The organism is Streptomyces sp. NPDC048254, assembly GCF_043201895.1.
Lineage (GTDB): Bacteria > Actinomycetota > Actinomycetes > Streptomycetales > Streptomycetaceae > Streptomyces.
The window spans coordinates 737,763-1,143,076 of record NZ_JBICZJ010000001.1 but is presented as its reverse complement, the minus strand read 5'-3'; the positions used below and the strand labels follow the sequence as shown (position 1 = coordinate 1,143,076).

The following is a 405,314-nucleotide window of genomic DNA, read 5'->3' as shown; positions in this document are numbered from 1 at the left end:
CTCTATCCCGAACTCCACGAAAGCGCCCCCGCACTACCCAATAGTCCGAACACGCCCGCCAGTTGATCGCCTACACCACGAGAAGGGGCACCATCCCTCAGCGGGGGCAGGCCGCCGGAACTGGCGAGTCGGGCTACGTCACGGATTGCGTTCCACAGGAGCGTGACGGCTGCGTTGTTGTCGCCGGATTGCCGCTGGGCCTGGGCGGTACGTGCTGTCGTGATGAAACTGCCGGTTGTCTGGACCGGAGTGGCGGTGAAGCCGGGTACGTAGCAGGAAAGGGACTGTGGAAAGGCCTTGGCGCTTCCCCGGGTGAGGCGGGCGCCCAAGACGCGGGGCGGGTTGTCCAGCAGCAGTTGGCGGGGGACGGTGGCCGCTGCCATCCGTTCGAAGGCCGGTACGACCTCGGCGACGGTGTCGTCGTCGAAGAGCAGGAGGGCGACGGTCCCGTCGTGGCCGGCGCCGTCGATGTGTTGGCGGCGGTGGACCGTGAGGTCGCTGGCGAGTGCTGCGATCTTGCTGCCGAACCTGCGGCTGACGGGGAGTTGGGCGGCGTGCGGCAGGGGAAACGACGAGGGCTGTGCGGCATCCGGTGCGTCGGCGAAGATGCGCTGGTTGACGTCACCCACACGCTGGACGACCGTGCCCGGCGGGCCGAAGACCTTGTCGAGCAGGCGTTGCTGGAGATCGCTGGTGTCCTGCATTTCGTCCAGGAGGACGAAGGGAAAGCGGTGGGCGACAGCCGGCGCGAGCTGGGGGTGATGAAAGAGGTGGTGCTCGGCGAGGGCGAACATGTCGTGGTAGCGGAAGACGCCACGCTCGGTGAGCACCTGTTTGAGAGCGGCGAATTGTTGGCCACTGTCGCTGGATGCTTTGAAGGGCGGGGTGCCATCAGGTCCCACCGCGATCAGGTCTCCGGCGTCGCAGAGGTAGCGGGCCTCGGCGACGAGTGCGGGGCCGTTCGTGCGGTGCCCGAGTGCGGTGTTGAGTTTCCGGAACCGGGGGTGGCGTTCGAGCAGCCGGTGGGCTTCGTCCGCGTAGGCCTGGTCGTCTACGGTCTGGACTTCAATGCCCCGGGATCGTAGGGCCGGCAGGGCGAGGAAGGTGTTGGTGAAGGCCTGGATCGTGCCGATGAAGTGCGGGTACTGCAGCAGGCGGCGTCCCACCGATGTGGCGGGGAGGCGGTGGGTGATCTCGTCCTTGGCCGTGTTGGTGTGGGACAGGACGCAGATGCCTCGCGTGGGCGAGGTCCATCCCTGGCTCAGGAGGGCGAGCTTGAGCCCGATCAGGCTGGTCTTGCCCGAGCCGGGAGCTGCCTGGAGGTCCAGGGATTCCGCGCTCTGGATGAAGTCCCACTGCTCCTGGTGCGGCAGTTCGAGGCCGAGTTGCTGGGCGAGGGCTTCGACCTTGTCCTTGATGAAGACGTCGGGCGCGTAGAGGGGTGTCATTGCTCAGACCTCGCTGCACAGGTACGTGAAGGCGGCTACGAGGTAGGGCGGCAGATCGTCCTCGGTCACGGAGGTGGTCTGCAGGAGCCGGGCCGCGTGGTGGGCGGCGATCGGCTTACTTCCCCGGCCCATGCGCAGCGGCTCATAAATGTCCAAGGCCGCCTTTTCCAGGGGAACGTTGCTCTCTCGCCACTTCTTGACCTCCTCCTGCGCCAGTCGGTCCAGGTCGGCGAGTCTGTCCGCGGTGGGCCAGGTGGTCTTGGAGGCGACAGCGGCACGAACGGCCTGGTGCATCAGGGTCGCCATGGTCCAGGAGCCGGCGGCCAGGTCGTACTCCAACGTCCAGTGGTCTGAGACGAATGTGCGTACGTGGCCGCTGTCCTCCTCTTTCAACCCTGCGACGTGTTTGTCGATCTCTTGCTTGGTCATCTCCGCCGAGCACTTCAGCTTCTTGCGCATCTCCGCAGAGGTACCGGCTGGAACCAGGTCCCGGTCTCGGATGCAGGCCACGGCGACCGGGATCTGCTCGCCGTCGCGCTGGAAGATCCGGCTGTAGCGGAAGAGACCGACGCCGCCGACATTGACGACGCTGACGCCGCATTCGCTGAAGGATCGGCCGACCGCCTGTGCGAGGGCGGGCAAAACGATGGCTTCGGCGTCGCCTTCGACGATGGCGACGCTGCGGGCGAAGAACAGGTTGGCCTTGGTCACGTCGAGGAAGCGGGTGAGGAAGGCGTAGTCGCCCTCGTCGAGGCAGGTCAGTCCCGGTGCCAGACGGAAGGTGGATCCGCGGGCGACGAGGGTGAGGTGTTCGACCGGGATGGCCGAGGCCAGGTTGGGGCTGTGGGTGGTGAGGATGACCTGGACCGGCGGCGTCCCGGCCGTCTTGGCGGCCTCGGCACGATCCCGCAGGAGGTCCATGATGCGCGTCTGAAGTTGCGGGTGGAGGTGGGCTTCGGGTTCCTCGATCAGCAGCAGGGGTGCGAAGGCGCTGTTGCCGAGCAAGAGCAGTTCGGCTGCCATGAACAGGGCGTTGTTGTAGCCCAGTCCGTGTCTGGTCCACTCCCCCGTGCCCGCGAACAGGGTGAGTTCCAGCCGTTCCAGGGCGCGGGCGAGGGTGGCGTCGCCGGCGACGCCGATCTCGGCTCGCAGGACGTCGGAGCCGATGGAGAACTTCTGCAGGTAGCCGGTGTTGATGTCGTTGCGGGCCGCGGCCACCGCCGCGTTGTCACCGATGTGGCGTTCCGCGCGGCGCAGGATGCCGACCAGGGTGGTGGCGCTGTCGCTCTCCTCGTCGAAGTCGTCGTCGCCTTGTACGCGCATGGCCGGGTAGCCGGCGAGGATCTGCGAGAGACGCGATCCCCGGCCGGAGCGCAGTTCGGCCTCGGCATCCCGCAACGGGCGCAGGTAGGTGGCCTTCAGCAGTTCGCGTGCGGCACCGTCCAGAGCGGGTCCCTGCCCGTCGCGTCCGGTGCGCGTGGTGACCGAGACCCGGTGGGGAGGCAGCGGCTCCATCAGCTCCGCTTTGACGGTGACATAGAGGGCGACGTTGCCGTCGTCGTCGGTGGTGAGCAGTTCCAGGAAGACCCCTTGTTCTTCCGTCGTCAGGTCCTTGAAACCGCAGGTGATCTTGAAGGTCCCTGCTCGGCCGTCCTGTCCGACGTGGAAGTCGTCACGCGTGATCCGGTAGAAGTCAGCCGCCGTCGTCAGCAGGCACAGGCGGATCGCATCGATGATGGCCGTCTTGCCGCTGTCGTTCTCGCCGACGAGGACGTTCGTGGCGGGACCGAACTCCAGATTCAGACTGGCGTCCGGGTCGCCGTCCTTCTGCGGCAACGAACCGAAGATTCGGAAATTCTCCGCGTACAGACATGCCAAGTACAACGACGCCCCCGAGAGCCTGAGGCCTATGCCTTCGACGGCACAGGCGGCTGCAACCGCATCAAGTGCCCCACCCGCACGCGGCTCTGACGCATCATACGATTACTCCCGGCACTTGCACCTCAGGAACGAAATACCTCCCCACTGCTGGAAATGGGCACGCCAAATCGCCTCGGCAGCCTCCAGGGTCAGGGCACGTCAGTCAGGTCACCCTGCCGCGGCCGGAAGGGGAGCGCCCGCAGTCGGCACGACAACAGGCCGCCCACGCACGGCAGTACAGCAGCGCCTGGGCGCCTCGACGGGTTCCTGTACACCACACGCGCGAGCCTCCGGACGAACCGCGAGACAGCGAGGACAGGCTGCGACCCCAGCACCCCGCCTGACGAAATCACGATTCTCGGATTGTCACCTCGAACCGTCAGGGGCAGATTTGCCGGATTCCTCCTGGGCGATGTGATTGACGAGTTCCCCCGGTACCACATCGAGTCCTGCAGCGATGTCCAAGAGGGTAAGAACGCTGGGACTGCGCTGCCCGTGCTCGATATAAATGAGGCCGCGGAAGCTCAGCCCGCTGCGTTCTGCGAGTTCTTCCAGGCTGTATCCCCGCTCCTCTCTGAGGCGACGGATTTGCATACCCAGGGACAAGAGTCGCGGGTCCGGTGACGGTTCACGTGCTGGCACACCGTGACTCGACCGTCACACCTTTGCGTGCACCATGAACAGCTGTGCATAACTACTGGTTGTAGTGGACAGCATCGCTCCTGGCGGCCAGCAGCAAGGCCGCCGCACACGCCGCCAAGCCAGTGCGAAAGGGTCGGCGGCGGGTCCAGTATTCAGCTCAGTTTCGTGGGCAGGGCACATGAGCAAGCCGATCGAGCCGTTCGACCGCTGGCATAAGAGGTATCCGAAACCAGAACGCGGTGACACACCGTGCCAATGCGGCCGACCACTTGAGCCGCTGTATCCGTCTACGGACCACGGCCGCGGCCATCGCTGGCAGTCTCGGTACACCGACTGCTCAGGAAATGAGAAACGGCCGGCTTTTGCCACCTGGCAGGAAGCCCGCGAGCACCTCGACAAGGTGCTCATGGAATCTGAAAGACAGACGTCGCGAGACAACAGTCCAGGCAGCCTGCAGGTTGAATACTTCGCAGCCGAGATGATGAACAGGAGGCGCAAGCGGAAGAAGAACGCCAATACCTGCGACACCTACGAAAGTCATCTCCGTAGCCACATCCTGCCGTTCGCCGGCCACCGCACCGCAAGCAGCCTGCGCCGCCCTGATTCCATGGCCTTCGTCGACTACCTCCTCGACAAGCAAGGCCTCGACTCGGCCTGCACCGTCGTCCAGATCTTCAAGACCTGGCGCATCCTCATGCATTACATGCTGGACGAGGACGTTCCGCTCCCTCCCAACATCGTGGCGCGGATCGATCTCCCGGACGTGACGCCACGCGTCAAGGTCGCCCTGTCTCCTGGGCAGGTCGCGGCGGTCGCGGCGGCGATGCGAAGGGTGGCGCCTCGCTATGAGGTCCTGATCTGGCTCGGAGCCTGTGCCGGGCTGCGCCAGGGCGAGGCCTTCGGGCTGAAGCGAAGTCAGGTTGCCTGGAATCACGCCCTACTTCACATCGAAGAGCAACGGCAGCGCGGCAAGGCCGTGCGCCTCAAGACCAAGGCCAGCTACGCCACCTTGCCTGTGGATCACTTCCTGATCGAGCAGCTGACACAGCACGCGTCACGCTTCTCCGAGCCGGAGCCCGTCTCGCCAGCCGCCGAGCGCCGACGCCGGGCCCGCGGCTACGTCGAGCCGCCGGACGAGGGCCTGATCGTCACGAACCGTTTCGGCCAGCCTGTGCTGCCCACCGATTTCCATCAGAAGTGGCGAAGGGCAGTGAAGCAAGCCGGGCTTCCGGACAGGACCCGCTTCCACGACCTCAAGCACTTCTATACCAGCACGCTCGGCGGTTCCGGCAAGCACGACCCGAAGACTGTGCAGGCGCTCTCCCGGCACGCCAAGTTCTCCGAGACCTGGGACACCTACGCCCACCCTCCCCTCGCTGTGGAGGAGGTCACGGTCACCGTGTTCGGTACCGCGTTCTCACACATCGATGCTCCGACGACCTCGTTGCGGAACGGCTCTGCCTTCGGTACTTGCGCGTCGTCCGCGTCCTGAGGCGCCTGCCCCCTCCTGCCTTCAACTCGGCGTCCAGGAGCGGCTCAGACGCACCGGGCCTCGATGACCTTCTCGGCAGGTCGACCGACCCTCCCTGCCCTCACAGGGGTGCGTCCAGGAACTCCTTCCCAATCAGCTCGCCGACCGCATCGACATCCACACGCCCGGCGACGGTGCGCGCAACACCGCCGTGCTCTTCACAGCCCTGCCCGACACCGCCTACACGAAGAAGCTCCTGGACGACTTCACCTGGTGTGGAAGAGCCACAACCGCACCGAACAGGTCGGTCTGCAACACCCCGATCGCGAACCAGCTCGACATTCCGATCCTCAGCACGCCGGGAGTGCGCAGTGAGATCAATACGGGCGTGTCGGTGCAGACGGAGATCGGCTGGTAGCCGAGGGCTGGCTGGCGCTGTCGGCCGAGTGCGGCACATGGCACTCCGCTCAGACAGCCGTGGCAGCGAGACGGCAGAAGAGCTCCCGGGTCGCAGAGCCGGCCTCGGCGCAGTAGACGATGAGGCGTTGACCGGTCTCGGGGATGTGGAGTACCTGACATTCGTACTCCAGCGGCCCGAAGGTGGAGGAGTCGATCTTCTTGATGACCCGGCGTCGTACCTCGACGTCGTGGGTCGCCCACATCTCGGCGAATCGGGGTGAGGTGCCGAGGAGTTCGGTGACGAGCCCTTCGATCCCGCGGTCGCCGGGGTGGAGGGCATAGGCGGCGCGCAGGTCGGCCACGGTCGCGCGGGCGAAGGCGATCGCCGACTCGTCGTCCCAGCGGTGGTCGTCGAGGGCCTCGCGGAACATCCAGCGGACGAGGTTGCGGTCGTCCTCCGGTGCCCGCGCGATGCTGCTGATGAAGTGCGCCGCGAGCGTGTTCCAGGCCAGGAGGTCGTACTTCGCGTCGACGACGTAGGCCGGCACCTCCGGCATGCTGTCGAGGAGGCATCGCACCGCGGGGGTGAGTTCGCGGACCGGGCCGACGACCGGGGGCGGCCTTTCGTCGGCGACGCGGAAGAGGTAGTCCCGCTCGTCGCGGGTGAGCAGCAGTGCCCTGGCCAGTGCGGCGAGCACCTGCCGGGACGGGTTCGGGCCACGGCCCTGTTCGAGCCGGATGTAGTACTCGACGGACATTCCGGCGAGTTGGGCGACCTCCTGCCGGCGCAGACCGGGCGTGCGGCGGCGCAGACCGTCCGGCAGGCCGACGTCGCGAGGTTGGAGACGAGCCCGGCGAGCCCTCAGGAACGCCGCCAGCTCCTCGCGCAGGATCATCCCTCCATGTTGCCTCAGCCCCGACCGCCGTGAGCGCTACCTGGGTGGTATCGCCGATACCAGCTTCACCAGGCCTCTGGTGAGCCGGACACCGGCACCGCAGGGTCGGAGCATGACACTGATTGCGCTGATCACAGGCGCCAACAAGGGCATCGGCTACGAGACCGCCCGGCTGCTCGGCAAGCGCGGGATGACCGTCCTGGTCGGTGCGCGGAACGAGGAACTCGGGCAGAAGGCCGCGCTGGCCCTGCGTGAGGGCGGCGTCGACGCCCGGTTCCTCCACATCGACGTCACCGACGACGCGTCCGTCCAGCGAGCGGCCGACCGGGTGGACGCCGAGTACGGGCGGCTCGACGTCCTGGTCAACAACGCGGGCATCGTCGGTGATGTCGAAGGCGCCCGTGGCGGACCGAGTGCCGCCACCCGGGCCGCCCTCCGCCAGGTCTTCGAGGCGAACGTGTTCGGGGTGGTGGCGGTCACCAACGCGTTCCTGCCGCTGCTGCGGAACGCCGAGGCGGCTCGTATCGTCAACGTCTCCAGCGAAGTCGGGTCGCTGACCTTCATGAGCGATCCGGAGCATCCGCTCCATCAGTTGGCCACGATTCCCTACCCGGCGTCGAAGACCGCGCTGAACATGGTCACCGTGATGTACGCGAAGGAGCTGCGGGACACCCCGATCAAGGTCAACGCCGCCAATCCCAGCCACTGCGCGACCGACCTCACGCGTCACACCGGCTCCCGCACGCCGGAGCAGGGCGCCTTGGTGAGCGTCGCGCTGGCCACACTGCCGGCCGACGGCCCGAGCGGGCGGTTCTGGGGCGACGGCGCCCCGGCCGCGGACGCGGCACTGCCCTGGTGATCTCCGGAAGGCATCACCAGAACGATCCAGGACACGGGTGATGCCGAAACTCGGCCCCAGTTCCTGTTATGGCGCGCCGACGCACCACATCTCCTGTGTGCCGGACGGAATTCGGCACACAGGGAGAGAGGACTCGTGGTGAGTCAGCAGAACAAGCACCGCATCAGCCGCCGCGGCATGCTGGGGATTGCCGGAATAGCCGTTGCGGGTACGGCAGGTGTCGTCGGAGGGGCCACGTTCGCCGGCGGCAGCGCGAACGCGGCGCTGGCAGACTGCAGTCCGACACCGACACCGACGGCGACGCCGACCGGCGGTGCGGTCGGTACGGCGACCGCGCGGCCCACCTCGGGGTTCGCTCACCCGGGGCTGTTGCACACGGAGGCCGACTTCGCCCGCATGGCGGAGAAGGTGAAGGCAGGCGCCCAGCCTTGGAAGGCCGGCTATGACCGACTGGTGGCGAACCGGCATTCGCAGAGCACCTGGTCCCCGCGCGCGATGCCCACAGTGATCCGGGGTGGTGCCGGGCAGAACTATGTGACGCTCTACAACGACATTCACGCCGCCTACCAGAACGCGCTGCGCTGGAAGGTCACCGGCGAGAGAGCCCACGGCGACGCCGCCCGGAACATCCTCAACGCCTGGTCCGGCACCCTGGCCAACCTCAACGGCAACGCGGACCGCTTCCTGGCCGCGGGGATCTACGGCTACCAGTTCGCCAACGCCGCCGAGATCATGCGCGGCTACGACGGATTCGACGTGGCCCGCTTCCAGAAGATGCTGCTCACCATCTTCTACCCGATGAACGACCGCTTCCTGACCACGCACAACGACGCCTACATCACCAACTACTGGGCGAACTGGGACCTGTGCAACATGGCCTCGGTCCTGGCCATCGGCATCTTCTGCGACGACCGCGCCAAGGTCGAGCAGGCCGTCGACTACTTCAAGGAGGGCGCCGGCAACGGCTCCATCAAGCACGCCGTCCCCTTCGTCTATCCAGGCGGCCTCGGCCAGTGGCAGGAGTCGGGCCGCGACCAGGGCCATGCCACGCTCGGCATCGCGCTGATGGGAAGCTTCTGCGAGATGGCCTGGAACCAGGGTTACGACCTGTACGGCTACGACGACAATCGCTTCCTCAAGGGCGCCGAGTACGTCGCCAGGTACAACCTCGGCCAGGACGTCCCCTACACCGCCTACACCTGGGGCACCGGCCGGTCCGGCGCCCGCCAGACCCAGCCCGGTGTTTCCCCGGCGAGCCGGGGCGCCGAACGTCCGGAGTGGGAGCTGGTCTACAACCACTACGTCAAGCGCAGAGGCCTGTCCGCGCCCAACGTGGCGGCCTTCGCCCAGAAGACCCGTGCCGAGGGCGGCGGCGGGGACTACGGCCCCAACAGCGGCGGCTTCGACCAACTCGGCTTCGGGACCCTGACCTTCACCCGCTAGCCGGTCACCGTGGTGGTGCCCCGGCGCCGTTTCAGGGAAGCCTGGAGAGCTGGGGCACCGCGAGCGGGTCGGCCGGGGCGCTCCGAGTGAGGTACTGCGGCACCGGAGCGCCGTCGTCGCCGGTGTCCCTGACGATGCCGTACCGGACGTAGCCGAGGGCCGGATCGTCCGAAGGGGCCTGACTGATCTCGTCGTTGATGTGCTGCCGACTGCAGGAGGCGACGATCAGGGCGTACTTGAGGCCGTTCTGGTTGAGATTCAGCGTGACCGTGCCGTCGACGTAGTAGTACTCGTTCTGCCACATCTGCTGCGCGCCGGCCGGCAGCGTGGCGTAGCCCAGGGGACGGTTCCCGAGCCAGGTGTGTTCATCGGTGGTGCCCGGTTGCAGGTCGTCCATCCGGCGACCGCCGCCGGAGGCCACGTGGAACAGCTTGCCGGTCAGTCCGGTCCAGGTCGGCATCGCGATGGCGCCCGGGAAGACGGTCACCTGCCAGCGTACGAAGAAGTAGCCGCGCCCGCTGATCGTCAGGTTGTCACCGCGGTGGTTGAGGACGTACATCTCCCCGGTCGCGCCGGGATGCCGGTTGCCGTACGTGCCCGACATGGCGACGGGGGCGGGCTGGGGACGCACTGGAAGTTCTCCCGGTGGGGTGTCGGGGTTCGGGGCGCTCTCCGCGTGGTCGATGTTCTGGCCGTAGACGGGGCTGCTCGGGACTGTCGACATGTTCGGGATCGCCGTGGGCCCGGCGGTGTTCTGGCTCGTGCTTACCGGCGTCGGCGTGGTGGCGGCGGCGTGGTGCCGGGGCGGCGGTGAGTGCAGTACGGCGTACCCGGTGAGCGCTCCTCCGCTCACCACCACCGCGCCGGCCGTGAGTGCCACCGCGGGCTTCGCCATCAGGTAGTGGACGACGTCCGCGAGCCGGGTGCCGGCCAGGCCCACGGCGTGAGGTGCGGCAGCGCCCGTGGCTGCGGCGGTGTGAGCCGCGCCGAGCTGGTAGAGCAGCGCGGTCGTCCCAAGGCCTGCCGATACGGGTACCAGCGCGAGCCCCGCGAGCAGTCTTTCGGCGGGTACCAGATCCTGCCCGAGCGCGCCGCAAGTGGCGCAGGCGCGGATGTGCCGGGCGATTCGCTTACGCCACAGCCCGGCCGGTATGCCGTCCCAGCCCTCGGTGAGCTGGGCCAGGCCGGGGCAACGGGAGACGGCGTCGAGCGCGCGGACGACGATTCGGGCCGACTCAAGGCGTTCCCTGAGCCGCTGCACCCGCACCGCGGTGTGCTGCGGAGTCAGTTCGAGTGCGGCGGCGAGTTCGGCTCTGGTGAACTGGCCGGATGCCTCCAGCCACCACACCGAGAGCAGTTCACGTTCCGCGGGATCGAGCCAGCGGGTCGCCTCGGCGACCTCGCGGCGCTGGCCCGACAGGCCCAGCCGGAGGATCGTCACCTCGACGAAGTCGGCGCTCGGATCCTGCGCTTCGAGCACCTCGTCGAGGAACGAGAGAGCGGGACGGCTCTGCTGTCCGCGCCATCGTTCGCGGACCTTCTGCATCGCGATCGCGACCAGCCAGGAGCGGAAGAGTTCCGCCTCGCGCAGGCTGTCGAGGGCGGAGACCATGCTGATCATGGTGTCCTGGACCACGTCGTCCACATCGAGGTGTCCGCCCAGCGCCCGTCCGACGACGTTGTAGACGAACGGCAGGGAGCCCGCGACCAACTGGTCGAGCGCGTGCTGGTCTCCGTCCCGGGCGGCAGTGACGGTATCGGTGTCGGGCATGTCTACTGTGCGCATCGGCTCTCTCGCAGCATCACCGGAGGTACATCGTCATCTAGAAGAGGGGGCGAGCACGCACCGCATAACCGAAATCGGATGGGCGATCGCAGGACCGACGCGACCGCACCGCCGGGGCCGCGACGACCTGCCGATCGTGATGTGCCGGCAGGGCCTCCTGATAGATGCCTGGGGGGGTAACCCGAGCTCCCTGGAGGCCCTGCCTTCTTTGCTTTTGACCGGTGGAAATCCCCTTCTCAGAGGGTCAGTTGACCCGGACGATCTTCCAGAGCTGGTCGTTCACACTGACGTCGGTCCACTGGACGACGGCCCCGCCGTTCGCGGTGGAGGACCCGGCGACACCGGCCAGCAGGCCGCTGTTCGTGTTGGCGACCTTGTAGTAGCCGTCGCCCGCGTCGGTCAGGGTCCACTTCTGGGAGGCACCGCTGGTGGCGGCGTTCTGGACGATGGCCGCACCGACGGTGGTGGAGCCGTTGTTGATGTCGAGTTTCAGCCCGCTGTTGACGTTGGTGACCGACCACGCACCGCCGGTCTGGGACTGGAAGCTCCACAACTGGCATGCACAGGCGCTGTTCTGCCACTGCTGGGCCGCCGTGCCCGCGGTGGTGGAGGCGGCGGGTATGTCGAGGTACTTGCCGCTGTTCTTGTTGACCAGGACGTACTGGCCGGTGGCCAGGCTCGGCGGGGCGATCTGGGTGAGGTTCCACCGCTGGGTGGCGGAGGCTGTGTCGGTGCTCTGGTCCGCCGTGGTGCCGACGGTGGTGGAGCCGCCGGGGATTTCCAGGGCCTTGCCGTTGACGCGGTTGGTGATGGTGAAGCCGCCCGCCGGGTTGGGTGCCACGGCCCAGTCGTGGTCGGTGCTGCCGTTGTCACTCCACTGGAGGATCTTGGCGCCGTTGGCGGCGGACTGGTTCTCCACGCCCAGGACCTTGCCGCTGGCGACGTTGACGATCTTGAAGTAGCCGGATGCCTGCTGGTCGAAGCGCCACTGCTGGTCGGTGGCGTTGTCGGTGTTCTGCTGGGTGGCGTAGGTGCCGTTGGTGGTGGAGCCGCCGGCGATGGTGAGCTTCAGGTTGCTGTTGGCGTTGGAGACGGTGTAGGTGGCTCCGTCCGAGATGCCGCCGCCCAGGTCGATGGTGCTGTAAGTGACCGAGTTCACCCCGGTGCTCCTCAGCCGTCCTCCGCTGAAGACCTCCAGGCTGTGCCCGTCCGCGAGCGGGAGCATGCCCCGGCTGTAACCGGCGGCCACGTTGGAGGGGATGCGCGTCCAGGCGCCCGCGGCACCGTTCTGGGTGTTGAGGAACAGGTCGGACGTGCTGTTGGCGCTGACCACCAGGGTGCCGTTGGCGCCGCCGGTGGGGAGCCAGGTGATGAACGGGGAGCTGGTGGGCACGCCGCCGGAGTTCAGCGCCGTACCGGCGACGGAGCCAAAGCCCTCCGGGTCGGCGGAGATCTTGTAGTAGACGGCGAAGTTGCCCTCGGGGGCACCGCCGTACTCGTACGTCATGACGTAGTTGCCGTTGGGCAGCTTCGCGACGGTCGGCATGCCGGGGCGGCTGCTGTACGTGGGCACCGCCACGTCATCGACGACCGGGCCCCAGTTGACGCCGTCCGTGGTGACCTGGTGCACGATCTTCTGACCGTGGGCCGGGTCGCGCTGGTCGGAGTAGTAGGCGATGAGCTTGTTGCCGGAGACCATCAGGAACGGCTCCCACACCGGGGTGTGGCCGTTGTCGCTGATGGCCTCGCCGCCGGTGGCGATGTTGCTGACGAAGTTCCAGGTCAGCCCGTGGTCGGTGCTCGCGTACATGTCGATCTTGATCGCCGACCGGTCACTGGGCACCGAGGCGCCCGAGGCCAGGATGGTCCCGGCGGGGAAGTTCCCGATAGCGGTGGGCAGCTCGTACAGGTCCGGCTCCCAGCGCATGCCCCAGCCATTCTGGGTGTCGGTGACGCTGGAGATCTGGGTCCAGGTGTTGCCGTTATCGGTGCTGCGGTAGATCGGGAGGACCGGGGTCCCCGAGGTCCACTGCTCGTAGGTGGCGAGCATGGTGCCGTTGGACGCGCCGCTGTACTTCATTCGCATCGCCCGCGGGTAGAGCGTGCCCGGGGAGGGAGCGTTGGCCAGCGGGCCGGCCAGCGTCTGCGAGGCGCGGGAGACGGCGTGCGCCTTGCCCGCGGCGGGGACGAGGAGCGTGACGGCTGCTGCGATCAGCGAGAGCAGCATGAGGAGGACGGTGGCGGGGTGGGGACGCGGAACGGCGCGCTGTCTGGCGCCTTCCTGTGTGATGGACATGTGCGGCTCCCAACATGCGGTGCACGGGTGGGTGTTGGAGCCCGCCACTTCCGGAACGTCCCGGAACGGCAGCGGCGGGCGGCTCTTGGGTACGCAGCCGGAGGGGGCACGGATGACGTACGACGACATGCCGGTGGACGCAGGCATGCTCATGGGTGAGACGACCGTCGGCGACAGGTACAGGCGCGCGGGGTACGGGGACCGGTCCTGCGGCCTACCGGTCTTGGTCGGCCGTTGCCGGAGGTACGCCTCTTGGGCTTCTCCGGGGAGGATGTCGAAGTCGGAAGGTGCTCAGGTGATGTGGCGCGCCGTCGACTCCTGGCGAAGCGGCGCGGGCGCCGCCGTCGAGGAGCGGACGACGAGCTCGACCGGTGGCGTACTCGCCGGCGGAAGGTCTTCGTCGGGCTTCTCGATGGCATGCACGAGAAGCCTGAGTCCTTCCTTCGCCGCGGCGTCGAAGGGCTGGCGCACGGTGGTCAGCGGCGGAGACACGTAGGCGAAGACGGGGTTGTCGTCGAAGCCCACGACGCTGACGTCGTCCGGCACGCGTCGGCCGGCTCCCAGCAGCGCGTGGATCAGGCCGATGGCCATGTCGTCGCCCGCCGCGAACACCGCGGTCACGGTGGGGTCGGCAGCCAGTTCGCGGCCCGCCGCGTATCCGGAGGCGGCCGACCAGTCGCCCTCGATGACAGGGGGTGCGGTCCTGCCCCTTTCCTCCAGTGCCGCCCGCCATCCCGCGAGACGGTCCTTCGCGGCGTACCACTGCTGAGGACCGGCGAGGTGATGGACCGTCGTGTGTCCCAGATCCAGCAGATGCTCGGTCGCGGCCCGGGCCAGGAGATCGGAGCCGACCCCTGCGGTCACGGTCCTGGAGGCGGTGAAGACCGGGGGCGCACCGAGGAAGAGGACCGGCACGTCGGCGCGGAGGGCGACTTCTCCCTCGTCCACCGGCTCGGAGATGACAATGCCGTCCACGCCCTGTTCGAGCAGTGAGCCAACGGCGCCGGCGATGCCCCGTTCGTCGCCTTCCAGGGTGCTGACCACACGCAGGGCGTAGCCGGCGTCCCGAACGGCTCGCTCGATACCGACGAGCAGCGAGGCGACACCGTATCCGGCGGTCCCGAGCGTCACCACGCCGATGGAGCGGGTTCGACCAGAAGCCAACACCCGAGCCGCGTTGTTCAGCCGGTAACCGAGCCTTTCCGTAGCTTCGAGTACGCGTCGGCGCACGTCGGCGGAGACGTGCGGCTCACCGTTGAGGACCCTCGACACCGTCTTGCGTGAGACGCCGGCCACGCGAGCAACGTCCTCACTGCGCGGCAAACCAGGGCTTGCGCCCAGTCCCACCACTCGTGCCATGACGTCTCCCGATGACCGGATACTCTGAATACGGCTAGGTCAGCTGTATGACCGCGCGGTCAATGTCTACGGCTCGGGAGGTCGCGCGTCAAGAGTTCGGGCAACGCATCTTCGCTTCGCTCTTCCCGTGCGCATTGCCTGTATGACGCATCGAGCGGAGGGTCTTGACAGGAGGCCACTGGTTGGATTTATGGTCCTCGCGTTCCGATCGTCTTTGTTCGATCGTGTTTGACGATGGTTGTTTCGACGGCCCCGTCCCCGCCACCTCTCCGGCCTACAGGCCTGGTCAGGACCCGACATGAACCGCCCCCTGTTCGGCCGGTCCACCAACGACAGTTCGTCAGCGGCCTGCCCCTGGGCGCCAACAAGAGCTGACGCCCGGAGAAAGAAACCACCACCGTGCCCCCTCCCTTCACCCCTCTCACCTCCCTCCTCGTGGACCCCGCCGCCGCTCGGGTCCACGAGGAGGGCTGGCAGTCCTGGAGCCCCAGCGGCACCTACGCCCTCGCCGACACTCCGTACCGGCCGACGAACAACAACCGGGCGACCGTCTGCTACCGGCCCGGGCGCACCGTCCCGGCCGGGACCTTCCAAGGGGAGGGACTGCTGGCGCTGGACCCGGGTGACGGCTCACCGGTCCGGCTGTGGGCGGCGGCCGACCCGCTGCACGCCGTACCGTCCATCCGGCTCACCGTCCGCGAGGGCCGCGCCGAGGTGAGCGCCGACGGACCCGTCGCCGAGCACAGTCACCGCCCGGGCCCGGACGGCATCCAGGGTGCCCTCGCCGCCTGGGCGGACGGGCTCGGCCTGCCCGCACCCCGGCCCGCGCCGACCGTGTGGTGCTCCAGGTACGAGCACTTCAACGCGGTGACCGAGGACGACATACGCGAGAACCTCACCGCGATGGACGCCCTCGCCCTTCCCGTAGACGTCGTCCAGATCGACGACGGCCACCAGAGCGCGCTCGGCGACTGGCTCACCCTCTCCGATCGCTTCACCTCCCGAGCCCGACTCGCCGACACCATCCGCGCGGGGGGCCGCAGGGCGGGCATCTGGACGGCACCTTTCCTGGTCGACCCGAACAGCGAACTCGCCGCGGTCCACCCCGACTGGCTCGTCCGGACCTCGGACGGCAGCCCCCTCCGGGCGGGCCGCAACCGGGGCAACGACCTGTACGTCCTGGATGCCACGCACCTGGCCGCGGCGGCGTACCTGATCGAGGTGTTCGCGGTGCTGCGCATCGAGGGCTACGACTACTTCAAGGTCGGCTTCCTCTACGCCGGCGCGCTGGACGGCGTACGGCACTCGGGGGCCGACGCTCTCACGGCGTACCGCGAAGGCATCGCTCTGATCCGCGAGGCGATCGGTCCGGACGCGTACCTGGTGGGCTGCGGCGCGCCGATGCTCCCCTCCATCGGCCTCTTCGACGCCATGCGCGTCAGCCCCGGCACGGCCCCGCACCACTACCCCGAGGCCGAGGGCTTCGGCCAACCCGGCCTGGATAGCGCCGAGTTCACCGGAACGGGACGCCGATGGCAGCACGGCCGCCTCTGGGTCAACGACCCCGGCCGTCTGATAGCCGGTCACCCCGTGGAGAGCCGCGAGCGCTGGGCGGCGTACCTGGAGACGACCGGCGGGCTGATGGCCTCCAGCGACCGGCTCCTCTCCCTCGACGACTGGGGCCTCACCACCACCCGCCGCCTGCTCGGCGCCTCCTCCCTTTCCGCCACTTCCGCCACTTCCTCCATCGGAGCTGACCACCAATGACATCCGCACGTCCGCTGCGCGTTCCCGGCATCGCCTACGGCGGCGACTACAACCCCGAGCAGTGGCCCGAGGAGGTCTGGGCCGAGGACATGCGCCTGATGCGTGAGGCCGGGGTGACCATGGTCAACGTCGGCGTCTTCTCCTGGGCTCTGCTCGAACCCTCCGAGGGCGTCTACGACTTCGCCCGGATGGACCGCATTCTCGACCTGCTGCACGCCAACGGCATCGCCGCCGACCTGGCCACCCCCACCGCGGCCCCACCTGCCTGGTTCTTCCGCGCCCACCCGGACGCCCTGCCCGTCGACCGGGACGGCCGCAACCTGTCGTACGGCAGCCGCCAGACCTTCTGCCCCAGCAGTCCCGCCTACCGGACCGCCGCCCTGCGCATCGCGGGCGCCCTGGCCGAGCGGTACGCCGAGCACCCGGCCGTGGCCATGTGGCACGTGCACAACGAGTACGGCTGCCACAACGCCGCCTGCTACTGCGACACCAGCGCCGCGGCCTTCCGCACCTGGCTGCGCGCCCGCTACGCCGACGACCTGGACGCGCTCAACCACGCCTGGGGCACCACCTTCTGGAGCCAGTGGTACTACGACTGGGAGGAGATCCTGCCGCCCCGCGCCACCGGAGCCCCTCCCAACCCCACCCACCAACTGGACTGGCGCCGCTTCTGCTCCGACGAACTGCTCTCGCTGTGCACCGCCGAACGCGACATCCTGCGGCGGGCGGCACCCCACATCCCCGCCACCACCAACCTCATGGTGCTGCGCACCTTCGACGCCCTGGACTACTGGCGCTGGGCACCCGAGTTGGACATCGTCTCCAACGACCACTACCTGATGTCCGACGACCCGGAATCCGACATCGACATCGCGCTCAGCGCCGACCTGATGCGCTCCCTCGCCGGGGGCCCCTGGATGCTGATGGAGCACTCGACCGGAGCCGTCAACTGGCAGCCCGTCAACCGTGCCAAGCATCCGGGCGAGATGCGTCGCAACGCCCTTGCCAACGTGGCTCGTGGGGCCGACGGGATCTTCTTCTTCCAGTGGCGAGCCGCCAAGGCCGGTGCCGAGCAGTGGCACTCCGCGATGCTGCCGCACGCCGGAACCGAGAGTCGGATCTGGCAGGACGTCGTGCAGCTCGGCTCGGACCTCGACGCCCTCGCCGAGGTGCGCGGCAGCAGCGTCGACGCCCAGGTCGCGATCGTCTGGGACTGGGACTCTCGCTGGGCCCTGGAGCTCCCCTCCCAGCCCAGCGGCGCACTGCGCTTCCAGGACCTGGTCCGGGACTGGTACACCCCGCTGTGGCGGGCCGGGGTAGCAGTGGACTTCGTCCGGCCGGACGCCGACCTCGACCGCTACCGCCTGGTCCTGGCACCCAGCCTCTACCTGGTCGACGACGCGGGCGCGGCCAACCTGGCAGGCTTCGCCGAGCGCGGCGGCACCCTGGCCGTCGGCTTCCACAGTGGCGCGGTCGACGAGAACTGCCACGTCCGGCCGGGCAGCTACCCCGGTGCCTTCCGGGACCTCCTCGGCGTGCGCACCGACGAGCTCTTCCCGCTGCTGCCCGGCCAGACGCTCCAGCTCACCGGGCAGGCCCCTGCAGGCGCCACCGCCACCTTGTGGTCCGAGCGGATCCAGCTCGCGGGCGCTGACCTCGTCGCGTCCTTCGCCGACGGACCACTCGCCGGATCGCCGGCGGTCACCCGCCACACCTCCGAGAGCGGAACCGCCTGGTACCTGGCCACCCGCCCCGACCCCGCGACCCTCGCCGCCCTGATGGACCGCATCCGCGAGGACGCCGACGTTCAGCCGGTACTCACCGATGCGCCCGGCGGCCTTGAGGTCGTCCGGCGAAGCGGCACGGATGCCGACTACCTGTTCCTGATCGATCACGGCGGAGCGGGCGCCGAGGTCCCCGCGGACGGCGTGGAACTCCTCACCGGCAAGCCGGTCTGTGGGTCGGTCACCGTGCCTGCCGGAGGCGTCGCGGTGGTCCGCGAGCCACACTGAGAGGACAGGGGGCCGACCTCTGCACCGAGCGCAGCAACGCGATGCCTCGGTCGGCTCCATGCCCGGCACGCCGTGGGCGCGCTCACTACCACGGATTCCTGGCACATATGGGTGGTAAGCCCTCTATGCTCGAATTGAGTAGGTGAGGACATGAGCCCGGCCGCAGAGCACGCCATCACAGCAGGACCGGACGAAGACGAGCTGCTACGCCTCGGAATCGCTTCGGCCGTGGCGGTACTGCACGGGCTGGGCGGCATGATCCATCGGGACCCCATGGACAGCGGCCCCATGCTGCTGGCCGCGCACACCGGGCTTTCCGATTCCTTCGTCAGGGCGTGGGAGGACGTAGGGCGCGGCGAAGCGGTGGCACCCGCCCGCGCTGTCCTCACCCGCTCCTTCGCATGGATGCCGGCGCACGGCGACCGGGATCCCCGCGTCGGCTCGGACCGCCTGCCCGTCGGCACCGGACTGGCCTCCGTCCCGGTGCTGACCCGGGGCGGCCGGACGGGTGTGCTGTCCGTCCTCACCTCCGCGTCTCAGGAGCCGGACGCGGAGGAGCGGCGGGTGCTCCACGCCGTGGCCCGGTGCATCGGGGATCGGCTGTGCGCGGTCCGGACGGCCAAGAGTGCGGCGGAGTCCGGGAGGCGCCGCGACGGTGGATCCTCGCAGATCCGCCGGGGGCCCGAATTCGGCATCTGGGACTGGGACTTCACCAGCGACACGGTGACTCTGGACGCATCCGCAGTCAGGATCCTCGGATGCGACACGGACACCCTCGACGGGCGAACCGGCACATGGCAACGGCTGGTTCACCCCGAGGACCTGCAGCGGGTGCTGGCCTGGGCCGCCCAGGCGCGCGGCGGCCCGAGCGCGTACAGCGTCGAGTTCCGGATTCGCCGACACGACGGCGACTTCCGCTGGGTGACCTGGCGCAGCCGTGACCGGGGCGACAGGAACGGCGGAGGGGCCCGGCTGAGCGGCACGGTCAGGGACGCCACCGACAGCAGACTCACCCGGGACTTCATCGACCACGCTCTGCGGCAGGCCAGCGACGGAGTCCTGGCCCTCGACGGCTCCTGGCGCGTCGCTTCCAGCAGCGGCGGCGCCGAGCACCTCCTCGGCCTTCCCGAGCAGTTGCCCGGCCGCTGCCTGTGGGAGGCCGTCCCGGACCTCCGCACTCTCGGCGTGGAGGAGGCCGCCAGGCGGGCCGTCGCGGACGGCGAACCGCTCGGCCTGGACATACCGTGGTCCACCCACCAGCGGTGGCTGCGCATACGACTGGTTCCGGTGGCCGACGGCCTGACGGTCTACCTCAGCGACATCACCGGCATCCGGCGGCACGCGGCCGAGCAGGTTCCGGTGGACGCTGCCGTCGGCTGGGCAACCACCCCGATTGTGGCGCTGACACGTGCCCTCGCGGCGGCGGTGACCGGGCACGACGTGGTGAACACGGTGAACGAGTACATGCTGCCGCTGGTCGGCGCGACAGGAGTCGGCGTCTGGGTCCTTGAGGCGGGGCGCGTGTTCTTGGTCGCTGCCGTGGGCGTACGGCAGGAAGTCATAGAGCGGGTGGAGGCAGTCCCGGTCGAGAACCTCCCGGAGGTAGCCCAGGCTCTCCTCGACGGCGTACCCAACTTCATTTCCTCGCCGGAGGAGTTGATCCGCCGCTACCCCGGGATGACTGACATCGTGGCCCTGAGCGGCAAGCAGGCGTGGGCACACCTGCCGCTGATCGTCTCCGGGCGGAGGATCGGGGTCTGTGTCATCACCTACGATCGGCCGCAGGTCTTCCGTCGCGAGGAACAGACGCTGATCACGGCGCTGAGCGGCCTGGTCGCCCAGGCCATGGAGCGGGCCAGGTTGTACGACGCCGAACACACCCGAGCCCAGGAGCTGCAGCGCGGACTGCTCCCCCGCGTCCTGCCCTCGGTACCGGCCGTGACCGCGGCCGCCCGCTACCTGCCCGCCGGGACGGACATGGAAGTCGGCGGTGACTGGTACGACGTCATCCCGCTGTCCGCGGACCGGGTCGCCCTGGTCATCGGGGACGTCATGGGCCACGGTCTGTCCGAGGCCGCGACCATGGGGCGGCTGCGGACCGCCGTCCGTACGCTCGCGGACCTCGAAATGCCCCCGGACGAGCTCTTCTCCCACCTTGACGAGACGGTCGTCGGCTTGGGCGAGGACTTCTACGCCACGTGCCTCTATGCCGTGTACGACCCCGCCGACCGCCGCTGCTCGGTCATCACGGCCGGTCACCCACCGCCCGCGGTGGTCCCGCCCGACGGCGCCGCCTACTTCCTCGATCTCCCGTGCAATCCCCCGCTCGGCGTCGCGGCGCCGCCCTTGGACATGGCTGAGATGACGCTCCCCGAGGACAGCCTGCTCGTGCTCTACACCGACGGCCTGGTCGAATCGGCCGGCCGCGACATCGACGAGGGCATGGCCCGACTCCGTCGGCGGCTCGGAACCGGGTACGACGGCGCTCCCGGACTCGACGGCCTGTGCGACGACCTGATCGCCGAGATGCTGCCCGACCCGTACCGGATCAGCGACGACGCCGCTCTTCTGGTGGCGCGCACCCACGCTCTGGCCCCGCAGGACATCGCCTGCTGGCAACTGCCCGACGAGCCCATGGCCGCGGGCCAGGCTCGCCACAGCGTCCGGAAGCAACTCGCGGCATGGGCTCTGGATGAGCTGTCCATGACCACCGAACTACTCGTCAGCGAGCTGGTCGGCAACGTCGTACGGCACGCCAGCGGGCCGATAACCATACGTCTCCTGCGCAGCCGGACACTGATCTGCGAGGTCTCCGACGGCAGCCTCAGCATGCCGCGCATCCGGCGCGCGGCGGACACCGACGAGGGCGGCCGTGGACTGCAGCTGGTCGCGGCGATGGCCGACCGCTGGGGAGCCCGCTACACCCCTTCTGGCAAGTGCATCTGGACCGAGCAGGCACTGCCGACCGACCGATGAGCCCACCGCCACCACCCCGACCGGATTCGGTGGCAGCAGGCACAGTGGCGCGGCATGGTCACCCGGTATGCACCGCGCACGTGGCTTCAGTTCCTCGGCGCCGGCCCGGTGCTGCGGCGGATGATGAGTTCGACGGGGATGACCGTCTCGGTCTCGGGTACGGGCGCGCCGTCGATCCGGTCCAGGAGCAGGCGCAGTGCGCGGGTGCCGATCTCGGTGAAGTCGGTGCGAACCGTGGTCAGCGGGGGGAGCAGGTGGGCGGCCTCGGGGATGTCGTCGTAGCCGACGACGCTGACCTCGTCGGGCACGGGCCGTCCCGCCTCGTGGAAGGCGCGCAGGACGCCTAGCGCCATCTGGTCGTTGGAGGCGAACACGGCGGTGACGCCGGGGTGTTCGGCGAGGCGACGGCCGAGGTCGTACCCGGAGTCGGCGCTCCAGTCGCCGATGAGGGGGGCGGGGACCTCGGCTCCGGCCGCCTTCAGTGTGGCGCGCCAGCTGTCCGCTCGGCGGTCGGCGGAGGTCCAGCCGGTGGGGCCGGCGATGTGGTGGACGGTGGCGTGGCCGAGGCTCAGGAGGTGTTCGACGGCCTTGCGTGCTCCGGTGCGGGAGTCCGCGGTGACCAGGGGTGTGCCGTCTTCGAGGTCGTTCTCCAGGACCACCAGGGGGGTGTCGAGGCGGGCCTGTGCGAGGGCCTTGCCCATGTGCTTCTGGGCCGTGATGGCGATCACGCCGTCGGCGCCCTCGGCCGTCAGCCGGGCGGCTGCGTGGACCACGGTGTCGCGGTCGGCGGTGTCGACGGCGATGGAACTGACCAGGTAACCGGCCTCCTGCGCCGCGGCGTTGATGGCGGTGAGAGCCGAGGCGGGCCCGTAGCGGGCTGCGTCGAAGGAGATCACGCCGAGCAGGCGGGTCTTGCCGCTGGCCAGGGATCGGGCGCTGCGGCTGGGGAGGTAGCCGAGGCTGCGCATGGCGTTCTGGACTGCCTCGCGAGTCTCGGGGCGGACGGCCGGGTGGTCGTTGAGGACGCGGGAGACTGTCTGCTTGGAGACCCCGGCCAGCTGTGCCACGTCGTCCATCACGGGGCGGGTGCCCGCGAAGCTGCGGCGGCTGCGCCCTTTGGGGGCTGGGCCGTCGGCGGTGCTTCGGGGCATGGCGAGGGTTCCTTTGGTTCTGTCGCACGGCGGTCCTTGGCCCGCCCGGCCGGCAGCCAGGATAGGCCGGGCGGGTCAGGGGCTCTGCCGTGGGGCGGGGTTCAGTCCGGTCGGACCCTCCTGGTGCGCCCAGCCGTCGATTCGACGTGCCGGAGCGCGGCTTCCCGGCGCCGGAGACCGGGGATCAGGGGCGGCCACCGGGAGCGAAGGCGCGGGCGGTGGTTGGGCATCAGTGGGTCTTCACCGGTCCGAGGTCGGGGGTCTGGGTGAGGCGGGCATGGTTGCTGGTGGTGGCGTGCAGTTCCAGCAGGACGAGGTCGTTGCTGCCGGGGCGCAGGAGGGGGGCGGGGACGTACAGGGTGTGCTGCGGGCCGCGGTTCCAGTAGCGGCCGAGGTGGAAGCCGTTGACCCAGGCCTGGCCCTTGGTCCAGCCGGGCAGGGCCAGGAAGGTGTCGGCAGGGGTGCGTACGTCGAAGGTGCCGTGGTGGAAGGCGGGGCCGATGGCGTACTCGGGGGTGAAGGGCAGCCGGCTCAGGTCGTCCAGGGCCAGCGGGTGGCAGTCCCAGCCGTGCAGGGAGGCGGAGTTGAGGGTGACCGGGCCGAGCAGGCCCTTGGGAGAGCCGATGCGAGAGCCGTAGTTGACGCCGCCCATGTTCTCCACCAGCACGTCCAGCGTCGCGCCGGAGCGGGGGACGCGCACGGGCAGGGCCTCGTCGTGGCGTTCTCGCTCCAGTACGCCGGCCGGGGCGCCGTCGACGAAGACCTGGGCGCGGTCGCCGACGCCCCCCGCGAAGTGCAGCAGGCCGTCGCCCGCGGCGGGCAGGGTGGTGCGGTACAGCACGTACCCGGAACGCAGCCCCAGCTCCTCCATCGTCGGCGGGTTCTCGGCGTGCACGGGTTCAGCCAGCGTGCTGGCGTGCGGCAGCAGCGCAGCGTGCCGGTCCAACTCAATGGTGGCGGTGGGGAGTTTGCCGCTCGGCGAGGGGATGGGTTCGTCGGGCACGGATGCGTGGCGGGCGATGACCTCGCGGAAGGCGTGGTACTTCGGGCCGGGGTCGCCGCTCTCGGTGAGCGGGGCGTCGTAGTCGTAGGAGGTGATGGTCGGGGCGTAGGCGTGGTCGTGGTTGGCGCCGTTGGTGAAGCCGAAGTTGGTGCCGCCGTGGAACATGTAGATGTTCACCGAGGCGCCGGCGGTCAGCAGCCGGTCGAGGTCGGCCGCGGCGTCGGCGGCGTCGCGCACGTGGTGTGGCTCACCCCAGTGGTCGAACCAGCCGATCCAGAACTCCGAGCACATCAAGGGGCCTTCGGGCCGGTGGGCGCGCAGTTGGGCCAGTGCGTCGGTGACCTTACCGCCGAACGTGCCGGTGGCCAGCACGTCGGGCAGGCTGCCCGCGGCCAGGTGCTCGGGGTTGGCCTGGTCGCAGGTGAACAGCAGCTCCTCGACGCCGCGCGAGCGCAGGGCGTGCTCCAGGTGCCGCAAGTAGTCAGTGTCGTCGCCGAAGGCCCCGTACTCGTTCTCCACCTGTACGGCGATGACGGGACCGCCGGACGCGGCCATGTGCGGCAGCAGCGGGGGCAGCAGGAGGTCCAGGTAGCGGTCGACGGGGTCGGTGAACTTCGGGTCGCTGGTGCGCAGTTGGATGCCGGGATCGGCGGTGAGCCAGGACGGCAGGCCACCGCCGTCCCACTCGGCGCAGATGTAGGGGCCCGGCCGCAGGAGGACGTACAGGCCCTCGGCCTGCGCCAGGCGCAGATAGCGGGGCAGGTCGAGGATGCCGTCGAGAACGAAGCGGTCGGGGTCGGGCTGGTGGAGATCCCACGGCACGTACGTCTCGATGGTGTTGAGGCCCATCAGGCGGGCCTTGCGAAGGCGGTCGGCCCACTGGTCGGGGTGAATGCGGAAGTAGTGCATCGCGCCGGAGATGATCCGGAACGGTTCGCCGTGCAGCAGGAAGCCGTCGGACGTCGTCGTCAGAGTGGACATGCGAGGGTTGTTCCCTTTCGGTGGGAGGTTGTGGTCAGCGGGTGCGGGTGGTGCGGATCAGCCAGAGGGTGGCGGTCAGGCACAGCGCCGAGAGGCAGCACAGCAGGAGCGGAACGGCGCGGACCCCCGACCACTCGATGGCCTTGCCGAGCACGGGACCCGCGGCGACGCCGCCGACCATGGACGCGGCGATCACCACGGCGCCGGCCCTGCGAGCCTGGGGAGCCGCCTTGTTCAGCCAGGGCAGGCCGGTCGGAAAGATCGGCGCGATGAACAGGCCGACGCCCGCGTACGCGTACGGGGCCAGGCCCGGCACCGTGGCGAGGAGCAGGCACACCGTCATACCCGCACAGGAGACCGTGATGATGGCCTGGGCCGAGAACCGCAGCGCGATGGGCGCGACCAGGAACCGGCCGACGGTCATCATCAGCCAGTACACGGAGGTGGCGGTGGCGGCCACCCCCGCCGTGAAGCCGACGGTCTCCAAGTGCGTGGGCTCCCAGCCGCCGACGCCCGCCTCGATGCCGACGTGCAGCACGTAGAGCGTGACGAAGACCGCGAGCACCGAACCGAGGCTGCGGCCGAGGGCCCCGGACTCGCCGGCCGTCCGCGGCGCCGAGGTCGGCTGCGGGCCGCGGTCGCGTACGCCCCCCAGGCAGAGCAGCAGCGGCAGGTTGGCCAGCGCGAAGCACAGGAACACCGCGGGATAGTGCGAGGAACCCACTACGCCGATCAGTGCCGGGCCGAGGATGGCACCGACCCCGAAGTGCGCGTTGAGGATGTTCAGCATGGCGGTCGAGCGGTGTCCGAAGCCGACCGCGAACAGCTGGTTGAGGCCGTAGTCGATACCGCCGAAGCCCAGCCCGGCGAGGAGCGCCGCGACCAGCGCGAGAGGCCAGCTGGGAGCGAGGGCGACGCCCGCGGCGCCGAGCGCCATCAGGACGTACGAGGTGGCGAGGATCTGTCGGTTGCCCAGGCGGCCGAAGAGCCGGTCGAAGAGCAGCACTCCGGCGACGCCGCCGATGAAGTGCGCGCTCAGGCCGAGTCCCGCGCCTGATGGTGAGAGCCCGAACTCCTTGCGGAAGGCCGGGATCGCCGGGCCGTACAGGGCCTGGAGCGCGCCGATGAGGACGAAGCCCACGCAGGACGCGACCACGGCGGCGGTACTGAACAGCGGCGCGTCCGCCGTCTGTCGGGGTGCGTCGGCCCGGAGGCCGGTTGTCTGTTCGCTCACACGGACTCCAGATGGCGGCCCACGATCTCGTGGGCGAAGGACATGATCGTTCCTTGTGGGCTGATGCCGGGCGCGCCGGGCAGCACGCTGGCATCGCACACGTACAGGTTGTTGAAGCCGTGGGGTCGGCCGGACTCGTCGCACACTCCGCCGCGCTCGGGCAGCGCCATGGGGCAGCTGGCCATGCCGTGTACCGACACCAACTCCCAGTCGGACGGTTTCACTTGGGCGCAGTACGCGTCGACGTCGGCCTCGCTGCACAGCGGCCCGGCCGTCGACGTGGGCGGCAGCAGTTGCACCGCGCCGGCGGCGAAGAGCAGTTGCGCGGTTCTGCGGAACGCGAGGCACAGGGCGTGATGGTCGGCGCGGGTCATGCCGTGGCGCAGCAGCGGTGCGCCGCCCACCGTCCCCGCGATGCCCGCGGCGCCCTGCATGCGCACCTGGGTGGTGAACATGCCCAAGTAAGGCCGCGCGTCCAGCAGTTCAGAGACCTGCCGCGGATCACGCCCGGCGAGCGCGGCGCCGAGTCCGCCCGGGGTCAGATTGGACGGCATGACGAGCATGCCGAGCGCGGAGTGCTCCTGGACCTGGGCGGTGAACATGGTGCCCCGCACCGCGTCGACGACTCGGGGGAAGCGGGCGATCGTCCGGAGATTGAGGTGGAGGGCGAGGCGGCGACCGGCCGTGCGCCGGTGGATGGAGCTGCGGCGCAGCAGCACGGGCGTGCCGATGGGGCCCGCGGCGAGGAAGACGGTGCGGGGGCGGTAGCGGATCAACCGTCCGTCGGTGTCCGTCGCCTCCACGCCGTGGACCACGCCGCGCCGGTGGGCGATCCGCCGCACGCGTACACCGTCACGGACGTGCGCGCCGAGCGCTTCCGCCTGCGGCAGATAGCTGACGGCCATACTCTGCTTGGCGCCGCTGGGACAGCCGGTGGCGCACTGGTTGCGATGCTCGCAACCGCGCACCGCCCGCTGCGGATGCTGCCAGCGCCAGCCGAGTGACTCGGCGGCGCCCGCCAGCAGACGGGAGTCCTCATTGCCCTCACCGTGCTCCTGCACGATCATGCCCAGGCGCTGTTTGACGTCGGCGAACCGGGCGCCGACGGCGGGAGAGCGGTAGCTCCCGTAACCGGACCAGGCGGCCCAGCGGTCCAGGACCGACGACGACGGCTCCCACAGGAGCCCGCCGTTGACGACCGTGGTGCCGCCCACCGCGCGGGCCTCGCCATACGCGATGGTGGGCGTCCCGAAGACCGCGGTCGCTCCTCCATTGCGGTACAGGCGCCGCATCGACTCCGCCGGGCTGGCCGCCGCCAGTTCCTGCGTGGTGACTCGAGGGCCCTCCTCCAGGACGGTCACCGACCGCCCCGCGCGGGCGAGTTCGAGCGCGGCGACGCTGCCGCCCGCACCGGAGCCGATGACCAGGGCGTCGCAGTCGACGGCGTGTGAGGCGCGACTCATCGGACGGCCTCCCGCACCCGCGTGACCGTCCGGGGAGCGGTGCCGTCCAGGGCCCCGTACAGGGCCAACGCCGTGGTGGCCCGCAACAGTTCGCCGTAGCCGGGCCAGCTGCGCAGCCGCGCCAGGCCACGCCTCAACTGCTCGGGAGTGGCGGCATGGGGGCTCACCTGTGTCACCGCGCGAAACGCGGCCGGAAACAGCCGCAGGGCCGCAGCCGTGCCCCACCGATAGGCGGCGGGCATCCGGTCCAGGCTCGCGGCGGTGTGGTGCACCGCCCGGTCCAGGACCCGGGAGTCGCGCAGTGCCGCATAGGCGCCGGCCCAGCAGGTGGGCAGACCGCTGTCGTAGAGAGCCCGTTCGCCGGCTTTCACGCGTGCATCGGCATTCACGCGGTCACCTTCTCCCGCAGCAGACCGGCCAGGAGCCCCGCGGCTCCCTGCGCGAGCACCTCGTCAAGGGCCTTCAGGAACAGGTCCACCTCGTCGTCCCGCGCGACCAGCGGCGGCGAGACGATCAGGGCGATGAGGCGGTTGGAGCCGAAGAAGGTGAGAACGCCGTGGTCGCGGTAGAGGGCGGCGACCACCGCTCCGGTCAGCAGCTTGGAGACGGCCTGCGGATCCTTGGCCAGCGATGTGGGCAGCATCTCGCGCAGCGCGGCCGGGATGTCCGGGCCCGGGGTGAGGAACACACCGTGCAGCGCGCCGCGCCCCGCCACCCGCTTCACCAGACGAGGATGGCGGGCAGCCACCTCCGCGAGGCCCCTTTCGAGGCGTTCGCCCAGGGCACGGGCGCGGCCGGGGAAGTCCTCCTCGACGGCGACCGCCACGGCTTCCAGGGCGGTCGCCGTCTCCTCGCCGAACCCGTAGTACGTGGTGCTGTGCAGCGTGGCGTCGGACAGGTTGTCGTACGCGGCGCGGAAGATCGGCTCACGGGTGATGTAGCCGGAGATGGACGCCTTGCCGCCGCCGAACGACTTCGAGGTCGTCACGACGTCGGGCACGAGCCCGGGGTGGTGCATGAAGTGGAACAGCGCCCCGGTCTTTCCCCAGCCCGTGTACACCTCGTCGAAGATCAGCACGATGTCGCGCTCAGTGCAGATGCGGCGCACCTGGCGGAGGAACTCCGGCGAGCACTCGCGCAGGCTGGAAGCGCTGAACGGCTCGATGACGACGGCGTACACGTCACTCTCGCCCGCCGAGGTGGTGTGCCGCTCCAGAGCGAGGAGGAAGGAGGGCAGGTCGTCGTACGCGAACGTGTCCGTGCCCGGGATCTGCGGGTAGGGGAAGTGGATCTCGGGCGAGGCGGTGAGGCTGCCCGCGCCGAGGAGCTTGCCGTGGAAGGCGATGTCGGTGTGCAGGACGGTGCCGCGCCGGCCCCGGTGGTACTTGTAGGCGAGCTTGACCGCGCCTTCCACCGCCTCCGCACCGGAGTTGGGGAAGTAGCTGATGTTCAGATCGCCGGGCAGCAACTGGGCAAGATTGTGGCTGAGCGCGGCCACGTACGGCGAGAAGTAGTTCTTGTGCACTTCCATGCGGCGCGACTCCTGGAAGCGGCGTCGCGCTTCGAGGATGCGCGGGTGGTTGTGCCCGTGGCTCAGGACGCCGACGCCGCCGGTGAAGTCGAGGATCCGGCGCCCGTCGCGCAGATGGATCCACGCGCCCTGGGCGTGGTCGACCAGGTCGCGGCCGAAGCCGAACGAACCGATGAGGGAGACCTGGCTGCGACTCACGTAGCGCCGGTACAGATCGTGGACCTGCTCGGTGGTCATCGCCTCGGCCTGGTCCAGGGTGATCAGGTCAGACACGGGAACTCCTGGCGGAGGCAGCGGCGGACAGCCGGTCGGCGATGAGGCGTCCGGCCCTGCGGCCGTCGCGCACCGCGTAGTTGGTGCCCCGGTCTTCGGGGAACACCTGCGCCATGCCCGCCAGATACAGGCCCTGGACGCGGGACTCCACCTCGGGCATGGTGCGGGTGTAGTGCGGAGTGATGACGGGCTGGGCGTGCTCGGCGCGCCAGACGTGGTAGCGCTGCACCCAGCTGCGCTCGAAGCCGGGGAACATGCGCCGGATGTGCGGCAGGCTGTACTCGAAGACCTCCTCGTCGGACATCCGGTACAGCTCCGCGTCGGTCGGCAGATACTTCGAGAGATAGACGACGTGGTTGCCGTCGTAGCGCTCGGGCCGGTCGAGGTTGGTGTGCTCGATGACGCCGACGTAGGGGAAGCCGGGGTCGTTGACGTTGAGCCAGTACGTGTCGGAGAGCCGGCGGTTGTTCTCCAGGACCAGGCACACGTTGCCGAGATAGTCGACGGCCGACCAACGCCGCTGCAGCTCCGGTATGGCAGGGTGATCGGCGCCGTCGAGGAGCCCGGCGGCGAGCCGCGGCGCGGTGGTGATCAGCACCTGGGGGGCAGGATGGAAGACACCCGCGGCCGTCACTCCGCTCACTGAGGCGCCGTCGGTGTGCACCGCTTCGACCGGCATCCCGGTTCGGATGTCGACACCGAGGGACTCCAGGCGCTGCTGGAGTGCGCTCAGCAGCGCCTCGCTGCCGCCCTTGATGTAGTAGAGGGTCTCCTTGCCGGAGCGGGTGCGGCTGCCGCCGCGCAGGTGCAGCTTGGTCCACATCCAGGTGGCGCCGACCTGGTCGGCGTGCTTGCCGAACTTGCCTTCCAGGAGCGGCCGCCACACCACGTCGTACACCCGTCGGCCGCCCAGGGAGACCAGCCACTCCCGTGCGGTCAAGGACTCCAACTCCCTCCAGTGCTTGACCCGTTGGGCGCGCAGCGCGAGCAGTCCGAGGCGGATCCGGTCGCGTAGCGGCAGCGGTGCGAAGCGCAACACGTCCAGCGGGGCGGAGAGCCGGTAGACCGAGTTGGCGTAGTAGATGCCGGTGCGGGTCTCGTGTGCCTCCAGGAGGTGGGATATGCCGAGGCGCTCGCACAGCCGGATCATCTCCTCGTCGGAGGAGAACCAGTGGTGGTAGAAGCGCTCAAGGCGCTTGCCGTCCCCGATGTCGAAGCTCGCGGCGAGCCCGCCGGCCTTCTCCTCGCGTTCGATGACGCGCACGCTGCGACCCTGCAGGGCGAGTTCGAGCGCGGCGGACAGACCGGTGAATCCGGCGCCGACAATAACGGCGTCCACGGGCTCGGCGTCAGTGGCGGACTGGGCGGTGGTGTCCGTGCTGGTGTCCGTACTCACAGTGCGACAGGCTCCTTGACAGGCTTCTTGGAAGGGGGTGGAGAGGCGGCCCCGGGACGGTCCTCGCCACCGAGCCGGTCCTGGATCACGTAGTCGGGCCGGCCCTGCACCTGCCGGAACACCGCGTGCAGGTACTCGCCGACGACGCCGAGCGCGAGCGCGTGCGCACCGAAGGCTCCGGGCCTGGCGAGCAGCCGCACGTCACGTTGGACTGCGGCGGCGGCAACTCCCCCTGTCAGCACGGCTGTTCCCAGATACGCGGACAGACGCAACGGCGCCACCGAACCGGCCAGCAGGCCGCGCCGCGACAGCGCGAGCATCTTGCGCAGGGTGTACTTGGACTCGCCCGCCTGCCGTGGGTCGCGGTCGTACGTCACGCTGGTCTCGGGCAGCCCGAACCAGCTCACGGCGCCGCGCAGATACAGGTTCTTGTCCGGTACGCCGGTCAGCAGCGCCACCAACTCCCGGTCAAGGAGCCGGAAGTCACCGGTGTCGAGCGCGAGCGAGTGATCGGAGAGGGCGTTGAGCAGACGGTAGAAGGCGTAGGCGCTGGCCTTCTTGAACAGCGTCTCGCCGTCGCGACTGCGACGCCGCGCGGACACCACGGACCAGCCGTCCCGCCACAACGCGGCGAGCTCCGGGATCAGCTCCGGCGGATCCTGCAGGTCCGCGTCGATGACGACGACGGCGTCGCCCAGGGACTCGCGCAGTCCGGCCAGACAGGCGGCCTGATGCCCGAAGTTCCGACTGAGCCGGACGGCCCGGACCGAACCAGACGCCCCAGCAAAGGAGTTGATGACCTCCCAGGTGCCGTCGACGCTGCCGTCATCCACATAGATCTGCTCGCACTCGAATCCGGCGAGCCCTGCGAGAACCTGGGTGAGGCGGGCATGGGTGCGAGCCAGCACCTCCACCTCGTTGTAGCAGGGGACGACGACGCTGAGCACCGGTCGCCGGTCGTTGAAGACGCGTCTTTCCCGCGGCACAGCACACCTTTCGCGTATGGAACACGTAGGAGAAATGGACTGGTGGTACGCGGATCACGGGGCCGCCGAACCGGCACGAACAGTGACGGCCCGGGTACGTGCTGTGCCCCGACGAGGAGAAATGTTACCGGTAACATTTCTTACGTCAAGGTCTATCGGGCTCCAAGATCGACGAGGAGGGAAGTTCTCTCGACTACCCGCTGGTACGTGCTGGTTGGGGTTGGAGCAGGCGGATCGCCATGTCGGGGCGGTCTACGAAGCAGATCAGTGGTTGGGTGGCCAAACGGATGCAACTGCTCGGGCAGGCAAGTGAGCAGTTACGCAAAGGCGGTGTCAGTGACCGTGTCCCGCCAGATGAGGAGGACACTGTTCGCGTACGAGGAGAGGAGCGTTGGCTGTCTTGCGCTGGCCGACTTACATGTGCGATCGCGAAGCCGCTGATCCCGGAGCAAACGGGCACGGTCACGAGGTGGCGGAGCAGCACCGACGGCACGACTGGCGGCCGGTCCCCCGGGACTTCGGTCCCCATCATGGAGACCGCAGCCGGGCGCTGGCGTCCCGGTCTGCCTCGATGGGTTCAGGCCTCAGCACGCAGGGCCTTGCGGAGATGTTCGGTCTCGCCGGCTCCCAGAAGACCCAAGTGCTGCCCGTCCCGCTCCGGCAGGTTCTGGATGATGCGAGGATCGATCTGAGCGAGGAAGCCGCGGGGCCAGGTGCAGGGCGATGACCAGGTCGTCGTCGGTGTGGTCCCGCCCTGCACCCCTCGGCGGCCCACTGACCCGGCGAGGCGATCGACTCCCTGGCCTTCAGCGCCGACAGCCGCACGCTGTACGCGACCAGCGCGCATGTTCCTCTCCAGCGATACGTCGTCGACACGGCCCGGGCCGCCGACCGCGTGTGCGCGCGGGTCGGGGGCGGCACGCTCGCCTAGGGCCAGTGGAAGAGGTACGTCACGCACGCCCCGTACCGCCGTGTCTGCCCGTGAGCTACGTCTACCCAGCCAACGGCGTAACTGGGGTGGTGTGATTCAGCTCTTGCGGCCCTGGCCGGTGCGGGCGGCGGCCTCGTGACGCGCTTGACCCCCGCTACCTCTCCGAGGGCAGCATGACCGCCATCTACGCCGATGAACACGCCGACCACACCACCCGCGCTCTCTCCAACACCCCGAATGCTACGGACGATTGATCGCCTACACCATCACAAGGGACGTCATCTCTCCATGCCGTCCAGGGGCTGAGTTGCGAGGGAGCCCAGGCAGGAGTCGAAGTACAGGGCGACGTGGAAGAACGGGACGATGACGCCGAGTGTGGGTTGCAGGTTCAGATCCTTCGGCCTCCAGTGGCCAGGGCTACCGCCGGTTCGGGACGGTGGACGCCGCGGGGCCGGTAGCCGAGCAGGTCGGACAGGCCGATGAGGTCGGCGAGGGTCCACACGATGGCAAGCCACATCTCGGTGCCCTGCAGGCCCGGCTCGCGGCCGGGGCCGCCGCCGTCGGCCGGGGGCCCGAATCCGAAGCCCTGCCCCGGGTGCCAGCGGGGCAGGGCTTCGGCGAGTTGCCCGGCCGCCCAGAGCCGGAGCTCCGCGTTGCGGTGGCTGGTCTGGCGGGCGCAGAGCCACAGGGGGTGGGCGACGTCGAGGATGTTGCAGGCGTTCTCGCGTCCTGGAGTGAAATGGCGGGGGTCGCGGCTGTGGTTCAGGACGGTGTCGATGACCCGTTCTGGATGCGGGACGGGCAGGCCGAACTGGGCGAAGGTTCCGCGGGTGAGCCGGTAGTAGCCGTTCACCTGCTGGAGTCGCCCGGTGCTCGGTGAGTCGGCACCCCACAGGCCGGTGCAGGGGTCGACGCGGGTGAGCAGCCAGCCGAAGAGTGCCTCCCGTGCGCCGGAAGCGGGCGGTTCGTCGTCCCGGCGCAGGTTCCAGTGGGCGGCGGTGGCCCAGGAGTCGATCCAGCTGCCCGCGTGCCAGGCCCGGTCCTGCCAGGGCAGAGCGTCGAGGCGGTGGACGAGTCGGTCTGCCGTCATGGTGCGGGCCATGCCGATCGGATGAGTGAAGGAACTGCCGAGCAGGTCCAACGCGTAGCCGACGGACAGCACGTGGTACTGCGCCGCTCCGTGGTCGACGAACCCGTCCGCAGCCGGGGGCGGGAGCGGGCGCGGCAGTCCGGTCGCCGGGTCGGTCTCGGGCACCAGGCCGGTGAGCGGGTCCTGGGCTGCGCGCAACCGCTCGATATGGAAGGCGGCCGTGCCCTGCTCGGGGACGTCCCCGAGCAGCAGGTCCGCGATCTCCACCGCGTCGCAGTGAGCCCGCACGGTGGGTGCCGCTCCTGGGTGGTCGACGTACTGCCCGCCGCCCGGAGCGTCTGGGGCCCAGCAGCGGGCGATGAGGCCGGCCGCGTGGTCGGTGGCCGTACGACCGAACTCGGCGAGCTGCTCCGCGAGTTGCTCATGAGAGGTGCCGGCGGCGGCCGGGCGGGTGGTCGTCCAGCGGTCGCGGATCGGTCGCGCGGGATTACCGGCCGCTACCGTCCAGGCGGGGACGGACTTGGTGACCACCGCTCCGGCGCCGATGACGCAGTGGTCGCCGATGCTCACCCCGTCGAGGACGACGACATGAGAGCCGATCCACACGTCATCGCCGACGCTGATCCCGCGGCTGGTGACGGGCTGCTGGTGGACCGGGCGGTCGGGCTCGGCGGTGTGGTTGAAGCCCAGCAGGGAGGTGTGGGCGCCGATGCGGACGCCGTCGCCGAGTGTCACGGTGCCGCGGACGGTTGTGAAGGGGTTCAGCGAGCAGTCGGCGCCGACCGTGATGTCGCCGGTGACGTACGCGTGGGCGCCGATGTAGGAGTCGTCGCCCAGGTGCAGGCGGTCCGGGTACACGGCGGCCGACTTCGCGACGTAGCACCGCTCGCCGAAAGTCACGGTCCCGGTGGCGAGCAACTTCTGTTGCCACAGCCGCTGTTCGGCGCGCTGCGTGTCCGAGGCGCCTTCGCCGAAGAGCCAGGGGCAGTGCTCGAACAGCCCGTCGTCCTGAGTGGGCTCGTCGACCGGCTCATGGATGGTCGGCTCCGGGGCGGGCGCTGGACGGGTTCCGCCCTCTTGGCTCATCAGGTGCTCCTCCACGGGGTAGTTGAGCGCGATTATGGCCGTCCGCGCGCACCGCGTCAGTGGGTGCCTGTGGTCGCGAGGAGTCGGTCGATCTCGGTCAGCTCGTCGGCGTTCAGGGGTGCGGCGTCCAACGCTGCGAGGTTCTGGTCGAGTTGGGCGACGCTGCTGGCGCCGATGATGACCGAGACGACACGTGGGTCGCGCAGGATCCAGGCGAGGGCGAGCTGCGCGAGCGTCTGCCCGCGCTGTTCCGCCACCTTGGCGAGGGCGCGGATGAGGGCGAGCTTCTCCTCGGTGAGGGCGTCGCTCTTGAGGAAGTGCCCCACCGCCATCCGTGAGCCGGCCGGAATCCCCTTGAGGTAGCGGTTCGTCAGCAGGCCCTGGGCCAGCGGGGAGAACGCGATGAGGCTGCTTCCGGAGTCACCGACGGCGTCCAGTACGCCGGGCTCGACGGTGCGGTCGAGCATGGAGTACGCGGCCTGGTGCAGGAGCAGTGGGGTGCCGAGGCCGCCCAGGATCTCCACGGCGCGGCGGTGCTGTTCCGGTGAGTAGTTGGAGATGCCCGCGTACAGGGCCTTGCCCTGGCGGACGGCGGTGTCGAGGGCGCCCATGGTCTCTTCCAGGGGTGTGTCCGGGTCGAAGCGGTGCGAGTAGAACACGTCCACGTGGTCCAGGCCGGTACGGCGCAGCGACTGGTCCAGGCTGGACAGAAGGTACTTGCGCGAGCCGCCGTCGCCGTAGGGTCCGGGCCACATGTCGTAGCCGGCCTTGGTGGCGATGAACAGCTCGTCCCGGTACGGGCGGAAGTCCTGTGCGTAGAGCGTGCCGAAGTTCGCCTCGGCGGAGCCGTAGGGCGGGCCGTAGTTGTTGGCGAGGTCGATGTGGGTCACCCCGCGGTCGAAGGCCCGGCGCAGCACCGCCCGCTGGTTCTCCAGCGGGGCGCTGTCGCCGAAGTTGTGCCACAAGCCCAGCGAGACGGCGGGCAGGAGCACGCCGCTGTGTCCGGCGCGCCGGTAGGTCATCGAGGTGTAGCGGTCGTCGGCGGCCTGGTGGGCCATTGCGGGAGGTCCTTTCGGAGTGGTGGCAAAGGGAGTGGTGGCGAAGAACGTGACGGGAGCCGGGGGCCCCGCTACTCCTCGGTGGGTCCGAGGTCGGGGGTGTCGCGAAGGTCGACGGTGTGCGTGATGGTGGCGTGGAGTTCGAGGACGGTGATCTCGTTGCGGCCGGGGCGCAGCACGGGCCCGGGGACGTAAAGGGTGTGCTGCGGGCCGCGCGACCAGTACCGGCCGAGGGAGAAGCCGTTGATCCAGGCGTTGCCCTTGGTCCAGCCCGTCAGGGACAGGAAGGTGTCGGCGGGCTGCTCGATGTCGAAGTGGCCGAGGTGGAAGGCCGGGCCGAGGTGCGGTGTGCATGTCGGAGCGAAGGCCAGGCCGTCGAGGGTGTCGAGTCCCAGCGGAGTGCACTGCCAGCCGGTGAGTTCGACGCCGTTCAGAGCGACCGGGCCGAGCAGTCCCTTGCGGTCGTGGATGCCCTGGCCGTAGTTGACCCGGCCCTGGTTCTCGACCAGTACGGAGAGCACTGCCCCCGCTCGGGGTACGGCGAAGGCCAGGGCGTGCTCGTGGTTCTCGCGTTCCAGAACGCCGACAGGTTGCCCGTCCAGGAACACCTGGGCCCGGTCGCGGACGTCACCGACGGTCAGCAGCGCGGGGCCGGCGGAGGGCAGGCTGGTGCGGTAATGGACGAACCCGAAGTCCTGGCCCAACTGCTCCATGGCCAGCGGCTGCTCTGCGCTCACTGCCCGATCGCCGCCCAGGACCGGCAGGTTGTCGAACAAGGCGGCGCCGTGGGTGAGTTCGACCCCGAGGACGGCGAGCTTGGGCACCGGGTCGGGCACCTTCTCGTTGGGCACCGGGGCGTACTTGGCGATGACCTCCCGGAAGGCGGCGTACTTGGGACTGGGGTCGCCTGCCTCGTCGAGCGGGGCGTCGTAGTCGTAGGAGGTGACGGTGGGCCGGTAGTCGCCCTTGTCGTTGGCGCCGTTGGCGAAGCCGAAGTTGGTGCCGCCGTGGAACATGTAGAAGTTCACCGAGGCTCCGGCGGCCAGCATCTCGTCCATTGTCGCGGCGGCGTCCCCGGCGCTGCGCGCGGCGTGCACCCCGCCCCAGTGATCGAACCAGCCGTTCCAGAACTCGGTGCACATCAGTGGGCCGGTGTGCTGGTGGCGGCGCAGCTCGGCGAGGTTCGCCGTGGCCCGGCTGCCGAAGTTCGCCGTTCGCAGCACCCCGTCCAGCCCGCCGCGTGCCAGGTCGACGGGCTGGTCGGAGGTGAACAGCGGTACGTCGACGCCGTACTGGCGCAGCAGGTCGGCGAGGTGGCGCAGGTAGGCGACGTCGTCACCGTAGGCACCGTACTCGTTCTCGATCTGTACGGCGATCACCGGGCCGCCACGGGTGCCCAGGTAGGGCAGCAGGAGCGGGAGCAGTGCCGCGAAGTAGCGGTCCACCGCGGCGAGGTAGCGCTGGTCGGTGCTGCGCAGGACGATACCCGGCTCGGCCAGCAGCCAGGACGGCAGACCGCCGCCCTCCCACTCGGCGCAGATGTACGGGCCGGGACGCAGCACAACGTGCAGGCCCTCGACGGCGGCCAGCTCGATAAAACGTGGCAGGTCGAGGGCGCCGTCCATGCGGAACTCGCCCGGCCGGCGCTCGTGCAGGTTCCAGGGGACGTACGTCTCCACGGTGTTGAGGCCCATCAGTCGGGCCTTGTGCAGCCGGTCGGCCCACTGCTCGGGATGGACACGGAAGTAGTGCAGACCTCCGGAGATGATCTGGAACGGCTGCGCGTCGAGAAGGAACCCCTCGTCGACGATCTCAAGCACGGGCACGACTGGGCTGCTCCTTGTGACGCGGAGGATGGGGCGGGGCGACCACGGTGTGATGGCGCCCCGCCCCGGTGGAGGAGGTCCAGCGGTGGTCAGCCCCCGGAAACGGTGAAGCCCTGCTGGTTCCCGTAGTCGGTGATCCGCTTCTGCCAGGCCGTCAGACCGGCGGACAGGTCGGTTCTCCCGCTGATGGCCTGCCCGGTGGTGTCCTTGAACACCGAGTTGGCGTAGACCTGGAAGGGCAGGTACTGCCAGCCGGGGGTGACCTGGGCGGACGAGGCGGCGTAGACCTGATTGGCCTGCTGGTCACCGAGCACGGCGATCTTCTTGTCGAGGAAGGCGGGATCCTTGAGCAGCGCCGAGGTGGCCGGGAAGAGTCCGCCGTCGGCCAGCGCCTTGGTCGCGGTCGGGTCGGAGTTGAGCCAGGTGGCGAAGGCCACCGCTGCGGCCTTGTTCTTGCTGGTCACCGGTACGGCGTTGGAGGAGCCGCCGTTCTCGGAGGAGGCCTTGTCGCCGGCCGTCCACTGCGGGACCGGGGCGGCGGCCCACTTCCCGGAGGTCTGCGGGATGGTGGCGGCGATGCTGCCCGGTGCCCAGGCGCCGGCGATCCACGTGGCGTACTTGCCGCTGGCCATGCCCTGCCACCACTCGTTGGTCCAGATGGCGGTGGGGTCGGCGAGCTTCTTCGACAGCAGGGAGGTCCACAGGGTGCTGACCTTGGTCGCGCCGGCGTCCTTGAGGTTGACCGAGACCTTGGTGGATCCCGTGGTCTGGAAGGGCTTGCCGCCGGCCTGCCAGATGAGGCTGTCGACAACGCCGGCGTCGCTCGGGTCCACGGCGGTGATGTAGTGGGTGGGGTCCGCCGCGTGGATCTTGGCCGCGGCGGCGGCGAACTCCTTCCAGGTCTTGGGCGGCTGCAGGCCGAGCTTCTTGAAGACGTCGGTGCGGTAGAACATGGTCAGCGGGCCGGTGTCCTGGGGGACGCCGTAGACCCCGCCGTTGGTGGAGACCTGGGACCAGGCGGAGGCGGTGAACTTGTCCTTGAGCGACTGGATCTTGTAGTCGTTGAGGTTCACCAGGTCCTTGGACAGGGCCATTTCCGGCAGCGCGAAGTACTCGACCTGGGCGATGTCGGGGCCGCCGGTGCCGGCCTTGATGGCGGTCTGGAGCTTCGTGTACTCGGCGGGTCCCTGACCCGCGTTGACCACGTTGATCTTGATCTTGGGGTGGAGCGCCTCGAACTTGGCGACGATCGGCTTGAGGTTGGGCGTCCAGGTCCAGAAGGTCAGCGTGGTCGGCTTGTCGAGCGCGCCTGCGGTCGAGGCAGCGCTCGCGCCGTCCGAGTCCGCGGCCCCGGAGCAGGCGGTCAGTGTGAGAGCCAGCGCGGCGGCGGGTGCGGCAGCGAGGAGGAATCGTCTACGGGACGGGCGTGTAAGGGACATGGGGGTGGTGCTCCTCTACGTCATTGTGGGAGGTGGAACGGGCGTTGGGGTGGAGGGGGTTACTGCTTGACGCTTCCGCTGGCGAGGCCGGACTGCCAGAAGCGCTGCAGGAAGAGGAAGGCGATGATCAGGGGCACGATCGCCAGCAGACTCCCCGTGACGATCAGCGGGTAGAGCTGTGCGGTGCCGACCGTGCTTTGTCCGCTGGCCTGGGTGTTCCACTGGTTCAGGCCCACCGTCAGGGGGAACCAATCGGGATCGCTCAGCACGATCAGCGGCAGGAAGTAGTTGTTCCAGGTCGCGACGAGCGCGAACAGGAGCACCGTGACGAAGCCGGGAGCCAGCAGCCGCAGCGAGATGGTGAAGAAGGTCCGCAGCTCGCCCGAACCGTCGATGCGGGCGGCTTCGAGCATGGAGTCGGGCACCGCGTCCAGCGCGTAGACCCGCATCAGGTACAGACCGAATGGGCTGGCGAGCGCCGGGATCAGCACCGCCCAGGGAGTGTTGACGATGCCCACCTTGCTGAACAGCAGGTAGGTGGGGACGGCCAGCGCGGTGGTGGGGATGGTGACGGCACCCAGTACCAGGGCGAACAGCGCCTTCTTCCCACGGAACTCGTACTTCGCCAACGCGTAGCCGCCCGCTGTCGCGATGATCGCCGCTCCGCCCGCGCCCACCACGGAGTAGAGCAGGGTGTTGCCGAACCAGCGGAAGTAGATGCCGTCGTCGTAGGTCAGGACGTCGTGGATGTTCTGGAAGAAGTGGAAGCCGTCGCCGAACCACAGGCCGAAGCTGGAGAACAGCGACTTGCTGTTCTTGGTACTGCTCATCAGCAGCCAGAACAGGGGCAACAGGGTGTAGGCGAGCATCAGGAACATGGCCACCGTCAGCGAGGTGCTGCCGCGGCGCCGCGGGGCACGCTGGCCGGAGCCGGCGGGGCGGCCGCGGCGGGTCCGACGGCGGACGGGGGCAGTGGCGGTGGCGGTGGCGGTCACAGGACGCGCTCCTTCCGGGCGGTCCAGAGCTGGACCGCGTAGGCGACGGCGGCCGTGACCACGCCGAGCAGGACGGCGACGGCGGCGGAGTAGTTGAACTGCCGGCCGTTGAACGCCAGGTTGTAGGCGTACATGTTGGGCGTGTAGCTGGTGGTGATGACGTCGGGGGCCAGCGACTGCAGGATGTTGGGCTCGTTGAAGAGCTGGAAGCTGCCGATGATCGAGAAAATGACGGTCAGCAGCAGGGCCTGACGCAGCGCCGGGATCTTGATGCTCCATGCCTGGCGGATCGCTCCGGCGCCGTCCATCTCCGCGGCCTCGTACAGCTCCTCCGGTACCGCGCGCAGCGCCGCGTACAGGATGAGCATGTTGTAGCCGACGTACTCCCAGGTGTTGATGTTGCCGATGGCGGCCAGCATCCAGGACTTGGACAGCAGGTTCGGCATGGCGACGCCGAGCGCGTCGCCGACCTGGTGGACGAGGCCGAAGTTCGGGCCGTACAGATATCCCCACATGAGCGCCGCCACCACGGCGGGGACGGCGTAGGGGATGAAGATGCCGATGCGGAACAGGCCGGCCCAGCGCAGCCGGCCACTGTCGATGATCAGCGCGGCGAGCAGCGCGAGGCCGAGCATGATCGGCACCTGTACGGCGAGGAAGAGCGCCACCCGCGCCAGCCCCACGCGGAAGAGGGTGTCGCCGAAGGCCCGGGTGTAGTTCTCGAAGCCGACGAAGACGGTGCCGCCGACCAACCGCTCCTGGAAGAGGCTCAAGTAGACCGCGTACAGCAGCGGTGCGGCGATGGCGACCGCGAAAACCACCAGGAACGGCAAGAAGAAGACATAGCCGAAACGGCCGTGCGGAGAAGTCACCCCCCGGCGGGGCGGATGTGCGGACGATGACAGCTTGCTCAAGGCTCTGGTCCTGTTCACGCGATTCTGAGGGGTCGTGTTTGCGCAAACACGCTTAACTGGATGGGAGACTGCACGCGCCCGCTCTCATGTGTCAAGAGGGTGTTACCAAAAGGAATCCGACGGATGTCCCGTGCGGCGAAAGCTCCAGATAGGGTGCATGCCAGGCACTGCGGCGCTCTGACCTCCCCATCTGGAGGCCCTGGAGGTACCGTGTCCGCGTTCGAATTGACTCCACACCGGTGTTTGCGCCAACATCCGGGGGAGAGCAAGCAGCCTGGGAGAGCGGAGATCAAGGTATGGGCAGGGTGGGGAGCACCCCGGCCGGAGCCGCCGCTGAGGGCGTTCCCCCCGCGCGCACACGGCCGCCCTCGCAGGCCGACGTCGCCGCGCTGGCCGGTGTCTCCAGCCAGACCGTTTCCCGGGTCGCCAACGACAGGTCCAACGTCGACGAGGAGACCCGGCAGCGCGTCCTGACCGCCATGCGGATGCTGGGGTACCGGACCAACACCGCCGCCCGTGCGCTGGCGACCGGCCAGTTCCGGATGCTCGGTGTCATCAGCTTCGACCTGAGCGCCCATGGCAACGCCCGGACGCTGCAGTCCATCGCGGCAGTCGCCCAGGACGCCGGGTATTCGGTCAACGTCGCCGTGGTCAGGACCGCCACCGAAGGAGCCGTGCGACAGGCGTTCTCCCAGCTCACCAGCCAGGCCGTCGACGGCATCGTGCTGATCGAGGCTCAGATCCTGGACCGCCCCGAGCTACAGCTGCCTCCCGGAGTCCCGATCGTGATGGCCGACGGGGCCCCTGGCCAGCGCTTCCCCGCGGTCGACAACAACCAACTCGTAGGAGCCCGCGCCGCCACCGAGCACCTGCTCTCCTTGGGGCACACCACTGTCTGGCACCTCGCGGGCCCACAGGACTCCTACTCGGCCCGCCATCGGGTCACGGCCTGGCACACGGCGCTGAAGGAAGCCGGAGCCCCCGTCCCGCCCGTCAGCTACGGCGACTGGAGCGCCGAGTCCGGCTACGCCATCGGCCGTGAACTCGCCGCCCGAGACGACGTCACCGCGGTGTTCGCGGGCAATGACCACATGGCGATCGGCCTGATCCGGGCCTTGGCCGAAGCCGGCCGTACAGTGCCGGGCGACGTGAGCGTCGTCGGCTTCGATGACGTCGCCGAGGCCGCCTACCTCCAGCCGCCGCTCACCACCGTCCACCAGGACTTCGAGGAAATGGGCCGCGCCTGCGTCTCCGTACTGCTGCGGCAGATCGAGGGCGGCGAGTCGATCGGAGGACTGGTCGCCTCCGTCGAACCCCGACTCGTCGTACGCGCGAGCACCGCGCCGCCACCGAAGCGGCCGAGGACGAAGAAGCCGTAGGGGACCGACAGGGCGGCGCCCGGGGACGACGCTCGCCCAGGCGAAGGGCATGCCCGCCGGTCCGACGCTTGCCGTCATCGCCCGCGAGGCCGGCGTCTCCCTTTCCGCCGCCGCAAAGATGTTCTACGGCCGCGAGGCCGTCTCGCCCGGCACCGTCCGCCGGTTCAGAACGTGCTCGACCGGCGCGGCCACATCCGGAGACCCCGCTTCGACGCCGGCCATGGTGGATGTCGTCGTTTGGGCTTCGCCCCGCCATGTAGACGTCCGCGATCTCGGGTCTCCCCGGGAACGACCCGCTGACCCGCCGACGAGCGACGGGCCACCCCTTACCGGCCGGTCTCCACCGGCCGTTTCGGCGAAATTGTGGCCCGTTGCCCTGGGATGACGAATGTGTGAACAACCTCTTGACTACCTCGCCGGGGCGGCAGCAGACTCAACACGACCCAACATGTTTGCGCAACCATGAACATGATTGGTGACCCACCAGCCCCCACCCGATGAGGTTCGGCATGCCCGCACGGTTTTTGACCTCCGTACGGCGCCTGGGCTCCGCCCTCGGCGCACTCATCGCTCTGACCGCCGCGGCGCTTCTGTCGGCGCCCGCGGCCCACGCCGACACCAACGGCACCTTCACCCCTGGCGCTGCCTGGAACGACACCTCGGGCAACACCCTTCAGATGCATGGACTCGGCATCGTGAAGGTCGGCTCCGACTGGTACGGCTTCGGCGAGAACAAGTCGGGAGAGAGCTCCACCAACGCCCAGTTCCAGTCCATCAGCTGCTACAAGTCCAGCGACCTGTCCCACTGGGCCTACCAGGGCGCCGCCCTGAGCCAGCAGTCGAGCGGTGACCTGGGGCCGAACCGTGTCGTGGAACGTCCCAAGGTCATCTACAACGCGTCGACCGGCAAGTACGTGATGTACCTGCACATCGACAGCTCCAGCTACGCAGAGGCCAAGGTCGGCGTCGCGACCAGCAGCACGCCGTGCGGTGCCTACAGCTACCAGGGCAGCTTCCGGCCGCTCGGCTACCAGAGCCGGGACATCGGCCTCTTCCAGGACACCGACGGCACCGGCTACCTGCTGAGCGAGGACCGCGCCAACGGCCTGCGTATCGACAAACTCTCGGCCGACTACCTCAGCGTCACCAGCGCGGTCAAGGTCTTCGCCGACTACGAGTCGCCGGCAATGGTGAAGACCGGGGGCCGGTACTACCTGCTCGGGTCCCACCTGACCGGCTGGAACACCAACGACAACGTATACGCCACGACGACCTCACTCACCGGCACATGGTCCGCGTTCCGCAGCTTCGCGCCCGTGGGCACCAAGACCTACAACACCCAGACCGCCAACATCATCCCGGTCCAGGGCAGCTCCGGCACCACGTTCATCTACGCCGGCGACCGCTGGACGACCTCCAACCTGGGCGCCTCTCCCCTCGTGTGGCTGCCGATGACGATCAGCGGCACGACCGTGGCCGTCGGCTGGCAGAACTCCTGGACCCTCGACGTGACCACCGGCACCTGGTCGGGCACCTCCAACCCCGCCGCGGCCACGCACCGGCTCACCAGCTCCGGAAGCGGACTGGTGATGGACGTCAGCAACGGGTCGACGGCCAACGGCGCGGGCATCGACCAATGGGGCTCCAACGGGGCCTCCAACCAGCAGTGGACGCTCAAGCAGGTCAGCGGCAACGTCTACACCTTCACCGGCGTCGCCAGCGGCAAGTGCCTCGACGTGCCCAACCAGTCCACAACACAGGGCACCCAGTTGGACATCTGGACCTGCAACAACGGCGCCAACCAGCAATGGGCGCTGGAGGCAGCCGGCTCCTACACCTCCTCGTCCAACGCCTCCTACGTCCTCGTCAACCTCAACAGCGGCCTGATCGCGGACGTGACCGGAGCGTCGGCCACCGCCGGGGCGACCGTGGAGCAGTGGGCCGCCACTGGCGGCACCAATCAGACCTGGACCTTGAACTGACGGCGATGGATCCCACCGGCTAGGTCCGATCGGTAGGAACAGGGGTGGCCACGACCAACCGTGGCCACCCCGTTCAGGTGGGAAGGGGACCCGCGCGGCCGTTCACAGCCCACGGTCCTGCGGCCGTGGCTGGTGGCGGAAAGGGCGGCTTCACTGCGATGTTCAGCATGGAGGGTCTCCCCGGGCGGGCGTCTACGCCTTGGGCGGGCCGCCGCCGCGCCGCGGGGGAACGGACGCGACGGCGGCCCTGGTATCCGGCGGCGGGGGCGTGCAGAACCGCCGGACGGTCATGGGGAGAGCGCTTCGGGCGGCCGTCTCACCACCAAGCCGGCCACCCGGGGGCTCGTATCGGAGGCTCAGCTCAGAGCAACGCCTCAGCGGTGATGGGCAGTTCGCGGATCCGGCGCCCGGTGGCGTGGAAGACCGCGTTGGCGATGGCGGGTGCCACCCCCACATGGACGACCTCGCCGAGACCCTTGACGCCGATCGGGTCGGCCTCGCGGTCCTCCCCGTCGATGTAGATCGCCCGCAGGTCGGGCACGTCGGCGTTGACGGGGACGAGGTAGTTGGCGAGGTCGGCGTTGACGATTCGGCCGTCGCGGTGATCGGTGACCGTGTGCTCAAGCAGGGCCGTGCCGATGCCGCCCACCATGCCGCCGAGCGCCTGGCTGTCGGCGAGTTTGGGGCTGATGATGCGGCCCGCGTCGTACACGCCGAGCAGACGCCGGACCCGTACCAGCCCGAGGCGGGCGTCGACGGCGACCTCGGCGAAGGTCGCGTTGTAGGCGAACATGGAGAAGCGGGCCTCGGCGGGCGTGTACGACCCGAGCGTGTCCAGGTGGCTCCGGTTGTTGCGGGTCAGGAGCTGCCGGTACGTCTCTCCGCGTGCCGGGTCGTCCTTCACGTGCAGCCGGCCGCTTCGTACGACGACGGTGTCTGCGTCGGCCCCGTACAGCGGCGAGTCCTCGTCCTCGACAGCCAACTTGATGGCCTGCTCGCGCAGTTGGTCGCAGCCGATCTGGACAGCCGAGCCGACGCTGGCCATGGTCATGGAGCCGCCGTGCGGCGGGGTCGGCGGCATCAGGGAGTCGCCGAGCCGGAAGGTCACGGTGCGCATGGTCAGGCCGAGGGCGTCCGCGGCGACCTGGGTCTGGGAGGTGTACGTGCCCGGGCCCATGTCGCTGGACGCCGCCTCGACCACTGCCGTGCCGTCGGCGTCCAGCCTCACCCGGGCCTGGGCCGCGACCCGCACGGTGTCGTAGACCCCCGCCGCCATGCCCATGCCGATCAGCCAGTCCCCGTCGCGGGTGGAACGCGGCCTGGGATCGCGCCGGTCCCAGCCGAACTCCCGGGCCCCGGTGGTGTAGCACTCGCGCAACCTGCGGGTGGAGAACGGCAGCCCGCTGGACTGGTCGTCGTCGGGTTCGTTGCGTCGGCGCAGCTCGATCGGGTCCACGCCGAGTTCGTGGGCGAGTTCGTCCATCGCGGACTCGATGACGAAGGAGGCGGTGGCGTAGCCGGGGCCGCGCATGTAGAGCGGCGTGTGCACGTCCAACGGCACGGTGCTGTAGGCCTGTTGGACGTTGGGCATGCTGTAGAGCATCTGCCCCGGCACCAGCACGGCTTCCGTGAACGTCTCGTACGACGACGTCTCGGCCCGCACGTCGTGCGTCATCGCGGTCAGCCGGCCGCGCCGGTCGCTGCCGAGGCGCACCTTGTACTCGTACGCGGGCCGAAAGCCGGTCCCGAAGTACAACTGCCGTCGGGTGAGGACGAGTTTGACCGGCCGGCCCGTCTCGCGTGCGGCCAGGGCCGCGATCGTGGTGTGCGGCCAGGTGCGCAGAGCACTGCCGAAGCCGCCGCCGACGAACGGCGAGATGACGCGTACCGACTCCAGCGGGATGCCGAACACGGCCGCGAGTTCCGTCTGCGTGCCGCCGACGACCCACTGGGTCTTGTCCCACACCGTGAGCCGGTCGCCATCCCACCGGGCGATGGTGGCGTGCGGCTCCATCGGGTTGTGGTTGTTGCGGGCGGCCCGGTACGTCATCTCCAGCCGTACGGCGGCGGATTGGAGCGCCTTGTCAGCGTCACCGCGCGCGTACGTCGTCGGCTCGTCGGCCTTCGCGGCCGTCAGGTCGGTGGAGGGCTTCTCCGCGTCGTACGAGACCTTCACCAGGCTCGCGGCGTGCTGTGCGCCTTCCAGGGTGGTGGCCACGGCGACGGCCACCGGCTGGCCGTGGAAGAGGACCTGGTCGTCCTGGAAGACGCGAAGCCGTCTGCCCGGTGGGTTGTTGGAGCCGGCGTTGTCGCGGTACGCCAGCTCGGGCGTGTTGAGGTGGCTGATCACCTTCAGGACGCCGGGCTGGGCGAGTGCGGCGCGGGTGTCGATGCCGGTGATCCGTCCCAGGCCGACGCTGCTGTCGACGACGACCGCGTGGACCACTCCGTCGATGTCGTGCTCGGCGGCGAAGGTCGCCCTGCCCGTCACCTTCAGCCGCCCGTCCACCCGGGACAGCGGCGCGCCGACGGCTGCCTGCGGCTGCGGGCTCACTGGGTACCTCCTACGATGCGCAGCTGGCGTTCGACGGTGCGTTTCAGCAACTCGGCCTTGAAGCCGTTGTGTTCCAGCGGGCGGGCCCCGTCGGCGGCACGCTCGGCCGCCGCGGTCCACAGGGCCTCGGAGGGCCGCTCCCCGATGAGGTGGCGCTCGACGGCGGGCAGCTTCCACGGCACGGTGCCCACACCTCCGGCGGCGACCTTCGCCTCGCGGACTACGCCACCGCGTACGTGCAGGGCGACGGCGGCGGAGGTCAGCGCGAACTCGTACGACTGCCGGTCACGCACCTTCAGGTAACCCGACTTCAGCGGGCGCGGATGGGCCGGGATCTCCACACCGGTGATCAACTCGCCTCGCCGGAGGGCCTGTTCACGGCTGGGGGTGCTGCCCGGCCGCAACAGGAAGTCGGTGAAGGGGACGCTGCGCCCGCCGTCCTGACCGACCAGCTGCACACTCGCGTCCAGCGCGGCGAAGGCGACGGCCACGTCGGAGGGGTGCGTGGCAACGCAGGAGTCGGAGGTGCCGAGGATCGCGTGCGTGCGGTTGAAGCCGTCCCGTGCCGCGCAACCGGAGCCGGGCTCACGCTTGTTGCAGTTGGCGGTGACGTCACGGAAGTAGGTGCAGCGGGTGCGCTGCATGATGTTGCCGCCGATGGTGGCCATGTTGCGCAGCTGGGCCGACGCGCTCAGTTCCAGCGCCTGTGAGATCACCGGGTAGAGGGTGCGCACCTTCGGGTGTCCGGCGGCCTCGGCCATCCGCACCAGGGCGCCGATGCGCAGGCCGCCGCGTTCGGTGACGGTGACCTCGCGCAGCGGCAGGGCGCTGATGTCGACGAGGGATTCCGGCCGCTCGACGGTCTCCCGCATCAAGTCGACGAGCGTGGTGCCGCCGGCGATGTAACGGCCGCCGTGGCGACCGGCGTTGAGGGCCTCGCGGATGCCGGAAGGCTTCGTGTAGGAGAAGGGGTGCACAGCGCTCACTTCCCGTTCGCGGTCTGCTCGACCGCTTTGACGATCTTGATGTAGCAGCCGCAGCGGCAGATGTTGCCGCTCATCCACTCCCGGATCTCCTCCGCGGAGCCGGTGTGGCCCTCCTGGATGCAGCCGACGGCGGACATGATCTGGCCCGGCGTGCAGTAGCCGCACTGGAAGGCGTCCTGCTCGATGAACGCCTCCTGCAACGGGTGCAGTTGGTCGTCGTTCGGGGCGAGGCCCTCGATGGTGGTGACCTCGGCGCCCTCCAGCCGTACCGCCAGCGTCAGGCAGGAGTTGACCCGGCGGCCGTCGACCAGGACCGTGCACGCCCCGCAGGCCCCGGCGTTGCAGCCCTTCTTGCTGCCGGGCAGCCCGAGGTGTTCGCGGACCAGGTCGAGGAGCGAGGTGCGGTTGTCGATCGTGACGGTGTGCCGCTTGCCGTTGACGGTCAGGGAGACGCTGCCGCTGGGCGGCGGCTCCGCGGCGGCTGCTTCCTCCGCTCCGAACGGTCCCGCGGTCAGCCCGCCCGCGACGACCGCACCGCCGACCGCGGTGGTCGTCGCGATGAAGGTGCGCCGGGTCGGCGTCGGACGGGACTCGTCGGTTGGAGGTACGGCTGAGTCCGTGAGTTCAGTGGACATGCGTATGCCTTCGGTGGGCGGAAGGTGGGGGTTGCCCGCTCGCCTGTGTCCTGGGCGGCGTGGGCCCGCGTCGTCGTCAACCGGTGAACATCCTGGCCGGACGCGTCAGTCGGCGGGGTCGGACGCGGTCTGCTGGGGCTGGGGCGTGGAGGCCCAGGAGGAGAGGAAGCGCAGGCCGTCATAGGAGGAGGTGCCCGGCTCCGCGGTCCAGATGACCAGTTGCTGGTCGGGGTCGGTGCTGCAGGTGAGGGTGTCCCATTCGAGACGGAGTTCGCCCGCCACCGGGTGGCTGATCGTCTTCGTGCCCACGGTCAGTGCGGAGACGTGGTGCGCGCCCCACCACTGCCGGAAGTGATCGTTCTGCACCGACAGCTCGCCGACCAGAGCCGTCAGCTTCGGGTCGTCGGGGTACTTGGCGGCTTCATTGCGCAACTGAGCCACGCAGCCGCGGCCGACGTTCTCCCAGTCCGGGTACAGCGCCTTGACGGCAGGGTCGGTGAAGAGCAGCCGAATATAGTTGCGCTTCTTCTCCGGGACTTTTGCGAAATCCGTGACCAGTGCGGCGGCCGTGGGATTCCACGCCAGAATATCCATACGGCGACCCAGAACCATGGCGGGTGTCGCCGTGAGGTCATTCATCAGCCGTTGCAGCTGCGGCTGGACTTTCTGCACAGCACGTCGGCGCGGTCGGCCGATTCCTTTTCCTGCCAGCTCGAACATATAGTCCCGCTGGTCATTACCGAGGTGCAGGGCGCGGGCAATGGCAGCCAGCACGGGCGCGGACGCCTGGATCCGGCCCTGCTCCACGCGGGTGTAGTAGTCGGTGCTGATCGAGGCGAGCAGGGCCACCTCCTCCCGGCGGAGTCCGGCCACGCGCCGCGGCCCGCCAGCCTCAGGCAGGCCGACCGTGCGGGGGCTGAGCTCGGCACGCCGGGCCTTGAGGAATTCTCCCAGTTCATTGAGATGGGCGTCACTGGTCATGCCCCTCAGTGTTGCATCGTTCGCCGTCCCGTTGGGAGGGAGAGTTTTGTCCCAGGATAGTTTTGACCCAGGAGAAATCCCTCCCATTTTCACGCGTGTGAGCTGATGGCATTGTCGATGTGGTGGCCGTCGGCATCATCGACCGGTCGCACTTGTGGCGAATTGCCTCGTGATTTCAGCGTATGGCGTCAGGACCACCGTCGTGTGACATCACTCCGCGTACCGACAGCGTGGCCGGTACGCCGCTCCGGCCCTGTGGCCACATGGCCACCGATCGGCGCATTCCCGAGGGTCGGCGGTCCCCACACTCCGCGGCCCTCCGTAGTTCCACGTAGGAAAGAGACCTTCACACCATGTCATCCCCGACCAATGAAAGGTCCGGCAAGCTCCCCCTCGTCGTATGGGTGATGTCCGCCGGCACGTTCCTGATGGGCACCACCGAGTTCGTCATCGCGGGTCTGCTGCCCGAGATGGCCGGCGACCTCGGGGTCAGCGTCGCCCGGACCGGCCTGCTGATCACGGCGTTCGCGGTCGGCATGATCGTCGGCGCCCCGCTGATGGCCGTCGCGACGCTCCGCCTCCCCCAGCGGTCCACGCTGGTCATGGCCCTCGCGATCTTCTCCGTCGGCCATGTGATCGCCGCGCTCAGCTCCTCCTTCACGATCCTCCTCGCCGCCCGGGTGGTGACCGCCCTGGCCACCGGAGCCTTCTGGTCCGTCGGCGCGGTCGTGGCCACCACCGCTGCGGGCCCCGCCGCCAGCTCACGTGCCCTGGGCGTGATGAACGGCGGCATGACCATCGCCAACGTGATCGGCGTGCCGCTCGGCGCCTGGGCCGGACAGTTCATCGGCTGGCGCGGCCCCTTCTGGGTGCTGGCCGCCCTGTCGGCCGCCGCCGTACCGGCCATCCTCCGGCTCATGCCGGCCGTGGAACGGCATGAAGTGCCCTCGATCCGGGCCGAGTTCGCCGCGCTGCGCCAGGGCCGGATCTGGCTGGCGCTCAGTGCCGCCGCCCTGCTCATGGGCGGTCTGATGGCCACCTACAGCTACATCTCGCCGTTGCTGACCGAGCGTGCCGGTATCCCCTCGGGCGCCGTGGCGCTGGTCCTGGTCGGGTTCGGTGTGGGTGCTCTGCTGGGCACCACGGCCGGGGGCCGCTTCGGCGACCGCAGGCCCTCGGCCACCACCCTCACCGGTGCCGCCCTGACCGCGCTGGTCCTGCTCCTGCTGGTTCCGCTGTCCACCAGTGCCGTGGCGACCGTCATCCTGGTGGTTCTCATGGGCATGACCGGCTTCACCGTGGTCCCCGTGGTCACCGCTCTGGCCGTACGCTTTGGCGGTTCCGCTCCCACGCTCGCCGCCGCGCTGACCGTGTCGGCCTTCAACACCGGTACGGCCGTCGGTTCGTGGGCCGGGGGCATCTCGCTGGACTCGTCGCTCGGCCAGACCGGGCCGGCCCTGGTCGGCGCGGTGGTGGCGACCCTCACCCTGGTGCCGCTGACCGTCCTCGCCCTGCGGCGCACCCCGCGTACTCAGGAGTCCCGGCTCGTCCGCCAGGGAACCGACCAGGAGGAAGGGACCGCGGGCGACGCGGATACACGTCGCGCGACGGTGTGAGCCCGTCTCCGGCAGACGTCCCGAGGTGCCACGAATCGCCGCCTCGGCGAGCCGGGGCCAGGTCAGCCGACCGCGTCCGCCCCGGCCTGCCCGATGTGGGTAGCAGCCCAGGAGGCAAGGAAGCGCAGACCGTCGTAGGAGGGCGTGCCCGGCTCGGCGGTCCAGATGAGGAGTTCCTGTTCGGAGTCCGTGCTGCAGGTGAGAGTGGCCCAGTCGAGGACGAGTTCACCGACTACCGGGTGGTGGAACACCTTGGTTCCCAGGGAGCGGGAGGCCACATGGTGGCCTCCCCACCACTCCCGGAAGTTCGCGTCCTGCACCGACAACTCGCCGACGAGAGCGGCCAAGCGCGGGTCGTCGGGGTATTGGGCAGCCTGCATGCGCAGGTGAGAGACGCACATACGGGCGTTGGTCTCCCAGTCCGCATACAGTGCTCGCACCTCAGGATCGGTAAAGAGCACCCGGACGTAGTTTCGCTGTTTCTCCGGAATCTTCGAGAAATCGGTCATCAATGCGGCAGCCAATGGATTCCACGCCAGAACGTCCATTCGGCGGCCTGTGACCATACCGGGAGTAGCGGTGAGATCGTCGAGCAGCCGCTGCAACTGTGGCTGCACTTTCTGCACGGTGCGCCGCCTCGGCCCGCCGGCTTCCTTTCCCGCCAGCCCGAACAGATAGTCCCGCTGGTCGCCCTCCAGATGCAGCACACGGGCGAGAGCGGCCAGCACGGACGCGGACGGCTGAATACGCCCCTGCTCCAGGCGGGTGTAGTAGTCCGTACTGATAGCCGTGAGCAGGGCGACCTCCTCACGGCGAAGCCCGGCCACGCGCCGCCGCCCACCGGTTTCGGGCAGGCCGACCTCGCGGGGGCTGAGCTCGGAACGGCGGGCCTTGAGGAACTCACCCAGCTCATTGAGATGCGCGTCACTGGTCATGCCGACCAGTCTGGCACCCTCCGCAAGTCGGGTGGGGGGGAGAGTTTTCTCCCTGGATACTCCTCTCCCAGGATGGAATTCTCCCCTTTGCGGGCGCGCGTGAAGATGCAAAAGTCGAAGACATAGCCGGGAGAGGACAGCCAGGGAAATCGATCGCCTCGGCCCGGCAGACCCGATCGGTCTCACCTTCAGCCGCCGAAGCCCTGGCCTCCTCCGGCGACCACGTGTCATCGCCCCACACAACTGGGTGCCGATTACGGCACTCGGAAGGAAATCCCTCATGAGCAAGGTCATTTTCGTCACCGGTGCCGGACGCGGTCTGGGCGCGGACATCGCCCGTGAGGCTCTCGCCGCCGGTCACCAGGTCGTCGCTACCGGCCGCCGTCCCGAGGATGTGGAGGAGGCTCTGGGCGGACCGCAGGACAGGCTGCTGGTCACCGAGCTGGACATCACCGACGTGGAGGACGCGCAGGCAGCCGCGCAGGCGGCCGTCGAGCGCTTCGGCCGTATCGACGTCCTGGTCAACAACGCCGGGAGCTTCCTCGCCGGCTACTTCGAGGAGATCTCGCCCGCGCAGCTGCGCCGGCAGATCGAGACCAACCTCTTCGGCCCGATGAACGTCACGCGCGCCGTCCTGCCCCTCATGCGCGGGCAGCGAGCCGGTCACGTCATCACGATCTCCTCGTCAGCCGGCGTGGTCGGCGGAGAGTTCGGCGGCGCGTATGCCGCCTCCAAGTTCGCTGTGGAGGGCTGGATGGAGTCGCTGCGCCACGACGTGGCCCCCTACGACATCCGCACCACGATCGTGGAACCCGGCATGTTCCGCACGGAGTTGCTCGGGGACGCCTCCACCGCCTGGGCGGAGCTGTCCATCGACGACTACGCCCCGCGGACCACCCCCACGGTCGAAGCCTGGAAGAGCATGAACGGCCGACAGGCAGGCGACCCCGCCAAGCTCGCCCAGGTGCTGGTGGCCATCGCGGACCAGGGCGAGCCACCGCTGCGTCTCATCGCCGGCGCGGACGCCCTCGACGCTGTCGAGGCCAAGGCACACGAACTGCTGGCGCAGGCGAAGGCCTCCCGCGAGATCGGCGACCTGGCACACGCCGACACCGCCGCCTGAATCTCCCGTAGCAACCCCTACGGCGTTGCCGCGTGGGCACAAGGCCATCCGTGTAGGACCGCCCGCGTGTGCGCACCGGATCGCCCGCTGACCAGCCGATCATCACCATCACCACACCCCCGAGGCGGGCCCGCCCGCCCCACCACACAGCAAGGAACAGTCATGCGTGGAGCCGTCATTCATGCTCCCGGAGACGTGCGCTTCGAGGAGCTCGCCGACCCCGAGATCGTCAACCCGACCGACACGATCATCCGTACCGTCGCCACCTGCGTGTGCGGCTCGGACCTGTGGGACTACCGCGGCATCAACCCGGTCACCGAACCCCACCCCATGGGCCACGAGTACGTCGGCATCGTCGAGGAGGTCGGCGGAGACGTCACCTCCGTCAAGCCGGGGCAGTTCGTCATCGGGTCGTTCGCGACCTCGGACAACACCTGTCCCAACTGCCGTAACGGCTACCAGTCCTCCTGCCTGCACCGCGAGTTCATGAGCACCTGCCAGGCCGAGTACGTCCGCATCCCGAACGCCGAGGGCACCCTGGTCGCCACCGCCGGCCAGCCGGACGAGGCACTGATCCCCAGCCTGCTGGCGCTCTCCGACGTGATGGGCACCGGCTGGTACGCCGCCATCGCCGCCGAGGTCAAGCCCGGCTCCACCGCCGTCGTCGTCGGTGACGGCGCGGTCGGCCTGTCCGGCGTCATCGCCGCCAAGGAACTGGGCGCCGAGCGCGTCATCGCCATGAGCCGCCACGCGTCCCGCCAGAAGCTCGCGACGGAGTTCGGCGCGACCGACATCGTCACCGAGCGCGGCGACGAGGGCATCGCCCGCGTCAAGGAGCTGACCGGCGGCATCGGCGCCGACTCGGTTCTCGAATGCGTCGGCACCCAGGAGTCCATGCTCCAGGCCCTGCGCTCCACCCGCCCGGGCGGCAACGTCGGCTTCGTCGGCGTCCCGCACGACGTGGAGATCAGCGGCGAGGAACTGTTCTACTCCCACGTCGGCCTGCGCGGCGGCCCGGCCCCCGTACGCCGGTTCCTGCCCGACCTGATCGAGCGGGTCCTGGACGGCCGCATCAACCCGGGCAAGGTCTTCGACCTGGCCCTCCCCCTCGACCAGGTCGCCGAGGGCTACAAGGCCATGGACGAGCGCCGCGCCATCAAGGCACTGCTGCGCCCCTGAGACACGAGCCCTCGGGCTGGGGCCCGGCGGCCCGCCGGGCCCCAGCCCTCCCCAGTGCACCTCGGCCACCAACCGGCTGACCGCAGCGCCTTCCGCCGCGATGAGCCTTCAACGACGGGAACCACCCACACCATGAATCCGACCTACGACTTCACCAACCAGGTCGCGCTCGTCACCGGCGCGGCATCCGGCATGGGGCTCGTGACGGCCCACGCCTTCGCCAAGGCCGGCGCTGCGGTCGTCCTGGCGGACGTCGACAAGGACGCCGTAGAAGCGGCGGCCGAGGAACTGACCGCGGCCGGCCACCAGGCGATCGGCGTCGCCTGCGATGTCACGGACGAGAGCCAGGCGGCCGCGGTGGTCGAACGTGCGGTCACGACGTTCGGCCGCCTGGACATGGCGTTCAACAACGCCGGTATCCAGGTGCCGCCGAGTGACGCGGCCGACGAGACGGCCGAGAACTTCGACCGTGTCAACGCGGTCAACCTGCGCGGCGTCTGGGCCGCCCAGAAGCACGAGCTGCGCCAGATGCGGACGCAGGGCAGCGGTGCGATCGTCAACTGCTCCTCGCTGGGTGGCCTCGTGGGCCTGCCGGAACGCGCGGCCTACCACGCGTCCAAGCACGGCGTGATCGGCCTGACCAAGAGCGCCGCGGTCGAGTACGCCCCCAAGGGCATCCGCATCAACGCCATCTGCCCCGGAGTGATCAACACGCCCATGGTCGCGGACATGCTCGAAGGCCAGGCCGAAGCCATGGCCGAGATCATGAGGGACCAGCCGATCGGCAGGCTGGGACGCGCGGACGAGATCGCCGCGGCCGTTCTCTGGCTGTGCAGCCCCGGCGCCAGCTTCGTGGTCGGCGTCGCGCTGCCTGTCGATGGCGGCTTCACCACGCACTGACCGTCCACCGTTCCGGGTTCCGTGTCGGTCCGCCACGGCAACACTCCTTCTCTCTCCGCCTCTGCATTCCAGGAGCTCACCCACGATGTCCGCCCCGCGCGCCGCGTCCCGGCTCACGGCTGTTGAAGCCGACGAACCGCGCGGCTCCGCCTCCGCCGCGCTCGCGGCTGCCGTGCTCGGCTTCTTCGTCATCACGCTCGACGCACTGGTGGTGAACGTCGCGCTGCCCGACATCCGGGACGATCTCGGCGGAGGGATGACGGGCCTGCAGTGGGTGATCGACGGCTACACGCTCATGTTCGCCGCGCTGTTGCTGTCCGCCGGATCCCTCAGCGACCGCATAGGCGCCCGCTGCGCCTTCGGTACGGGACTGGCCGTTTTTGTCGCCGCCTCGGCCGCCTGCGGCCTGGCACCGAACCTGCCTGTGCTGGTCGCCGCCCGCCTGGTGCAGGGCGCGGGCGCCGCGATGATGATGCCGTCCTCGCTGACGCTGATCCGCGAGGCCTACCCCGACCCGGTCAAGCGCGGCCGGGCGATCGCCTGGTGGACCATCAGCGGCTCGGTGGCCGCCGCGGCCGGACCGGTCGCGGGCGGCGCCCTGAGCCTGGCCAGCTGGCGGATGATTTTCTTCATCAACCTGCCCGTCGGCGTGGTCGCGCTGTTCCTGCTGGCCCGCGCCGCTCGCTCGCCGCACCGCGAGGTGCCCTTGGACCGGACGGGGCAGATCGCTGCCGTACTCGCCATGGGCGGGCTCACGTTCGGGGTGATCGAAGCCGGCGCCGACGCGTTCGGCGCACCGAAGGTACTCATAGCCCTCGCGGTCGCGGTTCTGGCCCTGGTCGTCTTCGTCGCGGCCCAGGCGCGCGGCAAGCACCCGATGGTGCCGCCGGACCTGTTCCGCTCCCGCACCATGCTGATCGCCTCGGGCAGCGGCTTCGCGTTCATGGCCGGCCTGACCGGCACGGTCTTCGTCTACAGCCTCTACCTCCAGCAGGAGCGGGGCCTGTCCTCACTGGCCACCGGCCTGGTCTTCCTGCCGATGACCGCCCTGTCGGCCTTCCTGGGCGTGCCGACCGCCCGGCTCACCGAGAGGTTCGGCCCGCGGGTACCCATCGTCGGCGGGATGTTCCTGATGGGCGTGAGCCTGACGGTGCTCGCCACCCTCCCCGCCTCCGCCCCGGCCTGGCTGCTGGCGACCGTGATGATCCCGGTCGGAATCTGCGGCCCCCTGGCCATGCAGCCGACCACCGCGCTGCTCCTGGACAGCGTCCCCGCCCACCGTTCGGGCGTGGCCAGCGGCGTGTTCAACACCAGCCGCCAGATCGGCGGCGCCCTCGCCGTGGCCGTCTTCGGCACACTGCTCACCCACCACACGCAGCTCCTGCACGGCCTGCGCGAAAGCCTGACGATCGCCGCGGTGGTGGTCTTCTGCGCAACCGCCGCCAACCTCCTGCTCGAACCCCCTCCACAGCCGAAGTAACGAGACAACCCGCCCCGCACATCACTCCCGCCGTGAAGGAGACGAACAGATGACGAAGTGGACGACTGACGAACTCAGCAGGATCGAAGCCGCGGACGAGTTGGAAGTGGCACCCCTGCGCAACGACGGCACGCTGCACAGGCCGGTACCGATCTGGGTGGTCCGCGACGGCGACGACCTCTACGTCCGCTCCTACCGGGGCACCGAGGGTTCCTGGTACTGCACCGCCCGGACGAACGGCACGGGCCACATCCGCTCCGGTGGCGTCGACAAGGACATCACCTTCGTGGCGGAGACCGACTCCGGCGTCAACGACCGGGTCGACGCCGCGTACCGCACCAAGTACAGCCGCTATGGCGGAAGTTACGTGAAGACCATGATGGCCTCCGGCACCCGAGCCACGACCCTCAAACTCCTGCCGAGCTGACCACGCCCCTAACGCCGCCGGGCCGACCACAAGCCCAACCCCCACCCGCGAACCGGAAACAGGAGTCACTCATGACCACCATCGCCATCATCGGAGCCGGCCCCGGCCTCGGCGCCGCTGTCGCGCGGCAGTTCGGCCACGAGGGCTACGACGTCGCCCTCATCTCCCGCAGCCAGGACCACGCCGACACCCTCGCCGACACCCTCACGAGCGAGGACATCACTGCCCGCGGTTTCGCCGCCGACGTACGCGACCCGAAGGCCCTCACCACCGCCCTGGACGCGGCGACCGCGACCCTGGGCCCCATCGAGGTCCTGCAGTACAGCCCGGTCCCGCACCGGGACTTCATGCGCCCGGTGCTGGAGACCACGTCCGCCGACCTCACCGGCCCACTGGAGTTCTCGCTCCACGGACCCGTGACCGCCGTACGACACCTGCTGCCCGGCATGCGCGAACTCGGCCGCGGCACCCTCCTCTTCGTCAACGGCGGCACCGCCGTCGTCCCCCGCGCCGCCCTCGCCGGCACCTCGATCGCCTTCGCCGCCGAGAGCGCGTACGCCCGGCTGCTGCACGACGCCCTCGCCGAGGAGAACATCCACGCGGCGCAGCTCATCATCCCCGGCGCGATCACCCCCGGAGACCCGAAGAGCGACCCGGCCGTGCTCGCGCGAACCCTGTGGACGATGCACCAGGACCGCAAGGAATTCCGGCACTTCGCCGACTCGCTGGAAAGCTGATCGGTAGCCCTGTTATCGGCCCGGTCTTCGCGGGAGCGATAGTCCAGGTCGTTACTGTCGTGAGTCCGGTTTGATCACAGGGTTCGCGGTCGTTGCGCTGGCTGAAGACCAGCGTGGTGCTCAGGCCCAGTCCGCGGGTGCCCGCGGACTCCGAGACACTGGAGTCCGCGTCCGCATCGATCCGTGTCTCGACGTCGCCAGAGGAGCCGCTGCAGCGGACCACGCGGCAGGAATATCACATCGTGGAGGGCATCACCGGCCTGCCTCCCCAGAGCGACACCTGACGATGCCCCCGAGTAGGGCCCGACGGCCAGGTTCAAGACCTCACCGGACTGGCGGCAGACTGGCCGTCAGGAGCCAATGCCCAGGCCCGGTAGGGTCTGCGCGTGCCGGGGGTGCTCCTTGCTCTCGTCTCGGACGACGCTCTACATGGGCGGACGCGCTCGGCAGAACACCACCGCAGGCCACAGGGCGCATGCTGAAGCCGCTCTACGGACGCCGAACTGGGGCGCCGCCGTCCGGGCGCCTGTCCCAGCAGCTTGTGAACGAACTGACTTCCCTGCACGGCCAGCCAGAGGGCATCCCGACAGTCAGCACGGCCGGCCTACGGCTTGTTCCAGCCGGGTGAGCGAGTCCGCGTCGACACCATTCGTCCAGCGCTTCCCACTCACTGGCTGACCTCGCCGGGCATCCGCCGGTGATGACGACAGCCGCAGACGAACTGACATGTTTTGTCTGCACGTTGATGGTCCTCTCGTCCCTGCGACCGCTCAACCAGCCACTGCTGCAGACGGGAGTGGCCACTGGTCGCTCCCCTCTTCGTCAGACTTCCTCAAGTTCGGGCACGTGCGGGGAGCAGCCGCCGACGTGCGCCCGTGTGCCTGTACAGCCGCCACATTCGCCGCCAACGACACCGCGGTACCAGAAGAAAAGCCAGCCACACCACGGCCCGAGCCCGACGACCCGAGCCAGGGCTCAATCGGAACGTCGACCCTTTGGTCTATTTGCCCGATTGTGGAACGCCTCTGTCTCGTCGCTGCCACTTCGGCTCCCCCGTACGACCGCGGCCAACTGCCGCGATCGTCTCGCGCCGATGCGCAGTTCCTTTCGCAGCGTCTCGGCCGAGACGGGTCGTTGGTGCAGCTCCCGGTGCCGGGCATCGGCCATGCGAGCGCGCGGCAGCAACGGATCGCCGTCCTCCCGCAGCCGCTCGCTCTTCGCCTGCCCCCTTCGCCCTCCCCGCTCCCCCTGCATGTCATCCGGGCGATGCACCAGGAGTTCCACCGACAGCAGCAACGCGACGGGAGGCCATCCGGCGACAAGGACCGGCTTCCACTCCAGAGCCGGTGCCGCCGCGATATTCGCCGCCAGCGAGACCGCGATCCCCAACAAGAGAGCCGCCCACACCACGCCTTTCACCCGGCGCGTGTGGGGCGCCGTGGGCTTCAGCAGGCCGGCCGTGGCCAGGAGCAGGAGGCCGTCCACGGACAGCGGCCACAACGAAGCGCTGACCGTATCGGCCCCGCCCTGCAGCGCGAACTCCCGCTGATGAATGTACGAGGCGTAAGCCGCGACTCCGGCCACCACGAGAGCACACAGCGGCCGGATCCACACGTCAAGGTCGAAGCCCCGGCTCCCGGCACCCCTCTCCTGAGGCTCGACATCAGCACTCATCGAACCCACCATCCGACACCCCGCCCAGTGCACAACGCGTGCACACTTTCACGGGAACTCCCGGGAACTCCCAGATAGAACCGGGAAACCCCCAGGCACAGGAAAGGGCCCCGACCAGGCCATAAGGCCAGGTCAGAGCCCTGCCGACAGACGAGTCGGGCTGTACGCCGGATTTTGTCACCCGGTCGCCTCGCGGCGGCCGGGGAGACGGCCATCCATCTAGGGCCAACGTTGCCGCTGGCCTCGTGCGGTCTACCCGCGGACTCGGGCGGGCAGCCCTCGAACGTCCGCGCAGAGCACGTTTTACGGCGCTCCTTTTGACCTTGCTCCGGGTGGGGTTTACCTAGCTGCCCAGGTCACCCTGGGCACTGGTGGTCTCTTACACCACCGTTTCACCCTTACCGAGGATCGAGATCCCCGGCGGTCTGTTTTCTGTGGCACTGTCCCGCGGGTCACCCCGGGTGGCCGTTAGCCACCACCCTGCCCTGTGGAGTCCGGACGTTCCTCGGGAAGCCCCTGAGGGCTCCACGCGGCCGTCCGCCCGGCTCGTCTGCCGTGTCGACCATGGTAGCCGACCAGGCGCGGCGCCCGAGCTCCTCCGATCAGCGACCGACAGCCGGATTCGGCGTCTCCTTGATCGGTGTCCCAGCCGTGAGCTTCTCCGTGGAGTAGTCAAGCCACAGATCTCCAGTCACCCTGCCCCTCGCGCCCAGCCGTCGTCCTGCGCGTACCGCCCACTCGCGAACGCCTGCCTCGTCGAGCAGCCCATCCGGGCCGAGCAAGTCTTCGCGCCCGGCTTGGTCGAGCCGGTAGGAAGCCGTCACCCGGTCCGGGACCCGGCCGCTGCCACCGATGACTATCCCCCGTTGCTCAGCCCAGGCTCGGACAGCACGGGTCTCGGTCCCAGAGACAGCTGGTCGCCGACGCCGCCTGGCCTGCATGGCCAGACATCCGCAGCTACGGGTGTTTCCGTAAGTCACCTGGGACTGGACAGCGGTGAAGATCGCTGGATTTAGGCATGCGCACTGGTAGTCGCGGATGATCTCATCTGGGCTTTCCGGGTTCCGGTAGGGCTCGGAGACGGGTGACAGCAGGCTGTCCGCGTGCGGGGCCGTTGGTGAAAGGCGGCGCGGTGTCGGCGAGCCCGCCTTCTTTGGCTTTCGGCGCGGAGGACGCAGTTCGCCCCACACCGCGGTGATGTAGGCATCGGCAGCGGCCTGGTGCCGGGCCCTGCCGCCGTTGAGGTACGCCTCCAGGCTCGGCACAGCCTCGGGGAAGCGCGCCAAGAGGGCCGAGGCCACCGCACTGGTCTGCTCATAGGCAGTGGCCCGCTCAGGCACCGCCACGACCAGAGCGTGAGGGGCCACCATCTCCGGTAGATCACCGATCCTCACGTGCATGAGCAAGTCCAGGAGCCCTGCTTCAACCAGAACCCGGCTCTTGTCGTTCTCGTACTGGCGGCGGTCCCTCTGTCTGGCCGAGTGGTGGAATGCGCCGTCGTACTCAAGCCCTACGCGGACACCGTGAGGCAGATGGAAGACCGCGTCGACCTCGACGTCCTTGTAGCGCCAGTGGGCCGGCTTGTACTCGGGCCGAACGGTGAGCTGGTGCGAGGCGAAGTCGGGCACGCCGTCCGGCAACCGCGGATCCCGGCTCACTGGCGACACGAGGTCGATGAGTCCCGCGAGTTCAGCAACCAGCCGGACCTGCTCCTTCGATATCCCAGAGGTCGAGCACTTGCCGCAACCGGTGCCCTGAACACGGTTGAGGACGGTGGCCTCCCAGCCGTGGCCATGACGGCACCTCCAAGGCAGGGTCGCGTACATGCCCTTGCTGTTGGCTTCAGCGGCCTGCTTGCGAGGGATGTTGTGCTGGCTGGTAGGCAGCCCACGCGGGTCAAGGTCCGGAGCATCCAACTCGTCCGCGATTTCCAGAAACCAGGTGGACAACGAATTCGTATCGTCGGTCACGTACCCCGCACACACCAGACAGCCGTCTCCCTGAAGAGCCCGCTCTTTGACCACCGCTTCGAAACGGTGCTCAACCGGCTGCCATGCTCCGGTACTTGGGTCGACCGCCCATGTCCGGCAGGTCCACGGCACGCTCTCGTGCGCAGCGTGGGTGATGTCGCTCGCCGGTCTCTGTCCTCGGTATTGGGCGGCCAGGGTCGGAAGGTCCGTGAGCCGGATCAAACGGCGGCACGCGGGGCACCCCGCGCCTTTCTGGATACGGTCCTTGGGCCAGGCCGGCCACGGTTCGTGGCTGAGGCCAAGGGGGCATTGCCACAGGTGCGGGCTGACCTCACCGCGTCTTTGAGCTGTCGCCAAGACGTTCTCGGGTAGGGCGAGGTTGTCTGGGTGCCACTGCGCTGCGACCTCCGGGATGTCCGCGACGGTGGTTTCTCCCCGGCCACCGGTACGACTACCCCACCGGTCCTTGACCGTGACCTTGTGCCGATTCCAGTAAGCGGTGACTTCGGCCTGCCGGGCCTGGGCCGCTGCGAGTTCCTTCTTGATCAGCTCACGGCGGGCCCCGTTGAAGTCGTTCCAGACGGAACGCATCTGGCGAAGCATCCGTAACCGGTCCTCGCGTCCGCCGCTCCCGGTGTCGAGCGGCACTGGCTGAGGTGGCCAGGCGGCGAGCGCTGCCGCGTCACTCCGGGATGCGCCTGAGCCTTGAGATGGGATCACGGCGTGAGGATACGAGCGAGGTCTGACAGAGCGGGCCGTTGTCCCAATCATCCAGCTTTGACCGAGTGGGACTCTCCGGACAATATTTTTGTATCGTCCGAGGAGTCCTGCTGTCGGGCGCAACGTTGCTGGTCACAGCGTTTTCGGTGAATGGTGCTTCAGACGGCGTACGTCGCGCTGCACACACACGATGAAATTCGACCCGGATTCGACCCGGCCGCCGATTTTCTCCACACCGCAGCCCTCTGACCTGGGCAAATACCGGGCGGGAACGGTACTCGGATGTTACGCCGGGTTCTGTACCCCGGTCCCTCGCGGGAGCCGAGGCGACGGCCATCCATCTAGGGCCGGTGTTGCCACCGGCCTCGTGCGGTCTACCCGGGGGCTCGGGCGGGCAGCCCTCGAACGTCCCCGCAGGGCCGCCTGTTACAGCGGCCCCTCTTGACCTTGCTCCGGGTGGGGTTTACCTAGCTGCCCAGGTCGCCCTGGGCACTGGTGGTCTCTTACACCACCGTTTCACCCTTACCGAGGACCGAGGTCCCCGGCGGTTTGCTTTCTGTGGCACTGTCCCGCGAGTCGCCTCGGGTGGCCGTTAGCCACCACCCTGCCCTGTGGAGCCCGGACGTTCCTCGGGAAGCCCCCTGAGGGGACTCCACGCGGCCGTCCGCCCGGCTCGTCTGCCGTGTGGACCATGCTACCGGGCGCCGGCCTCGTCTCGTTCCGGCCGGGGGGCCGGGGCCGGTCCGCGGCGGAGCCACTGCCGGGCGGGGCGCACCGGCACCGGGTCCGGGTCCGCCGACCCCTTCGGTGCGGAGGCCATCGTCGCCAGTACCGACCCCGCCAGGATCAACGCGAAGGAGACCCCGATCGTCGCGGTGAAGCGCTCGTCCAGGAACAACGCGCCCGCCGCCACCGCCACCGCCGGGTTGACGTACGTGATCACCGTCGAGCGGGTCGGGCCTATCTCCTTGATGAGCTCCAGGAAGGCTACGAAGGCCACCGCGGTGCACAGGACGCCCAGGGCGAGGAGGGAGATGAGGGCGCCGGAAGAGGGCATCGACGCGGGCCAGGTGGCTGCGGCTGCGGGGGCGTAGACGATCGTTGCCAGGGTCAGGCACGGCGCTATGAGCTGCAGTGTCGGGACGTCCTTCAGGCGGCGGGCCGCTATCAGGGGTGCCGTCGCGTAGCCGATCACCGTCAGCAGGACCTCGCCCAGGGAGCGGGCGTCGCCGCCGGTGAGGTGGGGGACGGTCAGGACGCCCACGCCGGCCAGGCCGATCAGGAGGCCCGCGATCCGGCGTGCGCCCAGGTGCTCCCGTTCGCCGCCGAAGTAGCGTGCCGCCACCACGCCCACGATCGGTACGCCCGCTATCAGCAGGCCCGCCGTCGAGCTGGACAGGTGGCGTTCCGCGTCCGTGAGCGTGAACCAGGGGCCCATGATCTCTATGCACGCGAAGGCCAGCATCGGGCGCCAGTGGGTGCGGATGGTCAACCACAGGCCGCCTTGGCGGATCGCCAGTGGGAGGAGCAGGGCCGCGCCCACCGCGCAACGCGCGAACACCACCATCGACGGGGACACCTCGTCCACCGCCACCTTGATCATCAGATAGGGGATACCCCAGATCACTCCCATGAGGGAGAAGAGGAACCAGCCTCGTGCAGTCATGTACAGAGCATGAGTGTCAGGGCCGTCCCGCGTCTTGAACGCTGTTGCGGTACGCCGCCGGGGTCACGCCCAGCACCCGGCGGAACCAGCGGGTGAGGTGGGCCTGGTCGGCGAAGCCCACCAGGGCGGCGGCCTCGGCCGGGCGTACGCCCGCCTCCAGCAGACCGCGGGCCCGGGTCACCCGGTACTGGGCCAGCCAGGCGTACGGCGGGACGCCCATCGTCGTACGGAAGGCCCTGAGGAGCTGGTAGCGGGAGAGGCCCAGGTCGGCGGCCAGGTCGGAGAGGGAGGGTGGGGCGGTGAGTTCGTCGGCGAGCCGGTCTCGGACGACGAGGGATATCCCCTGTGCCCCGGGGACGTGGTCCGTCGCCCGGCGGGCCGTGGAGTGGCGGTGGGACAGGGCCGTCAGCAGCCACGGGAGGCGGGATTCCGCTTCCAGCGGGTCGGGGCAGCCGGCCAGGTCGGTGTGGGTCTGGCGGAAGGCCGCGGCCAGTTCCGGGTCGTCCAGCACCGGGTCGCGGAAGTGCGGTGTGCCGGTGCCCAGGGTGCCCTCCGCCAGCAGGGACGGGTCCGCGTACAGGGCGCGGTAGGCGTAGCCCTCGGTCGGGGTGGCCGGGCCGCCGGTGTGCATCTCGCCGGGGGCCAGTACGACGATCGCGCCGGGGCCGCTGCGGATGTGGCCGCCCCGGTAGTCGATGATCTCGGAGCCGCCCACGCACACCCCGATCGTGAACTCCGCGTGCGCGTGCGGGGCGTAGATGTGGCGTTCGAAATGCGCCGTCAGCAGGTCGAGCGGCGGCCCGCAGCGGCCCAGCCGAGCCCTCGTCCACCGTGCGTGTTCCGCCACCTTCGGTACCCCCCAGACCTCACATTTGCAACGCGCTCAGGTGCCGGTTTCATGCCCCGTCCGCTCCATCCGCTCCAGCGCGTCGAACGCCGCCCCCATCCGCGCCCGGTGGTCCTCCGCGATCTCCGGGAACGGCTCGCCCGCGAGCTGGCGCCGCACGGAGGCGACGCACACCGCGCGGTACGCGGCGACGGTCACGGCCGCCAGCAGCTCCGGGTCGGCCTGCCCGGCCTCGGCGAGCGCTCCGGCCAGCGCCCGCTCCACCTCCTCGGCCCCCTCGCGGGCACGCGCCAGCAGCGCCGGCGAGGCGGCCACGACCGGCCAGAAGCCCTCGAAGCCCTCCCCCAGCCCGCCCAGCGGGTGCCCCGCGTCGATGAACCGGAAGGCCAGCCGGCGCAGCGCCGTGAGCGGGGGCTCGCCGGGGGCGCGGTCCCGTACCGCCCCGGAGAAGGCCCGGACGGCCTCCGGGATGCGGTCGAGGAACAGGTCCTCCTTGCGCGGGAAGTAGTTGAAGACGGTCATCGCCGAGACGCCCGCCGCCCGCGCGACCTCGGCGACGGTCACCTGGTCGAAGCCGTGTTCCCGGAACATCACCGTCGCGACGTTCGAGATCCGCTGCCGCGTCTCCCGCTTCTTGCGCTCCCGCAGGGACTCCCCTGGCCTGTTCTCATCGATCACGAGAAAACTATAGCCGCTCGAAACTTTTAGTGACTACAGTGAAGTCATGACTACGACGACAACAGAGCGCAAGAACGTGGACATGTACGACGTGGTGGTGGCCGGCGGCGGCCCCGTCGGGCTCTTCCTCGCCGGGGAGCTGCGGCTCGGCGGGGCGAGTGTGCTGGTCGTGGAGCGGCTGGCCGAGGTGGACGTGACCATCAAGGCGGGCGGCATCAACACGGCCGGCGCGGTGGCCCTCTACCGGCGGGGCATGCTGCCCGAGCTCGCGGAGGCCTGGGAGCGGAACCGGTGGCGGTTGCAGGCCTTCCTCGGGGACCGGGACCGCGGTGCCGACGCGCCCGGGACTCCCCTGAAGGACGCGCCCCGCACTTCCCCGCAGGACGCGCCCGACACTCCCCCGAAGGACGCGCCCCGCACTCCCCCCAAGTTCGCCGGGCACTTCGCCGGGATCATGATGCGCGGTGACCTGTTCGACGACTCCGACCCGGCGTTCGCCGACATCGGCCCCGCCGACCGGGTCGGCCTCGGTGTCCCGCAGGCCGACCTGGAGCGGATCCTGGCCGCCCGCGCCGAGCGGCTCGGCGTCGAGGTCCGCCGGGGCGTGGAGCTGACCGGCTTCGACGCCGACGACGACGGCGTCACCGTACGGCTGGGCGCCTCCGAGACGGTCCGGGCCGGCTGGCTCGTCGGGTGCGACGGCGGGCGGAGTACCGTCCGCAAGCTCGCCGGGATCGACTTCCCAGGGACCGAACCGGAGATCACCGGCTACCAGGCGGTCGTCGAGATGACCGGGGGTGAGCGGCTGGGGAAGGGGTGGAACACCACCGACGTCGGGACGTACGTCAACGGGCCCTTCCCCGGCCGGATCCTCACCGTCGAGTTCGACGGGCCGCCCGCCGACCGCTCCGCGCCCATCACCGCCGAGGAGCTCCAGGCCGCCCTGCGCCGGGTGTCGGGGGTGCCCGACGTGACCATCCACGAGGTGCACTCGTCGACCCGGTTCACCGACAACGCCCGGCAGGCGAGCACCTACCGCAAGGGCCGGGTTCTGCTCGCCGGGGACGCGGCGCACGTGCACTCGCCGTTCGGCGGGCAGGGGCTCAACCTCGGGCTCGGCGACGCCATGAACCTCGGCTGGAAGCTGGCCGCCGTGGCGCGGGGGCGGGCCCCGGAGTCCCTGCTCGACAGCTACACCGGCGAACGGCACCCGATCGGTGCCTGGGTGCTGGACTGGACCCGCGCCCAGATCGCCGTGATGCGGCCCGACCGGCACGCCCGCGCCCTGCGCCGGGTGGTCACCGATCTCGCGCTGACGCGGGACGGGACGACGTACCTCGTCAAGCAGATCTCCGGTGTCTGGCAGCACTACGAGCTGCCCGGCGAGCACCCGCTGACCGGGCGGAGCGCCCCTGACCTGGAGTTCTCCGACGGCACCCGGCTGGGCGACCGGCTGCATGGCGGCCGGGCGGTTCTGTTCGACCTCGCGGACGACCCGAAGCTGCGCGCCCGGGCGGAGGGGTACGGCGACCGGGTGGACGTCGTCGGTGCGGCCTGCCCGGGGCGGCCGGAGCTGACCGGCCTCCTCGTCCGGCCCGACGGGTTCGTGGCCTGGGCCGCGGACGGGGACGACGACCGGGGCGACGACCTCGACGACGCTCTGATCCGCTGGTTCGTCACCGACTGAGCCCGCGGCTGCTCGGTTGACCTTGCCGCGACGTCAACGTCTGTACTGGTGTCATGCGGATCGGAGAACTCGCCGCCACCGTCGGCGTCACCACGCGCACGGTGCGGCACTACCACCACCTGGGCCTGCTGCCCGAGCCCGAGCGGCTCTCCAACGTCCCCCACTCTCGGCTTCGCTCGAGCGGGCGGTGCCCCCATCCGGGACTACACCCTCCGGCACGCCGTGGTCCTCGCCCGGATCCGGCGGCTGACCGGGCTGGGCCTCGGGCTCGCCGAAGTACGGGACGTACTCGCGGACGACGCCGGCAAGGACCTCGTCGAGGTGCTCACCGAACTCGACGAGGACCTCGCCCGGCAGGAGGCGGGGATCCGGGAGCGGCGGCAGCGGCTGCGGGCGCTGCTGGACGCGGGCGAACTGCCCGCCGAGGGGCCCGTCTCGCCGGAACTGGCCGCGCTGTTCGCCGAGACGGCGTCCGGCTCGATCTGCGCATCCCGCTGGACGCGATCAAGTCCGTACGGCACGAGACGCGTTACCAGCACGACCGGACGCCGAGGCCCGACTCGACGTGCCCATCGGCTCCCAGACCTCGGTGACCCTCGAACTGGCCGCGCCCCTGGCCCACTTCACCCTGCTGGGCCGCCGCCGCGAGGTGAGCGTCGTGCGGTTCCACGCCGACGACGCCACCGGTCTCGTACGACAGCTCACGCGGGCGCGAACCGCACCTTCGCCGTCCCCGGATCGGCCTGGGTCAGCCGCACCGGCAGCCGCTCGCCCAGCGGAAGGGGCGCGCCGGCCTCGATCCGGCCTATGACGGCGGGCTGCTGCAACAGCACCTTCCCCACGGTCGGCTGACGCGCCTCGACCTCCACCACGCACCCGTCGAAGACCTCCCCGACCCGGTCCCTGAGCAGGGCCGCCTCGACGATGTCGACGCACTCCCGCTCCACCGTGCCCGCGCGCCGCGCGCCCTCGGCCATCTCCTTGGGGAGCAGGTCCAGCGCCATCAGCACCCAGTCGGGCGGGGTCTCGCCGGCGGCCGCCGCCAGGCACAGCTCGGAGGCGTAGCGGTCGGCGAGGCGGCGCAGCGGCGCGGTGCAGTGCGCGTAGGGGGCGGCCACGGCCGCGTGGGTGGTGATCGCGGGCAGCACGCCGTCCCGGAAGACCGTGTAGCCGGCGCCGCGCAGCAGCGTGGTGCACTCCTGGAGGAAGGCCGCGTGGCGGGGGCGGCGGGGGTTCAGGGAGCGGATCAGCGCGGCGTACGAGACATGGTGCGGCCAGTCGATGTGCAGGGCGGTCGCGGTACGGCGCAGCCGCGCGACCGCGCCGTCGGGGGCGGTGGGCAGGGTGCGCAGGACGCCGGTGCCGTGGGCCAGCATCAGATCGGCCGCGGCCATGCCGGTGAGCAGGGAGATCTGGGCGTTCCAGGACTCGGCGGGGAGTGGGGCGCGGTAGCTGAGCCGGTAGGTGTGGTCGTACTCGACGATCTCCTGCTCGGGCACGTTGAGCGAGATGCCGCCGCGCTCCACCTCCAGGCGTTCGCGCGCCTCGCCGATCTCCTTGAGCAGGGCGAGGAGCTCCTCGGCGGTCCCCTCGTCGAGGTGCTGCTGCACGCCGGCGTAGTCCAGCTTGGCCCGGCTGCGGACGAGGGACCGGCGGACGTCGGCGGTCAGCGTGCGCCCCTCTTCGTCCAGGTCGATGGTCCACAGGACGGCCGGGCAGGTCTGGCCGGGGAGCAGGCTGGCCGCGCCCTCGCCGAGCACGGCGGGGTGCAGCGGGACCCGCTCGTCCGGGAAGTAGAGCGTGTTCACGCGGTGGTGTGCCTCGGAGTCCAGCGCGCCGCCGGGTACGACGAAGGCGGCGACGTCGGCGATGGCGTACCGGACGCGGTAGCCGCCGCGGCGCCGGGAGAGGTGCATCGCCTGGTCGAGGTCCTGGGCGGTGGGCGGGTCGATCGTGAGGAAGGGGAGGTCGGTCGCGTCGTGGGCGGGCACGGCCGGGTACCTGGCGGCGCTCTCGGCCTCCGCTTGCACCTCGGTCAGGAAGTTCTCCTGGATGCCGAGGTCGGCCCGGAGCGCGGCGAGCGCGGCCCGGAGGGGAGCCTCGGGGGCACCCTTGACGCGTATGTGGCGGCTGGGCATACGACGAGCGTAGTCACATCGTGCCGGTCCGGCGCTCTACGCTGGCGCGAAGCGTCGATGACGGACGTGATGTCGAACTTGATGTCGAGCTTGCTGGTGAGCTTGCTGGTGGGCTCGATGGTGATGAGGAGTACGTGTGCTGGTCCTGCTGCCGCCCTCGGAAGGCAAGGCGTCCTCGGGCCGTGGTGCCCCGCTGAAGCCTCTGTCGCTGTCCCTGCCGGGGCTCGCGGACGCCCGCGAGGCCGTGCTCGCCGAACTGGTCGACCTGTGCGCCGGTGACGAGGAGAAGGCGCGCGAGGTCCTCGGGCTGAGCGAGGGGCTGCGCGGCGAGGTCGCCAAGAACACGGAGCTGCGGACGGCGGGCGCGCGGCCGGCCGGGGAGATCTACACGGGGGTGCTGTACGACGCCCTCGGCCTGGCCTCCCTGGACACGGCGGCGAAGCGGCGGGCGGCGCGGTCGCTGCTGGTGTTCTCGGGGCTGTGGGGAGCGGTCCGGGTGACGGACCGGATCCCCTCGTACCGCTGCTCGATGGGCGTGAAACTGCCCGGGCTCGGCGCGCTGGGGACGCACTGGCGGAAGCCGATGGCCGAGGTGCTGCCGGAGGCGGCCGGGTCGGGGCTGGTGCTGGATCTGCGGTCGGCGGCGTACGCGGCGGCGTGGAAGCCGAAGGGGGAGGTGGCCTCGCGGACGGCGACCGTGCGGGTGCTGCACGCGCCGACGCGGAAGGTGGTGAGCCACTTCAACAAGGCGACCAAGGGGCGGATCGTACGGAGTCTGCTGACCGCCGGGATCGCGCCGAGCGGTCCGGGTGAGCTGGTGGAGGCGTTGCGGGACCTGGGGTACGAGGTGGAGGTCGCGGCGCCGGGGAAGGCGGGGCAGGCCTGGGCGCTGGATGTGCTGGTGGACGAAATCCACTAGGAGACGCCACCCATTGCAGTATGCGCAACAGGCTTTGCGCGGTGCGCATCGCCCCGGCAGGATGTCGGCCATGCCCACCTCCGTGCTGGACCTCGCCCCCGTCGTCCCCGTCGTCGTGATCGAGGACGCCGGCGATGCCGTACCGCTCGCGCGGGCGCTGGTCGCCGGGGGGCTGCCCGCGATCGAGGTGACCCTGCGAACCCCGGCGGCGCTGGACGCTATCCGGGCGATCGCCGGTGCGGTGCCGGACGCGGTGGTCGGGGCGGGGACCGTGCTGACGCCCGGACAGGTCACGGAGTGCGTGGCGGCCGGGGCCCGGTTTCTCGTGAGCCCGGGGTGGACGGACGGGCTCCTGGCGGCGATGGCAGCGTCCGGGGTGCCGTTCCTGCCGGGCGTGTCGACCGCCTCGGAGGTGGTGGCGCTGCTCGAACGCGGGGTGCGGGAGATGAAGTTCTTCCCGGCGCAGGCCGCCGGCGGCACGGCCTATCTGAAGTCCCTCGCGGGTCCCCTCCCGCAGGCCCGCTTCTGCCCGACCGGCGGGATCGGCGCGGAGAACGCCCCGGAGTACCTCGCCCTGCCCAACGTCGGCTGCGTGGGCGGCACTTGGATGCTCCCGGCGGACGCCGTGGCGGCCCGGGACTGGGCCCGCGTCGAGTCGCTGGCGCGGGCCGCGGCGGGCCTCAGGGGCGCAGGTGGGACGTGTCGTTGAAGAGCCGTACGCTCGCGTTGCCGTCCGCGTAGTACGCCACCGCGGACAGGGAGGCCGCCGACAGTTCCATGCGGAACAGGGACTCCGCCGGGGCGCCGAGGGCGAGCCGTACGAACGTCTTGATCGGCGTGACGTGGGTGACCAGCAGGACCGTGCGGCCCGCGTAGGCCGCGACCAGCTTGTCCCGGGTGGCCGCGATGCGGGTCGCCGTCTCGGCGAAGCTCTCGCCGCCGCCGGTGGGGTGGGCCTCCGGGTCGGCGAGCCAGGCGTTCAGGTCGTCCGGGTAGCGCTCGCGGACCTCGCCGAAGGTGAGGCCCTCCCAGGTGCCGAAGTCCGTCTCCTTGAGCCCCTCCTCGATCGTGACGTCGAGGCCGAGGCGCTCGGCGACGGCTGCGGCGGTCTGCCGGGTGCGGGTGAGGGGGGAGGCGAGGATCACCTCGATCGTGCCGCGCCGGGCGAGGGTCTCGGCGGCGCGCCGCGCCTGCTCCTGGCCGGCGTCGGAGAGGGCGGGGTCGGTGCCGCCGCTGCCGGAGAAGCGTTTCTGGGGGGTGAGGAGGGTTTCGCCGTGGCGGAGGAGGACGAAGGTGGCCGGGGCACCGAGGTCGGGAGCCGAGCTCCAGCCGGGGCTCGCCACGGAGCGGGCGGCACGGGTGTCGGCGGCGGGCTTCTCGGTAGTCGTCACAGTGCCGGCCGGTGGGGGCTGGTCGCGCCCACGCGGCGGAGCCGCAAATGTCTCAGCCCCGCGCCCCTGAAGGGGCGCTGCAGCCGCCGTCGATGACCACTGCTCGCCCCGCTTGCCCGCGTCCATCGCCTCGTTCGCCAGGCGGTCGGCGTGTTTGTTCTCGGCTCTCGGGATCCACTCGTAGGTCACCCGGTCCGCCGGGAACACCCGGGCCGCCTCTGCCGCCAGGGGCTTCATGTCGGGGTGTTTGATCTTCCAGCGGCCCGTCATCTGCTCGACGACCAGCTTGGAGTCCATGCGGACGTGGACGGTGGCGGCCGGATCGAGGTCGTGCGCCGCGCGCAGGCCCGCGAGGAGGCCGCGGTACTCGGCGACGTTGTTGGTGACGACGCCGAGGTACTCGGCCGCCTCCGCCAGCGTCTCGCCGGTCGCCGCGTCGATGACGACCGCGCCGTAGCCGGCCGGCCCCGGGTTGCCCCGGGAACCGCCGTCCGCCTCGACGATGAACTCCCTTGCCACGTACGCCCCTTAAGTGTTCCTACAGACCCGACTCGGACGTGCGCACCAGGATGCGGCGGCAGTTCTCGCAGCGCACCACCGTGTCGGGCGCGGCCGAGCGGATCTCGTTCAGCTCGGTGATGGCGAGCTCCTGACGGCAGCCCTGGCAGCTGCGCGCGTACAGCTTGGCCGCGCCGATGCCGCCCTGCTGCTCGCGCAGCTTGTCATAGAGCTTCAGCAGGTCCGCCGGGACCGTGCCCGCGATGACCTCGCGCTCCTTGGTGACCGTGGCCGCCTCGGCCTCGAGCTCTCCGGACGCGGCGTTGCGGCGGGCGGTGGCCTCGTCGATCCGGCCCTGGACGGCGCCGGTCCGCTCGGTCAGTTCGGCGACCCGCTCCTGGGCGGACTCGCGGCGCTCCATGACCTCCAGGACGACGTCCTCCAGGTCGCCCTGGCGCTTGGCGAGGGAGACGATCTCCTTCTGGAGGTTCTCCAGGTCCTTCGGGGAGGTGACCGCGCCGGAGTCCAGGCGCTGCTGGTCGCGGGCGGCGCGCTGGCGCACCTGGTCCACGTCCTGCTCGGCCTTGGTCTGCTCGCGGGCGGTGTCGCTCTCCTCGGTCTGCGCGGCCACGAGCAGGTCGCGCAGCTGGGTGAGGTCCTTCGTCAGCGAGTCGATCTCGGCGTGTTCGGGCAGCGACTTCCGCTTGTGCGCCAGCTGCTGGAGGCGGACGTCCAGGGCCTGGACGTCGAGGAGTCGGATCTGGTCGGCGGGCGCGGCGTTCAGTTGGGGGCTCCAAGGGAGGGGGAGTGGCTGGTCCAGGGGTCGGTGACCGTCTTGGAGACGTGCACGCGAAGGTCCCAGCCGTGGCGGTCGGAGATTTCGTCGAGCTGGGCTGCGGCCAGCTCGCACCAGGGCCATTCGGTGGCCCAGTGCGCCGCGTCGAGCAGCGCGAGGGGACTGTGGGCCAGGGCTTCGGAGGCCGGGTGGTGGCGCAGGTCCGCCGTGAGGAAGGCGTCCACCCCGGCGGCGCGTACGACGTCGAAGAGGCTGTCGCCGGAGCCGCCGCTGACGGCGATCGTACGGACGAGGGCCTCGGGGTCGCCGGCGACGCGGATGCCCTGCGCGGTGGCGGGGAGGCGCTCGGCCGCCCGACGCGCGAGTTCGCCGAGGCTGACCGGGTGGTCCAGTTCGCAGACCCGGCCCAGGCCACGGCGGCCCTCCGGGTCGGTGGGGTCCGGGACGAGGGGGCGTACCACCCGCAGGTCCAGGGCGCCCGCGAGCGCGTCGGAGACGCCCGGGTCGGCGGTGTCGGCGTTGGTGTGGGCGACGTGCAGCGCGATGTCGTTCTTGATGAGGGTGTGGACCACCCGGCCCTTGAAGTGGCTCGCCGCGACCGTCGTCGTACCGCGCAGGTAGAGGGGGTGGTGGGTGACCAGCAGGTCGGCGCCCAGCTTCACCGCCTCGTCGACGATGTCCCGCACCGGGTCGACGGCGAAGAGGACCCGGGTGACCTCCTGCTCGGGGTCGCCCACGACGGTGCCGACCGCGTCCCAGGACTCGGCCCGCGCGGCGGGCCACAGGTTCTCCAGCGCGGCGATGACTTCTGACAGACGGGGCACGGGGAAAGGCTACCTGCCTGTTCCCCGGGGCCGTACCTGCTCGCCCACGGGAGGCGACGCCCAGCACACCCGTCCCCGTTTCCTCAGGTGAATCGCCGCGTGTGCATCCATATGTGTGAAGTCGCCGACCGCCGGTCCCCCGCCTGTGCGTGCGAAAACTAGCTTCGTTGCCGGAGGTGACCGAGCGATGACGGCCTGTGCGATCGAACCCTCGGCTGCGGACGAGGACGACAGCGCGCCGAGAGCGGGCTGCACCATCACGGCGGACGGGGCGTACGCGGCCCGGCTGGCCCGGCAGGAAGGTTCCTGGTACCCGGAGCGGTGGACGCTGGACGGCCCCGAGCCGTATGCCGTGCCGCTGCCCGGCAACCAGCCCGAGGAGCCGGGCACGGAGGTGCAGCCGATGGGCGACGGGCGGGTGCTCATCCGCCGGCTGGTGGACGGGCGGCACCACTTCGCGCTGCTCTATCCGACCGGGCCCGGTACCGGTGAGCTGCCGCTGGGCGCGGTGGAGTGCCCGGACGCGGGAACCTCGCTGCGGCTGCTGCCGCCCGCGCCGGGCGGCGGTGACGCCTACGCGCTCGCCGTCGGGCCGCGCTCCTCGGTGGTGTGGCTGGTGGCGGGCGGGGCCTTCGGGCCGGAGCGGCTCGCGGTGGTTCCGGGACGCTGTTCGGGCGGGGTCTGGCTGGACCGGTGCGGGCGGATGCTGGCCCTGGACCGGGAGCTGGGCGGGCGGAACAAGGCGGTGGTGGTCGATCTGGCGCGGGGCGGCGAGGTGTCGCCGCTGCTGCAGATCGCGGCGGACAGCGACGACCGGCTGCTGGTCGCCGACCCGGACAGCGGGCTGATCCTGGTCGGGTCGGACGCGCCCAGCCCCGGGCAGGAACGGTTGGGCTGGGGTGTCCTCGGCAGCACGCTGCCGGTGCGCTTCCCGGAGAGCCTGCGGCTGGCGGAGTGCACGGTGACGCCGTTCGCGATCCAGCCGGGGCTGGTGCTGATGCCGGAGAGCTGCGGGGTGGCGCTGCGCATCGACGGGCCGCTCGGCAGCTGGCTCGGTGCCTGGCGGCCGAGGGCCCGCGGGGTGTGCCATCTCCCGGCGCCGCAGGGGTGGTTGGCCGGTGCCGGGCTGTGGACGCAGGACGGGGTGCTGCGGCTGCCGTACGCCACGGGGGAGGTCCCGTGCGGCGTGGCGGAGGTCGCGGTGCCCTGGGGGGAGACGGGGGAACACGGGGGGCCGGGGGACGCGGGCCCGGGAGATCCGGTTCGGGACGGCACGGCTGCCGGGGCGTCGGGTATGCCCGGGGAGCCGGCGGAACCGGATCCTCCGGAGCCTGTCGTGGCCCGGCCGGTGCCCTTGCAACAGGCCCCGCTGGGGCGGCTCGTAACGAAGTAGAGAAGGCTTGTAACGAAGTAGCACCGGTCGGCGTGCCTGCCTGGATTCGCCCTGTGGTGGGTTGGTTAAACTCGCCGCGCTGTAAGAAAGATCATGTTGACGGGGTGAATTCTTCCGATGAGCGACACCAGCACGTCTCAGCACCTGTCCGCCGACCTGCACGAGTCCGACAGCCACGGCAAGCACCGTGGTCCGGTCTCGGCCCAGGACGGCGAATCGGCCCCGAGCGGCCGGCACCGCAAGCCGGAGCCGGCCGAGACCGCGGCCTGACGGTACGTCGTACGACAGCGGCTCCGCCCGTGGGGGTGGGGCCGCTGTCGTCTGCGTCGCTACCGCCGCTTCAGCCCCAGCACCTCCGCCGCCGCGAAGGTCTCCCCCGGCGGCCGGTCGGCGTAGTGCGGGGTGAGCAGGGCGTCGAGTTCGCCGTAGTCGAAGGTGTTCTGCTTGCTGTCGAACCTGGCCTGGACCCGCGGCCGTTCGACGATCGCGACCATGCCGCCGTGCGCGACCAGCAGCTGGCCGTTGATCCGCTCGGCGGCCGGGGACGCCAGGTAGCCGACGAGCGGGGCGACGTGTTCGGGGGCGAGCGGGTCGAGGCCCTCGGCGGGCCGCTCGAACCCGGCGAAGACGTCCTCGGTCATCCGGGTGCGGGCCCGCGGGCAGATCACGTTGGCGGTCACGCCGTACTTGGCGAGGGCGAGGGCGGTGGAGGTGGTCAGGCCGACGATGCCGCCTTTCGCCGCCGCGTAGTTGGGCTGGCCCGCGGAACCGGCGAGGAAGGCCTCGGAGGAGGTGTTGACGATCCGGCCGTACACCTTGGCGCCGCCGGCCGCCTTGGACCGCTCCCGCCAGTGCGCGGCCGCGAAGCGGGTGGTGTTGAAGTGGCCCTTGAGGTGGACCCGGATCACCGAGTCCCACTCGTCCTCGGTCATGGAGAAGACCATGCGGTCGCGCAGGATGCCGGCGTTGTTGACGAGGATGTCCAGCTTTCCGTAATGGGTTGTCGCCAGGGTGAGAAGGTCTCGCGCCTGTGCGAAGTCGGCGATGTCTCCGGTGTGGGCGACGGCCCGGCCGCCCGCGGCGCGGATCTCCTCGGCGACCTGCTCGGCGGGGCCCGTGGAGGCCGTCCCCGAGCCGTCGCGGCCCGGCTGGCCGAAGTCGTTGACGACGACGGCCGCGCCCAGCCGGGCCAGTTCGAGCGCCTCGGCCCGGCCGAGCCCCCGGCCCGCGCCCGTGACGATCGCGCTGAGCCCTTCGAGTGGCCGTTCCGACAGTGTCCTTTCCGGCATACGGCGGCCCCTCAGATCTCTATGCAGGTGCGCAGCGCGGTGCCGGTGCGCATCTGGTCCAGGGCCTCGTTGATCTCCGCCAGCGGCACCCGGTGGGTGATCAGGCCCTCCAGGTCGACGCGGCCGGCCCGCCACAGGGCGATCGTGCGCTCGTAGGAGCCGACCACGTCCCCGCCGCCGTACATCGACGGCAGGATCCGCTTCTCGTCGAAGAACAGCTCGAACATGTTGAGCTGGAGGAAGTCGTCCATGGCGCCGGCGCCGACGACCACGAGGGTGCCGCCGCGCCGGGTGTTCTCGTACGCCGTGCGGGCGGTGGCGGACCTGCCGACGACCTCGAAGACGTAGTCGAAGCCCTCGCCGGCGGTCACCTCCTGCTTGGCGCCGGGCAGTTCGTCGGGCGAGACCGCCTTCGTCGCCCCGAACCTGAGCGCCGACTCGCGCCGCGACGCGACCGGGTCGACGGCGACGATCTCGGCCGCGCCCTTGAGCCGCGCTCCCTGGATCGCCGAGATCCCGACCCCTCCGCACCCGATCACTGCGACCGACGAACCGGCCTCCACATCGGCCGTGTTGAGGGCCGCGCCGAGCCCGGTGGTCACCCCGCAGCCGATCAGCGCGGCGATGTCGAAGGGCACGTCGTCCGGGATCGGCACCGCGCACCCGGCGTCGACCACGACCTCCTCGGCGAAGGTGCCGGTGCCCGCGAAGCCGAAGACGTCACCGCCGGGGCGCCTGAAGTTGGGGGTGCCGGCGTTCATGAACCCGGCCAGGCACAGTTCGGTCTGCCCGCGCTTGCAGGCCGGACACGCCCCGCACGCCGGCAGCCAGCAGACGACCACCCGGTCGCCCGGCTTCACCCGGGTGACGCCCTCCCCCACCTCCAGGACCTCGCCCGCGCCCTCGTGGCCCGGCACGAACGGGGCCGGCTGCGGCAGCACCCCGTTCATCGCCGACAGGTCCGAGTGGCACAGCCCGGTGGCGCGCACCCGTATCCGCACCCGGCCGGGGCCGAATCCGACCGCCTCGACGTCGTCGAGGACCTCAAGCTTCTCCTGGCCTGTCTCCTGCAGTACGGCTGCGCGCATGGTGCGGCTCTCCCCTCGACTGCGTTCTGGACCGAGCTGGTTCAAGCTGGATCAAGCTGGATCAAGCTGGATCAGGAGTGTTCGACGATCGTGTCGGCGAGGACGGGCGCGTCCTCCCGCTCGACGGCACTGACGGCGACGCGGACCTGCGCGTCGCCCTGCCACATGCGGATGCGCAGGGTCTCCCCCGGATAGACCACCCCGGCGAACCGCGTCGTGTACGACCGCACCCTGCTCACGTCCCCGCCGAGCAGGGTGTCCACGACCGCCTTGAGCGTCATGCCGTAGGTGCACAGCCCGTGCAGGATGGGCCGGTCGAAGCCGGCGAGCTTGGCGAACTCCGGGTCGGCGTGCAGCGGGTTGTAGTCGCCGGAGAGGCGGTAGAGCAGGGCCTGGTCCTCGCGGATCGGGCGCTCGACGGTCCGGTCGGGCTCGCCGGCGGGTGGGTCCAGGCGGGTGGCGGGGCCGCGGTCGCCGCCCCAGCCGCCCTCCCCCCGTACGAAGATCTGCGCGTCGTTGGTCCACAGCGGGCCGTCGGCGTCCGCGACCTCGGTGCGCATCACCAGGACGGCCGCCTTGCCCTTGTCGTACACGGCGGCGATCCGGCCGGTGGCGGTCGCCGTGCCCGCGACCGGGATGGGCCGGTGCAGGGTCAGGGACTGGCCGCCGTGCAGCACCTTGGCGAGGTCGACGTCGACGCCGGGCATGGACAGTCCGCTGATCACCCCGGGCGAGCCGGCGCCCGCGACGGTGGCGAAGCTGGGCAGCACGTGCAGCCGGGTCTCCAGGGTGTAGCGCAGTTCGTCGGGGTCGGTCGCCGGCCGGCCCGCGCCGATGCCGAGGTGGTAGAGCTGGACGTCCCGGCGCTCCCAGCCGATCTCCCCGGACCGGGGTTCGGCGGCGAGGGCCTTGGCTGCGTCGATGGGCATACGGCTCCTGAGGTGTCTCAAGACCTCGGCACGACCGTCCGCACCGTCGGCCGCGCCGAGGTCGTCCACGGAGCGGGTCCCGGGGGGCGTCCGGCGCATCAGGTCGGCGTCGGGCCCGGCACGCGCGTCCGGCCCGCTCGGCCCGGCCGAGAAGCGCTGTCGCCCGCAGCCGGCCTGATCCGCCGGACCCTCCCTAGAACGCGTTCCAGTCCAGCGCCCCTTGTATAGCGGAGCGCTCCACACTTGTGAAGGCTCCTGACGCAGTGTCAGATCCAGCTGGGCCGAAAGATACAGCGGGACCGGGCCAGGACATTTGTCCTGCCCGAGTCCGTACAAGCGCATCTGCCGTGCGGCGGCCCGGGTTTGTAGCCTCGTGGTCATGACTTGGACGGGTGGGACGGCAGGCCGGACAGAGCGGGCCGTGTCCTTCGCGGGGGCGGCCAAGACCGTGTCGGCGTACCGCCGGACCGGGCGGACCGTGTGACCGGGGGAGCAAGAGAGATGTCCTGGATGCGAGGGATCACCTGCCAGATACGCCGGTGGCAGGCGGCGCGGACTCAGTGGAAGGCCGACAGGGCGGAGTTCAGGGCCGCGCAGAAGGAGGCGCGCCGCAAGGGCGAGTGGCCCGAGAACCCGGGTCCGCCACCGAGCGGCTTCTCCCTGCTGCCGTGGCTGCTGCTGGGGCTGGGCTCCTTCTCCAACCTCCTCCAGGGCAAGACCCCCAACCCCTGGATCGGCGGCCTGGGCCTGTTCGCCTTCAACTCCCTCTACATCTACGTCGTGTTCCGCTCCTTCGTGAAGGAGAAGCGCGAGGCGGTCCCGACGCGGGCGGCGCTCGGCCTGATGGGCCTGCTCACCTGCGGCCTCGCCCTCGGCTACGGCGGCAGCTGGCTGTACTTCTTCCCGCTGCTCGGCCTCGCCACCGGGGCCTGCCTGCGCGGCCCGCGGCTGGGTCGGATCGGCCTGTCGCTGACCGCCCTCGCGGCGGCGGTCTCCGTGTTCCGGGCGGGCTGGGACGCGATCAACGTCGCCTACGGCACCTTCCTGTCCACCATGGTGACCGCCGCGATCCTCTCCCTGTCCGAGGCGGTACGGGAGCTGCGCGCGGCCCGCGGGGAGCTGGCCCGGCGCGCGGTGGAGAAGGAGCGGCTGCGCTTCTCCCGGGATCTGCACGACCTGCTCGGCCACACCCTCTCGGTGATCGTCGTCAAGTCGGAGGCCGCCCGCCGCCTCGCCCCCCGCGACATGGACGCGGCCCTCTCCCAGATCTCCGACATCGAGTCGGTCGGCAGGCAGGCGCTCACCGAGATCCGCGAGGCGGTCACCGGCTACCGCGAGGGCAGCCTGGCCACGGAACTCGACCGGGCCCGCTCGGCCCTCTCGGCGGCGAGCGTCGAGCCGGTCGTCAGGCAGACCGGGACGCCGCTCGCCCCGCAGACCGAGACACTGCTGGGCTGGGTGGTGCGCGAGGCGGTCACCAACGTGGTCCGGCACAGCGACGCCACCCGCTGCGAGATCACCGTCGACAGCGGCGCCGAGCAGGTCCGGTTGACGGTCACCGACGACGGCACCGGCGCGAACGCCGCCGAGCCCCGCCACGAGGGCGTCGGCGGCACCGGCCTGAAGGGGCTGACCGAGCGCCTCGCGGCGGCGGGCGGCTCTCTGAGAGCCGGCCCGTCGCCACGCGGCGGCTTCAAGGTCACCGCGGAACTCCCCACCGAGTCGCTGGAGTTGCTGACCGCTATGACGGTGACGACTACGGCGCCCAGGGCGAACTGACGACCCAGCTCACGTCGTCGGTCCACGAGGTCGCGCTGTCCCAGGCGTTGGAACCGCCGTCGCTCGCTATGTAGACGTTGTAGTTGTAGTGGCGCAGATAGCGCGTCGGGTAGTTGTACGAGGCGAACGAGGTGCCCGTGCCGCTCTTGCCGGTCTCCGGGCAGAACGTGGCGTCGGCTCTGAACGTGGCGGTGCCGTCCATGGGCTGCCGCAGGAGCTTGAAGTTGTAGTGCCGCAGGAAGTCGCCCGGGTAGTTGCGCGACTCGAAGGAGACGCAGGAGCTGCCGGCCAGTCCGCGGCGGACGATCCAGGTGGCGTCGCTCTTGTCCAGGGCGGAGCTGCTGGAAGTGACGGCGGAGAGGACGGCCGCGTTGGCCTGGTGGCGGACGTAGTCGGTGGTGCAGCAGGACGTCGTGGCCTTCAGGGAGATCTCCGAGCCGGGGCTGAGCGTGCCGGTGGAGCCGGTCGCGCCGCCGTAGCCGACGGAGACGATGTTGGACTGGACGGCGTTGTCGGCGGCGTCGGTCGGGATGCCGGAGGTCATCACACCCTCGAAGAACGAGCCGATGGAGCCGTTGCTGTTGTCCCCGCCGGTACCGAGGACGATCGCGCCCTCCTGGTGCATGGGCGAGTAGCCGCTGGTGGTGGGCTCACCGCCGGAATACGTGGTGGTGAGACCGCCGGATTGCGCGTTTCCCCATTTCAGTGCGAAATGGTCCTGGCCGTTGTTCTTCAGCAACGCGGTGACGAAAGGTGTCGCGCCCGTCCCCGTGTTGGAGGAGTTGGTGCTGTAGCCGAGGTTGGACTGGAACAGCCCGTTCTCCAGGTCCGCCTGCACCCAGGGGCCCGAGCCGTAGCAGGGCGCGAACCAGCACTCGGTGCCGAAGTTGATGGCGTCCATGTGGCCGTTGCCGGTGTCCTTGTTGTTGGTCTCGGCGTTGCCGTAGTCGAAGCAGCAGCTGCCGTTGACGTGGGTGCCGGAGGTGACCATGTACATCCCCTCGGCGGCGCCGTTGGTGGCGACACCGGAGGTGGAGTTGTCCCGGTAGCCCATGCCGGCCGAGATCTCCAGGCCGTAGACCTGGTGCCCGCCGACGGTCACCGGCAGCGCGTCCGCCGGGGCCCCGACATCGGCCGCGCCGGCCCCGCCCGCACCCTCGACGGTGAGGTCGTTGTGCTTGCTGGACTGGTCGTAGATCTTGGTGATGATGCAGGTCGTACCGGAGCAGAAGGAGTCCTGCGCGGGCGCGTTGGCGTATCCGCCGGCGGCCAGCAGACCGATGTCGGCCGTGGCGCCGTCCGAGGCGCGCTGCACCTGGTACAGGGATCCGCTGTACGACGAGTACAGCGCCCGGACCATGCTGTGCGCGGCCACGCACGGCGTGCCGGCGGTGGCGTAGACGTCACAGGGCAGCGAACTCGCGGCGGCGGCCTGCGGGGCGCCGGCCCCGACGACGAGCGCGGCGACGGTCGCGAAGGCCGCGAGCGCGGACAGCAGGGCTCTCCTGACGCGTGGCGGACAGGAGCGCAGGGCTCGTAGGGACACTGAGAACACGATGCACCTCTTCTTCGGTTCCTCGTAGGGCGGTGCGGGTTCCTGGTCGGTATACCGAACGTCGTTCGATCGAAATACCGAACCTATTCGGCGATCGAAATACCGACCATTGGCCGGGAATTCAGAGAATTGCAGAGGTGATTGTTTGAGCACGGTCAACCGCCGTCAAGCCCTGCGGCGCGGAACAAGGACCACTCTTTAATTGCCGGGCCCGAGGCTAGGCTTGGGCTGTGTACGAGCCTGCGAACGAGATGCCCCGGGACCACCGGCCCGCCAAGTCGATCAGGGTGCTGCTCGCCGAGGACCAGGGCATGATGCGCGGGGCCCTCGCCTTACTGCTCGGGATGGAGCCGGACATCGAGGTCGTCGCCCAGGTCGCGACGGGTGACGCGATCGTGGACGCCGCGCTCGTCCACCGGCCCGATGTGGCCCTCCTCGACATCGAACTGCCGGGGATCAGCGGCCTGGACGCCGCGGCGGAGCTGCGCGCGCAGGCGCCCGACTGCCGGGTGCTGATCCTGACCACCTTCGGCCGGCCCGGCTATCTGCGCCGGGCCATGGAGGCCGGGGCGGCCGGCTTCCTCGTCAAGGACGGTCCGGTCGAGGACCTGGCCCGGGCGATCCGGCAGGTGCTCACCGGGGAGAACGTGGTCGACCCCGCGCTCGCCGCGGCCGCGCTCAGCGCCGGGCCGAACCCGCTCACCGCCCGCGAGTGCGATGTGCTGAAGGCGTCGGTGGACGGCGCGACCGTCGCCGACGTCGCGGCGAAGCTGCACCTGTCGGAGTCGACGGTCCGCAACTACCTGTCCGCCGCGATCGGCAAGACCGGCACCCGCAACCGCACGGAGGCGGTACGGGAGGCCCGGCAGCAGGGGTGGCTGTGAGCTCCCTGTGCCCTGCGCATCAGCCGCGGCCGGCAGCCGACCTTGAAGCTCTGGAAATGAGCACCGCTGTGCGGGCACGTGTGCCCGTCTTACCGGCACTCCACATCAAACTGCCGCGGTATGCCCAACGTCGTGGAACAGCCCGGACCGTTGCCCGCCGCGCCGGAAATTCCGGCACTACGTCACGGCAGCCGTCCGCCGCGGCAGCCACAGCAGCATCAGCACCGCCCCGGCCAGCAGCACCCCCGTGCTGGTGCGGAAGGCGGCCGCGTACCCCTCCGTGAGGGCGGCCGCCCCGCCGTCCTCGCCCGTCCGGGCCGCCGCGACCGTCGACATCACCGCGAGGCCGAGCGAACCGCCCATCGTGCGCGAGGTGTTGACGAGCCCCGAGAGCAGCCCGGCCTCCCCCGGCGCCGCCCCGGAGGTGGCCAGCGCGGCCAGCGGGGTCGCGGCCAGGCCCGCGCCGAGCATCATCAGGATCCCGGGGAGCATGATCGCCGTCGTATAGGCGCCGTGCGGGCCCATGGTCGACTGCCAGCCGAACCCGGTCGCCGCGATCAGCGTGCCCGTCACCGCCACCGGCCGCGTGCCCGCCCGCCGCATCAGCCGGGGCGCCAGCTTGGAGCCGACGAGCACCGCGACCGAGCTGGGCACCAGGGCGAGGCCCGCCTCCAGCGGGGAGTAGCCGAGGACGTTCTGGGCGTACAGCGTCATGAAGTACCACATGCAGAACATCGCCGACCCGGACACCAGCATGGCCGCGTTGGCCGACGCCACCGTCCGCCGCCCGAGCAGGCCGAGCGGCATCAGCGGGGCCGCCGTACGCGCCTCGACGGCCAGGAACAGCCCGAGCAGGGCGATCCCGGCGGCCAGCGGGACCAGGGTGGCGGCGGCCGTCCACCCCTTGGCCTCGGTCTGCGAGACCCCGTACGCCAGGGTCGCGAGGCCCGCTGTCACCAGCAGCGCGCCGGGCAGGTCGAGCCGCCGTCCGTCCCCGGCCCGGCTCTCCGTCAGCCACAGCACGGACCCGGCGAGGACCAGCGCGCCCACCGGCACGTTGATCAGCAGCACCCAGCGCCAGGACAGCACGTCCACCAGCACCCCGCCGACCAGCCCGCCGGCCGCGCCGCCGCCGGCCCCGACCGCCGTCCAGGTGGCGATCGCCCGCGCCCGGGCCGGGCCCTCCGGCACGGCGGCCGTGAGCAGGGTCAGCGTCGAGGGCGCGAGGACCGCCGCACCCAGCCCCTGCACGGCCCGGGCGAGCAGCAGCTGCCAGCCGTCCTGGGCGAGGCCGCCGCCGAGCGAGGCCAGCGTGAACAGAGCGAGCCCGACCAGGAACATCCGCTTACGGCCGTACAGGTCACCGGCCCGCCCGCCGAGCAGCATGAAGCCGGCGAAGGCGATGGCGTACGCGTTCACCACCCACTGCAGGCCGGACGCGCTCAGCCCCAGGTCCGCGCGCATCGACGGCAGGGCCACGTTCACCACGGACACGTCGAGCACGACCAGGAACTGCCCGGCACACGCCAGCGCGACCACCAGCCAGGTGGGGGTCGCGGTACGGCGGGATATTCGTGAGGTGTCCGCGGCTTCGAGCATGACCGTCATGCTCTCAAGCCGGTTACGGTCCTTGCATCGGCTTTTCGGCCCACCTGGTCCTCGGTCGTACGGCCTACACCGTCTTCCGGAGCATGGTCACCACCGCCGCCCCGCCCAGCCCGATGTTGTGCGCGAGCCCCACCCGCGCGTCCGGCACCTGCCGCTCCCCCGCCGTGCCCCGCAGCTGCCACACCAGTTCGGCGGTCTGCGCGAGGCCGGTCGCGCCGAGCGGGTGCCCCTTGGAGATGAGCCCTCCGGAGGGGTTCACCACCCAGCGGCCGCCGTACGTCGTCGCCCCGGACTCGACGAGCTTGCCCGACTCGCCCACCGGGCACATGCCGAGCGCCTCGTACGTCAGCAGCTCGTTGACGGAGAAGCAGTCGTGCAGTTCCACGACGTCGACGTCCTCGATGCCGAGTCCCGAGCGGTCGTACACCCGGCGGGCCGCCGCCCGTGACATCGGCTGCCCGACGACGTCGATGCACGAGCCCGACGTGAAGGACTCCTCGGTGTCCGTCGTCATCGCCTGCGCGACGATCTCGACGAGGCCGGTGAGCCCGCGCCGCTCGGCGAACCGTTCCGAGACGACCACGGCCGCCGCCGCGCCGTCGGAGGTGGGCGAGCACTGGAGTTTGGTGAGCGGGCGGTGGACGGTGCGGGCGGCGAGGACGCCGGCGACGTCGTACACGTCCTGGAACTGGGCGTACGGGTTGTGCGCGGAGTGCCGGTGGTTCTTGACGGCCACGGCGGCGAGCTGTGCCTCGGTGGTGCCGTACCGCTCCATGTGCTCGCGGGCCGCGTCGCCGAAGATCTGCGCGGTGGGCGGGGTCATCTCGAAGCCGTGCCGGGCGGCCATGATCCCGTAGTGCCGGGCGACGGGTGACGTCGAGAAGTCGTCACTGTCCGCCCCGCCCCCCAGCGCTCCCCTCTTCATCTTCTCGAAGCCGAGGGCCAGGACGCAGTCGGCCGCCCCGCCCTCGACGAGCTGGCGGGCCAGCATCAGGGCGGTGGCGCCGGTGGCGCAGTTGTTGTTGACGTTGTAGACGGGGACGCCGGTGAGACCCAGTTCATAGGCGGCGCGCTGGCCCGCGGTGGAGGGCTGGAAGCAGTAGCCAACAGGAACCTGTTCCACATCACCGTAGGAGATGCCCGCGTCCGCGAGCGCGGACCCGCCCGCCTCCCGGACCATGTCCCAGTACTGCCAGTCGCGGGTCTCGGGCTTCTCGAACCGGGTCATTCCGACCCCGGCGACATACGCCCTCGTAGCACTCACGGCACTCATCGTGGCACTCATGGCGCGTGAGACTAGAACACGTTCCATAAATTGACCAGAGCCTGACGGCGGATCAGAAACCCATGGGACGGTCAAGAATTCGTTAGCAGCTCGAAGCAACGGAATAGTTGCCTGTGCATACGAGGTTTACCCACCACTTATCCGATGCCGGATCCGTCCCTTCGCGCACTTCCCGTCACTCTCTTGGCCCGGAGGCCTCACTCCATGACGCACACGACCGACCAGCCCGCCCGGGGCGCGAGCGGGGCCGTGGTCCCGGTACTCGCCTTCGCGGGCATCGTGGTCGCGGTGATGCAGACCCTGCTCGTTCCGGTGATCAAGGACCTGCCGCAACTGCTGGGCACCGAGCCCAGCAACGCCACCTGGGTCCTGACCTCGACGCTGCTGTCCGGCGCCGTGGCCACTCCGATCATGGGCCGCCTCGGCGACCTGTACGGCAAGCGGCGGATGCTGATATTCAGCCTCTCCGTGATGGTGGTGGGCGCGCTGGTCAGCGCACTCACCAGCGAACTGCTCACGATGATCGTCGGCCGCACCCTGCAGGGCTTCGCCATGGGCGCGATCCCGCTGGGCATCGGCCTGATGCGCGACATGCTGCCGCGCGAGAAGCTCGCCTCGGCGATGGCCCTGATGAGCTCCTCGATCGGCGTCGGCGGCGGCCTCGCGCTGCCCGCCGCGGCCCTGGTCGCGCAGCACGCCGACTGGCACGCCCTGTTCTACGGCGCCGCCGGCCTGGGCGTCATGGCCATCGCCCTCACCCTCCTCGCCGTACCGGAGTCCCCGGCGCGCGCCGAGGGCACGTTCGACGTCCTGGGCGCGATCGGTCTCTCCGTCGGCCTGGTCCTCTTCCTCCTCCCGATCACCAAGGGCAGTGACTGGGGCTGGACCTCCGGCACCACCCTCGGCCTCTTCGCCGCCTCCGCCGTCGTCCTCCTCCTGTGGGGCGTGATGGAGCTGCGGGTCAAGGCCCCACTGGTCGACCTGCGCACCACGGCCCGCCCGGCGGTGCTCTTCACCAACCTCGCCTCGATCATGGTCGGCGTCAGCTTCTACGTCGTCTCGCTGGTCCTGCCGCAGCTGCTCCAGCTCCCGAAGGCCACCGGCTACGGCCTCGGCCAGTCGATGGTCACCGCCGGTCTGCTGGTCGCCCCGCTGGGCCTGACGATGATGTTCACGGCCCCCGTCTACGCCCGGCTGTCCGCCAAGTACGGCCCCAAGACCACCCTGATCCTCGGCATGCTGATCATCGGCATCGGCTACGGCGCGGGCCTCGGCCTGATGAGCGCGGCCTGGCAGAGCCTGGTCATCGCGGTGGTGCTGGGCGCCGGCATCGGCCTCGCGTACTCGTCCCTCCCGGCCCTGATCGTCGGCGCGGTGCCGGCGTCGGAGACGGGCGCGGCGAACGGTCTCAACACCCTGATGCGGTCCATCGGTACGTCCGTGTCCAGCGCCGTCATCGGCATGGTGCTGGCCAACACGGCGAACAACGTGGGCGGCGTCAACATCCCGACCATGCACGGCTTCCGGGTCTCCTTCCTGATCGCGACGGGTGCGGTGACCGTGGGCCTGGTCCTCGCCCTGCTGCTGCCGAAGCGGAGCACGCCGGCGGCGGAGGTCGCCCAGCACACGCGGTTGCGGGCGAGCAGCGACGAGGACGCGGTGCTGGCCGACGCCGAGGAGGTGCTGCGGGGCTTCCGTGGGCGCGTGCTGGACGCCGCGGGCGTTCCGGTCGCCCGCGCCAAGGTCACGCTGATCGACCGGCGGGGGCGGCAGGCGGGCGCCACGCTGTCCGGTGACGACGGTACGTATGCGCTGACGGTGCCTACCGAGGGGGCGTACGTGCTGGCCGCGAAGGCGGCGGGGCATGGGCCGTTGGCTTCTTCGGCTTCGCATGCGGGGGATGAGCGGGCCGTTGACCTGGATCTCTCGTTGCCGGGAGAGACTGTTACGGCTTAACGGGCGCGTTGTCGGCTGCGGGCGTGTGGGGGCTGGTCGCGCCCACGCGGCGGAGCCGCACATTGATACGGCCCCGCGCCCCCAAGGGCGCGCCAACCCTGAGGACGTTGCATCCGCACCCCCTGCCGGAGTCCGGCAGGGGGTGCGGCAGCATGGGTGGCCGGAACGTCGTATCGACCGAAAGGACCCCCATGGCCTCGGCCGCCCCCAAGCCCGAGATCCTCGCCGCGTTCGAGAAGGCCAAGGGGTTCATGCCCCCGCACGAGGGGCTGGCGCTGTACGCGGCCGCTGTCGAAGCCGGGGAACTCGGCCTGCCCCTCCTGGAGGTGGGGACGTACTGCGGACGCTCCACGCTTCTCCTCGCCGACGCGGCGCGCGCCACCGGGGTCACCGCTGTCACCGTCGACCATCACCGGGGCAGCGAGGAGCAGCAGCCGGGCTGGGACTACCACGACCCGGAGACGGTCGACCCGGAGCTCGGGCTGATGGACACGCTGCCGACGTTCCGGCGCACCCTGCACCGGGCCGGGCTCGAAGACCATGTCGTCGCCGTCGTCGGCCGTTCCCCGCAGATCGCCGCGTTCTGGAACTCGCCCCTCGGGTTCGTCTTCATCGACGGCGGCCACACCGACGAGCACGCCACCGCCGACTACGAGGGCTGGGCCCCCCATGTGGCCCAAGGCGGCCTTCTGCTGATCCACGACGTCTTCCCGGACCCGAAGGATGAGTTCACCGGCCAGGCCCCTTACCGCGTCTACCTCCGCGCCCTGGACTCGGGCGCGTTCACGGAGGTCTCGGCGCACGACTCGCTGCGCGTCCTGCGGCGAACGGGGGCGGGGATCTGAGGGCGCGGTTAGAGTCGCGAATTCCTGGTGGACCAGCTGCGCAGGACGGTTCGCGTTCGGGGTTCGACCGAGGCGGCGCTGAAGCCGCCGCGTGGTCACTGAACGGCAGGAAGACGCCCCGGCAGGAGAGGTGTACCCGCCGGGGCCTTGAGCCCGTCCAGCCCGCGTTACGCCTGGGGTGCCGAACCGGACGGGCGATCAGGTGACGGCTGCGAACGCGGCCGAGGCCGGGATAACCGCTGGCCCGACTGGGCGGCTCAAGCCCGCGCCGAGACGATCAGCGTTCCCACCGTGCGCCGCCCGGGCGGCGCGGCCAGCACTTCGGCGCGCACATCGCCGAAGCCGTGCTCGGCGAGCAGCTGTTTCCACGCATCGCGTTCGTAGTCCCAGCGCTTCACGACGAGCGGGTCCTCGTCGCTGCCGCGGGGGATGTACGACGCCTGACAGCCGTAGCAGCCCTCGACCGGGGGCCGCTGCGAGAACACGAGCCGGCCGCCCGGCCGTAGCCGCGCGCGAATGGCGGGCAGCAGCCGGGCCGGGTCGGTGAACCACAGGGCGCCGAACACCGAGTAGACGGCGTCGAATTCTCGGGCCTGCTGAAGGAACTGGACGGCTTCCGCCTGGTGCAGCTCCAGGCCTGGCAGTTCGCTCCACCGCGCGCGCGCCGCGGTGAGCTGCTTGGGGGAGACGTCGACGCCAACGGCGTGCATGCCGAGGGCGGCGAGGTGGGCAGCGTTGCCGGCCTTGCCGCAGCCCAAATCCAGGACGCGGGCCCCGGGGGCGACGTCGAGGAGTTCGGCGTTCGGCCCGTGGTCTTCGTACTGGGTCCAGTTGAACCAGGTGGTTTCGCCGCGCGAGTTCACCGGCCGCCGTTCGGGGCGCTGCCGCGAGTAGGTGTCCCAGGCGATCGCCGTGTCAGTCACGTGGTGCTCCGCTCGGAGGGCCAGCCGCCCGACTGGAGATTCGGGCGGCTGGAGTCTTGCACAGGATGGGTCAGTGCTTGCCGCTGTTCGGGCTGTCGGTGCACCCCGCGTGGCATTGGGTGCAGTCGGCCGTGTCCGGCCAAAGCTCTTCGTCGATGGCGTACCCGGCGGCCGTGATGGCGGCGAGGGTGCGGTCTCGGGTGGCCTGCGGCCCGCCGGGGGCCTGCTCGTTCTCGGCGATCGGGACGTGGTGGACGAAGCGGCCGACGACGCGCTGGCAGAACTCGGCGTAGTCGGCGGTGTGCAGGATGAACGCGTGCCAGCCGTAGTCGACCAGCATGCTCGGGGCGAGGGACTGGCCCGGCTGCCGACCGGACGCGGCGATGAACGCGGCGGCCTGGCCGACGATGCGGCGCGCGGTGTCGGCGCTGACCTCCGGGTGGTCGGTGACGATCCGACGGGTGAGCAGGTCGCTCACCTCGGAGTCGACCAGGGTGAGCGGGTCGGTACCCACGGGACGCTCTAATGCGACGGTCACGTCTTCCTCCTGTTGTGGATGGGCGCCCTCGGTCGGGGCGCCGGGCCTCTCGCACCGTGGTGCGGGAGGCGGCTCAGAGCTGCCCCGGCTGCCCGACCTGTCCATGGGTGGGGAGCCGGGGCGGCGGCTTGAGGCGCCTACTGGGGACGGAGTGACCGGCTGGCCGCCAAGGTTTTCGTAGTGGTCGCACAGGGCCATCACGGACCGGGCGAGCTTCATTGCCACCGTCATCTGGCCGGGGCTGTTGTAGCCGGGGCGCAGGCCGAGCCGCATGCTGGCCTCCCTGGTGCAGGCGAGGGCGCATGCGCTCGGGATGTCGTCCGCCGGGAGCTGGCGGGTCATCGCCTCAATGGTGGGGATGAGTTCTTCGATCTGCCCGCGCAGCGCGGCCCGCAGCGTCGTCACCTCGTCGGTGGGGATGGGGCGGGCGTCCGGGGCGAGGAACCGTTGCGCGGTGCTGCGCATGGTCGCGATGTCCGGCGCAAGCTGCTGCTGTGCCTCGGTCATGGACACGCCTGCGGTCATTCCTGCACCCCCGTCCGGAAGCGGTAGCCGCCCGGGCCGAGCGCGGCCGCGAGGACGGCAGGGGCGGTGAGGACGCCCGTCCCGTCCGGGTGGTTCAGCCACAGGTGCCCGAACAGCATCCGGCCAGCGGGCGGACAGTCCAGGGTCCAGCCGGGCGGCTTCACGGACACTGAGCGGACGTCGGCGAGTTCCTCGGCGGCGTCGAGGGGCACGAGCCACCAGGCGCTGTCGCCCTGCGTGTCCGCGAGGACGGGGCCGCGCTGCCCTTCGGGGATGCGGGTGAGGGCCGGCATGGTGTGGACGAGCCGGGCGGCGGCGACGAGCCAGTGGGCGCCGGACGTTATGGGGGCCAGGGCGTCTTTCGACCAGGCTTCACGTACAAGGTGGGCGTGCGGGGCGCAGTTGGCGAGCCACGCATCACCGGCTTCGTACCGCAGGGCGGTGCTGGTGGGTTGGGCCATGCCCGGGACCGTAGGGGCTGTGATTGCCCGCCTGCAGGCCGATTGCGCCCGATTGCGCATGTAGACCGGGGGCTTGCGGCGGATTGCCTATGTGAGGTCCAGGGAGGCCCGCGCGCGGCCGATCAGACGGCGTGCCGCGGGTCCGTGCTCGGCGGACTCGGCGAGCCAATCCCAGGCCCGTTCGTACAGCTCAATGTCCTCGTCGCCATTGAGCCACAGTTCCTCACTGATGGTCTCAACGATGACCAGCCGCCGGTCATAGATCCAGAACGCGTGCGGGGCAGTGCGCCGCAACTGCGCCCCGAACGGCAGGATGCCGACCTCGATGCGCCGCTGCCCGACGAGGTTGTACAGCCGGTCGAGTTGCTCGGCCATCACGTCAGCAGGGCATGACCGGTGGTAGAGCGCGGCCTCGCACACCAGGAACCGGAACGTCTTCTCCGGGTCGTACAGCGCGTTCTGGCGGCGCATCCGGGCCTCGACCGCGGCCTCGGTCGTCGAAGGGATCCCGCGGAACGCGGCGTTCGTCTCGAACAGGACCCGCGCGTACTCCGGGGTCTGGAACAGGCCCGGCACGCGGACGACTTCTAGGCCGCGGATCATCGTGGTGTTGTCGGTCTGCCGGACGGCGATCTCTTGGCGCGCCCGGTGTCCGCCGGCCAGCTGCCGCCGCCAGGACCGGTGCTGCTGTTTCATGTCCAGGGCGGCGAGCAGCCCGTGCAGTTCGGCCTCGACGTCGGGTCGGCCGATGGCCTGGGTCCAGGCAGTGAGGTCGTCGCGGGTGGGGGTCTGCTTGCCGTTCTGCAGGCGGCTGACCTTCGAGGTCTGCCAGCCGAGTTCGGCGGCGACGGCCCTGCCTTCCAGTCCTGCCTCGACGCGCAGTTCGCGCAGGCGCGCGCCGAGGGCTTCGCGGGCGGTCTGGAAGTCGGTGCTCACACGGTGGAACGTACCCGTTCGGCGAACTCTCGCGTAGGCACAGCGCGATGCCATGCAGCGTCCCGGGCCTGGCAGGCGGCGAGGACTTCGGCGGGGTCCTCGGTGACGTACACGCCGAGGGTGGCGTTGTTCTCGTCGAACGCGAACCGGGCCACGATCCGGCTGTCGAAGACCCAGAAGTCGAAGTCGGGCAGCCGCAGCTGCTCGGCGTGGCTGCGGGTGAGGTTGCGGATGTCTTCGCCGGCGGCCACGGCTCCCTGGCCCGTCGCGAGCAGGAACCGCTGTCCCTCGGTCATCGGCTCGTCGACCAGCCGGACCCGCTCGAATCGCTTCCCTGCCTCGGTCTGGGCACGGACGTTGGCATGCCAGGCGCTGTCCGGGTTGAAGCCGAACGACTCGCCCGCCTGGAACTTCGGCCAGTTGGGGCTCTTCAGGTCGGAGGCGTAGCCGCGGCGGGTCTCCAGCCGCCAGGCCGTGTGCCGGAACTCGCGGAACAGGTGGGTGATGGAGGCGAATGGCTGGAGCTCGGGGGCAGCGGCCTGGGGCGCGTAGCGGGCCAGCAGGCTGCGCGGGACCCGTACAAAGCTCTCGGACGGCTTGACGTCCCGCAGCTGCGCGAGGTGCTCGGGGGTGGTCTCGCGGTCGCCCTGGACGAGGATCTCGTCGGTGCCCTCGATCTCGTAGAGGGTGGGGCAGTCGCCTTCCTCGCTGGTCGTGCCAAGGAGCCTGAGCGTCATGTCGCCTCCGTCGCCTGGTGGTCGGGTGTTCAGGATGCGCGGGATGGCCCGGGATCGCTTGAGGATTGCCGCAGATTGCCCGCTGACGGTCGGACGGCGCGGTTGCGCGCAATCCGGTGTCGGGCAACAGAAAGCCCCCAGGCGGTCCATTACGGCCTGCGCTGGGGGCTCTTCTCGCCTACGCCTTCGGGACCGTCCACTCCTTCGGGTCATCCAATCCCGACGGCGCGTAGAGCACAGACGCAGGCCTCTTGCCCCCGGGACCGGGAACACGAGCTTGCCTCGCGCGCACTTGCCTGCCGTAATCGTGACTTGGACAGGGAACTCGGGCTTCGGGAAGTCGCCGTACATACTGCTCGACGGGTCAATCCGGCTGCCGTCGTTGTAGTAGAGCGTCCAGCTCGAGGTGTCGTCCGTGTACGAGCCCTTCGTTGAGCACACCTTCAGGTCTGCGTATGCCCACACGTAGCCCGACTGGCCGGCCTCTTCGCTGGCGCTGCCTACGGAGCTGATGCCCTGTTTGTAACCGAGCACGGTGGCTGACCCTTCGAAGGGATCAGTGGTGTCGGAGCTCTCGAACTCCCACGGGTCGCCGAAGGTGTACGTCTTGGACGAGGACGTGTCGGCGGAAGCGCCTTCGTCTCCAGGCGTGGCCGTGACGGTCTGAGTGACGGTGACTCGGATCGCCTTGGGCTCGCTGCTGCTGCCGCAGGCAGTGGCGGTCGCGCCGAGCAGTAGAACGGCGGCTACGGTGGTGGTGCGGGCGCGCATGGTCCCCCCTGGACGTGCGTGTGGAGGTGGGCATCATGCCCCGCGCAGGGGCGGGAGTGTGGGCGGTGTGTCCGTGTTGTGACGCTGCACGAGTGAACCCCACACCGCATAAGGGATGCGGTTGGTTGGTCTTTGACCTGCTGGTTTTCTCGGCGATGGCACGTGCTTGGCACGGCTCTCGTGGCCCGGCTGGAGCGTCCCGGCAACAGCCGGCCACGGGTGAGGGCCTCGCTTCCCGATGCCCTCGTGTGTGATTCGAAGCCGTTGGCTGAGCGGATGGGCGCAGATGCGGGGCACCGGGGGACCACCGCTACCGTGCTCTCATGAACTGGGGGAGACGCGCCAAGCTGGGGCGCTCTGGCTGTGGCCATCATGGCGGCTGTTATAAGCGGCATTGCCCTGAAGCACAGCAAGGAATCTGCGGAGGCCGCCAAGCAATCTGCGGAGGCGGCAGCCCGCTCGGCGGCGGCGGATGAGGCTGTGCTCGCTGAGATGCAGCGCGAGGCGGTAGAGAGGCGGGATGCCGAAGCGGAAGCTGCGCGGCCGAAGCCGGACCTGAAGGTGGAGCCCGCAGTCGCGGGGCCGGAGATGGGAATACGAAGGCCCCCGGGCCGGTACATCCTGCGGAACGCTGGCACAGGGCCCGCAATAAATGTGACCACGGTTCAAGCCGGAGAACCGGGCCAGTGTCGAAACGCTCCTTACGGCGTCACTCTGGAACCTGGGGAGGGACACGAGTTCCACGTCATGAGGGCTATGGGGCTCCCTCCGTTGAACGCGATCCATGTGAAGTGGGACGGGCAAGACCAGCCCGTGGCGCTGCCCGTGCCGCAGTAAGCCGCCTGTGTGGCGAAACAGTTCGGCATCTCGACATGTAATGCCGGACTCAGCCGTGTTTGTCGGCATGCCACATGCGAAGTCTCACCGCATTCCGTCGCTGTGTGTGCTGCCACGCGTTGTGGGCGCGACGGGCATGAAGAGTCCCCTGCGCGGTCGGGAGAACCATGCAGAGGGTCACCGCTACTGGCGGTCAAGGTAGGCCTGGACGGGCGGGTACAGGCCGCGCGGCACGTACCAGGGGATCTCGTCGCGGGCCGCCCAAGCCATGGCGGAGACCTCCCGCGGCGATGCGGCGTGCGCAGCGCCATCAAGGATCGCGCAAGCCACGTAGGCGATGCGTCGGCCGGTGTCAGGGTGCACACGCCCGCCGAGCTCTTCAACGGCTTCCACGGTCAGCCCGGTCTCTTCGAGAGTTTCCCGCGCCGCCGCTTGCTCTGCGGTCTCGCCTGGTTCGACGACGCCGCCGGGGAGCGCCCACACGAGGCCTCCCTCGGCGACGCTGCGGCGGATCAGAAGAAGGCGGCCCTCTTCGACGATTACGGCCATAGCCTCGACTGGATCCTCGCCCATCACCCTGATCTACCCGGTCTCGACGCCAGGGTCACAGATGCCCTTCGGAAGTCGGGGAGGGAGGCAGGGCGGGGAGGCGCATAGGGAGAACTCCCTCAGGCGACTCGGCCGGAGGCTACGGGACCGTGGCGTCCGGGGCCGTCGTCCAGTGATCGAGGTAGCCGTGTTCCTGCCCGCAGAGATTCCACGGCGGTTGCAGAACCGTGCCGTCCTTGCAGACGGCGGTGGACCCCTGTTTCGACGCGGGATCGTCAGGGCCGACGGCGATCGTGTAGACGAAGCTGATGACCAGCACGACACCGAAGAGCGCGAGGCCCACAAACTTCAGCCCCACGATGACCTTGATGACGGTCTCCATGGCTCATTTTCCCGTTCAACGGGTGCCGGCGTCACGGGTTCGACGCCAGGCGTTGTGCATGCTTCGTCCGAGGCGCAGCCGGAGCCGTTTTCCGTGGCAGCGCGGGAATGTCCGCGGCTTCCCGAACCGTTTCATTGGGTGATCTGGGGGCCCGACGCCCTGGGACAGGACACGGCGATGGCTTCAGAAGGCGGCGAACCCTCCAGGCATCCTGCCGCCGGCACTTGAGTCAAGCTCACGAGCGGCCGACCGGGCGTCGTCCATCAGATGCCGTTCATTGGTGGCTCCGATCGGGTTGACTCCCGTGGCCTCCAAAGCGTCTGCGAGGTCTCGCAGCAGGCGCGCCAGACGCTTCGGGTCTTCGGCGTACGTCATTCCGGGCCCCTCCCTTGGGTGTGAGCATTCGGTCTATCACGCGCCGTCCACCGGTTCGTCAGGACCATCGATGCCCAGGGCTGGCCCCGGACGCACGAAAGCGGCCTCGCCCTCCCGAAGGAGAGCAGGGCCGCGGTCATCGCATGAGGAAGTGGGCGAGCACTCCGGCACCCGCGCCGAGGACGGCGGCGTTACCGGCCGCACGCCAGATGGTGTGCTCCAGCGTGCGGAGGCGGGACTCGTGGTCGGCGACGTCCTTGCCGGTGGTGCGGTGTGGTCAGACCTTGCAGAAGTTGAGGCCCTTGAGCGCCTCGTTGATCTGTTTGCCCTGCGCCTCGGTGGTCGTGACGTCCTTGTAGGTGAAGCGCTGGGAAGCGGCCCAGTCAGCCTTGTCGCTGTCGAGTGCGCTGCACTGGTTACGCGCGGCGTCGATGGCCTTGTCCTCGTACTTCACGATGCCCTGGTTAGCCGCGGCAAGGGCGCGTAGGAGTTCGACACGCATGACCGCAGTCGGCTCGGGCGGGATGCCGACGGCCTTCTCGGCGGCGCTGATGTCGGCGCTGGGCTTGCTGCGCGCGCTGGTCTTCGGCTCGGCAGCGTCGATCTTGCTGTCGCTGCTACAGCCGACGAGGGTGATGGCGAGCGCGGCCGTGATGGCAGCGATGGTGATGCGGGCTCTCATGGTTCCCCCCAGAGGTGTTCGGGTGCTGTGCGAACTCTAGGCGCCGTCGCGCGGGGTACAGGGAGGTACGTCGGTCGCATGAACGATGCAGAAAGCCCCCGTCCTCGACAGCCGAGGCGGGGGCCACTTGGTGCAGGAGGTTGCGGTCAGAACCCGCGTGGCACCTCACGGTTGAGGTGCGCGGCGATCGGCACGGGCTGCCGAGTCCTGAAAGGTACAGCGGCCGTCTCACACATCTCTCACAGTCCATGCGGACGGGGGCGGAAGAACCGCCCCTGAGCCGTCATCCCAACGGCCCTCACGGACCGTATGGACACCCCGGACGGCGGTTAGGGTGGCAGACGTGTCGTACACAGGCCCGGAATTCGGTTCCCAGCAGCAGCGGCGCTCCCGGCGGGCGCCCATGACCGTCGCTCTCGCCGCGCTCGTGCCCGGTGCGCTGCTCGGTTGGGTGGTGTTCGAGGGAGTGGGCAAGCCCGGCGGGAGTGGTGGCGGGGACGCGGACGCGGCGACGCCCAGGTCGGCGCCCGTGTCGCCCGGCGATGACGCCAAGGTGCCCAGCCCCAGTGCGGCTCCCCCGCTGAAGGGCAAGGTCGTCGTCATCGACCCGGGGCACAACCCGGGGAACTTCCAGCACACGTCCGAGATCAACCAGAAGGTGGATATCGGGACGAACTGGAAGGAGTGCGACACGACGGGAACCTCCACCAACGCCGGTTACTCGGAGGCGCGGTTCACGCTCGACGTCGCGCACCGGCTCCGGACGCTGCTGGAGGAGCAGGGCGCCACGGTGAAACTGACCCATGACGGGGACCGTCCCGTCTGGGGACCGTGCGTGGACCAGCGGGCGAAGATCGGGAACGACACGCACGCCGACGCGGCCATCTCCATCCACGCCGACGGGGCGCCCGAGGGCGACCGCGGCTTCCACGTCATCCTGCCCGCGTCCGTGCACTCCGGCAGCGCCGACACCCGCCCGATCGTCGGCCCCTCGCGCACCCTGGGCGAGCGCATCGAGAGCGACTTCGCGAAGGCGACCGGCAGTTCCCCGTCCAACTACGTCGGCGACGGCACCGGTCTCGACGTACGCAAGGATCTCGGCGGTCTCAATCTGTCGACGGTTCCCAAGGTGTTCATCGAGTGCGGCAACATGCGCGACAGCAAGGACGCGGCGCTGGTGACCAGCGGGGCCTGGCGGCAGAAGGCGGCGCAGGGCATCTCGGACGGCATCGCGGACTTCCTCCGTAAATAGGCGACCGCCGCGGGTAACGGAATCGTGAGTTTCCTGCGCGGAGTAGACATCGGCGGGCAGGACCGGGCGGACAGCCTGATCGACCGGACGATAGTGTCCTTCCTACCTACCGTGAGAGGCCACGTGCGACGCCTCCTCCGCCGACGAGACGACCTGCGAAGGACCCGAAGTGAATATCCGCTCCCTCACTAGAGGCGACGGCGTGCTGATCGGAGCAGCGGTGTTGCTCTTCATCGCGTCGTTCCTCAACACGTTCGACAAGTCCGGCCCGAACGCCTGGGACAACCTCGGCCTGGTGATGAGCATGTACGTCGGCGGGATCGCCGGCGCGGTCCTGATCGTCCTCGCCCGCGCGCTTCCGCAGCCGCTGAAGTTCGTCGGTCTCGACCTGGGCCAGATCGGCGTCGGGCTCACGGTGTTCGCCCTGTGGACCGCGCTCTGGTCGACCATCGACCCGCTGGGCGCGTTCGACGACCTCAACACCGTCGACATCGGCGCCGGTTCCGGTCTGATCCTCGGCCTGCTCGCGACGCTGGTCGCGGCCGCGGCCGCGATCGCCACCCCGCTGGTCCCGGCCCTCCAGGCGGCCCTGGTCCCGGCCCCCAAGCCGCCGGCCCCGCAGCCCTACGGCGCCCAGCCCCCCGGCGGCTACGGCTACCCCGGTGCCGCCCCGCAGCCCGGCCAGCCGTACGGCGCCCAGCCGCAGGCCGGTCAGCCGTTCGGCCAGCAGCAGCCCCCGGCCGCCGCGCACCAGCAGCCGGCCACCCCCGCACCCGACTTCTCGCCGTTCTGGTTCGCCGTCCCGGTGGCCCGGCCGCTGTTCGCGGAGGACGGCTCGACCGCGCCGATCGCCGAACTGGCTCCCGGCACCTGGTACTTGGCCGTCGAGCAGCGCGGCGGCGCCCTGGTGGCACAGACGCAGGACGGCCGCCGCGGCGTGCTGCAGGACACCTCCGGGATCCAGCGCGGCTGACCCCCCGAAGACCACCCACGGCCCCTCGCCCTTCCGGGCGGGGGGCCGTTGTCGTACAGTCGTCCCCCGATCGTCTGACGCATCGTCAGGAGGCTCGCATGCGGCTCGGGTTGGCGCTCGGATACTGGGGGCGGGGGCCCTCCCCGGAGCATGTGCCGCTGGCGCGGGAGGCGGAGCGGCTCGGGTACCACTCGGTGTGGACGGCGGAGTCCTGGGGCTCGGACGCCTTCACCCCGCTCACCTGGATCGCCGCGCAGACGACAACCATCAGGCTGGGTACGGCCGTTGCCCAGATGGCGGCCCGCTCGCCGACCACCACCGCGATGCACGCGCTGACCCTGGACCACCTGTCGGGGGGCCGGGTGATGCTGGGGCTCGGCCTGTCCGGGCCGCAGGTCGTGGAGGGCTGGTACGGCCGCCCGTTCCCGACGTCGCCGCTGACCGCGACCAGGGAGTACGTGGACGTCGTACGGCAGGTGCTGCGCCGGGAGGGTCCGGTCGAGTCGGCGGGGCGGTTCCACTCCCATCCGTACCGGGGTCCTGACGCCACCGGTCTCGGCAAGCCGCTGAAGCCGATCACCCACCCGCTCCGGGCCGACCTGCCGATCCTGCTGGGCGCCGAGGGGCCGAAGAACGTCGCCCAGACGGTCCGGATCGCCGACGGCTGGCTGCCGCTGTACTGGGCGCCGAGCCGGCCCGAGGTGTACGGGCCCGCACTGGCGGACCTGCCGGAGGGCTTCCTGGTCGCCCCCATGGCCCAGGTGAAGGTCTGCGACGACGTGGCCGCCGGGCTGCTGCCCGTGAAGGCCATGCTCGGCTTCTACATCGGCGGGATGGGCCACGCGGCCCGCAACTTCCACGCCGACCTCATGGCGCGCATGGGGTACGAGGAGGAGGCGCGGCGGATCCAGGAACTGTTCCTGTCCGGGCGGCGCGAGGAGGCCGTGCTGGCGGTGCCGGACGCGTTCGCCGACGAGATCTCGCTGGTCGGCCCGCGCGAACGCATCGCCGAGCGGCTGGAGTCGTGGCGCGAGGGCCCGGTGACCGACCTGCTGGCCCTGGCCCCCGACCCGCACACCCTGCGGGTGCTCGCGGAGCTCAACTCCTAGCCGGCCGACCAGGATTCAACGGCAGACGGCGAGCGGGTCCACGGTCAGCTCCCGGGCCCGGCGGTTCCGGCTGCGCACCTTGCCCGGGCAGCGGGCTTGGAACCCGACGCCGTCGGAGTACTCCTCGTCCTGGAACTCCTCGCGGACCTCGGAGACCGAGCAGGTCACCCTGACATGGGCGGGCTCGGTGGAAGGGCGAGCAGGACGCGGCGGGGGAAACGGCGCCGGGGTCTTCGGCCGAGGCCGAGCCGGGGCTCGTCGGCGGTGACGGGTCTGGAGTCGGACACCTGCGCTCCTGCCTCTCCGGGGCAGGATCATCGGGGACCGCCTCGAACGGTCTCCGCCGGAAGCGTCAACTCCGGCCGAACACCGGGCGAACGAGCCGAACACCGGGCGTACGGCACTCAGACGCTCCGGCGCCGTTCCCGAACCGCGTTTCTCAGTGGGTGAGTTGAGACGTCGAAGGCACCTGGTTGGTGACCGGGGCGCCGGCGCTCTTCCCCGCGTCCTTCACGTTGTTGATGACGTCGTTGAACGAACTGGCCGCGTTCCCGTCGCCCTTGCGAAGCTTGGACGGCAGGTCCTTCAGCGCGTCGATGCCGGACGAGAGCGGGGCGACGGCCTTGGACAGCAGCGGATCACCCTGGGCGTTCCGCTTGGCGGCCTGCAGCCGGTTGTAGGCGAAGGTGCCCGCGAGACCGGCCTTGATCAGGGCGAAGGTGCGGCCGTGGGCGCCTTTCTTGAACTTGCCGGCCTTCCAGGGTTTCACGATCCACTGGTAGGTCGCGCCGGCCGCGAGTGACGCGTTCGCGACGAACCGGGTCTTCGCGAACTTCTGTTTCTCGGCGGACGTACTCGGACTGGGCGTGTCGGCCACGGGTACCGCGGCCATGCCGGTGTCGGTGGACTTGCTCTGAGTGCTGCTGCATGCGGTCACGCCGGCGACGAGTGCGCAGCAGAGGGTCAGCGCGACGACCAGGCGCCGTATCGGTACGGGCACGGGGTCCTCCCGTGTGTCTCGATGTCCTCCCCGAGCGGTTGCTTCCTCCGGCAGCGTCACCCAGACGGCGGCACCTCGCCACTCGGGGGAACCCGGTTCGGGTTTCAAGGACCGATCGACGGCAACCCGAAGGGCATGTCCCCTCGATATCGTCACAATCAGGCAGGCACGGTCGTCGCGGTCATCGCCGACATCATGGCCCTCATACTGGGCCTCTGGATAATGATGTACCTGCTGGACGCGAACCGGGCGAACAGCCTGGTCCAGTTCGTCCACAACGCGGCCGCCTGGCTGGCCGGCTGGTCACGCGACCTGTTCACCTTCGACGAGGCATGGGCGAGGGTGGTGGCGGGATACGGCCTCGCCGCGGTCGTCTACCTGTTCATCGGCCACGCGATCGCCAACCGGATGCAGCGGCACTGAGAACGCCGGTCAGGGCGGCGCCCCCGCCCCCTCAGGCGCAGCAGTCCACCTCGAGCCCGGCAGGAAGCTGCGCGCCCCCGAACACCGCACACGTGGCGTCATGCCCCCCGAGCGCGGCCACGGCCAGCAACAGCGACCCCGCCGTCCACGTGGTCAGCTCCCGCGGCCAGATCGCGTCGTCCTCGAAGACGTATCCGGTCCAGTACAGCCCCGACTCCGCGTCCCGCAGGTGCTGGATGGACTGCAGGATCTCCAACGCCCGGTCGGACTCGCCCACCGCCCACAGCGCGAGGGCGAGTTCGGCCGACTCCCCGCCCGTCACCCACGGATTGGGTACGACACACCGCACCCCGAACCCGGGTACGACGAACCGCTCCCAGTCCTTCTCGATCCGCGCGCCCGCCTCCGCACCCGTCAACGCCCCGCCCAGCACCGGGTAGTACCAGTCCATCGAGTACCGGTCCTTGTCCAGGAACCGCTCCGGGTGGCGCCGTATCGCGTGCCGCAGCGCGCCCACCGCCAACTCCCAGTCCGGCTGCGGCTCTTCCCGCTGCTCGGCGATGGCGAGCGCGCAGCGCAGCGCGTGGTGGACCGACGAACTCCCGGTCAGCAGCGCGTCGTCGGCGGCCGTCCCGTCGTCCTCGCGGCGCCAGCCGATCTCGCCGCCGGGCTGCTGCAACCGCAGCACCCACTCGACGGCCGCGTAGACGGCGGGCCACATCCGGTCGAGGAAGGTGTCGTCGCCGGTGGAGAGGTAGTGGTGCCAGACGCCTACGGCGATGTAGGCGACGAAGTTGGACTCGCGGGCCCGGTCGGTGACGTCGTCGTAGGCGCCGTCGGCGTAGGCCGCGTACCAGGAGCCGTCCTCGTTCTGGTGCCGGGCCAGCCAGATGTAGGCCCGCTCGGCGGCCGCGTGCTCCCCGGCCGCGTCCAGCGCCATCGCGGCCTCGGTGTGGTCCCAGGGGTCGAGGTGGTGCCCCCGGAACCAGGGGATCGCACCGTCCTCCCGCTGTACGGCGAGGATGCCACGGACGGTCGCGGCAGCCTGCCCGGCGGTGAGGACCCCGGGCAGGACGAGGTGTTCTGTCCGGGGGGTGGTCACTTGGCGGCCACCTCGGTGTCCGCGGGGGCGTCGGTCCCGGCGCCGGTCCCGGCCTCGGTCCGGGGCAGGTGCGGCTTGGTGGCGTAGACGACGAAGCTCTTGCCCATGACCGGGTTCAGCGCCTGCTCGGCGACGCGCGTGGCCAGCGGCTTCTTCATGATGTCCCAGACGAGCAGCTTGTGGTACGCCCGTACCGGCAGCGCCTTGTCGTTGTCGACGCCGAACGCGCACTTCAGCCACCAGTACGGCGAGTGCAGCGCGTGCGCGTGGTGGCTGCCGTACGGCCGCAGACCGGCTTCCTTGATCTTCCCGACCAGCTCGTCGGCCTTGTAGATGCGGATGTGCCCGCCCTCGACCTCGTGATAGGCGTCGGAGAGGGTCCAGCAGACCTTCTCGGGGCCGTAGCGCGGCACGGTGACGGCTATCCGCCCGCCGGGCCTGAGCACGCGCACCATCTCGGCGAGCACGCCCTTGTCGTCGGGGATGTGCTCCATGACCTCGGAGATGATGACGACGTCGAAGGACTCGTCGGGGAAGGGGAGCGCCAGCGCGTCGCCCTCCATGGCGGTGGCGGTCGCGCCCGCCGGGGCCTCGCCGGCCTCCTCCATCGCCGCGAACCACTTGGCGACCTCGCGGATCTCCTCACCGTTCTGGTCGAGGGCCACGACCTGGGCGCCGCGCCGGTAGCACTCGAAGGCGTGGCGTCCGGCCCCGCAGCCGAGGTCCAGGACGCGGTCCCCCGGGGCGAGCGGGAACCGGGAGAAGTCGACGGTCAGCACGTAGCCCTGCCTTCGGAATTGACAACCTCTGAAGAGACAAAGTCCGGGGAGACGACCTCTGGGGCCTCCGGCACCACGGGGCGTTCGACGGCCGTGGTCACGGGGCGGGCGGCCGCCGGGGTGCCGGGGTCATCGGCCGCCGTGGCCGCGGGGCGGTCGGCAGCCGCGGTCCCAGGACGAACAACCGCCGTGGTCGCCGGGCGGCCGACAGCCATGGTCGCCGGGCGGGCAGCCGCAGCAGTCACCGGGCGCGGCCCGGTTCGGTTCGGTGCGGCGGCGATCGCCTCGCGGTAGCGGGCCACCGTGCCCTCCGCGGCGCGCGCCCAGGTGAAGTGCCGTAGCACCCGCTCACGGCCGGCCCGGCCCAGCCGTACCCGCAGCTCCGGGTCGCCGAGGAGGCGGCGCAGTCCGGCGGCCAGCGCGTCGGCGTCGCCCGGCGGCACGGCCAGGCAGGTCTCCCCGTCCCGTCCGGCGACCTCGGGAATCGCGCCGCCCGTCGTGGCGAGCAGCGGGGTGCCGGTCGCCATGGCCTCGGCGGCGGGCAGGGAGAAGCCCTCGTAGAGCGACGGCACGCACGCGACCTCGGCCGAACGGACCAGGTCGACGAGTTCGGCGTCGGAGATGCCCTTCACGAACTCGACGGCGCCGTCCAGGCCGTAACGTTCCACCGCCTGCGCGACGGGCCCCTCGGTGGGCCGCTTGCCGACGACGACGAGGTGGGCGGCGGGGTGTTCGGTCCGTACCTTGGCGAGGGCCTCGGCCAGGAAGACCAGCCCCTTCAGGGGTACGTCCGCGCTGGAGGTGGTGACGATCCGGCCGGGCACCTGCGGTACGGCGGGATTCGGCGCGAAGAGGTCGGTGTCGGCGCCGATGTGGACGACGTGCACGCGGTCCTCGCGGACGCCGAGATGGTCGACGATCTCCTGACGGGAGGTGCCGGAGACGGTGAGCACGGAGGGCAGCCGGCGGGCGACCCGCTTCTGCATCCGGGTGAAGGCGTACCAGCGGCGTACCGAGTACCGCCGCTTCCACCCCTCGGCCGCGTCCAGCTCCAACTGCCGGTCGACGGTGATGGGGTGGTGGATGGTGGTGACGAGGGGGGCGCCGACGTCCCCCAACAGGCCGTATCCCAGCGTCTGGTTGTCGTGGACGACGTCGAACTCCCCGGCACGGGCGCGCAGATGGCGGCGGGCGCGGAGCGAGAAGGTCAGCGGTTCGGGGAAGCCGCCGGTCCACATGGTGGCCACTTCGAGCGCGTCGACCCAGTCCCGGTACTCGTCCCGCCCGGGCGTCCGGAAGGGGTCCGGGGAGCGGTACAGATCGAGGCTGGGCAGCTCGGTGAGGCTGAGCGCGGGGTAGCCCTCGTCGAGGACGGGGTACGGCTGCGAGCCGATCACCTCGACACGGTGACCGAGGCGGGCCAGTTCGCGGGAGAGGTGCCGTACGTAGACGCCCTGGCCGCCGCAGAACGGGTTCCCTTTATAGGTGAGGAGCGCGATGTCGAGCGGTCGCTCTCCCCCACGCTCGGCTGCGCTCGCGCGGGAGGGGCCCCCACCGGCGGCGGGTTCCTGGTCGGCACCCGTCCGCCTGGCCTCAGCGGTCACTCTGGGCCCCCTTCTCCCTGCACTTTCCCGCGAGGTTACGCCGGGACGCTAATCTAGAACAAGTTTCAGACTTGATCGTTCAAGAGCCTCTGAATCTACCGGCAGGTAGGGGCGGAGTGAGCAGTGGATCAGGTGATTCGCGCCACGACGCGACCCCTGCCATGCTGTCTGATCACTCGCCCTGAGCACTGCCCTCACCGACTGTCACGGACGGGACCCATGCCTGCGGAAGCCAAGGTGGACATCGGCGCCAGATCGGCCACCCCGCCGCTCACCGAGCGGCAGGAGGCCCGGCGCCGCCGGATCCTGCACGCGAGCGCCCAGCTGGCCAGCCGGGGCGGTTTCGACGCGGTGCAGATGCGCGAGGTGGCCGAGTCCTCCCAGGTGGCGCTGGGCACGCTCTACCGGTACTTCCCGTCCAAGGTCCATCTGCTGGTCGCGACCATGCAGGACCAGCTGGAGCACATGCACGGCACGCTGCGCAAGAAGCCGCCGGCGGGCGAGACGGCGTCCGAGCGGGTCGCCGAGACCCTGATGCGGGCCTTCCGGGCACTGCAGCGCGAGCCACATCTGGCCGACGCGATGGTCCGGGCCCTGACCTTCGCCGACCGCAGCGTCTCGCCCGAGGTGGACCAGGTCTCCCGGCAGACGACGGCGATCATCCTGGACGCGATGGGCCTGACCGACCCGACCCCCGCCCAGCTCTCCGCCGTCCGCGTCATCGAGCACACCTGGCACTCGGCCCTGATCACCTGGCTCTCGGGCCGCGCCTCCATCGCCCAGGTGAAGATCGACATCGAGACGGTGTGCCGGCTGATCGACCTGACGGAGCCGGGCGGGAAGCCACAGGACAAGCCGTAGGGCATGCGAAGACCTACGAGACGGGTTCCCTTCGCCGGCATGGTCCGGATCAGGTGATGGGGGTCGCCGTCCGGCCCAACTGCTGCCTTTCGACCTCTCAGCCCGACCGTCGACGTCGGCACCGGCGGATGCGTATGCATCTGCGTCACGCCTGAGTCGGCTACTCCGCTCGGACTCCCTCACTCGCCTCGTAGGCTGATACCAGCATAGAACGCATGGAGGGGAATAGAACACCCCAATGGTGGATTTTTTCTACTTTTCCTGATACGGGCGCATGCGCGAGCGTCTCCGGGCCGCCGGCCCAGCCCTCCGGGTCGCTAGCCCACCGTCTCCAGCCCGCTCCAGCTCCGCCCGATCGCGGTTTCCCCCGCCCAGCGCTCCAGCAGCAGCCGGGCCTCTTCCTCCGGGGCCGCCAGGGACACCCGCTGGGCCCCCGCGTGGACCTTGCGCGACTGTTCGTGGGTGCCCTCGCTGCAACAGGCGCAGAGCACCTCCAGGCTGCTCGCGGGTTCCGCGCCGAACTCGTGCTCGACGAAGAGGGCGATCAGCGCGTCCAGGTCGGCGGCCTCGCCGGCGTTCACCGTCACCTCCAGGGTCGGCAGCCCGGACGCCCGGAGGAGGAGCAGCTCGTCGAAGACGGGGAACTCGCGGCCGTCGACCACCCGGCGCCCCGTGGGCTCGCCGTCGTGCACGACGACCTCCCCGAACCGCCGCCCCGCCGTCACCGGCACGTTCATCACCCGCCCCCGCGTGGGACACCACCGGTCGATCCACACGACCTCGCGCTCGCCGCCGGTGTCCAGCCGCACGCAGGCCGCCCCGAACCGCCCGTCGATCTCCCCCTCCCCCGCCGGGAGTTCGATGCCGAAGCCGGCCCAGGCGTCCCGGGCGGTGGCCCAGTCGCCCTGGATGGTGGCCGCGATGCCGAGGTTCCAGAACGCCGGGTCGCCCTCACCGCGCGGAGCGCGGGCGGCTGCCTCGCGGCCCAGCTCGCAGGCCTTGGCCCAGTTGCGCAGGAACTTGTGGGCGAGCGCCGCGTCGTACCACCACACCGCGCTCCGCTCCTCGTCCGGGAACCGCGCGAGAACCCGCTCGAAGAGCCCGGCGGCGGTCAGCCACTCCTCGGCCTCCCAGGCCTCGTAGGCCTCCTTGATCAGGCCCTCGGCCTCGGACTTGCGCACGTTCCCCACCCTGATCGGCCCACCGGACGGCAGGAGCGTATCCCAGGCCACCGACAGACCACGCCGGGCCGGGGGCGGGCCGTCGGCGGCCGGGGTCGAGCCGTCGGCGGGTCGGCGCCGAGCCGGCGGATCAGTCGCCGGGGTGAAAAGTCTCTGGCGGGACTCGGCGCCTGATCAGAGAATCTCCCCCATGGCACTCATCCACCACACCACCCTCAAGCCCACCAAGGTCGAGCTCCTGGCCGACTGGCTCCCCACCCGTCCCTGGTACCACGGACCCGCCGCACCGGAGTTGGTGAAGGCCGGCGGGTTCCGGCTCGACGACCCGGAGGGCGAGGTGGGGATCGAGTTCATGGTCGCCACCGAGGGCACGGACGCGTATCTCGTACCGCTCACCTATCGCGCCGCCCCGCTCGACGGCGCCGAGCACGCTCTCATCGGCACCATGGAGCACGGTGTGCTCGGTACGCGCTGGGCCTATGACGGCTGCCACGACCCCGTGCTGACGGCCGAGTTGGGCGCCCTGATCGAGGGGCGTGCCGCGGCGCAGGCACAGAGCATCACCGACACCCCGGACCGGGAGGTCGCCCGCGGATACACCGGCGCGGGCCCGCTCCCCGGCATCGGCGCCCCCGTCGACACCGACGAGAGCACCGAGTTCGCCGTTGCGGACGACGGCCTGGTCCTGCGGCTACGGCGGGTACTGACCCCCGGCTCGCTGCCGCCCGCCGACGCGGCCGGGCATGTCACCGGAGCCTGGCAGCAACCGGACGGCACGCGCGTCAGGGCACTGTTCGCCGCCCTTCAGCCCCGCTAGGCCCTGTCGTCAAATTCCCGTCGTCCGCCCGGAGGGCGGGCCCCGCGGCGTCAGGTGCGTGCTCTTGGCGTGCCGGGCCCTGAGCCTCGTACTGGACGTACTTGGGTCAGGGCCCGGTGCGGCGAGAGTGCATGCATGGCGTCGCGGGGCAGATGGGAATTTGACGACAGGGCCTAGCCTCGGGCGGAAGCTAGTCCTCGGGCGGGAAGACGGGTTCCCCGCTGCCCAGCAGAGTGATCGTGATCGCCTCCACCGGGCAGTTCTCGGCCGCGTCGAGGATCCTGCCGTTGGCGTCCGTCTCCGGGTCCACGGGGTGGGACTGCATGGCGGAGTCGAGGCGGAAGGCCCCGGTGGCGCGGTTGACGCACTGGGCCGAGCCGATGCAGATCGAACGGTCGACCTCGACGTGCCAGCGGTCCCCCATGGCCTCTCACGCCTCCCAGCCGGCCGGGAGGTGGATCATCTTGTGTTCGAGGAACTCGCTGTACCCCTCGGGCCCGAACTCCCGCCCCAGACCCGAGTTCTTGTAGCCGCCGAACGGCCCGAGCATGTCCAGGCTGAAGGTGTTGACGGAGTAGGTGCCGGTACGGACCTGACGCGCGACCTCGATGCCGTGCTCCACGTCCGCCGTCCACACGCTTCCGCTCAGCCCGTAGTCCGAGTCGTTCGCGATCTTCAGGGCCTCGGACTCGTCGCCGTAGGGGAGGAGGCAGATCACCGGACCGAAGATCTCCTCGCGGGCTATCCGCATGGAGTTGTCGACGTCGCCGAAGAGGGTGGGCTCGACGTACCAGCCCTTCTCCAGGCCCGCCGGACGGCCGCCGCCCGTGAGGATCTTCGCGCCTTCCTCCTGGCCGATGCGGATGTAGTCCAGGTTCCGCTGCTGCTGGCGGCGGGCGACGAGGGGGCCCACCTGGGTGGCCGGGTCCAGCGGGTCGCCGACCTTCAGGGCGCTCGCCGCGGCCGCGAGGGCGTCGGCGAACTCGTCGTAGCGGGAGCGCGGGACGAGGATGCGGGTCTGCGCGACGCACGCCTGGCCGTTGTTCATCCAGGCCGCGGGGACGATCCCGGCGACGGAGACCGCCACGTCGGCGTCCGGCAGCACGACCGCGGCCGACTTGCCGCCCAGCTCCAGGGTCACCCGGGTGAGGTTCTTCGCGGCCACCTCCATCACCCGCTTGCCGGCCGCGACCGAGCCGGTGAAGGAGACCTTGTCGACGCCCGGATGCGAGACGAGATACTCGCTCACCTCGCGGTCCGCCGGGAGGATGGACAGGACGCCGTCCGGCAGCCCGGCCTCCTTGGTGATCTCGCCGAGTATGTAGGCGTCCAGCGGCGACTCCGGGGACGGCTTGAGCACGACCGTGCAGCCGGTGAGCAGCGCGGGGGCGAGCTTGGCGGCGGCCACGAACTGCGGCACGTTCCAGGGCACGACGGCCGCCACGACCCCGACCGGCTCCCGCCGCACCAGGATCTTCCCCAGCACCCCGTCGCGCGTCTCCTCGTACGTGAAGTCGCGTGCCACCCTGATCGCCGAGTCCCACACCATCATCGCGCCGAGCGCCTGCGCGAGCACGCTCCACGAGTACGGCGAACCGTTCTCGGAGGAGATCACCCGCGCGATCTCCTCATGCCGTACGGCGATCGCGTCCTTGATCCGAGTGACGACCTCGACCCGCTCCGCAAGGCTCATCCGCGGCCAGGGCCCCTCGTCGAAGGCGCGCCGCGCGACCCCGACCGCCCGGTCCACGTCCTCCCGCGAGGCATGCGGCACCCGCCCGAACACCTCCTCGGTGTGCGGCGAGACCACCTCGATGACGTCCTTGCCCAGAGGATCGGTCAACTCCCCGCCGATGAACAGCTGTCCGTGTTCCAGGAACTCGGTCATGGCGCCCCGCCACCCTTCCTGACGATGTTTCAGAACTGATACCAGTTCTAGTTATAGTGAGCAATGGCCGTGCGGCGGTGCGGGGGCGGAGGGCGACGAATGGCGAGCAGTCAGGGCGAGCACGACGGGTCGGACGAGCCGGCGGGGCGGGCGGAGGTGGCCGTGCACGATCACGGTGGGGGTGTGCGGTCCGTCGAGGTTCCCATTCCGGACAATCCCCTTGGCCACACGCTGGTGTACGTCGTCGACACCGATCGTGGGCCGGTGCTGGTCGACACCGGGTGGGACGATCCCGGGTCCTGGGACGTTCTGGTGGCGGGGCTGGCGGCGTGCGGTACGGGTGTCGGTGAGGTGTACGGGGTCGTCATCACCCACCATCACCCCGATCATCACGGTCTGTCGGGGCGGGTACGGGAGGCCTCCGGGGCCTGGCTTGCCATGCACGCCGCCGACGCGGCCATCGTGCGACGGGCCCGGGAGACCCGGCCCGAGCGGTGGTTCACCTACATGGCGGCGAAGCTGACGGCCGCCGGTGCGCCCGAGGAGCATGTGGCGCCGCTGCGGGGCGGACCCCGTCGGCGCAACTCTCCGCCGGGCCTGTCCCCCGCTCTTCCCGATCGCGAGATCCTTCCCGGCGAGCTGCTCGACCTGCCCGGCCGGCGGCTGCGTGCCGTCTGGACTCCGGGGCACACGCCCGGGCATGTCTGCCTGCATCTGGAGGGGGAGTATCCGAGTCAACTGCCGGGGCGTGGGCGGCTGTTCTCCGGTGATCATCTGCTTCCCGAGATCACGCCGCACATCGGTCTCTACGAGGATCCCGACGACGCGACCGTCACCGACCCCCTCGGTGACTACCTCGACTCCCTGGAACGCATCGGCCGGCTCGCCCCCGCCCAGGTCCTCCCGGCCCACCAGTACACCTTCACCGACGCACCGGCACGGGTACGGGAGCTCCTGACCCACCACGAGGAACGTCTCACCGCGCTCCTCGCCCTGCTCCGACAGCCCCTCACCCTGTGGGAGTTGGCCGTGCGGATGGAGTGGAACCGGCCCTGGGAGCAGATCCCCTACGGATCGCGGAACATCGCCGTCTCGGAGGCGGAGGCGCACCTGCGGCGCCTGGTGAAACAGGGCCTCGTGGAACCGGTGGCGGGGAGCGAGCCGGTGACGTACGTGGCGGTGTAGCGGAGTCGTGAGGCGGCCGCCCGCTCCACGCCTAGTTGACGGCGTGGCCGACGGTGGCACTCTCGGACGTGATGAGCATCTCCGCCAGGTCGGCGAGGGTGGCGAGTTGGCGCGCGTTCATCTGCGGTGCACGGGCGGCCAGCCGGACCAGGCCGCTCTCGCGCAGCCGGGACAGCGGGTCGGCCTGCGCCTCCAGCCCCTGCAGTACCGGCTGGAGCGCCTCGTACAACGCCTCGGGCTCGTCGGCGGTGAAGAAACCGGGCGGCAGTCCGAAGAACCGCCTCAGCCGGTCGGTGTGTTCGAGGCCCGGCATGCCGCTCTTGCGCCATTCGCTCAGCCACTGCCTGCTGGTGCCGGCGATCGCCGCGAGCTCGCCCAGCGAGTACCGCTTGCCGTCGGGCCGGCGCCGGTTCTCGCGGATGAAGTCCAGCCGCTGCCGCACCCGTTCGGCGAGCCCCGCCTCGGGCGCGGTCCCGCCTGCGAGCAGTTCGGCGACGGTCCCGACGGGGACCCCGGTGCGGTACGACAGGTCGGCCACGTCCAGCACCTCGGACAGCCGTCCGGGCCGTCCGGTCAGTTCCCCGAGCCGTGCCAGTACGCCGGCCAGCGGGGCATGGGCGTCACTCACCAAGGTCCCCCTGGAAACACGTCGTTGACTGGGCGTCAGCCGAGCAGTCGGTCGGCCGAGCAGACGCGAGGTTATCCAATTCCTCGCCCCGCTCACCAGACATGACAAGGGTCACTGCGGAATGGGGCAGCAATCGTTGACATATGACGGTACGGCAGAAAGGATCGGGAACGATCACGTCACCAGGCCACGGTCGAACCGACCCGCTTCGGGTGCCGCCCATGGGGGAGCGGCATCCGGGGCGACCAGCCGCCCGCCTCCTCCCGGAAGGTGAGGCGCACCGATGTCGCAGCCCATCCTGCTCCTCGGCGCCGGCCGCCGGCGCGCGTACGACGAGTTCGTGCTGACGCGCCTCGCCGCGGCCCGCCCCGTGGTGCTGGTGGACGCCGCGCCGCCCGCCTGGGCCCACCCGTGCCTGGCCGGCCACCTCGCGGCGGACCCCGGCAAGGACGGGGCGACGGCGTCGGCGGTGGTGCGGTTCGCGGCCCGGCACCGGGTCCGCGGGGTGCTGGCCCACTCGGCCGAGTACGCGGTCGCCGCCGCCAGGATCGCCGGGCAGTTGGGGCTCCCCGGCCCCTCCCTCGCCGCGGCCGCCGCCTGCGCCGACCCGGCCGCGCTGCGGGCCTCGCTCGTCGCCGGCGCGGCCCCCGTCGACGACCCGGGCACGCCCAGGGTCAGCGCCGAGACCGTCGTCCTGGACGGCGAGATCCGCATCGTCGCCATCACCCGTACGACCCTGGGCCCGGCGCCTGCCCGGCAGCCGCTCCGGCACACCGTGCACGCCCACGACGGCCTGCTGCACAACCGTTTCCTGCGCCTGGCCGTCGACCGCACCGTGCACGCCCTCGGCCTCACCCGGGGTGTGCTGCACATCGGGTTGCGGCTCACCGACCGCGGCCCCCGGGTCACCGACGTCACCCCGTGCCTCCCGGGCGACCTGATCCCGCTCCTCGTCAGACGCGCCACCGGCGTCGACCTCGCGCAGGCCGCCGCCGCGCTGGCCACCGGCGAGGTGCCGGACACCACGCCCACCCTGCAGCGGGCGGCCGCGATCCGGTTCGCGTACCCGGCCGCCACCGGCCGCCTCGACCACCTGACCCTCTCCCCCGACGCGGCCCAGGAGCCCGGCGCCGAACGCATGATCCTCACCCAGGACGCCGGCCGCCAGGTCACCGCCGGGCCGCACGCGACCGTCGACGACCGGCTGGCGCTGTGGGTGGCCGTCGGCGAGGATCCCGCCGGCTGCGACGACGCCCTGCGCCGGATGGGCCGCCACCTGTCCGCGGGCATCGCCCCGATCGTGACAGCGGCCTGAACGCTTCGCCGCCCAGGCCGTGATGTACGGCCGCCGGTCGGCGGCGACACCGTCGTGGCCGGTCGGCGGCCGTCATTCGGCCCCGGCGCCATCGTGGCCGGTCGGCGGCCCTCGTTCGCCCCCGGCACCGCCGCTCGACACCCCTCGCTCAGCCACAGCACCATCGCCGCCGGCCGGCGACCGCCGTTCGGCCCCGGCACCGTCCTGACCAGTCGCGTCTCGCGGCGGAGCCGCACACCGATGCGGCCCCGCGCCCCACCGAGCCGCCACCGGATCGCAGCCGAGGTCAGCCCGCGGTCCGGTCACATCAGGGTCCGTATCAACCTCTCCGCCGCGCCAAGCAGTTCGACCTCCCGGCGGCTCATCGTCGGATTGGCCGCCCGTCGTCGCAGGGCCTCCGCCAACCCCTCCTCGGTCAGTTCGCCCGGATCGGCGAGCAGGGCCGCGAGCAGATCGCGGGCCACCGGCAGATCGCCCACCGCGACCTGGGCGAGGATCACCGCGGACATGGCCCAGTCGAGGCCGGGCGGCCCGTCCTCGGCGTTGGTCCAGTCGATGACCCGAGGCCCGTCGGGCGTCAGCATCACGTTGTCGGGATGCAGGTCGAGGTGGAGGACACGGGAGCCGGGCTCGGCCGGGTCCCGTCCGGGCACCGCGTGCAGCCGCCGCAGCAGCGAAGCGAGCAGCGCACCGCCCTCCGCCGCTCCCATCTCTCCCGCGAGCAGCGCCGCCAGCATGGTCGGCCCGGACAGCCGTTCCATCACCAGGTCGGTACGGGACCCGGAGGCCCGCACCCGGGGCACCGGGTACCCGTGCTCCCGCACGTACGTCATCACCGCGCCCTCGGCGGCCGCGTCCCCCCAGCCGTCCCGGTCCCGGCGCAGCACCCACGCCTCGTCGATCTCGTACACGTCGGCCGAACGCCCCGAACCGAGCAGTCTCCCCGTCATGGCATGACCATAACCAGCCACTACGACCCACAGCCGCCCCTCAGCTTCGATTCGGCGGCCGGTAAGGTAGCCGGGTCGTCATCACCCGTACGGGGGAAAGCCGGTGCAAACCCGGCGCCGCTCCTTCCTCGGTTCCCGGCTTCGCCCGAACCGGGGGACACCCCTGCCCGCGAACCGTCGCACCGACGGTGAGCCGGACCGCCCCGCGCGGGACGTTGATCGGCTCATGTGCGCCGGCACCCGTCGGCGCACGGCACCGTCGAGGTTCACGGAGCCGAGCCGCCGGGGTGTCCCGTGCCGCCCGGCTCCCCCGCAGGGAGAGGCACCCGCCGATCATGACCGTCCTCCGCCGCAGCGCCGCGGTGCTGGCCGCCACCGCCGTCATCGGCGCCGCCACGCCCGCCATGACCGCGACGGCCGCCGACGACCCGTCCCCGTCCGCTTCGACGGTGCTCCCGTCGGGGCTGTTCGGCAGCATGGATCCCAAGTACGACGGCGTCTGGCGTCAGTCGCTGGCCCTGCTCGCCCAGCACACGGTGGGCCTGACCCCGGCCGCGAAGGCGGTGGACTGGCTGGCCGGGCAGCAGTGCGCGAACGGCTCGTACGCGGCGTTCCGTGCCGAGCCGGCCGCGGCCTGCGGCGCCAAGGTGACGGTCGACACGAACAGCACGGCCGCCGCCGTACAGGCGCTGGCGGCGCTCGGCGGGCACGACGACGCCGTCGGCAAGGCGGTGACCTGGCTGAAGGCCCAGCGGAACAAGGACGGCGGCTGGGGTTACACCCCCGGCTCGCCCAGCGACACCAACTCCACCGGCGTGGTGATCGGCGCGCTCACCGCGGCCGGCGAGAGCCCGGACAAGGCGGCGGCCGACCTCATCGCCAAGTGGTCCATCCCCTGCGACGAGGACGGCGGCGGCGGCCTCGCCTACCAGCCGGACAAGAAGGGGAAGCTGGCCGCCAACGCGGACGCGACCGCCGCCGGGGTGCTCGGTCTGCTCGGCAAGGGGTTCGCGGCCACGGCCGGGAAGGCCCCGGCGGAGGGCTATGCCTGCGCCGACTCCGACAAGGCGCTGACCCCGGCGGACGTGGCCCGCAACGGCGCCGCGTATCTGGCGGACGCCACGGACGGCCAGGGACACCTGGTCTCCGCGCTCGCCGGCGCCAAGCCCCAGCCGGACTACGGCAACACCGCCGACGCGGTCGTGGCCATGGCCGCGCAGGGCTGGACCAAGCAGGCGCGGAAGCCGTACGCCTGGCTGGAGGCCCACGCCGTGCCGTGGGCGAAGCAGAGCGGGCCCGCGGCCTATGCCGAGCTGATCTTCGCGGCGCACGCGATGGGCACGGATCCGCGTGACTTCGGCGGTACGAACCTGGTGACGGCGCTCAACGCGACGGGCCCGGCCCCCGCGGCCGCGGCCGCGCACACCAAGGAGAAGAAGGACTCGTCGGGCACCAGCGTCTGGTGGATCGTCGGTACCGGGCTCGTCGCCGGCATCGGCATCGGCTTCCTGTTCAGCGGGCGCCGGAAGCAGCGGCAGCCGTGACCCGCGTCCGCCGTGCGGCGCTGCTGGTGATGGCCGCGCTGACCCTGCTGGCGACCGCGGCGCCGGCGGAGGCGGCCGGTTACCGCTACTGGTCCTTCTGGGAGCGGGACGGCTCGCGGTGGACGTACGCCACGCAGGGACCCGCCACGGCGCGGCCGGACGACGGCGCTGTCGAGGGGTTCCGGTTCGCGGTGAGCGAGGACTCGGGGGACGCGTCGCAGCCACGCGGGACGGCGGCCTTCGGGACGATCTGCGCCGACACGGCCGCCGTCCGGGGGAAGAAACGGGTGGGGCTGGTCATCGACTTCGGTACGACGGCGGACGCGCCGTCCGCGCAGCGGCCGCCGGTGCGGCGGACCGCGTGCGCGGTGGTGCCGGACGATGCGACGGCGGCGGAGGCGCTGGCCGCGGTGGCCAAGCCGTTGCGGTACGACGCGAACGCGTTGCTGTGCGCGATCGGGGGGTATCCCGAGAAGGGATGCGGGGAGAAGGTGGCGGCGGGCGGTACGTCGGCCGGTGGAACGTCGGGCGGCGGGCCGTCGGTGGGACTGCTGGCCGGTGCGGGGGTGGTCGTGGTGGTGGCCGCGGGTGCTTTCTGGCAGGCGCGGCGGCGAAGGAATGCGTGATCGTCACAGTGCGGGTGGGCGGGGGCTGGTCGCGCCCACGCGGCGGAGTCGCGGATCGATACGGCCCGCGCCCCTTCGCGGCGCACCCCATGAGCGCGGGCGGGTGACACCCCCCGTGCCCCGGTCCCGGCGTACCCGAGGCCTGCACCCCGGTGCCTGGTGGCTCTGGGCGCTCTCCCTCGGTGTCGCCGCCTCGCGGACCACCAACCCCCTCCTGCTCGCCCTTCTCGTCGCGGTCACCGGCTACGTCGTGGCCGCCTGCCGGAGCCGGACGCAGGGGTCCCGTTCCTACTCCGCCTTCGCCAGGCTCGCCCTCGCCGTCCTGCTCGTCCGCCTCGCCTTCACCGTCCTCCTCGGCTCCCCCATCCCCGGCTCGCACACCCTCGTCACCCTCCCCGAGGTCCCGCTCCCCCACTGGGCGCAGGGCATCCGGCTCGGTGGCCGGGTCACCGCCGAGGCGCTGGCCTTCGCCCTCTACGACGGCCTCAGGATCGCCACCCTGCTGATCTGCGTCGGCGCCGCCAACGCGCTCGCCGATCCGGCCCGTCTTCTGAAGTCGCTGCCCGGCGCCCTGTACGAGCTGGGCGTGGCCGTGGTCGTCGCCCTCACCTTCGCGCCGAACCTGATCGCCGACGTCCAGCGGCTGCGCGCCGCCCGCCGGCTGCGCGGCCGCCCCGACTCCGGCGTCCGGGGTCTGCTCCAGGTCGGACTGCCGGTCCTGGAGGGCGCGTTGGAGCGCTCGGTCGCCCTCGCCGCGGCGATGGACGCGCGCGGTTACGGCCGCAGCGCCGACGTACCGGACCGGGTCCGTCGTACGACGGCCGCGCTGACCCTCGGCGGGCTGCTCGGGGTGTGCGCGGGAACGTACGGGCTGCTCAGCGCCGAGGGCGGCGGTTACGGGCTGCCCCTGCTGCTGGCCGGGGTGGTCGCCGCGCTGGCGGGGCTGCGGCTCGGTGGCCGCCGTTCGCTGCGCACCCGCTACCGGCCGGACGCGTGGGACGCGCGGGCCTGGCTGGTGTCCGGGTCGGGCGCCGCCGTCGCCGGGCTGCTGGCGCTCGCCGCGGTACGGGATCCGGACGCCCTGCAGCCCGGGGTCGTACCGCTGGTCGCCCCCACGCTGCCGCTGTGGCCCGCGGCCGCCGTGCTGCTCGGGCTGCTGCCCGCCCTCGTCGTGCCGAAGGAGCCGTCGTGATCCGTTTCGAGGACGTCTCCGTGACGTACGAGGGCGCGGCCCGGCCAGCCGTCCGGGGTGTCGACTTCGAGGTGCCGGAAGGTGAACTCGTCCTCCTGGTGGGCCCGTCCGGTACCGGCAAGTCGACGATCCTGAACTCCGTCAGCGGGCTGGTGCCGCACTTCACCGGCGGCACGCTGCGCGGCCGGGTCACCGTCGCCGGGCGGGACACCCGCACGCACAAGCCGCGTGAACTCGCCGATGTCGTCGGCACGGTGGGGCAGGATCCGCTCGCCCACTTCGTGACCGGCACGGTGGAGGACGAACTCGCCTACGGGATGGAGTCGTTGGGTATCGCGCCGGCCGTGATGCGGCGCCGGGTCGAGGAGACCCTCGATCTGCTGGGGCTCGACGGGCTGCGGCACCGGGCGATCGGCACGCTCTCGGGCGGGCAGCGGCAGCGGGTCGCGATCGGGTCGGTGCTCACCCCGCACCCGGAGGTCCTGGTCCTCGACGAGCCGACCTCCGCGCTCGACCCGGCCGCCGCCGAGGAGGTGCTGGCCGTGCTCCAGCGGCTGGTGCACGACCTGGGGACCACGGTGTTCCTGGCCGAGCACCGGCTGGAGCGGGTGGTGCAGTACGCCGACCGGGTCGTGCTGCTTCCGGAGCCGGGGGCCGCGCCGGTGTGTGGCACTCCCGCCGAGGTGATGGCCGTGTCGCCGGTGTGCCCGCCGGTGGTGGAGCTGGGTCGGCTGGCCGGGTGGTCACCGCTGCCGATGACCGTACGGGACGCCCGGCGCCGGGCGTCCGGGCTGCGAGAGCGCCTCGCCGGTCGGACGGCCCCGGACCATGGGACCCCCGACACCTCGGCGACCCCGAACCATCGGACCCCCGGCGCCCCGGCGACCCCCGCCACCACTCCCGGCACCGGGTCGGCCGAAGCCCAGCGGCCCACCGCCACCCCCGCCACCACTCCCCCCACCGGGCGGGCACCACACCGCTGGTGGCCCGCCGCCCCCGGCGCTCCCCGCGCCGGGCGGCCCGGAATCCAGGGGTCCGCCGCCTCGGCGGGCCCCTCGGCTCCCGTCCCTCCCCTCGCCGAGGTCCGCTCCCTCGCCGTCCGCCGGGACCGGGTGGACGCGCTGTGTGGTGTCGATCTCGCCGTCGCGCCCGGCGAGACCGTCGCCCTCATGGGCCGTAACGGCGCCGGGAAGTCCACGCTGCTGGGCGCCCTGGTCGGGCTGGTGGAGCCGGGCTCCGGGACGGTCCGGGTCGGCGGGGCGGTGCCGCATCGCACCCGCCCGCGGGACCTCGTACGCCTGGTCGGTCTGGTCCCGCAGGAACCCCGTGACCTGCTGTACGCCGACACGGTCGGCGCCGAGTGCGCGGCCGCCGACCGGGATGCCGGAGCGGCGTCCGGGACCTGTCGTGAGCTGGTGTCCGGGCTGCTCCCCGGGGTCGCCGACGCCACCCATCCGCGCGATCTGTCCGAGGGACAGCGGCTGGCGCTGGCACTGGCCGTCGTACTGACGGCCCGGCCGCCGCTGCTCCTGCTGGACGAGCCGACCCGGGGCCTCGACTACGCGGCGAAGGCCCGGCTGGTCGGCGTGCTGCGCGGGCTCGCCGCCGACGGGCACGGGATCGTGCTGGCCACGCACGACGTGGAGCTGGCCGCGGAGATCGCGCACCGGGTCGTGCTGCTCGCGGAGGGCGAGGTGATCGCGGACGGGCCGACGGACGACATCGTCGTGTCCTCGCCGTCCTTCGCCCCGCAGGTGACGAAGGTCCTCGCGCCGCAGCGGTGGCTGACCGTGGCCCAGGTGCGGGAGGCACTGGCATGACCGGCCCGGTGCGGCTCGGCCCCCGTTCCCTGGCCGCCCTCGTCCTCGTCAGTGCCGTCGGCGTGGTCGCGGTCGGCTGGCCCTTCCTCGCCCCGCCGTCCTCCCGGCTCACCTCGCACGCCCAGGACGCGCCCTGGCTCTTCGCGGGCCTGCTGCTCCTGCTGGTCGCCGTGCTCGGGGCGACGATCTCCGAGTCGGGGCTCGGTCCGAAGGCCGTCGCCATGCTCGGCGTGCTGGCCGCGACCGGTGCGGCGCTGCGGCCGATCGGCGCGGGCACCGCCGGGATCGAGCCGATGTTCTTCCTGATGGTGCTGAGCGGGCGGGTGCTGGGGCCGGGCTTCGGGTTCACCCTCGGCTCGCTCACCATGTTCGCGTCGGCGCTGCTCACCGGCGGGGTGGGGCCGTGGCTGCCGTTCCAGATGCTGGCGATGGGCTGGTTCACGATGGGGGCCGGGCTGCTGCCGGGTGCCGGGCGGCTGCGCGGGCGCGGTGAGCTGGCGCTGCTGGCGGGCTACGGCTTCCTGGCCGCGTTCGGCTACGGCATGGTCGTGGACCTGGCCGGCTGGCCGCTGCTGGCCGGCACCGCCTCGAACATCGCCTTCGACCCGCACGCCGGGCCCGCCGCCAATCTGGCCCGGTTCCTCGCCTACAGCCTGGCCACCGCCATGGGCTGGAACCTGGGCCGTGCCCTGTGCACGGTCGTCCTCACCCTGGTCCTCGGGCCGGCCCTGCTGCGGACGCTGCGCCGGGCGACCAGAAGGGCCGCTTTCGAGACCGCCGTCACATTCGACGGCCCCGGGGCGTGAGGCGTCGTACGCACCCGGTGACGCGACCGGTGAAGCACCCCACATGACGCACGTCACCTACGATCCGGACTAGTAGACAGGCTTTTCCTAAATGTCCGATTCGCCAGGGGCCCTGACCTGCACATTGAGAGCCACGCCACACAACGGACCATCACCGCCAATGCGACCACAACTAGTAAAAGGGGTGATTGCGGACGGGTTTCCGGCCTGCTTCTCTGGACGACGTCGCCAGGCACCACCGGCTCCCAGCGGGCCACGGAGCCGACGCACACGGCCACCGCCTACGGGTGGTTCCGGAGCACGGCGACCCCCTGTCCCCGACGAACGAGGTTCTCCGTGTCCGTGTCCATCATCCGCCGCATCGCCTCCCCGAAGAAGGTCCTCACCGCTGCCGCCGTGGCCGCCGCCACCGCCGGTATGGCGCTGAGCGCGGCGCCCGCCCAGGCCGCCACCGGCTCGGCCTCCTCCGCTCAGACGATCGCGCACAAGATGATTCCGGACGCCGCGCAGTTCAACGCGTTCAGCAAGATCGTCTCGCATGAGAGCGGCTGGAACCCCAGCGCCACCAACAGCTCCTCCGGCGCCTACGGCCTGGTCCAGGCCCTGCCGGGCTCGAAGATGGCGTCCGCCGGCTCCGACTGGAAGACCAACCCGGCCACCCAGATCAAGTGGGGTCTGGACTACATGAACTCCCGCTACGGCAGCCCGACGGCCGCCTGGAGCTTCTGGCAGGCCAACGGTTGGTACTGAGCCGGCCGACCCGCTCCCCCGCACCTCGGCACCCTCGCCCCCTCCTCCCGGGCGAGGGTGCCGACGCATGTCCGGACGTGGTGGACTGATGTCCCAGAGCCGCCGGACCCCGGGGCCGGGCAAGCCCCCGGTCCGGCGCGTCCCCACCGGAGGAGCGATACCCACGGCGACACCGACCCCCGATCCCGAGACCCGCGGTGTGCGGCTGGTGTTCGTACTGCTGGCCCTGACCATGATGAGCGGCATGATCGACGCCGTCAGCTATCTCGGCCTCGGCCATGTCTTCACCGCGAACATGACCGGCAACGTGGTGGTCCTGGGCTTCGCGGCCGCCGGGGCGCCCGGCTTCTCCGTCCCCCACTCGGCGGCCTCGCTGGCCGCCTTTCTGCTGGGCGCGGCGGTGGGCGGCCGGGTCTCGGCCCGGTTCGGCGGCAGCTCCCGCCGGCGGTGGATGCGGGTGACCCTGGCCGCGGAGGCGGTCCTGTTGGCCGCGTCCGCCGTGGTGGCCTTCGCCCGGCACGGCGGGACGGCGACGACGTACACCCTGATCGCGCTGACCGCCTTCGCGATGGGTCTGCGCAACGCGAGCGTCCGCAAGCTGGGGATCCCCGACCTGACGGCGACCACGGTCCTGACGACGACCCTGACCGGCCTGGTCTCCGAGTCCCACCTCGGCGACGCCACCAGGCCGCACTCCCCGCGCCGCGTTGCCGCGGTCCTCGCGCTGGTCGCCGGCGCGGTCCTGGGCGCCTGGCTGGTCCTCCACGAGAACCTGGGGATCCCGCTGCTCGTCACGGCGGTGGTCGCCGGGGCGCTGGCGGTGGTGGCGTCCGGACAGGAGTGACGGGAGTGACGGGAGCGTGCGGCGCCGGCGTCTCGGGGGAGGCAGGAACGGGGCGTGGGGAGGGGGTGCTCCTGCCTCCCTCGGGGCGGGCCGGCGGCGCCGGGAGCCGTCGGCCCGGGTCGCGGGGTTACGACGTGGTGACCTGGAGGTGCTTCACCCCGTTGATCCACGCCGAGCGCAGCCGGTCCGGGTCGCCGACCAGGCGCAGGGTCGGCATCGCGTCGGCTATCGCGTTGAAGATCAGGTCGATTTCGAGGACCGCGAGGGACTTGCCCAGGCAGTAGTGCGGGCCGCCGCCGCCGAAGCCGAGGTGGGGGTTGGGGTCGCGGGTGATGTCGAAGGCGTCGGGGTCGGTGAAGACCTCGGGGTCGTGGTTGGCCGAGGCGTAGAAGACGCCGACCCGGTCGCCCTTGCGGATCAGCTTGCCGCCCAGCTCGGTGTCCTGGGTGGCGGTGCGCTGGAAGGAGTTGACCGGGGTGGCCCAGCGGACGATCTCCTCGGCGGCGGTCGACGGGCGCTCGCGCTTGTAGAGGTCCCAGGCCTCGGGGTGGGTGAGGAAGGCGTGCATGCCGTGGGTGATGGCGTTGCGGGTGGTCTCGTTGCCGGCCACCGCGAGCATCAGCACGAAGAAGCCGAACTCGTCGGAGTTCAGGTTGCCCTCGTCCTCGGCCGCCACCAGCGTGGAGACGATGTCCTTGGCCGGGCACTGCTTGCGGTCGGCGGCCATGTTCATCGCGTAGGCGATCAGCTCGGTGGCCGACTCGGCGCCCACCTCCTCGGTGATCGCGTACTCCGGGTCGTCGTACGAGATCATCTTGTTGGACCAGTCGAAGATCTTGGCCCGGTCGTCCTGCGGGATGCCGATCAGTTCGGCGATCGCCTGGAGGGGGAGCTCGCAGGCGACCTCGGTGACGAAGTCGAAGGGGCCGGAGTGGGCGCGGGCCGCGTCGGTGATCGCCAGCGCGCGGGTGCGCAGCCGCTCCTCCAGAGCACGGATCGACCGGGGCGTGAAACCGCGCTGGATGATCTGGCGGACCCGGGTGTGCTCGGGCGGGTCCATGTTCAGCAGGATCAGCCGCTGGGCGTCGATCGCGTCCCGCTGCATGTGCTCGCCGAAGCGGATGATCGCGGTGTTGAGCCAGGACGAGAAGATCTCGGGGTGCGTGGAGACGTACTTGACGTCCGCGTGCCGGGTGACGGCCCAGTAGCCGTCGTCCGCGAAGCCGGCTATGCCGTGCGGCTGTTCGATCCAGCGGACCGGTTCCGCCCGGCGCAGCTCGGCGAACTCCGGGAGCGGCACCCGGTGATGGAGCAGATCGGGGTCGGTGAGGTCGAACCCGTCGGGCAGTGCGGGACAGGGCATGGCGGCTCACTCCCACCGTGTACGAACCTGGATACGTATGCCTTACGACGACCATCTGATGGACCATCAGAAAGAGCCGGTTGCCGTGAAGGTAGTAACGGGTTCTACAAGTCGCAAGGGGCACGGTCACCCCAATTGCGTGCACCCCCCTTGCGATTGCGGACGGGCTGTCAGCAGACTGCACACAGAACTAGTACGCGTTCTAGTTCTGCGTGGCGGGCCGGGCCGGGACGCCCCTGCGCCGCGCGGGTGACCGAGGAGAGGACCGAGCCCCCATGGCCGCGGAACCCGTGATCGTCGAAGCCGTACGCACCCCCATCGGCAAGCGCGGCGGCGCGCTGGCCAATCTGCATCCCGCCTACCTCCTGGGCGAGACCTACCGAGAACTCCTCGGCCGCACCGGCATTCCCGCCGACGCGGTCGAGCAGATCGTCGGCGGCACGGTGACCCACGCCGGCGAGCAGTCCATGAACCCCGCGCGTACGGCCTGGCTGACCGTCGGGCTGCCGTACGAGACCGCGGCCACCACCGTCGACTGCCAGTGCGGCTCCTCGCAGCAGGCCTCGCACATGACCGCCAACATGATCGCCGCCGGGGTCATCGACGTCGGGATCAGCTGCGGGATCGAGGCGATGTCGCGGGTGCCGCTGGGCTCCGGCTCCAAGCACGGGCCGGGCAAGCCCTTCCCCGACGAGTGGAACGTCGACCTGCCGAACCAGTTCGAGGCCGCCGAGCGCATCGCCCGTCACCGGGGCCTGACCAGGGAGAACGTCGACTCGCTCGGGCTGCTCTCGCAGGAGCGGGCGGCGTACGCCTGGGCCGAGGAGCGCTTCAAGCGGGAGACCTTCGCCGTGCAGGTGCCGACGACGGAGGAGGAGCAGCACGCCGGGCAGGGCATGTGGCGCCTGGTCGACAGGGACGAGGGCCTGCGCGACACGTCCATGGAGGCGCTGTCCGGTCTGAAGCCGGTGATGCCGACGGCGGTCCACACCGCGGGCAACTCGTCGCAGATCTCGGACGGCGCGGCCGCCATCATGTGGGCGTCGAAGCGGATGGCCCGCGCCCTGAAGCTGCGCCCGCGGGCCCGGATCGTCGCCCAGGCCCTGGTCGGCGCCGACCCGCACTTCCACCTCGACGGCCCGATCGACGCGACCCGGGCCGTGCTCGGCAAGGCCGGCATGACCCTCAAGGACATCGACCTGGTCGAGATCAACGAGGCGTTCGCGTCGGTGGTGCTGAGCTGGGCCCAGGTCTTCGAGCAGAGCCTGGACAAGGTCAACGTCAACGGCGGCGCGATCGCCCTGGGCCATCCGGTGGGGGCCACGGGCGCCCGCCTGATCACCACGGCCCTGCACGAACTGGAGCGCGCGGACAAGGAGTTCGCCCTGGTGACCATGTGCGCGGGCGGCGGCCTGGCCACCGGGACGATCATCCAGCGCCTCTGAGAAGCGCCCCGAAGGGGCGCGGGGCTGTATTGAATGTGCGGCTGCCGCCGCGTGGGCGCGACCAGCCACGACGGCGCCGCGGACGAACGACAGCGCACCGCGGCGCTTCCAGCCGAGCGCGCAGCGCTGGCAGGCGTCAGCCGGGAGCCGGCACCGTCACCGGCTCCCGGTCCTCCTTGTCGGCCCCCGCCACCCGCAGGGCCCGAGCCCGCGGCCCCTGCAGCAGATACCCGACGCCGAACCCCGCGCCGACCACCGCCGCACCCCCCACCGCGTCCAGGACCCAGTGGTTGCCCGTGCCGATGATCGCCGAGACCGTGAACAGGGGGTGGATCAGGCCGAGGGCCTTCAGCCACCACGTCGGGGCGACGACGGCGATGACGATCCCGCACCACAGCGCCCAGCCGAAGTGCAGCGAGGGCATCGCCGCGTACTGGTTGGTCAGCTCGGTGAGGGTGCCGTAGTCCGGCTTGGCGAAGTCCTGCGGGCCGTGCACGGTGTCGATGATGCCGAGCCCCGGCATCAGACGCGGCGGGGCCAGCGGGTAGAGCCAGAAGCCGATCAGGGCGAACGCGGTGGCGAAGCCGAGGGCGGTACGGGCCCAGCGGTAGTCGACCGGGCGGCGGACGTAGAGGACCGCGAGGACGGTCAGCGGGACGACGAAGTGGAAGGACTCGTAGTAGAAGTCGAGGAAGCCGCGCAGCCGGCCGATGCCGTACACGGTGTGGTTGACCCAGTGCTCGATGTCGAGGTGCAGGAACCGCTCGATGTCGAGGATCTGGTGCCCGTGGTGCTCGGCCCGGACCCGCCCGGAGGTGCCGTCCCCGTCCCCGGCGGCGGCCAGCCGGATCTGCTGGTAGGCGAAGTAGACCAGCCGCATCGCGACCAGTTCGAGGAAGAGGTTCGGCCGGGTCAGGACCCGGCGCAGCCAGGGGGCCAGCGGCACCCGGCCGAAGCGGGCCGGCACCGGCTCCGCGTAGTCCGTCGGGACCGGGCGGGCGAACTCCGGGTCGGTGCGGGACAGGAACGGTACGACCGTGGCCGCGGCCAGGGCGGCCAGCAGGACGGCGTTGTCGCGCACCGGCACGAAGAGGGACTGGTTCGGCAGCAGCGCCTTGGCGGGCAGCGTCATCACCATGACCACCACGACCGGCCACACCGACCGGTCGGCGGCGCGCCGCCCGGTCCGGCCGACCACCGCGAGCAGCACCCACAGCAGCTGGTGCTGCCAGGCGGCCGGCGACACCGCCACCACCGCGCAGCCGGTGATCGCGACCGCCAGCAGCAGCTGCCCGTCCCGGGCGTAGCGCACCGCGCGGCGCAGCGCGAAAACGGCCACGGTCGCACCGAGCGCCAGGAACAGGACGATCTCCAGCGGGCCGCTCAGCCCGAACCGCAGCAGGGCGCCGTGCAGCGACTGGTTGCCGAGCTCGTCCGCCTGGCCGCCGAGGCCGACGCCGGCGATGTGGTGGACCCAGTACGTGCCCGAGTCGTGCGGCAGCGCCGCCCAGGCCAGCGCCGTGCACGCGGCGAAGGTGACGCCGGAGGCGAGGGCGGCCCGGCGGCGGCCGGTGAACCAGAGCAGCGGGGCGAACAGCAACAGGGCCGGCTGGAGCGCGGCGGCCAGGCCTACGCACAGGCCGCCGTCGCGCTGCCCGCGGGCGGCGAAGCAGCCGAGCAGGACGAGCAGGACCGGGATGATGCTGGTCTGGCCGAGCCAGAGGGTGTTGCGAACCGGCAGCGAGAGCATCAGCAGGCTGACGGCGACCGGCGCGGCCAGCAGCGCGGTACGGCGGCTCACCGGCTGCGGCAGCGCGCGGGCGGCGACCAGGCCGAGGGCGACCACCAGCAGCAGCGTGCCGAAGGTCCAGCCCCAGCCGAGGGCCTGCTCGGCGGCCTTGGTGAGCGGCTTGAGCACCAGCCCGCCGAACGGGGACCCGGTGAACTGGGTCGAGTCGTAGAGCGAGCCCTTGACGTGCAGCACGCCCTCCGGGCCGACCCAGGTCTCCAGATCCGTCAGCCGGTCCCCGCTCGGGGTGCCGAGGACCACGGCCATCTGCCGTACGGCGAGGATCGCGGCCACCGCCCACAGCCCGAGCCGGGCCATTCTGAACCGCGTCCCTGGTTCCGCTCCCCCGAACGCGTCTCCCGGTCTCCCACTGTGTTCCACGTTCGCCACGCCGCGCCGGCCTCCCGCCCCGCTCGTTCGCTCTGAGAACCCTGAGAACCCCCATGAGGCTCCCATTCCTTTCTGTGAGAGACGCGGGCAACCCCCTCTTCACCTGACGTCCGTCCGCGTTCTGTCCGGAAGGCGACAGGCCGGAAGGGGTGCGGCTGCCCGCGTGGAGCGCGACAAGGATCACAGCGCGTGGTCCGCATACGGCCACGGGAGGGGGCATACGTCCCTGCGTACACCGCATTTAGCTGCACAATGCACGGATGCGTGTACGCGACGTAACGGGCCCAAGTCCTCCTATCGTCGCTTTTCGACCCGTCCGGCGCCGTACGGGCCGCGCCCCCGTCCCCGTCGAAAGGTAGGCGAGCCCCGTTTTGGCGACCGCCACAGCCGTCACCCCGTCCGTCAACATCCCCGGCCCCCGTAGGGCCGCCCCAGCGCCGACCGTCACCGACCCCGCGCTGGTGAAGCGCGCCGTGAAGGCGGCCGCGCTCGGCAACGCCATGGAGTGGTTCGACTTCGGCGTCTACAGCTACATCGCGGTGACCCTGGGCAAGGTCTTCTTCCCGTCCGGCAACCCGACCGCCCAGCTGCTGTCCACGTTCGGCGCCTTCGCCGCGGCCTTCCTGGTCCGCCCGGTCGGCGGCATGGTCTTCGGCCCGCTCGGCGACCGCGTGGGCCGCCAGAAGGTCCTCGCCGTCACCATGATCATGATGGCGGCCGGCACCTTCGCGATCGGCCTGATCCCCTCGTACGCGACGATCGGCGTCGGCGCCCCGATCCTGCTCCTGGCCGCCCGCCTGGTGCAGGGCTTCTCGACCGGCGGCGAGTACGCGGGCGCGTCCACGTTCATCGCCGAGTACGCGCCGGACAAGAAGCGCGGCTTCTTCGGCAGCTGGCTGGAGTTCGGCACGCTCGCGGGCTACATCGGCGGCGCGGGCCTGGTCACCCTGATGACGGCCCTGCTCTCCGACGGCGACCTCACCTCCTGGGGCTGGCGCATCCCGTTCCTGATCGCGGGCCCGATGGGCATCATCGGCCTCTACCTGCGGATGCGCCTGGAGGAGACCCCCGCGTTCGCCGCCGAGGTCGAGAAGGCCGAGCAGGCCCGCCCGAAGGTCCCGCTGCGCGAGATGATCACCGGCCAGTGGAAGGCCCTGCTGCTGTGCATGGCCCTGGTCCTGGTCTTCAACGTCACGGACTACATGCTGCTGTCGTACATGCCGAGCTATCTGACGAGCGAGCTGAAGTACGACGAGACGCACGGCCTGCTGGTGGTCCTCGCCGTCATGACCCTGATGATGATCGTGCAGCCGTTCGCCGGCGCGCTCACCGACCGCGTCGGCCGCCGCCCGGTGATCGCCGCGGGCTGCGCGGGCTTCCTGCTCGTCTCCGTCCCGGCCCTGCTCCTGATCCGCCAGGGCAGCCTGCTGGCGGTCGGCCTCGGCATGGGCGCCCTGGGCCTCCTCCTGGTCTGCTTCACGGCAGCGATGCCGGCGGCCCTCCCGGCCCTCTTCCCGACCCGGGTCCGCTACGGCTCCCTGTCGATCGGCTTCAACGTCTCGGTGTCCCTCTTCGGCGGCACGACCCCGCTGGTGGTGACGGCCCTGATCGGAGCGACGGGCGACATGATGATGCCCGCGTACTACATGATGGCGGCGGCGATCATCGGCGGCTTCGCGGCCTGGCGCATGACAGAAACCGCAGGCAAGCCCCTGCCCGGTTCAGCACCGTCGGTCGAAGCGCCCCTTTCGGGGCGCGGGGAACTGCGCAAAACCCCCACTCACCTGCACCGTTCGAACGATCCGTCCCGTCTGCCCGTACCGTCGGTAGACAGACGGTAGCCGTCCGGAAGTACCCCCTCGGGCCACGCCTTCCGCTATACCGTCTGAAGTCCTAGATCGACGGTACGGCGGAGGGCATCGGTTCATGATCGGCCAGCGGCGACCCCGCCGACGCACACGCTTACTCACGGTCCTCCTCCTGCTCACCGGCATCCAGCTCGGCTGGCTCGCCGCCCCCGCCTTCGCCTGCGGCTGCGGCGCCCTCGTCCCCGCCGGCCGGCAGCAGGTCACCGTCGGCCGGGAGGAGTCGGTCCTCCGCTGGGACGGCACCCGCGAACAGATCGTGATGCGCCTGACGGTCGACGGCGACGCCGACCGCGCCGCCTGGATCATGCCCGTCCCGCACCGCGCCACCGTCGCCCTCGCCGACCCGGCCCTCTTCGACGAGCTGCACACCCTCACCGCCCCGGTGCACCGCACCCGGTACCACTTCTGGCCCCAGAACGGCGACTGGCCCCTCACCACCGGCGGTACCACGACGGCCGGCCCGCCCGACGGCGCCGCGAATGCCCCCGGCGTCGGCGTCGTCGGCCGCCGGCGGCTCGGCCCGTTCGACGTGGCCCAGCTGACCGCCACCGACCCCGGCGCCCTGGACGGCTGGCTGCGCAGCAACGGCTTCCCGTTCCCACCCCGCCTGGACACCGCGCTCCGGCCGTACGTCGAGCAGCGCTGGGAGTACGTCGCGGTCCGGCTCGCCCCCGAGACCGCGGGCACCACGCTGAACGGCGCCCTCGACCCCCTGCGCCTCGCCTTCGCCAGCGACCGGCCCGTCTACCCGATGCGGCTGTCCGGACTCGCGGCCACCCCGCAGTCGCTGGGCCTGTTCGTGCTCGCCGCCCACCGCATGGAGCCGCGCGCGGCGATCGGCGGCGAGCGCCCGAGGGTCGTCTACGCCGGCCGGCTCAGCCGTCCGACCGGCGATCTCCGCGAACTCGCCGCCGGCACCCCGTATCTGACGGCCATCGGCCAGGAGTTTCCGTACCCGTCCCGGATCTCCGACGACCACGTGCTGCGCCGGGCGTCCTCGGACACCCCCGTCCAGCAGGTCGTCTACGAGGACCGGCTGCGCGAGGCGGCCGGGATCCCGCTGTGGCTGCTCACGGTCGGCGCCGCACTGCTGCTGGCCGTCACGGTCGCCTCCCTGGTAGCCGTACGACGCTCCCGCCGCCCGGCCCTGCCCCCACCGCCGGTACAGCCCCCGCCACCGGTCCAGCCGCCCCCGCCCCCGGCCCAGCCCCCTGCGCCGATCGGCTGAGTTCCGTCCGGTACCGGGGCGGGAGATCACCGAGTCACCCGCCTCCTGAGTAGTGCTAAGCAAGTAGCCGTCACTGGACGGTTACCGGATATCCGAAAGGCAGCGGACGCATGAGCGGCTCTCAGCTCTGGGACGACGTCGACTTCTACTTCACCAGCCACCTCTCGCCGGACGACGAGGCGCTCCAGGCGGCCCTGCGTGAGAGCGAGGCCAACGCCCTCCCGCACGTCAACGTGACCCCCAACCAGGGCAAGCTGCTCCAGCTCCTCGCACAGGTCCAGGACGCCCGGAGCATCCTGGAGATCGGCACCCTCGGCGGCTACAGCACCATCTGGCTGGCCCGCGCCCTGCCCGAGGACGGCAGGCTGATCTCGCTGGAGTACAGCGCCCGGCACGCCGAGGTGGCGGTCCGCAACATCGCCCGCGCCGGGCTGGAGCGGCTCGTCGAGGTGCGGGTCGGCCCCGCCCTGGAGTCGCTGCCCAAGCTCGCCGACGAGAACCCGGCCCCCTTCGACCTGGTCTTCATCGACGCCGACAAGGTCAACAACCCGCACTACGTGGAGTGGGCGCTGCGGCTCACCCGCACCGGCAGCCTGATCATCATCGACAACGTGGTGCGCGGCGGCCGGGTCGTCGACGCGGACAGCAGCGAACCGGACGTGGTCGGCACCCGTGCCGCGATCGAGCTGATCGCCGCCCACCCGAGGCTGAGCGGTACGGCGATCCAGACGGTCGGCAGCAAGGGCTACGACGGCTTCGCCCTGGCCCGGGTACTGGCCTAGCCCTGGCCTAGCCCGGTACTGGCCCGGTCCGGCCTCGGTCCGGCCGGGGCCGGGTCTCAAGCCTCGTGGTAGAAGCCCACGTTGACGCTGCGCGGGGCGGTGCGGTCCCGGACGACGATCTCGCCGGAGCCGCCCCGGGGCAGTGCGACCGTACCGCCGTAGCCGATGGCCTGGGCGTACTCGCCGACGGTCAGCAGTACCTCGGAGGACGGTTCGGCCTGGGAACCGCGCAGCCAGGTGACCTGCCAGCCGCCCTCGGGCCCGCACAGGAACTCCAGGTGCACCCGGGAGACGAACAGCCAGTCGTCGGGCGTGGTGAGCCGGCAGGCGGAGGCATCGCGGCCCACTCGCAGCACGGCGCCCGGTTCGCTGGGCGCGTCGGCCATGAGCATTCCGGCTGTCTCGCCCGCGTCCCCGGACACGGAGGCCATGGTGAGTTCGAGCACGTGCGTTCCCCCTGCGCGGTTCCTGAATCGTTCGTGGATCTCCGGCGCATGATAAAACGCCCGGCGGGGTGGCGTCCGGCACAATGAAGTCATGACCGAGCGAAAGCCACCCGGGGTGCCGTTCGAATCCTGGGTCGACAAGCAGATCCTCGATGCGCAGCGGCGCGGTGACTTCGATCAACTCGCGGGCACGGGTGAGCCGTTGCCGGCCGACCTGGACACGCCCTACGACGAACTGTGGTGGGTCAGAAGGAAGATGGCCCGGGAGGGCCTGGCGATGCTGCCGCCGTCCCTCGCCCTGCGCAAGGAGGCCGAGGACGCGCTGGCGGCCGCCTACGCGGCCCCCTCGGAGCGGATCGTCCGCAAGATCCTCACGGAGGTCAACGCGAAGATCCGGGACATGATGTTCAAGCCGCCGCCCGGGCCCCCGCTGGGCAAGAAGCCGTACGACGTCGAGGAGGTCGTACGCGAGTGGCGGGAGCGCCGGGCTGCGGCCGAGGCGGCGGCGGACTCAGATGTGTAGCAGCCGGTCCGCCAGTTCGCGGTAGTCGCGCAGCGCCAGCCGAAGCTGTTCGGTGTCGGCCGAGCCGGGGTGGTCCCGGTCGGTGTCCTGCCAGCTGCCGCGCAGGGTACGGCGGCGCCGGTCGACGGCGTCGGTGAAGCGGGCGCTGAGTTCCTCGACGGCCCGGTCGGCCTCCTCGACGGCCGCGCGCGGCTCGTCGACGAAACCGGTGACCGCGTGCTGGAGGCGCCGCTCCAGCTGCCCGCACTCCTCGTTCGGCATCAGCCGGTCGTCATGGGCCGCCTGCCGGTCGTCGTCCGCCGCCAGTCGGTCGTCGTTCGACATCCGCCCTTCGCCGGCCGGCGTCCGCGGGTCGTCGGTCGGCATCCGCGGGTCGTCGTTGCGTGCGAGCCGGTCGTCGCGGGTCGGGTCCGGCGCATGGCCCGGACCCTTGCCGGCCACCAGCACCGCCTGCCCGGGCGCCTCCTCCCGGTCGTCCATACGCTCCGGCGCGATGTCCTCCCGCCCGGGGGTGGCCCCCCTGACAGAGGCGTCGCCCCGGTCGGTCATGCCCCCGGTCGTGCGCTTGGTCGTGCGCTCCTCGCGTCCCGGCATCGCCTCATCGCCGGGATATATGTCGCCGCTCCCCTGCTGGCGGCCCTTCTCTGTCCTCGCGTCGGTCATGTCGGTCAGCTCTCCTTCGGGCGGCTCCGGTCGGCGGACCAGGGCAGATGCGGATGGCCGCCGGTGTCGGCACCGACACCGGCGCGGTGCCGACCGGTCTCGCCGGCCGACTGGGTGACCAGGTCGTCGAAGAGGGAGCGGGCCTCGATCATGGCCGTGCGCATCTCCTCGGTGCCCGCCTGGTTCTGCTCGGCCCCGCTCACGGGCGCCTGGGCGGCGCGGTGGACGCGGCGGTAGCCGTCGACGTGGTCGGCGTGGTGCACGGACAGCGCGGCGACCTGGTCGTCGTACTCGGCACCGGCCGGGAAGCCACGGGCGGCCGCCACTTCGGCGAGCAGCCGGTCGATCTCGGTCACGGACTCCCGCGGCGAGTCGACGAAGTGTTCCTGTGCGGTCGTCCAGCGGGCCGCGTAGCGTTCGCGCTCCGCCGGTTCCAGCGGCCGCTCGTGCAGGTCGCCGTGGCGCTGCACCCGTTCGGCGAGCTCCTGCTCGGCCGCCTTGGTGTCGCCGCTGTGCTGGGCCACGGCCCGCTCGTACTCGGGCCCGAAGCGCTGCTTCAGGCCGTGCGGGCCGCTCCTCCTGGAGCGCGCGACCAGCACGGCCGCGACGACGACCACGGCGGCCACGATCACAATCGCGATGATCAAGCCTGTGGACATGGTTGCCTTCCGGTGTCTCGGCCCGACGGGCCGGCTCGCCCTCCGGGTGACCCGCACAGCGCCCCGCAAACGGCCCCGGGCCATGCGGCCGAACCGGGCCCGCGCCGAATTCGGTTGCACGACCCACCCGGGTCCGCCCGAGACTGCCGTCCATGACCACCTGGACGATCACCCCGGAACGCCCCGACTCACCCGTGGCCGCCGCTCTGTGGCGGGCGTACTACACGGAGGTCAGCGACCGCTGGTACCTGCGCCACGAGGGCCGGCGCACCGACCCGGCCGAGCTGGAACGCGAGATCGCCGCCCGTCCGGGATCCGAACTCGCCCCACCCACCGGGCGGTTGCTGATCGCACGGTACGACGGTGCGCCGGCCGGCAGCGCGGGCGTACGGCTCCTGGATCCGGCCACCGCCGAACTCACCCGGGTCTTCGTGTACGAGGCGCTGCGCGGCCGGGGCGGCGCCGCACTCCTGGTCGCGGCGGCCGAGGACGCGGCCCGCGCGCTCGGGGCCGGGCGGCTCGTGCTGGACACCCGCACCGACCTCGTCGAGGCCCGCGCCCTGTACGCACGGCTCGGCTACACCGAGACCGAACGGCACAACGACGACATCTACGCCGAGCACTGGTTCCGCAAGGAACTCGTCAACTGACGTGCTGGGAGGCCGGGTTCTGGGGCTGTTCGCGTTCGGTGCCGCAGAGTTCGTCGGTCAGGTCGCGCACCAGGCGGTCCAGGTCGGTGGGCCGGTCGGAGCTCCACCAGTCGCCGAGCAGGTCGGCCAGGGACTCCTCGCGGGCCCTGGCGAGCCGTTCGGCGATCTCGCGGCCCTGCTCGGTCAGGGTCAGGTCGAGGCCCAGGCGGTCGACGAGGTTGCGCTCCTCCAGCTGGCGGGCACCCTCCAGGACGACGGCCATCGGGACGGCCCCGCGTTCGGCGAGCCGGCCCGGCTCCACCGAGCCGTATCTGCGGATCCGCAGCAGCAGCCAGCCGGCCGCGGGCACCAGGTCCACCCCGGCCCGCTCGTTGATCTTCCGGTAGATCTCCCGGCGGCCCTCCCGGGTGCCGAGCAGCGACAGGGCCCGGCAGCACTCGTCGTACGACGACCGCTGCACCGGGTTGGGCGGGATGGTCTCCGACGCGTCCGGCGCGGTGACCGAGCCGCGCAGCCGGTCCTCCTTGAGGAACCAGGCCAGGACGAAGCCGAGGGCGGCCACCGGAGCGGCGTACAGGAAGACGTCGGTGATCGAGGACGCGTACGCGTGCAGGGCCGCCGGGCGCAGCGCGGGCGGCAGTTCGGCGATACCGCGCGGGTCGGCCTTGAGGGCATCCGGGGTGACCCCGGCCGGGAGGCGGACGCCCTGGAAGGCGTCGGCCAGCTTGTCGGCGAGGCGGCTCGCGAAGACCGAGCCGAAGATGGCCACGCCGAAGGAGGCGCCGATGGAGCGGAAGAAGGTCGCGCCGGAGGTGGCGACGCCGAGATCCTCGTACGAGACGGAGTTCTGCACGATCAGCACCAGCACCTGCATGACCAGGCCGAGGCCGAGGCCGAAGACGAAGAAGTAGCAGCTCATCTCGATCGTCGAGCTGTGTTCGTCGAGCCGGTGGAGCAGCAGCAGGCCGAAGGCGGTGACGGCGGTGCCGGCGATCGGGAACACCTTCCAGCGGCCCGAGTGGCTGACGATCTGTCCGGACAGGGTGGAGGACAGCAGCAGGCCGATCACCATCGGCAGCATGTGCACACCCGACAGGGTCGGCGAGATGCCCTGCACGACCTGGAGGAAGGTCGGCAGGTAGGTCATCGCGCCGAACATCGCGAAGCCGACGATGAAGCTGATCACGGCGGCGAGCGTGAAGGTGCGGATGCCGAAGAGCTTCAGCGGGAGCACGGGTTCGGCGGCCCGCCGCTCGACGGCCACGAAGGCGACGGCGAGCAGCACCCCGAGCACCGCGAGCCCGATGATCCCCGGCGACCCCCAGCGCCAGGTCGTGCCGCCCAGCGAGGCCACCAGCACCAGGCAGGTGGCGACGGCGGCGATCAGCAACGTGCCGAGATAGTCGATGACATGGCGGGCGGTCCTGCGCGGTATGTGCAGGGCGACGGCGATCACGGCGAGCGCGACCACGCCGACGGGCAGGTTGACGTAGAACACCCAGCGCCAGCTCAAGTGCTCGGTGAGCACCCCGCCGAGCAGTGGCCCCAGCACGCTGGTCGCGCCGAAGACGGCACCGAACAGCCCCTGGTAGCGCCCCCGTTCACGCGGCGGCACGAGGTCGCCCACGATCGCCATCGACAGCACCAGGAGCCCGCCGCCGCCCAGACCCTGCAACGCGCGGAAGCCGATCAGCTCGCCCATGTTCCGGGCCATCCCGCACAGGGCCGACCCGACGAGGAAGATCACGATCGCCGCCTGGAAGAGCCGCTTGCGCCCGTACTGGTCACCGAGCTTGCCCCACAGCGGGGTGGCGGCCGTGGACGCCAGCAGGTAGGCGGTGACCACCCACGACAGATGCTCAAGGCCGCCCAGATCACTGACGATCGTCGGCAGCGCGGTCGACACGATGGTCTGGTCCAGCGCGGCCAACAGCAGGCCGAGCAGCAGGGCGCCGATCGGGACGAGCACATTGCCTGGTACGTGCTCCGCGTCCTTCGCCTGGGTGTGCGTCATGTCCAGGGCCATGGAGACCTCCCGGGATGCTTTCAGCCATCTTCCATCGTGGACGGTGTCGCCCGGTATGGCCCGTCGAGCCCCCTTCGCACCTCCTGAAACAAGGGGAACCGGCGAACGTGCGTGTGGGTACCCCGCATAATCTGTGGAGTTCGTGAGGGTTCGTGGGGCGCGAGGGGAGGGACGAACACCGTGACGGATACGACCGGGGGCCACCGGTGCCCGGAGTGCGGAGCGCCGAGGGGGCGGGACAACACACCTTCCTGCGACTGCACCCGGCGGGCATCCGACGCACTGCGCGACGCACGCACGGCCGAACAGGCAGCCGCGGAGGACTTCGACCCCCTGCGCATACGACCGTACGTCGACCTCTCCGGGACTGGGGCTGGCGCTGGGGCCGACGGTGGGGCTGAGGCCGACGGTGGGGCTTGGACCGGGGCGGCCGGCACCGGGGCCGGGACTGACAGCGGAGCCGCGACCGACGGCGGGGCCAGGGCCGCGACCGACGGCGAGGCCGGGGTCGGGGTCGGGGTCGGGGTCGGGGTCGGGGTCGGAAGCGAGGCTGACAGCGGGGCCGAGGCCGAGCACCGGGCCGGGACCGGCGGTGGGGCCCGGACCGAGGCCAGGACCGGGACCGGGGCCGACAGCGGGGCCGGTGGTGGGAGGACCCAGCCGTTGCCGGTGGTCGAGGCGGCGACCATGCCGTTGCGGGTGGTGCGGGAGGCGGTGGGCGCCGGTGTGGGGCCCGGGGAAGCGTCCGTGGTCCCTCCCGGTCAGGGAGAGCCCCGTCGGCGCCGGCCTCGGTGGGTGCTGGTCCTCTCGATCGCCGGGGCGGTGATCGGGATCCTCGCGGTGGCCGGTTTCGCGAGCGGGCTGTTCTCCCATGTGACACCGACGCGGGACACGGCGGCGCCGCAGGACGTCCGGGAGAGCGTTCCCGACGTGACGCCGAGCACGGGGTCGCCTTCGGCGGCGGCGCCGGTGACGTCGGCACAAGCGCCGGCGCCGACCGTGCCGTCCGCGTCCGCCCCCGTCGGCGCGAGCGCGTCGCCGACGGCCTCGTCCTCACGGACGGCGAGCCCGAGCCCGTCCGCGACCGCGTCCCGCTCGGCCACGCCGACCCAGTCGGCGTCCACGACCGGCACGGCCGCCTCCGCGCGGCCCACGTCGGCCCCCGTCCTGCGCCCCGGCGACAGCGGCGCTGAGGTGACGGAGCTCCAGCTGCGGCTGACGCAGCTGAGGCTCTTCTCGGGCAATGCCGACGGCTACTACGGGCACCGGACCGAGGACGCGGTGCGCACGTACCAGCTGGCGCGCGGGATCGTGACGGACGAGTCGGGGGTGTACGGGACGGCCACGCGGGCGGCCCTGGAGTCGGAGACGACCGAGCCGTAGGGAATCGACAGCGCCGGCCTCGTACGAACGCATCTCGTACGAACGCATGAGGAAACCACCGGCCGGCGTACTAACCTGGCAAAAGGTGAGTCGTGGTGATCTGTGCCGGGGGGCGGTGGCCTGATGTTCAGGCGAAGGGATCCTTCTCAGAACGACCGTGTGACCAGAGAGATGAAACAGTTCTTCTCCGGCGTACGGCGCGGCAGGTACTCCACCGCCGAACAGGTGGCCGTCGAGTACGGCAAGTTCCTGTGGAAACGCAGTCGGTCAGTGACTCTCGTCGAGGACAAGAACCGCACCCGGTCGCGGTTCTATCTGGGACTTCAGGTCGGCGACGATCGTCACGGGTTCGAGAAGGTAACCAAGCGGGCGGCACTGATCTCCGACACCTTGCTGCTGGCCCACGATCCCACGGCCACGATCCACTTCCTCGGCGCCCAAGGTTCGGTCCGGGACACCAGCGGCATGGGCGGAGCGGTCGCCAACGGTCAACTCGGGCTACAGCACATAGTGGACCAGAACAACCGGGCGACCCGCTACGGCATGCACTGTCCGGATCTGGACGCCCTCGGCCAGTGGCTGCTGGACGCACAGCCCCTGCTCGAAGCCGGCCTGGCCTGGTACTTGCCGACGTACTCGACCGCCTTCGTGGAGACCCGCGGGGGAGTACCGACACAGCTGACCGCGGCCGAGCGGGCAAGGGCGGTCGACTACCTCATCGAGGACGGCCGGGCCATCGACGCGTCCGGAGCCGACCCCATCAAGAGCCAGCTGATCCGACCGATCCTCTCCATCGAACTGCCGTTCATCGACGGGGTCGGCCTGCGTGATTTCAGCCGGATCACGGTGGGCGAGTTCAACTCCTACTCCGCGTTCCGCGACTATCTCCGACTGAAGCTGCTCGACATTGATCCAGCACTGAACGCCGTCGATTCGGAACGCCAGCTGCTCAAGCTGGCATTGGAGATCAAGGAACAGATTCGCGCGTCCCGGGCCGAGATGGAGCAGGCCAGACACAAGCGGTTCCTTTCCGCCAGCGGCGCAGCGGTGGGCACCGTGGGAGCCGCGCTCGTGGCGGTCTACGGTCCCGCGCTGGAGTCCGCCGTCGGCGTGGTCGGAACCAGTGGCGGCATCTGGGCCGTGATCAACGCTCTCGCCGACAACAGCACCCGTCGTCTGCGCGAGGACAGATGGCACTACATGTGGACGCTCTCCCGCACGGCCGGCTTGTAGTATCGCGCGCCCGGCACCGCCGACACCCCGGGCTGGCGGCCCGATCGGCCGCAGGAGCACTCCCGCCCTTCACCTCAGCCGACGCGCACCCGGAGCGAGCCGTCCCCCGTGGCCTCCACCCGCACCCCCGTCAGGTCCCGCACCACCGCGTCCGGGCCGTGCACGCCCGCCCGGGCACCGACGCCCACCACCCGCATCCCCGCCGCGCGCCCCGCCGCGATCCCCGCGCCCGAGTCCTCGAAGACCAGGCAGTCCGCCGGAGCGACGCCCAGTTCGGCCGCTCCCTTCAGGAAGCCCTCGGGGTCCGGCTTGCTCGCGCCCACCGACTCCGCCGTGATCCGCACCGCCGGCAGCGGCAGCCCGGCCGCGGCCATCCGCGCCGTCGACAGCGCCACGTCCGCCGAGGTCACCAGGGCGTGCGGCAGTCCGCTGAGCGAGGCGAGGAAGGCCGCGGCACCGGGGACTTCCACCACGCCGTCCATGTCGGCGGTCTCCTCGGCCAGCATCCGCGCGTTGTCCGCGAGGTTCTGCTGCACGGGCCGGTCCGGCAGCAGCACCGCCATGGACGCGTGCCCCTGGCGCCCGTGGACGACCTTCATGACCTCGTCGCCGTCCAGCCCGTGCCGCTCGGACCAGTTCCGCCAGATGCGTTCGACGACGGCGTCGGAGTTGACGAGGGTGCCGTCCATGTCGAGCAGGAGGGCGCGGGCGGTGAGGACGGTGGCCGTCATCGGGCAGCTCCTAAGCAGGCCGGGCAAAGCAAAACAGAGCGGCCCCGCCCGCCGGTCAGGGAAAACGGGCGGGAGCCACTTTGTTTCTCTACGGTACAAAAAGGTGCGGCCATCCCGCCACCGCCGTCGCCGACCGTTCACCGATTCTTCAGCTCGCCGGGCCCCCGGCGGGACGGGTCCGGCTCAGCCGGCGATCGCCTCCCACAGGCTCCACACGCCCAGCGCCAGCATCAGCACGGCCGCGATCTGCGTGATCAGCCGCAGCGGCACCTTCTTCATCAGCGCCCTGCCGCCGACGATGCCGAGTCCGGCCACCGCCCACAGGCCGAGCACCGCGCCGAGGCCGACGGAGAGCGGGTCGTCGTACCGGGCCGCGAGGTTCGCCGTCATGATCTGGGTGAGGTCACCGAACTCGGCGACCAGGATGAGCATGAAACCGGTACCGGCGACCTTCCAGAAGGACTGGTCGGCGGGCTTGCGGACCTCCTCTTCCTCCTCGCCCTTCTTCAGCAGCAGCACGGCCGCGCCGCCGAGGAAGAGCACGCCGGTCAGGGCGTGCACGATCTGCTGGGGCAACAGGGTCAGCACACTGCCGGCCGCGACGGCGAGCACGACGTGCAGGAGGAAGGCGGCCGCGACGCCCGCGAAGACGTAGGACGCCCGGTAGCGGGTGCCCAGGACGAGGCCGGCGAGCGCGGTCTTGTCGGGCAGTTCGGCGAGGAAGATGACGCCGAAGACGAGCGCCGTCACGGTGATGCTGATCAAGGGTCCTCAATCGGTCGGGGCCACCCCACCGAGAGTGCTGCACTTCGCGCGGAACACACGACACCTCGGCACGGCAGCACACATGGATCACCCGCGCCGCTGTACGGCACAGGCGTGCACTGCTTGCCGAAGGTCTCGCTGACAGCCTCGTGATCGAGGTCCGCCTCCGGGCGCCGGCTCAGACGGGCTGAGCAGTATGTCGACGGTCCGGCGAAGAGCTACTCCCCTTCAACGCCCTCCACGGTACGTGAGCACCACACCGATTTCCAAGGCCGGAGATCCCGCCTGTGAGTCACGTCGCACACCTTGTCGTGTCATGAACACGTCACTAGCTTCTTACCCAACGCTCACCCCACGGCAACACGGCAGCGCGAGCATTCCCACGCTCGCGCTCCAACACCCCACCCCCACCAGGGAGTTCGCATGCCGAAGTTCTACGCGCGTCGACGACTCAGCATACTCGCGGCATTCACCGGCCTGATAGCCTCCGCCGCCCTTTTCAACTCCCCGAGCGCCTCCGCCGCCCTTCCCACCCCGGTCAGCGCGTCCACCGCCCGCACCTACCTCGCCTCCCTCACCGTGGCGACCGAGGTCAGGACCGGCTACGCGCGTGACCTGTTCCCGACCTGGATCACCATCAGCGGCACCTGCAACACCCGTGAGTACATCCTCAAGCGGGACGGTTCGAACGTCGTCACCGACTCCGCCTGTGTCTCCACCAGCGGCAGCTGGTACTCCCCCTACGACGGCGCCACCTGGACCGCCGCCTCCGACGTCGACATCGACCACCTGGTCCCGCTGGCCGAGGCCTGGGACTCCGGCGCCCGCAACTGGACCACGGCCCAGCGCCAGGCCTTCGCCAACGACGTCACCCGCCCGCAGCTGCTCGCCGTCACGGACAACGTCAACCAGTCCAAGGGCGACCAGGACCCGGCCACCTGGATGCCGTCGCTGACGTCGTACCGCTGCACCTACGTCCGCGCCTGGGTCCAGGTGAAGTACTACTACGGCCTCTCGGTCGACTCCGCCGAGAAGAGCGCGCTCACCAGCTACCTCTCCGCCTGCTGACCCGCCCGTAGGACAGCCCGGCAGACAGCCGGGCGCACAGAAGGTCCCGCTTCCCCCGCATTCCGGCCACGCTCCACCCCCCTTCCCGCTCTCTTTCCCGCGTCGAAGCCTCCCCGCTGACCTCCGCCGTTCCGTACCGTACGGGGCGACGGAGGCGAACCGACCGGGGAAGAGGGCGGGCGAACGTGGCCGGACTGCGCCTGGGACCACTGCTGAGGTACACCGACGGCTCGTCGGCGACCGTCTGGGTCGAGACGAGCCGTCCGTGCACCGCCGAGGTGCGCTGCCCGGACGGGGCCGGCGGCAGCACGCGCACCTTCCAGGTGGCCGGCCACCACTACGCCCTGGTCCCGGTCACCGGGCTGACACCGGGGACCTCCACACCGTACGAGGTGATCCTGGACGGCACGCGGGTGTGGCCGCTGCCGGACTCCCGGTTCCCGGCCTCGGTGATCCGCGTCCCCGCCGAGGACGACGGGCTCCGTGTGACCTTCGGCTCCTGCCGCTGGGCCGCTCCCCCGGCCGACGGCCAGGACCCGGTCGGCCCCGACGCCCTGGACAGCCTGGCCGCACGCGTCGCCGCCGGCGGCGAACGGCCGGACGTACTGCTGCTGTTGGGCGACCAGGTGTACGCCGACGAGACCTCGACGGCGACCCACCACTGGCTGGCCGCCCGCCGCGACCTGTCTGAGCCGCCCGGCGCCGAGGTCGCGGACTACGAGGAGTACACCCGCCTCTACTACGAGTCCTGGCTCGACCCCGAGGTGCGGTGGCTACTGTCCACCGTGCCCAGTTGCATGATCTTCGACGACCACGACGTCATAGACGACTGGAACACCTCCGCCGCCTGGCTGGCCGACGTGCGGGCCACGCCCTGGTGGCAGGAGCGGCTGCTGAGCGGGCTGATGTCGTACTGGGTGCACCAGCACCTGGGGAACCTCTCCCCCGCCGAGCTGGCCGCCGACCCGCTCTACACGGCCGTACGCGAATCCCCCGACAGCACCGACGAGTTGCGCGCCTTCGCGGCCAAGGCCGACACCGACCCGGGCTCGGTGCGCTGGAGTTACCGGCGCGACTTCGGGCGGGTGCGGCTGCTGATGGTGGACACCCGGGCGGCGCGGGTGCTGGACGAGCACGACCGCGCCATGCTCGACCCCGGCGAGGCCGAATGGCTGCGCGAACAGGCGCTGGCCGACCGGGAGTCGTACGACCACCTCCTGGTCGGCACCTCGCTGCCCTGGCTGCTGCCGCACCTCATACACGACCTGGAGACCTGGGACGCGGCCCTGTGCCGGGGCGAACGGGGCGCCCGGTGGGCGGGGTTCGGGGAGCGGCTGCGGCGCGCGGCCGACCTGGAGCACTGGGCGGCCTTCCCGGCCTCCTTCGCCGAACTGGCCGGCCTGATCGCCCGCACCGGCTCGGGCCCCGGGGCACCCGCGTCGATCTGCGTGCTCTCCGGGGACGTCCATCACGCCTACGTCGCCGAGCCCGCGTGGCCGGCCGGCACCGGGCCCGCCTCCAGTGTGCTGCAACTCACCTGCTCGCCCGTCCACAACTCCGTACCGCCGACGATCCGGGTCGGCTTCCGGTTCGGCTGGAGCGCCCTGGCCCGGTTCCTCGGCCGCCGTTTCACCCGTCACGGACGCTCCGCGCGACCGCCCGTGACGTGGCGGAAGAGGGGCGGGCCGTGGTTCGGCAACCAGCTCATGACGCTGACCCTGCACGGCCGTTCGGCCCGGCTGCGGCTGGAGCGGGCCCGGCGGAACGGGACGCTGGAGACCGTGGAGGAGTCCACCCTCACCACCCCATGAGGGACATCCGAGGCTTGTGGGGCGCGCGTTGGCTTCTGTTAATCGCGACGGCATGATGAGGCGGACCGTCCGCTTCCCGATTCCGTGCGGGCGGTGTTCCTGCCAAGCGCCCCCACCCGCCCGGGAGTCATGTCCTTGTCTGCCTCGCCCCAGGAATCCGCCCCGGTCGCCGTCGCCCTGGTCGGCGCCGGACCGCGCGGCACCAGCGTCCTGGAACGCCTCTGCGCCTCCGCACCCGAGCTGCTGCCCCCGGGATCGCGCCTCACGGTCCATGTGATCGACCCGGCGCCGCCGGGCCCGGGCCGGGTCTGGCGTACGGCGCAGTCGGCGGAGCTGCTGATGAACACCGTGGCGAGCCAGGTCACCCTCTTCACCGACGACAGCGTGGAGTGCTCGGGCCCGGTCCGGCCCGGCCCCAGCCTGCACGAGTGGGCGGCCGGCGAACTGGACCCCGACGACTACCCGACCCGCGCCCACTACGGCCGCTACCTGGAGTGGGTGTTCGCGAGGACGGTCGCCCTGGCACCGGAGGCGGTCCGCGTCGAGACCCACCGCGCCCGTGCCGTACGGCTCGCCGACGGCCCCGACGGCCGCCAGACGCTCACCCTCGACGACGGCCACGCCCTGCCCGGTCTGGCGGCGGTGGTGCTGGCCCAAGGCCACCTCCCGGCGGCGGCGACCCCCGAGGACCGCCGCCACCTGGCACACGCCGCCCGGCACGGCCTGCGCCACATACCGCCCGCCAACCCGGCCGACGTCGATCTCACCCCGATCGCCCCCGGCGAACCGGTGCTGCTGCGCGGCCTCGGCCTCAACTTCTTCGACCACCTCGCCCTGCTGACCACCGGCCGGGGCGGCCGTTTCACCCGGGCACCGGCCGGCGGCCTGCGCTACACGCCCTCGGGCCGCGAGCCCCGCCTGTACGCGGGCTCCCGGCGGGGCGTCCCGTACCAGGCGCGCGGCGACAACGCCAAGGGCCCGTACGGCCGGCACACCCCGCTGCTGCTCACCCCCGAGGCGATCGCGGGCCTGCGCAAACGCGCGGACTCCGGCGAGGCGCCCGACTTCCTCGCGGAGGTCTGGCCGCTGGTGGCGAAGGAGGTGGAGACGGTCTACTACACCGCCCTGACCGGCGACCCGGACCTCACCGAGCGCTTCCTCGCGGCCGACGGCCGGCGCGCGGAGACCGCCGTACTCGACGGGGCCGGTGTCCCGGAGGCGGACCGCTGGTCCTGGGAGCGCCTCCAGCGGCCGTACGGGGAGCGGGAGTTCGCCGGTCCGGCGGAGTGGCGCGACTGGCTCCTCGGGCACCTCCGCGAGGACGCGGCACAGGCCGCCCTCGGCAATGTGCGCGGCCCGCTCAAGGCGGCCCTGGACGTGCTGCGCGACCTGCGCAACGAGATACGGCTGGTCGTCGACCACGGCGGCCTGACCGGCGCCTCCCGGCGGGCCCACCTGGACGGCTGGTACACCCCGCTCAACGCGTTCCTGTCCATCGGCCCGCCCCGCCGCCGGGTCGAGGAGCTGACCGCGCTGCTGGCGGCGGGCGTGGTGGAGGTGCTGGGCCCCGGTCTGGAAGTGGGCCGGGCGGACGGCGCGTGGACGGCCCGCTCCCCGGCGGTCCCCGGCTCGGCGGTCCGGGTGACCACGCTCATAGAGGCCCGCCTCCCGGAGCCGGACCTGCGCCGTACCGCCGACGAGCTGCTGGCCGGGCTGGTGCGGGAGGGCGCGTGCCGCCCGCACCGGGTGGACGGCCACCAGACCGGGGGCCTGGACGTGACACCCCGCCCATACCGGCTGATCGACCGCAACGGCCTGCCGCACCCGGGACGGTTCGCCTTCGGCGTGCCCACGGAGGGCGTGCACTGGGTGACCGCGGCGGGCGCCCGGCCGGGCGTGGACTCGGTGACCCTGTCGGACGCCGACGCGATCGCACGGGCGGTGCTCCGGACGGCCGCGCCCGAGGCGGGAGCGGAACCGGTCCTGCCGGGTGCGCGCAACACGCCGGTGGCCGCTTAACCGTTTGCGGATTTCGCAAACCCCCCGTGAAACTCCTGTCACACCCTCCGCGTACGCTGTATGGCTGACGTCGGGGGGCGCAACAGGACAATCACGGGGGAACCGTCGTGTGGGAAAGCATGGGGTCGCTGGAGGCCGGGCCATGGATATACGCCATGGTGGCGGTCTCCGTGCTGCTTGATGTGTTCCTGCCGGTCCTGCCCAGCGGTGTCCTGGTCATCACCGCGGCCACGGCAGCGGCGGCGGGCACCGGGGCGGCGCCCGGGCCCGTCCCGCACGTCATACCCGACATCCTCGCGCTGACCTTCTGCGCCGCCACCGCGTCGGTCCTCGGCGACCTGGTCGCCTACCGGCTGGCCTGGCGCGGCGGGGCCCGCCTGGACCGCGCGATCGCCCGCTCCCGGCGGCTGAGCAACGCGCAGGAACGTCTCGGCGAGGCCCTGACCCGGGGCGGCGGCGCGCTGGTCGTACTCGCCCGCTTCGCCCCGGCCGGCCGCTCGCTCGTCTCCCTGGGCGCCGGCGCGACCCACCGCCGCGTCCGCGACTTCCTCCCCTGGTCCGCCCTGGCGGGCCTGACCTGGGCGGTCTACAGCGTCGCCCTCGGCTACCTGGGCGCCCAGTGGCTGGGCGCGACCTGGCTGGCGACGGCGGTCTCGGTGGTGGCGCTGTTCGGGGCGGGAGCGGGAGCGGGGTTCCTGATGCGAAGACGCCCGGCCTGATCCGTCACCGTGTTCACCAGCCGCGGGCGGTCGTGCCTCACCCGGCGGCTTCGCGCACCGCCTGCCCCCGCACCTCCAGTCCCCCGAGCAGCTCGGCGGTAGCGGCCGCCACCGCCTCCACCGCCCGCTCGAACACCTCCCGGTTGTGCGCGGCCGGCGCCCGGAACCCGGACACCTTCCGCACGTACTGCAACGCGGCAGCACGGATCTCCTCCTCGGTGGCCTCCTCGGCCAGCTGGGGCGGACGCAGGGTCTTGATACTCCGGCACATGTCCCCAGTCTCCCGCAGCTCCCCTTCCTCCTGCGAGGATCGTCCTGTGGCGGCCACCGCTCCCGGGGCCGACCGACGAGAGGACAGCCCCATGGAAAACACGCCGAACACGGCCACGACGGCACATCACCGCGCCTCCGGCGGAGCGCTCAGCGGCTGTCCCGCCCGGGGGTCCGGGCGGCGGCGATGAAGGCGGCCATCTTCTCGCGGCTCTTGACCCCCGGCGCGGTCTCGACGCTGCTGGAGACGTCCACGCCATAGGGGCCGAAGGCCTCGATGACACCGGCCACGTTGTGTTCGTCGAGGCCGCCGGCGATGACGACCTTCCCGGGCACCTCCGCGACCCAGGCGGGGATGTCGGCGAACACGCCGCTGCCCGCGCTGGCGTCGTAGAAGAAGTACTGGAGGGCCTCCGGCCGCTCGGGCCGGGTGCCGGAGGCGAGGGCGAGGTTCGGGACGTCGGCGGTCTCGTAGATCTGCACGGTGTCGACGTGCTCGGCGACCTCGGCCGTCTCGTCGTACGTCAGGGCCACGGCGAAGACCGGGATCCGGCCGCGGGCGTACCCGGCGAGTTCCACGGCCCGCGCGGGCGGGCAGTACCGCTTGCTCTTCGGGGTCACGACGATCCCGATCGCGTCGTACCCCAGCTCGACGGCCCAGTCGATCTGCTGCTCCTGGGTGAGTCCGCACACCTTCACGAACGTCGACTGCTGCCCGCTCATCCTGTCTCCTGCTCCGTTCTCCCGCCGGGCGGGAACGCGATCTCCGCCTCCAGACTCCCACTCACGGGCGGGGCGTTGTCAGTGGCGGCTGCCAGGATCACCGGCATGACGGACGGCATGACGGACACGGTCGAGCAGTGGCGGTCGCTCCTGGCGCGGTGGAGCCAGGAGTGGGTGGACGCGCAGGACGGGGAGACGCCGGAGGGCGGGCGGCCGGCACGGGACGAGGAGCCGTTGCGGACGGGGTGGCTGGGCTTCCCGCCCGCGTCCGAGGAGCGCATACGCGCGCTGGAGGAGCGGCTCGGGCACCGGCTGCCGCCGTCGTACCGGACGTTCCTCGCGGTGACCGACGGCTGGCGGCACGCGGGCGGCTTCGTCTGGCTGCTGGCCGGCACCGAGCGGGCCCGGTGGCACGAGGACGCGGCGGGCCTGTCCGAGTACTTCCCCGGGGAACTGGACGACGACCCCACGCCCGAGGACGCCCTCCTCGCCGGGATGTGGGGGCGGGCGCTGCAACTGGACGTGGAGTCCGACGCCGTGTACGTCCTGCTGGACCCGGGGGACGTGGACGGCTCGGGCGAGTGGGCCGTGTACAGCTGGGCGCCCTGGCACGGGGACCAGCCGACGCGGTACGGCTCGTTCGGCGCGTTCATGGCGGCGATGTACCGGCAGTTCCACAGCCTCGCGGTGAGCGGCTCGGAGCGGACGGGGACCGAGTTCGTCAACGCCACCACACGGGCCCAGGACGCGGCCGTCGAGGCGGCGCGGCAGGACGCGCTGGGCGGGCGGTACGAGCAGGCCGCGACGGCGCTGGCGGACGCGGTCTCGTTCGGCAGGCCACGGGCGACCGGGCTGCGCGACCAGATCCGCCGGCTGCTCGGCCAGATGTACATGGTGTACTTCCACGGCCTGGCGGCCGACCCGGTGTACGTTCCGGAGGTCGTGCCCGTGCTGCTGGCCGAGCACGCGCGCATGCGCCGGGACCAGGAGCTGTCGCCCTATGACCTGCCCGGCGCCTCGGACGCGGTGCGCGAGGCGGCGGACGGGATACTGCGCCAGATCCGTGCGGGCACCTTCCGCTACACCGCCGAGGGCGTCTTCGGACGGGCCGTCGAGGAGGCGCGCGAACAGGCCCGCTGGGGCGATACGGACGCGGCCTGGCACACCCTGCGGGCCGCGCTGCCCGAGTGGCGTCCGCTCAGCGCCGACCATCTCGCCCCGGTCGGCCTGTGCGCCGACCCGCTCCTGGGTCCCCTGATCACCCCGGAGCGCGGCCGGGAGCTGCTGGCGACGCCCCGGGCCGGGCAACCGGGCGAGGTCCCACCGCCCACCACCGACCTGGACCCGCCGGGCCTGGCCTGGCTGGCGGACGGAGACCCCGGGAACTTCCTGACGTCGTACCGGTTCCTGCTCGTGGAGGGGGTGGCACCGGCCGAGCTGCCGGCGCTGCTGGGCGAGCGCGAAGCCACCGTCCTCAACGACCCGGCGACGCTGTGGGAGGCGCGGCAACGCTTCCGCGGCAGTGCCGACGCTCCCCCCTGGGCGGACCAGGCGCTGACGGCCGTGGGCCGGGCGGGGCCGGGCTGGAGCTTCGCCTTCGCACCGAACCCGGGCGGGCGGTTCGACGAACGGTGGTTCGTCTCCCCGGGCCTGGCCGCCTCCGCGGGCACCCGCGTGGTGACGGTGTGGAGCGAATCCGGCCACGCACGCCCGGCCGTCTTCCACCTTTCCGTCGCGGAGAACGGCGCGGAACGCTACGGCTGCACGCTCCGCGACGCCACGTCCGACACCCGGGGTCCCGTACCGGCAGCGTTCCTCTCCCCCGCGGACGCGTCCGCCGAGGACCGGCAGCGTCGCGCCCTGGAGGCCCTCGCGGCCGAACTCCCCGTCCGCCTGCCACGGTCGGCCCTCACCCGGGGCCGCCTGCACACCTTCCACACCCGCCCGTGGAACCGGCCTCCGGGGCCGGGAGAGACGTACCTGACGGTGCGGGTGGAGCCGCTGCGGCCGTAGGGGAGCCGCTGCGGCCGTAGGGGGCGGTCCGCACGCCGCTCCCCCTCGACGAGGACCCGTTCGGCCTGGCTGCGGCTCAGTTGTTCAACAGCAGGATCTTGCCGACGTGCCGGCCTTCCTCCATGAGACGGTGTGCTTCGGCGGCTTCCGCCATAGGCAGGGTCCGGTCGAGAACCAACTGCACGGATCCGTTCTCGATCATCGGCCAGACGTTCCTGCGGACCTCGGCGACGATCGCGGCCTTCTGCTCCGCGGACCGGGTGCGCAGCGTGGTGCCGTGTACCGAGATCCGTTTGAACACGAGGTCCGCAAGGTTGAGTTGACCTTCCATTCCCTGCTGCAGCCCGATGACGACCAGTCGCCCGTCGGGGGCCAAGGACTGGATGTTCCGTTGCAGGTACTGACCGCCGATGACATCCAGGATGACGTCGTAGGGGCCGTGCTCGGCGAAGTCCTGCTCGCGGTAGTTGATCGTCGCATCCGCGCCCAGCTCACGCGCCCGGGCGGCTTTTTCGGGGCTGCCGACGGTGGTGACGACGCGGGCGCCGAGCGCCTTGGCGATCTGGATGGCCATGGTGCCCACCCCGCCGGCGCCGCCGTGCACGAGAAAGGTCTCGCCTTGCTTGAGGCCGGCGGTCATGACGATGTTCGACCACACGGTGGCGACCGCCTCCGGCAGGGCCGCGGCCTCGACCAGGCCGACCCCCTTGGGCACCGGCAGCAGTTGCCCGGCCGGCACGGCGACCTTCTGTGCGTATCCGCCTCCGGTCAGCAGGGCACAGACCTCGTCGCCCACCCGTAGGCCGGTCACACCTTCGCCGAGAGCACTGACATGGCCGGAGACCTCGAGTCCCGGATAGGGCGACGTTCCCGGCGGCAGCGGATAGAGGCCCATCCGCTGCATGACGTCCGCCCGGTTCAGGGCTGCTGCCACCACGTCGATGACGACCTCGCCGACCGCGGGGACGGGATCTTCGGCCTCGACCCACTCCAGGACCTCGGGGCCGCCGGGTTCCTTGATCGACACTGCTTTCATGGCACTCCATCCACACGAGGCGGTGAAGGGCTCCTGCCTGATGTCCTCGACGAGGAGCCCGATGTTTACGTTGAATACATGGCGCGCGGCCGGGGACGATCTCCCGCGTGGCCTGAACGGCGCACGCCGCGTTCGGGACGAGCGAGCGCGTACGTCCGGTGGCGCCGGCGTCCGCTCGGAAGGCGGTCGCGGACTTCGCGGAGTCGCCTACGATGTATGCACCGTTCACATTAGGGGATGATGTAAGCGGCGTAAACATGAGGGAGTGTGACCTGTGCCGCAAGCCACCGCGTACCACCACGGAGATCTGCGTGCCGCCTGCCTGCGCGCCGCGCGAGCGCTGCTGGAAGAAGACGGCAGCGCCGCACTGTCACTGCGAGCAGTGGCACGCCGAGCCGGCGCGTCGGCGACAGCCCCCTACCGTCACTTCGCGGACCGTGACGCCCTGGTCTCCGCGGTCGCCGCCGAGGGATACCGCGAACTCGCCAGGGACCTGGCCGCGGCCCACCCCTCCCCCGCGACACCCGACGATCTGGCCGCCGTCGCCGTCGCCTACGTGCGGTTCGCGCTCGACCACCCCGCCCTGTTCCGGACGATGTTCGCCGAGCCCTGCGACCCGACCAGCGAGGAACGAGTCGCCGCGACCGCGGTCATCTCGGAGTACGTCCACGGCATCGTCCGAGCCGCCTTTCCCACTTCGGACGCGGACACCCTGTCGACCACGGCATGGGCCCTCGTCCACGGCCTTGCCTTCCTGCACCTGGACGGCAAGCTCGACGCCTCCACCCCCGAGATCGTCGCCACCCAGGTCGGTGCAGCCGTGCACGCGCTGTTCAGTGCCGCCTCCGCGCCTCCTCAGCGGCAGACAGCCCAGGCCGTCGACGCGGGAGCGAGTCCTGCGCGGCCTGGACCAGCGGATTGAGCCCAGAGGCGCCGGCGACAACGCTCAAGCCCCTTCAGCGCACACGCCATCGAACACATGAACCCCACGAACCAACTCGCCACCTAAAATCGAACAGGCGTACCATTGCCGCGTGGCTGCGACCTATGACTTTCCGAGTGACCTCCTCGCCGGTCAGGAGGAGCTGCATCAGGTCCGGGCCGAGCTGTCGGCCCTGCTGAAGCGGCTCCCCTGGTCGGTCGTGCCGCTGGACGGATTCAGTGACGGCGGCGGCTGGCGCAAGGTGGAGCGCCCCGCCTCCCCGGGCTGGACCGAGGACGAACAGGCCGAGGTGGAGAAACTGCGCCGCCGCGAACACGAACTCGCCGTCTTCGTCAGCGGCCACCGCTTCTGGGCGGAGGTCACGGCGCCGGACCGGGTGGACGCCCGAAGCCGCCTCAAGCATGCGAGCGAGGAGACCTGAGAGCACGAGAGGACCCCGGCCGCATCGGCCGGGGTCCTCTTCACGTGGGCGCGGACGGTTTCGAACCGCCGACATCCTGCTTGTAAGGCAGGCGCTCTACCACTGAGCTACGCACCCGAGACGAGTCGACAGCCTACATTGCCCGAGGCACTGTCCCGCAAACCCGTATCCGGGCCGAACCCGCCGGGAAATACCGCGGACCGATCCCGCGAACCGCGAACTGACCGGCCCGTGTGTTCGTCTTTCACTGGTGGGAGAATGTGAGGACCGCCAGCACACTGGGGCGCACCGCGGCACGGGAGAGGGAGAAGTGACGGCGACATCGGCGACTTCGGCGGCATCCGAGCAGTCGTACTCGCCCCCCGAGCGGGACCGGCGCACTCCTCTGCGGGACATGTTCACCCTCGTGAGCCTGCCGTTGCTCGCCGTGCTCGTGGTGCCGGGGGCGTTCGCCGGGGGCGGTACCCGGCGGTGGTTCGGCGGGCGGGCGGAGAGCCAGCGGGCCGAGGCCCAGGCGGCCAAGGACGCCGCGGCCAACGCCTTCTACGAGCTGGACACCGCCCAGCGGGATCTGCGGATCTCCATAGAGACCATCTCCGCCGTCGACGACACGCCGGCCGCCCGTCGTGCCGTCTCCGACTTCGAGGCGCTGGGGCGGCGCATCGACGAGGTCAGCAACCGGTACATCCAGGCCATAGACGCCTACGACCTGGACCGGGACGATCTCGAAGCCGCGGTCGCGGCGCGGGCGCGCGGGGAGATCTCCGGGGCCAAGGACGAGCTGGTCCGGGTCAAGGGGGAGCTGGACCGGTTCGGGGATTCGCTCGGGCCCCTGCTGGGCAAGGCCGAGACGCAGCTGGCGCGGCTCGCGCCGGCCGTGGAGCGGGCCCGGCAGGCGCTGCTGGCGGCCAGCAACGCGCTGGATGCCGTGCGGGAGACCCGGATCAGGGCCGATGAGCTGGCGGCCCGGCTGGCCGCGCTCTCGCCGGAGCTGACGAAGCTCAATCAGGGTGCGGGGCAGCACGGTGTGCAGGCGACCCTGGAGCGGGCCGGGCGGGTGCAGCGGGAGGCCGAGGCCATCCGGGTCGAGGCGGAGCGGCTGCCGGAGAAGGCCGCCGAGATCGACCACCGGCTGGTGAGTCTGCGCACGCGCGCGCAGGCGCTGACCACCCGGGCCGGGCAGGTGGACCCGGTGCTGAGCGAGTTGCGGCGGCGGTTCTCGGCGGCCTGCTGGCAGGATCTGCAGCAGGTGCCCCGGCAGGCCGCGGAGAACGTCCGGCAGGCCGAGCAGAAGCTGAAGGAGGCGCAGGCCGCCCGGGACGCGCAGAAGTGGGCGGACGCCACCTCGCTGCTGTCCACCGTGCGGGCGCTGCTGAACAGCACCGACGAGGCGGTGTCGGCGGCCGGTGACCGGCTGGCCCGGCTGAACGCCGTGCAGAAGGATCCGCAGGCGGAGATCGAGCGGACCCGGTTCGCGATCCGGGACGCGCAGCGGCTGGCGATGTCCGGGCGCAACAGTCCCGATCCGCGGCACGCGCGGCCCCTGGACGACGCGGTGGCCCGGCTGGAGCGGGCGATCGGGACGCTGGAGGGGCGTCATCCCGACTACTGGCACTTCCTGACGGAGACGGAGTCGGTGCGGGCGTCGGTGACGCGGGTGGTCGGGCAGATCCGGGAGGACCGGGGCACCGGTCATCCGTGAGCCGTTGCCGACGGGGCGGTGCGGGCGGATATTGGGTAGAGCCCGCATTCGAGATCAGGAGGCGGAGATGGCCTCACACGTAACGCGCCCGGGGCCGCGGCAGCGGATCATGTTCGACGAGGCGCTGCCCGTCGACCACCGTCTGAACAGGGTCTACCGGATCGGGGCGGGCCTGATGGGTCTGTTCCTGCTGGCCTTCGGCATCCTCGGGCTCACCGACAACATCGGGTTCTTCGACACCGGCGGCAACACCGCGATCGGTCTGAACACCAACGGCGCGCTGAGCGTGCTGTCGATCTGTGTCGGCGTCCTGCTGTTCGTCGGGATGGTGATCGGCGGGAACTTCGCGTCCACGTTGAACATGGTGCTCGGTGTGCTGTTCATCCTGAACGGCTTCCTGTTCCTGGGCCTGCTCGACACGGACTCGAACTTCCTGGCCTTCAGGATCCAGAACGTGCTGTTCAGTTTCGTGGTGGGCATCGTGCTGATGGTGTTCGGGATGTACGGCAGGGTCAGTACGAACCTGCCGCACGACAACCCGTACTGGCGGGCCCGCCACCCCGATGCGGAGCAGCGGGCCGTCACCTCCGGTGATCAGGTGCGGTAGGCGTAGTAGTACGCGTTCGGGTACGACGCGACGAGGCTCGCCACCGACCTGCGCAGGGTGTTGTTCGAGTGGTACGTGACGTACGGGATGCCGTTGCTCTTGTACGTCACGATCATCGTGTGGTCCTTGGACCCGTCCCGGTCGAAGTCCATCTGGAGGACGTCGCCGACCTCCAGCTGGTAGACGTTGGCGAGCGGGGTGGTCCGCTTGGAGTTCTGGGCGAACCAGGACCATTCGTTGACGCCGACGAACGAGTCCGACTGGATGTCGGCGGTGCCGAACCACTTCGTGTAGTCGTAGACGTAGCCGGGGACGTGCTTCCAGCCGCCGGCCTTCAGGGACTGGCTGACGAAGTTGGTGCAGTCGCCGCCGTCCGCGTGGCCGTTGAAGTCCGGGTAGTCCTTGTTGTAGACGTTCCAGTACTTCTCGGCGTAGGTCGCCATGGCCTTGTAGTCGTACGTGGTGCTGGTCTTCGGGACGGCCACCGGGTTGCGGGTGGTCGCCGCGCGCGGGGCGTTCGGCATGGTGTCGCCGTCGTCGCCGGTGGCGGGCGCCTTGACCGAGGGCTTGGACAGGGTGTTGACGGCGAGGCCGCCGTCGTCCGTGTCCTTGATGGTGGTGAGCTGCCAGGTGCCCTGCTGGTCGGCCTTGAAGGTCAGCTCGTGGTGGGACTGGAAGCCGGTGGTCTTCGGCGCGTCGCCGGTGGCCTTCGCGTAGGTCAGCGTCGTGGTCTCGGTGACGTCGGCCTTGGCGGTACGGCCGGTGACGCGGGTCGCGTCGAGCGTGACCCGGGTGTTGCCGGCGCTGTACGTCTCACCGAGTTTGGCGAGGCTGTTCTGGCGGCCGCGCAGCTGGGTCAGTGCGGAGTTCTCGTCACGCGACTGGGTGCTGGAGAGGCGGACGTCGCCGGAGAAGCGGGACGTGCTCTGCTTCGTGGTGGCCCCGCGCACGAGGGCCTGGGTGCGGTCGGTGAAGACCGCGTCGGCCAGCTTCTGGAAGGTCGCCTTGGTCGCGGCGTCCACGGTCGGGTCGTCGACGACGGCCGCGCCCGCGCTCCAGTTGGGCACGAGGGCGACGCCGGCGACGACCGAGGCGGCCGCCGCCGTCACTATGGCCGCACGGCTGCGCTTACGGCTCAGTTTTCTGGATTTCAATGGTGTTTCCCCTCTACGCCGGTACACCTACCGGGCGACGGCATCTTCGCACGGCATGTGTGGCTCCTGTGAAGGGGGTTGCATCCGGGGAATCGCTTTCCGTGCCCGGTACTTGAACCGTGTCACCCGCTGCGGTCACTTCGCCGTGGTCACTTGACGATGGTCGACCAGTCGGCCGGGGCCTGTGCCGGGTCCAGGGAGCGCAGGCGGGCGAGGGTCTCCGGGTCCTGGGCGTCCATCCAGTCGGCGAGTTCCTTGAAGGAGACGCACTTGACGCCCTTCTTGGTGCAGATCTTCGGGATGATCTGGTCGATGGCCTTCATGTAGATGCTGCCGTTCCAGTCCTCGAAGTGGTTGCCGATGAACAGCGGGGCCCGGCTGCCGTAGTAGACGCGGTTGAAGCCGTTCATGTAGGAGTTGACGGTTTCCTGCTCCCAGGTGGCGTACTGGGACGAGTCGCCGTCGACCTCTCCGTTGGACTGGTTGTAGAGGAAGTTGAAGTCCATCGACAGGGCCTGGATGTTGTCGCCGTAGGGCAGCAGCTCCAGCGGGAAGTTCCAGAGGCCGTTCTTCTTGGACGGCCATATCTGGTAGTCACCGGGGGAGCTGGCGTCGTACTTCCAGTTGTAGCCGTACTTCTGCAGGGCCTTGAGCAGGTTGGGCTGGCCTTCCAGGCAGGGGGCGCGGCCGCCGACGACCTCCTGCTTGAAGTCGAAGGGCAGGGCGGGGATGTCCTTGAAGCCGGTGTTGGTCTTCCAGTTCTCCACGAACTTGTAGAACTGGTCGATCTCGCTCTTCCACTGCGCGACGCTCCACTCGCCGCCGCCCTTCTTCTCGCAGAAGTGGCCGTTGAAGTGGGTGCCGATCTCGTTGCCCTGGTTGTAGGCCTCGCGCAGCTGCTCCAGCGTGGTGCGGATGTGTGCGTCGGTGGCGTAGTCGATGGCGGCGTCGCCCGGGGAGTGCATGGGCCCGGTGTAGAGCGACTTCTTGCTCTTGGGCAGCAGGTAGATGCCGGTGAGGAAGAAGGTCATGTGGGCGTTGTACTCCTTGGCCATCTCCCGGTAGTGCGAGAAGAGATGGTCGTCGCCCTCCAGGGCGCCGTCCCAGGAGAAGACGACGAACTGGGGCGGCTTCTCACCCGGCTTGAGCTTCTCGGGCTTCAACTGGCCGGTCTGCGGCCCGGTGTACGACGTCGACCCGTCCCCGAGGATCTTGGTCTTGCCGTCCCACTTCGGGCTCGCCGACGGCGACGGGGAGGCCTTTCTGGTGCCGGCGGCGGTGGGTGCCGTGTCGTCCTGTCTGGTGAGCACCAGATAGCCCGCGACGAGGGAGGCGACGACGAGGAAGGCGGCCAGGGTCAGGAACTCCGGGCGGGCTGGACGGCGGTCACGGGCGGGCGCCTTGCGTCGGTGGCCGCCGGTTGTCGGCTTCGTGCGGGGCTTCATGCGGGGCTCATTCTGCGGGTGGTGTGGGGAGCTTCGGGCTTCGGTGGTCAGTCAAGGCCCATGGCCTGTGCCCAGACCGCGTACGGGACGTTGTCGTCGCCGGTGCCGGCGAGTCCCTTGAGCGGGAGCGGCTCCAGGGATTTGTTCAGGTCGATGCGGTAGACGACGACGGACGTGGTCACGGACGAGGCCGTGCCGGTGTACCAGGAGGCGGTGTCCTTGCCGGTGGCGTTGGTGGTGCCCGCCTTGCCCGCCGCTCCGGCACTGGCGGAGGCGGTCGGGTGGGCGAGGCGGAACGATTCGGTGAGTGCCTGCTGGACTTCCTCGGCCACGTCGTCGCGGACCGCGCGGGTCGGCTGCGGGGTGTCGAGGACGACCCGGTGGCCGTTGCGGGTGATCTTGGCGACCGAGTACGGCTCGGTGTGGTTGCCGCCGGCCGCGAAGGTGGCGTAGCCGCTCGCCATCCGGATCGCGCTGGGCGTGGAGCTGCCCATGGACAGCGTCGGTACCTGTGCCCCGATGCTGTCGGAGAGCAGCCCGGATGCCACCGCGGTGGACCGCACCTTGTCGAGCCCGGTGTCCATGCCGAGTTGCATGAACGGTGTGTTCACGGACTGGGCGAGGGCCTGGCCCAGGCTGATCTGTCCGTAGGACGTCCCGTTGTCGTTGTTCGCGAAGACCTTCTTGCCGCTGCGGTCCCAGTACGGCCCGTCCGGCGTCGTGACGGGGACCTTGTCGTTCCCGTCGTAGAGGGTCTCCGGGGTGACCGAGGTGGCGGCCCCGCCGCGCTCCTTGTGGACGCCGTTCTGGAGCCCTGCGGCGTAGACGAAGGGCAGGAAGGCGGTACCGGCCGGGACGGTGGTCGAGTTGGACTCGTTGTAGCCCTGCGTACGGTGGTCGGGTCCGCCGTACACGGCGACGATCCGTCCGTCGGTGGCGACCGAGGCGGCGCCGTAGTGTGCGGCCTTCGCAAGGTCGGGGTCGCTCTCCTTGGCCGCCTTGCGGGCCTTGTTGACCGCCTTGGTGAGGGTGTCCTCCTTCTTGCGGTCGAAGGTCGTGTAGATCTGGTATCCGCCGAGGTCGAACTGCTTGTCCGAGATGTGGGCGGACTTCTTGGCGTACTGCTGGGCCAGTTCGACCAGATAGTCGCTCTGACTGCCGGTGTCGTACACCTTGTTGTTCTTGATCGGGTCCGGGAAGGTCTTGTACTTGGCCCGTTCGGCCGGCGACAGTTTGCCGATCTTGACCATCCGGTCCAGGATCCAGGACCAACGCTCCACCGCGCGCTTGTGGTTGGCCTTGCTCAGCGTCGGGTCGTAGAGTCCGGCGCCCTTGAGCAGCGAGGCGAGCATGGCGGCCTGGCTGGCGTTCAGCTGGCCGACGTCCTTGCCGTAGTAGGCCTGGGCGGCGCGCTGGATGCCGTACGTCCCGCGGCCGAACCAGCTGGTGTTGAGGTAGCCCTCCAGGATCTGGTCCTTGCTCATCCTGTTGTCGAGCTTGAGGGAGATCATCGCCTCGGTGAATTTACGGCTCACCGTCTGGTTCTGTGTCAGATAGACGTTTTTCACATATTGCTGGGTAATAGTGGACCCGCCCTCGGTGTCCCCTTCACCGACCGTGCGATACAGGGCCCGGGCTATGCCTTTGACGGAGATACCGGGGTCGGAGTAGAAGCTCTCGTTCTCCGCCGCGAGCACCGCCCAGCGCACGTCCACCGGTATGTCCTTGAGCGGCATGTCCTGCCGCTGCACCCAGCCGGTCCGGGCCATCGGCGTCCCGTCGGACCAGAAGTAGACATTGTCCTGCTGGGTGGCGTACGTGTTGAGGTTGGACGGTATGTCCGTGGCCGCGTAGGCGACGACGAGGAACAGCCCGGTCAGGCCGATGCTCCCGAGAAAGCCTCCCAGCCACTGCCGCCAGGAGGGCATCCAGCGCCGCCAGCCGGTCCGGCCGGGCCGCGGGTACTCGGGGCGCAGCTTCCGCGCGTACGGGGCCAGTGGCGCGAGCCGGGGACCCACGAGGGCCCGGAGTCCCGCCACCGCCGCCAGCACGCGTTCACGCGGCGACGGGCGGGCGCTGCGGCGCCGTTCGGCACGGCCGCCCGAGGCCGCCGGCTCCGGCTCCGGCTCCGGCTCCGGCCGGCGTTGTTCGGGCACCCGGATCTGCATCGTGACGTCCGCCCGCAGGGCGTCCACCTTCAGATGCAGGGTCTCGTCATGCCTCGGCGGGTCCGGCTTCTTCCGCCGCTCTCCCGCACGGGGCGCCGGGATGTCGCCCGCGCCCTTCTCCGCCTTCGCGGCGTCGGCCTTCTCCGCCCGCAGGGCGTGCAGCTCGTTCCACAGCGCCTCTGCCTTCTGCCGTGCGACCTCCTGCGCACGCTGAGCGTCGTCGCCCTTCTGCCGCGGAGCATGCTCCGCGCGCAGGCCGTCGACCTTCAGATGCAGGGTCGCGTCCGGCTCGAACGGCTTTCGATCCCGGGATCCGGCCTGGTCATGGCCGTCCTCCGGGTCGTCCGTCCGCTCCGATGCGTCCGTCACGACTGCGTCTCCCCTCGCACTCGGTCTTGCGCGCGCGGTTAGACACGACGGGTGGCAGGTCCGCGGCGGGCGCGGCGCTGCGAGCCCCCCTCATCCCCCGGTCTTTCGGCTCCTCGCGGCCAGCTTAAATTATCAGCGATCTTTTCAAAATCTCCGCACAAGTATCGGACAGAAAGGAACACTCATGAAATTCTGAGGTGCAGTGATGCCCATCACTTCCTCAGTACTCCCGTTAGCCTGTCCCCATGCCCCGCTACGAGTACCGCTGCCGCACCTGCGGCGACACCTTCGAACTGTCCCGCCCCATGGCCGAGTCGTCCGCTCCGGCAGCATGCCCGCAAGGGCATGAAGACACCGTAAAGCTCTTGTCCACAGTGGCGGTGGGCGGTACGGCTTCCGCACCCGCCGCCGCCCCCAGCTCCGGCGGCTGCTGCGGCGGCGGCTGCTGCGGCTAGCCCTCCGTACGGACCGTCTTCAGGAATTCCCGAAGGATTCGTTCTCCGGCCAGCACCCCGCGTTCCGGCAACGCGACGACGGCCGGCCCGGCCCATCCGGCGTCGGCCAACTCGCCGTGCCCCGGGCGCCAGCCACGGTCCGCGGCCAGCAACAGGTCGGCGTCGAGCAGCGAGTCCCCCGCGGCCAGCGTCAGCTCGGCGCCGGTCCGCCGCGCGACCTCCCGCATCGCCGCGCTCTTCGTCAGCGGCTTCGGCACGGCGTAGATCTTCCGCCCCTGCAACGACACCGTCCAGCCGCGGTTCTCCGCCCACACCGCGAGGCTCTTCACCCACTCCTCGGGCAGCAGCTCCCGCTCCACCACCAGGTAGGCGAACAGGTCCTCGGCGACCCGGAGCTTGCGCAGCCACACCGGGTCGGCGTGCTCCGTCAGGTACGCCCGCACCTCGTCCAGCGGCGCGCACTCGTCGGCCAGCCGTGCCAGCACCTGCCCGTGCCAGTCCCCGTCGGACACCCCGTCCACCAGCAGATGCCCGCCGTTGGCACAGATGGCGTACCGCGGCGCGGGCCCCGGCAGGTTGATCCGCTCGTACTGCTTACGGGTCCGGGTGGTCGTCGGCACGAAGACGGCCGCGTCCCCGAGCTCGGTCAGCAATCGCGCGGAGGTCTCGGTCAGGTACGACAGCGGCCTGCTCTCGTGCACCTCGACACAGAGCAGCCGGGGCGCCCGCGCGTCCGGCATGGTCAGCGCCAGGGCACCCGCCGAGTAGATGAGCGTACGGTCGAGGTCGCTCGCCACCAGCAGCGCCATCAGACGTTCACCGCCTTGCCGTCGGCGCCGGTCGCCCCGCGCGTGTACTTGGGATGGATCAACCCGACACAGGTGTACGGCAGTTCGCCGACCTCCTCCACCGGCACACCGCGCTGTTCGGCCAGCAGCCGCACATGGTCCAGGTCGGCGCCCGCCCCGGCCCGCGCCAGGATCTTCCAGGGCACCCGGCGCAGCAGCACCCGGGTGGTCTCCCCCACGCCCGGCTTGACGAGGTTCACGTCGTGGATGCCGTACTCCTCGCTGATCCGCTCGACGGCCGCCCAGCCCTCCCAGGTCGGCGTGCGGTCCGCGACGGCCAGCTCCTTCACGGCGTCGTCCACCGCGTCCACGACCTCCTCGAACCGCGCCGCGACCGCGTCCAGGAAGGCCACGGACACATCGGCCCCGGCCAGTTCGCGGTAGAACTTCGCGCCGTGGAAGTCGTCAGGACCCACCAGGTCGGCCCGCAGCACGGTCCGCGAGATCAGCCCGGAGACCGTCGAGTTGAGGCAGGCGGAGGGGATCAGGAAGTCCTCCCGGGTGCCGTACGTCCGCACGCACGACCCGGGGTCCGCGAGCACCGCGATCTCCGGGTCGAACCCGGAGACGCCCTCCCGCTCCTCGAACTCCCCGATCGCGTCGGCGAGTTCCCGGGTGATCGCGCCCTTCCCGGTCCAGCCGTCCACGAACACGACGTCCCGCGGCTCGTGGTGCGCGGCCAGCCAGCGCAGCGCGTTCGCGTCGATACCGCGGCCGCGCACGATCGACACGGCGTAGTGCGGCAGCTCGGCGCCGTACCGGAACCGCGCCCAGCGGCGCATCAGGACGCCCACCGGGGTCCCGGCCCGCGCCAGCGACACCAGGACCGGCCGCGGCGACCGTTCGGCCAGCACGGTCTCGGTGACGACCCCGACCGCCTGCGCGATCCGCGCCGCCGAGGTCTCCAGGGCCGCGTGGAACAACGCCTGGTACTGCTCGCTCGGCTGGTACTCCATCGGCAGCGACTCGGCGTAGTGCGCGCCGCCGCTCTGGACCGCCTCCTCGCGCTCCTCGGTCGGCGCCTCCAGCTGGACGTCCGAGAGGTCCTGGAGCAGCCAGCCGACGTCCTCCGGCGGATACGAGGAGAAGGCGGGGCCGCGGAGGGGCTCGGGCAGCATGGCGGGGCTCTCTTCGGTCAGCGCGGGGGCGTACGACGGTACAACCGCGAGCAGGACATGCGGGGCATGCGCGCCGAGCCGGGCCAACAGGCCGTCCGGTGCGTGCAGTTCGGGGGTGTCGCCGGCGGAGTCGACGAAGACGACCACCGCGTCGAAGCCGGCGCCTGCCACGTTGTACGCGTAGCGCTCGCCGGGGCCGTCGGCGGGGTTGTCGTGGGCCGGGAAGACGAGACGGCTGCGGATGGCGTAGCCGGGGTCGTCGACGGCCAGGACGGGCGAGCGGGTGGTGGTGGAGTACCGCACCTCGGCGGCGACGAGGGGCTCCAGCTCACGGGCGACCCGGAGGGGGGCGTACATCAGCTCCTCGAAGCCGAGGGTGAGTACGCGGCGGGCGTCGGGGGGCAGGGCCTCGGCGAGGCGTGCGGCCATGGCGGGGAGGGCCGTTTCGAGGCGTATTCGGTGGGCCGGGGTGAAGCCGTGCCGTCCGCCGTCGGGGAGGCCGTGTGGCCAGTGCAGGTCGACGCGGGTGGGGTGGGTGGGGTGGGGGGTGGTGCCGTTGTCGGTCGGCTGCGGGCCGGTGGGGGCCGTTCGCGCCCGCGCGGCGGTAGCCGCAGATTCAACACAGCCCCGCGCCCCTTCAGGGCGTTGCCCTTGAAGGCGACTACCAGTCCACCCACCTAGGGGCGCGGGAAACTGCGCGCTCAGCCCAGACGGCGCCGCACCCGGCCGGTCACCATTCGCGGCACTCTCCTCGTACCGCGCCACCAGCTCCTGCCCCTTCTCCAACACCCCCTCCGGCAGCCGTACCGTCCCCGACGCGCCGGCCACCAGGTCCACCCTCGCGCCGATCTCACCGGCGAGATCCGCGAGGCGACCCGCGTCCGCCGTCGAGCGCATATCCACCAGAGCCACCACGACGTAACGTTTCCGCGGATAACGGGCGTGCAGGTCCCTGATCGTGTTCAGGACCGTGTTGCCCGTGGAGAACTCGTCGTCCACCAGGACCAGCGGGCCCTCGCCGGCCAGCAGCGCCGGGTCCTCCGGGAGCAGCAGATGCGAGGTCGCGTGGGAGTGGGACTCCTCGAAGCCGCCGGCCGGGGTGACGCCCGGGACCGGGCGCCGTGTGGAGTGCAGGTAGGGGGCGAGGCCGATGCCGTCCGCGACGGAGTGGCCGAGGCCGGTGGCCGTCTCGGCGTAGCCCACCACCACGGCCCGGGCCGCCTCCTCGTCGCCGAGGAGTTCACGCACCCGGCGGCCGAGGGTGAACCCGTGGCCGTAGACCACCGCGGGCGACTGCGGCACGTGCTTGCCGAGCACGTTGGAGACCAGCAGGTGGGCCCGCTTGGGGTTGCGGCGCAGGGCCAGTCCGAGCAGGGCCCGCAGGCCGTCGTCGCCCACGAGTTCGACGCCGAGTCGCTCCGCGACCCAGCTGCCGGACCAGTCCCCGTTGTTCACTGCGATGTTCATGCGTTTCCTGTGTCGTCCCCTAGGGCCCGTCAGCCGGGGATTCCGGCGGCGAGCAGCTCCACGAAGCCGACGTCCTCGTTGGCCACGCCGAACACCTCGGCCCGCAGCATGGTCCGCTCGGCCCAGGCGCGGTGCGGCTTCACCTCGTTCATCTTGTTCGTGTACGCCGAGCGAAGCACACCCCCACCGCCCCGTTCCGGCCGGAGGATGTCCTGGGCGTCCGAGAACTCCTCGTGACTGACGACCGACAGCGCGTGCACGGGGATGACGTGCGAGGGGTGGATGCAGGTCTTGCCGAGCAGCCCGTTGGCGTGGTCCAGGGAGATCTCCCTGAGCAGCCCGTCCATGGCATGTTCGATGAGGCGGTTGCGCAGTTCCACGGCCTGCTCCTCCAGGAAGGGGCTGGAGCGGAGCATCGGCTTGAACATGCGCTCGGGGACCCGGAAGTACTCCCAGACCGGCCCGGTCACCGTGAACCCGGTGCCGTCGGCCCGCCCCAGCATGTTCACCACGTCCGCGATCACGGAGGCGATGATCTGCACGTCGTAGGCGGTCATGTCGGGTGCCCGCCGCAGCCCGTACGAGGAGCAGAAATCGGTCACCCCGAGCCTCAGAGCCAGCACCTTGCTCCGGTACTTGTCCACGGCGCGGGCGATGCCCTCCAGGGCGTCCACGCGCGTCTCCCGGTACATCAGCTCGGGCGTCTCCAGGACGGGCATCCCGAAGAGCCGGCGGCCGCTGCGCGCCTCGGCTCCGGTCAGCGCCTCCAGGAAGGGGATACCGCGCTCCTCGGTGAACTTCGGGAACACGAACCCCGACAGCAGCGACACGCTGCCGCCGAGCCGCCGTACCAGATCGGGGATCTGCTCGGGCTCGCGCACCCGGATGAAGAGCAGCGGCAGCTCCACGCCCGCCCGGACCCGGGCGGCCAGGTCGGCGAACTGGCGGACGAGGTTCGCCTCGCCCGCCACCACGTCCTCGTCGCCGATGGAGTCCTCCAGGCACAGCACCATCGAGACCACACCGAGTCCCGCCTGTTTGACGATGTCGTCGGCGAGCCGCTCCCGGGTGGCCGGGCTGTACAGCGTGGCGCCCAGGGCCGCCGAGAGCAGCCGGGCCGGGGAGTCGGCGGTGAACTCGCACGGCTCCTGGTGGAAGAGACGCTGCCGCACCTCAGGTGCGATGTGCCCGAAATGACGCATAAAACTCCCCGCGGCGGCGTAGACCAAGTCTGTGAAATTGGTAAAGGGTGGCCGGTAATAGTACGTACAAAGCCATGTCGAGGGTTCCCGCCGGGCATGAATTCCAGGTAACCCGCCTGTGTCGGTCGGGGAGCCCCCCGCGTTGTCGTGACCAGGACCGAGAGGGCAGGATGACCGCATGACGCACGCGATGCTGAAGGGGTCGAACGTCCCCGTGGAGGCCACCACGGTCCGCGCGGTACTGCGCTGGACCCCCGGACAGGGAGTCCCGGACGTCGACGCCTCGGCGCTGCTCCTCGGCCCCGACGGACGTGTGCGCTCCGACGAGGACTTCGTCTTCTACAACCAGCCCCGGCACCCTTCCGGGAAGGTCTGGCGGCTGGGCAAGAAACGGGTGGCCGAAGGCCTCACCGACACGATCCAGACAGATCTCCCCGGTGTCGAGCCCAACGTCGGCCGAATCCTCCTGGTCGCATCGGCGGACGGCGTCCCGTTCGAACACGTACCCGCCCTGCGCATCCTGCTGTACGACGCCTCGGCTCCCGACGCCGAGCCGCTGGCCCACTTCGACATCAAGCCGGAGACCGGCGCCGAGACGGCCCTGATCTGCGGCGAGCTGTACCGCAGGGGCGAGGGCTGGAAGTTCCGCGCGCTGGGCGAGGGCTACAGCAACGGCCTCAGGGGCCTGGCGACCGACTTCGGCATCTCGGTGGACGAGTCGGAGTCGCTGGAGGAGCTCCCGGCCTCCCAGCCGCTGCCGCCCGAGCAGCCGACCTCGGTCCCGGCCCAGCCGGCGTACGGCTACCCGCAGCCGACCTCGCCGGCCTACGGCTACCCCCAGCAGCAGCCCCAGTCGGGCTACGGCTACCCCCCGCCGGCCCCGATCCCGGTGGCGACGGTCCCGAACACGGACTTCCGGCTGCCTCCGCAGGGACCGCAGTTCATCGGGCGGTGACGGTACCTCCGTAGCCGCCCTACTTCTCCACCTTCGTCTTGTAACCCCGCCCCCACTGCAACCCCCACCCGTACAACCGGTCCAGCTCCCCCTGGAACCCGTACACGAACTTCACCTCACGCCGGACGACCAGTTCGCCCTTCACGTTCTCGATCATCACCACCGCACACGACCGGGCCTGCGGATGCCGTTCGTCCAGGCCTATCTCGATCCGCGGCCCGTTGCTGGGGTAGAGCGTCACGATCGCGTGGGTACGGTCGAACGCCGGCGTCTGGTCGTAGATGTACACGAAGACCAGCAGCCGCCTGATGTCGTCCCGATGATCAAGGTTGACGTACATCGTCTCGCCGGACGCGGACCCGAACCGGTCGTCGCCGCTGAGCTTGACGTACGGCGGTGCGTTCACGTCCCCGAGCAGGCCGCCGAGCGGCTGTACGACGCCCTTGCTCCCGTCGGTCAGCTCGTACAGCGCCCCGAGGTCGAGGTCGACGTTGACCATGCTCTGCCCGTGTCCGAGCACCTCCGGCGGCCTGAGCGCCTTGAAGGGGTGCCGGAACAGGCTCGTCCGCTGTTCGCCGTCGAAGTCGGACGTCCGCATCCGCCAGGCGAGGTTGATGCGCAGGTTGCCGGTGGCCGCGCCCTGCTTCGTGAGGGACACCTGCTGGTGCCGCTTGGTGAGCTCGATGGCGTTGGACGCGGCGCTGCCCGAGTCGAACTCGGCCGCCCTTCCGCCCAGCAGTCCGTCGAAGAAACCCATTCCCGCCCCCAGAGACTTCCGCCGACGCCTCGGGGCGGCCGACCGTGCCGGCCGCCCCGAACAGAGCGTTCCTCGTCCAGAAGGGTGTCACACCCTCCGTTTTCGGCCCGGTGAGCCGGTTCAGACGCCGGACGAGACCTCAGTCTTCTCGTCCGTCCCCGCTTTTCCCTCGGCCGCCGCCAACCGCTGGTTGCGTCGCACGGAGGACCAGAACGACCAGCCGATCAGGACGACGCCGACGAGACCGGTGATGACCTCGTGGATCTGGTACTGGATGGTGACCATCAGGATGACCGCCAGCGCGCCGATCGCGTAGTGGGCGCCGTGCTCCAGGTAGACGTAGTCGTCGAGGGTGCCCTGCCGGACCAGGTAGACCGTGAGCGACCGGACGTACATCGCGCCGATACCGAGGCCGAGGGCCATCAGCACGATGTCGTTGGTGATGGCGAACGCGCCGATCACGCCGTCGAAGGAGAAGGACGCGTCCAGGACCTCCAGGTAGAGGAACATGAAGAACGCTGCCTGGCCGGCCAGGACGACCGACGACTTCTTCTTGCCGGTGCGCTCGGCCTCTTCCTCCTCCTCGTGCTCGCGTTCCTCCTCGGCTTCGAGCCGGTCCTCGAAGAAGCCGGAGAGGCCACCGACGATCATGTAGGTGATCAGGCCGGCGATACCGGCGATCAGGACCGTCTGCGCCTTGTCGACATGGCCGCCGCCGTGCTGGTGGGCGTGGACGGCGAAGGTGAAGGAGGTGATCAGCAGGACGATCAGGGCGATGCAGACCGCCAGCATGTCGACCTTGCCGAGCTTGGCCAGCGGGCGCTCGATCCAGCGCAGCCACTGGATGTCCCGGTCCTCGAAGATGAAGTCGAGGAAGATCATCAGCAGGAACATGCCGCCGAAGGCGGCGATCGCCGGGTGGGCGTCGGTGACCAGTTCCTGGTAGCGGTCCTTGTTGTTGAGCGCGAGGTCGACGGCCTCGATGGGGCCCATCTTGGCGGTGACCGCGACGATCACGACCGGGAAGACCAGCCGCATGCCGAAGACCGCGATGAGAACGCCGACCGTGAGGAAGATCTTCTGCCAGAAGGCACTCATCTTCTTCAGGATTCCGGCGTTGACGACCGCGTTGTCGAACGACAGGGAGATCTCGAGGACGGCGAGGATCGCGACGATGCCGAAGGCCTCCCACCCCCCGTAGAAGACCGCGGCGACCAGGCCGAGCGCGGTGATCGCGAACGACCAACCGAAGGTTTTCAGAAGCACTGGTTACCCAATCATGGTGTGTGGGGGTACCTCCCAGACGGAGTCTGGGGGAGGGTCTCTCCCGCCTCGGCTTTACTCACTGTTGACCACGGAGTCTAGAGGGCATCGGTGTCCTACGGCTCGCGCGGGCCCTACATCCGGCTGTGACGGGTGCTACGAGACGTTCACACCGAAGTCGAGCGCGATACCCCGCAGCCCGGAGGCGTAGCCCTGGCCGACGGCCCGGAACTTCCATTCGCCCTGGTACCGGTAGAGCTCGCCGAAGATCATGGCGGTCTCGGTGGAGGCGTCCTCGCTGAGGTCGTAGCGGGCGAGCTCCTGGCCGTCGGCCTGGTTGACCACCCGGATGAACGCGTTGGAGACCTGGCCGAAGGTCTGGCCGCGATCGTCGGCCAGGTGGATGGAGACCGGGAAGATGATCTTGTCGCACTCGGCCGGCACCTTGGGCAGGTCGACCAGAATCGATTCGTCGTCGCCCTCGCCCTCACCGGTGAGGTTGTCTCCGGTGTGCTCGACGGAGCCGTCGGGGCTCTTGAGCTGGTTGTAGAAGACGAACCACTCGTCGCCGAGCACCCGGCCGTCCTTGCACAGCAGCGCGCTGGCGTCGAGGTCGAAGGGGGCGCCGGTGGTGGAGCGGGCGTCCCAGCCGAGTCCGATCATGACGTTGGTGAGGTTCGGTGCGGCCTTGGAGAGGGAGACATTGCCTCCCTTGGCGAGCGTGACGCCCATGGTGCTGGTCCTCCCCTAGCGATGTTTCTCCGGTTGTCCTGCACGTCCGGCGCCGACCGTAAACGGTGCGACGCCGGACAGTGCGGACTTTCGAACGCCCTCGGCGGGCGCCCGGACGGACTCAGACGTTGACGCCGAAGTCCTGGGCGATGCCGCGCAGGCCGGAGGCGTAGCCCTGGCCGATGGCGCGGAACTTCCACTCCGCGCCGTTGCGGTACAGCTCGCCGAAGACCATGGCGGTCTCGGTCGAGGCGTCCTCGGACAGGTCGTACCGGGCGATCTCGGCGCCGCCGGCCTGGTTCACGACGCGGATGAACGCGTTGCGGACCTGGCCGAAGGACTGCTGGCGGTTGTCGGCGTCGTAGATCGACACCGGGAAGACGATCTTCTCGACGTCGGCGGGGACCGTGGCCAGGCTGACCTTGATCACCTCGTCGTCGCCCTCGCCCTCACCGGTGAGGTTGTCACCGGTGTGCTCGACCGACCCTTCGGGGCTCTTGAGGTTGTTGAAGAAGACGAAGTTCGCGTCACTGCCGACCTTGCCCTCTGCGTTCAGCAGCAGTGCGCTGGCGTCGAGGTCGAAGTCGGTGCCGGTGGTGGTCCGGACGTCCCAGCCCAGACCGACGAGGACCGCGGTCAGGCCGGGGGCCTCCTTCGTCAGCGATACGTTGCCGCCCTTGCTGAGGCTGACTCCCACGAGTCCTCCCTTGTGGTGTCCAGGGGCGGGGAGCCCCCGTGGTGCTTCGGATACCGGATCAACGATTCGATCCTAGTGACGGGTTCCCGCCCCCCGCAGGCCCTGGACCCCGAAGAATTACCGGGTGTCGGCCCTGTCGACCCCTAGGGGATCGACGAACGGTCCACGAAGCGGTCTACAGGGCGTCGAGCGCCTTCACGTAGTCGTTCAGGTCGCGCGCGTCCGGCAGTCCGTTGACCACGGTCCACCGCACGACGCCCTCCTTGTCGATGACGAAGGTGCCGCGGACCGCACAGCCCTTGGCCTCGTCGAAGACGCCGTAGGCGCGTGAGGTCTCGCCGTGCGGCCAGAAGTCGCTGAGCAGCGGGTACTCCAGGCCCTCCTGCTCGGCGAAGACACGCAGGGTGTGGATGGAGTCGTTGGAGACGGCGAGCAGCTGGGTGCCGCGGTCCTCGAACTGGGGCAGGTGGTCGCGCAGCTCGCACAGCTCACCGGTGCACACGCCGGTGAAGGCGAACGGGTAGAAGAGCAGCACGACGTTCTTCTCGCCGCGGAAGTCGGACAGCCGCACGGACCGGCCGTGGTTGTCCTTGAGCTCGAAGTCGGGCGCCTTGTCGCCGACCTGGATCGCCATCGCTGCATCCCTTCGTAAGGGGCTGTTCGGGTGAGGACACCCTATGCGGCGACCTTCGCGCGGCGATCACGGCAGGCCGACGGACGGACCGGGGCTCGGTCCGTCCGCCGGGCGGGGCTCAGCGCTTCTTGGCGGCGCCCTTCGGGGTCAGCAGCCGGCTGCCGTTCCAGTCCTTGCCCACGCTGACGCTCTTGGTCTGCGAGAGGCCGGCGGTCGTGGCCGCCTCGCCGATGTCGCTCGGCTCGACGTAGCCGTCACGGCCCGTCTTCGGAGTCAGCAGCAGGATCCAGCCGCCTTCCTCCATGTACGTGACGGCATCCACCAGCGCGTCCGTCAGGTCGCCGTCATCCTCACGGAACCACAGCACCACGGCGTCGGCCACGTCGTCGTAGTCCTCGTCCACCAACTCGGTGCCGATGGTGTCTTCGATGGACTCGCGGAGTTCCTGGTCGACGTCGTCGTCGTAGCCGATCTCCTGGACCACCTGGTCTGGCTGGAACCCCAGCCTGACGGCAGGGGTGGTCCGCTCCTCCGCGTGGTCCGCGGTCGCGCTCACGGGTTGCCTCCTGATCATGTCTTGTTGATTAACTCAGCCACGCGCGTGCGCGAAGCATTGGCCGTAGTCCACACGGGCGGGACGGATCGCGCAAGTACCCGGCCGTTCAGACCGCCGAAACGGTGACGATCCCGGCCGTGTCGCCGCAACTCCCGGCACCGTATCGCAGACGGGTGTGGCACACACCACTCCCTTTTGCCCGCAATGTTCCTTTCGGAATCATCCTCACATACGACGGTCGAACGAGTTTGCCAAGCACGTCACACCCCGGGCGTATCGTTGCGTTTTGGCCGGGACCGAGTTACCTCACGGTAGAGATGACGTGCGCTGCCCCGAGGTGGACGATGGACAGCGGTGTAGGGAAACGCAGGGACATGCAGGAAAACGCAGGGAATCAGTGCCCCTCTGACAGGTAAGGAACAGCGTGGCTTCCGGATCCGATCGCAACCCGATCATCATTGGCGGCCTTCCGAGTCAGGTTCCTGACTTCGATCCCGAGGAAACCCAGGAGTGGCTCGACTCGCTCGACGCCGCCGTGGACGAGCGCGGCCGGGAACGGGCCCGTTATCTGATGCTCCGCCTGATCGAGCGCGCCCGCGAGCGGCGGGTGGCCGTACCCGAGATGCGCAGCACGGACTACGTCAACACGATCCCCACGCGCGCGGAGCCGTTCTTCCCGGGCAACGAGGAGATCGAGCGCAAGGTCCTCAACGCGACCCGCTGGAACGCGGCCGTGATGGTCTCCCGTGCGCAGCGTCCGGGCATCGGTGTCGGCGGCCACATCGCCACCTTCGCCTCCTCAGCGTCCCTCTACGACGTCGGCTTCAACCACTTCTTCCGCGGCAAGGACGACGGCCACGGCGGCGACCAGGTCTTCTTCCAGGGGCACGCCTCCCCCGGCATCTACGCGCGCGCGTTCCTGCTCGACCGGCTCGGCGAGGAGCAGCTGGACGGCTTCCGCCAGGAGAAGTCGAAATACCCGAACGGCCTCTCCAGCTACCCGCACCCGCGCTCGATGCCGGACTTCTGGGAGTTCCCGACGGTGTCGATGGGCCTCGGCCCGATCGGCGCGATCTACCAGGCGCGGATGAACCGCTACATGCACGCGCGCGGGATCGCCGACACCTCGAAGTCACACGTCTGGGCGTTCCTCGGCGACGGCGAGATGGACGAGCCGGAGTCGCTCGGCCAGCTGTCCATCGCCGCGCGCGAGGGCCTGGACAACCTGACCTTCGTCGTCAACTGCAACCTCCAGCGGCTCGACGGCCCGGTGCGCGGCAACGGCAAGATCATCCAGGAGCTGGAGTCGGTCTTCCGGGGCGCCGGCTGGAACGTGATCAAGCTGGTCTGGGACCGCACCTGGGACCCGCTGCTCGCCCAGGACCGTGACGGCGTCCTGGTCAACAAGATGAACACGACCCCCGACGGTCAGTTCCAGACCTACGCCACCGAGTCCGGCGGGTACATCCGCGACCACTTCTTCGGTGACGACCAGCGGCTGCGCGCGATGGTCGAGCACATGAGCGACGACCAGATCCTGCACCTGGGCCGCGGCGGCCACGACCACCGCAAGATCTACGCGGCGTTCAAGGCGGCCACCGAGCACCGGGGCCAGCCGACGGTCATCCTGGCCAAGACGATCAAGGGCTGGACGCTGGGCCCGAACTTCGAGGGCCGCAACGCCACGCACCAGATGAAGAAGCTGACGGTCGCCGACCTCAAGGGCTTCCGGGACCGGCTGCACCTGCCGATCTCCGACCAGGAGCTGGAGTCCGGCCTGCCGCCGTACTACCACCCGGGCCGGAACTCGGAGGAGATCCAGTACATGCACGACCGGCGCAAGGGGCTCGGCGGCTACGTCCCGACCCGCGTCGTGCGCTCCCAGCCGCTTGCGCTGCCGGACGACAAGACGTACGCGACCGTGAAGAAGGGCACCGGCCAGCAGTCCATCGCGACCACCATGGCCTTTGTCCGTCTCCTGAAGGACCTCATGCGGGACAAGGAGATCGGCCGTCGCTTCGTCCTGATCGCGCCGGACGAGTACCGCACCTTCGGCATGGACTCCTTCTTCCCGAGTGCGAAGATCTACAACCCGCTCGGCCAGCAGTACGAGGCGGTCGACCGCGACCTGCTGCTCGCCTACAAGGAGTCGCCGACCGGCCAGATGCTGCACGACGGCATCTCCGAGGCCGGCTGCACGGCCTCCCTGATCGCGGCGGGCTCGGCCTACGCCACCCACGGCGAGCCGCTCATCCCGGTCTACGTCTTCTACTCGATGTTCGGTTTCCAGCGCACCGGCGACCAGTTCTGGCAGATGGCCGACCAGCTGGCGCGCGGTTTCGTCCTGGGTGCGACCGCCGGCCGTACGACCCTGACCGGTGAGGGTCTCCAGCACGCCGACGGCCACTCCCAGCTGCTCGCCTCGACGAACCCGGGATGCGTGGCCTACGACCCGGCGTACGCGTACGAGATCGCGCACATCGTCCAGGACGGCCTGCGCCGGATGTACGGCGGTGACGCCGAGCACCCGCACGGCGAGGACGTCTTCTACTACCTGACCGTCTACAACGAGCCGATCCAGCACCCGGCCGAGCCGGCCGACGTGGACGTCGAGGGCATCCTCAAGGGCATCCACCGGATCAGCGCGGGCACGAACGGCACCGTCCCGGCGCAGATCATGGCGTCCGGTGTCGCGGTCCCGTGGGCGATCGAGGCGCAGCGGATCCTCGCCGCGGACTGGAACGTGAAGGCCGACGTCTGGTCCGCCACCTCCTGGAACGAGCTGCGGCGCGAGGCCGTGGCCTGCGAGGAGCACAACCTCCTCCACCCGGAGGAGGAGCAGCGCACCCCGTACGTGACGCGCAAGCTGAGCGTCGCCGAGGGTCCGTTCGTGGCCGTCTCCGACTGGATGCGATCGGTTCCGGACCAGATCGCCCGCTGGGTGCCGGGCACGTACCAGTCGCTGGGGGCCGACGGCTTCGGCTTCGCCGACACGCGCGGCGCGGCACGCCGGTTCTTCCACATCGACGCGCAGTCGATCGTGGTCGCGGTCCTGACCGAGCTGGCCCGTGAGGGCAGGCTCGACCGCTCGGTGCTCAAGCAGGCCATCGACCGCTACCAGCTGCTGGACGTGACGGCGGCGCACCCGGGCGCGGCGGGCGGCGACGCGTAGCCGCTGCGCTCGGCTTCGGCCGGCGGGCGGTGGGGGGCTGCGGCGACGTCGTGGCTGGTCGCGCCCACGCGGCGGAGCCGCGGACCGATGCTGTCCGCGCCTCTTTGGGGCGCGGACAGTGCCTACGATGCCCTCATGGAGCGACAGTCCGCGCAGGCGCGTTGGGAGCAGGTGACCCAACGGCCGTTGCTGGCGCTCGCGGTGGCCTTCGCCGTCGCCTACGCGCTGCCGATCGTGGACAGTTCCGCAGGGCATGTCCTCACCGCCGCGTGCACGGTGGCGGAGTGGGTGGTGTGGGGTTCGTTCGCTCTCGACTACCTCGTACGGCTGGCTCTGGCGCCCCGGCGCAAGGAGTTCGTGCGGACGCACTGGATAGACCTGTGCGCGGTGGTGCTGCCGATACTCCAGCCGCTGCGGCTGCTCCGGCTCGTCGCGACGCTGACGCTGGTGGGGCGACGGGCCCGGATGGCCTCGCAGATCCGGCTGACGACGTATGTGGTGGGCGCGGTCGTCGGCCTGCTGATGTTCGGCTCGCTGGCCGTGCTCTCGGTGGAGCGGGACTCCCCGGACGGGAACATCCGCACGCTGGGTGACGCGCTGTGGTGGTCGTTCACGACGATGACGACGGTGGGGTACGGCGACCACGCGCCGACGACCGGGCTGGGCCGGATGATCGCGGTCGGCCTGATGCTGTCCGGGATCGCCCTGCTGGGTGTGGTGACGGCGAACATCGCGACGTGGTTCATCGCACGGTTCGAGAAGGACGACGTGGAGGAGCGCCGGCAGACGGAGGCGATCGCTCTGCTGACCGAGGAGGTGCGGGCGCTGCGGGCCGAGGTGGTTGCTCTGCGCGAGGGGGTGGGGGCCGGCGCAGCGGGACACTCACCGGCGCTGGCCGGGTGCCGCTGCGCCCACCCGTGCCGCCTGGGGGTCCCCCCAGGCCTTTCGGGCTCTGGGGGAAGCACGACTGCCCGCAGCTGAGGCGCCCCTTTAGGGGCGCGGGGCTGTGTCGATGTGCGGCTCCGCCGCGTGGGCGCGAGCAACCCCCACCGGCCCGCGGCTAGACCGATACGCCCGCCAGCCAGAACAGCGCCAGCACCGTGTCGATCGCCCCCAGCACCACCGCCACCAGCGCCGGAATCGAGCTGTTCGGCGACCACCTGCGGCCCATGGAGAGCCAGCCGCACACCAGCGCCGCCGGCCCCAGCACGATCCCGAGGGCGAAGAAGCCGACCACGGCGAACACCGTGCCGATGATTCCGAGCGTGCCACGGTCCAGCCCGGCCCGCGCACCTGCCCGGCCGCGTGAACGGGGGTACCCGCGTGTTCGTTGCCCGAAGCTCGCCATCATCAACTCCCTGGTCTCCATGGACTGTTCGGGTGCGATGACCGGGTACCCCTGTTCCGCGTCCGCAGACCTGCCCGCGCGCTGCCCCCCTCCGGCAGCGCGCCGCGGCCCGGGTGTCCTCCCATGCCCTGCGGAGGACTTGACCCACTGTGACCTGCGGCGCGTGCCGAGGGCGAGGAATCTTTAGCGGAGTCACCCTGATAGGGGAACTCCGCCACAAGAAACCGGACATATCGTCCGGGGCTGCGAACTGAACCCGCGCTAGATGTGCCCGACCCCCGCACCGGCGTCCGCGTTCTCGCCGCGCTTGGTGAACAGCGCGACCAGGATCGCGACCGCCGCCACACCCGCCGCGACCAGCGAGGCGAGGCTCATGCCGGAGATGAACGTGTCGTGGGCGACGTCGGAGATCTTCGCGGCGATCTCCGCGGGCGTCCCCTTGGCGACCGGCGCGACACCGACCTGGACCGCCTCGGAGGCCTGCGCCAGCTGCGCGTCGGTCAGCTTCGGCAGCCCCGCGTCGGCCCAGTTGCCCGGCAGGTCGCCGTCGACCTTGGAGGCCATCACGGCGCCCAGGACGGCCGTACCGAGGCTGCCGCCGATCTGCATCGCGGCCTGCTGGAGTCCGCCGGCCACACCGGACAGCTCCATCGCCGCGTTGCCGACGATGACCTCGGTGGCGCCGACCATGACCGGCGCAAGACCGAGGCCGAGCAGGGCGAACCAGATGGACATCACGCCGCTGCTGGTGTCCGCCTTCAAGGTGGACATGCCGTACATGGCGATCGCGGTGGCCGCCATGCCACCGGCCAGCGGGATCCGCGGGCCGAGCTTGGTGATCGCGGCGCCGGCCAGCGGGGAGCCGACGATCATCATGCCGGTGAGGGGAAGGAGATGGAGACCGGCGTCCACCGGGTCCATGCCGTGGACGTTCTGGAGGTAGAACGTCACGAAGAACAGGCCGCCCATGAAGGCGATGGCCATCAGGACCATCAGGACCACGCCCGCGGAGAGCGGGACCGAGCGGAACAGGGTGAGCGGGATCAGCGGCTCCTTGACCCTGGTCTCCCAGAAGGCGAAGAGGGCGAAGCCCAGCACGGACGCGGCGATGAACGTCCACGTCAGGCCGGCGCCCCAGCCCCAGCTCGGCGCCTTGATGAGCGCCCAGACCAGGCAGAACATCGCGCCGGAGAGCAGGGCGATGCCGAGCAGGTCGAAGGAGCGCGGGGCGCTGTATCCGCTTTCCGGGCTCCGCCCGAGGGCGGCACGGTGGTCGCGCAGGATCAGGACGCCCAGGACCAGGGCGATCAGGCCGACCGGCACGTTGATGAAGAACACCGACTGCCAGCTGACGTGCTGCACCAGCACACCGCCGAGGATCGGACCGCCCGCGGTGGAGGCACCGATGACCATGCCCCAGATGCCGATCGCCATGTTGAGCTTCTCGGCCGGGAAGGTGGCCCGCAGCAGGCCGAGCGCGGCCGGCATCAGCAGCGCGCCGAACAGGCCCTGGAAGACACGGAAGGTGACGACCAGGCCGATGCTGTCGGACAGGCCGATGGCGCCCGAGGCGGCGGCGAAGCCGACGACACCGATCAGGAAGGTCTGCCGGTGGCCGAAGCGGTCACCGAGCTTGCCCGCGGTGATCAGGGAGACCGCGAGGGCGAGGAAGTAGCCGTTGGTGATCCACTGCACCTGGGCGAAGGTGGCGCCGAGGTCCTTCTGGATCGCCGGGTTGGCGATGGCCACGATGGTGCCGTCGAGGGCGACCATCATGACCCCGACGGCGACGGTGATCAGGGTGAACCAGGGGTGGCCTCGCAGGCCGGCGGCCGGCGGCTGTTCCGGCAGGGCTGCAGGTGTTACGTCCCCCGACCCCGCCGTGTCGATCGTGGTCTGACTAGTCATACGATCGAGGCTAGTGACAGCTGCTGACAGTTGACAAACGAAATCACTAGTCAGTAACTGTCAGGCATGGAAACGTTGCGCGAACGCAAGAAACAGCGCACCCGGGACGCGCTGCTGCGCAACGCGCTGGAGCTGTTCGTGACCCAGGGCTACGAGCACACCACCGTCGACGAGATCGTCGAGTCCGTCGACGTCTCGCAGCGCACCTTCTTCCGCTACTTCGCCAGCAAGGAGGACGTGGCCTTCTTCGTGCCCCGGCTCACCGAGGCGCACTACGTCGAGGCGGTACGCCGGCGCCCGGCCGAGGAGACCCCGCTGGAGGCGCTGCGCCGGTCCGTCATGGACAGCTGGGACAGCATCGAGGAGGCCATCGAGCGGTACGTCCCGGTGGAGCTGCTGATGCGCACGTACAGGATGATCGAGGCGACGCCGGTGCTGTTCGCCGCCCACCTGCGGCGCCAGGCGGAGACGGAGGAGGAGATCGCGCGGATCGTCGCCGAGCGGGAGGGCGTCGACCCGGACACCGACCCCCGGCCGCGGCTCGTGGTCGCCGTGTTCGGCGCGGTCATCCGGGTCACCGAGCGGCAGTGGTCGGTCGGCGACGACTTCGGCGTCACGGCGATGCGCGAACTCACCGCGTCGTACCTCGACCAGGTGGGACCGGCACTCACCGGCAACTGGCGCGAGAGCCACGGGAACTGAGAGCGTCGCGCGAGCCGAGACGGACCGCACGAGCCGAGATCGACCACACCTTTGCCGAAACGTGATAACCGTCACTCGGTTACCGCGAGACCCCTTCGTTCTCCTAGTGTGTCCTCCCAGTGACTTCCTTCGACACCTCCCCGCCTCTGAACGTCTGGCGCGCGCTGCTGGCCCTGTCCGTGGTGTTCGTGATGCTCGCGACCACCGGCTGGACGGCCATGCGCGCGCACCGCGAGACCACCGCCCTGCAGACCTCCCTCGACAAGTGGGAGCACGGCAGCGTGCACGGTCTCCACCTGCCGGACCCGGAGGGGTCCCCCGCGCGGCTCACGCGTTTCTTCGCCACGCTCACCGCGCAGGAGCGCGACCGGCTCGTGCACCGCTACCCGCTCGCGGTCGGCAACATGAACGGCGCCCCGGCCGGCCTGCGCTACCGGGCCAACCACATCGCCCTCGACCAGCAGCGTGCCGTCGAGAAGAAACGGATGCACGACCCACGGCTCACCGCGGCCGGACAACAGGACGCGGGCCGCCGGATGCACCGCTACGAGGCGCTGATGGCCAAGGGCCGGCAGATCCTCGCCTTCGACCCGGACGGCAGCGGCCGGGTCGCCGAGGTGTTCGGCGACCTCACCAGGGCCGAGCGGATCTCCGTCGTCGTCCCCGGCGTCGACACCGACCTGCTCACCTTCCAGCGGACGAACCGTCAGTACACCGCCCCGGTCGGCATGGCCAAGGCGCTGTACGGGGCGGAGCGCACGGCGAACCCCGCGACCCGTACGGCGGTGATCGCCTGGGCCGACTACACCGCGCCCGACGGGCTCGGCGTGGGCGCGGCGACCGGCACGGCCGCCGAGCAGGGCGCCGTACGCCTCAACGCGCTGCTGCGCGCGCTGCCCGGCACGGCACCGGTGGCGCCGGTTTCGATGTTCTGCCACAGCTACGGTTCCGTGGTCTGCGGGGTGGCCGCGCACGGCATGCCGGACCGGGTGTCCGACATAGCGGTGGCCGCCAGCCCCGGGATGCGGGTCGAAAACGCCTCCCACCTGGGTACCTCCGCCCGGGTGTGGGCGATGCGGGACGCCACCGACTGGATCCAGGACGTCCCCTACATGGAGTTCGGCGGACTGGGCCACGGCGCCGACCCCGTCTCCTCCTCCTTCGGGGCGCGGGTGCTGTCGGCGCACGACGCACAGGGACACGCCGGCTACTTCGAGCCGGGCACGGACAGCCTGCGCAACCTCGCCGACATCGGGGTTGGCGCATACGGCGCGGTGACCTGCGCCCACGACGATGACGGGTGCCGGGCGGGTTTGTCCGGCACGTTGACGGCCGGACGCGCGTAGAGACAGCAGGAAGTGCGGTATGCGCGGGGATGGGACTGGGAAGCACGTGCCGCATACGATGAGCCGCATGGGTGACGTACTGGCCGGATTTCATGCCGCCTGGGAGTTCGAGTCCGACTCCGTGCTCATCCGCTACGAACGGGGGATTCGAACACCCAAGCTCTTCCAGACGCTGGGGGAACGCCGGGTGCCGTTCGCCGCGCTCTCGGGGGTGACGCTCACTCCCGGCAAACGGGGCACGGTGGTCCTGCGGGCCGAGCCGCGCCCGGGCGCCGATCCCCTGATGGAGGCGGCCGCCGGGCAGCTGAAGGACGGCAGCGACCCCTACCGGCTCGTCCTCCCCGCCGAGCGGGAGACCCTCGCGGAGTACTACGCCGACGAACTGCGGCCGCTGCTCACCGAGTCCGGGTCCGAACCGGCCGAAAGGTTTCTGGTGGCCGCGCCCGAGGCGCCCCGGCAGTTCAAGGCGTACGACGGCAAGGCGAGCTTCGACGGCAAGGCCGTGCACTTCCGCTGGTCCTGGACGGGCGCGTCGACGTCCAAGTGGAAGGCCGGCGACCAGCGCTTCGCGGTGGCCGACCTCGGGGGTGTGGAGTGGCGGTCCCCGGAGGTCTTCGAGGGACATCTGCGACTGCTGCGCCGCGGGGACCTCACCGGGGCGGCGCCGGCGGTCCCGGCCGACCAGGATCCGGCGACCGTGGTGTTCGGGCTCGGGTACGGGCCGGTGCACGAGTCGCTGCCGTTCGCCGCGGCGGTCCTGGAGGCGGTACGGGCGAAGGGCGGGGCCGCGCTGCCGTCGTCGGCAGGACGCCGGGACCCCGCCGACATCGCGGAGCGGATTCGCCATCTGGGGGACCTGCACCAGGCGGGGCTGGTCACCGACGAGGAGTTCGCCGCGAAGAAGGCGGAACTGCTGGCGGAGCTCTGAGGGTGCCTCAGCTCCCGCCCGTCCCGTAGAAACTGATCTTCCGGTCCAGCACCGACAGCGTGTCGTGCAGCTCGGCGATGCGGCCCAGGACGTCCCTGCGCGTCTGTTCCAGCAGCTCCCGGCGCTCCTGGTAGGTGCCGTCGCCCTCCCGTACCAGCTCCGCGTACCGGACCATGTCCGCCACCGGCATCCCGGTCAGCCGGAGCTTGGTCACGAAGTCCAGCCAGTCCAGGTCGCTGTTGCTGTAGCGGCGCTGGCCGGTGTGGGAACGGTCGATGTGGGACATCAGGCCGATCCGCTCGTACCAGCGCAGGGTGTGGGCGGTCAGGCCGGTGAAGGCGACGACCTCGCTGATCGTGTAGTGGTCCTGGCCCTCGGGGCGCGGATGCCGGCGGGGCGGCGCGGAACAGATGTCGGCGGGTGCGCGGTCGGACTGCTGAGTGGGGGCCGCGGTCGAGGTCTGCATCACCGTCATGACCCAACGCTACGACCTTCGAGTGCGCTCGAAGCAAGCGGAAACCGGGAAGACGGTAAGAAATCCGCGCGACGCGGGGGACGGCCGCTGACTACCGTGCGCGGGTATGAGTCTCGTACGCCGTGCCAGGCCCGAGGACGCATCCGAAGTGCTGCGTCTGCGCCAGATCATGATCGACGCACTGCCCGGTGGGGACGCCTCCACCCACTGGCACGCCCTGGCGCTGCCGGGGCTCCGGGAGCGGCTGGGCGAGCCGGACGGGGACTTCGCCGCGTTCGTCGTCGACCACCCGGACCGGCCGGGGGCGCTGGCCGCGCTGGTCGTCGGGACCCTCGACTACCGGATCGGCAAGGCGTCCAGTCCGCACGGGCACTCCGGGTACGTCTTCAGCGTGGCCACCGACCCGGACGCGCGCCGTCGCGGGTACGCGCGCGCGTGCATGGCGGAACTGCTCGCCTGGTTCCGCGAGCGGGGTGCCGGGCAGGTCATGCTGACCGCGTCGCCCGAGGCCGAGCCCCTCTACGCCGCGCTCGGCTTCGTCCACAAGCCGGACCCCACGATGATCCTGACGCTCTGATCGGCTTAGGCTCGTCGGTATGTCCTTGCAGAGCCTTGCGTTGATCGAGAACTGGCCGGTCCCCACCGCGGCGGCGGGTGCCGTACGGGCCGACGGGACGGTCCTGGGCACCCACGGTCCGGCCGGGCAGCGCTTCCCGCTGGCCTCCGTGACCAAGCCGCTCGCCGCGTACGCGGTGCTCGTCGCGTACGAGGAGGGGGCGGTCGAGCTGGACGAGCCGGCCGGCCCGCGGGGGTCGACGGTCCGGCATCTGCTCGCGCACACCTCGGGGCTGGCCTTCGACGAACACCGGGTGACGGCGCCGCCCGGGGAGCGGCGGCTGTACTCCAACGCCGGGTTCGAGGTGCTCGGGGACCATGTCGCCAAGGCGACGGAGATTCCGTTCGGCGAGTATCTGCGGCAGGCGGTCCTGGAGCCGCTGGGCATGACGTCGACGTCTCTCGACGGGTCACCGGCGAAGGACGGCATCTCCTCGGTCTCCGACCTGCTCCGCTTCGCGGCGGAGTTGCAGGCGCCGAGGCTGCTGGACCCGCGGACGGTGGCGGAGGCGACGCTGACCGTCCAATACCCCGGGACGAAGGGCGTGTTGCCGGGGTACGGCCACCAGAACCCGAACGACTGGGGTCTGGGCTTCGAGATCCGGGACGGCAAGTCCCCGCACTGGACGGGGTCTTCGTCCTCGCCTCGGGCGTTCGGGCACTTCGGCCAGTCGGGGACGTTCCTGTGGGTGGACCCCGACGCGGGGGTGGCGTCCGTGGCCCTCACGGACCGGGCGTTCGGCCCCTGGGCGGTGGAGGCGTGGCCGGCATTCACGGACTCGGTGCTGACGGAGCTCCGCGGCTGAGGGTGGGCCGGGCGGGGTTTCGCTTACCGGCGCCGGCAGGGTGCCGCCGCGCCACGACTGCCCGCGGCTATGAAGCTGGCGCGACCGGAGCGCCCCGTAAGGGGCGCGGGGAACTGCGCGACCAGCCCCCACCGGCCCGCAGCCGAAGTGCTACTCAGCCATCTCCCACAGCAACAACTCCGCCTTTGTCACGCCTTCCGCCTCCAAATCCTTCGCCCCCTCCACCCTGACCGAATCCCCCGGCCCCAACTCCTCCCCACCCACCCGCACTTCCCCCCGCACCACATGCACGTACACATACGCCCCGTCCGGGACCGCCGTCCGCTCCCCCACCCCCAGTCGGCGGACGTGCAGCATCGCCGCGGCCTCCGGCACGGCGTACGGCGTCGAGTCGGCGATGCCGCGGACGATCTCGTACGACGGCTCACCGCCGGGGCGTACCGGGGCCAGCCACATCTGAAGGAAGACCAGCGGCCCCGCCCCGTCGTTGCGCTCGACATGGCGGACACCCCTCGCCGAGCTGAGCCGCTGCACGTCCCCCCGGCGGACCACCGTCTCGTTGCCCGCCGAGTCCCGGTGGGTCAGCTCGCCCTCGACCACCCAGGTCACGATCTCGGTGTGGCTGTGCGGATGCTCGTCGAAGCCGGCGCCCGGCGCCAGACGCTCCTCGTTGCAGGCGATGACCGCGCCGAAGCGGAGGTTGCCGGGGTCGTAGTGCGGGCCGAAGGAGAAGGCGTGGCGGGACTCGATTCCGGTCGCCCGGTCTCCCCCGGGGTAGCGCTCGGCCGCGCGCCGTACGTCCATCACGGAACCACCGTAGACCGCAGTCGGCACCCGGCGGCGCATGCTCCCGTCCGGATAAGGCAGTCTTGTCCCCGTGCCCGAACCAGTAACGCGCAAGTCCGACCCCTCGGCTCATGCAGTCCACCAGCACTCCGCGACCCTGAAGCGGCTGGAGAAGTCGTCCGGCAGCCTCGCCGCCCAGGCCATCGCACGGATGGACGAGACCCTGCCGTGGTACCGGGCCATGCCCCCGGAGAACCGTTCCTGGATCGGGCTCGTCGCCCAGGCGGGTATCGCGGCCTTCACCGAGTGGTTCCGGCATCCCGATGCTCCGCAGGCGATCTCGACGGACGTCTTCGGGACCGCCCCTCGCGAGCTGACCCGGGCGATCACGCTGCGGCAGACCGTGGAGATGGTGCGGACGACCATCGAGGTCATGGAGAGCGCCATCGACGAGGTGGCGGCCCCCGGCGACGAGCGGGTACTGCGGGAGGCGCTGCTGGTCTACGCCCGGGAGATCGCCTTCGCCACCGCCCAGGTGTACGCCCAGGCCGCCGAGGCACGCGGTGCCTGGGACGCCCGGCTGGAGTCGCTGGTCGTCAACGCGGTGCTGAGCGGGGAGGCCGACGAGGGGGCGGTGAGCCGGGCCGCCGCACTGGGCTGGAACTCGCCCGAGCATGTGTGTGTCGTGCTCGGTACCGCGCCCGACGGGGACAGTGAGCTGACCGTCGAGGCCATCCGGCGGGCCGCCCGGCACGCCAAGCTGCAGGTGCTCACCGGGGTACTCGGGGACCGGCTCGTGGTCATCGCGGGCGGCAACGACAACCCGCTGGCCGTCGCCAAGTCGCTGATCGGGCCCTACGCCGCCGGACCGGTGGTCGCGGGGCCCGTGGTACCCGATCTGCTGGCCGCCACCCGGTCCGCGCAGGCCGCCGCCGCGGGGCTCAAGGCCTGCTCCGCCTGGCAGGACGCACCGCGGCCGGTGCTGGCGGACGACCTGCTTCCGGAACGCGCCATGGCAGGTGATCCGGGCGCGCGCGAGCAGTTGGTGGAGGAGATCTACAGACCGCTGGAAGAAGCGGGCTCGGCGCTCCTGGAAACGCTGAGCGTCTATCTGGAACAGGCGAGCAGCCTGGAGGGCGCGGCCCGGATGCTCTTCGTCCACCCGAACACCGTGCGCTACCGGCTTCGACGTGTGACTGACGTCACCGGATGGTCGCCATCCGATGTACGATCCGCCTTCACGCTGCGGATCGCACTGATCCTGGGGCGTCTGGTCGATGGAGATCCCCAGCCATAGGATTTTGTCGGGGGTCCACAAAACCCCCTCGTGTTCTTCGTCCTTGTCCCCACGGGCGGCCGTGGGGCTCCCCAAGAGAGAGTGTGAGAGTGCTCGTACTCGTCGCTCCCGGCCAGGGCGCCCAGACGCCTGGCTTCCTGACCCCCTGGCTCGAACTCCCCGGTGCCCAGGACCGTTTGCGTGAATGGTCCGACGTCATCGGGCTCGATCTGGTGCACTACGGCACGAACGCGGACGCGGACGAGATCCGGGACACCGCGATCGCGCAGCCGCTGCTCGTCGCCGCCGGGATCCTGTCCGGCGCGGCACTCGGTGCCATGACGGACATCGCGCCGGGCGCGGTCGCGGGGCACAGCGTCGGTGAGATCACCGCCGCCGCCTTCGCGGGCGTCCTGGACGACACCGACGCGCTGCGCCTGGTCCGCAAGCGGGGTGTGGCGATGGCCGAGGCCGCCGCGATCACCGAGACCGGCATGTCGGCGCTGCTCGGCGGCGACCCGGACGTGTCGGTCGCGCACCTGGAGAAGCTGGGCCTGACCCCGGCGAACATCAACGGTGCCGGTCAGATCGTGGCCGCGGGCACCCTGGAGCAGCTCGCCGCGCTGAGCGAGGACAAGCCCGAGGGCGTCCGCAAGGTCGTCGCGCTCAAGGTCGCCGGCGCCTTCCACACGCGCCACATGGCGCCTGCGGTCGACAAGCTGGCCGAGGCCGCCAAGGAGCTCGTCCCCGCCGATCCGAAGCTCACCTACGTCTCCAACCGGGACGGGCGGGCCGTCACCTCCGGCGACAGGATCGTGGAGCGGCTGGTCGGGCAGGTCGCCAACCCGGTCCGCTGGGACCTGTGCATGGAGACCTTCAAGGAGCTCGGCGTGACCGCCCTCCTGGAGGTGTGCCCTGGCGGCACCCTGACCGGCCTGGCCAAGCGCGCGCTGCCCGGGGTGAAGACGCTGGCCCTGAAGACCCCCGCCGACCTCGACGCGGCCCGCGAGCTCATCGCCGAGCACAGCTGAATTAGGAGCCCACTGCGATGTCGAAGATCAAGCCCAGCAAGGGTGCGCCGTACGCGCGCATCCTCGGCGTCGGCGGCTACCGCCCGACCCGCGTGGTGCCCAACGAGGTGATCCTGGAGACGATCGACTCGTCCGACGAGTGGATCCGGTCGCGCTCCGGTATCGAGACCCGGCACTGGGCGGGCCCCGAGGAGACGGTCGCCGCGATGTCGATCGAGGCGTCCGGCAAGGCGATCGCGGACGCGGGCATCGACGCCGAGCAGATCGGCGCCGTGGTCGTCTCGACGGTCTCGCACTTCAGCCAGACCCCGGCCGTGGCGACCGAGATCGCCGACAAGCTGGGCACGAACAAGGCCGCCGCCTTCGACATCTCGGCCGGCTGCGCGGGCTTCGGCTACGGCCTCACGCTCGCCAAGGGCATGGTGGTGGAAGGTTCCGCCGAGTACGTGCTCGTGATCGGCGTGGAGCGGCTCAGCGACCTCACCGACCTGGAGGACCGGGCCACGGCCTTCCTGTTCGGCGACGGCGCGGGCGCGGTCGTGGTCGGCCCCTCGCAGGAGCCGGCGATCGGCCCGACCGTGTGGGGCTCCGAGGGCGACAAGTCGGAGACCATCAAGCAGACCGTGCCCTGGGACCGGTTCCACGTCGGCGACGTCACCAACCTCCCCCTCGACAGCGCCGGCAACATCAAGTTCCCCGCGATCACGCAGGAGGGCCAGGCGGTGTTCCGCTGGGCCGTGTTCGAGATGGCGAAGGTCGCTCAGCAGGCGCTGGACGCGGCCGGAATCAGCGCGGACGACCTGGACGTCTTCATCCCGCACCAGGCCAATGTGCGGATCATCGACTCGATGGTGAAGACTCTCAAGCTGCCGGAGCACGTCACGGTCGCCCGTGACATCCGCACCACCGGCAACACCTCGGCCGCCTCGATCCCGCTCGCGATGGAGCGGCTCCTGGCGACCGGCGAGGCGAAGAGCGGCGACACCGCGCTCGTCATCGGGTTCGGGGCGGGTCTCGTCTACGCCGCCACTGTCGTTACCCTCCCCTAGGCACTCCGTGCCGGATCATGCATCCGGTACCGGAAACGCCGCCAGCAACACCGCAGCAACCGTCTGGAACATCTAAGAAGGAGCGCCTGACATGGCCGCCACTGAGAAGGAGATCGTCGACGGTCTCGCCGAGATCGTGAACGAGATCGCCGGGATCCCCGTGGAGGACGTCCAGCTGGACAAGTCCTTCACCGACGACCTGGACGTCGACTCGCTGTCCATGGTCGAGGTCGTCGTCGCCGCCGAAGAGCGCTTCGACGTCAAGATCCCGGACGAGGACGTCAAGAACCTGAAGACCGTCGGGGACGCCACCAACTACATCCTCAAGCACCAGGACTGAGTTCCCGCCGGGTCCCGGGCCGCATGCCCGGGTACCCGGCAGGTTCCCGGACTGCGAGGCCCCGCCACCCGGCGGTGGCGCCGTCGAATCCCGTATCCGTTGGAGAAAGAATTCCCGTGAGCCCGACCAATCGCACCGTGGTCGTCACCGGTATCGGCGCAACCACACCGCTGGGTGGCGACGCAGCTTCGTTCTGGGAGGCCCTGACCGCCGGCAAGTCCGGTGTCCGCCTCCTGGAGCAGGACTGGGCGGCCGAGCTGCCCGTCCGTATCGCGGCGCAGATCGCCGTCGAACCGGGCGAGATCATCCCCCGCCCGCAGGCCCGCAAGCTGGACCGGTCCGCGCAGTTCGCGCTGATCGCCGCCCAGGAGGCCTGGAAGGACGCCGGTTTCACCGCCAAGGCCGGTGAGGACTCGTCCGCCAACCCCGACCGGGTCGGCGCCGTCATCGCCTCCGGCATCGGCGGTGTGACGACCCTGCTCGACCAGTACGACGTGCTCAAGGAGAAGGGCGTACGCCGTGTCTCCCCGCACACCGTGCCGATGCTGATGCCCAACTCGCCGGCCGCGAACGTCGGTATCGAGCTGGGTGCGCGGGCCGGTGTGCACACGCCCGTGTCGGCCTGCGCCTCCGGCGCCGAGGCCATCGGGTACGCGATCGAGATGATCCGCACCGGGCGTGCGGACATCGTCGTGGCCGGCGGTACGGAGGCGGCGATCCACCCGCTGCCGATCGTCGCGTTCGGCAACATGATGGCGATGTCCAAGAACAACGACGACCCCCAGGGCGCGTCGCGTCCCTACGACTCCGGCCGTGACGGCTTCGTCCTCGGTGAGGGCGCGGGCGTGATCGTCCTGGAGTCCGAGGAGCACGCGAAGGCGCGCGGGGCGCGGATCTACGTCGAGGCGGTCGGGCAGGGCATCTCCGCCGACGCGCACCACATCACGCAGCCGGAGCCGTCGGGCAACGGCATCGCGCACGCGCTGCAGAACCTGCTCGACAACACGGATCTGAAGCCGGCCGAGATCGTGCACGTCAACGCGCACGCGACGTCGACGCCGCAGGGTGACGTGGCCGAGATCAAGGCGCTGCGGAAGGTGTTCGGCGACGACGTCGACCACATGGCCATCTCGGCGACCAAGTCGATGACGGGTCACCTGCTGGGTGGTGCGGGTGGTATCGAGACCGTCGCGTCGATCCTGGCGCTGGTGAACCGTACGGCTCCGCCGACCATCAACCTGGACAACCTCGACCCCGAGGTCAACGCGGATGTGGTGTCGGGTAAGGCGCGTGCTCTGCCCGAGGGGCGGATCGCGGTGCTGAACGACTCGTTCGGGTTCGGTGGCCACAACGTGGCGCTGGCGTTCCGGACGATCTGAGAGACGCCGTTCTAAGGCATGTGGCCCGGACTCCTTCTCGGAGTTCGGGCCACTTTGCGTTTCGTTGTCGACTGACGGTTGGTGGGGGCTGGTCGCGCAGTTCCCCGCGCCCCTTGCGGGGCGCTCACACCACCTGGTGGAGCCACCTCACCGGGGCGCCCTCTCCCGCGTAGCGGAACGGCTCCAGTTCGTCGTCCCAGGGCTTGCCGAGGAGTTTGGAGATCTCGGCCTCCAGGTCGGTCTCGCCGCGCCGTGAGCGGGTCATCGCGGCCCTCAGGCGGTCCTCCGGGATCAGGATGTCGCCGTGGATTCCGGTGACCGCGTGGAAGATGCCGAGGTCGGGGGTGCAGCTGTAGCGCTCGCCCTCGGCCTTCGCGCAGGGCTCGGCCGTGACCTCGAAGCGCAGCAGGTGCCAGCCGCGCAGCGCGGAGGCCAGTTTGGAGGCCGTGCCGACCTCGCCCTGCCAGGAGAACTCGGAGCGCCAGGTGCCGGGGGCCGCCGGCTGCCGGATCCAGTCGAGGTTGACGCGCGTGCCTAGCACCCCGGCGACGGCCCACTCGACGTGCGGGCACAGCGCGCGCGGCGCGGAGTGCACGTACAGAACTCCACGTGTCGTCACCGGAACCTCCGGGCAGAGCGGGACATCTTGCTTGCTGGCTGGCGGCAGTGGCACGACGGCCGCGTTGATGGCGAGGCTACCGTGCGGCGGCGCAAGGAGTGTGACGTACCGTCGGTCCCACAGCCAGGAAACCCCTGCCATTCACCCAGGGGGACGCTTGTACGGGGGTGGACCGTTGCAGGGCGGGGGGTGGGAACTCCCGTGCGTTGTTATGAAGGGGGACCAACCAGCCGACCTGACCAGCCGACCTGACCAGCCGACGGAGAGGACCAGCGGGGTATGCGGAAGCAGCGACGCCGGCGTGCGCGTGCCCTGATCGGTGTCGTCGCCGCGACCGCCGCGCTGGGGCTGGCCGGGTGCGACGTGATCGGCGGTTCCTCCTCGGGGGGCGACGGCGGCCGGACGCGTGCCGCGCGGACCGTGCCGGTGTGGGACCCCAGCCCGGCCTCGATCGCGGCCGTCGGCGACTCCGTCACCCGCGGCTTCGACGCGTGCACGGTGCTCTCGGACTGCCCGGAGGTGTCCTGGGCGACCGGCACCAGCGACCAGGTGGACAGCCTGGCGGTACGGCTGCTGGGGCGGGCGAAGGCGGCCGACCACAGCTGGAACTACGCGGTGACCGGCGCCCGGATGGCCGACCTGTCCGGGCAGATGGCCGACGCGGTGGTGCGCAGGCCGCAGTTGGTGACGGTGATGGCGGGGGCGAACGACGCCTGCCGTACGTCGGTGTCCGCGATGACGTCCGTGGCCTCCTTCCGCACCCAGTTCGAGGACGCCCTGGGCACCCTGCGGAAGTCGCTGCCGAAGACGCAGGTGTACGTGTCGAGCGTGCCGAACCTGAAGCGGCTGTGGTCGCAGGGGCGGACCAGTCCGCTGGGCAAGCAGATCTGGAAGCTGGGTATCTGCCCGTCGATGCTGGCCGACGCGGACAACCTGACCAGCGCGGCGACCGTGCGCCGGGACCGGGTGCAGCAGCGGGTCGAGGACTACAACAAGGTGCTGGCGCAGGTCTGCGCCAAGGACCGCCGGTGCCGTTTCGACGGCGGGGCGGTGTACGAGTACCGCTTCGGCACGGATCAGTTGAGTCACTGGGACTGGTTCCATCCGAGCACCGACGGCCAGTCGAAGCTCGCCGCGATCGCCTACCGGACCATCACGGCCAAGGATCCGGTGGACTAGACCCTTGGCTTAGGGTTTTCCTCATGAGCGAACTTTTCGGTACACTTTCCGACGGCACCGAGGTGCACCGCTGGACGCTGGAGCGCGCGGGGACCCGGGTGCGGGTCCTGTCGTACGGCGGCATCGTGCAGTCGGTGGAGGTACCGGACCGGGACGGGCGGACGGCGGACGTGGTGCTGGGGTTCGCCGGCCTGGACGGCTATCTGGAGCACCCCGGCCCGTACTTCGGCGCCCTGGTCGGCCGGTACGCCAACCGGATCGCGCACGCCCGCTTCCCGCTGGACGGCGTCACCTACGCCCTGGAGCCGAACAACGGGCCCAACTCCCTGCACGGCGGCGCCCGCGGCTTCGACAAGCGGGTGTGGGACGTCGAGGGCGTCGAGGGCGTCGAGCACGGGGTACGGCTGACGCGGGTGAGCCCGCACGGCGAGGAGGGCTTCCCGGGGCGGCTGGAGCTCACGGTGACGTACACGCTGGACGCGTCCGGCGCGCTGCGCGTCTCCTACGAGGCGGTCACCGACGCGCCGACCGTGGTGAACCTCACCAACCACAGCTACTTCAACCTCGCGGGCTCCGGGAACGCGGGCGGCCATGAACTCCGGATCGCCGCCTCCCGGTACACCCCCGTCGACGGCGACCTGATCCCGACCGGGGTCCTGGCGGACGTCTCCGGCTCCCGTTTCGACTTCCGTACGGCCCGCAAGGTGGGCTCCGGCTACGACCACAACCTGGTCCTCGACAAGGGGGTCACGGACTCCCCCGCCGAGATCGCCGAGCTGCACGATCCGACGTCCGGCCGCACCCTCACCGTGGCCACCACCGAGCCCGGCGTCCAGCTCTACACGGCCGAGCACCTGACCGGTCCCTTCGCCCCGGGCGACGGCGTCGCTCTGGAGACCCAGCACTTCCCGGACTCCCCCAACCGCCCGGAGTTCCCGAGCACCCGCCTCGACCCGGGCACGGTGTACCGCTCGGAGACGGTGTACGGCTTCGGGGTGCGGGACTGACGGACCAGCCGCAAGCCCCGGTCCAGGGGTCAGGTCCCGGACCGGGGCTGCTCAAGGGGGACTGGTCCCGCACCAGACCTTAGCCGCGCCTGTGAGACGACGGCCGGTGATCGCCCACCTCACAGGTATCCCGTACGAACCCTTCACAAACACCCGGGAGCGTCCGCACGTCCCGAACACTCCCGGAGATGGCGCGGTCGCTCCCCCGGCGTGGACCACACCACACCCCGCAAGCGATACTGCGGCCCGAACGGCACCACGCACCCCACTGCGACGGAAGGCCAACTCCCGTGACTTCGCTGCGCGTTCGGATCGGTGTTCTTGGAATCGCCCTGATGGCCGGGGCGCTCGCCCCGGGCGCCTCACACGCGGCTGCCGTGCCCTCCCCGTCGCCCCCTTCTTCCCCGTCCTCCCCCACCGTCGAGGAGCAGCGGCTCGACCGGGCCGTGCCGCAGGAGATACTCCGGCGGTCCGGGTTCGACGCCGTGGCGCCGGGGTTCGCGCGGGCGCTCGGCGGCGCGCACTCGTACGCGCAGGCCCGGCGGATCGTCGTACGGGACGGGTCCGCGCTGTGGCGGCGGGCCGTGGACCGGGCGCAGGGGCGGGGGCCGGTCTCCGGCGATCTGAGCCGGGACGACGACCGGCCGCTGTACTGGGCGCGGCTCGGGATGACCCGGGACGTGCGCACCTGGGAGCCGGGGTTCGGGCTGAGCGAGCGGCAGCGGGCGGCGCTGCTCGACGTGCTGGAGCGGACCTCGCGCGGGCAGACCGACATCCGGTATGCCGGCAAGGGCGTGCGGCGGATCCTGGTCACCGGGTTCGACCCGTTCACGCTCGACCGGGACATCCGGATCTCCAACCCGTCCGGGGCGAGCGCGCTGGCCCTCGACGGCACGGTCGTGCGGACGGCGCAGGGGCCCGCGCGGGTGGAGACGGCCGTCTTCCCGGTGCGGTGGGACGACTTCGCGCAGGGGACCGTGGAGCGGACGCTGCGGCCGTATCTGCCGAAGGTGGACCTGTTCACGACCGTGAGCCAGGGGCGGGTCGGGCGGTTCGACGTGGAGCGGACCAACGGGGCCTGGCGGGGCGGGTTCCCCGACAACGACAACCTGAGCCGGACGGAGACCGTCCCGGTCACCGACCCGGCCTCACAGCCGCAGTGGACGACCACGACCCTGCCGTACGCGGCGATCGTGGCGGCGCCCACCGGGCGGTTCCCGGTGTACGACCACACCGAGGTGACCGAGATCCCGGCGGGGGGCACGGCGGCCGTCGTACGGGCGGACGGGCCGACTCCCGGGTCCACGGCACGGGCCGGGGGCGGCGGGGACTACCTGTCCAACGAGATCGCCTATCGGGCCACGCTGCTGCGCGACCGGCTGGGGCTGCACGACAGCCTCCCCGGCGGGCATGTGCACACGCCGGTGCTGCAGTTCGGGGCCGGGAACACCACCGAGGTGACCGACCCGGAGTTCGTGCGGAACCGGGTGGACATCATCGACCAGGTGCGGGCGATCGTGACCGTGGCGGCGGACGCGAGCCTCAGGAAGTGACCCGCCGGTCCCGGTCCCGGTCCTGATCCGGGTCCTGGTCCGGGTCCTCCTGCGCCGTCTCCTCGCCCAGCAGGTCGCGGGCGAGGAGGGTGGCGCCCGCGACCGCGCCCGGCATCAGGAACACCGCGACGAACGGGACCAGGAAGGCGAGGCCCAGCGGGGTGCCGAAGCCCCACACCAGGGTCTTGCGGGAGCGCAGCAGGGCGAGCCGGGAGCGCAGGTCGACGCCCCGGCGCTGGAGGGCGACGGCGGCGAGTTCCTCGGTGAGGAAGAAACCGGTCACGAAGAAGCCGACGACCGGTACGACGGTCTGCCCGACGAGGGGGAGGAAGCCGAGGGCGAAGAGCAGCAGGCCCCAGAGGCCGGCCCGGACCAGCACGCGCAGGCTGTCACGGGCCGAGATCCACAGCTCGCGCCAGAACGGCAGCCCGGACTCGGGAGCGGTGCCGTCGGGCGAGACGTCCGCGTCGACCTTCTCCGAGAGGTTCTCGTAGAAGGGCTGGCCGACCAGCAGCGTGACGGCGGTGAAGGTGAGGACGGCGAGGAGGAGGCCGAGGGCGAACAGCATGGCGGTGAGGAAGCCGCGGAAGAGGCCGAGCCAGGGGCTGGACCAGTCGTCGGCGAACGGGGTGGCCCAGGCGACGAAGTCCTCTCCCCATAGCGCGAGGGCGACCAGCGCCGCCGCGTAGAGGACGAGGGTGATCAGGCCGGGCAGCAGACCGAAGCCGTACTGCCTGCCGTGCCGGCCGACCCACCGCTGGCCCTTGAGCAGATATCCGAAGCCCACCCCGAGATCACGCATGGCGAAGACTTTACCGGCGCGGTCCCGGGGCACAGTGGGGGCATGAACCCGCTGGAAGACGGTGACACCAAGACCTCCTGGTCACCGTTGAGTCGAACGGGTACGTCCCGCCGTACCGATCTCAGGAACCAGCAGGGCGTTGTTCACCATGGGAGCTGCCCGCGGCGGCTCGGTTGAGGAGAGCGGATGACGCAGGAGATCACCGTCCGGGGCACGGTCGCGGAGGGCTTCGAGGCGGTGCGCGAGGAATTCGCCGCCTTCGTCGCCGGCGAACCGGCCGACTACGAGGGACAGTTGTGTGCGTACGTCCACGGCCGGCGGGTCGTCGACCTGTGGGCGGGCGAGGGGTCCGACGGGGAGTCCCTCTACGGCGTGTTCTCGTCCACCAAGGGCGCCGCGCACCTGGTCGTGGCGATGCTGGTGCAGGACGGCACGCTGGAACTGGACCGTAAGGTCACCTACTACTGGCCGGAGTTCGCCGCCGAGGGCAAGGGCACGCTGACCCTGCGGGATCTGGTCGCGCACCAGGCGGGTCTGGTCGGCACCGACACCGGGTTCAGCCCGCAGGAGCTGACGGACGACCGGGCGATGGCCGAACGCCTCGCCGACCAGCGGCCGTTCTGGCGCCCGGGCACCGCCTTCGGCTACCACGCCCTGGTCATCGGCGCGCTCACCGGCGAGGTGGTACGGCGGGCGACCGGCCGCACCCTCCAGGACGTGTACGAGGAGCGGGTCCGGGCCCCCTACGGCCTGGGGTTCTTCCTGGGCCTGCCGGCCGCGCACGAGCCGCGTTTCCGCACGACGCAGCCGATGCGGCCGACGTCCGAGCAGCAGGCGCTGCTCGACGCCCTCCCGTCCGGCCCGCGCACCCTCGCCGGGATCGCCTTCAACGAGCACGCGGCCGAGCCCGTGGACCTGGCGGCGCTGCCCAACGACCCGCGGGTCCGCGCCAGGGGCCCGGCGTCGTTCGGCGGGGTGGCGTCGGCGCGCGGCCTGGCCGGGATGTACGCGGCGCTGCTCAGCGAGCTCGACGGCAAGGCCCCGCTGCTGAAGGAGGACACGGTGGCGGAGTTCGGCCAGTTCCACTCGGTGGGCTACGACCTGGTGGCGCGCACCCACAAATCGTACGGCCTGGGTTTCCAGGCGACGGCCGACACCTGGCACCCGTTCCTGGGCGCGGGCACGATCGGCCACAGCGGCGCGGCGGGTTCCCAGGCGTTCGCGGACCCGCGGAGCGGGGTCGCCTACGGCTACACGCGGCGGAGGTTCGCGTTCCCGGGAGGAGCGGCACCGGAGAACGACCGGCTGGCAAGGGCGGTGCACTTGGCAGCTCTGGCCAACTGAAACGCGCCCGGCACACGAGAGGCCGCACCCCACGTCCAAGGGTGCGGCCTCCGTACAGCGCAACGACGGATCTCAGCCGATCGTCACGCCGGTCAGAGCTTTACGATCATCTTCCCGGTGTTGTCGCCGCGCAGGACCCCGAGGAACGCCTCCAGGTTGTTCTCGATGCCCTCGACGACCGTCTCGCGGTACTTCAGCTGCCCGGAGGCCACCCACGGGCCGACCTCGGCGACGAACTGCGGCTGCAGGTCGTAGTGGTCGCCGACCAGGAAGCCCTCGATCCGGCCGCGGGTCTGGATGAGACGGGCGAGGTTCTTCGGGCCGGGGACGGGCTCGGTGCTGTTGTAGACGGAGATCATGCCGCAGACGGCGATCCGGCCGTCCCGGTTCAGCTGCCCGATGGCCGCCTCCAGGTGGTCGCCGCCGACGTTGTCGAAGTAGACGTCGACACCGTCGGGCGCGGCCGCGCGCAGCTGCTCGGCGACCGGGCCGTTCTTGTAGTTGAAGGCCGCGTCGAAGCCGTACTCCTCGACCAGCAGCTTGACCTTGTCGTCGGAGCCGGCCGAGCCGATCACCCGGGAGGCACCCTTGAGCTTGGCGATCTGGCCGACCTGGCTGCCGACCGCGCCGGCCGCGCCGGAGACGAAGACGGAGTCGCCCTCCTTGAAGGAGGCGGTGCGCAGCAGGCCCGCGTAGGCGGTGAGGCCGGTCATGCCGAGGACGCCGAGGTACGTCGACAGGGGCGCCGCCGCCGCGTCGACCTTGACGGCGTTCTTCGCGTCCATGACCGCGTACTCGCGCCAGCCGAAGAAGTGCAGGACGTGGTCCCCGACCGCGATGCCCTCGGCGTTGGACTCGACGACCTCGCCGACCGCGCCGCCCTGCATGACCTTGCCCAGCTCGAAGGGGGCGGCGTACGACTTGGCGGCACTCATGCGGCCCCGCATGTACGGGTCGACGGAGAGGTACTTGTTCCGCACGAGCGCCTGCCCCTCACCCGGCGTCGGGACCTCCGCCTCGACCAGGGCGAAGTCCTCGGGCTTCGGCCAGCCGACGGGACGGCTTGCCAGGTGCCACTCGCGGTTGATCATGACGTGCGCCTTTCCTAATTACTTCAGTACCTGAAACAACCATGCTCCTTAATATTTCAGGATGTCAAGTAACGGGGTACTCTTGGGCGCATGTCGTCCTCACAGCCCACTCCAGCGAAGACCCAGCGCCCCGACGCCCTGACCTTCGAGGTCGTCGAGCTGATCGGGGATGTGGTGGCCCGTTTCTACGCGGACTACGAGGAGGCGGCCGGCGAGCACGCGCTCACCGGGGCGCAGGCGCGCCTGCTCAGCCTGCTCTCGCTGGAGCCGCTGCCGATGCGGAAGCTGGCGCAGAAGCTGAAGTGCGAGCCGTCGAACGTGACGGGGATCGTGGACCGGCTGGAGGCGCGGGGGCTCGCGGAGCGGCGGCCCGACCCGGCCGACCGCCGGGTGAAGCTGGCCGCGGCGACGGACGAGGGCCGGCGGGTCGCCCGCGAGCTGCGCGACGGGCTGCGCTTCGCGCGGGAGCCGCTGGCGGGGCTGTCGGACGCGGAGCGGCTGTCGCTGCGGGATCTGCTGCGGCGGATGCTGGACGCGTAGCCGGGGGCGCCGCCGAGACCTGGCGGCACCCCGCTTCGGACGGTTACGCGAACTGGCCGGGGCGGTAGTCGCCCGCCGGCTGCTGGAAGATGACGTTCAGCCGGTTGTAGGCGTTGATCAGGGCGATCGTCGCCACCAGTGCGATGAGTTCCTCTTCGGTGTAGTGCTTGGCCGCGTTCTCCCACACCTCGTCGGGGACCCCGCCCGCCGCGTCGGCGATCCGGGTGCCCTGCTCGGCCAGCTCCAGCGCGGCGCGCTCGGCGTCGGTGAACACGGTCGCCTCGCGCCAGGCGCCGACCATGAGGAGGCGCTGCTGGGTCTCGCCCGCGGCGGCCGCGTCCTTGGTGTGCATGTCGAGGCAGAAGCCGCAGCCGTTGATCTGGCTGGCGCGGATCTTGACCAGCTCCAGGGTGGCGGCGGGGACCGAGGTCTCCGCGGCGGCCTTGCCCGCGCCGTTGAACGCCTTGATCAGCTTGTTGGCGGTGGGACTGGCGAAGAGGTTCAGACGGGCTTCCATGGTGTGTTCCTCCGTTGGGTTCAGCGGGATACACACCTATGACGGAACGGGTTCTGCGGATGTGACACGGTGACCGAAGATTTGCCGAGTTTGCTTCGGCAGACCTTCGGGCGCGCTTCGGCGGGTACTTCTTCTAGCTGCACCACCACAGGAACCGCGTGCACGAGTGGCTCTCGGACGGGGTCGGGGTCGGGTTCGATGTCGTCGGGTTCGCCGTCGGTGTCGAGGCCGTCGTGGAGGTCGGTGCCGCCGTCGGTGTCCGCGTCGCCGCGCCCGTCGTCGCCGACTGGGCCGACGTGTCCTTCGGGGACGCCGACGGCGACTCCGACTCCTTGTCCTTCGACGCGGAGGGGGACGCGGAGGCGGAAGGGTCGGGCGAGGCGGAGCCCGCCGCGCCGGACGCGCCGGACGTGTCGCCCAGGGGCTCGGCCGTCGTACCAGGGGACGACGTCGAGGTACCGCCGTCGGCGGAGTCACCGCCCGCCGAGGCCGGGCCGGGGGTCGTGAACGGTATGGCGTCCGTGCCGAGTTCGGCGAGGCTCAGGCCGCCCGCCGCCAGGACGCACGCCACGCTCACGAGAAGGATTCTGCGGCGCCGTCGGCGATGGGCCGCGGCCTTGCGGTCGCGACGGCTCCCGTCGGCCGCGGAAGGCTCCTCAGCGCCCTCAGCGCCCTCGGCAGGACTCTCGGCGACCCGTCCCCGGCTCCGGCCGCCACGCCCGCGCGCCGCCCGCCGCCGGTCCGCCCGGCCACCCGTCAGGGGCGCGTCGTCTTCGTCGGCCTCGTCGGCTTCGTCGCCGTAACCGCCGTCGGCCGCGGGCGCGTCCTCGCGGAACTCCGTCTCCGGGTAGGAGGTCTCACCGGTCGTGGCCGGGTCGGGGGCGGCCGCTTCCCGCGCGGACGCGCGTAGCGTTTCAGCCGGAGCGCCGCACCCCGGACAGGCGAGGGCGCCATTGAGGTGCCGTCGGCACGGGTAGCAGTAGTCCATGACGCGGGAAGACTAAGTTCCTCACCGGTCACTTAACCACCCGGCCCTGTGAAGGTTCTGTGGGGGACCGAAAAACCTGTCGAAAGCCTTGTCGAAACCGTTACCTGTTCGACCCATTGACACTCCGACCGCCCCGTCTTTACTGTCACGCCAGCATTTCGAACGTGTGACGAAATCTCGAACAGCTGAGGGGCAACTGCCGTGCGCATCACCGGAATCAGCACACACGTGGTCGGGACGCCGTGGCGCAACCTGACGTACGTCCAGGTGCACACCGACGAAGGGATCACGGGAGTCGGCGAGACCCGGATGCTCGGTCACACCGACGCGCTGATCGGCTACCTGCGGGAGGCCGAGGCCAACCACATTCTCGGTTCGGACCCGTTCGCAGTGGAAGACCTCGTACGCCGGATGAAGTACGGCGACTACGGCCGGGCGGGCGAGATCGTCATGTCCGGCATCGCCGTGGTGGAGATGGCCTGCTGGGACATCAAGGGCAAGGCCCTGGGCGTGCCGGTGTGGCAGCTGCTCGGCGGGAAGGTCACCGACAAGGTCAAGGCGTACGCCAACGGCTGGTACACGACCGAGCGAACGCCGGAGGCTTACCACAAGGCCGCCCAGGGGGTGATCGAGCGCGGGTACAAGGCGCTGAAGATCGACCCGTTCGGGACCGGGCACTTCGAGCTGGACCACGAGCAGACGCTGTACTCCGTGTCGCTGATCGAGGCCGTGCGGGACGCCATCGGGCCGGACGCCGAACTGATGCTGGAGATGCACGGGCGGTTCTCGCCGGCGACGGCCGTCCGGCTCGCGCACGAGCTGGCGCCCTTCAAGCCGGCCTGGCTGGAGGAGCCCTGCCCGCCGGAGAACCTGAAGGCGCTGGAGAAGGTCGCCGCCAAGGTGGACATCCCGGTCGCCACCGGTGAGCGCATCCACGACCGGATCGAGTTCCGCGAGCTCTTCGAGAGCCAGGCCGTCGACATCATCCAGCCGGACGTCGGCCATATCGGTGGAATCTGGGAGACGCGCAAGCTCGCCGCCACCGCCGAGACCCACTACGTACTGGTCGCCCCGCACAACGTGGGCGGGTCCGTGCTGACCGCCGCCTCCCTCCAGGTCGGGTTCACCTCCCCGAACTTCAAGATCCTGGAGCACTTCAACGACTTCGCCGACGCCGACATCAAGAAGGTGGTCAAGGGGGCGCCGGAGGTCGTCGACGGGTACTTCCACCTCTCCGACGCACCCGGTCTCGGGGTCGAGTTCGACGCCGACGCCGCCGCCGAGTTCCCGCAGCAGCAGGCCCGCTTCGACCTCTGGGCGGACGGCTGGGAGCAGCGCAAGCCCAAGGGGACCAAGTGAGCTCCCAGGTCGTCGTCGAGGCGCCGGGCGTCCACCGGATCGAGGCGCACACGCCCCGCGAGCCCGGTCCCGGCGAGGCGCTGGTCGCCGTGCACGCCGTCGGGATTTGCGGTAGCGACCGCGAGGTGTACCAGGGAAACCGGCCCGAGGGGTACGTCCGTTACCCGCTGACGCCCGGCCACGAGTGGTCGGGGACCGTCTCCCGGGTGGGGGCCGGGGTGCCTGCCTCGCTCGTCGGGCGCAAGGTCGTCGGCGAGGGGTTCCGGAACTGCCAGGTGTGCGACCGGTGCCACGCCGGTGAGACCACGCTGTGCACGGACGGGTACGAGGAGACCGGGTTCACCCAGCCGGGTGCCATGGCCGCCACCCTCACCCTGCCGGCCCGGCTGCTGCACCCCCTGCCCGACGCCGCCGACCTCACCGCCGCCGCCCTCCTCGAACCCGCCGCCTGTATCGCGGCGGCCGCGCTGAAGGGCAACGCGCAGCCGGGCGAGCGGGTCGCGGTGGTCGGCACCGGGACGCTCGGGATGTTCGCCGTGCAGTTCCTGAAGGCGATCTCGCCGGGCGAGCTGCTGGTGGTCGGGACCCGGAACGACCGGGAGGAGCTCTCCCGGCAGTTCGGGGCGACCGACTTCCGCACCAGGGACCAGAAGCTCCCCGACGACTTCGACGTGGTCATCGAGACCGCCGGCTCCGCGTCCGCCGCGCGCACCGCCGCCGCCCTGCTCCGGCGTGGCGGGCGCCTGGTCCTGACCGGTATCCCGGCCGCCGGTGCCGAGGGTCTGGACCCGACCGACCTCGTCGTACGGCAGCTGGAGGTGCACACCGTCTTCGGGGCGCCGCCGGATGCCTGGGCGCACACGGTACGCGTCTTCGGGGCCGGACTCCTCGACCCGCTGCCGCTGGTCACGCACGAGCTGCCGCTGACCGGGTTCCCGCAGGCCATCGAGCTGGTGGGAGCCGGTGATCCGAAGGTGGGCAAGGTGCTGCTCCGCCCCTAGTCGTACGCCGGCCGCGGCGTGACCTGACCTCGCCGTGGCCGGCGTACCACCAAAGCCTTTTCCTACCCCGAGCCGCGAACCTCGTCCGAAATACCGAACAAGAAGGACAGCTTGTGACGACCGACGCTTCCGTTACGGCGGCCCGCCGACCCGGTGAGCAGGCGCTCACCGCGCTCGGACTGGGCGCGCCCGCCCTCGACCCCGCCGACGCCTCCGCCCACACGTTCCCGGGCGGCGGCAAGTGGCGCACCGAGATCCCCTCCTGCGAGGGCCCCGAGGCGCTGGCCGTCGTACTCAAGGAGTCCTCGCGACTGGACGTACCGATCCACCGGATCAGCCAGGGCAGCGGTGTGTGGATGCTCACCGACGCCGAGATCACCGAGATGGTCGAGGCGACCGACGAACGGGACATCGAGCTGTGCCTGTTCACCGGCCCGCGCGGCACCTGGGACATCGGCGGGTCGGTGCGCTCCGACTCGCGGGGCGCCGGACTGCGCGCACGCGGTCACGACGCCGTCGCCGGATGCGTCGAGGACGCGGTGCGGGCGACGGAGTTGGGCGTCAAGTGCCTGCTCGTCGCCGACGAGGGCGTGCTGTGGACGCTGCACCGGGCGCGGCGGGCCGGGATCATCCCGGCCGACACCACGCTGAAGGTGTCCGCGCTGGTCGGGCCGGTCAACCCGGCCTCGTACTCGGTCTTCGAGCACCTCGGCGCCGACTCCGTCAACGTGCCGAGCGATCTGACGCTCGATCACCTGACCGAGATCCGCCGGGTGTCGGGCGCTCCCATGGACATGTACATCGAGGCCCCCGACGACCTCGGCGGTTACGTCCGGATGTACGAGGTCGCCGAGCTGATCCGGCGCGGCGCACCGATCTACCTGAAGTTCGGTCTGTCCAAGGCTCCCGGTATCTACCCGTGGGGCACCCATCTGCGGGACGTGACCCTGGACACCGCGCGGGAGCGGGTGCGGCGGGGGCGGCTGGCCCTGGACCTGCTCGCCCGGCACGGAGCGGACGGGGACATGGCGCCGCTGGGGTCGCGGTTGCCGGGGCGTCTGAACCGATTCCCCGTCGAGGGCTCCGCTGGATGACCGATGGGGGCTGCGCGCCGTCTGCCACCGCGGGTCGTGTGTGGCTGGTCGCGCCCACGCGGCGGAGCCGCAAATCAACTACAGCCCCGCGCCCCTGGGGCGTTGCCCCTCGGGACGCTTCAACCGATCTCGCAAGTCCATCTCAACGACGAGAAGAACAGGGACCGATCACATGCGCACTCGTAGAAGCGCCCTTACCCTCATAGCCGGGGCCGCCTCCCTCGCCCTGACCCTGTCCGCCTGCGGTCAGAGCAGCGAAGGCGGCAGCAAGGACGACAACAGCAGCGCCAAGGGCGGCACGATCGGCATCGCGATGCCGACCAAGTCCTCCGAGCGCTGGATCGCCGACGGCAAGAACGTCGTCAAGAACCTGGAGTCCAAGGGGTACAAGACCAAGCTGGTCTACGGCGAGGACGACCCGGACCAGCAGGTCTCGCAGATCGAGAACCTGATCACGCAGGGCGTCAAGGGCCTGATCATCGCGGCCATCGACAACAAGTCCCTGAACAACGTGCTCCAGGAGGCCGCGGACGCCAACATCCCGGTCATCGCCTACGACCGCCTCATCCTCGGTACCAAGAACGTCGACTACTACGCGTCCTTCGACAACGAGAAGGTCGGTGTCGAGCAGGGCACGTACATCGTGCACAAGCTGGGCCTGGACAGCGGCAAGAAGGGCCCGTTCAACATCGAGCTGTTCGCCGGCTCCAACGACGACAACAACACCAAGTACTTCTTCAACGGCGCGATGAGCGTGCTCCAGCCGTACATCGACAAGAAGCAGCTGGTGGTCAAGTCCGGGCAGACCGCGCTGAACAAGGTCACCACGCTCCGCTGGGACGGCGCGACCGCGCAGTCGCGCATGGAGGACATCCTCACCTCCTCCTACAAGTCCGCCAAGGTCAACGCGGTGCTCTCGCCCTACGACGGCATCTCGATCGGCATCCTCGCCGCGCTGAAGTCGGACGGCTACGGGTCCAGCAGCCAGCCGCTGCCCGTCATCACCGGCCAGGACGCCGAGCTGGCCTCGGTGAAGTCGATCATCGCGGGTGAGCAGACGCAGACCGTCTACAAGGACACCCGGCAGCTCGCCAAGGTCGCCGCGACCATGGTCGACGACGTCCTGAACAAGAAGACCCCGCAGGTCAACGACACCAAGACGTACGACAACGGGTCCAAGGTCGTCCCCGCCTACCTGCTCCAGCCGGTGAGCGTCGACAAGTCCAACTACGAGGACATCCTGGTCAAGGGTGGCTACTACACCGACGCCGAGCTCAAGTAATCCGCCGGTCCCTGATCGACAAGCACTGATTGGAAGGCAGACCATGGCGGGACCCGTCCTGGAAATGCGCTCGATCGTCAAGACCTTTCCCGGCGTCAAGGCGCTGTCGGACGTCACTCTGACCGTCCGCCAGGGCGAGGTCCACGCCATCTGCGGGGAGAACGGCGCCGGCAAGTCGACCCTGATGAAGGTCCTCTCCGGCGTCCATCCGCACGGCAGTTACGAGGGCGAGATCCTCTTCGAGGGCGAGCCGTGCGAGTTCGGTGACATCCGGGCGAGCGAGCAGCGCGGCATCGTGATCATCCACCAGGAGCTGGCGCTGTCGCCGTACCTCTCGCTGGCGGAGAACATCTTCCTCGGCAACGAACACGCCAAGGGCGGGTTCATCGACTGGCGGGAGACCCTGCGGCACGCCACCCAACTGCTGCGCCGGGTGGGTCTGGAGGACCACCCGGAGACCCGCGTCACCGACATCGGCGTGGGCAAGCAGCAGCTGGTGGAGATCGCGAAGGCGCTCTCGAAGAAGGTGAAGCTGCTCATCCTCGACGAGCCGACCGCGGCTCTGAACGACGAGGACAGCGGCAAACTCCTCGACCTGATCCTGGAGTTGAAGAACCAGGGCATCACCTCGATCATCATCTCGCACAAGCTCAACGAGATCCGCCGGGTCGCCGACTCGGTGACGATCATCCGCGACGGCCACTCCATCGAGACCCTCGACGTGAAGTCGGCGGGGACGACGGAGGAGCGGATCATCTCCGGCATGGTCGGCCGTGACCTCGACCACCGCTTCCCCGAGCGCACCCCCTACGAGGGCGAGGAGGACGCGGCACCGGCCCTGGAGATCCGCGACTGGACCGTGCGGCACCCGATCGACCAGGAACGCAAGGTCGTCGACGACGTGTCGATCCATGTCCGGCGCGGCGAGATCGTCGGCATCGCGGGCCTGATGGGCGCCGGCCGCACCGAACTCGCGATGAGCGTCTTCGGGCGGACCTACGGCCGTTACGCGGGCGGCTCGGTCCTCAAGGACGGCACGGAGATCCGTACCAAGTCGGTCGCCGAGGCGGTCGGGCACGGCATCGCGTACGTCACCGAGGACCGCAAGCACTACGGCCTCAACCTCATCGACACCATCAACCGCAACATCTCGCTGACCGCTCTGAACAAGGTCGCCAGGCGCGGGATCGTGGACGAACACGAGGAGCGGCAGGTCTCCGAGGGCTACCGCAAGTCCATGAACATCAAGGCGCCGACGGTCTTCGAGCCGGTGGGCAAGCTGTCGGGCGGCAACCAGCAGAAGGTCGTCCTCAGCAAGTGGATCTTCGCCGGTCCGGACGTGCTGATCCTGGACGAGCCGACCCGCGGCATCGACGTCGGCGCCAAGTACGAGATCTACACGGTCATCGACCAGCTCGCCGCCCAGGGCAAGGCGGTCGTCTTCATCTCCTCCGAGCTGCCCGAACTGCTCGGCATGTGCGACCGCATCTACACCATGGCCGCGGGCCGGCTGACCGGTGAGGTGCCCCGGGCCGAGGCCACGCAGGAAGTGCTGATGCGCCATATGACGAAGGACAAAGAGGTAACGCGATGAGCACGGATGTCACCGCCAAGAGCCCGGCGCCCGCGCCGCCGGGCAGGAGCGGATCGGCCGCCGACGGGAACCTGCTCCGGATGGTCCTCGACGGGCTGCGCCGCAACATGCGCCAGTACGGCATGCTGATCGCGCTCGGCCTGATCGTCGCCCTGTTCGCCGTGTGGACCGACGGGGACCTGCTGCTGCCGCGCAACGTCTCCAACCTGGTGCTGCAGAACAGCTACATCCTGATCCTGGCCATCGGCATGATGATGGTGATCATCGCCGGGCACATCGACCTGTCGGTCGGATCGCTGACGGCGTTCGTGGGCGCCTTCGCGGCCGTGCTGACGGTCAATCACGGAGTTCCCTGGCCGCTGGCGTTGGTCCTGTGCCTGGCGATGGGTGCCGTGGCCGGCTCGCTCCAGGGCGTGCTGATCGCCTACTTGGGCATACCGTCGTTCATCGTCACCCTCGCCGGGATGCTGCTCTTCCGCGGTCTCACCGAGATCCTGCTCCAGGGCCAGACCATCGGACCGTTCCCGAACGGCCTGCAGAACCTGGGCAACGGCTTCCTCCCCGAGGTGGGCCCGCACACCAACTACCACAACATCACGCTGCTGCTGGGCATCGTGCTGATCGCCGCCGTGGTCTGGCAGGAGTTCCGCGACCGGCGCCGCCAGCAGGAGTTCGCCCTGGACGTGCCGCCCACCCGGCTGTTCCTGCTGAAGCTGACCGCGCTGATCGCCGCGATCCTCGTCCTCACCATGCTGCTCGCCAGCTACAAGGGCGCCCCGATCGTCCTGATCGTCCTGGGCGCGCTGGTCGTCGGCTACGGCTACGTGATGCGCAACGCGGTCTTCGGCCGGCACATCTACGCGATCGGCGGCAACCTGCCGGCGGCCAAGCTGTCCGGCGTCAAGGACAAGAAGGTCACCTTCTACGTCTTCCTGAACATGGGCGTGCTCGCGGCCCTGGCCGGTCTGGTGGTCGCCGCCCGGCTGAACGCGGCCTCGCCGAAGGCGGGCGACGGCTTCGAACTGGAGGCGATCGCCTCCTCGTTCATCGGCGGCGCCTCCATGAGCGGCGGTGTCGGCACCATCCTCGGTGCCATCATCGGCGGTCTCGTCCTCGGCGTGCTGAACAACGGCATGAACCTCCTCAGCGTCGGCACCGACTGGCAGCAGGTCATCAAGGGCCTCGCCCTCCTCGCGGCGGTCGGATTCGACGTGTGGAACAAGCGCAAGTCCGGTTCGTAAGTCAGCTCGGGCCCCGCCGGAAGGCGGGGCCCCACCTTTGTGGGAGCCGCACATGGAACTGAACAGACGCACGGTCATCGCAGGAGCCGCGGCGGCGGGCATCGCCGCGAGCACGCTCGGCGCGGGTACGGCGCAGGCCGCCTCGGGAGGCAGGAAGCCGGTGAAGGAGTCCTTCGGGAAGCTCGCCGACGGCACCAGGATCTACCGCTGGTCGCTGGAGAACGGCGGCACCCGGCTGAAGGTCCTCAACTGGGGCGGTGTCGTCCAGACCCTGGAGGTCCCGGACCGGCGCGGCCACTACGCCAACGTGGTCAACGGCTTCGACGACGTCGCGGACTACGTGGCCAGTTCGCCGTACTTCGGCGCGCTGATCGGCCGCTACGGCAACCGGATCGGCAAGGGGCAGTTCACCCTGGACGGCAAGAGCTACCAGCTCTCCGTCAACGACGGCGTGAACAGCCTGCACGGCGGCACCCAGGGCTTCGACAAGCACGTCTGGGACGTCGAGCCGTTCACCAAGGGCTCGGACGTCGGCCTCGTCCTGCACTACACCAGCGTCGACGGGGAGATGGGCTACCCGGGCACGCTCAGGGCAACGGTGACGTACACCCTCACCAAGCACGGCGAGTGGATCATCGACTACCGGGCCACCACCGACAAGGCCACGGTCGTCAACCTCACCAGCCACGTCTACTGGAACCTCGCCGGCGAGGGCAGCGGCACCATCGAGGACCACGAGCTGACGATCGCGGCGGGGCGGTACACGCCGACCGACTCGGGGCTGATCCCGACCGGTGAGCTGGCCACCGTCCACGGCACGCCCTTCGACTTCCGCGAGACGAAGACGATCGGGCGGGACATCCGGGCCGGGCACGCGCAGCAGGTGCTGGCCAAGGGGTACGACCACAACTGGGTCCTCGACAAGGGGATCACCGCGAAGCCGGAGCACGTCGCGACGCTGCGGGACCCGCGGTCGGGCCGCAGGCTGAAGATCGCGACCGACCAGCCGGGGCTGCAGTTCTACTCCGGGAACTTCCTGGACGGGACGCTGACGGGGACGGGTGGGCGGACGTACCGGCAGGGGGACGCGCTGTGCCTGGAGACCCAGCACTTCCCTGACTCGCCGAACCACGCGAGCTTCCCGTCGACGGTGCTTCGGCCGGGGCAGACCTACAAGTCCCGGACGATTCACAGTTTCGGGGCCTGAGAGGGCGTGGGCGCGGCCGGTAAGGGGCTGGTCGCGCCCACGCGCGGTCGGTTCCAAGAAGAAACGTAAACTCACACTTTTTTCACACCGCTTGAACAGGGCAACACCCGCCTCCGTACTCAAGGGCGGCCCGTGCTCCCCCGCGCGGGCCACCCAAGACGACGGGCCCGGTCGTCCCCACCGGGCCCGCCTCATACGGAGGTTCAATGGCCGGCAACGTCACCTCGTTGTTCCGCAGCGGTGCGCACAGCCCGTCGATGGCGGCGCTGACCCGTGAGGGAGGCGAGGGTGCCGGTCCCGTTGACTTCTGCATTCCCTGCAATCCGTACTTTCCCACCCCGGCGATGATGGAAACGATGGCGTCCAGACTCAAGGACATCATCACGTTCTACCCGAGCAGCGCCGACACCATCACCGCCGAGCTGTGCCAGCTCCTCCAGCTCCCGCCGCAGGCCGTCGCCATGGGCAACGGCTCCACCGAGCTGATCACCTGGATCGACCACCTGCTGGTCCGTGAGTCCCTCGCCATCCCCGTCCCCACCTTCGGCCGCTGGACCGACCAGCCGATGGAGACCGGCAAGCGCGTCGACATGTTCCCGCTCCAGGAGTCCAACGGCTTCGCCCTCGACCTCGCGCAGTACGCCGAGTTCATCCGCAAGCGGGGCACCCGGGTCGCCGTCATCTGCAACCCCAACAACCCCGACGGCGGCTTCCTCCACAAGCAGGCGCTGGTGCAGTTCATGGACGCCATGGCCGACCTGGACCTGATCGTCATCGACGAGTCGTTCCTGGAGTTCGCCGACGCCGAGGCCGAGCCCAGCGTCGTCCAGGAGGCGATGCTCCGGCCGAACGTCATCGTGCTGCGCAGCCTCGGCAAGAACTTCGGTCTGCACGGCATCCGGTTCGGCTACATGGTCGCCAACCCCTCGCTGGCCGGCAAGGTCCGCTCGATGCTGCCGAAGTGGAACCTCAACGCGTTCGCCGAGTACGTCGTCTTCATGCTCAAGGAGCACGGCGCCGAGTACGCGCAGAGCCTGCTCCAGGTCCGCAAGGACCGGCTGGAGATGGCCAGCCAGCTCTCCGTCCTGCCCGGTCTGACCGTCTATCCCTCGCAGGGCAACTTCCTCTTCGTGCGCCTTCCCGTCGGCGCCGAGGGCACGGTGGTCCGGGACCGGATGCTCACCGAGCATCGCATCCTGGTCCGCGAGTGCGGAAACAAGATCGGGTCTTCCAGCCGCTTCCTGAGACTCGTGGTGCGCCCCGAGGTGGACGTGCGTCGCCTGGTGTCCGCCATGGAGCAGGTGCTCTACGGGTCCAGGAGGGGAGCCGCCGTGCCCGAGCTGGGCAATGGGACCAGCTACAGCTCGGGTACGGCGGCGGTGGACCGGCTGGTGAGCGAGACCAACGGGGCGGGCATGCAGCTCGCGCAGGCCGTCGGTATGGGGCCCGGCCCCGGTCTCGCGGCGGCGCCGGCCATGGGGCCGGGTCTCGCCGCCGCTCCCGCCGCCGGTGTCGGCATGCCGCTCCCCGCCGCCGCCCAGCAGGGCGGCGTCGGGATGCCGATGCCGGCGGCAGCGCCCGCCATGCAGCAGCCTCAGCCGATGGTGGCGCAGATGCAGGCGCCCATGCAGGTACCGCCGATGCAGGCACCGATGCAGGCGCCGCCGATGCAGATGCCCATGCAGCAGGCCCCGGTTCCCGTGCCGGCGCCTGCTCCGGCCGGGCCCACCCCGACCGGGGTTCCGGCGCGGGGTGGGCTGACCGCCGCGCAGGTGCGGGGGATGACGGCGCCGGCACCTCCGGCACCCGCGTTGGCCCCGGCGCCGGCCACGGGGTGGCCGAACGCGCAGAGCTGGCCCAACGCGGCGGGGATGGGGCAGGCCGGGTAGACGCCGTAGGGGTGCGGTGCGAGATCGGGTGCGGCGCCATCGTGGCTGGTCGCGCAGTTCCCCGCGCCCCTGAAGGGGGCGCTTGCTGGTCGCGCCCACGCGGCGGAGCCGCACATCCAACACAGCCCCGCGCCCCTGTCGGGGCGCGTTGCCCCACCGCAAACTGATCAGCACCGTACCCGGAACCGTGCCCCGTAAGGGGCGCGGGGAACTGCGCGGCCCGCCCCCACCGGCCCGCGGTGGAGTGCTCAGCCCCGCACGGCGTGCAACAGCGACGCTCCGAGGGGGAGCGCGTAGCAGGCCGTCGGCCTGAAGCCCGCCCCCTCCAGCAGGCGCCCGTAATGGGCCTCCTCCCTCTCCCGGCCGCCCACGTTGCACAGCATGTGGACGTCCCAGGCTGCCGCTTTGTTGCCGGGCAACAGGCGTTCCACAACGAGCAGTTGGCTGCCCTCGCGCATCGCCTCGGCGCAGCGCCGCAGGATGGTCACGCAGCGTTCGTCGTCCCAGTCGTGCAGGACACGGGACAGGAGGTAGACGTCGCCGCCCTCCGGGACGGACTCGGTGAAGTCGCCGGCGGCGAAGGTGCAGCGGCCGGTCAGGTCGGCCAGTTCCGAGCGGGCCGCCTCCAGGGCCTCCGGTCGCTCCAGGAGGACGCCCTCGACATGGCCGTGGGCCCGCAGGACCCGGCCGAGCAGCGCGCCGTTGCCGCCGCCCACGTCCACCACGCGCCGTACGCCGGAGAAGTCGACCAGGTCGGGGACCGGCGTGAACATCTCCGCGCTCGCGGCCATCGCCCGGTGGAAGAGGTCGCCGAGTTCGGGGTGTTCGGCGAAGTAGGGGAAGTGGTGCTGTCCGTAGCGGTGGGCGAAAGCTTCCTGCCCGGTGCGTACGGCGTACGTCAGGCCGGCGAAGGAGTCGTAGAACGGGCCGCCGTACAGCAGCGCGAGGGGGTGCAGGGAGAACTCGGTGCCGGTGTGCAGGGGCTCGCCGAGGGCGGTGAGGTGGTAGGTGCCGTCGGCCGAGGCGGTCAGCAGGCCCAGGGTGGCCAGGTAGCGCAGGAGCCGGCGCAGGGCGTCGGGGTCGGTGCCGGTGTGGTCCGCGAGGGTGTCGGCGTCCAGGCCCGGCCGGGCGGCGAGGTGGTCGGCGATGCGGAGTTCGGCCATGGTGCGGACGGCTTGGGTGGCCCACGCGCCGGTCGTGACGCCGAGGAGGGAGAGGGTCGTGTCCGGCACCGGGTCGTGGCGGCCGGGCAGGCGCAGTTCGAAGCGGCGGTGGTGGGCGGTGCGGAAGTAGAGGACGGTGACGTTCTCGTGTTTGTTGTAGCCGCCGCCGTCCGGGACCGCGCCCGCGCGTTCGGTCAGCAGGGTGCGCAGTCCGGCGGGGATCACCCGTCCCGGTGCGGTCACGGCGAACGCGTGGTGGGACTCGTGGCCGGCGGCGCGTTCGTCGGCGGCGACCGTCTCCAGCGGGGAGCCGGGCGGCACGGGCAGCGCGAAGATCTCCACGGTCCGCCCGGCGACGGGCACGTACACGATCCCGACCACGCAGTCGACACCGCGGTCCAGGAGCAGATTGCCCAGCACGAGCCCTGCCGGTCCAGCGCCGACGATCACCACACCGACCTGTGCTGTTGTCATACCCGCCCCCGAAGATTCCTTTTGACCAGGAGGTTTCATATCAGCCGAATCCTGGATACAGGCGGCCAAAGGGGGTTGAAGCGGGATGATTAGCCCGAAAGGGTTGCCGGAGGCGATGAACGCCGAGAGGCGGGGGGCAAACGCCACGGTGCCCGTCCGCATCATGCGGACGGGCACCGGATGGAGCGCCGGGCAGGCCTTGCACCTGCATTTCCCCGCAGGAAGCGGGGCGTCTTTCCTTGGACCACCAACGCACTACCAGCCACCGGGTTTTGCGGTGACCAGCTCTGAGACGATCATACCGTATCCGGCGCGTCCTCCTGCTCCTCGTCGAGCCCGCGGACCAGGCCGCGCAGGACGGGCCCGTACTCGGGGTGGGAGAGGGCGAAGGCCATCTGGGCGACGAGGTAGTCGGCGGGGTTGCCGGTGTCGTACCAGCGGCCCCGGATGACCTGCCCGTACACGGCCCGGCTGGCGGCGTAGGCGTTGATGGCGTCGGTCAGGTACACCTCGCCGGTGCGGTGCTCGTACCAGCGGCGGGTCTGTTCGCGCAGTTCGTCGACGATGCCGGGGGTGATGACGTAACCGCCGATGGCCGCGTACGGGGACGGTGCGTCGGCCGGCGCGGGCTTCTCCACCAGGCCGGTGATGCGCAGCTGGCCGTCGCCGAGGTCCTCCTTGACTATGGGCACGCCGTAGCGCTGGGAGTCGGCGGGGTCCATCGGCAGCAGGGCCAGCACCGGGCAGCCGGTCTGCTCGTAGGCGCGGATCAGCTGCTGGGAGCGGGGGACGTCGGCGACGAACACGTCGTCGGGCCAGAGCACCAGGACGGGCTCGTCGCCGAAGGAGCGGGCGGCGTTCAGCACGGGCGTGCCGTTGCCGTACGGGCCGTACTGGTCGAGGTAGGTGATGTGACCACGGCGGGCCAGCTCGGCGACCTCCTCGACGGCGTCCGCGTAGGCGGGCTTCCCGTCGGCGCGCAGCTGCTCCACGAGCCCGGGGTTGGGCCGGAAGTGGTCCTGGATCAGGCTCTTGCCGCCCGAGACGACGATGGTGATGTCGGTGATGCCGGAGTCCACCAGCTCCCGCACGGTGTGCTCGATCACCGGTTTGTCGCCGACCGGGAGCATCTCCTTCGGCGTGGCCTTCGTCAGCGGCAGCAGACGGGAGCCGAGTCCGGCGGCGGGGATCACGGCCCTGCGGATCGTCGGAGGCATCAGGTCTCTCTCGGTCGGACGGCACGGGTACGCCGACGCTATCAACGGGTCCCGTGTCACCTGGTGAACGCCGACCGGCCGGAGACCTTCGTCCAGACGATTTCCGGGCGAAGCCGAGGTGAAGAGAAAGGTGAAGGGGGAGGTGAAGGGGGAGGGACGACCCGGTCCGCGGACTCCTCCGGCGCCGTGCTCATCGCGGCGGCTCCGTCTCCGCCGGGGCGGGAACCGCTCCCCGGGCGCGCAGCTCGGCGATCTCGGCGGGGCCGAAGCCCAGCTCGGCGAGGATCTCGTCGTTGTGCTCACCCAGCTCCGGCGCCCGTCTCGCCGGCACCTTCGGCACCCCTCGGAGGGTGACCGGGCTGTTGACGGTCTCCGCCAGTCCGCTGACCCCTTCCAGCGGTACGACGATGTCGTTCGCGCGCAGCTGCGGGTCCCGCGCGGCCTCTTCCGGTGTCTGGATGAGGCTGTAGGTGATGCGTTCCCGGTCCAGTGCGTCCTTCCAGTGGGCGAAGGGCCGCGAGCGGAACGCGGTGTCGAGCAGCTCGGCCAGTGCGGAGGTGTGCCGGATCAGACCCTCCAGGTCGGCGAAGCGGGGGTCCTCCAGCAGTTCGGGGTGTCCGACGGCGCGTGCGAGTCCCTGCCAGCGCGCGGGTGAGGCGACCAGCATGAGCCACTCGCCGTCCGCGGTCCGGTAGGGGTTGTTCAGCGGGTTCGCCGGGGCCTTGCGGTCGTGCAGCTCGAAGGGGGTGCCGTCGGCGAGGGCGGCGGCCACGAGGGTTCCGGTGGCCCAGACGCCCGTGGCGAGCAGTGACGTCCCGACGTCGGCCCCTTGTCCCGTGCGCTCGCGGCGGTAGAGGGCGGTCGTGATCGCCGCGTAGATGGCGATCGCCGTCGTGTAGTCGCCGCTGCCCCAGACCGGCACGGTCGGCGGGGCGCCCGCGTCGCGGGTGGAGGCCAGCAGGCCGCTGCGCGACCAGAAGGCGGTCAGGTCGAAGCCCGGCTGCCGGGCGTCGGGGCCGGTGTCCCCGAAGCCGGTGAGGTCGGCGTAGACGACCCTCGGGTTCCAGCCGGAGACCTCCTCGTAGCCGAGGTGCAGCTTCTCGCGGGTGCCGTGCGGGAAGTTGGTGATCACCACGTCGGCCCATTCGACGAGCCGCTTGAGGACCTCGACGGCCGTCGGCGCCTTCAGGTCCAGCACCATGCCCCGTTTGTTGCGGTTGGCGAGGTGCCAGCTGTAGTTCGCCTCCGCCCGCGGGCTGGGCGGCACGGAGCTCAGCCGCCGCTGGGGGTCGCCGGCACCCGGCGGCTCGATCTTGATGACGTCCGCTCCGAAGTCGGAGAGCACGGTGGCCGCGGCCGGTCCCGCGATGAACGAGGACGCGTCGAGGACCTTCAGGCCGGTGAAGACGGATTCGGTGGTCATCGTCATCACTTCACGAAGGCGCTCAGGCCGCCGGTGACGGCGCGTCCCACGATCAGGGTCTGGATCTCCCGCGTGCCCTCGTACGAGTAGAGGGCCTCGGCGTCGGCGACGAACCGGCCGACCTTGTAGTCCAGGACGATGCCGTTGCCGGCCAGCAGCTCCCGGGCCCACCCGACGCTCTCCCGCATCCGCACGGTGCAGTACGCCTTCGCCAGGGCGGAGTGCTCGTCCTTGTAGATCCCGGCGTCCTGCAACTGGGCCAGGCGCACCACCATCCCGCACGAGGCGGTGGCGTTGCCGAGCATCTTCACCAGCAGGTCCTGGACGAGCTGGAAGCCGCCGATCGGTCGCCCGAACTGCTCGCGTTCCTTTGCGTACTGCAACGCGATCTCGTAGGCGCCGAACATCACCCCCACGGCCTGCCAGGCCACCCCGCTGCGGGTCTGCCGCAGGATGCCGGCGGTGTCCTTGAACGAGTTCGCGTTCTGCAGCCGGTTGGCCTCGGGAACGCGACAGCCGTCGAGCACGATGTCGGCGTTCTGCACGATCCGCAGCGCCATCTTGTTCTCGATCTTCGTCGCCGTGAACCCGGGGGTGTCCTTCTCCACGACGAAGCCCAGCACGTGGTTCGTCTCCGTGTCCCGCGCCCAGATGACGACCAGGTCGGCGAAGGTCGCGTTGCCGATCCACCGCTTGGCCCCGTCGAGGATCCAGCCGTCGCCGTCGCGGCGCGCGGTCGTCTTCAGGCCGCCGGCCACGTCGGAACCGCCGTGCGGCTCGGTGAGCCCGAAGGCGCCGATCTTCTCGAAGCGGCTCATCGCCGGCAGCCACCGCTGCTTCTGCTCCTCGGAGCCGCAGGCGAGGATCGAGCCCATGGCGAGCCCCGTGTGCACGCCGGAGAAGGTCGCCAGGGACGCGTCGACATGACCGAATTCCAGCGCGAGGAATCCCGAGAGGAGATTGCTCGGCTTGGATTCCGCGGAGGCCGGGTCCGCCCAGTCCACCAGCCCGAGCCCGCCGAATCCCGCCACCAGCTGGAAGGGGAACTCGGCCCGCGCCCAGTAGTCGTCGACGAGGGGAGCGGCCTGCGTGTTGAGGAATTCGCGGACGCGCTCGATCTTCTCCCGCTCGCCGTCCGTCAGCAGTTCCTCGAAGGAGTAGAAATCGGCGGGCAGCCGCCCTTTGTCCAGGTAGGGACCGGACGGTGTCGGCAGCAGCGGGGTGGCACCCATGGAAGTCCTCCTCCGGCACGGTTCTCTGGCGCGATTAGACCCGGATCCCGCACCGATTCCCGCGAGCCCTCGCCGTTCAGGGGGCGCCCTCGTCGCGGCGAACGACCCTAATGGCCCCCTTCGTGCCCGGTACCGGCGCGTTCCGTGGCGCCGAACAGGGATCGTCCGTCCGGCTGTCTCAACTCAGGACTTGACGGTTGTTCACTTTGCCGAACTGACAGCTTTCCGACAGCAACCGTTCCTACGGTGCCGTGTCCATGACAGACACCTCAGAAGGTGCCCGCTCCGTCGGGCGCCGTACCGTACTCGTCGCCACCGGTACGACCGCCGCTGCCCTGGCCGTAGGTGCAGCGGTCTCGACCGAGGCCCCCGCGGCAGTCGCCGCCCCCGACCTCAAGCCGGCCGCCGCCGCGGCGGTCTGCACGCTCACGGAGGAGCTGACCGAAGGCCCCTACTACCTCGACGGCGCGCTGGTCCGCACCGACATCACCGAAGGCAAGGCGGGCATCGCGCTCAAGCTCGTCCTCACCGTCGTCAACTCCGCCTGCACCGTCATCCCCAACGCCCTCGTGGAGGTCTGGCACTCCGACGCGCTCGGCGAGTACTCCGGGTACGTCGGGAACAACGGCCACAACGAGGCCGACGACGGCACCTTCCTGCGCGGCGGCGTGCTCACCAACTCCAGCGGCGTCGCCAACATCACCACCATCTACCCGGGCTGGTACCGGGGCCGCGCCATCCACATCCACGTGAAGGTCCACACGGGCGTCACCCTGACCTCCGACGGCTCCTTCACCGGCGGTACGACCCTGCACACGGGCCAGCTCTTCATCAACGAGACCATCACCACGGCGGTCGCCAAGGTCTCGCCCTACTCGACCAACACGGTCACCCGCACCACCCTCGCCCAGGACTCCATCTACGACGACGGTGGCGCCACCTCCGGCCTGATGACCGTCACCGGCTCCACCACCGCCGGCTACACCGGCACGCTCACCCTCGGCGTCTCCAGCTGACGCCCGGGCCCCGGGGGCACGTCCCCCGGGGCCCCGCTCAGGCTCTGCGCCGGAACGGCAGGTCCACCTCGGCCCGTACGGTCTTGCCCGGTGCGTCGGCGCAGTCCCTGCTCAGCACCTCCCACCGATCGGCCAGCGCGTCCACCAGCACGAGCCCGCGCCCGCCGTCGTCCAGCGGCCCGGCCGGCCGTACGACGCCGGGTGCGGGCGGCCGCCGTTCGGCCAGGGTGTCCGTGACCTCGACCCGCACGCTCCCCGTCACCAGCGACACCCGCAGCTCGAAGTCCCGCCCCGGCACCCGCCCGTGCGTCACGGCGTTGGCCGCCAGCTCCGCGACGATCACCGACACCTTGTCGATCACCTCCGCCGCCGCGAACGGCCCGCCCCACGCGTGGAGTTGGGCGACGGCGAGATGACGGGCGAGCCGGGCGCCACGCGGGGTGGCACTGAGCCGCTGGGCGAGTGTTCGACTCACGGTGACGGTGGTGGGGGGAGCGTCCATGCGCCCAATCTGCCGCCCCGGACCAGCACTTCTCCAGCTGAGAGCCGCGTACGCTGGGCCCGCGTACGCGGTGACGCACTGGACCGTACTGGTCACCGGCCGTGACCATGGGGGGTGGGAGGTGGCCTACGTGGGCGATGGAGTGGAGCCGGAGTCGTCGGACAGTCTGCGGACCTTCGGAGCGGTGCTCCAGGCGTTGCGCGAGCACGCGGGGTTGAGCAGGGAGGAGTTCGCGGAACAGGTGCGGTTCTCGAAACACACGGTGGCATCGGTGGAGTTGGGGAGGCGGATGCCGGACGAGTCGTTGGTGGAGGCGTCGGAGGGGGTGCTGGGGAATACGGGGGCCTTGCGGCGGGCGGCGGGACATCTCGCTCGGCAGCCGGGGTTGGCGGCGTGGTTCCGGCGGTGGGCTCGGATGGAGGCGACGGCGATCAACCTCTACACCTACGAATGCCGAGTCGTGCCGGGTCTGTTGCAGACAGAGCAGTACACGCGTGCGGTGTCATTGAGCGTGCCGCCGATTCCCAACGACCAGGAACTGGACGACCGGGTGGCCGCACGCATCGCCCGGCAGGAACTGCTGTCCACCCGGCGGGAGCGACCGTGCGCGTTCAGCTTCATCATCGAACAGGCCCTGCTGGAGCGGCGAACGGGCGGCGACGACGTGACCCGAGAGCTGCTCGACCATCTACTGGAGATGGTCGAGCGCCACCGGAACGTAGAGGTCCAGATCATGCCTCTGCAGCAGCCCGTGCACGCCGGCCTGGATGGCCCGTTGCAACTGCTTGAGACCCCCGAGAATCAGTGGTTCGCTTATTCGGAAGGCCAGAAGAACGGCCGCCTCATCGCCGATCCGAAAGAGATCAGCGTCCTCCACCAGCGGTATGGAAAACTGCGCTCGCAGGCCCTCAGCCTCCGGGACTCCAGGGCCCTGTTGGAGCGGATGCGAGGAGCGCTATGAGCACGTCCGAACTGACCTGGTTCAAGAGCAGCTACAGCAGCGGCAGCGAGGGCGACTGCGTCGAGGTCGCCCTCCACTGGTACAAGTCGAGCTACAGCAGCAGCGGTGACGGCGACTGCGTCGAAGTAGCCACCTGCCCCACCACCATCCACATCCGCGACTCCAAGAACCGCCAGGGCCCCGCGCTCGCCCTCTCCCCCCACGCCTGGGCCACCTTCCTTACGCACACTGGAAAGTGACTGTGGGGCCGCCCGCTTCTCTTTCATGGTCGTGCCTCCGCGACCCGAGTAAAGGGCGCTGCGCGTCGCCTTCGGCGATGGGCCTGCGGCCCACCCTTGACACGGGCCGCTCCAGCACGGGGGAGAAGCGAGCGGGCAGCCCGGGAAAGTGGGCGGCTCAGGCAAACGGGCCCCACGGTCGGCTGCGTACGCGTCCGGCGTGAAGGGGCGCGATCGCGCCTCGCCAGCACGCCGGGACGGCCAAGCGGCGAACGGACTGGTGGTGAGTGGCCGAAGGCCGGGGCCGGAGCGATCAGCTCCGCATCGGTCCCCCTCACGCACCGCCCGGAGTGGTGACTGGAGGATGTGTGCCAGGCAGGGGGGGTGTTTGCCAGGTGAGGCGGGGATGGATCGGGGTGCGGATGGCACGAATCCTCCGATCAACCCGTGACACCGGAACGGCGGGGCCCGCCGCGGCTGGGCAGAGCGGTCCGCCCGCCACCGGCCGTTCGCCGCTTTGCCCGCCCGGCGTGCCGGCGAGGCGCGACCGCGCCCTCGACGTCGATGCGGACTTGACCCACGGCTGGGAACACCCCGGTCGGCCCCCCGTTCCTCTCCGGCCGCCCGCACGCTTCTCTCCCGTGCTGGAGCGCACCGTGTCAAGGGTGGGCCGCAGGCCCATCGCCGAAGGCGACGCGCAGCGCCCTTTACTCGGTGCGCGGAGGCACGACACTGGTCGGAGAAGCGGGTGGCCTCACGGTCCTTCTCCGACGGGCGTACACACCGGCGGGCCTCCGGCGCCTCGTCTGCTTGCCGATCGCGACATGGCCATACCGAAATGGCCACATTGTTCGCACACTCTTCCTCCACCCGACCTCCACATGCCGTGAACGGCGTGATTTGATCCCGGCACTGCGAGTCCACCGGGGAGATCCAGCCATGTCCAGACGCCTTTTCGCCGTGTTTCTGGCGCTGAGCGCCACCGCCCTCACCTCGTGCTCCGACGGCGGGGGTACGGCCCTGGAGGGCAGCCTGCAGGCCTACGGCATCTCCGGGTACGAGCACGCCCAGGTCGGCAAGGAGTACTGGGTGAGCATGCTGCAGATGGAGAACAAGTCGGGGAAGCCGCTCACCGTCCTCAGCGGGAAGATCGTCCATGTGCCGGCCGGGCTGCGGATCACGGGGTACCGGATCAACAGCTCCGCCGGCATCGGCGGTCACCGCTTAGGGGCGATGCCCGTCGGTGACGCGGAAGACGTCGACCGTGCCGGTGATCACAAGGGCAGTTCGATCCAGATCAAGGCGCACGCCCTGTCGGACCTGTACTACGAGGCCCGGGTCAAGGTGACCGGCGCCGTGCACGGGGACCTGACCACCTGCCACTACGAGTACCGGCAGGGCTCCACCACGTACCACCAGGACATCGGCTGCGACACCCGGATCCGCCTCGGCAAGCCCGTGACCGGCTGAGGCCCTGGACCAGCCACATCGCCATCGAGACCTTCTTCCCGGCGGACGCGCATACGGCTGCGGCGTTGCGGGCGATGACCGGATGAAGCCAGGTGCCAGGCGATTCGAGCACCCCGAATGGTGCTGGTGGGGGCCGTCGGTGCCGGCCCCCACCGAGAGTCAGAACGCCGCGAGGCCGTTCGGCGAGCCGTTGCCCGTGGGTCCGTCGTAGCCGGTGACCCCGTTGCACTGGTAGTCGCCGCCGCAGTCCACGCGCTCCGCGTTGGTGCCGCCCACGACGTCGTTGAGCCCCGCCGTGCCGCCGTAGAAGTACGACGCGTCCGCGTACCGCTCCGGGTTGCCCGCCAGGGCGATGACCCCGGCGATGTACGGCGCGGACGCGCTGGTGCCGCCGATGACGAGCCACCCGGCATAGCCGCCGTAGCTGTCGTACACCGCAGGCCCCGTCAGCGGGTCGGCGACCGCCGCGACGTCGGCGACCATCCGGCCGGGGCAGTTCTGGTCGGTCTGCCAGGCCGGTTTGTCGATCCACGCCGAGCAGCCGCTGCCGGCGCCGCCGTAGGGGTTGCCCCACGCCTGTTCGGTCCAGCCACGGGCGTTGCCCGCCCGGCTGAGCGAGGTGCCGCCGACCGCGGTGACACTGGTGAGATCGGCCGGCCAGTTCGGCACGCCGTACCCGTAGTCGCCGGAGGACACGGTGATCGCCACGCCCGGGTGGGCGTAGGAGGGCGAGTAGCTCTGCAGTCCGTTCCCCTCGGCCGTGCCGTAGCTGTTGGACACCTCGGTGGCGCCCAGCGCGACGGCGGTGTCCACGGCCTGGGACAGGTTGGCGACGCTCGCGTCGTCGCCCTCGACGAGCAGGATGTGACAGTCCGGACAGGCCGCGGACACCATGTCCAGGTCGAGGGAGATCTCGACGCCCCAGCCGCGGTCGACCGGCAGCGGTGCGCTCTGCCCCCGCTGATTGACCTTGCGGAAGCAGCCGTTGGCCGTCGTGCAGGGCGGCAGGCCGTACGTCTGCCGGTACACCGCCAGATCGGCCTCGGCCTTCGGGTCGTCGCCGGCGTCGACGACCGCCACCGTCTGGTCCGCGCCGCCCGAACTCGGCAGGTTGTAGGCCGCGTCCAGGTCGGCGGGACCGTATCCGCTGGGCAGGGTGGTGGCGGTCGCGGTCGTACTGCCCGCGGCGTTCGGGCCCCGGACCCCCTTGCCGCCGTCGATGTCGGTGCGGACCAGGGAGAAGCACCGCGCGAAGCCGGGGCTCGCGGCGCCGCACGCCGGGGTCACACTCGCCGAGGTGGCGTGCGCCGTGGACGCGGTCGTGGCCGCCACCGCGGCGGTCAGGGCCACCAGCAGGGCCCGGATACGGGCCGGGGTCGCCGGGGTCATCGGGTACCTCCACTGGCGGCGACGGTGTACGCGCTGGTGATGGTCTGGGTGATCGAGCCGCCGGCCGCGTCGGTCGCGGTCACCTTGATCGCGGGTGAAGTGCCGTGCGCGGAGACCGGGTTGAGCCAGGCGGCCTGGTAGGTCCCGTTCAGGCCCACGACGAGCGCGGGCTTCCAGGTGGTGCCTCCGTCGTAGGAGACGGACACCTTCGCCGAGGTGATCCGGGAGTGCGAGCCGGCGCCGTCGTAGGAGACATGGCCGACGTCGAGCCGCATGGTCTGGATCAGCTGGTCACTCGTGTTGTTGTTGTCGGAGGTCAGCCGGTAGCCGAGGGTGAGGGCGGGGAGGATCTGGCAGGGGGTGTCCGCCGACTCGCCGAAGCAGGTGTCCGTGTCGGGCAGCGCGCTGCCGCCACCCGTGCGCGGGACATACCGGAACGTCAGGTCGGTGTGTGTCCTGGTCGACTGGCTGAACGCCGGATTGGCGCTCAGGTCGGTGTCGTACACCGTGCGGTAGGTCGTCGGCGTCGTCGGCGCCCCCTTGATCTCGACACCGTACTGGTTCGTCGAGTCGAAGACCCGCTGCCCGTCCGCGTACAGGGTGAAGTGCTGCGGCACCGTCACGAACGCGTAGAAGCCGACGTGCGTCGAGACGCTGTCGACCGCCGGATCCAGGATCATCGTGAGGTTCGAACCCGCCGCGCAGGCGTAGCAGAACTGGTAGCCGACGTGCCGGCCGAGCGCGGGCTTCAGCGGGCCGTGGTTCCAGTCCACCGAGTACGAGCGGCCGCCGGCGAAGGTGACGGGATCGGCGTACTGCCACACGGCGCCCGGGGAACTGGCCATCTGCGCCCAGGTGCCGCCGTCACCCGTGCCGAGGTACTCCGTCAGGTCGGCGGGCCACTGCTGCCCGTTCCACGGGCTGACCTGCGTGGCCCCGCCGACGGCGTTGTAGGGGTCGACGAAGCCGCTCAGCAGGGAGCCGTGGTACGTGTTGTTCGCCGCCGGGTCGATGGCGAAGTGCTGATGCACCGTGGCGAGCGTGCGCGCCGTCTCCACATGCGTCTGGTCCGCGGGCACCCCGTCCGACCCGTACGCCAGGTCGTAGCGGTACGCGTCGCTCGCCGTGGTCGCCGTGGCACCCCACTGGATGACGTCGTGGATCTCACCGACCTCGGCGGCGGGCTGTGCGTTGGTGTACAGCGGGGTGCTGCCCCACATCGTCAGCAGCATGCTCGTCAGGGCGCCGGTCGCGTCCCGCCGGAAGTAGTGCGCCATGAGGATGTCCTGGACCGCCGGACGAGGTGTCCGGACCGAGAACAGGGAGCTCGCGGTGGTCTCGTCGAGCGACACCGTGGTGGTCCCGGTGGCGGACACGGTGAAGTCGCTGAGGGTGAACTGGCGGACGGCGGACAGCCGGCCCTGCGCGTCGTAGTCGTAGAAGAGGCCGTAGAGCCCGTAGTTCCCGGCCGGTACCGCGACGCGCGCGACGCCGTTCACCACGGTGACGGGGGTGATCTCGCGCGTGAACGAATCCGTGTTGTACAGCTGCAGGTAGGCGTTGGCCGGCAGACCGGTCAGCCCCGTCGCGTCGATCTGCAGGATCTTCAGGGGGTACTTGGGGCTGACGGTTCCGTCGGGTGTGCCTTCGGCGTGCGCGCCGGTCAGGCCCATCGAGGTCAGCCCGTCGAACAGCGGTGTGCTGCCCGGCTGACGGCCCGCGGCCACGTCGGTGCCGATCGCCCTGCGCAGCGCCGCGGTCAACGCGGTGCCCGAGGAGGCGGTCAGATACCCCTGCGCGGTGGTACCGGACACGGAGGTCAGGGTGACTCCCGCGGGCCCGGTCGGCGTCGTGCCCGGGGCGAAGGACAGGTCGACGGATATGCGGCCGCCGTCGGCGCCGGCAACGTTGTCAGAGGCTGCGCCGACGGTGCCGGAACCTGCCTGGTCCTGTGCGAGCCGGGTGACGTCGAAGAGCGAGAGGTCGAGTCCGTTGCCCAGGTAGGGCATCGCCACCGCGGGGATGGCGTAGTGGTCGCCGGACGCGTCGTCGTAGGACTCGACGGCGCCGTCCTCGCCCGCGGCGGGGAGCACGGTGTACGTGGGCCGCTGACCGGGCCGGGTGGTCACGACGATCTGGTCGCCCGTCACCAGCGTGACGGTCGTCGTGTCGGTGCTGACACCGCTCGCCGTCAACGAGGTGGCGACCGTGCCGGTACCGGTGTCCGCCGCGGCGGGAAGGGTGGTCAGGAGAGCGCAGGCCAGGCCGACGGCGACGGCGGCGAGACGACGCCGGTCGGCGTGTTTCTTCGGGGGTCTGAGCAGGGGGAACGGCATCGGGTGTGCAGCCTCCTCGGGTTCGGGCATGAGAACTCACCGCAGAGAGGCCACACTTCGTGCGCGACGGCGACTTTGCACCCGAAGTCGTGACCTTCAACTGGGGCAAGCACGCCGCCTTTGGCGCGTGGTTCGCGATCAGTATCGGGACGCGGGAGGGATCGCACAAGAACGCCGCGTCGCCCGGACTCCAGATTCCGACGGACCGTCAGATGGCCTTCCGTGGGCGGTCGTTGCCCGAGCACGGCAACCTCGCGTCGCTCCGCACCACCACAGCGTCCGGTTTTCGCCGCGGCGCGTGACGCCGGACGGGGTCAGGGAGAACGGCGACACCGCCGAGCACTCGCGCGTATGTGCCGGAGTTCTTCTGGTCGCCGAACTCCCGGACGAGGACTTCGCACAGCCCTCGGGGTGCAAGGGCTGGCTGGTGCGGGACCTGGTCTGTCACCTGGTCGTCGATGCCCAGGATGTTCTGAACACCCTTGTCACGCCCGCCGAGAGCCTCGCAGGGGCCCGGGCGATGCTGGAGGAGATCGCCGGTGCGGCTTTCCCCGGGTCACTGTCCGACGCGGACGCTCTGCTGATCGGCACCGGCCGCCGCGCGCCGACCGAGTCGGAGCGGGCGGCGCTGGGCGACTGGGGCGGGAGACTGCCGCTGTTTCTGGGATGACGCCGCCCCGTGGGCCGCGGCGGTCGGGCATCGGGCGGGTCTCGGCATGGGACGGTCTCCGGCTTCCTCAGCCTTCGTCCAGTACCGCCCGGATCACGTGCCGGGCGTTGCGGGCCATCGCGGGGTTGGTGTCCCGGTAGTACGGCAGTGCGATCAGCGCCTGGGAGAGGGTACGGGCCCGGCCGCGGAGCCAGGTCGCGTCGTCCACGGCGAGGGCCTCGCGGAAGGCTTTCCGGCCCTCGGGCGGCAGCAGGTTCCACGCCGGGAACAGGTCGCAGGCCGGGTCGCCCACCCCCGCGCACCCGAAGTCGATGACGGAAACCAGCCTGCCGCCGTCGACCAGCAGGTTGCCCGGCATCAGGTCGGCGTGCAGCCATACCGGCGGTCCGTCGCCGTCCGGGACCCGCAGCGCCTCCTCCCACACGGCGGCCACGGCATCGCAGTCGACGCCCTCCTGCGGGATACCACGCAGTTGCTCAATCGCCGCCCGGGTCCCCGCGTCGAGCGAGGAGAGCGGCCCGCCCCGGTACGCCCGCGGCGCGGCCGGCAGCGGGATGCCGCGCATCGCCGTCACGAACGCGGCCAGGTCCTCGGCGAGCCGCACGGGCTCGCTCAGGGCGCCCGGTTCGGGAAGCTCCCCCGGCAGCCATCGGTAGACCGACCACGGCCACGGATACCCCTCGGCCGGCTCCCCGGCGCCGAGCACCTCGGGGATGCGAACGGGCAGGTGGGGTGCGAGGCGGGGCAGCCACTCCCGCTCCCTCGACACGTCCTCGGCCCCGCCCTTCACCAGCGGGAGCCGCACGACCATGTCGTCGCCGAGCCGGTACATGGCGTTGACGGTGCCGCCGGACGGCCAGCGCCGCACCTCCGGCCCCGCCCACTGCGGGAACTGCCCGGCGATCAGCCGTCGTACAAGGCCGTCGTCGATGGGGTGCATGCCGGGATGCGGCCGCCCTGTACTCATGCGTGTCATCGGATCACCGGGCGCCGGAAGGCGTCAAACGCCTTTCGGGGCGGGACGCGCGATGGCCACATGGGAGGCTGGCGATAGAATCGTGCCATGTCCGCCGACATAGACTTCCTGAAGACCCGGCCCCACCGGGTCGTCGTGCTCGCCCTCGACGGGGTCTACCCCTTCGAGCTGGGCATCCCGAACCGGGTCTTCCCGTGCGTCCCCGGCGCCTACGAGGTGCTGACCTGCGCGGCGACCGACGACCGTACGGTGGCGACCAACGCCGACTTCACGGTCACCGTCGGGCACGGGCCCGAGGTGCTGGAGAGCGCGGACACCGTGGTCGTACCGCCGTACGACATGTCGCGGATCGCGGACGAGCTGCCCGGGCCGGTCGCCGCCGCGCTCGGGCGGATCCGGCCCGGTGCCCGGATCGTCTCCATCTGCACGGGGGCGTTCACGCTCGCGGCGGCCGGGCTGCTCGACGGGCGGCCCGCTACGACGCACTGGGCGCTGGCGCCCCGGTTCCGGCGGATGTTCCCGCAGGTCGCGCTGGATCCCGATGTGCTGTTCATCGACGACGGTGACGTGCTGACCTCCGCGGGCGCCGCCTCCGGTGTCGACGTCTGTCTGCACGTCGTCCGCTCCGACCACGGCAGCGCGGTCGCCAACAGCGTGGCCCGGCAGTGTGTCGTACCGCCGTGGCGGGACGGCGGCCAGGCGCAGTACATCGAGCAGCCGGTGCCGGACGAGAGCGCCACCGGGACCGCGGCCACCCGGGCCTGGGCCCTGGAGAACCTCGAACGGCCGCTGGCCCTGCGGGAGTTGGCGGAGCACGCCCGGATGAGCCAGCGCACCTTCGCGCGCCGCTTCCTGGACGAGACCGGTGTCAGCCCCGGCCGCTGGCTGATCCAGCAGCGGGTGCACCGGGCCCGCTACCTGCTGGAGACCAGCGACCTGGCGATCGACCGGATCGCCGCGGAGGTCGGCTTCGCCACCGGCACGTCCCTGCGGCAGCACCTGCACGCGGCGATAGGGGTGTCCCCGCAGGCGTACCGGAACACGTTCCGGGAGACGGCCGCGGCCCGGGGCTGAGCACCGTGCGACCGGGTCAGGCGTTCCAGCCGCCGTCGACGTCGAGGTCGCCCGGCTGGGCATCCGTACCGAGGCGTTGTTGTGGATGACGGTGGCCCCCCCGGCGGCCTGGAGGAGACCGGCCGGCGGCTCAGCCGCCATCCACAGGTGCGGTTCGCCTCGGCGACCACCGGCTCCGCCAACCTGCTGGTGGCGGCCGCCGCGGCCGACCTCGACGCGCTCTACGTCTTCCTGAGCGAGACCGTCGGCGCGCTCGAACACGTCACGACCATCGAGGTCACGCCCATCCTGACGGGGGTCAACCGGGCTGGTCCGCCCGGGGAGCCTGTGAGCGGGGCGCGGACTACTTGGCGGGGCACTCCTTCCAGGCCAGGTGGTAGACGGTGCTGATCTCACCGTCGGTGGAGTCCATGGTCATGAAGCTGACCTTGCCGGGGTTCGCGCTGCCGGCGGTCACCCGCAGCTCGGTGTTGATGTTGAAGTTGCGCTGGACCCCGCAGGGCGCCCAGACCAGCTGGGCCCAGTCGGTGGTGTCGGTGGCCTGCCAGTTGTCGTCGTAGGGGCCCCGGAAGGGGTGGTTCGCGGAGGCCGTGTTGGAGGAGCCCTGGAAGTAGTACGAGGCGCGCTGGGTACCGGTGGCGCCCTGCTGGAGGGAGGCGAAGCCGCGGTAGTCGGCGCTGGCGATGGCGTAGGTGAAGCCGCCCGGCACATGAACGACCAGGTTGAGCTGGCAGTTGCGTCGGAAGGCGGTGGGGTCGGAGTTGCCGCCGGCCTGGGCGAGGTAGTCGCTGTAGGTGACGGTGAAGGCCTCGTTGTCCTCGGAGACGGCGACGGCGGTGGTGCCCTGCGGACAGCCGGAGCCGTTCACCGTGGCGACGTTGATCACGATCTTGTCCGGCGGCGGGTCGTCGAAGACGGGCGACGACGAGGCGTTGGCCTGAGCGGGCAACCCGGCGGTGAGCAGCGCGGTGAGCGCTCCGCCGAGCAGGAGTCCATGCCTCATGGGTTTCATGGTTTCTCCGGTTCGGTGATCGGGTGGGGGGTGACACCTCGGCCCAGGACCCGCACGCCCTTCAGCGTTCGGTATGGTTCACCTTTGAAGAACCTGTGAGTTTCCTGTGGAGAACGAGGCGCTCGCATCGTAGGAACCCCCACACCGAGCGGTCAGGGCGAACTCCGGCCATTCACAACGGCGGATTTCACAGCCCCGTCAACGCCCGCCCGCACCCCTACGGGTTCTCCCATGCCGCCGGTTCCGCGGCCAGGGCCCGGACCGGCTCCGGGAGGGCGTCCGCCGCGATGTCCGCCACGGTGACCCCTTCGAGGATCCGGCGGACGTTCGCGCGCAGCGCGATCCACAGGGGCAGCAGGGGCTGGGCGGTGCCGGTGTAGGCCAGACCCGTCGGGCGTTCGCCGCGTACCGAGACGATCGGGCCGTCCACCGCCCGGATGAGGTCCGCCACGGTGATCGCGGACGCGTCCCGCGCCAGCCGGTAGCCGCCGCCCCCGCCACGCCGGCTGTCGACGATCCCGGCGCGCCGGAGGTCACCCAGAATTCCCTCCAGGAATTTGTGCGGGATCTCCTGCGCCCCGGCGATCTCCTCGGCCTTCACCGGGCCGTCGTCCTGCCGTACGGCGAGCTCCAGTACCGCCCGTACCGCGTAATCCGCTCGTGCCGAGATCCTCATGCGTCCATTGTGGGGCGTCCTCCCGTGGACAATGGGCGCACCCGCGCCCCGTAAGATCGCCCGGGAGGATCCCTTGGCGCTCAGCAGACGTACCTTCAGTGCCCTCGCCGGCTCGACCGCGCTCGGCTTCGCCCTGGGCGGCAGCGGCGGCCCCGGGGCGCCCGCGGCCTACGCCGCACGCACCGTGCCGACCGGCCCGGCCCCCGCCGCGCCGAGCGCCGACGGGCGGCGACACGCCATCGGCCACGACCACTACTCCCTGGTCGTCGACGGCCGCCGGCTGGTGGTGTGGTCCGGTGAACTGCATCCCTTCCGGCTCCCGAGCCCGTCCCTGTGGCGGGACGTCCTGGAGAAGATGCGGGCGCACGGCTACAACACCGTCAGCATCTACGTGGCGTGGAACTACCACTCCCCCGCGCCCGGCACGTTCGACTTCACCGGCGTCCGCGACCTCGACCTGTTCCTGCGCACCGCCGCCGAGACCGGGCTGTACGTCATCCTGCGCCCCGGCCCCTACATCAACGCCGAGGTCGACGCCGGCGGCTTCCCCGGCTGGCTCACCGCCACGCAGGGCTCGGCCCGCACCGACGACCCGGTCTACCTCGGGCACGTCGACGCGTGGCTGACGGCCGTCAACCGCATCGTGCGCCGCCACCAGCACACGGACGGCGGCGGGACCGTCCTGCTCTACCAGATCGAGAACGAGTACGACGGCCACATCGCCGACCCGGCCGGCCCCGCCTACATGTCCCACCTGTACAAGAAGGTGCGCGCGGACGGCATCGACGTCCCCCTCTTCCACAACGACAAGGGCCGCAACGGCTACTGGATCCCCGGCTCCTTCGACACCGGCGGCGAGAGCGGGAAGTGGCTGTACGGCTTCGACGGCTACCCCGCCCCCACCCAGACCCCGCCGGACTGGGGCGACTTCGGGATCGGCGGCCTCAAGGGCGGCGCGACCGCCAGCCCCCGTACGCCCGGGTTCGTGCCGGAGTTCGGGGGCGGCTGGTTCGACCCGTGGGGCGGGGTCGAGTTCGGCGGCAAGGGGTACGCCGAGTCCCGGCGCACCCGGGACGCGGCCTACGAACGCCGCTTCTACCTCACCAACCTCGCCAACGGCATCACCCTGCACAACGTCTACATGACCTACGGCGGCACGAACTGGGGCTGGCTGCCGGCACCGGTCGTCTACACGTCGTACGACTACGGCGCGGTCATCGACGAGGCCCGCAACATCACCCCGAAGATCGCCCCGATGCACCAACTCGGCCACCTCCTGCAACGCGTCCCGGACTTCGCCAAGCTGGAGCGCGCGGCGGACGTCCACGCGGACGGGCTGAAGACGTACCACCTCACCAACCCGGACACCCAGGCGCACGTGTACGTGCTGCGCAACGACAGTGCGAGCGAGGTGACGTCCACCCTGAAGACCCGCAAGCGGGACGGGGGCGACGACATCGAGGTCACCGTCCCGGCCAAGGACGCCCGGCTCATCACCACCGGGCTCTCCCTCGGCAAGCGGAAGCTGCGGTACGCCACCGCCCAGCCGATGGCCGTGTTCACCGCCGGCCGGTACGACATCGCCCTGTTCACCGGCCGGTACGGCGAGATGGCGCACCTGGTCCTGGAGTGCCCGGCCGAGCCCTTCGTCCAGCGCCTGGACGCCGAGGCGGCCTGGGTCTACGACCAGGGCGTCCTGCACGTCACCGCGCCGCTCGGCCAGGGCGGGCTCACCCGGGTCCTGGTCCAGCGCGGCGAGAGCGACACCCCGCTGCTCCTGCTCTTCGCCGACGACGCGACCTCGCTCCGGCTGTTCCCGTACGACACCCCGTCCGGCACCCTGCTGGTCTACGGCCCCGCACTGCTGCGGCACGCCAAGCTCAGCGGCGGGACCGTGCAGCTCACCGGGGACACGGTCGGACCGAGCGGCGTGGAGGTGTGGGGGCCGCGCGGGATCACCTCGGTCACCTGGAACGGGCGGCCGGTACAGACCCGGGTGACCCTCTCCGAGAGCCTGGTCGCCACGTCGGACCTGGCGGGGGCGCCGAAGCCGGCACTGCCGGTCCTGGCCGGCTGGCGCCGGAAGACCGAGAACCCCGAGTCGGCGCCGGCCTTCGACGACTCGTCGTGGACGGTCGCCGACAAGAAGACGTCGTTCAGCACGACGCCCGTCCCGGACGGTCAGCCGGTGCTGTTCGCCGACGACTACGGCTTCCACTACGGGGACGTCTGGTACCGAGGCCGGGTGGACGGCGACCTCGAGGACCTGGCGTCCCTCTCCCTCGCCTACAGCACGGGCACCCAGGGCATGCTGATGGCCTGGCTGGACGGGAAGCCGCTCGGTTCGCACCGGATGCCGGTGCCGGACACGAAGACGGTCCGGCAGGGCAGTTGGGCGGCCACGGCCGAGTTCTCCGTCGCCAAACCCAAGAAGGGGGAGAAGGACAAGCGGCGCGAGCAGCAGAAGCACGTGCTGTCCGTGCTGGTGCGGCGGATGCAGCACGACATGAACGGCCGCTCCCTGGACACCCACAAGGTGGCCCGCGGCCTGACCGCCGTGACCTTCAAGGGTGCCTCCCCGAAGGTGAGTTGGCGGATCCAGGGCGAGACCGCGCCCGATCCGGTGCGGGGGCCGCTGAACAACGGCGGCCTCTACGGGGAGCGGAAAGGCTGGCATCTGCCCGGGTTCGCGGACGGCGGGTGGGAGCCGGCCGAACTTCCGCGCGCCGACAAGGGGATGGGCGTCACCTGGTACCGCACGGGCTTCAAGCTGGCGGTGCCGGACGGGGTCGACGCGTCGGTGGGGCTGGTGCTGGAAGACGATCCGGCGCGGGCCTATCGGGTGCAGATCTTCCTGAACGGGTGGAACCTCGGGCAGTACGTCAACGACGTGGGACCGCAGCACACGTTCGTGCTGCCGAACGGGATTCTGCGGACCCGGGGGGCCAATACGTTGGCCCTGGCTGTGCTTTCGGATGGGACGAGCGAGTTCGGGCCGGGGGTTGTGCGGCTGGAGTTGCTGGGGAGTGCGGCCGGAGGAGTACCGGTGGCTTCGGTGGACTCCCCCGGCCGTTGAGTGCGGGTTGTGTGTGGTTGCTCGCGCCCACGCGGCGGAGCCGCAAATCGATACAGCCCCGCGCCCCTAAAAGCAAGGGGCGCTGATCCCTAGGCCAGTCGGATCACATTCCAGGACAGGGGCTCCAGGGTGGTCTTGAGCGTGTCCTCCTTCAAAGCCGTGCCCTCGGCCAGGTGAGGGGTTACCCGCTCCGGCTCCTCCAACGTGTTGCGGGCGTCGGGGTCCTGGTCCGACAGGACGCTGTGTTCGGTCACCGCCGTCAGGTCCAGGCCGCTCAGGGCGATCTCCAGGGGCAGGGTCTCCGTCCGGCTGCGGTTGACGGCGAAGACGGTCACCGTGCCGTCATCGGCCCTGACCGCCGTCGCGTGCAGCAGGCTCGTCTCGCCGTACTTCGTCGTCTCGTACGTCGGTGAGTCCACGCGGACGTCCAGGACCTGGCCCCGGCCGTACCGGGACGCCTGGGCGAAGGGGAAGAACGTCGTCTGGCGCCAGGCGGGGCCGCCGGGCTCGGTCATGATCGGGGCGATGACGTTGACCAGCTGGGCCAGGCAGGCCACCGTGACGCGGTCGGCGTGCCGGAGCAGCGCGATGAGGAGGGAGCCGAAGACGACGGCGTCCGTGACGCTGTAGTTGTCCTCCAGGAGGCGCGGGGCCTCGGGCCAGTCCCGCGCGTCGGAGTTCTCGATCGCGTGCCACTTCGAGGTGTACCAGACGTTCCACTCGTCGAAGGAGAGGTTGATCCTCTTCTTGGACTTCAGCCTGGCGCCCACGTGGTCACAGGTGGCGACCACGTTCTCGATGAAGGACTCCATGTCGACGGCGGAGGCCAGGAAGGAGTCGACGTCGCCGTCCTGGGGCTCGTAGTAGGCGTGCAGGGAGATGTAGTCGACCAGTTCGTACGTCTCCGCGAGGACCGTCGCCTCCCACTCGGCGAAGGTCGGCATGGACTGGCTGGAGGAACCGCAGGCGACCAGCTCCACGGACGGGTCCATCTGGCGCATGGCACGGGCGGTCTCGGCGGCGATGCGGCCGTATTCCGCGGCGGTCTTGTGGCCGGTCTGCCAGGGGCCGTCCATCTCGTTGCCCAGACACCAGACCTTGATGCCGAAGGGGTCCTTGTCGCCGTGGGCGGCACGGAGGTCCGACAGGGCGGTTCCGGAGGGCTGGTTGGCGTACTCCTGGAGTTCCAGGGCCTCCGCCACGCCCCGCGTGCCGAGGTTGATCGCCATCATGGGCTCGGCCTGCGGGCCGACCTTCTTCAGGAAGGCGATGTACTCGCTGAGTCCGAAGCGGTTGGTCTCCGTCGACCGCCAGGCGAGGTCGAGGCGGCGGGGGCGCTCCGCTGCCGGGCCGACGGAGTCTTCCCACTTGTAGCCCGAGACGAAGTTGCCGCCGGGGTAGCGGAGAGTGGTGACGCCGAGTTCACGGACGAGGTCGAGGACGTCGGTGCGGAGGCCTTCGGCGTCGGCCGTGGGGTGGGTGGGCTCGAAGATGCCGGTGTAGACGCAGCGGCCCAGGTGCTCGACGAAGGAGCCGAAGAGGCGGGGGTTTACGGGGCCGATCGTGAAGGCGGGGTCGAGGGTGAAGCGGGCGGTGCGCAATGTTCGCCTTTCGGGGTGGATTGTTCTCAATCGTGGGCGGGTGCAGGTGGTTCGTGGTTGCTCGCGCCCACGCGGCGGAGCCGCAAATGGACACAGCCCCGCGCCCCTAAAGGGGCACTGGCCAGCCGTCCTTTGTCCAGCTCAAGGGGTTGAGCCCCAGCTTCGGGGTGCCATTGTCAGCTGCGTCGTAGTAGTGGTACGCCAGCCACGTCTTGCCGTTCGCGCGGAACGTCGACTCGCCGCCCGGGCCGATGTAGCGGCCGTGGGAGGAGAGGAGGAGGTCGCCGCCGCCCTCCAGCAGCGGCTTCCCCGTGCTGTCCACGTACGGCCCCGTCACCGTCGTCGAGCGGCCCACCCTGATCTTGTACGTCGAGTTCACGCCCGCGCAGCAGGCGTCGTAGGACGCGAAGAGGTAGTAGTAGCGGCCGTGGTGGAGGATCGAGGCGCCTTCGACGGCGTAGGGGGCGTCCGGGCGGGTCGCCAGGTGTTCGACCGTCGTGCCGGGGATCGCCTTGCCGGTCCCGGGATCGAGCTGGATCATGCGGATGCCCGTCCAGTACGAGCCGAACGCCATCCACAGCTTGCCGTCGGCGCGCACGATCGCCGGGTCGATGGCGTTCCAGGAGTCCGTGGTCTCCGACGAGAACGCCTTGCCCTGGTCGGTCCAGGTGCCCGGGAGGCCGGACGGGGAGGTGGCCACGCCGATCGCGGAGTGGTTGGTGCCCCAGGAGGAGACAGCGTAGTAGAGCCATTGACGTCCTCGCCCGCCCGAGAGCTGGCGATTCCGGCCTGCACCACGTGGTGGCACATCCGCGGGTTCCTGCTTCAACGGCCGCTGCCACGATTTTCGCGTGGTCTTACGCGGGCCTCCACCGGCCTGACTTCCCGCCCGTCCGGCGGTAGGTCCGCCAACTACGTTGCCGGACAAGCCGACTGTAACAGCGGCGACGCCGGTCGACGGGACGCAGATACCGGATCGGCCCACGTCTCCACCCTTACGAGTGAAGCGCTTCAACTCGGGCTCCCTACTGGCCGGCCAGGCCCGTGTGGGCGACGCCCGCCACGATCTGGCGCTGGAAGAAGACGAAGACGACGATCAGCGGCAGGCCCGCCATGAGGCCGCCGGCCATGAGCTGGGCCCACTGGATGCCGTAGGAGTTCATGACGGTCGCGATGCCGTTCGGCATGGTCATCAGGTCGGGGTTGTTGGTCACCATGTACGGCCACAGGAAGTTGTTCCACGAGGCGATGAAGGTGAAGATGCCGACCGCGGCGAGGGAGGGCCGGGAGAGCGGGACGACGATGGTGAAGAAGATCCGCCAGCGGCCGGCGCCGTCGATGAAGGCGGCCTCCTCCAGTTCGCGCGGGATGCCCTGGAAGAACTTGTAGAGGATGTAGACCATGGCGGCGGGGGCGCACTGCGGGAGGATCATGCCCCAGTAGGTGTCGACCATCCCCATCTGCTGGACGGTGGTGAACAGGGGGACGCCGAGGACGGCCGGGGAGATCATCAGGCCCGTCATGACCAGGGCCAGCAGCGGGCCCTTGCCGCGGAACTCGGTGCGGGCGAAGCCGTATCCGGCGAGGGCGGCGACGGTGACCACGACGGCCGTCACCAGGATCGACACCACGAGGGAGTTGACGAACCAGTTCGTGATGTTGCCGGTCTCCCACAGGGCCTTCCAGGCCTGGCCGGTCCACACCTTCGGCAGCCAGTGCGGCGGGATCTCGGCGGCCTCGGCCTCGGACTTGAGCGAGGTGAACAGGGCCGCGGCGATCGGTGCCACGAAGACGGCGGAGACGGCGACGCCGAGGAGGGTCAGGATGATCTGGCTGGGCGTCCACGGCCTGCGGGCCTTCAGGCGGATCTGGGTGGTGCTCATCGGGTGCCCTCCTCACGGTTGCGCAGCAGCGCCGTCCGTCCGAGGGCGACGGCAGCGATGATCACGAAGAAGATGACGGACATCGCGGAGGCGTAGCCCACGCGGTAGCTGGTGAAGCCCTGTTCGAGGGTGTACTGGACGAAGCTGCGGGTGGAGAGCTCCGGGCCCGGGCCGAAGTCCATCATCACGACCGCCTGGTCGAAGAGCTGGAGCGAGGCGAGGACCTGGAGCGCGATCACCAGTCCGGTGATGTGGCGCAGCATCGGCAGGGTGATGTGGACCGTCCGGTGCCAGGCGTTCGCTCCGTCCAGCTTGGCGGCCTCGTAGAGGTGGTCGGGGATGGCCTGGAGGGCGGCGAGGTAGAGGAGGAAGGAGAAGCCGACCGTCCACCACAGGGTGGTGATGACGATGGCGAGCATCGCGTACGACTTGTCGGTCAGCCAGGGGGTGTCGAGCCCGAAGGTCTCGTTGAAAAGGCCGATGCCCTGGGTGAACAGCCACTGCCAGATGTTGCCGGCGACCGTGGAGGGGAGCAGGAAAGGGGCGAAGAAGCACAGGCGCCACAGCCACTTGCCGCGCTCGATGTGGTGGGCGAGCATCGCGAGCAGGAAGGCGAGCACCGTGATGGACGGGACGACGAGCAGCGTGAAGTAGGCGCTGTGCCCGAGCGCGTCCCACATCGCCCGGTCGTGCAGCGCCTCGCGGTAGTTGTCGAGGCCGATGAAGCTCGCGCCGTCGCCGGAGATGTTGGCGTCGGTGAAGCTGAGGTAGACACCGCGCAGCAGCGGCCAGACCACGAACAGCGTGAAGAGCGCCAGGAACGGGGCGACGAACCAGCCCCCGTGCTGGAAGCCCTGTTTGCGGCGGACGGTCGCGGAGGCGGCGGCGGTCCTCGCCCGCACCGGTGCGACGACGGTCCCTGCACTGGTCGTCATGCGGCCGTACCTCCCTGCGCGGCGGTCCTGCCGTCCATCGGGTTCTTCGAGGCGAGGAGCTTGACGAGGTGTTTCCGCATCGTCTGCGCGACGGCGGCCGGCTTGGCGGAGCCCATCGTCGAGGAGACGACCAACGGACCGAGGTCCTGGGCGAGGACGCCGGTGGAGCCCGCGAACCACACCTTCGGCTCGGTGGCCTGGTGGTACATCGCGGAGACGTACTCCTTCTGCGGGGTGAGCTTCTTGTACGCGGCGGTGGACAGCGTCGGCGTGTACGCGGGGATGTGGCCGCCGGCCGCCCACTGGAGGGCGTGGGTGACGACGTACGCGGCCAGTTCGTGCGCGGCCTCGTTCGTGGCGCCGCCGCGGCCCGACTGGTGCGGCAGGACGAAGGAGTGCGACTCGGCGTGCGTGGCCTGCCTGCCGAAGACGGGCGGCAGCGGGGTCGCGCCGTAGTCCAGCCCGGCGCCGGAGAAGACGGGCACCGACCAGTTGCCCTCCCAGGTGAAGGGGGCGCCGTTGATGAACTGTTCGCCGGTCGGCGCGCCCGGGATGACGTATCCGTCGGTGACGTGCCTGCGGAAGAACTCCAGGACCTGGGTGGCCTTGTCGGTGTCGAAGAGGACCTCGGTGTTGTCGGCGTCGAACCACTTGCCGCCGAGCTGGGTGTAGAAGGCGACGAAGAACCACCACTGGAAGTTCTGGTCGTTGGTCCACAGGCCGATGGTCTGCAGGCCTTTCTTCTGGACCGCCTTGGCCTTCTTCAGGACGTCGAACCACTCGTCGGTGGAGGTGACCGGGATCATCAGGCCGTCGTCGCCGAGCAGGCCGGCCTTCTTCAGGACGTCCCTGCGGTAGAAGCAGAGCTGTACGTGGATGTCGAGCGGGAGGGCGTAGAGCTTGCCGTCGATGACACCGCGGTTCCACAGCGCCGGGTTGTAGTCCGCCTTGCGGACACCGTACTTGGCGAGGAGGTCCAGGTCCCACGGGTCGAGGAGCCGGCCCGGGGAGAAGCCGGCGACCCGGCCCATGTGCATGACACCGAGCTCGGGGGCGCGGTTGCCCGCGGCGGCCATGGCGAGTTTGGTGTAGAAGGGGTTGCCCCACTGGAGGGTGGAGTCCTTCACGTCGATGTCGGGGTGTCCGCTGCGGAAGGCGTCCAGCATCGCGATCATGTTGGCGCCGTCGCCGCCGCTGAAGAGGTTCCAGTAGCGCACCCGGGTGTCCGCGCTGGAGGCGAGCGCGTCGGCGCCGGTGCCGAGGGCGGCGAAGCCGAGGCTGCCCGCGACCGCCAACCCTCCTGCCGTGCCCAGTAGCTGCCTGCGATTCAGGCCAGGTCGTCCCATGCCCTGCCCTTACTGTAGAAGTCCTAGGTGTTCGAAATCTCGTAGAGCGCTCGTAACTTCGAACGGGACCGTAAAATCGAAGCGCTTCCGCGTCAATGGGTCCGGCGGGATATTCCTGCGGCCGAAGGTCGTTGCCGGGTGAACCACCGGCACCGGAAGCCATGACGCGGACACATCCGGACGCGTAATCTCGGACGGGCCGACGCAGCGCGGTGACCGCCGTCGGGGCGGTACGAAAGGGGAGCGATGGACTTGGCCGGCGCGCGGCACCGGTGGGCCGGGATCGCCGCGAGGCTGCGGCGCGCCCGGCCGGGCACACAGATGCGCGTCCTCGCCGCCGACCTCACCGCCGCCGTCCGCACCCGGTCCCCACAGCCCGCCGGGGTGGGCGAGTTGTGCCGGGCGCTGTGCCAGGAGATGACCGCGCTGCGCGGCGGGCGGCCGGTGGAGCTGCGGTTCGAGCGGTTCCCGGACGAGATCGAGGTCACCGGACTGTGGGTGGAGTTCCACGACTTCGACCTGGTCATCGTCGAGGAGCGGGCCGAAGCCGTACAGCAACTGGTCATCCTCGGCCATGAGTTGTGGCATCTGCACACCGGCCACCGCCATCACCACGGGGTCGGCCCGGAGGCGGCACGCGCGCTGGCCGGCCGGCCCGGCTGGCGGGACACGGCGTTGACGGCGGCCGCACGCAACGGCTCCCGGGAGTCCGACGAGGCCGAAGCCGACGAGTTCGGGTACCGGCTGGCGACCGCCTTCCGGCCCTATGTCGAGCAGCGGCGCCGCTCCCCGTCCGACCCCGTCCAGCGCACCCTCGGCTACCGCGGACGCGGCGGAGCGGCACGGTGACCACACCCTTGTCGGCGGCGAACCCCTCGGGATTGCTCAGCGAGCTCTACATCTCCTTCTGGATCCCCACCGCGGTACTGACCACCGCCCTGGTGATCAAACTGCCCACCATCATCCGGCTGTGGCGCGACCCGCTGCTGCGCGCGGTCGGCGGCCTGCTGCTGCTCGCCTGCGCGGTGTTCGTGTTCTGCACGCCGTCGACGATCGCCACCGTGAACCGGTGGACCGGCGTCCCCAACATCTCCGCGCCCTGGGCCTACTCGCTCATCACCGCGTTCGGCGGCTCCTGTCTGCTGCTGATCATCGCCTGGCGCAACGGGCTCGCCGACCGCTCGGCCGCCACCCGGCGCGCGATGCGCTGGGTGATCGTCGGCTACTCCTCGGTGATCGCCGCGCTGTGGCTGCTGTTCGCGCTCGCCGACGTACCGGTGGAACGGCTCCGGGACCTGGACACGTACTACGCCACCACCCCCTTCATGCGCGAGGAGATCCTGCTCTACCTCGTCGCCCACTGCGTGGCCTGTCTCATCACCTCACGGCTGATCTGGAACTGGGTGCGCACCGAGGGCCTGGACGCCTGGCTGCGCTGGGGACTGAAGCTGCTCGGCGTCGGCTACGTCCTGAACCTGATCTTCGACGTCTGCAAGCTGGTCGCGGTCACCGCCCGCTGGTGCGGCTCGGACCTGGACTGGCTCAGCACCAGCCTGGCCCCGCCGGTCGCCGCCCTGTCCGCGATCAACATCGCCGTCGGCTTCATCCTCCCGCACGCCGGCCAGTACCTCCACGACCGCTGGCGGGTCCGGCTCGCCCACCACGAGCTGCGGCCGCTGTACCAGCTGACCCGGACCGTGCACGGCGACGGCGTCCCCTTCGTGCTGCGCGCCACGCCCGAACTGAGGCTGACCCGGCGCGAGACGTTCATCCGGGACGTGCTGCTGCCCCTGACCCGGCGCATCGACGCCGACCTCGACCGGCGCTCCTACGACGCCGCGCTCGGCCTCGGCCACCCGCCCGAACGGGCCCGGGCGCTGGCCTCCGCGGTCAGCATCCTGAACGCCGTCGGCACCCGGGGCCGTACCCTCGAACCCTCCGACGCGGCCGGCGGCCCGGACGCCACCCACCTTCTCCGGGAGATCGGGGCGGTTTCCCGGGCGCTGCGCCACCCCGACCGGATCGAGGCGGTACGGGAACGTGCGACCGCCCCAGCAGAGAGCGTTGCCCTTCATGACTGACCGCACCGCCATCGTCCTCGGCGGCTCCCTCGCCGGCCTGCTCGCGGCCCGGGCGCTCGCCCCCTTCACTGACCGGATCGTGGTCGTGGAACGGGACGCGCTACCCGCCGGACCGGAACCGCGCAAGGGGCTCCCGCAGGCCCGGCACGTCCACCAGCTGTGGTCCGGCGGCGCACGCGCCCTGGAGGAACTGCTGCCCGGCACCATCGGGCGGCTGCGTTCGGCGGGGATACGGCGGCTGCCGGTGACCACGGACATGGTGGCCCTGTCCCCGCAGGGCTGGTACCGGCGCTGGGCGGAGTCGGCGTTCGTGCTGCCGGGCAGCCGGGACCTGCTGGACTGGGTGGTACGGGAGCGGGTGCTCGCCGACGACCGGATCGAACTGCTGACGCGAACCGAGGCGGTGGGCCTGCTCGGCACGGACCTCGCCGTCACGGGCGTACGGCTGCGGGCGCTCGACTCCGGCGCGGAACACGTGCGCACCACCCAACTGGTCGTCGACGCGACCGGCCGCGGCTCCCGCACACCCGCCTGGCTGGCCGAACTCGGCCTCCCCACACCCGAGTTCCGCGAGGTCGACGCCGGTATCGCCTACGCCAGCCGGATGTTCCGGGCCCCGGCGGAGGCGGTCCGCACCGGCTTCCCGATCGTCAACCTCCAGGCGAGCCCGCAGGGCGGCCGCGCCGGACGCGGCGGCGTCCTGATGCCGATCGAGAACGGCCGGTGGCTGGTCACCCTCCACGGCAGCCGGGGCGGCGAACCAGGCGCCGACGCCGACGACTTCCTGCGCTACGCCCGGGAGGAACTGGCCCACCCGGTCATCGCCGAACTCCTCGCGAACGCCGAGCCATTGACCGACGTGTCGGTGACCCGCACGACGGCCAACCGGCGCCACTTCTACGAACGGGCCCAGGCCTGGCCGGAGAACCTGACCGTCCTCGGCGACGCGTTGTGCGCGCTCAACCCCGTGTATGGGCACGGGATGTCGGTGGCGGCACAAGGGGCGCTCGCCGTACGGGACGTGATACGGCGTCAGGGCTGGGGCGCACCCGGGCTCGCCCGGTCCCTCCAGAAGGCGGTGAGCCGGCCGGCGCGGGCAGCCTGGGAACTGTCGACGGGTGCGGACGTGTTCTACCCCGGCGCGACGAAGAACGGACCGACACTGCGGGACCGGCTGGCGCAGGCGTATGTGAACCGCCTCCTGTACACAGCGACCGGGAACGGCCGGATCGCCCGCCGGGTGACGGACGTGACGTCGCTGGAGCGGGGCGCGGAGGTGCTGATGAAGCCGGGTGTGGTGCTGGGGGCCCTGGTGGGCCCGCTGAGACCCCAGCTGACCCGACCCCCGCTGACCGCGGAGGAGCTGAAGGCGGCGGGGGTCTTGTAAGTGCGGGTGGGGGGTGTCGCTTACCGGCACTTGCAGGGCTACGACGTGCCCCTTCAGGGGCGCGGGGAACTGCGCGACCAGCCCCCACGCACCCGCAGTCGAACGGACGGTCGAGGCAACCGCTACCCCTGGAACGCCGGTTGGGCGACTCCCTTGCCGGCCCCCGGAATCACCAGCAAAGAACCCGCCGTCGGATGCGGCCGCTCCAGTCCCACCCGTGCCGTCGTGACGTACAGGTCGGTCAGGTCGGCGCCGCCGAACGCACAGGCCGTCGTCAGCGATGCCGGCAGGCCGATCACCCGGTCCAGCTCGCCGTCAGGCGTGTAGCGGCGCACCGCTCCCCCGCCCCACAGCGCCACCCACACACAGCCCTCCGCGTCGACCGTCAGCCCGTCGGGGAACCCGGCACCCTCCTCGATGGTCACCAACGGACGCCGGTTGGCGGGGAGTTCGCCGTCGTAGTCGAAGACGTCCACGCGGCGGGTCGGCGTGTCGACGTAGTACACGCGGCTGCCGTCCGGGCTCCAGCCCGTCCCGTTGCTGACGGTGACATCGGGCAGCAGGGTCGTGACCGAGCCGTCACCGGTCACCCGGGACAGCGTGCCACCGCCCACCGTCTCGTCGTAGCGCATCGTGCCCGCCCACAGGGAGCCGTCCGGCGCCACCGCCGCGTCGTTGGCGCGGCGGCCGGGAACCGGCTCGCGGTGCAGCCAGCGGAACGTGTCGTCGGGGTCGAGGAGCCCGACGCCGTCGCGCAGGTTGAGGACCAGGCCGCCGTTCGCGCGGGGCTTGACCGCGCCGATGTGCTGCTCGGCGGTGCGGATCGTACGGCGGCCCGTGGCCGGGTCGTAGGTGTGGATCCGCGCACCCAGGACGTCGATCCAGACGAGGCGGCCGGTCGCCGCGTCCCACGTCGGGCCCTCGCCGAGCGTCGCCTCCGCCGCCACCGCGACCTCGTACGCCGTGTGTGCCGTGCGTGCCGTCGTCATGCCACGCTCCGGTGGCCGAGGCGCTCGGAGAGTTCGGCGGCGCCCTTGGCGGCGAGCTGCTCCAACTCGACGCGGCGCTCGTCGCTCCAGCGGATCATCGGGACGGAGATGGACATCGCCGCGACGACCTGGCCGGTACGGTCGCGGACCGGCGCGGCGACACAGGAGACGTCCGGATTGGACTCCCGGCTCTCCACGGCGATGCCACGCGCCCGGATCTCGGCGAGGGCCTCGCGCAGCGCGTCCGGCTCGGTGATGCTGTTCACGGTCATCGCGACGAGGTCGGCGTCGTCCGGGATGCGCGCGGACAGCTCCTGCTCCGACAGCGAGGCCAGCAGCATCTTGCCGACCGAGGTGCAGTGGGCGGGGAGGCGGCGGCCGGCGGCGGAGACCATGCGGACCGCGTGCGTGGAGTCGACCTTGGCGATGTAGATGACGTCGGTGCCTTCGAGGATCGCCACGTGGACGGTCTCGTCACAGGTCTCGGCGACGGACCGGGCGACCTGCTGGCCCTCGGCGGCCAGGTCGAGCTGCTCGGCATACCGGCTGCCGAGCTGGTAGGGACGGACGCCGAGCCGGTATCGTCCGGGCTGTCCGGGTACGGGCACGATGTACGACCGGGCGGAGAGCGTGGTCACCAGCTCGTGCACGGTGGTGCGCGGCAGCTGGAGTCTGCGCACTATGTCGGGGGCGGAGAGAGTCCCGTCCCCGTCGAGGAAGAGCTCAAGAATGTCGAGAGCCCGGGTCACGGCAGGCACAAGGCGTCCCACGTCCGGCCCCCTCCCTTGGGTCTAAGCGCCGGATATCGTCAAAGCTGGCGGAAACGTTCGAGATATCAACAGGCGATCGGCATGACGAACACAGGCTAGCCATCGGGGATTGCCCGGGCAATGGCCGGGAACCAGCCGGGTAGCGGTATGTGCACCATGGGTGGCATGCAACTGGACTTCCAGCTGGTGCTGCTGCGCCGTATGGCCGACCACAACCCGGACCTGGTCGAGGACGCCCGGCGCACGCTGGGCGCGTCGCTCACGGACACGCGCGAGGCCAACAAGCGGTGGCAGGCGATGGTCCGCTCGCCGCGTTCGCGCGCCGCGGCGTCTCGCTATCGCTCCGTCCTCGGCCCGCCCGACTCCGAGACCAAACGCACCGTCGGCGACCTGGAGTGCATGGCCTGGCAGTGGCCGCTCCCCCTGTGGCCCACCCTCCGCTTCGAGGTCATGGTCGCCCCCGGCGGCGCGGTCTGGAACGAGTGGCTGGTCCGCGCCCCCGGCGCCCCCGCCCCCAGGCTGGAGACCTTCGACGACCTGACCCCCTGGTCCTGCACGGTCGACGAGGCCGCCCGCGCCTTCGCCCCCGCCCGCCCCCTGGAGGGCACGGCCCCGACCTGCTGGGGCCTCACCTTCAAGGTGCCCGACGGCCGTCAGGTGGTCGCCGAGTTCACCTGGGGCCTGCTGCAGCGCACCGCGGTCATCGACGAGCCGCGCCGATGACCGCCTCCGCCACCGCGTCCACCGACCCGGGGTGCAGGAACAGGAACAGGTTCGGCTCGACCAGTTCCAGCTCCATCACCTGCGGCCGCCCGTCCGCCCCGTCGACCAGGTCCACCCGGGCGTACAGCAGCTCGGGCGCCTCCGGCACGGCGGCCAACGCGCGCTCCGCGAGAGCGAGTTCGGCCGGAGTCGGGTCCCATCGCGCCAGGTCGGGGTGGGCGACCTTGTCCGCGTCGTACGCCGTGCCCGGGGTGAGGACGGCCCGCTTGCGGCTGGCGTGCAGCAGCCGCCCGCCGAAGAACTGCAGCGCCCGCTCGCCGCTGACGTCGATGCCGGCGACGTACGGCTGGACCATCGCGGTCAGCCCCTCGCCGTGCATCCGGGCGAGGTGCCGTACGGCCGTCCCGTGCTCGTCGGGCGAGTAGCGGGCGGCGAACCGGGCGCCGGCGCCGAAGGTGGGCTTGACCACGAAGTCGCGGTCGGACGGCAGCTCGACCGGGTCGCCCGGGGCGAGATACCGGGTCGGCACGACGGGCACACCGGCCGCCGCGAGATCCCCGAGGTACCGCTTGTCGCTGTTCCAGCGGACCACCGCGGCCGGATTCGCGATCCGGGTCGCCTTCCCCACCCGCTCCAGCCACGGCAGGAACTCCTCCGTGCGCCAGCTGTAGTCCCAGGTGGAGCGGATGACGACCAGGTCGAAGGCACCCCACTGCACGCCGGGGGCGTCCCAGGGACGGGCCACGGCGTCCGCCCCCGCGGCGGCCAGCGCGCGCAGCAGCACCGGCAGGTCCTGGTCCTTGCTCGGCTCCGCGCCGGGATCGTAGGTGGCGAGGGCTATTCGGGGCACGGCGGGGCTCCCTTGTCCAGATGACGACCGGTTTCCGTTCCGCCGCAGGCTAACCACCCACACCGACCGCACCGCAACCGCGCCCGCCCTGTTGACCTTCACCTTCGGTGAAGCCCCAGCATCGGTGACAGACGCCGAGGAACACGAGGTACGGCATGGAGTGGCTGACCATCGGTGCCTTCGCGAAGGCCTGCCGGCTGTCGCCGAAGGCGCTGCGGCTGTACGACGAGCTGGATCTGCTGCGGCCCGCCCGGGTCGACCCGGACACCGGCTACCGGTACTACGCCGCCGAGCAGCTCGAACGGGCCCGGCTGGTGGCCTGGCTGCGGCGGCTGGGGATGCCGTTGGCGCCGATCCGCGAGGTGTGCGGGTTGCCCGCCGACCGGGCCGCTCAGGAGATCCGGGCCTACTGGGCCCGGGTCGAGGCGGAGACCGCCGTACGACGGGACCTGGCCGCGTTCCTCGTCGACCACCTGTCCGGAGAGTCGAGAAGGGAAACGACGAAGATGCTGGAGTTGCGTTACGCCGCCCACTCGGACCGGGGGCATGTCCGGCCGGCCAACCAGGACACCGTGTACGCGGGGCGCCGGCTGCTGGCCGTCGCCGACGGATGCGGGGCGGGCGGGGCGCTGGCCAGCGCCGCCGCCGTGGACGCGCTGAAGTTCCTGGAGGACGCCGAGCTTTCGGCGGGGAACGTGCTGAACCTCCTGGAGGACGCGGTGCGTTCGGCGGACGAGGCCGTGCGGGCCGTGGCGGAGGGCAGCGAGGACGTCGGTACGACACTCACCGCGCTGCTGTGGACCGGGTCCCGGCTGGCCCTGGTGCACATCGGGGACTCGCGGGCGTATCTGCTGCGGGACGGGGAGCTGTTCCGGATCACGCACGACCACAGTGTGGTGCAGTCGCTGATCGACGAGGGGCGGCTGACGCCGGCGGAGGCCGCCAGCCATCCGCAGCGGATGCTGCTGGCCAGGGCGCTGTCGGGGGGTGAGCCGGCCACACCGGATCTGAAACTGCACGAGGCCCGGAGCGGCGACCGGTACCTGCTGTGCTCGGACGGACTGACCAGGGTGGTCTCCGACGAACGGATCCAGGAGCTGCTGGGCGGGAGCGGCCTGGAGCCGGGCGCTGCGGTACGGGGGCTGGTCGACGAGGCGAACTCGGTGGGCGGCCCTGACAACGTGAGCGCGGTCGTCGCCGACGTGGCGTCTCCCACCCGTCCATCCGTCCACGCCGGATAGCAGACGAGGCAAGAGCCGACCCGGGACGGGAGGTGGGGCGGCCCCGGAGGGTGGTGGCTGGTGTAGGAAGGGGGTGTCGAGGTTCCGACCGGTGAGGAGTCGTCGCGTGTCCCTTCTGTTTCCGGCCCTGGTGGACGGTCCGGGCGAGCGCAGCGAGATGGGGGTCCCCCCGGACGAAGTCTGGGGGAAGGTCGCCCTGCGGTTCGGTGAGCGGTCGTTGACGTACGGGCAGTTCGCCGCCGCCGCGGGCGCCCTCGCGGCCCGGGTGCGGGACGCCGGCCGGGTCGCCGTGTGGGCGACCCCGGAGCTGGAGACGGCCGTCGCCGTCGTCGGCACCCTGCTCGCCGGCCGAGCCGCCGTACCGCTCAACCCCAAGTCCGGCGACAAGGAACTCGCGCACATCCTCTCCGACAGCGCGCCGACGGCCGTGCTGGCCGCGCCCGGTGCCGAACTCCCCGCCGCGCTCGCCGGGCTGCCGCGGATCGACGTCGACGCGCACGCCTCCGGCCCGGTCCCCGAGGACCGCACCACCGAGGCCGACCCCGCCCTCGTCGTCTACACCTCCGGCACCACCGGCCCGCCCAAGGGCGCCGTCCTCCCGCGCCGGGCGCTGGCCGCCACCCTGGACGCGCTGGCCGACGCCTGGCAGTGGACCGGGGACGACGTGCTGGTGCACGGGCTGCCGTTGTTCCATGTGCACGGGCTGGTGCTGGGGATCCTCGGACCGTTGCGGCGCGGTGGTTCCGTGCGGCACCTCGGGCGGTTCGACACCGAGGGCGTGACCCGCGAGCTGAACGACGGCGCGACCATGGTGTTCGGCGTCCCCACCATGTACCACCGCATCGCCGAGGCCCTGCCCGGCGACCCCGCGCTGGCGAAGGCCCTCGGCCGGGCCCGGCTGCTGGTCTCCGGCTCGGCCGCGCTGCCCGTCCACGACCACGAGCGGATCGCGGCCGCGACCGGGCGGCGGGTCATCGAGCGGTACGGCATGACGGAGACACTGATGAACACCAGTGTGCGCGCGGACGGGGAGGCCCGGGCGGGGACCGTCGGGGTGCCGCTGCCGGGTGTGGAGCTGCGGCTGGTGCAGGAGGACGGGACCGCGATCGCCGAGTACGACGGGGAGACCGTCGGGGAGATCCAGGTGCGCGGCCCGAACCTGTTCACCGAGTACCTCAACCGGCCCGACGCCACCGCCGCCGCCTTCACCGCCGACGGCTGGTTCCGGACCGGCGACATGGCCGTGCGGGAGCCGGACGGCTATGTGCGGATCGTCGGGCGGAAGGCCACCGACCTGATCAAGAGCGGCGGTTACAAGATCGGGGCCGGTGAGATCGAGAACGCGCTCCTGGAGTATCCGGGGGTGCGGGAGGCCGCCGTCACCGGGGAGCCGGACGCGGACCTCGGCGAGCGGATCGTCGCATGGATCGTCCCGGCGGATCCGCAGTCCCCGCCCGGGGAAAGGGAATTGGCGGACCATGTCGCCGGCCGGCTCGCCCCGCACAAGCGCCCGCGTGTCGTCCGCTACCTGGACGCGCTCCCCCGCAACGACATGGGGAAGATCATGAAGCGGTCCCTGGGTGTCTGAGAACCGGCCGGTCCGGCTCTCCGCCCGGCAGTTCCTCGACCTCGTCGCCGACCCCGGCACCTTCGCCGAACTCCCCTCCCCGGCAAGGGAGTCCCGGCCCGACGGACCTCTCGGCTGGCAGGGGTACGACGCCTCGCGCGCCCGTGCCGCCGAGCGCACCGGCGAGGAGGAGTCCGTCGTCGTCGGCACCGCGCGCGTCGAGGGCACGGCGGCCGTGCTGATCGTGTTCGAGTTCGGGTTCCTCGGCGGCTCGCTGGGCGAGCGGACCGGGGACCGGCTGGAGGCGGCGTACGCGCATGCCCGCGGGCACCGGCTCCCGGTCGTCCCGCTGGTCGCCACCGGCGGCAGCCGGATGCAGGAGGGCATGCTCGCCCTGTCCCAACTCCAGCGGGTGGCCCGGCAGTCGGCGCTCACCCGGGAGGCGGGGCTGCCGCAGATCGCGGTCCTGCGCGATCCGACGACCGGCGGCGGCTGGGCCACCCTGGGCGCCGGCGCCGATGTGATCCTGGCGCTGCCCGGGGCGCAGGTGGGCTTCGCGGGCTCCCGGGTCCGCCCGCCGGACGCGGACCCGGCGGCGTACACCGCCCAGGCGCAGCTCGCGGCGGGGTCGGCGGACGCCGTGGTGCCGCTGGCAGAGCTGAAGGCGACGCTCGGGCTGTGGCTGCGCCTGCTCACGAACCCGGCCACGGCCCCCGCGGACCCGCCGGACGCCCTGGGTGACACCGGCCTGCCCGGCACCGGGTGGCAGGCCGTCCAGCGGGCCCGGTCTCCGCGGCGGCCGCGCGCCCAGGCCTACTTGGACGCCTGGTTCGGTGACCGCCGGGGCGCCCTCGTCGGCGACCGGTGCGGCGGCGCGGATCCGGGCGGGATGCTGTGCGGGTTCGGCGAGCGGGACGGCCGTACCGTCGCCTTCGCCGCGCAGACCGGCACCGCGACCCGGCCCGCCGGATACCGGACCGCGACCCGCCTGATACGCCTCGCCGACCGGCTCGGGATCCCCGTGCTGACCCTCGTCGACACCCCGGGCGCCGCCAACGACGCCGAGGCGGAACGGCAGGGCGTGGGCGCGGCGATCGCGGAGCTGTTCGGCGCGGTGGCCTCGGCCCGTACACCGATCACCACCCTGGTCATCGGCGAGGGCGGCTCGGGCGGCGCGCTGGCTCTGGCCGCACCCGGCAACACCTGGGCCACGCCCGACAGTTACTTCTCGGTCATCGCCCCGGAGCCGGCGGCGGCGATCCTCAAGCGGCCCCCGGAGGAGGTCGAGGCCACCGCCGGCCAGCTGCGGATCCGGCCGCAGGACCTGGTGGAGCTGGGAGTGGTCCGGGGCATCACGGGTCACCCGAGGGACCGGGTCACCGCACCCCCACCGCCCGGACGATCTCCTGGGTGACCGAGCCGCCCCGGTCGTCGCTCGCCGAGGCGCGCAGCGAGACGTACGCGGCGTCGCGCGGCACCGCGAGCACACCGCGCCCGGCGTGGCCGAGGGGGACGTTCCGCCAGGAGGCGCCGTCGTCGTACGACACCTGGAGGCGGCCGGCACCCAGCGTCCCGGTGCCGCTCGCCCCGGCCACGTACGAGGCGCTGATCCCGACCGGGACCCGCCGGCCGCCCCTGACGTCCCCCGCGAGGTCGGTGCCGACGTCGAAGGCGAGGTTGATCAGCGGGAGGTAGGTCCAGTGGCCCTCCGGGGTGGCCGCCGACCGGAAGGTCCACTCGGCGTGGCCCCGGGTGGCGAGCCGCCAGCTGCCGGCGTCCAGGGCGGTGTCGGTGACCACCTGGTGGGAAGAGTGTCACGGCACCGGTGTTGCACGGGTGTTGAGCGGTGCCGGCGGGAAGGCGCCCGGGCGGGTTTCCGCCACGGCGCCGGGACAAGGGGGGTCGGCTTCGGCCACAATGGACCGGTTACGGGGTCGAGGACACGGGGGAGCCGCGGGCACCATGGCGAGGATGATGGAGTTCAAGACCGAGGACGGTGCTGTCGTGCTCGTGGAGTCGGCCGAGGGCGTCCCCGGCAGCCGCCCGGTGTCGCGCGACGGCGGTACGGGACCGGCGGCGCAGGCGGCCCGTTCCTTCGAGGGCGCCCTGGACGGGGTGCGGGCGGCGGCCCAGTCCGCGCTGCGGGTCTTCCGCGACGGCGCGCTGCGGCCCGACTCGGTGGAGCTGGAGTTCGGGGTGAAACTGACCGCGGAGGCGGGTGCCGTGATCGCCAAGGGCGCGGCCGAGGGGCAGTTGGTGGTACGGCTGAGCTGGGCCTCCGGGGCTGCCGACGCGACATGAGCCGCGCTGCCTGGCACGCCCGGATCGAGTGCGGGGGCGCGGTCTCCGGGGCGGGCTTCCTCGTCGCCCCCCGCACGGTGCTGACCTGCGCGCATGTCGTCCAGGAGCGGGAGTGGGCGCCGCTGACGGTGAGCTTCCCGAACCGCCGGGACCTGGGCGGGCTGACCGCGACCGTGGCCGTGCACGGCGGCTGGGCGGGCGGCTGGACCGACCCGGGCGACCTCGCCGTACTCGAACTGGACCGTGAGGTGCCGTTACGGCCGGCCCGGTTCGCGCCGCCGGGGGCGGAGCAGGACGGGACGCACCTGGTGGCGTACGGCTTCCCGGCGGGCTTCGACGAAGGGGTGCAGGCCCGCTACCGTGCCGTGTCCCGGACGCTGATCGCCGACGAGTGGCTGCAACTGGAGGCCGCCTCGGCGCACGGACAGCCCCTTGCCGGCGGGTTCAGCGGGGCGGCCCTGGCACTGCCGGACGACCGGGTGGTCGGGATGGTCGCGCAGGCCTCCGACGAGGCGGGCGTCCGGATCGGGCGGATGCTGCCCACCGAGGTCATGGCCCGCTACTGGTACGACCTGGGCGCGCTGGTCCCGGCGCCCGAGGCCGACACCCCGGCCGCGACTGGGCGGCTGCACACCCTGGTACGGCGGGCCGAGGAGGCCGGCCTGGACTGCCGTCCCGACCAGCTCTACCGGGACGCGGTTGGCCCCTTCGCCCCGGATCCGCCCGCGGACGGGTTCGCGTCGCTGCGGGCGGCCGCCGCGTACGTGCAGTGGCAGGTAGACGACCCGGAGGCGGTGGAGAGGTTCGCCGACCGGCTGCGGGCGCTGCTGGAGCCACGGCCGCCGGCGGCCGCGCGGACGGCCGGCTGGGCGCCCATCGTCGTCGAGCTGGAGCGCAGCGGCGAGGGCCAGGAGCAGGTCACGGTACGGGTGTCGGCGTACCGTGAGGGTCAGCGTCGGCCGGTGGCCGTGGAGCGGCTGCCGCGCGGTGAGGTGCGGGCCTACGTCCAGCAGCGCGTCGACGATGCCTTCGGTCATCTCGCCCAGGACGCCGAGGCGTTGCTCACCTTCGTGCTGCCCCGCGAGTGGCTGAACGAGCCGGTCGCGCACTGGGAGTGCGGCCCCGAGGACTCCACCCCGCTCGGCCTGGCGCACCCGCTGGTGGTGACCGACCGCTCCCGGCACCGCAGCGCACGGCTGCGCCACCAGCTGGCCGGCAAGTGGCGGACCCTGGAGCGGAGTCCGGGCCGGACGGTCCTGCACCGGGTCGACTGCGGCAGCACCGAACACCCCCTCGGCCTGCGCAAGCGCCTGCGGGACGAGGACGCCGCCCTGGCCGGTTTCGGCGCCCCGCCGGCCACGGCCCCGGAGCACTTCGAGGCCAGCGTGAACATGCCGGTCCCGGTGCTGCTGTGGCCGCGCACCGGCTGCGCGAGCACCGACCACGCGGGACCGTGCCCGGGCAGCGCCTTCCTCGACGCCCTGAGCCCGTATGTCGCCGGTGTCCCGCCGACCGAACTCCCGCGCCTCATATGGCACTTGCGAGAGGAGGCGGCGGCCCTCGACCCCGAGGGCCACTGGGCGCGGGACGTCCAGCTCCTCTGGGACGACCCCCACTGCTACCCCGAGCCGCCCGCCAGCCTGCACACCCCCGTCGCCTGACCCCGCCGCCGCCAACGGAGAAGGACCCCCATGCCCCTGTGGCCCGTCTACACCGGTACGAAGGAGCCGCACGACGGCATCACCGAGCTGCCCGCGCCGCCGCCCTGGCGGGCCTTCGACGGCGGCCCGGAACTGGCCACCCCCGCCGACGCCGACGACACCTCGGCCACCTCGCCGGACCGCACCCACCGCGCCGCGACCTACCAGGCCACCTCGGACACGGTCCAGCTCGTCAACGCCGCCCTCTATCTGCGCCGCCCGTTACTGGTCACCGGCCCGCCCGGCACCGGCAAGTCCTCCCTCGCCTACGCGGTCGCCCGCGAGCTGCGGCTGGGCCCGGTGCTGCGCTGGAACATCACCAGCCGCAGCACCCTGCACGACGGCCTCTACCAGTACGACCCACTCTCCCGCCTCTACGCGGCCCGCCAGTCGGCCGCGGCCCTCGCACCGGGCGCCCCCGTCCCGGAGTCCGGCGTCGAGGACCATCTGCGCCTCGGCCCGCTCGGCACCGCGCTGCTGCCCTACGGCCGGCCCCGCGCCCTGCTCATCGACGAGATCGACAAGAGCGACCTCGACCTGCCCAACGACCTCCTCAACGTCCTGGAGGAGGGCCAGTACGAGATCCCCGAACTGGTCCGTGCCGCCCGGCACTCCCCCGCCGCCGAGGTGATGGTCGACGGCACCGACGCACGCGTCGGCGTGGAGCGCGGCCGGGTGCGCTGCCGGGCGTTCCCGTTCGTCGTCCTCACCAGCAACGGCGAACGCGAGTTCCCGCCGGCCTTCCTGCGCCGCTGCGTCACGCTCCGGCTCCGCCAGCCCGACGACCAGCAGCTCGCCGGGATCGTCCGCGCCCACCTCGGCGAACCGGACAGCTACGCCGAGTCGCTGATCACCCGGTTCCTGTCCCGGGTCGGCGGCGGCGACCTCGCCACCGACCAGCTCCTCAACGCCATCTACCTGGCCCGGTCCTCCGACCTGAACGACCGGTCCCTGGACGAACTGGCCGAACAGCTGATGCCCTACCTCGGCGAGGCCACCCGGACAGATGCCTTCTGACCACCCGGCCCCGCTCGCCCGCCTCGCCGGCCTGCTGGCACAGGCGGGCGGTGGCATGCGTCCCACCCCCCGGGAACTGGCCGAACTGCTGTGGCTGGCGGGGCGGATGGAGCAGCCGGAGGGGGAACCGGCGGGTCCGCCGGGAGAGGCGGCCGTACGACAGGACCCGCCGCCCGGGGAACCCGCCGCCCCGCCGCCGCCCGACCCGGTGGAGCACCCGGCCGCGGGGAGCCCGCAGGAGCCCACCCGCACCCCGCTCCACCTCCCCTCCGCGACCCCGTCCCCCGGCACGTACGCCTCCCTCCTGGCGCCCGCGCCGCCCATGCTGCGCCACCCGCTGGCCCTGCAACGCTCCCTGCGCCCCCTCAAACGCCGCACCGACGCCCCGTCCGGCCACCGTCTCGACGAACCCGCCACCGCCGACCGCATCGCCCGCCTCGGCGCGGCCCCCGAGTGGTGGCTCCCGGTCCTGCGCCCCGCGCGCGAACGCTGGCTGCGGCTGAACCTGGTGTACGACGACGGTCCGACGATGCCGGTCTGGCACCCGCTGCTCCGCGAACTGCACACGGCGCTGGCCCAGTCGGGGGTGTTCCGGACGGTGGCGGTGCACCGGTCGGCCGCGGACGGCACCGTGAGCGGCGCGGGGCTGCCCGGGGACGGCCGCACGGTCACGTTCCTGATCAGCGACTGCATGGGCCCGCAGTGGCGATCGGGCGAGGCGGGCGCGCGGTGGTACGGCACGCTGCGGCGGTGGGCGCGGCAGATGCCACTGGCCCTGCTCCAGCCGCTCCCCGAACACCTGTGGCGCGACACGGCGTTACCGGCCACGCCGGGACTGCTGTCGGCGCCGTTCCCGGCGGCACCGACATCGGCGCTCACCTTCACGCCGTACGAGGAGGAGGTGCCGGCGGGGTCGCTGGTACTGCCCGTGCTGGAGGCCGCCGGGCCGCGGTGGCTGGCGAACTGGGCCGGGCTGGTGGTGTCGGCGGGCGGGGCGCGGTTCCCGGGCGCGGCCGCACTGCTGGACGGCGGTGTGCGGGGCGACTCCCGTACGGACGTGTCCCTGCTCTCCGCCGAGGAACTGGTCCTGCGGTTCCGGGCGACCGCGTCCCCCGAGGCGTTCCGGCTGGCGGGGCATCTCGCGGTCGGCCGGCCCGATCTGCCGGTCATGCGGCTGGTGCAGCGGGCGGTGGAGCCGGATCCGCGGCCGCAGCACCTGGCGGAGGTGATCGTGAGCGGGGTGCTGGTGGCGGTGCCGGGGCCGCCGGGGTCGTACGCGTTCCGGCCGGGCGTACGTGAGCTGCTGCTGCGCACCCTGCCGCGGGCGGCCCGGAACGGCACGAGTGAACTGCTGGCCCGGGTGGGCGAGTTGATCGAGGAGCGGGCGGGGGCGGCACCCGGGGAGTTCCGGGCGGTGGCCCCGGCGGCGGGCGGCACCTCCCAGGGCGGGGACGGCGAGGCGTTCGCGACGGTGCGGACGGAGAGTGTGCGGCGGCTGGCGGAGGGTGGAGCCGACTCGGTACCGGGTGGGGACAACGGGCGCTATCGCCTGCTGCGGCGGTTCGTGCGAGGCGGGTCCGCCTGGCTGGCGGAGGACCGGGAGACCGGCCGACAGGTGGTCCTGCGCCGCTACCGGCCGCTCCGCGTCTCCGGTTGGCGGGAGGCGTTCCTGCGCGATGCGGAGAGGCTGTGCGCGTTCGGGCACCGCAACGTCGTACACGTCAGCGACTTCGGTATCGAGGGCGAGACGCCGTACCTGGCCACGGAATACGTGGACGGTATCCCTCTCGACAAGCTCGCGACAGCCAACGGCTACCACCTGCCCGGCCCCCTTCTCGTGTCGATCGGAATGCAGCTCGCCCAAGCCGTCGGTGCCCTCCATGACGCCGGTGTCGCACCCGTGGACCTGGGCCTGTCCCGCGTCGTGCTGCTGCCCGACGGGAACGTCAAGCTGGTCACCCCGGTTCTGGACCGGACGCCAGGGGGGGCTGCACAGGCGCGGGACCTGTTCTCGCTGGGCCAGGTACTCGTGCTCCTGGCCATGGGGGAACTCCCCCGGCTGTCTCCCCCCATCGCGCCGGAACAGCTCCACCACCTGCCGGAGTCCCTGCGCGAGCGGTACGCGCACGCCCTGACGCTGCTCCTGTCCCCGCCGCCCCGGCAGGTGTCCGGGAGAGAGCAACTCGCGGACGGTGAGCTGCTGCTGCGAGCCCAGAGGGAGCACCGGCAGCGCTCCTACCGCGTCCTCGGCCCCGTGACCGCCGAGATCGCCGGCGACTCCCTGGCCCTCGGCCCCCTGGAAGGCGCGGCGCTGGCCATGCTGCTGCTGCGCCACGGCCGCGAGGTGACCCGCGACGCCCTGCGGAAGGGGCTGTGGAGCCCCGGCGAGGAGCCGACGGACCCGGGGGAGGCCGTGGACCGGATCATGTCCCGGCTGTGGCAAGCCCTCGGCCCCGGCGTCCTGGCCACCCTTCCCGGCGGCTACGCGCTCCACGCCAGCGCCGACTACCTGGACCTGGTCCACTGCGAGGGCCTGGAGCGAACGGCCACCGGGCTCGCCGCCCAGGGCGACCTCCGGGAGGCGCGGGCCCGCCTGGGCACGGCGCTCGGCCTGTGGCGCGACGCGGGCCCCCTCGCGGACGTCCCCGGCCCCGCCGCCCGCAGCGCCCGCACCCGGCTCCAGCAACTCCGCCTGGCCCTGCACCGCAAGGTCGCCGAACTCGACCTGGACCTGGGCGAGTACGAGCGCGCGGCCGGCCGGCTCACCGACCTCCTGCGGACGTATCCCTCCCGGGAGGACCTCCTGCGGCTGCTCCTCATCGCGCTGCAACGCCTCGGCCGTACCGACGAAGCGCTGGAGGTCTACGAGGAGTACGAGCTGGCCGGCGGCACCGACCCCGAACTCCGGGCCATAGGGCATGAGTTGCGCGCGGAGTTCGACGAGCCGGGCGACGGGGACGAGTACCCGGCCCCGCCCCCGGAACTCCGGGCCCCCGACGAACCGGAGGGCTCCTTCCCCACCGAGGAGTCGCTGCCGTCGATCTTCGCGATCGAGGAGGAGGCGGCCGCCGCCGTCGAGGCGCCGCTGCCGCAGAACGTCGTACCCGAGAGCCTGTTCGCGGTGGACGACCCGCTGGGCGAGGAGGAGCCGCCCCACGAGAGCGAGACCGAGACCGAGGACGGGTACGACCCCGACGCCGGCTCCGGGACCCCCGCCGCGGGGCCGCCCCCGCCCACCTACCGCACCCTGGTCACCTTCGACTTCGCCGACGCCCCCCGGCACCCGGACGACGTGGCGGCGCTCGGCCGGGCGGTCACCCGGCTGCTGGCGGACGCCGCACTGGGCGCCGGCGAGTACGTGATGACCGCCCTCGGCAACGGCTACTCGGTGCTGACGGAGCCGGACGTCTCCGGGCTGCCGCTGGTCCTCGTCGCCATCGCGCGGTTCGAGGACGAGGTGCTGAGGCTGGGCGGTCTCAGGTGTCTGGTGATCTTCTCCTGTGTCCTGGCCGACGGCCGAACCGTGACCCCGGCCCTGTCGAGGGTCCGCCGCACGCTGGACGCGGCCGACGACCGACGGGGCATCATCGCCGTACCTCAGCTGCTCCGGGACGAACTGGACGAGGACACCGACCCCGACCCGTTGCTGCTGCCGCTGCGCCGCGGGACCGAGGAGGGCTGGTACCAGCTGTGCGTGCTGCGGCGTCCGCTGTACGACGGCACGCGCAAGCCGACACCCGTGCACGGCCCCTACCCGCTGCCCGGCGGGAGCCTCTTTCCGGAGCCGGTCCGGGAGACCAGGACCATGGTGTACCAGAGCCACGACGGCGACGAGGTCAGCCTCGTCGTGTTCCCCGCGGCCACGCACTACCGCGAGGTCGACCTCACCGAACGGCGGCTGAAACTGGACGAGTCCGAGGCGACCTTCCGCGCCACCGGCGAAGCCCGCTGGCGCGTCGTCGATCCCCTCCAGGCGGTGACCCACGGCACCGCCGCATCCGCGCACAGGGCCATCCCCGACCTCCTGCGAGCGCAGCTGCGCTATCTGTCGGACCAGTACCCGCGCACCTATCTCCGCCAGGCGAGCGCCGAACTCGCCGACGGACCGGGCGACCGGCGGGCCCCGCAGGGCATCGACGTCCGCTGGGACCTCACGCTCACGCCGACCCACGACCCCCACCCCGTGCCGCCGGCCCGTCCGGAGCGGGTCGATCTCAACGCCCGGCTGCGCCGGGCGGACGCGGTCGTGTTCGGCTTCGACGGCACGCTGGCCCGGCTCGGCCCGGACGACCTGGCCCCGGACATCCCGCTCCTGGCCCGCCTGCTCGGTCCGGATCCGCTCGGCCGTCCCCCGGCACTGGACCCGCGGAACATCTCCCCGGAGCTGCGCGCGCGCCTCGCGGCGCTGGAAACGCGGTCGGCCGAGCGGTCCGTCCCCGTCCCCGACGCCGACCTGGTGATCCGTACCCTCGCCGACATGGGCCTGGAGCTGGCGGTCGTCACCGACTGCGATCCCTACACGGCGACCGCGTACCTGCACCGGCGCGGGCTCCTCGACTGTCTGCACGGAGGCGTCCACGGGCGCGACGGGCTGCACTCGCCGCCGATGCCCGACCCGCACGTGGTGTCGCGGGCCCTGCGGCACCTCGGCGTCCGTCCCTCGAAGTGCCTGATGGTCGGCGCCACCGAAGCCGAACGGCAGGCGGCCCGGCAGGCCGACGTTCCCTTCTTCCACGTCGGCGGCGAACCGGGCCTGCGTCCCCTCCTCGAAGCCGCCCGCACCCTGTAGCCGGGAAACCCCCCATTCAGCCGCGCCCCGCCCGGCCCTCCCCCGAAGGCGCGCCGTCCGGATCCCCCGGAGGATGCGAAGCAGGCCGCCGACCGGCGGTGTCACCCCGTACGGCCCGCGCACTCGGGAGGATCTGCCGTGACCGTCAGTCTGGAGCAGTTGCGCCGCTGCCATTTCGCCGTCGATCTGGGGGCCGCCCGCACCCGGGTGTACGTGAAGGGCATGGGCCTGGTCGTTGACCAGCCTTCCGTGGCCGCCGTGAACACCCGCACCGGCGCCCTGATCGCCGTCGGCGAGTTCGCGGAGAAGATGACGGGCCGGACGCCCGACTACATCCGCGTCGTACGCCCCATCTCGGGCGGTAGCGTCGTCGACATCGAGATCGCCCAGCGGATGCTGCGTCATCTGCTCGGCGACAAGATCCGCCGTTCGCTGCGCCGCAAGCCCCGGCTGCGGGCGGCGGCCTGCACCCCGCACGACGCCGACCCGCTGGCCCAGCGGGCGACCATCGAGACGCTGGCGGGACTGGGGGCACGGCGGGTGGAGTTGGTCGACACCCTGATCGCCGCCGCGGTGGGGTGCGGGATGCCGGTGGAGCGGCCCGAGGCGACCATGATCCTGGTCTGCGGGGCGGCGGCGACGCAGGTCGCGGTGCTCTCCCTCGGGTCGATCGTGTGCGCCGAGCGGCTGCCCGTCGGCGGCGAGGCCGTGGACCGCGCGATCGTGCAGCATCTGCGGCACGAGCACGAGCTGATGCTGCCGAGCCAGTCGGTACGGCCCCTGCAGCTCGCCCTGTCCGGGAACGGCCTCACCCCGCACGGCCCGGCCTCCACCGAGATCCACGGGCGGGACGTGGCCACCGGCCTCGCCCGCAGTGTGCGGGTCGACACCGCCGCCGTCCGCGATGCCATCCAGACGCCGCTCACCGGGGTGCTGGACGGGATCGGCAAGGTGCTGCGGGACTGCCCGCCCGACCTGGTCGCCGATCTCGCCGACCGCGGGATCATGATGGTCGGCGGCTCGGCGCTGCTCCCCGGTTTCGACCAGTTGCTGCGGCAGGCCACCGGTATGCCGGTGCACATCGCGGAACGGCCGGACGTGTGCGTCGTCCAGGGCATCGGCGCGATGCTGGAGGGCCGCATCGAACCGCTGGTGCTGGATCCGCTGGCCGCCTGAGGTCCTCGACCTGTACCGCCGTGTACCGATGCGTCCCTGCGCAACCGGTCGCCCCTGGATTAGGTCGCCCCCGGGGGTCCCCCGAGACCTCCAAAACGGACATGCAGGTCAACTGGCGTGAATCCGGGGCACTTTGAGAACAGCGGCCGATCCAGCAGCGTACGGTCGTCCCGCCGGGTCCCGTGTGCACGCGGAGCAGGTCGGCCACCAGGTTGACCGGGAGCAGGCCGCGACCGCCGCGCTGTTCGCGGCCGGCCGGGCGGCGGCCCGCCAGGGGGTCGGCGAGCCGGACCTTGTCGCATACCCGCCAGGGGCCGAACTCGCGGGCCGCCTCCGGACAGGCCCTAGTACGGCAGGATCCGCCCGGAAGGCGTCCTGCGGTCGATCTCCTGCCCCCGGGGAGCGGGCCGACGAACAACGCGCACGCGAATCCGACCGTCCATGACGCCCTCCTCTTGCCGAGCCCTGACCGGGCCTGCCGTCCGGTAGGAGGGCCATGCCCAGCGACCGGCACCTCCAAGCCTCATGAGCGCCGCGAGTTGGCAATCCGCCGCTCCCCTTCCCCTCACCAGGTTCGGCTTGCCGGACATGGTTCGAAAACTCTCGACAGCGCCATGCCCGTCGGTTGACACTCCCGCAACGCTACGTCATCTCCATGTAACGACAAAGGGCTTGGCAGGGAGCCGCACATGACGCACACCGCAGGCCCGCCCGGTCGCGCGAGACGCCGGGCGGCGTGGTTCGCCGGGCTGACCGCCACCTCGGTACCCCGAGAACCAAGGGATCGCCGTGGAGGATCTGTCGGTGGCGGGATTGGCTCGCACGAAGCTGGCCAAGTCCGTGCACGACGCCGGATGGTCCTCGTTTATCAGCATGCTGGAATACAAGGCCGCCCGGTACGGGCGGACCCTGGTCAGGATCGACCGGTACGAACCGACCTCCCAGACCTGCCCCACCTGCGGCGTCAAGGACGGACCCAAACCCCTCAGCGTCCGTCCATGACCGGGACACCAACGCCGCACTCAACGTGAAGACGGCCGCCGGACTGGCGGTATCGGCCTGCGGAGCGCCGGTAAGACCAGGAGCGATCCCGGCACAGCGCGAAGAAACAGGAAGCCACGGATTCCCGACCGAACCCCGTGCCGCGTAGCGGCACAGCAACGATCGAGAAGGCCAGAATCCTCGGGCTTCGGCCCGAGGAGCAAGTCAACTCTTCACCACCGGCAACTGGTCCGCCGAGCAGACGACCAGGCCGGCCGGCTCCCACAACCTCACCCGCTCGGTGTGGAAGCGCATCGCCTACACCCAGACCGGCACCACGGGCGTGCTCTACGAGGACGGTGTCGAGGCCGGCCGCAACACCTCCGTCACCATCACCCCGGGTGCCATCAAGGGTTGGATTTGTGACTTCCGTGTATACGACCGGGCGCTCGCCGACGGCGAGGTCGGGCAACTCGCCCTGCCCGTCGCCACCCAGGTCGTCACCGCCGCCTTCACCGACCGGGGCGGCTCCGACACCCACACCTGCACCGTCGACTGGAAGGACGGCGGCCGCCCGGTGAAGGGCAGGATCACCGGCACCACCTGCCACGCCGAGCACGTGTACCGGAGGCCGGGCGGCCACCGTCCGGTGCTCACCGTCACCGACGACGACGGAGGCGGCGCCACCGTGACGGTCCCCGTCGGACCGCGGCCCCACACCATGTGAACCGGCGGCTCGCTCACCGACCGGGCCCGGGGGCGCACCGGGGGCGGGTCCGGGAGGTGACCGATGTCATTGACAAGCCGATCATCGACGGTTGTCATGAACACATGCTTCCGACCGGGCGCCGTGCGCTGCTCGACGCCGCCCGAGCCCAGGCGGCGGCACGCCCCGGAGTGCTCCTCCACGGTCCCGCCGGCATCGGCAAGTCCACGCTCGTGACGGCCCTGGCCGCCGACGCCCCGCCGGCCGGCACCGTACTGCACTGCTCGCCCGCCGAGGAGGAGACCCAACTCCCCTTCGCGGGACTCGTCGGCCTGTTCGCACGCGTCCCGGAGAGCTGCCTGGAGAGCCTGCCGCCCGAGCCCCGGACCGCGCTGCGGGCGGCCCTGCTGCGCGGCCCGGAGCCGGCGGACGACCGGGGCCGGCTCGCGGTCCGTGTCGCCGTCCTCGACGCGTTGCGCGCCCTGGCCGCCACCGGCCCCGTCCTGCTGGTCGTCGACGGTCTGCAGTGGCTCGACGAGCCGACCGCCGAGGTCCTCGCCTTCGCCGTACGCCGTCTCGAGGGTCCCGGCATCCGGATGCTCGCCGCCGAGCGGGTGGCGGACGGCGGGCAGCCCGAACGGCTGCGCTGCTGCCCGCCCGGCACCGTCGAACTCCCCATGCCGCCCCTGACCGACGACGAGACGGCCCGGCTCGTCCGCGCCGACCTCGATGCCGACCTGCCCCCGGCCCTGCTGCGGGCGGTCCAGGAGACCGCCGCGGGAAACCCCTGGTACGCGCGGGAGCTGGGGCGGGCCGCCCGGCACGCCCCGGCGCACCTCGGCTTCGGCGCGACCCCGCCCGTACCGCCGAGACTGCGCAACCTCCTTCTGGAGCAGGCCCGTTCGCTGCCGGAGGCGGTACGGCACACCCTCCTCGTCGCGAGCGCCGCCGCCCGCCCCAGCCTGACCCTGCTGCGTGCCGCGGGAATCCCCGACCCCGCCGCGGACCTCGCGGAGGCCGAACGGCTCGGCATCGCGACGGCCGACGCCGACGGGATCGTACGGTTCCGGCACCCCGTACTGCGGGCGGCCGTGCACGCCGACGCCCCCGAGCACGGCCGGCGGCAGGCACACGCGCGGCTGGCCGAGGCGGCGGCCGGGCCCGTGGAGCGCGCCCGGCACCTCGCGCTCGCCCGACCGTACGAGGACGAGGCCACCGCCCGCACCCTGATGTCCGCGGCCGAGTCCGCCCGCGGCGACGGCTCCCCCGGCACCGCCTTCGAACTGGCCGCTCTCGCCGCCCGCCGCACCCCCGACGGCCGCCCGGCCGAACGTGCCGAACGGCTGCTGGCCGCGGCCGAGTACGCGTGCGACGCCGGCCGCCCGGAGGAAGCGGGCGAGGCCGCCGGGACCGTCCTCGCCCGGTCGGGCTCCGCGGCACAGCGGGTGCGGGCCCGCCTGGTCCTGCTGCTCGGCGCCGGGCAGGCGCTGGAGAGCGCCGAGGACCTGATCGCGGAAGGCCTCCGGGACGCGGCCGGCGATCCGCGCTCCGAGGCGCGGCTGCACCACTGGGCCGCCGTACGGGGGCTGCTGTGCGGGGAGTTGGCGGAGGCGGCCCGCCAAGCCCGGCGGGCGGCCCGGCAGGCGGCCGCGGCGGGCGACACGGACACCAGCATCGGGGCGCTCGCCACCCTCGCCCGGGTGCGGTCCCTGGCCGGGGAGCCGGTCGCCGCCGACGCCGCGCTGGAAGAGGCGCTCGCCCTGGTCGGCGGCGCCGGCGGCGGCCCGGAGAGCCGGCGGCTGATCCGGATGCGGGCGATCCTCGCCCTGGACTCCGACCAGGTGACCGAGGCCCGCGACCAGGTCGTCCGGCTCCTCCAGGAGATCGGCGGGTCGGCCGGGGCCGAGGAGGTGACGGCGACCCTGGTGGCGCTGACCCGTATCCAGGTCCGCGCCGGGCACTGCCGTGAGGCGCTGCGCACCGCGGCCCGCTGCTCGCGCACCCTGCCCCGGACCGCCCCGGCGCTGTACGCGGCGGCACTCGCCGCGACCACCGGTGCCACCGCGGACGAGGCCCGGCGGCTGGCCGCGCGGGCGGTCCAGGCCTCGGAGGCCGACGGCGACCGGCTGTTCCTGCTGCGCGCACTGGCGGTGCTCGGGCAGGCCGAACTGCTCGGCGGCGATCCGCGCGGGGCGGCGGCCGCGGTCGAGGCGCTGGAGCGCGTCAAGGAGCTGGGCGAGGCCATGTGCGCCGCCGACCCGCCCCTGCTGCACTGGTACGCGGACCTGACCGAGGCCCTGGTCGTGCTGGGCGAGACGGACGCGGCCGGCGCCGTGCTCCGCGACGCCCACGCGCGCCTGCCGGACGGCGCGCCCGGCAGCGTACTGGCGGCGCTGGAGCGGGCGGAGGGCCTGCGGGAGGCAGGGCTCGGCCGGGCGAAGGAGGGGGCGGTGCGGCTGCGCACCGCCGTCGAGCGCCTGCGTCACCTCCCGCTCCCCGTCGAACTGGCACGCACCCTGATCGCACTCGGCGCGGTCGAGCGCCGGGCCCGCCGCCGGAACGCGGCCCGCGAGGCGCTCGCCGAGGCCCTGGAGACGGCGACCCGGATCGGCGCGGTCCCGCTCGCGTCCCGGGCCCGGGACGAGCTGGCCCGGCTGGCGGCCGGGGAGCGCGGCGGCGAGGCGGGCGCCGGCGGGCCCGAACTGACTCCCGCGGAGGCCCGGATCGCCGAACTGGTCGGCGGCGGGGCGACCAACAGGGAGGTCGCCGCGGAGCTGTTCATCAGTGTCAAGACGGTGGAGGGGGCGCTGTCCCGGGTCTACCGCAAGTTCGGCGTCCGCTCGCGCACCGCGCTGGCGCACGCGATGGCGGTCGCCGTCATCGCCTCCGGAGCGGCGGTGGACGCGGTCGACGACGACCAACCCGCCTCCGCGGCACCGCCTATGACGATCAGTCAGCCCGCGCGCGTCCGCGTCCCCCGCACCTTCGACACCCGCAGTTAACACGCAACGCAAGGGTTACCCCGCTTATGGGGGCAGGGCCGCAGTTCCTACGGTGATCCCGTTCCGCCTGCGGGATTCCGCTCACGGAACGCACTCCCCACCCCCCACCCCCCTCCGGAGGACTTCGGTGAAGTCACGTCTGAAACTGCTCGGTCTGGTCGCCGCGCCGGCCCTGGTCACGGCGGTCGTCCCCGCCGCCTACGCGTCCGACGCCCCGCACACGGCCCGCGCCGCCGTCGCCGGCGACGTCCTGCCCGGCCTGAAGCACAACGCGTCCCGTACCGGCAAGGTCGCGGCCGGCAAGCGGATATCGGTGGCGATCAGCCTGACTCCCCGCGGCGGTACGGCACTTGACACCTTCGTGGCCAAGGTCAGCGATCCGCACTCGGCCTCGTACGGCCACTACCTGACGAAGCGGCAGTTCGCGGCCCGGTTCGGCCGGACCGACGCCGAGGTGAACAAGCTCCGGGACTACCTGCGCTCGCAGGGCGTCACCGTCGGCAAGGTGCACTCGGGCAACCTGCTGGTCGACGCCAGCGGCACCGCCGCCCAGCTGCAGAAGGCCTTCGGCACCCAGCTGTCGACCTGGAAGGACGCCGCCTCGGGCCGCGCCTTCTACGCCAACGACAGCGCGCCGACCCTCCCGTCCTCCCTCGCCTCCCTGGTCAGCGACGTGGCGGGCCTCAACAACCGCGTCCAGCTGCACCACCAGGCGACCCCGCACACCGTCTCCCCGCACGACGGCCCCGGCGGCGGCTACACCCCGGCCCAGCTCAAGGGCGGCTACAACGTCTCCAGCACCTACACCGGCAGCGGCCAGAAGATCGCGCTCCTTGAGTTCGACGGCTTCCAGCAGTCCAACATCACCAAGTACGACACCAACTACAGCCTCGGGTCGCCCACCCCGACCGTGTCCAAGGTGGACGGCGGCTCGGGCTCGCTCGGTGACGGCCAGGTCGAGGTCGAGCTGGACATCGAGGTGCTGCACGCGATCGCCCCGAAGGCGAACGTGACGGTCTTCGAGGGCCCCAACTCGGACGCCGGCGAGGTCGACACCTACCAGGCCATCGTCGACAGCGGCATCCCGACCACCTCGATCAGCTGGGGCGCCGCCGAGTCCGCCCGCACCACTTCCAACATCAACGCGGTGGACGCCGTCTTCAAGGCGGGCGCCGCCGAGGGCCTCGGCTTCTACGCGGCCTCCGGTGACGACGGCTCCGACGACGCGGGCGACGGCGGCACCTCCGTCGACTACCCGGCCAGCGACCCGTACGTCACGGGCGTCGGCGGCACCAAGCTGACCGTCACCTCCGCCAACGCCTTCAGCAAGGAGGTGGCCTGGTCCGGCGGCGGTGGCGGCAAGTCCTCCGTCTTCAAGATCCCGAGCTGGCAGACGGCCGTCCAGAAGAGCGCGGGCGGCGGCTACCGCCAGGTCCCGGACGTCTCGGCGCACGCCAACCCCAGCCCCGGCGTCTCCATCTACTCGCAGGGTTCCTGGTCCTCGGTCGGCGGCACCAGCGCGGCGGCCCCCGAGTGGGCGGCGTTCGCGGCCCTCTACAACCAGCAGGCCGCGGCGAAGGGCAAGGCCAACCTCGGCTTCGCCAACCCCGCCCTCTACACGGCGAGCGGCACCGGCTTCCACGACATCACCAGCGGCAGCAACGGCGCCTACTCCGCGGCCTCCGGCTGGGACTTCACCACCGGCTGGGGCTCGTACAACGCCTCGACCCTGGCCACGAAGCTCCTCGGCTGACCCCGTCTCCTGAAACACCGGGCGCATCCGGCCCGGCCCCGGCCCCGAGTCCTGCCTTCGGACCCGGGGCCGGGCCTTTTCTCCGGACGGGGCGGTCCGTCACCTGACGTCGACGAAGTCGCCCGCGGCGGTGGCCGGGCCGGTGGTGGTGGTGCCGGGGAAGAGGAAGCGGAAGTAGCCGTCCGCCTTCGCCCCGGTCGTGGTCCTCAGCGTTCCGCCGCTGCCGCTGGTGACGGTCTTCAGGGTGGTGTACGCGGAGCCGCCCTTCTTGCGGAACTGCAGCCGTACCGGCTGCCCCTGGTAGCCGGTGTAGCCGCCGCTCTCCCAGTCGGCGCGGGTGAGCCTGCCGGTGACCGTGACGGTCCTGCCCTTCTTCACCGGCTCGGGCGAGGCGTTCACCGTCACCTTGGCCAGCCGCTGGATCCGGGCCGTGCCGGCAACGTCGGTCTCCGTCCAGTCGTCACCGGTGTCCTGCGCCGCGGCGAGCACCTTCCAGGTGCCGGCGAGGCCGTTGCGGCGGAAGTCCCGTGCGGCGTCCACGCCGAAGCTCGTCTTGCAGGTGACGGTGGTGCGGTCGGCGGAGGCCGCGGTGCACGTACCCGCCGGCGGGTACAGCGGCAGGATGCCGTCGGCGTCGTCGGTGTTCGGACCGTGCCACAGGTAGGCCCAGGAGGCGGCGACGCCGTCCGGGTCCTTGGCGGTCCAGGTGATCGTGACGGTCTTTCTGGTGGTCAGGCCGAGCACGACGTCCTTGCCGCCGTTGACGACGACGTCCGAGAACGCCGTGCCGCCGGCCGCGGCCCGGTCCGCCGCCTGGGCGGTCGCCGGAATCACGGACACGGCAAGGGCGGTCGTCAGGGAAGCGACGGCGACGGCCGGGCGGATGCGCATGGAGTCCCCCTTCGGGATGGCCGGCCCCGCCGTCTCGTCGTACGGCGGAGCCTGAGGGTGTGTCACCGGTGGCTAGACCCGCGAGGGCCGGTCCCGGTTGCCCCGTTCTCCGGACCGATGTCCGCATCCGCCGGGCGGGCGGCCCGGCCCGGCCGCGGCGGACCTCGTGTCCGCTGTCCCAACCGCATCCCAGAGGTGATCCGTCCCCGCAGGTCACAGGCGCGCGACTGTCCCGGCGTCCCTGCCGGGGCGCGGCGGATCCGCTGCGGGACCGGCCCTGCCAGCCTGATCCCTGCCGGGGCCTCCCGGTCACCGATCTGAGGGGGAACACCAGATGGGACGAAGGACGCTTCTGCGGGGTCTGACCCTCGCCGTGGCAGCGGTCCTGCCCCTGTACGGGACGACGGCGGTGCAGGCGGCGCAGTCCGCCGCGGCAGCCGCGGTCGCGGTCTGCGGGCACACGAGCGCACAGCCCACACTGCAGCGGGGCTCGACGGGGGATCCGGCCGTCGAGGCACAGTGCGAGCTCGATCTGGCGACGAAGCCGAGCCGGTACACGCCGATCGCGGCGGACGGCTCGTTCGGGCCGGCGACGGAGACGCGGGTCAAGGAGTTCCAGCGGTGCGCCGGGCTGGACGCGGACGGTGTGCTCGGCCCGGGGACCTGGGCGGCGCTGAACACCTGGGCCGCCCAGCCGCACACCTGCGCGACCCAGGGCACGGCGGGCACGGCGCAGACGACCGTGTGCGGCCACACCGACACCCGCCCGAGCCTGCAGAAGGGCGCGAAGGGCACCGAGGTCGAGGAGGCGCAGTGCCGGCTGAACCTGGCCATGGAGCCCTTCCACTACCCGCCGCTGACGATCGACGGCGACTTCGGGGGCGGCACCGAGAGCCGGGTCATCGAGTTCCAGCACTGCGCGGGCCTCAGTGCCGACGGCGTGGTGGGCCCCAACACCTGGGCGAAACTCGTGGACTGGTCCAGCCGTAACACGTACTGCACGCCACCGCGTCCCGCCGGCTACCCGATCGACGGACTGGACACCGCCAAGTACCAGCACCCCGGCGGCGCGCCGATCGACTGGAAGGCCGTGAAGGCCTCGGGTGTCGAGTTCGCGACGGTCAAGGCCACCCGGGGCCTGAACGTCACCGACGAATACCTCGCCACCGACCTGCCGGCGGCCAGGGCGGCGGGACTGGCCGTCGCGCCGTACCACTTCTACACGGGCACCGCGGCCGACACCGGTGCCGCGCAGGCCGACCGGTTCATCGCCGCCGTACGGGCGACCGGCTACACCGGGCAGCGGGCGGGCGACCTGCCGCCGGTGTTCGACCTGGAACGCATGGACGACGGCACCGGACGCTGCCCCACCTACGGCACGGTGGCCGACGCCAAGGCCTGGCTGGACAAGGTGGAGGCGGCCTTCGGCCGTACGCCGGTCATCTACACCCAGAAGTCCTTCCTGGACGACTGCCTGGGTTCGACCACCGCCTTCGCCCGGTATCCGCTGCAACTCGCGGACTACCGCCGGTCGATCACCCAGCCGCCGGTGCCGAACGGCTCGACGACCTGGGCGATGTGGCAGTACACCGACGCCGCGCTGTTCCCGGGCATCAAGGCACCGGCGACCGCGGACGTGTTCAACGGCACCCAGGCCGATCTGGACCGGCTGGCCAACCGCACCTCCGGTGTCACCGCTCCGGCGCCCGCCTCCGTATCGGCCGCCTCGGCCGCGACAAGTTGCTACGGCGGAGCGGTCACGGTGCGCTACGGGGACGTGCTCGACTTCGGCCCGTACTGGACGACGAGCCGCTGCAACGACATCAACATGCGCGTCATCGGCGGCGACGCGGAGTACGTCGTCGCCTGCGTGAAGTTCGCGAAGACCGGCGTCTGCAACCGCTGGACCAGGGTCGGCTGGAGCTGGACGACCATCGCCACCGACGTCCTGGACGGGACCAAGTTCACCGTGCCCAACGGCGTGGACCTGGAAGGCAGTTCCGCGACCATCCAGATCGCCTTCTGACCCCCCTCACCCGAACGGAGACCACCATGACCAGGAACAGGACGTTCGCCTCGGTTCTGATCACCGCGGCCGCGCTGCTGGGCGTGGGCGTCGCACCCGCCTCCGCGCAGCCCTCGGCCACCGCGACCAGCTGCTACGGCGGCGCCAGGACCCTGACGTACCACTACTCCACGTCGCCCGTGTCCTACGGCACCTATACGACATCCTCGCGGTGCAACGACATCAACATGAGGCTCCTCACGGACAGCCCGGCGGGGGTGTTCCTGTACGCCTGCGTGGTGTTCGTCGACCACACCAGCAAGTGCAACAACGACGACACCTACTCCCTGCACGGTACCGAGTGGGCGACCGTCGCCACCGACGTCAAGGACGGCACCCACTTCGTCCTGCGGGTGGGCCCCTACGACACCGACGCGCAGAACGTGACGTTCCAGATCGCCTACTGACCTCTGCCCGCACCACCGTCACCGAGAGTTCCCGAAAGGACGACCATGACCTCCTCCTTCCGTCCCATAGACCGCCGCTCCATGCTGCGCGGCACGCTGGCCGCCGGTGCCGGCATCGCCTTCGGCCAGCTGCTGTTCTCGGGCACCGCACAGGCCTATGCGTGGTCGCGTACGCTGACCCAGGGCGCGACGGGTGCCGACGTGACCGAACTGCAGATCCGGATCGCGGGCTGGGCGGCGGACAGCGCCAGCCAGAGCCTGGTCGGCATCGACGGGGACTTCGGCCCCGGTACGGCGGCCGCCGTACGCCGGTTCCAGGCGGCGTACGGTCTCAGCGCCGATGCCGAGGTCGGCCCCAACACCCAGGCGAAGCTCAACTCTCTGGAGCAGTCGGACGGCTCCACGCTGCACTTCAACTGGAGCGAGTTCTACAACCAGACGGACGGCACCTTCAACGGCGGCAAGCTCAGCGCGTCGCAGGTGAAGGAGAACGTCCGGCGCTGCATGTACAAGCTGGAGGCGCTGCGCAAGAAGCTGGGCGACAAGCCGATCACGGTCAACTCCGGCTTCCGCAGCATCGCGCACAACGCCGAGATCGGCGGGGCCAGCGACAGCATGCACCTGTACGGCACGGCGGCCGACCTCGACGTGCCCGGCGTGGCCACCAAGACCGTCTACCAGAAGGCGGAGACCTGCGGGTTCTCCGGGCTGGAGACGTACACCGTCGACCACCAGCACGTCGACAGCAGGGCCGACCTCGGCCGCGCCTGGTGGTGGGAGAACGGCACGGTCTGACGCCGCATTCGGGGGAGCGGAGCTCCGGGTACCGCCGCTTCGGTACCCGGAGCTCCGGGCTTCAGCGCCTCAGCGCTTGCTCTTCGGCGTGCTCTTCGGCTTGCCCGTCGGCGTGCTCTTCAGCGCCGCCTCGCACGAGGGCCAGTCGTGGAAGTCGTGCCGGACGCTCCACAGCCGGTGGGCCGCCCTGATGTTCCAGTCCGGGTCGAACGCCCGCAGCGGGGTGCCGTCGAGGTCCCGCAGGCGGGCGTCGGAGATCTGGAACACACCCCAGTTGCGGCTGCCGTTGGTGTTGGGCAGTACGTACAGCGGGTCGAGGAACGAAGCGCAGCGGGCGACGGCCACGGCGGTGCCGGGATCCTCGACGAACACCTCCCGGACCCGCTGCGCCACCTTCGCCGGCGACCAGGTCGTCATGCTCACCTGCTGCGCGTAGAGCGCCTTCTTGGTGACGTCGTCGACCACGTTGGTGGCCGGCAGACCGCCAGCACCTGGAACGCGGTCAGTCTGCGCAGGGTCTCCGGCCCGAAGTCGCCGTCGACGGCGAGCGTGCCCCTGGCCCGCGTCAGCAGGGTCTGGACCTCCCGCACGCACTCGTCGTGCTGCCCCATGCTCACCGACTTGCAGGCGGGTGAGTACAGCAGCCCGCCGTCGGTCGCCGGCGCGTCACCGGCGGAGCTCCCGACCGGCAGCCACACGAAGCCGGCCACCAGCACCACCGCGACCACGGCGGCCAGTATCGCGGGACGGGAGGACAGCCTCTCGGACCACCGGGACCGGCGCGGCTTCACGGTCTCTTCGGGGATGGTCTCCGGCGGGGAAACCGGGTTCTCCTCGGCGGCCGCGGTCGGTACGTCCCGGTCGGTGTCCGCCAGCGCCCACAGCCGGTGCAGTTCGCGGAGCTCCTCCGCACTGGCGCCGCACACCTTGGCGAAGGCGTGCACCACCCGGTAGTCCGTCGGGACGCCGAGGCCGGAGCAGTACCGGTGCAGGCTGGAACCGCTGACGCCCGCCTCCTTGCCGAGGCGGTCGTAACCCCGGCCGCTGCGGTCCTTCAGCATCCGCAAATGGGCGGCGAACTTTTCGGTCTGCGGAGAGGCAACCACGCGTCCCCCCTTGCTCAAGCCTCTACTGACGGGTAGAAGCTACACCGCGGGAATGGCGCGCGTGCGCCCTTTCGATATCGCCATACGACCGCCAACGACCGTTCTGATGGCCATATTTGACATCACGTCAGTAATGACCGTCGGGATGGACCTGTTTCCGTCGGTGCGCGAGACACGCAGGATCCGCCACGGGAGCTACGGAAAGGCAGTTGACGACCATGCCGCGCACACGCCCCTTCGCGCAGGTCGACGTGTTCTCCACGATCCCCTATGGCGGCAACCCGGTCGCGGTCGTCCTGGACGGGACCGACCTGAGCGACGAGGAGATGCAGCGAGTGGCGTGCTGGACGAACCTGTCCGAGACCACGTTCGTCCTTCCCCCCACCGCCCCGGAGGCGGACTACCGGCTGCGGATCTTCACGCCCCAGGACGAGCTGCCGTTCGCCGGGCATCCCACCCTTGGCTCCGCGCGCGCCTGGCTGGACGGCGGCGGCCTGCCGCGGCACGCCGACCGCATCGTGCAGGAGTGCGCCGCCGGCCTGGTCACCGTCCGCCGCGGCGAGGGCATCCTGTCCTTCGCCGCCCCGCCCCGGGTACGTGAGGGCGCCCTCGACGACGACTACCTGAACCGGATCACGACCGCGTTCGGCATCACACGTGACCGGGTCGTGGCCCACCAGTGGGTCGACAACGGTCCCGGCTGGGCCGTCCTCCAACTGGCCACGACCGAGGAGGTCCTCACCCTCGAACCCGACCTCTCCCTCATCCCGGCCGCGATGGTCGGCGCGATCGGCGCCCACCCCCACGGATCCCCGCACCAGTTCGAGATGCGCACCTTCGCCCCCGGCATCGGCGTGCCCGAGGACCCCGCGTGCGGCAGCATGAACGCCGCCGTCGGCCAGTGGCTCACCGCCGGCGGCGCCGCACCCTCCACCTACCGGGTCTCCCAGGCACAGCGGCTGGGACGGACCGGGAGCATCGAGATCACCGCGGACGCGGACGGCACCGTGTGGGTCAGCGGTGCCACCACGGTCTGCGTCCGCGGCACCATCACCGCCTGACCCGCCATCGGGAGCGTCACGCGGTGCCGGGCGACAGCGTCTTCATGGTGACGTAGCTGGTCACCGTGGCCACGCCGGGCAGGCCGGCCAGCTGGTTGGCGTGGAAGTCCTCGTAGGCGGGCAGGTCGGCCACCTCGACCTGGAGCAGATAGTCGAAGTTGCCGGTGATGTGGTGGCAGGCGACCACCTCGGGCAGCCGGATGATCGCGCCCTCGAAGGCGACCACGTCCGCACGGGTGTGCCGCATCAGCCGCACCCCGGCGAACACCCGCAGGCTGCGGCCGACCGCGGCGGGATCGATCAGCGCGCGGTAGCCGCGGATGACCCCCGCCTCCTCCAGCTGACGCACGCGCCGCAGGCAGGGCGACGGCGACAGTCCCACCCGGGCGGCGAGCTCGGCGTTGCTGATCCGGCCGTGCTGTTCCAGCACGGCAAGAATCGACCGGTCGACATCGTCCATGGTGGCAGTTTATTGCTCCATTGGCCTGCATACCACAATCGTGCGCCTGCCCTGCACGCAATTTGCTGCCAAAATTGCCCGGACCTGTTCGTATCGGGTCGCCGGTCGGCCACGGTGGATGGCGTCGCCACGGTGCGCGGCGACCACACGTAGGCGCGCCGGGCCACCGCGACGGCCGCCACCACCCGGTCTTTGGCGGACAGCAAGCGTCTGTGAAGGAGTTCACCCATGAAGACCCTGCTCACCGGCGGCACCGTGGTCAGCATGGACCCGGCTGTCGGAGATCTCGACCCCGGTGACGTGCTCATCGAGGACGGTGTGATCGTCCAGGTGGCCGGACACATCGAAGCACCGGACGCCGAGGTGATCGACGCGACCGGCCGGATCGTCATGCCCGGCTTCGTCGACAACCACCGCCACACCTGGCAGACCGCGTTCCGCGGTGTCGGCGCGGACTGGACGTTCCCCGAGTGGGCGGTGGCCATGCACGGCACGGTCAAGCCCCACTACCAGCCGGAGGACGTCTACGCGGGCACCCTGCTCGGCCGCCTGGAGGCCCTGCACTCCGGCGTGACCACGATGCTGGACTGGTACCACGTCGCGCAGACCCACGCGCACGAGGACGCCGCCGTCGCCGCACTGCGGGACGCGCCGGGGCGGTCGGTCTTCTGCCTCGGCGCCGGCTGGGGCACTCCCGACCCCGTCGACGCCGACATCCGCCGCGTCCGCTCCGGCCTGGCCGGGGACGGCCTGGTCACCATGGCGCTGGGGCTGCGCGGGCCCGAGGACACCAGCATGGACACCGTCGCCCGGGAGCTGAAGCTGGCGGCCGAACTCGGCCTGCGCACCAGCCTGCACATCGCCTCCGACGGGACGCAACGCCCGGTCGCCGAGCTGCGCGAGCACGGTCTGCTGCGGGACACCACCACGTTCGTGCACGCCAACGGGGTCAGCGACGAGGAGCTGCGGATGCTCGCCGACGCGGGCAGCTCGGTGTCCATCAGCCCAGACGTCGAGCTGAAGATGGGGTTCGGATCACCGGTCACCGGCCGGGCGCTGGCCGCCGGCCTGCGCCCGACGCTGTCCGTCGACGACGTCCCCTCGGTCGGCGGCGACATGTTCTCCACCATGCGCACCGCCTTCGCCGTGCAGCGCGGGCTGGACGGCGGCCTGCGCTCCCGGGACCTGCTGGCGTTCACCACCATCGACGCCGCCCGGTCGTGCGGACTCGACGCCCGGACCGGCAGCATCACGCCCGGCAAGGACGCCGACGTCATCCTGCTGCGCGCCGACGACCTGACCGTCTTCCCGGTCACCGACCCGGCCGCCACCGTCGTCAGCGCCGGCCATCCCGGCCTGGTCGACACCGTCCTCGTCGCCGGCCGTGTGGTCAAACGCGACGGCGTGCTGGTGGACGTGGACCTGGCGCCGCTGAAGAACCGGCTGCTCGCCTCCCGCGACCGGATCGCCGCAGCCGCCGGCATTCCCCTCGACGGCACCTGGCACCCACACCCGGCCACCCGGAACTGACCGCGGAACCGCTGCTCAGCGAAGCGGGTCCGTGGTCGGCGGCGCGAGCAGCAACGTGTTGCCGTCAAACAGCCTGAGCGCGTTGTCGCGTTCCACACCCCGGAGCTCGTCCTTGGTGAAGCCGTCGAAGCCAGATCGCGCTCGCCTCGATGATGAACCCGGAGCTGACGTCGACACCGTCACGGCCGCTGCATTCCCTCCACCGACGACGCAGCCCTTACGGCCGTCGCCCGGAGCGGCGGGTCTCAGCCCTCGACGAGTTTCGCGACGCCTTCGCCTGCCCGATCGGCCGCGGTGTAGAGATCACGGACCTTCTCCAGGTAACGGCCGAGGATTTCCAGGTAGCCGGCCGGGATGTCGCCGTGGCGAAACGTCCTCGCGATCTCGTCGGCGTGGTCGGCGACGAACCGTTCGGCGTCGATGGCGACCAGGAAACGGGCGGCGACCGCCACCTCGTCCGGCGGGAGGTGGAAGCAGGCGGTGCCGAGGCCATCGTCACCGAGGAGGTCGCCCATGGTGATGGGGAGTTCGCCGATCTCCTCGGGCCCCTGAGCCAGCAGGATCTGCTCCAGGACCTCCCACTCACGGCCGAGAAAGCACTCGTCCTCCACACCGCCGCGTTCACCCGAGAACCCGGATACGACATGCCGGAATCCCTTGTCCGCATCCGCAGCGGAAATCCTTCGCAGCGTCATATCCATCGCTGACCCACCCCGGCTCACAGGTCTCAGAGGCCCTCATTTTACCGTCGGCTCACGGGATGACAGGGAGCGGACGGCTTCGAACCGTCCGCCGGACCGGGGTGGGGACTATGCTGCTGTACGGACGTCCCAGACCCCGGCGGCTTGTCGTTGATCGACACAGATGGCTGCGGGAAGCGGAGTCTTCGTCCGCCACCCGGCGCATCACTGGAAGGACCCGGGTGGATCCGCTCTTCTGCAACACCGGTCGCGAATCCAGCCGTTGCTTCACCTCCGCCGAACCCACGCCCTGGCCGACAGCGCGCCAAGAAGGCCGGGATCCCCCGGCGTCACCGCGTCCGCTGCCGTACGGTCTTCCGAACCGAGGCGTCATGCCCCTCCCCCAGCTCGCCGTCTACCGTCATGACCGTAGGAAACGGGCACTCATCACCCTGGCCGGCGAGATCGACCTGGAATCCGCCCCACTGCTGCGCAGGGCACTGGCGCAGTGCCTGAGCGACGGTATCCGCACCATCGACATCGACCTCACTCCCGTCACCTTCTGCGACTGCAGCGGCCTCAACACCTTCCTGCACGCCGCGCAGCAATCCACCGAGGCCGGCGGAACCCTGCGACTGCAGATGCCTCGTCCGTCGCTGTAGACGAGGTGGGCTGCGCCGTCGGCGGGCGCTTCGGCGTCGATCGCCCAGTCTCCGCCGAGGCTTTGGGCGAGGTGGGCCGCGGCTTCTCGAACTGCGGCGTCGGTAATGAGCATGTGTGGTTCTCCAAGAGGTCTGCGGGTGAAGCGGGGGCCCGCCTGCCGGGGTGGGCCCGGTGGCGCTATGCGGGACGTACTTCGTCGCCATCGTCGAGGAGCATCGAGAGGGTGGAACCGCTGTCCCAGTCCACGGAGAGGATGGAGAGGTTGGCGTCGAACCGGCAGACGGTGCCTTCGCTGCCGGCATCCAGGGCCTCAGGGCAAGGAAGGCCCGAAGGGTGAGCAGGGCGACACGGGCCCGGCTGGTCCCGCAGGGCCGGCGTGCCCCAACGGCTACAGCCCGCAGGCTCCGGCCTGGGATCCCGATGCGCTCGTCTGCCGGAAGGACGGAACACCGGATCCCGAGCCGACCGATGCTGGTGGCCTGCTGTCCATGGGGCTCGACCCGAGTCGCCGCCAGTACCCGTGATGAAACGAAATACGTGACGAAGTTCGTGACGCGGACCCGCTCCCGCTTCCGCAGGAACCAGGCCGGGCCGCGATCCTACGGTGCGTTGTGTGCTGCCTCCGGCGTCGTTGTTCGGGCATGAGAGATGGACAGAACAGCCGTCCCGGCCGGGCAAAAAGGCGTTGGGATTACAAGGGTCTGATGGCACTGGCCGAACAGGTGCACCAGAAGTGTGAAGAGGCGGCCTGGGTGATGCGCCACTTCATGGAGGGGATGGCCAGCTTCCGGGCCATCTGGGAGTTCTTTCGTGCCTCTCCCGCGACGTAGCCAACCACGTCACCCAAGCGGCCCCGCTCTCCTTCGGGAGGGCGGGGCCGCTTTCGTCATGTCTGGGGTCAGCCCAGGGCGTCGAAGGCCTTCACGATCAGGGCCCGCGCCTCGGCGCCGTACACGGCCAGTTCGGTGAGCCGGGCGAACGCCCGCAAGTACATGTCCAGTTCGCCGGGCGCCGTGACGGTGACCTTCGCTGCCAGCAGCTCCACGTGGATCCGCGAGTCGTCGAACACCGTGAACTGCTCCAGCGGCCACATGACCGTCTCCCGTCCGGCCGCGGCCGGGATGATGCCGAGCGACATGGACGGCAGAGACATCGTGGCAAGCAGGTTGCCGAGCTGGCCGGCCATCACGTCCTGGTCGCCGACCCGGTGGTGGAGGACGTTCTCCTCGACCAGGGTCGCGAACCGGTGGTCGCCCTCGTGGATGACACGGGCGCGGCGCATACGGACCTCGACCGCGTCGGCCACGTCGTCCGGGGTGCCGCGGAAGGCTGCGATCGTGCGGAGCAGCGCCGTCGCATAGGCCGGCGTCTGTAGGTAGCCGGGCACGACGTGGGAGGCGTACACACGGAACTGGCGGGTTCGCTCGTACAGCTTGGCCGAGGTCTCCGCCAGCTGCTTCATGCCCGTGCGCTGGAGCCGCTTCCATTGCAGATACATGGCATCGGCCTGCCGGTTGGCGGCGATGAGGTCGGCCGCCTGGCCGTCCGCGCCGCAGGCCGTGCACCAGGCGCGGATGTCTGCGTCGGCCGGCGCGGTGAGGGCGTTCTCGATCCTCGACGACTTGGCGACGGACCAGCCTGCGAGGCGGGCGAGTTCCTTGGCGGTGATGCCCGCGTCCAGGCGCAGCTCCCGCAGCCGGGCCGCGAGAGCTGCGCGTGCTTCCTGCGCACTGGACGTGGGGAATGTGGGCATGGGCGGTTACTTGACCTCGTACTGGTCGTGAGGGATGGCTCGTTCCCAGATTCGTTCGTATGCGTCCGCGTGCTGGGTGACCGTCGCGGGCTCGTCGCAGAGTTCCTTGCTGATCCACTCGCCGTCGCCGGAGAAGTGGTGGATGCGCATCTGCCGCCCGTCGAAGATCCACAGGTCGGTGCCCGGGACGAGCAGGTCCCAGGCGCGGTGCCGGGGGAGCCAGCGCACCTGTTCGCCAGCCTCGATGTTGGCGCGGGTCTGGTAGTGCTCCCATGCGATGTAGTCGGTGACCGGCTCGGACACGATACGGACGCGCCGCACGTGCACGCCGCGGCCGACGGCGTCCGCGATGTTCTGGTGGTAGGGCCGCCACCAGGAGGCCCGGTCCTCCCAGTCGACGCGCTGGCCGTCTCTCCAGGCTTCGAAGCGGGGGTTGGTGAAGTAGACGTCCCGCATCTCCAGGTGGACGGCCGACGTGCGGGTGTCGGCGAGGAGTTCAGCGAACTCCGGGATCGAGTTCATCGCACGCCTTCCTGATGATCGGGATCATGCGGGCCGGGACCCTGATGACCGTCTCGCCGGGCGGGATCGGTGCCCTCGCCGGGGACAACGCGCCGCATGTCGCGGTCGTCTCGTCGTCGGCCTGGTAGCTCTGGATCAGCAGGTCGCTCGTGCTGGCGTCCACCCAGACTGTGGGGCATCCGTCCTCGTCCGTCTCGGGGTCGATCCCGACGAACTGAATCTCCATGATGACTGGCCTCTCGCGCTAGTCGGTTGCAGCGATTTACACCACCGTCGTACCCACAAGTCTCATGGTCAAGAGCGCATGCCAGCTATGACCAGCGGCCTGGAACTGCTCTGTAATTCGGTGCAACTTTGTGGCCTGGATCACGTCTGGATTCCTACGGTCGGGGAGATGACAAAACCCGGCGACCGCGCGAACGGCCCCGGGAGTGGCCGACTGGATGGAGTCGACGTGGTGCAACGTACCGCCCCAGTTTCGGGTGAGACAGACACGAACCGGTTGCCACCGGACATCGAGACGATGCGCGGAACCGCAACTCGATTCCTTGCCCCGGATGCCCGCCCGATCCCCACCGGCGACCTGGTGATGCTGCGGGCCACCATGCGCAGGCAAATCGAAGAACTCATCCCCACCATCGAGGCCATGACGCGCGCCTTCCCGGCCGGTGACATCCCGAGCCGCTGCGCGCTGGCCGGTGTGCAGGAGGCCCGCATGCGGCTCGGCCTGCGCCCCGGCTACAACGCCCCCGGCCAGATGACGGTGGCGATGAAACTTGCCCGCTCCGTGACGGCGCTCTGCGACCACTACGAGAACCTCGGCGGCCGGCCAGCCGCCCCGCCTCTGTGAGGCGCCCAAGCTCCCGCCCCGGCTTCCCCACCCATGGACAGGTCGAGCAGTCGGGACGGGTCTGAATCCCCTGCCGCACCACAGTGCGGGAGGCCCGGTGCCCCGACCGAGGGCGCCCATCCACAACAGGAGGAAGACGTGACCATCGCGTTAGAACGTCCTGTGGGTACAGCTGACCCGCTGACCCAGGTCAACCCCGAGCTGACCGACCGGCTCACCCGCCGCATCGTCACCGACCACCCGGAGATCACCGCCGACACCGCGCGCCGCATCGTCGGCCACCGGTGTCCACTCCCCGCCGATCGGCCAGTCCCTGGCCCACACGAAACGGTTGCGGCCCCGCGCCCTGGAATATACAAAAGATCTTGTATCTTGATATATTTCGCCTGATACATTCAAGTAGAGGAGGCCACCATGAGCCGGACGGTCATTGATCTCGACGACGAGGCACTGGAAGCAGCTGCCAGAGAGCTCGGCACCTCTACCAAACGCGACACCATCAACACCGCGCTGCGGGAAGTCACGGCCCGCTACCGGCGTCTGCGAGCACTCGACGAGGCCCGCGAACTGGTGGCCGAGGGTGCTCTGGACATCGACCTACTGCTGGACAAGAGCGCTTACCGCCCCACGAGCGCGGGCGCGGCGGACGACGACCGCGACACCGGAGCGCACGAGTGACCGTCGCCGACTACCTCATCGACACCTCCGCCCTCGCCCGCGTCCTGCTCCGCCAGAACACGGCCGAATGGGACGACAGGATCGCCGCCGGCCTCGTCGCGATCTGCGACCTCACCGAACTGGAAGTCCTCTACTCGGCCCGTTCGGCCACGGACCGCGCCCGCTTGAAGTCGGCACTCGACGCCCACTACGCCTGGTGCCCCATGCCCGACGGTGTCTACCGCCGCTCCCGCGTTATCCAGGAACAGCTGACCGCCAAGGGAGAACACCGCAGTGCGGGCCCGGTGGACCTCCTGGTGGCCGCAGCCGCGGAAGAAGCGGGACTCACTCTGCTCCACTACGACCGCGACTTCGAAACCATCGCCCGCACGACAGGGCAGCCGGTCCGCACGATCGACCTCAGGCAGTAGAGCTCGCGCGGCACCGACGAGCACCGAGCTTCTGACCGACCCGGCCGCCCGGCGGTCACTCAGGGGGCCCGGGCCGTCTCCCGACATCCAAGGTCACCAAGCAACTTCCGAGTCCCCGCGTCCAGCCAGCGTCCAGAATTCGACGTCCAGACGCTCGCACAGCCCACCCACGACGCCGTCCTCCAGCCGTTGGCCGATACGACCGCGCAGGTCAAAGCGATTTCAATGCACACCGACCGCCACGGAGTTGAACTCACGAGCAGCGGATTCAGCCCCGTGAACCACCTGAATACGCACCTCAGATAAGGTGTTTCCGCAGGTCACAGGCCTGCATGGTGGGGCGGGTGGGACTCGAACCCACGGCCGACGGATTATGAGTCCTTTGAGGATCTTGGCGGCCTTTGCCGATCAACGTCGATCCATGACGCTTTCGCAGGTCAGAGCCGTTGATCATAGTCAGCTGAGTACGGCCTTTGTCGCTCCGTGCCTATCCTTGTGGTCCCTATTCGGCCCCTGAGCTTCTTTGATCAATGCTATGAGCCCGCGCCAGCCGGCGTCCGCCCAGCGTGACGAGCGCGTCCGAAACCGGTGCGCAGCGGATTACCTTTCCAGCGCGCAAAGGCTCCGGTCCGAATCGCCGGACCGGAGCCTCAACAGCTGAGCAAGCAGAGCACCGGGCTCAGAGAGCGTAAAGAAACACTCCCCTACAGAGACGTCATCGCGGACGCGCACCTCATCCGTGGTACAGCACTCGGACGGCGTACGCGTCGGCCGGAAGCGTGTCCAGGTAGTCGTTGAAATAGCGGCGCCGCTCGGCGTTCGCGATGTCCAGCCAGCGTCCGTCCAGGGTCAGCAGAGCGTTCGAGGGCAGGACGGCGTCGGCGGTTTCCCGTACGTACGTTTCGAGGTCGCCGGTCAGGCGGGCGGCCGGGTCGCCGCCGATCAGCTCCCGGAGCTCTGGGTTGTTCCTGAGCGCCACGACGGCCGGCTGGGTGCGGTAGTCCTCCAGGGCCCGTGCCTGCGGATAGTTCTCGGGGTCGGCGAAGTGCCTGGCCCAGAAGTCGCTCGACGGCCGGGTCGGTGGGTAAGCGGCGGAGAAGTCCTGCCACGCTTCGAAGGCCCGCCGCGCCCGAGCAGCCGCCCGAGCGCGTGGCGTTTCGAGATCCAGCAGTGCTCGTGGGCCGCCGTCGCACAGTGTCGGCGGCACGTTGCGAGGCTCTCCGGACAGGGTTTCGGCACCCCGGACGAGGCGCGGGTCGTCCTCGTGCCCCGGGACGACCAGGAACTCGCAGCCCCGGCCGTCGATCTGCCAGTAGTCCCACCAGGTCTCGACATCCGGGCCGCCGACTCCGGCGTCACGGTTGTAGTCGAACGGCGCCATCGCCGCGGTGATGGCCTGGACGACGTCCCCCGGGTCGCACGGGGGAAGGCACACCGTCACTCGTTCTTTCGCCATAGTTCTTTCCTCGGTCTCTGCACACTCATGCCGTCGGCGGCGGGTCACAGGAAACGAGCCAGCCGTCACAGCCCCGCTGCCACGAGCGCGTCGCGTCATAGATCATGTAAAGATCACCGATGACGCCGAGACCGCCCATGATCTTACCCACTCTGCCTCCCCCGCCCGACCTGGGCTCGGACGGCGCATCGGGCATGCTGGGAGCCTTTTCGGTGACTTCGCCGGGGGTGATTCGGATGGTCCCTCCGCCGGTCTTGCGGACCAGCGGCTGCACGCGTTGCGTGTCGAAAGCGCCGTCCGGCCAGATCACGCGGACGTGCTTGTTGCCGACGAACCTGTCCCGGATCGCCTCGGCCTCGGCCTGGCTCTTGGCAACGTAGACGACGTTCTGCGTCTGGCCCTTGGCCTGGGCATCCATCTTCCGCGCCACGGTCTTGGCCGTGTTGTCCGGGTCGAACTGCTTGCTGTTGCTCTCGTTGGCGTCCCAGGAGTCGACCTTGACGATCTTCCCATTCTTCCAGGTGACCTTGATGTAGTCACAGGTGGTGCCGACTGCCACATGGTCACCGCTGGCGCCGTGCCACAACGCCTTCTGATTGATGACACCGTCGTTCTCGTCCTGCCACAAGAACTGGGAGCCGCTGCCGTTGTGGGAGCCGTCGGAATACTTGCCGGCGTTCCGCAGATCCTCGTTCATGTAGTCGAACGCCACCTGCTCCGAATGGTTGCTGGACCTCACGCCCAGGGTGTGCGGGACGCCCCGCTCGTCGTAGATAACGTCGCGACCCTTGACCGTGCCCTTGGTGAGAGCACGGTCCGAGTCGACCGCCTCATGCGGCTTGGCCGAGATGATCCGCCCGCCCCTGCATTCCGCCGTGCCCTCCCAGCACTCAATGGGCTGCAGGCCGTCCGGGTCGCTCTTGGTGACCGGGTTGTTGTCGGCGTAGGCGTAGCCGTTGATCTGCAGCGGGTCGGACGGGTCGATGACCGGGTCTACGGAGAGGAACCGGCCGGTGGACTGGTCGTACTCGCGGGCGCCGAGGTGGGTCAGGCCGGTGGCCGTGTCGTCGATTCCGGTGCGCAGGTAGGAGCGCCGGTTGGGCCAGCTGGACGGCTGGCTGCCGCGCGTCTCACCGAAGGGCTTCGAGAAGCGGCGGGTGACGGGCTGTCCGCTGGCTTCGTCCACCGCGGTGGTGGCGGTGCCGAGCTGGTCGGTGAGCAGGATGCTCAGCCGGTGACCGGTCGTGCTGCCGTACTTGGTGGAGCGGACCACGGTGGGCGCCCCGGAGTGGGAGTAACCGCGGGACGCCGCGACGATGTTGCCCTTGATGTCCGCGCTCACCTCGGTCTCACCGAGGTAGAGCACGCTGCCCGCGGCGGTGTGCTCCAGCAGACGGTTGCCCGCGGCGTCGTACACGTACGTCGTGCGGTCGGCCGGCGTCCACTGCTGGGCCGCGCTGCCGTTGCAGGTGTAGAGCTGCAGATCGGTACTGTCCGCGTCGTTGGAGCTCGGCACGTCGACGCACTTGCCGGACGCGGGGTTGTAGAGGCTCTTGTCGGCGGTGCGGACGGTGAACTTCTGCGCGCTGCCGCCGTCGCAGGTGGCCAGCAGGACCTTGGTGCCGTTCGCGGTGCCGGAGGCGCTCGCGCACTTGCCGAAGATCCGCAGGGTGTCGCCGGTCGTCCGCCACTGCTGGGCACGGGAGCTGTTGCACCGGTAGAGCTGGACGGGGTTGCCGTCGGCCGTGGAACCGTTGGCGTCGTCCAGGCACTTGCCGGACAGGCCGACGACCGCTCCGGCGCCGTCGCCGAAGCCCTTGGCCTCGGTGACCTTGTCCTCGGCGTTCCAGGCGAGGTTCTGCGTGCCGCCGGGCAGTGTCCTGGTCTCGGCATTACCGACCGCTGTGTAGGTGTAGCTCGACGCGGTTCCCGTGGCCGGTGTGACCTTGGTCAGGGTGTGCGGCTGCGCGAGCGTGCCGCCGGCTCCCTGAGTGCCGTAACCGTAAACGCTCTTGACGTCCTTCGTCGTGTCGGCGGGGTCGTGCTCGGTGAGGCTCGCCCGGTTGCCGATCGCGTCGAAGGTGAAGGACTGCCAGTAGGCGGTGGTGTCACCGGACACCGTGCCGGTGGCGGGTGCGGCGGCGGTCAGCGAGGCCGCCATGTCGCTGTCGGGCGCGGCGGCGTCCGTGGCGGAGTCCGGTGCCTCGGCGATGGGACCGGCCGAGGACTGGCCGTCCTGCCGGTAGCCCCAGGCAGTGCCGCTCGCCGACTTGCAGCCGGTGCCCGCGGTGCCCACGGCCACCGAGGAGGTCCAGGCCTGGACCATCTCGCCGAGGTAGTCGTAGGTGAAGCACTGGGTGTCCCAGGTGCTCGTCGACCCGGTGGTCTGCTTGCGGGCACTGGAGGTGACGTTGCCCGCCCGGTCGTAGGAGTAGTAGGAGTCCGAGATCCGGTGGGAGCTGTCGGTCTCCCGGTCCCACACGGTGCGCTGGACCCGGCCGGTGTGCTCGTCGACGAAGTTCGTCGTCCACACCCGGTAGGGCTGTGCGCCGCTGACCGTGCGCAGGGGCTCACCGTAGGGAGAGTAGGTGACGTCGGAGGTGTACCAGGTCAGGCCGGAGGTGGACTGGGGCAGGCCGTCGCTGTCGTAGCGGGTGACGACCTTCTCCTTGGCGAGGCCGCCGACCGCCGGCAGGGTGACGCTGAGCGGCTTGCCGGTGGGCGTGTAGGTGTAGTCGTACCGGTAGGTGCCCGCGAGGCCGGTGGTGTCGGCTTGCGCGGGGACGACGATCTCGCGTCCGGTCGGCCGGTACTCGCCGTCGTAGCCGGTGACCGAGTCGGCGTAGTCGCCGGTGGCGTCATGCCGGATGGAGGAGGCGGGCTTGCCGAGCGCACCGGGCAGATCGTAGGTGAACTCCTTGACCGGCGTCGCGGTGGGCGAGCCCTCCCGCACGTAGGTGACGCGGCCGATGGCGTCGTAGTTGGTGTAGGTCGTCTTCTGGTTCGCGTCGGACGCCTTGGTCTGCCGGTCGAGGTCGTCGTACTCGAAGGACGAGGCGCCGAGGTCCGGGTCGGTGGAGTTGCTGAGCCGGCCGCGGGCGTCGTAGGTGTAGGTCCAGAGGTTGCCCTGGTGGTCCTTGACGGAGGTGCGGTTGCCCCGGGCGTCGTAGCCGTACCAGGTGCTGCGCCAGTCGCTGAGGTCCTTGTTGGTGAAGTGCTGGACGCGGGTGGCCCGGCCGAGGGCGTCGGTGGTCGTCTTCGTCGCCGGGGTGGCGCCTCCGGCCGGCTTGGCGAGTGTCCAGTTGTCGCCGTAGCTGGTGGAGTCGTAGTAGACGGCCGTGCCGCTGTGCAGCGCGGTCGTCTTCACCGGGCGCTCCAGGCCGTCGTACGTGGTCCGGGTCATGCTCGGTACCAGGCTGAGGCTCCTGGGCTTGAACTGGGCGGCCTCGGGCTCCCCCTTGGCGAGGTAGTCGCCGGTCTGGTCGCGGACGAGGCCGTGGTCGTCGTAGCGGGTGTCGACGATGACGCGGCCGGGGCCGTGCGCCTCGCTCTGGACCTGGAACCGGCGGCCCAGTCCGTCGTAGAGGGTGACCTGCTTGGCGTAGGTGCCGTCGTCCTTGATGGTCTGCACGGTGACCGCGGTGGGCTTGGTCGCGCTGGAGGTGACGGCGGCCATCTGATAGCCGATGATCACGTCCGGGGACTGGCCGCCCGAGGAGCGGGACGCCGACCAGCCCTTGGTCAGTCGGCCCAGGGCGTCGTACTCGCTGCGGGAGACGTGTCCGTTGGCGTCGGTGACCGTCAGGGCCAGGCCGCGGCCCGGGTCGTAGGTGGTGGTGCTCGTGTGCCCCTTCGGGTTGATCGTCTTGATCGCGGTGACCGGGCCGCCGATGTCGGCGGGCGTGTACTGGGTCTCCGTGACCCCCTTGAGCGGGTCGGTGATCTTGCGCGGTCTGCCGAGCGGGTCGTAGCTGCGGCCGGTCACCACCGAGTAGCCGACGCCGGTGCCGTCGGGGGTGGCGATGCTGGTGGGCAGCCCCTTGGTGGGGGTCGCGCCCCAGGCGCCGTCGTCGTAACTGGTGCGGGTGGCGTTCATCAGCTGGGTCGCCGGGTCGGCGGTCGCCCAGCCGTCGCATGAGGTCGCCGTCATACGGACCTGCTTGGGCAGGCCGATGAGGTTGGCGTCCTCGTTGTTGACGTAGTCGGTGCGGGCGCAGGTGTAGTCGCTGAGCTTCTCGCCGCTGCCGTCGGGCTTGACGACGGCGGTCTGCACCTGCCACGGCAGCCCGTGGCCGGTCTCGAACTCGGTCTCGGTGCGCACCGCCTGCCAGCTGGAGTCGACCGTCTGGATCGCGTCCGTGCGCCGGACGTCGACCTGGTGGGCGAGGAGCGGGTCGAGTCCCCCGTCCCGGGTGCGGGAGGCCGTCTGGTGCGACCAGGGGTAGTTCAAGGTGCGCTTGAGGAGCCGGCCTCCGGTGCCGTCGTAGGTGAGGGTCTCGGCGGACATGCCGGCGTACTGCGGCGCGTCGTCGGCGGCCAGCGTGACCGTGCCGGTGGAGTCCTTCAGCGCGCCGCCGGTGCCGCGGAAGTAGCGGGTGACACCGTACGACTGGGTCTGCGGGACGCCCACGGTGGCGCCGCCGTTCTTCGCGCCGCGGTACGTGGCCACCTTCTGGTAGCCGCGCCAGACGCTGTAGGTGCGCAGGCTCGGCTTGGTGAGCTCGTCGTCGTCCTGGCTCCAGGCCGCGTCGCTGTAGGCGTACTTGGTGGTGACGCGGTCCGAGACACCGGAGATCTTGTCGATCTCGGTGACCGAGTCGACGACGTACTTGTTGAACCAGGCGAGCGGGGGCTTGGCCAGTTCCGCGTCCGGCGACCAGCGCACGGGGTAGCAGGTGCCGTGGTTGTCGGCGGGGTCGACGGACGGCTCGGTGCGGCAGCCGCCGCGGTAGACGACCTCGACGTCGCCGCCGTTCTCGGTGGACACCGTGCCGATGCGGGGCCGGGTGAACCCGGGCCGCGGGTCGCCCTTGTAGCGGGGGACCAGGTTGGGCAGCTGCTGGTCCTTGAGGTAGCTGCCGAGCGGGTCGTCCTCGCTGACGACGTACGGCCCGAAGCTGACGCCGGACGTGGTCAGCAGGGTGCCGGTGGTGTCGCCGGGCGCGTAGCCGGTGCGAGTGATGGAGTCCAGCCACAGTCCGGGCGAGGTGTTGTACCAGTCGCGCGGGAAGGAGTGGTGGAGGGTGTAGGTGTCGACGCGGGCGAGGCCGCTGCCGCCTGGGCGGGCGGCGTAGGTGGTCACGCTGCCCAGCCGCATCCGGATCCAGAAGGACGGGAAGGCCGGGCACAGCTTGGAGTCGGACTTGCAGTTGAGGTTGCCGGGGCTGTCCCACCAGGGGCGGTAGGACGCGGGGTTCTTGGTGTCGTCGAACTTGTCGGCGGCGCAGGAGCCGTCGGTCTCCAGGCAGCGCTGCACGGCGTCGAAGACGATCTTCGCGGCGGGACTGGTGAGGTTGTCGGGGCGCATCCCGTACTCGATGGTGTCCGGGTAGCCGCCGCGGACGTACTTCTCGGGCGTCTTGAACTTCTTGTTGACGGCGTAGTAGTTGGTCGACTTGTGCCAGGTGACGACCATGGTGTTGCCGTGCACGTCGACGACCTTGTCCAGGCCCCAGTTCCAGGCCTGCTGTTGTTTGGTGCCGTCGCTCGCGGTGCAGCGGGAGTCGGCGAAGGCGCCCTTGTGGCAGGGCTCGCCCGGGTGGTTGCCGAAGACGGGGACGGTGAAGACGGAGTCGGTGTCGGCGTGGCCGCCCCCGACCTTGTTCAGACCGTAGTAGTACTGCGTGCCGTCGGCGGTGGTGACGACCCAGTACTCACCGTCGTTGTCGCCGTTGTTGCCGCCGGTCCTCAGCTCGACCCTGGTGCCGTCGTCCTTCTCCAGCCGGTAGCTGCTGGTCTCACCGACCTGCACCAGCTGGGTGGTTCTGCCGCCGAGCGACAGCACGGCGTTGTACGACACCCAGCACAGGTCGGACGTCTTGTACTTCTTGTCCTTGTTGTTGGGCGTGCCGGCGGCGGTGTCCTCGCGGTCGTCCTTGCAGGTGCGGTAGCGGCGCTCGATGTGCCCGGGGTCGTAGTTCCAGCCCTCGCCGATCCAGGACGACTGGGGAGAGGAGGTGGCCGTTCTGCCGTCCACCGTCTGCGAGTTGTAGTCGAAGGAGATCTCCGGCCGGGGGCCGGCGGGCGCCGGCGGAACCTGGAGCGGGTAGGACCAGGTGAAGGCGCCGGAGGAGTCGCCTGAGGCCCACTTGCCGTCGGTCGTCAGCGGTGTGGCCTTGAAGGTGCCGGCCGGACCGGATCCGGAGTCGACGGCCCCGACGACGGCGCTGTCACCGCTTGCGGTGGCCGGCTGCGCGTAGGAGGCCTGTATGACGCCGGAGCCGGAGGATCCGGAACCGCTCGCGGCCTGGCTGACCGTGCCGTCGGCCGCGGTGTCGACAGTGGCCGTCACGGTCTTGGTGTCCGGGTCGTTGACCGTGTCCAGCTCGGTGTACTGCTGGCACTCCTCGGCGTCCGGGGTGGTCAGATAGCACTCGGGGAACTGGACGAACTGCAGCCGGGAGGCCCAGTCGGCGCCGTAGAGGTTCTCGTACGTCTTGTAGCTCAGCTGGAGCGAGACCGGCACCGAACCCGTGGACGGCGCGGTCACCTTGACGAGGGTGCCGTCCACGCCCTGGGCCTCGGGGGCGGCGCGGTCGAAGACCCCTACCTGCCAGGTGCCGCTGGGGGCGGGGGCGTCGGGGGCCTGGCCAAGCTTGACCGGCAGGGGGCCGGCGGGCACGTAGTCGGTCTGCGTGGCGGTGGCCGAGTTGCCGGTGCGCAGGGCGGCCTGCTGGCCGGTGGTACCGGTGCCGAAGCTGACCGGGGCGGTGCCGGACGGGGCCGGGATGGTGGTGCCGGACGGCGCCTCGGTCTGGTCGGCGGGCTGGTCCGTGCGGATGCTGTCGAGGCCGGGGTCCCGGGTAGTGCCGGCGACCGCCGCGTCGTCGGCGAGCTTCACCAGGTCGACGTCCTCGCGCGGGGCGTCGGCGGTGGTGGGGTCCGGCGGCGAGGCGAACGCCTGGGTGGGCAGCAGGGCGAGCGCCACTGCCGCGGCCACCGGCGCGAGCACGGCGGAACGGCGTCTGCGCCGGTGCGCGGACAGGAAGAAGGGCACGGCGAAAATCCCCCGGTCGACCCGAAACAAGGTGAAGCGGCGCCTGAGTTAACGGCAGGTGAAGCCACTTCAAGATCGGCCAGATTCTGTGTGCATGCCATGAAGAAATCCAGAGTTCCCTGTAACCATGTGGCAATGATCACGTCATGTATCGGTCAAGCGAACGCCAATCGGGACGCTTCGGCGCCCCGGGGGCCCGGCCCCGGCCATCGGCTCACGTCACAGGCGTGACGGGCGCCTTCACGTAGGTCATGATCTGCACCCGTTGCCCTAGGGGGGAAGGAAAACTCGCTCATGACCAGCAAGTGGCGGCGCCTGCGCGCCCGCCGGGCCGCGACGGCGGCCGTCGTGGCCCTGGCCACGGCCTGCGGCCTGACGTACGCCGGACTGACCGGCACCGACGCGGACCGGCACCACGGCACCGACCACCCAGCCCGCGCGGCCGCACCGGTCACCGAGGCCGAGGCCGCCTCGCGTGCGGCGAGGTCCGGCAGGCCGGTCGAGGTGACGACGCTGCGCACGGCGTACGAGACGACCTGGGCGCGGCCCGACGGGCTGCTGCAGCGTCGCGTGCACGCCACGCCGGTCCGTGCCAAGGCCCACGGCCGCTGGCAGCCGATCGATGCCACGCTGGTCCGCACCGGACATGGCTGGTCGCCGCGTGCCACCAACGTCGGGCTCACGTTCTCGGCGGGCTCCCGCTCCGCCTCCGCGCGTGCCGACCGGGGGGCCGGGGTGCGCAGGGTCTCGCTGGTCACCGCGGCCGCCGACACCGGTACCTCCCTGGTGACGCTCACCACCGGGGGGCACACCGTCCAGCTGACCTGGCCGGGCACCGTCCCGACGCCGGTGATCGACGGCTCGCGCGCGTTGTACCCGGAGATCATCCCCGGCGCCGACCTGGTGCTGACGGCGGACGACGGGGGCTTCGCCCAGCTGCTGGTGGTAAAGACCCGGCAGGCGGCGGCCGATCCACGGGTGGCACAGCTGACCTATGGGCTGACCTCCCCCGACCTGACGTTCAATCTGGACCCCACCACCGGCATCGTCAGCGGCCGGGACACCGACGGCGAGGAGGCGGCGATCTCGCCGACGCCGCTGATGTGGGACAGCTCCGGAACTCCTGCTCTGACCGACGGTCAGGCGGGCACGAGCGCGTCGCCGACCGCCGCCGAGAGTCTGTCCGGCGATGCCAGTGCCGCTCCGGACGACTCGGAGTCGCCCTCCGCCTCCCCCGAGCCCAGCGACTCCGTCGACGACAGCGACGACGGCGATGTCGACGACGAGGTGCTGCCCGACGCGACCGACGAGGCTCCCGCCCCCTCGGCCGGGGAGAGCGAGAGCGCAGCGCCGTCCGTTCCCGCCGATCCCTCGCCCGAGCCGACACACACGGGGGCGGCCGCCACGCTGGACCTGCCCTCGCTGGCCGGCCCACAGCCGGACTCCCGCGGCACCCTGGTGACGGCCGACCTCGACGGCTCCACCTGGTCCCTGACGCCGGACCAGGACTTCCTGACCGACCCCGACACGGTCTACCCGGTCTTCATCGACCCGTCGGTCAGCAAGCACACCAACGACTGGACCACCGCCTACAGCCGCCATCCCAACGCGAACTTCTACAACGGGCGCAACTTCAACAAGGGCACGCACGAGGCACGCGTGGGCTTCGAGTCGGACACCTGGGGGACCTCGCGGTCGTTCTTCAGCATCGACTGGAACCCGGACCTCAAGGGCGCCACCGTCATCAGCGCCAGGCTGCACGCGCTGGAGACCTACTCGTGGTCATGCAGCGCCCGCACCATGAACGTGTACCTGACCGGGGCGATCAGCAACAAGACGACCTGGCGCAACGCCCCGAAGATGACGGCGGGCAACAAGCTGGCGAGCAGGAGCTTCGCACACGGCTACCGTTCCTCGGGCTGCCCTGACGACTACGAAGCGTTCGACGTCAAGCCGGCCGCCCAGAAGGCGATCTCGGGCGGTTGGGACACCCTCACGATCGGCTTCCGGGCCGGAGACGAGGACTCGGCGTACTCGTGGAAGAAGTTCCAGGCCGACGGCGGCAACGACCCCTACGTCGAACTGGTCTACAACCGCCCGCCAGCCGCTCCCTCGCACCTGGACCTCGACCCCGACCTGTCCTGCGACACCACCTCGCCCTACGTCAACGTCGGCGCGAGCTCGATCACCTTCTGGGCGAACAGCAGCGACAAGGACGCCAACCTGGACTCGCTGCGCTTCGAGCTGTGGCCGACCGGCGGCAGCGGAAACCTGCTGGGCAGCAAGGCCAAGGTCACGGTCGCCAGCCAGACCGACTCGGCCCGCGTGCACACCGACCCGTTCTCCACCAACGGTCTGAAGAACGGCGTCAAGTACTCCTGGCGGGTCAAGGCGGTGGACAAGCGCGGGGCGACCTCGGGCTACTCGCCGTCGAAGACGCCGTGCCGGTTCGTCTTCGACAGCTCCCGGCCGACCCCGCCCGTGGTCACCTCCACGACGTTCCCCGACGCCGACGCGAAGGACGACGGCTTCGGCAACGCGGACGAGGACTCCACCTGGTCCACCGTCAAGTTCGGCACGGCGGGCTCGTTCACCTTCAAGGCCTCGCAGACCGATGTGGTCAAGTACGAGTACGGCTACAACTCCGCCTCGTACACCGGTTCCATAGCGCGTACGAACGGCGCCGCCACCTCCACCCTGACCGCCTACTCCGGCGCGAAGCCGCCGCTCGCCGGGCCGAACGTGCTCTACGTACGGGCCGTGGACGACGCCGGCAACGTGTCGGATCCACGGAAGTACTTCTTCTACGTCACCCCGCGCGACACGGCCGACGCGCCGGGCGACTTCACCGGCGACGGCTTCCCCGACCTCATGGTCGTGGACGCCAACGGCAACCTGCGGATGTACCCGGACAAGGGCACCGTCGACGGGTCCAAGGGGACCGGTGCCCTCGGCTACTCCATGTCCGGCGCCTACCAGGAGAACAGCGACAAGGACCCGAACGGCGACGACCTGCCCCTGTACTCCCGTCCGACCTCCGGCTACTGGAAGAACACCCTCATCGCCCACCTCGGCGACGTCTACGGCGGTGACGGCCTGCAGGACCTGATCGCCGTGCGCGCGGGCAGACTGTGGGTGTATCCGGGCGACGGCTACGGCGCGGTCGACATCGGCAAACGCCATGAGATCCTGCTGCCGGCCGGTGCACCGGATCCCTCCACGATCACCCAGATCGTGGCGGCCGGCGATGCCACGGGCGACGGCAAGCCCGACTTCTTCCTCACGGTCGGCGACGCGTTGTGGGCGCTGATCGGGTACAACGGCGCCACCGTGGACGAGGCCCGGCGACTGTCCGCGTCGGCCTGGACCGACCGTGACCTCGTCACCGCCCAGGACATCTCCGGCGACGGCGTCACCGACTTCGTCTATCGCTCGGACGCCAGTGGACGGCTGCTGCTGCGCAAGGGCATCAAGGACACCGCGACCGGCGGGGTCGACGTCGGTTCGCTCGGCTCGGGGGCCGCCTCCTCCGGAGGCGCGGACACCGAGTACGGTGCCTCCGGCTGGGGCAGCTCCGGCATCAGGCTGCTCTTCGGCACCCCGGACGCCAACGGGGACGACATCCCCGACATCTGGACGCTCAGAGTGGATGGCACCGTGCGCTTCTACTCCGGCAGCCGCACGGCCCTGAGCGGCTCCGGTACGGAGATCGTCGGCAACGGCGACGGCATCGGCTGGAAGAACAAGCTGGCGGTCGGCTGACGCGTCGCCAGGTACCGCATACGACGCCGACGCCTACGGAGTTCCCCGTGCGCGTCGGCGTCGTGCGTAGGTGGATATTCCGCCCTGTGTCGTCTGCCGCATCGGGATCGAGCACATGCCGACGTCTCGGCCGAGCAGCGGATCATCCTGACCGAGGACTTCGGCCAACGCGTCCAGATGCCGGGCACCACGCCGGGCGTCGCACACGCATCACAAAACGCCACACAGTGGACGACCGCTGACCCCTGGCTCGGCCCCTGAGGCAGATCAGGCTCCCACACGGCTCCGCACAACCAGCAGGGCCACACACCAGGCACGACAAAACAACTGCTCAGAAGGTTTCTTCTCGCGTAGCGAGTGGTGGGGCGGGTGGGACTCGAACCCACGGCCGACGGATTATGAGTCCGCTGCTCTAACCGGCTGAGCTACCGCCCCATAGCGGCGTGTCGCGTACAAGTGTGCGCGCCGTCTGCCGCAGCATAGCCGCTCATACGATCTCCTGCTTCGGATGGTCGGCTTCTGCGGACGTTCACGACCTTGAGGACATCGGCGCAGGCCCAGCGGTTCCCGCGGGCACGGAACGGACATGAAAAAGGACCCCCTCAGGGGTCCTCGTTCAGCATGCTCCCCCGACTGGACTCGAACCAGTAACCTGCCGGTTAACAGCCGGCTGCTCTGCCAATTGAGCTACGGAGGACCGAGCTCCCCCGACTGGACTCGAACCAGTAACCTGCCGGTTAACAGCCGGCTGCTCTGCCAATTGAGCTACGGAGGAATGCCTCGTTGCATCGAACGTACCTACCTGGGTATTCGCCAGGGGGCGCCCGCTCGCTGCGACACATACATTAGCGCAAGCAGGGGGGTGCTCCGCCAATCGGTACTCCCCGACGAGACTCCCCCCGAGGGAAGGGTGGCCGCCATGCGCTACAAGCTCACGTTCGTCGCCGGGCTCGCTCTGGGTTACGTGCTGGGTACCAGGGCCGGACGCGAGCGATACGAGCAGCTGAAGAAGTCCGCCCGCCAGGTCGCCCAGAACCCCGCGGTCCGCAACACCGCGGAGACCGCGGCCCAGCAGGGCCGGGTCTACGCCGGCAAGGCCTTCCACACGGTCAGCGAGAAGATGGGCGACCGGATGCCCGACTCGGTGGCCGCCCGGGTCCGCTCCCTGCGCGAGCGCAACACCAACGGAGCAGCGGCGGACGACTGGGGCAGCAGCGACACGTAGCGCTCTTTTCGACGCGGCGGCCGGCAACCTCCAGGGGCCCGGGCCTGTGACATATTCGGCTCCGCCACGCGGGCGCGACCAGCCCCGACGCGCCCGCACCGGCGGGACCACGCGCCCCCCTGCGGCGCCCTCGGCCAAAACACGGCGGCGCGTGCGGCAGAATTTCGTGCATGGGGATAGTCGCCGGGTTGGACAGCTCACCGGATTTCACTCGCATCGTGGTCTGCGACACGGACACGGGTGCGGTGCTCCGTCAGGGATACGCACCGCACCCGGTCGACACGCCGGACGGCGCGGCGCGCCCCAGCGACGTCGACCCGCAGGCCTGGCTGCTCTCCCTCGGTGAGGCCGCCGGCGGCGGGCTCCTGGAGGGCGTGCAGGCCATCGGCGTCTCCGCGCAGCAGAACGCGCTGATCCCGCTGGACGCCCAGGGCAACACCGTGCGCCCGGCGATCGTCGGCGGCGACCGGCGTGCCCAGGTCGCGGCGGCCGATCTCATCGACGCGCTCGGTGGCCGGGAGGCCTGGGCGCAGGCGGTGGGGTGTGTGCCGCAGGCCGCGCAGCCGGTGACCAAGTTGCGCTGGCTGGCGAAGGCCGAGCCGGAGAACGCCCGGCGGACCGCCGCGCTGCTGCAGGCCCACGACTGGCTGGTGTGGCAGTTGCTCGGGCGGCCGGTCCGCAGGACCACCGACCGCGGGGGTGCCTCCGGGACCGGGTACTGGTCGGCCGCCGCCGGCGGCTACCGGTCCGACCTCGTCGAACTCGCCCTGGGCCACCAGGCGATGCTGCCCGAGGTGATCGGGCCCTCGGACGCGGCCGGTACGACTCCGGAGGGGCTGCTGATCTCCGCCGGGACCGGCGAGACCATGGCCGCCGCCTTCGGGCTGGGGCTGGGCTTCGGGGACGCCGTGGTGTCCCTGGGCGCGTCCGGGTCCGTGATGGCCGTGCATCCGGAGGCGCTCGCCGACACCTCCGGGATGATCACCTCGCTCGCCGACGCCACCGGGATGCACCTGCCGGTCGTGACCACCCTGAACGCCGTACGGACCCTGCGCGGGACCGCCGAGCTGCTCGGGCTGGCGGATCTGGAGAGCCTCTCCGACCTGGCGATGAAGTCGACGCCCGGCTCGCACGGGCTGGTCATGCTGCCGTACCTGGAGGGTGAGCGGACGCCGAACCTGCCGCACACCGCCGGGACGCTGGCCGGGCTGCGCCGCGAGTCCATGAGAGCCGAGCATCTCGCGCGGGCCTCCTTCGAGGGCATGCTGTGCGGGCTCGCCGACGCGCTGGACGTGCTGCGCGGCCGGGGTGTGGAGGTGCGGCGGATCTTCCTGCTGGGGAAGGCCGCCGAGCTGCCGGCCGTACAGGCGGCGGCGCCGATGCTGTTCGGCGCGCAGGTCGTCGTACCGCAGCCGGCGGACTACGCGGCGATCGGGGCGGCCCGGCAGGCGGCCTGGGCGCTCGGGGTCTCGCAGGGGGCGCTGGATCCGCGTACTCCGCCCGTCTGGCAGGGTGCGGCGGCGCAGGTGCTGGAGCCCGGGGACGAGATGGCCGTCGGGCAGGCGGTGCGGCAGCAGTACGTGTCGGTGCGCGAACAGACCCATCCGGGGGCGTTTCGGGCGTAATCGTGCACCCCCCGGTGCCGTAAGACATCCGCCGTCGGGTTAATCGGTTGAGGTAACGCGGGTGGAGTGTCGGACGATAGGGGCCTAGGGCAAGCGACACCGCCCTTCGGGCAAGCGACCCCGCCCCCACCGCCGACTCCGAGAGACGTAGCGTGCTCATACGACTTCTGCGGACCTACCTCAGGCCCTACAGGAAACCCATCTCCATCCTGGTGCTGCTGCAGTTCCTGCAGACCTGCGCCACCCTCTACCTGCCCACGCTCAACGCACACATCATCGACAACGGCGTCGTGAAGGGCGACACGGACTACATCCTGTCCTTCGGTGCCCTGATGATCGGCATCTCGCTCGCCCAGGTGGTGTGCAACATCGGTGCCGTCTACTACGGCGCCCGGACCGCGTCGGCGCTCGGCCGGGATGTGCGGGCCGCCGTCTTCGACCGGGTGCAGTCCTTCTCCTCACGTGAGGTGGGTCACTTCGGAGCGCCCTCCCTCATCACCCGTACGACCAACGACGTACAGCAGGTCCAGATGCTGGTCCTGATGACGTTCACGCTGATGGTGTCGGCGCCCATCATGTGCGTCGGCGGCATCGTGCTCGCCCTCGGCCTGGACGTACCGCTGTCCGGGGTACTGGTCGCCGTCGTCCCGGTGCTGGCCGTCTCCGTGGCCCTGATCGTGCGCCGGCTGCGTCCGCTGTTCCGGGCCATGCAGGTGCGGCTGGACACGGTGAACCGGGTGCTGCGCGAGCAGATCACCGGCAACCGGGTGATCCGCGCGTTCGTCCGCGACGAGTACGAGCAGGGCCGGTTCGGGAAGGCCAACAAGGACCTGACCGACATGCAGCTGGCCACCGGCAACATGCTCGCGCTGATGTTCCCCATCGTCATGACGACGGTGAACGTCTCGTCGATCGCGGTGGTGTGGTTCGGCGCCCACCGCATCGACAGCGGTGACATGGCGATCGGCGATCTGACGGCGTTCCTCGCCTACCTGATGCAGATCGTGATGTCCGTGATGATGGCCACCTTCATGTTCATGATGGTGCCGCGTGCCGAGGTCTGCGCCGAGCGCATCGAGGAGGTCCTCGACACCGAGTCCAGCGTCGTGCCGCCGAGCGCGCCGGTCATCGAACTGCGCCGGCACGGCCATCTGGAGATCCGGGGCGCGGGCTTCCGCTACCCGGGTGCCGAGGAGCCGGTGCTCAAGGCCGTCGACCTGGTGGCCCGGCCCGGCGAGGTGACCGCCGTGATCGGTTCCACCGGCAGCGGCAAGTCCACCCTGCTCGGCCTGGTGCCGCGCCTCTTCGACGCCACGGACGGCTCTGTCCTCGTGGACGGCGAGGAGGTCTCCGGGCTCGACCCGGAGCTGCTCGCCAAGACGGTGGGCCTGGTACCGCAGAAGCCGTACCTGTTCGCCGGGACGGTCGCGACCAACCTGCGGTACGGCAACCCGGACGCCACCGACGAGGAGCTGTGGCACGCGCTGGAGGTGGCGCAGGCCAAGGGCTTCGTGGCGAAGCTGGAGGGCGGCCTCAACGCGCCCATCGCCCAGGGCGGTACGAACGTCTCGGGCGGCCAGCGCCAGCGGCTCGCCATCGCCCGGACGCTCGTGCAGCGCCCGGAGATCTACCTCTTCGACGACTCCTTCTCCGCCCTCGACTACGCGACCGACGCGGCGCTGCGTGCCGCGCTCGCGGAGGAGACGGCCGAGGCGACCGTCGTCATCGTCGCCCAGCGGGTGGCGACCATCAGAGAGGCCGACCGGATCGTCGTACTCGACGAGGGCCGTGTCGTCGGCACCGGCCGGCATCACGAACTCATGGCCGGCAACGAGACCTACCGGGAGATCGTGCTCTCCCAGCTGACGGAAGCGGAGGCCGCCTGATGGCCGGGCCCATGGGACGCATGATGGCCGGGGGCGGCCCCGACCAGCGCTCGATGGACTTCAAGAACTCGGGCAAACGGCTTCTCGCCCGGTTCAAACCCGAACAGTTCACCATCTATGTGCTGCTGTTCTGCGTGGTCGCGAGCGTCACCCTCAACGTGATCGGCCCCAAGATCCTCGGCCGCGCCACCGACCTGGTCTTCGCCGGTGTCATCGGCAAGCAGATGGACGCCGGGACCACCAAGGACCAGGTTCTCCAGGGCATGCGCGAGCGCGGTCAGGGCACCGTCGCCGACATGCTCAAGAGCACCGACTTCACCCCGGGCAAGGGCATCGACTTCGGCCAGGTCGGCGACGTCCTGCTCTTCGCGCTCTGCACGTACGTCGTCGCGGGCCTGCTGATGGCGGTGGCGACCCGGATGGTCAACCGGGCCGTCAACCGCACGATGTACCGGATGCGGGAGGACGTCCAGACGAAGCTGTCCCGGCTCCCGCTGTCGTACTTCGACAAGCGGCAGCGCGGCGAGGTGCTCTCCCGGGCGACCAACGACATCGACAACATCGGCCAGACGCTCCAGCAGTCCATGGGCCAGCTCATCAACTCGGTGCTCACCATCATCGGTGTGCTCGCGGTGATGTTCTGGGTGTCCTGGATCCTCGCCCTGGTCGCCCTGGCCACCGTGCCGCTGTCGTTCCTGATCGCCACCCGGGTCGGCAAGCGTTCGCAGCCGCACTTCGTGCAGCAGTGGCGCACCACCGGCAAGCTCAACGCCCATGTGGAGGAGATGTACACCGGGCACACCCTGGTGAAGGTCTTCGGCCGGCAGCACGAGTCGGCGCAGCAGTTCGCCGAGCAGAACGAGGCGCTGTACGAGGCCGGGTTCCGGGCGCAGTTCAACAGCGGTGTGATGCAGCCGCTGATGATGTTCGTGTCGAACCTGAACTACGTGCTGGTGGCGGTCGTCGGCGGGCTGCGGGTGGCCTCGGGCGCCCTGTCCATCGGTGACGTCCAGGCGTTCATCCAGTACTCCCGGCAGTTCTCGATGCCGCTGACCCAGGTCGCCTCCATGGCCAACCTGGTCCAGTCGGGTGTCGCGTCGGCCGAGCGGATCTTCGAACTCCTCGACGCGGAGGAGCAGGAGGCCGACCCGGTACCGGGCGAGCGTCCGGCGGAGCTGCGCGGGCGGGTGGCGCTGGAGCACGTGTCGTTCCGGTACGACCCGGAGAAGCCGCTCATCGAGGACCTCTCGCTGACGGTGGAACCGGGCCACACGGTGGCGATCGTCGGCCCGACCGGCGCCGGCAAGACCACCCTGGTGAACCTGCTGATGCGGTTCTACGACGTCTCCGGCGGCCGGATCACCCTCGACGGCGTCGACATCACGCACATGTCCCGGGACGAACTCCGGGCCGGGATCGGCATGGTGCTCCAGGACACCTGGCTGTTCGGCGGCTCCATCGCGGAGAACATCGCGTACGGCGCCTCGCGCGAGGTCACCCGGGGCGAGATCGAGGAGGCGGCACGGGCGGCCCACGCCGACCGGTTCGTCCGTACCCTGCCCGAGGGCTACGACACGGTCATCGACGACGAGGGCACGGGCGTCAGCGCCGGTGAGAAGCAGCTCATCACCATCGCGCGGGCGTTCCTGTCCGACCCGACGATCCTGGTGCTGGACGAGGCGACGTCCTCGGTCGACACCCGCACCGAGGTGCTGATCCAGAAGGCGATGGCCAAGCTGGCCCACGGGCGCACGTCGTTCGTCATCGCCCACCGGCTGTCGACGATCCGCGACGCCGACACCATCCTGGTGATGGAGAACGGCTCGATCGTCGAACAGGGCGCGCACACCGAGCTGCTGGCGGCGGACGGGGCTTACGCGCGGCTGTACAAGGCGCAGTTCGCGCAGGCGGTGGCCGAGGTGGACTGACCGGCCGCGGTCCGAGCGGACGGCACGGCGGCCCCGCCCTCCCCGAGGGCGGGGCCGCTGTCTTCGGCTCCTCGTTCAAGTGGCCGAATACCTACTTGCCGCGATCCCATCGCCTGACGGGAACCGGCCACCCCCGGTGTCCCTACGCTGCCGGCGTGGGGAGGAAAACCGTAGTCGACAGGGCGGCCGGAACCTGGGCACCCGCCGTCGGCGAACACCTGACATGGATCCGCGACGTCCTGGGAAAGCTCGACCTCCCGGCCGCGCGTCGCGACACACTGTGGTCGGCACTGCGGACCGTAGGGACCCGTGCCGACGACCCTGAACTGCGCATCGCCGTCTTCGGCGAGGCGTCGAGCGGCAAGAGCACCCTGCTCAACGCCTTTCTGCGACGCCGGCTGCTGCCGTCGTCGGCGCGGGTGACCACCACCGTCACCACGGTGCTGCGGCATCACGACGGCGCCGAGGGCCTGCGGCTGAGAACGGCCGACGGAACCGAACTGGACTGGCCGTCGGCGGCCTTCGACCAGTGGGCCGGCGGGCCGGGCACGCCGTCCGCGGACGGTCTGGAAGCCGCGCTGGACCGGGTGCTCACCACCGACCTGGCGCTGCGCGTACGGGACCTGGAGGTACGGTCCCCGGTCCGGCCGCTGGGCGACGGGGTGGCGGTCCTGGACACCCCGGGGTTCAGCGTGACCGACCCGGGGCACCGGGAGATGGCCGAGGCCGCCGTGCGACAGGCGGATCTGGCGGTGGTGGTCGTGCCGGCCGTCGCGGCCATGTCGATGACCCTGGCGGACTTCCTGACCGGGCCGCTGCTCAACCACCACGACCGGTGCGTCTTCGTGGTCACCAAGATCGATCTCGTCGACGAGGGCGAACGGGACGACACCGTCGGGTTCGTCGCGGACCGGCTCAGGTCGATGGGCATCACCGATCCGCTGCTGCTGGCCTGCGCGCCGGGCAAGGCCCTGCTGGAGGCCGACGCGGCGGACGGCGGTACGCGGCCGGCCGTGGACCACCCCGGTCATCTGGCCCGTTTCCGTGCCGTGGAGCAGCGGCTGGTGCGGCTGGCCGCGGAGCGGCGGGAGTCCGCCATCGCGGCCACCGTGCTGACCCTGCTCTCCCAGCTGCTCGCGGCCGTGGAGGAGACCGCCGACGCCCAGCGCGCCGAGAACCGCCGCGCGCAGCGCGGACTGGCCGCCCTGTCGCTGCCGGACTTCGCGGGCTTCCTGGACGCCTGGACCCGGCGGGTCGTCGACCGGGTGAACACCGGTACGCGGTACGCCGCGACGACCGCCGCGGTCGGTTCGGGACGCTCCGGGCTGGACGCGAAGGTGGTCGCCGCGGTCGCCGACGAGCAGATCGACAACATTCGGGAGGCGGCCTCCGAGGTCTCCGGGATCGTCGGTCGCCACCTGAAGAAGGAGGCCAGGAAGACGGCCCGGGCCGCGGCCGGGCGGGCCGGTGAGCTGCTGGCCGCCGAAGCCGGCGAACTCGCCCGGGACTTCGCGGCGCAGTACGGCGCGCTCGCCGGGCTGGCCGGTGAGACACCCGCCGCGCCGGTGGTCCCCGTGACGGACCTGGACCTGCCCGAACCGGATCTGTCCGACGTGGACGCGGCGCTGACCGCGATGGGCGCCGAACTGGTCAGCGTCGGCAACTGGCGCACCGGGGGCGGCGCGGCGGCCGGCGCGGTCATCGGCAGCTTCATCGCCCCCGGGATCGGCACCGTCATCGGCGGCGCGCTCGGAGCCATGATGGGCACCCGCGGCCGGGACACCGCACGGACCCAGTTCCTGCAGAAGGCGCGCCCGATCATCGCCACCGCGTACACCGAGGTCGACGCCCTGCGCACGGTCTCGCTCCAGCGCATCGCCGAGGCGGTGGACGACAGTGTCGCGGCGCTCCGGCACAAGTACGAGGCCGGGTTCAGCGACGAGATCGCCCGGCTCACCCTGGCCAACCAACGCCAGCGGGTCGCGCTGGACGCCGCCGTCGCCGCCGCCGAAGGCACCGCGGCCACCGCCCGGAAGCGGCGTGAACGGGTCGCCGTCCTGCGCCGGCGCACCACAGGCACCGCGCACGCACCAGAGGAGTCGTAAGCCATGGACATACAGGCCGATCCCCAGCAACCCACCACCCGCACCCCACCCCCGGCCACCGCCGCCGTCACCGCCGACGCCGACGGCCCCGCCGCCGCTCCGCCCGGCGTCCAGCAGACGGCTTCCGACTCCACCGGCAGCACCGTCGAGCCGGCCGCACCCGGCCCCACCGGCGGCACCGTCAAACCGGCCGCACCCGCCGCCGGACAGCCGGTCGTCTCCGGCTCCGCCGGCAGCGCCGTCCAGCCGGCCGCACCCGCCGCCGAACCACCGGCCACACCCGGCCCGACCGCCAGCGCCGTTCAGCCAGCCGTCTCCGTCGCCGAACCACCGGCCCTCTCCGGCTCCGCCGGCAGTGCCGTTGTGTCGGCTCCCGTGGTCAGCGGCGGTGTTCTGCCCGTTCCCTCGCATGTCGCCGATGTCGGTGGGGACGCGCCCGGTTGGCTGCGGGAGGCTCAGGGGCTGGCGGAGCGGTATCAGCTGGACCGGATCGCGGCGGACCTGGCGGCGCTGGCCGACGGGCGGGGCCGGCGGCTGTTCCGGGTCGCCGTGGTGGGCGAGTTCAACCGCGGCAAGTCCACCCTGGTCAACCGGCTGCTCGGCCGGGACCTGCTGCCGACCGGCTCACTGCCGGTAACCCGGGTTCCGGTGGTGGTGCGGGCCGCCCAGGACGAGACGCTGACCGTCCGCTGGCCGGACGGGCGGCGCGAACTGCGCCGTCTCGACGGTGACGGCGCGTGGGACGGCCTGACCGGGGTCGTACCCGAGGAGGGTTCCGGGACCGCGGGCGGAGCCCCGGAGCCCTCCGTGACCCTCACCGTGGCCGACGGCTGGCTGGACGGGCTGGACGCCGAACTGGTGGACACCCCCGGGGTCAACTTCGGCAACGACGAGCAGCTGGAGCAGGTGCGCGAGGTCGCCGCCGGCTGCGACGCCGTGCTGTTCGTCGTCTCCGCGCTGTCCCCGCTGGGCATCACGGAACGCAGCCTGCTGGAGGAGGAGGTGCTGCGCCGGCACATCCCCTTCGTCGCCGTCGTCGTCACGATGCTCGACCTGCTCGACCCCGAGGACCGGGCGGAGGCCCTGGAGGACCTCGGGCGGCGGCTGGCCGGCCTGGCCGTGCTGGCCGCCCCCCGGCCCGGCGCCGGCGAGGCCGAGGTGGCCGCGCTGCGCGCGCTCACCGAGGGGTTCGCCCGGCGGGACGAACGTGCCGTGTGGCGCGACCGGCGGATCGCCGCCCAGGTCGCCGACCACTGCGACGCGATGACCGCGATCGCGAGCCGGACGATGGCGCTGGACCGGCTCACCACGGACGAGGCCGCGGAAGCGGCGAAGAAGGCGCAGGCGGCGCGCGAGAACGAGGAGCGCCAGTGGGAGCAGCTGCGCATCGACCTGACCGCGCGCCAGCTCACCCTCACCACCCGGCTGCGGGAGTACGTGCAGGGAAAGCGCGACGGAATGATCGAGCGGCTGCGCTGGGAACTGGACCGGACCGGCGACCCGCGCGGCTGGTGGGAGCGTGATCTGCCGTTCCGGCTGCGCCACGAACTGTCCGTGCTGGCCAAGGAGTCCGAGCGGACCGTACTGCTGCCGTCCCTCACCGCCGACAGCGGCTGGCTGGACGAGGAGGTGGCCGCCCGGCTGCCCGGCGCCCGGCCGAGCTGGATCCCGGCCGCGGGCGGGCTGAAGCTGTCGGTCGAGCCGGAGATCTCCGGCGACATCTCCAACCTGTCCGGGGTCCGGCTGGCCACCCGGCTCGGCGCGCAGGGCGGGGCCATCGTCGGCTATCTGATCGCCGCCGCCCGCTCGGCGCCGCTGCCGATGATCTACGGCGCCGGTTTCAGCCTGCTCGGCGGGCTGCTCGCCGAGGCGTCCATCCGGGCCGCCACCGAGGCCCAGCGCAGTGAGGTGGACGCGCTGCTCGTCCGGGTCGTCGACGAGGCCACGACGGCCTTCCAGCGGCAGGCGGTCGAGATGCTCTCCGAGGTCTATGGGGACGTGTTCGAACAGCTCCGGCAGTCACATCTCGCCTGGCACGACGCCTGGCGGACGGTGGCCGACTCCCGGACCGGAGACGACCAGGACTGGGAGTCCCTGGCCCGGTCCGCCGCCGCCCTGAGCGCCCGCATCCGGGCCGGACTCCGGGCCTGACCCGCGGACCGGGACCCCTCACCGGCCGCAGGTCCGAATGGATCAGAACGAAGCAGGGCGGATCGGAACAGATCAGAACAGAGAGGACGAACGGACCATGAGCACGGAAGAAGGCGGGTACGCCGCCGCGGCGGCACAGCGACTGCGGCTGACCGGCATCTGCCGCCAACTCGGCAAGATCGCCGAACAGATAGGTGACAACGGGGCGGAGACCATGGTCGCCGCCATCCTGGAGCGGATGGACACCGACGCCTTCTACGTGATGGTCGTCGGCGACTTCAAGCGCGGCAAGTCCACCTTCGTCAACGCCCTGCTGGGCGCCCAGGTGCTGCCGGTCAAGGCGGTGCCCGCCACCGCGGTCATCACCGAGGTGAAGTTCGGCGAGGCCCCGGCCGCCCAGCTGTGGAAGGAGGACTCCGTCTCGCCGGAGTCCGTCGCCCCGGAGCGGCTCGTCGACCTCATCACCGTGAACAACAAGGCGCACGACCAGCGCAACCCCTATGTGAAGGCCGAGGTCATCTGGCCGCTGGAGCTGTGCCGCAACAACGTGGTGCTGGTCGACTCACCCGGCCTCAACGACCACGAGAGCCGTGACGAGATCACCCTCGGCTACCTCCGCAAGGCCGACGCGGTGATCTTCCTCCAGCATGCCATCGCCCCGATGAGCATGGACGAGTCCCAGTTCCTGACGACGTATCTGGACGCCCACGACCCGTTCTTCGTCTTCACCTACTTCGACGCCATCGACGACCACGAGCGGGAGGACGTCATGGCGGCGGCCCGCCACCGGATCACCGCCCTGCGCGGCGACGAGCGCGACCAGGGCCGGTTCTTCTTCGTGGACGGCAAGACGGCGCTGCGGGCCAGGATCGCCGAGGACACGGCCGCCTTCCGGTCCTCCGGGGTGGCCGCGCTGGAGACGGCGCTCGAACACTATCTGGCCACCGAACGGCACAAGGTCAAGATCCTCGCCCCGGCCCGTGCGCTGAGCGGCCTCGCCCGTGAACTGGACCGCAACATCCCGCACGAGCTGGCGATGCTGGACTCGCGGAGCGGGGAACTGGAGCGCCGCTGGGAGGGCGCCCAGCAGCCGCTGCGCGAACTCCAGGCCCAGGCCCGGCAGATCACCATGGAGACCGAGAACGAGACCCGGAAGCTCCAGGGACGGGTGGAGAACCTGCTCGGCGGCTTCCTGGCGGCGGTCGCGGACGAGGCCCCGGTCGTCGCGGCCGACGTCCCCCTCACCACCAAGCTCGGGATGAACCCCCTCAAGCTCAAGGAGCGTGTCGAGCAGATCGCCGGGGAGATCGCCGCCGGTACCGCCAAGCGGATCGAGGAGAAGGTGGCCCAGTGGGTGGCGAGCTCCCTGGAACCGGTGATCGCCCAGGACCTGGAGAAGCTCGCCGAGCGGATGAACACCGAACTGGGTTCCTTCGAGGCGCGCCTGGACCGGCTGCGGGTCGACCTCACCGGGGTGACCGGTGCCGCCGCGGCCGGTGAGCGTCAGCAGGAGCCGCCGCTGACCCGGTTTTTGGCCGGGGTGGGCGGCTTCGTCCTCGGCGGGGTGGCCGGCGGCATGATGGGCGCGCAGTTCGGCGTCAAGGAGGCGCTGCGCGCGCTGCTGCCGACCATGGCCATCGCCATGGTGTGGCTGTTCACCCCGTTCGGGCTCCCCACGCTGATCGCCGGTCTGGTCATCCAGGGCATCGTGCAGAGCAACATGGCGGGCGGCCGGCTGGAGACCAAGATGCGGGAGGCCGTGGGCCGGGAGATGGCCACCCAGATCCGGCTGGAGGCGCCCAAGCAGGCCGGCGCGGCCGCCAAGTCCTTCGTGGACACGACCATGCGGCCCATCACGGAGGCCGTGAACAGCGGGCTGTCCTCGCGGATCGAGGAACTGACCCGCAGTGTGGCGGCGGCCCAGGAGACCCGGGAGCAGGGCGCGGAGGCGGTCGAGCAGCGGCGCACCGAACTCAAGCAGCTGGAGGAGCAGCTGCGGCGGACCGGCGCGGACCTCGACGACGTGGTGGACGACCTGGTGAGGATGTGATGGCCCGTTACCGCAGGCGGCTGTGCCTGGCGGTGGACCTGCGCCACTACAGCCGCCACACCTACCCCGAGCAGCAGGACGCCCAGTACCGGCTCCGGCTCGTGGTCGAGCACGCGCTGCGCCGGGCCCGGGTCCTGCGGGTGCGGGCGCAGCAGCAGCTCCAGGGCGACGGCCAGCTGGTCGTCTTCCCGGCGGGGGTCGACGTCGTACGCGCGGTCCCGGCGCTGGTCCTCGGGCTGCGCGACGGCCTCTTCCAGGCGAACCGGGCGCCCGGGCTGTTCGGCCGGCTGCGGATGCGGGCCAGTATCGGCCAGGGGGTGATCTCCCGGGCCGACCGGGGATACCTGGGCGACTGCGTGGTGCTGGTGAACCGGCTGGTCGACTCCGGTCCGGTGCGGCACGCGCTGGAGGCGGACCCCGCCGGCGACCTGGCGCTCGCCGTCTCGGACGGCATCTACCGGGACGTGATCCTGCCCCAGGCCCACGGGCTGTCGGCGGACGAGTTCCGCCGTGTCGACGTGGTCCTCCAGGACAAGGACTTCGCGTCGAGTGCCTGGCTGCACGTGCCGAGGTCGGCTCCGGCCCGGGACCTGGGGGCGGAGCAGGTGATCTGGGGCCACTCGCCGGGCCGTACCGCCCTGCGGGAGTTCGTGGTCCCGGCGCTGGGCGCGGCACATCTCGCGGCGACGGTGGTCTCGCAGAGCAGTACGCTGCGCGAGTGGGTCCTGCCGGGCGACCACAACGCAACCCCGGCGGCCATGGCGGCGGTCGCCGACCCCGACTTCGACGGCCCGGACGAGGAACGGCACGGGGAGCCGCACCATGCGGACCCACCGGACGGGCACCACTCCGACCCGCACGACGGGCACCACGCCGACCCCTACGACCCGTACGACGGGCACCACCCGGATCCCCGGCACCCCGATCCGCACCACCCGGACCCCTACCACCACGACCCGGGCCGCTCCGACCCCGCACATCCCCCGGGCGACCCCCATGACATGGATGCCACGGGGGGCCATCACCACTTCCATCTGCCCGACTTCCCTCACGGTGGGCACTGAGCGATGACCGAACACGAGCGAACGGCGCAGGACCTGACCGCGGCGGTCGCCGCGCTGACCTCCTTCCAGCTGGTCACGCAGCAGGCGGACGCGAAGGCGGGCACGATGGTCACGGTGCATGTCGGGCTCGCCGCCGTCATCGCCACCCGGGTCGGGGACCTCGGCGCTCCGGCCCCGACCGCACCGCTGGCCGTGCTCTTCTGGCTGGCCACCCTCGGCTACGGGCTCGCCTTCCTCATGTCCGGCTATCTGCTGGTGCAGGTGATCCGGCCGCGCAAGGCCGGGCTGGCCGCGTCCAACCGGTTCTCGCTGGACGCGGCCGCGGGCGACGGAACCGACCCGGACCGGCAGCCGGTGACCGAGCTGTGGGCGACGGCCAACGCCATCGCCCGGATCGCCGAGCTGAAGAACCGTTATGCGGCCCGCGCCGTCATCTGGGTCTCCGCGATGGTGCTGGCGGCGGCTTCATGGCTGGTCCTGGCAGGGGCGGCACGGTGAGCGGCGAGGCGCCCCAGACCGTGCCCGCGATCCGGCTGAGCTCGGAGACGTCCCGTACCAGGATCCGCCGGTAGCCCGTCTCTATGACCGACTGCTGGCGCAGGGACCGTAGCACCCGGTGCACGCTCGGCTCGGAGGCGCCGACCAGCTCCGCCAGTTCGGGCTGGGTCAGTGCCACCCCTATCGAGATGCCGGTGTCCCCGGCCCGGCCGTAGATCCGGGCGAGTTCCCCCAGCACCCGCGCCACCCGGGTCGCGACCGCACAGCTGCCGAACTCCTGGCGGCGCCGGGTCGCCCAGCGGAGCTTTCCCGCCACGGCCCGCAACACGGCCTGGGCGGCGTCGTCGTAGAGCGCCAGGAAGGCGAGGAACTCCTGACTGCTGATCCGGTTGGCGACGCCCGTGCCGGACGCCACGACGGTGGCGACCCTGGGCTGGTCGTCGAAGCAGGCGAGTTCGCCCACGATGTCGCCGCCGGCCCGGACCGCCAGCAGCGCCTCCCGGTTGTCCTCCGTCATGGCCAGCACCTTGAACCAGCCGCTGAGCAGCAGGAACACATGCGAGCCCGATTCCCCCTCTCGCATCAGCCGTTCGCCGCCGGTGAAGCGCGTCGGTCGTCCCAAGGACATCAGATGGTCGCGCGTCGGTGCCGAGAGTTCGCCCAGCAGGCTGCTGGCCGGCCAGGGATTCCTCTCCGCTCTCAGGGCGGATGCACTGCGCGCAGCGCCAGACGCCATAAACGAGCCCCCCTCGAATTGCCGTTCGTTTTCAGACACAGCGCCGGATTTCATTATGTGACGCTTATAACCGCCCTGTTCAGGAATTTGCTTTTTTGCGCAAGTGTCATGTCGCGAGACCCCACCGGACGGGAAGACCCCACCCGGACGGGTGGGGTCTGGGCCGGCCGCCGGGGTGGGGCGCCGGGTTTGCGGGGTGGCGGTTCTCAGTCCAGGTAGCCCCTCAGCTGGTCCGCGAAGGCGTGGTCCCGGAGCTTGTTGAGCGTCTTCGACTCGATCTGGCGGATCCGTTCCCGTGTCACGCCGAAGATGCGCCCTATCTCCTCCAGCGTGCGCGGGCGGCCGTCGGCCAGCCCGTACCGCAGTTGTACAACCTTCCGCTCCCGCTCCCCCAGCGTCGACAGCACCGCCTCCAGGTGCTCGCGCAGCAGCAGGAACGCCGCCGACTCCACGGGGCTCGCCGCGTCGCCGTCCTCGATGAGGTCACCGAGGGCCACGTCGTCCTCCTCGCCGACGGGGGCGTGCAGGGAGACCGGTTCCTGCGCGAGGCGGAGCACCTCGCCGACCCGCTCCGGCGCGAGGTCGAGGTGGGCGGCGACCTCCTCGGGCGTCGGCTCGTAGCCCCGTTCCTGGAGCATCCGGCGCTGGACGCGGACGACCCGGTTGATGAGTTCCACGACATGCACCGGGACCCGGATGGTGCGGGCCTGGTCGGCCAGGGCGCGGGACATGGCCTGGCGGATCCACCAGGTCGCGTAGGTCGAGAACTTGTAGCCGCGGGCGTAGTCGAACTTCTCGACGGCGCGGATCAGGCCCAGGTTTCCCTCCTGGACCAGGTCCAGCATGGTCAGGCCGCGGCCGACGTACCGCTTGGCCACCGACACGACGAGCCGCAGGTTGGCCTCGATGAGGCGGCGCTTGGCCATACGGCCCATGACGACCAGCCGGTCGAGGTCGAGGGCCAGCTCGCTGTCGAGGTCCGGGGCGCTGCCCAGCCTCTCCTCGGCGAACAGACCGGCCTCGACGCGGCGGGCGAGTTCGACCTCCTCGGCGGCGGTGAGCAGCGGGATACGGCCGATCTCGCGCAGGTACTGCCGGAACAGGTCGGAGGAGGGGCTGCCGTTGTCGACGCGGGCGACGGCGGCCGGCTCGGGCTCCGGCTCGGTCTCGGGCTCGGTCTCGGGCTCGGGCTCCGGGGGCTCGGCCGCGAGTTCCTCCACGGCCGGTCCCCCGGCCTCCGCCGGCTGCTCCGTCTCCGTCTCGGGGTGGACAGCGACCCGGCTCTGCGGTGGCACGCCGGCATAGACGTCGGCGTCGGCCTCCGGCTCGTCCGTGAGCGTGCTGTCGGTCTGGGTCAGGGTCTGGGTCTGCACGGGGGCGACCTCCAGGATGATCGCTGCCAGCGGGTACGGCAGCGGTACTTCGGGGACGGAGACGACGGCCTCGCCGCTGTCCGCCCCGTACGCGATGAGTGGAACGGCGGGGGTGTGGGACCCGTCCGGGACAGGCCGGCCGCGCTCCGAGGACTCAGGCACCGCCCCCCAGTGTGGGGTAAGACACATCGCCGCCACGAGGGGCGTGCGGTGACTTTTTGCGTCCGGCCCGTGACCGCGTGGTTATCCTGTCGGCCGCTCGAAGCTCACAGGGCGGCGACGCCGCGCTCGCGCAGCGCCTGCCCGTACTGCTGGAGCACCCACAACTCGTTCTGTACGGCGGCGAGTTCGGCCGGGTCACCACCGCTGCCGAGGCGGGTGAGGGTGATCTGGATCTCGTGGATACGACGGTCCACGGCCCGGCGGCGGACGGTCACGAGCTGCTCGCCCGCGTAGTTCTCGTCGACCGTGCGGCGCATGATCGCCTCGACGGCGAGCTCCGTGACCATCGCGCGCACCGAGTCGTCGGGAGCCGACTCACGCACCCGGACCAGGTACTCCTGCGGATCCTGCACGCCCCACTCGGAGCCGCCCGCCTCCATGATGGTCTGGCGTACGGCCGCGTACGGCGCGGCGGTGAACTCGTCGATGCCGTACGCGTCGAACGCCGGGGAGACCAACTCGGGCCGCTGGAGGGCGAGTTTGAGGAGCTCGCGCTCGGTGGCGTAGACGGCGTTGCGCAGATTGAGGGCGGGGCCCGAGACGGCCGGGCGCGAGCCGCCCGTGTCGTACGACGGCTGCTGCGGGCCGCGGGCCGGGGTGGACCCCCTGCCGCCCTTGTCCCGTGCCCAACGGGCCAGCTGGGCCACCCGCTTGACCACGAACTGGGTGTCGAGGATGCCGAGCATGCCGGCCAGTTCGACGGCGACCTCGTGCTGGGCGCCGCTGTTCTTGATGCGGGCGACGATCGGTGCGGCCTCGTCCAGGGCGGCCGCGCGGCCCGCCGGGGTGTCCAGGTCGTAGCGGGCCACGATCTGGCGGAGCGCGAACTCGAAGAGCGGGGTGCGGGGCTCTGCCAGGTCGGCGACCGCCTCGTCGCCCTTGGCGAGGCGCAGCTCGCAGGGGTCCATGCCGTCCGGCGCGATGGCGATGTACGTCTCGGCGGCGAACTTCTGGTCGTCCTCGAAGGCACGCAGGGCGGCCTTCTGACCGGCCGCGTCACCGTCGAAGGTGAAGATCACCCGGGCGCTGCCGTTGTCCATCAGCAGCCGGCGGAGGATCTTGATGTGGTCGCCGCCGAAGGCCGTACCGCAGGTGGCGATCGCGGTGGTCACCCCGGCCAGGTGGCAGGCCATGACATCCGTGTAGCCCTCGACCACGACCGCGCGGCTGGCCTTGGCGATGCTCTGCTTGGCGAGGTCGATGCCGTACAGGACCTGGGACTTCTTGTAGATCGCGGTGTCGGGCGTGTTGAGGTACTTGGGCCCGTTGTCCGCCTCGTAGAGCTTGCGGGCGCCGAAGCCGACGACCTCACCGCCGATGTCCCGGATCGGCCACATCAGCCGCCCCCGGAACCGGTCGATGGGCCCGCGCCGCCCCTCCTGCGACAGCCCCGACAGCAGCAGCTCCTTGTCGGTGAAGCCCTGGCCGCGCAGATAGCGGGTGAGGTGGTCCCAGCCCTGGGGGCTGTAGCCGACGCCGAAGTGGACGGCGGCGGCCTGGTCGAAGCCGCGCTCGGCGAGGAAGACCCGGCCGGTCTCGGCCTCGGGGCTGGTGGCGAGCTGTTCCGCGTACCAGACGGCGGCGATCTTGTGCGCCTCGACCAGGCGGATCCGCTCACCGCGCTGGTGGGAGGGGTTGTACCCGCCCTCCTCGTACCGCAGGGTGATGCCGGCCAGCCCGGCCAGCCGCTCGACCGCCTCCGAGAAGGAGAGGTGGTCGACCTTCATCACGAAGGTGAGGGTGTCGCCGCCCTCCTGGCAGCCGAAGCAGTGGAAGAGTCCCTTGCTCGGGCTGACCTGGAAGGACGGCGACTTCTCGTCGTGGAACGGGCAGAGTCCCTTGAGGTTCCCGCCGCCCGCGTTGCGCAGCTGGAGGTACTCGGACACGACGGCGTCGATCGGGACCGCGTCCCGTACCGCCTTCACGTCCTCGTCATTGATCCGTCCTGCCACGGATGAATTCTACGGGGGCGGACCGACAGTCCCGGGGCACATGCAGCGCCCCGTCAGGGGCGCGGGGCTCCTGCCCGATATGCGGCTCCGCCGCGCGGGCGCGAGCAACCACGACGGCCCCGCACCCGCAACACCACAGCTCCCGGCAACCCCTTAGGCGCCCAGGCTGTCCAACGGCACATGAGGATTCGCCAGCGCATCGGTGTCCACCACGACCCCCGAAACGACCAGCTTCTGGATCGGCTCTGTGACATCCCACACGTTCACGTTCATCCCGGCCAGCACCCGCCCCTCCTTCAGCCAGAACGCGATGAACTCCCGCTTCCCCGCGTCCCCCCGGATGACGACCTCGTCATACGACCCGGCCGGCGCCCACCCGCTGTACTCCATCCCGAGGTCGTACTGGTCGGAGAAGAAGTAGGGCACCCGGTCGTAGGGCACGTCACGGCCCAGCATCGAGCGCGCCGCCGCCGGACCGCCGTTCAGCGCGTTGGCCCAGTGCTCCACCCGCAGCCGGGTGCCGAACAGGGCGTGCGGGAAGGAGGCCACGTCGCCGGCCGCGTAGATGTCGGGGTCGGAGGTCCGCAGCCGTTCGTCGACGACGATGCCGCCGCCGTGCGCCCGGTCGGCGATCTCCAGCCCCGCCGCCTCGGCGAGCCCGGTCCGCGGCGCCGCGCCGATCGCCGCGAGGACGTCGTGTGCCGGGTGCTCCTCGCCGTCGTCGGTGCGGGCGGCGAGCACCATGCCGTCCTGCCCGACGATCTCGGTGAGCCGTACGCCGAAGCGGAACCGGACCCCGTGCTCCTCGTGCAGCTGGGCGAAGACGTTGCCCAGCTCGGGCCCGAGCACGCCGTGCAGCGGGGTCGGCCCGTGCTCGATGACGGTGACCTCGGCGCCGTACGTCCGGGCCGCCGCCGCGATCTCCAGGCCGATCCAGCCGGCACCCGCGATGACGAGGTGCCCGTTGTCCCGGCCGAGGGCGGCGAGGACGCCCTTGAGGCGCTCCGCGTGTGCGAGGCGGCGCAGGTGGTGGACGCCGGCCAGGTCGGTGCCGGGGATGTCGAGGCGGCGGGGCTCGGCGCCGGTGACGAGCAGCAGCTTGTCGTAGCGGACGATCGTGCCGTCGTCGCCGAACCGGACGGTCCTGGCGGCGCGGTCGATCCGGTCCACGGTCTGGCCGAGGTGCAGCTCGATGTCGTTCTGCGCGTACCAGGCGGGCTCGTGCACGAAGACGCTGTCCCGCTCCTCCTTGCCGAGCAGATAGCCCTTGGAGAGCGGCGGCCGCTCGTACGGGTGGTCGCGTTCGTCGCAGATCAGTATCACCCGGCCGGTGAAGCCCTCGGCTCGGAGCGTCTCGGCCGCCTTCGCGCCGGCGAGTCCGCCACCGACGATGACGAATGTCTGGTCCGCGTCGACCACTTGATGCCTCCTCGTAAGGGTGCCGCCACATATGCCGCCCACATGCGCCGCACTGTGAGCCTCCCGCACGCAGCGTGATGCGGGAAGAGGGAGTGACCTCCGCTGACGCGATCATGACCCGATCAGGCCACGGGGAGTCACAGAGGGTCACAAAATGTTCACTTACGCCCCGTCAGCCTCGCATGTGACGACCGCGCGGAGGCGTCGGTGAGCGACGCGATCTGATCGACGATCACGCGTTTGCGGGCGTGGTCGTCGGCCGCCGCGTCGAACAGCGCCCGGAACTGCGGGTCGAGGCCGTCGGGGGCGCGAAGGGTCAGCGCCTCGGCGAGTTCGGCGACGACGACCCGCTGCTCGGCGCGGATCCGCTCCTGTTCGGCACGCTGCATGACGTAACGGTGTGCGATCGCCTTCAGCACCGCGCACTCCATCCGGGCCTCGCGCGGTACGACGAGTTCGGCGCCGTAGCGGGTGAGCCGGCCGCTGCCGTACGTCTCGCGGGTGGCGGCCTCCGCGGCCAGGCAGAAGCGGCCGATGAGCTGGCTGGTGGTGTCCTTGAGGCGGGCCTGGGCCACCGCGGTGCCGTCGTAGCCGTGCGGCCACCACTCCTCCTCCTGGAGCCGGTCGAGGGCGGCGGCGAGTTCGGCGGGGTCGGTGCCGGCCGGCACGTATCTGCCGACGGCGACCGCGTAGACCTCCTGCCGTTCCGGTTCGGCGTGCAGGCAGTTGGGGTCGATGTGGCCCGCGTGCAGGCCGTCCTCGATGTCGTGCACGGAGTAGGCGACGTCGTCGGACCAGTCCATGACCTGCGCCTCGAAGCAGGTGCGGGTGCCGGGGGCCTCCTTGCGGACCCAGTCGAAGACCGGGCGGTCGTCCTCGTACACGCCGAACTTCGGCGACGCCGGGTCGGTCGGGTGCGCGCCGCGCGGCCAGGGGTACTTGGTGGCCGCGTCCAGGGCGGCGCGGGTGAGGTTGAGGCCGACGGAGCCCTCGGGAGTGAACCGTTTGGGTTCGATGCGGGTGAGGAGGCGCAGGGACTGGGCGTTGCCCTCGAAGCCGCCGCAGTCGTCCGCGAACTCGTTCAACGCCTGTTCGCCGTTGTGGCCGAAGGGCGGGTGGCCGAGGTCGTGGGAGAGGCAGGCGGCCTCGACGAGGTCGGGGTCGCAGCCGAGGGCGGCGCCCAGCTCCCGGCCGACCTGGGCGCATTCGAGGGAGTGGGTGAGTCGGGTGCGGGGGCTGGCGTCCCACATCTGGCTGGGGTTGCCGGGGGTGACGACCTGGGTCTTGCCGGCGAGCCTGCGGAGCGCTCCGCTGTGCAGGACGCGGGCGCGGTCCCGCTGGAAGGCGGTGCGGCCGGGGCGTTTGTCGGGTTCGGGGGCCCAGCGGTCGGCTGACGCCGGGTCGTAGGCCGAGGAGGGTGCGGGTGCGGGGACTGCCATGGTTCGACAGTACGGGGCGATAGTGACAAACGGGTGTTTGGTGCGCCTACTCGCCCGCCGGGTCGGGTGGGTTCGCGTGTGCGGGCGGGTGGGGGCTGGTCGCGCAGTTCCCCGCGCCCCTGGGGGCGCGTCGCACACCCGCGTCTGCCGGGCGCGGCCCCCCTTACGCGGCCGCGGTCACGGGCGTTTCCCGTGCACGCTGATAGCGGTGCAGGACCAGGGCGGCCATCGCGTCGTGGGCTCCCAGTGGGGCCGACGCCAGCCATGGGGCCCGGTCCGCGCACTCCGTGGCGAAGCGGCCGGGGGCCGTGAAGTAGGAGGCGATGGCGATGCGGTAGCGGCCCCTTGCCTGCAGAGCGGTGATCGCCTCCTGGACCGTCGGAGCCGCCGCCGAGGCGTAGGCCGGGAGGACCGGGACACCCAGGCGTGCCGCGAGGAGCCGGGCCATGCGGTTGGTGTCGACCTTGGAGTCGGGGTCGCGGGAGCCGGCCGCCGCCAGGACCACGGCACTCGCGGGCCGGGGGCGCCAGCCCGCCTCCAGCAGCCGGGCGTGCAGGGTGTCCGCCAGGAGGGGATGCGGGCCCAGCGGGGCGGCGACACGGGTGCAGGCCGGGGAGGCCGCGGCCATCTCCGGGATGTCCTGCCTGACGTGGTACCCGCGGCTCAGCAGCAGCGGGACCAGGACGGCCGGGGTGTCGCCGAGGGCCGCGAGGGTGTCCGGGAGCAGCGGCTCGTTCAGCTCGATGTGCCCAAGGCGCACGGACAGCTCGGGGCGCAGCTCGCGCACCCGGTCCATCAGGGCCCGCACGGTGCTGAGCGCACGCGGGTCACGGCTGCCGTGGGCCACCAGGACCAGGGCGGGCGGGCCGGGGCGCGGAGGAAGGTCGGACACGGTCATGACGGGATCCTCGCCGGGCGGGATTGCACCCCCGTTGCCTGACGGTCACGGGAGTTTTCGTACGCTTCACGGCACGAATCCGGCCGCTGTGAGCGAACCGGAACGCCTCGGCCTGCGTCCTCCAAGGTCGGAGCCGCCGGGGGGAGGCCACGGGGAAGCCGAGGAGAAGTCGAGGGGGAACAACCGTATGAAGATCCGCCGACCGCGGCTGCCGCGCACCCGTACCGGCAGACGGCGTCTGGTGCAGGGCGTGATGGCCGGGTGCGTGCTGGCGCTGCTGCCGGCCACCTGGCTGTACGTGTCGACGGCCGACCGGCTGCGCACGGTGGCGGACGTACCCCGCGCCGACGTCGCGGTCGTCTTCGGCGCGGGCCTGTGGGACGGCGAGCCGTCACCGTACCTCGCCCACCGCCTGGACGCGGCGGCGAAGCTGTACCGGGAGGGCCGTATCAAGGTCGTCCTCGTCACCGGCGACAACAGCCGGAAGGACTACGACGAGCCGGACGCCATGCGCACCTACCTGACCGCGCACGGCGTCCCCGGCGGGCGCATCGTCAGCGACTACGCCGGCTTCGACACCTGGGACTCCTGCGTCCGCGCGAAGAAGATCTTCGGCGTGGACCGGGCGGTACTGGTCAGCCAGGGCTTCCACATCCGGCGCGCGGTGGCGCTGTGCGAGGCGGCTGGGGTCGAGTCGTACGGCGTCGGGGTCGAGGACAAGCACGACGCGACCTGGTACTACGGCGGGACGCGGGAGGTCCTCGCGGCCTGCAAGGCGGCCCTGGACGTGCTGTTCGAGCCGAACCCCCAGTTCCTCGGAAAAAAGGAACCGGGGGTCGCGAAGGCCCTGGCCACGGCAGCCGGCCAGACCGGCCAGCCTGGTTAGGCCGGTTACGCCGGTTACGCCGGTTACGCCGGTCAGACCGACGAGGCCCGTCGGCCGGCCAGGCTCCTCGCTCAGTCAGGAGCGTCGGCCGTTCGAGCCCACCGGCCAGTCAGACCCGTCGGCCGTTCAGACCCACCGGCCAGTCAGGAGCGCTGGGCGGCCTCGGCGTACGCGGCCGCAGCCCCGGCCGTGGCCGCAGCCGAAGTCGCCGCCGTCGCCGCAGCCGAAGTCGCCGCCGTCGCCGCAACCGGAGTCGCCGCCGTCGCCGTGGCCGAAGTCGTCGCCGTCGCCGTGGCCGAAGTCGTCGCCGTGGCGGCAGCCGAGGTCGTCGCCGGGTGGTGTGGGCGGCCGCCGGTGGTGCGCGGGTGGAACGCGGGGGTGTCGGCCCGGACTTCGGCGGCGCGGCCGAGGTGTTCGAGGCCGCCGTCGGAGGTCCAGCGGCCGAGCGCGCCGGTGCGGACCATGACGCGGCCCGCGCCGAGGAACGGATCGGGTGCGTACCGCCCGGCGTTCCGCGTGCCGTCGCCGGGGTGCCCCGCCGGGACGCAGTCGCCGCCCGCCCACACCTCGCCCATCTCGCCGACGGGCAGCGGCCGGCGGTCGGCGTCGAGGACGTACACCGTGGTGTTGGCGACGGGGCGGCCGACGGCCGGTCGTCCGGCGGCCGGGTCGTGGCGGCCCATGGTGCTGACGACGGTCGCCTCGGCCGGACCACGGCAGTCGAAGAGGGCGGCCTGCCGCGACCAGTGGTCGGCGAGCGGACGCGGCGGGCCGGACTCCCCGGCGACGGCGACCGCGCGCAGCCGCGGGCAGGCCGCGGGGTCGATGCCGGACAGCACGGCCGGGGTGGCGATCAGGACGGTCGCGGTGCCGGCCGCGGCGGCGGGGTCCGCGCCGCGGATGACCAGGGTGGCGCCGCGGGTGAGGCAGCCGAGGATCTCCCAGGCGGCCGGGCCGGAGGCGATGCCGAGGAGTTGGGCCACCCGGTCGCCGGGGCGGATGCCGAGGCCGCCGGGTTCGGTGAGCAGCAGGTTGGTGACGTTGCGGTGGCTGACCTTCACCCCTTCGGGGCGGCCGGAGGAGGTGTCGGCGGTGAAGAGGACGTGGCAGCCGTCGTCGGGGTGCGGGGGCACGATCATGGTGGCCCGCTGGTACGGCACGGGGTCGTCGAGGGCGATGAGCCGGTGGCCGTCGGGGAGCGGGATGCGCGGGGCGTGTTCCTTCTGGGTGAGGATCACCCGGGTGCGGGCGGTGCGGAGGACGTGCCCGAGCCGCTCCGGGGGCGTGCGGCCGATGTCCTGGGGGACGTAGGCGGCGCCCGCCTTGAGGACGGCGAGCAGCCCGACCAGCGTCGGGATGGACCGGCGGGCGAAGAGGCCGACATGGTCGCCGGGGCGGACGCCCTCGCGGACCAGGTGGGCGGCGAGGGCACCGGCGTAGCGGTCGAGTTCGCCGTAGGTGAGGGTCGCGCCGTGGTGTTCGGCGGCGACGGCGTGGGGGTGGGCGATCGCGTGCCGTTCGATCGCGCGGTGGACGAGCGGTTCGTGGACGGGTGCGCTGGGGCCGCGGCCGTACTGCCAGAAGAGGTGCTGGTCGCGGGGGGTGAGGTGACGCAGAGGCATGGCTCGGAGACCTCCTGGCTGCATGCGTGTACGTGGGGGGAGGCCGGGTCCGGGTGCGGCGGGGGCCCGGACCGGGCCGTGGAGCGAGAGGCCGAACGTCGTACGGGGTGGTGCGTGGTGCGCGGAGCTTCGCGAACAGGTGCACGACTGTAGTCGGGCCCCTTGAAGTCTCAACGGTGACCGACCGGCCAACCCCGGCACGGAACAAGCCACATGGGCCGTACGAGGTCGCCGCGGCCACGGCTACGACGCGGCGGGGCCGGGCAGCCCGCGGGTCAGCCAGTCACCGCCCTCGATACGACGGCCGTCCGCACGCAGCCCGGCGGCCACGGCGGCCCCCGCGAGGTACACCCAGGCCCGGACGGCGGCCCCGTCCCGCCGTCGTACGACGTCCCGCTCCACGCGCACGTAGGGACCGTGCGGGTCCCCCTCCACGCATTCCTCCAACTCGTCGAGTTCCAGGAGGAGTCGGTCGTACGACTCCGGGCGGGCGGTGACCAGTTCGCCGCACACGCCCGCGCCGGGTGCCTCGACGGCGTAGGGGTAGCCGGGCCCGTCGTACAGCACCGCGCCCGGGAGCCGGCCGGGTTCCTCGGACACGGTCCGCCCCCGCAGGAACAGGTCGTGGTTGATTTCGCCGGGGCGGAGCGTGCCGTAGACGAAGAAGGGGAGGTGGCGGGGGTTCCGGGCGGTCACAGAAAGGATTCTCCTCCCCCTCCACCCCCACACACATCTCCATGGAGGCGCTATGGACATGGATTGTCATGGCCTCTTAAATCGCTGTCGTCACCAGCGCCACCCCCACGCCTCTGAGGCGCATCTCCAAGGAGATCGATGAGCCGGACACGGAACACCCGAGTTTCCCGTCTCGCCACGGCCGGCGTCGCCGCCACCACCGCGACCCTGCTGGCCGCCGCGCTCTCCCCCGCCGCCCACGCCGACGCGAGACCGACCCGGGCCACCGCGATCGAGAACGCGGCGCAGGCGCTCGTCCAGTACGCCAAAACCCTCGGCCTCACCGCCACCGAGGGCACCAAGGTCCGGGACGTGGTCGTCGACAAGAACGGCACCCAGCACGTCCGTTACGACCGAACCTACCGCCAACTCCCCGTCCTGGGAGGCGACTTCGTCGTCCACCTGAAGCCGGACGGCGCCTACCGCGGCGCCGACCGGGCGACCCGGAGCAAGATATCCCTCGCCTCGATCGTTCCGAACATATCCGCCGCGAAGGCCGCCGACCTCGCGGTGAACGCGCTGCGGGCGGCGAACCTCGGCGACGCGCTGAAGCAGGTGAAGGCCAGGCCGGAGCTGGTCGTCGACGCCCTGCACGGCACCCCGAAGCTGGCCTGGCGCACCAACGCGGTCGGCAAGGACTCGCTCGGCAACCCGGTCGCCCGCACGGTGCTCACGGACGCCCGCAGCGGCGCCCAGATCGACGCCTGGGACAGCATCGAGACGGCGACGGGCGACGGCCAGTCGCTGTACAGCGGCACGGTTCCACTGGAGACGACGCTCTCCGGATCGACGTACAACCTCACCGACCCGACGCGCGGCAACACGTACACGGGCGACGCGGCCAACAAGACGGACCTGTGCATCTTCGGCATCTGCATCGTCCGCGCGCCGTCGACGGTGTTCACCGACACCGACAACCACTGGGGCACCGGGGCGACTTCGGACCGCTCCTCGGCGGCCGTCGACGCCCAGTACGGCACCAACGAGACCTGGGACTACTACAAGAACGTCCACGGCCGCACCGGTATCGCCGGCGACGGCAAGGGGTCGTACAACCGCGTCCACTACGGCAACAGCTACAACAACGCCTTCTGGGACGACAGTTGCTTCTGCATGACGTACGGCGACGGTGACGGGACCACCTTCGGCCCGCTGGTGGCGCTGGACGTGGCGGGCCACGAGATGACCCACGGCGTCACCTCCAAGACCGCGGCGCTGACCTACTCGGGCGAGTCCGGCGGCCTGAACGAGGCGACCTCCGACATCCTCGGCACGCTGGTGGAGTGGTACGCGAACAACTCCGCCGACCCGGGCGACTACCTGATCGGCGAGGAGATCGTCCGCTCCGGCTTCGGCAAGGCGGCACTGCGGTTCATGGACCAGCCGTCGAAGGACGGGAACTCGGCCGACTACTGGAGCTCGTCGGTCGGCAATCTCGACGTCCATTACTCCTCCGGCGTCGCGAACCACTTCGCCTATTTGCTGGCGGAGGGCAGCGGCGCGAAGACCATCAACGGCGTGAGCTACAACTCGCCGACGTACAACGGCTCGACGGTGACGGGGATCGGACGGGACAAGCTGGGGGCCATCTGGTACCGCGCCCTCACGGTCTACATGACGTCCTCGACGAACTACGCGGGCGCGCGGACGGCGACCCTGAACGCGGCGAAGGACCTGTACGGGACGGGGAGCGCCGAGTACAACGCGGTGGCCGCGGCCTGGAGCGCGGTGAACGTGAACTGACCCGCCGCGCGGGCGGGTGACGGCGGCCGCCCCGGTGACCGAACCGGGGCGGCCGTCACATACACCCCAGACAAAGGGGAATAGCGCAATTCAAGGAAAGACGTGATCCGGGAATGCCGAGCACTTCCTGGGTGGATCCCATGGCGATGATGTGCAGCTTCGGTGACCGTACGCGCAATTCCCGAACCCCTTTGCCCTGACGGCCACTTGCGGCAATTCGCCGCGTGGACTAACTAGATAAATCATGAACTTGTTCAGCCGCCCCCACACATCCCGCCGCACCCCCACTGTCCCCCCACGCACGACGGCCGCGCCGGCCTCCCCCACCTCCGCCCCTGTCCTCCTCGACCCCGCCCTCGCCGCCCTCACCGGCGAATGGATCGTCGACCCGGCCCACAGCAGAATCGGTTTCTCGGTCCGGCACGCGATGGTGACGACGGTCCGCGGGGCCTTCGCCGAGTACAAGAGCCGCCTCTACTTCGACGGCCGCGACCCGTCCCGCTCCCAGGCGGAGCTGATCATCTCCACGCCGAGCGTCGACACGGGCGTGGAACAACGCGACGCCCATCTCATCGGCCGCGACTTCCTGGACGCGGCAACCTACCCGCGCATGCGCTTCGCCAGCACGGCGGTCCGTCTCAAAGCCCCCGACGTCTACGTCATGACCGGCGACCTCACCATCAAGAACACGAGCCGCCCGGTGGACCTGGAGCTGACCTACATAGGCAACGTCACGGACCCCTTCGGCTACCAGCGCGTCGGCTTCGACGGCACGACCACCATCAACCGCATGGACTGGGGCCTGTCCTACAACTCCCGCCTGGCGGAGGGCGGCGCGATGGTGAGCGAGACGGTGCGGCTGCAGTTCGACATCGCGGCGATCCGGATGACACCGGAAGGGGGCTGAGATGCAACTGTGCCATCAGGGCGAGGAGTCGTTCAAAGCGATGGAACGAGCCTGACCACAGTCACGGTCAGGACGGACCCGGAGACGTAGTAGAGCACGATGGCACCGAGGACCGTGGCCTCGCGACGGTCACGCTCGCCCCTTACACCGACCGACCCGTGCCCGTACGGATCTCGTCCGATGGTCGCCGCCATCGCTTCCCTGAACGCATGGGCATCGCGCATCTTGGCCAGGGTGTCATCGGCGGGCGGGGCGTAAGTGATGCGGTAGTTCAAGCGACGCCCCGCCTCTCGGCCTCGTCCGCCGCCAGGCGCTGCAGCAGCGCCTCTGCCTCCGGGTCGGGAACCGCTTCGAGCATCCAGTGCCGCATGACCGCATGGATGTCCTGCACACCGGCCTCGCCGATAGCCCGGTCGAACTCCTCGCGGCGCTTCTCGGGGAGGGCCGCGCGGATGTCGGGGATGCTGTTGGGAACCTGGACCTCGACGCCGTTGACGAAGGTCTTCAACGGTTCGGCCATGGTCGTCCTCCTCAAGAGCGGGGGTGCGCTGCCGCCACCGTAATCGGCGAGCACGGCCGGCGGCTCGAGATCGAGCTCGCACCACACGGACTTGCCGACGGTGTGCCCGTCGACCCCCCATCGGTCGGCGATCTCACCCACGATGAGCAGCCCGCGGCCGAACATCTCCTCCTGCGCCGGATCGCGCGGGCTCGGCAGCAACTCCCCTTTCGGGTCGGACACGGACACTCGTAAGGCACAGTCGGTGAGGGCGATCTCAACCCGGAAGAGCCGGTCACGGAGACAGCCGTGCAGTACCGCGTTGCCGGCCAGCTCGGAGACGAGCAGAGCGGTGTCGGCAGCAAGTCCGGGGTGACCCCACTCGGTGACGAGGCGATGGGCCCGGCGGCGGGCGAGGCTGACACTCCTGGGGAGCGGGGTGTAGTCGAGGCGGTCGTAGCGGAGGGAGATGCCGGGCTCGGGGGGCTGTTCAGGGGTGGCCATGTCGCTTACCTCCGGGAAGAGATGGGCAGCGCCGGACGGTGAATGGCGCCACTCCGCGAGCGGTTCGTCACTGACGGTAAGGGGGCGAGATCGCATGCCGCAAGCTCCTCCCGGAGGAATTCCTCCGAAAGAGGTTTGCGGGCGCCCCGGCATCGGGCCAGACTGGCCGCGCACCGAGACCACAAGGAGCGCCGACGTGACGACCAATCAGCGCATGCAGGGCAACAGCACGTCCACCGTCTTGGGGCGGCGCCTCGGCAGCGATCTGATGGCACTGCGCACGGAAGCCGGCCTCACGCAGTCCCACGCAGCCAAAGCGCTCACGGCGTCGACCACCAAGGTCGCCAAGATGGAGGGCGGTTGGGTGCCCGTACGCGATCCGGACATCCGGGCGCTGTGCGAGTTGTACGGCGTACGCGATCCGGGTGTGGTCGGCGGCCTTATGGAGTTGGCGAGGATCGACCGCGAGCGGCGCAAAGCCAAGGGTTGGTGGGACGACTACACGATCAACGGCGTCATGCAGGAGTACGTCACTTTGGAGAGCGCGGCAACGGAAATCCGCGCCTGGCAACCCTCATTCGTCCCCGGCCTCCTTCAGACAGCATCGTATGCAAGGAGATTGAGGCAGGGTTTGGCCACGACGGCCGCCAAGAGTCCGGAACCTGACGAGGAATTCGTCGCAGCACGACTGGCACGCCAGAAGCGCCTGTACCAGGACCCTCCGCTTGCCTTCCGTACTGTGATCTACGAGGCGGTACTTCACAACTTCCCTGGCGGCGCAGCAACAGCCCGCGGTCAACTCGGCCAGCTCGCGGAGGTGGCCGAGCTGCCAAACGTTTCACTGCGAGTCTTCCCCTTTGGCGGAGGTACACATCCAGGGTTGAACGGCTCATTCAACATCATGTCGTTCGCCGAGTCAGGCGCCATGGATGTCGTCTACGTGGAAGCTCCGTTCGCTCAACGATGGGTCGAGGGCGGCGACGGCGCTGCGGCCTACGATGAGCTATTTGAAATGATCAGCGAACACGCTCTGGACGAGGCCGCTTCGGTGTCGCTTCTTCACAGACTTCGAAAGGAACTCTGAGTCGTGCCTGAGCCCGAGTACCGCAAGTCCAGCTACAGCGACCAGGCGGCCGAGTGCGTGGAGATAGCCACCAACATCCCGATGACCGTGGCCGTACGAGACTCCAAGCACCCCACGGGACCCTCCCTGCGCCTCTGCTCAGCCACCTGGACGGCCTTCCAGGCGTCCCTCCGAGAAGGGCGGCTGTAGCTCCGGCGCATGACCGATTCTGTCTGCGCCGACGAGCCGGCCAACCTCCATCATGATCCGATACGCCACCGCGGCCGATTCCACCACCGCATCCCACAACGGCGACGCGATATATTCCACATCCGACTTGTCAGTTCCCTCCCGCCCCAGCAGCTCATCAAGGGCCCAGCCCAACCCCGCCAGCGCCGCAGCCTCCTGCCGCGAGGCCAGAACCGTGCCCAAAGTTGCGACCGGGTCGTCCAGAACCAGAGTGTTGTCGTACAGAATGTTGAGATTCATCGTGAAGTCGTCGAAGTAGCCCTCCCCGGGATAGACCCGCCCGATCCATACGCGCTCCTGATGGGCCCTGTCGGACAGCGCCTTAACAGCAGAGATGACGTTGTGCCTCATCTCCGGGAATCGCACCCTGTCAGCCGAATATGAGCTCAACGTCGTTCTCCACACAAAACTGCAGGACGACCACCAACTGACGGATGTCATCGATGTGCCGCTGATGAAGCGGGTCGGCACCGTCCCTGTCCAAGCCATGAGCAATCTCTTGCAGACGCGGGAGCATCACCGCGCATTCGGCTGCCTGCACATCGGGACCGTTGTCGTCGGGATGGTTGAGAAGCGGCGTAAGCACAGTGGAGACATCGCTCCACTCTCGCAGCCCGCCGAAGCCTCGCATGTCATCGAGCGCGAACCCTTCGCAACGCGCCAGCCAGCCCCGGAACACGCCGAATCCGGTATAGGACCATGAGACGTCCGGGCTGGAGACGTCCCCGTCTCCTGAAAACAGAACGAGCCCCATAGCGCCTCCCCTGAGCCGGTGCGCACACAGGATGAGCCGCTCCGAACGTAGACGGCAACTCATTACTCTCGCCACGCCTTCCCCCACAACCTCGAAGATCGAGGTGCCATAGTTGAGGACTGTGACGGTGGCGCCCGCGAGCCAGCCGGTGAAGCCGCTGCCTCCGCCGCTGTCCGATGAGCCGCCGGATCCGTTTGCTGTGCCAGTCGAATCGTTGTGTTCGGCGTAGAGCGTGTTGGCGGATTTCTTCGGTTTTCCTGGAACAGGGCCGGGTGTGGTTCGGGCTTTGCTCCCGGGCTGCTTCACGTTCCGGAACTTCCCGGGCAGGGAGGGGAGACAGGCCGAGGGCGACTCGACCGCCGCGTGAGGATGGGCGAGTTGCCCCCGGTCGGCCTCTGGCCCTGGCGGGCGGTCTCGTGCGCTGCGGCACTCCAGGAACACTGCGCCGGCGCGTACCCGCCCCGCGGGCCCGCACGAGGGCGGAGGACCCAGCCACCTGTCGGGAGGCCGGGTGCCAGTACATGCCGGAGTGGTTCTGGACGGCCTGGTCCTGCCGCTTCCGCGGACCGCAGTGGTCCACCGGTGGACCCGCCGGAAGGTCCCCACGAGGGGGGTCACCCGTTCACCCCCGAAGGGCCCGCCGTTCGTGTGTTTTTCATACTGGACCCTTCGAAAGCCCCCTGACCTGCCCGAACTCCCCCGCAACCGCTGCCTCGCCCCCTCTCCGTGACACCCATTCATCCCACACCTGACGGAATCTCAGGGAGCGGGCCCGGCCCGTTGGCTTTTACCTCGGAAGAGCAAGGGAGTGGGACGAGCTCGACGAGGGAGCACCATGCGACGCACTGTCCGTCCGCTGGCCGGGGCCGCGCTCGCCGTGGCCGCGGCCGGCCTCGGCGCCGCGCCGGCGTACGGCGGCAGTACCGGCAGCCTGGACGTCTACCCGTCGACCGCGACGGCGGGCGCCCAGGTCTCGGTGAACACGGCCGCCTGCGGGGAGAAGTCGTCAGCCGTCGGGGACGCCAGTTCGGTCGGCGCCGGAACGTTCACGCTCGCGCCCAGCACCCATGAGGGCGAGGCGATCGGCCAGTTCCAGGTGCCGCCCAGCGCGCAGCCGGGGACGTACGAGATCGTCGCGAAGTGCGCCGACGGGAACCGGCAGGTGGCCGGCGACCTGGTGGTGGCACTGATGCCGGCCGCCGGCGGGCAGGTGCAGCCCCACGGCAGTGTGAAGACGGGGGTCGGTGGTGCTCTGGGCACCGACCCCGTACAGACCGCGGCGGGTGTGACGGCTCTGGCCGTCGCCGCTGCGGGCGGTACCTGGCTCCTGCATCGCCGGGCGAGAGGCGACGGGATCTGACGGACACCCTCCGCTGTCCGTCCGCCGGTACCGCACATCCCACCCCCTCCGGGTCCGACGCCCCTCGCGGCCCGGAGGGGGTAGGGGGTCAGGTTTGTTAGAGGCTGTCACTTTCGCGAGGCCTCTCACTGTTGTTAGAGGTGGCGCCCCTGCTGCACCGGGTCGCTCCCGCTAGCCCCTCACCCCCGCGTTAGAAGCTCTAACCTCCGAAATAGGGGTTCGCATGCGCAAGATCGGGGACACCGCGATAGCCGCCGTAACCGTCATAGCGCTCGGCTCAGGCGTCTGGCTGCTCGGCCCCGGCTCCGGTCCGCACACCGCGCCACCCCAGCCGTCCGCCGCCGAGGGCCGCCCCGACCCCGGCGAGGAACGCCTCGAAGCCCCGGCACTGCCCCCGTCCCCGCCCACCCGCATCCGCATCCCCGAGATCCGTGTGAACGCCCCTCTGATGGGCCTCGCCCTCACCCCCGCCGGCAGCCTCGACGTCCCGCCCGCCGGCAACAAGAACCTCGCCGGCTGGTACGAGTCGGGCACCGCACCCGGCGAGAGGGGGACCGCGATCGTCGCCGGCCACGTGGACAACACCGAGGGCCCCGCCGTCTTCTACGACCTCGGCGCCCTCAAGCGCGGCGCGACCATCGAGGTGGACCGGCAGGACAAGACGGTCGCCGTCTTCACGGTCGACGCGGTGGAGGTGTACCAGGCCCGGGACTTCCCCGACGAGAAGGTCTACGGAGCCGCGCGACGCCCCGAGCTCAGAGTGATCACCTGCGGCGGCGGCTACTCCCGGGCCACCGGCTACCAGGGAAACGTCGTGGTCTTCGCCCACCTGACGGGAAGCCGCTGACGAACGGCCGCGCAAGGCCGTCCCCCCGGCCGGTCGCCGCCGGCGCGCACCCCGCCGACGCGCACCCCGCAGGCCGCCGGGGCGAGCCACCCGCTCCCCCCGCGTTTCCCCACCTCACAGCGCCCGCCGGCCCGGCCCCAGACCCCTCACACCCCACCCCCGCCCCTGAAGAGGGCAGCGTTCCGTGCGGGAAACAGGGGGGATGCGGCCGGGTAACGTCCGCCGCGCACGCTCCTGGGCATGACCTCGTATACGCGTGTGGCGGTGATCGGCGCCGGCCCCGAGACGCGCCCCGGGGGCCGGGGACGGGACGGGTGTGAACCGCGCTCCCGCGAACGGCACTCCCGCGACCCGCACCACAGCCACGCGCCCGGCGAGGCCGAGGCACGCCCCGGCGAGGTCGGCGTACCGCTCGCCGTCGCCGCTCCGGGCGCGTTCACCCACGATGGAGGCTCCTGATGACCGCCACCCCGGGGGCCACCCCCACGATCGTGCTCGTCGGCCACGGGATGGTCGGGCAGCGTTTCCTCGAAGCGCTGGCCGAGCGCGGTCTGACCGCCACGCACCGCGTGGTCGTGCTGTGCGAGGAGCCGCGTCCCGCATACGACCGGGTCGCCCTCACCTCGTACTTCACGGGCACCTCCGCCGACGAACTCTCCATGACCGACCTGGAGTTCATCGACGCCCACGGCATCGAGCTGTACCTCGGCGACCCCGCGGAGACGGTGGACCGCGTGGCGCGGACGGTGACGGCCAGGTCCGGCCGGGTCTTCGGCTACGACACGCTCGTGCTGGCCACCGGCTCGTACCCGTTCGTGCCGCCCGTCCCCAACAAGGACGCCGAGGGCTGCTTCGTCTACCGCACGATCGAGGACCTGCTGGCGATCGAGGCGTACGCGAAGTCGAGGGCGACCGTGGGTGCAGTGGTCGGCGGCGGTCTGCTCGGACTCGAGGCGGCCGGCGCGCTGAAGGGGCTCGGGCTCACCGCGCACATCGTGGAGTTCGCGCCCCGGCTGATGCCGGTGCAGGTGGACGCGGGCGGTGGCGCGGCCCTGCTGCGCACCATCGAGGAGACGGGCCTGAGCGTGCACACGGGCGTGGGGACGCAGGAGATCGTGACGGACGACGCGGGTGCCGTCGTCGGCATGAAGCTGTCCGACGGCTCCGAACTCGTCACCGACATGGTGGTGTTCAGCGCCGGAGTGCGGCCGAGGGACCAACTCGCCCGGGACTGCGGCCTGTCGGTCGGCGAGCGCGGTGGCATCGCCGTCGACGAGCAGTGCCGCACGGTGGACGACCCCCGGGTGTTCGCGATCGGCGAGTGCGCGCTGGCGGCGGACGGCCGGGTGTACGGCCTGGTGGCGCCCGGGTACGAGCAGGCGGCGACGGCCGCGGCCACCATCGCGCGGGACGAGTCCGCCTTCACCGGCGCCGACCTGTCCACCAAGCTCAAGCTGCTCGGCGTGGACGTGGCCTCCTTCGGCGACGCGCACGGCACGACCGAGGGCTGCCTGGACGTCGTCTACTCCGACGCCCGCTCGGGCCTGTACAAGAAGCTGGTCATCGGCCGGGACGGCACGCTGCTCGGCGGCATCCTGGTCGGCGACGCGGACGCGTACGGCACGCTGCGCGCCCTCACCGGCTCGGTGCCGCCCCTGTCCCCGGAGTCCCTGGTGCTGCCGGCCGGTGCGAGCGGCGGCGCCCAGCTCGGCCCGTCCGCGCTCCCCGACGAAGCGGTCGTCTGCTCCTGCCACAACGTCAGCAAGGGCACGATCCGCGGCGCGGTGAGCGAGCACTCCTGCACCACCGTGCCGGAGGTCAAGAAGTGCACCAAGGCCGGGACCGGCTGCGGCAGTTGCGTCAAGGTCCTCGGCCAGCTGGTCACGGCCGAGCTGGAGGCGTCCGGCGTCGAGGTCGACAAGGGGCTGTGCGGCTGCTTCGCGCAGACCCGCGAGGAACTGTACGAGATCGTCCTCGCGCTGCGCGTCAACACCTACCGGGAGCTGCTCGACCGTTACGGCCGGGAGGGCGCCCGGGGCGGCGACGGCTGCGAGGTCTGCAAGCCGGCGGTGGCGTCGGTCATCGCCTCCCTCGCCCCGGTGATCGGCGCGAGCGGCTATGTCCTGGACGGCGAACAGGCGGCGCTCCAGGACAGCAACGACCACTTCCTCGCCAACCTCCAGAAGAACGGCTCGTATTCGGTCGTCCCGCGCATCCCCGGCGGCGAGATCACCCCCGAGGGCCTGATCGTGATCGGCGAGATCGCCCGGGACTTCGGCCTCTACACGAAGATCACCGGCGGTCAGCGGATCGACATGTTCGGCGCGCGGGTCGAGCAACTCCCGCTGATCTGGACGCGGTTGGTGGACGCCGGATTCGAGTCCGGCCACGCGTACGGCAAGGCGCTGCGGACGGTGAAGTCGTGCGTCGGACAGACCTGGTGCCGTTACGGCGTCCAGGACTCGGTCCGGATGGCGATCGACCTGGAGCTGCGCTACCGGGGCCTGCGGTCGCCGCACAAGCTCAAGTCGGCGGTCTCCGGCTGCGCCCGTGAGTGCGCGGAGGCCCAGTCGAAGGACTTCGGTGTCATCGCCACGGCCAACGGCTGGAACCTCTACGTCGGCGGCAACGGCGGCGCCACTCCGCGCCACGCGGACCTGCTGGCCCAGGACCTGACCGACGCCGAACTGGTCCGGCTGATCGACCGCTTCCTGATGTTCTACATCCGCACGGCGGACCGCCTGGAGCGCACGTCGACCTGGCTGGAGCGGATCCCGGGCGGCCTGGACCATGTCCGTGACGTGGTGGTCGAGGACTCCCTCGGCATCTGCGAGGAGCTGGAGTCCCTGATGGCGGCGCACGTCGCCCACTACGCCGACGAGTGGGCGTCGACCATCGCCGACCCGGACAAGCTCGCCCGGTTCGTGTCCTTCGTCAACGCCCCCGACACCCCCGACCCGGTCGTCGGCTTCGTGCCCGAGCGCGACCAGACGAAGCCCGACCTGCCCCTGCTGTCGATCGGCATGCGTCCCGCCGAAGACGTTCTGGAAGGAAGCGCCCAGCGATGACCCTGGCACCCGAGACCACCGAGCTGAAGGTCCAACTCCAACTGGAGGACAGCTGGTTCACGGTCTGCGACCTGAGCCGGCTGACCCCCGGCCGGGGCGTGGCCGCACTCCTTGCGGACGGCCGCCAGGTCGCCGTGTTCCGCGACCGCACGGACCGCCTGTACGCCATCGACAACCGCGACCCCTTCGGCGGCGCGGCGGTCCTCTCCCGCGGCCTGACCGGCACCCACCAGGGCCGCCCGTTCGTCGCCTCGCCGCTGCTGAAGCAGCGCTTCGACCTGGAGACGGGTCAGTGCCTGGACGACGAGGGGGTGCGGGTGGCCGCCTACACGGTACGGGCCGCCGCGCCCCGCCCCTGAAGACGACGCTCGCGCTGTGCTCCAGGAGCGGGGCGCGGCACGGCGACTGTGCCGGCCTCGGGGGACGCGGCGTCGGTGCTCCTCAGAGTTCAGAGCTCCTTCAGGACGGCGGCGTAGGAGACCCCGGTGAGTTGCTCCGACGCGTCCCAGAGGCGTTGCGCCATGGTGTCGTCGCGGGTCCAGGGTGCGCGCCGGGAGGGGGCCGGGGTGCCGCGCCACATCGCGATCGAGGGCCCGGTGAAGGAGTCGGGCCGTACGCCGGGGGCGGTGGCCGCGTACAGCGTGGGCAGCGCCCCGGCCTCGGCGGACTGCGCGAAGACGGCGTTCGCGGCGGTCATCACCCGCTCGGCTCCGCGCCGTCCTTCGGCACGGGGGCCGGCGGTCTGCAGGTTGGTGGACGCGTACCCGGGATGGGCGGCGGCCGCGACGAGGTCGCCGCCGTGGGCGTCGACGCGCCGGGCCAGTTCGTGGACGAAGAGCAGGTTGGCGGTCTTGGACCGGCCGTAGGCGATCCAACGCCGGTAGCGGCGGCTGCTGTTGAGGTCGTCGAGGTCGATGTTGGCGAGGACGTGCATCATGCTGGAGACGGTGACGACGCGAGCGGCGGGGGTGCCCAGCAGGACGGGCATGAGCAGCCCGGTGAGGGCGAAGTGCCCGAGGTGGTTGACCCCGAACTGCGTCTCGAACCCGTCCGCGGTGGTCCCGTACGGCGGCGCCATCACCCCGGCGTTGTTGACGAGGAGATCGAGGCGCGCGTACGGGAACGAACCGGCGAAGTCCCGTACCGAGGCCAGGTCCCCGAGGTCGAGCCGCCCGAACTCGATGTGCGCGTCGGGCACTTCGGCGGCCATCCGGTCCCCGGCCTCGTGTCCCCGCGCCTCGCTCCGGCAGGCGAGCACGACCCGGGCCCCCTTGCGGGCCAGCTCCCGCGCGGTGACGTACCCGAGTCCGCTGTTGGCCCCGGTGACGACGGCGACCCGGCCGGTGAGATCCGGGATGTCGCCGCTTCTCCAGCCGCTGCCGCGCATGAGAGCGCCCTCCACAGGTGGGGGTCCGTGTCGCGGCCAGCCTACGAGGACGGGGCACGACAGGACACCGGACGCGGCCGTACGCGCCTCTGCTAGGAGCGTAGGGTGCCGGGATGATCGGCATTCCGGAGGCGCTGGCGCGCGGCACGATCGACCGCGAGGGTGAGCGCGGGGCGGCCTGGATCGCCGGGCTCCCGGCGATCGTCGAGGACCTGCTGGAGTGTTGGGAGTGCGTACCCGACGGTGAGGTGACGCACGGGGGCGTCGGAGTGATCGTCCCGGTACGGCAGCGGCCCACCGGCGGGCGGCTCGTGCTGAAGGTGTCGTTCCCGCATCCCGGCAACGTCCACGAGCCGGACGCGTTCGAGGCGTGGGAGGGCCGGGGAGCGGTCCTGCTGCACGGGCGGGACGACGCCCGTTTCGCCCTCCTGCTGGAACGGGCCCGCATGTCGACGCTGGCGGCGCTGTGGTCCGACGACGAGACGGTGGTGACCGTCGCGGGCCGCCTGAACCGCCGCCTGGCCGTCCCGGCGCCGGCGGGGCTGCCCCGGCTGAGGGACCGCGCCGGCACCTGGGAGACGGAGCTGCGCAGGGACGCGGCGGAACTGGCGCACGCGCTGCCGCCCCGCGTGGTGGACGCGGCCGTCGCCACCGCGCGCGAACTGGGCCACGACCAGCCGGACACCCTCGTCCACGGCGACCTGCACGCGAGGAACATCCTGCGGGCGGACCGGGAACCGTGGCTGGCGGTCGACCCGAAGGGCTACGCGGGAGACCCGGCGTACGACGGCGGCACGCTGCTCAAGTCCCGTGCGCTGTCCCTCATGCGGGCCGACGATCTGCCGGGGACGGTCCACCGCCTCCTCGACGTCTTCGCCGAGGCGGCGGAACTCGACCGCGAACGCGTAGGTCGCTGGGCGCAGTTCCACGCCGTGCAGGCGGCCTTCTGGGGCCGCCGGCACGGCTTCCGTATCGCACGCGGCGGCCCCCAGCTGGACCGCATCACCCGGTTCGCCGACGTGCTGGCGGAGTTGCCGGCCGTATAGGGGGCGCCCCGGCTCGTCACCGTCGTCCGCCGAACTCCCACTCGTGCACCTCTGTCTCCGCGTACCGGTGCGGAGCCAGGACGGCCCGCGCCCCCTCCGGATCCGGCGCCCGGACCAGTGCCGCCGTACCCAGCCAGGTGACCGCGTCGTCGGACAGCAGCGGGCCGAAGGCGATCAGATCGTCGCGGTCGACGCCGGGCGGCAGGCCGGGGACGGTGCCGGCGTCGGCCCGCTGCGGCCCCAGACCGAGCACCAGGTACCGGTCGCCGCCGGCCCGGCCGCCGGGGAACTCCCACATGGTGCGGCCCAGCAGGTTGCGCCACCGGCGCAGCAGCACGTCCCGGTAGACGCCGGCCTGGTAGTTGGGCTCGTCGAAGGCGAACGCGCGGGCAGCGGCGGGATCCGGGAGACCGACGATGTGCACACTGCCGGTGAGCGTCCCGCCGCCGTCGTCGAAGGCCGGCCCGCGGGCGATCAGCTCCGCCTCGTACCGGTCCATGTAGGACCAGTGCTCCTCCACCAGCTCCCGGCGCAACGCCAGGGAATCGGCCCGGTCACGGTGGTAACAGAAGAACTCCATGGCCGAGGACCCTTCCGCACCGCGAACGGTGTCTCAACAGGATTCCGTCGAGTCTCGGCACGCGGCTCCCCCAGCCGCCACCGCCGCCGCGTCCGCTACGGCCGCAACGTCACCGCCACCGCCACGCGGAGTTTCGCCACGAACTCCGCCCGCTCCGCGACCCGGTGCTTCCAGCCCTCGCCCGCCGCCTGCAGGACCTCCGCGATCTGGCGGGATGTGACGCTTCCCGTCTCCCGGCCGGAGTCGGCGATCGCCGTGGCGAGTGTGTCCAGGAAGGCGTTCCGGTGGTCGTCGTACATGCCGTGCAGCTGGGCGGTGCTGTGCTCCAGCAGGTCGTCGACGCCCACGTTGAGGTGCGTGCCGATGTACCGGCCCAGGTTCGCGTCGAGCGCGGCCACGAGACGAGCGTCGAGATCCGCGCCGGGCGCGGCCAGCGCCGTACGGACGTCGTCCAGAGCCCGGTCCAGCTCCTGCCGCATGGTCTCGCGGAACAGCTCCTCCTTGCCGGAGAAGAGGAAGTAGAGGCCGGGGCGGGAGATGTCCGCGGCCCGGGCCACCGCGTCCATCGACGTCTTGCGGTAGCCGAACGTGGCGAAAACGCTCAGCGCCGCCGCGAGCACCTGCTCACGGCGCTGGATGTCCCCTCGGGTCACGGTCATAGGCACACCATACCGACTGGGCGTGCTATACATGTTTTGTAGATTCTGTTTAGTGGAGTGAGAGCGAGAGAGCACCTCATGAGCAAGACCGTTCTGATCACCGGCGCCTCGACCGGCATGGGCGAGGCCCTCACCTTCGAGTACGCGGCACGCGGCTGGAACGTCGCCGCCACCATGCGCGACCCCGCCAGGGCCAACCCGGCCTTCGCCGGCCTCGACAACGTCCTGGTCACGCGCCTCGACGTCACCGACGCCGCGAGCATCGAGCAGGCCGTGCGGGAGACCGTCGACCGGTTCGGCGCCGTCGACGCGGTCGTCAACTCCGCCGGCTACGGACAGGTCGGCGCCGTCGAGGAGGTCAGCCCCGCCCAGGTGCGGGACCAGTTCGAGACCAACGTGGTGGGCGTCGTCCAGGTGGTCCAGGCCGTCCTCCCGCACATGCGGGAACGCGGATCCGGCCACATCCTCAACATCGGCTCCATGGGCGGCCACGTCAGCCTGCCCACCATGGCCGTGTACTGCGCCTCCAAGAGCGCCGTGCAGAACCTGACCGAGGGACTGGCCAAGGAGCTCGGCCCGCTGGGCATCCGCGTCACCCTGGTCGAGCCGGCCGGCTTCGACACCAACTTCGGGACCAGCTCCAGGCTCCCGGCCCGGTCCGTCCCGGACTACGCGGACGCCTACGCCACCATGGCCGAGTTCGCCAAGCAGGCGGTACGGGGCGACCTCACCAAGTCCATGGCGGCCGTGGCCGACATCACCGGCGCCGACGAGCCCCCGGTGCACCTGGCGGTGGCCACCGCCGGCCTGGAGATGGTGCGCGGCCACTTCGCCGAGCTGCTGGACGAGTACGCCCGCTGGGAGTCGGTCACGGCCGCCACCGGCTGACGCCCGCCCCCAGGACCCAGGCCGAGGCCGCGCCACCGGCCGACGACCGCTCCCCGGGCCGGGCGGGTCAGGCGACGCGCCGCAGCGCCTCGGGCGTGAGATCGGCGAGCGTCGGATACCCGTCGACGGCCATGATCAGGTCGGCCTCGGCCAGCAGGGCCCGCAGCACATGGACGAGGCCGGCTTCACCGCCGTACGCGAGACCGTACGCGTAGGGGCGGCCGACGCCCACGGCGGTCGCGCCCAGGGCCACGGCCTTGATGATGTCGGCTCCCGTCCGCACCCCGGAGTCGAACAGGACGGGCAGCCCGTCGGCGGCCTCGACCAGGCCGGGCAGCGCGTCGAGGGCGGGCAGGCCGCCGTTGGCCTGGCGGCCGCCGTGGTTGGAGCAGTAGACGCCGTCCACGCCGGCGTCCTTGGCCCGGCGGACGTCCTCGGGGTGGCAGATGCCCTTGAGGATCAACGGCAGATCGGTGATCGACCGCAGCCAGGGCAGGTCGTCCCAGGTGAGCGGGTTGCCGAAGACGCCCGCCCACAGGGCGACCGTGCCCTGCGGGTCCTCCTCCGGACTCCGGCCGCCGAGCAGGGCGCGGAAGACGGGGTCGCTGGTGTAGTTGGCCAGGCAGTTCCCGCGCAGCTGCGGGAAGTTGCTGGTGCTCAGGTCCCGCGGCCGCCAGCCGGTGATCCAGGTGTCCAGGGTGACCACGATCCCCTTGAACCCGGCCTGCTCGGCCCGGTGCACCAGGCTCTCCGCCAGCCCCCGGTCGGTGGGGGTGTAGAGCTGGAAGAAGCCCGGGGTGTCGCCGAACTCGGCGGCCACCTGCTCCAGCGGATCGACGGTCAGCGTGGAGGCGACCATCGGTACGCCGGTACGGGCGGCGGCGCGCGCCACGGCGAGATCACCGTGGCCGTCCTGCGCGCACAGCCCGATCACCCCGATCGGCGCCATGAACAGCGGCGAGGGCAGCCGCATCCCGAACAGGTCGACGGACAGGTCCCGCTCGCTCGCCCCCACCAGCATGCGCGGCACCAGCCCCCAGCCCTCGAACGCGCCGACGTTGGCCCGCTGGGTCCGCTCGTCGCCCGCGCCGCCCGCGACATACGACCGTACCGAGGGAGCCATCGCGGCCTGGGCCAACGGCTCCAGCTCGTCGTACGTCATCGGGAAGCTCGGCGTCACCCCGCGCAGCCCGTCGAGGTAGATCTCGTTCTGGTAGTCGGCGAAAGCCATGCTCCAGACCTCCTTCACGCCCCCGCCCGCCGGATGCGGGCCCTCGGTCCACAATGAGAGAGTGACGCGGCCCCGCCCCGAAACGCAGGATTCTCGCACCAGCGGCGCGCTGACGCAGGATGCTGCCCCCGCCCTGCTGAGCGAGGACGAGCTGGCGCTGATCAACGCCCTGCAACTGCGCCCGCGCGCCTCCTGGACGGAACTCGGGCGCGCCCTGGACGTCGACCCGGTCACCGTGGCCCGACGCTTCCACCGCCTCTCCGAGCAGGGCGCCGCCTGGGTCGGCTTCTCCCCCGGCCCACGCCTCCTCGAACAGATCTGTGTGGCCTACGTCGTGATCGACTGCGCCCCGGGAACCACGGCCCAGGTCGCCGAGGCCCTCGGCGCCCACCCCCACATGGTCACCGTCGAACGCACCGCCACCGGCCACGACCTCCTCACCACGGTCGCCACCCGCGACCTGCCGGCCCTGTCCCGCTACACCCTCGACCGGCTCCCCCACCTGCCCGGCATCACCGCCGTACGGTCCCGGATCGTCACCCACATGTTCACCGAGGGCGGCCACTGGCGCATCGCGGCCCTGGCCCCCGCCCAACGCGCCCAGCTGACACCCCCGTCCCCGCCCCGCACCACCGCCGGCCCCGCCGCCGAAGCCCATCCCATCGACCGTGCCCTGGTCACCCACCTCGCCCACGACGGCCGCGTCTCCTACCAGACCCTGGCACGGCACCTCGGCGTCAGCCTCTCCACCGCCAAGCGCCGCGTCGAAGACCTCACCCGCCGCGGCCTCCTCCGCTTCCGCTGCGACTTCGCCCGCCCCCTCGGCGGCTGGCCGGTCACCGTGACCTTCTGGGCGAAGGTCCCGCCCGCCGACCTCCCGGGCATCGGCCAGTCCCTCGTCCGCCTCCCCGAAACCCGCAACTGCGCGGCGATCAGCGGCCCTCAGAACCTCATCCTCCAGGCCACCCTCCACTCCCTCGCCGACATCCCCCGCCTGGAGGCCCAACTGGCCACCGCCCACCCGGCCCTGGACATCGCCGACCGGGTCGTCACCCTTCGCCAGGACAAACTCCTCGGCCGCCTCCTGGACCCTCACGGCCGCTCCATCGGCGTCGTACCGGCGGACCTGTGGGCGGAGCCGGCGCTCTGACGGCGGGGCCCGCACAGCCCGGGGCTGCTGTCGGCGGGCTGTCGTAGAGTGCGGCGTGGTGGGGACGCGGAAGCCGTTCGAGGGGGAGCCTGCCGTGGATGTGCCGAAGAAAGTGCGGGGCGGCGGGGTGCCGGGCGGTCCCGAGGAGATGATCGCGGAGGCGCGGAAGGCGTTCTTCGTGATGTTCGCGCTGCTCGCCGTCGTCTGGCTGGTGCAACTCGCCAACTACGCCGACCACTACGCCCTCTCCCGGGACTACGCCGTGGTCTCCGGCGACGTCGGCACACTGCCCGACATCCTGGTCGCACCCCTGCTGCACTGGAGCTGGGCGCACATCGAGAGCAACTCCGGGCCCCTGTTCGTCTTCGGCTTCCTCGCCGCCTACCGCGGAGTGCTGCGGTTCCTCGCGCTGACCCTGCTGATCGCGGTGAGCAGCGGTGCGGTGGTCTGGTTCTTCGAGAAGGGCGACGTGGCGACGGTCGGCGCCAGCGGCCTGATCTTCGGGTACTTCGGTTACGTCGTCGTACGCGGACTCTTCGACCGGCACCTGATCGACACGCTGATCGGGATCGTCATGGGCGCCTCCTTCGCCTACCTCCTCACCGTGGCCGTGCCCGGCACGCCGGGGGTGAGCTGGCTCGGACACCTCGGCGGACTGCTCGGGGGCCTGGCGGGCGCCTGGCTCTTCCGGGACCGGCACCCACGGGCCGGCACCGGCGAGGGAACCCCGCGAGCGGTGACCGGCGACGCCGCACAGCCACGCTCCGACCTGTACAAGGAACTCGGCGACCTCGGGCTGCTCTGACGGCACGTCGTCCCGTACGGCGGGTCATGGGTGCCGTCCGTGACGGGTGCACCGTCCGCGAGCAGATCGCGCGGGGCGCGCACGGTACGGACCGGTCAGCAGTCGACGTCGCGGCCGGCCTCAGCCGGTGGGCCATCCAGGAGATCGAAGCCGGGCGACGCGACCCCACCTTGGACACCCTGCTCCGCATCGCCCGGGCCCTCGAGGTTCCCCTGGCGGACCCGGTGAGGTGAGTGGTCCGCCGCGGGGTACAGGGGAGGACCCGGCAGCGGACCGAGCGGCCACCCGATACGGGGCGTCGGAGCGGCCGCCCTTCCGGCCCCGGCAGGTCGGCTGCGCCGGGACCGGACACCTACTCGACCCACTCGATGCCGTGGGCGTCGCCGAGCTTCTTCCGGCCGTTGTAGTAGTCCATGTGCCGACGGTCGTCGTGCGGCCGCCTGGTGCAGGACGCTCCGCCGTCGGGGTGGAGCAGTGCGCAGTAGCCGGCGACGCGGGCCCCGGACTTGGCGGCTTCCGCCTTTCGCGCAACCAGGCTCTTGGGCTCCCCGGGAGCCGAGGCCGTCATCGCGGGGCCATCCGGTCGTAGTGCCAGCACAGCGATTTCACGGAGTGGGCGAGTCTGGCGGCGACGGCGCCGCGCACGGCGTCGTTGTCGCCGTTCCCCATGTGCAGGTGGCCTTGCGCCTCGTGGATGCATGCCAGCGCTGCGGTGCGGCCGGCAGAGGTTTGAGGGAGAACGCAGGCCCTGGCCCGGACCATGGGGACGAGGGCCCGGATGTGCTCACGGAACTCGCCCGCGATCCTCTCCAGCTCAGCGCTTTCGAAGTGGTCCTCGGGCCGCTCGGCGGCGAGCACGAGCAGGGTGCCTGCGCGCATCGCTCGGATGCTCAGGGGGCGTCCATCCGCCTCTGCCCTTCCAGCATCGGCGGTAGTCGCGGTGTCGCTCGGCATAGGTCTCCCCTTTACGGTCATGGTGATCCGTCTCACTCAGGTGACCGTAGGGAGGTCTCACCAGTCTTACCCGAACTGTCAGCTCGGGTGACCTACGCGCTCGGTCAGACGAGCCCGATGCGTTCCGCGAGCTGTTCCGCCTGGCGGGCGTGCATGGCCCGGGCCCGGCGAATGACCGTGAGAACCAGCTGCCGGGCCAGCGGCGTCCGGGCAAGGTCCTCGGGCGCAATGGCCTCCAGCCCCAGCAGCGTCAGCAGAACCGCAGCGTCGTCGCGGCGTTGGCTGTGGCAGGCTGCGACCTCCAGGCCGAACGTGAACTCCCGCTCCAGTGACGGCAGCGGGCTGGTCTCGATGGCGTCCGCGGTGTGCAGGGCCTCCCCGGTTTCACCGGCCTCCATGTCGATGCTCAGGGCGTGCAGCGCCACGTTGGTGGGCCCGAACACCGTCCACGCCACGTTGGTGCCGTCCGTTACCTGGCGGGCGGCCGGTGCCGCGTGCTCCCGCAGTCGCTCGCGTGCGTCCCACCATCGTCGGCGCCGGGTCTCCCCGACGACCGCGACGAGTTGGAGTGCGCCGCCCATCGCGGCCTTCTGCATCTCCGGGATCTGCCCGGCGGACACCTGCTCGGCGGCGCGCAGCGCCAGTTCCTCGGCTTCGGCGGGCTGGCCGGCGGCGAGGAGGACGTGGCCGAGGTTCCACTGGGCGGCTGCGATGCGGAGCGGGTCGTCGGCGTCCTCGGCGGCGCGCATGGCCCGGTCGGCGGCGAGGGTGGCAAGGTCGACGCGGCCGCTGCGCCGCAGGTACGAGCGGAGCAGGCAGTACAGGTCCGCTGCCGCCCGGAGGACGGCCCGCCGCTCAGCAGCATCCGATCCGCTACGGGTGGCCCGGGCGGCGTGCTCGACATCGGCGACGAGGAGGGGCAGGACGTCGGCGGCCCGGGTGAACCGGTCCCCGGCGGTCTGCCAGCTCTGCCACGCGGCTTCCACCCGGTCCCGCAGCACGGCCGCGGCCACCGGCTCGGCGCTGCGCGCGGGTCCGTACCCGAGGAGGGCGCGGCCCACCGCGGCCTCCGCAGTATCAGCCGTCTCCTCCTCGACCGGGGCCCGCTCGGACAGCAGGGCCGCGGCCGGTACCCCCAGCTCCTGCGCGAGCGCGTACAGGATCGGCAGGGAGGGGACCTTGATGCCGCGTTCGATCTGGGACAGGTAGTCGGGTGCGATCCCGACGAGGCCGGCCACCGCGTCCTGGCGGCGCCCGCCGCGGTAGTGCCTGATCCGGTCCCCGATGGGGAGGTCTGCTGCAACCATGCGCCCACTCCTCGCCGCTGTGCTTCGAGCGTAGGGTTCCTGGCGAGCAGGGACACGGGGTTCACAGAGAGGAGTTGTCGGTGCCGGAGCTGGTGCTGTGGGACATCGACCATACGCTGATGGCCACTCGGGGCCTCGGCGGCCAGCTGTGGGCGGCTGCCTTCGAGCAGGTGACAGGTGTGGCGTTGCGGAAGCAGGCCGACGTGACCGGGTCCACGGAACGGGTGATCCTGCGGGAGACCGCTCGCCTGCACGGCATCCCCTACAGCGACGAGCTGTTCACCCGGTTTGCTGAGGCCCTCGGCACCCAGCACGTTCAGCGGGCAGCCGAACTGCGCGAGCACGGGCACGCACTGCCCGGCGCCGTCAGCATCCTCACCGCCCTCACGGACCGCGGCATCCGCCAGTCCGTCGTGACCGGCAACGTCCGCGCGGCCGCCGAAGTGAAGGTCGCCGTGTTCGGCCTCGACTCCTACCTCAGCCTGGACGACGGCGCCTACGCCGAGGACGGCGACGAACGCCCCGAGCTGCTGCGCGCCGCCCTCGAGCGCACCGGCGTAAAAGCTGGCAGCGCGGTGTTCCTCGGCGACACCCCGGCCGACGTCGCCGGCGGACGCGCGGCCGGAGTCCGAGTGGTCGCCGTGGCAACGGGCCGGATCCCGGCGGCCGACCTGCTCGCCGCAGGCGCCAGCACCGTACTGGACGATCTGTTGGACACCGCCCATGCGCTGGAGGCCATCTGGGCGTGACCGGCCACGGACACGACGAAAGCGGCCTCGCTCTCCGAGCCGGCCCTCAGGCATGCTCAGCTCCGTGAACCCCGACAGCAGCGAGCAGCAATTGAACGTCACCGACTGCGCTGAAGATCCACCATCTTGAAGTTGCTGGTTATGGGGCTGGTGTGAGTCGTTGGCCGTGCCCTCGTGCTGATCGAGGGCGGTTGCCGGAGCGCAAGATTGTCTGCCGCGTCGGCGATCGTGGATCCGCGCGTTCCACCAGTAGGAGATATCCTACATTTGACACGTAGGAAATCTCCTACCTATTTTGGGTGGATGACCATCACCCACGCCTCCTTCATCACGATCCCGGTCTCCGACCAGGACAAGGCCCTCCGCTTTTACACGGACGTGCTCGGCTTCGAGGTCACCGCGGACCTCCAGATGCCCCCCGGCCGCTGGCTCCAGGTCGCCCCGAAGGGCGCCCAGACCGTGCTCACCCTCTCCGGCCCCGGCATGGGCGATTTCACGCCCGGAACCGCAAGAGGGATCATGTTCGTTACGACAGACGTGGACAGGGACTGCGCCAGGCTCACCCAAGCCGGAGTCACCGTGGATGGCCCGACCGATCTGCCCTGGGGACGTATGGCCGGCTTCCAGGACCCCGACGGTAACGGCCTGATGCTGCTCACCGAGAAGGAAGGCTTCTGACCGAAGTGGTCACTCGGAGCGCCCAGGATGAGGGCCAAGACCAGGACCAACTCTTCGCCGCCCTCGCGAACGCGACGCGGCGCGAGGTGCTGCGCCTGTTGCGTGACCAGGGCCCTCAGTCGGTCCAGGCGCTCGCGAACCACTTCGCCATTCGCCGCCCCAGTCTCTCGGAGCATCTGAAGGTGCTCCGGGAGGCCGGCCTCGTCTCCGAGGAGCGCCAGGGCAGACAGCGCATCTACCGCCTGGAGGCGGCCCCGCTCGCGGAGGTGCAGGACTGGCTCCATCCGTACGAGCGGTTCTGGCGCGAGAAACTGAAGGGCCTTGGCGATCTGCTCGACCGCATGCCGGACGATGAGGCATGACGATGCCCCAGGCGCCCGACGGACCGGATGAGGACGACCTCACCACGATCAAGGTCGATCACTTTCTGGCACACCCGCCCGCCAAAGTCTGGCGGGCCCTGACCGAGCCCGAGTTGATCGCCCAGTGGATGATGCCCGGCGATTTCCGCCTGGAAGTCGGCCACCGCTACACGATGACCGCTGTGCCCCGCCCCAACACCAACTTCTCCGGCACCATCCGGGCCGAGGTCCTCGCCTATGACGACGAGCGGATGCTGAGCGTCCGTTGGCAGGACGCCGTCGAGAGTCAGGGGAACGCCGCCGACTGGACCATCACCTGGACTCTGGAGCCGGAGGGCCGCGGCACACGTCTCTTCCTTGTGCACGCAGGCTTCGACCCGGACGACCCGGCCCAGCAGATGGCGCACCGGATCATGGGCGGAGGCTGGCGTTCATACGTCATCAACGCACTGGAGAACGTACTGGGAACGTACTGACGGAGGAACCGAAGACACGCGACCACCACCGAGAGAAGTCCAGAACCTAGCCGAGCGAGTTGACCGGATCCGGGCCCAAGGCCAATCGTCATCAGGAACGCCTGGGCAGTGAGGGCGATGCCTGGTACCTGCCAGACCATCTGATCGATGCCCGCATGCCGGGCCGCGACAACTTGATACATGACAAGGCGCTCGTCCGAACTCGGTTGCGTCACCATCTGAGCCCCCGTTGATCGGCGTTGGAGAACAAGCTCTGTCCAGGACAGATACCACCTCGAGACAGCAAGCCTCCCCGGGGATCGGTGGTAGATCCGCACCGACCTGCCAGACTTCCCTCAGGGGAACGAGCAACCAGCTCACCAGGGGGACGACCATGTCGGCATCGTTTGCCGGCTTCCTGCTGCCGCTGGTGATTCTGGTCGGGACACTCTGGCTCGCGTGTTTTGTTCTTGGCCTGCATGGCCTGCTCCTCCGGCGTATGCCGGGCCGATGGCTACAGCGCCACGTTCGACAGCCGAGGCTCTGGGGAGCCGGCCGACGGTGACTGGAGCTTCTTCGCACGAGCTCTACGAGCTGCGACCAGCTACGAGTAGTCCGTGGCTCAAGGCAGACGCACAGATCGAACGGCCGCGCCCGTACCAGACACATGCCGGACCATGCGAGGAGCCGCAGGGAATGGCGGGGATCAGGCAGCCTCCCACCGAGGAACCCAAGCTTCCCGAACTAAGGCACCCATGGCTGCCAGTAACCTGTGACAGTGTCGGCAGAACAGGTCCCAGAGACCGTCTTCCAGCTGAAGTGGGAACTGAGGGACCATGGTTGGGCAAGATGCCATCTGACCGAAGGTTCCAAGAAGGTGTCGCTGACCGTCAGCTACTGCACTGACGCGCTGGCGGACCTCGTGGCCGGCACGGCCGGTGCCTACGGGCAGCAGCACACGACCCGGTTCTTCTTCGACGCCGAGCCGCAGGAACTTCGCTGGGTTCTCCGCACGACGGATGAATCGGTCGACGTGACCATCTACAAGTTCGCCGACGTCGCGGTCAGCCCTGACCTACCGGATTCCGACGGCACGGTGATGTGGAGATCGGCGCATCCGCGACCGGTGTTCGCCCACACCGTCCTCGACGCCGCTCAGCAAGTGCTCGCGGAGCATGGCGAGACCGGCTATCGCGCCAAGTGGATGCTGCATCCCTTCCCCGTCGGCCTGGTCCAGGATCTCCGCAGGCTGCACCTGCGTGACGACGCCTGCGAATTGCCTCACGACCTGTCCTGCCCCTGATCAGCGTGTCGGGGCAACCCCTTCACGAGATCGGGTCTCGCATTTTCCGCCGCCGCCTGAACCAGTGCAGCATCAGCCAGAGTTCGCCCTGGCGAGGCACTCGTGACGATCTTCGTGATAGCTTCGGCGCCGCCGTGCACCACTGCGCATTCGAGGAGGTGAGACCGATCAACGCTGTGACAGGTCGGGGCTCCCTCCTTTGCATGGTCTAGGGAGCGCCCGCACGAGGCACTTCCGAAAGGCTTGAAACGCTGATGCGGTTCACCTGCCAGACGTCGTCGGACGGCGTCACCGAACAGTTCTTCACCCTCGACGAGATCCCCGGCGTGCTGTGGACGCCGGAAGACGCCTGCGGTACTCGTCCCCTGATTCTGCTGGGCCACGGCGGCGGGCAGCACAAGACGGCCCCCGGCACCGTGTCCCGCGCACGCCACTACGCCGCCGAGGGTTTCGCGGTCGTCGCGATCGACGCGCCCCACCACGGCGACCGTCCCAAGGACGAGGAGTTCGGCAGAATCGCGGCCGAACTGCGAGCAGGCATGGCCGCCGGCAAGAATCCGGGCGCGCTGGTCGCCGGAATGCACAGCCATCTGGCCTCTCAGGCCGTCGCGGACTGGCAGGCGGTCCTGACCGCGGTCCAGCGCCTCGACCACGTCGGCGTCGGCCCGGTGGGCTACTGCGGCATGTCGATGGGTTGCGGGCTCGGCATCCCGCTCATCGCCGCAGAACCCCGGATCCGCGCCGCGGCGCTGGGCCTGCTCGGCGTGCACGGGCTGGCCGAGGACGCCGCGCGGATCACCGTGCCGGTGCAGTTCCTGGTCCAGTGGGACGACCAGATGGTGCCGCGGGACCAGGGCCTGGCGTTGTTCGACGCCCTGGCCTCGGCCGAGAAGACGCTGCACGCCAATCCCGGCAAGCACGGAGATGTGCCGTCGTTCGAAGTGGACAGCTCGCTGCGGTTCTTCGCCCGGCATCTGAGCTGACGAGGGTCCCGGGTCTCTGCGGTGCCGGCGGTGACTGGACTCAGCCGCGCCAGGAGGGCACAACGAGGGCACAACGGCTTCAGACGGCTTGCCACGGCGCCCACCGCCGGCAAACGCGACTCAGCGCCTGGTCAGCGGCTTACCTTGACAGGCTCCGCGGATGACGCACCAAGGGGCGGCACCCCCGCACAGGGTGCCGCCCCCTTCTTGCGTGCCGGGGCCGCCGTCCATCGGTCTTGAGGGTCGGGGACGGACGGCGGTCCCGGGATTCAGGGGAGGCCGGTCAGCTCACCGGCCTCCGGTCGGCAGCGCCTCAGCGGTGGTCGCTGCCCGCCGACTGCGTCGCCGCGCGGCCCGCCTCCAGGCGGGCCACCGGGATGCGGAACGGGGAGCAGGAGACATAGTCCAGGCCCACCTCGTGGAAGAAGTGGACGGACTCCGGGTCGCCGCCGTGCTCGCCGCAGACGCCGAGCTTCAGGTCGGGGCGGGTGGCGCGGCCGGCCTTCGCCGCGGCTGCGACCAGGGAGCCGACGCCGTCGCGGTCGATCGTCTCGAAGGGGGAGACGCCGAAGATGCCCTTCTCCAGGTACGCGGTGAAGAAGGAGGCTTCGACGTCGTCGCGGCTGAAGCCCCAGACGGTCTGGGTGAGGTCGTTGGTGCCGAAGGAGAAGAACTCCGCGGCCTCGGCGATCTGGCCCGCCGTCAGGGCGGCGCGCGGGAGTTCGATCATCGTGCCGATCGAGAGCTTGAGGCTGGTGCCGGTCGCCGCTTCCACCTCGGCGATGACCTGGTCGGCCTCCTCGCGGACGATCTCCAGCTCCTGGACCGTGCCGACCAGGGGGATCATGATCTCGGCACGCGGGTCGCCCTTGGCGTTCTTGCGTTCCGCGGCGGCCTCGGCGATGGCGCGGACCTGCATGGTGAACAGGCCGGGGATGACCAGGCCGAGGCGTACACCGCGCAGGCCCAGCATCGGGTTCTGCTCGTGCAGGCGGTGGACCGCCTGGAGGAGGCGGAGTTCGTTCTCGTGGGGCTCCTGGCGGGACTCGGCGAGGGCCACCCGGACCGAGAGTTCCGTGATGTCCGGGAGGAACTCGTGCAGCGGCGGGTCGAGGAGGCGGACCGTCACCGGGAGTCCGTCCATCGCCGAGAAGAGTTCGACGAAGTCCTTCTTCTGGAGGGGGAGGAGGGCCCGCAGGGACTCCTCCCGGTCTTCCTCCGTGTCGGCCAGGATCAGGCGTTCCACCAGTTCACGGCGGTCGCCGAGGAACATGTGCTCGGTGCGGCACAGGCCGATGCCCTGGGCGCCGAAGCGGCGGGCCCGCAGGGCGTCCTCGGCGTTGTCGGCGTTGGCGCGCACCCGCAGCCGGCGCTTGCGGTCCGCGAACGCCATGATGCGGTGCACGGCCTCGACGAGTTCGTCGGCGTCATGGGCGCCCGCGTGCATCCGCCCTTCGAAGTACTCGACGACCGGGGAGGGCACGACCGGGACCTCGCCCAGGTAGACCTTGCCGGAGGAGCCGTCGATGGAGATGACGTCGCCCTCCTCGACCACATGGCCGCCGGGGACCGTCATCCGCCGGCGCTTGGTGTCGACCTCCAGCTCCTCCGCGCCGCACACGCACGTCTTGCCCATGCCCCGGGCCACCACGGCCGCGTGGGAGGTCTTGCCGCCCCGGGAGGTCAGGATGCCCTCCGCCGCGATCATGCCGTCGAGGTCGTCGGGGTTGGTCTCGCGGCGGACCAGGATGACCTTCTCGCCCGAGCGGGACCACTTGACCGCGGTGTACGAGTCGAAGACCGCCTTGCCGACCGCCGCGCCCGGCGAGGCGGCGATGCCCCGGCCGACCGACTGTGCCTTCGCCTGCTCGTCGAAGCGGGGGAACATCAGCTGGGCCAGCTGGGCGCCGGTGACGCGCTGGAGGGCCTCCGTCTCGTCGATCAGGCCCTGGTCGACCAGCTGGGTCGCGATACGGAAGGCGGCGCCCGCGGTGCGCTTGCCGACACGCGTCTGGAGCATCCACAGCTGACCGCGCTCGATCGTGAACTCGATGTCGCAGAGGTCCTTGTAGTGGTTCTCCAGCGTCTCCATGATCTGCATCAGCTGGTCGTACGACTTCTTGTCGATGTTCTCCAGCTCGGCCAGGGGGACCGTGTTGCGGATGCCCGCGACCACGTCCTCGCCCTGGGCGTTCTGGAGGTAGTCGCCGTAGACGCCCTGGTGGCCCGAGGCGGGGTCGCGGGTGAAGGCGACGCCGGTGCCGGAGTCGGGGCCGAGGTTGCCGAAGACCATGGAGCAGACGTTGACCGCGGTGCCGAGGTCGCCGGGGATGCGCTCCTGGCGGCGGTAGAGCTTGGCGCGGTCGGTGTTCCAGGAGTCGAAGACCGCGCGGATCGCGAGGTCCATCTGCTCGCGCGGGTCCTGCGGGAAGTCCCGGCCGGCCTCGGTCTTGACGATCTTCTTGAACTTGGTGACGAGCTTCTTGAGGTCGGCGGCCTCCAGCTCCGTGTCGACGGTGACCTTCTTGGCGGCCTTCGCCGCGTCGAGGGCCTCCTCGAAGAGGTCGCCGTCGACGCCGAGGACCGTCTTGCCGAACATCTGGACGAGCCGGCGGTAGGAGTCCCAGGCGAACCGGTCGTCGCCGGCCTGCTTGGCCAGGCCCTGCACGGACTTGTCGGAGAGGCCGATGTTCAGGACCGTGTCCATCATGCCGGGCATGGAGAACTTCGCACCGGAGCGGACCGAGACCAGGAGGGGGTCGTCGGCCTGCCCGAGCTTCTTGCCCATCCGCTGCTCCAGCGCGTCGAGGTGCGCACTCACCTCGTCACGCAGTGCCGCCGGTTCCTCGCCGCTGTCGAGGTAGACCTTGCAGGCGTCCGTCGTGATCGTGAAGCCGGGGGGAACGGGGAGCCCGAGGTTGGTCATCTCGGCGAGGTTCGCGCCCTTGCCACCCAGGAGGTCCTTGAGGTCCTTGTTTCCCTCGGTGAAGTCGTAAACGAGCTTCGCTACGTGGGGTTCTTTGTTTTCCGACACGGGTCTCGACTCCCTGAAGGACGCGGCGGCTGCCCTGACGGCGAGGAACATACCCAGATCGAAGGCGCCTGGGTACGTCTACTCGCGTGTCATGCGCCCGTAACCGATCGTCCGCCACCGGATCGAAAGTCAAAGCTTGGCAAGCGGAGACGGGCTGATGTTTTCACTTCTTGAACGCAGGATGGCTCAGGGCCGCACTATTTCGCTCAGATGAGCGGAGTGACTGCACGTTTGATTTCGATCGGTGAACGATCAAGGGGTGGCACCCAGTGCCACCCCTTGGAGAAGTGCAGTCGCCCATGATCCGCTCATCTGAGCGCAACCCTTATCAAGGGTGGCGAGAATCACGCTGCCACAGACGCCGGGATTTCACCATGCGGACATGGAATGGACGCGGAAAGCGGACGGAAACAACCGCGTCATCTCACCGGTGACAGCGAGGCCGTCGCGCCGACGGCAGCCGCGCCCTCCCACCGGCGACAGCCCGGCAGCCAGGCCGTCCCACGGGTGACAGCCACACCGTCGCGCCCGGCGACGGCCGCGCCGTCCTCCCGGCAGCGGCCACCCCGTCCCACCGGCGACAGCCGCGCCGTCCTCCCGGCGGCAGCCGCCTCACATGCCGAGTGCCAGCAACCGCTCCTCCACCCGCTCCGGCGCGTACAGGTGCTCCACGACCAGCGCCCCCGCGCCGATCACCCCCGCCCGGTCCCCCAGTCGTGAGGTCACGACGTCCAGGTGGGCGGTGGAGCGGGGCAGCGCCCGCTGGTACAGCAACTCCCGAACCCCGGTGAGGAACGACGTGCCCGCCAGATCCCCCGCGATCATCAGTACGCCCGGGTTCAGCAGGGTCACGACCGTCGCCAGTACGTCCCCGACCCGGCGGCCGGCCTCCCTGGCCAGTGCCGCCGCCTCCGGATGGCCCGAGGCGAGCAGATCGCGCACATCTGAGCCGGAGGCCGCCGGAACCCCGGCCTCCGCCAGCCGTCGGGCCACCGCGCCACCGCTCGCGACGGCGGCGAGGCAGCCGTACGAACCGCAGCGGCACTGCGCCTCGGCTCCCACCCGGATATGGCCGATGTCCCCCGCGCCGCCGTCGATGCCCCGGTAGATCGAGCCGTCGACCACCACCCCGGCGCCGATACCCGTCGAGACCTTCACCAGCACGAACGCCGAGCAGTCCGGGTGCGTCGTGCGCTGTTCGCCGTACGCCATCAGGTTCGCGTCGTTGTCCACCAGGACCGGGACTGCCGGCGGCGCGCCCGTGTGCTCGGTGAACGCCCTGGCCATGCGGCCGCGTATGTCGTAGCCGTCCCAGCCGGGCATGATCGGCGGCTGCACGACCCGGCCGGTCTCGGTGTCGACCGGGCCCGGTACCGCGAGGCCGATCCCGCACACCTCCGTCGCCAGGTGGCCGGCCTTCTCCAGCAACTCGGCGAACCAGCGGCCGAGTTCGGTGAGTACGGCGTCCGGGCCGTCCTGGATGACCAGCGTGCCGGAGTGTTCGGCGAGGATCTCGCCGGTCAGGGAGAGGACGGCGGCCCTGGCATGGCGGGTCTCCAGGTCGGCGGCGAGGACCACCGCGTGCGCGTCGTCGAATTCGAGGGTGATGGAGGGGCGGCCGCCCAGCGGGGAGTCGACGGGGCCGCCGGCGCCCTCGCGCAGCCAGCCCGCGCGGAACAGCCGGTCCAGGCGCAGGCCGACGGTCGCGCGGGAGAGTCCGGTGGCCTGCTGGAGGGCGCCGCGGGTCACGGCCCGCCCGCTGCGCACCAGCTCCAGCAGTTCGCCCGAGCTCGCCTGTCCGCCGCCCTTGCCGGTCCTGCCGGGACGTCCGGTCATGCGCACCCCCTTGTGTTTCTCAAGCTTGCATTACATATTGAGTTTTGCGTGTTAAATAGACGTAACCCTACGGTAGCCACAGCCAAACCCGGTCGGCCGGACGTCTTCGGGGAGCCCCGAGTGGATCGCACTGCCCAGCTCACAGCCCATGCGCTCGGTTCCGGGATCGCATACGATCCACCCTCCACGCGCGCCCCCGGCACCACCGGCTCAGGGTCCCTGCACGTCAGAGCCGCACGTGTGCTCGCCGACAACTGGACCGGCAGTTCGACCGTGCCGTCCCGGAGCCTGTATCCGCACCAGTGGTCCTGGGACTCGGCGTTCGTCGCGATCGGCCTCAGGCACCTGTCGCCGCTGCGCGCGCAGACCGAGCTGGAGACGCTGCTGGCCGCCCAGTGGGCCGACGGGCGGATCCCGCACATCGTGTTCAACCCGTCCGTGCCCCTCGACGCGTACTTCCCGAGCCCCGACTTCTGGCGTTCCTCGACCGCGGGGCGCGCCGCGGGCGCCCCCCGCACCGTACAGACCTCCGGGATCGTGCAGCCGCCGGTGCACGCGCTGGCCGCCTGGCTGGTGCACCTCGCCGATCCCGGCCTGTCGCGGGCGCGCGGCTTCCTGGCGGCCGCCTATCCCCGGCTCGCCGCCTGGCACCGCTATCTGCTGCACCGGCGGGACCTCGGCGGCGGCGGTCTCGCGTCCGTCGTGCACCCCTGGGAACAGGGTATGGACAACAGCCCCTGCTGGGACGCCCCGCTGGCCCGTGTCACGCCCGCTCCGGCGCGCTCCTTCCACCGCGCCGACCTGGACCACGGCGCCGCCGAGGACCGGCCGACGGACCTGGACTACGGGCGGTACGTGCGGCTGGCGACGGAGTACCGGGACGCCGAATACACCGACCGGCGGCGGGAGTTCGCCGTCGAGGACCCGGCGTTCAACGCGCTGCTCATCGCCTCCGAGCACGCCCTCGCGCGGATCGCACAGGAGTTGGGGGCCACGGGGACGGCACGGCACGCGCGCGCTGAGCGGCTGACGGCGGCACTGGTGGACCGGCTGTGGGATCCGGAGCGGGAGATCTTCCTCTGCCGGGACCTGCGAGGCGGCGGCGGGCTGATCCCCGAACGCGGGGTCTCGGGCCTGATCCCACTGATCCTCCCGGAGTTGCCGCGCGAGATCGCCGCCGCGCTCGTCCGGACGCTCGGCGGCCCGCACTTCGGCACCGGCACCCATCTGGTTCCCAGTTACGACCTGCTCGGCACGGCCTTCGACCCGCACCGGTACTGGCGCGGCCCGGCCTGGGCCAACACCGGCTGGCTGCTGGAGCGAGGGCTGCGCGAGCACGGCGAACGGGAGCGGGCGGACGCGCTCGGCGAGGCGGTCGTACGGACGGCAAGTGCGACCGGGTTCGCCGAGTACGTCGACCCGTACACGGGCGAGGCGTGCGGCGCGACCGGGTTCAGCTGGACGGCGGCGCTCGCGCTCGATCTGCACCACCGGCGGCCCGCACCGCACGACGAACGTCGAAAACTTCAAAAGCACCAAGAGCGTCAAAGTATGGACAAGAGCTGACAAAACGAGGTGTCTTCGACGGACACCGCACGTTCGACCTGATGGGACAGAGGAGGGGACCGGGGATGACGGACCGGCATCATCTGCTCGTGCACGGCGCGACGTTCGCCGCCGTGGACGACCGCGGAGACATCAGCGGCGTCCGGGGCGGCGGTTCCCCGGACGGGTTATTCGTACGGGACGCCCGGCACCTGAGCCGCTGGCAGCTGACGGTCGACGGGGCGCTGCCCGAGGTGCTCACCCCGGTCTCCGACGGGGACGGCACCCGGTGTGTGCTGGTCCCGCGCGGCGGCCGCCAGGAACCGCCCGCGCACACCCTCTTCCGTGAACAGGCCGTCGGGGACGGCTCGTTCGCCGAGTCCCTGCGGGTCACCAGCAACCGTCCGGTGCCGACCACGATCCGGCTCGCCATCACCGCCGACGCCGACTTCACCGACCAGTTCGAACTCCGCGCCGACCACCGCACCTACACCAAGTCCGGCGCCGTACGCTCCCGCCAGGCCCTCGACGACGGAGTGGAGTTCGGCTACCGCCGGGGCGAGTGGCGGTCCTGTACGACGATCACCGCCGAGCCGGCGCCGGACGGCGTCGAGGAGACCGGGACCGGCGCCCGGCGCCTGGTGTGGACGCTGGAACTCCCGCCGCACGGCACGGCCGAGCTGGTCGTACGGGTCATCGGGCGCCCGCACGGCGACCGGCGGGCCCTGCGCGTGCCCCGCGACCCGGCCGCACTGAACGAGCAACTCCTCGCTCTGGAAGGGGAGTTCGTGGAGGGCGTGGCCTTCCCGACCGGCTGGCCGGAGCTGGCGGCGGCCTGCGCCCGCGGCCTCTCCGACCTCGCCGCGCTCCAGGTGCCGGCCACCGGCCCGGACGGCGAGGAACTCAAGGTCCCCGCCGCGGGCGCCCCCTGGTTCCTCACCCTGCTCGGCCGCGACGCCCTCATCACCTCCCTCTTCGCCCTCCCCTACCGGCCCCGGCTGGCCGCCGCCACCCTCCCGGCGCTCGCCGCCACCCAGGCCACCGAGGCCGGCGCACACTCCGTGGCCCAGCCCGGGAAGATCGTCCACGAGGTACGGCACGGCGAGCTGGCGCACTTCGGGCAGGTGCCGTACGGCCGTTACTACGGCTCCGTCGACGCCACCCCGCTCTTCCTGATCCTGCTGGGCGCGTACGTGGAGCAGACCGGGGACACCGGTATGGCCCGGCGCCTGGAACGCAACGCCCGTGCGGCCATCGGCTGGATGCTCGACCACGGCGGGCTGACCTCACGCGGCTATCTCGTCTACCGCGCCGACAAGGGCGGGCTCGCCAACCAGAACTGGAAGGACTCCCCCGGCGCGATCTGTTCCGCCGACGGCAGCCGGCCGGTGGGCACCGTGATGGCGGCGGGCGCTCAGGGATACGCCTACGACGCGCTGCGCCGGACGGCGTGGGTGGCCCGGACGGTGTGGGCCGACGAGACCTACGCGGCGCTGCTCGAACAGGCAGCCGCCGATCTGCGGGACCGGTTCCAGCGCGACTTCTGGATGCACAGGTCCGCCTTCCCCGCGCTGGCGCTGGACGGGGAGGGCCGGCAGGTCGACGCGCTCGCCTCGGACGCCGGGCACCTGCTGTGGTCCGGGCTGCTCGACAAGGAGTACGGGGAGGAGGTCGGACGGCGGCTGCTGGAGCCGGACTTCTTCTCGGGGTGGGGGGTACGGACGCTGGCCGCGGGGCAGGCGGCGTACCACCCGTTGTCGTACCACCGGGGATCGGTGTGGCCGCACGACAACGCGCTGATCGCGTTGGGGCTGGCGCGGTACGGGCTGCACGACGAGGCGCGGGCGGTGGCACACGGGCTGGTGGACGCGGCGACGGCCGGCGGGCACCGGCTGCCGGAGGTGCTGGCCGGGTACGGGAGGGACACGCATCCGGAGCCGGTGCCGTATCCGCACGCGTGTGTACGGGAGTCCCGGTCGGCGGCGGCTCCGCTGGCGCTGCTCACCGCCGTGGGCGGTGCGTGAGGGACTGAGGGTTCGCCGCGGGCCGGTGGGGTTGTTCGCGCCCGCGCGGCGGAGCCGCATACCGACACAGTCCCGCGCCCCGATCGGAGCGCTGTATTTGCCCCTTGTTTGCCGAAAGACCTGAACAGGGGGCTTGTGTGAGCCGTACGGAAAGACGGCGGGCCCGGACCTCCTCGGCATTGGCCCGCCGGTTCCGTCTCACGGGTCTCGCACGGAAGGACCTCCGGGTTGCCTCAGCACACGAGCATTCGCCAGTCATCGGACACGCCCTCCGGGCCGTCCGAACGCGAGGGCGCACCGGAGGAGTCCGAGGCCCCGACGTCCGAGCGGAAAGCGGCTCCCGAGACCTCCTCCGTCGCCGCCGACACGGCTGCGGAGACGGCGCCCGCGGAGCCCGAGGAGACGGCCGTGGACAGCGCCGCTCCGGATGCCGAGCCCCCGGAATCCGCCGCCGAGTCCGATTCCGGGTCCGAACCCGAGCCGGAATCCGCTCCCGCACCGGAACCGGAACCGGCGTCCGCGTCCGCGTCCGCGCAGTCGACGCCCGCCGCCGAGTCCACCGACGCCGAGTCCGATTCCGGGTCCGATTCCGCCCCCGGCCCCGGCTCCGATGTCGCATCCATAACCGACCCGGAATCCGCACCCACCGCCGGCCCGGAATCCGCGTCCGCCGTCAGCCCCGGAACCACACCCACCGACCGGGAAGCCGCGTCCGCCACGAGCCGGGAAGCCGCACCCACCACCGACCCGGAATCCGCGTCCGCCTCCGACCCCGAAACCGCACCCACCGCCGGCCCGGAGTCCGCACCCACCGCCGAGAGCGGCAGCGAATCCGCCCCCGTCTCCGCCCCGGACGACGCGGACGCTCCCGCCCCCACCACCCCCCGCCGTCGCGGCTGGGCCTCCTGGAGTGGGCGGGTTCGGGTACGGCGGGAGGCCTGGCGGGAAGCTCATCCCGGCGCTGCCTCCGCGCTGTCCGTCGGTGTCACCGTGCTCTGCGCCGCGCTGGTGATCGCCGCGCTGGTGATGCCGAACACCGTCGTCGGGCTCGGGCCGGCGAAGTTCCTGCGAATACCGTCCGAGGGGATCATCGCGGCCGCCGTCGCGCTGGCGCTGCCCCGGCGGCCCCGGATCGTGCTGGCCGCGGTGTTCGGCGTCGTGCTCGGTGCGCTGACCCTGATCAACTTCCTCGACATGGGGTTCAACGAATACCTCGGCCGGAGCTTCAACGCCATCCTGGACTGGAGCCTGCTCAGCGACGCGGAGTCGTACCTGGAGGACACCCTGGGCAAGACGGCCACCGTCGCCGTCAGCGTCGGCGCCGTCGTCCTCGTGCTGCTGCTGTTCGTGCTGCTCGCCCTGGCGACGGTGCGGCTGAGCAACCTGCTGGCCCGGCATCCGGGACGGGCCACCCGGGGCACGCTGATCGCGGGTGTCGTCTGGATCACCTGCTCCTCCTTCGGCCTCCAGATCGCCGGCGGTGTGCCGCTCGCCTCCGACCGCACCGCGACCGCGCTGGAGATCAAGGCCCGCCAGGTGCGGGACACCCTGCACGACGAGGCGGAGTTCCAGAAGGTCGCCAAGGTGGACGCCTTCGGGAACACCCCGGCCGACCAGCTGGTGCCGGACCTGCGCGGCAAGGACGTGATCTTCACGTTCATCGAGAGCTACGGCCGGAGCGCCATCGAGGACCCGATCATGGCGCCCGGTGTCGACAAGACGCTCGACGCCCAGACCGAGTCACTCACCAAGGCCGGTTACGCCGCGAAGAGCGGCTGGCTGACATCGGCGACCTACGGCGGCAGCAGCTGGCTCGGGCACTCCACGACCATGTCGGGGCTGTGGGTGAGCAACCAGCAGCGCTACCGGACCGTCATGGCCAGCGATCACCTCAGCATCACCAAGGCGTTCCAGAAGACCGGTGACTTCGACACGGTCGGTGTGATGCCGGGCATCCAGAAGGGCTGGCCGGAGCAGAGCTACTACGGCCTCGACAAGGTCTACAACGCCTTCCAGCTCGGGTACAAGGGACCCAAGTTCAGCTGGTCGACGATGCCCGACCAGTACGCGCTCCAGCAGTTCCAGGACCGGGTGCACAGCAAGCAGCCGGCCGACGGCAAGTCACGGATGTCGTTGCTGATCCTGACCTCCAGCCACCAGCCGTGGGCGCCGATCCCGAAGATGGTGCCGTGGGACCAACTGGGCGACGGTTCGGTCTTCGACGCCATCCAGAAGGCCGGCAACAAGGCGTCCGACGTCATCGCCGACACCACCAAGTCCCGCCAGGAGTACGGCAAGTCGATCCAGTACTCGGTGACCGCGCTCACCCAGTGGCTGGAGCGGTACGGCAACGACAACACGGTGCTCGTCTTCCTCGGCGACCACCAGCCGATCGCCCGGGTCAGCGGCAACCACGCCAGCCGTGACGTGCCGATCTCGATAGTTGCTAAAGACCCGAAGGTCCTTGACGCGATCAGCTCCTGGAACTGGACCGACGGTCTGCGCCCGGCGCACAACGCCCCGGTGTGGAAGATGAGCTCCTTCCGCGACAGGTTCCTGACGGCCTACGGCTCCACGCCGCACCCGAAGAACAACTAGCCGCTGCCGCCTTCGGCAGGCGTCGCGTCCGGACGACGCCGCCGCACGCGGGGACCGGTCCCCGCGTGCGGTGCGGATCCTCCCGGCGGGGCGCCGCACGCTCGCCGACGGCGACCGGTCCGGCCCCGTCGCCACGCCGTCCGGGCACACCCTCCAGGTCATGGGCGACGCCATGAGCGACGACGTCATGGGCGACGGCATCACGGGCCGCCGTCGCCCCGTGCCGGTACCGCTCCCCCCACCCGCGGCATCGCGGCCTCCGGCACCCCGGTCGAGCGGATCCGGCTGGAGGCGGACGATCGGCCGGCCTCGGTCGCGACCGCGGAGCCACCGGGCTGCTCGCCCTCGTCGCCCCCCGGCCGGGGCAGCCGACGCCGGCCGCCGCGGGACGTCCTCCCCCGGTGCTCCCGGGCCCCTACACCCGAGCCGACCCGCCGGTACACCCGAGCCGACCCGCCGGCCGGCCGTCCCCCACGGCGCCGTCACCCAGCCGCTGCCGCCCCGGGCCGTGCTGCGCCGATGTACACCGACGGCCCGGTCGAGCGGCGCAGGACGTTCGTCGACGGCTGCCGCACGTCCGCGCCGAGGACGGCGCCGTCACCCTGCTCGCCGCTCGCCTGTGCGCCACGTCGGCAAGGTTGGACATATGCGTATGATGTTTGGGTCTGTCGGATGAATGCGGTGCGCGCAAAGAGGCGCCAGCCAGCGACACCAGCGGTGTAAGCGCCGTACGGCATTCACCTCTTACGTCTTCTCGATTGACGGTCGTCCCTCCGTGCCGGTCCGGTTCCGTGACCACAGGCTCCGGGGGCACCGGAAAGGCCCACCATGCGCATCGCACCGCAGCGGACTCCGCACGCCCCGGCCCATGCGGCGCAACGTCGCCGCCCGGGTCTCGACGGCCGGTCGCCCGCATTCCGTGCGGAGCGCAACAGCCTGCAGTCGGTCTCCCTCGGAACGGCCGGCCTCGGCGGCGCATGGCAGGCCGCCTCAGGGACCCTCGGCGTGCCCCTGGCGGTGAGCCACGCACTGTTCGCCCTGAGCGGTCTGGTGTGGCTGGTGCTGCTGGCGCAGTACATCCGTCACGGCGGCCGGCGGTGGCGCACCGTCCTCGACGACCTCCACCACCCGGGCCAGGGCTTCACCCTCGCCTACATCCCCATCGTCGGCATGCTCGCCGCGGGGCATCTCTTCCCCTACGGGCCGGACGCGGCCCGATGGGGATACGCGGTGTTCGCCCTCATGGCCGCGGTCATCGCCGCGCGCCTGCTGGCGCACTGGGTCACCGGTGGTCTCGCGTCCGCTCCGCTGCACCCGGGGTACCTGCTGCCCGTGGTGTCGGCCCCGTTCATCTCCAGCGTCACCGCCTCGGCGCTGCACCTCCCGCAGGTCGCGGCGATGACCTTCGCCGTCGGCGTCCTGTACTGGCTCGCCTTCGGCACCGTCGTCCTGGGCGGCCTGGTCGCCAACGGCGCCGCCATGCCGCAGCCCGCCCGTCCCACTCTCGCCGTGCTGGTCATCCCGCCGGCCACCGGCGGACTCGCCTGGACGTCGGCGCACCGCGGGGTGTTCGACGCCGTGGGCGAGGGGTTCGCCGGGCTGGTGCTGTTCACCCTGCTGGTCGTCGTCCTGCTGCTGCCGGACCTGCGCCAGCAGTCGTTCCACTACGGGTACTGGGCCTTCTCGTTCCCGGCCGCGGCCGGCAGCAACTTCCTTCTCCGCTGGCTCCACGGGACCGCCCCGACCGGCTGGCGGCCGGTGTCGTGGCTCCTCCTGGCCGTGGTCGGCTCGGCGTTCCTGCTGCTGTACGCGGCGACGCTCCGGCACGCGCGGCACCGCCGCCGGAGCGGGGTTCAGCCGCCGGACGTGTCCAGTTCGGCGTCCTCCGTGATGCCCGCGCAGTCGTAGGGGTCCTTCAGCCAGCCGTCCGGCAGCACCACCCGGTTGTTGCCGGACGTACGGCCGCGGGGCCCGTCGGCGCCCGTGGGCCAGGGCTGGTCGAGGTCCAGCTCGTCCAGGCCCGCGCGGAGTTCGGCCAGCGAGGAGGTGATGGCCAGACGCTTGCGCATCTCGCTGCCGACCGCGAAGCCCTTGAGGTACCAGGCGACGTGCTTGCGGAAGTCGACGACCCCCTTGGCCTCGTCGCCGAGCCACTCACCGAGCAGCGTGGCGTGCCGGACCATGACCTCGGCGACCTGGCGCAGGGACGGGCGCGCGATGTCCTCGTGACGGCCCTCGAACGCGGCGACCAGGTCCGCGAACAGCCACGGCCGGCCCAGGCAGCCGCGCCCGACCACGACTCCGTCGCAGCCCGTCTCCCGCACCATCCGCAGCGCGTCCTCGGCCGACCAGATGTCGCCGTTGCCGAGGACCGGGATCTCCGGGACGTGCTCCTTGAGGCGGGCGATGGCCTCCCAGTCGGCGGTGCCGCCGTAGTGCTGGGCGGCGGTGCGGCCGTGCAGCGCGATCGAGGTGACGCCCTCCTCGACCGCGATCCGGCCGGCGTCGAGGTAGGTGATGTGGTCGTCGTCGATGCCCTTGCGCATCTTCATGGTGACCGGGAGGTCGCCGGCGCCGCTCACCGCCTCGCGCAGGATCGCGCGCAGCAGGTTGCGCTTGTAGGGGAGGGCCGAGCCGCCGCCCTTGCGGGTGACCTTCGGGACCGGGCAGCCGAAGTTCAGGTCGATGTGGTCGGCCAGGCCCTCCTCCGCGATCATGCGGACGGCCTTGCCGACGGTGGCCGGGTCGACGCCGTACAGCTGGATCGAGCGCGGCTTCTCGGTCGCGTCGAAGCGGATCAGCTGCATGGTCTTCTCGTTGCGCTCGACCAGCGCCCGGGTCGTGATCATCTCGCTGACGAACAGCCCCTTACCCGAACTGGCTCCAGCCTTTGCTTCGCCTCCGGCGAAGGCTCCGCCTCCGGCGAAGTGCCGGCACAGGGTGCGGAAGGGCGCGTTGGTGATCCCGGCCATGGGGGCCAGGACGACCGGCGGCCGGACGGTGTGCGGGCCGATCTGGAGCGGGGTCGTGGGCTCGGGCATTCCCCCATTGTCCCGCACGGCCCGCGGTGCTCGGCCGGCCTGTGGACAACCGCCCCTTCCACACCCTCCGTCACGATCATGTAGCACTCATTAGTTAGACGCACTATTGAAACGGGCGTACGATGGAGCGCATGCCCGAGCTGAGCCCCCGCCGACGCATGCTCGTGCTCGCGATCTGCTGCATGAGCCTGCTGATCGTGAGTCTCGACACGACCGCCCTCAATGTCGGCCTGCCGTCCATGCAGCGCGAACTGCACGCCTCGACCGCCGGTCTGCAGTGGACCATCGACGCCTACACCCTGGTCCTGGCCTCGCTGCTGATGCTCGCGGGGTCGACCGGCGACCGGGTCGGCCGCAAGAAGGTCTTCATGACGGGCCTGGTCGTCTTCTCGATCGGCTCGCTGCTCTGCTCCCTGGCGCCGAACCTCGACTCGCTGATCGCGTTCCGGATGGTCCAGGCGGTGGGCGGCTCGATGCTCAACCCCGTGGCCATGTCGATCATCACCAACACCTTCACCGACCCGCGTGAGCGGGCCCGGGCGATCGGGGTCTGGGGCGCGGTGGTCGGCATATCCATGGCCGCCGGACCACTGGTCGGCGGCGTGCTGGTGGAGTCGGTCGGCTGGCGCGCGATCTTCTGGGTCAACCTCCCGGTCGGCCTCGCCGCGCTGCTGCTGACGCTGCGGTTCGTGCCGGAGTCCCGGGCGCCGAAGGCCCGCCGGCCCGACCCGGTCGGCCAGGTGCTGGTCATCGCGCTGTTCGGCGCGCTGACGTACTCGATCATCGAGGCGCCGACGGCCGGTGCGGGTACGGTCCTGCCGTTCGCCGCGATAGCCGTGGTCGCCCTGGCCGGCCTGCTCTGGTACGAGCCCAGGCGTGACGAACCCCTGATCGACCTGCGGTTCTTCCGTTCGGCGCCGTTCAGCGGCGCGACCGTGATCGCGATCAGCGCGTTCGCCTCACTCGGCGGCTTCCTGTTCCTGTCCACGCTGTACCTGCAGAACGTGCGCGGTCTGGACGCCCTGCACGCAGGCCTGTGGATGCTGCCGATGGCGGTCCCGATGTTCCTGTGCGCGCCGCTGGCGGGCCGTCTGGTCGGCAGCCGGGGTCCGCGCCTGCCGCTGGTGATCGCCGGTGTCGCGATGACCGCGAGCGCGGTGCTGTTCGCGGCGTTCGAGGCGGAGACCTCGGACACCACCCTCTTCCTCGGCTACGTCCTCTTCGGCATCGGCTTCGGCTTCGTGAACGCGCCGATCACCAACACGGCGGTCTCCGGCATGCCGAGGTCCCAGGCGGGCGTCGCGGCCGCGGTCGCCTCCACCAGCAGGCAGCTGGGCCAGACCCTGGGCGTCGCGGTGATCGGCGCGGTACTGGCGTCCGGGATCGGCTCGTCGTCGTACGCCGGCACGTTCGTGGGCGCCGCCCGGCCGGGCTGGTGGATCCTCGCGGGCTGCGGCCTCGCCGTCCTGCTCCTGGGCGCCCTGACGAACGGCCGCTGGGCCCGCGCCACGGCCGAGCGGGCCGCGCAGCGACTGGCGGCCCCGGAGATACGCGAGGCCGTGGGGTCGGCGGAGCGAGTCTAGAGGGGGACAGGCCGGCCGATCTGGTCGTGGAGTGCGAAGTGCCGTGCGAACCAGGCGAAATCGTTGGGGAGCGAGGCGTTCAGCTCTTCACGACGCCGCCAGGCACCGCGCTGTTCGAGCATGGTCAGTGCGGCCTGGATGTGGTCGGGGAATTCCAGGGCGTGCAGCCGCACCATTTCCAGGATCATTGATTCGGGCAGGTGGGCGGCCCCGAACCGCAGGCAGTTGTGGACCATCGCGGTCCGCCTCGACGCGACGAACTCGGCGCACTCGTCCTTGGGTTTGAAGCGGTGGGTGATCTCGACGGCGTCGGTGTGCACGATCTCGGGCCGAAGCGCCAGGCGCGGACGCTGAACTCGGGCTCGAATCCTCCGTACTGCACCATCCCCTCGTCGTAGCCGCCGAGGCGGTCGAAGAGAGCGTGTTCGAGGACGGTGCCGGCCGAGGACGCGACGTGGACCTGGGGAGCGGGGCCGGGGAGGCTCGTGTTCCAGCGGGTTCCCATGTAGGGGATCACGAGGCGGCAGCCGTAGCCGCGCCACTGCGAGGAACTGTCCCGGACGGTGACGGACAGGATCCGTGCCGGGGTGAGGAGTCGCAGTGCCTCGCGGTCCCAGCCGTCGGAGAAACGCGTGTGCGCGTCCGTCACGAAGAGCACGCGACCGCGGGCGTGCCGGGCGGCCAGATTGCGTGCCGCGCCCACCCCGAGGTGCCGGTCGGAGCGAACGACCGTCGTACGGCGCCGTGCGGGACCGTCGGCGATCTCGGGCCGGCGACCCGGCTCCGAGCAGTCGTCGACCACGACGATGTCCACCCCGTCCGGACCGGCGGCGGCGTCCAGGGCCGAGGCGACCGTCGCCCCGACCCGGTCGCCCTCGTCCCGTGCCGGCAGGACCACGCTGATCACGGGCGAGGCTGCCGTCACCGGCCGATGCCGCCGGTGATGGTGATCGTGTGCAGGGTGATCGTCGAGTACTCACCCCGCCGTGCGGGGATCAGCCGCTCGGCGTCGGCCAGCCTCTGGTAGGCGTCGCAGGACAGACCGAACCGGTCGGCCAGGGCCTGGGGATCGTCGCGCAGTTCGGACAAGGTGGTGGGGTCTTCGGCCGCGGCCAGCATGATCTGCTGCAGTTTCGTGCTCAACCCGGGTTCCTTCTTCCTGTCGGTCTTCCTACGGTTCTTCGGCGGCGCTTGCGGTGCAGGCGGCTGCCGGTTCCCAGCGGACGGTCGGCGGCAGCCGGTGGGCGTGGGCCCGGACGCGGTCGGTGTGGGGGACGAGATCGTCGATCATCCGCCGCAGTTCCACGTCGATGGGCGCCGAGGGCCGGAATCCCAGCTCGCGCAGTTTGTTGCTGTCGGGGTTGTAGTGGTGCGCCTCCGCCTCGGCCCGCGGGTTGTCGACGGGGGCGATGCGTGCGCTGATGCCCAGCGCACGCGCGGCGTCCCGGACCAGTTCGGCGAGCCGGCCGATGGACACCACGTCACGCAACTGGTTGAAGACCCGGTACTCGCCGGGGGCGGCCGGGTGCTCCAGGGCGAGGGTGAGGCACTGCATGGAGTCGGCCAGCGACAGCAGGCCACGGCTCTGGGTCCCGCTCCCGTACGGGGTGATCGGGTGGCCGATCACCGCCTGGCAGCAGAACCGGTTGACCGAGGTGCCGAACGCCTCGTCGAAGTCCAGCCGGCTGCTCAGCCGTGGATCGGAGGGCGGGCACCAGCTGCCGTAGACGATTCCCTGCATGACATCGGTGACGGCAAGCCCCCACAGCCGGCAGGCGAAAGAGACGTTCTGGGAGTCGAAGACCTTGCTCCAGTGGTACCAGGAGCCCGCTTGCCTGGGGAAAGGCAGCCGGTCCCGGCGGCCGCGGAACTCGACCTCGAAGAACCCCTCGGGGATGTCCATGTCCGGTGTGCCGTACTCGCCCATCGTGCCGAGCTTGACGAGATGGGCATCGGGACAGTGCTCGCGCATCGCGAACAACAGGCCCAGGGTGCCGGAGACGTTGTTGGTCTGCACGAAGTCGGCATGCTCGAAGTCGATCATCGAGTACGGCGCGGACGGGCACTCGGCGAGATGCACCACGGCATCCGGCGCGAACGCCGCCAGCGTCTCGCCCAGCTTCGGCTGATCCCGCAGATCCAGGTGCGTGAAGGACAGCGAGGCGCCGCTCGCGTCACGGAACGCGGCCAGCCGCTCGCCGATCGAGGCGATCGGGACGGCACTGACCGAACCCCGCTCCGCGACCCAGGCCCGCCGCAGCATCGCGTCGACACCGGCGATCTCGTGGCCCCGGGCGGACAGATGCTGGGCCAACGGCCAACCGAGATACCCGTCGACCCCCGCGATGAACACCCGCACAGTGCCAACCCCCTTGCCGGTCCCGCACAGCAGGCAACGCCTCCGCGCTCCTCTTCAGAAGAGAGCACATGCCATCGGCCCGCTGTGCGTCGGCGAAGCGGGATTCACCCGGTCGGCGGAGCGCGGAACCCTCCCGCCCTGGTCGGCCGGCACGGGCGTACGCCGGGCCCTCAACCCCGCCCGCATGCCCCGGGCGGTTCACAGGGCCTTGCCCGGGTTGAGGATCCCGTGCGGGTCGAAGGCCTGCTTCAGGCGGCGTTGCAACGCGTGTGCGGCCGGGCCGAGTTCGTCGGCGACCCACTGTCTCTTGAGGACGCCGACGCCGTGTTCGCCGGTGAGGGTGCCGCCCAGGCGCAGGGCCAGCGCGAAGATCTCGCCGGCCGCCTCCCAGGCCGCGTCCGGCAGCCGGTCCAGGGCCGGGTCGACCACGATGATCGGGTGCAGGTTGCCGTCCGCCGCGTGGGCGATGGTGAAGACGGGCACCTGGTGGCGGGCCGAGATCGCGCGGATCTCGCGGGCCGCCTCGGCGAGCCGGGAGCGGGGCACCGCGATGTCCTCGATGAGCGGACGGCCGAGGCGTTCCAGCGCGGGCAGTGCCTGGCGGCGGGCGGCGAGCAACGCGTCCGCCTCGGCCGGGTCGTCGGTCGTCTGCACGCTCGTGGCCAGCGACACGAGCAGGTCCGCCACCGCCTTCGCCTCGGCGGCCGCCCCGGCGCCGTCGCACTGCACGATCAGCAGGGCGGCCCCGCGCTCGCGCAGGGCCGGGTCGACGGCTTCCAGCACCGGTCCGTCGACCAGTTCCGCGAGGGCCGGGACCACCCCGGCCCGGGCGATCGCGTACGACGCCTCGGCCGCCGCCTCGAAGGTGGCGAAGTACGCGGCCAGGGTCGCCGTGACGGCGGGCAGCGGGCGCAGCCGGAGCGTCGCCGAGGTGATCACCGCGAGGGTGCCCTCCGAGCCGGTCAGCAGCGCGGTGAGGTCGTATCCGGTGACGCCCTTGACGGTACGGCGGCCGGTGGCGATCACCGTGCCGTCCGCGAGGACCGCCTCCAGGCCCAGCACGCTGTCCCGGGTCACGCCGTACTTGGCGCAGCGCAGCCCGCCCGCGTTGGTGGCGATGTTCCCGCCGATCGTGGACAGCGCCGCGCTCGCCGGGTCGGGCGCGTAGCGCAGTCCGTGCGCGCCCGCCGCGCGGTCCAGCTCCGCCGTGATCACGCCCGGTTCGACGACCGCGAGCTGGTCCTGCGGGGACAGTTCGAGGATGCGCTTCATCCCGGACAGGTCCAGGACCAGGGAACCCTCGCCGGCCGTCGCCCCGCCGGACAGGCCGGTGCCCGCGCCCCGGGCCACCACCGGCACCCGCAGCGCGTGCGCGTGCCGGAGGGTCACCGTCACGTCCTCGGTGCGCCGGGCGCGTACGACGGCCAGCGGCAGCCCCTCGGGGCGGGTGCCGGAGCGGTCGGTCGTGTGCGCGGCCAGGGTGCGGGGGTCGGTGGCCAGCCGGTCGGTGGGCAGGTCGCGGGCGAGCAGGCCGAGCAGGCGGGCGGGGGCGGTGGTGGCCGTGGGGGCGTCTGCGGTGGTCACGGGTTCAGGGCCTTCGTTCCGATCGCCAGCAGGGAGATGTCCTCCTGGGGCGCGTGCACCGGCGCGCACTGGATGTCGCGGAAGTGCCGCTCCAGGGGGTTGCCGCGGGCCAGCCCGGGGTTGCCGAGCAGGCGTACGGCCAGTCCGACCGCCCGCACCGCGTGCCGGTCGGCCAGCACGCGGGCGCCGAGGGCCTGTTCGGGGGTGTACGCCGGATCGGCCGCGTCGACCCGGGCGGCCCCGTCGAACACCAGCTGTTCGGCGGCCGTGAGCAGGACCTCGATCTCGCCGGCGGTCCTGCGGAAGCGTTCCGTACGGGCCACCGGGTGCCCGAGGTTGGCGGGCACCCGCGTCCGCGCGAACGTGTGGAAGAAGGCCTGCGCCGCCCGGGCCACGCCCAGGTACAACGCCGCCAGTGGCAGGTGCAGGGACGCTCCCGCGCGGTTGTCCTGCTCGGCGGCGGGGCCGTGCGGGCCGATGCCGATGACGTGCTCATACGGCACCTCGACGCCCCGGAACGTCACGTCGTGGCTGCCGCTGGCCCGCAGCCCCAGCTGGTCCCAGCGGCCGGTGATCCCGATACCGGGTGCGCCGCCCGGCACCAGGAAGGTGCCCACCCTCGGCTCCGGTTCATCCGTCGTCGCCCACACCAGGAACCAGTCCAGGCCCTCCGCGCCGGTCACGAACCTCTTGGTGCCGCTGATCGACCAGCCGTCCGGGGTGCGGCGGGCGAGGGTGGCCGGCAGGCCGCCCCGCGCGGGTGAGCCGAGTTCGGGCTCCACGCGCGCGTGGTTGACGAGAACGGGCCGTTCCCCGGACTCCTTCAGCACGCGCGCGTACAGCTCTTCCGGCCAGTGCGGGCGGGCCGCCTGCCGGGCGTGGGTGGCCAGGGTCATCGCGGTGATCAGGGCGACGGACGGGTCGCCCCGGCCGATGGTGTGCAGGATGCGCGCCGTCTGCTCGACTCCGGCGCCCTGGCCGCCGTACTGCCGGCCGATCGTCGCGGTCAGCCAGCCCGCCTCGTGGACCAGTTCGAGGGACGAGGCGGGAAACGCGCCGGAACGGTCGTACTCGGCCGCCAGTTCGGCTATGCGGTCGACGGTCACAGGGCCTTCTTCAGGTCGGTGTCGAGGTCAGTGGTCCAGAAGGACTTCACGTCCAGGTGCGTGGAGAGGGCGCCCAGCTCCGTGAAGGCGTCGGCCACCTTCTGCTCGGAGGCGATCGCCGCGTCGTCGACGGTGCGGGCCCGGGTGGGGCGCTGCTTCTGCTGGGCGGCCAGGTCGTGTTCGGCCTGGGTGACCGGCTGGTGGGTGTTCTGGGCGACGACCTTGGCGAAGTCGGCCTCGCGGCCGTCGCGGACGTAGGCGTACGCCTTGCTGATCCGGGCGATCAGGTCGGCCGCCGCGGCCTTCTGCGCGGAGCTTCCCAGCACGCTGTCGCGGGCCGACCAGAGGAAGTTGCCGGACAGGATGTCCGCGCCGGAGCCGACGGTCGTGGCGCCCTGCTGGTGGGCGGTGATGATCGAGGTGCCGTAGGAGGCGAAGGCGTCGATGGAGCCGCCGTTGAGGGCGGCCAGGCCGTCGTTGGGGAGGAGGGGCTTGGCGTCGATGTCGGACCACTTCAGGCCCGCCTGCTTCAGCAGCTCGTAGAGGAAGTAGTGCGCGGTGGTGTTCTTGACGTAGCCGACCTTCTTGCCCTTCAGGCCCGCGATGTCGGTCACTTTCGAGTCCTTGGGGACGACGACCTCCTGGTTGAGGGTCGAGCCCCGCTGGACCGCCACGACCTTGAAGTTCGGTCTGCCGTCGGCGGCCGAGAAGACCGGCGGTATCTCGCTGGAGGAGGCGAGGTCCAGGGCTCCGGCGCGGACGGCCTGGAGCTGCTGGTCGCCGCCCTGGAACACGCTCCACTTCACCTCGTAGGGGGTGTCGTCGAGGTGGGCGAACTTCAGTACCGCCTCCTCGGCCTTCCAGCCGGTGGCGCCGACGCGGAGGGTGACGTCGTTCTCGGAGTCGGCCTGCGCGTTGCCGCCGCAGGCCGCGGCGAAGGGCAGCAGGAGGGCGGTGAACAGGGCGGCGGGCGCGCGCAGGGCGCGGTGCAACAACACGGGGTCTCCATGGGGTGCTCGCAGGTGGGGTGTCAGGCGGCGGGGGCGGTCGCGGCGCGGTGGGCCAGTTCCTGGCGGACCAGGGGGAGGATGTGCCGGGCGTAGTCGATGGCGTCGTTGAGCGGGTCGTAGCCGCGGATCGACAGCAGGTCGCAGCCGATGTCGACGTAGTCGAGGAGGGCCTGGGCGACGGTCTCGGGGGTGCCGACGAGGGCGGTGGAGGCGCCGGCCGCGTTGGTGGCGACGGCGGGGGCGGTCCACAGGCAGCGGTCGTGGACCTCGCCGCGCTCGGCGATGTCGAGCAGCCGCTGCGAGCCGACGTTCGCCGGACGCCCTGTGGTGCGGTAGTGCCGGAGCTGTTCGGTGTTGCGGGCCTGGTCCTTGAGGACGCCGAGGGTGCGGTGTGCCTTCTCCCAGGCGAGTTCCTCGGTGGGCGCGATGATCGGGCGGAACGACACCCAGATCCGGGGGTGCGGGCGCCCGGCCGCGTCGGCGACCGCGTTGACGGCGGCGATCTGCTCGGCCGTCTCCTTCAGCGGCTCGCCCCACAGCCCGAAGATGTCGCCCTGCTGTCCGCCGACCCGGTAGGCGTCCTGGGAGGAGCCGCCGACGGAGATCGGGACCAGGCCGTGCACCGGCTTCACGTCCGAGTGGTAGCCCTCGAAGGTGAAGTACTCGCCGTGGTGCGAGACCGGGCCGTCGGCCTGCCAGACCTTCCGGAGGATCTGGATGTACTCGTCCGAACGCTCGTACCGCTCCGCCTTGTTGAGGTAGTCGCCCTCGCGGTGCTGCTCCTCGTCACTGCCGCCGGAGATGATGTGGAGCGTGAGCCTGCCGTTGCTGATCCGGTCCAGGGTGGCCAGGGCGCGGGCCGCGTGGGTCGGGAAGATCACGCCGGGGCGGTGGGCGAGGATCGGGCGGACGCGTTCGGTGTGGGTGGCGACGAACTGGGCGACCTGGAAGGCGTCCGGGGAGGCCGAGTGGTAGGCGACCAGGGTGTGGTCGAAGCCGCCGTCGTCCAGGGCGCGGGCGTACCTGCGCAGGTGGTCGACGTCGAGGCCGGTACGGCTCGCGGCGGCGGGACCGGAGGCTCCGGCGTCGGTGTGGACGGCGCTGATGAACTCGACGGGCATGGTGGACTCCTGTGTCGTAAAAGTCACTTGAGGAGAGAGGTGTCGGCGGACTTCGCCACGTCGACGTTCGGGTCGAGGACGCCGATGCCGTTCATGAGGTCGGCGACGCCCTGCACGGTCGTGTTCACGTCGGAGGTGACCGGCAGCACCTGGCTGTACGCGGCGGAGGCGAGGGTCCTGGCGACGGACGCGTCGGCGCCGTTGCGCTGCTCGATGGCCTTCGCGTACGCGTCCTGGTGGGTGCTGGTCCACTTCAGGGCCGTACCGAGCCGCTTGAGGAAGTCCGACAGCGCGGCCTTCTTGGACGGGTCCGCGAGGGCCTTCTCGGAGGCGTTGACGAAGCCGATGCCGCTGACCCGGCCGTCCGCGCCGTCGACGAGCAGCCTGCCGCCCTGTTCCAGGCCGACGGCCTGGTAGACGCCGAAGGTGGCCCAGATCTTCACCTTCCCGGAGGCGAAGGCGGCCTGCGCGTCGGTCGGCAGCAGGTACTGCACCTGGACGTCCTTGTAGCTGAGCCCGTTCTGCTTGAGGACGTTGGCCAGCAGGTACTCCGAGACGCTGCCCCTGGCCGAGGAGACGACCACCTTCTGGCCCTTGAGGTCCTTGACGCTGTCGATGCCGGAGTCCTTGCGGACGACGATGCCGACGTGCGTGCCGTCGTTCTTGAGGGCGGCGATGTTCTTGATCTTCACCCCGCCGCTGAGCGCCTGGAGGGCGGGCAGGTCGGCGGAGTAGCCGGTGTCGGCGGCGTTCGCCTGCACGGCCTGGTAGAGCGGGGCCGCGCCCTCGAACTCGGCCCATTTCACCTTGTACTTGGCGCCTTTGAGGGCGTCGGAGGCGGCGACGATGGTCTGGAGGGTCTTGGCCTGGTCGCCGATGGTGAGGGTGACCTGCCGGCCGGCGGAGGTGTCCGCCGAGGAGTCGGCGCCGCAGGCGCTCAGCGCCAGCAGGGCGGTCGTGCTCAGGGCGGCGGCGGCGATTCTGCGGATCACGACGGGGTTCCTTCCAGGGTGCGGGTCACGCCGAGCCAGGTCAGCAGGCGGGCGCGCAGGGTCACGAACTCGGGGGTGGTCAGGTCGCGGGGGCGGGGCAGGTCGACGGTGAGTTCGTGGGCGATACGGCCGTCGTCCATGACCAGCACCCGGTCGGCGAGCAGCAGGGCCTCCTCCACGTCATGGGTGACCAGCAGGACCGCGCAGCCGTGCGACTGCCAGAGTTCGGCGACGAGCTGCTGGACCCTGCCCCGGGTGAGGGCGTCCAGGGCGCCGAACGGCTCGTCCAGGAGCAGCAGTTCGGGCTCCCGGACCAGGGCGCGGGCCAGTGAGACGCGCTGGGCCTGGCCGCCGGAGAGGGTCTTCGGCCACACCCCGGCACGGTCCGCGATGCCCACCTCGTCCAGCGCCTTCGCGGCGAGCGCCCGGTCGGGGCGGCCCGGCAGGCCGAGGACGACGTTGCGCCACACCTTCAGCCAGGGCAGCAGCCGCGGCGACTGGAACGCGGCACTGCGCCGCACGGGCACGGTCACCTCGCCGCCGATCTCGTCGTCGAGGCCGGCGAGGATCCGCAGCAGCGTCGACTTGCCGCAGCCGCTGTGCCCGAGCAGGGCCACGAACTCGCCCTCCTGGATGTCGAGATCGAGGTCGTGCAGCACGGTGTTGCCGTCGAAGGCCCGCGAAAGCCCCCTGATCTCCACGCTGTTGCTCATCGTCATGCCTCGCCCTCGAAGTTGGCCCGCCAGGTCAGCAGCCGGCGCGACAGGATCCGTACGGCGAAGTCGCAGGCCAGCCCGAGCAGGGCGTAGACGACGAGGCACAGCACGATCACGTCCGTGCGGAAGTACTGCTGGGCGTTGCTCATCAGATAGCCGAGACCCGCGTCCGCGTTGATCTGCTCGGCGAAGACCAGCGCCAGCCAGGCCGTCGACAGGGCGTACCGGAGCCCCACGAGGGCGCCGGGCAGTGCGCTCGGCAGGATCACGTACGTGACGAGGCCGAGCCGGCCGAGGCCCATCATGCGGGCGGCCTCGACGAGTTGGGCGTCGGTGGAGCGGATGCCGCCGTAGATGTTGAAGTACAGGGGGTAGGTCACGCCGAGCGCGACCAGGGCGATCTTCGGGGTCTCCTCGATGCCGAACCAGACGATGAACAGCGGGATCAGACCCACCCAGGGGATCGCCCGGAACATGCCCATCGAGGAGTCGATGACGTCCTCGCCGAGCCGGAACAGCCCGGCCAGGAGGGAGAGGACGAGGGCGACCGTGGCGCCGATGAGGAAGCCGATGGCGGCCCGGCGGCCCGAGGCGGCGATGGCGCGGGGCAGTTCGCCGTCCTTGGTCAGGTCGACGGCCTGCCTGATCACGTCCACCGGTGAGGCGAGCACGGACTCCGGCAGGACGCCGGTGGCCGAGGCCAGGAACCAGAGCAGGACCAGGCCGACCGGTCCGGCGGCGCGGCGCACGGAACGGGGCACGGCCGGCCCACGGCCCTGCCGGACGGTGCCGCGGATCGTGACCCGCCCGGCCGTGGGCGTGGCCTGCGGCGCGGGCACGGCGGCCTTCAGCGATTCGGTCGTCATGAGGAACCCCCCACGGCGGAGGGCGATCCGGACGGCAGGGACCCGGACGGCAGTGGTCCCGTCGCGGCCGGGCGGTCGGGATCCGCGGACCACGCCGACCAGGAGCCGGGGAACAGGACCGCCTCGAACCCGGCGATCTCCAGCGCGGCGATCTGGTGGGCGGCGGTGACCCCGGAGCCGCAGTAGACGCCGATCCGTGTGGCCGCCCCCGCGCCCGCCTTCTCGAACCGCTCGCGCAGCGCGCCGGCCGGCCGGAAGGTGCCGTCGGCCGCGAGGTTCTCGCCGGTCGGCGCGGACACCGCCCCCGGGATGTGGCCCGCCCTGGGGTCCACCGGTTCCACCTCGCCCCGGTACCGCTCACCGGCACGCGCGTCCAGCAGCAGCCCGGTGGCGGCGAGTTCGGCGGCGCCGTCGGCGTCCGTCACGGGCAGCGCACCGGCCCGGAGTACGACGTCTCCGGGCGCCGGAGCGGCGGGGATCCCGGTCTCCAGCGGCAGTCCGGCCGCCCGCCAGGCGCCCAGGGCCCCGTCGAGGAGCGTGACGTCGGCGATCCCCGCGTACCGCAGCAGCCACCAGGCCCGTGCGGCCGCCGTGTTGCCCAGGTCGTCGTGGACCACGACGGGCCGGCCCTGCCGGACACCCCAGCGCCGTGCCGCCGCCTGCAACCCGGCGAGGTCGGGCAGCGGATGCCGGCCGCCCTGCGGCGAAGGCGGCGCGGCCAGTTCGGTGTCGAGGTCGACGTACACCGCGCCCGGGATGTGGCCGTCGGCGTGGTGGTCGCGGCCGTGCGGGTCGCCCAGCGCCCAGCGGACGTCGAGGACGGTGGGCGGCCGGCCGGAGTCGAGCAGCTCGCGCAGTTCGGCGACGGTGGTCGTCACCCGGCGGCTCATGCGAGGCCCTCCGCGATCAGGGGCAGCCCGGGCGAGAGCCGCAGCCGTTCCAGGAACAGCACGACGGTGGCGGCGGCCGTGCGGTGCAGGGCGTCGTTGAGGACGTCGTGGCGGCCGCCGGCGAACTCCACCAGGTGCGCCGGGGAACCGGCGTAGGCCGCGCGGGCCGCCGCCAGGGGGCTGACCACGTCGTCCTTGCCGTGCAGAGCCAGCACCGGCACCTGTACCCGGTCCCAGGGCAGGTCGGGGAGGTCGGGGGTCTCGTCGAGGGCCCCGCGCCGGAAGGCGGGGTCGCCGGTCAGCCGGCCCTGGTGGGTGGGGCAGCCGGTGCGCGCCTCGATCTCCGTCTCCCAGCCGCCCGCCGTCCAGGGCCCGGTGGGCAGTCCGGCCAGGATCAGGGCGTCGACGCCGGGGGCCGGTTCGGCGGCCAGCTGTACGGCGTACCGGGCGCCGGTGTCGGAGCCGACGAGCACCTTGGGGCCGGGCAGTGACTCGTCCGCAAGGAGTTTGGCGGCCTCGTCGAGGACCGCCGGATCGGCGACCGGGTCGCCGAGGGCGCGGACGCGGTAGGCGTCGAAGGCGAGCCGGCGGCCGAACCGCTCGTACACGCCGCCGTGTTCGCCTCGGCCGGCCAGCACGATCAGCGTGCCGCGTGCGGCGAGACCTTCGGGTTCGTCCCAGGAGAAGGGCATGAGGGGGCAACTCCCGTTCCGGAGCAGGGGGAAGAGCAGGCAAGAGAAGGGAAGAGCAGGGAAAAGAAGGAAAAAGAAGTGGGCAGAGAGGGGGAAGAGAGGGGAAGAGTGGCGGCCGTCACCGGCACGTGTCAGTCACGCGGCAGGCCTGGTGGGGGCGGCGGGAGGACGCGCGTACGCGCGGGTGATTCAGCGACAGCGGGCGCTGCACGCCACGCCGAAGTCGATGACTCGGCGCTGCGTCAGAAGGGCAGCCGTGGCGGTCGCGTACATGCGTCCATCATGACCGGCGGTGACGAACGCGTCCAACGATGATTCCGCATCGAAACCGATCAGGGATCGCGATCGGTCGAGTGAACAGCTACCGTCACCGGTATGTCCCGCCCCGTCCTCGACATCGTGGCCCTGCGCAGCCTGACCGCGGTGGCCGACTGCGGCGGCTTCCACCGTGCCGCCCGCGCGCTCGCCCTCAGCCAGTCGGCGGTGAGCCAGCATGTGCGCAGGCTGGAGAAGACGCTGGGGCACCCCGTGGTCGAACGCGAGGGGCGCGGCACCCGTTTCACGCCCGAGGGGCGCCTGCTGCTCGAACAGGCCCGGCGGATCCTGGCCGTCCACGACGAGGCCGTGCGCGTGCTGCTGGACACGGACGGCGACACGGTCACCATCGGCTCCACCGAGCACGCGGCCGACCAGTTCCTGCCGCGCCTGACCGCCGCCGTCCAGGAGGTGCGGCCCGGCTGCCGGGTCCGCTACCGCATCGACCGCTCCGCGCGACTGGTGGAGGCGGTCGAGCGGGGCAGTGTCGACGTCGCCGTGTACGTCACCGAGGCCGCCGCCACCGAGGGCACGCCCGTCGGCGGGCTCCCGCTCTCCTGGCACGCCACCCCCGGCTGGCAGCGGCCCGTCGCGCCCTCCCCCATCCCGTTGGTCGCCATCGAGGAGCCCTGCGCCATCCGCCACCGGGCCATCGCCACCCTCGCCGCACACGGTGTCCCCGCCACGGTCGTCGGCGACGCCGGCTATCTCGCGGGCGTCCTCGACATCGCCCGCACCGGCCAGGGCGTCGCTCTCATCGCCGCGGTCGGCGCGGCCCCGGACGGCCTGACCCGGTACGGCGGCCTGCCCGCCGTCACCCCCATCCCGATGAGCGCCCTCGCCCGCCCCGGCGCCGACCCCACGACCGTACGGGCCGCGTTCGCCGCCGCGCGGGAACTGCTCGGCGGAGGCGGGCCGGCTGCGGCCCCGGGTGTCACGGGGAGTGGATAGCGCGGCGGTGCCGGGCGAGGACGGCCTCACGCAGGGCGCCCAGGGCCAGGGCCTGGAGCAGCGCCGATACGACGATCATGCCGACGAAGAACCGGTTCGGCGCATCCGTGTCCCAGGCCGTCCCGCCGATCGCCGAGACGAGCGGGAAGGTGGGGAAGGTGACCACGGGCGCCCACAGCCAGGCGTAGTCCGTACCGGGGTCCGCCCCCGGGAGGGAGCCGACGGTGGCCTTGGCGATGACCACGGCGACCAGGACGAGGTAGGCCGCCGAGAGGCGGTTGGCGCACATCAGGCGGACCAGTCGGACAAGGGTGCGGGCAGGGCCGGATTCCATCGTCGTCTCCCCCGGGGCCGGTCGTCGTTTCCTCTCCCCACCTGCATGGTCGGGGCAGGACGGTCCCCCGGTCCTGAGTACGCGTACTCAGTTGACCGAACGAATTCCCGTGATCCGGTCAGGAGTTCGCCGTCACCGCCAGCCCGTACAGCTTCTCCAGGCGCTCCCGCGACTCCTCGTCCACCGGGACGTACGTGACCATCCGCGCCCCGGACTCCGGGTTCAGCCACAGGTCCGTGTGGTCCATGGTGAGCAGACCGACGTACTGGTTGAGGAACTGTTTGGTCTTGGTGTTGCGCAGGCCCGTCACCTCGTACCGCTCCCAGTTCTCGCGGAACTCGGGGGACTCGGCCGTCAGGCGTTTGACGACCATCTTCCAGGCCGGCTCGCCGAGGTGGCCGGCCATCGCGACGCGGAATCTCGCGGCCATCAGACGGCGGCTCTCCTCCAGGTGCACGATGGAGCGGCACCAGTCCGGGTCGGTGTGGACGAGGATCATGCAGTTGCGGTCCTCGGGCGGGACCGCGTCGAGGTCGCACAGCAGGCGGGCGTAGGTGCGGTTGTAGGCGAGGATGTCGTAACGGCTGTTCTGGATGCAGGCCGGGATGGGCTCCAGCGCGCGCAGCATCTCGCGCAGGGCCGGGGTGACGCCCGTGCAGCTCGCGGCCGGGGTCGGGTCGACGGCGCCGGCCAGCTGGAAGAGGTGGGTGCGCTCGCTCGCGTCGAGCAGGAGGGTGCGGGCGAGGGCGTCCAGGACCTGGACGGAGACCTGGATGTCCCGGGCCTGTTCCAACCAGGTGTACCAGGTGACGCCGACCGCGGAGAGCTGCGCGACCTCCTCGCGGCGCAGGCCGGGCGTGCGCCGGCGGGTGCCGTGCGGCAGGCCCACCTGTTCCGGGGTGATCCGCTCGCGGCGGCTGCGCAGGAACGCGGCCAGTTCGCTGCGCCGGATGCCCTCGCTCCGTACCGCCGGGACCGCCGGGACCGCCGGGACCACCGGGACCACCGTCTCGTGCGCCATGGTCGTCATGCCTCCAGCCTGCCTCGGGCCGCATCCTGTTTCCAGGTACTTCTTCTACCAGGATAAGAAGACTCTGGTACCAGTCTGAGTGACGCAGCAGGCTCATGGACATGACCGAAACCGTCACCACTCCGGCCGTACGGTCCCCGTCCGCGGCACCCGCGCTCGGCGGGCCCGGACTGTTCACCGTCCTGCTGGCCGCGGCCCTGCCCCTCGTCGACTTCTTCATCGTCAATGTAGCCCTGCCCACCATCGGAACCGATCTGCACGCCGGCGAGGCGGTCCTGGAACTCGTCGTCGCCGGATACGGCGTCGCCTACGCCGTGCTGCTCGTGCTCGGCGGCCGGCTGGGCGACCTGTTCGGGCGCCGCCGGCTCTTCCTCGCCGGCATGGCCGCCTTCGGGCTGACCTCGCTGGCCTGCGGACTCGCGCCCGGCGCCTGGTCGCTGGTGGCCGCCCGGGTCGCCCAGGGCGCCGCGGCCGCCGCGATGCTCCCGCAGGTCCTCGCCACCATCCAGGCCGCCACCAGCGGCGGCCGCCGCGCCAAGGCCATGAGCCTGTACGGCGCCACCGCCGGCCTCTCGATGGTCGCCGGGCAGATACTCGGCGGGGTGCTGGTCGCCGCCGACATCGCGGGCACCGGCTGGCGTGCCGTGTTCCTCGTCAACGTGCCGGTCGTGGTCGTCGGGCTGGTGCTCGGCGCCCGGTTCGTGCCGGAGACGCGGTCGCAGAAGCCCGAGCCCGTCGACCGACCCGGCACCGTACTGCTCGCCCTCTCCCTGCTCACCCTGCTCGCCCCGCTCACCGAGGGCCGGGCGGCGGGCTGGCCGCTGTGGACCTGGCTGTCGCTGGCCGCGTTCCCGGGGGTGGCATCCGCCTTCTACGCCGTGGAGCGCCGCGCCGACCGGGCCGGCCGCACCCCGCTGGTCCCGCCGAGCCTGTTCGAACTCGCCTCGCTGCGCAGCGGTCTGGTGATGATGGTGCCGTTCTCCGTCGGCTTCAGCGGGTTCATGTTCGTGATCGCCGTGGCCCTGCAGAGCGGGGAGCGGATGGACCCGGTCCCGGCGGGGCTGGCGCTCGCGCCGATGGCCGTCGCCTTCCTGTTCGTGTCGCTGGCCGGGCCGCGGCTGATCGCCCGGTACGGCAGCCGGGTGGTGACGGCCGGGTCGGTGCTCCAGGGGATCGGCATCGTCCTCATCACGCTGGCCGCCTGGCGGGACTGGCCGCACCTGGACTTCACCGGGCTGCTCCCCGGGGTCGCGGTCGCCGGTGCCGGTCAGGCCCTCCAACTCCCCAACGTGCTGCGGCTGGTGATGTCGGAGGTGCCGGCCGCGCGGGCCGGCGTCGGCAGCGGGGTGATGGTCACCACCCAGCAGTCCGCTCTGGCCCTGGGCGTGGCCACGCTGGGCACCCTGTTCCTCTCCCTGGTCCCGCAGCACGGCACCCGGGACGCCCTGGTCATCACGCTGCTGGTGCAGCTGGGCCTGGTGGTGCTGACCGGACTGCTCAGCCTGCGGCTGCCGCGGACGGTGGGCTGAGCGGACCTCAGCCCGCGGGACCGCCCAGTTCGAACCACACGTTCTTGCCGGTCCCCAGCCGGGTGGTGCCCCAGCGCCGGGCCAGCCGGTTCACCAGGAACAGGCCCCGTCCGTGCTCCTCCTCGGGCGACGCCCGGCGCAGCCTGGGCAGTTGCGGCACGTCGTCGCCGACCTCGCAGCGCAGCACGTCGGTGCGCAGCAGCCGCAGGCTGATCGGGCGGGAGGCGTGCCGTACGGCGTTGGTGACGATCTCGCTGACCAGCAGCTCGGCGGTGTCGGTGAGTTCCTCCAGGCCCCAGCCGGCCAGGGCCTGCCGGGTCAGCCGGCGGGCCCGGCCGGGGCTGCCGACCTCCGGTTCGAAGGTCCAGTAGGCCACGTCGCTCGGCGCGATGCCGTCGAAGCGGGCGGCGAGCAGCGCGATGTCGTCGTCCCGGTCGCCCGGCCCGAGCATGTCGAGGACCTCGTCGCACAGCGCCTCCAGCGGGGGCGGCCGGTCGGGGCCGGTCAGCTGGGCGGTGGCGGCGAGCCGTTCGCGCAGCTGCTCGATGCCGGTCCACACGTCGCGCAGCCGGGACTCGACCAGGCCGTCGGTGTACAGGAGCAGGGTCGCCCCGGCGGGGGCGTCCAGCTCGACCGCCTCGAAGTCGATGCCGCCGACGCCGATCGGGGCGCCGGGCGGCACCGCGAGGACCTCCGTCTTGCCGCCGGGGTGCAGCAGGATCGGCGGCGGATGGCCGGCGTTGGCGACGGTGATGCGGTGCGAGACCGGGTCGTAGACGACGTACAGGCAGGTCGCCATGCGGTCGGTGCCCAGCCGCTGGGCCTGCTCGTCGAGGTGGTGGAGCACCTCCTGCGGGGGCAGGTCGAGGCCGGCCAGGGTGAGCGCGGTGGTGCGCAGCTGGCCCATGACGGCGGCCGAGGTCATGGAGTGCCCCATGACGTCGCCGACGACGAGGGCCACCCGGCTGCCGGGCAGCGGGATCGCGTCGTACCAGTCGCCGCCGACGCGCGCGGTCTCGGCGGCGGGGAGGTAGCGGACGGCCAGCCGGACGCCGGTGGGCCGGGGCAGGGAATGCGGCAGCATCGCGCGCTGCAGCCGGTCGGCGATGAAGGCCTCGCGGCTGTACAGCACCGCCTTGTCGACGCCGAGGGCGGTGTGGGTGGCCAGCTGGGCGGCGACCAGGAGGTCGGCGGGCTCGAACGCCGGGCGTTCCGGGCGGCGCAGGAAGACCACCGCTCCGGTGACCCGGCGGCGGCCGCGCAGTGGGGCCAGGATCGCGTGCGTACCGGCCCAGCCGTTCAACGCGCTGTCCTCGCCGACGAGTTCACTCAGCGCGACCCGGGTGGCCGGGTCGTCGGCGAACACCGGCCGGACCCCGCGCAGCACCTCGGCGAGCGCGCCGCCGGGCACCACCTCGCTCCAGTCGGCCGCGTCCAGGTCGTCCTGCTCGTCGTTCACGGTCTCCGCGGGCCAGACCAGGCCCTCGGCGCCGGGACCCTTGATCCGGTCGGTGCGGCGCAGCCGCAGCACGGCGGGTCCTGCGGGGCGTTCGTCGCCGACCGGCAGCGGGTCGCGCAGATAGACGAGGGCCGCGTCCGAGTAGGTCGGTACGGCGGCCCGGCACAGGCCGAGCACGATCTCGTCGGTGTCGAAGCCGCGGGCGATCCGGCGGGTGGCGGCGCCGACGTAGCGCAGCCGGTCCTCGTCCGGGGCCTTGGGCATGGCGGCGGGCCGGGCCTGCGGGGCGCCGGTGTCCTCGCTCACGCCGAGCGCGGCCTGTGCGGCCAGCGCGTCGGCCAGGGCGATGTCGTCCACCACGAAGTCCTCCCGGTCCAGGCGCCGCAGGAACACCGCCACGCCGACGACGGCGTCGGGCGCGCGCAGCGGGGCGAGCAGGACCCTGTTCCCCTGCGGGAGGCGGGAAGCGGTCCCCAGCAGTTCGCGGAGGGCCTCCTCGACGTCGTCCGGCCCCCTGCCGCGCGCTCTGCCGCACCGCAGGAACCCGGCCAGCACACCGTCGGACGGCACCGGGGCGACGGCCGGCGGTGTGCCGCCCATCAGGCCGCCGAGTTCGGCCGGCAGTCCGTCCAGGCGCAGGCGCAACGGGCCGTCCGGGTCCCGCCGTTGCTCGGCGAGGTAGACGAACACCCCGTCCGCCAGGTCCGGGACGGTCGACAGGCACAGCTCCCTGACGACCTGGGCCGCGCCCTCGGCGCGAGCGATCCGGCGGCCGGAGACGGCCAGGAAACGTTGAGGATCCGGCAGCATCGCCTCTCCGTGCCGGTGGCCGCTTCAGCTAAGGTCGCTCTCATCTTGAGCCTTGGTCAATGCCGTGTCCAGGGTTTCCGCCGGTACACCAAGTCGGGCTCGTGGTCCGAAGGTTGGTCCGGCGGCCTGGATGTACACCGGGAACGTCCTGTCCAGCGGCGGGAACCCGGCCGGCCGGACACGGCTTGGCCAACTCGGTGTGAAGAAATCCCCGTTGATGTTGGTCGTGCTGCACACTCCTTGCGTCGACACGTGCCGAACGGCAGATCGGGCACCGACTCGGAGGCGTCATGTCACAGATCGACTCGAGCAAGGTCAGCCGGTGGGACCAGCACGGGCGGGAACACACGGTGCGGGTGGAGCGCACCGGCATCCAGCGCACGATCAGGTGTGACACCTGCGGCTGGCGGCAGAGCGCGCAGTTCCTGCCCTGGCTGAAGGCGGAGGAGCATCTGGCCGAGGCCCACCAGGCCACCGTGGACCCCGCGGGAGCCCAGCCCTCCCGATGAGTTTCCGCCGGTGCGGGAGTCGTACACCCGACCGCACCCGACGGAAGGACGACCGATGACCGTGTCACCGCTCCATGCCACCCTGCGCCGCCATGTCGACGGCGGCACGGTTCCCGGGGCCGTCGGGCTGGTCGCCCGGGGTGGAGACGTGGAGGTCGTGACCGTCGGGGACCTGGATGCCGAGGGGTCCGCGCCGATGACCCGGGAGTCGATCTTCCGGATCGCGTCGATCACCAAGCCGGTCACCGCGGCGGCGGTGCTGATGCTGGTCGACGAGGGGCTGATCGGGCTCGGTGACCCGGTGGCCGAGTGGCTTCCCGAGCTGGCCAAGCCGGTGGTGGTCCGGACGCCCACGAGCCCCGTCGACGACGTCGTGCCGGCCGACCGCCCGGTCACCGTGGAGGACCTGCTCAGTTTCCGCGCCGGCTGGGGCCTTCCCGACGACTTCGCGCTGCCCGCCGCGCGGGCCCTGTTCGCGGTGCAGGATCACAGCCGCCCCTTCCAGGACTGGCCGGACCCGGACACCTGGCTGGGCCTGCTCGCCCAGGTGCCGATGCTGCACCAGCCGGGCGAGGCCTGGCTGTACGGCACCTCGTCCGCCCTGCAGGGCATCCTGGTCGCCCGGGTGTCGGGCCGTACCCTCCCCGACTTCCTGGCGGAGCGGATCTTCGAGCCGCTGGGCATGCGGGACACGGCGTTCGAGGTGCCGGCGTCGAAGCGGGACCGCTTCACCTCGTCCTACGCCCCCGCCGAGGACGGCACCCTGCGCCGGACGGACACCCCGGACGGCGATTTCAACCGCCTGCCGCGCTTCCCCTCGGGCGGCGGGGGCCTGGTCTCCACGGCCGACGACTGGCTGGCGTTCGCCCGGCTGCTGCTGAACGCGGGCGTCGCCCCGGACGGCCGCCGGCTGCTGTCCGCCACCTCGGTCAGCCGGATGACCACCAACCATCTGACGGCGGCCCAGCGGGAGCGCGCCACCCTCTTCCTGGAGGGCCAGGGCTGGGGCTACGGCGGCCAGGTCGACGTCACCCCGGCCGACCCCTGGAACGTCCCCGGCCGCTACGGCTGGGTGGGCGGCACCGGCACCACCGCGCACCTGGTCCCCACCACCGGCACGGTCACGGTCCTGTTGACACAGACGGCCATGACGGGTCCGACGCCGACCCCGTTGATGCGGGACTTCTGGCGGGTCACCGCCTAGCTCGCGCGTTACGCCGTTCGGGTGAGCTTCCGGACGGGAATCACAAGGTCAGAGCACCCGTTGCCACCTGCGGTCTTTACCGAATCCGAGGGCGGTGCGCACCGCTTCCGAGAGCGCCCGGGTCGCCGCCCGGCGCGACCCGGCCAAGCCTTGAGAGGTCCCCCCGTCCCTCGACAGGAGTACTTCCATGCACACCACCCAGCGCCAGATCTCCCGAGCCCTCGCCGCCGGTGCGCTCTCCGTGGCCCTGCTGTCGGCCGGTTCCGCCGGAGCTTTCGCCACCGAGGCCAAGCCGACCCCGTCGCCCACCATGAGCGCCAGGCCGAAGCCGAAGCCGAGCCCGACCACCATGGCCTCGATCTCGGTCAAGGCGAACACGACCTCGGTCAAGCCCGGTGACTCCGTGACCCTCAGCGGCCGCACCTCCGGCCTGAAGGTCGGCTGGCCGCTGGTGCTCCAGCACCAGAAGGGCGGCAAGTGGATCCCGCTCAAGGCGACCGCGAAGGTCAAGAACGGCAGCTCCTACTCGCTGACCGCGAAGCTCAGCAACCCGGGCACCGAGCACCTGCGGGTCTCCGCGGTCGGCAAGAAGGTCTACTCCCCGACCGTGACGGTCAAGGTGAGCTGAGGCCGCGCAGCAGCAGGTCCACCAGCGAGGCGAAGTCCGCCTCGGCCTCCGGCCGCACCCACTCGCGTGCGTAGCCCGGGTCGTGGAAGCGGCCGGTGGCCTGGAAGACGACCCGGGCCGCCGCGGCGGGGTCGGACACGGTGAAGACTCCCGTGCCGGCCCCGTCCCGGAGGATCCCGGTGAGCTGCCCGGTCAGGTCGTCGAGGTGCCCGGTGACCGCCGGGCCGTTCTCGTCGACCAGCACCATGTAGGTGGCGAACAGCTCCGGGTCGTCGCCCGCCTTGCGGCGCTTGGCGTCGAAGAGCGCCCACAGCCAGTCGCGCAGCCGCTCCTTGGGAGCGCGGTCCGCGGCCGCGATGCCGGACAGCTGCTCCGAGGTGCGGTCCAGCCACCGCTTGGTCACCGCCTCACGCAGCGCCGCCTTGGTCCGGAAGTGCCGGTAGACACTGCCGTGGCTGACGCCGAGCGCGCGTGCCACGTCCACCACGGTGGCCTTGGCCGGGCCGTGCCGGCGCAGCACCTCCTCGGTCGCCTGAAGGATGCGCTCGGCGGTCAAGGCCGGGGTCGGGGTCGGGGACGTCGCTGCCATGGCCTAGACGGTACCCGGCGCCGCGGTCAGTGCTCGGTGCCGAGATGGCTCATCTGCGCGGCCGGGTAGCGGGTGCCGGCCGCGGCGTCCGCCGGTACCGCCTCCTCGATCGCCGCCAGGTCGGCCGCGTCCAGCGTGACCTCCAGCGCGCCCAGCGACTCGGTGAGCCGCTCGCGGGTGCGGGCGCCGACGAGCGGCACGATGTCGTCGCCGCGGGAGAGCACCCAAGCGATGGCGATCTGCGCGACGGTCACGCCCTTCTCGTCGGCGATCTTGCGCAGCGCCTCGACGAGGTCGAGGTTGTGCCGGAGGTTCTCGCCCTGGAAGCGGGGCGAGAAGGCCCGGAAGTCGCCCGCGCCCAGCTGCCGGTCGCGGGTGAAGTGGCCGGAGATCAGGCCCCGGGAGAGCACGCCGTACGCGGTGATGCCGATGCCCAGCTCACGGGTGGTGGGCAGGATCTCCCGCTCGATGTCGCGGGTGATGATCGCGTACTCGATCTGCAGGTCGGAGATGGGCGCGGTGGCGGCGGCCCGGCGGATGTTGGCCACGGAGGCCTCGCTGAGGCCGATGTGCCGCACGTATCCCTGCTCGACCAGTTCGGCGATCGCGCCGACCGTCTCCTCGATCGGCACGTCCGGGTCGACGCGGGCGATCCGGTAGACGTCGATGTGGTCGACGCCGAGGCGCTGGAGGGAGTAGGCGGCGAAGTTCTTCACGGCCTGCGGGCGGCCGTCGTAGGCGTTCCAGCCGCCGGCCGGGTCGCGCAGGGCGCCGAACTTGACGCTGGTCAGGGCCTTTTCACGGAGGGCGGCGGGGGCGGTGCGCAGGGCCTCGCCGACCAGCATCTCGTTGTGGCCCATGGCGTAGAAGTCGCCGGTGTCCAGGAGCGTCACGCCGGCGTCGAGGGCCGCGTGGATCGTGGCGATCGACTCGGCGCGGTCGGCCTCGCCGTAGAGGGCGGACATGCCCATGCAACCGAGGCCGAGGGCCGAGGTGCGGGGGCCGGTGGTTCCGAGGGAGCGCGTGTGCATCGTCATGACTCCACCTTGACATGACAGCTGACAGATTTCAATATCTGTCATTCCATACTCCCCACCGGCCGCCGGGTGGGCCCGTTTCTGGTCCAGACCTATTGACGAGAGGTCTGGACCACGAGCACTGTCATGGCTACGACACCTCGCCGCACCCCCACCGGGAGGATCCGTATGCTCCGCCGCGCCCTCAGCCTGCTCGCCGCCGCCCTGGCGACCGCCGCGCTCACCCAGCTCCCCGCCGCCGCCCCCGCCTCCGCCGCCGACACCTGCGCGGTGAAGTCGAGGCCGGCCGGAAAGGTCCTCCAGGGCTACTGGGAGAACTGGGACGGCTCCGCCAACGGCGTCCACCCGCCCTTCGGCTGGACCCCCATCACCGACTCCCGGATCGCCGCCCACGGCTACAACGTGATCAACGCGGCCTTCCCGGTCATCCGCTCCGACGGCACCGCGCTGTGGGAGGACGGCATGGACGCCGGCGTGAAGGTGGCGACGCCCGCGGAGATGTGCGCGGCGAAGGCCGCCGGCCAGACCATCCTGCTGTCGATCGGCGGCGCGGCGGCCGGTATCGACCTCAGCTCGTCCACCGTGGCCGACAGGTTCGTCGCGACGATCGTCCCGATCCTCAAGAAGTACAACTTCGACGGCATCGACATCGACATCGAGACCGGCCTGGTGGGCAGCGGGTCGATCACCCAGCTCTCCACCTCGCAGGCCAACCTGGTCCGCATCATCGACGGGATCCTCGCCCAGATGCCGGCGGGCTTCGGCCTGACGATGGCTCCGGAGACGGCGTACGTCACCGGCGGCAGCATCACCTACGGCTCGATCTGGGGCGCCTACCTGCCGATCGTGAAGAAGTACGCCGACAACGGCCGGCTGTGGTGGCTCAACATGCAGTACTACAACGGCAGCATGTACGGCTGCTCCGGCGACTCCTACTCGGCGGGCACGGTGGCCGGCTTCACCGCCCAGACCGACTGCCTCAACAAGGGCCTGGTCGTGCAGGGTACGACGATCAAGGTGCCGTACGACAAGCAGGTGCCGGGACTGCCCGCACAGTCCGGCGCGGGCGGCGGCTACATGTCACCGAGCCTGGTCGCCCAGGCCTGGAACCACTACGGCACGTCCCTCAAGGGCCTGATGACCTGGTCGCTCAACTGGGACGGCTCGAAGAACTGGACGTTCGGCGACAACGTGAAGTCGCTGCAGCACCGCTGAGCCCATAAACGCCGATTCCCCGCGCCCCGAAGGGGCGCGGGGAACTGCGCGACCAGCCACGCACGACCCGCGACCGGCATCTCACACAAGCCAGGCAGACGCCGGCCCGCTCACACTCCTAACACCCGACGAGGCGCCCCGCGAGGTACCCCTCGATCTGGTCCAGCGAGATCCGCTCCTGCTTCATCGAGTCACGCTCCCGGACCGTCACCGCGTTGTCCTCGAGCGTGTCGAAGTCGACGGTCACGCAGTACGGCGTACCGATCTCGTCCTGACGGCGGTAGCGGCGGCCGATGGCGCCGGCGTCGTCGAACTCGATGTTCCAGTTCTGCCGCAGGGCGGCGGCCAGCCCCTTGGCCTTCGGGGACAGCTCGGGGTTGCGGGACAGCGGCAGGACCGCGACCTTGACCGGCGCCAGGCGGTGGTCCAGGCGCAGCACCGTGCGCTTCTCCAGCTTGCCCTTGGCGTTCGGCGCCTCGTCCTCGACGTAGGCGTCCAGGAGGAACGCCAGCATCGCGCGGCCGACACCGGCCGCCGGCTCGATGACGTACGGCGTCCAGCGCTCCCCGGCCTCCTGGTCGAAGTAGGAGAGGTCCTGGCCGGAGGCCTTGGAGTGGGCGTTCAGGTCGTAGTCGGTGCGGTTGGCGACGCCTTCCAGCTCGCCCCACTCGTTGCCGCCGAACTGGAAGCGGTACTCGATGTCGGCGGTGCGCTTGGAGTAGTGGGAGAGCTTCTCCTTGGGGTGGTCGTACCACCGCATGTTCTCTTCACGCAGGCCCAGGCCGGTGTACCAGTTCCAGCGCTGCTCCATCCAGTACTCCTGCCACTTCTCGTCCTCGCCCGGCTTGACGAAGAACTCCATCTCCATCTGCTCGAACTCGCGGGTGCGGAAGATGAAGTTGCCGGGCGTGATCTCGTTGCGGAAGGACTTGCCCATCTGCGCGATGCCGAACGGCGGCTTGCGGCGCGACGTGGTCTGCACCTGGGCGAAGTTGGTGAAGATGCCCTGCGCGGTCTCGGGGCGCAGGTAGGCGACGGAGCCGCTGTCCTGGGTCGGGCCGAGGTGCGTCGACAGCAGACCCGAGAACTGCTTGGGCTCGGTGAACTGGCCCTTGTTGCCGCAGTTCGGGCAGTTCACGTCCGCCAGGCCGTTCTCCGGAAGGCGGTTGTGCTTGGCCTCGTAGGCCTCTTCCAGGTGGTCGGCGCGGAATCGCTTGTGGCAGGCGGTGCACTCGGTCAGCGGGTCCGTGAAGGTGGCGACGTGACCGGAGGCCACCCAGACCTCGGGGGCCAGGATGACGGACGAGTCGAGACCGACCACGTCCTCGCGCGACGTCACCATGTAGCGCCACCACTGGCGCTTCAGGTTCTCCTTGAGCTCGACACCGAGCGGCCCGTAGTCCCAGGCGGCACGCTGTCCGCCATAGATCTCACTGCACGGGAATACGAAGCCACGGCGCTTGCTCAGGCTGACGATGGTGTCGATCTTGTCGGCGGCCACGGTGCTCTCTTCATTACGACGACGGGCGACGAAGCGAGATGCTTCAGAGCGAATGCTTCAGGTTACCGGCGGGGGCTCCCCCTCGACCAAATCGGTCCCCCATGACGGACAGACCACCCAGGGCTCACCGAGGCCTTACCGCTGCTTGTTGACAACGGTTTCCATATTTGTTGAAAATGAGTCTCATGAACGTACGACGACGCCTCATATCCACGGCCGCCGCGACCACCGTCACCGCACTCGGCATCGCGACCCTCTCCGCCTGCGGTGGCGACGCCACGGCGGCCCAGACCGGCAAGTTCGACGTCGTCGCGTCCTTCTACCCGATGGCCTTCCTCGCCGACCGGATAGGCGGGAACCACGTCCACGTCACCAGTCTCACATCACCCGGCCAGGAACCGCACGACCTGGAGATCAGCCCCAAGCAGATCATCGGGATCGAGAAGTCCGACGCGGTCCTCTACCTGAAGAACCTCCAGCCCTCCGTCGACGACGCCGTCGCCCAGTCCTCGGTGGGGACGAAGATCGACGCGTCCGCCCTGACCACGCTGGAACAGCACGGCAACGAGGCCGGCGGCCACGCGGCCTCCCACGACACCTCGAAGAACGAGGAGCTGTCCGGCCTCGACCCCCACATCTGGCTGGACCCGGTGCGCTACGCCCAGGTCGCCGAGGGGGTGGGCAAGGCCTTCGAGAAGGCCGACCCGGACCACGCGGCCGACTACCGGAAGAACACCGCGGCCCTGGTCAAGAAGCTGGACGACCTCAACACCCGGTTCAAGGACGGCCTGGCGAACACGAAGACCAAGGTCTTCATCACCACCCACGCGGCCTTCGGCTACCTCGCCGAGCGCTACGGCCTGACCGAGGAGGCCATCAACGGCCTCGACCCGGAGTCGGAGCCGAGCGCCGCCCGCGTGAAGGACCTGGAGACCATGGCCAAGGCCGACGGCGTCAGCACCGTGTTCTACGAGACGCTCGTCAGCGACAAGACCGCCAGGACCATCGCCGCCGACGCCGGACTGAAGACGGACGTCCTCGACCCGATCGAGGGCATCACCGCCAAGTCCCGCGGCAAGGACTACTTCGCCGTCCAGGAAGCCAACCTCAAGGCCCTCCAGACGGCTCTGGGCACCAAGTGAGCGGAGACGAGATGACCACCGGCGAGCCCGTCATATCCCTGCGCGGTGTCACCGCCGAGCTGGGCTCGCGCCCCGTGCTGCGGGGCATCGACCTCACCGTGCACCGCGGTGAGGTCGTCGCGCTGCTCGGCGCGAACGGCTCCGGCAAGTCGACCGCGATCCGCGCGATCATCGGACAGGTACCGGCCGGCGGCGGCGAGATCACCCTGTTCGGCACCTCGCGCGGCGCCTTCCGCGACTGGTCCCGGGTCGGCTACGTCCCGCAGCGCACCACCGCCGCGGGCGGTGTCCCCGCCACCGTCACCGAGGTCGTCTCCGCCGGCCTCCTCTCCCGCACCCGCTTCGGCCTCTTCCGCAAGGCCGACCACCAGGCGGTACGGGACGCGCTCGCCCTGGTCGGGATGGCCGACCGGGCCAAGGACAACGTCGAGGCGCTCTCCGGCGGCCAGCACCAGCGGGTGCTGATCGCCCGCGCCCTGGTGGCCCGGCCCGAACTGCTGATCATGGACGAGCCGATGGCGGGCGTCGACCTGGCCAGCCAGGAGATCCTCGCGCGGACGCTGCGCGAGCAGGTCGAGCAGGGCACCACGGTCCTGCTGGTCCTGCACGAACTGGGCCCGCTGGAGCCGCTGATCGACCGCGCGGTCGTGCTCCGCGACGGCTGCGTCCTGCACGACGGCCCGCCGCCGCGCGCGGTCGGCCAGCACGCCCTCCCCGGCCACGACCACGTACACCCCCACGAGCACGCGCCGATCCGCACGGGACTGCTGAGCTGATGGACTTCCTGAACTACGCCTTCATGCAGCGGGCCCTGCTCGCCGCCGTCCTGGTCGGCCTCACCGCCCCCGCCATCGGCATCTACCTGGTCCAGCGCCGCCAGGCCCTGATGGGCGACGGCATCGGCCACGTGGCCATGACCGGCGTCGGCCTCGGCTTCCTGCTCTCGACCTCCCCGGTGTGGATGGCCACGGCCGTCTCCGTCCTCGGCGCGATCCTGATGGAGCTGATCCGCTGGTACGGCAGGACCCGCGGCGACATCGCCCTCGCGATGCTCTTCTACGGCGGGATGGCCGGCGGGGTGATGCTGATCAACCTCGCGCCGGGCGGCTCCAACGCCAACCTGATGTCGTACCTCTTCGGCTCGCTGTCGACGGTGTCGGAGTCGGACGTGACCGCGATCTGCGTGCTCGCCGCCTTCGTCCTGCTGGTCACCCTCGGTCTGCGTCGGCAGCTGTTCGCGGTGAGCCAGGACGAGGAGTTCGCCCGGGTGACGGGCCTGCCGGTGCGGGCGCTGAACCTGCTGACGGCGATCACGGCGGCGGTCACGGTGACGGTCGCGATGCGGGTGGTGGGCCTGCTGCTGGTGTCGGCGCTGATGGTGGTGCCGGTGGCCGCCGCCCAGCAGCTCAGCCGCAGCTTCGCGGCCACGTTCGCGATCGCCGTCGCGATCGGTGTGACGGTGACGATCGGGGGCACGATCACGTCGTACTACCAGTACGTTCCGCCGGGCGCGACGATCGTGCTGCTGACGATCGCCGCGTTCATCGTGCTGAGCCTGCTGGCCGCACCGCTGGCCCGGCGACGCGCCCGCGCGGCCGCCGCGCGGCGGCCCGCCGGGGACCCGGCGGAGTGCGCGATTCCGGCCGGCCGGGGGGCCGCCGACGAGGTCGGCGTCTGACCGCGCACACTCCGGGCTGGCACAATGGCCCGGCAGAAGCAGCGATGTGAGGAGGCAACCGGTGACGACCGCTGGACCGCCCGTGAAGGGCCGCTCGACCCGTCAGCGGGCAGCCGTGGCGGCGGCCCTGGACGAGGTCGACGAGTTCCGCAGCGCGCAGGAACTGCACGACATGCTCAAGCACAAGGGCGACTCGGTGGGCCTCACCACGGTCTACCGCACGCTCCAGAACCTCGCCGACGCGGGCGAGGTGGACGTCCTGCGCACGTCCGAGGGCGAGTCGGTCTACCGCCGCTGCTCCACGGGCGAGCACCACCACCACCTGGTCTGCCGCGTGTGCGGCAAGGCGGTGGAGGTGGAGGGCCCCGCGGTGGAGAAGTGGGCGGAGGCGATCGCGGCGGAGCACGGGTACGTGAATGTGGCGCACACCGTGGAGATCTTCGGGACGTGTGCGGACTGTGCGGCGGGGTGTGCGCCGTAGGGGCAGGGTTCGTTTCCGACCGGCGGTCCGTCGTGGCTGGTCGCGCAGTTCCCCGCGCCCCTGACGGGGCGCTTCAGTCACGTCCGAAGCAGCGTTCCAGTTCGCTCGCGTGAACGGCGGGTGGCCGTCAGTCGCCGGGGTGGTTGCCCTCCATGGCCAGCAGTTCCTCGTTGGGGATGGCGCCGCCGAACCGGCGGTCCCGGGAGGCGAATTCGAGACAGGCGCGCCACAGGTCGCGGCGGTCGAAGTCGGGCCACAGGACGTCCTGGAAGACCATCTCGGCGTAAGCGCTCTGCCAGAGCAGGAAGTTGGAGGTGCGCTGCTCGCCGCTGGGGCGCAGGAACACGTCCACGTCCGGCATGTCCCCGTAGTACATGTGCTTCTGGATGGTCTTCTCGGAGACCTTCGACGGGTCGAGGCGGCCCGCCTTGACCTCCTCGGCGATCGCCTGCACCGCGTCGGCGATCTCGGCGCGGCCGCCGTAGTTCATGCAGAAGTACAGGGTGAGCAGGTCGTTGCCCTTGGTCTGCTCCTGGGCGACCTGGAGCTCCTTGGCGACCGACTTCCACAGCCGGGGCATCCGGCCCGCCCAGCGCACCCGGATGCCGAGTTCGTCGAGCTGGTCGCGGGTCTTGCGGATGAAGTCGCGGTTGAAGTTCATCAGGAAGCGGACCTCTTCGGGCGAGCGCTTCCAGTTCTCGGTGGAGAAGGCGTAGAGGGAGATGTTCCGCACGCCGATCTCGATGGACCCCTGGAGCACGTCGAGGACGCGCTCGGCGCCGACCTTGTGCCCCTCGGTGCGCGGCAGCCCGCGCTCCTTCGCCCAGCGGCCGTTGCCGTCCATGACGATGGCCACATGGTTCGGGACCAGTTCGCCCGGGAGCTTCGGCGGGCGGGCACCGGACGGATGCGGCTCGGGCGTCCTGTACTCGCGGCGCCGGCTCCCCAGGATCCCGCGTACGACCATGTGCTTCTCGTCTCCCTCTAGCTCTTCTCTACATACCTGAGCGAGCGCAGCCCCCGCTCCAGGTGCCAGTGCAGATAGGCGGACACCAGCCCGCCGCCCTCCCGGACGTGCCGCGCCTCGGCCGCGTCCGCCGTCTCCCAGTCTCCCGTAAGCAGCGCGCCGAGGAGAACCAGGGTCCCTGGCGAGGGTACGACGCTGCCGGGCACCCGGCAGTCGACGCAGACGCTGCCGCCGGAGGCGACCGAGAAGAAACGGTTCGGACCGGGCATCCCGCACTTGGCGCAGGAGTCGAAGCTGGGCGCGTAGCCGTTGACGGCGAGGGAGCGCAGCAGGAAGGCGTCGAGGACGAGGTGGGGGGCGTGCTCGCCGCGGGCGAGTGTCCTGAGCGCCCCCACCAGCAGCAGGTACTGCTGCACGGCCGGTTCGCCCTCGTGGTCCGTGAACCGCTCGGCGGTCTCCAGCATGGCCGTCCCGGCGGTGTACCGGGCGTAGTCGGTGACGATCCCGCCGCCGTACGGCGCGATGGTCTCGCTCTGGGTGCACAGCGGCAGCCCGCGCCCGATCAGCTCACTCCCCCGCGCGAAGAACTGCACGTCGACATGGGAGAACGGCTCGAGCCGCGCCCCGAACTTCGACTTGGTCCGCCGCACCCCACGAGCGACGGCCCGCACCCGGCCGTGTCCACGGGTGAGCAGGGTGATGATGCGGTCCGCCTCGCCGAGCTTCTGGGTCCGAAGGACGATGCCGTCGTCCCGGAAGAGACTCATCGCGCACCGGCCGGAGGCTGCTGGGAGTGCGGCCCGCGGCACAGCCGCGATCGGACGCCGTGCCCCCCGTACGGCAGCAGTACGACCCGGTCCGCCTCACCCGGCTTCTGGGTGCGCAGCACGATGCCGTCGTCGCGGAACAGGCTCATGCGCCCATTCTGCCCTGCCGTGGCGGCGGACCGGCCCGGACCGGAACCTTCAAGGCACCTCGCCGCGGCTGCGGGCGTTGGCGTGGGCGGTGGCCGCGCTGAGCCGTTCGGCCTGGGTCGCGGTCCGTACGGCGTCCGGGTGGGCGTCCCACTCACGCCCTCCCCCGTACGGCCTCAGCTGCACATAGGGGCCCTCGTGCCCCATGACGATGCCCAGCCGTCCGGTACGGGTGTCGACGGCGCAGGAGCCGACGGGGAGGTTCTTCGCGTTCACCTCACCTGGCTCCCCCGCCTCCGGGAATTTCACGCTTCGCATCACTGAGGTGGCGCTGCGTGCCTAGACTCGGCCGGAGTCTGTCCCGGGCGCCGGCGCGGCCGGCTACAGCAGCCCCGCTCCCGCCAGGAACTTCCCCACGCACTCGGTCTCCGCCGCCGACAGCGGTACCTGCGGTTCGGCCGTGGCGGGGCAGCCGATCACCCCCCGCAGGTGCAGCGCCGTCTTGAACGCTCCCAGCGCCGCCGAGCTGCCGCCCATCCGGGCCGGGTCCCCGACGCCGGTCATCCGGAAGAGCCCGCACAGCCGCTCCTGCTCCGCCCGCGCCCCCTCCCAGTCACCGGCCCGGCAGAGCCGGTGGAGACGGACGTAGCCGTCCGGGTCGACGTTGGCGAGACCCGGTACCGCCCCGTCGGCACCCAGTGCGAGGGCCGAGTCGACGGTCAGCTCGGAGCCCGTCAGCGCGCTGAAGCGGGGCAGGCTCCGGCTGCCGGTGACGACCTCGCGGAAGCCCGCCAGGTCGCCGCTGGAGTCCTTCAGCCCGGCCAGCACCCCGTCCGCGGCCAGTTCGAGGACCAGGCCGGCGGGGAGCTTGCTGTGGACGGCGGCCGGGATGTCGTAGGCGATCACCGGGACGGGCGAACGGCCGGCGACCAGACGGAAGTGGCGGGCGGTCTCGGCGGGGTGCGTGCGGGTGTAGAAGGGCGCGGTGACGACGACCGCGTCCGCGCCGGCGGAGGTGACGGACTCGACGTGGTCCAGGACCCGGGGTGTCGTCATGTCGATCACGCCCGCCAGCACCGGGAGCCGCCCGGCCGCGTGCGTCACCACGGTCTCGGTGACCAGCCTGCGCTGCCGGTCCGTCAGATACGCCACCTCGGACGTCGAGCCGAGGACGAACAGGCCGTCCACCCCGGCCGCCACCAGATGGTCGACGAGCCTGCGCAGGGACGGGACGTCCACCTCGCGGTCCGGTGTCAGGGGGGTGCAGACGGGCGGTACGACACCGGTCAGCGGGATGGTCAGGATCATCAGGGCTCCCTGGGCAGGCGGTGGCTCGGCTGGTCCTCCTCCAGTGGATGGTGGCAGCGGTAGCGGTGAGCGGTGCGTGACGCGGCCGTGAAGTCAGGCATGCGGACGGCGCACTCGTCGTCCGCCTTCCAGCAGCGGGTACGGAACGGGCAGCCGGACGGCGGCCGGGTGGCCGAGGGCACCGGACCGGTGAGCGGGATGGGGTCGATCGGGCGGAGCAGGCCGGGGGTGGCCGAGAACAGGGCCCTGGTGTACGGGTGCCGTGCGTGCTCGGTGACCTCGGCGGCCGGGGTCTCCTCGACGATCCGGCCCAGGTACATGGTGATCACCCGGTCGCTCATCCGCCGTACCGTCTGGATGTCGTGGGAGACGAAGACCATGGCGAGGCCGAGCCGTTCGCGCAGGTCGAGGAGGAGGTTGAGGATCTGGGCGCGGACCGAGACGTCCAGGGCGCTGGTCGGTTCGTCGGCCACCACCAGGTCGGGGTCCAGGGCCAGCGCCCGGGCGATCGCCACCCGCTGGCGCTGGCCGCCGGAGAGCTGGCCCGGCAGGGCTTCGGCGAGGGCCCGGGGCAGACCGACCAGGCCCATCAACTCCCGTACCCGCTCCTCCCGTTCGGCCCGGGTGCCGCGCCCGTGGACGTCCAGCGGGTCGCGGAGGACACGGCGTACCGGCAGCCGGCGGTTGAGGGCCGTCGACGGGTCCTGGAAGATCATGCCGGTGCCGGCGCCGACGGTCGAGCGGCGTTCGGGCCCCGGCATCGCCCACAGGTCGCGGCCGTGGAAGGTGACCGTGCCGGCGGTCGGCCGCTGGATGCCGACCAGCACCTTCGCCAGCGTCGACTTCCCGCACCCCGACTCGCCGACCACGCCGACCGTCTCGCCGGGCGCCACGGTGAGGTCGGCGCCGGTCAGCGCGTACACCCGGTCCCGGCCGAACACTCCTCCGCCGCGGGCCCGGTGGACCACGTGGACGCCGGACAGCTCCACCGCGCTCATGTCACCGCCTCCGTGGTCGCCAGGTCGACGGCCGGGTGGTGGCAGGCCGCGGTGTGGATGCGGGAGCCGACGAGGTCCGGTGCCGTCGTACGGCAGACCTCGCTCGCCGCCGGGCAGCGGTCCGCGAAGCGGCAGCCCGCCGGGAAGTCGGCCGGGGACGGCACCACGCCCCTGATCTGGGTCAGCCGCTCGGCCCCGGACTCCAGCGACAGCACGCTGCCGAGCAGGCCGCGGGTGTAGTGGTGGGTGGGGGCGGCGACCAGCTCCGCAGTGACGCCGGTCTCGACGATCTGTCCGCCGTACATCACCACCACCCGGTCGGTGACGTCCGCGACCAGGGCCAGGTCGTGCGAGACGAGGATCAGCGCGAAGCCGAGTTCCTCGCGGAGGCGCAGGAGGAGTTCCATCACCTGGGCCTGGACGGTGACGTCGAGGGCGGTGGTCGGTTCGTCGGCGATGATCAGGCGGGGGTCGCGGGAGAGGGCCATCGCGATCAGGACGCGCTGGCGTTGGCCGCCGGAGAGTTCGTGGGGGTAACTGGGGAGGGTGCGGGTGGGGTCCAGGCCGACGAGGGCGAGGAGCTCGGCGGGAGTGCGGTGGCCGCCGCGCCGGGTGAGCTGCTTGAGCTGGGCGTTGACGGTCATGGAGGGGTTCAGGGAGGACAGGGCGTCCTGGTAGACCATCGCGAGTTCGTGGCCGAGGAGGCGGCGGTGGGGGGTGGTGAGGTCGACTGGCGGGTGCGGGTGCGTTGTGGCTGGTCGCGCCCGCGCGGCGGCAGCCGCATGTTCGGTACCGCCCCGCGCCCCTTTGGGGGCGAACCAGATCTGCCCGTTTACCCGTGCCGTCTTCGGCTGCAGGCCCATGATCGTCAGGGCCGTCAGGGACTTGCCGCAGCCGGACTCCCCCACCAGACCCAGCACCTCACCCGGATGCACCTCGAAGCTGATGCCGTCGACGATGTTCACGCCCCGGTGGCGGTCGGGGAAGCCGATGGCCATCTTCTCCACGGCAAGTACCGGTCGGCCGCCCGGAACGGGGGGCCGGGCGCGGGCGCGCAGCCGCTCGCCCGCCTCCGTCAGGCCGGGCAGCTCCAGGACCCCGCCCCGCTCGACGGTCTCCACCGGATCGGCCCCCGTCGGCTCCGTCTCCCGCGGCGCCGGTGACGCCCACGCGTCCGAGACGCCCTCGGAGAGGATGTTCAGGGAGAGGACGGTGAGCAGGATCAGCAGGCCGGGGAAGAGGGTCGCCCACCAGCCTCCCGTCAGCACCATGTTCCTGCCGTCCGCGATGACGCTGCCCCAGGACGGGTCCGGGGGCCGGACGCCCGCGCCGATGAAGGACAGGGACGCCTCGAAGACGATGGCCTCGGCGACCTGGACCGTGCAGAAGACCAGGACGGGGGCGGCGCAGTTGACGGCCACGTGGCGGAGCACGATGTGCGGGGTGCGGGCGCCGATCACGCGTTCCGCGGTGACGTAGTCCTCGCCGTACTGGTCGAGGACGTTCGCCCGGACCACGCGGGCCACCGGTGGGGTGAAGAGGAAGGCGATCGCGCAGATCAGGACCGTGATGCCGCCGCCGAAGACGGCGACCAGGACGGCCGCCAGCGCGATGCCCGGGAACGCCATCACCACGTCCAGGCAGCGCATCAGCGTCTCGTCGACGCCCTTGCGGGAGGTGGCCGCGAGCGCGCCGAGCAGCGCGCCGGCGACCAGGGCGAGGCCGGTCGCGCCGAGGCCGATGGCGAGGGACCAGCGGGCGCCGTACATCAGCCGGCTGAGGATGTCCCGGCCGAGGCTGTCCTGGCCCATCCAGTGGCCGACGGAGGGGTGCCCGGTGCCGTCGGCGGGGGCCTGCTGGGCGAGCGGGTCGTCGGGGGCGAGCAGGGGCGCGCACACCGCCACCAGGACGACCACGGCCAGGAAGGCGAGGGCCGCCCTGGACAGCGGGGACAGCCTGCGCAGCCGTACGCCGGGACGGGCCAGGGCGGCGGTGAGGGCCGCGCGGGTGAACGTCGTCATGTCGCCTCCCTCAGACGGGGGTTGACCAGCAGGTAGAGGACGTCGATGACGAGGTTGACGACGACGAAGCCGGTCGCGGTGGTGAGGACCACGCCCTGGACGACGGCCGGGTCGCCGTTCTGCACGGCGTCGATCATCAGCTTGCCCATGCCGGGCAGGGCGAAGATGGTCTCGATGACGACGGCGCCGCCGAGGAGGTAGCCGACCCGCAGGCCGAGCACGGTCAGCGGGTTGACGAGCGCGTTGCGCAGGACGTTGCGGCCGACCACGACATGGGGCGGCAGGCCGCTGCCGATCGCCGTGCGGACGTAGTCCCGGTCGAGTTCCTCGACGACCGAGGTGCGGACGATCCGGGTGAGCTGGGCGGCGACCGGGAGGGAGAGCGCGAGGGCGGGCAGGGCCATGGTCTTCAGCCAGCCGGTGACGGAGTCCTCCGGGTTGATGTAGCCGCCGGACGGGAACCAGCCCCGGTCGACCGCCAGGTACTGGATCATCAGCAGCGCCAGCCAGAAGGCGGGGGCGGCGACGCCGATCAGGGAGAGGACGCGGATGACCTGGTCCGGCCAGCGGTCCCGGTGGATGGCCGCCGTGACACCGCCGGCCAGCGCCAGGACGACCGCGATGCCGAGGCCGAGGAAGGTCAGCTGGAGGGTGAGCGGCAGGGCGGTGGCGACCTGGTCGAGGACCGGGGTGCGGGTGAGGGCGCTGGTGCCGAGGTCGCCGTGGAACAGGTCGCCGACGAAGTGGACGTAGCGCAGGGGCAGGGCGTCGAGGAGGCCGTTGCGTTCGCGGAAGTCGTGGAGCTGTTGCGGGGTGGGGTTGGCGCCCTGGAAGAACGCGGACGCCGGGTCGACGTCGGAGAAGCGCATCACCAGGAACACGAACAGGGCGATGCCGAGCAGCAGCGGCACCAGCAGGGCGATGCGGCGCAGCAGGATGCGCAGGACGGCGTTCATGCCGTCAGACCCACTTGGCCGTCAGGACGTTGATGCCCGGGTAGGGCTGGGCCCTTATGCCGGTGAGCCTGCGCGGGTCCCAGGCGGTGATCAGCTCGTTGTGGACGACCGGGTAGAGGACGGCCTGTTCGGCGACGATGTCGATGTAGTCCTGGATCATCGTCTTCTTCTTGTCCGGGTCCGGTTCGCGGGTGGCCGCGTCCATGTCCTTGAAGAGCCGTTTCGCCACAGCGTTGTCGGCCCATCGGGCGTAGCCCATCCAGAGGTTCTCGGGGCCGTAGTTGTAGTGCATGACCAGGTCGGCGTCGAGGCCGAACTGGTTGGGGTTCGAGACGGCGGCGACGACCTGGTAGTCCTGTTTCTGGTCCATCTTGGTGAACACGGCCGTGGTCTCCTGCGGGGACAGGGTCGTGGCGACGCCGATCGCGTCCCAGGACGACTTGATGGTGGGCAGGCAGTCGACGATCCAGCTCACGTTGACGGCGAGGATGTTCACGTGGAGTCCGCTGACCCCGGCGGCCCTGAGGAGCGCCTTCGCCCGGCCGGGGTCGTAGTCGTAGACCGTCTTCGCCCTGCGGTAGCCGGGGTTGGTCTCGTTCAGGAACGAACTCGCCGGTTTTCCGTGGCCCTTGAGGGCGACCTCGATGATCTTGTCCTTGTCGATGGCGTGGTGCAGGGCCTGGCGGACCCGGACGTCGTCGAAGGGCTTGTGCCGGGTGTTGAACATCAGGAACAGGTTGTTCATCCCGGCGCCGCCGCCGACCGACAGTCCGCCCTGTTCGAGGCGGGTGATGTTGGCGTAGGGGATGTTGTCGGAGATCTGCGCGCCCGCGTCGACGCCGGAGATTCTGGCCACGCGTGAGGCCGCGTCGACGATCGTCAGCCAGTTCATCCGCCGGAAGGCGGGCCTGCGGGGGCCGTTGTAGCCGTCGTACGCGGCGAAGGTGGTGTTCGACTTCGGGTGGTGCCCGGTCTGCCGGTACGGTCCCGTGCCCACCGCGAGTCCCTTGATCGCGTCGTCCCAGGCGCCGGGCCGGGAGAACACGTGCTCCGGCATGATCTTGGCGAGGGTGAGGCGGGCGATCCCGTCCGGGAAGGGGAACCTGAGGACCAGGTCGACGGTCCGGGTGTCGACCCTGCGGACCTCCTTCAGCCAGCCGGCGAAGAAGCCCTTGGCGAGGGTCTGGGTGCCCGGGTCGAGGATCCGGTCGAAGACGAAGACCACGTCGTCGGCGGTGACCGGTTTCCCGTCGTGGAAGGTGGCGTCCGGGCGCAGGGTGAACCGCCAGGTGGTGGCGTCCGGGTCGGCGGGCAGCCGGGTGGCCAGCGCCGGATAGGGGGCGCGGGTGAGGGGATCCGTGTCGGCCAGGCCCTCGTAGATGTGGTTGTTGGCGGCCATCGCGAACGCGGACGCGGTCTGGGTCGGGTCCCAGCTGCCGTCGTTGCCGTAGCCGATCACGGCCGTCAGGGTGCGGTCGGTGCCGCTGCCGCCGAGGTCGATCGTGGACTTGGGTCCGCAGGCCGTCAGTGCCGTCAGCGAGGCGGCCGCGCTCAGGGCCCCGGCGTGTTTCAGGAACGTCCTGCGGCCGTGGGTCGCCTCGTCGCGCACGGTGCCTCCAGCGTGGGGGAAAGGAGACGTCGGACGTCATGTGTAAGCGCGACCATAAGAGGGCGTTTGGGGGCGGTCAAGGCAGCACACACGAATGGCGTAAACCGCCAGAGGTCGGACCAATGGCGGTGCGAGAGAACACGGAAAGGGCAGCGGTCGGCGCTGGTCACCGGGGCGGCGACCAGCGCCGGAGGGGCTGTTCGGGAGCGGTCAGCTGGGCGGCCACCGCGGCGCCGTCCAGCCACACGTTCTCCCGGGAGATCCTGCCGTCGCGGAACTCGAAGACATGCAGGATCCGGAAGGTGATCCGGCGGCCGTTGCCCGGAATCCCCAGGAAGGAGCCCGGGACGGTGCCCGTCATCACGTTTTCCATGGTGACGGCGTCGTCGGAGTAGTAGGTGTGGGTGCGCTCCTCGCTCTCGGTGCGGAAGTCCTTGCACAGCTGCCGGTAGAAGTCGAGCGCCGCCGGGATGCCGTGCTTCGGGCCGTTCGGGTCGCCTACGACGTCGTGCTCGATGTCGTCGGTGTACACGGCGACCGACCCCTCCGGGTCACCGCGCTCCTCGGCACTCAGATGCGCCTGGATCAGCTCTTCCATCTCGGCGGTTGTCATGGGTCATGCGCTGGGCGGCACAGGCCCTGCTGGACACGGCGCTGCGGGAGGCCGCGGGGTAGCTAGGCCCTGTCGTCAAATTCCCGTCGTCCGCCCGGAGGGCGGGCCCCGCGGCGTCAGGTGCGTGCTCTTGGCGTGCCGGGCCCTGAGCCTCGTACTGGACGTACTTGGGTCAGGGCCCGGTGCGGCGAGAGTGCGTGCATGGCGTCGCGGGGCAGACGGGAATTTGACGACAGGGCCTAGGGCAGCGTCTTCTCGTAGGACCCGTCCTGGTCCGAGTCGTAGACGAGCTTTCCGGTCCAGTCGTAGCCCCTGAGGCGGGGTGCCTCGGTGACCTGCCGGTGCTGCAGGGTGCCGGTGGCGACGAACCAGCCGTGGTCCAGCACGGCCTTGCTCGTGCTGCCGCCGTAGGAGACGGTCACCTTGCTGACCGAGCTGCGGTAGCCGCCGATGACACCCCACCGGAACGGCAGCTTCCAGTGACCCTTGTCGAGGTACGACTGCTGGTACAGCTTCCCGGCGTTGATGTCCGGGACCACGGCCACCGGGGAGTCGCCGAACGGGTCGCCGAGGCTGGTGTTCAGCCCCTGCGCCTCGCCGCCCTTCACCGTGCAGATCAGCCGGGCCGGCGTCGGCTTCTCGCGCACGGCGACCACGGAGATGCCGTCGCCCGGTGCGTTGGAGTCGCCGGTGCTCTTCATCGCGAGGATGATCCGGTAGTCGGCGGCCGTGCCGAGGTCGGTGTGGCCGGGATCCCCGGCGACCCGGTTCGCCTTGTCGTAGGCGATGCACTTGCCGAGCCCGGCGGCGGCGTTCTCGTAGGTGACACCGTCGAGAAGCTGCCCCGCGGTGGCGGGCCGCGCGGGGCCCGGCACGGACGGCGTGGACGGTGCGGACGGCGTCGGGCGCGCGCTGGTCCGCACGGACGGCTCGGGCCGCGCCGGGCTCACCGCACCGCCGCCACCGCCGCCGATCGCGTACGCGCCGACCGGCACCACCGCCAGGGTCGCCAGCGCCACCCCGGTCACCCCGAGACGCCGCCGCCGGCGCTCCAGCATGCCCCGCCGCCGGATCTCCGGGTACGGCACCGGTGGCGGCCGGAGTGCCGACGCGTCCCCCGCCAGCAGCGCCCGGACCCGGTCCTCGAAGTCCGGCTCGGCCTCCGCGCCCTGCTTCTCGCCGCTCACCTGGTGCCTCCCTGTCCGGATCCCGCGTGGCTCATGGTCTGCGCGAGCCCCGGAAACGTACGCAACTTCGCCAGGCCCTTGGACGCCTGGCTCTTGACCGTGCCGGGGGAGCAGCCGAGCACGTCGGCGACCTCCGCCTCGGACAGGTCCTCCCAGTACCGAAGCACCACCACCGCGCGCTGCCTGGGCGGCAGTTCCGCCAGGGCGGCGAGCAGCGTGCCGCGCTCGTCGGCCCGGGAGACCGCGTCGTCGTGCTCCGCGCGCTCGGGCGGGGCGGCGGTCAGCGACTCGGTGACCCGCCGTTTGCGGAACCGGTCGCTGTTGCAGCTGACCAGCATGCGGCGGACGTACGCCTCCGGGCGGTCGGTCCCGGAGACCCGGCGCCACGACCGGTACGCCTTCGCCAGCGCGGTCTGCGTGAGGTCCTCCGCGTGGTGCGGGTCGCCGGTGAGCAGATAGGCGGTCCGTACGAGATGGGACCACCGCGCTCTGACGAATTCCTGGAACTGGGCCTCGAGTTCGGCCTGCATCAGCCACCCCCTCGCCCTCCAGACCACCGGCCGGGCCGATTCGGTTGCCCGGTTCACGGCGACGGCCGGCTCACGGCCACGACCGGCTCACGGCCGGTTCGCGGCCCCGGCTCACTCCCGGGGTGCCGCGACCCGCCGGAACTCGATCGTGTCGTAGGCCGTCCGCGTCCCCGTCTCGTACAGCACCCCCACCGTGCTCCCGTCCACCTGGACCAGGTCCGAGTAGGCCGCCTTCCGGCCGGACAGGGTGAGGAGCTTGTCGAAGCTGAGGCCCTCGTCCGTGCTGGTCCACAGGGCCATGGCCTGGCGGGCCGTCGGGATCGAGGGGGCCGAGAAGAGCAACGGGGCGCCCGGCCCCTGGAGTTGGAGGACCGAGCCCTCGACCACCGGGACCCGGCGCAGGGTCGGCTGGACGGTGAACTGCGCGTCCAGGGTCTCCGCGCCGTCGCTCGACCAGGCGTCGAGGCGGTTGCCGGGGCTGGTGCCGTTCTGGTCGCGGGCGTTGAAGTAGATGCGGCCGTCGGGGAGTTGGGCGGCGGTCGTCTCGTTGGCGTTGTCGCGGCCGGTGTAGGAGTCGTCGACGAAGCCGAGGTGCCAGCTGCGGCCGCCGTCGTCGCTGTAGATCGCGTGACCGCCGTAGTACCTGGCCTCCCGGCCGGTGTCGGAGGAGCCGGGGCGCGGTGGGCCGGAGTGGTCGGCGGCGACGACCAGGCGGCCGCGGTGCGGTCCCTCGGTGACGGCGACGGCATGGCCGGGGCCGGTGGCGTACCAGCGCCAGCCCGGGGGTTTCACCTGGGCCGTGATCTCCCGCGGGGCGGTGAAGGACCGGCCGTCGCTCCGGCTGCGCTGCACGAACACCCGGCGGCTCTGCTCCTTGGTGACCTGGCCGCGCATGATCTGGTCCTCGCTCACCGAGCCGTCGTTGTAGGAGGTCACCAGGACGATGTCGCCGGTGCGCGGGTCGACGACGGGTGCCGGGTTGCCGCGGGTGTTCCCCTCGCCGTCGGCCACCACCTGGAGCGGGCCCCAGGTGCAGCCGCCGTCGGAGGAACGTCTCAGCACGACGTCGATGTCACCGCTGTCGCCGGCGGTGGTGTGCCGGCCCTCGGCGAAGGCGAGCAGGGTGCCGTGCCAGGTGCGGACGACGGCCGGGATGCGGTACTGGGTGTAGCCGCCCTCGCCGGAGGCATACGGCACCGAGGAGTCGCAGGTGGCCGCCCAGGCCCTGGGTTCGACGGCGAACGCCCCGAGCAGCAGGGCGGCGGCGAGGGAGATCCGGCTCGCGCGGGTCACAGGAGACACATGGCTCACCCTTCCATGTTCCTCCCCTCCGCCTTCACCGCACCCTCGCAACGTCCGAACGGGTCACGCGGTTTGGCACACCGTCAGGTGTACGGGCCGGGCCCCACAGACGGATCAGGAGGCTGCGCGGGCCGTGTTCCGCCGCGGCTCAGGAGGGGGTGCGGGCCGCCGCCAGCAGGCGGGTCACGTCGTCGGCGCAGATGGTCAGGGCCGCGCCGACCGTGCCGAGGACCTCGCGTTCGGCGTTGGTGTAGGGGCCGTCGGCGAGTGCGATCCGGGCGGCCTGGAGGAGCAGGGACTCGCGGCCGGCGGGGGCGAGGTGCGGGGCCAGCGGGTCGAGGGCCTCGTGCAGCTCTATCGCGAGGCTCGCCCCGCACGGCTGCCCGAGGAGCCGGCCGGTGTCGGCGGCGAGCGCGTCGACGAGCGCGCTCAGCTGTTCCTCCGTGACGTCCTCGAAGCCGGCCGCGCGGACCGTGGCCGCGGCCGTCTCCAGGGCCGTACGGGCGCAGGCGCCGCCCGCGGCGAGGAGGGCGAGGGCGACGGTGTGCACGGCGTCGCGGAGCATCGCCGAGAAGCGGGAGGTGGTGGGGTGGTCGAGGACGTCGGTGCCGTAGTGGTGACGGCAGGCGGCGCACTCCACGACCGGCCCGGTGGTGCCGCGCGGCAGCACGGGTACGCCGAGCAGGGTGAAGCGGCGGCGGCCGGTGAGCCGCTGGTAGTTGCGGTCGCCTCCGCAGCCGGGGCAGAAGAACTCGCCGTCGCCGACGGGTGTCCATGCGGTGCGGGTGCCCAGAATGCGGGCAGGCCTGGCGGTTCGGCCGTCTCGTCCCCGTACTGGCAGCACGTCGCACCTCCTTAACGCCGTGGCAACATCGCCACCGCTGGCGTGATGTTAGCCACATCGGTGAGGTGGAGTCAGTACCCCGTACGAGACCTTTCCGTGACCTCCACGGCCGGATGGCCGGTAAACGACGGGGCCCCGATCGCCGTACAGCGCGATCAGGGCCCTTAAACCGCCGGTCAGAACGGTTATCGCGTCGCGCGGTTGACGGCCGAGACGACCGCCTTCAGCGACGCACGCGTCGTGTTCGCGTCGATGCCGATTCCCCACAGAACCTTGCCGTCGATCGCGCATTCGATGTACGAGGCGGCCTGCGCGGAGGCGCCCTCGCTCATCGTGTGCTCCTGGTAGTCCAGGAGCCGTACGTCGATGCCCAGCCCCTGCAGCGCGTCGAAGAACGCGGAGATCGGGCCGTTGCCGGAGCCCGTCAGGACGGTGTCCTCGCCGTCGACGGTGGCCTCGACGGTGAGGGTGTCCACCCCGTCGGTGTCGGTGGTCGACTGTCCCGTCCGCACCTGGACACGGCCCCAGGGGTTCTCCGGGTTGGGCAGGTACTCGTCCCGGAAGACCGCCCAGATGTCGGAGCCGGTGACCTCGCCGCCCTCGGCGTCCGTCTTGGCCTGGATGAGCCTGGAGAACTCGATCTGCATCCGGCGCGGCAGGTCCAGCTTGTGGTCGTTCTTCAGGACGTAGGCGATACCGCCCTTGCCGGACTGCGAGTTGACCCGGATGACGGCCTCGTAGGAGCGGCCGACGTCCTTCGGGTCGATCGGCAGGTAGGGCACGGCCCACTCGATGTCGTCGACGGTGACGCCCTGCGCGGCCGCGTCGGCCTCCATGGCGTCGAAGCCCTTCTTGATGGCGTCCTGGTGGGAGCCGGAGAAGGACGTGTAGACCAGGTCGCCCACGTACGGGTGGCGCGGGTGGACCTCCATCTGGTTGCAGTACTCCCACGTACGACGGATCTCGTCGATGTCGGAGAAGTCGATCTGCGGGTCGACGCCCTGCGAGAACAGGTTCATGCCCAGGGTGACCAGGTCGACGTTGCCGGTGCGCTCGCCCTGCCCGAACAGGCAGCCCTCGACGCGGTCGGCGCCGGCCATCAGCGCCAGCTCGGCGGCGGCGACGGCGGTACCGCGGTCGTTGTGCGGGTGGATGGACAGCACGACGTGCTCGCGGCGGGAGAGGTTGCGGTGCATCCACTCGAAGCGGTCCGCGTGCGTGGACGGCGTCGAACGCTCCACGGTGGCGGGCAGGTTGAGGATGATCTCGCGGCCCGGACCCGGCTGGTAGACGTCCATGACCGCCTCGCAGACCTCCAGCGCGAAGTCCAGCTCGGTGTCCGTGAAGATCTCCGGCGAGTACTGGTAGCCGAACTCCGTCTCCGGGCCCAGCAGCTTCTCCGCGTACTCCATCACCAGGCGGGTGCCGTCGACGGCGATCTGCCTGATGTCGTCCTTGGAGCCGCGGAAGACGACCCGGCGGAAGACCGGGGCGGTGGCGTTGTACAGGTGGACGGTGGCCCGCCGGGCGCCCTTCAGGGACTCCACGGTCCGCTCGATCAGGTCCTCGCGGGCCTGGGTCAGCACGGAGATCGTGACGTCGTCCGGGATCGCGCCCTCTTCCTCGATGATCGAGCGCACGAAGTCGAAGTCGGTCTGGCCGGAGGCGGGGAAGCCGACCTCGATCTCCTTGTAGCCCATCTTCACCAGCTGGTCGAACATCCGGCGCTTGCGCTCGGGCGACATCGGGTCGATCAGGGCCTGGTTGCCGTCGCGCAGGTCGGTGGAGAGCCAGCGGGGGGCGGTGGTGATGCGCTGCTGGGGCCAGGTGCGGTCCGGGATGTCGACCTGCTCGTAGCGGCCGTACTTGTGCACCGGCATGGTGGTGGGCTGCTGGCGGTTCGCCATGATTGCGGGGCTCCTCAGGGTGTCCGGAAGGACGGCCGACGACGCAACGCGAAGCTCCGCGGGGAGGGAGTCGACCTGGACTACAGGCCCTCGCCGCGGCAGCTAAGAAGAAGCAGCCCGAAACGCATGATGCTCCGCATGCTAGCCGAGCCCCCTCCGGACGCGGGGCGCCGTATCAGTATGCGGGACCGCCGGGAGGAATGGGACAAATAGTGCGCCATACCACTCCCACTCACAGAGGGTGGTCAATTGTCACCGTATTTCACCAATCATGGTTGCGGGTAGTGACAGCGAGATAACTCAGTGCGATGGTGCGGTCCATGACGACCAACGGGGGCCACAGGCCCATCTTCTGCACCATCGTGCCGCCGCACATCCTCGACCACCTCGCCACCCACGAGGACCGGGAGCTCGCCGGCTCCGCGCTGCGCACCCTCCAGCAGGACGCCGCGCAGCGCACCCGCCGCCGGATCACCACGGTCCGCGGCGCCGTCGCCCCGACGGCGACGGCCGCCACCGGCACCCCGCACCGCACGATCTACGACGCCGGGCACGGCACCGACCTGCCCGGTGCCAAGGTCCGCGACGAGGGCTCCGAGCCCGGCCAGGACGCCAGCGTCAACCGCGCCTACGCCGGCCTCGGCGCCACCTTCGAGCTGTACCTGACGGCGTACGAGCGGGACTCCATCGACGGCGAGGGGCTGCCCCTCGACGCGACCGTGCACTACGACGTCGACTACGACAACGCCTTCTGGAACGGCGAGCAGATGGTGTTCGGCGACGGCGACGGGCAGATCTTCACCGACTTCACCAGCTCCGTCGACGTCATCGGCCACGAGCTCACCCACGGCGTCACCCAGTACACCGCCAACCTGGAGTACTACGGCCAGTCCGGCGCCCTCAACGAGTCGGTCTCGGACGTCTTCGGCTCGCTCATCAAGCAGCACTCCCTCGGCCAGAGCGCCGACCAGGCGGACTGGCTGATCGGCGAGGGCCTGCTCGCCCCGGGCGTGCACGGCGTGGCCCTGCGCTCGATGAAGGCCCCGGGCACGGCGTACGACGACCCCCGCCTCGGCAAGGACCCGCAGCCCGCGACCATGGCGGAGTACGTGAAGACCAACCGGGACAACGGCGGGGTGCACATCAACTCCGGCATCCCCAACCACGCCTTCTACCTCCTCGCCAGTGCGCTCGGCGGCAACGCCTGGGAGCGGGCCGGGCTGATCTGGTACGACGTGCTGACCGGCGGCGAACTGCGGTCGGACGCCCGCTTCACGGACTTCGCGAAGCTCACCGTGACGGCGGCCAGGGCCCGCTTCAAGGAGGGCGAGGAGACCGAGGCGGTCCTCAAGGCGTGGGCGCAGGTGGGTGTGCAGACCGGCTGATCCCGTACTACACAGGGACCCATGCGTATTCAGGTGAGGCGTACGGGCGGGTTCGCGGGCATCGAGCGGCGGGCCGAGGTGGACACCTCGGGCCGGCCCGACGCCCATGAGTGGCAGGCCCTGGCCGAGCACGCGCTCGCGGCCGGCCGGGGCACGCCGCCGCCCGGGGTGCCGGACGGCTTCGCGTACCAGATCACGGTGGACGGGCGGACGGTGTACGCGGCCGATCCGCGGCTGACCTCCGAGCAACGCGAGCTGATCTCAAGGGTATTGAAGGAGGGCGCCTAAGCGGTACCGGTAACGGGTAGTTCACGTCCGGACGTTGACTTCTGTTACCGGTGGTAAGGATGATCCCGGCCATGGCGACTGACGCGGTCCATCCGATACCCGGTATCCCTGGTCTCCCCGGTTTCCCCGGTTTCCCCGACGGCTTCCTCTGGGGTGTGTCGACCTCGGCCCACCAGATCGAGGGCGCGGCCGACGAGCGCGAGCCCTCCGTGTGGGACGTGTTCTCGGCCGAGCCGGGCCGGATCAAGGACGGCTCGACGGCCTCGGTGGCCTGCGACCACTACCACCGCCACCGCGAGGACGTGGCCCTGCTGGCCGGCCTCGGCGTGGACGCGTACCGCTTCTCGGTCTCCTGGCCGAGGGTGCGCTCGGCGGGCGGCCTGGACTTCTACGACCGGCTGGTGGACGAGCTGTGCGCGGCGGGCGTACGGCCGGTCCCGACCCTCTTCCACTGGGACCTGCCGACGACTCTGCACGAGAAGGGCGGCTGGCTGGAGCGGGACACCGCCGCGCTCTTCGCCGACTACGTCTCGACGGTCGCGGACCGGCTCGGCGACCGGGTCAAGAAGTGGATCACCCTCAACGAGCCCGCCGAACACACCCTGTTCGGCCACGCGCTGGGCGCCCACGCCCCCGGCGAACAGCTGATGTTCGACGCGCTCCCGGTCGCCCACCACCAGCTCCTCGCCCACGGTCTGGCCGTACGGGCACTGCGCGCGGCCGGCGCCGCCGACATCGGCATCGCCAACTCCCACGGCCCCACCTGGCCGGCCTCCCAGGAGCAGCCGGACCTGGAGGCGGCCGGCTTCTACGACCTCCTCCTCAACCGGCTGTTCGCGGAGCCGGTGCTGCTGGGCGAGTACCCCGACGGCATGGGCGACCTGATGCCGGGCGATGTCGCCGCGGACCTGAAGGTGATCGCCGAGCCGCTCGACTGGTACGGCGTCAACTACTACGCCCCGACGAAGGTGGGCGCCCCGCAGGGCACCGAGATCGAGTTCGGCGGGCTGACCCTCCCCGCCGAACTCCCCTTCTCCGTCCAGGACATCGAGGACGTGCCGGTGACGGACTTCGGCTGGCCGGTGGTCCCGGAGGGCCTCACGGAACTCCTCACCGGCTTCCGGGACCGCTACGGCGACAAGCTCCCGCCGATCGTCATCACCGAGAACGGCTGCTCCTACGAGGGCGTCGACGACCAGGACCGTATCGCCTACCTGGACGGCCACATCCGGGCGCTGCACCGGGCGGTGGCGGCCGGGGTGGACGTGCGCGGCTACTTCGTCTGGTCGCTCCTGGACAACTTCGAGTGGGCCGAGGGGTACGCCCGCCGCTTCGGTCTGGTCCACGTGGACTACGACACCCAGGCGCGGACGCCGAAGTCGTCGTACGGCTGGTTCCGGGACCTGATCCGGGCCCAGAGATCCCAGGCGCCGAGATCCCAGGCGCAGGGATGACGACGACGGGGGCGCCGGCCGCGCTGGCGGAACCGGCCGAGAAGGTCGGCCGGGGCTGGACGTCGGCGCTCTCCCTCGCCAACGGGGCGATCTGGGTGGGCTGGTACGGCCCCCTGCAGATCCTCCTCGCCTCCCAGGCCAAGGACTTCGCGCCCGGCTCCGGGATGTCGAAGGAGACGATGCTGGCCTGGGTGACGGGCGTCGGCGCGGTGGTGTCGCTGGCGGCGAACCCGCTCTTCGGCGCGCTGTCGGACCGTACGACGTCCCGCTGGGGCCGCCGGACGCCGTGGATCGTCGCCGGCACGGCGGGCGGGGCGCTGTCGCTGCTGCTCCTCGCGGGCGCCGGCGGCATGTGGACGATGATGCTGGGCTGGTGCCTGGTCCAGCTGACGCTGAACGCGGCCTTCGCGGCGGTGACGGCGGCGGTGCCGGACCGGGTGCCGAGGGGCCAGCGGGGTTCGGTGGGCGGCTGGCTGGGGGCCGCGCAGATCCTCGGGGTGGTCGGCGGCACGGGGCTGGCGACGGCCGCCGGGGGTGTCGGGGCGGGCTATGTGGCGTGCGCGGTGTTCACGGCGGTGGGCGTGCTGCCGTACGTGCTCCGCCACCCGGATCTGCGGCTGGCCCCGGAGGACCGGCCGCCCTGGTCCCGGCGGGGCTTCCTGGCGGGCTTCTGGCTGAGCCCGCGCCGCTATCCGGACCTGGGCTGGGCCTGGCTGACCCGGTTCCTGATCAACCTGAGCAACGCGCTGGTGCTGCTGTACCTCCTCTACTACCTGCGGGACCGCCTGCACTACCACGACCCCGACCAGGGCGTACTGATCCTGACGGCGGTGAACGGGCTGACGCTGATGGCGACGGTCGTGGTCGGCGGGGTCTGGTCGGACCGGGTGGGCCGGCGCAAGCCGTTCGTCATCTGGTCGGGGATGCTGATGGCGGCGGCGACGGCGCTGCTCGCGGCGTGGCAGACCTGGCCGGGGGCGATCGTCGCGGCGGCCCTCCTGGGCGTCGGCTTCGGCGTGTTCACCTCGGTCGACTTCGCCCTGATGACGGACGTCCTGCCGAAGGCCCTGGACCGCGGCAAGGACCTCGGCGTCATCAACGTGGCCAACGCCCTGCCCCAGGTCGCGGCGCCCGCCCTCGCCGCACCGGTCGTCACGTACCTGGGCGGCTACCGGGTGCTCTACCTGGCGGCGGCGGTGATCGGGCTGGCGGGGGCGGGGCTGGTGGGGCGGATACGAGGGGTGGACTAGGGGCGGTCGGCCGGGGACGGAAGCCAGCGCTGCCGACTGCTCTCGGTGCTCAGGAGGGTGCCGACGCGAACCGTCTCGCGGATCATGTCCGGCCATGGGCTGCTGTCCGCGATCGCCAGCAGGTGGGCCGACGGATCGTCGGTGCGCTTGCGGATACCGGCCCGGATCAGCACCCGCAGGATCTCCTGGGGACCTTCCCAGGAACCTTCCACGAGTTCCTTCCACTGCTCCCCCGTGGCCCGTTCGGCGAGGCCGGAGAGCGGGCGGTACCAGCGCTGGGCCAGCGACATCACCTGCCCCCGCGAAAGCGCACGCAGGGTCCCGGCGGCCGCGTTGACCATGACGACGGCGTCCTGGGGCGAGACCTCGGTGAGCCGCTCGACGAACCGCCCCACCACCGTCACGTCGTCCACCTCGGTGGCCCGCGCCAGGTGACTCAGCGCGCTCGAACACGCCTGGGCGATCTGCCGGGGCGTGCGCAGCTGGTGGTGCCGGCACACCAGGCCGGTCAGGCAGCGGCGCGCCACCACTTGGACGTCCGTGTGCCAGCCCTTGCCCGGCCCGCTCCGCCCCTGCGTGTAGGCAGTGGACGTGAAACCGCGCAAGGTCTCCTCCAGGTGCCGCCACTCCGGTGTGCCGAGCGCACCGTTGGGGCTGTGGTCGATGACCGTCTCGACCAGCATGAGCGCAGCGCGCACCTGATGTGGGTGGCCACCCCTGGCGAGGGTCTCGTCGAGGAGGCGGGCGCTGGGAGGTTCGAGGACACCCCTGACGACGAGTCTGCCGCGCAGCAGGAAGGACCGCTTGGCGTTCGTCGAGCCGTACGCGCCGGTCCACGTGGCATCGCACAGCCGCTCCAGGGTGTCGGCGTGGCGGTGCAGCGCGGCGGTCAGTCGCCGGTCGACGTCGGCTCCGGGCCGCCCCAGCGCCTCGTTCAGCCAGCCCGGGTCCAGACGGGGGTCCAGGGTGCCTTGGGCGAGCAACTCGTCCAGCAGTTCGGGATGTTCGGGTACCAGCCGCTGCAGATTGAGCGCGATCTTCTGGTCCTCCGGGGTCACCCCCTGCTTGCGGCCGGCACCCTCGACGCGGCCCTTCCGCACGCGGTCGGCGCGCCACAGCCGCAGGGCGCTTCGCGCATGCGGGTGCCCGGCCGCCGCGGCGGCCACCAGCAGCTGGACGGCGCCCTGGTCGGAAAGCCAGATCCGGCGCAGTCTCGCCTCCGCCTCCGGCCCCCCGGGGTCGTGGTCCGCCCGGTCGCCGCCCCCCGGCCATGCCTCCGCCACCAGCCGGGCCGTGGCGGCCACGTCGAGGTCGCGGCTCCAGGTGTGCTCCGCCAGCCGGTGGGCGAAGGAGACGGGGGTGACGGGGCTGTCGAGGGCCCGCAGTTCCTCGGCCAGCCAGGCGCGGACCGTGGCCGTGGCCCCGGATTCCTGGCCGGAGGTCCGGCTCGACGGGGTGTCGCCGCCGAGCGTGGCGGCGTCGCCGTCCGCGGCGGTCAGCAGCGGCAACAGCAGATGGTCGGTGAGCAGCGGCATGGCCGGCGGCCCCGCGGTCCGTGCCACGACCTCCAGCAGATGCCGCACCTCGTGGACGGGCGCCCGCAGCATCATCTCGCCCACCGCGCGCACCTGGGGATAGGACATCGCGTCCTCCGGCCGCCGGACGGCCGCGGTCAGGACGGCAGCCGGCGACGGCGGCCGATCACCGGTGAGCCACGAGGTGGTCGTCAACCGGCCCAGCGCAACCTGGAGTTCGAAACCCTCCTTGTTGCGCGGGCGCTCCCGGCCCCAGCGGTGCCGGACCACGGGCCGGACCGCCGGGTAGGGGCGTTCCGGCCAGTCCTGCCGCCGCGCCGCGAGCCGCAGACAGCGGGCCATCGGCGCCAGGTCGCTGTACGGATCCGTCAGCAGTGTGCGCAGCCGGGGCCACACCCACTCCGGCCGCTTCGGCGCCAGTGCCTCCAGCACGGCCAGGAACCTGAAGACCTCCGACTTGTGCCGGTTCAGCAGCCAGGCCCACAGGCATTCCCGGGGAGCGCACCGGACGCCGCGGCAGCCGCCGTTGCCGTGGACCGCGAACGGGCAGGCCGCCTCGATGACCGAGATCACGCTCGCGGGCAGGCTCTCCGCAAGCCGGCTCAGGACTACGAGCAGGGGCTGTCTCAGCTCCTCGTGCCCGCCGCGCCAGATCCCGAGCAGTTCGTCGACGATCCGGTCGTGATCCCGGTGGCAGGCCGTGGGCAAGGCTTCCAGGTAGATCCTGCCCAGCACCGGGGGCAGCGCGGCGACGGCGGGCCCGAAGTGCCGCCGCAGCAGCGTGTCCGGCGCCGGCAGCCTGGCGTAGACGCGTATCTGCAGAGCGCGCAGACCGTGCAGTTCGGGCGGACCGTCCTGGGTCGCGGCGAACAGGGCGGTCAGCAGGGCGGTGGCCGCCTCGGCGACCCGGCCGCCTGCGCGGCCGGCCTGGACGAGGGCCTGCTCGGCGACGGCCATCCGGAACTGGTCGTCGGGGTGCGTCCGCAGCCAGTCGAGCAACTGGGCGAGCGGAGAGGGACCGCCGTCCGGCACGACGGTCCGGGAGAGACCGCGGCCGGCAGCGTACTCGAACAGGGTCTGGTGGAAGTAGGAGTACCGCTCCGTGGCGTCCGCGCCCAGGCGCTCGATCACCCCGCGCGTCACCAGCCCCTGGAGGTCGCCCAGCAGGTCCGGGCTCCGGGACTCCGCGGGCAGGCTCGTTCCGACTTCCGCGGCGGTGAGGTCCAGACGGCCTTCCTGGAGCATCAGCCGGGCCACCCCCTCGCCGGCCGCGGAGAGATCGGGCGTCCGCGCCGCGCCCGCCTCCGGAGTGTCCCCGGCCCGCCGGTCCCGGCCGACGCGGTGCTCCCAGTACAGGTCGTACAGGGTGGTGGCGTCGATCTCCTCCACCAGCGGCAGCCTGGGCGCGAAGGTCTCGAACAGCATGCGCAGGGTCAGCGGGGCCCGGCACACCTCGCGCATCGGCAGGCCCCGCACCGCGGCGTTCGCGACCGTGCGGCAGACCTCGTCCACCGAGACCTCGGTCTGGCCCTCGTAGAAGTAGCGGGCGTGCGAGCGGATGGCCGCCTCCTGCTCGCGCGGACTGTAGGGGCCGAGTGTCTTCCACTCGGGGACGAATTCGGCCACGTACGGCCGCAGGACGCGTGCCTCCTCCTTCCGGCAGGTCATCAGCACGCTTACGGCGTGCTCGGCGGCGACGGTGAGCAGGTCCTGCACCAGGACGAGGCCAGAGGTGTCGGAGACGAGCAGGTCGGCGGTGTCGAGGAGAAGGACCGCCTGGCCCCGCAGCTGTCGGCAGGCGGCGCGCACCGTCTCCAGCGTGAGTCCGGTGCCCGGTGACGTGTTCCACAGGTCGCCGGCGCGCAGGAAATAGGGGCGTGGCCCGTGGATGTCCGCCGCGAGTTCGTGGTGGAGTCGCCAGAGCAGCGTGGTCTTGCCCGTGCCCGGCTCGCCGGTCACACACGCCGAGCGGCCGTCGGCCAGTACGCCGAGGAGTGACCGCTCCAGGTCCCGGGGGACGGCGAGCGCGGTGAGATCCAGCGGGTGCGCGCCGACGCCGGAGGCGTCCTGGTGGCCCGCGGCAATCACGGCGGTGCGGCTGTAGACCTGTAACCGGCGGAGTTCCTCGGGCGGGTCCGGGACGGGCGGGACGGTCGCGCGGACGACCGGTGCCGGGGGATCCACCGATGGCGCGGGCCCCGTGGACCGCTGCCCGCGCGGGTCATGGGCGTTGGACGACGGAGCCTGCGGGGCGGCCGGCGGGGGCGGGCCGATCGTCCGTCCCCTGGGGAACGGGCCGTCGTGGTGAGGGCTCAGCAGTTCACCGCCGGCATGCGCCGCCAGCCGGAAGTACCACCACCGGCCGGCGTCCCCCATGTTCTCGTACGTGGTGAACCGCAGTCCCGTGGCAACGAGGGAGAGCAGGAACTGGGCGGCCCACACGTCGTACAGACCGCCCTTGGCCGCTTCGGTACACGTCTGACGGACCGCACGCACCAGGCGGCACGTCGCGGGCGGGATGCCGTCCGCGAGATCCTGGTGCGGACGCACCAGATACCGGAGCAGGATGTCGCCGCCGCCGGCCGCCGCCGCCCGGACGTCCGGGGCCAGGGCGGACAGGAGCAGCATCGCGACGTCCCTGGAGAGCAGCGCGTCGTCCGAGAACGTGGCCAGGTCGATGAGCTGGAATTCCTGGTGCCGGAGGACGCCTTCCCAGCGCGGCACCAGGATGTTGTGCAGATGGAGATCGCCGTGCGCCTGCCCGCGTGCCACATAGAGGTCCGGATCGGGCAGTTCGGGGTGGCCGGCGGCCATCGCCAGGGGATTCGGCAGGTCCCGGCCGTCGAGCCGGATCCAGGCCGTGTCCGCCTCCAGATGGGTGATCCGCGCGCCGTAGGCGAGCGCCGAGCCACCGCGCGAGACGAGTTCGCCGAGTTCACCGCGCAGCAGGTCCGTGACGTCCGTGGTCGCGGGGTTCCGGACTCCCGGGCCGTCGTTCCATTTCGTCAGCAGCCAATTCGTCACGAAGGCACAGGCGTCGGGGAGTTCACCGGCCCCCAGACCCGCCATCGTGTCCACCTCGTACAGGCTCTCGCCCGCCGGGGACTGGAACGTCAGCATGCGGCCGTCCCCCACCGGCCACGTCCAGAGCAGTTCAGCCACGTGATCCGGTGCTGTGCGACGGGCACGGGCATGGACATGCCCCTCGTCGGACTGCTCGGCGGCGGACACCTTGACCACCACGGCTCCCGGGAAGGGGGCGACGAACACCGCGGTCAGCAGGGCTCCGCTGGCGCTCACCCCGGTTGGCCGCCAGGCGGGGACGAGCGGCCGTACCGTGCCGCCGTGCGCTCCCTTCCTCGCCCACTCGACCAAGGCGTCGGAGGCCGAGGCGTCGTCGAAGAGATTCCTGAGGCCGGCCTCGCCCTCCACCATGCCTTCCCCCGTCCGGGACCTGTTCGTGCCCGCCGCCGTGGGCGGCACACCCCCGGTGAGCCCGGTGATCGCCGTCGGCATGCCGCGTCGTACCAACCTGCCACAGAATCAACCGGGTTGTGGTGTCGTACGGCCGACAACACTCTGCAGATGCCCCATCGCGGCCTGGAAGTCCGCCCGGTCCGTGTTCTTGAACCGGCGGAAGAACCAGTCCGGCACCCGGGTGTGCCGCTGCCGGGACTGGAAGATCACGTCCTGGACCTGCCGGGCGAAAGTCAACAGGGCGACCGGGTCGTCGGCGGCGGCGACCCTGGTCTCCAGCAGTGCCATCACCCGCTCCCGCTCCGCGGCCACCTCCCACTGCGTCCGGCACACGTCGAGGCATGTCATCACCGCGCCGAGCGAGGGCACGTACCACAGCAGCAACAGGTCGAGCACGCTCATGCGCGCCGTGAGGCCCACCACCAGCCCCAGGGCCAGCCAGGCGATCATCACCGTCAGCAGGGTCCGGGCGTACCGGCGGCGGACCCGGGCACCCCAGCCGAGGTTCTGCTGCTGGCAGGCGAGCACGTCGTAGGGACACGGCAGTTCGGGGATCTCGTAGTAGTCACGCAACTCCGCCTCGTCGCCCCTGAAACGCCGGCTGAGGAAGTTGACCTGCTGGGGTGCGGGCGGGGGGCCGACCATCGCGCTGTTCCACTCCAGACGGAACAGCCGGACGTCGAACAACTCCTGGAGGAGCGCCGCGCGGCGGGCCTCGTTGCTCTCCCACGAGGTGAGGCCGACGGAGTATGCCACGGCCCAGAGTCCGCCGAGTACCGTCACGGAGACGGTGAGTTCGGGCAGCAGCGCGGTGGCGAGTCCGGCAGCCGCCAGCAGCAGTGAGACACCCGTGCGGGCGTTGGCCAGCCGCTGGGCCCTGTGGTGGGAGACCGTCATAGCGCGCAGCCGGTGCCTGGATGCCTCGGCGTTCTGTTCCGACAGTATGCGGGAGCCTCCGGCCGGCTCACTGCCCATGACGTCCCCCTCGTCCTCGGCTGACTTGTCAACTGTGCCCGCGGGTACCCCGGATGTACACATGGCCAGGCGTTCGGGGGCCGCCTCGGCGGTGGCAGAATGGCCAGGTTCGGCTTCGGGGGCGGGGACGGTGTACCGGAGCCTTCGTGCGGGGGGCGA

Annotated in this window: 347 protein-coding genes, 4 tRNA genes, 2 other RNA genes, 7 pseudogenes and 1 riboswitch (1 of these 361 only partly in view); of the genes and pseudogenes, 172 read left to right on the top strand and 188 right to left on the bottom strand. The window is 71.0% G+C overall.

Annotation, left to right across the window (positions count from 1 at the left end; translation table 11 throughout):
- Positions 1–2: 2 nt before the first annotated feature.
- From ACGFZQ_RS05145 to ACGFZQ_RS05135, 3 genes are all read right to left on the bottom strand, one after another.
- Positions 3–1,448 (bottom strand): UvrD-helicase domain-containing protein, encoded by a 1,446-nt coding sequence (locus ACGFZQ_RS05145; protein WP_393839211.1) that lies wholly within the window; start codon positions 1,446–1,448, stop codon positions 3–5.
- Between the two features lie 3 nt (positions 1,449–1,451).
- On the bottom strand, positions 1,452–3,326 hold the full coding sequence (locus ACGFZQ_RS05140; protein WP_393839210.1) for an ATP-dependent endonuclease: 1,875 nt from the start codon (positions 3,324–3,326) through the stop codon (positions 1,452–1,454).
- Between the two features lie 408 nt (positions 3,327–3,734).
- On the bottom strand, positions 3,735–3,962 hold the full coding sequence (locus ACGFZQ_RS05135; RefSeq protein WP_393839250.1) for a helix-turn-helix domain-containing protein: 228 nt from the start codon (positions 3,960–3,962) through the stop codon (positions 3,735–3,737).
- A 226-nt stretch (positions 3,963–4,188) separates the two neighbouring features.
- Between ACGFZQ_RS05135 and ACGFZQ_RS05130 the strand changes: the two genes are divergently transcribed.
- Together ACGFZQ_RS05130 and ACGFZQ_RS05125 are read left to right on the top strand one after the other, a co-directional pair.
- Positions 4,189–5,502: a tyrosine-type recombinase/integrase gene (locus ACGFZQ_RS05130; protein ID WP_393839209.1), complete on the top strand. Its 1,314-nt coding sequence runs from the start codon at positions 4,189–4,191 to the stop codon at positions 5,500–5,502.
- Positions 5,503–5,692: 190 nt separating this feature from the next.
- Positions 5,693–5,899, top strand: a complete 207-nt coding sequence (locus ACGFZQ_RS05125) for a hypothetical protein (protein ID WP_393839208.1) — start codon at positions 5,693–5,695, stop codon at positions 5,897–5,899.
- Between the two features lie 49 nt (positions 5,900–5,948).
- Here ACGFZQ_RS05125 and ACGFZQ_RS05120 read toward each other — a convergent pair whose 3' ends face one another.
- The gene (locus ACGFZQ_RS05120) at positions 5,949–6,776 is read right to left on the bottom strand and encodes a helix-turn-helix transcriptional regulator (protein ID WP_393839207.1); all 828 of its coding nucleotides are present in this window, start codon (positions 6,774–6,776) and stop codon (positions 5,949–5,951) included.
- Between the two features lie 112 nt (positions 6,777–6,888).
- Between ACGFZQ_RS05120 and ACGFZQ_RS05115 the strand changes: the two genes are divergently transcribed.
- Positions 6,889–7,635, top strand: coding sequence for an SDR family oxidoreductase (locus tag ACGFZQ_RS05115; protein WP_393839206.1), 747 nt, complete (start codon positions 6,889–6,891; stop codon positions 7,633–7,635).
- A gap of 138 nt (positions 7,636–7,773) precedes the next feature.
- Positions 7,774–9,078 (top strand): alginate lyase family protein, encoded by a 1,305-nt coding sequence (locus ACGFZQ_RS05110; RefSeq protein WP_393839205.1) that lies wholly within the window; start codon positions 7,774–7,776, stop codon positions 9,076–9,078.
- A 31-nt stretch (positions 9,079–9,109) separates the two neighbouring features.
- Here ACGFZQ_RS05110 and ACGFZQ_RS05105 read toward each other — a convergent pair whose 3' ends face one another.
- The 3 genes from ACGFZQ_RS05105 to ACGFZQ_RS05095 all read right to left on the bottom strand — a co-directional run bounded on the left by ACGFZQ_RS05105 (position 9,110) and on the right by ACGFZQ_RS05095 (position 14,519).
- Positions 9,110–10,849: an RNA polymerase sigma factor gene (locus ACGFZQ_RS05105; protein ID WP_393839204.1), complete on the bottom strand. Its 1,740-nt coding sequence runs from the start codon at positions 10,847–10,849 to the stop codon at positions 9,110–9,112.
- Between the two features lie 259 nt (positions 10,850–11,108).
- The gene (locus ACGFZQ_RS05100; RefSeq protein WP_393839249.1) at positions 11,109–13,160 is read right to left on the bottom strand and encodes an RICIN domain-containing protein; all 2,052 of its coding nucleotides are present in this window, start codon (positions 13,158–13,160) and stop codon (positions 11,109–11,111) included.
- 291 nt (positions 13,161–13,451) lie between these two features.
- Positions 13,452–14,519, bottom strand: coding sequence for a LacI family DNA-binding transcriptional regulator (locus tag ACGFZQ_RS05095; protein WP_393839203.1), 1,068 nt, complete (start codon positions 14,517–14,519; stop codon positions 13,452–13,454).
- Positions 14,520–14,918: 399 nt separating this feature from the next.
- Between ACGFZQ_RS05095 and ACGFZQ_RS05090 the strand changes: the two genes are divergently transcribed.
- The 3 genes from ACGFZQ_RS05090 to ACGFZQ_RS05080 all read left to right on the top strand — a co-directional run bounded on the left by ACGFZQ_RS05090 (position 14,919) and on the right by ACGFZQ_RS05080 (position 21,274).
- On the top strand, positions 14,919–16,286 hold the full coding sequence (locus tag ACGFZQ_RS05090; RefSeq protein ID WP_393839202.1) for a glycoside hydrolase family 36 protein: 1,368 nt from the start codon (positions 14,919–14,921) through the stop codon (positions 16,284–16,286).
- Positions 16,283–18,298 (top strand): beta-galactosidase, encoded by a 2,016-nt coding sequence (locus ACGFZQ_RS05085; RefSeq protein WP_393839201.1) that lies wholly within the window; start codon positions 16,283–16,285, stop codon positions 18,296–18,298. The genes ACGFZQ_RS05090 and ACGFZQ_RS05085 overlap by 4 nt, the downstream gene beginning before the upstream one ends.
- A gap of 150 nt (positions 18,299–18,448) precedes the next feature.
- Positions 18,449–21,274: a SpoIIE family protein phosphatase gene (locus ACGFZQ_RS05080; protein WP_393839200.1), complete on the top strand. Its 2,826-nt coding sequence runs from the start codon at positions 18,449–18,451 to the stop codon at positions 21,272–21,274.
- Between the two features lie 86 nt (positions 21,275–21,360).
- On the opposite strand, the gene ACGFZQ_RS05075 is transcribed toward ACGFZQ_RS05080, so the two are convergent.
- From ACGFZQ_RS05075 to ACGFZQ_RS05010, 14 genes are all read right to left on the bottom strand, one after another.
- On the bottom strand, positions 21,361–22,425 hold the full coding sequence (locus ACGFZQ_RS05075) for a LacI family DNA-binding transcriptional regulator (protein WP_393839199.1): 1,065 nt from the start codon (positions 22,423–22,425) through the stop codon (positions 21,361–21,363).
- Positions 22,426–22,654: 229 nt separating this feature from the next.
- Positions 22,655–24,409 carry a beta-galactosidase family protein gene (locus ACGFZQ_RS05070; protein ID WP_393839198.1) on the bottom strand — a complete coding sequence of 585 codons (1,755 nt, stop codon included), beginning with the start codon at positions 24,407–24,409 and terminating at the stop codon, positions 22,655–22,657.
- 34 nt (positions 24,410–24,443) lie between these two features.
- Entirely contained in the window at positions 24,444–25,643 is a 1,200-nt protein-coding gene (locus ACGFZQ_RS05065) for an MFS transporter (RefSeq protein WP_393839197.1), read from the bottom strand.
- Positions 25,640–27,106, bottom strand: coding sequence for a GMC family oxidoreductase N-terminal domain-containing protein (locus ACGFZQ_RS05060; protein ID WP_393839196.1), 1,467 nt, complete (start codon positions 27,104–27,106; stop codon positions 25,640–25,642). The genes ACGFZQ_RS05065 and ACGFZQ_RS05060 overlap by 4 nt, the downstream gene beginning before the upstream one ends.
- Positions 27,103–27,495, bottom strand: coding sequence for a hypothetical protein (locus ACGFZQ_RS05055; RefSeq protein ID WP_393839195.1), 393 nt, complete (start codon positions 27,493–27,495; stop codon positions 27,103–27,105). Before ACGFZQ_RS05055 ends, ACGFZQ_RS05060 begins: the two co-directional genes overlap by 4 nt.
- A complete protein-coding gene (locus tag ACGFZQ_RS05050; RefSeq protein WP_393839248.1) occupies positions 27,492–28,874 on the bottom strand; it encodes an aspartate aminotransferase family protein in 1,383 nt (460 codons plus the stop codon). The genes ACGFZQ_RS05055 and ACGFZQ_RS05050 overlap by 4 nt, the downstream gene beginning before the upstream one ends.
- A 28-nt stretch (positions 28,875–28,902) precedes the next feature.
- Positions 28,903–30,306: an NAD(P)/FAD-dependent oxidoreductase gene (locus ACGFZQ_RS05045; RefSeq protein WP_393839194.1), complete on the bottom strand. Its 1,404-nt coding sequence runs from the start codon at positions 30,304–30,306 to the stop codon at positions 28,903–28,905.
- Positions 30,303–31,292, bottom strand: coding sequence for a glycosyltransferase family 2 protein (locus tag ACGFZQ_RS05040; protein WP_393839193.1), 990 nt, complete (start codon positions 31,290–31,292; stop codon positions 30,303–30,305). The genes ACGFZQ_RS05045 and ACGFZQ_RS05040 overlap by 4 nt, the downstream gene beginning before the upstream one ends.
- Positions 31,293–32,611: 1,319 nt before the next feature.
- Positions 32,612–34,399: an acyltransferase gene (locus tag ACGFZQ_RS05035; protein ID WP_393839192.1), complete on the bottom strand. Its 1,788-nt coding sequence runs from the start codon at positions 34,397–34,399 to the stop codon at positions 32,612–32,614.
- Positions 34,400–34,455: 56 nt separating this feature from the next.
- Positions 34,456–35,457 carry an aldo/keto reductase gene (locus ACGFZQ_RS05030; RefSeq protein WP_393839191.1) on the bottom strand — a complete coding sequence of 334 codons (1,002 nt, stop codon included), beginning with the start codon at positions 35,455–35,457 and terminating at the stop codon, positions 34,456–34,458.
- A 71-nt stretch (positions 35,458–35,528) separates the two neighbouring features.
- Positions 35,529–37,283 carry a beta-galactosidase gene (locus ACGFZQ_RS05025; protein WP_393839190.1) on the bottom strand — a complete coding sequence of 585 codons (1,755 nt, stop codon included), beginning with the start codon at positions 37,281–37,283 and terminating at the stop codon, positions 35,529–35,531.
- Positions 37,284–37,372: 89 nt separating this feature from the next.
- Complete coding sequence (locus tag ACGFZQ_RS05020; protein WP_393839189.1) at positions 37,373–38,722, bottom strand: ABC transporter substrate-binding protein; 1,350 nt, start codon at positions 38,720–38,722, stop codon at positions 37,373–37,375.
- Between the two features lie 59 nt (positions 38,723–38,781).
- Positions 38,782–39,717, bottom strand: coding sequence for a carbohydrate ABC transporter permease (locus ACGFZQ_RS05015; RefSeq protein WP_393839188.1), 936 nt, complete (start codon positions 39,715–39,717; stop codon positions 38,782–38,784).
- Positions 39,714–40,622: a carbohydrate ABC transporter permease gene (locus ACGFZQ_RS05010; protein WP_393839247.1), complete on the bottom strand. Its 909-nt coding sequence runs from the start codon at positions 40,620–40,622 to the stop codon at positions 39,714–39,716. The genes ACGFZQ_RS05015 and ACGFZQ_RS05010 overlap by 4 nt, the downstream gene beginning before the upstream one ends.
- A gap of 305 nt (positions 40,623–40,927) precedes the next feature.
- On the opposite strand from ACGFZQ_RS05010, the gene ACGFZQ_RS05005 reads away from it, so the two are divergent.
- From ACGFZQ_RS05005 to ACGFZQ_RS04995, 3 genes and pseudogenes are all read left to right on the top strand, one after another.
- Entirely contained in the window at positions 40,928–42,010 is a 1,083-nt protein-coding gene (locus ACGFZQ_RS05005; protein ID WP_393839187.1) for a LacI family DNA-binding transcriptional regulator, read from the top strand.
- Between the two features lie 49 nt (positions 42,011–42,059).
- Positions 42,060–42,226, top strand: a pseudogene (locus ACGFZQ_RS05000) (LacI family transcriptional regulator); the annotation flags it as partial.
- A 293-nt stretch (positions 42,227–42,519) separates the two neighbouring features.
- Complete coding sequence (locus ACGFZQ_RS04995; RefSeq protein ID WP_393839186.1) at positions 42,520–43,992, top strand: RICIN domain-containing protein; 1,473 nt, start codon at positions 42,520–42,522, stop codon at positions 43,990–43,992.
- Between the two features lie 361 nt (positions 43,993–44,353).
- On the opposite strand, the gene ACGFZQ_RS04990 is transcribed toward ACGFZQ_RS04995, so the two are convergent.
- From ACGFZQ_RS04990 to ACGFZQ_RS04975, 4 genes are all read right to left on the bottom strand, one after another.
- Positions 44,354–46,546 (bottom strand): xanthine dehydrogenase family protein molybdopterin-binding subunit, encoded by a 2,193-nt coding sequence (locus tag ACGFZQ_RS04990; RefSeq protein WP_393839185.1) that lies wholly within the window; start codon positions 46,544–46,546, stop codon positions 44,354–44,356.
- Positions 46,543–47,523: an FAD binding domain-containing protein gene (locus tag ACGFZQ_RS04985; RefSeq protein ID WP_393839246.1), complete on the bottom strand. Its 981-nt coding sequence runs from the start codon at positions 47,521–47,523 to the stop codon at positions 46,543–46,545. Before ACGFZQ_RS04985 ends, ACGFZQ_RS04990 begins: the two co-directional genes overlap by 4 nt.
- Positions 47,524–47,528: 5 nt before the next feature.
- On the bottom strand, positions 47,529–48,167 hold the full coding sequence (locus tag ACGFZQ_RS04980) for a (2Fe-2S)-binding protein (RefSeq protein ID WP_393839184.1): 639 nt from the start codon (positions 48,165–48,167) through the stop codon (positions 47,529–47,531).
- Between the two features lie 105 nt (positions 48,168–48,272).
- Positions 48,273–49,148, bottom strand: a complete 876-nt coding sequence (locus ACGFZQ_RS04975; RefSeq protein WP_393839183.1) for a helix-turn-helix domain-containing protein — start codon at positions 49,146–49,148, stop codon at positions 48,273–48,275.
- 353 nt (positions 49,149–49,501) lie between these two features.
- Here ACGFZQ_RS04975 and ACGFZQ_RS04970 point away from each other — a divergent pair, with 353 nt between their 5' ends.
- Positions 49,502–50,764 (top strand): MFS transporter, encoded by a 1,263-nt coding sequence (locus tag ACGFZQ_RS04970; RefSeq protein WP_393839182.1) that lies wholly within the window; start codon positions 49,502–49,504, stop codon positions 50,762–50,764.
- A gap of 62 nt (positions 50,765–50,826) precedes the next feature.
- Here the strand turns inward: ACGFZQ_RS04970 and ACGFZQ_RS04965 are convergent, their stop codons facing one another.
- Positions 50,827–51,699 (bottom strand): helix-turn-helix domain-containing protein, encoded by an 873-nt coding sequence (locus tag ACGFZQ_RS04965; RefSeq protein ID WP_393839181.1) that lies wholly within the window; start codon positions 51,697–51,699, stop codon positions 50,827–50,829.
- A gap of 280 nt (positions 51,700–51,979) precedes the next feature.
- Between ACGFZQ_RS04965 and ACGFZQ_RS04960 the strand changes: the two genes are divergently transcribed.
- From ACGFZQ_RS04960 to ACGFZQ_RS04935, 6 genes are all read left to right on the top strand, one after another.
- Positions 51,980–52,822: an SDR family oxidoreductase gene (locus ACGFZQ_RS04960; protein ID WP_393839180.1), complete on the top strand. Its 843-nt coding sequence runs from the start codon at positions 51,980–51,982 to the stop codon at positions 52,820–52,822.
- A 162-nt stretch (positions 52,823–52,984) separates the two neighbouring features.
- Entirely contained in the window at positions 52,985–54,001 is a 1,017-nt protein-coding gene (locus ACGFZQ_RS04955; protein ID WP_393839179.1) for a zinc-dependent alcohol dehydrogenase family protein, read from the top strand.
- Positions 54,002–54,133: 132 nt separating this feature from the next.
- On the top strand, positions 54,134–54,901 hold the full coding sequence (locus ACGFZQ_RS04950) for a glucose 1-dehydrogenase (RefSeq protein WP_393839178.1): 768 nt from the start codon (positions 54,134–54,136) through the stop codon (positions 54,899–54,901).
- Between the two features lie 85 nt (positions 54,902–54,986).
- Entirely contained in the window at positions 54,987–56,381 is a 1,395-nt protein-coding gene (locus ACGFZQ_RS04945; RefSeq protein WP_393839177.1) for an MFS transporter, read from the top strand.
- A gap of 49 nt (positions 56,382–56,430) precedes the next feature.
- A complete protein-coding gene (locus ACGFZQ_RS04940; RefSeq protein ID WP_393839176.1) occupies positions 56,431–56,808 on the top strand; it encodes a DUF2255 family protein in 378 nt (125 codons plus the stop codon).
- Positions 56,809–56,879: 71 nt separating this feature from the next.
- The gene (locus ACGFZQ_RS04935; RefSeq protein WP_393839175.1) at positions 56,880–57,545 is read left to right on the top strand and encodes an SDR family NAD(P)-dependent oxidoreductase; all 666 of its coding nucleotides are present in this window, start codon (positions 56,880–56,882) and stop codon (positions 57,543–57,545) included.
- A 975-nt stretch (positions 57,546–58,520) separates the two neighbouring features.
- Here the strand turns inward: ACGFZQ_RS04935 and ACGFZQ_RS04930 are convergent.
- From ACGFZQ_RS04930 to ACGFZQ_RS04900, 7 genes are all read right to left on the bottom strand, one after another.
- Complete coding sequence (locus tag ACGFZQ_RS04930) at positions 58,521–59,219, bottom strand: DUF2637 domain-containing protein (protein ID WP_393839174.1); 699 nt, start codon at positions 59,217–59,219, stop codon at positions 58,521–58,523.
- Positions 59,220–59,366: 147 nt separating this feature from the next.
- Positions 59,367–59,768: RNase P RNA component class A (gene rnpB / locus ACGFZQ_RS04925), an RNA gene on the bottom strand.
- A 53-nt stretch (positions 59,769–59,821) separates the two neighbouring features.
- Complete coding sequence (locus ACGFZQ_RS04920; protein ID WP_393839173.1) at positions 59,822–61,780, bottom strand: zinc-ribbon domain-containing protein; 1,959 nt, start codon at positions 61,778–61,780, stop codon at positions 59,822–59,824.
- A 399-nt stretch (positions 61,781–62,179) separates the two neighbouring features.
- Positions 62,180–62,584, bottom strand: an RNA gene (gene rnpB / locus ACGFZQ_RS04915) — RNase P RNA component class A.
- A 19-nt stretch (positions 62,585–62,603) separates the two neighbouring features.
- The gene (locus ACGFZQ_RS04910) at positions 62,604–63,575 is read right to left on the bottom strand and encodes a DMT family transporter (RefSeq protein ID WP_393839172.1); all 972 of its coding nucleotides are present in this window, start codon (positions 63,573–63,575) and stop codon (positions 62,604–62,606) included.
- A 16-nt stretch (positions 63,576–63,591) separates the two neighbouring features.
- Positions 63,592–64,422, bottom strand: coding sequence for an AraC family transcriptional regulator (locus ACGFZQ_RS04905; RefSeq protein ID WP_393839171.1), 831 nt, complete (start codon positions 64,420–64,422; stop codon positions 63,592–63,594).
- 36 nt (positions 64,423–64,458) lie between these two features.
- Positions 64,459–65,100, bottom strand: coding sequence for a TetR/AcrR family transcriptional regulator (locus ACGFZQ_RS04900; protein ID WP_393839170.1), 642 nt, complete (start codon positions 65,098–65,100; stop codon positions 64,459–64,461).
- 46 nt (positions 65,101–65,146) lie between these two features.
- Here ACGFZQ_RS04900 and ACGFZQ_RS04895 point away from each other — a divergent pair, with 46 nt between their 5' ends.
- Entirely contained in the window at positions 65,147–66,787 is a 1,641-nt protein-coding gene (locus ACGFZQ_RS04895; RefSeq protein ID WP_393839169.1) for an FAD-dependent monooxygenase, read from the top strand.
- 53 nt (positions 66,788–66,840) lie between these two features.
- A pseudogene (locus ACGFZQ_RS04890) lies at positions 66,841–67,258 on the top strand (MerR family transcriptional regulator); the annotation flags it as partial.
- Between the two features lie 230 nt (positions 67,259–67,488).
- Here the strand turns inward: ACGFZQ_RS04890 and ACGFZQ_RS04885 are convergent.
- A complete protein-coding gene (locus ACGFZQ_RS04885; protein WP_393839168.1) occupies positions 67,489–68,925 on the bottom strand; it encodes an RNB domain-containing ribonuclease in 1,437 nt (478 codons plus the stop codon).
- 136 nt (positions 68,926–69,061) lie between these two features.
- On the opposite strand from ACGFZQ_RS04885, the gene yaaA reads away from it, so the two are divergent.
- Complete coding sequence (yaaA, locus tag ACGFZQ_RS04880) at positions 69,062–69,844, top strand: peroxide stress protein YaaA (protein ID WP_351731777.1); 783 nt, start codon at positions 69,062–69,064, stop codon at positions 69,842–69,844.
- A gap of 61 nt (positions 69,845–69,905) precedes the next feature.
- Positions 69,906–70,553 (top strand): bifunctional 4-hydroxy-2-oxoglutarate aldolase/2-dehydro-3-deoxy-phosphogluconate aldolase, encoded by a 648-nt coding sequence (gene eda / locus ACGFZQ_RS04875; RefSeq protein ID WP_393839167.1) that lies wholly within the window; start codon positions 69,906–69,908, stop codon positions 70,551–70,553.
- On the opposite strand, the gene ACGFZQ_RS04870 is transcribed toward eda, so the two are convergent.
- From ACGFZQ_RS04870 to ACGFZQ_RS04860, 3 genes are read right to left on the bottom strand one after another with little or no spacing between them, the layout of a single operon-like run.
- Positions 70,525–71,754, bottom strand: coding sequence for a bifunctional RNase H/acid phosphatase (locus ACGFZQ_RS04870; protein WP_393839166.1), 1,230 nt, complete (start codon positions 71,752–71,754; stop codon positions 70,525–70,527). The genes eda and ACGFZQ_RS04870 overlap by 29 nt on opposite strands.
- Positions 71,755–71,773: 19 nt before the next feature.
- Positions 71,774–72,517: a C4-type zinc ribbon domain-containing protein gene (locus tag ACGFZQ_RS04865; protein WP_351692877.1), complete on the bottom strand. Its 744-nt coding sequence runs from the start codon at positions 72,515–72,517 to the stop codon at positions 71,774–71,776.
- A complete protein-coding gene (locus ACGFZQ_RS04860; protein WP_393839165.1) occupies positions 72,514–73,353 on the bottom strand; it encodes a Nif3-like dinuclear metal center hexameric protein in 840 nt (279 codons plus the stop codon). Before ACGFZQ_RS04860 ends, ACGFZQ_RS04865 begins: the two co-directional genes overlap by 4 nt.
- Positions 73,354–73,540: 187 nt before the next feature.
- Here ACGFZQ_RS04860 and ACGFZQ_RS04855 point away from each other — a divergent pair, with 187 nt between their 5' ends.
- Both ACGFZQ_RS04855 and ACGFZQ_RS04850 read left to right on the top strand, forming a co-directional pair.
- Complete coding sequence (locus ACGFZQ_RS04855) at positions 73,541–74,746, top strand: hypothetical protein (RefSeq protein ID WP_393839164.1); 1,206 nt, start codon at positions 73,541–73,543, stop codon at positions 74,744–74,746.
- Between the two features lie 117 nt (positions 74,747–74,863).
- On the top strand, positions 74,864–75,016 hold the full coding sequence (locus ACGFZQ_RS04850) for a hypothetical protein (protein WP_351692390.1): 153 nt from the start codon (positions 74,864–74,866) through the stop codon (positions 75,014–75,016).
- Between the two features lie 59 nt (positions 75,017–75,075).
- On the opposite strand, the gene ACGFZQ_RS04845 is transcribed toward ACGFZQ_RS04850, so the two are convergent.
- The 3 genes from ACGFZQ_RS04845 to ACGFZQ_RS04835 form a co-directional block, all read right to left on the bottom strand.
- Entirely contained in the window at positions 75,076–76,035 is a 960-nt protein-coding gene (locus ACGFZQ_RS04845; RefSeq protein ID WP_393839163.1) for a 3-oxoacyl-ACP reductase, read from the bottom strand.
- Positions 76,036–76,046: 11 nt separating this feature from the next.
- A complete protein-coding gene (locus ACGFZQ_RS04840) occupies positions 76,047–77,123 on the bottom strand; it encodes a Zn-dependent alcohol dehydrogenase (protein ID WP_393839162.1) in 1,077 nt (358 codons plus the stop codon).
- A 71-nt stretch (positions 77,124–77,194) separates the two neighbouring features.
- A complete protein-coding gene (locus ACGFZQ_RS04835) occupies positions 77,195–78,052 on the bottom strand; it encodes a MaoC/PaaZ C-terminal domain-containing protein (RefSeq protein WP_393839161.1) in 858 nt (285 codons plus the stop codon).
- A gap of 501 nt (positions 78,053–78,553) precedes the next feature.
- Here ACGFZQ_RS04835 and ACGFZQ_RS04830 point away from each other — a divergent pair.
- Positions 78,554–79,831, top strand: coding sequence for a sensor histidine kinase (locus ACGFZQ_RS04830; protein ID WP_393839160.1), 1,278 nt, complete (start codon positions 78,554–78,556; stop codon positions 79,829–79,831).
- Here ACGFZQ_RS04830 and ACGFZQ_RS04825 read toward each other — a convergent pair.
- A complete protein-coding gene (locus ACGFZQ_RS04825; RefSeq protein WP_393839245.1) occupies positions 79,809–81,377 on the bottom strand; it encodes an alpha-L-arabinofuranosidase B in 1,569 nt (522 codons plus the stop codon). The two genes, ACGFZQ_RS04830 and ACGFZQ_RS04825, sit on opposite strands and share 23 nt — an antisense overlap.
- Before the next feature lie 260 nt (positions 81,378–81,637).
- Here ACGFZQ_RS04825 and ACGFZQ_RS04820 point away from each other — a divergent pair, with 260 nt between their 5' ends.
- Entirely contained in the window at positions 81,638–82,270 is a 633-nt protein-coding gene (locus ACGFZQ_RS04820; RefSeq protein ID WP_393839244.1) for a response regulator, read from the top strand.
- Between the two features lie 177 nt (positions 82,271–82,447).
- On the opposite strand, the gene ACGFZQ_RS04815 is transcribed toward ACGFZQ_RS04820, so the two are convergent.
- Positions 82,448–83,869, bottom strand: a complete 1,422-nt coding sequence (locus ACGFZQ_RS04815) for an MFS transporter (protein ID WP_393839159.1) — start codon at positions 83,867–83,869, stop codon at positions 82,448–82,450.
- Positions 83,870–83,942: 73 nt separating this feature from the next.
- Positions 83,943–85,151, bottom strand: a complete 1,209-nt coding sequence (locus tag ACGFZQ_RS04810; RefSeq protein WP_393839243.1) for a lipid-transfer protein — start codon at positions 85,149–85,151, stop codon at positions 83,943–83,945.
- Between the two features lie 216 nt (positions 85,152–85,367).
- On the opposite strand from ACGFZQ_RS04810, the gene ACGFZQ_RS04805 reads away from it, so the two are divergent.
- Entirely contained in the window at positions 85,368–87,119 is a 1,752-nt protein-coding gene (locus tag ACGFZQ_RS04805; RefSeq protein ID WP_393839158.1) for an MFS transporter, read from the top strand.
- 191 nt (positions 87,120–87,310) lie between these two features.
- A complete protein-coding gene (locus ACGFZQ_RS04800) occupies positions 87,311–87,964 on the top strand; it encodes a class I SAM-dependent methyltransferase (protein ID WP_393839157.1) in 654 nt (217 codons plus the stop codon).
- Positions 87,965–88,221: 257 nt separating this feature from the next.
- Here the strand turns inward: ACGFZQ_RS04800 and ACGFZQ_RS04795 are convergent, their stop codons facing one another.
- The 9 genes from ACGFZQ_RS04795 to ACGFZQ_RS04755 form a co-directional block, all read right to left on the bottom strand.
- Positions 88,222–88,887, bottom strand: a complete 666-nt coding sequence (locus ACGFZQ_RS04795) for a class I SAM-dependent methyltransferase (RefSeq protein WP_393839156.1) — start codon at positions 88,885–88,887, stop codon at positions 88,222–88,224.
- Positions 88,888–88,957: 70 nt separating this feature from the next.
- Positions 88,958–89,950: a DUF6415 family natural product biosynthesis protein gene (locus ACGFZQ_RS04790; RefSeq protein ID WP_393839155.1), complete on the bottom strand. Its 993-nt coding sequence runs from the start codon at positions 89,948–89,950 to the stop codon at positions 88,958–88,960.
- Complete coding sequence (locus ACGFZQ_RS04785) at positions 89,947–90,411, bottom strand: hypothetical protein (protein WP_393839154.1); 465 nt, start codon at positions 90,409–90,411, stop codon at positions 89,947–89,949. Before ACGFZQ_RS04785 ends, ACGFZQ_RS04790 begins: the two co-directional genes overlap by 4 nt.
- Positions 90,412–90,498: 87 nt before the next feature.
- Positions 90,499–91,347 carry a helix-turn-helix domain-containing protein gene (locus ACGFZQ_RS04780; protein ID WP_393839153.1) on the bottom strand — a complete coding sequence of 283 codons (849 nt, stop codon included), beginning with the start codon at positions 91,345–91,347 and terminating at the stop codon, positions 90,499–90,501.
- Entirely contained in the window at positions 91,344–92,084 is a 741-nt protein-coding gene (locus ACGFZQ_RS04775; RefSeq protein ID WP_393839152.1) for a DUF6879 family protein, read from the bottom strand. Before ACGFZQ_RS04775 ends, ACGFZQ_RS04780 begins: the two co-directional genes overlap by 4 nt.
- Positions 92,085–93,875: 1,791 nt before the next feature.
- Positions 93,876–94,241 (bottom strand): NUDIX hydrolase, encoded by a 366-nt coding sequence (locus tag ACGFZQ_RS04770; protein ID WP_393839151.1) that lies wholly within the window; start codon positions 94,239–94,241, stop codon positions 93,876–93,878.
- A 139-nt stretch (positions 94,242–94,380) separates the two neighbouring features.
- Positions 94,381–94,623 (bottom strand): hypothetical protein, encoded by a 243-nt coding sequence (locus tag ACGFZQ_RS04765; RefSeq protein WP_393839150.1) that lies wholly within the window; start codon positions 94,621–94,623, stop codon positions 94,381–94,383.
- Between the two features lie 183 nt (positions 94,624–94,806).
- On the bottom strand, positions 94,807–94,998 hold the full coding sequence (locus tag ACGFZQ_RS04760) for a hypothetical protein (RefSeq protein ID WP_393839149.1): 192 nt from the start codon (positions 94,996–94,998) through the stop codon (positions 94,807–94,809).
- Positions 94,999–95,275: 277 nt separating this feature from the next.
- The gene (locus ACGFZQ_RS04755; RefSeq protein ID WP_393839148.1) at positions 95,276–95,680 is read right to left on the bottom strand and encodes a hypothetical protein; all 405 of its coding nucleotides are present in this window, start codon (positions 95,678–95,680) and stop codon (positions 95,276–95,278) included.
- Positions 95,681–96,023: 343 nt separating this feature from the next.
- Here ACGFZQ_RS04755 and ACGFZQ_RS04750 point away from each other — a divergent pair, with 343 nt between their 5' ends.
- The 3 genes from ACGFZQ_RS04750 to ACGFZQ_RS04740 all read left to right on the top strand — a co-directional run bounded on the left by ACGFZQ_RS04750 (position 96,024) and on the right by ACGFZQ_RS04740 (position 99,014).
- Complete coding sequence (locus tag ACGFZQ_RS04750; protein ID WP_393839147.1) at positions 96,024–96,932, top strand: N-acetylmuramoyl-L-alanine amidase; 909 nt, start codon at positions 96,024–96,026, stop codon at positions 96,930–96,932.
- Between the two features lie 169 nt (positions 96,933–97,101).
- Positions 97,102–97,905 (top strand): hypothetical protein, encoded by an 804-nt coding sequence (locus ACGFZQ_RS04745; protein WP_393839146.1) that lies wholly within the window; start codon positions 97,102–97,104, stop codon positions 97,903–97,905.
- Between the two features lie 98 nt (positions 97,906–98,003).
- Complete coding sequence (locus ACGFZQ_RS04740; RefSeq protein ID WP_393839145.1) at positions 98,004–99,014, top strand: LLM class F420-dependent oxidoreductase; 1,011 nt, start codon at positions 98,004–98,006, stop codon at positions 99,012–99,014.
- Between the two features lie 15 nt (positions 99,015–99,029).
- On the opposite strand, the gene ACGFZQ_RS04735 is transcribed toward ACGFZQ_RS04740, so the two are convergent.
- Both ACGFZQ_RS04735 and ACGFZQ_RS04730 read right to left on the bottom strand, forming a co-directional pair.
- Positions 99,030–99,182, bottom strand: a complete 153-nt coding sequence (locus ACGFZQ_RS04735; RefSeq protein ID WP_393839144.1) for a hypothetical protein — start codon at positions 99,180–99,182, stop codon at positions 99,030–99,032.
- Positions 99,183–99,453: 271 nt separating this feature from the next.
- The gene (locus tag ACGFZQ_RS04730; protein ID WP_351731721.1) at positions 99,454–100,014 is read right to left on the bottom strand and encodes a hypothetical protein; all 561 of its coding nucleotides are present in this window, start codon (positions 100,012–100,014) and stop codon (positions 99,454–99,456) included.
- 135 nt (positions 100,015–100,149) lie between these two features.
- Between ACGFZQ_RS04730 and ACGFZQ_RS04725 the strand changes: the two genes are divergently transcribed.
- Complete coding sequence (locus ACGFZQ_RS04725; RefSeq protein ID WP_351731719.1) at positions 100,150–100,437, top strand: hypothetical protein; 288 nt, start codon at positions 100,150–100,152, stop codon at positions 100,435–100,437.
- A gap of 31 nt (positions 100,438–100,468) precedes the next feature.
- Here the strand turns inward: ACGFZQ_RS04725 and ACGFZQ_RS04720 are convergent, their stop codons facing one another.
- The 3 genes from ACGFZQ_RS04720 to ACGFZQ_RS04710 are packed head-to-tail and all read right to left on the bottom strand — an operon-like array spanning position 100,469 to position 103,922.
- Entirely contained in the window at positions 100,469–101,539 is a 1,071-nt protein-coding gene (locus tag ACGFZQ_RS04720; RefSeq protein ID WP_393839143.1) for a prenyltransferase, read from the bottom strand.
- Entirely contained in the window at positions 101,536–102,318 is a 783-nt protein-coding gene (locus tag ACGFZQ_RS04715; RefSeq protein ID WP_393839142.1) for a class I SAM-dependent methyltransferase, read from the bottom strand. The genes ACGFZQ_RS04720 and ACGFZQ_RS04715 overlap by 4 nt, the downstream gene beginning before the upstream one ends.
- Complete coding sequence (locus tag ACGFZQ_RS04710) at positions 102,312–103,922, bottom strand: glycosyltransferase family 4 protein (RefSeq protein WP_393839141.1); 1,611 nt, start codon at positions 103,920–103,922, stop codon at positions 102,312–102,314. Before ACGFZQ_RS04710 ends, ACGFZQ_RS04715 begins: the two co-directional genes overlap by 7 nt.
- Positions 103,923–104,141: 219 nt before the next feature.
- Between ACGFZQ_RS04710 and ACGFZQ_RS04705 the strand changes: the two genes are divergently transcribed.
- The gene (locus ACGFZQ_RS04705; protein ID WP_351731710.1) at positions 104,142–104,783 is read left to right on the top strand and encodes a TetR family transcriptional regulator; all 642 of its coding nucleotides are present in this window, start codon (positions 104,142–104,144) and stop codon (positions 104,781–104,783) included.
- 9 nt (positions 104,784–104,792) lie between these two features.
- Positions 104,793–104,974: riboswitch (TPP riboswitch) on the bottom strand.
- A 126-nt stretch (positions 104,975–105,100) separates the two neighbouring features.
- On the opposite strand, the gene ACGFZQ_RS04700 is transcribed toward ACGFZQ_RS04705, so the two are convergent.
- Positions 105,101–105,964 carry a tetratricopeptide repeat protein gene (locus ACGFZQ_RS04700; RefSeq protein WP_393839140.1) on the bottom strand — a complete coding sequence of 288 codons (864 nt, stop codon included), beginning with the start codon at positions 105,962–105,964 and terminating at the stop codon, positions 105,101–105,103.
- A gap of 190 nt (positions 105,965–106,154) precedes the next feature.
- Here ACGFZQ_RS04700 and ACGFZQ_RS04695 point away from each other — a divergent pair, with 190 nt between their 5' ends.
- Entirely contained in the window at positions 106,155–106,781 is a 627-nt protein-coding gene (locus tag ACGFZQ_RS04695; protein WP_393839139.1) for a 1,4-alpha-glucan branching protein, read from the top strand.
- A 190-nt stretch (positions 106,782–106,971) separates the two neighbouring features.
- Here ACGFZQ_RS04695 and ACGFZQ_RS04690 read toward each other — a convergent pair whose 3' ends face one another.
- Together ACGFZQ_RS04690 and ACGFZQ_RS04685 are read right to left on the bottom strand one after the other, a co-directional pair.
- On the bottom strand, positions 106,972–107,205 hold the full coding sequence (locus tag ACGFZQ_RS04690) for a ferredoxin (protein WP_362574436.1): 234 nt from the start codon (positions 107,203–107,205) through the stop codon (positions 106,972–106,974).
- Between the two features lie 6 nt (positions 107,206–107,211).
- Positions 107,212–108,669, bottom strand: coding sequence for an aldehyde dehydrogenase (locus tag ACGFZQ_RS04685; protein ID WP_393839138.1), 1,458 nt, complete (start codon positions 108,667–108,669; stop codon positions 107,212–107,214).
- A gap of 99 nt (positions 108,670–108,768) precedes the next feature.
- Here ACGFZQ_RS04685 and ACGFZQ_RS04680 point away from each other — a divergent pair, with 99 nt between their 5' ends.
- Positions 108,769–109,854, top strand: coding sequence for an MBL fold metallo-hydrolase (locus tag ACGFZQ_RS04680; RefSeq protein ID WP_393839137.1), 1,086 nt, complete (start codon positions 108,769–108,771; stop codon positions 109,852–109,854).
- A 31-nt stretch (positions 109,855–109,885) separates the two neighbouring features.
- Here the strand turns inward: ACGFZQ_RS04680 and ACGFZQ_RS04675 are convergent, their stop codons facing one another.
- Complete coding sequence (locus ACGFZQ_RS04675; protein ID WP_351731695.1) at positions 109,886–110,482, bottom strand: XRE family transcriptional regulator; 597 nt, start codon at positions 110,480–110,482, stop codon at positions 109,886–109,888.
- Between the two features lie 283 nt (positions 110,483–110,765).
- Between ACGFZQ_RS04675 and ACGFZQ_RS04670 the strand changes: the two genes are divergently transcribed.
- Positions 110,766–111,797: a hypothetical protein gene (locus tag ACGFZQ_RS04670; protein ID WP_393839136.1), complete on the top strand. Its 1,032-nt coding sequence runs from the start codon at positions 110,766–110,768 to the stop codon at positions 111,795–111,797.
- Between the two features lie 302 nt (positions 111,798–112,099).
- Here the strand turns inward: ACGFZQ_RS04670 and ACGFZQ_RS04665 are convergent, their stop codons facing one another.
- Entirely contained in the window at positions 112,100–112,747 is a 648-nt protein-coding gene (locus ACGFZQ_RS04665) for a phosphotransferase family protein (protein ID WP_393839135.1), read from the bottom strand.
- Between the two features lie 335 nt (positions 112,748–113,082).
- Here ACGFZQ_RS04665 and ACGFZQ_RS04660 point away from each other — a divergent pair, with 335 nt between their 5' ends.
- The 7 genes from ACGFZQ_RS04660 to ACGFZQ_RS04630 all read left to right on the top strand — a co-directional run bounded on the left by ACGFZQ_RS04660 (position 113,083) and on the right by ACGFZQ_RS04630 (position 120,329).
- Entirely contained in the window at positions 113,083–114,291 is a 1,209-nt protein-coding gene (locus ACGFZQ_RS04660) for a prenyltransferase/squalene oxidase repeat-containing protein (RefSeq protein WP_393839134.1), read from the top strand.
- Positions 114,288–114,917 carry an SCO2322 family protein gene (locus tag ACGFZQ_RS04655; protein WP_393839133.1) on the top strand — a complete coding sequence of 210 codons (630 nt, stop codon included), beginning with the start codon at positions 114,288–114,290 and terminating at the stop codon, positions 114,915–114,917. The genes ACGFZQ_RS04660 and ACGFZQ_RS04655 overlap by 4 nt, the downstream gene beginning before the upstream one ends.
- The gene (locus ACGFZQ_RS04650) at positions 114,910–116,109 is read left to right on the top strand and encodes a CbiQ family ECF transporter T component (protein WP_393839132.1); all 1,200 of its coding nucleotides are present in this window, start codon (positions 114,910–114,912) and stop codon (positions 116,107–116,109) included. Before ACGFZQ_RS04655 ends, ACGFZQ_RS04650 begins: the two co-directional genes overlap by 8 nt.
- Complete coding sequence (locus ACGFZQ_RS04645) at positions 116,106–117,929, top strand: ABC transporter ATP-binding protein (RefSeq protein ID WP_393839131.1); 1,824 nt, start codon at positions 116,106–116,108, stop codon at positions 117,927–117,929. The genes ACGFZQ_RS04650 and ACGFZQ_RS04645 overlap by 4 nt, the downstream gene beginning before the upstream one ends.
- Complete coding sequence (locus ACGFZQ_RS04640) at positions 117,926–118,735, top strand: ECF transporter S component (protein ID WP_393839130.1); 810 nt, start codon at positions 117,926–117,928, stop codon at positions 118,733–118,735. Before ACGFZQ_RS04645 ends, ACGFZQ_RS04640 begins: the two co-directional genes overlap by 4 nt.
- 336 nt (positions 118,736–119,071) lie before the next feature.
- A complete protein-coding gene (locus tag ACGFZQ_RS04635; RefSeq protein WP_351731677.1) occupies positions 119,072–119,485 on the top strand; it encodes a transglycosylase SLT domain-containing protein in 414 nt (137 codons plus the stop codon).
- Positions 119,486–119,717: 232 nt separating this feature from the next.
- On the top strand, positions 119,718–120,329 hold the full coding sequence (locus ACGFZQ_RS04630; RefSeq protein WP_393839242.1) for a YoaK family protein: 612 nt from the start codon (positions 119,718–119,720) through the stop codon (positions 120,327–120,329).
- 127 nt (positions 120,330–120,456) lie between these two features.
- Here ACGFZQ_RS04630 and ACGFZQ_RS04625 read toward each other — a convergent pair whose 3' ends face one another.
- Entirely contained in the window at positions 120,457–121,692 is a 1,236-nt protein-coding gene (locus ACGFZQ_RS04625; protein ID WP_393839129.1) for a cytochrome P450, read from the bottom strand.
- Between the two features lie 275 nt (positions 121,693–121,967).
- On the opposite strand from ACGFZQ_RS04625, the gene ACGFZQ_RS04620 reads away from it, so the two are divergent.
- Positions 121,968–123,137 (top strand): steroid 3-ketoacyl-CoA thiolase, encoded by a 1,170-nt coding sequence (locus tag ACGFZQ_RS04620; protein ID WP_393839128.1) that lies wholly within the window; start codon positions 121,968–121,970, stop codon positions 123,135–123,137.
- A 136-nt stretch (positions 123,138–123,273) separates the two neighbouring features.
- Here the strand turns inward: ACGFZQ_RS04620 and ACGFZQ_RS04615 are convergent, their stop codons facing one another.
- Positions 123,274–125,316 carry a phosphatase PAP2 family protein gene (locus tag ACGFZQ_RS04615; protein WP_393839127.1) on the bottom strand — a complete coding sequence of 681 codons (2,043 nt, stop codon included), beginning with the start codon at positions 125,314–125,316 and terminating at the stop codon, positions 123,274–123,276.
- 371 nt (positions 125,317–125,687) lie between these two features.
- Here ACGFZQ_RS04615 and proP point away from each other — a divergent pair, with 371 nt between their 5' ends.
- The 3 genes from proP (at position 125,688) to ACGFZQ_RS04600 (ending at position 129,194) form a co-directional block, all read left to right on the top strand.
- Positions 125,688–127,157 (top strand): glycine betaine/L-proline transporter ProP, encoded by a 1,470-nt coding sequence (gene proP, locus ACGFZQ_RS04610; RefSeq protein ID WP_393839126.1) that lies wholly within the window; start codon positions 125,688–125,690, stop codon positions 127,155–127,157.
- A gap of 85 nt (positions 127,158–127,242) precedes the next feature.
- On the top strand, positions 127,243–128,412 hold the full coding sequence (locus ACGFZQ_RS04605) for a DUF2330 domain-containing protein (RefSeq protein ID WP_393839125.1): 1,170 nt from the start codon (positions 127,243–127,245) through the stop codon (positions 128,410–128,412).
- 110 nt (positions 128,413–128,522) lie between these two features.
- Positions 128,523–129,194 (top strand): O-methyltransferase, encoded by a 672-nt coding sequence (locus ACGFZQ_RS04600; protein WP_382526538.1) that lies wholly within the window; start codon positions 128,523–128,525, stop codon positions 129,192–129,194.
- A 56-nt stretch (positions 129,195–129,250) separates the two neighbouring features.
- Here ACGFZQ_RS04600 and ACGFZQ_RS04595 read toward each other — a convergent pair whose 3' ends face one another.
- Positions 129,251–129,640 carry a hypothetical protein gene (locus ACGFZQ_RS04595; RefSeq protein ID WP_351731661.1) on the bottom strand — a complete coding sequence of 130 codons (390 nt, stop codon included), beginning with the start codon at positions 129,638–129,640 and terminating at the stop codon, positions 129,251–129,253.
- Between the two features lie 91 nt (positions 129,641–129,731).
- On the opposite strand from ACGFZQ_RS04595, the gene ACGFZQ_RS04590 reads away from it, so the two are divergent.
- Positions 129,732–130,163, top strand: coding sequence for a DUF1992 domain-containing protein (locus ACGFZQ_RS04590; RefSeq protein WP_393839124.1), 432 nt, complete (start codon positions 129,732–129,734; stop codon positions 130,161–130,163).
- Here the strand turns inward: ACGFZQ_RS04590 and ACGFZQ_RS04585 are convergent.
- Both ACGFZQ_RS04585 and ACGFZQ_RS04580 read right to left on the bottom strand, forming a co-directional pair.
- Positions 130,152–130,826, bottom strand: coding sequence for a hypothetical protein (locus tag ACGFZQ_RS04585; protein WP_393839123.1), 675 nt, complete (start codon positions 130,824–130,826; stop codon positions 130,152–130,154). The genes ACGFZQ_RS04590 and ACGFZQ_RS04585 overlap by 12 nt on opposite strands.
- A gap of 5 nt (positions 130,827–130,831) precedes the next feature.
- Complete coding sequence (locus ACGFZQ_RS04580) at positions 130,832–131,485, bottom strand: hypothetical protein (RefSeq protein WP_351731656.1); 654 nt, start codon at positions 131,483–131,485, stop codon at positions 130,832–130,834.
- Between the two features lie 152 nt (positions 131,486–131,637).
- Here ACGFZQ_RS04580 and ACGFZQ_RS04575 point away from each other — a divergent pair, with 152 nt between their 5' ends.
- Positions 131,638–132,135 (top strand): GNAT family N-acetyltransferase, encoded by a 498-nt coding sequence (locus ACGFZQ_RS04575; RefSeq protein WP_393839122.1) that lies wholly within the window; start codon positions 131,638–131,640, stop codon positions 132,133–132,135.
- On the opposite strand, the gene ACGFZQ_RS04570 is transcribed toward ACGFZQ_RS04575, so the two are convergent.
- Together ACGFZQ_RS04570 and ACGFZQ_RS04565 are read right to left on the bottom strand one after the other, a co-directional pair.
- Positions 132,128–134,161: a DHA2 family efflux MFS transporter permease subunit gene (locus ACGFZQ_RS04570; protein WP_393839121.1), complete on the bottom strand. Its 2,034-nt coding sequence runs from the start codon at positions 134,159–134,161 to the stop codon at positions 132,128–132,130. The genes ACGFZQ_RS04575 and ACGFZQ_RS04570 overlap by 8 nt on opposite strands.
- A gap of 761 nt (positions 134,162–134,922) precedes the next feature.
- The gene (locus ACGFZQ_RS04565; protein ID WP_393839120.1) at positions 134,923–135,315 is read right to left on the bottom strand and encodes a hypothetical protein; all 393 of its coding nucleotides are present in this window, start codon (positions 135,313–135,315) and stop codon (positions 134,923–134,925) included.
- A gap of 40 nt (positions 135,316–135,355) precedes the next feature.
- Between ACGFZQ_RS04565 and ACGFZQ_RS04560 the strand changes: the two genes are divergently transcribed.
- Both ACGFZQ_RS04560 and ACGFZQ_RS04555 read left to right on the top strand, forming a co-directional pair.
- Positions 135,356–135,544: a peptidoglycan-binding protein gene (locus ACGFZQ_RS04560; RefSeq protein WP_393839119.1), complete on the top strand. Its 189-nt coding sequence runs from the start codon at positions 135,356–135,358 to the stop codon at positions 135,542–135,544.
- Between the two features lie 159 nt (positions 135,545–135,703).
- Positions 135,704–136,777, top strand: a complete 1,074-nt coding sequence (locus tag ACGFZQ_RS04555) for a hypothetical protein (protein ID WP_393839118.1) — start codon at positions 135,704–135,706, stop codon at positions 136,775–136,777.
- Between the two features lie 74 nt (positions 136,778–136,851).
- Here the strand turns inward: ACGFZQ_RS04555 and ACGFZQ_RS04550 are convergent, their stop codons facing one another.
- Positions 136,852–137,508 carry an HAD-IA family hydrolase gene (locus ACGFZQ_RS04550; RefSeq protein ID WP_393839117.1) on the bottom strand — a complete coding sequence of 219 codons (657 nt, stop codon included), beginning with the start codon at positions 137,506–137,508 and terminating at the stop codon, positions 136,852–136,854.
- A 183-nt stretch (positions 137,509–137,691) separates the two neighbouring features.
- Complete coding sequence (locus tag ACGFZQ_RS04545; protein ID WP_351731645.1) at positions 137,692–138,273, bottom strand: TMEM165/GDT1 family protein; 582 nt, start codon at positions 138,271–138,273, stop codon at positions 137,692–137,694.
- Between the two features lie 423 nt (positions 138,274–138,696).
- Between ACGFZQ_RS04545 and ACGFZQ_RS04540 the strand changes: the two genes are divergently transcribed.
- From ACGFZQ_RS04540 to ACGFZQ_RS04525, 4 genes are all read left to right on the top strand, one after another.
- Positions 138,697–139,341: an HNH endonuclease family protein gene (locus ACGFZQ_RS04540; protein WP_393839116.1), complete on the top strand. Its 645-nt coding sequence runs from the start codon at positions 138,697–138,699 to the stop codon at positions 139,339–139,341.
- A 185-nt stretch (positions 139,342–139,526) separates the two neighbouring features.
- Positions 139,527–141,152 (top strand): alkaline phosphatase D family protein, encoded by a 1,626-nt coding sequence (locus tag ACGFZQ_RS04535; RefSeq protein ID WP_393839115.1) that lies wholly within the window; start codon positions 139,527–139,529, stop codon positions 141,150–141,152.
- 129 nt (positions 141,153–141,281) lie between these two features.
- On the top strand, positions 141,282–143,171 hold the full coding sequence (locus ACGFZQ_RS04530) for an FAD/NAD(P)-binding protein (RefSeq protein WP_393839114.1): 1,890 nt from the start codon (positions 141,282–141,284) through the stop codon (positions 143,169–143,171).
- Between the two features lie 107 nt (positions 143,172–143,278).
- On the top strand, positions 143,279–143,890 hold the full coding sequence (locus ACGFZQ_RS04525; protein WP_393839113.1) for a DedA family protein: 612 nt from the start codon (positions 143,279–143,281) through the stop codon (positions 143,888–143,890).
- Positions 143,891–143,927: 37 nt separating this feature from the next.
- Here the strand turns inward: ACGFZQ_RS04525 and ACGFZQ_RS04520 are convergent, their stop codons facing one another.
- Both ACGFZQ_RS04520 and ACGFZQ_RS04515 read right to left on the bottom strand, forming a co-directional pair.
- On the bottom strand, positions 143,928–144,161 hold the full coding sequence (locus ACGFZQ_RS04520; protein WP_384472557.1) for a DUF2277 domain-containing protein: 234 nt from the start codon (positions 144,159–144,161) through the stop codon (positions 143,928–143,930).
- A gap of 149 nt (positions 144,162–144,310) precedes the next feature.
- Positions 144,311–144,883: a hypothetical protein gene (locus ACGFZQ_RS04515; protein WP_393839112.1), complete on the bottom strand. Its 573-nt coding sequence runs from the start codon at positions 144,881–144,883 to the stop codon at positions 144,311–144,313.
- 105 nt (positions 144,884–144,988) lie between these two features.
- On the opposite strand from ACGFZQ_RS04515, the gene ACGFZQ_RS04510 reads away from it, so the two are divergent.
- Positions 144,989–146,896 (top strand): SMI1/KNR4 family protein, encoded by a 1,908-nt coding sequence (locus tag ACGFZQ_RS04510; protein ID WP_393839111.1) that lies wholly within the window; start codon positions 144,989–144,991, stop codon positions 146,894–146,896.
- A gap of 76 nt (positions 146,897–146,972) precedes the next feature.
- Here the strand turns inward: ACGFZQ_RS04510 and ACGFZQ_RS04505 are convergent, their stop codons facing one another.
- Positions 146,973–147,932, bottom strand: coding sequence for an NAD(P)H-quinone oxidoreductase (locus ACGFZQ_RS04505; RefSeq protein WP_393839110.1), 960 nt, complete (start codon positions 147,930–147,932; stop codon positions 146,973–146,975).
- Between the two features lie 274 nt (positions 147,933–148,206).
- Between ACGFZQ_RS04505 and ACGFZQ_RS04500 the strand changes: the two genes are divergently transcribed.
- Both ACGFZQ_RS04500 and ACGFZQ_RS04495 read left to right on the top strand, forming a co-directional pair.
- A complete protein-coding gene (locus ACGFZQ_RS04500; RefSeq protein WP_393839109.1) occupies positions 148,207–148,854 on the top strand; it encodes a TetR/AcrR family transcriptional regulator in 648 nt (215 codons plus the stop codon).
- A 112-nt stretch (positions 148,855–148,966) separates the two neighbouring features.
- Positions 148,967–149,296 (top strand): hypothetical protein, encoded by a 330-nt coding sequence (locus tag ACGFZQ_RS04495; protein ID WP_351731613.1) that lies wholly within the window; start codon positions 148,967–148,969, stop codon positions 149,294–149,296.
- Between the two features lie 45 nt (positions 149,297–149,341).
- Here the strand turns inward: ACGFZQ_RS04495 and ACGFZQ_RS04490 are convergent.
- Positions 149,342–149,413 (bottom strand) — tRNA-Val (locus ACGFZQ_RS04490).
- A gap of 277 nt (positions 149,414–149,690) precedes the next feature.
- On the opposite strand from ACGFZQ_RS04490, the gene ACGFZQ_RS04485 reads away from it, so the two are divergent.
- Entirely contained in the window at positions 149,691–150,998 is a 1,308-nt protein-coding gene (locus ACGFZQ_RS04485; protein ID WP_393839241.1) for a hypothetical protein, read from the top strand.
- Positions 150,999–151,065: 67 nt separating this feature from the next.
- Complete coding sequence (locus ACGFZQ_RS04480) at positions 151,066–151,605, top strand: DUF4383 domain-containing protein (protein WP_393839108.1); 540 nt, start codon at positions 151,066–151,068, stop codon at positions 151,603–151,605.
- On the opposite strand, the gene ACGFZQ_RS04475 is transcribed toward ACGFZQ_RS04480, so the two are convergent.
- The 3 genes from ACGFZQ_RS04475 to ACGFZQ_RS04465 all read right to left on the bottom strand — a co-directional run bounded on the left by ACGFZQ_RS04475 (position 151,593) and on the right by ACGFZQ_RS04465 (position 156,372).
- Positions 151,593–152,759, bottom strand: coding sequence for an amidase domain-containing protein (locus tag ACGFZQ_RS04475; protein ID WP_393839107.1), 1,167 nt, complete (start codon positions 152,757–152,759; stop codon positions 151,593–151,595). The genes ACGFZQ_RS04480 and ACGFZQ_RS04475 overlap by 13 nt on opposite strands.
- A 149-nt stretch (positions 152,760–152,908) precedes the next feature.
- Positions 152,909–154,204 (bottom strand): hypothetical protein, encoded by a 1,296-nt coding sequence (locus tag ACGFZQ_RS04470; protein ID WP_351731605.1) that lies wholly within the window; start codon positions 154,202–154,204, stop codon positions 152,909–152,911.
- Between the two features lie 47 nt (positions 154,205–154,251).
- Positions 154,252–156,372: a transglycosylase domain-containing protein gene (locus ACGFZQ_RS04465; protein WP_393839240.1), complete on the bottom strand. Its 2,121-nt coding sequence runs from the start codon at positions 156,370–156,372 to the stop codon at positions 154,252–154,254.
- A 614-nt stretch (positions 156,373–156,986) separates the two neighbouring features.
- Between ACGFZQ_RS04465 and ACGFZQ_RS04460 the strand changes: the two genes are divergently transcribed.
- Positions 156,987–157,196, top strand: a complete 210-nt coding sequence (locus ACGFZQ_RS04460; protein WP_351731603.1) for a zinc ribbon domain-containing protein — start codon at positions 156,987–156,989, stop codon at positions 157,194–157,196.
- Here ACGFZQ_RS04460 and ACGFZQ_RS04455 read toward each other — a convergent pair.
- From ACGFZQ_RS04455 to ACGFZQ_RS04445, 3 genes are read right to left on the bottom strand one after another with little or no spacing between them, the layout of a single operon-like run.
- A complete protein-coding gene (locus tag ACGFZQ_RS04455; RefSeq protein ID WP_393839106.1) occupies positions 157,193–158,005 on the bottom strand; it encodes an HAD family hydrolase in 813 nt (270 codons plus the stop codon). The two genes, ACGFZQ_RS04460 and ACGFZQ_RS04455, sit on opposite strands and share 4 nt — an antisense overlap.
- The gene (locus ACGFZQ_RS04450) at positions 158,005–160,629 is read right to left on the bottom strand and encodes a phosphoribosyltransferase (protein ID WP_393839105.1); all 2,625 of its coding nucleotides are present in this window, start codon (positions 160,627–160,629) and stop codon (positions 158,005–158,007) included. Before ACGFZQ_RS04450 ends, ACGFZQ_RS04455 begins: the two co-directional genes overlap by 1 nt.
- A 29-nt stretch (positions 160,630–160,658) precedes the next feature.
- On the bottom strand, positions 160,659–161,831 hold the full coding sequence (locus ACGFZQ_RS04445) for an HpcH/HpaI aldolase/citrate lyase family protein (protein ID WP_351731595.1): 1,173 nt from the start codon (positions 161,829–161,831) through the stop codon (positions 160,659–160,661).
- A 178-nt stretch (positions 161,832–162,009) separates the two neighbouring features.
- On the opposite strand from ACGFZQ_RS04445, the gene ACGFZQ_RS04440 reads away from it, so the two are divergent.
- Positions 162,010–162,786 (top strand): TerD family protein, encoded by a 777-nt coding sequence (locus tag ACGFZQ_RS04440; RefSeq protein WP_393839104.1) that lies wholly within the window; start codon positions 162,010–162,012, stop codon positions 162,784–162,786.
- Between the two features lie 19 nt (positions 162,787–162,805).
- Here ACGFZQ_RS04440 and ACGFZQ_RS04435 read toward each other — a convergent pair whose 3' ends face one another.
- The 6 genes from ACGFZQ_RS04435 to ACGFZQ_RS04410 all read right to left on the bottom strand — a co-directional run bounded on the left by ACGFZQ_RS04435 (position 162,806) and on the right by ACGFZQ_RS04410 (position 167,425).
- Positions 162,806–163,543, bottom strand: a complete 738-nt coding sequence (locus tag ACGFZQ_RS04435) for a Tellurium resistance (RefSeq protein ID WP_351731589.1) — start codon at positions 163,541–163,543, stop codon at positions 162,806–162,808.
- Between the two features lie 120 nt (positions 163,544–163,663).
- Positions 163,664–164,809: a DUF475 domain-containing protein gene (locus tag ACGFZQ_RS04430; RefSeq protein ID WP_351731587.1), complete on the bottom strand. Its 1,146-nt coding sequence runs from the start codon at positions 164,807–164,809 to the stop codon at positions 163,664–163,666.
- A gap of 153 nt (positions 164,810–164,962) precedes the next feature.
- Positions 164,963–165,538 carry a TerD family protein gene (locus ACGFZQ_RS04425; RefSeq protein ID WP_351731584.1) on the bottom strand — a complete coding sequence of 192 codons (576 nt, stop codon included), beginning with the start codon at positions 165,536–165,538 and terminating at the stop codon, positions 164,963–164,965.
- A 121-nt stretch (positions 165,539–165,659) separates the two neighbouring features.
- Entirely contained in the window at positions 165,660–166,235 is a 576-nt protein-coding gene (locus ACGFZQ_RS04420) for a TerD family protein (RefSeq protein ID WP_393839103.1), read from the bottom strand.
- A 175-nt stretch (positions 166,236–166,410) separates the two neighbouring features.
- Positions 166,411–166,869 carry a peroxiredoxin gene (locus ACGFZQ_RS04415; protein WP_365795753.1) on the bottom strand — a complete coding sequence of 153 codons (459 nt, stop codon included), beginning with the start codon at positions 166,867–166,869 and terminating at the stop codon, positions 166,411–166,413.
- 118 nt (positions 166,870–166,987) lie between these two features.
- Positions 166,988–167,425: a DUF3052 domain-containing protein gene (locus tag ACGFZQ_RS04410; protein ID WP_351692127.1), complete on the bottom strand. Its 438-nt coding sequence runs from the start codon at positions 167,423–167,425 to the stop codon at positions 166,988–166,990.
- Positions 167,426–167,849: 424 nt separating this feature from the next.
- Here ACGFZQ_RS04410 and aceE point away from each other — a divergent pair, with 424 nt between their 5' ends.
- Both aceE and ACGFZQ_RS04400 read left to right on the top strand, forming a co-directional pair.
- The gene (gene aceE, locus ACGFZQ_RS04405; RefSeq protein WP_393839102.1) at positions 167,850–170,597 is read left to right on the top strand and encodes a pyruvate dehydrogenase (acetyl-transferring), homodimeric type; all 2,748 of its coding nucleotides are present in this window, start codon (positions 167,850–167,852) and stop codon (positions 170,595–170,597) included.
- A 135-nt stretch (positions 170,598–170,732) separates the two neighbouring features.
- Positions 170,733–171,578, top strand: a complete 846-nt coding sequence (locus ACGFZQ_RS04400; protein WP_393839101.1) for a potassium channel family protein — start codon at positions 170,733–170,735, stop codon at positions 171,576–171,578.
- A 79-nt stretch (positions 171,579–171,657) separates the two neighbouring features.
- On the opposite strand, the gene ACGFZQ_RS04395 is transcribed toward ACGFZQ_RS04400, so the two are convergent.
- Positions 171,658–171,948: a small hydrophobic protein gene (locus tag ACGFZQ_RS04395; protein ID WP_382527046.1), complete on the bottom strand. Its 291-nt coding sequence runs from the start codon at positions 171,946–171,948 to the stop codon at positions 171,658–171,660.
- Between the two features lie 258 nt (positions 171,949–172,206).
- Positions 172,207–173,853 carry an MFS transporter gene (locus ACGFZQ_RS04390; protein WP_393839100.1) on the bottom strand — a complete coding sequence of 549 codons (1,647 nt, stop codon included), beginning with the start codon at positions 173,851–173,853 and terminating at the stop codon, positions 172,207–172,209.
- Between the two features lie 66 nt (positions 173,854–173,919).
- On the opposite strand from ACGFZQ_RS04390, the gene ACGFZQ_RS04385 reads away from it, so the two are divergent.
- From ACGFZQ_RS04385 to ACGFZQ_RS04375, 3 genes are all read left to right on the top strand, one after another.
- Positions 173,920–174,555 carry a TetR family transcriptional regulator gene (locus ACGFZQ_RS04385; RefSeq protein WP_393839099.1) on the top strand — a complete coding sequence of 212 codons (636 nt, stop codon included), beginning with the start codon at positions 173,920–173,922 and terminating at the stop codon, positions 174,553–174,555.
- Between the two features lie 119 nt (positions 174,556–174,674).
- On the top strand, positions 174,675–175,901 hold the full coding sequence (locus ACGFZQ_RS04380; protein WP_393839098.1) for an alpha/beta hydrolase: 1,227 nt from the start codon (positions 174,675–174,677) through the stop codon (positions 175,899–175,901).
- 67 nt (positions 175,902–175,968) lie between these two features.
- Positions 175,969–176,829 carry a DUF4429 domain-containing protein gene (locus ACGFZQ_RS04375; protein WP_393839097.1) on the top strand — a complete coding sequence of 287 codons (861 nt, stop codon included), beginning with the start codon at positions 175,969–175,971 and terminating at the stop codon, positions 176,827–176,829.
- A gap of 7 nt (positions 176,830–176,836) precedes the next feature.
- Here ACGFZQ_RS04375 and ACGFZQ_RS04370 read toward each other — a convergent pair whose 3' ends face one another.
- A complete protein-coding gene (locus tag ACGFZQ_RS04370; protein WP_351731563.1) occupies positions 176,837–177,304 on the bottom strand; it encodes a MerR family transcriptional regulator in 468 nt (155 codons plus the stop codon).
- A 106-nt stretch (positions 177,305–177,410) separates the two neighbouring features.
- Here ACGFZQ_RS04370 and ACGFZQ_RS04365 point away from each other — a divergent pair, with 106 nt between their 5' ends.
- Together ACGFZQ_RS04365 and ACGFZQ_RS04360 are read left to right on the top strand one after the other, a co-directional pair.
- A complete protein-coding gene (locus tag ACGFZQ_RS04365) occupies positions 177,411–177,881 on the top strand; it encodes a GNAT family N-acetyltransferase (RefSeq protein WP_393839096.1) in 471 nt (156 codons plus the stop codon).
- Positions 177,882–177,900: 19 nt separating this feature from the next.
- Positions 177,901–178,725 (top strand): serine hydrolase domain-containing protein, encoded by an 825-nt coding sequence (locus tag ACGFZQ_RS04360; protein WP_393839095.1) that lies wholly within the window; start codon positions 177,901–177,903, stop codon positions 178,723–178,725.
- A gap of 150 nt (positions 178,726–178,875) precedes the next feature.
- Here ACGFZQ_RS04360 and ACGFZQ_RS04355 read toward each other — a convergent pair whose 3' ends face one another.
- On the bottom strand, positions 178,876–179,529 hold the full coding sequence (locus ACGFZQ_RS04355) for a pirin family protein (protein ID WP_393839239.1): 654 nt from the start codon (positions 179,527–179,529) through the stop codon (positions 178,876–178,878).
- Between the two features lie 73 nt (positions 179,530–179,602).
- Here ACGFZQ_RS04355 and fasR point away from each other — a divergent pair, with 73 nt between their 5' ends.
- The 5 genes from fasR (at position 179,603) to fabF (ending at position 184,586) form a co-directional block, all read left to right on the top strand.
- Positions 179,603–180,808 (top strand): fatty acid biosynthesis transcriptional regulator FasR, encoded by a 1,206-nt coding sequence (gene fasR / locus ACGFZQ_RS04350; RefSeq protein ID WP_351731556.1) that lies wholly within the window; start codon positions 179,603–179,605, stop codon positions 180,806–180,808.
- Positions 180,809–180,897: 89 nt separating this feature from the next.
- Positions 180,898–181,818 (top strand): ACP S-malonyltransferase, encoded by a 921-nt coding sequence (locus ACGFZQ_RS04345; protein WP_393839094.1) that lies wholly within the window; start codon positions 180,898–180,900, stop codon positions 181,816–181,818.
- A 17-nt stretch (positions 181,819–181,835) separates the two neighbouring features.
- Complete coding sequence (locus ACGFZQ_RS04340; RefSeq protein ID WP_393839093.1) at positions 181,836–182,867, top strand: ketoacyl-ACP synthase III; 1,032 nt, start codon at positions 181,836–181,838, stop codon at positions 182,865–182,867.
- Positions 182,868–182,958: 91 nt separating this feature from the next.
- Positions 182,959–183,207 carry an acyl carrier protein gene (locus ACGFZQ_RS04335; protein ID WP_351731548.1) on the top strand — a complete coding sequence of 83 codons (249 nt, stop codon included), beginning with the start codon at positions 182,959–182,961 and terminating at the stop codon, positions 183,205–183,207.
- A gap of 116 nt (positions 183,208–183,323) precedes the next feature.
- On the top strand, positions 183,324–184,586 hold the full coding sequence (fabF, locus tag ACGFZQ_RS04330) for a beta-ketoacyl-ACP synthase II (protein ID WP_393839092.1): 1,263 nt from the start codon (positions 183,324–183,326) through the stop codon (positions 184,584–184,586).
- A 124-nt stretch (positions 184,587–184,710) separates the two neighbouring features.
- Here fabF and ACGFZQ_RS04325 read toward each other — a convergent pair whose 3' ends face one another.
- The gene (locus ACGFZQ_RS04325; protein ID WP_351731543.1) at positions 184,711–185,205 is read right to left on the bottom strand and encodes a DUF3145 domain-containing protein; all 495 of its coding nucleotides are present in this window, start codon (positions 185,203–185,205) and stop codon (positions 184,711–184,713) included.
- Between the two features lie 279 nt (positions 185,206–185,484).
- Here ACGFZQ_RS04325 and ACGFZQ_RS04320 point away from each other — a divergent pair, with 279 nt between their 5' ends.
- The 3 genes from ACGFZQ_RS04320 (at position 185,485) to ACGFZQ_RS04310 (ending at position 188,944) form a co-directional block, all read left to right on the top strand.
- Positions 185,485–186,384 (top strand): SGNH/GDSL hydrolase family protein, encoded by a 900-nt coding sequence (locus ACGFZQ_RS04320; RefSeq protein ID WP_393839091.1) that lies wholly within the window; start codon positions 185,485–185,487, stop codon positions 186,382–186,384.
- 23 nt (positions 186,385–186,407) lie between these two features.
- Positions 186,408–187,391, top strand: a complete 984-nt coding sequence (locus tag ACGFZQ_RS04315; RefSeq protein WP_393839090.1) for an aldose epimerase family protein — start codon at positions 186,408–186,410, stop codon at positions 187,389–187,391.
- Positions 187,392–187,681: 290 nt separating this feature from the next.
- Complete coding sequence (locus tag ACGFZQ_RS04310) at positions 187,682–188,944, top strand: pyroglutamyl peptidase (protein WP_393839089.1); 1,263 nt, start codon at positions 187,682–187,684, stop codon at positions 188,942–188,944.
- Here ACGFZQ_RS04310 and ACGFZQ_RS04305 read toward each other — a convergent pair.
- Positions 188,934–189,746, bottom strand: coding sequence for an EI24 domain-containing protein (locus tag ACGFZQ_RS04305; protein ID WP_393839088.1), 813 nt, complete (start codon positions 189,744–189,746; stop codon positions 188,934–188,936). The genes ACGFZQ_RS04310 and ACGFZQ_RS04305 overlap by 11 nt on opposite strands.
- A gap of 186 nt (positions 189,747–189,932) precedes the next feature.
- On the opposite strand from ACGFZQ_RS04305, the gene ACGFZQ_RS04300 reads away from it, so the two are divergent.
- The gene (locus ACGFZQ_RS04300; protein ID WP_393839087.1) at positions 189,933–191,090 is read left to right on the top strand and encodes a serine hydrolase domain-containing protein; all 1,158 of its coding nucleotides are present in this window, start codon (positions 189,933–189,935) and stop codon (positions 191,088–191,090) included.
- Between the two features lie 92 nt (positions 191,091–191,182).
- Here the strand turns inward: ACGFZQ_RS04300 and ACGFZQ_RS04295 are convergent, their stop codons facing one another.
- Positions 191,183–192,181, bottom strand: coding sequence for an NADP-dependent oxidoreductase (locus ACGFZQ_RS04295; RefSeq protein ID WP_393839086.1), 999 nt, complete (start codon positions 192,179–192,181; stop codon positions 191,183–191,185).
- Positions 192,182–192,271: 90 nt separating this feature from the next.
- On the opposite strand from ACGFZQ_RS04295, the gene ACGFZQ_RS04290 reads away from it, so the two are divergent.
- Positions 192,272–192,721, top strand: a complete 450-nt coding sequence (locus ACGFZQ_RS04290; RefSeq protein WP_393839085.1) for a MarR family winged helix-turn-helix transcriptional regulator — start codon at positions 192,272–192,274, stop codon at positions 192,719–192,721.
- 43 nt (positions 192,722–192,764) lie between these two features.
- On the opposite strand, the gene ACGFZQ_RS04285 is transcribed toward ACGFZQ_RS04290, so the two are convergent.
- Positions 192,765–193,238, bottom strand: coding sequence for a carboxymuconolactone decarboxylase family protein (locus ACGFZQ_RS04285; RefSeq protein WP_393839084.1), 474 nt, complete (start codon positions 193,236–193,238; stop codon positions 192,765–192,767).
- A 133-nt stretch (positions 193,239–193,371) separates the two neighbouring features.
- Positions 193,372–194,226, bottom strand: a complete 855-nt coding sequence (locus ACGFZQ_RS04280) for a hypothetical protein (RefSeq protein ID WP_393839083.1) — start codon at positions 194,224–194,226, stop codon at positions 193,372–193,374.
- Positions 194,227–194,427: 201 nt separating this feature from the next.
- On the opposite strand from ACGFZQ_RS04280, the gene ACGFZQ_RS04275 reads away from it, so the two are divergent.
- The 8 genes from ACGFZQ_RS04275 (at position 194,428) to ACGFZQ_RS04240 (ending at position 204,893) form a co-directional block, all read left to right on the top strand.
- The gene (locus ACGFZQ_RS04275) at positions 194,428–195,585 is read left to right on the top strand and encodes a mandelate racemase/muconate lactonizing enzyme family protein (RefSeq protein ID WP_351731519.1); all 1,158 of its coding nucleotides are present in this window, start codon (positions 194,428–194,430) and stop codon (positions 195,583–195,585) included.
- Positions 195,582–196,586 carry a zinc-binding dehydrogenase gene (locus ACGFZQ_RS04270; protein WP_393839082.1) on the top strand — a complete coding sequence of 335 codons (1,005 nt, stop codon included), beginning with the start codon at positions 195,582–195,584 and terminating at the stop codon, positions 196,584–196,586. The genes ACGFZQ_RS04275 and ACGFZQ_RS04270 overlap by 4 nt, the downstream gene beginning before the upstream one ends.
- Before the next feature lie 113 nt (positions 196,587–196,699).
- Positions 196,700–197,680 carry a hypothetical protein gene (locus ACGFZQ_RS04265; RefSeq protein WP_393839081.1) on the top strand — a complete coding sequence of 327 codons (981 nt, stop codon included), beginning with the start codon at positions 196,700–196,702 and terminating at the stop codon, positions 197,678–197,680.
- Between the two features lie 172 nt (positions 197,681–197,852).
- Complete coding sequence (chvE, locus tag ACGFZQ_RS04260; protein ID WP_393839080.1) at positions 197,853–198,962, top strand: multiple monosaccharide ABC transporter substrate-binding protein; 1,110 nt, start codon at positions 197,853–197,855, stop codon at positions 198,960–198,962.
- Between the two features lie 43 nt (positions 198,963–199,005).
- On the top strand, positions 199,006–200,556 hold the full coding sequence (gene mmsA / locus ACGFZQ_RS04255; RefSeq protein WP_393839079.1) for a multiple monosaccharide ABC transporter ATP-binding protein: 1,551 nt from the start codon (positions 199,006–199,008) through the stop codon (positions 200,554–200,556).
- Positions 200,553–201,797, top strand: a complete 1,245-nt coding sequence (gene mmsB, locus ACGFZQ_RS04250) for a multiple monosaccharide ABC transporter permease (protein ID WP_393839078.1) — start codon at positions 200,553–200,555, stop codon at positions 201,795–201,797. The genes mmsA and mmsB overlap by 4 nt, the downstream gene beginning before the upstream one ends.
- A 52-nt stretch (positions 201,798–201,849) precedes the next feature.
- Positions 201,850–203,004, top strand: coding sequence for an aldose epimerase family protein (locus ACGFZQ_RS04245; RefSeq protein ID WP_393839077.1), 1,155 nt, complete (start codon positions 201,850–201,852; stop codon positions 203,002–203,004).
- Between the two features lie 206 nt (positions 203,005–203,210).
- Positions 203,211–204,893 (top strand): pyridoxal phosphate-dependent aminotransferase, encoded by a 1,683-nt coding sequence (locus tag ACGFZQ_RS04240; RefSeq protein WP_393839076.1) that lies wholly within the window; start codon positions 203,211–203,213, stop codon positions 204,891–204,893.
- 248 nt (positions 204,894–205,141) lie between these two features.
- On the opposite strand, the gene ACGFZQ_RS04235 is transcribed toward ACGFZQ_RS04240, so the two are convergent.
- The 4 genes from ACGFZQ_RS04235 to ACGFZQ_RS04220 form a co-directional block, all read right to left on the bottom strand.
- Positions 205,142–206,530: a methyltransferase gene (locus ACGFZQ_RS04235; protein WP_393839075.1), complete on the bottom strand. Its 1,389-nt coding sequence runs from the start codon at positions 206,528–206,530 to the stop codon at positions 205,142–205,144.
- 296 nt (positions 206,531–206,826) lie between these two features.
- Positions 206,827–207,747 carry a UTP--glucose-1-phosphate uridylyltransferase gene (locus ACGFZQ_RS04230; RefSeq protein WP_393839074.1) on the bottom strand — a complete coding sequence of 307 codons (921 nt, stop codon included), beginning with the start codon at positions 207,745–207,747 and terminating at the stop codon, positions 206,827–206,829.
- Between the two features lie 190 nt (positions 207,748–207,937).
- The gene (locus ACGFZQ_RS04225) at positions 207,938–209,170 is read right to left on the bottom strand and encodes a CaiB/BaiF CoA transferase family protein (RefSeq protein WP_393839073.1); all 1,233 of its coding nucleotides are present in this window, start codon (positions 209,168–209,170) and stop codon (positions 207,938–207,940) included.
- Positions 209,171–209,175: 5 nt separating this feature from the next.
- Positions 209,176–210,402 carry an acyl-CoA dehydrogenase family protein gene (locus ACGFZQ_RS04220; protein ID WP_393839072.1) on the bottom strand — a complete coding sequence of 409 codons (1,227 nt, stop codon included), beginning with the start codon at positions 210,400–210,402 and terminating at the stop codon, positions 209,176–209,178.
- A gap of 257 nt (positions 210,403–210,659) precedes the next feature.
- On the opposite strand from ACGFZQ_RS04220, the gene ACGFZQ_RS04215 reads away from it, so the two are divergent.
- Positions 210,660–211,418 carry an intradiol ring-cleavage dioxygenase gene (locus tag ACGFZQ_RS04215; protein WP_393839071.1) on the top strand — a complete coding sequence of 253 codons (759 nt, stop codon included), beginning with the start codon at positions 210,660–210,662 and terminating at the stop codon, positions 211,416–211,418.
- Between the two features lie 37 nt (positions 211,419–211,455).
- On the opposite strand, the gene ACGFZQ_RS04210 is transcribed toward ACGFZQ_RS04215, so the two are convergent.
- Complete coding sequence (locus tag ACGFZQ_RS04210; RefSeq protein ID WP_393839070.1) at positions 211,456–211,920, bottom strand: ATP-binding protein; 465 nt, start codon at positions 211,918–211,920, stop codon at positions 211,456–211,458.
- A 130-nt stretch (positions 211,921–212,050) separates the two neighbouring features.
- Here ACGFZQ_RS04210 and ACGFZQ_RS04205 point away from each other — a divergent pair, with 130 nt between their 5' ends.
- From ACGFZQ_RS04205 to ACGFZQ_RS04195, 3 genes are all read left to right on the top strand, one after another.
- Positions 212,051–212,881 (top strand): helix-turn-helix transcriptional regulator, encoded by an 831-nt coding sequence (locus ACGFZQ_RS04205; RefSeq protein WP_365795838.1) that lies wholly within the window; start codon positions 212,051–212,053, stop codon positions 212,879–212,881.
- Positions 212,878–213,120 (top strand): DUF397 domain-containing protein, encoded by a 243-nt coding sequence (locus ACGFZQ_RS04200; RefSeq protein WP_393839069.1) that lies wholly within the window; start codon positions 212,878–212,880, stop codon positions 213,118–213,120. Before ACGFZQ_RS04205 ends, ACGFZQ_RS04200 begins: the two co-directional genes overlap by 4 nt.
- A gap of 918 nt (positions 213,121–214,038) precedes the next feature.
- Positions 214,039–214,569, top strand: coding sequence for a hypothetical protein (locus ACGFZQ_RS04195; protein ID WP_393839068.1), 531 nt, complete (start codon positions 214,039–214,041; stop codon positions 214,567–214,569).
- 159 nt (positions 214,570–214,728) lie between these two features.
- Here the strand turns inward: ACGFZQ_RS04195 and ACGFZQ_RS04190 are convergent, their stop codons facing one another.
- Both ACGFZQ_RS04190 and ACGFZQ_RS04185 read right to left on the bottom strand, forming a co-directional pair.
- On the bottom strand, positions 214,729–215,958 hold the full coding sequence (locus ACGFZQ_RS04190; protein ID WP_393839067.1) for a peptidase S8: 1,230 nt from the start codon (positions 215,956–215,958) through the stop codon (positions 214,729–214,731).
- Positions 215,955–218,294 (bottom strand): hypothetical protein, encoded by a 2,340-nt coding sequence (locus tag ACGFZQ_RS04185; protein WP_393839066.1) that lies wholly within the window; start codon positions 218,292–218,294, stop codon positions 215,955–215,957. Before ACGFZQ_RS04185 ends, ACGFZQ_RS04190 begins: the two co-directional genes overlap by 4 nt.
- A gap of 59 nt (positions 218,295–218,353) precedes the next feature.
- On the opposite strand from ACGFZQ_RS04185, the gene ACGFZQ_RS04180 reads away from it, so the two are divergent.
- Entirely contained in the window at positions 218,354–218,596 is a 243-nt protein-coding gene (locus ACGFZQ_RS04180) for a hypothetical protein (protein ID WP_393839065.1), read from the top strand.
- Between the two features lie 65 nt (positions 218,597–218,661).
- Positions 218,662–218,964, top strand: coding sequence for a maleylpyruvate isomerase N-terminal domain-containing protein (locus tag ACGFZQ_RS04175; RefSeq protein WP_393839238.1), 303 nt, complete (start codon positions 218,662–218,664; stop codon positions 218,962–218,964).
- 67 nt (positions 218,965–219,031) lie between these two features.
- On the opposite strand, the gene ACGFZQ_RS04170 is transcribed toward ACGFZQ_RS04175, so the two are convergent.
- Positions 219,032–219,931, bottom strand: a complete 900-nt coding sequence (locus ACGFZQ_RS04170) for an aminoglycoside phosphotransferase family protein (protein WP_393839064.1) — start codon at positions 219,929–219,931, stop codon at positions 219,032–219,034.
- Between the two features lie 96 nt (positions 219,932–220,027).
- Between ACGFZQ_RS04170 and ACGFZQ_RS04165 the strand changes: the two genes are divergently transcribed.
- A complete protein-coding gene (locus tag ACGFZQ_RS04165; protein WP_393839063.1) occupies positions 220,028–221,014 on the top strand; it encodes a GlxA family transcriptional regulator in 987 nt (328 codons plus the stop codon).
- Positions 221,015–221,095: 81 nt separating this feature from the next.
- A complete protein-coding gene (locus ACGFZQ_RS04160) occupies positions 221,096–221,404 on the top strand; it encodes an Lrp/AsnC ligand binding domain-containing protein (protein WP_393839062.1) in 309 nt (102 codons plus the stop codon).
- Here the strand turns inward: ACGFZQ_RS04160 and ACGFZQ_RS04155 are convergent.
- Together ACGFZQ_RS04155 and ACGFZQ_RS04150 are read right to left on the bottom strand one after the other, a co-directional pair.
- The gene (locus tag ACGFZQ_RS04155) at positions 221,358–222,017 is read right to left on the bottom strand and encodes a DUF4360 domain-containing protein (protein ID WP_351691974.1); all 660 of its coding nucleotides are present in this window, start codon (positions 222,015–222,017) and stop codon (positions 221,358–221,360) included. The two genes, ACGFZQ_RS04160 and ACGFZQ_RS04155, sit on opposite strands and share 47 nt — an antisense overlap.
- Positions 222,018–222,243: 226 nt before the next feature.
- A complete protein-coding gene (locus tag ACGFZQ_RS04150) occupies positions 222,244–222,702 on the bottom strand; it encodes an RrF2 family transcriptional regulator (RefSeq protein ID WP_382526754.1) in 459 nt (152 codons plus the stop codon).
- Positions 222,703–222,775: 73 nt separating this feature from the next.
- Between ACGFZQ_RS04150 and ACGFZQ_RS04145 the strand changes: the two genes are divergently transcribed.
- Positions 222,776–225,778: a beta-galactosidase gene (locus ACGFZQ_RS04145; RefSeq protein WP_393839061.1), complete on the top strand. Its 3,003-nt coding sequence runs from the start codon at positions 222,776–222,778 to the stop codon at positions 225,776–225,778.
- A gap of 89 nt (positions 225,779–225,867) precedes the next feature.
- Here ACGFZQ_RS04145 and ACGFZQ_RS04140 read toward each other — a convergent pair whose 3' ends face one another.
- The 5 genes and pseudogenes from ACGFZQ_RS04140 to ACGFZQ_RS04120 form a co-directional block, all read right to left on the bottom strand.
- Positions 225,868–227,379 (bottom strand): alpha-N-arabinofuranosidase, encoded by a 1,512-nt coding sequence (locus ACGFZQ_RS04140; protein ID WP_393839060.1) that lies wholly within the window; start codon positions 227,377–227,379, stop codon positions 225,868–225,870.
- Between the two features lie 106 nt (positions 227,380–227,485).
- Positions 227,486–228,145, bottom strand: a pseudogene (locus tag ACGFZQ_RS04135) (arabinan endo-1,5-alpha-L-arabinosidase); the annotation flags it as partial.
- Positions 228,146–228,404: 259 nt separating this feature from the next.
- Entirely contained in the window at positions 228,405–229,262 is an 858-nt protein-coding gene (locus ACGFZQ_RS04130) for a carbohydrate ABC transporter permease (RefSeq protein WP_393839059.1), read from the bottom strand.
- Entirely contained in the window at positions 229,259–230,197 is a 939-nt protein-coding gene (locus ACGFZQ_RS04125) for a carbohydrate ABC transporter permease (protein ID WP_393839058.1), read from the bottom strand. Before ACGFZQ_RS04125 ends, ACGFZQ_RS04130 begins: the two co-directional genes overlap by 4 nt.
- Positions 230,194–231,543: an extracellular solute-binding protein gene (locus ACGFZQ_RS04120; protein WP_382526768.1), complete on the bottom strand. Its 1,350-nt coding sequence runs from the start codon at positions 231,541–231,543 to the stop codon at positions 230,194–230,196. The genes ACGFZQ_RS04125 and ACGFZQ_RS04120 overlap by 4 nt, the downstream gene beginning before the upstream one ends.
- Before the next feature lie 246 nt (positions 231,544–231,789).
- Between ACGFZQ_RS04120 and ACGFZQ_RS04115 the strand changes: the two genes are divergently transcribed.
- The 3 genes from ACGFZQ_RS04115 to ACGFZQ_RS04105 are packed head-to-tail and all read left to right on the top strand — an operon-like array spanning position 231,790 to position 235,011.
- Positions 231,790–232,392, top strand: coding sequence for a toxin-antitoxin system, toxin component family protein (locus tag ACGFZQ_RS04115; protein WP_393839057.1), 603 nt, complete (start codon positions 231,790–231,792; stop codon positions 232,390–232,392).
- Positions 232,389–233,624 carry an MAB_1171c family putative transporter gene (locus tag ACGFZQ_RS04110; protein ID WP_393839056.1) on the top strand — a complete coding sequence of 412 codons (1,236 nt, stop codon included), beginning with the start codon at positions 232,389–232,391 and terminating at the stop codon, positions 233,622–233,624. Before ACGFZQ_RS04115 ends, ACGFZQ_RS04110 begins: the two co-directional genes overlap by 4 nt.
- Positions 233,617–235,011, top strand: a complete 1,395-nt coding sequence (locus tag ACGFZQ_RS04105; protein WP_393839055.1) for a pyridine nucleotide-disulfide oxidoreductase — start codon at positions 233,617–233,619, stop codon at positions 235,009–235,011. Before ACGFZQ_RS04110 ends, ACGFZQ_RS04105 begins: the two co-directional genes overlap by 8 nt.
- A 122-nt stretch (positions 235,012–235,133) precedes the next feature.
- Here the strand turns inward: ACGFZQ_RS04105 and ACGFZQ_RS04100 are convergent, their stop codons facing one another.
- Entirely contained in the window at positions 235,134–236,000 is an 867-nt protein-coding gene (locus tag ACGFZQ_RS04100) for an SMP-30/gluconolactonase/LRE family protein (protein ID WP_393839054.1), read from the bottom strand.
- Entirely contained in the window at positions 235,997–236,770 is a 774-nt protein-coding gene (locus ACGFZQ_RS04095) for an IclR family transcriptional regulator (RefSeq protein WP_351691935.1), read from the bottom strand. The genes ACGFZQ_RS04100 and ACGFZQ_RS04095 overlap by 4 nt, the downstream gene beginning before the upstream one ends.
- A 120-nt stretch (positions 236,771–236,890) precedes the next feature.
- Between ACGFZQ_RS04095 and ACGFZQ_RS04090 the strand changes: the two genes are divergently transcribed.
- Positions 236,891–237,493: a hypothetical protein gene (locus ACGFZQ_RS04090; RefSeq protein ID WP_393839053.1), complete on the top strand. Its 603-nt coding sequence runs from the start codon at positions 236,891–236,893 to the stop codon at positions 237,491–237,493.
- On the opposite strand, the gene ACGFZQ_RS04085 is transcribed toward ACGFZQ_RS04090, so the two are convergent.
- Positions 237,471–238,343, bottom strand: coding sequence for a RimK family alpha-L-glutamate ligase (locus ACGFZQ_RS04085; protein WP_393839052.1), 873 nt, complete (start codon positions 238,341–238,343; stop codon positions 237,471–237,473). The genes ACGFZQ_RS04090 and ACGFZQ_RS04085 overlap by 23 nt on opposite strands.
- 155 nt (positions 238,344–238,498) lie before the next feature.
- Between ACGFZQ_RS04085 and ACGFZQ_RS04080 the strand changes: the two genes are divergently transcribed.
- From ACGFZQ_RS04080 to ACGFZQ_RS04070, 3 genes are all read left to right on the top strand, one after another.
- Entirely contained in the window at positions 238,499–239,584 is a 1,086-nt protein-coding gene (locus tag ACGFZQ_RS04080) for a MerR family transcriptional regulator (protein ID WP_393839051.1), read from the top strand.
- A 106-nt stretch (positions 239,585–239,690) separates the two neighbouring features.
- A complete protein-coding gene (locus tag ACGFZQ_RS04075) occupies positions 239,691–241,172 on the top strand; it encodes an acyl-CoA synthetase (RefSeq protein ID WP_393839050.1) in 1,482 nt (493 codons plus the stop codon).
- On the top strand, positions 241,165–242,565 hold the full coding sequence (locus ACGFZQ_RS04070) for a carboxyl transferase domain-containing protein (RefSeq protein WP_393839049.1): 1,401 nt from the start codon (positions 241,165–241,167) through the stop codon (positions 242,563–242,565). Before ACGFZQ_RS04075 ends, ACGFZQ_RS04070 begins: the two co-directional genes overlap by 8 nt.
- On the opposite strand, the pseudogene ACGFZQ_RS04065 reads toward ACGFZQ_RS04070, so the two are convergent.
- Positions 242,528–242,959 (bottom strand): annotated as a pseudogene (locus ACGFZQ_RS04065) (peptidase S8); the annotation flags it as partial. The gene ACGFZQ_RS04070 and the pseudogene ACGFZQ_RS04065 sit on opposite strands and share 38 nt — an antisense overlap.
- Before the next feature lie 154 nt (positions 242,960–243,113).
- Here ACGFZQ_RS04065 and ACGFZQ_RS04060 point away from each other — a divergent pair.
- From ACGFZQ_RS04060 to ACGFZQ_RS04040, 5 genes are all read left to right on the top strand, one after another.
- Complete coding sequence (locus ACGFZQ_RS04060) at positions 243,114–243,452, top strand: CU044_2847 family protein (RefSeq protein ID WP_351691914.1); 339 nt, start codon at positions 243,114–243,116, stop codon at positions 243,450–243,452.
- On the top strand, positions 243,449–245,113 hold the full coding sequence (locus ACGFZQ_RS04055; RefSeq protein ID WP_393839048.1) for a trypsin-like peptidase domain-containing protein: 1,665 nt from the start codon (positions 243,449–243,451) through the stop codon (positions 245,111–245,113). The genes ACGFZQ_RS04060 and ACGFZQ_RS04055 overlap by 4 nt, the downstream gene beginning before the upstream one ends.
- A 30-nt stretch (positions 245,114–245,143) precedes the next feature.
- Positions 245,144–246,169: an AAA family ATPase gene (locus ACGFZQ_RS04050; protein WP_393839047.1), complete on the top strand. Its 1,026-nt coding sequence runs from the start codon at positions 245,144–245,146 to the stop codon at positions 246,167–246,169.
- On the top strand, positions 246,159–250,958 hold the full coding sequence (locus tag ACGFZQ_RS04045) for an SAV_2336 N-terminal domain-related protein (RefSeq protein WP_393839046.1): 4,800 nt from the start codon (positions 246,159–246,161) through the stop codon (positions 250,956–250,958). The genes ACGFZQ_RS04050 and ACGFZQ_RS04045 overlap by 11 nt, the downstream gene beginning before the upstream one ends.
- Positions 250,959–251,096: 138 nt before the next feature.
- Positions 251,097–252,134, top strand: coding sequence for a rod shape-determining protein (locus tag ACGFZQ_RS04040; protein ID WP_351731415.1), 1,038 nt, complete (start codon positions 251,097–251,099; stop codon positions 252,132–252,134).
- Between the two features lie 142 nt (positions 252,135–252,276).
- On the opposite strand, the pseudogene ACGFZQ_RS04035 reads toward ACGFZQ_RS04040, so the two are convergent.
- A pseudogene (locus ACGFZQ_RS04035) lies at positions 252,277–252,438 on the bottom strand (sensor histidine kinase); the annotation flags it as partial.
- 467 nt (positions 252,439–252,905) lie between these two features.
- Between ACGFZQ_RS04035 and ACGFZQ_RS04030 the strand changes: the two are divergent.
- From ACGFZQ_RS04030 to ACGFZQ_RS04015, 4 genes and pseudogenes are all read left to right on the top strand, one after another.
- Positions 252,906–253,284, top strand: a pseudogene (locus tag ACGFZQ_RS04030) (RNA-guided endonuclease InsQ/TnpB family protein); the annotation flags it as partial.
- A gap of 132 nt (positions 253,285–253,416) precedes the next feature.
- On the top strand, positions 253,417–253,842 hold the full coding sequence (locus ACGFZQ_RS04025) for a PKD domain-containing protein (RefSeq protein ID WP_393839045.1): 426 nt from the start codon (positions 253,417–253,419) through the stop codon (positions 253,840–253,842).
- Positions 253,843–253,946: 104 nt separating this feature from the next.
- The gene (locus ACGFZQ_RS04020; RefSeq protein WP_393839044.1) at positions 253,947–256,823 is read left to right on the top strand and encodes an AAA family ATPase; all 2,877 of its coding nucleotides are present in this window, start codon (positions 253,947–253,949) and stop codon (positions 256,821–256,823) included.
- A 127-nt stretch (positions 256,824–256,950) separates the two neighbouring features.
- The gene (locus ACGFZQ_RS04015; RefSeq protein WP_393839043.1) at positions 256,951–258,576 is read left to right on the top strand and encodes a protease pro-enzyme activation domain-containing protein; all 1,626 of its coding nucleotides are present in this window, start codon (positions 256,951–256,953) and stop codon (positions 258,574–258,576) included.
- Between the two features lie 99 nt (positions 258,577–258,675).
- On the opposite strand, the gene ACGFZQ_RS04010 is transcribed toward ACGFZQ_RS04015, so the two are convergent.
- Positions 258,676–259,467: a hypothetical protein gene (locus tag ACGFZQ_RS04010; protein WP_393839042.1), complete on the bottom strand. Its 792-nt coding sequence runs from the start codon at positions 259,465–259,467 to the stop codon at positions 258,676–258,678.
- A gap of 334 nt (positions 259,468–259,801) precedes the next feature.
- Here ACGFZQ_RS04010 and ACGFZQ_RS04005 point away from each other — a divergent pair, with 334 nt between their 5' ends.
- Genes ACGFZQ_RS04005 through ACGFZQ_RS03995 form a run of 3 tightly spaced genes read left to right on the top strand, consistent with a single transcriptional unit; the run spans position 259,802 to position 262,734 of the window.
- Complete coding sequence (locus ACGFZQ_RS04005) at positions 259,802–261,493, top strand: GH25 family lysozyme (protein ID WP_393839041.1); 1,692 nt, start codon at positions 259,802–259,804, stop codon at positions 261,491–261,493.
- 26 nt (positions 261,494–261,519) lie between these two features.
- Complete coding sequence (locus ACGFZQ_RS04000; protein ID WP_351731391.1) at positions 261,520–261,939, top strand: hypothetical protein; 420 nt, start codon at positions 261,520–261,522, stop codon at positions 261,937–261,939.
- Positions 261,940–261,984: 45 nt separating this feature from the next.
- On the top strand, positions 261,985–262,734 hold the full coding sequence (locus ACGFZQ_RS03995; protein ID WP_393839040.1) for a D-Ala-D-Ala carboxypeptidase family metallohydrolase: 750 nt from the start codon (positions 261,985–261,987) through the stop codon (positions 262,732–262,734).
- A 69-nt stretch (positions 262,735–262,803) separates the two neighbouring features.
- Here ACGFZQ_RS03995 and ACGFZQ_RS03990 read toward each other — a convergent pair whose 3' ends face one another.
- Both ACGFZQ_RS03990 and ACGFZQ_RS03985 read right to left on the bottom strand, forming a co-directional pair.
- Positions 262,804–263,199, bottom strand: a complete 396-nt coding sequence (locus tag ACGFZQ_RS03990; protein WP_393839039.1) for a hypothetical protein — start codon at positions 263,197–263,199, stop codon at positions 262,804–262,806.
- A complete protein-coding gene (locus ACGFZQ_RS03985; RefSeq protein ID WP_393839038.1) occupies positions 263,154–263,840 on the bottom strand; it encodes a helix-turn-helix domain-containing protein in 687 nt (228 codons plus the stop codon). The genes ACGFZQ_RS03990 and ACGFZQ_RS03985 overlap by 46 nt, the downstream gene beginning before the upstream one ends.
- Before the next feature lie 218 nt (positions 263,841–264,058).
- Here ACGFZQ_RS03985 and ACGFZQ_RS03980 point away from each other — a divergent pair, with 218 nt between their 5' ends.
- A complete protein-coding gene (locus ACGFZQ_RS03980) occupies positions 264,059–264,901 on the top strand; it encodes a PhzF family phenazine biosynthesis protein (RefSeq protein WP_393839037.1) in 843 nt (280 codons plus the stop codon).
- A gap of 16 nt (positions 264,902–264,917) precedes the next feature.
- Here the strand turns inward: ACGFZQ_RS03980 and ACGFZQ_RS03975 are convergent, their stop codons facing one another.
- Complete coding sequence (locus tag ACGFZQ_RS03975; RefSeq protein ID WP_393839036.1) at positions 264,918–265,361, bottom strand: Lrp/AsnC family transcriptional regulator; 444 nt, start codon at positions 265,359–265,361, stop codon at positions 264,918–264,920.
- 228 nt (positions 265,362–265,589) lie between these two features.
- Between ACGFZQ_RS03975 and ACGFZQ_RS03970 the strand changes: the two genes are divergently transcribed.
- The gene (locus ACGFZQ_RS03970) at positions 265,590–266,891 is read left to right on the top strand and encodes an amidohydrolase family protein (protein WP_393839035.1); all 1,302 of its coding nucleotides are present in this window, start codon (positions 265,590–265,592) and stop codon (positions 266,889–266,891) included.
- 245 nt (positions 266,892–267,136) lie between these two features.
- On the opposite strand, the gene ACGFZQ_RS03965 is transcribed toward ACGFZQ_RS03970, so the two are convergent.
- Positions 267,137–267,592, bottom strand: a complete 456-nt coding sequence (locus tag ACGFZQ_RS03965; RefSeq protein ID WP_393839034.1) for a hypothetical protein — start codon at positions 267,590–267,592, stop codon at positions 267,137–267,139.
- Between the two features lie 371 nt (positions 267,593–267,963).
- Here ACGFZQ_RS03965 and ACGFZQ_RS03960 point away from each other — a divergent pair, with 371 nt between their 5' ends.
- Positions 267,964–268,233, top strand: a complete 270-nt coding sequence (locus tag ACGFZQ_RS03960; protein WP_393839033.1) for an STAS domain-containing protein — start codon at positions 267,964–267,966, stop codon at positions 268,231–268,233.
- A gap of 705 nt (positions 268,234–268,938) precedes the next feature.
- Positions 268,939–269,064: a hypothetical protein gene (locus ACGFZQ_RS03955; RefSeq protein ID WP_393839032.1), complete on the top strand. Its 126-nt coding sequence runs from the start codon at positions 268,939–268,941 to the stop codon at positions 269,062–269,064.
- Positions 269,065–269,132: 68 nt separating this feature from the next.
- Here ACGFZQ_RS03955 and ACGFZQ_RS03950 read toward each other — a convergent pair whose 3' ends face one another.
- The 3 genes from ACGFZQ_RS03950 to ACGFZQ_RS03940 are packed head-to-tail and all read right to left on the bottom strand — an operon-like array spanning position 269,133 to position 270,735.
- Entirely contained in the window at positions 269,133–269,987 is an 855-nt protein-coding gene (locus tag ACGFZQ_RS03950) for a helix-turn-helix domain-containing protein (RefSeq protein ID WP_393839031.1), read from the bottom strand.
- Between the two features lie 6 nt (positions 269,988–269,993).
- A complete protein-coding gene (locus tag ACGFZQ_RS03945) occupies positions 269,994–270,509 on the bottom strand; it encodes a DUF6879 family protein (RefSeq protein WP_393839030.1) in 516 nt (171 codons plus the stop codon).
- A complete protein-coding gene (locus tag ACGFZQ_RS03940) occupies positions 270,484–270,735 on the bottom strand; it encodes a hypothetical protein (protein ID WP_393839029.1) in 252 nt (83 codons plus the stop codon). The genes ACGFZQ_RS03945 and ACGFZQ_RS03940 overlap by 26 nt, the downstream gene beginning before the upstream one ends.
- A gap of 87 nt (positions 270,736–270,822) precedes the next feature.
- Between ACGFZQ_RS03940 and ACGFZQ_RS03935 the strand changes: the two genes are divergently transcribed.
- The 3 genes from ACGFZQ_RS03935 to ACGFZQ_RS03925 all read left to right on the top strand — a co-directional run bounded on the left by ACGFZQ_RS03935 (position 270,823) and on the right by ACGFZQ_RS03925 (position 272,447).
- Positions 270,823–271,359, top strand: a complete 537-nt coding sequence (locus ACGFZQ_RS03935; protein WP_393839028.1) for a DUF6415 family natural product biosynthesis protein — start codon at positions 270,823–270,825, stop codon at positions 271,357–271,359.
- A 414-nt stretch (positions 271,360–271,773) separates the two neighbouring features.
- Positions 271,774–272,037 (top strand): type II toxin-antitoxin system VapB family antitoxin, encoded by a 264-nt coding sequence (locus ACGFZQ_RS03930; protein WP_059205553.1) that lies wholly within the window; start codon positions 271,774–271,776, stop codon positions 272,035–272,037.
- Positions 272,034–272,447 carry a PIN domain nuclease gene (locus ACGFZQ_RS03925; protein ID WP_393839027.1) on the top strand — a complete coding sequence of 138 codons (414 nt, stop codon included), beginning with the start codon at positions 272,034–272,036 and terminating at the stop codon, positions 272,445–272,447. The genes ACGFZQ_RS03930 and ACGFZQ_RS03925 overlap by 4 nt, the downstream gene beginning before the upstream one ends.
- Positions 272,448–273,180: 733 nt before the next feature.
- Here ACGFZQ_RS03925 and ACGFZQ_RS03920 read toward each other — a convergent pair.
- Together ACGFZQ_RS03920 and ACGFZQ_RS03915 are read right to left on the bottom strand one after the other, a co-directional pair.
- A complete protein-coding gene (locus ACGFZQ_RS03920; RefSeq protein ID WP_393839026.1) occupies positions 273,181–273,903 on the bottom strand; it encodes a hypothetical protein in 723 nt (240 codons plus the stop codon).
- A 25-nt stretch (positions 273,904–273,928) separates the two neighbouring features.
- Positions 273,929–281,119 carry a ricin-type beta-trefoil lectin domain protein gene (locus tag ACGFZQ_RS03915; protein ID WP_393839025.1) on the bottom strand — a complete coding sequence of 2,397 codons (7,191 nt, stop codon included), beginning with the start codon at positions 281,117–281,119 and terminating at the stop codon, positions 273,929–273,931.
- Positions 281,120–281,413: 294 nt separating this feature from the next.
- On the opposite strand from ACGFZQ_RS03915, the gene ACGFZQ_RS03910 reads away from it, so the two are divergent.
- The gene (locus ACGFZQ_RS03910) at positions 281,414–284,881 is read left to right on the top strand and encodes a DNRLRE domain-containing protein (protein WP_393839024.1); all 3,468 of its coding nucleotides are present in this window, start codon (positions 281,414–281,416) and stop codon (positions 284,879–284,881) included.
- Positions 284,882–285,239: 358 nt separating this feature from the next.
- On the opposite strand, the gene ACGFZQ_RS03905 is transcribed toward ACGFZQ_RS03910, so the two are convergent.
- The 3 genes from ACGFZQ_RS03905 to ACGFZQ_RS03895 all read right to left on the bottom strand — a co-directional run bounded on the left by ACGFZQ_RS03905 (position 285,240) and on the right by ACGFZQ_RS03895 (position 285,656).
- Positions 285,240–285,316 (bottom strand) — tRNA-Ile (locus tag ACGFZQ_RS03905).
- A 189-nt stretch (positions 285,317–285,505) separates the two neighbouring features.
- Positions 285,506–285,578 (bottom strand) — tRNA-Asn (locus ACGFZQ_RS03900).
- Positions 285,579–285,583: 5 nt separating this feature from the next.
- Positions 285,584–285,656 (bottom strand) — tRNA-Asn (locus tag ACGFZQ_RS03895).
- A 144-nt stretch (positions 285,657–285,800) separates the two neighbouring features.
- On the opposite strand from ACGFZQ_RS03895, the gene ACGFZQ_RS03890 reads away from it, so the two are divergent.
- From ACGFZQ_RS03890 to ACGFZQ_RS03850, 9 genes are all read left to right on the top strand, one after another.
- Positions 285,801–286,106, top strand: coding sequence for a YtxH domain-containing protein (locus ACGFZQ_RS03890; protein ID WP_393839023.1), 306 nt, complete (start codon positions 285,801–285,803; stop codon positions 286,104–286,106).
- Between the two features lie 170 nt (positions 286,107–286,276).
- Complete coding sequence (locus tag ACGFZQ_RS03885) at positions 286,277–287,731, top strand: FGGY-family carbohydrate kinase (RefSeq protein ID WP_393839022.1); 1,455 nt, start codon at positions 286,277–286,279, stop codon at positions 287,729–287,731.
- Between the two features lie 152 nt (positions 287,732–287,883).
- Positions 287,884–289,617: an ABC transporter ATP-binding protein gene (locus ACGFZQ_RS03880; RefSeq protein WP_393839021.1), complete on the top strand. Its 1,734-nt coding sequence runs from the start codon at positions 287,884–287,886 to the stop codon at positions 289,615–289,617.
- Entirely contained in the window at positions 289,617–291,545 is a 1,929-nt protein-coding gene (locus ACGFZQ_RS03875; protein WP_393839020.1) for an ABC transporter ATP-binding protein, read from the top strand. The genes ACGFZQ_RS03880 and ACGFZQ_RS03875 overlap by 1 nt, the downstream gene beginning before the upstream one ends.
- 155 nt (positions 291,546–291,700) lie before the next feature.
- Positions 291,701–293,650 carry a dynamin family protein gene (locus ACGFZQ_RS03870; RefSeq protein WP_393839019.1) on the top strand — a complete coding sequence of 650 codons (1,950 nt, stop codon included), beginning with the start codon at positions 291,701–291,703 and terminating at the stop codon, positions 293,648–293,650.
- Positions 293,651–293,653: 3 nt separating this feature from the next.
- Positions 293,654–295,801, top strand: coding sequence for a dynamin family protein (locus ACGFZQ_RS03865; RefSeq protein WP_393839018.1), 2,148 nt, complete (start codon positions 293,654–293,656; stop codon positions 295,799–295,801).
- Between the two features lie 97 nt (positions 295,802–295,898).
- Complete coding sequence (locus ACGFZQ_RS03860; protein WP_393839017.1) at positions 295,899–297,851, top strand: dynamin family protein; 1,953 nt, start codon at positions 295,899–295,901, stop codon at positions 297,849–297,851.
- Complete coding sequence (locus ACGFZQ_RS03855; protein ID WP_393839016.1) at positions 297,851–298,915, top strand: hypothetical protein; 1,065 nt, start codon at positions 297,851–297,853, stop codon at positions 298,913–298,915. Before ACGFZQ_RS03860 ends, ACGFZQ_RS03855 begins: the two co-directional genes overlap by 1 nt.
- 3 nt (positions 298,916–298,918) lie before the next feature.
- The gene (locus ACGFZQ_RS03850) at positions 298,919–299,413 is read left to right on the top strand and encodes a hypothetical protein (RefSeq protein WP_393839015.1); all 495 of its coding nucleotides are present in this window, start codon (positions 298,919–298,921) and stop codon (positions 299,411–299,413) included.
- Here the strand turns inward: ACGFZQ_RS03850 and ACGFZQ_RS03845 are convergent.
- The 6 genes from ACGFZQ_RS03845 to ACGFZQ_RS03820 all read right to left on the bottom strand — a co-directional run bounded on the left by ACGFZQ_RS03845 (position 299,346) and on the right by ACGFZQ_RS03820 (position 307,452).
- Positions 299,346–300,035 (bottom strand): Crp/Fnr family transcriptional regulator, encoded by a 690-nt coding sequence (locus tag ACGFZQ_RS03845; RefSeq protein WP_393839014.1) that lies wholly within the window; start codon positions 300,033–300,035, stop codon positions 299,346–299,348. The two genes, ACGFZQ_RS03850 and ACGFZQ_RS03845, sit on opposite strands and share 68 nt — an antisense overlap.
- A gap of 320 nt (positions 300,036–300,355) precedes the next feature.
- Positions 300,356–301,684, bottom strand: coding sequence for an RNA polymerase sigma factor (locus ACGFZQ_RS03840; RefSeq protein ID WP_393839013.1), 1,329 nt, complete (start codon positions 301,682–301,684; stop codon positions 300,356–300,358).
- A 104-nt stretch (positions 301,685–301,788) separates the two neighbouring features.
- Positions 301,789–303,696 carry a DNA primase gene (gene dnaG / locus ACGFZQ_RS03835; RefSeq protein WP_351731285.1) on the bottom strand — a complete coding sequence of 636 codons (1,908 nt, stop codon included), beginning with the start codon at positions 303,694–303,696 and terminating at the stop codon, positions 301,789–301,791.
- Positions 303,697–303,849: 153 nt separating this feature from the next.
- On the bottom strand, positions 303,850–305,115 hold the full coding sequence (locus ACGFZQ_RS03830) for an NAD(P)/FAD-dependent oxidoreductase (RefSeq protein ID WP_393839012.1): 1,266 nt from the start codon (positions 305,113–305,115) through the stop codon (positions 303,850–303,852).
- A 158-nt stretch (positions 305,116–305,273) separates the two neighbouring features.
- Entirely contained in the window at positions 305,274–306,554 is a 1,281-nt protein-coding gene (locus tag ACGFZQ_RS03825) for a deoxyguanosinetriphosphate triphosphohydrolase (RefSeq protein WP_393839011.1), read from the bottom strand.
- A 163-nt stretch (positions 306,555–306,717) separates the two neighbouring features.
- The gene (locus tag ACGFZQ_RS03820) at positions 306,718–307,452 is read right to left on the bottom strand and encodes a sirohydrochlorin chelatase (RefSeq protein WP_393839010.1); all 735 of its coding nucleotides are present in this window, start codon (positions 307,450–307,452) and stop codon (positions 306,718–306,720) included.
- 187 nt (positions 307,453–307,639) lie between these two features.
- On the opposite strand from ACGFZQ_RS03820, the gene ACGFZQ_RS03815 reads away from it, so the two are divergent.
- A complete protein-coding gene (locus ACGFZQ_RS03815) occupies positions 307,640–308,338 on the top strand; it encodes a vancomycin high temperature exclusion protein (RefSeq protein WP_393839009.1) in 699 nt (232 codons plus the stop codon).
- Positions 308,339–308,481: 143 nt separating this feature from the next.
- Here the strand turns inward: ACGFZQ_RS03815 and ACGFZQ_RS03810 are convergent, their stop codons facing one another.
- On the bottom strand, positions 308,482–309,960 hold the full coding sequence (locus ACGFZQ_RS03810; protein WP_393839008.1) for an AMP-binding protein: 1,479 nt from the start codon (positions 309,958–309,960) through the stop codon (positions 308,482–308,484).
- 243 nt (positions 309,961–310,203) lie between these two features.
- Positions 310,204–310,656, bottom strand: coding sequence for a gamma-glutamylcyclotransferase family protein (locus ACGFZQ_RS03805; protein WP_393839007.1), 453 nt, complete (start codon positions 310,654–310,656; stop codon positions 310,204–310,206).
- Between the two features lie 138 nt (positions 310,657–310,794).
- On the opposite strand from ACGFZQ_RS03805, the gene ACGFZQ_RS03800 reads away from it, so the two are divergent.
- Together ACGFZQ_RS03800 and ACGFZQ_RS03795 are read left to right on the top strand one after the other, a co-directional pair.
- The gene (locus tag ACGFZQ_RS03800) at positions 310,795–312,438 is read left to right on the top strand and encodes a M4 family metallopeptidase (RefSeq protein ID WP_393839006.1); all 1,644 of its coding nucleotides are present in this window, start codon (positions 310,795–310,797) and stop codon (positions 312,436–312,438) included.
- Positions 312,439–312,682: 244 nt separating this feature from the next.
- Positions 312,683–313,345 (top strand): YceI family protein, encoded by a 663-nt coding sequence (locus tag ACGFZQ_RS03795; protein ID WP_351731267.1) that lies wholly within the window; start codon positions 312,683–312,685, stop codon positions 313,343–313,345.
- Positions 313,346–313,377: 32 nt separating this feature from the next.
- Here the strand turns inward: ACGFZQ_RS03795 and ACGFZQ_RS03790 are convergent, their stop codons facing one another.
- The 3 genes and pseudogenes from ACGFZQ_RS03790 to ACGFZQ_RS03780 all read right to left on the bottom strand — a co-directional run.
- Positions 313,378–313,620, bottom strand: a complete 243-nt coding sequence (locus ACGFZQ_RS03790) for a hypothetical protein (protein WP_393839005.1) — start codon at positions 313,618–313,620, stop codon at positions 313,378–313,380.
- The gene (locus ACGFZQ_RS03785; protein ID WP_393839237.1) at positions 313,617–313,865 is read right to left on the bottom strand and encodes a hypothetical protein; all 249 of its coding nucleotides are present in this window, start codon (positions 313,863–313,865) and stop codon (positions 313,617–313,619) included. Before ACGFZQ_RS03785 ends, ACGFZQ_RS03790 begins: the two co-directional genes overlap by 4 nt.
- Positions 313,866–313,961: 96 nt before the next feature.
- Positions 313,962–314,348: pseudogene (locus tag ACGFZQ_RS03780) on the bottom strand (ATP-binding protein); the annotation flags it as partial.
- A gap of 196 nt (positions 314,349–314,544) precedes the next feature.
- Between ACGFZQ_RS03780 and ACGFZQ_RS03775 the strand changes: the two are divergent.
- Together ACGFZQ_RS03775 and ACGFZQ_RS03770 are read left to right on the top strand one after the other, a co-directional pair.
- Positions 314,545–315,432 carry a helix-turn-helix domain-containing protein gene (locus ACGFZQ_RS03775; protein WP_393839004.1) on the top strand — a complete coding sequence of 296 codons (888 nt, stop codon included), beginning with the start codon at positions 314,545–314,547 and terminating at the stop codon, positions 315,430–315,432.
- Between the two features lie 3 nt (positions 315,433–315,435).
- Complete coding sequence (locus tag ACGFZQ_RS03770) at positions 315,436–315,621, top strand: DUF397 domain-containing protein (RefSeq protein ID WP_393839003.1); 186 nt, start codon at positions 315,436–315,438, stop codon at positions 315,619–315,621.
- Here the strand turns inward: ACGFZQ_RS03770 and ACGFZQ_RS03765 are convergent.
- Together ACGFZQ_RS03765 and ACGFZQ_RS03760 are read right to left on the bottom strand one after the other, a co-directional pair.
- On the bottom strand, positions 315,571–316,011 hold the full coding sequence (locus ACGFZQ_RS03765; protein WP_393839002.1) for a hypothetical protein: 441 nt from the start codon (positions 316,009–316,011) through the stop codon (positions 315,571–315,573). The genes ACGFZQ_RS03770 and ACGFZQ_RS03765 overlap by 51 nt on opposite strands.
- Before the next feature lie 19 nt (positions 316,012–316,030).
- Positions 316,031–316,720, bottom strand: coding sequence for a hypothetical protein (locus tag ACGFZQ_RS03760; RefSeq protein ID WP_393839001.1), 690 nt, complete (start codon positions 316,718–316,720; stop codon positions 316,031–316,033).
- Positions 316,721–317,249: 529 nt separating this feature from the next.
- Between ACGFZQ_RS03760 and ACGFZQ_RS03755 the strand changes: the two genes are divergently transcribed.
- The 5 genes from ACGFZQ_RS03755 (at position 317,250) to nirD (ending at position 322,048) form a co-directional block, all read left to right on the top strand.
- Positions 317,250–317,774: a hypothetical protein gene (locus tag ACGFZQ_RS03755; RefSeq protein WP_351731259.1), complete on the top strand. Its 525-nt coding sequence runs from the start codon at positions 317,250–317,252 to the stop codon at positions 317,772–317,774.
- A gap of 223 nt (positions 317,775–317,997) precedes the next feature.
- Positions 317,998–318,621, top strand: a complete 624-nt coding sequence (locus ACGFZQ_RS03750; RefSeq protein WP_393839000.1) for a class F sortase — start codon at positions 317,998–318,000, stop codon at positions 318,619–318,621.
- A gap of 240 nt (positions 318,622–318,861) precedes the next feature.
- Positions 318,862–319,080, top strand: coding sequence for a hypothetical protein (locus ACGFZQ_RS03745; RefSeq protein WP_393838999.1), 219 nt, complete (start codon positions 318,862–318,864; stop codon positions 319,078–319,080).
- Positions 319,080–321,689, top strand: coding sequence for a nitrite reductase large subunit NirB (gene nirB / locus ACGFZQ_RS03740; RefSeq protein WP_393838998.1), 2,610 nt, complete (start codon positions 319,080–319,082; stop codon positions 321,687–321,689). Before ACGFZQ_RS03745 ends, nirB begins: the two co-directional genes overlap by 1 nt.
- On the top strand, positions 321,686–322,048 hold the full coding sequence (nirD, locus tag ACGFZQ_RS03735) for a nitrite reductase small subunit NirD (RefSeq protein ID WP_393838997.1): 363 nt from the start codon (positions 321,686–321,688) through the stop codon (positions 322,046–322,048). The genes nirB and nirD overlap by 4 nt, the downstream gene beginning before the upstream one ends.
- 89 nt (positions 322,049–322,137) lie before the next feature.
- On the opposite strand, the gene ACGFZQ_RS03730 is transcribed toward nirD, so the two are convergent.
- Positions 322,138–323,076 carry an oxidoreductase gene (locus tag ACGFZQ_RS03730; RefSeq protein ID WP_393838996.1) on the bottom strand — a complete coding sequence of 313 codons (939 nt, stop codon included), beginning with the start codon at positions 323,074–323,076 and terminating at the stop codon, positions 322,138–322,140.
- A gap of 113 nt (positions 323,077–323,189) precedes the next feature.
- Between ACGFZQ_RS03730 and ACGFZQ_RS03725 the strand changes: the two genes are divergently transcribed.
- Positions 323,190–324,122, top strand: coding sequence for an aminoglycoside phosphotransferase family protein (locus ACGFZQ_RS03725; protein ID WP_393838995.1), 933 nt, complete (start codon positions 323,190–323,192; stop codon positions 324,120–324,122).
- A 16-nt stretch (positions 324,123–324,138) separates the two neighbouring features.
- On the opposite strand, the gene ACGFZQ_RS03720 is transcribed toward ACGFZQ_RS03725, so the two are convergent.
- Entirely contained in the window at positions 324,139–324,702 is a 564-nt protein-coding gene (locus ACGFZQ_RS03720) for a YciI family protein (RefSeq protein WP_393838994.1), read from the bottom strand.
- A gap of 95 nt (positions 324,703–324,797) precedes the next feature.
- Positions 324,798–325,361 (bottom strand): TetR/AcrR family transcriptional regulator, encoded by a 564-nt coding sequence (locus ACGFZQ_RS03715; protein WP_393838993.1) that lies wholly within the window; start codon positions 325,359–325,361, stop codon positions 324,798–324,800.
- 78 nt (positions 325,362–325,439) lie between these two features.
- Between ACGFZQ_RS03715 and ACGFZQ_RS03710 the strand changes: the two genes are divergently transcribed.
- Complete coding sequence (locus tag ACGFZQ_RS03710; protein WP_393838992.1) at positions 325,440–326,249, top strand: SDR family NAD(P)-dependent oxidoreductase; 810 nt, start codon at positions 325,440–325,442, stop codon at positions 326,247–326,249.
- A 67-nt stretch (positions 326,250–326,316) separates the two neighbouring features.
- Here ACGFZQ_RS03710 and ACGFZQ_RS03705 read toward each other — a convergent pair whose 3' ends face one another.
- Positions 326,317–327,480 carry an alpha-hydroxy-acid oxidizing protein gene (locus ACGFZQ_RS03705; protein ID WP_393838991.1) on the bottom strand — a complete coding sequence of 388 codons (1,164 nt, stop codon included), beginning with the start codon at positions 327,478–327,480 and terminating at the stop codon, positions 326,317–326,319.
- Between the two features lie 61 nt (positions 327,481–327,541).
- Between ACGFZQ_RS03705 and ACGFZQ_RS03700 the strand changes: the two genes are divergently transcribed.
- The 3 genes from ACGFZQ_RS03700 to ACGFZQ_RS03690 all read left to right on the top strand — a co-directional run bounded on the left by ACGFZQ_RS03700 (position 327,542) and on the right by ACGFZQ_RS03690 (position 329,668).
- Positions 327,542–328,630: an Lrp/AsnC family transcriptional regulator gene (locus ACGFZQ_RS03700; RefSeq protein ID WP_393838990.1), complete on the top strand. Its 1,089-nt coding sequence runs from the start codon at positions 327,542–327,544 to the stop codon at positions 328,628–328,630.
- Positions 328,631–328,724: 94 nt separating this feature from the next.
- Positions 328,725–329,435 carry a rhomboid family intramembrane serine protease gene (locus tag ACGFZQ_RS03695; protein ID WP_393838989.1) on the top strand — a complete coding sequence of 237 codons (711 nt, stop codon included), beginning with the start codon at positions 328,725–328,727 and terminating at the stop codon, positions 329,433–329,435.
- Between the two features lie 26 nt (positions 329,436–329,461).
- Positions 329,462–329,668: a helix-turn-helix transcriptional regulator gene (locus tag ACGFZQ_RS03690; RefSeq protein WP_393838988.1), complete on the top strand. Its 207-nt coding sequence runs from the start codon at positions 329,462–329,464 to the stop codon at positions 329,666–329,668.
- Positions 329,669–329,787: 119 nt separating this feature from the next.
- On the opposite strand, the gene ACGFZQ_RS03685 is transcribed toward ACGFZQ_RS03690, so the two are convergent.
- The 3 genes from ACGFZQ_RS03685 to ACGFZQ_RS03675 all read right to left on the bottom strand — a co-directional run bounded on the left by ACGFZQ_RS03685 (position 329,788) and on the right by ACGFZQ_RS03675 (position 331,696).
- A complete protein-coding gene (locus ACGFZQ_RS03685; RefSeq protein WP_393838987.1) occupies positions 329,788–330,003 on the bottom strand; it encodes a hypothetical protein in 216 nt (71 codons plus the stop codon).
- Positions 330,000–330,314 (bottom strand): DUF6415 family natural product biosynthesis protein, encoded by a 315-nt coding sequence (locus tag ACGFZQ_RS03680; protein WP_393838986.1) that lies wholly within the window; start codon positions 330,312–330,314, stop codon positions 330,000–330,002. The genes ACGFZQ_RS03685 and ACGFZQ_RS03680 overlap by 4 nt, the downstream gene beginning before the upstream one ends.
- Positions 330,315–330,493: 179 nt before the next feature.
- Complete coding sequence (locus tag ACGFZQ_RS03675) at positions 330,494–331,696, bottom strand: helix-turn-helix domain-containing protein (protein WP_393838985.1); 1,203 nt, start codon at positions 331,694–331,696, stop codon at positions 330,494–330,496.
- A gap of 80 nt (positions 331,697–331,776) precedes the next feature.
- Between ACGFZQ_RS03675 and ACGFZQ_RS03670 the strand changes: the two genes are divergently transcribed.
- From ACGFZQ_RS03670 to ACGFZQ_RS03645, 6 genes are all read left to right on the top strand, one after another.
- Entirely contained in the window at positions 331,777–332,445 is a 669-nt protein-coding gene (locus ACGFZQ_RS03670) for an HAD family hydrolase (protein ID WP_393838984.1), read from the top strand.
- 303 nt (positions 332,446–332,748) lie between these two features.
- On the top strand, positions 332,749–333,123 hold the full coding sequence (locus tag ACGFZQ_RS03665; RefSeq protein ID WP_393838983.1) for a VOC family protein: 375 nt from the start codon (positions 332,749–332,751) through the stop codon (positions 333,121–333,123).
- A gap of 5 nt (positions 333,124–333,128) precedes the next feature.
- Positions 333,129–333,485 (top strand): ArsR/SmtB family transcription factor, encoded by a 357-nt coding sequence (locus ACGFZQ_RS03660; RefSeq protein WP_393838982.1) that lies wholly within the window; start codon positions 333,129–333,131, stop codon positions 333,483–333,485.
- Entirely contained in the window at positions 333,482–333,961 is a 480-nt protein-coding gene (locus tag ACGFZQ_RS03655; protein WP_393838981.1) for an SRPBCC domain-containing protein, read from the top strand. The genes ACGFZQ_RS03660 and ACGFZQ_RS03655 overlap by 4 nt, the downstream gene beginning before the upstream one ends.
- 757 nt (positions 333,962–334,718) lie before the next feature.
- Complete coding sequence (locus tag ACGFZQ_RS03650) at positions 334,719–335,243, top strand: hypothetical protein (RefSeq protein ID WP_393838980.1); 525 nt, start codon at positions 334,719–334,721, stop codon at positions 335,241–335,243.
- A 254-nt stretch (positions 335,244–335,497) separates the two neighbouring features.
- Positions 335,498–336,226 (top strand): dienelactone hydrolase family protein, encoded by a 729-nt coding sequence (locus tag ACGFZQ_RS03645; RefSeq protein WP_393838979.1) that lies wholly within the window; start codon positions 335,498–335,500, stop codon positions 336,224–336,226.
- A gap of 313 nt (positions 336,227–336,539) precedes the next feature.
- Here the strand turns inward: ACGFZQ_RS03645 and ppdK are convergent, their stop codons facing one another.
- Both ppdK and ACGFZQ_RS03635 read right to left on the bottom strand, forming a co-directional pair.
- Complete coding sequence (gene ppdK / locus ACGFZQ_RS03640; RefSeq protein WP_393838978.1) at positions 336,540–339,260, bottom strand: pyruvate, phosphate dikinase; 2,721 nt, start codon at positions 339,258–339,260, stop codon at positions 336,540–336,542.
- Between the two features lie 612 nt (positions 339,261–339,872).
- Positions 339,873–341,096 carry an ROK family protein gene (locus tag ACGFZQ_RS03635; protein WP_393838977.1) on the bottom strand — a complete coding sequence of 408 codons (1,224 nt, stop codon included), beginning with the start codon at positions 341,094–341,096 and terminating at the stop codon, positions 339,873–339,875.
- 120 nt (positions 341,097–341,216) lie between these two features.
- On the opposite strand from ACGFZQ_RS03635, the gene ACGFZQ_RS03630 reads away from it, so the two are divergent.
- The 4 genes from ACGFZQ_RS03630 (at position 341,217) to ACGFZQ_RS03615 (ending at position 349,171) form a co-directional block, all read left to right on the top strand.
- A complete protein-coding gene (locus ACGFZQ_RS03630) occupies positions 341,217–342,662 on the top strand; it encodes an amylo-alpha-1,6-glucosidase (protein ID WP_393838976.1) in 1,446 nt (481 codons plus the stop codon).
- Positions 342,663–342,727: 65 nt separating this feature from the next.
- A complete protein-coding gene (locus tag ACGFZQ_RS03625) occupies positions 342,728–344,665 on the top strand; it encodes a glycogen debranching N-terminal domain-containing protein (protein WP_393838975.1) in 1,938 nt (645 codons plus the stop codon).
- Between the two features lie 1,026 nt (positions 344,666–345,691).
- On the top strand, positions 345,692–347,263 hold the full coding sequence (locus ACGFZQ_RS03620) for a sulfatase-like hydrolase/transferase (protein WP_393839236.1): 1,572 nt from the start codon (positions 345,692–345,694) through the stop codon (positions 347,261–347,263).
- Between the two features lie 828 nt (positions 347,264–348,091).
- On the top strand, positions 348,092–349,171 hold the full coding sequence (locus tag ACGFZQ_RS03615; protein WP_393838974.1) for a hypothetical protein: 1,080 nt from the start codon (positions 348,092–348,094) through the stop codon (positions 349,169–349,171).
- Here the strand turns inward: ACGFZQ_RS03615 and dusB are convergent.
- A complete protein-coding gene (gene dusB, locus ACGFZQ_RS03610; protein WP_382545140.1) occupies positions 349,117–350,304 on the bottom strand; it encodes a tRNA dihydrouridine synthase DusB in 1,188 nt (395 codons plus the stop codon). The genes ACGFZQ_RS03615 and dusB overlap by 55 nt on opposite strands.
- Positions 350,305–350,435: 131 nt before the next feature.
- On the opposite strand from dusB, the gene ACGFZQ_RS03605 reads away from it, so the two are divergent.
- The gene (locus ACGFZQ_RS03605; RefSeq protein ID WP_393838973.1) at positions 350,436–351,887 is read left to right on the top strand and encodes an MFS transporter; all 1,452 of its coding nucleotides are present in this window, start codon (positions 350,436–350,438) and stop codon (positions 351,885–351,887) included.
- Here ACGFZQ_RS03605 and ACGFZQ_RS03600 read toward each other — a convergent pair.
- The 13 genes from ACGFZQ_RS03600 to ACGFZQ_RS03540 all read right to left on the bottom strand — a co-directional run bounded on the left by ACGFZQ_RS03600 (position 351,884) and on the right by ACGFZQ_RS03540 (position 363,223).
- Positions 351,884–352,063: a hypothetical protein gene (locus ACGFZQ_RS03600; RefSeq protein ID WP_393838972.1), complete on the bottom strand. Its 180-nt coding sequence runs from the start codon at positions 352,061–352,063 to the stop codon at positions 351,884–351,886. The genes ACGFZQ_RS03605 and ACGFZQ_RS03600 overlap by 4 nt on opposite strands.
- 8 nt (positions 352,064–352,071) lie before the next feature.
- On the bottom strand, positions 352,072–352,812 hold the full coding sequence (locus ACGFZQ_RS03595; protein WP_393838971.1) for a glycosyltransferase family 2 protein: 741 nt from the start codon (positions 352,810–352,812) through the stop codon (positions 352,072–352,074).
- The gene (locus ACGFZQ_RS03590) at positions 352,809–353,030 is read right to left on the bottom strand and encodes a hypothetical protein (protein ID WP_393838970.1); all 222 of its coding nucleotides are present in this window, start codon (positions 353,028–353,030) and stop codon (positions 352,809–352,811) included. The genes ACGFZQ_RS03595 and ACGFZQ_RS03590 overlap by 4 nt, the downstream gene beginning before the upstream one ends.
- Before the next feature lie 28 nt (positions 353,031–353,058).
- Positions 353,059–354,246: an NAD-dependent epimerase/dehydratase family protein gene (locus ACGFZQ_RS03585; RefSeq protein ID WP_393838969.1), complete on the bottom strand. Its 1,188-nt coding sequence runs from the start codon at positions 354,244–354,246 to the stop codon at positions 353,059–353,061.
- A gap of 198 nt (positions 354,247–354,444) precedes the next feature.
- The gene (locus ACGFZQ_RS03580; protein WP_393838968.1) at positions 354,445–355,830 is read right to left on the bottom strand and encodes an FAD-binding oxidoreductase; all 1,386 of its coding nucleotides are present in this window, start codon (positions 355,828–355,830) and stop codon (positions 354,445–354,447) included.
- Complete coding sequence (locus ACGFZQ_RS03575) at positions 355,827–356,936, bottom strand: acyl-CoA dehydrogenase family protein (RefSeq protein ID WP_393838967.1); 1,110 nt, start codon at positions 356,934–356,936, stop codon at positions 355,827–355,829. The genes ACGFZQ_RS03580 and ACGFZQ_RS03575 overlap by 4 nt, the downstream gene beginning before the upstream one ends.
- On the bottom strand, positions 356,933–357,934 hold the full coding sequence (locus ACGFZQ_RS03570) for an ABC transporter substrate-binding protein (protein ID WP_393838966.1): 1,002 nt from the start codon (positions 357,932–357,934) through the stop codon (positions 356,933–356,935). The genes ACGFZQ_RS03575 and ACGFZQ_RS03570 overlap by 4 nt, the downstream gene beginning before the upstream one ends.
- Positions 357,935–357,966: 32 nt before the next feature.
- Positions 357,967–359,067, bottom strand: a complete 1,101-nt coding sequence (locus tag ACGFZQ_RS03565; RefSeq protein ID WP_393838965.1) for an LLM class flavin-dependent oxidoreductase — start codon at positions 359,065–359,067, stop codon at positions 357,967–357,969.
- A gap of 23 nt (positions 359,068–359,090) precedes the next feature.
- Positions 359,091–360,059 carry an ABC transporter substrate-binding protein gene (locus tag ACGFZQ_RS03560; RefSeq protein ID WP_393838964.1) on the bottom strand — a complete coding sequence of 323 codons (969 nt, stop codon included), beginning with the start codon at positions 360,057–360,059 and terminating at the stop codon, positions 359,091–359,093.
- Entirely contained in the window at positions 360,056–360,772 is a 717-nt protein-coding gene (locus ACGFZQ_RS03555) for an ABC transporter ATP-binding protein (RefSeq protein WP_351732173.1), read from the bottom strand. The genes ACGFZQ_RS03560 and ACGFZQ_RS03555 overlap by 4 nt, the downstream gene beginning before the upstream one ends.
- A gap of 2 nt (positions 360,773–360,774) precedes the next feature.
- Positions 360,775–361,641 (bottom strand): ABC transporter permease, encoded by an 867-nt coding sequence (locus tag ACGFZQ_RS03550; protein ID WP_393838963.1) that lies wholly within the window; start codon positions 361,639–361,641, stop codon positions 360,775–360,777.
- Positions 361,638–362,531 (bottom strand): sulfurtransferase, encoded by an 894-nt coding sequence (locus ACGFZQ_RS03545; RefSeq protein ID WP_351731142.1) that lies wholly within the window; start codon positions 362,529–362,531, stop codon positions 361,638–361,640. The genes ACGFZQ_RS03550 and ACGFZQ_RS03545 overlap by 4 nt, the downstream gene beginning before the upstream one ends.
- Positions 362,528–363,223: an alpha/beta hydrolase gene (locus ACGFZQ_RS03540; RefSeq protein ID WP_393838962.1), complete on the bottom strand. Its 696-nt coding sequence runs from the start codon at positions 363,221–363,223 to the stop codon at positions 362,528–362,530. Before ACGFZQ_RS03540 ends, ACGFZQ_RS03545 begins: the two co-directional genes overlap by 4 nt.
- A 375-nt stretch (positions 363,224–363,598) precedes the next feature.
- Between ACGFZQ_RS03540 and ACGFZQ_RS03535 the strand changes: the two genes are divergently transcribed.
- Positions 363,599–364,489 carry a LysR family transcriptional regulator gene (locus ACGFZQ_RS03535; RefSeq protein WP_393838961.1) on the top strand — a complete coding sequence of 297 codons (891 nt, stop codon included), beginning with the start codon at positions 363,599–363,601 and terminating at the stop codon, positions 364,487–364,489.
- Here ACGFZQ_RS03535 and ACGFZQ_RS03530 read toward each other — a convergent pair.
- Both ACGFZQ_RS03530 and ACGFZQ_RS03525 read right to left on the bottom strand, forming a co-directional pair.
- The gene (locus tag ACGFZQ_RS03530; RefSeq protein ID WP_393838960.1) at positions 364,473–364,823 is read right to left on the bottom strand and encodes an SCO4225 family membrane protein; all 351 of its coding nucleotides are present in this window, start codon (positions 364,821–364,823) and stop codon (positions 364,473–364,475) included. The genes ACGFZQ_RS03535 and ACGFZQ_RS03530 overlap by 17 nt on opposite strands.
- Positions 364,824–364,941: 118 nt before the next feature.
- Positions 364,942–365,853 (bottom strand): helix-turn-helix transcriptional regulator, encoded by a 912-nt coding sequence (locus ACGFZQ_RS03525; protein WP_393838959.1) that lies wholly within the window; start codon positions 365,851–365,853, stop codon positions 364,942–364,944.
- A 101-nt stretch (positions 365,854–365,954) separates the two neighbouring features.
- Here ACGFZQ_RS03525 and ACGFZQ_RS03520 point away from each other — a divergent pair, with 101 nt between their 5' ends.
- A complete protein-coding gene (locus tag ACGFZQ_RS03520; RefSeq protein WP_393838958.1) occupies positions 365,955–367,382 on the top strand; it encodes an MFS transporter in 1,428 nt (475 codons plus the stop codon).
- Positions 367,383–367,389: 7 nt separating this feature from the next.
- Here ACGFZQ_RS03520 and ACGFZQ_RS03515 read toward each other — a convergent pair whose 3' ends face one another.
- Positions 367,390–369,651: a SpoIIE family protein phosphatase gene (locus ACGFZQ_RS03515; protein ID WP_393838957.1), complete on the bottom strand. Its 2,262-nt coding sequence runs from the start codon at positions 369,649–369,651 to the stop codon at positions 367,390–367,392.
- 290 nt (positions 369,652–369,941) lie between these two features.
- On the opposite strand from ACGFZQ_RS03515, the gene ACGFZQ_RS03510 reads away from it, so the two are divergent.
- From ACGFZQ_RS03510 to ACGFZQ_RS03500, 3 genes are all read left to right on the top strand, one after another.
- Complete coding sequence (locus tag ACGFZQ_RS03510; protein WP_351731121.1) at positions 369,942–370,160, top strand: hypothetical protein; 219 nt, start codon at positions 369,942–369,944, stop codon at positions 370,158–370,160.
- A 61-nt stretch (positions 370,161–370,221) separates the two neighbouring features.
- On the top strand, positions 370,222–371,364 hold the full coding sequence (locus ACGFZQ_RS03505; RefSeq protein WP_393839235.1) for a serine hydrolase domain-containing protein: 1,143 nt from the start codon (positions 370,222–370,224) through the stop codon (positions 371,362–371,364).
- Between the two features lie 187 nt (positions 371,365–371,551).
- Positions 371,552–371,992, top strand: a complete 441-nt coding sequence (locus ACGFZQ_RS03500) for a hypothetical protein (protein ID WP_393838956.1) — start codon at positions 371,552–371,554, stop codon at positions 371,990–371,992.
- Here the strand turns inward: ACGFZQ_RS03500 and ACGFZQ_RS03495 are convergent.
- Together ACGFZQ_RS03495 and ACGFZQ_RS03490 are read right to left on the bottom strand one after the other, a co-directional pair.
- The gene (locus tag ACGFZQ_RS03495) at positions 371,979–372,581 is read right to left on the bottom strand and encodes a TetR family transcriptional regulator (RefSeq protein WP_393838955.1); all 603 of its coding nucleotides are present in this window, start codon (positions 372,579–372,581) and stop codon (positions 371,979–371,981) included. The genes ACGFZQ_RS03500 and ACGFZQ_RS03495 overlap by 14 nt on opposite strands.
- Positions 372,582–372,607: 26 nt before the next feature.
- A complete protein-coding gene (locus ACGFZQ_RS03490; protein ID WP_393838954.1) occupies positions 372,608–373,618 on the bottom strand; it encodes an aldo/keto reductase in 1,011 nt (336 codons plus the stop codon).
- 168 nt (positions 373,619–373,786) lie between these two features.
- On the opposite strand from ACGFZQ_RS03490, the gene ACGFZQ_RS03485 reads away from it, so the two are divergent.
- Positions 373,787–374,833 carry a chitinase gene (locus ACGFZQ_RS03485; protein ID WP_351731110.1) on the top strand — a complete coding sequence of 349 codons (1,047 nt, stop codon included), beginning with the start codon at positions 373,787–373,789 and terminating at the stop codon, positions 374,831–374,833.
- Between the two features lie 118 nt (positions 374,834–374,951).
- On the opposite strand, the gene ACGFZQ_RS03480 is transcribed toward ACGFZQ_RS03485, so the two are convergent.
- Entirely contained in the window at positions 374,952–376,334 is a 1,383-nt protein-coding gene (locus ACGFZQ_RS03480) for a glycine--tRNA ligase (RefSeq protein ID WP_351731107.1), read from the bottom strand.
- 185 nt (positions 376,335–376,519) lie between these two features.
- Here ACGFZQ_RS03480 and ACGFZQ_RS03475 point away from each other — a divergent pair, with 185 nt between their 5' ends.
- From ACGFZQ_RS03475 to ACGFZQ_RS03460, 4 genes are all read left to right on the top strand, one after another.
- Complete coding sequence (locus ACGFZQ_RS03475) at positions 376,520–377,476, top strand: metal ABC transporter substrate-binding protein (protein ID WP_393838953.1); 957 nt, start codon at positions 376,520–376,522, stop codon at positions 377,474–377,476.
- 11 nt (positions 377,477–377,487) lie between these two features.
- Entirely contained in the window at positions 377,488–378,252 is a 765-nt protein-coding gene (locus tag ACGFZQ_RS03470) for a metal ABC transporter ATP-binding protein (RefSeq protein ID WP_393838952.1), read from the top strand.
- Entirely contained in the window at positions 378,252–379,154 is a 903-nt protein-coding gene (locus ACGFZQ_RS03465; protein ID WP_351731098.1) for a metal ABC transporter permease, read from the top strand. Before ACGFZQ_RS03470 ends, ACGFZQ_RS03465 begins: the two co-directional genes overlap by 1 nt.
- Before the next feature lie 61 nt (positions 379,155–379,215).
- Positions 379,216–379,635, top strand: coding sequence for a Fur family transcriptional regulator (locus ACGFZQ_RS03460; protein ID WP_382546521.1), 420 nt, complete (start codon positions 379,216–379,218; stop codon positions 379,633–379,635).
- A 127-nt stretch (positions 379,636–379,762) separates the two neighbouring features.
- On the opposite strand, the gene ACGFZQ_RS03455 is transcribed toward ACGFZQ_RS03460, so the two are convergent.
- The 15 genes from ACGFZQ_RS03455 to leuA form a co-directional block, all read right to left on the bottom strand.
- The gene (locus ACGFZQ_RS03455; protein ID WP_351691463.1) at positions 379,763–380,602 is read right to left on the bottom strand and encodes an isoprenyl transferase; all 840 of its coding nucleotides are present in this window, start codon (positions 380,600–380,602) and stop codon (positions 379,763–379,765) included.
- Between the two features lie 17 nt (positions 380,603–380,619).
- Positions 380,620–381,369, bottom strand: a complete 750-nt coding sequence (recO, locus tag ACGFZQ_RS03450) for a DNA repair protein RecO (protein ID WP_393838951.1) — start codon at positions 381,367–381,369, stop codon at positions 380,620–380,622.
- The gene (locus ACGFZQ_RS03445; RefSeq protein ID WP_393838950.1) at positions 381,366–381,518 is read right to left on the bottom strand and encodes a hypothetical protein; all 153 of its coding nucleotides are present in this window, start codon (positions 381,516–381,518) and stop codon (positions 381,366–381,368) included. Before ACGFZQ_RS03445 ends, recO begins: the two co-directional genes overlap by 4 nt.
- A gap of 49 nt (positions 381,519–381,567) precedes the next feature.
- Positions 381,568–381,792: a hypothetical protein gene (locus ACGFZQ_RS03440; RefSeq protein WP_351692899.1), complete on the bottom strand. Its 225-nt coding sequence runs from the start codon at positions 381,790–381,792 to the stop codon at positions 381,568–381,570.
- A 105-nt stretch (positions 381,793–381,897) separates the two neighbouring features.
- Entirely contained in the window at positions 381,898–382,824 is a 927-nt protein-coding gene (locus tag ACGFZQ_RS03435) for a dihydrodipicolinate synthase family protein (protein ID WP_393838949.1), read from the bottom strand.
- The gene (locus ACGFZQ_RS03430; protein WP_393838948.1) at positions 382,824–383,822 is read right to left on the bottom strand and encodes an oligopeptide/dipeptide ABC transporter ATP-binding protein; all 999 of its coding nucleotides are present in this window, start codon (positions 383,820–383,822) and stop codon (positions 382,824–382,826) included. The genes ACGFZQ_RS03435 and ACGFZQ_RS03430 overlap by 1 nt, the downstream gene beginning before the upstream one ends.
- Positions 383,819–385,843 (bottom strand): dipeptide/oligopeptide/nickel ABC transporter permease/ATP-binding protein, encoded by a 2,025-nt coding sequence (locus ACGFZQ_RS03425; protein WP_393838947.1) that lies wholly within the window; start codon positions 385,841–385,843, stop codon positions 383,819–383,821. The genes ACGFZQ_RS03430 and ACGFZQ_RS03425 overlap by 4 nt, the downstream gene beginning before the upstream one ends.
- A complete protein-coding gene (locus ACGFZQ_RS03420) occupies positions 385,840–386,799 on the bottom strand; it encodes an ABC transporter permease (protein ID WP_393838946.1) in 960 nt (319 codons plus the stop codon). The genes ACGFZQ_RS03425 and ACGFZQ_RS03420 overlap by 4 nt, the downstream gene beginning before the upstream one ends.
- A 4-nt stretch (positions 386,800–386,803) precedes the next feature.
- A complete protein-coding gene (locus ACGFZQ_RS03415; protein ID WP_393838945.1) occupies positions 386,804–388,408 on the bottom strand; it encodes an ABC transporter substrate-binding protein in 1,605 nt (534 codons plus the stop codon).
- 166 nt (positions 388,409–388,574) lie between these two features.
- Positions 388,575–389,021 (bottom strand): nuclear transport factor 2 family protein, encoded by a 447-nt coding sequence (locus ACGFZQ_RS03410; RefSeq protein WP_393838944.1) that lies wholly within the window; start codon positions 389,019–389,021, stop codon positions 388,575–388,577.
- Positions 389,022–389,260: 239 nt separating this feature from the next.
- Positions 389,261–390,208, bottom strand: a complete 948-nt coding sequence (locus ACGFZQ_RS03405; RefSeq protein ID WP_393838943.1) for a hypothetical protein — start codon at positions 390,206–390,208, stop codon at positions 389,261–389,263.
- Positions 390,205–390,738, bottom strand: coding sequence for a SigE family RNA polymerase sigma factor (locus ACGFZQ_RS03400; RefSeq protein WP_351731065.1), 534 nt, complete (start codon positions 390,736–390,738; stop codon positions 390,205–390,207). Before ACGFZQ_RS03400 ends, ACGFZQ_RS03405 begins: the two co-directional genes overlap by 4 nt.
- 111 nt (positions 390,739–390,849) lie before the next feature.
- Positions 390,850–392,031: an exo-alpha-sialidase gene (locus ACGFZQ_RS03395; protein ID WP_393839234.1), complete on the bottom strand. Its 1,182-nt coding sequence runs from the start codon at positions 392,029–392,031 to the stop codon at positions 390,850–390,852.
- Positions 392,032–392,188: 157 nt separating this feature from the next.
- Complete coding sequence (locus ACGFZQ_RS03390; protein ID WP_351731062.1) at positions 392,189–392,884, bottom strand: TerB family tellurite resistance protein; 696 nt, start codon at positions 392,882–392,884, stop codon at positions 392,189–392,191.
- Between the two features lie 185 nt (positions 392,885–393,069).
- Positions 393,070–394,791: a 2-isopropylmalate synthase gene (gene leuA / locus ACGFZQ_RS03385; protein WP_393838942.1), complete on the bottom strand. Its 1,722-nt coding sequence runs from the start codon at positions 394,789–394,791 to the stop codon at positions 393,070–393,072.
- Positions 394,792–395,111: 320 nt separating this feature from the next.
- Between leuA and ACGFZQ_RS03380 the strand changes: the two genes are divergently transcribed.
- From ACGFZQ_RS03380 to ACGFZQ_RS03365, 4 genes are all read left to right on the top strand, one after another.
- On the top strand, positions 395,112–396,176 hold the full coding sequence (locus tag ACGFZQ_RS03380; RefSeq protein WP_393838941.1) for a M4 family metallopeptidase: 1,065 nt from the start codon (positions 395,112–395,114) through the stop codon (positions 396,174–396,176).
- Between the two features lie 21 nt (positions 396,177–396,197).
- On the top strand, positions 396,198–396,464 hold the full coding sequence (locus ACGFZQ_RS03375) for a protealysin inhibitor emfourin (RefSeq protein WP_351731053.1): 267 nt from the start codon (positions 396,198–396,200) through the stop codon (positions 396,462–396,464).
- 71 nt (positions 396,465–396,535) lie between these two features.
- Complete coding sequence (locus ACGFZQ_RS03370; RefSeq protein WP_393838940.1) at positions 396,536–397,918, top strand: GH1 family beta-glucosidase; 1,383 nt, start codon at positions 396,536–396,538, stop codon at positions 397,916–397,918.
- The gene (locus ACGFZQ_RS03365) at positions 397,915–399,168 is read left to right on the top strand and encodes an MFS transporter (protein ID WP_393838939.1); all 1,254 of its coding nucleotides are present in this window, start codon (positions 397,915–397,917) and stop codon (positions 399,166–399,168) included. Before ACGFZQ_RS03370 ends, ACGFZQ_RS03365 begins: the two co-directional genes overlap by 4 nt.
- Here the strand turns inward: ACGFZQ_RS03365 and ACGFZQ_RS03360 are convergent.
- Together ACGFZQ_RS03360 and ACGFZQ_RS03355 are read right to left on the bottom strand one after the other, a co-directional pair.
- Positions 399,165–404,219, bottom strand: coding sequence for a hypothetical protein (locus tag ACGFZQ_RS03360; protein ID WP_393838938.1), 5,055 nt, complete (start codon positions 404,217–404,219; stop codon positions 399,165–399,167). The two genes, ACGFZQ_RS03365 and ACGFZQ_RS03360, sit on opposite strands and share 4 nt — an antisense overlap.
- 27 nt (positions 404,220–404,246) lie before the next feature.
- On the bottom strand, positions 404,247–405,155 hold the full coding sequence (locus tag ACGFZQ_RS03355; protein ID WP_393838937.1) for an S-4TM family putative pore-forming effector: 909 nt from the start codon (positions 405,153–405,155) through the stop codon (positions 404,247–404,249).
- A 158-nt stretch (positions 405,156–405,313) separates the two neighbouring features.
- On the opposite strand from ACGFZQ_RS03355, the gene ACGFZQ_RS03350 reads away from it, so the two are divergent.
- Position 405,314: a 1-nt sliver of an NB-ARC domain-containing protein gene (locus ACGFZQ_RS03350; protein ID WP_393838936.1), read on the top strand. It continues 4,724 nt past the right edge of the window; just 1 of its 4,725 coding nucleotides falls inside the window; the start codon is cut by the window's right edge — 1 of its three bases falls inside, at position 405,314; its stop codon lies beyond the right edge, outside the window.

Coding starts and splice junctions, on each gene's coding strand:
- mmsB (WP_393839078.1), top strand. CDS start 200,553: ATGAGCACGGATGTCACCGCCAAGAGCCCGGCGCCCGCGCCGCCGGGC.
- ACGFZQ_RS04955 (WP_393839179.1), top strand. CDS start 52,985: ATGCGTGGAGCCGTCATTCATGCTCCCGGAGACGTGCGCTTCGAGGAG.
- ACGFZQ_RS03495 (WP_393838955.1), bottom strand. CDS start 372,581: ATGGCAGCGACGTCCCCGACCCCGACCCCGGCCTTGACCGCCGAGCGC.
- ACGFZQ_RS03940 (WP_393839029.1), bottom strand. CDS start 270,735: ATGGAGATTCAGTTCGTCGGGATCGACCCCGAGACGGACGAGGACGGA.
- ACGFZQ_RS03890 (WP_393839023.1), top strand. CDS start 285,801: ATGCGCTACAAGCTCACGTTCGTCGCCGGGCTCGCTCTGGGTTACGTG.
- ACGFZQ_RS03965 (WP_393839034.1), bottom strand. CDS start 267,592: ATGGATATGACGCTGCGAAGGATTTCCGCTGCGGATGCGGACAAGGGA.
- ACGFZQ_RS04840 (WP_393839162.1), bottom strand. CDS start 77,123: ATGCGCGCAGCCGTACTGCAGGAGACAGGCCAGGAGAAGCTTGAGGTC.
- ACGFZQ_RS04125 (WP_393839058.1), bottom strand. CDS start 230,197: ATGACGACCAGTGCAGGGACCGTCGTCGCACCGGTGCGGGCGAGGACC.
- ACGFZQ_RS03885 (WP_393839022.1), top strand. CDS start 286,277: ATGGGGATAGTCGCCGGGTTGGACAGCTCACCGGATTTCACTCGCATC.
- ACGFZQ_RS03490 (WP_393838954.1), bottom strand. CDS start 373,618: ATGACGATGCACACGCGCTCCCTCGGAACCACCGGCCCCCGCACCTCG.
- ACGFZQ_RS03525 (WP_393838959.1), bottom strand. CDS start 365,853: ATGACGACCATGGCGCACGAGACGGTGGTCCCGGTGGTCCCGGCGGTC.
- ACGFZQ_RS03675 (WP_393838985.1), bottom strand. CDS start 331,696: ATGGTTGCAGCAGACCTCCCCATCGGGGACCGGATCAGGCACTACCGC.
- ACGFZQ_RS03550 (WP_393838963.1), bottom strand. CDS start 361,641: ATGACGACCGAATCGCTGAAGGCCGCCGTGCCCGCGCCGCAGGCCACG.
- ACGFZQ_RS04790 (WP_393839155.1), bottom strand. CDS start 89,950: ATGACCGCAGGCGTGTCCATGACCGAGGCACAGCAGCAGCTTGCGCCG.
- ACGFZQ_RS05070 (WP_393839198.1), bottom strand. CDS start 24,409: ATGTCCACTCTGACGACGACGTCCGACGGCTTCCTGCTGCACGGCGAA.
- ACGFZQ_RS04785 (WP_393839154.1), bottom strand. CDS start 90,411: ATGGCCCAACCCACCAGCACCGCCCTGCGGTACGAAGCCGGTGATGCG.
- ACGFZQ_RS03970 (WP_393839035.1), top strand. CDS start 265,590: ATGAAGACCCTGCTCACCGGCGGCACCGTGGTCAGCATGGACCCGGCT.
- ACGFZQ_RS04245 (WP_393839077.1), top strand. CDS start 201,850: ATGGAACTGAACAGACGCACGGTCATCGCAGGAGCCGCGGCGGCGGGC.
- ACGFZQ_RS05060 (WP_393839196.1), bottom strand. CDS start 27,106: ATGAGTCGCGCCTCACACGCCGTCGACTGCGACGCCCTGGTCATCGGC.
- ACGFZQ_RS03720 (WP_393838994.1), bottom strand. CDS start 324,702: ATGGAGTTCTTCTGTTACCACCGTGACCGGGCCGATTCCCTGGCGTTG.
- ACGFZQ_RS03750 (WP_393839000.1), top strand. CDS start 317,998: ATGCGCAAGATCGGGGACACCGCGATAGCCGCCGTAACCGTCATAGCG.
- ACGFZQ_RS04930 (WP_393839174.1), bottom strand. CDS start 59,219: ATGAGTGCTGATGTCGAGCCTCAGGAGAGGGGTGCCGGGAGCCGGGGC.
- dusB (WP_382545140.1), bottom strand. CDS start 350,304: ATGCCCGAGCCCACGACCCCGCTCCAGATCGGCCCGCACACCGTCCGG.
- ACGFZQ_RS04670 (WP_393839136.1), top strand. CDS start 110,766: ATGTCGCAGCCCATCCTGCTCCTCGGCGCCGGCCGCCGGCGCGCGTAC.
- ACGFZQ_RS05135 (WP_393839250.1), bottom strand. CDS start 3,962: ATGCAAATCCGTCGCCTCAGAGAGGAGCGGGGATACAGCCTGGAAGAA.
- ACGFZQ_RS03635 (WP_393838977.1), bottom strand. CDS start 341,096: ATGACCGGACGTCCCGGCAGGACCGGCAAGGGCGGCGGACAGGCGAGC.
- ACGFZQ_RS03485 (WP_351731110.1), top strand. CDS start 373,787: ATGCTCCGCCGCGCCCTCAGCCTGCTCGCCGCCGCCCTGGCGACCGCC.
- ACGFZQ_RS05050 (WP_393839248.1), bottom strand. CDS start 28,874: ATGACCACCGAGCAGGTCCACGATCTGTACCGGCGCTACGTGAGTCGC.
- ACGFZQ_RS04280 (WP_393839083.1), bottom strand. CDS start 194,226: ATGGACTACTGCTACCCGTGCCGACGGCACCTCAATGGCGCCCTCGCC.
- ACGFZQ_RS04800 (WP_393839157.1), top strand. CDS start 87,311: ATGGCCTCGGCCGCCCCCAAGCCCGAGATCCTCGCCGCGTTCGAGAAG.
- ACGFZQ_RS04235 (WP_393839075.1), bottom strand. CDS start 206,530: ATGACAACAGCACAGGTCGGTGTGGTGATCGTCGGCGCTGGACCGGCA.
- ACGFZQ_RS04970 (WP_393839182.1), top strand. CDS start 49,502: ATGTCATCCCCGACCAATGAAAGGTCCGGCAAGCTCCCCCTCGTCGTA.
- ACGFZQ_RS04950 (WP_393839178.1), top strand. CDS start 54,134: ATGAATCCGACCTACGACTTCACCAACCAGGTCGCGCTCGTCACCGGC.
- ACGFZQ_RS04480 (WP_393839108.1), top strand. CDS start 151,066: ATGGCCTCACACGTAACGCGCCCGGGGCCGCGGCAGCGGATCATGTTC.
- ACGFZQ_RS04240 (WP_393839076.1), top strand. CDS start 203,211: ATGGCCGGCAACGTCACCTCGTTGTTCCGCAGCGGTGCGCACAGCCCG.
- ACGFZQ_RS04170 (WP_393839064.1), bottom strand. CDS start 219,931: ATGAGTACAGGGCGGCCGCATCCCGGCATGCACCCCATCGACGACGGC.
- ACGFZQ_RS04760 (WP_393839149.1), bottom strand. CDS start 94,998: ATGACGTACGCCGAAGACCCGAAGCGTCTGGCGCGCCTGCTGCGAGAC.
- ACGFZQ_RS04150 (WP_382526754.1), bottom strand. CDS start 222,702: ATGAGGATCTCGGCACGAGCGGATTACGCGGTACGGGCGGTACTGGAG.
- ACGFZQ_RS04005 (WP_393839041.1), top strand. CDS start 259,802: ATGGGACGAAGGACGCTTCTGCGGGGTCTGACCCTCGCCGTGGCAGCG.
- ACGFZQ_RS03370 (WP_393838940.1), top strand. CDS start 396,536: ATGGCGACTGACGCGGTCCATCCGATACCCGGTATCCCTGGTCTCCCC.
- ACGFZQ_RS03600 (WP_393838972.1), bottom strand. CDS start 352,063: ATGGTGCGGCTGCACGCCCTGGAATTCCCCGACCACATCCAGGCCGCA.
- ACGFZQ_RS03755 (WP_351731259.1), top strand. CDS start 317,250: ATGCGACGCACTGTCCGTCCGCTGGCCGGGGCCGCGCTCGCCGTGGCC.
- ACGFZQ_RS04850 (WP_351692390.1), top strand. CDS start 74,864: ATGAGCGACACCAGCACGTCTCAGCACCTGTCCGCCGACCTGCACGAG.
- ACGFZQ_RS04980 (WP_393839184.1), bottom strand. CDS start 48,167: ATGTCCACTGAACTCACGGACTCAGCCGTACCTCCAACCGACGAGTCC.
- ACGFZQ_RS03615 (WP_393838974.1), top strand. CDS start 348,092: ATGCGCATCGCACCGCAGCGGACTCCGCACGCCCCGGCCCATGCGGCG.
- ACGFZQ_RS04060 (WP_351691914.1), top strand. CDS start 243,114: ATGGCGAGGATGATGGAGTTCAAGACCGAGGACGGTGCTGTCGTGCTC.
- ACGFZQ_RS03530 (WP_393838960.1), bottom strand. CDS start 364,823: ATGGAATCCGGCCCTGCCCGCACCCTTGTCCGACTGGTCCGCCTGATG.
- ACGFZQ_RS03535 (WP_393838961.1), top strand. CDS start 363,599: ATGTCCCGCCCCGTCCTCGACATCGTGGCCCTGCGCAGCCTGACCGCG.
- ACGFZQ_RS05105 (WP_393839204.1), bottom strand. CDS start 10,849: ATGCCCGACACCGATACCGTCACTGCCGCCCGGGACGGAGACCAGCAC.
- mmsA (WP_393839079.1), top strand. CDS start 199,006: ATGGCGGGACCCGTCCTGGAAATGCGCTCGATCGTCAAGACCTTTCCC.
- ACGFZQ_RS03425 (WP_393838947.1), bottom strand. CDS start 385,843: ATGACGACGTTCACCCGCGCGGCCCTCACCGCCGCCCTGGCCCGTCCC.
- chvE (WP_393839080.1), top strand. CDS start 197,853: ATGCGCACTCGTAGAAGCGCCCTTACCCTCATAGCCGGGGCCGCCTCC.
- ACGFZQ_RS03785 (WP_393839237.1), bottom strand. CDS start 313,865: ATGGCCGAACCGTTGAAGACCTTCGTCAACGGCGTCGAGGTCCAGGTT.
- ACGFZQ_RS04335 (WP_351731548.1), top strand. CDS start 182,959: ATGGCCGCCACTGAGAAGGAGATCGTCGACGGTCTCGCCGAGATCGTG.
- ACGFZQ_RS04425 (WP_351731584.1), bottom strand. CDS start 165,538: ATGGGCGTCACGCTCGCCAAGGGAGGCAATGTCTCCCTCTCCAAGGCC.
- ACGFZQ_RS04315 (WP_393839090.1), top strand. CDS start 186,408: ATGAGCGAACTTTTCGGTACACTTTCCGACGGCACCGAGGTGCACCGC.
- ACGFZQ_RS04945 (WP_393839177.1), top strand. CDS start 54,987: ATGTCCGCCCCGCGCGCCGCGTCCCGGCTCACGGCTGTTGAAGCCGAC.
- ACGFZQ_RS03625 (WP_393838975.1), top strand. CDS start 342,728: ATGACGGACCGGCATCATCTGCTCGTGCACGGCGCGACGTTCGCCGCC.
- ACGFZQ_RS04855 (WP_393839164.1), top strand. CDS start 73,541: ATGACGGCCTGTGCGATCGAACCCTCGGCTGCGGACGAGGACGACAGC.
- ACGFZQ_RS03555 (WP_351732173.1), bottom strand. CDS start 360,772: ATGAGCAACAGCGTGGAGATCAGGGGGCTTTCGCGGGCCTTCGACGGC.
- ACGFZQ_RS05100 (WP_393839249.1), bottom strand. CDS start 13,160: ATGTCCATCACACAGGAAGGCGCCAGACAGCGCGCCGTTCCGCGTCCC.
- ACGFZQ_RS05035 (WP_393839192.1), bottom strand. CDS start 34,399: ATGAGCCAAGAGGGCGGAACCCGTCCAGCGCCCGCCCCGGAGCCGACC.
- ACGFZQ_RS03545 (WP_351731142.1), bottom strand. CDS start 362,531: ATGAGCCGCCGGGTGACGACCACCGTCGCCGAACTGCGCGAGCTGCTC.
- ACGFZQ_RS03930 (WP_059205553.1), top strand. CDS start 271,774: ATGAGCCGGACGGTCATTGATCTCGACGACGAGGCACTGGAAGCAGCT.
- ACGFZQ_RS03690 (WP_393838988.1), top strand. CDS start 329,462: ATGGGTGCCGTCCGTGACGGGTGCACCGTCCGCGAGCAGATCGCGCGG.
- ACGFZQ_RS03765 (WP_393839002.1), bottom strand. CDS start 316,011: ATGAGGCACAACGTCATCTCTGCTGTTAAGGCGCTGTCCGACAGGGCC.
- ACGFZQ_RS04000 (WP_351731391.1), top strand. CDS start 261,520: ATGACCAGGAACAGGACGTTCGCCTCGGTTCTGATCACCGCGGCCGCG.
- ACGFZQ_RS04185 (WP_393839066.1), bottom strand. CDS start 218,294: ATGCCGTTCCCCCTGCTCAGACCCCCGAAGAAACACGCCGACCGGCGT.
- ACGFZQ_RS03975 (WP_393839036.1), bottom strand. CDS start 265,361: ATGGACGATGTCGACCGGTCGATTCTTGCCGTGCTGGAACAGCACGGC.
- ACGFZQ_RS04580 (WP_351731656.1), bottom strand. CDS start 131,485: ATGTCCACAGGCTTGATCATCGCGATTGTGATCGTGGCCGCCGTGGTC.
- ACGFZQ_RS03475 (WP_393838953.1), top strand. CDS start 376,520: ATGAACGTACGACGACGCCTCATATCCACGGCCGCCGCGACCACCGTC.
- ACGFZQ_RS04550 (WP_393839117.1), bottom strand. CDS start 137,508: ATGACGGCCACCGTCCTCACCGCCCGCGCCCTCCTGCTCGACATGGAC.
- ACGFZQ_RS04630 (WP_393839242.1), top strand. CDS start 119,718: ATGATGAGCGGCATGATCGACGCCGTCAGCTATCTCGGCCTCGGCCAT.
- ACGFZQ_RS03510 (WP_351731121.1), top strand. CDS start 369,942: ATGTCACAGATCGACTCGAGCAAGGTCAGCCGGTGGGACCAGCACGGG.
- ACGFZQ_RS04690 (WP_362574436.1), bottom strand. CDS start 107,205: ATGGGGGACCGCTGGCACGTCGAGGTCGACCGTTCGATCTGCATCGGC.
- ACGFZQ_RS04435 (WP_351731589.1), bottom strand. CDS start 163,543: ATGGGTTTCTTCGACGGACTGCTGGGCGGAAGGGCGGCCGAGTTCGAC.
- ACGFZQ_RS04395 (WP_382527046.1), bottom strand. CDS start 171,948: ATGATGGCGAGCTTCGGGCAACGAACACGCGGGTACCCCCGTTCACGC.
- ACGFZQ_RS03540 (WP_393838962.1), bottom strand. CDS start 363,223: ATGCCCTTCTCCTGGGACGAACCCGAAGGTCTCGCCGCACGCGGCACG.
- ACGFZQ_RS04055 (WP_393839048.1), top strand. CDS start 243,449: ATGAGCCGCGCTGCCTGGCACGCCCGGATCGAGTGCGGGGGCGCGGTC.
- ACGFZQ_RS04470 (WP_351731605.1), bottom strand. CDS start 154,204: ATGAAGCCCCGCACGAAGCCGACAACCGGCGGCCACCGACGCAAGGCG.
- ACGFZQ_RS05005 (WP_393839187.1), top strand. CDS start 40,928: ATGGGCAGGGTGGGGAGCACCCCGGCCGGAGCCGCCGCTGAGGGCGTT.
- ACGFZQ_RS04370 (WP_351731563.1), bottom strand. CDS start 177,304: ATGACGGTGATGCAGACCTCGACCGCGGCCCCCACTCAGCAGTCCGAC.
- ACGFZQ_RS04485 (WP_393839241.1), top strand. CDS start 149,691: ATGTTCACCCTCGTGAGCCTGCCGTTGCTCGCCGTGCTCGTGGTGCCG.
- ACGFZQ_RS03795 (WP_351731267.1), top strand. CDS start 312,683: ATGAACTTGTTCAGCCGCCCCCACACATCCCGCCGCACCCCCACTGTC.
- ACGFZQ_RS03565 (WP_393838965.1), bottom strand. CDS start 359,067: ATGCCCGTCGAGTTCATCAGCGCCGTCCACACCGACGCCGGAGCCTCC.
- ACGFZQ_RS04220 (WP_393839072.1), bottom strand. CDS start 210,402: ATGGGTGCCACCCCGCTGCTGCCGACACCGTCCGGTCCCTACCTGGAC.
- ACGFZQ_RS03730 (WP_393838996.1), bottom strand. CDS start 323,076: ATGCGCGGCAGCGGCTGGAGAAGCGGCGACATCCCGGATCTCACCGGC.
- ACGFZQ_RS03865 (WP_393839018.1), top strand. CDS start 293,654: ATGGACATACAGGCCGATCCCCAGCAACCCACCACCCGCACCCCACCC.
- ACGFZQ_RS04885 (WP_393839168.1), bottom strand. CDS start 68,925: ATGCCCAGCCGCCACATACGCGTCAAGGGTGCCCCCGAGGCTCCCCTC.
- ACGFZQ_RS03710 (WP_393838992.1), top strand. CDS start 325,440: ATGAGCAAGACCGTTCTGATCACCGGCGCCTCGACCGGCATGGGCGAG.
- ACGFZQ_RS03655 (WP_393838981.1), top strand. CDS start 333,482: ATGACGATGCCCCAGGCGCCCGACGGACCGGATGAGGACGACCTCACC.
- ACGFZQ_RS03875 (WP_393839020.1), top strand. CDS start 289,617: ATGGCCGGGCCCATGGGACGCATGATGGCCGGGGGCGGCCCCGACCAG.
- ACGFZQ_RS04705 (WP_351731710.1), top strand. CDS start 104,142: ATGCCTGCGGAAGCCAAGGTGGACATCGGCGCCAGATCGGCCACCCCG.
- ACGFZQ_RS04620 (WP_393839128.1), top strand. CDS start 121,968: ATGGCCGCGGAACCCGTGATCGTCGAAGCCGTACGCACCCCCATCGGC.
- ACGFZQ_RS04465 (WP_393839240.1), bottom strand. CDS start 156,372: ATGCAGATCCGGGTGCCCGAACAACGCCGGCCGGAGCCGGAGCCGGAG.
- ACGFZQ_RS04200 (WP_393839069.1), top strand. CDS start 212,878: ATGAGCACGTCCGAACTGACCTGGTTCAAGAGCAGCTACAGCAGCGGC.
- ACGFZQ_RS04195 (WP_393839068.1), top strand. CDS start 214,039: ATGTCCAGACGCCTTTTCGCCGTGTTTCTGGCGCTGAGCGCCACCGCC.
- ACGFZQ_RS04300 (WP_393839087.1), top strand. CDS start 189,933: ATGACGCAGGAGATCACCGTCCGGGGCACGGTCGCGGAGGGCTTCGAG.
- ACGFZQ_RS04960 (WP_393839180.1), top strand. CDS start 51,980: ATGAGCAAGGTCATTTTCGTCACCGGTGCCGGACGCGGTCTGGGCGCG.
- ACGFZQ_RS03920 (WP_393839026.1), bottom strand. CDS start 273,903: ATGGCGAAAGAACGAGTGACGGTGTGCCTTCCCCCGTGCGACCCGGGG.
- ACGFZQ_RS03910 (WP_393839024.1), top strand. CDS start 281,414: ATGACCAGCAAGTGGCGGCGCCTGCGCGCCCGCCGGGCCGCGACGGCG.
- ACGFZQ_RS04290 (WP_393839085.1), top strand. CDS start 192,272: ATGTCGTCCTCACAGCCCACTCCAGCGAAGACCCAGCGCCCCGACGCC.
- ACGFZQ_RS03445 (WP_393838950.1), bottom strand. CDS start 381,518: ATGAGCCTGTTCCGCGACGACGGCATCGTGCTGCGCACCCAGAAGCCG.
- ACGFZQ_RS04935 (WP_393839175.1), top strand. CDS start 56,880: ATGACCACCATCGCCATCATCGGAGCCGGCCCCGGCCTCGGCGCCGCT.
- ACGFZQ_RS04995 (WP_393839186.1), top strand. CDS start 42,520: ATGCCCGCACGGTTTTTGACCTCCGTACGGCGCCTGGGCTCCGCCCTC.
- ACGFZQ_RS03455 (WP_351691463.1), bottom strand. CDS start 380,602: ATGGTCGTACGCGGGATCCTGGGGAGCCGGCGCCGCGAGTACAGGACG.
- ACGFZQ_RS03435 (WP_393838949.1), bottom strand. CDS start 382,824: ATGATCCTGACCATCCCGCTGACCGGTGTCGTACCGCCCGTCTGCACC.
- nirD (WP_393838997.1), top strand. CDS start 321,686: ATGACCCTGGCACCCGAGACCACCGAGCTGAAGGTCCAACTCCAACTG.
- ACGFZQ_RS03855 (WP_393839016.1), top strand. CDS start 297,851: ATGGCCCGTTACCGCAGGCGGCTGTGCCTGGCGGTGGACCTGCGCCAC.
- ACGFZQ_RS03950 (WP_393839031.1), bottom strand. CDS start 269,987: ATGCCCACATTCCCCACGTCCAGTGCGCAGGAAGCACGCGCAGCTCTC.
- ACGFZQ_RS04225 (WP_393839073.1), bottom strand. CDS start 209,170: ATGACCACCGAATCCGTCTTCACCGGCCTGAAGGTCCTCGACGCGTCC.
- ACGFZQ_RS03355 (WP_393838937.1), bottom strand. CDS start 405,155: ATGGGCAGTGAGCCGGCCGGAGGCTCCCGCATACTGTCGGAACAGAAC.
- ACGFZQ_RS04445 (WP_351731595.1), bottom strand. CDS start 161,831: ATGCGTCATTTCGGGCACATCGCACCTGAGGTGCGGCAGCGTCTCTTC.
- ACGFZQ_RS03665 (WP_393838983.1), top strand. CDS start 332,749: ATGACCATCACCCACGCCTCCTTCATCACGATCCCGGTCTCCGACCAG.
- ACGFZQ_RS04815 (WP_393839159.1), bottom strand. CDS start 83,869: ATGCTCGAAGCCGCGGACACCTCACGAATATCCCGCCGTACCGCGACC.
- ACGFZQ_RS03945 (WP_393839030.1), bottom strand. CDS start 270,509: ATGAACTCGATCCCGGAGTTCGCTGAACTCCTCGCCGACACCCGCACG.
- ACGFZQ_RS04770 (WP_393839151.1), bottom strand. CDS start 94,241: ATGGCCGTAATCGTCGAAGAGGGCCGCCTTCTTCTGATCCGCCGCAGC.
- ACGFZQ_RS04010 (WP_393839042.1), bottom strand. CDS start 259,467: ATGCGCATCCGCCCGGCCGTCGCCGTCGCTTCCCTGACGACCGCCCTT.
- ACGFZQ_RS04895 (WP_393839169.1), top strand. CDS start 65,147: ATGACTACGACGACAACAGAGCGCAAGAACGTGGACATGTACGACGTG.
- ACGFZQ_RS03955 (WP_393839032.1), top strand. CDS start 268,939: ATGGCACTGGCCGAACAGGTGCACCAGAAGTGTGAAGAGGCGGCCTGG.
- ACGFZQ_RS04590 (WP_393839124.1), top strand. CDS start 129,732: ATGACCGAGCGAAAGCCACCCGGGGTGCCGTTCGAATCCTGGGTCGAC.
- ACGFZQ_RS03470 (WP_393838952.1), top strand. CDS start 377,488: ATGACCACCGGCGAGCCCGTCATATCCCTGCGCGGTGTCACCGCCGAG.
- ACGFZQ_RS04505 (WP_393839110.1), bottom strand. CDS start 147,932: ATGAAAGCAGTGTCGATCAAGGAACCCGGCGGCCCCGAGGTCCTGGAG.
- ACGFZQ_RS04650 (WP_393839132.1), top strand. CDS start 114,910: ATGCGTGATCGTCACAGTGCGGGTGGGCGGGGGCTGGTCGCGCCCACG.
- ACGFZQ_RS04285 (WP_393839084.1), bottom strand. CDS start 193,238: ATGGAAGCCCGTCTGAACCTCTTCGCCAGTCCCACCGCCAACAAGCTG.
- ACGFZQ_RS03800 (WP_393839006.1), top strand. CDS start 310,795: ATGAGCCGGACACGGAACACCCGAGTTTCCCGTCTCGCCACGGCCGGC.
- ACGFZQ_RS05130 (WP_393839209.1), top strand. CDS start 4,189: ATGAGCAAGCCGATCGAGCCGTTCGACCGCTGGCATAAGAGGTATCCG.
- ACGFZQ_RS04390 (WP_393839100.1), bottom strand. CDS start 173,853: ATGACTAGTCAGACCACGATCGACACGGCGGGGTCGGGGGACGTAACA.
- ACGFZQ_RS04400 (WP_393839101.1), top strand. CDS start 170,733: ATGGAGCGACAGTCCGCGCAGGCGCGTTGGGAGCAGGTGACCCAACGG.
- ACGFZQ_RS03810 (WP_393839008.1), bottom strand. CDS start 309,960: ATGCCTCTGCGTCACCTCACCCCCCGCGACCAGCACCTCTTCTGGCAG.
- ACGFZQ_RS04365 (WP_393839096.1), top strand. CDS start 177,411: ATGAGTCTCGTACGCCGTGCCAGGCCCGAGGACGCATCCGAAGTGCTG.
- ACGFZQ_RS04830 (WP_393839160.1), top strand. CDS start 78,554: ATGTCCTGGATGCGAGGGATCACCTGCCAGATACGCCGGTGGCAGGCG.
- ACGFZQ_RS04835 (WP_393839161.1), bottom strand. CDS start 78,052: ATGCCCATCGACGCAGCCAAGGCCCTCGCCGCCGAACCCCGGTCCGGG.
- ACGFZQ_RS04920 (WP_393839173.1), bottom strand. CDS start 61,780: ATGCGTTCCGTCTGGAACGACTTCAACGGGGCCCGCCGTGAGCTGATC.
- ACGFZQ_RS03685 (WP_393838987.1), bottom strand. CDS start 330,003: ATGACGGCCTCGGCTCCCGGGGAGCCCAAGAGCCTGGTTGCGCGAAAG.
- ACGFZQ_RS04105 (WP_393839055.1), top strand. CDS start 233,617: ATGACTGACCGCACCGCCATCGTCCTCGGCGGCTCCCTCGCCGGCCTG.
- ACGFZQ_RS04215 (WP_393839071.1), top strand. CDS start 210,660: ATGACAGACACCTCAGAAGGTGCCCGCTCCGTCGGGCGCCGTACCGTA.
- ACGFZQ_RS04295 (WP_393839086.1), bottom strand. CDS start 192,181: ATGATCAACCGCGAGTGGCACCTGGCAAGCCGTCCCGTCGGCTGGCCG.
- ACGFZQ_RS03745 (WP_393838999.1), top strand. CDS start 318,862: ATGACCTCGTATACGCGTGTGGCGGTGATCGGCGCCGGCCCCGAGACG.
- ACGFZQ_RS03365 (WP_393838939.1), top strand. CDS start 397,915: ATGACGACGACGGGGGCGCCGGCCGCGCTGGCGGAACCGGCCGAGAAG.
- ACGFZQ_RS05085 (WP_393839201.1), top strand. CDS start 16,283: ATGACATCCGCACGTCCGCTGCGCGTTCCCGGCATCGCCTACGGCGGC.
- ACGFZQ_RS04020 (WP_393839044.1), top strand. CDS start 253,947: ATGCTTCCGACCGGGCGCCGTGCGCTGCTCGACGCCGCCCGAGCCCAG.
- ACGFZQ_RS04605 (WP_393839125.1), top strand. CDS start 127,243: ATGATCGGCCAGCGGCGACCCCGCCGACGCACACGCTTACTCACGGTC.
- ACGFZQ_RS04090 (WP_393839053.1), top strand. CDS start 236,891: ATGGCCGGGAACCAGCCGGGTAGCGGTATGTGCACCATGGGTGGCATG.
- ACGFZQ_RS04190 (WP_393839067.1), bottom strand. CDS start 215,958: ATGACCCCGGCGACCCCGGCCCGTATCCGGGCCCTGCTGGTGGCCCTG.
- ACGFZQ_RS04100 (WP_393839054.1), bottom strand. CDS start 236,000: ATGACGACGGCACGCACGGCACACACGGCGTACGAGGTCGCGGTGGCG.
- ACGFZQ_RS04820 (WP_393839244.1), top strand. CDS start 81,638: ATGCCCCGGGACCACCGGCCCGCCAAGTCGATCAGGGTGCTGCTCGCC.
- ACGFZQ_RS03645 (WP_393838979.1), top strand. CDS start 335,498: ATGCGGTTCACCTGCCAGACGTCGTCGGACGGCGTCACCGAACAGTTC.
- ACGFZQ_RS03380 (WP_393838941.1), top strand. CDS start 395,112: ATGACGACCAACGGGGGCCACAGGCCCATCTTCTGCACCATCGTGCCG.
- ACGFZQ_RS04765 (WP_393839150.1), bottom strand. CDS start 94,623: ATGGAGACCGTCATCAAGGTCATCGTGGGGCTGAAGTTTGTGGGCCTC.
- ACGFZQ_RS04685 (WP_393839138.1), bottom strand. CDS start 108,669: ATGACCGAGTTCCTGGAACACGGACAGCTGTTCATCGGCGGGGAGTTG.
- ACGFZQ_RS04940 (WP_393839176.1), top strand. CDS start 56,431: ATGACGAAGTGGACGACTGACGAACTCAGCAGGATCGAAGCCGCGGAC.
- ACGFZQ_RS04080 (WP_393839051.1), top strand. CDS start 238,499: ATGGAGTGGCTGACCATCGGTGCCTTCGCGAAGGCCTGCCGGCTGTCG.
- ACGFZQ_RS04115 (WP_393839057.1), top strand. CDS start 231,790: ATGGACTTGGCCGGCGCGCGGCACCGGTGGGCCGGGATCGCCGCGAGG.
- ACGFZQ_RS03620 (WP_393839236.1), top strand. CDS start 345,692: ATGCCGAACACCGTCGTCGGGCTCGGGCCGGCGAAGTTCCTGCGAATA.
- ACGFZQ_RS04455 (WP_393839106.1), bottom strand. CDS start 158,005: ATGGCGCTGCTGGTGGCGAGCGACCTCGACCGTACGCTCATCTACTCG.
- ACGFZQ_RS04450 (WP_393839105.1), bottom strand. CDS start 160,629: ATGAACATCGCAGTGAACAACGGGGACTGGTCCGGCAGCTGGGTCGCG.
- ACGFZQ_RS04570 (WP_393839121.1), bottom strand. CDS start 134,161: ATGGCCCTGGACATGACGCACACCCAGGCGAAGGACGCGGAGCACGTA.
- ACGFZQ_RS03410 (WP_393838944.1), bottom strand. CDS start 389,021: ATGACAACCGCCGAGATGGAAGAGCTGATCCAGGCGCATCTGAGTGCC.
- ACGFZQ_RS03500 (WP_393838956.1), top strand. CDS start 371,552: ATGCACACCACCCAGCGCCAGATCTCCCGAGCCCTCGCCGCCGGTGCG.
- ACGFZQ_RS03715 (WP_393838993.1), bottom strand. CDS start 325,361: ATGACCGTGACCCGAGGGGACATCCAGCGCCGTGAGCAGGTGCTCGCG.
- ACGFZQ_RS04520 (WP_384472557.1), bottom strand. CDS start 144,161: ATGTGCCGGAGTATCAAGACCCTGCGTCCGCCCCAGCTGGCCGAGGAG.
- ACGFZQ_RS04600 (WP_382526538.1), top strand. CDS start 128,523: ATGAGCGGCTCTCAGCTCTGGGACGACGTCGACTTCTACTTCACCAGC.
- ACGFZQ_RS03935 (WP_393839028.1), top strand. CDS start 270,823: ATGACCAGCGGCCTGGAACTGCTCTGTAATTCGGTGCAACTTTGTGGC.
- ACGFZQ_RS04460 (WP_351731603.1), top strand. CDS start 156,987: ATGCCCCGCTACGAGTACCGCTGCCGCACCTGCGGCGACACCTTCGAA.
- recO (WP_393838951.1), bottom strand. CDS start 381,369: ATGAGTCTCTTCCGGGACGACGGCATCGTCCTTCGGACCCAGAAGCTC.
- ACGFZQ_RS03515 (WP_393838957.1), bottom strand. CDS start 369,651: ATGCTGCCGGATCCTCAACGTTTCCTGGCCGTCTCCGGCCGCCGGATC.
- ACGFZQ_RS04415 (WP_365795753.1), bottom strand. CDS start 166,869: ATGGCGATCCAGGTCGGCGACAAGGCGCCCGACTTCGAGCTCAAGGAC.
- ACGFZQ_RS05075 (WP_393839199.1), bottom strand. CDS start 22,425: ATGCCCCGAAGCACCGCCGACGGCCCAGCCCCCAAAGGGCGCAGCCGC.
- ACGFZQ_RS04165 (WP_393839063.1), top strand. CDS start 220,028: ATGTCCGCCGACATAGACTTCCTGAAGACCCGGCCCCACCGGGTCGTC.
- ACGFZQ_RS04440 (WP_393839104.1), top strand. CDS start 162,010: ATGACGCACGCGATGCTGAAGGGGTCGAACGTCCCCGTGGAGGCCACC.
- ACGFZQ_RS03420 (WP_393838946.1), bottom strand. CDS start 386,799: ATGAACGCCGTCCTGCGCATCCTGCTGCGCCGCATCGCCCTGCTGGTG.
- ACGFZQ_RS04320 (WP_393839091.1), top strand. CDS start 185,485: ATGCGGAAGCAGCGACGCCGGCGTGCGCGTGCCCTGATCGGTGTCGTC.
- ACGFZQ_RS03605 (WP_393838973.1), top strand. CDS start 350,436: ATGCCCGAGCTGAGCCCCCGCCGACGCATGCTCGTGCTCGCGATCTGC.
- ACGFZQ_RS04375 (WP_393839097.1), top strand. CDS start 175,969: ATGGGTGACGTACTGGCCGGATTTCATGCCGCCTGGGAGTTCGAGTCC.
- ACGFZQ_RS05115 (WP_393839206.1), top strand. CDS start 6,889: ATGACACTGATTGCGCTGATCACAGGCGCCAACAAGGGCATCGGCTAC.
- ACGFZQ_RS04910 (WP_393839172.1), bottom strand. CDS start 63,575: ATGACTGCACGAGGCTGGTTCCTCTTCTCCCTCATGGGAGTGATCTGG.
- ACGFZQ_RS04050 (WP_393839047.1), top strand. CDS start 245,144: ATGCCCCTGTGGCCCGTCTACACCGGTACGAAGGAGCCGCACGACGGC.
- ACGFZQ_RS03360 (WP_393838938.1), bottom strand. CDS start 404,219: ATGCCGACGGCGATCACCGGGCTCACCGGGGGTGTGCCGCCCACGGCG.
- ACGFZQ_RS04775 (WP_393839152.1), bottom strand. CDS start 92,084: ATGACGCTCAGGCTCCTTGGCACGACCAGCGAGGAAGGCGACTGCCCC.
- ACGFZQ_RS03850 (WP_393839015.1), top strand. CDS start 298,919: ATGACCGAACACGAGCGAACGGCGCAGGACCTGACCGCGGCGGTCGCC.
- ACGFZQ_RS04340 (WP_393839093.1), top strand. CDS start 181,836: ATGTCGAAGATCAAGCCCAGCAAGGGTGCGCCGTACGCGCGCATCCTC.
- ACGFZQ_RS04510 (WP_393839111.1), top strand. CDS start 144,989: ATGACGGACGGCATGACGGACACGGTCGAGCAGTGGCGGTCGCTCCTG.
- leuA (WP_393838942.1), bottom strand. CDS start 394,791: ATGGCGAACCGCCAGCAGCCCACCACCATGCCGGTGCACAAGTACGGC.
- ACGFZQ_RS03820 (WP_393839010.1), bottom strand. CDS start 307,452: ATGACCGTGTCCGACCTTCCTCCGCGCCCCGGCCCGCCCGCCCTGGTC.
- ACGFZQ_RS03465 (WP_351731098.1), top strand. CDS start 378,252: ATGGACTTCCTGAACTACGCCTTCATGCAGCGGGCCCTGCTCGCCGCC.
- ACGFZQ_RS04230 (WP_393839074.1), bottom strand. CDS start 207,747: ATGCCTCCGACGATCCGCAGGGCCGTGATCCCCGCCGCCGGACTCGGC.
- ACGFZQ_RS04755 (WP_393839148.1), bottom strand. CDS start 95,680: ATGAGAGCCCGCATCACCATCGCTGCCATCACGGCCGCGCTCGCCATC.
- ACGFZQ_RS04695 (WP_393839139.1), top strand. CDS start 106,155: ATGGCACTCATCCACCACACCACCCTCAAGCCCACCAAGGTCGAGCTC.
- ACGFZQ_RS04625 (WP_393839129.1), bottom strand. CDS start 121,692: ATGCCCTGTCCCGCACTGCCCGACGGGTTCGACCTCACCGACCCCGAT.
- ACGFZQ_RS04540 (WP_393839116.1), top strand. CDS start 138,697: ATGCCGAAGTTCTACGCGCGTCGACGACTCAGCATACTCGCGGCATTC.
- ACGFZQ_RS03960 (WP_393839033.1), top strand. CDS start 267,964: ATGCCCCTCCCCCAGCTCGCCGTCTACCGTCATGACCGTAGGAAACGG.
- ACGFZQ_RS04515 (WP_393839112.1), bottom strand. CDS start 144,883: ATGAGCGGGCAGCAGTCGACGTTCGTGAAGGTGTGCGGACTCACCCAG.
- ACGFZQ_RS04845 (WP_393839163.1), bottom strand. CDS start 76,035: ATGCCGGAAAGGACACTGTCGGAACGGCCACTCGAAGGGCTCAGCGCG.
- ACGFZQ_RS05145 (WP_393839211.1), bottom strand. CDS start 1,448: ATGACACCCCTCTACGCGCCCGACGTCTTCATCAAGGACAAGGTCGAA.
- nirB (WP_393838998.1), top strand. CDS start 319,080: ATGACCGCCACCCCGGGGGCCACCCCCACGATCGTGCTCGTCGGCCAC.
- ACGFZQ_RS04155 (WP_351691974.1), bottom strand. CDS start 222,017: ATGAGGCATGGACTCCTGCTCGGCGGAGCGCTCACCGCGCTGCTCACC.
- ACGFZQ_RS03980 (WP_393839037.1), top strand. CDS start 264,059: ATGCCGCGCACACGCCCCTTCGCGCAGGTCGACGTGTTCTCCACGATC.
- ACGFZQ_RS03815 (WP_393839009.1), top strand. CDS start 307,640: ATGAAGATCCGCCGACCGCGGCTGCCGCGCACCCGTACCGGCAGACGG.
- ACGFZQ_RS04965 (WP_393839181.1), bottom strand. CDS start 51,699: ATGACCAGTGACGCGCATCTCAATGAGCTGGGTGAGTTCCTCAAGGCC.
- ACGFZQ_RS05120 (WP_393839207.1), bottom strand. CDS start 6,776: ATGATCCTGCGCGAGGAGCTGGCGGCGTTCCTGAGGGCTCGCCGGGCT.
- ACGFZQ_RS05020 (WP_393839189.1), bottom strand. CDS start 38,722: ATGTCCCTTACACGCCCGTCCCGTAGACGATTCCTCCTCGCTGCCGCA.
- ACGFZQ_RS03680 (WP_393838986.1), bottom strand. CDS start 330,314: ATGCGCGCAGGCACCCTGCTCGTGCTCGCCGCCGAGCGGCCCGAGGAC.
- ACGFZQ_RS04530 (WP_393839114.1), top strand. CDS start 141,282: ATGTCCTTGTCTGCCTCGCCCCAGGAATCCGCCCCGGTCGCCGTCGCC.
- ACGFZQ_RS03375 (WP_351731053.1), top strand. CDS start 396,198: ATGCGTATTCAGGTGAGGCGTACGGGCGGGTTCGCGGGCATCGAGCGG.
- ACGFZQ_RS04130 (WP_393839059.1), bottom strand. CDS start 229,262: ATGAGCACCACCCAGATCCGCCTGAAGGCCCGCAGGCCGTGGACGCCC.
- ACGFZQ_RS04585 (WP_393839123.1), bottom strand. CDS start 130,826: ATGACCGACGCGAGGACAGAGAAGGGCCGCCAGCAGGGGAGCGGCGAC.
- ACGFZQ_RS03995 (WP_393839040.1), top strand. CDS start 261,985: ATGACCTCCTCCTTCCGTCCCATAGACCGCCGCTCCATGCTGCGCGGC.
- ACGFZQ_RS03705 (WP_393838991.1), bottom strand. CDS start 327,480: ATGGCTTTCGCCGACTACCAGAACGAGATCTACCTCGACGGGCTGCGC.
- ACGFZQ_RS04385 (WP_393839099.1), top strand. CDS start 173,920: ATGGAAACGTTGCGCGAACGCAAGAAACAGCGCACCCGGGACGCGCTG.
- ACGFZQ_RS04210 (WP_393839070.1), bottom strand. CDS start 211,920: ATGGACGCTCCCCCCACCACCGTCACCGTGAGTCGAACACTCGCCCAG.
- eda (WP_393839167.1), top strand. CDS start 69,906: ATGTCGGCCATGCCCACCTCCGTGCTGGACCTCGCCCCCGTCGTCCCC.
- ACGFZQ_RS03400 (WP_351731065.1), bottom strand. CDS start 390,738: ATGCAGGCCGAACTCGAGGCCCAGTTCCAGGAATTCGTCAGAGCGCGG.
- ACGFZQ_RS03430 (WP_393838948.1), bottom strand. CDS start 383,822: ATGAGCGCGGTGGAGCTGTCCGGCGTCCACGTGGTCCACCGGGCCCGC.
- ACGFZQ_RS04355 (WP_393839239.1), bottom strand. CDS start 179,529: ATGGACGTACGGCGCGCGGCCGAGCGCTACCCCGGGGGAGACCGGGCG.
- ACGFZQ_RS04640 (WP_393839130.1), top strand. CDS start 117,926: ATGACCGGCCCGGTGCGGCTCGGCCCCCGTTCCCTGGCCGCCCTCGTC.
- ACGFZQ_RS04975 (WP_393839183.1), bottom strand. CDS start 49,148: ATGACCAGTGACGCCCATCTCAATGAACTGGGAGAATTCCTCAAGGCC.
- ACGFZQ_RS04120 (WP_382526768.1), bottom strand. CDS start 231,543: ATGGGACGACCTGGCCTGAATCGCAGGCAGCTACTGGGCACGGCAGGA.
- ACGFZQ_RS04810 (WP_393839243.1), bottom strand. CDS start 85,151: ATGAGTGCCGTGAGTGCTACGAGGGCGTATGTCGCCGGGGTCGGAATG.
- ACGFZQ_RS05095 (WP_393839203.1), bottom strand. CDS start 14,519: ATGGCACGAGTGGTGGGACTGGGCGCAAGCCCTGGTTTGCCGCGCAGT.
- ACGFZQ_RS04805 (WP_393839158.1), top strand. CDS start 85,368: ATGACGCACACGACCGACCAGCCCGCCCGGGGCGCGAGCGGGGCCGTG.
- ACGFZQ_RS03520 (WP_393838958.1), top strand. CDS start 365,955: ATGACCGAAACCGTCACCACTCCGGCCGTACGGTCCCCGTCCGCGGCA.
- ACGFZQ_RS05030 (WP_393839191.1), bottom strand. CDS start 35,457: ATGGCCCACCAGGCCGCCGACGACCGCTACACCTCGATGACCTACCGG.
- ACGFZQ_RS04360 (WP_393839095.1), top strand. CDS start 177,901: ATGTCCTTGCAGAGCCTTGCGTTGATCGAGAACTGGCCGGTCCCCACC.
- ACGFZQ_RS04665 (WP_393839135.1), bottom strand. CDS start 112,747: ATGACGGGGAGACTGCTCGGTTCGGGGCGTTCGGCCGACGTGTACGAG.
- ACGFZQ_RS03860 (WP_393839017.1), top strand. CDS start 295,899: ATGAGCACGGAAGAAGGCGGGTACGCCGCCGCGGCGGCACAGCGACTG.
- ACGFZQ_RS04680 (WP_393839137.1), top strand. CDS start 108,769: ATGGCGAGCAGTCAGGGCGAGCACGACGGGTCGGACGAGCCGGCGGGG.
- ACGFZQ_RS03825 (WP_393839011.1), bottom strand. CDS start 306,554: ATGGCAGTCCCCGCACCCGCACCCTCCTCGGCCTACGACCCGGCGTCA.
- ACGFZQ_RS03725 (WP_393838995.1), top strand. CDS start 323,190: ATGATCGGCATTCCGGAGGCGCTGGCGCGCGGCACGATCGACCGCGAG.
- ACGFZQ_RS04725 (WP_351731719.1), top strand. CDS start 100,150: ATGTCCCCTCGATATCGTCACAATCAGGCAGGCACGGTCGTCGCGGTC.
- ACGFZQ_RS04045 (WP_393839046.1), top strand. CDS start 246,159: ATGCCTTCTGACCACCCGGCCCCGCTCGCCCGCCTCGCCGGCCTGCTG.
- ACGFZQ_RS04575 (WP_393839122.1), top strand. CDS start 131,638: ATGACCACCTGGACGATCACCCCGGAACGCCCCGACTCACCCGTGGCC.
- ACGFZQ_RS05080 (WP_393839200.1), top strand. CDS start 18,449: ATGAGCCCGGCCGCAGAGCACGCCATCACAGCAGGACCGGACGAAGAC.
- ACGFZQ_RS04305 (WP_393839088.1), bottom strand. CDS start 189,746: ATGCGTGATCTCGGGGTGGGCTTCGGATATCTGCTCAAGGGCCAGCGG.
- ACGFZQ_RS04660 (WP_393839134.1), top strand. CDS start 113,083: ATGACCGTCCTCCGCCGCAGCGCCGCGGTGCTGGCCGCCACCGCCGTC.
- ACGFZQ_RS04740 (WP_393839145.1), top strand. CDS start 98,004: ATGCGGCTCGGGTTGGCGCTCGGATACTGGGGGCGGGGGCCCTCCCCG.